We start from the raw sequence: 461373 nt of genomic DNA on the forward strand, positions 1-461373 counted from the left end.
CATTCCAGTTATTAAGTGCAAATAGAACGCAAAAATTCAAAAGCCAGGTTACACACCTGGCTTTTTTGTTTTTACTTTAAAGTTCCGCAAATAAATTCCTTTGGCGAATTTAGAAACCTTTTCTTAAGAAAATACCCGCCACTAAAACGAGACGAGCCCCTTGCCCCTTTCTAAGAGATCGCACTCGCATCATCGACTTTTTCTATCTTTCGGATAAGTCCGTTCTCTTGTTTGAGATCCTTCGCCTTGGTTAGATAGAAAAACTTTTGAGGGAATACGTCGTCTATAACTCCCACAGTTTTCGGACCTTGTATGGAATCGGCAAATTTCGTTAGTTCTTCGTCGCTCCTATAGATCAGGCTCCAATCCATGACTTCCATGATACCGATCTCGTCGGAGGCGTCGGAAAAATTTCCCAGAAAGATCTCGCCGTTTGGATCCAGGAGGGAATAAAGATGAGAACAGATCTTTTGAGCGGTTTTCATCTTTATATAGTCGAAGAGGCCGGCAGAATAGATCATATCGATACCTGTTTGATCCACGTATTTACCAGGGTTCGCTGCAAATCTAGCGATCTCCACATTCAAGCAATGAAAATCCACTTGTTTATGATTCTTTAATAAAGCGATCCGGATGCCATGCTTCGCCTCTGTGATCGCCCTTGGATCCTGGTCTAAGAGATAGATCGTTAATTTATCCAACAGCTGTTGATCGGCATCATTGATGAGAGTCACCATTTCTCTTGCAGGACCGCAAGCTACCGATAATACGCAGAGCCTTCCTTCCTTCTTTTTGAGTCGGTCCAGAATGGTCCGATAAAAGAAATTCTGTCTATGGAATACTGCCTGAGCCGATTTCAGATTCAAGGTGCATTTGTGAAGGCTCTTACCTAATAGATTTGTTCCTTCGTTCGTATCCCTATAAATTGCATCCATCATTTCGAAATCGCCTGCGTAACCGAGAGGCTTGGTAGTCGCCCGCTTGACGAATGGATCCAGAAATAGATAGCATTGCAACTCTTCCCTAAGATAGGAGAAATTGTATTCTATCTCGGAAGGATTAAGTTCGTGATACAGTTCGTTCGTCTTTTCCTTTAAGAAATTATAAATAGGACCGAGAAGAAGGAATACGGAATGATAGATCTCTTCTTTTAGATTATAGCCCACTGCGTATTCATAATCGTTTAAGCTGGATTCCAATTGAGAGAGAAGGGGTTGTATGCTTTGGATCTTTTCCTTAGTTTGGAATACGATCGATAGTGCTTTTTGGTGGGGAGTCTTAGGTTCTGCGGACTCTACTCGAACCTTGATCCCGGTCAAGGTATTATGGATAGCCCGGAACAGATCCAAATGGATCGGCTCGTCGAATTGGATCCCGTACTCCCATCCTTTTTCGGATCTCTTTTCCCAACGAATAACACCGCGTAACTTACGACTGTACTGCAATACATCTGTAAAAATGCTCATGCCCAGAACTGCTCCAAGGCTGGGAGAGGCCATGATCCGCTCATCACATACGATCCTTGTTCCATACTTGGAAATGTCGCCTAAGAGGGCTTCGATGGTTTTGCTCTCGCCGTTTACGGAATGGATCCGATAAAGGCAACGATAGGTCGGAACGAAAACTTCCTCTTTCGGGATGAGTTTTTCTGAGTTTCTGTCAATTTGATTGGATGAGGTCTTTTCCATTATGATTTTTTAATTTCCCTAAAAGATTGATCGCTACTTGATTCTCCGGCTCGAAGGCGAATACTTCCTTTAAGAGAAGCTCCGCTCTTTTTTTGTTTCCTAACCTGCGATACGAGTCGGAAAGCACGAGTAGATTGTTCACATGATCGGGTTGTCGATAACGGAAACGCTCTCCTTGTTCTACGGACTCGCGATAGTCTTTGTGTTTGTTGAAATATTTTGCTAAAAAATAGAAGTAACTACTTTCTCCGGGATACAACTCTACCAGTTGCGTTGCGGCGCGGATGCATTCTTCCACATCTCCGCTTTTTACGGAGGCAGAAACCATTCTCTTTAATGCCTCAAGCTCTTCCGTCTTCTCTACTCCGTTTTCATTCGTATGGAATCCGTTCCAATTGGGAGATCCGCCGGAACTTTCGATCGACTCCTTAGTTTTCTTGGAAGGATTGTAGGAAATTTGCACAAGAGAAAGATCATCGATAATATCGCCCGATTCTTTGAGAGTCTCCACAATTCCCTTTAACTCTCCTTTTCCCTTCTCTACTACGTTTAAGAAGAAGTTCTCGTCTTCCACCATGGTCTTTCCTCCGATATTGGGATCGAAGACCATAAGATCCTCTCTTCCATCCGAACCTAAGAGAAGTTTATCTCCGGGAAGAAGCTGGAATAGACTTACGAAGAAGCGACTCTTGATCTCCAACATACCGATCTTTCTGAAATACATTTGTGAATCGATAAAGCTCGCGTTTCCCTCCCTGTACAAAACGGGAAAAGGATGCTCCGCGTTGATATAATAAACCAGCCCAGTTTCCTCGTCTATGAGCCCGATGATTAAAGAGATCATCATTGCACCGTCGAAACTCTCGAAAGTCTTCTGAAGTTCGATTACTGCATTTCTTAGCCATCTTTCCGGATATTGGTTCCGGTTCGCTTCTAGCATCTTGGTCCTTTGGATCATCGCATGGAACACCGCTCCGAACACGATGGCTCCTCCCGCTCCTTGTAAGGATTTGCCCATGGCGTCCGCATTCACAAAGACTACGTACCTTCTACCCTTTAGGGTGATTACGTTGGAGACACTGATATCTCCCCCGATCTCCTGGGTCCAATTCTTGAAGGTGAATTTCTTTTTTTGGCTAGTGAAGAAGTTTACAGGAACGATCTCGCTTTTGGATAAATTCAAACTCAATGGCTGCAATACGAGAGAGGTCAGAAAATAATCCCCATCCTGTTGGGACTTCAGAGTACTGATCACATCCATCTTCTCGAACTCAGATTTGGTGAGTGAGAACTTAAAATGAGCGATGGTGACCGATATGATCATTGTCCCCACTAAGAAGTATAGATTATTGATAATGGAGATCAGCTTATAGTCGTTATCGAAGATGAGATTCACGATCAGATATTGTAGAAGGATGATCGAGCTATTCAAGGCTCCCTTTATAGCGTTCCAAGGAAGAAATAGATTCACAGCAATCAGGACAAGATTCAATCCGGCGTAATAAGAGGACTCGAAACCTCCGAGTCGGGTAGTCATCAGAGTGATGATCCCTCCCACAACGAAGGTAAACACATAAGCGTGGATCGTATTCCAAGGATTCGGACTGGAAAGACGAAGTATACAATACTGGATCAAAACAAAAACGGATGCGAAGGCTCTCAAGGTAAGAAAGTATCCCAGGTTCTCATCCAGATATTCCTTAGGAATAATGAAATAATCCAGTCCTCCGAACAAGGGGACTAGAGTGAATCCCAATATGCAGACGGTTTGGATCCATTTCTTTTCGAGGGCCCAAACGAATCGGCGAAAACTTTGCTCCTGATCGATCATCGATAGCAACCTTAGAAACCTACGGGTTATGTTTTGGGGAATTTCGAAAGCGGAAACGCAAGCATAACGGGCGATATACTTTCGAAATATTCGAGAAAGAATATGGATCGGAATGGTTTGGTCAATAAATATTTTATATAAGTGTGTATATTTATTTCCTGACGTTTGCGTTGGTTATGCGACTCTCTGTATGGTATCCTCTTTCGGGTAACGTTTTATTTTTGAGCAGTGCAAAAAACTTTAGAAACTTCGAATGTTGTTTTTGTGTGCTGCGAAATAAAAATAGATTAGTGCTCCGCGTAAAGATGCATATTACAATGCGGAATCTATATTCCGGAATAATTCGGTAGGATTTTCTAGTGAATCAGGCAAATGCGGGATTTGGTCCAATGCTGATTTCGAGATGCTACCCTGAATAGGCTGGATCGTTAGGAACAAAAGCTCTCTCCTTCGGGAAAAGAGAGAGCCTTGCCTTGCACCAAGAAAGTTCTTTGAATTCTTCTTTGGTATCTTAGTAAGCGGAAGACGCTACTATAGTTGAGAACTTAGCGATCAATGCCTGATCGTCTTCGTTATTCGGATGGAATCCCCAATAATAATATTCTAATATATAGAATATCACTGCCCAAGTGAACCCCGGAGAGCCGAAGAAGAATCGGATGTCCCGAACGATCTGTTTCGGATTCGGGAATCCAAAATAGAATAATGCTCTCACTGTTCCTACGACTGCCAAGAGTCCTAGGAGTTGCACTGCGATCGTCATTCCAAAGATCCTAGTGAAGTATCCTCCACCAGATTTCTGATATACGTCGAAGGCAACTGCCTTGTGCTCTAATTCTTCGAGAGAATGCCATTCTATGATCTTCCAGGTGATCGGATCGATCCAGGCTACTTTTTCTGGGGGAAGGGAGAGTAAGAATCTGCCGAGAGTCGCCGTAAAGTGTTCTGCTGCCGCAGTGATCGAAAGTGCTAATCTCTTTCCCCAGACAGGGAATAATTTCAGGATATTCTTTTCTAGGATATCGAAGAAGAGCCAGCAGAACATTTTCTCATGACTGCGAAAATCGAGTCCTATCTCTACAAATCTTTCGTTCAATTTATCATGAACGTTTCCGTGGACCGCTTCCTGTCCTGCAAAGGCCTTGATCTCACTTCTCAGGGTTTCGTCTTGGATCTCGTTTTGAAATGCTTTCACGGAGCGTATAAAGAATCTTTCTCCTTCCGGAAAGAGAACGCTTAAGCTAGAGAGAAACGCGGTGAAGAATGGGATCTTCTTTCCGAAGCCGCTCTCTCTTTTGATCTTTTCTAATGGAAATTTCGGTTTGCGGATCTGTGGATGGATGCGCTCAGACACGATTGTTTGGCCCATAAGACTCTCCTAAATTGGATCGGTTATTTTCATTTTCCGATTTCTATTTTCCCATCCTTTGGATTTTCACTGCTCATTAGGAAATTCGAATCGTGCTCTGTATTTCTATTGCATTTCGATCTTTTGGGATCCCGCCCTCTTACATCATGTGGGAACTCAATTTGATCATTGTAACGAATGCTACAATGATCGGTCAATTTTAATTTTCCGCGTTAGGGAGCCGGAAAGCGCGAAGCGTCCCGAAGGGATGAGGGCGAATGCCCGAACTTGGAGGCGCCCGACCCGCACGTTGTTACGTTTATTCTTACTTTATAGGCGGTTTGTGTGCGGGGAACGCCCAAACCTTTTTGCAGAAAGGGGCCCATATAATGTAATATTTGCGAAACGTTTTTTAGGATATATATAGGAACGAAGTTTGTCTAAAAAGCCGGTGCTTGCATGAGAGTTTTCCTCTTTTCGTTCTTATTCGGTTTTCTATTCCTTTCCTGCGGAAGGGAGACATTGCCTTATTCCACAAAGTTCCTGGAAACAGGAGAAGGAAGTCTTCATTCGTTGGCAAGATGGAGTACCGAGGAACTGTTTCGAGAGAGCAAAGGCAGGGTCCGGACAAACGCGATCTTGGTTTTGCATAAGGGGAAGATCCGAATGGAGGCTTACTTTTCAGAATTCGGACCGGAGACCCTGCATCCTACTTGGTCTATTAGCAAATTCTTATTGAATGGAGCCTTGGCTGAAGCAATCGCTTCCGGAAAAATGGAATTAGACGGATCGGTCGTGGATTATTTAAAAGATCCTAATGTATCTTTTCGGAAGGATCTGAAAGTGAAAGATCTTCTCTTCTTCGCTTCGGGACTGGATTGGAAGGAGAGATACGAATGGGCGCCCTTGGATTCGGATATTTTAGAGATCCTTTACGGAGACGCTCGCTCCGATATTGCCCGATACATTTCTAAATTAGGTTTTTCTTATGAGCCAGGGGAGCATGTTGCTTATTCCAGCGGGGATTCCAATCTTTTGTCCGCGGTTCTCACGCGGATTGTCGGTAAGGATTACTCGGACAAATATCTTCGTTCCGTGGGAATTCATTCTTTTGTTTGGGAGACGGATGGGAAGGAAGTACCGATCGCTTCTTCGTATGCATATCTATCCGCGAGGGATCTGGCCCATTTGGGCGAGTTTTATATCCGAGAGGGTTGGGGACAACATCCTTCCGGTCTTTTTCCGAAGGATTGGATTGCGGATACGTTCCGTGTGCATGATCCTAGGAAGCATAGGCCTTGGTATTTGAGTTGGTTGCCCTTTCCTCCTATGGGTGGGCATGTGTATGTGAACCGTTTCGACTCGGTAACGGATAAGTTGTTCTTTGCGAATCTATCTGCCGATGCTTTTTTCGCATCCGGGCATTGGGGACAGTATATGGTTGTGGACCCTAAGTTAGATCTAGTCGTTGTGCGTTTTGGGAACGATAGGGGAGGGAAGTTCCCGATGAAGGATTTTATCGATCGACTATTGCCAGGATTAGAAGAATGAGAAATCGATCCGCTTTTGGCATGGGAAAGTTCTTTAAGATCGTATTGATTACGTTTTCCTTATTCTTGATCATAGGTCTGATCCTGTTTGCGATCTTCAAATTCAGATTACTTCCGGATCCTTTGGCAAGGATCTATCCTTCTTTTGCTGCGAAAGAAGGATGTTCCTGTTTGTTTGTGGTCAAGGGCTCGGAAGAGTATTGCAAGGATTATGTTCGTCAGTTCTTCTTCCCGGATGAATGGATCCAAGGAGAAGATTCTTTAGAAGTTAGATTTTCCTCTTATTTTTCGGAATGGAAGGCCAAAGCGATTTTTCGGAACTCCAAGGGCTGTCGTTTAGAATAGCTGAGACCTTTCAGCTCTTTCGGTCAGTAATCATTTTTGAGTGAAATCTGAGGCTGTTTTTAAACTCTGGTCCTATTGTTTAAAGAGCCGCCGCAATGATAAAGATCTCTAATCTTCATAAAATATATAATTCCAAAGTACTCTTCGACGATCTGAATTTGAGTCTGAATCGGGGAGAAAAATTAGGCCTTGTGGGTAGGAACGGTCATGGCAAGTCCACGATCTTTCAGATGATCCTGGGTGCGGTCGAACCTGATTCCGGAACGATCATCGTTCCTAAGGGTTATAAGATCGGTCATTTGCAACAGCATCTGCACTTTACCAGACCTACTGTTTTGGAAGAATGCGCTCTCGGTCTTCCCGAAGGAGAAGAATACGAAACTTGGCAGGTTGAGAAGGTTCTCTCCGGTCTCGGTTTTTCCGAAGCGGATATGGAGAGAGATCCGAACGAATTCTCGGGCGGTTATCAGATCCGAATGAATCTTGCTAAGCTTTTGGTTTCCGGTCCCGACCTTTTGATGTTGGACGAGCCGAATAACTATCTGGACATCGTTACCATTCGTTGGCTCGAGGAATTCTTGAGGGAATGGGAAGGCGAGATTATATTAGTAACTCATGATAGAAGTTTTATGGACAGCGTAGTTACTCATACTGCGGCCATTCATAGAGCGAAATCAGTCAAGGTCCAAGGCGATACGGACAAACTTTATAATCAGATCAATCAAGCAGAAGAGATCTATGAAAGGACTCGTTTGAACGAGGCTAAGAAGAGAAAACAAGAAGAGATCTTTATCGCTAAGTTCAAGGCAAAGGCAAGTTTTGCGAGTAGAGCCCAATCCAGGGTTAAGAAGCTAGAGAAGCAAGGAGAGATGAAGGCTTTAGAGAACATCCAAGATCTGGAATTGTACTTTAATGCGGCTCCTTTCGCTGCCAATCAGATGCTGGCTGCGGAGAATATTTCCTTCTCTTATTCCGGAAAGGAACCGTTTTTGATCCAGGATTTTTCCATCAGCGTCGGCAAGAGGGATCGTATTTGCATCATCGGAAAGAATGGTAAGGGAAAATCCACTCTTCTAAAGTTACTTGCGGGTGAGTTGCAGCCTTCTTCGGGAACCGTGCAAAAGCATCCTGCTCTTAAAGAAGGTTATTTCGGTCAGACAAATAAGCTGAATATGAACGAGAACGCTACCGTTGTCGAAGAGATCATGAGTGCGGACAAGTCTTGCACGGAATGGTTAGCTCGTACGATCGCCGGCGGTTTGATGTTCTCCGACGATCAGGGTTTAAAAAAGATCAAGGTCCTTTCCGGAGGAGAAAAGAGTAGGGTGCTTCTCGGGAAAATACTCGTGACTCCTTGTCATATACTCTATTTGGATGAGCCTACCAACCACTTGGACATGCAATCTTGCGATTCATTGATCGAGGCGATCGATGAATTCGATGGCTCAGTCATTATGGTGACTCACAATGAAATGCATTTAAGAGCGGTCGCCACCAAATTGATCGTGTTCGATAACGATGAGATCCGGATCTTCGACGGGACCTACGACGATTTCTTGAACGATGTAGGTTGGTCCGACGAAGAGTATTGAGTTTCTCGAATATTCTTATAATTTTAGTAAATTATAGATCCTGAGGCTATGGAAGATAGAGAAGGAATTCCTTATTCTATCTCTAATAGCTTTTTGAGTTTCTGGATGTTCTTGTTTTCCGGATCTATATCCTCTGCGGTTTTGGTGAATTCGATAGCATCCGCTTTTTTGCCTAAGAGTCGATTTAGATCGGAAAGATGTACCAAGTTCTGCACATTCATTGGCTGCAGTTTGTTCACCATCATAGCTGCTTCTAAGGATTGAGTTAAATTTCCCAATCTCTTTTCCGCAAGAGAGAGATAGTACCAGAGTTCAGCAGTATCCGGATCATCGACCAGATACTTACTCAGTATTTTTACTGCCAAAGGATAATCCTTTTCTTTAAAACTGATCAGTCCTAATAGCTTGTTGATCCTTTGGTTGGAGGGATCTGCGGAATAGGCTTCGAGTAGAACGGAGATTGCCTTTTGGACTTCTCCGCTTTTATAGAGTTCCTTTCCTTCTTTGTACAATGTTTGGAGAGTGACTTTTTCGGCAGAATCGTCGCTATCCTCCATTTTCGGAGGCATTGACTTAGGAGATCCTACTTCTTGGAACCCGATCCGAAGAATAGAAAGGTCATCGATGACTTCGCCTGTGCTTCGGATACTTTTCTCGATAAGCTCTATATCGGATCCGGATCTTTCGACTGCTTCTAAGAATAAAGTCTCGTCTTCGTTGATGATCCTTTTTCCGTTCGAGTGATTTAACAATAGATCGTCTCTTCCGTCGGAAGCGAGTATGATCACGTCGTTCGGATGTAGCTGGAATGTTTTTACTTTGAACTCGTATTCCGAATCCAGTCCTAGCTTTCTAAGCTCAAGATCATTCTCTAAGAAGGAAGCCTTTCCGTCCCTGTATAAAACCGAGAATGGATGCTCTGCGTTCCAATAATGCATTTCGCCTGTTTCATCATTGATCAAGGCAACTGTGGCGGATATTACCATACTTCCGTCGAAGCTCTTGAATACGGAATGCACCTCGAAATACACGTCCGTTAGCCATTCTTGCGGGGTCTTGTTCAATATTCTTTTGTTTGCAGCGGAACGGGCCATGATGGAATTCATCATCACTCCCATTACCAGGGAACCTCCTGCTCCCTGCATGGATTTTCCCATCGCATCCCCATTCATCGCCATCGTGAACTGTTGGTATTGTGTAGGAGTTCCGAGTCTCAGGTTCCCGGTGATACAGATATCTCCGCCGAGTTCCCCTTTTTTATTTCGGAATTCGAAGTACTTCTTCTGCTTTATTAAGAAATTCGTATTTACCTTGGAAGATTTATTTGCGTTATAAAAGAGAGGCTTGGCCAAGAGGGAAGTTAGGAAATAATCCCCGTCCTGCTGGATCTTGAGCTGCTGGACCTCCATCATCTTTTCCTGAACTTCTCTGGTCCTTTCTTCTACCTTCTCTTCTAGATGGTTTGCATAGTCTTGGAGTTGTTCTCTAGCGCTTCGGATCGAATCCACCATAGAGTTGAAAGAGAGAGAAAGGAACCCCACCTCGTCCATGGTCTTGATCGGAACGTTTACGTTCAGGTCCCCGTGGTTTACCTTCTCTACTCCGGATAGAAGTCGGTTCAAAGGATGGATCAGGCTGACCCTAAGTAAGATCGGGAAAACGATCAGGATAAAGACTGTAGTACCAAGTTGGATCAGTACCAACCAGCGAGCCACATTGTGGATGACCGTTCTAAATTCCCTATAACTGAATCCGACCTCGTATCTGGTACGATCCAATTCAAAATCATAATGAACATAAAAATTATCGGCCATTCTGAAAAGCTTGGTCTGCAGAGGCAGTTCCGTTGTTTCCAATTCCTTTAAGGAAATTGTTTCCAGTTCGTAATCCGTTCGACCTTTGTATTTTCTCTTATTCTGTTCTTCTAAGTCTCGGAGTTGTTGCTTTTTATATCTGGCTTGTCCTTCGACGAGGTTGGTTTGCGTTACGTTGTCCCTGGAGAATATTATATTATACTTATGATCGAAGACTCCGGGGCCGGACGGTCTCGCGATGATGTATTGCACATTGGCAGGAAAGTCGGTTTCTCCGTTTCGGATCGCCGTTTTTACCGAATTCATCTCCACTATGCTTTCTTTCTCATTTGCCCTATCGATCGCATACAGAGTGACATAGCTGATCGCTCCTAAGGCGAGGATCACGGTAACCACAGCACTGGAAAGGATCTTGACCATAAAGCTAGTCGGTTCAGGGGAATGGTTCAGATACGCGCTTTGGATGAAGAAGATGGTCGTTACGGAAAGAGTGAAGTAAGTCATCGCAAAGGTATCGTAAGAGATGACTCCGGACTTATTCAGCACGTTGTTGTATGCGTTGACTATATTGAGTATGACGGTGAATAGGAAGGCTCTCAGTGCGATCGCTTCTTTTCCTTTTGCGAAGATGATCTTTTGAAATGCAAGTGGAATTCCTATCAGGAATTGGACCGGAATACGGACCAATGCAGGGGAGTCTTTGAACTTTCCGCTCACGACGGTCAGGAACCCTTTGTATTGTGAGAAATATAATATTTTTCTAATTAATATGACTGTGCTGATGATAAAACAGAGTAGAATGACCCCGCTCGCTTCTTTTCCGAAATCGAAACTATATTGGTGAGCCGTAAAGGAGAAGATCTTTTCCATATTGTACGTTTTGTACATGAAATGGACCCATGCTACTAGGCTCATCAGTAAGCTGAGAGGCAGGACTATCTTGGATTCCTTAGGATATATGTTTCTCGGAAAATGGTAGCAGAATGCGATGAAACAGACGATCCCGAAGAGAATGAATACTGTTAGATATCTATGATAAGCCGCAATAGGATCGAATATGGAATACGAGAAAAAGTAACCTATGAACATCACCCCGTAGGCGAGATACATTAGAATTAGATAATAAGAGGGAAGGGTCTTGTCCTTCTTGAAGATCAGGAACCCGGAGAGGACGAGAGTTAATAGAAATAAGGAAAAGACACCAATGGAATGATGCGAGAATAAAATGGAATCTACCATAACGGACTTGTTAGCTTCCCTGCAAAGGCATGGAAGTCAAGTGGATTCCATTTTAAGCAATTTTTAAGCAAGATGGAAGAAGAAACTTTTTAAAATGCATTCTTCTTTTATATATCATTTGATCGAGAAAGAAGGGCGAGTTAGTGGGAGCTCCTTTGAGTCACAAATTAGAGTTAAGATATGTTCAAAAATGATTCAGAAGTTTGTCAGATAGTTTACGTTTTGAGAATGTCTTAATTTAGGAAGAGCTAATGGAACGGGGCACTAATCATTTTGGATTATCTTTCTCTCCGAACTAGTGTTCGGTTGCTCGCCTGCTTTGGATTAGCTGGTTTAGCAATTGCTACATTATTTCTGTCCGGAGGAAAGATATTTTATATAAGAGTATTTCTATTTCTTAATATGATATCCCGTTTTAAACATCCAAGCAACGATGAATAGACAGGTGCTTAAGAATATCAGTATCATTCCCAGACTGATCCCTACGCTTACGTCTGAGATCTCATAGAAGCTCCAACGAAATCCGCTTACCAAGTAGAGGATCGGGTTGAACAATGTTACAGTTTGCCAAAAGGGAGGAAGCATATTTGCTGAATAGAAACTTCCCCCCAAGAAGACCAATGGAGTAATGACTAACATAGGGATGACTTGCAGTTTTTCGAAATTATCCGCCCAGATCCCGATTATGAAACCGAATAGGCTGAAGGAGACGCAGGTCAGGATCAGGAAGAACACCATCAGAAAAGGATGAGCGATATGGATGGGCACAAAGAGAGAAGCAGTTGCAAGCATGATCATTCCTAGGATCAAGGATTTGGTAGCTGCCGCTCCTACAAAACCGATGACTGCTTCCATGCTGGAAACGGGAGCAGATAGGATCTCGTAGATGGTTCCAGTGAATTTAGGAAAATAGATCCCAAAGGATGCGTTAGAGATACTTTCCGTTAATAAGGAAAGCATAATTAAGCCCGGTACGATAAAGGAGCCATAAGGGACCCCGTTGACTTCTTGGATCCTGGAGCCGATGGCAGAACCGAATACCACAAAGTAAAGAGAAGTGGAGATAACGGGAGAAGCGATACTCTGCATCAGAGTCCTTCTCGTTCTGGACATTTCGAAAAAGTAAATGGCTTTGATAGCGTTCAGATTCATTTGGATTCCTTTACCAGTTGCACGAAGATCTCTTCGAGAGAACTTTGGATCGTATTTAGATCCTTGAATTCGATCCCTGATTTTTTCAGATTTTCCAAGAAGGCTGCGATCCCGGATTCCTTATCCTGTCCGTCGTAGGTATACAGCAATTGCTTGCCTTCATTCTTTATATCCAGTTCGTACGAGTTCAAAGAATCCGGTATTCGAGTTAATGGCTGAGCAAGGTCCAAAAGGATCTGCTTCTTGCCTAGCTTATGCATGAGAACGGATTTCTCTTCCACTAAGATCAGCTCACCCTTGTTCATGATGCCGACCCGATCCGCGATCTCTTCTGCTTCTTCTATATAATGTGTGGTGAGGATGATGGTCACTCCCTTGTCTCTCAAGGCTCGGACCACGTTCCACATATCCTTCCGTAATTCTACGTCGACTCCTGCGGTTGGCTCATCCAAAAATAGTACGTTTGGCTCATGAGAAAGAGCCTTCGCGATCATGACCCTTCGTTTCATTCCCCCAGAGAGAGTGAGCACCGTGCTATCCTTCTTGTCGAGAAGGGAAAGAGATCCAAGGATGCTCTCCACATATTTGGTGTTCGTCGATTTTCCGAATAGACCTCGACTGAAATTTACCGTGGCCATTACGGATTCGAACGCATGTACTGTGAGTTCTTGGGGAACTAGTCCGATCATGGATCTAGTCTGTCTATAATCTTTGATGATATCGTACCCGCTTACGGAAACGGATCCCTCACTTGGATTTATGATGCCGCAAATGATCGAGATCAAAGTTGTTTTTCCTGCTCCATTCGGACCAAGAAGTGCGATGATCTCTCCTTTCTGTATTTCCAGATTCACGTTTTTTAAAGCCGTAAATCCGTTGGCATAGGACTTGGATAAGTTTCGGATAGAAACTATTGAATTGGATTCGTTTTGCATGTGTGTGCTTTCAGGTTGAACTAGATTTAACAGATCTTAAAAAATGCTTAAAATACTGTACATGATTTTCCGGGACTCGTTTCCTTTCGGAGAAGAAAAAAATTTCCTTTTCGGATAGAAATCGGTCGGGCAGATCCGCTGTTTATTCTTTCTCCTGTTTCATCCGGATGATCAGATAAAAGGCCATTCCTGTTGCTACACCTGGGACCACTCCTAATAAGATCGCGATCCATCCCCTTCGGATCCCTTTGGTCTTCGCTTCGTACAATACCCAGGTAGAGAAGACGAACCAAGTGCAAATGATATCCAACGAATATCCTGTAGAGAAAGGATTTACGAATCCTCCTAAGGCAGCACCGATCGGATCGAAGTCTTGCAAAAGAGGAGGAACGACGAAGTAAACAAAGGAAAGGGCGAATAAGATCCCGAAGAAGGAAATTATATATTGAAATGCTGATTTTGTCATAAGCCAGCCGGAACGATCTCAGCTCCGGAGGAAAATACAATCAGAATTTAGGCAGGATTCAATCTAGGAAGATCCAGAAGAGGTTGCGGAATAGAGAAGGTGAATTTACTTCCTTTTTGCTCTTGCGATTCGACCGAGATCCTTCCGTGATATGCGCTGATGATGCTATATACAAGAGGAAGACCGAGCCCTGTGCCGGACTCCTTGTTCGTTCCCAAGCGAGTGGATCTGATCTCGGTGGAGAATAAACCTGGTATCATCTCTTTCGGGATTCCTATACCGGAGTCCTTTACGGTAAATTCCATTGCGTTCGGTTTGGAAGAGAAATCGATCTCTATGGAATCTCCTTCTCTGCAGAACTTAATCGCGTTCGAGAGAAGGTTCACAAAGATCTCTGAGAATAGCGCGCGGTCCACATTCATTCGGATATCGTTCGGAATCGAATTTCGGATATCCAGTTTTTTGGAATTTGCCTGGGCCCAGAGTTTGGCAAGAACTCCTTCCACTTCCGGGAATACATAGATCAAACTATTGTCCATAGGGAAGGAACCGGATTTCAATCGGTTCAGGTCCAAGAGAGTCGCGATCATCTCCAAGGACTGAGAAGACGTATTCTCCGCTCTCTTTAGCCATTCCTTAATGGACATATCGTCTAACTGCTCATAGTCGTTCTCTATGAGTTGTAGGATCCCCATGATAGTGGTGATCGGGGATCTAAGATCATGTGTCACAAGAGAAATAAACGTGTCCTTCATGGAATTCGCTTCTTCTGCTACATGTTTTGCTTCTTCTAATTGGCTCGTCCTGTCCAAGACCTTTTGCTCTAAGGATCTCTGTAGTTCTTCAAGACGTACGAATGCGTTGGAAAATCGAAACGAAAGCATGATTGTCTGGGAGAATAAGAATGAGAGAAGTCCCCAATTCGCAATATATCTCGTTTTTATGATCAATGCCTGATTTAATATATCATTTAACGTTGCTAAGAATAAGAAGACTGCTCCGACTGCGAATAATACGGCGCCCTCCCTCTTTTTGAAAATACAGTAGATCATCAAGACCAAGAAGAAAACAATGATGAGTCCTACTATCGCCTGGAATATTTGTATGTACCACATGTATTCCGTAGCAGGCGTTAAAAGAACGATCAAGGCGAAGAACGCACCGACGGATACGAATGCAGTATTGAAATGTTTATGAAAATCTTCCGGAAATAAGGACCTTAAGAAAAGAGAGAATAGGGGCAGGGCGAGTACAAAACTAAGAAGATCCAGTTTATGGATATACACCCAATATTTGTCCTGAGTGATCTCATAGATAAACACGGATCCCGTAAAGAATCCTCGGATACTTAGATCTATGCAGAAAAAGGCGAACCAAATTGCGGACTTGTCCACTCTTCTCATAAAGAATAAGATCAAGTGGTATAATCCCATGAGGAAAGTAGCACCGAATACTACCCAACCCAAAGAGATCTCCTGCTTCTTGGATTCGAATATGTCCAAGATCGGTCCTAAAAATATGGATTTGCGGATCCCACCGGTTATATGATAAAAATTTGATACTTCTATAACGAAATTCAGTTCCTTCGATTCTGCATCCAATAATATGATCGGATGCTTGTAAGAAGGGGTCATGCTATCCTTGGTCCCGCCCACGACGCCGTTATCGGCTAATAGTTTTCCGTTTAAATAGATCTTATACGCGGTTGAGATATCCCCCATCTGCAAGGCGAGATCCTTTATTGGATTTCCCAATAGCACCGTTAGGCGATATGTTCCGGTACCTTCTCCTCCATGTTCTCCGTTTGGAAGGGGAAATTGATTCCATGAGCCAGGGACATGGATATATGTTTTGGAAGAAGTTTTGGCAGGGATTTCGAGACCGTTAAAGAATTCCCATTCTCCGTCTAAGGAAACCAAAGGAGAGGTTTTTAGATCCCAATCCCTTAGATCTAATATCCCTTGTTTCGCTTTGGGAGAGTACGGAGCATGAGGAGGAGAGCAACCTAAGATCGCTCCTAAGAGAAGAAGGAAAAAGACTGGAACCCGAAGCCTCATTCGATTGTCTAAGTCTCAAATTTATCAGACTACAATCCTCTGTATAGAAAATTTTCTGCTTGGATGATTCTTTAAAAATGGGTTCCTGTATGGAACCCAAGGGTTCTTTTATAAGCCATCGAATTCATACATTTGCGATATAACTTCTATATAAAAAGATTTGGGAGAATAATTATATGAGGATATTTATTACCGGGGCTTCGGGCTTCGTAGGTGGAGCCATAGCAAGGCAATTGAAAAAGGATCATACCATAAAAGCCTTATCTAGATCGGTCGAATCGGATGCAAAGTTAAAAGCCCAAGGTTTGGAAAGTGTGAGAGGAAGTCTCGGATCTATTCCAAAAGAAAGCTTAAAAGACATAGATGTGATCATTCATTGCGCAGCCTTTGTAGGGCCTTGGGGGACTCGAAAGGATTTTTGGGAAGGGAATGTGGATGGGACCTCTCAACTTTTGGAAGTCGCAAAGCAAGCCGGCGTGAAACGCTTCATTCATATGGGAACGGAAGCCGCATTATTCTTCGGTCAGGACATGGTGCAAATAGACGAGACCTATCCGTATCCTAGAAGCAGTCCTTATCTTTATAGTGAAACAAAAGCAGAGGCGGAGAGAAGGGTGGTTGCTGCGAATTCCTCTGGTTTCGAAACAATTGTACTCCGGCCGAGACTGGTTTGGGGACCTGGGGATACTTCCGTACTTCCAGAATTGAAGAAGATGGTTTCGCAAGGAAGATTCATGTGGATTAACCATGGAAAAGCGAAGACCTCGGTCACCTGCATTACGAATTTAGTGCATGCCACAGAACTCGCTCTTACAAAAGGAAATCCCGGAAGTATTTATTTTATCACAGACGACGAAGACCAAACGATTCGAGGATTTCTGACGGATATGTTGGGAACTCAGGGTATTGCTCTTCCTTCTGCGTCGGTCCCTTCTTTCGTTGCAAGCTTCTTGGCATATATTGTAGAAGGGATCTGGAGAATTTTAGGAATTCGTAAAGAACCGCCCATGATGCGTTTTCCCGTAGATATTATGGGAAGAGAATGTACGATCCGTATCGATCGTGCTAAGAAAGAGCTCGGATATAAGCCTTTGGTCACCGTGGCACAAGGGTTGGAGTCTATGAGAAAGGAAGCGACTTCTCGCTAAGATCAATTTCTGGAAGGAAGAGAAAGCCTTTTACTTCTTCTTTCTTCCAGTTTGCAACTCTCTAAGATCGCTTCCAAGAGACCGGGAAATCTTTTTTCCATATCGGCTCTTCTGAGACTCAAATTTTTTTTCGTTCCTTCTATGCGAGTATATGTTAGTCCCGCATCTCTTAGCTTCGCTATATGATAGGAAAGATTTGTTTTAGGTGCGTATTCCAGAAACGCAGAACACATTGCCTCTTCTACTTCTGCTAACCGAACTAAGATCTTACGCCGGATCGGATCGCTCACTGCCTCAAAAATAGACGATAGTTCAATCTGCTCTAAACTCGGATGAGTGGGATGCTTGGACATAAAATTTTTTCCAACAAGGTCTAATAGTTCAATAATATTTGAACAAAAGATTGACAAGCACTTTCTAAGTTTCATAGTTCAAAAAGTATTGAACTATTTGCCTCCGCTGACTGGCCGCGGTGGCGGCAGCTATTAAAAAAAGATTGGCCAGGACCAAAAGGAGAATTCTGCGATGAACAGTCAGAAATGGAGGCAGCAGCCGTTTCGTAGCATTTCGCTTCTTACTATTTCGTTTTTTTTGATCCCTTCTTTGTTCGGGGATGAGGTAAAACTCAAATCCGGAAAGGTGCTCAAGAACCTGAAATTGGAGAAAGAAACAGTCGATTATTATATTTTTACTTTGGATGATGCGATTCCTGTAAGGATACTGAGATCCGAAGTTGAGTCAATCTCCCCGGGCAAAGCGGAGAAGGAAGGGCTTGTACTAGAAAATAAACCATCTAATCCTGTTTTGCCTACACCTGCGAAACGGAATTACGATGCGGTTTGGACCCAAGCGGTGACCAACGACGTATTCATTAACGGGAATAGTTTGTACGGAAATGCGTTCGATAGAAGAGGGGATTTACATTATTCTAATATGCCTAAGTCTCTGATCCTGGATACTACTGTTGTGGTTCCTACCGCTTTAGAGGGTTTGAATCTCACGATCCGGGAATATTCCCCTCTTACTGCTAGAACGAATCGAGATGTAGATAGTGTATACCAGTCGCATCCGTACGGTCCGGGAGCGACTCCCGCTCAGGTTGCCGCGGATCCCGGCACTTATCAGCTTAGGAAGGAAGCAAACGGCTTAAGGGAGAGTCTTGCAGGTCTTCTGAACTATAGATGGACCACAAATCGTTTGGGGGATTTTAATACCGGCTGGATCTATTATGTGAATACTCAGCCTGATTTTGCTTTGAGTCTGTTTACATTCGGTTGGACACTGCCTGTATTGAAATATCTGCATCCGCATTATCAATTTAATATGCGGACCTCTTCGGAAAGGATAGGTGGGGCTAGTATCGGAGGAGAGAAGGATCAGGAATCCGGATATCCTACGAACGCATTCAACGGCTCTACTTTTCATCGGTTTTCCATCAATCACGAGTATGATATTACTCAAGATTTGAAGATACAGCCAGCAATCGATGTGGGATATCAGTATTATAACGATAATATAGATAGAAGATCCGGGATCAGGAATATCGATTATAAGATAACCTTAAAGTATTTGGGAATGATATTCTCGATAACAGATGTCTACAGGCCGAATACATATATGATCGATAATAGTTATTATTATCCTAACACCGTAGGCGGACAAACTGTAGGAACCGTGCCTGGCGCGAATATCGTCCAACCCTTGACTTCGAACACGAACGACGGATTGACCATAGATCCTTCTAAAGGATATGGACTCGTGAATCAGTATATCCTGAATTCTATCATGAGTTCTTCCTTGGACCCGAACTTGAAACAGGCCCTGGTAAACAAGCATTTGGAACAGAGGATCCCTTTGCACAGTATTATCTGGTCTTTCGGATATACGATCCGTATCTGAAAAAAGTAGTTTAAGGATACGTAATGAAAAGATAGATACGGGATAAATAGAAGTTTTATCCCGTATCTTTAAAGAGTGAGGGTTTAGAGAAGATTCAATTGCGAGTCAAGAGGCCCTTCCGATCCTAGTAGCTTCTTGTACTTCCACCAATTTACCGGTTTTCACATCATAATAGTAGCCATAGATCGGAATGTCCTTCGGGATCAGAGGATGATTTCGAATGCGACCCACATCCTCGATCACGCTCTTCTCCAGATCTTCAAACGTAAGAAAAGAAATATGAGCCGCCTCGTCGGAGCCTCCCGATTCCTCTAAATTCCTCCAGCCGTTTGAATCAATTGTCGCAGTTTTAAGGCTCTTGGATAATAGCTTTCGGATGATCGGATCCGTAAAAAGCGCCATCCCGCAATCGGTATGATGGATCACGAAAAATTCCTTGGTCCCGAGTAGCTTATGAGAGATCACCAAAGAACGAATAGCGTCGTCGCTTGCTCTTCCTCCTGCGTTTCGGATAACGTGCGCGTCTCCCTCGGCAAGACCCGCATACTTGGCCGGATCCAATCGGGCGTCCATGCAAGTCAGGATCGTAAAACTTCTGGCCGGAGGAAGGGCCAGTTCACCCTTCTTACCGAACTCGGAGACATACTTTTGATTCGCCTCGATCACTTCTTTGTGGATCTGGCTGACTTCCTTTTGTAGTAAAGTACTGTTTGACATGGTGGAAATTATATCTGTAATAACGGATTTTGGATGTTGGTTTTTGGAAAGGAGAAGAAAAGAAGAAGGAAATGGATGAGTTGATTAGGCGAGTGCCCAGTTTACTCGCATGTGGGAACTAGTCCGCGAGGAAGTTGCGGCCCCCGCCCTGTATAGGGTGGGGGGAGTGGCCCGTGGGAGAGCGAAATCGTCCTATCATAGATTTCTCTCTTTGGCAACCGGAAATTTATATAGTTCCCACATGTGGGAACTGTTAATCTCGGATCCTTCTATCGCTCTTTTTGCGAACGAAATCGCCGAACCACTGAAAGATCTGCACGATCACCACTAAGACAAGTACGGTTGATAGCATGATATCGTCCTCGTATCGATAGTAGCCGAACCGTATGGCCAGATCTCCGATCCCTCCTCCGCCTACGATGCCCGCCATCGCGGAGAAGCCGAGTAGACTGATCGTGGTGACTGTGATACCGGAGAGAATACCAGGTAACGCTTCCGGCACTAAGACTTCCTTAATAATAAGTAGAAGGTTGGCTCCAGTAGAAACCGCCGCTTCCAGAACCCCATCGGGAATTTCTCTCAATGATGTTTCGACTAACCTTGCTAAGAAGGGAATAGCTGCCACAGACAGGGACACGGAGGCAGCTAATGGGCCTATGGTAGTCCCGACCAAGAATTGGGTGAGCGGGATCAATGCTACTAGAAGGATCACGAAAGGGATCGAGCGGATCAAATTTGCCAGTCCACCTAATATGGAGTAGGTGAATTTGTTTTTCAGGAAAAGCTTCTTGTCAGTAAGATAAATAAGAAATCCTAAAGGAATACCAAATACCAATGCAATGCTAAGGGAGATACTCAACATGAGGAAGGTCTGTCCAAACGCGACGGAAAGATCTGGAAGAAGGGACTGCCATTTTTCTAGGCTCATCTGTATACTTCCTCCACTTGAGCTCCGTATCGAGCAAAGGCGGATCGGATCGTTTCTGTGCTAGATTCGTCTCGTTCTGTTTCCAAATAAAAAACACCGATCGGCTTTCCGGAAATATATTCGATCTTGCTGTGGAGGATATTCGGAACGTAATTGGTAGCACGAATGACCTTTGCCAGGATTGGTTCTGTCGCAACCTCGTCCTTTAAAACTACTTTTAGGATCCTTCCAGTGGTCCTTGCTAAGGTCTCTTCCGGAATGGAATGATCTAATACCGCTCCGGTTAGCTTCTTCGTGATCTCTTGCGAAGGATCTGCGAATAAGGAATAGGCGGATCCTAACTCGATCAATTTTCCTTTTTCAACGACCGCGACTGAATCGCAGATCTCTCTTACTACTTCCATTTCATGCGTCACAATCACAATAGTGATCCCGAATTTCTTATGAATGCTTTTCAATAGACTTAGGATAGAGCGGGTAGTCTCCGGGTCTAAGGCCGAAGTAGGTTCGTCACAAAGAAGAAGGCGAGGATGGTTCGCGATCGCCCTTGCAATTCCAACCCTTTGTTTCTGCCCGCCACTCAGTTGATTTGGATAAGAATGGATCTTTTCTTCCAGGCCTATGAGTTTCAGGAGTTCCTGCACTCTCCTTTGGATCTGCTCCTTAGTCCACCCTGCCGCTTTCAAGGGAAGAGCAATATTGTCGAAGACCTTTCGATTCAATACTAAATGGGATTGCTGGAATACCATTCCCACTTTGGATCTATGTTCTCTGAGTTCTTTTCCTGATAAGAAGGAGATATCTTTTCCTTCGAAGAATACGTTCCCAGTATCCGGACTTTCAAGAAGATTCGCGAACCGAAGCAGCGTGCTTTTTCCCGCACCTGTGGTGCCGATGATCCCGAAAATCCCACCCTTTTTTACAGAGAGGGATATATCACTGATCGCAGGATGCTGGGATCTAGGAAATGCTTTTGATACATTCCTAAATTCTAATATATTTTCGAAATTGGAGTTTACTTCTTCTTTCCAAACCATTCTGGTTTTTGGAATCCTTTGAAATCATTATTGATCACTTCTTCGAATTCTTTGGATTGGACTGCGGAAACGATATCCTTTGCAAACACGCTGTCCTTCTCATCTTCGCGAACTACGATGATATTCTTATGTTCTTCTGCCAAAGTTTCGAGAATGACTGCCTTTGTTAGATCCAGTCCGGAAGCGATCGCAAAGTTTCCGTTGATTGCCGAGAAATCCGTACTTTCCAAAGATCTAGGAAGTTGGGCCGCTTCTAACGGTAAGAATTGGATTTGCTTCTTATTCTCCAGAATATCGTTCAGGGAAGCCTTGGTTGGGATGGCGTCCGGATTTACTTTAATAAAACCTAATTCTTGAAAAAGCTTTAATGCTCTTAGCAAATTGGTCGGATCGTTTGGAAGAGCAATCGAGCCTTTTTCTTTTAAATTCTTCGGATCCTTTGTCTTTCCTGCAAAGACAGACATAGGAGCAGTCGGAACGTTTACAATGGCGGCTAACTTTAACCCTTTATCGGCAGTGAATTTTTTCAAGTAAGGAACATGTTGGAATAGGTTCGCATCTATGTCTCCAGCTGCCAAAGCAAGGTTCGGCTGGATATAGTCGCTGAACTGCACAATCTCGATCTTGTATCCTTTCTTCTCCAGACTTGGAAAGACTCCTTTCTTAAGGAGATCCCCATATGGTCCGGGGCAGATCCCGATCTTCAGATCCTTACGATCTCCGGGAAGCTTTGGAACTTCTTTCTTTCCACAATTCATCAGTAGAGAGAATAGAAGAAAGAATAATGCGAATGCCTTTGTTTTCATCGAGGAACCTCGCGGTGGATTTTATGCATGGACTACTCTGAAATTTGCAGTAACAGTTGGGCAAGTAGAATTCTATTATATTGGAAAATTTAGCTGCTATAGTGTGGGGGAACGGGAAAAGCCCCCGCCCTGTTTCGGGTGGGGGGAGTGGCCCGTGGGAGAGCGAATTTTGCTCTACCATAGAATCCATCTTTCAGCAACCGGAAATTTCAACAGTTCCCACATGTGGGAACTCCTAAGGAAGTGCCTCCGCAAACTCCTTCAGCTCAGCAAAGAACCGATTCGCTTCCGGATAAGCCAAATGAAGCCCGTCGCTGTCCTCGAACGGACCACCTTTTGCAAAATACCAAAGATACTTTGTTTCGGGAAAATATTGCCGGGTGATCTCTCTTGTTCCCGATTCCTTCGGAGAGATCAGGATCTTCGGATGCATCGGCATTTCAAAGAATACCGGCCGGATCCCTTTGGACTCTAATTCTTTAAGAAGGGAAGAAAGAACCGACATTCTTTCCTCTAACTTCTTCCTTTCTACTGCGGTCCCGTACCAGCGAGTCACTTCTTCCAGATGTTCTTCTTTTAGTTTTTTCTGGATCTCTTCGGCGTTTGCGTTCGGTTTCTCATTTTCCGGAACCGGAACGGCGAATCCAAACATATTAGGAAGTTCTAAAATAGTTCCGGAGAGGAAATTGAAAGGTTGTTTTTCGGAGAGAAGGACCGGAAAATTCCTGCGAGTAAAAACAAAAAAAGGATCCGTATTCTCCTTTGCGAACTTCGTATTCTCTTGCACCGATAGCTGATTGACTTCGATGAAAACATATTTTGCGGAAGAATCTGAATGAGCTAGTACGGATAGGCCGGTCAAGGCTCCTTCTCCCACTAAGGAAAGATTGAACCATCCGGATCTTTCATCCGGGATCATTCTGTCCGACATAGAAGAACCTGTAATGACGTATTTTGCGGTTCTTCCGGAAGTTAAGAAGGATTCGACTCGGATTCGATTGTGCTGCCACCAACTTTGTTTTGGGATCTTTGTAGGATGCACATACGTTACTAAGACGGAATACGATCCCAAGAAAAGTAAGAAGAAGAGTAATAGTCTAAGATAGAATTTCATATGTCAAAATTGGAAATAGATGAAGGAAGCGGAAGGCCCTCGGTTCAATACGATCAGGAAAAGAAGAAAGGAGTATCCGACTACCGAAACCCATTCGTTAGAGGCTTGCGTAAATCTTTCCTTGTACCATCCGTACGCATGATATAAGAATACCGGAATGGAGAAAAAGAGTAAAAAGGAGCAGAGTTCCCAATCCGTTGCTAAGGTCAGATTGGATCCGATCAATCCTAAATAATCCATGGCCTTTTCGAAATTAGGAAGCCTAAATAATAACCAAAGAAGAGAAACGCTAAGGAACACGAAGGTCCCTTTTAAGAATAAGACGATCCTATTCTTAGGAAGAGAGAAGGGCAGGTTCTGTTCCAAGAATCTTTCGACTAAGAGCAATAGGCCATGTCCTATTCCCCACACCATATATCTCCATTCTGCTCCATGCCAGAGTCCGCCCAATGCCATGACTAAGAATAGATTGATGTATGTTCTTAGATTTCCCTTTCGATTCCCTCCCAGTGGAATATAAAGATAATCTCGGAGCCAGGTAGAAAGAGAGATATGCCAACGTCTCCAGAACTCCGAAAAATTCGATGATATATAAGGAAAATTGAAATTGGTCGGCAGTTGGTATCCGAAGAGTAATGCAGTTCCGATCGCAATGAGCGAATATCCTGCGAAGTCGGCAAAGATCTGCGCGGAATATCCAAAGATCAACAGTATCAACGCAAAAGAAGAATGATGCGAATTATACGGAAAATCGATCACGAAAGTCAGATCATTCAAATTGTCGGCGATGACCGTCTTTAAGAAATAACCTAAGATCAGGATCTTTGTCGCGGATATCCAGGGAATATCCTTGAAATTCTTGGCCTGAATCTGAGGGAAAAACTCTTTCGCCTTTACGATAGGGCCTGCCACTAATTGAGGAAAGAAATTGATATAAAGAGAGGACTTCAAAAGAAGATTGGGATAGGTAATTCTTTCCTTTAGGATTTCCGGTCCCATTCTGTAAAAGTCCACAACCATGCTGATCCCATGGAATGTATAGAAAGAGATGCCTATCGGCAAGGGAATGAGGAAGATCCAATGAAGATCTGAACCTTGAGAACTTGCCAGGAAGGTCTTTGCGAATAGTCCGCTATATTTAAAAAAGAATAATACGCTTAAGTTCAGTACCACTCCGAGGCCCAATACGGCTTTCTTGCTCTCGAAGTCTGGGAGTTGGATCAGGTATACGATGCTTGCGTTCCAGAAAATAGAAAAAAGGAGAAGGGTTAGGAGCCAAGGATCGGAATACGCATAAAAATAAAAACTGGCCCCAACTACAATGGCCAATTGGAATCTTTTTAAGAAGGGTAGGTAGTAAAGAAAGAATGTGATCGAAATGAATATTAGAAAACCAAGGCTGTTAAAATTCATAGGAAAGAGAACGAAGTTGGTTTACGTTCTCTCCTCTCTGCTCCTGGTCAAGGAGCAATCGATCGGCTGGAAAATATTTTAGGATAGGGCCGGGACTTTTCCTTCTTCCCAATCGGAGGATCTAAGTCCTTTGACTAAGAACATTTCGATCTCTCCTTTATTCTTAGCTTTTATCAATCCTCTAGATTCGCAGATAAAGTTTTCCCGCACTAAGTGAAATGTATCTTTGGAGATATTTACTTCTCCGGGAAGTCCCGAGCTTTCCATTCGACTGGCTATATTTACCGTATCTCCCCAGATATCGTAGGCAAATTTCTCGGTTCCGATCACTCCTGCGACCACGCTACCTGAATGGATCCCGAGCCTAAGTTCCCAAGTAGGAAGTCCTGCTTTCAATCTCTCCTGTTTATGTTTACGCATGAATTCTTGGAATTCCAGCCCGCAATATACTGCATCCAACGCATGCGTATGGTTCGGAGTAGGGAGCCCTCCTGCGGCCATATACGAATCCCCGATCGTTTTAATTTTCTCCAATCCGTATTTCTTTGCGATCTTATCGAACTCGGCAAAGAAGTAATGGAGTTCTCCCACCAATTCTTCCGGAGTCATCTTCTCCGCAATCTGAGTGAAGCCAGCCATGTCGGTAAACAAAACGGTGACGCTATCATATCTCTGAGGTTGAACGGTATCGTTCATTTTCAATTCGTCCGCTATGGATTCAGGAAGGATATTCCGAAGTAGGTTGTCCGACTTTTTTCTCTCGATGTTCAAGTTCCTGGTTAGGATGAAGATCAATAGTCCTACAAGGATCTGCACGAATAGATAATTTCCGCCCAGGTCCATGTATTCGGAATGCCTGTCCTTCTGCGGAACAATGAAATTCGGGTAGAAATATTCGAAAGTATAAAGAAAGGCAGTGACGAGTCCATAGATCGCATAGATCAGAATAATATTATGATTTTTTAATAATATAGTGGCGATCACCAAAGCGGGAATGAAATAGTAGTGATTTCCGCCGTTAGAGCCTCCATGTAAGAACCAAAGAGAAGAAAGATAGAATAGGATCGTAAGGTTTAAGGGCCAGAATAGGGAATAATAAATGCTCTTTACCCTGGAGAAGTAATACATGACCAGAAGGATAAGGCCGGACACGACATTGAGAAAAATGACCCGGTGCGAATATTCGGCTTCTTCTTCAAAGATGGAGCCTAGGATATTCAGGACCCCGTTCACGAGAGAGATGGTATTAAATAGTCTATGCTCTAATGAGTTCTTTTTGGGATCCCCAAATATAAAATAAACAAGTTGAACAAGCTTTTGTTTCATGACTCCCTCCGGGCGAGGACGAATAGGTAGTTTTCGCAAAATTCATTTTGATTGGAAACAAATTTTTGCTTCTGAGCTCAGCTGGATAGATTAGATACTACTCTTCCTCCGAAATAGAATTGGTAGAGTGCTTTTAAGATGGGAAAGAGGCCTGCCTTCTTTCCGTTTGATTCCCTTGCGATCCGAAATAAGATCCCCCATTGTCTGAATAGGATCTGGTATCTTTCTCTCTTAGAGAATCTAGGATCGTATAGGTTTGTAGATTCGGAAGTCACTCCGTTCAATTCCACGATATGCAAGCCTTTACCTTCTAAGAATTCGGCTAAGGAAGAGAATCGTATATCGTATCTGCCGAAATAGAATCCGGAAAAGCTAGAGGAGATCCGGTCCACGGCCTCGGTTAATTTTTCGGTGATCCATTCGGACCCATCTAAGAACAGCGTTCCTTGGCAATGGTTGCCTGCCTCCGAGAGCAGAAAGGATTCTCCGGATTTCGGAACCTTCTTCCAATCTTCGGGGAACCTGGCCTGGAAGACATGAGCTTGGAGACGAAAACGAGGATGATCTTCTACTAATTCTTGTAAGCTGGAAATTCCGTCTCCGACTAGTTTAGGGAACACTTTTCTTGTGATAGAGAAGATCTTTCCTTTCTTCTCGGACGGGAATCTGTAATAAAAAATGCCTACTTCATACGGGCCGGGATGGAATTCTTGGAGGATCAGATCCACATTCGATTCTTGGAGTGATTGCGCAAGTGCGGAGCGATCGCTTATCTTTCTCACTCCCTGTCCTCTTTGTCCGGAATCCGGTTTAAGAATGACCGGAAATTCCAGGCCGAGTAAATTCATTTTATCTAATATACTTTCTATATTCTTGGATGTGCTCGAGATTGGAAAGAATTTCAGCACTGCCTCTGAATGGATTTGTTTTAAGATCTCCGATTTGGATTCTCCAACAAGCCCGCCCAGGGGAATTCCCGGATTCGCGGCAGCGATGGAGCCGAAACCCAAAGATGTAATGGACCCTCTGCGGATCGATCTCAAGGATTCAAACGCGATATAAGGGATCAGAGGAAGATACAGTTTCCAAGTAGGCCAAAACTCCATGCGATCCGATTGTCGCAATAGGTCTTGTTCTGTTTGGGTTTCCAGCATAAGGATTAGATCACAGGATCCCAGGAAAAATAGGATTGAGAAAGATTGTAATGCAATGTGGAGATCGCAAACCCGAAATCCGCAGGAATATCATAAAAACCTAATCCATTCTCGAGAGCCACTCGAATGATCGCTTCGTGGTGGATAGTATGTTCTTGCACATACAAGAGCTCTCTTTCCCAAGAGGATTCCAGGATCTCTTCTTCTCCGGAAGAAGGGTCAAGAATATGGGAGACTTGAACGGGTCCTCCCCAATGTCGACTTTCCAATTCGGAAATGAGTTCTAAGATCCTGGAGGAGGTGGCTCGGGGAGAAGATTCGTAAAGAGGATTGCGCTCTCTGCGGTCGTAGGAGACCAAACCGTTTTCCCATCCGGAAAGAAGAGCTTCGGCTACTTCTACACAATGGCGAACTTGTTTACCTACGCTCGCACCGGAAAGTAATTCTAGGGGACGAACGTAGTTCTCTTCGGAGACCCGATCTAAAAGTTCTGAGAGGCGATAGAATAAGCCTGTTATGGATTGGAGTAAGACTGGCCTTGTTTGGATCATCGGCATAAACTTCGGTTTTTGCCAGAGAAGGTTACATGCTTACTATTTTTTTCCAACTTCTTTTCCATTCTCTTTCGGTTTTAAAGTAAGAGAATGGAATATAACCGTAATCTCGGACCTAAGCCGAATTAACCGAACTTACCAGAGATATAATCTTCCGTTTCTTTCTTGGAAGGGTCATGGAAGATCTTCTTCGTAGTATCAAATTCCACAAGACGTCCCATATAGAAGAAGCCGGTATAATCGCTGACCCGAGTCGCCTGCTGCATATTGTGGGTCACGATCACGATCGTATAAGAATCCTTGAATTCAGTGATAAACTCTTCTACCTTCTTCGTGGAGATCGGGTCGAGCGCGGAGCAAGGTTCATCCATTAGGATCACTTCGGGATTCATTGCGATCGCCCTAGCGATGCAAAGTCTTTGCTGCTGTCCTCCGGAAAGTCCGAGGGCGCTATCGTTCAATCTTTCTTTCACTTCTTTCCAGAGGGCTGCCTTTCTTAAGCTTTCCTCTACGATATGGTCCATCTCGTCTTTGGCCACATTGCCGTTCAGCTTTAATCCGAATGCAATGTTCTCGTATATGGATTTAGGGAATGGGAAGGATTTCTGGAATACCATTCCCACTCTCTTACGGAGTTCTACTACGTTCATTAAAGGATCGTAAACATTGATCCCGTCTATCTCGAGCTTGCCGTTTACTTTGGACCCGTCGATCACATCGTTCATTCGATTGATGGAGCGCAAAAAAGTGGACTTGCCGCAACCGGATGGGCCTATGAATGCAGTCACCTTCTTAGCATGTATCTCCAGAGAAATATCATGCAATGCCTGATTCTCTCCGTAAAAGAAATTGAAATGGCGGGATTTGATTTTTACTTTTGTATCTTTCACTGCGATTTTCTCCTCGCATCTATAAAAAACGGATCATATGTGAGCGCTGCCTCTTGCCTTACGGATCCTATATCGTAAGAAGGTAGCAAAGAAGCTCATCCCGAAGGTCAGAACAAGCAGAACAACTGTAGTCGCATATTGTTTCGGCAGGGCCGCGTCCACATCGGGCGATTGGGTCGCTAGAACGAAAAGATGATATCCTAATTGCATGAACTGATCGGAGAGGTGAGAGGGTAGTTCAGGTAGGGAATAGACCACGCCCACAAATAGGATGGGTGCTACTTCTCCGGCTCCTCTCCCTATCGCCAAAATGGCCCCAGTCAGGATCCCTGTTACGGAATTCGGAAGTACAAGTTTCCAGATAGTCTGCCATTTAGTTGCGCCTAACGCTAGGCTAGATTCTCTCATTTCTCTTGGAATTCCTCTCATCGTTTCCTCTACGGAGATGATGACAACCGGTAGAGTGAGGATTGCGAGAGTCGCTGCCGCCCAGATCAATGCAGGCTTGCCCCAAATTGGGGTGGTATTTCCTCCTACAACGTCCATTCCCTTCCCGATAAATTGGATGAAGAATCCCACTCCGAATAGACCGAATACGATGGAAGGAACTCCAGCCAAGGTATTGATCGCAAATCGGACGGTCATTGCGAATTTGGAATCCCTTCTGGTATATTCCGAAAGGAAGATACCGGTCGCGGTCCCGATCGGAATGCTGAATAAGATCATTATAAAAACGAGATATACGGTACCGTAGATCGCTGGAAAGATCCCACCTTCGAGGTTATTGTTCTTGGGAGATGCACTTAGGAATTCCCAACTGATCTCAGGGAGTCCTTTGTAAAAGATATTCCCGAGCATTAAAACAACGGCAGAAAGGATCAACGCAGTAGCCATCATGGGAATGCCCATTGCGAGAAGAGTGCAGATCTTTTCTTTAAGGACCCGACTCTGCTTGAGTCTGACTTTTTTCCATTTCAAAGGATTATACCAAATAAGAATTTCATTTTAAGAGCCTTGAAACTTCTTCATCAGCTTTTTCTTTACATAAAGCTCTGTGATCGCATTCAAAGTAAAAGTGAAAAGAAATAAAAGCACGCCTAAGAAAAACAGAATATTATAATGTTCCGATCCCCAAATGACTTCGCCCATCTCTGCTCCGATCGTGGCTGCAAATGTCCTGCTCGGATCGAAGATCCCGAAAGACATCATGGGTGCATTCCCTGTAGCCATAAGAGCGATCATAGTCTCTCCGAAGGCTCTACCTACTCCCAGTAGAACTGCTGCGAACACTCCCGGTAAGGCAGCAGGAAGCATTACTCTGTATGCAGTCTGCCATTCGGTCGCTCCTAACGCGAGAGAAGCCTGTCTGTAAGACTGAGGAACAGTGCTGAGTGCGTCTTCTGCCACTGTAAAGATGATAGGAGTTACTGCGAGTGCGAGTCCGATCCCGCCTGTCAAAGCGTTCAATCGGAAATCCAGATCGAAGGTCGCTTTTACTACTGTGGCCACATCCATCAAGCAGAAGAATCCGATCACTACGGAAGGGAAGTTTGCGAGCATTTCAATGGCAGGTTTAACGATCTCCCTTACTTTTCTTGGAACGAAGAAGGTAATATTCAAGGCAGCCAAGACTGCTAGAGGAGCTCCGATCAAAATTGCGATAACGGTGGTCTTTGCTGTTCCGATGATCAAAGGGAGGATCCCGAATTTAGGAACGGAAGAAACAGGCTGCCAAACCTTGCTAAACAGATTTTCAAATAGAGAGAGTTTTTCCGGTTCCGGCTGTGGAGAAGTTTCCGTTTTAGCGGGGCCTAAGGCTAGGCTGTCCCCGTCCGGATTGTATTCTGTGGGAGCATCCCCACTCGGACTGGTTGCCACTGGCGCATTCCCATCCGGGTTATATTCCGTAGGAGCGTTTCCATCCGGATTGTATTCTGCAGGAGAAGAGCCGCTAATATTTTCGGTCTTTGCAGTCGAATGCGATTCGCCGGGAAAAAATAAGGAAGAAGCTTCTTTAAAAACGAAAAAGAAAATAAGAACGATGGTGAGGATGGAAGTTGCCGCTATAACTTTAATTGAAGTTTCGGCGATTGTATCGATTTTTCGTCCGCTCGGATGTAAGAGATACCTTAACAGAGGATCAATATTGCTCATTAAAAAAGTCCGAGTTGTTAAATTTGATCAGTCGACCCCGAAACCGGAGCCGACCTTAAGATCGATTACTTCTTTTTAAGAGGGAAGTATCCGACGTCTTTTACTACTTTTTGTCCGTCTTTCCCGATCACCCAATCCACAAACTTTTTAGTTTGGTCTTTGGGAACTTCTCTCAGATAGAAATACAGATATCTGGAAATGGGATATTTATTCGTCAAGATGTTTGTTTCTGTAGGAAGTTCGGCTTTCTCATTTGCATTTACTGCAACTGCCAAGTCCTTCACTCCGGAAGCGTAAGCCGCTCCACCGTATCCGATTCCCCATTTGTCTTTGGAGATCGCGTTTACTAGGGCCGCAGTGCCGACCATATGTTGAACGGAAGCGTCAAAATCCTGTTTTTCAAGAACATGATCCTTGAAATACTCATAAGTACCGGAGTTGTTCTCTCTGCTGTAGAGAACGATTTTGTGATCTTCTCCGCCTAATTCCTTCCAGTTGGTGACTTTTCCAGTGAATATTTTGCGAATTTCCTCGATGGTCAATTTAGTCAGAGGATTTTTCTTATTCACATATACGGAGAGACCGTCGATCGCAACTTTGATCTCTACTCCGTTGGAATTGTATTTTTCTTTCAATTGCTGGATTTCTTGCGGTTTCAAAGGGCGAGAAGAAGCGCAAATATCGGTGGTCCCGTTGATCAGGGCTGCGATACCGGTGCCGGATCCTCCGCCAGTAACCTGGAATTGAAGGGATTTATCAGGAAAGGTCTCTGTCCATTTTTGAACGAGGATCACCATTGTATCGGATCCTTTGACAGTAAGTGTCTTTTTCTCTTCCCCGGATATGGAAATTGAAGAAAGAGCGAAGCTAAGTAAGACGAAAAGTCTTAAACCCATTTTTTTCATCAGTCTATTATTTCTCCTGAAGTGTTTGTTAAATATAAATTGAATTCGTTACGAACGAATTTCTCAAATATTACAATCAAAATACACCCGGCTCTATTGCATCCTATTGCCGTTTCTGAGCATTTTTACTCGAACGTGATCAATAAAACCGGGGCAATGATATCTGAATTGATTTAGAAACCGACTGCGCTAAGAATCTTAGTACCGCAGGCCCCACCTCCTTGGCCTAGGTTTGGATCACATGTGTACATTTTAAAATTCACCGTGCTCCCGTTGGTGGGAACTCCCGAACCAAGGAAACCTAGGGCACTACAAGTAGACTTGGAAAGTGCAGACTTGCGTCTTTCCGTATCTAAAGAGTGTCCGAACATTACCACATTATAATAGTTCGTGGGAGACAGGGTTGTGTTGGAACTCCCACCTATCGTGAATGTGTCGTAGCAATCTCCTGTATAATCCACATTATTTTCTGCAAGCTGTACCACGACGATGGATCTATTTCCGTCGTCTGGGGAAGCAAATAAGGTAGATAAGATCCCGTCTTCCGTTTTTTGAGAAGCGCAGGCTATCATAAACAGTCCTAAAGCAGCGGGAACGAATTTGAGTAAAGTTTTCATAATATTCCTCCAATCTACCTTATTCTAATCTCGTATTTAAATGTTCTGGGCTGACCGTTCCTGTCCAGAAGGTGGCCTGTAGCTGGAAGTAAAACGTCTGGTTATTTACAACCGCAGGCTGTCTGGTGATCGGATCCACACCTAGTCTCAGGATCGGGATCTCGTAAAAGATCTGTGCCTTGAGAAGGTGTCTGTCTCCGAATAGGTTCAGACCTACCCAATAGTATTTCTTAATATCCGTATCTTCTATCTTACCATCTCTGTTGAAGTCTCCCTTCAGGAAGTCATAACGGAAGACCGGCATGATATAATATTTCTCTGCGAATTTTATATTATACCCTACAGTGGCTTGCCAGCCAGTAAGATTATTAGAAGCGGGTCCGTTAAACGCAGTGTATGCGCCGCTCAAGTAAAAACCGTTCCAGCTAAAAGTACCGTCGTAAGTATATCCTCTCAGCCCCATTCTAGGTTGGCAAGCGCTGGTTTGGTAGCTTGGGACAGTGCAATCGGAGGTGCTGCTATCCGGAGTGGTCTGGGTAGTCAATAGATATTGAGTAGGGGCTCCTCTCGGGATCGCACCGTCTACCGCTAAGGAGGAAGCAGGGCCGGAGCTAAAGCTTGCATTCTTAGTCTGCATTGTAGCCGCTCCTAGAGAGAGTTTTGCGTCGCTTTGGAAGATCTCTTCTCCTTCTTGCCAGCCAACGTTCGCTCCGTTCTCTTTCACAAGACCGCCGAAAACGTTCCACTGAACTCTTGCAAAGTATAATGGAGAGATCAATACGGGTTGGTTCGGTCTACCTGCTACGGTAAGATCCTGCCTTCTTCCTGTTCCGTAGTCACCACCGGCACCATGGCCGTTGCTCGCCATAAGGTCCACTGTAAGATGCTTTTCGAATTTACCTTCGAATACATCCTTTAAAGGAGAAAGTCTTAAGTTTACCCCGAGGTCGAACTGAGGGATTGCGTTCGTCATATAAGAACGTTCTAATGCGATAAAGTTTGCGGAAGACATGAGATATTCTCTTTGAAATTGAGTAGGGATCTGTCCGAAACTTACTCTCGCTCCCAAGACCGGAAGGTTTACGAACGTAAAAGCTTCTTGGAGATAACCTCTGGCTTCTTTGAGAGATACGTTTGTAACGTCGCCTGCCGTATTCTTGGACTGGGTAATATAAGGAGCGTTGAGCATATTCTCTCCCCTTAGATTGATCAAAAGTCCCCACCAGGAATTTCCTTGGTACTGAACGCCTAAACGCAAACGACGGAAGTTCCAGTCTACGGAATTGAAGTCGTCTTTACCGTTATTGTAGTTGGAACCGGTTTGGGCCGAGATCCCGCGGAATTGCATCCTACCGGTGATGGTAAGCTTTTCCTTTTGGAGATCCTCAGGACGGTTCGTTAAGTGGTTCGGATATGGATTGTATTTCGGATCGTTCTTATTGATCGCCTTATCTACCTTGCTTTTGAATCTTCCTGGACCGGGCTTTGTGAATAGCTGCCCGTCCTGGTCTTCATAGATGGTATATTCCTCCACCTTCGGTTTTTCTGGAGCCGGTTTCGGTGCCTCTTGGACCTGAGCCATGCTCCCTTCCTGAGCAAATGCGGCTTGGGAAAACACAAGCAAGCCGGCAGGAATAAGTATGGAGAGAAGAAGCCCTAAGACCCCCCACTTCTCGTTCTTTTTTATATTCATTTTCAGAGTTACCATAGATTCGCTTTTGGGCAGTTCTACCCGCGAATTCGTTTACGTTTTGGTAACAGGATGGTTGCAAATGGTTACAAAATGATTACGAGAAGGTAAGGATTCGATCACAAACCCCCGAAATGGCCCAGATTCGGGCACCATTAGTCCGGAATTTCCGGGGAAAAATCCGGAAATAGGCACTTTCTATTTCAGTTGTGTTACGGAAAATCTCCCCCAGACCTTGATGTTAGGCGATAAAAATTACATTTCTCTTATGAATATTCTGTTAAGAGAAGTCCTTATCTATCTCCCGCTGGATGTCATATCTTGTTTCATTTGGTTGGCGTCCGAAGAGAAGGTTTTAGAGGCCAGGAAAACGAAAATTGAGGTCATGAAAACTGTGACAGGGATCAAATAGAGGGAATCATGTAAGCCGATCGCCCTGAATTGCTCCGATATTTCGGTAGCACCCGCTTTCATCATGGCGGATCGGGTGAGGTAGTCCGATAGCCAACCAACTACTGCTGGACCCATTGCACCGCCTAATAGATACATCACAGCGAAATATAAAGCCATGGCGGTCGCTCTCAATCTTGGTACGATGATATCTTGGATCGCAGGATAGACACAGGTGTAATAATTGTAGGATACGAGCCATCCCAAGCCGAATAGAAGGGAGAAGGCGAGGACGAATTCTTCCGATTGCATCAAGGCAAGCCAAACTAGAATGGAAGAAGCAAACAGATTCACTGCTCCGAAAAATAGCCTGCCTTTTTCAGATCTCTGGTGGATCTTATCCGCGATCCATCCTCCTGCGGTGAGACCGACGAGTCCTGTGATCCCCACAATGAATCCTGTAGTCATTGCCGCTTTTACTAAAGTGAAATGATAGAATCTTTGTAATAAGGAAACTAAGAAGCTATTTACCGCATAAGCTGCAAAGTTAAAGGTCAGGCCGGATAGAATGATCCACCACATGGTCCGAATGCTTAGTACTCGTCGAATCGGTCGGTCCACTTTTTCTGTGGAGACTGAAACTGCCTCTGCAGCGCCTCTTTCCGGTTCATGGATAAAGAAGAAGAAAACGGCGAGAAGAATTCCTGGAATGGATGCGATGAAGAAGGGGGCTCTCCAACTTCCGAAAGCCTTTACAAGAGCGCCTATCGTAAAGAATGCGAGAACCAAGCCGAGAGGAAGGCCTAACATAAAGATCCCTACCGCTCTTGCTCTCCTATGTGCTGGAAATAGATCTCCGATCAATGAATTGGCTGCAGGAGCATAACTTGCTTCTCCGATTCCAACGCCCATTCTCACCAAGATAAAAGAGAAGTAATTCCAAGCATATCCGTTCAACGCGGTGAACGCGCTCCAGACAGTCAAGCCCCAAGCTATGATCCTTTTTCTGGAGCCTATATCCGCTAAGCGACCTAAGGGAAGGCCTGCAATCGCGTAAATGATCGTAAACGCGGATCCTACAAAGCCTAATTGCAGATCGGAAAGATCCCATTCGTGACGGATCGGTTCCACTATAATTGCAGGAATGGTTCTATCAAAAAAGTTTAATAGATTCGCCAAAAAGAGAAGGATCAATATTCTCCAAGCATGCTTGGATTGTTTTGCAGAAGATTCCATGGTCCGCAACTATACTCTGGCTTAAGAAAAAGCAAATCATAAAAATGTAATTCGAACGAGTGTTCTTCCATAAAGAAGAAGGGTTGTATTAGAAGAACAAGATCTATCTTTTATAAGAAAGACTTTTAGAATGAAGAATAAAGCGAACGGGTGTTAATTGGAAAGCAAAAGGAATACTACTTGGATCTATCTCCTTCTTCTAAAAGAAAAAGGAGATAGAATAGGTTTAGTTCAGTTGGAAGCGAACTGGGACAAGCACTTTGACAGTGATCGGTTTTCCTTCTAAGATAGAAGGAGAGTATTTCTTTTTATAAAAAGCCTCGATCGCTGCGTTTTCAAGGCCGAAGCCTAGTGATTTACCGATGTTACGAACTCGTAAGACTTCTCCAGTGTCTGCGATCACTACCTCGATAGTGATCGTTCCTGTAATACCGGCTGCCTGAGCATCCTTGGTATACTGAGGGATCACATTCGGAGAAAGATCTATTGGAGAGGTTGCTCCGGAAATCACCTGGTCTTGTGCCCCCGCGATCCTGGGATCTTCTTTCTTCTTTAAGGTATCGGTCTCTTCGAAATCTCCGTCATCGGGAGCTCCTTGGTTCGGATCCTGGATGACTAGGTTGTCCACGAACGCGACCTCATCCACCAACTTCTCCAAACGGTTCGAAGGAAAAGTCGGCACATACCAAAGAGAGAAGACAAGCAGTTGCAATACGACTGAAGTAGTTACCCAGAACTCGATGCGGTAGCGATCGATAAACTTTCTAAGTTTGCTCTTGGAGGTAGTCTCTTCGGCGACTTGTTGCTTCACTTTAAGCCACCTCCCTGAGTAGTCTTAGTCACGAGAGAGACCTTCAGGGCTCCCGCTTCTTTTAGAAGTTCAAAGACAGCGTCTAGATCCGCATAAGGAAGTTCCTTATCCGCATGTACCAATACTTTTAGATCCGGAGTAGTGGTGAGCTTTGCACGAATATTATTGATCGCTTCGTTGATCGGCATTTTCACCTGGTTATAGAAAACGCTTTTTTCAGCGTCGGCACTCAGGTAAAGGTTTGCGATCTTCTTGTTCAACTGCTCGCCGCCCGGAACGTCCGGAAGAGCGATCGGGATATCGGGATCGGTATCCAATACCGAGGTAACCATGAAGAATACCAAGAGAAGGAATGCGATGTCCGCCATTGAACTCACCGGGATTTTAGGCGGTGCTTTCTTTTTTTTCAGAGCCATAAATACGCGTATTCCTTAATTACTTGAGCCTTTTAACGGAAACTTTCGTAAATCCGCGAAGTTGAACGGCTGAAAGGGCATCCAACATGTTCGCGTATTTGGTTTCACCTGTGGTCTTAACTAGAGCTACTTTCTCAGAAATATTATCAATTTCTAATGCATTTAATTCCTTGCGGAATTCCTTTAGGTTGCTGTATTCCTTGGTGCCGATCTTGGTATTGCGCATTTTGATCACATCTCCCGAGACCAAAACCTCGTAGACGTTCTCACGCAGGATCAGAGTCGGCTCCGCGTCCTTTCTGGGGAGGGAAATGTTCAAACCTTCCTTCACGAAGAAGACTGCAGTTACCATGAAGAATACGAGCAAAAGGAACGCGATATCCGACATGGACGACGCGGAAATTTCCTCGAGCTCTTTCTTTTTCTTTAATTGAATCATAAAACGGACCTCTTCCGAACGAATCCGGAAAGATTAAGCTCGCGCGTTTTGTTTCAGGAATTCCTTATAGATGCGGTTAGCCGCTTCTTCCACTTCGGAAGTGAAACCGTCGATTCTCGAGGTTAAATACTGGTGAAAGGTCATCGCAGGAATTGCGATAATTAGACCCGCAGCAGTGGTGATCAAAGCCTCTTTGATACCGCCCGCAACTACTTTCGCGTTTACTTGATCCGCGTTAGCGATCGCGTCGAACGCGTTGATCATACCGGAAACGGTTCCAAGGAACCCGATTAGAGGAGCAATGGTAGAAACTGCAGCAATGATCACAAGACCTCTTTCGAGAACAGTGATCACCTCGGCCGCTTCTCTTTCGATCCCTTTTGCGAAGATCTCTGCGTCGCCGGCGGAAACTTCCAGGCCGTTTTTCAAAACGTCCGAGATCTTGTATTCAGGGTTAGCTGCGATGAATTCTTTCGCTGCTTCCAATCCACCTTTTTCCATCTTCTCCGCTAGGTCGATATTGAAACCCTTAGGAAGAAGTTTAGCAGTGTATAGGAAATAGATCCTTTCGAAGATGATACCTAATGCTACAAAAGAAGAAAGGGCCAGGGGATACATGGTCCATCCACCTTTTTCAAAAAGGTCCCAGAGGCCTACGTCTGCTTTCGGAGGAGCCGGTGCAGCAGGTTCTGGAGCAGGAGCTGGGGTTTCAGGAGTAGCAGCTTGATCAGCAGGAGTAGTTCCTGCTGCTGCAGGAGCTGCCGGTGCAGCGGTATTGTTTTGGGAAAATAGAGGAAGAGAAGCAACAGTAAAAAATCCTCCGATGAAGACAATGGCGATCCACTGACGAACGGAAAGATTAATATAAGGATTATGCATAGCTTCGAAAGCTCCGTAAATATTTGTGTGATCTTTGTACGCGAATTGGGTTACGATAGTATTACGAAGTCGTTACGCGTTGGGAACATTGATCTCAGATCGATTTGGGCATCGATCTGAGAGGGGTTAGTTGATTTCGTTTTGTAATGTTCTCTATTCTCTCTTAAGATGGTAGAGCTTATACTTTCCTTTATATTCCAGAATGGTCCTAAATGAACTCAGAGTCATTGTTTCCTTTGTGGAAGGACTATAGAGAGTAGAAATGCATCCCATATGTAAGGTAAAGGGACCGTATTTTTCGGAGGCACGTTTGCAAACGAATTCTTTGAGAATGAAATCTTTGCCACCTATTTTATGAAACAGCTCTTTTACTACAATATTCGACTCCATAGTCATATGATCGTAAGCAAGCTGCGGGGTCATTCCCTGGTCCGAAGTGAATCTCTCTCCGACATGATTCCAGAACATGGTATTGTGCTCATTTGCAGTAAGTGCTAAGTCGGATATGCCTTTGGTATCTTGTCGTTCTGCTGCTTGTATCGCTTTGATCACGACTTCTTCTTTGCTATTTTGCAAATTTGCGATCGGATAGTTCGTGAAGTCGAGATTACATGATAAGAGGAATGGGATAAGGATAAACCGGAAAGTTTTTAAGATCATAATAATTTACTTTGTCTTTGCTTATGTAATAAAAAAGCCCGCTTCGGAGAACCGAAACGGGCTTTTGTTAGATTTTCAAATCTTTTTAGTTAGCAGGAAACTGAGTCCAACCTGTGGTCCAATCGGTTCCGCTTGGATCGATTGCTCCATAGTAGGTAGCAGTTGTAAAGAACGGATCACTGAAGTTTCTTACAGTGGTCGTATCTCTACTTCCAGTTACTGTAGCAGCGGCTGCTGGGAAATAATTCGGAGCAGTAGCGCTTGTAGATGTTACAGCAATTGCTGCCGCACCAATATCAGTGTTCACATCGGCTCCACCGTCTCCGGTGCAAGCTCCGACTGCGGTACCATTGATACTAACGTAGCTTACGTTTGCATTTGAAGGTGCAGAGTCGCTTGTGCAATCTAAAGCCTTTTGAGTTCCATGGTTATCGACTAAGAAGTGAGTATAATCCCCAACTACTTGTCCGGCAGCTCCAGCTGCTCTTCTTACGAAGATCGCTCCACCACCGTTCGTCACGTTACCGGCTCCTACGCAAGTTATGTTTGCGAAGTATGGGTTTGCACAACCACCACCAGTTCTTGCGTCACCTGTGCAAGCAAGAGCGGAGTTACCATCACCTTCGATACAACGGGATACGTCGTCGTTAGCAGCGATAGCATTTGCTACCAGATGAGAAATTCCGAATTGGTATTTACCGATGAATCCATCAGCAAAGTCGAATTGGTCATCACGGTTTGCGGAAGAAACCATGTATTTTGCAGTGAATGCTCCACCCCATTGCTCGTAACCGTCGTCGAATCCGCGGTGACATTGAATGTGGTCAAAAGCTGTTCCAGAACCGACACCCATAAGGGAAATACAGTTTCTTTCGTTTCCTGGAGAGAATGGTGCTCCAGCAAATTGAGCTACTACATAGCTTAGGTGACCGGAAGAATCAGTATTATCGGTTCCGCCGAACGCTCCTGTATCTCCTTCTCCGATCGCTTGGCATCCGCCAGCATTACCACCGCAACCAAAGGTTTGGACCCCTTTTCCTTGGATGATAATTCCCTGCCAGTCAGCAGGCGCTCTTGTTCCAGCGTCTTTAGAAGAAGTGAATAGGATCGGTTCAGCAGCTGTTCCGTTAGCGATCAGCTTACCACCAGCCTTAACAAGAAGTGCGCCTGCAGGGCTCACAGCACCAAAAACGGTCACACCGGCATCGATAGTCATGGTGATTCCGTTTGGAACGATTACAGTTCCACTCAGAACGTAAGGGCTTCCCGCTTTAGTCAAGTGGGCATTACCTGATAAGGTTCCGGAGATGATATTCCCAGTTTTAGGATATACCATATTTACGGAAACGGATCCAAAACTAAAGTCATAAGATCCTCTATCATCCAACACGTTTCCACCTGAGAAGTAACTGTTCCAGCTGGATTCAGTTGAAGTAAGATCCTTTCCTGTAGAAAGCTCTAACGCAGCGTTTGCAGGCTTTTCTGAAACAGGAACTAAAAGTGTTGCCACTCCATTCTTGTTAATTTTCAAACGACGAGGTTTCAAGGTAGCTCCACCGCTTGTCGTAACGATAACGTTGTATGTGTTACCAACACTAGGAACGATTAGCTTCACTCCATTGAATTTTCCGTTCGCATCCGTTTTGAAAGTTCCAATTATGGTTCCTGCAGTTTGGACAGTGGTATTAATCCCAACGCTCGTTGCTCCTGTGTCAAGAGTAGAAACGTCGCAGTAAACACGAACGGTAGTATTCTTGAAAGCAACAGGAAGAGGTCCGACCTTGTATCCGGCTCCGTCTGTTCCAACAGCAGGAACGGTAGGAGCGGTAACGCCATCATAATACTGGCCAGCAGGGAAAGTTCCGGATCCTGCCCAAGCATTAATTTGATCAATGGAAGCTTGACCGCATTGTGCTTTCACGAAGTCTACGCCTGGATCGGTTCCAGCAGCAGGATTTGCAAATACTTTCGCTACAGAGGTGATATACGTAGCAGGGCAGTTTGCTCCGCTATTCGTTTTTGTAGTAGCGTCAAAGTTACCGACGGTATCGCAAGTAACTGACCCGTCAGATGCGTTGGTATTGTTACCAGCACCTTGAGAGTTATTATACAAAAACCCTGCAGGGATCTTATCACCTGCGTATACTCCGCCGGATGACATATAATAAGAAGAATTCTTATTAACCGGGGCAACAGTGCTTACACTGTTTTTCGCCCAGTCTGGAACCAGTACAGTTACAGAACTTTCTCCTCTTCCTACGATTTGAACAGTTGCATTAGCGAGTGGATTCTGTGTTGGCGTACCATCCACTAAGGTTCCAGAAATGTATACCCCGGGACTAGTTCCTCCCAAGAGGCCTGCTAAGGCTGCACCAGCACTGCTGCTTCCGCCTCCGCCTCCGCAATTCAGGGCGTAGATCCCAACGGCGGTTAACCCCAGGAAATAGCCTACTTTTTTTATAGAACGATTCATTTTGAATCTATCCTCCAAATCAATTCAGATAACCCGATTGAACTATTTTTTTGTTTCAATCGTGTTTCGTTTCCGTTAGTTTTCAGTAATCTGCCTAAGCTTTTAGTTAAAGGTATAGGTTGCTGAGAAAGTGAAGGTTGGTCCAAGGCGATAGGAATTGATCGTTTGGCCTTTATACCCATGGCTTCCCAGGCTGACAAAGTTGCTTCCGATATTAAATCCGTTCGTAGTCGTATGAGTTCCGCCGAGAGAGTCCATGATAGGGTTCTCTTGGACAATCTTGATCCTAGCATCGTTCAAGTTCTTTCCGGAAAGCTTTATGTCTAGCTTCTCAAAGAATTTAGCAACGTACGTTATATCGAACATACCCACTGGACGTTCGTAGGTGTCAGGCATACCGAGACCACCGACTGCGTTGATCCTAGGTCCAAACTCGTTATATAACAATGTAATCGAGTGATCTCCCTTCTCATCGAAACGATAACGTAGGTTTACGTTATATACATAGGGAGACTGGCCTTGCAAAGGGCGACTTAAGTTTGTAGGTCTTTGGGTAGTACCACTGACTTGGTAATAGATCCAGTCGTTAAAGGAGACTTCCGATTTGATAAAGAAGGTATTGATACCCACGGACCATCTTTGCATCTTTTCATGCAACATATCTAAGGACTTTCTAGCTTCGAATTCGACCCCTCTTACATAGGCAGATTGAGCGTTCGTATACGTATAACGGAACTGGGAATCCACTTCCATTACCTTCTCGATTGGGGAAGCCATTTGCTTGTCAAAGACACCGATAGCAATGACCTCATCCGACTTAGGATAGAATTCATATCTTAGGTCGTAGTTGTGGATATAGGTCCTGGTTAAGTATTGGTTACCGACCTCGATACCTCCTCCCAAGATATTGAAGAACTGGAAGGGTGCCATTTCCCGGAAGTCCGGTCTTGCCAGGGTTTCCGAGTAGGAAGCTCTTACGTTCGTCTTGTCATTCGGGCTGAAGATAAAGTTCGCAGCAGGCAGAACGTTCTGGTTTGCATTAATTGCATACGGTTTTCTGAATGTAGGATCTACAATAGAAAGTTCGTATGCATTCAAATAAGATTTGTAATTGAATCTGTCAAAGAACTCCGCATTCGGATCGAATGGGTTCGTCGTCTTAACTGCCTGGAAGTTGTTCTCATAACGAAGACCTCCCACAAAGCGAACCAGGCGATGCAAAGGCATGTCAACCTGAGTGTAATAAGAAGAAAGCTTTTGTTTTGCGTCGTATTTGTCAGTAGGTTGAGTTGCATCATCCACGAAGTAACCTTGAGACCCTCTGTTGACAGGGTTATAGACCACTTCGGGAGGAAGAGGGTAGTAAGGCGGAGGTAATTGTCCACCGGCTAGGTTCGTTCCACCTGTTGCTTCCCGGAAAAAGTATCTTTCCGCATTGAAGCTTCTGGTTCTATCCAAATAGCTGTAACCTACTTTCAATTTGGATTGGAGTCCGTCCCATTGGCTGAATGGGATCTCATAATCCGCGCCAGCAAATCGGTTTACGTCCACAGTATTGGACCAGAACTGGCTACTTCCTAAGGTTCCCCCTTGTAGGATTGCGGGTGCTGATCCGTATTGGGTGCTGTTCACCGCATAGATGGTATCTCGCATATCCGGCTGGTCCCTTCTTGCTTCGGATTGGGAAACTCTCCAATCTAGCTTGGTATCCTTGCCTAATATATGGAAGATATGATCTCCACCCAGTTGAGTGGTGAATAGGTTTCTCATGATATAGTTCAGCTTTTGGGCACCGATCGTTTGGCCACTGGCATTGCTATTACCATTGTAAATCAAGACTTCCTTATCGTTGTTTACGCTTAAGAAGTTCTTAAAATGGATCCTATGACCGGCAGCGATTTGAAGGGTATTGTTCAGGATTGCACCCCAGTTTACGGATTCCACATACCATTTTTGGTTATAGTTATAGAATGGGATCAGTTTAGTATTCGCCCCACCGATTGGAACTCCCGGTATCACACCGCCGGCACGGTTCAGGCTATCCGCTTCATCCCTAAATTGGAAATCGTTGTTATAGGTGATCGCGAATAAGGTCCCGAATTTTTTCTCGCCACCTAGATCGAACTTATTTCCTGTAGAGAAGTTGAATCCTGTATTCATGGGGGCATTGATCTGGCTAGGAGACCATTGGTTGCTGAATTGCAAGGATCCTGCAGTGATCAGTTTAGAGTTGTAGCCATATTGCCCGAAGCCCACTTCTTTGAAAGGAGCACCCGGTAAAGCAGTCACGATATCAGGTCTTTTTCTGTTCCCTTCGGAAAGTCCGAGCCAGTCCTGTCCGCCACCGCTATATGTTTTAAAGTTTTGGAATGTAGTGTTATTATTATAACCGGTTTGGATCCCCACTTTTACGAAGAACTCTTCCGGATACTCTTTGGTTTCGATCTTAACGGTTCCACCCGCGAATTCACCCGGTTCTTCCGGAATGAAAGTCTTGGAAACGATGATGTTCTTGATAAGAGAGGCGGGGAATAAGTCTAAGGGAACGATCCTTTTGTTCGGTTCTGTTGAAGGAAGAGGAACGTTGTTCAATAGAGTGTTGGAATATCTTTCTCCTAAGCCTCGAACGAACACGAATCTTCCTCCTACGAGAGTGATACCTGTTACCCTTCGGATAACGTCACCCGCACTGGAGTCAGGAGTTTTGTTGATCGCTTGCGCGGAAATACCGTCAGAAACTGCCGCAGACTTCTTCTGGAATTTCAATAAGGAAGATTCAGAATCATTAAGAGCTCTATCTTCTACTACGACGGTTTCGAGTTTTTTTACTCCCATGGCCACGTTGGCTCTGGCTTTACCGCCTGTAACGGTCACCTTCTTCTTTTGAGTGTCCATCCCTTGCATGATGAACTCTACTTGGTATTCTCCGTCAGGAACGCCTGCGATATCGTAGTTACCGTCCACGTCCGTACGGCCGTATTTATTTAAGCTCCGAATGATAGCTGTAACCCCGAACATAGGCTCGGCGGTTTGCGCATCCAATACTTGTCCGGATATTACTCCCGAATTTTGCGCGAAGATATCATGCGTAAATGTAAGGGCAGCTAATAAGAGCACCAGCTGGATTATTTTTTTTTTCATGAATGAGATTGATCCCCGAGGACTTACTAATTTGGATTACAATCCCATTGCCCCGTTACATTTACATTACGTAGGGGTTAATAATGAATTAAGCTTAACCTGTAAGGTATAAGGTAAGCATGTAGGCAAAAGATGGACAGAGGAGGATGTAATAAATGTCTTAATCCGGATCTATTTTGATTCCGGTTTTCGAGGATTGGACTCTTTTGGTTTCTGTAATATTCCTTTGTTATTAAATTGTAATATTATTTTTGCCCGAAATATAGGAAAAGGGACTTAAAGATCCTCGGTACAATTGAAAATGAAAAAGTACTTAGAATGAGAACTTGCTTATTTAGTTACGAATTTTTCCAAGTCCTGCAGGGAAACAGGACGACTATAATAGAAACCTTGGGCCTCGTCGCAGCCAAGATCCTTGATCTTCCGTAATTGCTCTTCCGTTTCCACGCCTTCTGCAGTGATCCTGAGCCCTAAGCTTTTCCCCAAGGCAATGATCGTCTTAGAGATTGCGAGAGAGTTCGGATCCGTGAGGATCTTCCTAACAAAGGATTGGTCCACTTTCAGCGTTTTCAAAGGAATTTTACTTAAATAAGAGAGGCTGGAGTAACCCGTTCCGAAATCGTCCAAAGCGATCGGAATTCCCCAAGAATGCAATTCTCCTAGGATCTCCAATGCAGACTGCATATTTGTGATCAGACTGGATTCGGTGATCTCCAGTTCCACGTCCTCCATGTTTAAGTCATTCTTTTCTATGGTTTGCAGGATTTTCTTAGTAATGCTTGGATCTTCTAGCTGTTTTGCAGAGAGATTCACGGAGATTCGGGTGGGAGGAAGTCCCTTTTTCTTCCAATTTCCCATGTCTTCTAAGGCTTGGTAGATGACCCATTCGCCCATTTCACTGATAAAACCGCTTTCTTCTGCGATCGGAATAAAGATACTCGGGGAAATAATCCCTAGATCAGGATGATTCCAGCGTAGAAGTGCCTCCGCAGAAACAGTAAGACTCGAATGAAGATCCACTCTGGGCTGGTAATGCAGAAAGAGTTGATTTTTGGGGATAGCGAGTCTTAGGTCCTTCTCCAAAAGATACTTTTCCTTCATTCTTTCTTTCCATTCGGAAGAATATGTTTGGATCTTGGCGATGGCTCCCATCTTGGCTTGGTTCAATGCAGTTTCCGATTTCCAAAGAAGCTGATCAGAGGATTTACCATCGAAGGGAAAAACAGAGATCCCTATCTTGATCTCCGAAGAGATTTGATGGTCGGCCACGTTGATTTGAGAAGAAGCTGCTCCATGGATTTTTTCCGCCCATACTTCCGAATCGGATTCTTGTACTTGAGAGGATGAGGGAGTGGGGAAGAAGGAGAATTCTCCGTCTCCGGTTCTCGCTATCACCGTTTCCGGGCCTAAAAGAGTTTCCAATTTTTGGGAGAGTGCTCTCAGATATAGATCTCCTAAGTGCAATCCAAAATTAGAGCGGATCTGTTTCAGATGAGTTACTTCCAAGGAAAGAACAGGAAAACTTAATACATCGTCTTTACTGGAAAGTTCAGAAAGAGAGGTTGTCAGTTTTTCTAAGAATAGATCTCGATTCGGTAAGCCGGAGAGGCCATCATAGTTAGCCATATAATGGATAAGCTCATCCAGTTTGCGGACAGTAGTCACTGTATCCGCCATAAGAGAACCAGCCTCATCTCTAAATCCTACAGGAAGATCCGGAAGTTCTCTTTCCGATAGATAACGATTTAAGGACTTGGAGGTGAGCACTACTGGTGCCAATAATTTATGAAGAGCGAGAAGGGTGGCAAAGGTTCCTACTAAGGTTGCGACAAGTGCGATGACTAAGATCTTGATCGCAGTTTCCAAATCTTGTGCCGTGGAGACCACAAAGAAAAGGAGAAGTGCGATCAAAGGCACGTGAGTCCCTAAGAATGCAACCAGCATGATCTTGCTAGAATAGGATTTTAAGAGTCGGATTCGACTAAGGTAAGAATAGAAGTTTAAACCGGAAAGACTCATCAAGACCTCTGCTCTTCTGTTCGAAAAGCGAAGAACGTTATGTATGTTTGTTGGCTTAGGGTCTTTTGGCTTTGTTAGGAGATAATTTTCTTCTTATCTGTCATGTTTTTAAACGAGGCTCCTCCAACAAGAAAAAAAGTTTTATACTGTAAACCCAAAGGATTAGGATAGAAATAAATTTTTTACAAAATTTCATAAACGATACATGCATGAGAGTCGAAGTTCCCTCATGAAAGGCTGGAGTGTTTCTGTTGGATCGGTTGGAATCGAGCTTTTAGCGTTACGAAGCGTAAGTTCGTTTCCTTTTGCAAATCCTCCTCTTGAAAGACGTTATGCCCGGTCCTTTTCAAATAGATCCGGAAGACATGGCAAATTGACAAGTCATTGAAGAAGGAACTCCTGCTCTTCCGGAGTGGAAAGCCCTTGGATTAGTTATTCTTCTTCCTAAAATTTATCAGAAACGAGTTATAAGCAGATTCTCCTAATTTTAGAACAAATGTTATAAAAAATGCCCTATTGCAGATTTTTTTCTTGCCTCAATTTAAAACTAGATTATAATACCAAACGTTCGAAATAAATTAAAAAGAATTCTTCCTGTATGGGCTTGGGAAGAAGGAGAGAGCAGATGAGTGTTTGGAAGAGAGTTTCGTTCCTGGTTGCCTTTTTGATCCCGATCTTGGCCGTTGTGGGCTATTACTTAGGGGGTGGGTATAATTTCTTAACACTGGCGGTTGTTTTTGGAATATTGCCAGTCTTGGACCTAGTGCTTGGACCGGATGCGAGTAATCCGGATGAGTCGGAAGTTCCTACGCTTCAAAAGGAATTCTATTTTAGATTTCTCACGTATGCATGGGCCTGGGTCCAATTTTCCCTCGTTCTTTGGGCACTTTGGGAAGTGCAGACCCATTCCTTATCCGGACTGGAGTGGTTTGGGTTCGTGCTTGCGATCGGAGTGAATACTGGAGGCATCGGCATCACGGTCGCTCACGAATTGGGCCATAAGAATACTAAGATAGAGCAATGGTATTCAAAGTTCATTCTCATGACCGTTTGCTATATGCATTTCTTTATCGAGCACAATCGCGGACACCATGTAAACGTTTCTACTCATGAGGATCCGGCGACTAGTCGCAAGGGTGAATCCTTCTTTGCATTTTATCCTCGTACGGTTTTTGGAAGTTTGACTAGCGCATGGGATCTAGAGAAGAAAAGGCTTTCTAAAATCGGAAAGTCAGCTTGGACTTTGGAGAATGAGATGATCACTTCTGCGATCATTCCTCTTCTTTTTATATCATCAGTTACCGGTATTTTTTACGCTTTAACCGGAAGGTTTACCTGGGAAGTGCCGGCCTTCTTCTTTATCCAAAGTTGGATCGCATTTTCCTTATTAGAATTAGTGAATTATATTGAGCATTATGGTCTCGCTCGTAAAGAGATCGCTCCAGGAAAATTCGAGAAGGTTTTGCCGATCCATTCTTGGAACCAGAACTTTACTCTCTCGAATGCGTTCTTGTTCCAACTGCAGAGACATTCCGATCATCATGCGAATGCAGGAAGAAGATACCAGTCGCTTCGACATTTCGAAGAGAGTCCACAATTGCCGTATGGATACGAAGTAATGATCCTATTGGCGCTAGTTCCACCACTTTGGTTTAAAGTGATGGATAAGAAATTGGAAACTTGGAAGTCGGAGAACTCGGGCCAAATCCTCGGAAAAAACGCTGTGAAGAAAAGAGTAATGGCTTAAGAGAAAACCACCAAGAAAAGAATACGAAAAGAAATCATGCAATCGTTTCATTCAAAGAACGATTCGCGAAAAGAAGGGCTCGAATTCGGGCCCTTTTTATTTATTTTGAAAATACCATTTCATCTGAATTCAATCCTAAAGGTTTTCCAAGCAGATTAAAATAGTTTTCCGTGGCGCAAATCCATTTGATCTCCACGATTTCCTTACTTTCCTTTTTCAGGGCGTTTTCGCTTTCGGAACTTAAGGGTGTGATATTCCGGAGGTAGTTCAGAAAATTTTCCATATAAGTTCCCGAAAACGAAGATTGTCTATTTATTGTATTTTTCTAATACTCTCAAGGTTCTTGCGATATCGTCTCTTTGTTGTTGCAGGTCCTTGCGCAATAACTCCGGAAGCGTCTTCTTTTGGTCTAAGAATTCCCGAGTTCGATTATAGAGTTTGGTATCCGGTTCGTAAGAGGGAAACATCATGTGCCCGAATGCGGAAGAAAAGTGTGGATCCCTGGATTCATAAACAGAGATCACTGAATCAAAGAAAAGATCCACATAAGGCAATAGCAATTGCTTTTGGTGTCCCCATTGGAATCCCCGCATTCCGTAGCGAAGAAAATCGGTGGAGTCTTCTTTTTGAGGGTGCAGAAATCTGTCCCAAACATCCTTTTTGCGCTTTGCATCTGGGAAGGAGACCCTGGCTAAGAAAGCTTTCTTCGCTCCCAGGTCCGTATTGTCTTTTGCGATTTCCTTTTCGATCCGTGCGTCGGATTCAGTATCCCCATACGCACTCAATCTGGCGAGAATAGTCCATCTTCTTTCTTGATCGATCGGTATGCCTGGGATCGCTTTCTTCTCGTCCAAGAGCTCTTTTAGATAGGTAAGTTGAGCCTCCGACTTAGAAGTATTTTCTAATATTCTAAACCAAAGGATCTGTTCTTGTTCTGGATTGTTGGCGAGAAGGGACTTCTCCTTAGCGATCGCGTTCATTCTATCCGACCAATTTCTTTTTTCGGATTCAGGGATATAGTTGTCGATCACGGTCAATGCTTTGGTGAGGATATGGCTGTTTCGAACCGAAAGGTCCGGTTCCTTTAATCCTTGGTCCAAGGCTAATTCTAAGAATTCTCTAGGAGAAAGTTCTGCGTCTCGGACCATTTGCCATAAGCTTCCCCAGACAACTCTTCTTGCAAATCGATCCTGGAGGGTGTGCAAACTTCTCTTTAAGATAGGAAGCGCTTCCTTGCCTAAGTAGGTTTTTGCGTAAGCATAGTCCTCGGTATTCAAGAGAAGAAGATCCGCCTGTCCTTTGTCCGATTCCTCAAGAAGCGTTTCTTTTCCTTTGACTAGGACCCGCTTGCGCCAGACCTCTTTTAGTTTTCCGCCTTCTTCTTGGAAGAGTGTGGCTTGCAATGCATGTGTTCGGAGTAGTCCGTTATTTTCGGAAGGGGATTGGGATAAGAATAGCCTTCCGTTCTGTCGGACAGGGCTAAGGGTGTTCACGCCTGTAGTTTCTAACCATTCCTTGCTCCAGCCTCGGATATCGACACCGCTTGTTTCCGACATGCAGGAGAGAAAATCGTTGAGCACTGTATTCTTCTCCGCGTGCCGCTTGAAGTAGAGACGCATCGCATCCCGAAACTTCTCCTCTCCTACATAGTACATCAACTGTCTGAGGACGGAGGCTCCCTTGGAATAGGAGATCCCGTCGAAATTGCTGATCGCCTCTAATGTGTTCTCCGCTTTTCCTGCGATCGGGTGAGTGGTGGAGAGCTGGTCTTCTCTATAGGCCCATTCTTCCCGTACATAAAAATGTTCTAATGCATCCGGGAATAATTTCCCGTTGGACATGGAGTAGTAAGAAAGATAATCCGCGAAGCTTTCGTTCAGCCAGAGATCGTTCCACCATTTCATTGTGACTAAATTCCCAAACCACATATGGACCATTTCATGATACACGGTATTGGCTCGGTTCAAATATTCGGAATAGATGCGAGGTCCTCTGAAGATATAGCTTTCGGAGAAGGTGACTGCTCCCACATTCTCCATGGCTCCCATATTGAATTCAGGTACGAAGATCTGATCATATTTGCCGTATGGATAGGGAACCCCGAAATAATTTTGTAGAAATCCGAAGGCTTCCTTTGTGATCGCAAATAAGTTTTCCGCATCCATATACTTGGAAAGGGACTTGCGGCATAGAATGCGAAGAGGTATGTCTCCCGCCTTATCTTCCCAAACCGCATATGGGCCTACGATCAGAGAGAAAAGGTAGGTGGAGAATTTCTTGGTCCGATGGAATTTTATATTTTTATAATTTCCTTGGACTTCTTCCGTTTGTGGAACTGTGTTATGGATAAAGGTCCATTCGGAAGGTCCGGTAACTTGCAAGTCGTAAGTAGCTTTCAGATCCGGTTGGTCAAAGGAAGGAAATAGCCTATGAGCTTCGAAGGGTTCGAAGTCGGTATGCATGTATTCGGCCTTGTCCGCTGGGTCCGTGAATTTATGGAAACCGGAACCGCTATGATCGAATAGATTCTTATACTTGATACGAAGTTCGTTCTTTCCTTCTTCTAAGATCTCTCCTGGGATGAGAAGGAAGGAGTCCTTCTTCTCATATTTGGTTTCTTCTTTTCCATTTAGCCAGAGGATCTCGATCTTATGAGATACGAAATCCACTTTGAGTTTTCCTTTCTTGCCACCCGTATAAAGGAATCGGACAGTGCTGTCCCCTTCGTATTCCTGGGATCCTTTCTCTAATTTGAGCTGAAGAGAATAATGTACATCCGAGATCTGTCCGGAGCGAAGAGCTGCTTCTTGTTGGGTGAGAATATTGTCCATGGAGTATTAAACCGTTATATCCTTTAGATCCATTTTACGAAGACGAGGTGCGATCGCAGTCACGATCCCTACGGTAAGTAGAGTGAGAGTCCCCCCGATCACAACGGAAGGCACGAGTCCAAATGCTTTGGCCGCGGCACCCGACTCGAAGGCTCCTAACTCATTGGAGGAACCGATAAAGATATTATTCACCGCAGAAACCCTTCCCCGCATATGTTCCGGAGTATACATCTGAACGATCGTATGACGTATCACGACGCTTACCATATCGAAGGAACCGCTCACGACGAGGGCAGCAAAAGAAAGATAGAAATCCCTGGAAAGCGCGAATACGATCATACAGATCCCGAAACCGAATACGCTGGAAAGAAGAATGATCCCCGAATTTGTTTTGGGAGGTTTTACTGCTATGAAGAGTGCGCAAAGGACCGCGCCGATCGCTGGGGCCGATCTTAAGATGCCATACCATTCGGGACCCATCCCCAATACTTCGCGCGAGAAGGTAGGAATTAGCGCTACTGCTCCACCGAAAAGAACGGCGAATAGATCTAAGCTGATCGCTCCGAGGATCAACTGATGACTAAATACGAATTTCCATCCTGTGCCCAAGCTCTTCCAGATGGATTCCTTCTCTCCTTGTTTTTCGGGTACCGGTTTGGAAGGCACGACGAATAAAAGAAAAATAGAAAATAGCATGATGCAGAAATCCGCAAAGTACGCAGTTTGCACACCGTTGAATCCAGTGAGGAGGCCGCCGAGCATAGGACCTAATACGGCGGAACCTTGCCAGGCCACACCGCTCCAGGTAGCTGCATTCGGAAAAATTTCCTTAGAAACTAACTGAGTTTGATACGCTGCGATACTAGGAGAAAGGAAGCCTCTACAAATTCCAGAGAAGAAGATCACAGAATAGATGGGCCAAACGGAGAAATCACGAAGGACCCAGGCAAATTCCGGCAGCGTAAAGGAGAAGAGTAAGAAAGAACTGAGAGTTAATCCGCTTAGAGAGATGACGATGATCTTCTTACGAGGAAAACTATCCACGACCAGTCCGGAAAATAGAGAAACAGTCACGTTAGGCACAAGTTCCGCGAAGCCGATCAAACCTACGAAGAATGCGTCATGAGTGATATTGTCTATCTGCCAGAATACCACTGTGGATTGCATGACAAAGGAAAGAGTAACCAGGAATTTGCCGGCTAAAAAATTTCGGAACTCCGGTACTTGGAGAGAGATAAACGGGTTGGTTTTCGTTGTAGATTTGTCTGTCATTGAACTAGTTCTGTTTCTCGTAATTTAATCCGTACTTCATAAAGAACAATCCGAAAGCGGCGACCATCATCCCATGATGAAGAATATTCCGATCCAGGATGTCCCGAATATTTTGAAGAGGGTATTGATACACTTCTATCTGTTCGCTTTCGTCTAGGTCCTGTCCCTTCTCATGAAGAAAGACATTCCTGGCCACGAATGTATGGCACCAATTGTCCAAGATCGCAGGATTCGCGGAAACCTTTCCGAGATATTCCCAGTCGTCGGACAGAAGGCCGGTCTCTTCTCTCAATTCTGCCTGAGCCGATTCTAGAAGAGTCGCCTTCTCTGCGATCCCTCCGGGAATTTCGAGAGAATAACGATGCATTCCGTGTCTATATTGATCGATTAAGATCACATTCCCTTCGGAAGTCAGTGCGATTACGTTCACCCAATCCTTGGATTCTAAATGGAAGAAGTTCCCGGAAATTTTTCTATCAGGAGAAGTCTTGGGAACGGAAACCAATTCGAAGATGGGAGACTTGTAAATGGATTGTTTCTCGCCCAGATCCCAAAGATTGGAATCCGGAGAATACTGATCGGGATGGAAATCTTGCATAATCCGCAGTTTCTTCCTATTTTTCTAAAACCTTTCAGATTCGCAAACCTTTGCCTGTACACGGTTGACAAGAACTGGAAATGCAGGATTATGTCGCTTACAGAAGAGGCCATTCGGTGCTTGGAAAATGGGGATTTTCCGAGCCTGAATTCCTATTTCCTACTGTTTTTATCCATGAGCCAAGAATCGAATCCTGCCAATCCAACTTTCCCTGGAGATTTTGTTCCGAAGAAGAAATCGAAATACCCGGAGGAGTCTTTGCCTTTCTTGAGTTTTTCGGAAAGCATCTCTTCGGCAGGATCGGAAGAAGAGTCCGAGGATTCGTACGGAACTTCTTTTTATGAAGAAGATGAGATCCCGGAAGTAGAGCAGGTCTTTGTTTCCGAGAACCGAGAAGGAGTTCCTTCCTCGGCAGAAGAACTTTCTCCTTCGGCTGGAGTTCCTTCTTCGGAACTGAAGGAACGGAATGAGCCGGAGCCTGAAATTGGATCGGTCTCTGTCGAAGTACCTACAAAAATCGAAAATCCCTCTCATTTGGATACAGCTCTCTCTGCTTTGGAATCCACGTTACTTACTTCTTCGAAAGATCTGGAAAATCCGGAAGGAGTTCCTTCTTCTGAGACCGAAAATTCCGTCGAAGTTACTACAAATCTAGAGGCTGGAGTTCCTTCTTCCCCCCAAGAAGAAGGTTCCGAAATTTCCGTTCCGAAAGAAAGGCCAGAGTCGAAACGAAAACCGAAAGAAAAAGAGGCCAGCTCTTCCGTATTCCAGCATCTTTCTCCTGAGCAGCAGAGAGCCGTGCAGACTGTGCAAGGTCCTCTCTTGATCTTCGCCGGTGCGGGTTCCGGAAAGACAAGGGTAATCTCGAATCGCATTGCTCATATGATCCAGGATCATCATATTCCTGCCGGAAAGATCGTGGCATTATCCTTTACGAACAAGAGCGCCAAGGAAATGGGAGAAAGGGTTCGCAAATTGATCCCCCGAAATCTTTTGAAAGGGATTGCCTTGTCTACATTCCACTCTTTGGGGCTCGGCATCCTGAAGAAGCATATCGAGAAGCTAGGATACAAGCATCCGTTCTTATTATTAAACCAAGCCGACCAAGAGGGCCTTGTGACCGGAATGCTTGTGGCCCAAAAATTGGAGCCGAAGCGTCCTCAGGTCATGGAGGTTCTTTCTAAGATCTCCAGGATCAAGAACTCGGGTCTGGATTATTTGGAAACGATGAAAGCGTCTATGGGAGAAGGGGACCAGTTGGCCGCTTCTCTCTTCCAACAATATCAGGATACTTTGAAGGAACAGAATTCGATCGACTTCGACGATTTGATCCTTCTTCCTTCTAAACTTTTATTAGAGTTTGAAGAAGTCCGAGAAGAATATCATAAGAAGTATCAGTATTTTATGGTGGACGAGTTCCAAGATACGAACCCTGTCCAATACGTTTTCCTGCGTGCCTTGATGGGGGAATCGGACAACCTATGTGTGGTAGGCGACGACGACCAATCCATCTATGCTTTCCGTGGTTCAGATGTGAGCCTGATCCTTGGTTTCGAGAAGGATTTTGCGGGAGCAAACGTTATACGCCTCTTGGAGAATTATAGATCCACAGATATCATAGTATCCGCGGCAAATTCGCTGATCCGCCATAATGTTTCCAGAAGATCCAAAGAATTATTCTCAAAGGTCCCCGGCGCGCTCAAGGTCAAGTACGTGGAGAGGATCGACGAGAAAGACGAAGCGGAATGGGTAGTAGAGAATATCCGAGAAGAGATCATCAAGGAAGCGAGAAAGGGAAGTCAGATCGCGATCCTGTTCCGAACCAATTTTCAGTCCCGTCCTTTCGAAGAGGCTCTTCGTGCCAGGGACATGCCGTACAAGGTCGTGGGCGGATACAATTTCTTCGATCGAAAAGAAGTACGGGATCTCATCTCCTATATCCGTTTGATCGCAAACCAAAAGGACGATGCCTCCCTTCTCAGGATCATCAATTACCCGAAACGAGGGATCGGTGCCGGATCCATTGCACTTGTGCATGAGAAGGCTGCTCAGAACAAGGAATCCTTGTATGAGACATTATTCCGGGTTTGTGAATCCCCCGATTTCATTCCGGATCTAAACCGCAAGATATCTTCCGAGATCTATAATTTCGTAAATCTGATCGAGAAGGCTAAGAAGAAGTTTTCTTCCTCTCCTAGGCTCTTCTTCGCCTTACGGGAATTAATCGCTGATCTCGCCCTGGAGAAGGAGATCCTACTAGAAGAGAAGGAAGAAAAGGTCGCAAAAGCCAGGATCTATAATATGTCAGAATTGGTGAATATGTTGGCCTTTTTCGAGGAAAACAACGATTCTGGCGACAAACCCACATTATTCGATTTCATCAATCGTTTGGCTATGTTGATGGAAGACGAACCTTCCGATGAGAAAGAAGACAATCGAGTTCAGTTACTCACCATTCACCAATCCAAGGGATTAGAATTCGAATCCGTTTATGTCGTAGGATTGGAAGAAGGGATTTTACCTTCTGGAAGAGCCACTGTGGAAGATCAATCGGTGGATGAAGAGCGCAGATTGATGTATGTAGCGATGACTCGGGCGAAGAGGCATTTATGCTTGACAGGAGCCGCGAATCGCCGCAAATTTGGGGAGCAATTGGCCTCCGAGCCTTCTCGCTTCCTAAAAGAGATAGATCCGGAGACCTTGGACTGGCTTTCCAATGAGGAAACCAGGAAGCAGGAAACAGATGACTTCCTGCAAGAACTTGAAAAATTGAAAACGGGATGAGAAAATGAGTAAATACCTCGCAATATTCATTATCGGGACCCAAATTTTCCTAGCATGTGCGAGCGCGCAAAAAGAAGGCGCAGTTTCCGCCAATTTGGAAACCCAGGTACGCGCCGAGATTAAGGGGATCGATCAGCAAATGACTGATCTCCGCCCAGAAGATAGAAAATACCCTGAACTTCTTCTTCAAAAAGCAAAACTCTTACTGAAAATCGAGTCTTTCAAAGAAGCTTCTCTAGTTCTTAGAGAACTCCAAAACTCAAAAGACGGACGTAACCTGGAACATTTGGATCATTACCTAGGATCTGCCTATCTAGGAATTAATGACTACGATAATGCTATCGTGCATTTCCGTAAGTCGGACAATGTGGACCGAGATTTTGAGTCAGTAACCCGCAAAAAAATGTGGGCCAAAGCATATTTCGAAGATGAGAAATATGGACAGGCCTTGGGGATCTTAGGAAGAGCTTCCAAAGAAAAGAATTTCGAGAAAGATCTCTTCTACTATGAGACCGTAGTGGTCAGTTTCTACAGAATTAAGGAATACAAAAGATGTCAGTTGGTTCTGGAAGAAGGATTACACAAGTTTCCGGAAAGTCTGGTACTGAAGGAAACCTCGGAGAAGATCAACCAGGTTCTCCAACGTTAATTCGCTTTTCTTTTCCCCTCCCCAAAAACCCGATAATCAAAACGGACCGGTTTTCCTTTCAAATACCGGTCCCTTCTCGTATCTATCATTTTGTCTCTCATTGGTTTTTTCGGATCCAATCGATCGCTGAGAAGCCTTCCTTTCGTAAAGTATCCATTGCGGCTATCGTACTTCTATTGCTTCTTGCCGCCGCAAAAGAATCTGCGGAATGGTATTTTGTGCGCAGGATACTTGACCTTAGAGGGGTGAAGGAACTCACTCGAGGATTCATCAACGAGGAATTGGATCGCGCAGTTACGTTAGGCGTTGTTGAATACGAATTCCCGAACCATGTATTTATAGAAGATCTAAAGATCTCCAGCGATGAGGACTTTGCTTCTCAGAGGATGATCTTCAAGGCAAATAAGATCGAGCTCCTTTTACGAGGCCTTTGGAGAGGGCAGCCTTCTGTCAAAGCCATCCGTGTGCGTAATGCGCAATTGAGTATCGACATGGAAGATAAGATCTCCGGGGAGATCCTTTCTTATATCCATAAGATCAATATCCCTGAGATCCGTTTGGAAGATACTACCGTGACCGTTTACAAGGGAGGAAAGGTCCTCTTAGAGAACGTAAAGGGTATCGATTTCCATATTCGTAAAGAAGGAACTAAGATCCAAGTGCAGATCTCCGATTCCCTTCTTCCTATTCCCGGATTCAGATATGTGAAAGGGAATTTCATCACGGATGTGGGAAGCAAGAATATGAACCTGGACATTCTATTCAAGAATGCCAAGGCGGAGGCAACGGGAGGGTTATACTCCGAATTTTCTCCCTTCTATCCTAAAACGGGAAGGATCTCCGGCCAGGCAAGTTTGCAGTCTGACGGTACCAACCTGATCGTAAAAGGGAAAACGGAATTCTCCGGGGTGAACGGTATTGTTCTGCAGGAACTCCCTCTACAAGAAGAGCCTTGGGAGTGGAAGGATGTGGATCTGGACCACGAATGGACTCGTTCTTCTCAAGGAGAATCCTATAAGGAAGAGCATAAGATCTCTGTGGGGGAGGATCATCTGGGCCTTACCAAGTCCAAGAATGAAAAGGGATTGAAGACCTGGGATCTTTCTCTCTCCATTCAGGATCTGGACGATATTCGAAATTATTTACCGGTTTCTTCCGATCTGGATAAGTTTGGCGGCTCCTTGGAATTACTCTGGAAGGGGAGTGAGACTGGAAACTATGGGGACTGGTTGAAGTCGGAAGCAAAACTTTCTCTAGAGGATTTTCGTTGGAAGGACACCTACTTGGATCTTGAGATCCGCAGAGGAGAATTCGCTTGGAATCCCGCCGGGATCTTGGAAGCTTCTCTGCATGGAAAGCAATTCGGCCTTCCTTGGTCGGCAAACCTAAAGGGAAAGACCGGATTTAGGAAGGGATTCAAGGGAGACGGCTCCGCTTATTTTCCTTTGCAGGGGGAATATAATTTGGATCTGAGCACGGATTCGATTCTTATCTCTAACTATCTGCCTTTGTACAGATCCATTCGCCAAATCGTGAGAGAAGACATCCATACTCGAATGGAGAAGCTGATCCCTGAGATCAAGTTCGTAAGGACTCCAGTTTACAAATATTTTATGGAGTATCCGTCCGGGAATATTAAGATCACGTCCAAGGAAGTGAAATGGGACAAGGATCTACCTAGCATGGGACAGCTAGAGGCGAATTTGAAATATGCTGCCTCTCAGTCCCGCTTGGAAGGAAAGATCGCCGGACCGGGAGAGGCTAAGCTCATCTCTTATTTCACATACGGATCCGACAATCCTTACTTCAATATAGATTTTGAAACGATAAATTTACCTTGGGGAGTTCCTACCTTCTCCTTTTGCGGAGGAGATCTGATCCCTCAGACCTTGGACACGGATGCGACCATTCGGTTTAACGGGAATAATTTCTTGGACATGCATGATCGAATGTATGTCACGATCGAAAAAGTAAAACTCTCCAATACTATTTGGAAAGGCAAAGGAGAGTTTCCTCTTCCTTTGCAGCCGAATTTCGAGATGGGTTTCGATTATGCAAATCCTGGAACTCCTTCCCTTAGGAATGTATATTGGAAGTCCGGGAATGTGAATGCGACTGCGAACGTTTATATTGAATCCGATTCTCCCAAATATTCGGTGAATGGGACAGTCTATGCGGCTTCTTCGGAATCGAACCAGCCTGTGGCGACTTCTTCTTTTTATGTTCGTTTCAAGGAAACGAATAAGGGCTGCTTTAAGGAATGATCAAACGACCGGGTTTGGCTTTTCTTTTAAGAAATGTAGAATAGCCTTCGAAGCATTCTTGGAGCTATGCTCTTCTCCCAAGGATTCTTTTACGAGCTTGATCTCGTCTATCATCTGATTTCTGTATTTCTTATTCTTTAGAATGGCCAAAGATTCTTCTTTAGCTTCTTCGGGTGTACATTCCGCCTGTATGAGTTCTTTGACGGTTTCTCTTCCGCTGAGTATGTTTACTAGACCGATAAAAGGAGTTCGGATGAGAAGCGCCGAAATGAAGTAGGTGAGCATGCTTACTTTGTACAGGATCACCATCGGTTTTTCGAAATAGACTACTTCTAGGGTTGCGGTTCCGGAGGTCACGAGCACTAGATCGGAGATCTCTATGGCGCGGAGAGACCTATCGAATAGATATTCTATGTGAATTCCTTCATGAAGACTCTGGATGATTCCGATCTTGGACTGAATGAATTCTTCTTCTTTTACGTTTATGTTCGGAATAAGAAAACGGACATGCTTCTTCTCCGCTTCTAACTCTTGGTGGATCTGGACTGCGGATTCTAAGAGAGTATCTAAGGTCCTATGGATCTCGCCGGAACGAGAACCTGGCATGAGAGTGATCGTCTGCCAATGTCCCGGCTTTTCTTCCAATTGGATCGGTTGCTCTTTTCTTAGTTTTTCCTTGATCCTTTGCGCGATAGGATGTCCTACAAAAACAGATCGAATCTCATAATCGTCGTACAATTTCTTTTCGAAAGGAAATAGGACGAGCATTAGGTCCACGCATTCCTTGATCTTATGAATGCGATTGAAATTCCAAGCCCAGAGTTGCGGGGATACATAGAAGATTACTTTGATCCCAAGCTCCTTCAATCTTGCGGCGAGCCTCAAATTGAAACCGGGATAATCGATCAGGATGGCATGAGTGCAGGAACGGGCGATCGCTTCTTCGACCAGTCTTTCCATGAGGGCTTTCAGGAATTTGTATTTGAATAGGACGGCAGTGAATCCGATCACAGAAAGCTCTTCCATATCTTCTATGGAATCGAATCCTTCTTCTAACATTCTCGGGCCGCCGATCCCGAAGAATTGGAAATCGGGATCGTGTTTCTTGAGCTCTTTGAGTAATTCCGCGCCTAACAAGTCTCCGGAATGTTCTCCTGCGAGTACGAGAAAAACGGGAGAAGAAGAAACATTCGGAGAAGGGATCCTCTGTTTCTCGGAAGGCTTCTTAGTTCTTGGGAAGCTTTTTTTGGGAAGAATTGATTTTCGAGACGTTGCCACGGCCGATGCTCAAGATATGGATTTTCAATTTTTCTGCAAGGCTAATAAATTCTGCAGGATTGACTACAATGGTCTCTCCTTCTCGGAGAGCGAGAATGTCACAATTGCTTTCGCTCATTGTCTTTAAGGTTTCTGCCCCTACGGTAGGAAGGTCGAATCTATCGTCTTGGCTAGGCTTGGAGCTCTTGCAGACAACCGCCTTTCTTTTCTTGGCGAATTGTCCGCCTCTTCGAATGGTCTGGTCGGTTCCTTCAACAGCCTCGACTGCCAGAACGGATTTGTCCACTACGACGACGGCTTGTCCTATATCCAGATGGGCGATCTTCTCCGCATACTCCATTCCGAATTCCACATCATCCAATTGCTTCTTGTCCAAGGATCTCTTGGTATAACGTCCTTCAGGAAGAAGAAGGGATTTCAGATAGGTCTTTTGGGAAATGATATTGATACCTTCCTTCTCGAAATCCTCCGCTACTGTTTTGAAGATGGAGTAGTCATGACGATTTACCATGCGGGCAAGAAGCGCGATGGCCTTCAGATCGAAGTTCAGGCTCTTGAAGATAATCTCTTTCTTAACTTTTCCTAATAGAAGAAGTCGGTCCACTTGATTTGCTTTGCACGCCTTCAGTAGACCGCCTATCTTTGCGATCCGTATCGGAACCACTCTATCCGGATAATCTCCGGGCTTGAAATCTGATTCTGCGATGGAAAGAAAGATAGGATCTTCGCCGGCAGCGATGGCTTCTCTCATTCCTATCTGGGGAAGGTTTCCTCCTCCCGCCAAGATCCCTAAACGGCCCAAACTTAGTTGGAGGAGTTTCCGGAAGAACCGGAGGAAGATTCGGAGCTTTTGGAAGGGGAAGATTTATAATCGGTCACATAGAAGCCGGATCCCTTGAAGATGATCCCACCGCCATTGGATATTAAACGATCCACTTCTCCGCTTTTTCCGCAGAGAATACAGGTCGTGATCGGATCGTCCTTCATGGACTGAAAATACTCGAAAGTCTGCCCGCAAGCCTTGCATCTATAATCGTAAGTCGGCACTGATTTTCCTCGCTTGATCCAAGATCAAAATAAAAACTTAAATCGAAACGCCGCCGCGTTAGAGCCGGACTTTTTATCCGGCTGCAAGAGGCAGAGTTTAAAGAGATTCCCTTCTTCCGGAGTGAATTCCACTTCGGGTTGGATCCCTTGTAATACGGTTTTTTCTCCCACCATGAGGGAGGCTGTAGGAGCTCCTACGGAGGAGATTCCCAGCAGGTATCTTCCCTTACCGGAAGAGATACCAGTGATATACTTGTTCCTATTGATGGAGACGCTTTCCCTGTCAAGGTCGATTTGGTAGGCGGGCTTCCAGTCGCCAGGACGGCCCGAATAAAGCCGAAAGATAGGTACTGTCTCCTCACCACTTAGACTGGCTGCGAGGAACTCGAGAGAGCGAAAAGGTTCTTCTACAATCCTGCAAAGCTCTTTGTATTTTCCATTTTGAGAACGATATAAAACGATTCCGTAATCCCCATCCAAGGCTAACTTTTCAGTAGGAATATATTCCCCATGAAAGCCGGGAGGGATCTTGTCCTCCGTCCAAAATGCAAAGTCCCAGGCCTGGCTTCTTTCGGATTGAGAGAATTCCGCAAGCATCTGTTCCGCTTTCGTTGTAGCGAACGGATCTTCTTCTAAGAAATGAGAGAAGATCCAGCCGGAGATTTGCAGTTCCGGAATATAAACTTGGATCCAATTTCCTTTTCTTCCTTGGACGGTTTCGGAACGAGGGTCCTTGTCTAGAGCATAGAGTAGGATGCCTTTCTTCAGTCTGGTCTTGCCCGGATTCTCTGTGCCGGGTCCGGATCGGACATTCGTATTCTCTCCCGTATTCTTGAATCGGGAAGCTAAGAAGGGAGAGTCCTCTCTGGTAGAAAGGAATCCGAGTAGTTCGGAGAGACGATCCCTCTCCACGTCGGAAAGCTTGGTGTCTCTTTTTAGGATCTTTTTCAGTACGGATGAATAAGAAGAACCTAATGTGATCGGATTGACCCGAATGAATTCCTTCAAGTCCTTTAAGAAGGAGATATCGTCTTCCCATTCTCCTGCAAGATCCAATCTGGAAAGAACAGCTTTCTGTCTCCAGTATCCTCCCGCCCTCAATTGCGTTAGGAACGGATCCTCAAAGACAGGAAATTCTCCGCTGGATTCCGTGGACTTACCTGCGGAGATCCCATATTCTTTCTTGAATCGGTTTACTATTCTGACCCTGTCTTCCGGTTCTTTAGAGATCAGTTCTGAGTTGAGGCGAACTAAGGAATATGATGCGTAGAATAGATCTTCGGGAGTGGGAACGTCCAGTTTCTTGACGGCCCCGATCACCTTTTCCCATTTTTCCTTTCTATAATATTCGTAGATAGTGTCGGAAGGTTTTGGCCAGAATCTGATCGTAAGCCAAACGATTACGATCAGAAGTACGAATCCGATAATGGATAGGAAAAATCCGCGCTTCAAAGAGAACCAGGACCCTTATTCAAGAGTAGGAATAAGTTTGTCTACGTCCAGGTTGAATCTTTCTAAGAGAGTGTTCTTCGCGATATAATATCTCATTAAATCGATATTGAAGTTCACTCTTGCTTGGGTCAGGCTCAATTGGTCTCTCACCAAAGTATCCAGAGCGTTTTTCACTGCGACTGCGTCTGCTCTTCCTTGGCGGAAACTGCGGAGCACTCCGTTATAATAGTTCTGGGTCTCGCTTTCCGTAACGATGGAATTCTTGTAGATCTTGTAGCTTGCTTCTACGGAATCGATCCTTCCTTTCACATCGTCTCTCACTTCGTTCCTTAAATCTATCTCTTTCAGTGAAGCTTGTCTTAAAGTGATCTCCGAGTCTCTGCGTCCCGCATAAACGCCCTTGTCGAAGAGAGGATAAGAGAAGGCTACTTTTCCGTTATAGTCCTTGTATTTTAAGGAAGTGACCCCGTCTCCGCTATCGGTGTAATTCTTTTCGGGAGTAGTGATCGTTTGCGCCTGAGAAGAAGCCGATCCGGAAAGTGTCAGAGTAGGTAACTGATCGTTCTTTGCGTTCTTCAATAGAAGTTCCGCATTCTCCTTATCTTTGACTGCGTTTACGTAATCTGTTCTTTTCTTATAAGCGATTTCAAGATCTTTGGCAAAGTTCGGCTTCTCGGGCATTTCTTCCAGTAAGTCCGTCTCTTCGGAAAGATCGGTGTCGTTCTCTAATTTTAAAGTACGTGCTAATTTTCTTTTGGATTCTTCTTTTTGAACGACTGCGGTTTCTAACTGGCTATCTGCTTGTGCGAGTAGGGCGTTCCATTGGTTGACTTCGAATCCTTCCGATAGACCTAATCCTTGCTTGCGGATGGTCAAGTTGCGGATGTCTTTTACGTTCTCCTGCAATTTACGGTAAGTTTTCAAAGAATGGAGTTTGACGGAATAATCCCAGAAGTCCACGAGAGATCCGACGATCGCTTGGGAGATTTGCAAGGAGACTTGGTTCTTGGCCATCTGAGCTTGGTTGTCTAGGATCTTCTCTTGGTTTCTTCCCTTATAGCCGAAGGAGTTCTTGAGTAAGTCCTGGCTAATGGTTGCCGTAATGAACCCTGTATATAATGGAGGAAGGGCAAGTCCCGCAAATCCTGCGGTAAGAGGATTACTCTTGTCCTCGAATGCGTTCGAGTCGAAGCGAGTATTTCCGGCTTCTAATTTGAAATAAGTTCCGGTCGCTCTAATGGTCTTTTCGATACCACCCTTGATCGTATCGTTGGAGATCTTCGTTCCAGTAAAGACGTTGTTCTGGTTGAATGGAAGGATGCTCTGTCTAAAGCTTCCGTCCGCTACCAATCTCCAAGAATATTGGGACTCAGACTTGAGGTAATTCGAATCTGATTTCGCTAATTCGTATCTCAGGTTTTGGAGGGCAAAGTTACTATCGAGGGCTCTTTTTACGGTTTCTTCCGTAGTGAGCCTCATGATCTTACCGCCGCTTGGTCTTTGGTCCTGGGCGGAAAGGCCGAAGGACCCGACGAGGAGGAGGGTAGAACAGAGTAAAATGGAGACTTGAGTCTTTCGGCCCATTCCCCTATTTGAAAGTTTTCCTTTTTCCTGTTTCATACCGAACCTCCTTAAGGATCTAAACCCTGGTTATTAACCCACGGCCTTTTTCATTTTCTCGCCAACTTCGGCGATGGATTGGCAAACTGAGATTCCAGCGTCTTGCATCGCTTTCATCTTAGACGAAGCAGTTCCCATTCCTCCGCTGATGATAGCTCCTGCGTGCCCCATTCTTTTGCCTGGAGGTGCAGTCTGTCCTGCGATGAATCCGACTACCGGTTTCTTCACATTCGCTTTGATATATGCTGCTGCTTCCTCTTCGGAAGTACCGCCGATCTCTCCGATCATCACGATCCCTTTGGTTTCCGGGTCTTCGTTCAGAAGTTTGACCGCTTCTGTGTGATTCATTCCAGGAACAGGGTCTCCTCCGATCCCGATCACGGTGGATTGTCCTAAGCCGTGTTGGCTTAACTGAGCAACCGATTCGTAAGTTAAGGTTCCGGAACGAGAAACGATACCGATACTTCCAGCTTGGTGGATAAAGCCAGGCATGATCCCCATTTTCACGTTATACTTAGGAGAAATGATCCCTGGACAGTTCGGCCCGATCAGTCTAGTTTTAGAATTTCTTAAAGCGCTATACACTTTAAGCATATCATGTGTTGGAATTCCTTCGGTGATACAAACCACAAGAGGGATCTCGTTGAAGATACCTTCTAGGATCGCATCCGCTGCGAATGGAGGCGGAACGAAAATGATAGATGCGTTCGCACCTTCTTTTACGATCGCGTCTTTTAAGCTATTGAATACTGGAACTGCCTTACCTACTAAGTCCGCTTTCTGTCCTCCTTTTCCTGGAGTGACTCCGCCGACCACATTGGTCCCGTATTCGATCATCTGCTGGGCATGGAAAGAACCTTCTTTACCAGTAATACCCTGAACTACGACTCTCGTATTGCTATCTACTAATACTGCCATGTTATATTAAGTTAACCTTATGTTTTTTATTTAATGGCTTCTGCCACTTTCTTGGCTGCGGTGCGAAGATCATCTTCTCCGATGATGTTCAGTCCGGATTCGTTCAGGATGCGTTTTCCTTCTTCTGCGTTGGTGCCTTTCAAGCGAACCACTAACGGAACATGGATGTTTACAGCCTTAGCAGCTTCGATGATCCCCAGAGCGACTCGGTCACAACGAACGATCCCTCCGAAGATATTGATGAAGATCCCTTTTACGTTTGGATCTCCCAGAATAAGTTTGAATCCGTTGGTAACAGTGGTTACGTTTGCTCCACCGCCTACATCCAAGAAGTTTGCAGGCTCGGCTCCGGCCAATTTTACGATATCCATGGTCGCCATTGCGAGTCCGGCACCGTTTACCATACAGCCGATATTTCCATCTAACTTAACGTAGTTGATATTGTATTCGCTGGCTTGGACTTCGAGAGGATCTTCTTCAGAGATATCTCTGAAAGCAGCGTTCTCTGGATGACGATAGAGAGCGTTCTCGTCCAGATCCATCTTGCAGTCACCTGCAATGATCTCGTTCTCTTTGGTAAGGATAAGAGGGTTGATCTCCAATAAGGATGCATCTTCTTTAATATACGCGCTGTAGATGGCGGAAAGAAGTGCCTTGAAGGATTTATGGGATTCCACAGGAAGTCCCAGATCGAAAGCTAACTGAGAGGATTGGTTCGGTTGCAGTCCGATTCCTGGATCGATCGCGATCTTTAGGATCTTTTCAGGATGGGTTTCTGCAACTTCTTCGATCTCCATACCGCCTTCGGTAGAAGCCATGATGATGGTTTTGCGGATCGCGCGGTCGAGAAGGATACTGATATAGTATTCCTTTGCGATATTGATCCCTTGCTCTAAATATACTTTTAAGACTTTCTTTCCTTCGGCTCCGGTTTGAGGAGTGATGAGTTGCATGCCGAGGATCTTGTCGATAGCCGCAATTGCGTCGTCTTTGGTTTTGGTAACCTTAACTCCACCACCTTTTCCACGTCCACCTGCGTGGATCTGGGCTTTTACTACGACTACGGAGCCGCCGGTTTTGGAAATGACTTCCTCATAGGCTTTGTTTCCGTCTTCTTTCTTATCAATTACTACGCCGAAAGGAACTTTGGCGTTATGGCGTCTCAGGATTTCCTTTGCCTGGTACTCGTGAATTTTCATGAATCAACCTTGTTTTTTTGGGTGTGAGGTCTTATTGGGAATGCTTTTTCTAAGGATTTTACCTGGAAGAATCCTGTCCATCCCCTTTCCGTAAGGAAGTGCAAACTCTGCATAGAAATGGGAAATGGATGTTCTCTGGTCGGCTTTGTTTAGGAGAAGGAGATCCTACAAAAACAAAAAGGCTCCTGAAGGAGCCTTTTCTGAAACCGATTTCGGTTAATGGGATTAGAGATAAGATCCCAGAAGAAGGTCTAGAGAATACGCTCCTCCTCCGGTGATTGCCAGAGCAATCGCAAGGCCAATGGCTAGGATATGGAATTCGAATCCTTCTCCTTTTTGCGCTCCTTGCCAGTTGATGAAGAATCCATGCGGTTTGTGGGCGATCAGGGCCGCGCCTAACATGATGATCCCGATGGACACTGCGGAGAAGCGGGTGATAAACCCAAGGACCAGGGCGACCGAACCAAGAGATTCGCCAATGATCACCAAAAAGGCAATAATTCCCGGTAAACCTGCGGTTTGAGTAAAATATCCGTAAGTTCCTTTGAAGCCGTAACCGCCGAACCAGCCGAGTAGCTTTTGGGCTCCATGAGGGAAGATCACGAGTCCCAGGGTAAGTCTTAAAACCAGGGGAACGATATCGTTACTGGTTGCGAGGAGTGTTTCTAACATAAGATTCTTCCTTATTCCTATTAATTTAGAGATTAATAGTTTATTCTTAAAGTATATTACTTTGAATATGAACTATTTCTTACAAGCTTTTTTCCCGACCGATGGTTTAGTGGGGAAAATTTTTGCGGGCCCCGCCCTCATTGGGTGGGGGCCGGTGCGGTGGTACCCGCGCGCCCAGCGAAGCCCTCGTATCACAAAATTCCTTTTCTTTCCAGCAGTTTTTACGCGCAAATCCTGTAGGAACTCCTACAAAACCTCATTCTAGCAAATTGATCACTGATCTAAACGGCTCGTTCGATTCTTACTTAAATTCGCTATAGCGGAATAAAATCTGTAATTATGGAGTGCACAAATTGACCGTTTCGGATCTTATATCCTAAGCAATCAACTTCCTGGGGAAATATTTTGAGATGTCCGATCCGATTTCTATTCTGATAAGCCTTGCTTTTGTCGCCTTCCTTTTCGGATTTCCGGCGATCGCAGAGAGACTGGCAAAGCGTTTCCATTGGATTGGGATCCTGGGGCCGGTGGTGCTTTGTTACGCGACGGGAATTCTTCTGGGCAATCTTCTTCCTGAGGCCTTGTTCCCAAGGAAGATCCTGGAGACGATCTCTGAGGTCTCGGTCCCAATAGCGATCCCTCTGCTACTTGCATCTTCCGACTTTTTGAAGGGGCTGAGGGAAGCGAAGCCGGCATTATTTTCCTTCTTCTTATCCTGTCTCGCCGTGAGTATCTCTTCGATTGTCGTTGGATTTGCTTTGAGCTCCTTGCATCCGGAATCTCCTAAGATCCAAGGAATGCTTGCCGGATTGTATACGGGAGGAACCCCGAACTTAAATGCAATCGGCTTGGCTTTAGACACGAATCGTTCCACGATTGCGCTTGTAAATACTGCGGACGTAGTGACCGGGGGAATTTATCTTCTCTTCTTACTCAGTTTTGCCAAAAGCGTATATTCTATTTTCTTAAAGCGAGAAGAAGAGGTCCTTTCTTCTCAAATGGAAAATCCCTTAGGACCTACCTCTTCCGGAAATACTATTATCAAGGCCTCACTTGGAATTTTATTGGCGGTGATCGGATTTGCGCTTTCTTTGGGTCTTTCCTTGGCGCTAACGGGTGCGTTATCCGCTCCCTTTATTCTTTTGGGAATTAGCACTTGGGGTATCGGGATCTCCTTTTCTAAAAAGGTGAGAAGCCTGAATACCTATCCCATCGGATATTATTTTATCTTAATATTTTCAATCGCGATCGGGTTTTTGGCGGATTTGAAGACATTGGTTGCGGAAGCTCCGAATGTTTTTCTGATCCTGGCTGCGACCCTAAGCGGTTCCATATTGCTGCATCTGTTGTTTGGGATCATTTTTAAGATCCCAGTAGATACCTGGATCATTACTTCGGTTTCGAGCCTGTACGGTCCGGCCTTTGTTCCTTCGGTTGCCGCTGCCATTGGGAACCGCGGGGTCTTGGTCCTGGGGATTTTGACCGGACTTATCGGCTATGCACTTGGGAATTATTTGGGCCTGGCGGTCTACTGGGTTCTTGCGAGATAAAAGTAATCCAGTGAAAGTAAGAGGCTGTATTGATCCTCGCCCAAAACCTAAAGAATTTCCTATTCGACGTCAAATGAAATCTTTATGCTTTGCTTATATACACCGGGGAAGTGATTTCGCGAATCGTATGAGCAAGAAACAACTTACAGATTTTTTAATATTTCTCGGATGAGTTCGCCGGTATCGGTGAAAGATTGTTTTTTCAGTATCTTCTCCACTTCCTTGAGAGCGGATTTATCATCGAAGCCGAGCTGTACCAAAGCTTGGACCGCAGTTTCCTTGAACCTGTCTTCGGGAGAAGGAAGGCGTTCTGCCGCAATATCGGGAGGAGTGGGGTCGCCCGGAGAGGCTTCTAAAAAAAGTTCGAGTTTCTTTAAATTCTGTTTCACTTCAAAAAAGATCTTTTCGGAAGTTTTGGCACGGACCTTGGGTATCTTTTCCAGATCTTTTGGTTCTCCGGAAGAGGCGATCTTATGCAATTCCCATGGACTGAAGAAGGAGAGTACTTTGAGAGCGGTCATTTCTCCGATCCCATGCAATCCTTTCATTACCTTGAAGAATTCCTTATCTCTTTCCTGTAAGAATCCGAAAAGTTTTTGTCCTCTTTCCGTAATGGAATGATGGATATGAAGTCGGATCTCCTTAGCACCTGAGCTCATAAGCTCCTTCAATTCCCAGTAAGTCTTAAAGGAAATCGTGATCTCGTAGGTCACCCCGTGCACATCTAAATGCACGGAGCCAACGTCGAGTTTTCGTATTGCACCTTGGAGTCCTGAAATCATATTATGAAAACTTAAAAGTTAATCCCTGCTGAAACGATGGTTTCTACGAAGCCGAAGTTCTGGGAGGCCTTGTTTCCGGATCTTCCGTTTGTAAGAATATTCGGTAGATCTATGTATCCGCCTTTGGCTCCAAATTCCATAAAGAAGGATTTGAATAAGTCTAATCTGAGCGCGGAATAGCCGGAGACTCCGTATCCGGAGAGATGGAAGTGGTTGTTTTTTCCTTCTCCGAATAAACGAACGTCGCTTCTACAAACCACCGGGCCTCCGCCTATGGAACCGACCAAACTGAGAGCATTTTCTCCGTTTGGCGAAACCCATAGGGACGCAACATATCCTATATCTAAGAAGAAATAATTCAATCCGTCCGTATGTTCGAATTTCAAGAAGTCCGGAGTGATATTGATACTCTCTCCGTTGTGAAGTCCGGCAAACTGATCCAAGTGATTCGGGAATAGTAGGATGTACGGAGCAGACTCGAAGGAGGTAGCGAGCCTAGCTCTGTCGATCGCATACGGGCTGATATATCCGCTGATATTTGCAGCCTGTCCCTTGGACATCACGTATTTCATATGATCCTGCCCGAAGGAAATGAAAAGGTTATCCGTAAGATAGCGGGTGAATTTGAAATTGTACTGAGGAATTTCCAGAAGCGTCGGATTTGCATAAACGCTCGGATCAAATTTCTCCGGACGATCCCTAGCGACCACGTCCTTTAATGTAAAATGGTACCCAGGACCTCTAAAGTTGATATCACTCTGAGTGTAAGAGTCTCTGTTATAACCCCATTGGAAGGACCAACGACCCTTTCTTTGGTCGACCCTTCTTTCCGCTTCTGCCTTCTTTTTTAAGGCCTCATTCTTTTGTTCTTCCGTTGGCACGGAGGTGAGGGGGATTGCTGGCTCTTCCCCGCCGACTGCGAAAATAGGAAAAGAGATCGCAGATAATAGGATTAGTAAAACATAATAAACTAATTTAGAGATTTTATTTTTTAAAATTTCTTTGTTTAAACGCATTTGGGGAGGCCTCCACAGCAGCCTGGTTCTATACCAGAATCCATAAATTGACTGGGGAGGCTATTTTTTTTCGGAGAAGGTTATAAATCGATCCCGCTTCCGATGGTCCAAGGAAGGATACGGACCCCGTCCTTCATTCCCCAGGAAATCCCGGTATAGAGAGGATAGATCCCTTTGATGTCCGGAGCTTCCGGAAAGGTTAGTCTTTGTTTCAGGTCGAGCAAGGGCTCTTGGGGGAGATCGTCTCCCAAGGGAAAGGTTCCCCAGTGGATGGGAGCAAAGGATTTGGCGTTGAGATCCTTACTTGCGAGTAAGGCTTCTTCCGGTCCGATATGCGCGTATTTCATGAACCATCTGGGTTTGTATGCTCCTATCGGAAGAAGCGCCAGATCGACAGGCTTTCCTAGTCTTGCGGAAATATTTTTAAAATGAGAAGAATAGCCTGTATCTCCCGCGAAATACACCACCTTGTTTTGGGTCTCGAGAGCGTAGCTTCCCCAGAAATATTGATTCGTATCGGAGATCCCCATTCTGCTCCAGTGGTGAGCAGGAAGGAAGGTGATCTTGACAGAGTCCTTGCTCGTGGTCTGCCCTAGTTCTTGCGAAATAGAAGAGCCTAATTCTTCGCTTTCGGAGAAGGACTTCATTCCGGAAGGCAATAAGATCTGCAGTTTCGGGTTCTTACTTCTAAGAAAACGTAGTGTCTCTCGATCCAAATGATCCCTATGAGCATGGCTGATCACTACGAAGTCTACTTGAGGAAGGGATTCTTTCGGTATGGGGAGTTTGACTAGACGATTGACTAAGATGGGAGCCTCAAAGATCGGATCCGTGAGTACATTCACTGTCTTTCCATTCTCAGTGGAAGAGATCCATACGGTAGCGTGTCCGAACCAGACGACCCGGATCTTTCCTTCCGGAGCGATCAAGTCTTTGGAGGTTCTTTCTAGGACGAGTGGGACTTCTTCCGTTAAGCCTTCTGTTGCAGGCGGATCCTTTGGTCCTATAAGTTTCCATTTGAGTATATCGATCGGCGACTTGCCTTGTAACTCTTCGTCCGGATCTAGATTATGATATCTTCCTTCTTTATAGCTGGGGGATTTGATCCGATCCGGGTCCAAGGGAAAACAAAAAGTCGAAAAGAATGCGGTTAAGAAAAGGATCGATGCTTTAAAGAATAAACTCATATTGATGTTTTGGACCTTGGACCCGATCCTAGGAGTCGTTTTTTTTCAGAAAAGAAGAATTCGTAGAATCGTTTTCGGAAATTTGTAAGAGCTCGTACGAAATTTTTTTCCAAACCGACCGACGTTTCCCTGTTCTTCTACAACAGGTAGTTGCAGAAAATCACGCTAGATCTCGTTGTATACCTATGGAAGCCTCTCTTCCCGTTCGAGACTTGCCGTTTGCTTTGAATCGCAGATTGTCGGTTCTGGTCCTTCTTGTATTCGTGGGATTTCATTATCTTCTTCCCATTGCAATGCCTAGTTTAGGTGGGAATGTTTGGATCGTTTGGTTGTTTGCCGCTTTCTTGGGACCTCTTTCTTATACGTTCTGGAATCTGATCCATGAAAGCATTCATGGTAATTTTTCAAACGAAAGGGATTCGAACCATTTTTGGGGAAGATTACTCTGTATCGTGTTCGGTGCCCCTTATGCCGTCTTGAAAGCGAGTCATTTGATGCATCATAAATTCAATCGAGAGCGGGGAGATCGGATAGAATTTTATGATCCTTCTTCTTGGAAGCCAAGATCGCTGCAGAGTGTGAGTTATTATTTTAGGATCACGGTGGCGACCTATCTGTTCGAAGTGGGAGCAGGGTTTTTACTTTCGCTTCCGACTTCGTGGACAAGGCAGATCGCTTCTAAGATCTCAGAGTATCCGATCGAAGAGGGTTTCTTTAAATGGATCTATAGACCGGAGGTCATTTCCGAATTAAGAAGGGATATAGTTTGGGTGCTTTTATTCTATCTTCCTTCTTTTTATTTGTTTGGAGAGAACTGGCCGGTGCTCGTGTTCGTCTTATTCTTGAGGTCCTTCTTTATATCATTCTTTGATAATGCATATCATTATGGAAAGGAGATAGACGACAAAAATTCGGCGTATAACCTGACTCTTCCTCATTGGATGAGTGCGTTCTTTCTTCATTTCAATTATCATAGGATCCATCATCGATTCCCTGGGTGCTCATGGGATCGATTGCCGAAGCAGATGTTAGCTTCCAAGGAAACCTGGGATAAGAGTTTTATAAGGCAGGCTTGGAGTCAGTGGAACGGGCTCTTGGAGCCTATCGATGGGAAAAATACTAAATAAAAAGAAAAACTATGAGAACAATCATACAATCGTTTATTCATAACAGGCTCTTCCTCTATTTGGGAATGGTCTTTATCACTTTAGCAGGACTCGTGTCCTTGATGGGATTGAGAAGAGACGCCTTCCCGAATGTGGACATGAAGCAACTCGTGATCAACACGAAATTCCCGGGAGCTTCTCCGGCGGACGTGGAGTTACGGGTAACGTATCCGCTCGAGGAGAAGATCAAGGAGATAGATGGGATCGACGAGATCCGTTCCTTCTCCCGAAATTCCGTCTCCGATATAGATGTTCGGGTCAGCTTGGACGAAAAAGATCCAGAGAAGGTGTTAAACGAGATCCGCAGGGCGGTAGACAATGCAATCTCCGAATTTCCTCTGCAAGTGACCGAGAAACCTAAGATCACTGAAAGGAAATCGGGTTCTTTTCCGATCATGGATTTTTCCGTGTATGGCGGAAAGGATGAGATAGAACTACATACGGTTGCCGAGTTTATAGAACTGGAATTGGAGAAGATCCCAGGTGTAGCCAGGGTGGATGTATTCGGAAAACGTGATAGAGAATGGCATATTCTCGTGAATGCAAACCGTCTCAAGCATTACCAGTTGGATCTTTCCGATATAACGAGAGCCATTCGTGCTCGAAATATCAATTTGCCTGCAGGTTCCGTAGATTCCGAGGAAGCATTCGATCTGCGTATCGACGGAGAATTCAAACATCCATACGAGATAGGTAGGATCCCAGTACGCACGAACGATATTTTTTCCACGGTTCGTGTGAGTGATATCTCTCATGTGGAAGATACTTTCGAGTATCCTAGATTTCTTGCAATTGCAAACGGTAAACAGGGCCTGATCCTTTCCGTGATCAAGAAGGAAAGAGCGGATGCGATCGATGTTGCGAATATGGTCCAGACTCGTATGAAGGATCTGGAAAAAACATATCCGGAAGGGATTAAGACATTCAAACTGAACGACGAGGCGGCTCGGACCAAGAATCGTCTGAACGTAGTTTCGTCTAACGCACTTATCGGTTTCTTGATCGTGTTCGGGATCCTTTTCTTATTCCTGGACTTCAGGACTGCAACCTTGACTTCTATGTCTCTGCCGCTTTCCATGCTCATGACCTTTGCTGTCATTCCCCTATTCGATGTCTCCTTCAATATGATCTCCATGATGGGGTTGATCATCTCTCTTGGTATGCTTGTGGATAACTCCATTGTGATCTCGGAGAATATCTATACTTATATGGGGCAGAGGATGGACAGTGCCGCCGCTGCCTTGAAAGGAACGACCGAGATGGTGATCCCGATCTTCGGATCTTACCTGACTACGGTTGCTGCATTCCTTCCTATGCTTTTCATGTCCGGGATCATGGGGAAATTCATCTGGCAGATCCCGCTTGTAGTGATTATCGCTTTGACTGCGAGCTTGCTCGAGTCCTTCTTATTCTTGCCTGCAAGGATCGCTGCATTCGCTAAGAATCCGGAAGAATTGAAGAAGTCCTCTAAGTTCAGAAAAAGATTGGATGACTTCTTTCAACGGATGGAAGATAAGTTCTCGCATTTTGTGGCGTTTACCATACGCAATCGATATAAGTCGTTTGCATTTATCCTTCTTCTTGTGATCGGATCCTGCGGGGCTATGTCCCAGATGGATTTCATTCTATTCCCGAAAGAAGACATCGAGATCTTCTTGATCAAAGCGGAATTCCCTCCTTCTTCTCGTATCTTTCAAACGAGAGAGAAGATGAAGTATATGGAGGATATCCTGAAGAAGATCCCGAAAGACGAGTTGGTTAGTTATTCGACTAAGATCGGAGTGCAACAAACTGATCCGGACGATCCTCTTTCCAGATTCGGTGAGAATCTGTCCGTGATCATGGTGTATCTGACCCCTGAGTCCAAACGGAAACGCAAAGCGTCTCAGATCCTTGCCTCCATAGAGGATGATATACGTAAGACTCCCGGTCTCTCGGACGTTTACTTGGAAGAAATGGCTATGGCGCCTCCGATCGGAGCCCCGATCACCGTCGGTATATTAGGAAAAGATTATGATGTCCTGAAGAAGGTTTCCGTGGATCTACAAAACTTCCTGAAAGGCATCAAAGGTGTGCATTCCATTAGGGACGATTATCGGAACGGTCGTAAACAAATGTACATCCAGCTTGACGAGGGCTTGGAGGGATTTACAGGGGTTTCTACCTTCTCCGCGGCTAATCTATTGAGAACAGCCTATGATGGAGAGAGAGCAGGGAATGTTCGCCAGGGGAAGACCAAGATCTACCTGAGAGTTATGTATGATAAGAGCTTCCGAAAGAATCCGGAAGAAGTAAAGAATGTGCCTCTTAGGAATAAGGCAGGCAATATTACGAATCTTGCAAAGATCTCCAAGATGGATATAAAGGATTCTCCGGAACTTCTTTCTCATAGGGATTTCGAAAGAGCGATTACTGTGAATGCGGACATTCGTTCCGAATCCGGGACCACGGCTCATGAGGCCAACCAAAAGGTGGCAAATGAGTTTAAGCCTCTGATCGAAAGACAATATCCGGGAGTTTCCATCGTATTCGGAGGGGAGGAAAAGGATACGCAAAGATCCATGGCCTCTTTGGCAAAGGCCGGAATTCTAGCGTTAGCCGGGATCTTTATTATCTTGGCACTTACCCTACAGAATTTCTGGAGACCTTTCCTGATCTTAAGTACGATCCCACTCGGGATCGTGGGAATCGTACTCGGATTCCCGCTTTCCGGAAAGGCAATCAGCTTCCTGGCAATGATCGGTATCATAGGACTTGCGGGAGTTTTGGTGAATGCATCCATTGTTCTTGTGGATTGTATCGATTCCATAAGTAAGGGCTCCAAAGAACCATTGGATGAGATCCTATTGGAAGCAAGCCGAAGAAGATTCCGTCCGATCCTTCTCACTACTCTAACGACCGTTGCAGGACTATTGCCTACAGCGTACAGTATTGGAGGTTCCGACCCTGTGCTCATCCCAATGACATTGGCACTTGGCTGGGGGCTTGGATTTGGAACTCTGGGAAGTTTGCTCTATGTTCCGGTAACCCTTTCCGTTTTTGCAGATCTTCGTTCTAAATTGGGAATTAAGGCAACGAAGAAGGCCGTTCACCACTGAATGTAGGAACTATTTTACTGAGGGCGGCCCCCGCCCTCATCGGGTGGTGGAGGTGGGTGCCCTAGTGGGAGGGGCCGAATTCCCTCTATCACAAAATCCGAGTTCCCGCAAGCCTAAAACGACCTTGTGGGAACTGTTTTTGATCTCATTGCTTGATAATTAACATTCAATCTTCCCGAACTCAAATAGTGAGATCTAGATTGACTCTACTTTGATTTGCCTCTACAAAGAGATGCTTTGCGCACTGTGCTTTACAGAACGGTCTTCCTTCTTCCATTTCTTTTCGCCATTTACTGTGATTCCCGGCCCAGAAATATAAACACCATATTGAAGGATGCTTCCATTCCCAATTATGATATGGGAGTAGAAGGAAGGATCTTACACTTACAATTCTCCGATTTCGAAGAAGATACTTTCTCCGATCAAGGTTTGAGAGGAAATCTTTCTCTCGTTACTAATACTTCTTCTTCCTATTCTCTCTTGGGCGGATCCAAAGTAAGCTCTGATCAAAACCTATTTCAATCGAAGATGACTTTCTCTAATCCAACTCATTCCTTGCTTTTTCCCAAAGGAAAATATTCAGGGATCTTAGAGATCGATTATAAAAGATCAAAACTATTTGGAGCGATGGTCCACGGTGGGGTCAGGATCTTCTTCGGTAGAAAAGAGAATTCAGAAGTGCAAGCAAGCGACTCTTGTGTTGGAGTTCCTTCTTCTTCGGATGAAACGTTCCAATCGGACTACCTCTGTCCAAGTTTGGATTCGGATCATCCTATTTCTCTAGAGCTGAGCTTGGTAAAAAATACAAGAATCCGTTGGGGAATCAGCGGTCTATGGTGGACCGGTTTGGCGGGAATTTCCGTTTGGTCTTTGGCTTCATCTCCTTTAGGACTTATAGTAGTAGGTGCTGCAAGAGGAGGGATCTTCCTAGTTCCTATCTTTAAGTATCAGGAATTGAGCTTAAAGCAGGTTATTCCCAAGCAACTTTAATAAAAAATAATATTCTTATGCAAGACCATTTTCTTCTAAGATCGCTTCCAGTTCTGCGATCGCTTCGAAATCTTTTGGGCGACCACTTGCTTTCTTTAATTCGATCAATTTTTTAAGTCCAATACATTTGCAACGTTGCCCAAAGATCTCTAACTCGATCATATCATTTTTCAGGCTTTCGTAATTACCGCCAGGAACTTCTGCTAAAAGATCAATGTCTCCCAATTCGGTTTTCAAAGTAAAATTGAGACCCGAAGAAAGGGTGCGCTCGTCGAAATGAAAAGGCAGCCCAGGAGGCGCTCCTCGAAGATAGGGATTCAGTGAGGAGAACATCTTTAAGATCTTGCGTTGATTTTCTTCCGTCCTGGAATAGATAAGATCTATATCGGTGGTTAAACGAGAAGACCCGAAGGCAGTCGCCGCCAAGCCTCCGATCAAAATGTAGTCAATCCGAGCAGCCTCTAATAACTCTAATATTTTTTCGAACTTGGTCATTCTAAGAGGAAAGCGATCGTTTGCCGGCTCGCTTCATTTCTTCGGCAACTCTTTGGAGCTCCTCTACTCTGCGAATTCTTTCCGTAGGAGTTAATCGTAGGCTTTCTCGAATTAGACTTCGATCGAGATCTTTTTTATATAGATCTATGATCTCTTGGATAGAATCTTTTGGCTCCATACTGCAGACCTTCTCCCATAAAATACTAAGGATCGGGCATTCGAAAAGCCTTTTTTAAACTCGCGACTGCCTTTCGAATTCTCTTGCCTCTAGTTCCTACCGGATCAATCTGACCAGAAAATGGCGTACGAGCATAAAAATATTCTAGATACGGACCAATTCTCCAAAGCGGATCTGGACTTCCTTGTAGAAAGGACCAGAGAGATGGAACGCTTGGTCGAACAGAACAAGGCATTCGGTATTTTGGAAGGTAAACTCCTAGCCTCTCTCTTCTTCGAGGCTTCTACTCGCACGAGACTTTCCTTTGAGGCCGCCATGGAAAGACTGGGGGGAAGGGTGATCTCCACAGTAGGTTTCCAATTCTCTTCCATCTCCAAGGGCGAGACCTTGTATGATACCATGAAGATGATCGAGGCTTACGCCGATATTGCGGTCATCCGTCATCCTGTAGAAGGTTCCTCCCGGATCGCTGCAGGTGCAGTCAAGATCCCTGTGATCAATGCGGGAGATGGAGCAGGGCAACATCCGACCCAAGCTCTTTTAGATCTATATACGATCATCTCCGAAAAAGGAAAATTGGATGGGCTTACTCTTGCATTCATCGGGGACCTAAAATATGGTCGGACCATCCATAGTTTGATCAATCTTCTTCGACATTATAAAGTACATCTTTATCTGATCTCTCCACCGGAACTTTCCTTACCGGAGTCTTATAAGAAGGGGCTCTCCGGTTTTCCGATCACATTCGAAGAGTCGGATGATATTAAGAAAGTCTGGGACTGCGATATCGCATACGTGACCCGGATCCAAGAGGAAAGATTTCCCGATCATAAGGAATATGAGAGATTGAAAGAATCCTTTAAACTGAATAAGGAACTGATCCTTGCCTCCAAGAAGGAAACCACCGTACTTCATCCTCTTCCTAGAGTGAATGAACTCTCTACGGATGTGGATGATCTTCCGAATGCAGCCTATTTCCGTCAGGCGAAATACGGAGTAGTAAGCCGAATGACACTTCTTTGTCTTTCTCTTGGAGTGAAATTCTAAACGATAACAATGGAACGTAAGATCTGGACATATGAAGAAGCTCGCAAGATCCTGCCCTATGTCAGATCCATCACCGAAGATTTTTATGATGAGGTGGGGAAGCTCCATAAGGAATTAAAAGAAGGCCTATACCAAGAGAACGAACTCGAAGCCAGAGAGGCCAAGGTAGAAGAGCTTCTTACGGATTGGTCTTCCAAGGTCCGGGAATTGGGGATCGAGGTCAAAGGACTTTGGCTCGTGGACTTCGATAACGGCAAGGGTTACTATTGCTGGCATTTAGGAGAAGAGGATCTTCTCTTCGAGCACGGTTACGACGAGGGCTTTTCCGGTAGGAAACCGATCCGGGACATAGACGACGAGGATTACAAATAATTAATATGGCAAATATCAACGAAAATTATCTGAAACTGAAAGCGGGATATCTTTTTCCCGAGATCGCAAGAAGAGTAAAGGTTTATTCCGAAAAGAATCCTTCCGCCAAGATCATTCGCTTGGGGATCGGGGACGTTACTCTTCCATTGGCTCCTTCCGTAGTGGAGGCTTTGGTCTCTTCTTCCAAGGAAATGGGAACTCCGGAGGGTTTTCATGGGTACGGTCCGGAGCAAGGTTATTCCTTTCTTCTAAAGGCTATCGCTGAGAACGATTATGCTCCTCTTGGAGTGAAGTTAGACGAATCGGAAATATTCGTTTCCGATGGATCTAAATGCGATTGCGGGAATATCCAAGAGATCTTCTCCCAAGATGCTAAGATCGCGATCGGAGATCCGGTTTATCCCGTATACGTGGATACGAACGTGATGGCTGGACGTACCGGAGAGGCTGGACCTGACGGAAGATATGCAAATCTGATCTATATGCCTTCTACCAAAGAGAACGGTTTTCAACCCGATTTCCCCAAGGAAAGACCGGATCTGATCTATTTATGTTTTCCTAATAATCCGACCGGGACCGTTGCCTCTAAAGAATCCTTGAAGGCTTGGGTGGATTACGCAAAAAAGAACAATAGCATTATCCTATTCGACTCCGCATACGAGGCTTTCATTTCCGAGCCGGGAGTTCCTCGTTCTATTTACGAGGTCGAAGGAGCAAGAGAAGTAGCGATCGAATTCAGATCCTTCTCCAAGACAGCAGGGTTTACTGGATTGCGTTGTGCTTACATCGTGATCCCGAAAGAATTGAAAGGAAAGACCAAGGACGGACAAGAAGTATCCATCGGCTCTCTCTGGAGCAGAAGGCATACTACCAAGTTCAATGGCGTTTCTTATGTGACCCAAAAGGCTGCAGAGGCAATCTATTCCCCGCAAGGAAAGAAAGAGATCCGCGCAAGCATCGACGCATATATGAGCAATGCAAAAGCGATCCGAGAAGGATTGCAAAAAGCAGGTTACGAAGTATTCGGCGGTATCAATGCTCCTTATATTTGGCTCAAAACACCGAACAATCTTAGCTCTTGGGATTTCTTCGATCAACTGTTGGATAAGGCCCAGGTGGTAGGAACTCCAGGTTCCGGTTTCGGGCCTGCCGGAGAAGGTTATTTTAGACTTTCCGCCTTCGGTAAGAAAGACGATGTGATCGAGGCAATCCGCAGGATCAGCGCTCTTTAACTATAGGAGTGGAAGGGGAGGATCGGAAAGATCCGGTTTTCCCTTCTACTAAAAAGAAAACTTAGGGTATTTTTGCCCTAAAAAAAGAGAAGATACAATTTCGAACCCTGCCGATAGTCTTCTAGTAGGAAAGACCATGGGTTCGAGATATACACGTATTCTTCTTTTAACGATCGCAGCATTTGCCGTATTCGGGACTTCGAATCGGGTGTCCGCGGTCTCTCCCGATCAGACCAACCTTGCTATCTTAATAGATGAAAACAAAATCAATCTGAAATTCATCAATATTTGCGTAAGCAACCTGGCTCCTCCCTTGGAAGAAGGCGCCGGTCCCAAGCCTCAGGCAGGAACTCCTACCGCAGCGGAGAACGCTCAAGCCGGCCAGAAGCCGACAGGGGCTGCTCCTGCCGGACAGGAAGAACTTTATAAAAAGTTAAACTCCATAGACAATTACCGTTCCTTCAAGAAGGCGAACCAAGCGGACTTCAACGGAAATATGTGGTACTTCCAAAGTAATTATAGCCTTTCCTATAAGAATCTGAAGGCAGCCCAGGGAGAGATGAAGGACATCTTCCAAGTAGTTCACGAGAATTATATCAGAACTGCCAGGATCCTCTTAGAAGCCGCTTCTCCCATGATCATACGCTCCAACGATAAGATCGCTCAGCATTTATTGAAGCTTGGATTTAGGGACCTGAAATCCTCGGAAGATAATTTTACTTCCGCCTATAATTCTTCTCCGTACCAATTCAGAGTGAAGCTTGTACTTTTCGGCGAAGGGATCAAGATCGCCAGAAGGGCTAGAAGGTTCGCACTTCTGGCTATGATCGCGGCCAAGACCCCGAACGATGATAAGGCAGAGTTCCAGTTCGTAAATTTGGATGATGTAAGGAATGCGGCGGAGAAGGAAAATATTTCCGACTACGATAGGATCCGAAACACTCTCATCGATTATATAGACAACGAATTGCTTTCCCAAAAGATCAGCGCTCCCGGAGAAGGAAAGGATAATCCGGTGGATCTACTCGAAGTTCACGATGATAATTACAGTTTTATCACGAACGCCCGGGTCTCTTTTTTAGAAAAAAGTAATGAAGAGATCCGAATAGACGATATCAACCGCAAGGAATCGCTTCCTCCTGTTCCTGCTCAATCAACGAACGGAGCGGGTAAGTAAGCTCCATGGATCTTCCCACTCCGTCAGAGATCCATTCTCTTAGAATAGGGAATAGCAGAGGCTTCTGGAGATGGGTACTTCTATTTACGGGAGTAATTCTAGCATTTATAGCATGGGAAGGAATTGAATCCTCTCAGTCTTCTCAAAGTTTTAGAGAAAGAAAGAAGTCCGCAGATTCCAAGGTCCGCATTCTCAGAGAGATTGGGAGTTCCTTCTCCGCACCGGAACTGAAAAAGGATCTGCAAAAGATAGAGACATACTCCGCCGAATTGCATTCCGCATCTAAGGTGGGAAGCGCCGAGGAAAAAACGCAAGCACTTCTGGTCCTGGAAAAAACCTTACCCGAAAGCTTAAAACGTTGGTCCGAGTTTGCGGAAGGATCTTCCGACAGACTATTGCAGCATGTCGCCAAGGAATCCCGCTTCTTGAAGATGGAATCCGAAGACAGGCATCCTCTTACCGCAAAGGAAGAAGAAAGAGCGAACGATTATTTTCGCATGGCAAAAGAGGAATGGTTGGCCGGGAATAAGTTCAAAAGAGACGGCAATCATCTCTACGCTTTGGTATTATATAAGAGATCTTTAAAATACTCCTTGTCCAGTCTCAAGGTTTCCAAGTTGCCTTATCCGGAAGAATATTCCCAAGCGGCAGCTCGCTTACTCGGTAAGTAGACTTTCACTTTAAAAAACTTCTTCGAATTCAGAAAAAAGTAGAGGAATTTTCACCGTTAGGCTTCAAAAGAAGTCATTCTGGGGGAAACTTCCTCCTCTCTTCTATGAGAATCGAAGTTTTATATAAATTCTTCCTATACACTCCTGCCAGTCATCTACCCGTCTGGGAAGAAGGAAGCGGATTATTGGGACTTCTTCCGAAAGAAAGAGTCTTGATGGAACTCGCCGACTTAAGTTCCGCCGAAAGAGAATTTAGCAAGATCCCCGAAGAATTCCTGATCCGAGAAATTCCGGAAACAGTACTCGGCTACTTCCAAAAGCAAAGAACCATTCCTGTAGTCAGTGTTTCGGGAGAAAAGTTCGAGGATTGGGACAAGCCCAGGTTCCTCGCAGAACTTAGCAGATCCTCCTGGATGGCGAAGGAAACGCAGAAGCCGGAACCTTCTCCGGAAAAAACCGAAGAAGATAAAGCAAAGCAAAGCCAGTGGTTTATGGAAGTGCTTCTGCAAAACTTTCCGGACGGACTCTTGGCCACGGATCTGGACGGGCATACCGTATTTTATAACGAAAGCTTTGAAAAAGAGATCCTGGTCCGCAAATGGTTCAGAGACAGCATCCTACAAGCGGAGAAGCTTCTGAAAGAAATGTCCAAGGATCTATTGGGCAATTATCTCAAGACCCATGAGCTCCGGTTGGAAGAAGGAAGACTTTCCGTTCAGACCTTTATTCCCGAATTGGATTCTTTGATCCGAGTTTCCATCCTGAAGCAAAAAGGAAAGCCTCTCGGTTACTTATATCACTTCTCTCCTGCTTCCGCCAAACTGAATAGCCAAGACGGAGAGGGGATGGAATTCCCATCGGTAACGGAAGCATTCAATCAAAAACTTCCCCTTGAAACAGTACTTAAGGAAGTAGAAGGAAGTTATATCTACCATACTCTCAAGAGAAACCAGGAAAATGTGTCTCATGCTGCCTTGGATCTGGGGGTGCCTCGGACTACGCTGCAGAATCGGATCAAGTTCTTGGATCTTACCGCTAAGTTTAAATTGAACAAGGACCAGCCCATTCCAAGAAAGAAGACGGGCAAACCGGCTCCTCCTAAGAAACCGGCGCCTGTCCCGGCAAAACCAGTGGTCTCGGAAAAGCCTAAGGCTGCTTCTAAGAAAAAACAGAGTAGTCCTAAGAAGAAATCCCCGTCTAAAAAAAGGACAAAGCAAAAATAATTCTAAATAATTGTATTGACAGAACGTATAATTTGGAAATAGTCCACCTTAAGAGCTGATCTTCACTCTATCTTTGGAGTGGATAACCTTTGAAAATAAAAATGGTTATTACGGTCACTTAAAAGAACCGGCATCCGGATCCTCAAAACCCGCTCTTAATCGAATAATTTAACACACGGAAGTAAACTCTCTTCCAAATCCAATAACGGTATTCCATGGCCAATCCAAGACGAGACTCCAAGCCCAGAAACAACTACCAAAACGGTACGAACGACGTGCAAAACGATAATAACGAAGAAGAACCGAACTTACCGGAAGACGATCCGGAAACTGCGGAGATCCGTTCTCGCAAAAGACGTCGTGGTTCCTACGATGGACCAACCCCTGCTCCAATCGACCTAGTCGCTCTCAAAAAAACATCCATCGCTGAACTCATAGAAGTAGCAAAGAATCTCGGAGTGGAAAACACCGGGGGGCTTAAAAAGCAAAACCTGATCTTTGCCATCCTACAAGCGCAAGCCGAAAGAGAAGGCCAAGTGCATGCCGCAGGGGTCATGGAAAGACTTCCGGATGGATATGGTTTCTTACGTTCTCCGGATTATAACTATGTTCCGGGTCCGGACGATATTTATGTATCTCCTTCTCAGATCAAACTCTTCGGTCTTCGTACCGGGGATACCGTTGAGGGACAGATCCGTCCTCCGAAAGAATCCGAAAGATTCTTTGCGATGCTTCGGGTGGAAACAGTTAACGGATATACTCCTGACGTAGCCAGCAAACGCGCATTATTCGACAACCTTACCCCTCTCTATCCGAACGAGAGATTGAGAATGGAGCATGATCCTTCTCAGTTGGACACAAGGATCGTGGATCTAATGTGTCCGATCGGAAAAGGGCAGAGGGCTTTGATCGTCGCTCCTCCTAGAACTGGTAAGACCATTCTTATGCAGAATGTGGCGAATGCGATCACTAGCAACCATCCTGAGGTCACTCTGATCGTTCTTCTCATTGACGAGCGTCCGGAAGAAGTAACCGATATGGCCCGCAATGTTCGAGGAGAAGTCGTAAGTTCCACATTCGACGAGCCTGCTACCCGCCACGTTCAGGTTGCCGAAATGGTGATCGAAAAGGCGAAACGTCTTGTGGAACACGGAAGAGATGTGGTCATTCTACTCGACTCCATCACCCGTTTGGCCCGCGCCTATAACCAGGTCATTCCTACTTCCGGAAAGATCCTCTCTGGTGGTGTGGACTCTAACGCACTTCACAAACCGAAACGATTCTTCGGTGCCGCTCGAAATATCGAAGAAGGCGGATCCTTGACCATTATCGCTACCGCTCTTGTGGACACCGGTTCCAAAATGGACGAGGTGATCTTTGAGGAGTTCAAAGGTACTGGTAATATGGAGATCCACTTGGATCGTAAGTTGTCCGACAAGCGGATCTTCCCGGCAATCGACATCAATAAGTCAGGGACCAGAAAAGAGGAGCTTCTTCTTCCGAAAGAAACCCTCCAGAAGGTCTTTGTGCTCCGAAAAGTGCTTTCTCCCATGAGCATCACAGAAAGCATGGAATTATTACTTGAGAAGATGAGGCAGTCTAAGACTAACGAGGCCTTCTTAGGTAGCATGAACGCCCAGTAAGGCCGAGGAAAAGGGGAATTTATGAAAACAGACATCCATCCTAAATACGCTGACGCCAAAATTCGCTGCGCTTGCGGAGCGGTTTACGAGACTCGCACTACTGTAGGAGATATCCACGTAGAGATCTGCTCGAACTGCCATCCATACTTTACTGGAAAATCCAAAATTCTGGATACTACCGGTCGAGTAGACAAGTTCAAGAAAAAATACAAAATCTCCTAAGTTAGGAGAATGTATCATGGCGTCTCTCTCGCGAGAACCCATTACAGAAAGAGCCTTTGCTTACGGGGACGTAACGCAAAGGCTTTCCCATTTTCTGGCAGCGCGAGAGCCGGGCTCCTTCGAGCTTCGCTTACGCTTCGGTCGCTTCGCGACTGCTTACGCACTCTGCGGATCCCTGACGCGGGTAGTTCTAAGAAATCCCTCAGAACATAGAAATAAAATGCTTTCAGGATTTATGAACTAGGTCTAATCTGAAGCGGAGCTATATAAATACGTATGCAATTTTACAAAATACATCCCTCCTTAGGATTGTCGCTCCCTAAGAATGTGCAGGAGGCCCTCTCATGGCAGTAATGGATTTCAATCGATACAAAGAGATTAACGACCAGAGATTGAACTATAGAGAGATGGAAGACGCTACCGTAGTCTCCAATTACCGAAATGTTGGCTGCGGGGATGGATACCGCATCTATCTCAAGATCGACGAACATAGAATGGTGACCGATGCGAGTTATACTACCACCGGCTGCGGATTCGGTATAGTCGCACTTGCTATGGCGACCGAGATCGCCAAAGGGAGATCCATAGATGAATTGAAGAACATCACTCCGGAAGATGTGGAGAAACAATTCGAGTTCCCTGAGAGAAGAAAGAATTATCCGGAGTCAGCAGTGGCAGCGCTTCACCAAGCGATCCGAGACTTTGAGAACGGAGATGGAGTTCCCAAGGAAAGAAGGATCACTGCTTCTAAGGCAAAGGAGATCCTTGCCGAAACAGGAAGCCTGAAAGGCCAGGATCTATCTTCTATCATATTAGAAAAAGAAGATCTACATGGAGTGGATTTCTCAGGTGCAAATCTGAATAACGCATTTCTTACCAATTGTAATTTTGCTGGAGCTAATTTCGAGGGAGCTCGTTTGCGTGGAGCCTTCTTGAATGGAGCCGATCTGACCGGTGCGAATTTCAAGGGAACAGATCTACGCTGGGCAAAACTTGCAGGTGCCAAGATCGAAGGCGCCGATTTCACCGATGCAGTCTATGATATCGGGACCAGAGTGGACCAAAGACAAATTCATATTTTCTCTTCCATGAAGAAGGAAGGAAAAGATATCTATATGGAGAAACATGAAGCCGGGTGATAAAGCAAAACTAACCAAGAGAAGTTTTCTTTTAAAAGGTGTGATCGTACTGACCGGAGCCCAGGTGGAAATCCAGGAAATCAACGGAGACAAGGTCTCCGTTCTCTATAATGACAGAGAAGGTTATCCACATACGATCGAAGATCTAACCCTTGCGGATCTGGCTCCTTTAGAGTAGAATATCGCCGCGTGGATCAACGCGGCCCCCACCTTTCGCAGCGACCCTTAGGGAGCGAGAAAACGACCCGATAGGAGTTGGTGGCTGAACGAAGTGAGGCCAAACGAATGGGCCGTGAAAATTTGTAGAACTAAGTTTGATCGTAGGCCGAGCGCGGATCAACGCGGCCCCCACCCATCTCGGGATAGGGGGGAGTGGCCCGTGGGATGCTCCCGTCGCTATATCAGAAAAACGCAATCCCCGCAAGTGCTAATTTTTTACCTCGAATTTGTAGGAACTCCCGTAATTCACAGTTACTTGACAGAGTGTCGATAAACCTAGATTCTCTACTCCTGCATTAGAAATGTAGCATGAGATTCCTTTTGGAAGCAAGTTGAGAAGAATGGCCTATTTCAAATCCTACATAAAATTTCTGTTCTTCTGTGTTCCTTTTTTTCTACAATGTGGGACTTACTCCACGTTCACATATTCTCAATATGATCAAGTTCGAGCTACGAGGTTGAACGCCGTCTCCTCCAAGGGCTTGAGCCTGATCACGACTAGCTTTTTAAGGAGCAACGATCTTTACGACAAATATGTAGAGATGCCTAGAGTGGTGATCTACGATCTGGACAATCGTTTGGTTGCCGAGAAGAGTAGAGACCTTTCTTACTACCTCGCCGAGTTATGCTATCATACGGGAAGTACTCTCGATATGGACGATCCTATGTTTGCAAGGATGTATGCTTCTTCTCTGGTATATTCCTATACATATCTATTCGATAAGAAAGCGATCCCGGGACCGGATCCGTTTTCCATGCAATTTAGATTCGCCTTGGAAACCTATAACCGCTCTTTGGCCCAGCTAGTGCGATTTGCAAAGAAGAACCGAAAGCTTGCAAATCTGACCGATCTGAGCCTTCCGCTGATGAGGGGCGCCTTAACCATGACAGGTGCGGAGGTGGAGACGACTTGGACCCCTAAGAATTTTCTGGAAGTCGAAGTCGCTTATGATTATAAGATCGAAGGCTTTTCCAATCAGATCAATAAGTTCGGAATAGGCACCCCTCTTATCCTCATCCGAAAACATCCGGAAAGGGAATCTCCGGAAAGAAAGAAATACGAATTCGTAGGAGGAGTAGGGCAGGCCTATCCTGGAACGGCGTTCGTAAGTTTAGAAGATTCTTATTTAGAAAATCGTAATTTGCATTTAAAGGCTAAGATCCATCTTTTTGACCCTGTATACCGGGATCGGATCAAATTTGCGGGACTGGATCTCCCTATGGAAAGCGACACTACCACGCCATTGGCGTACATGCTGTCCGGAGCGGAAAAGAGAGACGGATTCTTTGCTAAATTCGACGGAGAAGCCGCCTTGGATAGACAGGGATTGTACCTGATCTATCCTTATAAGAAAGATAAGATCCCTGTCGTATTCGTACACGGACTGGCTTCTTCTCCATTTATTTGGTTCCCAATGATCAACGAGTTTTTGGCGGATCCTAAGATCAAGGAGAAGTATCAGTTTTGGGTTTATTGGTATCCTACTGGAAATCCGGTTACGATCTCTGCGGCGGATTTTCGGGACACATTGAGGGATCTGAGAAAGACGTACGATCCTAAGGGAGAGGACGTTTCCTTCGATAAAATGGTATTAGTCGGACATAGCATGGGCGGACTGCTTTCCAAATTAATGGTGACTCATACTAAAAAAGAAGATTGGATGCAAGCCGCTCACATCCCTCTTTCTCGCTATGAGTCCTTAAATCATGAAACTAAAGAAGATATAAAGAGAGTATTTGAATTTAAACCTCTTCCTTTTGTGAAGAGGGTGATCTTTGTTGCGACTCCTCATCGGGGTTCCAATTTGGCGGAAGGGATTTTGGGATCTATTGCAAGGATATTATTCGTTTTGCCCAAGAGTGCGCTCTCTAATATCGGAAAGGCATATAAGTTCCTGACCCTAAATTCGAATGAGGATTCTATCGTGCCAGAGAACTACGGTGTAGACGATCTGGTACCGAACAGCCTTTTCACCCAAGTGACTGGAAATCTGAAACCGGAAGTGGATTTTCATTCCATCATAGGGAATTCAAGGTTTAGAAATTTAGAATGGATTAACGATTCGGTGGTTTCCTATGACAGCTCTCATTTAGAGGGAGCTAAGTCGGAACTTTTAGTGGATTCGGATCATTCCGTGCAAGATCATATGCCTACGATCTTAGAGATAAAGAGGATCCTCTTAGAACATATACACGTTTTCGAAAATTAAGGTCGGACCTTATGACTTTGCATTTGTTTCCGGAGAAAGACCTCGGCTCGTGAAATGCAGAAACGAAAAGATCTAAGCGCTCTTCATCCCTTTCCAGAGCCAATCGAAGGATTCTGAAAGCGCCTGTTTCAGATCTCCCTCTAATAGCCAGAGATTCTTGTTCCGAAAGGCGGTTTGGATCGCTTCCGGGGGATTATGATGCTGCCAAAGCATAAGCGCTAAAAAATAAAAACGTAATATGAATTTTCGGGAATCGACGATTGTCAGATCTGCTTCCTTGGCTAACCAAGCTCTTGCTAGTTCGTCTATTCCTTCGGAGATCCTGAGTTTGAAATCATATAAAAAGTCGTGGTCTACATTGCTTTCCAAGATCCCAGGTATGATCAATCCTAGGAACATGAATACGTGGTTCGAGCAGAATTGCTCTACGATAGTTTCCTTGAGTTTAGGAAGGGAATATTGGCCGTCCTCTAAGAGTACAGCGAGTGATTGGAAAAAAATATCCGTTTCTTGCAAATGAAGGGTTAGGAATATCTCTTCTCTCGTTTTGAAGTAAAAGTAGATGACTCCCTTGGTGACTCCGGCGGCCTCTGCGATCTCTTGGGTGCTCGGAAGAGGATATTTCCGCTTTAAAAGTATATTCCGTAAAGCAGTCACTATGGACTGCTTACGGATCTCTTTCTCTTCGGGCTTTCTCGCTCTTTTTTTATCCACGTAAGGAAACTATACTGAAGAGGACAACATCCAGTCAACTGTCTCTTGTAGTGATTTTTTGATCGGCATAGGCTTCCATTGGAATTCTTTAGTGAGCCTGTCCGAGTTATATTCCTGTCTTCTCTGCAAATAATCCTGAACGATCGCGGAGTTGATCTGACGATCTAATCCGGTAAGCGCGTGTTTGATCGCGTCCAGATAAGGCATCGCTCTCACGACGAAGGAAGGAAGTTCTTTGCCGGTAGTTTTCGCCTTCGGGTGGATCTCTTTTACTAATTTGCATACTTGGGACACGGAAAGAGTTTCTCCTGTTGCGATATATCTTCCTTTTGCCTGTGGGTTTTCGTATGCCTGCAAATGTGCCATTGCTACGTCCCTTACGTCCACATAGGAGAAGGTCATTTTAGGGGCAAATGGTAGTTGGCCTTTTAGAATGTCTTGGATCAACTTCAGAGAGGATGTAGGTTGAGCAAACTGCGGCCCTACGATGGTTCCCGGTAAAATGGTCACTAGATTCAATCCTAGTTGTTCCGCTAATTCCCAGGCCAATTTTTCGGATAGGGTCTTGGAAATTGCATATGGTTCTTTCGCGCTATCATTCCAAGAAGATTCGTTTAGGGGAGCCTCTCCTTCGGCAATGGTTCCGACTGCTGCGATGCTAGAAGTATAAACGATCTTCTTAATTCCTGCGTTATGTGCTTCTTCCATTACGTTTCGGGTGCCTTGGATATTTGGCTCCAACACTTCTTTCTGCGGGTCCTTTGCGGTTAGATTGAATGCCGCGGCTACTTGGAACAATCCGTCCTGTCCGGCAAGAGCCTTTCTCAAGGATTCTCTATCGCTTAGTTCTGCGGAGACAAGCTTGACTCCGAGCTTCTGCAATTGTTTCGTTTTCCCGCTATCGTTTGCGTTTCGGACCGCTGCGGTAACATCGTAGCCTCTTTCCTTTAAGAGTTTCACAAGCGAGTAGCCAAGGTGACCATTTGCTCCAGTAACTAAAACCTTCTTCATGAGCTTCTTCCTCTGATTAATAATATACTATTTGACTTTAATTAAAATACCAATAGTCAATTATTTTTAGCTAAGGAACCCAAAATACTCTCAAAAAATTCGGAAACGAAAAGAACAGATGCCAAATTGGCTATTTTTGGGGACTTATTAGAGAATTCCCTAGGATCGTATTTGGATGTAGTGAATTCGTTCGGATTGGGTTTACGCACATAGCGGGTCCCTTTTGCGAAATTTGTAAAAGAAGAGGTCGGTAATCCTTCTTCCTTCTTTGGGACTTCTGTCCGCGAAGGATGGAGCCGGGGTCAAAAAATCGTGGATGCGATTTTTTGACCGGAGGCGAGAGTCTGACCCGAGCGCAATAAATTATATTTTTATAATGTATTGGAGTGCGAGGGACGCGGCCCGGGATTTCTTTTTAATACTTGCCTCCTTGTAAATCGGATCTTTCCTGGGAGCATGCAACATATTTCGATGTACGAACTCACCAATACTCAGTTTATAAAAGTCCTTGGAAACCTAACACGCTTCATTGAAAAAGGAGAAGCTTACGCTGGATCGAAAAAGTTTGATGTGGAAGTTTTGTTGAATTCGAGGCTCGCCCCCGATCAATTCCATTTTATTCGGCAAGTGCAGAGTTCTTGTGATACGGCTAAACTTGGCGCATCTAGGCTGACCGGAAAGCAAGCTCCCGTGCATGAGGATACGGAAAAGACCTTGTCGGAGATCAAATTTAGGATCGAGGATGTGATCCGTTTCCTAAGAACTTTCACCGAAGCGGATTACAACGAAGCAGCTTCGAATAAGATTTCCTTGCCTCGCTGGGAAGGTAAGTTTTTGTCCGGGGCGGAGTATGCGATCCATCATATGATCCCTAATTTCTATTTTCATATTACGACTGCATACGATATTCTTCGTCATAACGGCGTGGATGTCGGGAAGAGAGATTATCTGGGAGAACTTCCCTTAAGGAATTAGTTCTTATCTATATGCGGAAGTTCTAATATTTTGGTTTCCGCATTTTTCTTATGCAGGGAGATTCTTTTTCCTATATAAAGCGGGAGAGAGTCCCTTGGCCTTTACGAACTGGGAATTGAAAGTGGATTTGGAATTAAAGCCTACGGAGAAGCCTATATCCAGCACTGATCTTTCCGGTTCTCCTGTAAGTAATTTGCAGGCTTCTTCTACTCTGTATTTGTTGATCAGCTCGTAAAAATTCATCTTGTGTACTTCGTTCAGGTATCGAGAAGTTTGGTGAAGATTCAATCCTAATCCTGCCGCAAGATCTACGAGCCTTAATTCACTGTCCCTATATATATATTGTTTTTCTAATAAATCTTTTATTTTCTCTCCCGCGGATCTGATCTCCGAGTCAAGTAGGGGAGTGTTTTGATACTTCGAGTTTTCTATGACTTCGGTAATCTCTTGGAAGAAACCGGGATGTCTTTCTCTGACTACGAAAAGAAGGATCACTGCGGCTCCGATGAGGGACGTCCCTAATTCGAATCCTAAGCGATCCTTTAGGAAAAAGGCGGATCCTATGAGAATGTTTGCCACAACCGGAAGAAGAAGTATAAGCCAAATCAATTTCAGTTCGTAGATCTCGTAGGATCTGCTCACCTGATGGTAAAGATGAAGACAGAGTAGGGAATAGAAAGAAACCTGCAGGCAAGCGATGAATGTGGCTATATGGACTAGATCCAAGCGAAACGTAGAGGTTCCGGCAAGGACCTCCGATCTAAGTTTGTTCGGTTCCTGTGAGAAGAAGATCACTTCGAAGATCCCAAAAATAAGAACAATCAGAAAGTGATACCAGTATTTCCTGAAAAAGGTCTTTTTCGGTTTTTCGATATTTCCCGCTTCCGGTTCTTGCAGATAGGAATCGATGTAGGTATACAATAGAGGGCCGACAAGAACGATACTCGTATACAGGAAGAAGAATAGATAAGGAATTTCTAATAGATCTCCTTGCAGATACCAACGGTAGCGCATCAGGATCGCTCCGGTAAGTAGGAGGATGATCACCAAGGTCCGATTTGCGGGGGATTTTCGGGAGATCTCCAGGATAGAATATAGAAATGCTGCACCTGTGCTAAATTCAATAAAACCAAGTAGAATCGAGTGAATCCAGTCCATGCGATTTGTCTTCGGAAGATTATAATTCCGCCTTCTGTTGTAAATGGCAATAAGTTCCTACAGCAGCGATTCCAGGATTTTCTGCATTGTAAGACTGGGGATTTTGTGGTACGTGCAGGGCGAACCCACGAGCCGCTCCCCCCACCCACGAGGGCGGGGGCCGCGTTGCATTTAAACCTTCCGTGATTTTGCTTCACTTCGTTCAGCAACCCGCTCGGGAATCTCTCTCCCTATGGGTCGATCGATTGGGCGGGGGCCGCGTTCCTAGTCCGATCCGATAAGATGGGTGTCCGAACCTATGGAGCCGGTCGATGTAGGCGCTGAATCCTGCTATAATGCGAATATGAATTCAGAAACGTATCCGCTCGCAGTTTTACAGCTCTCGGGCAGTCAGGAAGAAATGGGTCGCCAATTCGGTGAGATCATGAATCAGATTGGCCAGTTTGAGCCGATCTTCGACTTTTATCCGGTGATGGCACGTAACCTTCTTTTGGGAAGTTTGCCGAGAAAGAATCGGAATGCACTTGCTAGGGGAGCTACTTCCTTGCTCGTGAATTGGATGGTGAATCGGATGAAGAAGAATCGTCCGAGCGAATTTTCTGCCAGGACCAGGGCGGCACTTTCCACTGCGGGTCGTTCCATTAAGATCGAGAAGGACCTGTTTACCATGGACGCTTTCCAAAATTCGGTCGGACTTTTGGGAATGATCCAAGTGCTTCCGGAACTCGCTCATATTTCTCCGAGTAGAACTCCTCAGATGGTCCCTGCTTGTACGAGTGTTGCTGTTTGGGGAGACCAAAGCCAGGACGGTAAACTATATCATGCTCGCAATTTCGATTTTCCTGGTGTGGAAGTTTGGGACAAGAGGCCGATCGTTGTCTTCTGCACTCCTAAGAAAGGATTACGTTATGGTTATATAGCTTGTAGAGGCGCGGATGTTCCCGGTATCACTGCGTTTAACGAAGCAGGCTTGACCATCGCATTTCATACTCGTTTTCATAAGAAAGTCGGTTTTAGCGGATTGGGAGTGATCGATTTCGGTCATAAGATCATTTCCGAAGCGAAAAATATCCAGGAGGCCGTGGAGATCGCTAAGAAGAATAAGATCAATTCGACTTGGGGAGCCATTCTTACCAACCATAAGGAGAAGGGACCGAAGGCTGCTATCCTCGAGACGAATTACGGAAATGTGGATGTCGTCTATCCTAGGCTAGGTGCCGACCATATCGTAAATACGAATCATTATCAAAGTGAGAAGTTGCAAGAGGGAGAGCTCATGGCTGCTCCCGTTTTCTATCACCATTGCATTACTCGTTTCGATCGTGCCGAAGAATTACTGACCTCTCAACGGAAAAGGGGAACGAGTGTAGTCGATCTGCAGGATATTTTGGATGATACGATCGATCCTTCTAGCGGAGAGGCAAGGACCATGGGTTCCACGATCCGTCAGATCACTTCTGTGAAATCGGTGGTGATGAGCGTAGAGGCTCGGAAAATATTCGTATCTTTGGGAACGGCTCCTACCGGAAGCGGACCTTATGTCGAAGTGCCGATGGCTTGGGGAGAACCCGGTTATCAAATCCTGGGTTTGGACGGATCTACGGAGAAGAAATCGAAATCCAAGGCGTCTTCTTCTCAGAAGAAAACTAAAAGCATTAAGATCTCGGAAAACAAAAAGGATCTCTCCGTTCAATATTATAAAAAGGCGATGTTGATCAACGATGATCCGAGCCTTGGAGGTGTGGAGGAGATCCTTTCTGAGTTAGAGAAGGCGAGTCAGATTTCTCAAGAGGACCCTTCTCTTTTGTTCATGCAGGCTGTTTTGCATTTAGAAACCGGAAGATTCAAGGAGGCTGCCTTCCTTCTGGAGCAGGCCGAGAATTTGGAACCTTCTTCTTTTAGAAAACAGCAAAGCCAACTATGGCTCGCTCGAACCCAGTCCGTTTTGGGAAGACAGAGACTCGCAGATCATTTTTATAATAAGATCTTGGATGCGAAACCAGAGTTCAGCACTGCAGTTTGGAAAAAGAAAGTATCCGACGATAAGGGAAGTTATTCTGCAAAGAAACTCAGACAAACTTCTCCGAATTTCCTGATCGTGGATGCAAACGAACTCTAGGTTCTAATTAATGGGCCGATTCGACGGATTCTCTTTCGGCCCACATTCCTGAGTCCTTGATGAGTTGGACCAGGCGCTCGTCCGCTTCTTCAGAAGGAACGTTTTTCAGAACGATCTCCTTGCCTCGATATAAGTGGACCTTGCCTGGACCGGCTCCCACATAACCGAAGTCTGCGTCCGCCATCTCTCCCGGTCCGTTTACGATACAGCCCATGACTGCGATCTTCACTCCTTTGAGATGACCTGTTTTTTCTTTGATGCGAGCGGTAGTGGTCTGTAGATCGAAAAGTGTCCTTCCGCAAGAAGGGCAGGAGATATATTCCGTTTTCGTAAGTCGAAGTCTTGTGGCCTGCAATATATCGAACCCGAGTTGTAGTACTGCCTCCGGCTCGGAGTCCACAATCTTGATCCGGAGCATGTCCCCGATCCCGTCTGTGAGCATTCCTCCGATCCCGATCGAAGATTCATAGAGTGCGGTTTCCATATCTGGATATTCTGCGCTCAAGAAGATCGGATAATCAAAATCGCTGAGAATTCGCGCAAGCTTTCGATAATCGTGAAGTATATGAGGAGTTTTTAAAGAGAAGGCTACGGATTCTATGCCTGCCTCCTTGAACGAATCCGGAAGGCCTTTTAGGCTTTCGATCTGATAGGCCTGTACGTTCAGTTCAGTAATTCCTCTCCCTTCTCGTTTATTCAGAAATTCTAATAAAGAATCCCTGTTCTGGAAATGATGGAATGGATCGATGGTGATCTTTGGGAAAGGAAGAAGGTCTTCTAAAATATCCTCTAATAGGAGCTCGTTCTGTTCCACGATCACTCCCATTGGTACAGGAGAGGACTTGGATGTATTCAGGCAGTCTTCTCTAAGGAACGGATCGCTAGGCAAGGGAACGGAAACCGTTTCTAATTCTAAGGACTTGGATCTGGCATAGCTTCTCAAGGAAGAAAGTTCGCTTGAGAATTGACTTTCCGATTCAAAAGGAAGATACGATTCGATCCGAACGGGTTGGGTCTCTCCTAAGGAAAGAGTCGATATTTGGATCGGTTTGCTATAAAATCTTTGATAAGAATATGGATTCCTGAATTCGGAATACCCTTGCGTAGGCGCCTCGGGGAATCGGATCCGATTGTACTTGTCTGCGAGAAGCCTTGCCACGGGAACCTCATGGATCGGATCTTCCGTAAGGGAAACGCGGATAGTATCTCCGAGTCCATCCTCGAGCAAGGAACCAATTCCGATTGCAGACTTGATCCTTCCGTCCTTTCCGTCTCCTGCTTCTGTCACTCCTAAATGCAAAGGGTAGTCCATTTGCAATTCTAGGAACCTACTGCAAAGAAGTCGGTAGGCTTGCACCATCACCTGAGGATTGGATGCCTTCATACTTACTATGATGTCTTTATAAGAAAGGCTTTCTGCGATGCGAATGAACTCGATCGCAGATTCTACCATTCCCTGAGGAGTGTCGCCGAAACGATTCATGATCCGATCCGAAAGGGAACCATGGTTGGTCCCGATCCTCATGGAGACCCCGAGTTCCTTACAGCGCAGTACAAGAGGGCTGAATACTTCGGAGATCCTCTCCAATTCTTCTCTATATTCTTGGTCGGTATAATCCCGGACTGCAAATTTCTTTTTGTCGGCGAAATTGCCCGGATTGATCCGAACCTTCTCTACCCATTCTACGGATTTCATCGCAACACTAGGAGTAAAATGGATATCTGCGACCAAGGGAACTCTGCTTCCCGAACGTTTTAATTCTTTTCTAATATTAGGAAGATTGTCTGCATCCGGTTGAGAAGGAACCGTCAATCGAACGATCTCGCAGCCTGCCTCTTCCAATTCCAGGATCTGTCTCACCGAGTTTTCGGTATCCCTGGTATCCGCAGTGATCATGGATTGGATCCGGATCGGATTCTCTCCACCTATGCCTACATCTCCTACCTTGACCTCTCTGGTCTTGCGTCGTTTATAGGAAAAAGGAGAATGATTGTAGCGGAAGTTCATGTAAGCTCTCTATTCCCATTTAGAGCCTCCCAGAGCCCCTGTCATTTAGGATTTTTGGAAAAAACATCCCCCAAGTAGGCAAAATTTACCCCTAAAATCCCTGTAAATCAGCCTACAATTTCGGGTCTGAGTGTAATCCGAGAGGGGAATGAATCGAATTCTCCCACATATACGTAAGCCGAAATCTCGACAAGAACATGTTCGGTAAAAAGTTTGAGGCCTAAATCTATTTTCCACCTAACAGTTGCTCAATCCCTTTTTACTGTCGTTCATTCCCTTTTTTATTCCTTTGGATCAAAAGTATCGGAAATCCACTTGTATGGTTTGTTGATCTTATGAGCTTTAGCTCATATTTTAAAAATACAGTTCCTTAGCTATATATTCTGATAAAGAAGGATCGGATCTCTTTGTGATACGTAAGAATTTTAAAATTTTGTTATATATTATTCTTCTCTTCTTCGTTTTGACCAATTGTTCTACGGATGGAGGCGGAATGAATCCGTTTTTTGCCCTCTTTGGTTCCAAATCCGGGACCGGTGGAGGAGGCTCCTCCGGCGGCGGAGGTAACGGAGGCGGTGGTGGGGGAAGCACCGGAGTCCCAAGTTGGGTTTCGGCCTCGGATGCGAGTTCCGCAGATAAAGTAGACTTGCAATGGGAACCGATTGCAGGAGCACAATTTGATGTAATGAGGAAGTCTTCTACAGAATCCTCTTTCCAAAAGATCGCAACTACAACGGATACTACGTTTAGTGATACTAGTTTGGATCCGGGCAAAACATACCAGTACTCGATCCGTACGAGCGATGGCACGAGTACCTTCGATACGGGCTGGAAAGCCTTCTCTGCAGGATGCGCTACTCAGTTGAATCCTGCCGGACTTTCGGACTCTCAATTCTCCAGATTGAAGTATGGACTTTCGGGTATTTATTTTGCCGTGGCGAATCTAGGCAAATTCCTCTTAGTTGCGAATGGTGGAAGGGTCACTCTTTTGAACGAGAACAAGGATGTGATCGGAGTTTGGGCAAACGTGCTTCCAGTCGGAATAGTAACAGACAGTTCCGGAAATATATTCGCCACTTCTAATTTACAATTGCTTAAATTGAAACCGGATTGCAGCACTCAAACGATTGCAACCCTACCGGGCGATGCGGTTCCTACCGATCTCGTGATCGATTCTTCCGATAATCTGTACATAAGCGAAGCAAATACGAGCACTGGGACGGATCGGATCTTTAAATACGACACTTCAGGAAATCTTTTAACCACGTACGATATTCCGGGTGTCGGACATAGGCCGATGTCAATCGTGATCCAGAATTCGGACAACACTCTTCTTGTGGCGGATCAATCCAATTTCGATCTAGTGCAATACAGCTTTAACGCAGACCAATTGGATCTGGTCGTTTCTAAACCGATGCCTGTGATCGGGACCGTGCTCGATCTGGATATTAGTGGAGGTCAGATCCTTCTCGTAGTTAAATCCAATAGTGGTTCGGATTTTGGTCCGAATATTACTCGATTTCATAGCGGTATCAATGGAGGATCCGTAACTTTCGCATTTAATCCGCAAGGTTTGAGCTTTAATACGGCTCAAGTCCAGAATATAGCAGTGGATTCTCTGACGGGAGCGCTTTATATTTTAGAGGGAACTACGAGTAGCGTATACTCTTGTCCTCCTAGCATCTTCATAAATTGCAGCCAAATTGCAGTCAGCGCCTTTCCAGTGAAAACGGTTCGCGATACGGATGGGAATTTCTATATCCTTCATGCGAGTCCGTTGAATTACATTTCTAAGTTGAATTCGAACGGAGCACATATCGCGACTTTTAACCTTCCGAAATACCAAGGCGCTTCGATTACGGCTATAGATATGGAAATCGATCAGAATTTCCTGTATGTTTCTGCGAACAACAATTCTGGGGTTGCGCTAGCAAAGATCAAAACGGATTTTACTTCTTCATCCATTAATGCATTTAAGACGGATATTGGATTCGATCTTCCGAATATAGCGATCTCTGAAAATACAATATACAACGATGTTCATACCTTCGGGGACACGAATGATTTTCTCTATATAGGATCCATGACACTCGATACCCAGGTAGTGCATAATTACTCGGACGCAACGTATCAGAAATTCTTCATGCAGCAGATACTGGATCTGGAAACCGATTATGCAGGCAATCTGTACTCTTTGAATAATGGATTCAATGAGGACTTTTCTTCCTACACTGCGGTCTCTAAATTCGATCTGAATACATTAGGATGGGTGAATATAGCCGATTCTGCGAATCTTCCCACTGCGGCTATTTCTACGGATCGATCCGGCAATCTATACACAGTGGATTTGAATTCTACCCATGATGGATGGAATATTGTGCAAAGAGGCTCCGATTTTACGGAGAAGAAAAGACTCTCAGTAGGACCGGATTTTACTGCATCTAGCCTGTATGTAAACGATGCAGGGGATCTTGCGTTTATGACTACTTCGGACGCCTTGCATAAATTTGCCTTTCCTGTCTCCTTCTTCTCGTTTAAGTAAGGATACATATTGAGATAATTTAATATTCAATACGATCTGCCGGCTCCTAGTTCTGTCTCTAAACGGGAATTAGCGCGTCGGCAGTTTCGGATTTTTCCCAAAGCAAAAAAAAAATCTAAACGACGAATTTGAGATCGGATATTCCAAAACCGATACTTTGGTTATAGGAAAGGGCTAAAGCCCTTAAAGAGAAGAAGCCGGTATGGAATTTCTGGAAGCCAAAGATCTAGTCGAAAATAAGACGTACCGCATCCGACTCACCGTTGCCATTTATAGAAATAATATATTGTCCTATAAGAACGATATCGTAGTTCCCTCCGTATATTTACGTAGAAACGAGGCCAGGGCCCATATTCGTAAGGAAGTCTCGGAGCGTCTGGCTCATTCTTCCTTCTTTCGTTCTCCTCGTCCGGACTACGATCTGGTCCGCTATTCCGAAGAAGCTACCTGCAATACTTTCTTGCGATATAGGATCATCAGTAGAAGCCCAAGCGAAGAAACTCTACCTAAAACGGTTTAGATCTTGGCGTAACTTAATTGTCTTGAATTCCGACCTAAGGGTGTAAAAACTTGACCCGAAATCGGGATTATGGCAGGACCAGAGAAAAAGGTCATAGAAAAAAATTCTCACGGCGAGTACGCGCTTACCGCCTACGGAGAATTCTTAAGTTATTTTCATACTCATATCCAGTTGTTCAGTTCTCTGATCTCCGCAAAGAAGATCTCCGCTAAAGACCAAGAAGCACTTAAGTCCAAGATCCGTTCTTATATTGCGACGAACGTACAGAAGACGGATCATTTCTTCGATCAGCTTCCTCAGTTTGCGCAGTTCTTGGGAATGAGCTCTCAGGATCTTTCCTCCTACATGAACCGGAACTTTCTTGGCGCCTTGAATAAGGTCAAAGCCAAGCTGCTCGAACAGGAATCTGTTCTAGAGCAAACTCCTCGTAAGAAAAAATATTCCAGGATCAGCGACGAGATCATAGAAGGATTGGGGTTCACCTTTCCATCCGGACATAGATTCGAAGCGGAGGAAGGGATTATCTTCTTAGTAGACATGGCCACCGGTACCAAGAGAGAAGCGGCGGCCTTAGGAGAAGTGGCTCGTGAAACTGCAGCCGCTGTCGCAGCCGCCAGGCCTGTGGCTGTTCCGGTTCGCAAGGGGCCAGAGACTCCTATTCTTGCGGAAATACTTGCTAAATACGGCGAATTATTCTCCGGCAAACCTCTCATACTACAGGTAGAAGAATTAGAAGAAGAGGATGCTTCTGTGCCAATGGGAGAGGAGATCCTTTCCGATGTGGAAGATCTTCATTTCGACGGGGATTTTAGTTTCGAAGCTACTGCCGTAAGCGAGCCTCCGGTAAGCATTCCGTTTTCGAAATATATGGATCAGGTAAATAAGGTCCGCGTTTTCCAGAAGGCCGGACAATTGGAAGAATACAAGAGATGGGTGGCCTCTTTGCCTGTCGAAGAAAACGCTCTCGTCCAGTTGCAGACCTCTCTTCTTAAGGAATCCAGAGGGGAAGTGGTAGAGTGGGATGGGACCCTGGGACAGTTAGGAACCAGAACCGGGCTTTCCGAATCTAGGCTGAGAAAGGTTTTGGAATTGGGACGGGACTTCTTCAGAATTCGAAACCAATTGGAAAGCTCTTGGAACAAGGCAAAGAATGCGAGCCCTCAGGTCGCTGAGCTTGTCAAGAAGGCCTGGCCTCATATCCTAAGAGTCATGGACGAGTATCCGGACTTCACTTCTATAAAAGGGAAGATGGATCAATTGCTTTCTAGGATCCCGGACGCAAGCCAGAGAAAGATCCTTTCAGACTTATTTTTGAATCCGGTACTTTCAATTCGTAGGAACTAGCTGGTATCGTAAATGCAAGGCGGCCCCCGCCCTTTAGTGGGTGGGGGGAGCGGCTTGTGGGCTCCTTCGGGTTCCCTTACCAGAAAATTCTAAATCTGGCAACTGTAATTTTAGAAGTTCCCACATTGTAGGAACTCTTCCCCGTTTCCCTTGGGAGTTCCTACAAAAAGATCGTTTTCAAAGTAAGCACTCGTAAATTTACTGGTCTAAGAATCGGACACGCCGCATAAAATTCAGCCAAATAGTTGTGGGTGGGGCTTTCCCGTCCGTGGACCAAGGCCCGCGGGATGTCCTGATTTCATTTCAACCCTAAAGAGGAACCTTTGCGGATGTTAAACCTTGACGAACAGTTGCGGATCCAAAAGTACTTGGAGGAAAACGGTCTTTATGACAAGTCCTTCGAGCGCGATAACTGCGGTGTAGGCTTCGTCGCTTCTTATAAGGGCGAGTCCAGCCACCGAGTCGTGTCCATGGGTCTGAAGGCGGTTGCCTGCCTAACCCACCGTGGAGCCGTTGATGCAGATATGCAGACCGGAGACGGCGCGGGGATCATGATCCGCATTCCTAAGAAACTGTTCGCAAAGTATATCGAAGATATGGGACACAGACGTCCCGAAGAGGATTCTATCGGAGTGGGAATGGTTTTCCTTCCGAGAGAAGATATCGATAAACAAGACGTTTGTCGAAGCCTCATCGAATCCGCTCTAATGCAATTCAACTTCAAGCTCTATGCTTGGAGATATGTTCCTGTGAATCCTGAGGTTTTAGGACCGAAGGCAAACGCTTCTCGTCCTCAGATCGAGCAAGTTCTTATCGGCAAGCCGGAAGGAATGTCCAACGAGGACTTCGAAACGAAATTATTCCTCATCCAGAAGAAAGTCATGAGAGATGCTCTTAAACTTTCCATGAGTGAGGACTTCTATATCTGTTCCTTCTCTTCTGAAAGGATCACATTCAAGGGTCTTTTCAACGGAAACCAGGTATCTCAATTTTATGAGGATCTGAAGAGCGAAGAGATGGTATCTCCGTACTGTATCTTTCACCAAAGATATTCTACGAACACATTCCCTAGTTGGGCTCTCGCTCAGCCTTTCCGTATTCTTGCGCACAATGGTGAGATCAACACTATCGTAGGGAACCGGATCTGGATGCTCGCAAGAGAAGAAGAACTCGCCTGCGAAAAATGGGGAGAGTTCCAAAAAGAGATCCATCCGATCATTCGACCACATCTTTCCGACTCTGCAAGTTTGGATAACGCTATGGAAGCGATCGTGCGTTCCGGTAAGGACGTACTTCATACCAAAGCGATGTTGATCCCGAATGCTTGGAGTAAGAACGTTCAGATGTCCGAAGGATTGAAATCCTTCTACGAATATAATAATACTTTAACTGAACCTTGGGACGGACCTGCGGCTCTCGCATTCGCAGAAGGCGACTGGGTCGGAGGAAGCTTAGATCGTAACGGTCTTCGTCCTGCCAGATATGTGGTTACAGAAGACGGACTCGTGGTTATGGGTTCCGAAACCGGACTCGTTCATATCGACGAGGATGTGATCACTAAGAAAGGTCGTTTGGGTCCGGGCGATATGCTCGCGATCAATTTGAAAGAAGGGAAGGTGTACTTCAACGAAGACATCAATGCTCTCTTCGAGAAGAAATACGATTATAGAGACTGGTCCAAAGAGAATGTAGAGTATCTGGATCAGACTATCGACGAGTCTATCGCTAAGACTGTGACCTATACAGGAGACGAGTTAAGAAGAAGACAAATCCTCTTCGCATATTCTCCATACAAACAAAAGGCAGTCATCAAGCCTCAGGCGCAACTCGGGAAAGAAGCTATCGGTTCCATGGGAGACGATACTCCTCTTTCCATTTTGATGCTTTCTCGCATAGGATTGTATACCTACTTCCGCCAGAGATTCGCGCAGGTAACCAACCCTCCGATCGATTATCTGCGTGAGAAGGGAGTGACCTCTCTTTACACAAGACTTGTAAAGAAGACCAACCTGTTTGCGGATGAAAAACCTCAGAACTGCTTGGTTCTTTCTCATCCATACCTTACCAATCTCGGATTGCAAAGGATCCGGGACAAAGACGGAAAACAATACAAGGTAGTTACTCTCGATGCAACTTTCGAGGCTCACCATGAGGCGGGTGCAACCAGAAATTATCTAGAGCTCGCATTGGATCAACTTTTGGCGGACGCAGTAAAAGCTGCCGAGTCGGGAGTGAATATTCTCATCCTTTCCGACAAGAAATTGAATAAGGAAAGAGCTCCGATCCCGATGGAATTGGCCGTGGCTGCGGTCCATAATCATTTGATCCGCAATAAGAAGAGAGCTGCGACTAGCATTCTCGTAGAGACGGGATCCGCTTTCGAGATCCATAACGTTGCGGTCCTTCTCGGCTACGGAGCTTCCGGAGTAAACAGCTATCTGATCTGGGACACTCTTCACGATCTATGGCAGAAGGGAGACTTCGACGCAGAAGACGGAACCCGTCCTTCTTTCTCTTCTCTATGCTCTAACTATCGCTACGGAGTAGACGACGGACTTCTGAAAGTCATGTCCAAGATGGGAATTTCCATCATGTCTTCCTATGTAGGAGGACAGGTCTTCGAGGCAATCGGTCTTTCTAGAACGCTAATCTCCAAGTATTTCCCTGGGACATACTCCCGGATTTCCGGGATCGGTATCGGTGGGATCGAGCAAAACATATTAAGAAATCATGATATGGCCTTCAATAAGGAGATCAATCCTGACGATTTCATCTCCGAGAAGGACGATCAACCTCATAGATGGTCTCCTAAAGTCGTAAAATTCATCCGTAAAGCGGCTGTAGATAACGATTACGAAGCATTCTTAGAAGCTTCCAAGATCATGGAAGAAAGCGATCCGATCAATATTCGGGATCTATTCGATTTCGTAGAACGTGCCTCTGTGCCGATCGAAGAAGTGGAAACTGTTTCCGAGATCCAAAAACGTTTCTTAACTCCTGGTATGAGCCATGGAGCTCTTTCCATCGAGGCGCATACGGATCTCGCGATCGCTATGAACCGTTTAGGCGCTAAGTCTTCCTCCGGAGAAGGTGGAGAACATCCTTCTCGCTACGTAGTGGATGCGAAAGGAGACTTGGCAAATTCTTCCATCAAGCAGGTTGCTTCGGGTAGATTCGGTGTGACTTCCGAATATCTGAACTCCGCAAAAGAGTTGGAGATCAAGATCGCGCAAGGTGCAAAACCTGGAGAGGGCGGACAGCTTCCTGGTAAGAAGAATAATGAGGAGATTGCGACAAACCGTCACACTCCTCAGGGGATCGATTTGATCTCTCCTCCTCCTCATCACGATATTTATTCTATCGAAGATCTGTCACAGTTAATCTATGACTTGAAACAGGCCAACCATACCGCTCAAGTTTCCGTAAAACTGGTTTCAGAAGCTGGTGTGGGAACGATCGCTGCCGGTGTTGCGAAAGCGAACGCGGATGTGATCCTGATCTCAGGACATGTCGGTGGAACGGGAGCCGCTTCCTTGACCTCTATCAAGCATGCCGGTTCTCCTTGGGAGCTTGGTCTTTCCGAAACACATCAAGTTTTAGTAATGAACGGTCTTCGCGATCGAGTGGTTCTCCGTACTGACGGAGGGATTGTTTCCGGTAGGGATGTGATCATCGCTGCTTGCTTAGGTGCGGAAGAATACGGTATTGGTACCGCTTCTCTTGTGGCTCTGGGTTGTATCATGGCGAGAAAATGCCATTTGAACAACTGTCCTACAGGCATCGCGACGCAGGACATGAAGTTCAGAGCGAAATACAAAGGCTCTCCGGACCAAGTCGCTAATCTAATGACCCTTCTCGCAATGGAAGTGAGAGAATACCTAGCTAAGCTCGGATTCCGTTCCATGGATGAGATCATCGGAAGAACGGATCTTTTAAAACAGATCACTCGTTACGAGCAGGATCGTTTGGATTCCTTAGACCTGAATCCGATCCTTGTTCGTCTTCCTCTTCTCTACGATCCTAAAAAGAAGAAGGATCGATCCGTAAGAAGGGAGACTGTTGGCGAAGTTCTAGACGATCGCATCATTAAAGACGCGGAGCCTGCACTCGAAGGAAAGACTTCCATGTCTCTTTCTTATTCTGTTAAGAATACGAACAGGACTGTGGGAGCTAAGATCTCCGGTATTATTGCTCGTAAATACGGTTCTAAGGGTCTTCCTGGAAAACTGGAGATCATATTAGAAGGTACTGCGGGACAGTCCTTAGGCGCATGGCTTGTGAAAGGAGTGCAGATCACTCTGCATGGGGACGCAAACGATTACGTGGGCAAGGGACTCTGCGGAGGAACCATCGTAGTTCGTAAGCATCGTCGTTCCAAGCTCAAGGCGTATGAGAACGTGATCATCGGTAACACCTGTCTCTACGGAGCTACTTCCGGAAAACTCTTCAGCTCAGGAAGAGCAGGAGAAAGATTCGGAGTGAGAAACTCCGGAGCGGACGCTGTCGTCGGCGGAGCGGGAGACCACTTCCTGGAATACATGACCAGCGGGACCATCGTTTGTTTGGGCTCGGTAGGTAAGAACATGGGTGCCGGTATGACCGGAGGAAAGGCTTATTTCTTCCAGAAAGATTGGGAGCTTGCGCCTCTGATCAACAAAGAATATGTGAAGATCGTGGATCTTGAGAATGAAGATTACGAAATCATAAAGTCTTTGATCACCGAGCATACTAAGCTGACCGGTTCCGAGCTTTCTGAAGAAATTCTGAAAACTTGGGAAGACTCCAAAAAATATTTTGTGAAAGTAACTCCTAAATAATAAAATATTCAGGAATTCTTAACAAAAGAAAGAGCAAGGTTTTTGTGTTCGGTGAAATCCGAGTGCAAAACGCCTTGCTCTCATTGTTTTAGGATGATAGACTGACATTAACGCGAGTTCAACGAAGGATACGCATTGTTACGATTGCATATAATTCTAGCGTTTGTGGCAACAGCCTTACTATTTGCCGTCGCGGATCGACAGCAAAGAAGGGATAGGGTAGAGGGAGACTTCTCCGATCTTTCTTCTTTTCTGAGCGTGATGGAAGGAGATACTCAGGGCCAGAGCCTCCCGCCTACTTTTAAATTCTCCTTTAACGATCTGAAGCTAAAGGCTCGTAATCTTTCCAAGCAAAGATATATCCCTCCTCGTGCTGCAACTACGGATTTCTTAAAAGGCCTTCCCTGGAACCAATACAAGAATATCGTGTTTCGTCCTGAAAAATCCGTTTGGAAGAAGGAAGGAAATCCTTTCCAGCTCCAATTCCTTCATCCTGGACATCTGTATAATACGAACGTTCGGGTCTTTGAAGTAAGAGGGGATTTTGCGAGAGAAGTGGCATATGATCCTTCTTCTTTCGATCTGTCAAAACTGAAGGGAGTGGGGGAATTGCCGCCTAATCTAGGTTACTCGGGATTTAAGATCCATTTCCCGATCAATACCCAGGAACATACGGATGAGTTTGCGGTCTTCCAGGGAGCCAGTTATTATAGGATCATTTCAAAGAAGCAATGGTATGGTCTTTCTGCAAGAGGAATAGCGATCAATACCGGAATGCCATATCCGGAGGACTTTCCTAGCTTTCGGGAATTCTATGTGGTCAAACCGGATAAGACGGATTCTTCTATAACCGTCTATGCATTGTTAGATGGTAGGACGGCGACTGGGGCCTATGAATTCCAGATCACCCCGGGTAAGGTTTCTGCAGTTCGGGTGAATGCGGAGGTTACTCTTAGATCCAAGGTTGATCGTTTGGGGATCGCTCCTTTGACGAGTATGTATTGGTATAGCGAGACCAGGGGAATTCCCAAAGGACAGGCCTATCCTGAATCTCATGATTCTGATGGATTACTTGTGCATACCGGACGAGGGGAATGGGTCTGGAGACCTTTGGATAATCCTAGGAGAAGCACTACATATTCTTTTCCGGATGAGAATCCGAGAGGATTCGGGCTGATCCAAAGGGATAGGGAATTCCAAAATTACCAGGATAGCGAGATGCGATACCAACTTCGTCCGAGCGCTTGGGTGGAGCCTGAGACTGCTTTCGGCAAGGGGAACGTGCAGCTTCTTGAGAACCCTACCTTTCGGGATTCGGATGATAATATGGGAGCCTATTGGATGCCGGATCCTATTCCGCAACCTGGAACTCCATTCGATTTTTCTTATACAGTTCGCTGGCCGGATGTGGATCCTTTGCCTGATTCTTTGGCAAAAGTGGTGGCCACAAGGATCGGAGACTCTCAGGCGGATCCGGAATTAAAGACTTTCTATGTGGATTTTAAGAATTCTACTTTGAGTTCCCTGGACCCGTTTGCTTATATCCAGGCTCGGATCGATACCGGAGAGAATGCGGAGCTTGCGGAGTATTCCGTGCAAAAGATAGAAGAGACCGGGGTATGGAGACTTACCTTCGGTGTCTATCCTAAGAACAAATTTAGGCCCTGTGATCTAAAGGCGGCGCTCAGCAGAAACCAAGAAGTCATTTCAGAAACTTGGAATTTTACCCTTGAGCCGAACTAAGAAGAAAAGCGATCAGGCGAGTTCTGTAGGAGTTCCCACATACAAACAAGGCTCCAGAGAATGGGATCGTTTGGAACTGTATCTGAGAGGAATGGGGTTAGAGGACAGTCTGGAGATCCGGGACATTCTCATAAACGTATTCGAAAAATATAAAGTAGAAGGCGTCTCTCTTTTTGAAACATTCGAGCAGGAGATCTCCTTAAAGTTAAATCGGGATCTGGAAACTAGTCTTCCCGCAATGGAACCCGGTTCTATGGTGCCGAGACCAATTGACTTTGGGCCTTTGGCCGATCTTGCTTCTCCTTCTGCGGAAAAGCCTGAACCTGTAGCCTTAGTGCTGACTGCATTGTTTTGGGCCGCTGTCTATATCTCTCTCGCTTTCTGGTATTTCTCATGAGTTCGGAAAGTTTCTCTTCTTCTCTTCCCGCTCCGGAAGCGATCTTAAAAGAAGCTTTCGATTCCAGGAAATTCACATATAGAAGATTGGGCTTTGTCGGAGTACTCGGCCTACTTTCGCTCTTCGGAGTTTATTTAGAATATCGTTTTTTACAGATCAATGGGATTTCTCCTTTGGAATGGGCGACCCTTCTTCTATTCTGTATGCTCTTTCCTTTATTGGCATTCGGAGCGACCACCGCGATCTTCGGAGCTATGCAAAGAGTGAGAGGTGGAGATCCCACAAGGATCTCGGGACTCATCGCCGATCAAAAGACGGACCCGAAAGATCTTCCTCCGACTGCTGTAGTCATTCCGATTCATTGCGAAGATGTCGCCAGGGTCACAGCAGGATTAGAATCCATGATGAAGTCCGCAGGATTGGTGGGCTTAGGGAAAAACCTAGACTTCTTCTTGCTATCCGATACGACGGACCCGGATGTTTGGCTCCAAGAAGAGAAGGCATTCTCCAAACTGTCACGAAAACCGGAGACCAAGGGAAGAGTATATTATAGAAAACGCAGGATCAATCTGAACAAGAAGTCCGGGAACATAGCGGACTTTTGCAGAAGGTGGGGAAGACGTTATCGATACATGATCGTATTGGATGCGGACAGTCTACTTACCGGAGAATGTATGCTGAATTTGGTGCGCTTGATGGAAGCGGTGCCTAACGCAGGAATTATCCAAACCGTTCCAAAGATCATCCGAGGTAGAAGCTTATTCCAAAGGTTGGCTCAATTCGGCACATGGCTCGGAAATCCTATCTTCGGAGCAGGATCGTATTATTGGCAGGTATTCTCCGGACCTTTTTGGGGCCATAATGCGATCGTCCGATTAAAACCGTTTATGGAACATTGCGGACTCCCTGGATTGCCTGGAGAAGGAGCTATCGGGGGAAAGATCCTTTCTCATGATACTGTTGAGGCCGCATTGATTAGAAAAGCTGGATATACCGTATGGTTCGCATATGATCTAGAAGGCTCGTACGAAGAATGTCCTCCGAACGTCTTGGAAAGTCTGCAGAGGGACAATCGTTGGTGCCAAGGAAATCTTCAACATTTCTGGTTCTTATTCGTGGGAGGCTTGAGGATCTCGAGCAGGATCCATATTTTACTCGGGATACTGTCTTACGCAAGCTCCCTTCTCTGGGCCTTGATGTTGATCGCTACCAGCTTTACGGTTATGGCGGATACGGATTATTATCGTTTGGCTTCCGTTCCGGAGGAATGGGTAAAATTCCAGGAGAGTCTCTATCTTCCGGTCTTTTATGGTTTGCAAGCTTATACGATACTGATCCTATTCATGCCGAGAATATTATCTTTTATTGATGGACTATTTTTTAGGAGAAGGGAGAGCGGGATCGGTGTCTTTTCTTTTATTCTTTCCTTCTTCGTGGAATTTATCCAGTCCGTGATCTTGGCTCCGGCGTATATGGTCCAATACACTCGTTTTCTGTGGATGACATTTTTGAATCGCAAGATCGAATGGGGACCTCAGAACCGGGACCCGGCTAGAGGAATGGATAAAATGGCCGCTGCCAGGGTACTTCTTCCCCAGGCTTTTTATGGGATCGGGATCTCCGTTTGGCTATTCGTATATTATCCGATCTTATTCTATTGGCTTCTTCCGATCACCGGAGGATGGCTTTTGTCCTATTTTTGGTCCGTCTGGACTTCTTCTCCTTCTCAAGGAGAAGTATGGAAGAAGAAGGGACTTCTCTTAACACCGGAAGAAACGAAAGATAACCCGATCCTTTCAGACACGGAGAAACTGGAAAAAGAATATTCAAATTTTCTAAAGGGAATGGAAGCGGGCAGTGGGGTCTTTCTCTCCGTTGCAGATCCGATGCTATTCCGATTCCATACATCCCGCTTAAGAACTCGCAAGCGGGAATCTGTAGCGAGGCAAAAGTATATGGACGGCTTGGCCCTTTCTTGGAAAGAAGAAGGGCCCGATTCGCTCAATAGAAAGGAACTGAGTCGTCTTCTTTGGGATAAACGAACTCTTACCGATTTGCATCGCTGGTTTTGGGAAGCGGATCTAACGCAGGCCCATTTTTGGTGGAAAGAACGATTCCTGGAATACCAGACTCGATTGAGGACGGAACAGATCGAGTCGTGGTTTCAAGGAAAATAAAAACAGTTCCCACATTGTTGTTTTGCTCTTGCAGAGATAAGAGTTTCGTGATATAGGGACCGCGAGGCTTTCCCACTGGCGACCCACCTCCCCACCCGAGGAGGGTGGGGGCCAAGCTTTTCGATAGGACATAAATTTTGCTTCACTTCGTTCGGCAACCCTACGGGAATCTCGCTTCCTACGGGGCACTCGATTGGGTGGGGGCCGCCTTCGTTCTACCGAACTGCCTGATATACTTCCTCCCTGGCGCCCTTGGAAAATACGAACTGCCAGAGTTGGATCCGGCGGGATCGAAATGCACCGGCACAACTCAGAAGATAGAATCTCCACATTCTGTAGAATCTTTCTCCGTACTTCTTCTGGATCTTGGCCCAATTCTTTTCAAAATTATTGTACCAAGCCATCAGGGTCTTATCGTAGTCGGGACCGAAATTGTGAAGATCTTCCAATACGAATAGATTCTCTCCAGCTTTCGTGATCTGGGCCGCAGAAGGAAGATGGGAATTCGGGAAAATATACTTAGAGATCCATGGATCGCATACCTTGTCCGAAGTATTCGAACCTATTGTATGAAGAAGGACTAGTCCCTTATCTCTCAAAGATCGAAAGATAGTCTCCATATATATTTTGTAATTCTTATATCCGACATGTTCCATTTGACCGACGGATACCACTGCGTCAAATTTCTCGTTTACGTCCCGATAATCCTTGAACTGATAATCGATCTTGAGCCCTTTCGATTTTTCGGAAGCCAATTGCAATTGCTCTTTGGAAACGCTGATCCCAGTCACTTCTGTGCCATAATGTTTTGCAGCGTGTCTCGCTAAACCTCCCCAGCCGCATCCTATATCTAGGATCCTCATTCCTGGCTGTAGTTCTAACTTCCTACAGATCAGATCCATCTTATCTTCTTGCGCTTGGTCCAGGCTTTTTGCGTTTTTCCAATATGCACAGGAGTAGACCATTTCCTTATCCAGCATCAGCTCAAAGAGATCGTTACCTAGATCGTAATGTCTTTCACCGATTACGAAAGCTCTGCTTTTAGATTGTTGATTGATCGCAATTGCTTGTAAGTAGAGAAAAATATTCCCCCAAGCTTTTGCGGCTTTCTCGATTCCATTGTTAAACAATCGATAAACGGTCTCGTCGAAACGTTCACATTCGAACCAACCGTTCATATAGGCCTCCCCTAAGCCGAGAGAGCCGTCGCTTAAGATCTTTCCAAAGAGTCTATCGTCCTTAACATGAATGTCCCATTCGGAGTTTCCTTCGAATTGTATCCCTGCTTTTTCAAATAGCTCTTCTACTTTACCACGTACTTTATCCTTCCACATGATTCCCTCCATTTGTCGAGAGTCTTCGGTGAAGTAAAATACACGGTTTTTAAAAGGATGAAAAGTAAAAAAGAGATTATCGCAGAATTAGACTCAGTTCCAGTTTATAAACAACAGTTTAGCGTTAGTCGGAAATGACATACATTCTGTCAGGATAATTAATAAAGTAGATTTGTAATTTAAATGTATCTTGTCGTTTAAGATATGAGCTCTTCTATGAAATTTAATATGTCATAGATCGCGTTCTTTTCGAATCTAGGGTCCGGCTTGGGTTGATTCTCGATCGCTTTACGAGAAGAAGGATCCCAGTGGAAAGAATAGATATTGTTATGCGAAATGTAGGCCGAATTGAATTTGGATCCTAACTCTTTCACTAAATAAGGATACTCAGGGAAATCACCTCTATCCGTATACAAAACGGGTGTGCCGGCAAAGTAAGCTTCGCTTAAGATCCCATAGCCCGGTTTCGTTAATACGAAATCGCAGGCACGGAGAAGATCGGGATAATGGCATTTGGGAATGGAGACTAGTCCCAAATGATTTTCCCCTTTCCATTCGACCCCTCCTACTACGATCCGTTTTTTAGATGGATCCCAATTTTTCCAATCGAATTGGGTCGGATCGATCCCATAGGCACCGAAAGAGAATAAGTAGTATTGAATTCCTTCTTCGAAGCCGTAATATCTACGAGCGGATTCTTTGTCCAGATTCGGCTTACGACCGAGCAATCCTATCTCTCTTGTATTCCGGATAGAAGTGATAGGACAAGAGAGTGGAAGCACGAGTCCCAGATCACAGTTTTCATATTCTTCTTTCAATTCTTGGGAGAAGGATCGGAATATCGGATCCTCATATTTCGAGTAAATAAAGTCCCAGGTGAAATTTCCCAAAAACAAAGATGGAATATGCAAAGAAGATGATAAACAAAACGGAAGAGAAGAAGAATCAGACCAGATCAAATCCGGAGTCTCGGCTCGGAGACTCTTCGTTTGCTTGTCTAAAAAAGATTCCTTGTTCTTTCGAAAGATCTCGATCTCCGATTTGGTAGCTTCCAGATCCATTCCGAGCGAATCTCTTTGGATGATCCCCACGTCGGGTTTCTCGGATTCAAAGCTGAATCTGTCTTTTACTCTTCCCCAGAGTCCTTTATCGTCCAGAGATCTTGCAAATTCTTCTCCTCTCGGAGAGATGATCCGGACAGACCAATCCGGTCTGAGTAAAAGTATATTACTGAGTGCCTCTAAGGATCGGCTGATATGGCCGAACCCATGTCCACTAATATATGCCGAAATCTTGATGTTACTCATCTATCCAAGGTTGTGCCAGTTAGGAAAGATTCAACTCGGAAAGAAAGCAGGGCGCGAATCATAAAAGATCGCGCTTTTCTATTTCATGCTTCACAGTTTAACTTTTGACGTTACTATGTTCTGCTAACCAGATCTGTGAATCTATCGAAAACTTTGGTTTCGCCGGACGTGAAATTCCTAAACCTGCCTCATATCGAGAGAACGGAAGAGGTACGAACGGTGTAATTGCAAACTGAAATATTTCCTTTAAGTAGTTGAGTGGGGATCGATTGAAACGAGGAAGGGCAGCGTATCGTCGGGCCACCATCTCGAATGTTTCGGGGTCACGACCTGTTACCCGTCGAACGTGATCCGTAGGGGCTCCCACTTGGAAAGCTCCTCGACGAGCATCCTCGATATAATTCTTCATAACACTTACGACAGAAATGGGATTACCCTCGAGGCGCGCTGCTTTTAGGAAGATCTCCGGAGGGGTTGGAGCCAACTTCACTTTGCGTCCAAGAAACCTACTGAGTGTTGCCGCCATATCTTGCCCGGACAATAGTTCTGGACCTGTTGGTCTGTATATTTGTCCAGCATGCCGACTCGGATCCATTAGAGCAGCGGCTGCAACTCGGCCGATATCATCAACGGAAGGAGGGGCATTCAAGCCTTTGCCAAACGGCCAGGGAAATATGCCGAAGTAGACGGCCGGGGCGAGTGCAGATAGATATGGTATATCCGCAAAGAAGCCTGGATTCACGATCGTTAGTCCAATCTCGGGGATCATTCTAAAAATCCGATCAATCAACCAGTGGTGACGAGTGGAAAGCGAAGGATGAGTCGGACTAGAAAGCCATTGTGTCATAAGCACTATATGTTCAAGACGAGCCTCTTTCGCGGCTGTCGCAAACACTGTAGCTCCCTGAAGCATTGCTGGATCGACCGGGGGCAAATAATAAGCGCGCTGCACACCTTGAAGAGCCGCCGCAACAGCCTCTGGATCACACATATCTGCTACTGCAATCTCAACTCCCTGAGCTCGAAGTAGGCGAGTTCGTGTATCCTCCGTCCGTACCATTGCTCGCACCGGATACCCTGCGTCTTGTAGTTCTTTAAGGACGATGGCTCCAGTCCTACCTGTCGCGCCCGTTACTAAAATTTTTGGTTTACCCATATTGACTTCCTTTACTTATTCTTAATATTTATTCAGGCCGTTTATCGCCCAATAAGAGCCCGAGCGGCAATAGAGGGCCGATCGGAATGAATTGTTCTTCGACGAGACTTTCCTTTGAAAATGGTAAATCCTCAATGATGTCTCTCGCCTCCTCAACATCTTTGCAGTTCAATATGAAAATGACTCCGCTTCCATCAGCCTGCATAAACCACTGCTGAATCTTGCCTTCCATATATAACGCAACGGTCGCGCGAATTTCTTCGGGCATTACTTTCATAATTTGATCTGCCTTAATACTCGGTTTTCTGGAAAGTATAGTAAGAATCCCGGTTGTTTTGGGTAATTTAATGTTCACAAATTATCTCCTTGGTTTTATTTCTACTTACTACGTTATGGATCTTTTATAGGATTATAATTATAATCCTATAAAAGATAAAAAATACTGATTAAATGGTTTTTTCAAATGAATGGCTGAGCCAGTCCTTTAGGAAAACTTGATACTTAGCCGGGACGAACTCCTTATAATTATACTTCACGCAATTTTGTTTGAGGAAAGGATCATCCTTCATCATGTCCAGCAATTCTTCTTGAGAAGAGGACTTAGCGATGATCATTCCTCCGATCCTTGGAACTTTCGGACCGGATAAAAGCAATACGCCTATATCATACTGGACTTGCAGGAATTCCCTATGGGCAGGCGTGACCTCATCTATTTTTTCGATTGGGGCGACGTATTCTATTTCGATCAGGAAAAATTTCATAGGTTTTTACTTCCTTTATTAGATTATAATCGTAATCCTATAATCGATTAAAAAAGATATTAGAATGGATCAAGATCCTGTTCAAATATCGCAAATCTACAAACGCTACCTCTGGTTAAGTAGCTATCGTTTTGGATAGGCTGGTTTATTATTTTCATCGAACTTTTCTTGTTTCAACCCGCTTTTTCTTAATCTCATGAACCGTTATTTATTGGATTATGATCATAATCCAATATCTGTTAAAAAGAACGGAAGCTGTCAAGCAAAAAGTCTCGAACGGAATTCAGAATCCCTTCCCTAACTTTTTGATCGGGTATAGTTCGCGCGACAATGACAGCTCCCGCCATGGAAGACATAATGATAAAGAAGTTTTTTTCCTTTTCCGAAGCACTTTTTCCAGGCATGAGAGGCAAGACATCCTGACGAAATTTGATAATAGCTAACACGCTACGGTTCTTGATATTAGATTTGGCTCGGGCAAGTTCCGGAGCAAGGGCGGCGATCGGGCAACCGGTATCTATTCGATCACAACGTTCCAGTGACAAATAAGTATTTACTATCCCTCTCCAGCCTTCGCCTGATGCAGTTGCGGCTTTAATAAAAATGTCTGTGAGTTCCTGAAAGCTTTCCTCAACAGCCTCTACAATTAAATTGTCGCGACTTGCGAAATGCTTATAGAAGCCTCCGTGCGTTAAACCGGAGGCTTTCATCAAGGCTGGGACGGCCGGTCCTACGAGACCTTTAGCTCGGATTTGACGAGAAGCCATTTTTACAATCTTCTTGCGGGTTCTTGATTTATGATCTTCATCGTATCGCATATTGATTAGGCTAGTTAGACGTTCCGAAAATTGTCAAGTCTATACATAAAGTTTTTGAAAAGCTTCATTCACTCTTGGATAAGAAACGCAACCAATAGGATTCCCATTGTTCTATCGATTCGCTTGAACGTGTTTAAGCCTTACGAATTCGAAAACGCAGGACTTTGCATACCTCTAAAATGAGCCGTAAAAGATATGGGAGGAATTATTTGGAAATCGGTTTTAGAGCAAAAAACATCTTATCTAAGATCTCATCTAAAGATTTGTGTGCGGACACTTTATCGATTTTTAGGAAATCCAGCTTGTCATTCTGTAATAAGGAGCAGAAACCGTGGAGGCTTGTCCAAATAAACACGGATATTTTTAGAGGATCTTCACTGATAAAGAGTTCTTTTTCTTGCATGACCTGCACCATAGTGACGAGCTCTTTAAAGGTTTCCCGTGCCTGTTCTTCATTTTGAGTATTATCTGGAGCGGAATGGTGCTTATAGGCGAACATCATTCCGTAAAAGTCAGGATGATCCAAAGAAAAATCTAAATAAGCATGCCCCATGATCCTACAAGAAACCTCTGCCTTCTGATTTTCGACGGATCTCCATCGGATCAAATACTCTAAAAACAATCGAAATCCTTCGCTTACAATTTCCTCTATCAATTCCTCTTTTGAAGCGAAATGTTTATACGGAGCTCCGTGAGAGACTCCAAGTTTTTTTGCAACTTCTCTTAAGCTTAGGCTTTGCTCGCCTTTCTCTCGGATGATTTTAAGGGCCGCTCGGATACACGCCCTCTTTAGATCGCCGTGATGGTATTGCTGTTTTTTTTTCTTTTCAGGCATAAAAAAGTAGACAATGTCTACACCGTTCGGGGACTCTTGTTTTTGGATAAGTAGACATTGTATACTTATGTTGATTTACAATGCAAACAATTAAATCGTTCATAATCCCACTTATTATAACTCTTTGCATTTCTCTGATTGCTGGTTGCAAGAAGAGACAGCCGAAGAAGAACCAAGCCGGTCAATTCGTTAAGGTTATCGCGGTCGAATCCGTAGCTCCCGAAAAAGGTTATCCTACTTTCGGCAAGATCGTACCTGCCTTCGGAAGAACAAAGTATAAATTCTCTCCGAATGCGTCGACCGAATTCGATCTGAACGTGGATGTTCCTCCTGAGATACTATCTGCAGTGCCTTTAAGATCCGAGGTAAAAGTCAAATTGCCTTTAACGAATTCTGTACCAGTATCAGGAATCGTTCTCTCTAAGAGCGAGAACCGTTTATTGGTGAGATTCAGATTTCAAGGGCGAAGCATTGATGAATCCGGAGCCGAGGTTCTATTCCCGCCATATATCAAAAGTAAATTCTTTGCACTGCCTATTGGGAGCGTAATCGGTCCGGAGGGAAAGAATCCTTATGTATTCAAGATCCAGGATGGCAAGGCGATTAAATTAAAAATAGAGCCACAAGGGATTTATGAAAACAAAGCATTGGTCTCGGGTCCATTTCAAAGAGGAGACGAGATTGCGGTAGAGGGAATGGAAAATCTCGCGGATGGCGAAGATGTGAGGGTATTGAAATGAAATTCTCGGAACTTATTTTTAAATATAGGAAGATCACATTATCTTTGGTTTTCACTCTCGGTTTTCTTGGGCTCGTTTCCTGGATCACTATGCCGAGAGAGGAAGATCCTCGCTTGAGCGATTTCAGAGGAGTTGTTACTGTAATCTATCCTGGTTCTACTGCAACTGAGATGCAGAGACTTGTCGTAGAGCGGATTGAGGATGAACTTTCCGAAATAGAGGAAATTAAGGAAACCCAAGTTACTGTGCGTTCCGAATTCGCTCTACTGCGAATAGATCTAAGAGATTCCGTTACAGGAACCAAAGTGGATACTGCATGGAGAAAAGTAGAGTCTGCGTTAGATGTGGCTTATTCAAAATTTCCACAAGGTACTTATAAACCGAAATTAGACAGGAACGTAAATCAGCAGGACGCTTTTATTTTCGCAATTACGGGCTCGGAGGATCCTCTTTTGCTTTTGGACTTTGCGGAGAAGTTAGAAGAGGAACTTTCTTCACTTCCTCTTGTTGCTAAAGTAAATATTTTCGGAGATCCCGGAAAACAGATCAGTATTAATGTAGATGATTCCATTTTAGAAAAATATGGCCTGAATTATGAGCAGATCTTAAGAGCGTTAAGGGAAAGTAATCGCAACATCCCTTCGGGATCGGTAAGAATCGATGCCCAGAGAGTAAATATTGAAACGAACTCAGGCTTTAAGAGCTTAGAAGAGATCAGACAATTCCCCATATTATTGAACTCTGGAAATGTTGTTTTGCTCGGAGAGATGGCCAAAGTCGTTCGTTCGCCAGATTTTCCGATCAAAGAAAAAATGTTTCTGAACGGAAGGCCAGGCATTGCGATCGGAGTGGTGCCCAAGGCAGAAATCAGTCTATTAGATTTCGGTAAACAAGTTAGGTCTAAAGTTGATTTGCAGAAAAAGAAAAATGCGAATTTGAAAATAGAAGAGATCAGTGTTCAGCCGGACTATGTAAAAAGTCGTTTGGACAATCTGTCGGCCAATTTGTTTTTTGGAATATTGATCGTGGCAGCTGTGCTGATCCTCGGAATGGGATTTCGGATCGGTCTTCTTGTCGCCTTATTGGTTCCGGTAATATCCTTAATTTCTCTAGGGTTGTACGGAATTGGCGGAGGCGTCTTAAACCAAATGTCAATTTCAGCCTTCGTTATGGCGTTAGGGTTGCTCATTGATAATGTGATTGTAGTGGTAGAAGGAATACAGGAGAAGTTAGACGAGGGAGCTGATTTGGGCAAAGCCTCTAAGGAGACGATTGATGAATTTATAATACCCCTTGCTTCAGCAACTGGAACGACAGTCGCAGCTTTTCTTCCGATGTTAGGAGCTTCCGGCACTGTCGCTGATTTTACTAGGAGCATTCCTACTGTTGCTATCCTTTGCCTAATCGTTAGTTACTTCTTTGCAATTTTCGTAACCCCGAACATCGCCCAGGCTTTCTTGAAGAAAGGCTCGGCCAAGCAATGGAAATTTACGGAGAGGTTGGGGGAATGGGTCGCTTCTATTGTAATTAGCAGATCGAAGAGTCTTTTTCTTTTTGCAACGGTTGCCGTAGCCATCACGGGCATAGCGTTCGGGCTTTTACCTAAGAAATTCTTTCCTTACGCGGATAGAAACCAGTTGGTCGTGAGTATCGAGTTGCCTGAAGGAACGCATTTGGATGAGACGACTAAGATCGCTCTCAAGCTGGAAGAAGGGATTCGGGGATTAAAGGGCTTGAGAGCAACGGCAACTTTTGTAGGAAGAAGTACGCCTCGATTTTATTACAACCTGAATCGTTTGCCGAATGCGCCTCATATCGCACAAATACTAGTCACTGCCGATGATTTTTCTGCTGCTCGGAAAATGATTCCATTCATAGAAAAGTCGGCGTCCGAGCTTCTTCCTTCCGTGAACGTCATAGTAAGAGAATTACAACAAGGACCTCCTGTAAATGCACCGATAGAGATACGTTTAGTTGGAGACAACGAAGAAGAACTGATTCGAAGTTCCGAGAATGTTCTTTCCATAGTAAAAAATCTGGAAGGAACCAGAAATGTCGTTCGGGACGTAGGAATTGGATCGCCTAATATCCGCTTTTCGATTAACGATGCTTCTGCAGCTAGATTTGGATTGACTAGAAGGGAAGTCACTTCGGCACTTTTGGGCAGAACGATCGGGCTCGATGCGGGAGAATATCGCTGGGAAAAAGAACCAATCCCGATACGCCTTCGTTCCGAAGAGGGGGATGAAATTTCTCTGGAAAGATTAAGAAAGGCTTATGTAGCTCAAACTAGAAATTCGAGTTTAGACGTTAGCCATCTCTCTTCGGAAGAACTCCTTTGGAAGCCGTCCGTATTTCATCATTACAACAGAAGACTTTCCGTTTCGGTTACTTCGGAATTATCGAATGGTGCCAGCTATACGAAGGTGATTTCTGAATTTAAGGAAAAACTTAAAGGATTAAACCTACCTGAGGGAATAGAAGTTATCTTCGGAGGGGAAGCGCAAGCATCGGGAGAAGCAAATACCGCCATTCTTAGAGCCGTACCACTTGCCTTGATCCTATTTTTAGGATCTTTACTCTTTGAATTCAATTCGTTTAAGGAAGTAGGGATAATCCTTGTTACAATACCTTTATCTTTTATAGGAATTGTTCCAGGCCTTTTGCTTTCCGGAAATGCTTTTGGATTCATGTCCTTGATCGGATCTTTGGCTCTGGTCGGAATAGTAGTTAATAATGGCATTCTCATAATAGATCATATGAAGATCTCAATCGCTTCAGGTATTTCTCCCGAAGAAGCGACGCGGTTAGCAATCCAAAGGAGGATTCGTCCGATTCTTCTCACCACCGCCACTACGATTGCAGGAATGCTTCCTTTAGCATTCTCCAACGCTACTCTATGGCCTCCATTTGCATGGTCTATCGTTTCCGGATTGCTTGTATCTACTGCCCTCACTTTGTTTATCGTGCCTTCCCTATATTTGATTGGTAAAAGAACTCGTGTCGATTTAACAGTAAGTGGAAAGGGACGCGGCCTTTTAAGAAAGTCCTTGTTTTTTTCGATTTTTATAATCTTTCCTTCTTTCGTTTTCTCGCAAGAAAAAGGAACTACTATGACTCTCCGGGAAGTCATAGCTCAGTCGGGAAAGGCGGGCTTAGTTACATCTTCTGAGGCCAGTAAGGAGTCGTTGAACTACGATACTCAGACTTTATCAAGAGATGTCTATATGCCTAAGCTTAGGGCCTCAATGAACAGGGTCTTTCTGGATCAGTCGTTACCGGCCAGAGGAGTTACCCCGGGAGGGATCGGTGGTCTTGAGAAATCCTTTTACCAGGGATCCGTCGAGATAACCCAGAATCTATTCGATCCTTCTAATATGTTTTATTTGATCCCCGCAAAAGAAAGAGCAGTCGAGGCGGAGAAGAATCGAGTGATCCGCATTCGGCAGGATGCGGAATGGGATGCGGCTTCTAAATTTCTGGATTCGCTTTCGGTTAGGGTCAAGATAGAAACCGTTTCCAAAGTAGTTTCCGAATTGAGCGGCAGAAAATATGAGGTAGGTAGACTATACAGATTCGGTCAAGTATTGGAAACGGATCTGCTTAGAGTTGATCTGGCTTTAGATGACTCCAAACAAAAATTGCTCTTCTTAAAAGGACAAAAAGAAGTTATAGATCTATCTTTAGGCCAAGCTGTCGGTTCTATGTACCCAGTGGAGCCGATCGAATTCAAATTGAACTTTGTTGAAGAACGAAGGGACTTCGAAACGATCCTTTCTGTGATCAAGCAGCAAAGAAAGGATTTACAAGCATTGCGAATCCAGATTGAAAGCATGGAAAAAGAAAAGGAGTCGATAAACAAGGAAGCTTTGCCTAAAGTCTTTGCCAAACTTGGTTATAATCACCAAGATAGCGGCCAGTTTACGAAGGATGATTGGTATTCCGGAACTGTCGGCGTTTCTATTCAACCTTTCGAGGGAGGAACCAGAGCGTCGAGAGTTGATTCCGTATCAGCGAAAATTTCCGGTTTGCGGGAAAAGATGAAAGATCTGGAAAGAGGGATCGGAGTGCAGGTAAGAAAGGCGTTGAGTGATCTCTCTGTTCGACAAAAGGATTGGGACTCGAAAAAGGACGGATACAGAAGAGCCTACGAAAATGCCGAAAGACAAAGGAATCGTTTTTTAAATGGCAAGGCCACCTTCTTGGAAAAGTTAGAGGCTGACGTGTTACGAAGAGAAAAAGAAGAGGAAACTAAGTTAGCCGAGTTAGAAAGAAACAGAAGTATTTTTTACTTAAGATATGTAATGGGTGAAAGTCTGATCGCGGAAGAATAGATCGGGATTGTTCCGACTCAGGTTGGATGATACCAACCATTCTGTTTAATTGCCATTAACGATTTTGTCTAAGCACCTCGTACATTAGGATCCCCGCTGACATCGCCAGATTCAAACTATCCGCAACTCCTTTCATAGGCAGGGAAATATATTCATCGCTTTTGGTTCTCGCATATTCACTCAAACCATATTGCTCGCTTCCGAATACGAGGGCCACTTTTCCTTTTAAGTTCCCGTCCCAATACAAGGACTTGGCCTCAGGTGTGACTGCTATGGTCCTGTAGCCTGCTTTCTTAAGAAGAGGATAGAGTTCGGAGATCTCCCCTTGGCGAACATCTAAAGTGAATAAGGTCCCTGTGGAAGATCGGATCACATTTGGATTAAATAAATCTAATCTAGGGTCCGCTACGAATACGGTTTCGAATCCTGCTCCTTCCGCGGTGCGAAGGATTGTGCCCAGGTTTCCTGGCTTCTCCACTCCTTCGATCACTAGGACGGGGGCTCCGCTTAGGTTGGGATTCTTAGAAAGAGAGAAGTCCGGTAAATTCGCGGTAGCGATCAAGCCGTCAGGCCTATCTCTATAGGAGATTTTCTCAAAGACCTGCTTCGGGACTAAAATCGTCTTTGCATCGATAGAAGAGATCAGTTCTTCTTCGTTTTCTCCTAAGTAACAGGCAGGGCAGGTGAGAATGTACTCGAACTCTATCTTTTCAGAAGCTTTGGCTCTTTGGATCTCTCTATAGCCTTCGATAAAGAAAGTATTGGATCTCTCTCGGTTTTTCTTTTCTTTTAGCCCGGAGATGTACTTGAGCTTCTCATTGGAGAAGCTTGTGATCTCTAAAGGCTTCTTCAAAGTTTCAACCTATTCGAATAAAAGATACAGTTGGAACCGGCAGGATGTGTTCTTCCGGTGGATTCAGCAATCGTGAGTTCTTCCGTTATGTATTTGCCGGGAGACTTGATCCTTCCTTCTAAGATCCTTCTGAGTGCGATTGGGCTGAACCCAGTGGAATGACAGGTCAGGAATACGAACTCGGGCTTGGAATCGCAAAGCTTCATGAGAAGATCCATCATTTCGGGGAGATCCTTTTCGATCTTAAATACTTCTCCACTCGCTCCTCTGCCGAAAGTAGGAGGGTCCAAGATAAATCCGCTGTACTTTTTGTTCCTACGGATCTCTCTATTCAGGAATTTTAATACGTCTTCTACGATCCAGCGTACCTTCTTGTCTGCGAGTCCGGAGACTTGGGCATTCTCTCTGGCCCATTCTACCATTCCCTTGGAGGAATCCAAATGACAAGCGTCCATTCCGCCAGCTAATACGGATAAGGTGGAAAGACCTGAATACGCGAATAGATTTAAGACTTCTCCCTGTCCTGCTAATTGGGAGGAGACATTTCGGATCCGATCCCAGTTCTGTAGTTGTTCCGGAAAGATCCCTAAATGTCCGAACGGAGTGAATCGGATCTTGACGGTAAGAGGAGGGATTTGGAGCAAGAACTCATCTTCCGGATCCGGACGAGATGAATTGTCCTTCCATTTCCAGTTCCCGCCGCCCTTATCGCTTCTATGATATTCTCCGTCTGCGTCCTTCCAAAGAGAGGCTTGGGTTGGTGGCCAGGCGGCAACGGGAGAAGGACGAATGACCTTGTACGGTCCTACCTGTTCCAATTTCTTGAAATTCCCGGAATCGATCAGTTCGTACGTGTTTTTTGCCATGATCAGATCTTTGTAGGAGCTCCTACAGGACTCACCCCTTTGTATATATGGACCTTGAAATACTTTCCTTCCGGAAATTCCTTCCTGGTAGGATGATCCTGTTCCGGGACCAGTCTCTCTAGTTCTCTATACTTCCATCCTCGATGCACTAGTGTTTCCCGGCCAATCTTTTCAAATTCGGATTCACGGATTCTTCCCGAGCAAGAGAGAAGGATCAGATCCCCTCCCGGTTCCAAATGAGAAAGTGCCTTACTGATTAGACTTCTATATGCCTTTTTTCCGGCTGGAATCGAGTTCTGGTTGGGTGTAAGATTAGGAGGGTCCAAAACGATCAGAGAGAATTTTCGATCTTCTAAGAAGTTCCAGTCTCTGAACAGATCTGCTCGAACGAGACTATGTTTACCGAATGTTTGGATCCGATTCTTTTCCTCGAAGGAAGGGTGTATCTCAGAAGAAGAGATCCTGGATGCAAACTCTTCTAACGCCTCTTTTGCACCGTCTACGGAAAAGATCGATCGAGCTCCCGCTTCTTCTAAGCAGGCGGAAGTGAGTCCTGTATGACAGAATAGATGCAGACATTCTTTATCTTTTGCTAATTCTCTTTTTTCTAATAGATAGGAGCGAAGGTTTCGGACATCCAGAAAGAATCCTCCCTTTTGGCCGGGAAGAGTAGTTTTCCATTTTACCGTTTCTAGAAAGATCTCTTCGTCGTACGGGGTTTCTCTTTTTCCTCGCGAGAAACGGACGGGAATTGCTTCTTCCGACCCTATCCTTTGGGGAGAGATCCAGAGGATTTTCTCCGGCAATGATTCTCCTTCTTCTTTTGCTTGGGAATATAGGATGCGAACGACCAAGCGGGAAAATTTCCGAAGAGATCTGGAATAGGTTTGGACCACCCAAGTCTTTCCATACCGATCCACAGTCACTCCAGGGAGTCTATCGTTCTCGCCGTGGACCAACCTGTATGCGTTCGTTTCCTCTCGAAGAGCTTTACGAAGTTGGAATGTATTCTTAATGGTTTGCTTCAAGCGATCCAGAGAGAAATCTCCTTCCGTTTGGATGATCCGGATCCCGATCGGCCCGTTGGAAGAATAGATCCCTGTTCCCAAGATCTCATTTTGTCCGGAGACTAGTTTCATCCAGTCCCCGTCTTGAAAGGCGGAGATGGCAGAAGAAAGATTTCCGTTCAGGATCCAAGGATGTCCCGATCTTAACACGGATTCGGAAGTCTTATTGACTTGGTAGCGGCGAAAGGATTTCAAGGTCTCGGAATATAAAAAAAGCAGAGGGATCTCTCCACTCTGCTTTTTCAAAATAGAAGAATCTACCTTACTTCTTCTTTGCGCTGTCGTAACTAGTATCGGTCGCGCCGGTATAGATCTGACGAGGTCTACCGATCTTCATATCGGGAGATTCGATCATTTCTTTCCATTGAGCGATCCAGCCCGGAAGACGTCCCATTGCGAACATCACAGTGAACATGTTCACTGGAATTCCGAGGGCACGATAGATGATACCGCTATAGAAGTCCACGTTCGGATAGAGTTTTCTTTCTACGAAATAGGAATCCTTGAGCGCTGCTTCTTCTAGTTCTTTAGCAATATCTAATAGAGGATCGTTTACTCCCAATCGGGAAAGAACCGCATCGCAAGCCTTCTTGATGATCTTTGCTCTTGGGTCGAAGTTTTTGTAAACCCTGTGACCGAATCCGGAAAGACGGAAAGCGTCGTTCTTGTCCTTTGCTTTCTCTACGATCTTTTTCACAGGAAGTCCGGACGCTTTGATCTCTAAAAGCATTTCCAATACTTCTTGGTTGGCTCCTCCGTGACGTGGTCCCCAAAGAGCGCAGATCCCCGCGGAGATCGCACCGTACAGGTTTGCGAGAGAAGATCCCACCAAACGAACGGTAGAAGTAGAACAGTTTTGCTCGTGGTCCGCGTGAAGGATAAGCAGCAGGTTCAAAGCCTTTACGATCTCCGGGTCGATATAATACTCTTCGCTAGGAACGGAGAACATCATGTTCAGGAAGTTGCTGCAATAATCCAGATGGTTCATCGGATGTACTGTAGGTTGTCCAAGAGACTTCTTGTACGCGAAAGAAGCGATCGTAGGGAATTTTGCCAGAAGACGGATCATGGAAATATGTCTGTGTTCCGGATTCTCAGGATCATAAGAATCTTGGTAATAGGTAGAAAGGGATCCGATCATGGTGGACATGATCGCCATCGGATGACCGTCTTTCGGGAATCCGTTATAAAGACGTTTCAGGTCCTCGTGGATCAAAGTATGCATGGTCAACTCTTTGTCCCATTCTTGCAGTTCTTTGTCGGAAGGAAGATGACCGTATATAAGAAGGTAAGCCACCTCGGTGAAAGTCGCTTTTTCCGCGAGTTGCTCGATCGGGATCCCTCTGTATCTTAGGATCCCCAACTCTCCATCCAGGAAGGTGACTGCGCTTGTGCAAGCTCCGGTGTTTAGATAACCGTTGTCTAGAGTGATGTATCCTGTTTGCTGTCTGAGTTTGGAGATGTCGATGGCCTTTTCGTTTTCGGTTCCGACGATGATGGGTAATTCGAATTCTTTACCGTCGATTTTTAAGATTGCGGTGTTTGCCATTTCTTGCTCCTAGTAATTTGGAATGGGTAAAATTTGAGAACAGTACGCTTAGACCGAGGAACATAAATCCATTTTGGAATTAAAGTCTTAGTCCTTAGTACTATCCTATGGATCTGAAAATCTAGACAATCCAAAAAAAAGGATATAGTAGCTTCGCCTAGCGGTTTTTGTACTGCCTCAAACTTTGGTAATTATAATAGTTCGACGTTACGATCCTGCAATAATCACGGGACTCTTTGGAGGGAAGTTCCTCCAGGAAATGATTAAAATCTCCGTGATAATGGTTCCTCTTCCATTTTCTAAGATTGCCTGGACCTCCGTTGTAGGCGATGGACGCCCATTTCAGATCGTTTTCATTGGAAGAAAGAAGGTATTTTAAGAATTTGGCACCCATTTGTATAGAAATTTCCGGATCAAAAAGGGAATAGGACTCGAGCCCCAGTCCATGGGCCAATCCTTTTCCAGTGGGGCCCATGATCTGCATCAGCCCTCTCGCATTGGAAGAAGAAACCGCGTTCTCTTTAAAGAAGGACTCCTGTCTCATTACCGCGTAAATAATATCCTCGTCTATTCCGAAGGATTGGGAAGAATGGGAGACCAGATCCCTATGTGGCCTAGGATAGATCCTAGACGCCAGTTTGGAAGGAAGAAGGATCACATCGTCCGGGATCCTTCTTCTTTTCATAAGATTTCTAGTATGAAATACGGTTAGGTATTGGTGCCCGGTCACTTCTCCTAAGGCTGCGAACAGTTCATCCTTTTCTTCTTCGGATAGTCCGCTTTGCTGCGCGAATTTGTCTACGAGAGAAGAAGCATAGGCTGTCTCTCCGATCTCCAAATATTCTTTAGCATTTTGTAATAGACGGTTCCCTCGGATCCTGCCGTGAGCGGAGTCGATCCGGATATCCAAAGAGAATGAATCCGGAAAATAGGCGAATTCCAGATCTCTGCCCATGATCTTGCCGGAATATTTAGGGTCTCCCGAAGTCAGGGAAAGATATTCGAATAGGCTATCCTTGTTCCAAACTGCATTGTCCGGTTGCGGGATTGCGGAGATCTCGGATTGGAATTCCTCTCGGATCACTCTCGTATAATAAGATCCCGGAATATAACGATAATAGGTCTTGAGCCAAAGAGTCAGTTCTTCCTGTTTTCCTTTGGACTTGAGATTTCGAAGATACCAATAGACCAATCTTCCTTTTACGGGGAGATTGGGTATCCTACGAAGAGATTCTTTCCAATAATTCTCCTCTAAGAAATGGGATTGGTCTCCAATGAGAAGATCGATGAGCTCATCCTGCCGGATCAGATTGTACGGGTTCTTTTCCAGAGAAGATAGAAGGCGATTGAAATACCTGTCCCTATCTCCTAACTTCTTATAGGCTCTCGCATACGCATATTCCACAGCCTCTGAAGAGGGTAGATTCGATTTTTCTAATAGATCCAGTCCTAAACGACCTAAACTTTGGTTGGACAATTCCACCGACATGGCAGCGGTAAACTCCGGAAAATATTCCGCAAAATTCCTATGCTTGTGGAAAAGTGCAGGCAAACGTTCCGGATACAGCGAAACCAGGGCTCTTGCGGCGGCCTTCCAGCTTTCGGGTCTTTCGAATCTTTGGGAGCTAAAGAATTGCTGAGAAGAAAGAAAGGATTTCTTTTCGTCCTTAGATAAGAAGGGAAGGAAAAGCACCGCCTTTTCCACGGAGATATGTTTATAGAAGGATTCTCCTTTCCAGCTTTCCAGATCGGAATGGATGTCTTTCTTCACATAAGAAGGAACATTTGCGTCGTCCATGAGGGCGTATAAGAGATCTTCTCCCTTTTGGGTCTCTCCGAATTTGTACAATGCCTTGGCATAGCGATAATAGGCCATGGCTCCGAAGTATTCCTTCTTATCCTTCTCCTGGAAACTTTCCGCGTATTCTTTTGCCTCTTTGAATTCCCCGGTCTCGTAATAGATCCTCAGGATCTCGACAATTACGTTTTTATAAACCGGATCGAACTCCGGAGGCATTTTCTTTAAATAGGAGATGAGATCGTGAGGACCTAGGCTTTTTCGTTTTACCATTTCCTCGTACAATTTCCAGAAAGTTACCTTGGTCACAGAGTTGAAAGGTGGAAGAGGATTTTGGATGAGTTGGTGCAGATCGTCCTTACTCACTCCTGCAACCATCTTTCCTTTCAGAAGAGAGACTAGATAACGAAGACGGGAATTCGGATCCCCGTCCGGATGTGTCTCGTGGAAACGGATAAGAGCGTATACTTCGGACTCGGTAGAAGGGGATTTTTCTCGGAAAATTCTTCTGATTTTTTCCAAACTATAGGACTTGATGAGGTATTTTAGATCGGCATCCCCGTAAAGACTGCCGAAAACTAGAAAAGGGAGTAACCCCAGGATCGTTTTTTTCATGCGGTTCTTCTTCTCTCAATCCGCCTAAAGAGCTTAGCTCCAAAAAGGGTCTTTATGCAAATATCGGTATCAGAAATGGAATGGCCAGAAATTACTTTGCGACATCCGGATTGGGAGAAAAAAAAGACTCCTTCCAAGTCCGGTTCTTCGGAGATCCTCCGGATCAAGACCAAGATCCTCGACCATTATAGCGGAAGCATTCTCACTCATCTTAAGCCGAATGAATGCTTTCGATCCGATCTGTTCGGAAAATTCAGATTTCATTCCCCTAGGATCGATTGGATCCGAGAAGATGGAATTACGGAGAGAGAAGAGAAACTTCTTCGTTTATTCTTCCAGGAACTACTGGATGAACTGAAAGGAGATCTGGTTTGGGATCCTGAGCTATTCTTCTTATGCTCCGCCTTTTTATTATGTGAGGAACGGATCCAAGAATACCATGAACTTTTGGGTTCCTTCGGATCGGATCTGCAAGAAGCAAAACTAGGAAGAAGGTTACTTTACTTCCTGGATCTAATCCCGGGAGAGCAGCTTTCTACGGAAGATCTGAGTGCAAAGGAAAGGCTTTCGTATCATCATAAGAAAGACGGTCTTAGTCCGGAAGAGCAGAATGAATTGTACGACTTGGTCATTTCTTCTCAAGAGCCGGACCTCTTAGGTTTAGCGTTCTATTATTTTAAGGAGAAGAAGGAGGGGATCCGCAATGTTCGTGTGTTAGATGCGATGATCTCTAGACGTATAGAAGAATTCGAACCCACCGAGATCAGATCCTTCTTAGAGCATTTCGATCCTACGCATTCTATCCTCGAGAGATTCTTCTTACTGAAGAAATGCGTTTCCAGAGATCGTTTGTCCTCTTGGGTCGCGGAAGAAAAGAAGAAGAATGGAAGAGAAGAACTCTCTGAGACTCTTCGGGATTCCATCCAAGAAGGAACGGATGAATCCTTATTCGATCGATTTAATGTTTTGAAGTCCCAAGGAATGTCCTATACTCTTAGGCCCTTCGAGCTTCTCGTTCTTTGGAATTCCACCTTGGCAGGCGAGTTAGATGCGGAGATGCTCTCTCTCAGAGCCAAGGCATCCAGTTCTTATTTAGTGGAAAGAGCGATCGCAGTCCAAGAATTCAAGGACAAGAAGTTTGCAGCCTTCCAGGAGAGACTTTCTTTGACCGGGCGCTTCCAATATACGCCTGAGCTCGTGTATCTAAAGGCGATCTCCTTCTTGGAAACGGGAAGGGTAGAAGAGGGAGTGCAGCTCATGGAGTCCTTGGTCTATAAATTCCCTCAGTCCGACTTCTTACGATTGGTTTTGGATCGATACAAGAAGAAGAGCTAGGATCCCTACTGCCAAAGATAATTTTCTTGCCCAGAGAAGATCGATTTTCTAAGATCAGTAGTACAAGTAACCCACATGGCAATCACCCAAGAACAAATTCTGGAACTCCAACGTCATCAAAAGATGATCCAGCAATTGGAGAAGATACTCCGCCTGTCCAAGAACGACGAGCAGAGATATCGGGTGACGAGGGACCTGGAAAAATACAAAAACAGAATGCGGGAGATCTCTCCGGAAGGAATTCCCGACAACTTGGAAAATGCGGCAGAGCAGATCCGAATGTTCCGAGAAAATCCGGACGCGGCAGGACGGATCCTGGCCAAGTATCCGATCATGAAGATCTCTCCCAACTCGAACGATACGGAAGTGAACCAGATCGGGACTTGGATCAATGTTCTAGATAGAGAATATCTTCCGATCCTGAATGAAACCCATATCCGCTTCGACTTCTCTCATGGAAACGAGAAGGACGGAGTGGTAAAGCATATGGAGAATATCCGACGCAATATCAAGGTGCTCACCGAGACGATCGAGGAATACCAAGCCGCCGAAAAGCAGGACTTTCGGGAGCAGCTGAGCCGGATGAAGAACAAGCAGACCAGGATCTTTATCGCAGAAGCATTCGAGATGTTCCAGAAATTCAACGAGTTCCTGACCAAGGTCTTGGGAGAATTCAAGGCAGGGGGAGGAGTGATCATGAATTTAGAAGACAATATCACCTTCAATCCTCGGTTCGAGAAAGCGGTTGAGTTGGAAGGAAAGTCCATCCCGGAGGCTCTGGAGGAATTCAAAGAATTCACCGGAGAAGTCCTGGATCGGATCAATGTTCCCAATATCAAACATTGAAATAGAATTCGGCCTAACTCAAAAACCAAGCCGAGACTAAAAAATTCCTTTTCCTAAGCCCAGGGGGCGTTTTATTTAGTGTTTACACCGGATCGGATCGATCCGAGGATATAGGATTCAGAATTCATGGCACTTGTTAAGAACTCCTCCGAAGTTACAAACTCCACAATCGGCGAAAACTCCTACTTCAACGGTAAGTTTTTCATCAATGGATCCTTAAAGATTGATGGAAAGTTCGAAGGTAAATCTCTGCAAGCGGAGCAATTGTACATCGGAGCTTCCGGAAAGGTTCGCACGAATATTACTGCAGCCAGCGTTATTATAGAAGGCATCGTGATCGGAAATATCACCGCTCGAAACAGAGTGATGCTTCTTCCCACTTCTAGGATCTTAGGAGATATCCGCACTCCGGAGTTGATCATCCAAAACGGAGTGGTCCTCGAAGGACGTTGCATTATTTCCAGCGATCTGAAGCATTCCAACAAGGATCATATCGAATTAGAATATGCAAAAGATTCTTTGACCTTGGAAAAACTCTTCGGAAAACAAACTGCCGCCAAGGAAGCTTGATCTTCCAGACGTCCTAGGGCCGTGGTTCCGATCCTTATCACAGAAGGAGATCCTTGCGGGATTGGCCCTGAAATCGTAAATCTATCTCGGGAGAAGCTAGCTGCTCATTCCCGGGAAAAAATCTTCCTCTTAATCAGTTCCAACTCATTCGTTTCTTATCCAGGCTGGAAAGATGTCGAAGAACCTACAAAACTCTCCGAACCCGGTCTCTATGTTTATAGAGGTAGAGGCCTCACTTCTTCCGAAGAGAAGACCTTAGAGATCGGAAAGCCTTCGGAGATCTCCGGAAAGGCCGCCTTTTCCTCCTTAGCGCTGGGAGTGGAACTACAAAAGAAACGGAAAGGCAATCTGATCACACTTCCTTTGAGCAAGGAGTGGGTCTTGAAATCCGGGGTTAAAGGATTCAGAGGACATACTGAGTACTTGGCGGATCAATATTCCAGACCGACTTACATGCTGATGGCGGGAAGGGAATTGAATGTGCTCCCTCTCACGACTCATGTGCCTTTGCAGAAGGTGCCTTTCTACTTGAAAAAAATCCATCTTCCTAGTTTAATCGCTGCGATCCGTTCGGCTCCCATCCAAAAAGAAGAGAGGATCGCATTCCTCGGATTGAACCCTCATGCAGGTGAGGGTGGCAAGGTCGGGGACGAAGAGAAGAAGATCCTCGCACCGATGATCTCTGCGATGAGAAAGGCTGGGCTGAATGTGTCCGATCCGTTGTCAGCAGACGGAGCGTTTAGTGAGACTTCTCGTCATAAATATTCCCTCTTCTTGGCCTGTTATCATGACCAAGGACTGATCCCATTCAAGATGTGGGAGGGAAAATATGGAGTGAATCTGACCCTAGGCTTGGATTTTATCCGTGTTTCACCGGATCATGGGACCGCTTTCGATATAGCAGGTAGCGGAAAAGCGGACCCCGAAAGTTTTCTGCAATGTTTAGAATGGGTCTCCAAGACTCTTTCTGCCGAGAATAGTTCTAGGAGTATCCATTGATGTTTCTCGCTCAGGCCGGTTCCAGTTTATTGCAACAGATCGTATTCCCCATCTTCCTACTTTGGTTCGTGGGATTGACCCTGGTCCTGATCCGAAACGATATAGAGATCATCTGGAAGATCGCGACCTTCTTCGTTTTCGTATTCTATTTCTTTCAATTCTTTCCGGAGCTAAAAGAAGCATACGAAAGATTGTCAAAATCCTATCCTGCGGAGATCCTAAGCTGGATCTACGGCTTGCCTAGAGCATTTTACTTTTTTCTGCTATTTATCTGGCCGATCACTGTGATTCGCATGTATTATACAGCTTCTTCTACGGTAGCTAATATGGCAGCAAGGACCCTGGTTGCCGCAACTATGGTGTATTGGATCTTCTTCTTAGTCTATCACCAGTTCTCTGCTCCGATCGATGAATTTATGAAAACGAAGTTTATCGACTATATAACCATGCCAGGAAAACAGTAATTCGCATCGCGCCGCCTGTTTTTAATCCTTGAAAAAATATTCCCAGAACAAGGATTCTTTCTTATGGGCATAACCAAAACCGAACTTTTCAATAAAAGGCAGAATAGAATTGCCTCCTATGCCAAAGCTCTAGGGCATCCAGCTAGGATCGCCATTTTAGAATCCATATTGAAGAGGAAGGCCTGTATTTGCGGTGACTTAGTCGAGGAGTTAAACCTTGCCCAAGCCACTGTTTCTCAGCATTTAAAAGCTTTAAAGGATACAGGTATTATAAAGGGCTCTATCGAAGGTCCGTCCATTTGTTATTGTATCAATGAAAAGGTTTGGATAGAGATAAGAGAATATTTTGACCTGCTTTTGTCCCAAGATCCGGAAACGAATATTTCCTGCTAAAAAATCTTTGACAATAATCGTAATATTGCGATAAAGCGATTAATGTCGGATTCTCCTAAAAAACTCTCCTTTATCGACCGCTACCTTACTTTGTGGATATTCATTTCTATGGGGGTTGGGATAGCGCTAGCCAAATGGTTTCCTGAATTTACGAACTTGATCAGAAATTCGGAATCGAATGGCACAAATATCCCGATAGCGATAGGGCTTATTTTTATGATGGTTCCTCCTTTAGCAAAGGTGAACTATAAGAGGATTCCAAAGGCTTTTGGTCGCAGAGATCTTATTATTTACTCCCTTATTTTGAATTGGATCATCGGACCTGCATTAATGTTTGTGCTGGCTATCCTTTTCTTTCCGGACCAACCGGAATACAGAATTGGGTTAATTCTTATCGGGGTGGCTCGATGTATTGCGATGGTTTTAGTCTGGAATGATTTGGCAGATGGAGATCGAGAAGTAGCCACAGGGCTTGTAGCTTTGAACAGTATCTTTCAACTATTTCTGTACGGGAGTCTCGCTTATTTCTTTTTAGGAATTTTACCCGGAGTCCTTGGATTCTCGAATTTTGAAATTGAAGTTCGTTATTGGGACATCGCAGGGAGTGTATTAATTTATCTTGGGATTCCCTTTGCCTTAGGTTGGATTGTCCGTACTCTTAGTATTTCTATAAAAGGAGAAGAATGGACGACGAATAAATTTCTTCCTATCATTTCGCCGGTTACTCTCATTTTTCTTCTGCTAACCATAATGATTATGTTCAGCCTAAAGGGGGACTCGCTTCTCTTAGTGCCTTTCGATATTCTTAAGATTGCAATCCCGCTTTTGAGCTATTTTATAATCATGTTCTTTCTTAGTTTCGGGTTAGGCCTGCTTATAAAGGCAGATTATCCGAGGAACGCAGCAATTTCGTTCACCGCAGCCGGGAATAATTTTGAATTGGCGATCGCAGTTGCGATCGGGACTTTCGGGATATCTTCAGGCCAGGCGTTTGTAGGAATTGTAGGACCTCTGATCGAGATCCCGGCTTTAATATTACTAGTAGGAATTGCAAAAATGCTTCGATCCCGATTTTACTCGGTTGAGGAAGCCGGATGAGTAATCTTTTCGAACCTTTAAAGCGGTTTCTCCAAGAAAGAGAAGCCGAATATTCTCTGATCGATCAAGATCGTAAAAGGATACTACTTCAATTTTCCGAGTCTATGAAATCGTCTTTGGCAATGAATAACTTATCCGAAATGGTTTTCGTTTGCACTCATAACTCCAGAAGAAGTCAGATCGCTCAATTGCTTATGTTAGCCTCCGCAGAATATTTAGGAGTATCTGGAATAGGTGCGTATTCTGGTGGAACGGAAGTTACCGCTTTACATCATAATTCAGCAATAGCTTTGGAGCAAATCGGATTCAAGGTAGATGTCGAAGGAACCAAAGAACCGAATCCTAAATATTGGATTAGCTATAAGAGTAAAATGATCCCCGTTACTGCCTATTCTAAATTGTATTCCGGCGCCGTGACTTCAAAAAGAAAATTCATAGCAGTAATGGTTTGTTCTTCGGCAGATGAAGCTTGCCCGTTCGTCCCTGGAGCATTTGCAAGGATTAGCCTACCTTACTCCGATCCAAAAGAATTCGACTCCTCTGCGGACCCAATCCAAGAATACATAAGAACTTGCGAAGAGATTGGTCGCGAAATGCTATTTGCATTGTCTAATGTAAAACAGGTTTAGGTGGAACAGCTCATGAATATGGATATTGTCCTGGCGAATTATCTAAATGAAAACTGCTCTTGTTCTACACTGGATAAGAATCGGATAGAAAGAGGGATAGATTGGATCTCTTCTGTTCCAGAGGAACAGTCCAGTAAATTCTACTCCGAGACCCCTTCCTTCATTTCCACATCGGAACTGAAGCAGATGAGTAATGTTTTGAGAGCCATACGAAAAGCGGTTCAATTGGCCTCTATTCGAAATAAGTTTTTAAAGGGATACTCCGAGTCAAAGAGGAACGAAACAGTCAGTGGCGGCGTTTTTATGAGTATGGATTTTCATCTCACTTCTAAAGGTCCGAAGCTAATTGAAATAAATACGAATGCAGGAGGGGCCTTTCTTCAATGGAAACTTTTACAGGCTCAGGTGAGATGTTGTAAAGCAGTTGCTATGACTCTTCCTAATGAGTCCGAACTAGAGAGACTAAAAGACAAATTCTATTCGATTTTCATAGAGGAATGGAATACCTCCGGTCGCTCTGGGACTCCGAGTCTTATCGCAATCATAGATGAAGAACCCACTAAGCAGTATCTCTACCCTGAATTTGTTTTCTTCAAAGAACTATTTGTATCTAAAGGAATTGGATGTGAGATCCTTTCTCCGGAACAGATTCAGTTGATAGATGGCAGTCTTTTCTTTGAGAATCGAAAGATCGATTTGATTTATAATCGACTAACGGATTTCCATTTTTCCGATCCGAAATATAGGAATATCAAGCTGGCTTGGATTGCTGAAGCGGTAGTTGTCACACCCAATCCTATGGACTACGATCTTTTCGCTAATAAAGAAAATCTTTCCGTATTCTCGGATGCGGATTTTTTAAAAGGGGAGGGATTGGATCCGGAAGATATTGAAATATTAAGTTCTTCTGTTCCAAAGACAATGCCGCTCATTGAAGCGAAGTCGGATGAAATTTGGAAGAATAGAAAGGATTATTTTTTCAAACCGAAAGAAGGGTTTGGTAGTAAGGCGGCTTATTACGGAGGAAAGTTAACGAAGAATAAATTCCAAGAGATCCTTTCCGGGAATTATGTGATGCAGGAATTCGTGCCCCCTTCGGTTCGGACTACTTCTTTGTCAGGAAAAGAGGAAGAGCTAAAGATGGACATTAGAGCTTACATTTATCAAGATGAGATCCTTCTTTTAGCTAGCAGATTGTACCAAGGGCAGACCACGAATTTTAGGACTCCGGGAGGAGGATTTTCTCCATTGTATGTTCTGCCAAATTTTACAGAAATCTTAAACTAGGGTTCTTTGGATCTCAGATTTTTCTTCTTGCATGCATGTAAGGTTTTTGCTTTTCAATTTGTTCTTTGGAAATGCAAAAATTTGCAAGACGCCGGTTTAAGTAAGGTTTTGTTTTAGCGAGTTTTCGGTTTACGGAAGAATTTCTTCACCGGCGCATCTATTAACAATTTCTTAAATGGCAAAAGATAGATCCATACCAGGCTCTTGAATTCTTCTTTCTCCTTCTCGTCCTCGTTGAGTCCGAAAACTAGATTTCGATTTTCTTCTTCGCTTGGAATGTACAAACTCCCCGAAAGAATATCCCAAAAAGCGAATGTAACACCTATATTCTTATTCTGTAAACGGATATCCGTACTGTGATGGATCTGGTGCTGGGCCGGACTTAATAGAATATGACTGAGCCATTTGGGAAACCGGATATCGATATGGGAATGTCGGAGATTTGCGTAAAGATTGAATATAAAGATCCCAGCGTTCACTCCTAAGAAGGTGATCATCCGGATCCCGTTCGGGAAAAGAAACACTGCGATCCCGGTTACGATCCCTGAAAATAAAGCTCCCAAAGAATTCACTAAGATCCCTTCTACAGGATGTACCCGATAGACAGTCAAAGGATTTAGAACTTCCGCAGAATGATGCAATTTGTGAAATTCCCATAAGAAGGTTCTATGTAATAGAAGATGGGCCAAGAATCTTCCGAAATCGTTTGCTAACCAGAAAAGGATCGAATAGAGAATAAGAAAGGAATATCCGGAAGGCGAACCAAGATCGGATCTTCCAAACCAGGAATTGAGATGGTTGCTTACGAAGGCGGAGACAGTTGTAGTCGATAGCACAAAGTATCCGAAGTACAATGCGAACAGGATCGTATTTACGAAAAAGTATTTATAATCCAAAATTGCAGAAGGATGAAGCCAGATCTTTTTGGACAGATTCCGATCCGTATATTCCGCATAACGAAAGTCTTTCTTTGTGATCTTTTGCCAAAGCAAGAAGAAGCAAGTGATGATTCCGGAGCTAAGGAGATAGAGCCAATAGATCTTAAAAGAAGGTGCAAAAAAACTTCGGATCGGATCGAATAAATGGAATAAGATCGCCAAGATTTCCTCATCTCCAAAAAAGAGCGCTCCTCGAAAGAGTCAAATCGAATTGCTTAGGAAGGAATGAGAAATCTCAACTCTGGTTCAATCACTCTCATTCAATTCGATTTTCTAAGTACATGATAGGAAGAGCCCTTTTCCTCAATGAGGCAATCTTCTATAAGGGAGCGGAATGCTCTGCTTACCGATTCGGGAGTGGTGCCTATGAGTGAGGCTAACTGGTATTTTGTAACAGGCAAGGATACAAATCCTTGGTCTGCTCCGGATTCCAATAAGAAGGTCACGATCCTGTCTTTTACGGATAAGAATAGATTCTCCATCATCTTCTTACGAAAATAATTCAGATGTTCTACTACTGCGGAAGAAAACAGAAAGAGTGCTCGATTGTTCTCCGTTAAGAAGGATACGAATTCCTTTCTAGGGTAGTAGATCAATTCTCCGTCTTTTAAGGCCTCGCAAAATCCGGGATAAATGCAGGGCTCCTTGGATTGGAAAATGGGATGGGATGCGATCAATTCTCCAGGAGAGAATACTTTCAGTATGGCCTCTTTCCCGTCTTGGTTTAAGGAGAACACTTTAAACATTCCTGATATAATTTCAAAAAATCCTTGATAAGGTTTTTTTTCTTCGAATATCAATTCACCCTTACGAAATTTTTTAGGGATCCCTATGGAGCGAATTTCATTTTCGAACTCTCGACGGATCTCGGACCAAGGATCGACTACCGTAGCATTCATCATAAAAGTATCTAGACAATCTAACTTTATATTTATATTTTCCGGAATTTTTGCATCATAATTGATCCATATCAAGGACAAATTTTCTGATAAATGTCAGACTTCCTCCGGCTTTTTGTAAGTTGGCAATACTTAGCCTGCTTAATTTCGCAAAAGGAAGAAACAATGCTCACAAAGTTTCAGGCAAAATTATTTTTCCTTATAGGGACATTTATATTTTCCGCCATATTCTTATTTCTAACGTACGATTCGTTAAAATATGTCTATGCGAACCCTTCCGCAAAGACCTTAAGCGACGAGGTGATCAGAGGCAAAGCGATCTGGGAAAAGAACAATTGTATGGGTTGCCATACGATCCTAGGGGAAGGAGCGTATTACGCGCCTGAGTTGACTAAGGTTTACGAGAGAAGAGGGCCGGAATGGATCCGAGTCTTTTTGAAAGATCCTCAGGCCATGTATCCTGGAGAAAGGAAAATGGTGAAATACGATTTTACCGAGGCTCAAATTGGGGATCTGATCGCCTTCTTGAAATGGAATGGAGAACTGGATCTTAAGGGTTTTCCTCCTAAACCTGAATTCAAACCTACCACCCAAACCGTAAGTGCGAATGCGGTTTCTATCGCACAGCCTGAAAAATTCAAACAGATCTGTGTGGCATGTCACGCAGTAGGCGGAGCGGGGGGAAATGTCGGCCCTGCACTCGATACTGTTGGTAAGAAGTTTGATCTGGCGTATTTGGAGAATTGGCTCAGAGACCCGCAGAAGGTAAAGCCTGGGACTGCTATGCCTAAATTGCCTCTAAGTGATTCGGAGATCAAAGACCTGTCTACCTATCTCTCCCAACTAAAATAGATATTACAAATACTAGATAAAGAGTGCGATCATGAAATATAAATCTCAAAAAATAGCCTATTGGTTCTTCGCAACTTGTATGTTGCTCTTATCCTTGCAATTGATATACGGATTCATTATGGGTTTTGCTCGAATGGGATTCGACGGTTTGCACGACTGGATCCCTTTTAATGCCGCAAGAGCAACTCATACGAATCTATTAGTGGTTTGGCTTTTGACCGGATTCATGGGGGCCGCCCATTATATCATTCCTGAAGAATCCGAAAGTGAGATCTATTCGGTCCGACTGGCTTATATACAATTGATCTCTTTGATCGTAGTCGGTGTGGTCTCGATCATAGGATTCCATTTTAATGTTTGGGAAGGAAGGAAATTCTTAGAGATCCCAAGGCCTCTGGATTATCTGGTAGTCGTGAACGTGCTATTATTCCTTTTTAATATAGGAATGACTGTTTGGAAAGGGAAAAGGCATACAACCACCGGCATGGTCTTGTATTTCGGGCTCTTCTCCGCAGCATTGTTGTACTTGCCTGGCATGATAGAGTTCAACAGTCAAACTGTGGATTCTTATTTCCGTTGGTGGGTCGTTCATCTTTGGGTAGAAGGAGTTTGGGAATTGATCATGGGAGGCATCCTTTCCTTCCTTCTCATTAAGTTAACTGGAGTCGATCGCGAGGTGATCGAGAAGTGGTTGTATGTGATCGTGGGCTTAACGTTTCTTTCCGGTATCTTGGGAACGGGTCACCATTATTACTATATCGGGGTTCCTGAATATTGGAAATGGGTCGGAGGATTTTTCTCCATGTTAGAGCCTTTAGCATTCTTGGCCATGGCTATGTTCGCCGTCTCCATGTACAGAAGGAGCGGAAGGAACCACCCCAATACGATCTCCCTTTACTGGACGATTGGAAGTGCGATCATGTCTTTCGTAGGAGCGGGATTCTTGGGATTTGCACATACTCTTCCTCAGGTGAACCTATACACTCACGGTACTTTGATCACTGCGATGCATGGACACTTGGCATTCTGGGGCGCGTATGCGATGATCGTTCTTGCGATCGTTACGTACTCCATGCCTTTGCTCACTGGGCGCAAGTTGTGGAATAATTCCATCGGACTCTTCGCATTCTGGGCTTCTAATATAGGAATGCTTGGAATGACCGGGGCATTTGCCGTGGCTGGGATCGCGCAAGTTTACTTGGAGAGAAAATTCGGATTGGATTTTCTCACGGTACAAAAAGAGATCCAAGTGCATTTTCTTGGGCTCATACTTGCTGCACTCGTTTTTACCTCTGGGATCTTCGCTTTCATCTGGAACTTCATTAAATTTGGGACTCCTACGGACGAAGCATTAGGGGCGGAGACTTCCTCGGGAGATATTCATCTTTCGGGTAGATCTTGAAGTATTTGGAGACCGCATCCGAACAAAATAGTACGGGAAAACTCCCGTACTATAAAAGCACGGGAAATGAGATAGATGTTTTCGAGCATGCTCATAAGAAGAAACTTCCTGTTCTTCTAAAAGGACCGACAGGATCCGGAAAGTCCCGTTTCGTAGAATTTATGGCGGCTCGATTGGGATTGCCTCTGGTGTCTGTTTCTTGTCATGAAGAAACTTCTGCCGTGGATCTGCTTGGTAGATTTCTGATCAAGGGTTCCGAAACCGTATGGCAGGACGGTCCCTTGACTCGAAGTGTCCGCATGGGCGCCATCTTATATGTGGATGAAATTGCAGAGGCAAGACCCGACGTTCTTGTAGCCATCCATCCTTTGACGGATTATAGAAGAGAGATCTATTTAGATCGAAAGAACGAAAGTGTATCGGCACCCGAATCTTTTTTGCTAGTTGCCTCCTATAATCCAGGATACCAAAGAGGTTGGAAGGAACTCAAACCCTCTACTCGCCAGAGATTTATCTCTCTTCAATTCGATTATCCAAACTCGGAAGTGGAGGAAGAGATCTTGGTTGCGGAGACGGGAGCCACTTCTTCCGTTGCCGGTAAATTAGTCAAACTAGGGCAAAAGATCCGCAATCTGACCGAGTTGGGTTTGATAGAATCCTGCTCTACTCGTCTCTTAGTGGACGCTGCGAAATTGATCGTAAGCGGACTACCTTCTCGTCTTGCTTGCGAAGTTGCCATCGTGCAACCTCTTTCGGATGATAGGGATACCGTCCAGGCTCTCAAGGATATTGTTTCCTTGATGATATAGGCAAATGGGTTGGGACGAATTCTTATTCAAACATGTCTATAGATCGGTCCAAAAAGTATTCTCGGAAGAGAAGAAACCTATATTAGAGAAAAGAAAAGTACATTTGTCCTCGGTCAAGGATCGACTTTCCATTCTGGCCAAGTCCCTGACGGGAGAGAATATAGAGATCTTTTCCGCAGAGAGAGAAGGTGGTTTTCAGAATAATGTATTCTTCCTACCAAGCGAATATTCTGCAGGATCTAAAGTAGAAGAGAATATTCATTTTTATATATATAGGATCCTGTATCTGTCCGAACAGAAACGTTTAGGATTGAACTGGAAGCCAGGAGAAGAAAGAACTCGCACGGAATCTCTGCAAAAAGCCTTAGAAAACCACTCCTTCCTCCTGGAAAATCTGAGAAATTCTTATCCTGGCGCGAATGAGTTATTTGATTCGGTGATAGCAAACGAGATTGGATTTAGAAGATTAAACGGACATGTAAAGAATGGAGACGAGGATCTTTCTTTCTTGCATGGGATATGGATGTCTCCTTCTATCCAAGGATCCGGGCCTCGCGATTTAAAGACAAAGGCTACTAAGTCACAGAAAGAAGAGATCCTAACGGAGCTCTCCGGAATTGCTAGAGAGAAGATCCGTACATTGGAAGTGGATCAAAAGTCACAACAAGACTATACTCTACAGCATCAATTCGAGAAAGTAGATACCATTGAAGAATTCTCCGGAACTTGGAGAGATTTTGACGGAACAGATAGTCTAGAGGAACAAAAGGAAGCCCTCCAAGAATTGGATCTTAGAGATACTGTGCGTTCGGACGAGCCGACCCATTCCGTATTTCATACCGAATTCCTATCCGGTTTTGGGATAGCGGAGAGCAATGAGATCCTTTCGGAAGAAAAGCCGGTCCGATACGACGAATGGGATTTCGGAAAACGAAAATATAGGATCGATTATTGCAGTGTGTATCCGAAGAAGTTGATCGAGAAGGACCCTCAGTTTACTTCGAATGTCTTCCGAGAATATTTTTCCACTCTCAACTTGATGCGGTCTAGATTGAATCGATTTGCAAATGAAAGAATGGCGATCCATCGACAATCGGAAGGAGAAGAATTGGATTTGGACGCGCTTCTCGATTTCCACACGGATATCAGATCGGGTCATATTCCTTCCGAAAACGTGTATCTCTCCAAAAGAAAAAAATTGAGAGAAGTTTCTATTTTGGTCCTAACCGATACGAGTCTCTCGACGGACTCCTATGTGGACAACCAGAGGATCCTGGATGTAGAGAAGATTTCCCTGCTTCTGTTCGGACAAATATGCTCCGAGTTCGGAGATCGATTCCAAATGGACTCCTTCTCATCTCGGACCAGAAATCATTGCGATTATTTTTCAGTGAAAGGATTCGATGAAAGTTGGGAAAAAGCAAGGGATAGAATCGGGGCCATGCAATCGAACGGTTATACGCGCATTGGTCCTGCAATCCGACATGGGCTCTCTCAGATCCGTAAGGAAGCCACCTCCAGACGATGGATCTTACTTTTAACGGACGGAAAACCGAACGATTACGATCGATACGAAGGAAAATACGGAATAGAGGATGTAAAGCAGGCAATCCGCGAATGCGAGGTGGCAAATATCGGCCTATTCGCTTTGGCAATCGATAGGCAGTCCAAAAGATATTTGCCAACTATGTTAGGTCTCAGTTCTTATAAGATCCTTCCAAATCCCACTCACTTACCGGAGGCTTTGGCGGATTTCTATATGAAACTGGTCCGATAATTATCCTAAGCTCGAGAGGCTGGCTTTATATCCGCTCGAGGATTTATTAATATTCCTGCATATTGAGTAAGAAAAAAGAAGAAGGCTCCGATCCAAAGAGCGGCAGAAAGAGAATACGCTTCCCTATATCTGTTCCAAAGAGGAAGAAAAACCCGCAAGATCACCGCTAGATTGATGAATACATATCCTAATACGGTGAGTTTGGATGCGCGCATGGGTCTTCCCGTGTGTCCCAAGGAAACCCTTGTGATCATTCCATATACAAAGACTCCGATCGCTCCTGCCGTAAAAATATGATACGCGGAAGAGACTGGAAAAATCCCAAGATGAGAAAGCCCTAAATAGAGAAAACCGGCACTAAGCCAAAAATATCCTGTGTGCAGGATCCATAGGATCGGTACTCGTATTGATTTCCATGGTTCCCAAAAATACCAACGCACAAAATTCAAGAAAGAGAAAGAAATGCAAAAGTATCCTGCATAGATATTCCATTCCGGGATCAGATATGTTCCTGATTTGATCCCCAAAAATAGGAGTCCCCCATATTGAATTGCTTTCTCTAGAATTGGAAATTTTTTGGGACTGGATCCGGCGATCGCTACGGAAGAGAAGAAGGGTAGGATCCTTCCTGCGATCAACAAAATGAATTGTAAGACCGAAAAGACGGACAAATGCACAAAATGCATGCTCCATTCTGTAGAGATCGCTCCTAAGAAAGAGAAGGCCGTAAGAACATGAAGAAAAAAGAATATAGAGTATAAGACTGCTACGATCCGATTGTGTTCTTGTCCTTTTTTAAAGAAGGGAGGAAGAATATAGAAAAGGACTAAAATATCGAAATACAGATCGAATGTCAAAGATGCGTAAGAGACCGCTTGGGAAGGCAAAAAGCAAAATCTTCCCAGGACCCAAAGAGCAAATAAAAAGAAGAGTTCCTTTCCTTGGATCAGGACCGTCTTGGTCCAATTTTGTCCTGCAGTAAAGATAAAACCGACTAAGATCGCACGTGAGAAGCCGAAGACCATCTCGTACGCATGCATTTGGATCCCTCCCACTAGGAAAGGAGAAGGGATCACGGAGAATAAAATGAGGATCCATACGAGTATTGCGAATAACGAATGGAAAGCAGCTCCTAAAAAGAAAGGGCGGAATGCGATCGACCAGAGAGCGGAGCTAAAGAAGGAAAAAAATCTCATTCTTTCATAGTAAACTGGTCCGATCGGTTTGTCTTTGATCTGGATCAAAATGCGATAATTCTCTCTATTCTCTGCTTTTCCGAAGATATACGGTAGTCTTATAGAACCTTGTTGAAATTTTAAGGGTTCCCTTTACGATGACCTTGCTCTGCTTTAAAGCCCAAAGAAAATGCAAAGGTTCGGAAAATTAGGAAACATAAGTGCAAGACTCGGCTTAATCCTGGTCCTCCTGTTGAATTTCTCCTTCATATCTTTCTTCCCGAATACGGATGTAGTAGGGACGCATCATTCCCTCAAAGAGAGCAAGGCTCAGAAGAAGCCTTTGGCAAAGAAATGGATTGTTTTTCCTTCGGAAGAAGAGGAAGGCATCTCTGTTGCTTGGGAAAGTGATTCCACAGAGTACGATCCACAAAGCAGTCTAACGGACTTTTTACTCTACAGGACAAAGATCAGTAATGGTCGTTTCGATCTTTGCTTTTGTCTTTCCGAGACGCTTCTTAGTTTACTGATTGATATTCCCCCTCCCGCGCTAGCATAATTCATCGATTTACTTCTTCGTTCGAAAGTATTCGGCGAAGTTCTCTTAGCTTTAAATAAGGGTGCGTTTATGTACGCTTGCAATATCATTCATCGGAACCAATACATTCTATTTTTCTTTTTACCTATATTCGCTTTTAAGGGTTCTTTAGGGGCAGAGCTTCTGGAGAACGATCCCAAATCGAATATTATAATAACAGAATCTGAGCCAAACGCTCTTCAGAACAAGGGAAGGTCCATTACGCTCCAGGATGCCGAGAGGATGTTCTTACGGAATAATCTATCCTTACTATCTTCTCGCTTAGAAGTGGAATCTAAAAAGGCCGCGATCATCCAAGCTGGACTTTGGGAGAATCCCAGCGTCTATGTGGATCAGAATATCTATAACCAACAAACCAAGCAGTACTTCGACGTAACGAAGAACGGCGAGACCATGATCCAAGTCCAACAGCTTTTTTATATGGCAGGGAAGAGAGATAAAAGGGTTCAACTCGCAAAATGGAACAAGGGAGTCGCAGAACAGATGTTCTATGATACTCTTCGCTCTTTGAAGCTGGAATTAAGATCGAGTTTCTTCCAACTGCATTATTCTAGGAACGCTCTGGAATTCTATGAGGAGAGTATTCCCAGAGTTAAGAATACGATCCGAGGAGCGGAGAATGTGTATAAGAATAGGCAGATCCTTCTCTCGGAGCTTTTAAGATTGAAGTCCATCCTATTCAGGTTGGAGACGGATCGTTCCGAACTGATCAAGAATATCCTAGAAAGGGAGAAGGTCCTGAAGATCCTCCTCAACGAAACGGATCTTTTGGATGTGGAGATCTTCCCTGTTCTTCCCGGGATGGATGATGCGATCTTTTCTCCTTTGGTCCTCGAGCCGGAGCGATTGTTGAATGTGGCTTTAGAGCATAGACCGGATCTGAAAGGATTGGAACTGATCGTGAATGCTGAAAGAGCAAACCTTTCTCTCCAAAAGGCAATGGCAGTCCCGGACCTTACCTTGGGTGGAAGTTATGATAGAGCGGGAAATTATATCAAAGATTATTACGGAGTTACTGTCTCTGTGCCGATCCCGGTTTTTAATAGGAATCAGGGAAATATCCGTGCTTCTGAAACCGCGTTGGCTTCCAAGAAGGCAGAATTGGAAGAAAAGCTATTGTCCGTTCGATCTGAAGTGCGTTCCGCAATGGGAATAGCCAAGGAGAAAGATAGGCTTCTGCAAGAGTATAAGGAGGCCTTTACCAAGGATTACAAGAATTTGTCCGTTTTAATGATAGAGAACTATAAGAAAAAGTATTTAACGATCTTGGAATTTGCGGATTTCTTCGAATCCTACAGCGAGAGTACATTGAAAATGATCCGTTTGCAATCGGATCGCATAGAAGCGGTGGAAGTATTGAATTTCACCGTAGGAAAAACAATTTTTGGCGAGCTTTGATCCTTACAGAATGAATCGAATATTCGAATTTTATAAAGTAAATTTGGAAGGAAGACCGGCTCGCTGGTTGATCCTTTTATTGTTAGGGGCCCTTCTGCTTTGGGCAAACTCTTGGTATTCCGCTTATAAGCTTAGACAGGCTTGGAAAGAGGAATCGGATCGCAGTCCCAAGACCGAACAAGGAGGCGAGAGGATCACCTTTCCTAAGGATTCTCCCGGACTGGCCAGAATTTCCACGTTGGTCGTCGGAAAAGGAGATGCTGTCTTCTCTGTCGTAGCGCCTGCCAGAGTGATTGCAAGCATTAAGACTTCGGTAAACACGGGAGAGAAGATCATACTCTTCGATTCGGGGGAGACCACTCAGCTCTACGCGGAATATAAGAGAAGTAGGGCAGTCACTTCTAAAGCGCTGAAGGACCTGGCTCGGGTCCGTGATATGTATGTGAACCAAGCTGCGACCGGAAGAGAGGTCACAGAGGCGGAATCCAACTACGCGATAGCGAAGGCGGAGAGTGCGGAGACGGAATCTAAATTGAGAACGATCGGGTTCAATCCTAAGGAATTGGACTCCGTATCCGGATCCACTCTATGGCTGATCTGTGACGTACCTGAATCCAGGCTGAGCGAAGTGCAAAAGGGAGAAGAGGTGAAGATCCAATTTCTCTCTTTCCCCGGAAAGAATTTCCTAGGAAACGCAGAAGCAGTAGGCGAGGTGGTCGATCCCGCGTTGCGCGCGGTAAAGGTCCGAGTTACATTAAGAAATCCGAATGAAAAGATCCTGCCGGGAATGTATGCAAGAGTGGATTTCGGGGACCCTAGGACTTCCGTCATCGCGGTCCCTAACCAGGCGATCATCACGGTAGACGAAAAGAATTATGTATTCGTCTCCGAAGAGAACGGTGTTTTTACAAGAAGAAGGATAACGATAGGGACTTCCGGAGAGGAGAAAACGATCATTACCGACGGTGTTTCTTCCGGAGAAGAGATCGTAACAGACGGTGCCATGCTGCTAAAGGGATTGAGTTTCGGGTTCTAATATGATCGAGAAGCTGATCTCATTTTCTTTGCATCATAGAGCTCCTAGTATTATACTCGCGATCACCATCCTTTCTTTCGGAGCTTGGTCTTGGATCGAGATCAAGAAAGAGGCGTATCCGGATGTAGGAGATACTCAGGTAAGTGTGATCGCGCTTTTCCCTGGAAAGGCAGCCTTGGAAGTGGAACGAAGAGTGACCCTTCCCCTCGAGCGGGAATTGAATTCTGTTCCCTACGTATTGACTAGAAGATCGAAAACTATTTTCGGATTAAGCGTTCTACAGCTTGTCTTCGAAGAAGGCGTTAGCGATTTCATAGCAAGACAATTGGTCCTGGAAAGATTGAGAGATGTGGACATTCCCGACGAAGCGGAGGTCTCACTTGCCCCTTTGACCGGACCCGTAGGGGAGATCTTCCGTTATACCCTGGAAGGTACGGAAGACTTTACTCCTATGGATCTGAGAACATTGCAGGATTGGGTCGTGATCCCAGCCTTAAGACAGGTTCCTGGAGTTGCAGACATTATCAACTTCGGAGGATTGCAGAAACAGTATCATATCATCACCGATCCGGGGAGATTGTATCGATATGGACTCACACTTTCGGATATTTTGGACGCTGTGAGATCCAATAATCGGAATACCGGAGGAAATATTCTAACAAGAGGCGATCAGGGATTCGTGGTTCGAGGATTGGGAGCGATCCAGAATGTGGACGATATCCAGAACATAGTCGTAACCGCAGTCAAAGGAACTCCTATCTATATTAGTAATCTTGCATCCGTCGAGGAATATCCTAGGCGGCCTGACGGGATCTTCGAATACGTTATCCGACATCCTGTTACGGGAGAGATCCGCTCGGGGACTTCCAGCGTGCAGGGGATCGTAGCGATGAGAAGGGGAGAGAACCCTTCCGAGTTGATAGAGAGGGTGAAGGCAAGGATCAAGATCTTGAACCAAACGGGTCTTCCAAAAGGAGTCAAGATATCCGTTACATATGACAGAACGGAATTAGTCCAGTACACTGTTCGAACAGTATATAGGACTTTGTTCGAAGGAGTGAGCATTGTAACCCTTGTGTTGATCTTCTTTTTGGGAAGCGTCCGTTCCGCTTTGGTAGTTGCCTCTACCATCCCGGTATCCTTGCTTTTCGGGTTTTCCATGATGAAGCTGACCGGGATCCCTGCTAACCTGCTCTCCTTGGGGGCCATAGATTTCGGGATCATCGTGGATGGAGCCGTGGTCATGGTGGAGAATATTTTTAGAAAATATTCCGAAGCCAGAGCCCAGAGAAAAACAAAGATGGGATACGCAGAACTTTTGCAGATCACTCATGATTCTTCCTTGGAAGTGGGAAGAGAGATCTTTTTCTCGATCGGGATCATCATATTCGCCTACCTGCCTATCTTTACCTTCCAAAGGGTAGAAGGAAGATTATTCTCTCCGATGGCGTTCACTCTTTCCTTCGCTATCTTTGGAAGCTTGCTGCTTACACTTACTGTCATTCCTGTGTTGATGACATTTATCTATCGAACTAAATTAGAGAAGTACGATGGCAAACCGTTAGAAAGCCAAAATTTTATCTTCCTTAAATTACGCGATTTCTATGGGAATCTACTCGCTAGCAGACTCGGCTCTGCTCGGAAAACGGTCACTTATTCCATTCTTGCGATCGTTCTAATATTAGGATTTAGTTATTATAAGATCGGTACGGAATTCCTGCCGGAGCTGGACGAAGGGGCCATAAATATCAGAGGCTTTTTCCCGGTTGGAATGCATTTGAAAAGCGGCGAACAATATATGGGAACCGTAAAGGAAATATTATTAAAGAACGAACAAGTCTCCGAGGTGCTGATCCAGTTGGGAAGGAACGACGAGGGAACGGACCCGTACGGACCTAATCGAATGGAGATCCTCGTTGGATTGAAGGATTATGAACTTTGGAGGGAGAAGATACCCAAGGCGGAACTCTTGAAACGCATCAAGGATTCCCTTTCTGTAAATTTGCCCGGAGTACATTTCTTATTCTCTCAACCTATTATAGACAATGTAACCGAATCGGTTACGGGCAGCGTATCCGATCTGGCCATCTTCGTGAACGGAGAGGACCTACCTCTTTTGAGAAGCTATGCGGAGAAGATCCTAGAGATCGTGAAATCCATTCCTGGCGCCACGGAATCCGGGATAGAGCAAGAAAGAGATCAGGCACAGCTTACCATAGAGATAGATAGAAAAAGATCGGCTCGATTCGGGATCAATGCAAAGGATATCTTGGATACCATAGAGGCTGCGATAGGCGGAACAGACGTAGGTGAATTGTATGAAGGAAATAAACGTTTCGATATCCTTGTGCGATACACGACCGACTTTAGATCTTCCATTGAACGAGTGAAAAATCTTCTGGTCGCTTCTCCTTCCGGAGGAAGGATCCCGTTATCCGAATTGGCCTCCGTAGAATTAAAGGATGGGCCAACGATCATCCAGAGACAGGATGGGAAGAGGCAGATCTCGATCCGAACAAACATCCGAGGAAGGGACCAGGGTGGATTTGTAAAGGAGGCAAAAGATAAAGTAGAAGCAAGCTTGCAAGTTCCGGAAGGAGTTACGATCGGTTGGGGCGGTCAGTTTGAGAACTTATCCAGAGCCGGGAAGAGGTTGCAGATCGTCATCCCAGCTACCTTATTCTTCATCTATTGCTTTTTGTTTTTGATCTTTAAGAACGGAAAATATGCGATCCTTGCCATGTCCGGCATCCCGATCTCCATGACGGGTGGGATACTCGCACTTTTACTTCGAGGAATGAATTTTTCCGTTTCTGCAGGAGTAGGTTTCGTATCCTTATTCGGGATCTCTACTATGACCGGTGTCTTATTCGTTTCCAGAATGATCCATCTCTTGAAAGATAAAGATCATCACGATCCTGAAAAGTCGGTATTGCAAGCGGCTTACTTACAGTTTAGGCCCAGGTTGATGACCGTGTTACTCGCTCTTCTGGGTCTTATTCCTGCGGCAACTGCGTCCGGGATCGGTTCGGATGTGCAGAGACCTTTGGCAACTGTGATCGTTGGAGGGCTTACGCTGGAGTTATTTACTTTGATCTATCTGCCTTGTCTCTTCTATCTTAGTATCCAAAGAAAGAAGGTCTAACGGAAAAGCAAGAGATCCGGACTGAAAAGATTAGAGAAGAAGTACTTCTTTGGACGGTGGTAAATAAGTTCGCGAAAGATCGCTTTGTTACGGAAGATCCGAGTAAGAGATCTCGGTAAATTCTCCCCAGAATTCTTGGTCCCTCTCGAAAGGATTCAGATATGCCGAATCTGTAAGAACTAAACGTCCTTCCGTAGAAACAGATTTTATAACCGATTCTTCGGTTTCATTTTGTTTTTCTAAGGACGGGTCTTTCTTGTTCAACATAGGAAATTAGACGAAGAGATCCCGAATTTCTTTCCAAAAATTCGATTTTTAGTCCGGATCCGAAGGAAAGAAATTTATTCCTTTAGAGATGAGGACCAGGGTCTGGAATTTCTTTCCAAACCCTGGTTCCATTTAAGTTTCGATCCTTTTCACGTTATCCCTAGATCAAGGAGTATCTAAAAAGTCCTCGATCAAGGCAGCGCTTAATTCCGGGTAACGGCTCGGCTTGGGAGAAGATAAGCTCTCTCCTAAATATTCCCCATGTCCTCCCGGAAGGATGATCAGTCTAGCTTTGGGGATCAGGCGGATCAATTCTGCCGCGTGTTCCGGCCTAACTATGTCTTGGTCCCCGAGGATCACTAAGGTAGAAGCCTTTATGGAACGGACATTTTGATCGCTTACGTCCTTGAAATTCGCCATTCTGTCCACGTCCTTCTCGAACATGATCTTTAATTTCTGAGGGTCCGGATTCACTTTCAAGAAGGCATCCTTGAGGGGTTGAGGCATCTCCGAAAAGGAAGGATTCTTGAAGATGGACCAAAATTGGGGAGGGGTCCCGGATCTTTTTGTGATAGAGGATCCGAATACCAACTTGCGGACAAGGTTCGGATGGCGAATGGCAACCTCTAAACCGACGCTTGCACCATTACTAAAACCTAATATATCTACTTTCTCTATTTTCAGATATTTGAGAAGGGAAACCACATCCTCTGCGGAAGTATCGAATCGAACCGGTTTGTTTCTATCTCCCGATCTTCCGTGTGCTTGTTCTTCGAGAGCGATTACTTTTCTATGTTTGGCGAAAATGGGAAGTACCTTGCCGTAGCTTACTTCTATGGTGGAGCCTCCTCCATTCAGAAGAACGAGAGGGATCCCTTCCTCTTTTCCATGAACTTCGTAGTAGAGTTGGATCCCATTAATGGGTGCATAGCCTTGTTCCTTAGGCTCCGAATGAAAAGAAGGTACATTCTCTCGTAGAGTGAAAGGTGCGCTTGCACAAGATGCGACCAAACTAATGATCGCAATGCCAATGAAGTAACGAATTGTTTTCATGAGAGTTTTCCTTCTTCTTGTTTGTTTAAGAATGCCTCTATCTTTACTAAATGTTCCATGGTGCCGTTCTTTCTGGAGAGGACCCCTTGTTCTCCGGGAGTTCCATCCAAGAAGGCGACCTGCTCCGTAAAGATAAGCCTAGTTTTTTTAGGACCGATCTCTTCGATCTCGATACTTGCGATAGAGCTAGATAGGATCTTTCCGTTCATGTGCATATCGTAATCGAATACGATCCTTTCGTTCTTAATGATATCATGGAAATGGGCAGTGAATAGGGTCTCTAGAGTGCCTCCAAAGTTCCCATGAAGGATCTCCCTTCCCCCCACTTTAAAATCCAATTCTCTTTTGATAAGAACCCAATCTCTGGGGCCTATAAACCAATGCGACTTGGCTTCGGTGCTGGCCCAGGCTGAAAAAACAAGCTCCGGAGTATGATTGTACGTCTTCTCAATTTGGAAGGACTCATGTGCGATCTTGGTCTTTACCATCTTATCATTTCCTCTCTTTCTCTAACCGGTCTAAATACTCGTCCAACCGATCTAGATTTCTTTCCCAGAACTTTCTTCTTTGGGAGAGCCAACTTTCCATCGCCTTAAAGGAGCGAGGCTCCACTTGGCAGGAGCGGACCCTACCTACCTTTTGGGTCTTGATCAGTCCGCTCTCTTCCAAGATCTGAATATGCTGCACTACGGCTGCCATACTCATATTCAATGGACTTGCAAGCTCGCTCACTGAGGCTTTCTTCTTACTCAATTGCTCGATCATACCTCTACGAGTAGGATCGGAAAGGGCGTAAAAGATTCGATCTAAGGAAGATGAATAGTTAAGCATTTGCTTTAGTTATTCCGTTTTTAAAAAATAGTCAAGCATTTGCTTAACTATTGATGGAAAAATATTTTACTGATTATCCTATGATAATGACAGAGGCTCGGGTCTTGGAGTATCCTAAGGGAAATTTACTGGATACAGAGGTTTATTTATGGAGTTTCTCCCTTTAGTCGGAAGGATCTTATTTGCGGCGATTTTTGTTTTGGCCGGTCCTGGGCATTTTTCCTCGGAAAGGATTTCCCATGCTTCGGACCTGGGAGTTCCCTTTGCAGCCATTCTAGTTCCCTTCTCCGGAGTGCTTGCGTTTGTTGGAGGCTTGAGTGTGATCCTGGGTTACAAGGCGAAATTGGGGGCCCTTCTTCTCGTTTTGTTCTTGGTCCCGGTTACCTTGATGATGCACCAGTTCTGGGGAATTTCCGATCCCGTCCAGGTGCATGTACAGAGAGCGATGTTTATCAAAAACATCTCTCTTTTGGGAGGGGCAATCTGGATCGTTTATTTTGGTTCCGGGCCATATAGCATTCGGGAATGATTTACAAACATTCGATGAATAAAGATTAACAAATGATCAGATGTATTTGGGGATCTAGGGTCCACCTTCTGGGTCATTGCTCTTCTATTCTCTGAGTGAAATTCTTTCTTTACTGTGACAGAAAGTGGAACAAATTCCAAGTAGGAAATATTTTTATCGAAGGCCTTCGGAAGAGATAAATCTTTACAAGAGAATGCTCGTTTGGTAGAAACTTCTCGAACCTAATTTTATAGAGTTAAGGAGAGAGGGATGATCTTAGCAGCCAGGATATTAGCCGCAATTGTCGGTTTGCTTCATGTTTGGATCTTTATAATGGAGAGCATTCTATGGATGAAGCCTACCATCTATCGTCGCTTTGGAGTGTCCGATAGCAAACTAGCGGAGGCTATGAAAGGAGTATTCTTAAACCAGGGCTTTTATAATTTGTTTCTGGCAGTAGGCGCTCTGTATGGTGCGGCCTTCTATGAGATCCATGTTTGCTATGCACCTGCAATCATGGCATTCTCTTGTCTTTCTGTATTCGGAGCAGGAACGGTGCTACTAGTCTCCAAGCCAAGTATGGCGAGAGCTGCGATCATCCAAGGACTTCCTCCTTTGATCGCTTTGGTGTTGATCGCTCTTTCTATGTCCGGTCAATAGTAGGATCTGCAAAGGATCGTTCTATAAGTCTTTGTATTAGAACGATCCTTCTTCTTATAGATATATCTCTCTGTCTTTACCTGTTTCTAAAAGAAGTGACTAAATCGAAAGAAATTGTAGATTTTGTCTATGATCCGATTTCTGTTCCTTCTTTTTCTATCCTTTAGTCTAATTCATTTTCCCACAAATCCATTAAGAGCCGAAGGAAAACCTTCTTTGGATCTCACTAAAACTGCTGTCCTAATCATGGACTACCAGAATGCGATCGTAGGCGGTGGGTATGTAAAGAACCCGGATGCCTTTCTCGGAAAGGCGGCGCAAATCCTAAGCTTGGCCAGAAAGACGGGAGTCCCGGTCATCTATATCGTTGTAGGGTTTCGTCCCGGTTTTCCGGAAGTGAGCCCGAATAATATAATGTTCGGCGTGATCAAGAAGAACGGAGGATTAGGAAAGGATCCGAAAGCTTTGGATATCCATCCTTCTGTTTCTCCTCAGGCCGATGATATCGTTGTCACCAAACATAGAGTAGGCGCCTTTCTTGGTACGGATCTTGACATGATCCTAAGGGCGAGAGGGATCGATACGATCGTAATGATGGGAGTTGCAACGAGCGGTGTGGTCCTCTCCACTCTACGTTATGCGTCCGATGCGGACTACAGGAATGTAGTGATCAAGGATCTTTGCTCGGATCGGGACCCTCAAGTGCATCAGATCTTAACGGAGAAGATCTTTCCTAGACAGGCGGATGTGATTACCTCTGACGACTTTATAGAGATACTTGTGGGAGTTCCAAAATAATTCCTTCCGTTGGGATAGAACCATAATTCCGATTTTAGATACGAAGTTGTAACCTTCTTCCCGAAATTTTGCTTGTATGAATTTTAGAAAAATCGAGTATTAAAATGTAATAAACGTAATTCGAAAAGAACAAACGTAGCATCCGTTGAAATGAAAATCCCTAACACTGTTTATACGATCGCTTCGAACATGTTAGTCTGAAAAATCATTTCATATAAAAGGGAAGCTTGTGATGTTTCACCGTTTCGGTACTATTTTCGGATCTCAGTTTGCAATACACGTTCTAGTTTCTTATATTCCAGACAAACTTAGGGTCTTTCCTGAAAACGCTCTACTTCGGAGCGTTTTCTTTTTTATCTTCCTTCTTCCTTCTATTCTAACTGCCGAAGGGATCCAGAGAATTTCGTCCTTCGATACGATCACTCGTTTGGATTCGAATGCGGATCATTCTTGGGAGATCACAGAAGAGTCTCTAGATCCCCAAGAGTATTCTCGAGCATTCTTAAGGGGGGAAGATACCGGGATCCGCACGGATCGATACAATGTTCCCGGAGTGCACCAAGCAAGTAAGGAAGAGGTGCAGAAAGTATATATTATCAAGAAATTTATCGCTCCGGAGACTTGGACTGCGCCCGGACTTTCCGTGCGTTTGGGAACTCTTTCCGACAAGGACAAGACATATCTAAATGGAAGGCTGATCGGAGAAACGGGGGACATGAATTCTACCGAGCCCCAGGCATACGACAAGGTCCGGATCTACGAGTTCCCTTCTTCTATTATCCGAAAAGGAGAAATGAACATCCTCGTTATAGAAGTGAAGAAATACTTCCATCCTGAGGTCGGGATAGAGCAGGACCGGACGGAGATCGGGGACACTCAGCTGATCGAACAGGATTATTATAGATCCGAATATACTAAGATCGCTCTTTTGATGATCTATTTCACTGTGGCCTCTTATTTTCTGTTCTTGTTTGTAAGAAGGAGGACTGACACAGAAAATCTATATTTCGGGCTCTTTACCATTTTCCTGGTCTTGTATCAGTTTTTGAGAAATCAGATCAAATACGATCTTGGGATCTCCTTCTTGTACATGAAGAAAACGGAATATATTATTCTGACTGCCCTGATCCCCGTATTTGCGAACTTCGTTCGTGCCTATTTCAAATTTCCTCGGAATATCTATGCGAATCTTTTGGACGGGGTCTATGGCATATTTGTGATCTTCTATCTCGTTTCGAACGATGTGCTCCTATACAATAAACTGAATAATTTCGGGGTCCAGTTCGGTTGGTCCCTCTATATTATACTTGTTTTCTATTATTTAATTGGTCGCATCCTGAAAAAGGACAAGGATGCGATCCTGATCTTGGCGGGAGTTGCAGTCGTTGGACTATCTACGATCTTGGATTCTTTGTCGAACCGGAATATTTTCGTTTTTCCTAGAACGGTCGGATATACATTCTTCTTCTTTGTGATCAGTATTGCTACCATACTCGCGAACAAATTCGTGCGATTGAACGAACAGGTAGAGGAGTTGAATGAGCACCTGGAGCATAAGGTAGAGGAGAGGACCCAGGAGCTGAATGAATCCTTGGCTCATGTGAATAAGCTAAAAACGCAGCAGGATGGGGATTACTTTCTGACTTCTCTATTGATACAGCCTCTGTTCACGAACCAAAATGAGAGTTCTAAACTGAAGATAGACTTCTTCTCCAAACAGAAGAAATCCATTCTGTTCAAGAACAAACAATATGAAATAGGCGGAGATATCAGTATCGCGGGGAATATTTCTATCCGAGGGGAAAAGCATTCCGTATTCGTAAACGGAGATGCCATGGGAAAATCCATCCAAGGCGCGGGCGGTGCCCTGGTGATGGGAACCGTATTCCAATCCTTGCTCAGTCGTACCAATCGGAACGGTGGGCATACTAGATCTCCCGAGTCTTGGCTCAAGGAATCCTTCTTGGAATTGCAAAGTATCTTTGAGTCTTTCGACGGTTCCATGTACATTTCCGTAGTGATAGGGCTTTTGAACGAGAGGACGGGAGGATTGCATTATATCAATGCGGAACATCCTTGGCCCGTTCTATATAGAGATGCACAGGCCAGCTTCCTGGATAACGAGATGTCTTTGCGCAAGATAGGAATACCCGGGAACGAGAATGGTTTCGAAGTCAGGTTCTTTCAATTAAGAAAGCATGATGTTCTGATCCTAGGATCCGACGGGAAGGACGATCTATTGATCGGAAACGACGATCGGGGAAGGATCGTAAACGAGGACGAGACCAGATTCCTAAAAACAGTCGAACTTGCCGAAGGAGATCTGGAGAAGATCTACAATGAGACATTGAAGTTCGGGGAGCTCACGGATGATTTTACCCTGCTTCGCTTAGAGTATTTGGTGGAACCTCAGATCGAGAGTGTTTCTCTCCAAGATGTTTTACAAAAAGCAGGAACTCTATTTAAGGAAAAATCCTACGATTCGGCTACGGAATACTTGGAGAAGTATGCGAATCATTTCCCGGACCAGGAAGAATTCTTTCTTTTGCTCGGTAAATCCTATTTGAAACGAAAAGAATACGCGCTCGCCGCTAAGAATTTTGAAAAGGCAGCCGATCTAAATCCGAAACGGATCGAATCTCAGTATTACGCTTCTTATGGGAATAAGCTTAACAAGGATTTCCAAAAGGCGGAACACTTCGGAAAGATTACCTACCGATTGGATTCCAATCTGCTGCCCAATTTAGTGAACTTGGCGGATATTTACAAAAACTTAAACAAATCCGAAGACGCTAAGCAATTCGTGCAAAAGGCCAAACAGATCGATCCGAATCATCCTAGCGTATTGAGGCTCGCCGATATATTCTAAGAATGGTTCTTCTTCTTGGTTTCCAAGCGAAACCAGTTGATCCATTCGTTCTTCGAAGAATATTTCAATCCGGTGATGGATCTCAAGGCAGAAACGACTAACTTTCTATTTCTCTGGACCTTCTCATCTTCTAACAATGAAATGAGCGTCGGGATACTTTCCGGATCTTTCTTGCCTGCCAACTGAGAGACAGCGACCTGATGTAGATTCCAGTTATTGCTTACCGCATATTTTTCTAAGATCTTTGTGGATTCGGATCCTTTGATAGAAGCGATCGCAGCCAAGGTCATCGGAGCCAGATCCGGAAAATCTTCGGTCTTCTTGTCCAATAGAGCCAAGGATTTCGGAGAAGCTACCATTCCTAAACTTTCGGAGGCGATCTTTGCGAGCTTTTGGTCTTTGGAGGCACAAGCTTCTTCGATATAAGGCAATGCTTCTTCGGAACCGATCGCTCCTAAGGCCCATACCGCTCCATATTTCGCCTCACTTGTATCTTCTCTTAAGACCTTAGCCAACACAGGAATACTTTTCTTGTCTCCTAGATACCCTAAGGCTTGCGCGACTATTTCTCTGTCGGGTACTGTTTGATCCAATAAGACCTGCTCCATCTTCTCTCTTGCGGGAAGATACTTGATCCTTCCTAATACATGCGACGCCGGTCCCTTGGAGATTCCGGGGCCCTTTGCGAGTATATCTAACAAACGCCCAGGAGTAGAAGGGTCATGCACGCCTATTAGCACATCCGCAGCTCTATAGCGGATCTCTCTATTCGGATTTTCTAAAATAGGTAGGACTAAGGGAATCGAACGAGGATCCTTGATATCTACAAGAGCCTGGGTCGAATTTTCCCTTCCTTTATCGAAATCGCCTTGCAGAGCTTTTACAAGAAGAGGCACGGCTTTCTTGCTCCCGATATTTCCTAAGGCCAAATAAGAAGCAGCAAGGGTTGGGCCGGGTTCGGCCGAACCAGCTAACCCGATCAGATATTCTTCCGATTCCTTTATATTCAATTTTCCTAATGCCATAGCAAAGGTCTTGGCTTTTTCAAAGTCCTTGTTCGCTTTTGCCGCGTTTAGAATGGCCGCCCCGGATTGTCTAGCATGGATCCTTACCAAAGTATCCACCGCCAAGAGTCTTAGGGTAGAGCTCTCGTCGCTGAGCAGAGTGGCGACTTGATTTCCCGCACTTGGATCTTCCATTCTGGAAATGGATTCTAATACGGTTTCCATATCCACTCCCGATTTGGGATGGAGTAGTTTTAGGATCTCTGCTAACGAAGATCTATCCTTCCAGATCCCCAAGGCAAGGACTGCGGGAGCCTTGGTCAGAGGCTCTTTTCCGGAACGAAGGATTTCTCTGGCAATGGGGATAAACCTTCTCTCATTTCGCTTGGCAAGTTCCAAGAGAGCCAAGGATCTTAATCTAGGATTTTCTCCTTTGAGATCGGATTCCAATTTTTCCAGACTAGGCGGTTCTTCTTCCTGTATTTCAGGTAAGAGATCCGGTTTTGGAGGCCCCATGCATCCGATCTCCAGCAAGACCAGAAAGGAGAAAAGGTATTTCATAAAAATAGAATATTTGTTTTGTTTCATTGTGAATATTTCAAGGAACGGAAGAAGATGCCTGTTGCAACTGTTGCAGTTCTTTTTGCCACGCGGAAATATCGTTATTTGCCTGAGGCAGTTGAGAAGGATCCATTTTTCCCTGTTGGATGGCATAATGCACTAATTGGATCCTGGATTCTAACTCGGAGATCTTGTATGCAAAGTAGGCCTTTTGTTCTTCGGGAGAAACGTTTGGATCTCCGGATCGGGTCGGAGCAGAACCTGGTTGGGCATATTTTCCCGCATTTCTGGCGAGAGCGAATTTAGACTCCGCAGAAGTTACCTTGTCCAGTCTCTCTCTTGCCTTCTTCTCATCTTCTTGGCTGAGAGGAGGACGAAATTCCCGGGGGATATAAATATTGCGAGGGTATCTTACCGCAAAGTCCGCCCATTCATCCTTGATCTTCTCTCGCTCCGCTTGGGTCTTTCTTTCTTGAAACGCAGAGGGCCAGAGACGTTTTGCGTGTTGTTCTAGGTCCGGATCTTCCTGGAAGGGATGGGGTGCGTCCGGAAACTCCATATTGCTGGATCCGTATTTGCGATCCACTGCCTCGGAGGCTTCCTCCTCTAGGCTGGGGGATTTGCGATCCTTCTCCGGCCAAAGAAGAATAGAAAAACATAATATAACAAGGAGGCTTAATAATAGCCAAGGCCAGTATCGACGAATAAATTGCATTAGATCATTGATAGAATTAGTTCAGGAGAAGAATTCTCCGTGTGCCCGAGTCTTGCGACTCGGGCTGGGATGAGATCCGAGATCCTTATACGAAGATCCCGATAACCCAGGAAATGAATTGTCCGAACAGAGTATCCGTTAGGAATTTTTTCAAGTCGATCGGGTTGCGGTTCAAGGAATCGTAATACCAAGCGGTATATTCGCTCACTTGCGCGATCGAATATCCGTATTTGGAGTTGATTGCCTTGATCAATTCGTTCGCGAATACGGAATGTCCGTACATGTTTGGATGCACTCCGTCCAATCCAAAGATACCAGGTTGACCAGGAAGAGGCCAGTTTGCCTTTGCATATCCCGGGCTATAGCCGGATGGGCTCTTGATCAATCTTCCGTTCTCTTTCAGATCGTCGAAAAGGACTTTCAAGTCAGCCAATGCGAATCCCATTGCGACTGCTTGCGCTTTAACCTCATTGTTCACGCCAGTTAAGAAATTCGTAATGGTCGCTACTTCCGTTTTATCCAATACTTGAGAAGGATCAGAAACGGAGGAACGGAAGAATGCCTTAAGTCCGGAATAATTCGCTCTTCCTTGTGGATCCGTATAGTTTTCCAAGAAAGCGATTGCGGTTACGTTTGGAACGGTGAATAGGACTCCACCCTTGATGGATCCGATCGCCGCTAGTTTAGACATGGTGGACCGGATATCATTCAAGAATCTAGTTTGGTCCAAACAGTCTGTAGAAGTGCTAAGAGCTGTGCAAAGAACGTGGTTTGCAGCAACCGTTCCGAAAAGGAAGGTAGGCTTCACTGCTTGCATGACTTGCAACTGGGTTCCCGAGTTTCTCAGACCGAATTGGTGGAATTTATCAGGAGTTTCACAATCAGGAACTTGCACCCAACGATATGTATACCAGTACCAAGTCGCCCAGTACCATTCTTTGGCCCAAGTTGTCGCGTTGATATTGGAACATTGACCGGAAGTTTGCAATACAGTAGTATAATCCGCGCCGGTGATCCCCGCATGAGTCGGAAGACTTACTGTAGCTCCGTTCCCGCCTATCACAGAGGATGCGATGCAGAATACGCCGCAATTTCCGTTCAATACGTCTTCGAAGTTTAGGTACGGTCCAGCTAACACGTTATAGGAAACGTTAGAGCCAGCTTGCTTAGAAACTAAAACAGGGTAGGCCCAGTTTTGAGTTTTTGCCTCTACCGTAGCTCCGTAGAAGCCTTGGCTGAGTGAGTCGCCGATCACTCCGGGTCTTGCGAACATTTGCGCTTGGCTTTGTGCAGCCAGCGACGATGCAGATACAATTAAGAAAATCCCGCCCAGGACTTTCCAAAAGTTTCGATTGTTCATTTTTTAAAATGTTACTCCACTCTCTATTGAAGGAGATCTTTTTCTTCTCTTCGAGCCAAAGATTAGAAATGAGTGAGATTCAGTCAATATCCAATTGAAAAAGTGAATTTTCTTTATTGAACATTCGTAATATTACATTGAAAGAATCTTTACTGAACAATGTTAGTATTACAAAGTCTTCTTATGGTTTGATATCTAATTATATTTTTATAATATAGTTGGCATGACTTTTTGTCCCTCGAGTGATCATTTATTTATTTTGCTTTTTGGCGATCGTAGCAAGATCTTACAATCGTTAGAATGCGATCTATGATACGGTATTTCCATGATCGAAACCTCTTACAATTCTTTGGATGAAGCCTTAGGGGAATTGCTTCCCTATTCCACGGAGCTCAAGAACGGGCTTACAAGCCATGCCACAATGGTAGCAGAAGCGCTCTGTGCCTTGGGCAAACAAGAAGAAGTAATTCCTTGGATACAAAACTATATTCTGGGGATGGAGAAGAAGCCTCCCGCTCAAGAGGTCATTACCGATGAGAATTGGAAGGGGGCCCTCGGAAAGACAGCGCGTAACACCGATTGGGTGCTCTTCTTTGAAAAGGAATTAGAACATGCTTCGTGGAAGGAGGTCCTGAATGTCTGGGTAGATCGACTTTCTCCCGGGTTTTGTGCAGATGCAACCCATGGGATCATTCGTGTTGGCCACGCAGTTCGTAGTCTATCGCATTCGGAAAGCGAGATCAGGATCCGTGAATTTGCAGAAGCCTTAGGAAGATGGGCTTGTACATACCAGGTGCTTCCGGATCAAAGAACGAACCCTCTTTTCATAGGCAGGCCTAGGGCTGCGATCTCAAAAGTCCGGATCGTTCCGAAAGAATTCAGAAAATATAATGGAACCATCGTCTCTGCTCTGGAAGACCTCGATCAGGATCCTAATTTTAGCTCGGTGATCAGTATGGTGGATCTGAGTGGGGATATAGGAGCAAGTATCTCCGAAATGACTTCCGTATTTGCGAATGTATTCCTGGAGAATGCACATGATACGTTGGGTGCGATCGTTTTCACTCACGGGGTTACAAGTCTCGTCGCATTTCGTCATCTTCTTCCTTTTTTGGCGGAGGATACCAAGAGAAAGACCTTGGAGTATGCCTGGCAATCTTCCTGTTCTTTGTATGTAAGCTTTGGGGATCCGATCCCATTCCAAGCAAAGGAAAAGAAGATCCTGGATCGGGAGACCTTGATCGATATGGCAGTACGGAACGGGGACGAGCATACGATCAAATTGACCGAAGCTTGTTTGGTGGAGAATGAGATCCATCCGGATCCGGTCTATTTCTTAGCGTCAGAAAGAGCCTGTCAGTTGCTGAAGGCCTAAAGGAATCATCTATGTTAGATCGTTTGCAAAGAGGACTTCTTTCCTGGTTCGGATCTATGCTTATGTTCGGAGGAGTCTTACGGATCATTTCCTCGTTCCGATCGGATTGGGGATTTTTAAGCCAGAGGGAATTTTACGGGATCATAGATGTCTGTCTGTTCTTTGGCATCATCGGTTTTTATTCCAAGGTACGGCCAAGGTGGATCAGTTTAGGTTTCTTGGGATTTTCGTTCGCTGTCTTCTCTACCGCATTGCTTGTAAGCAGGCTTTGGATCCGTTACGAAACCGATCCGTATTTTATTTCTGCAGGGATCCTATTGATCGGTTTTATTCTGATGACAGGGGCCGCTTGGAAAAGGAAACAGATCTCTAAGCTTCCGTTCCTTCTTTTTACGATCTCTTTGGCCCTAGGAATAGTGGGGAGTCTCGGATTTGCCGTTCCATTCTTCTATCTCTTATCCGGAGTGAGCTTCGGGTTAGGCGCCTTCTTTGCCGGATACTTCTCTCAATATCATATTTATTGAATATAGAGAACGTTTAGAAGAAATGGAATTTAGTTTTAGGATTCAAGAAGAGAGAAGGCGGAAATCCGTATGTCTTCTTAAAAGAATTGGAGAAGTGTGCCGAGTCGTAGAAGCCGGCGCTTTGCGCGGCCTCGGTGAGATTCTCTCCGTTTGCAATGGCAAGGGCGGCAGCCTTTACTCTTTGCCAAGTCCTGAACTCACTGAGAGAGATCCCGGAGGCTTCTTTAAATAAATGCTCTAATCTCGACACGGAAAGTCCTGCAAGAATTGCGAGTTCTTCCGTGCTTATATTCTCCGAAAGATCTTCGGAAACCTTCTCCACAACGGCGGAGATCCTTGGGTCCATTTTTCTAGGAGTGAAATTTGCCGGGATCAGTCGGTCCAACTCTTCTAATAATTCCTTCTGCTTGTCGGTGTCGGAGTCTGTTTCTTGCAGAAGTATCGAGATATTTCTAAAAGCATTCTCTAAGAGCACAGGTTCGATCTGTATTCTTGCCGCTTTCGGATCAGGTAGGAACTTATGAACGTCTTGGGTCTCTATGCTCATAGCGGAGATGAGATCGTTCTTTGCATCGATCTGGACCTGGAGTCCTTGGGGAACCAAAACGGATCTACAGATCTTCCAGTCTCCTTCCGGCTCCTCCGCAATCCGGAAATTTTCCGAGCTTAAGCTGCAGATCAGATAGGCGGAACGTTCCGAATGAAAGGAGAGATGTTCCAATCTTCCGATAAAAAGGGATCTGGAATTCCAAACGAAGATTTTCAATGTAAGGCCAAAGCTTCCGGGATTCGTCTTCTTGTCTTTAATCTGCCAGGTGGCAATTTACAAGAATCAACTCATTCCACTTCTGTTCCAACCGGAATCCTGAGAGAAAGAGGTTGCCAAATCGCCCAGGGATCAGGAATTTACATATTATGTTTCAAGGCGTTTTTACGGCCATTATTACCCCCTTCCGGAACGGAAAAATCGATTACGATTCTTATTTTTCCCTTTTGGACAAGCAGATCCAGGCAAGGGTAAGCGGAGTGGTGCCTTGCGGTACAACCGGCGAATCTCCCACTCTTTCCCACGAAGAACACGCGGAACTGATCCGCGAAACCGTGAAACATGTAAAGAAGCGTATCTTGGTCGTGGCGGGAACCGGTTCGAATTCCACTCGTGAAGCTGTCGAACTGACGGAGGCTGCTTGCAAGGATGGAGTGGACGGGATCTTACAGGTCAATCCGTACTATAACAAGCCTACGCAAGAAGGTCTTTATCTTCATTTTAAGGAAGTCGCGGATCATTCTTCCGTGCCGGTGATGCTGTACAATATTCCCGGAAGGACCTCCGTGAATCTATTGCCGGAGACTGTGTTACGTCTTTCCGAACATCCTAAGATCCGTTCCATGAAAGAAGCTACTGGAGATCTGGGCCAGATGGCAAAGTTGATCTCCTTGGTGGGAGACAAGATGACTGTTCTTTCCGGAGACGATAATTTGACGCTTCCACTACTTTCTGTGGGAGGGAAGGGAGTTGTTTCCGTGATCTCCAATATCTTTCCGGAAAGTTTGGTGAAACTTGTGGAATCTTTTCAGAAGGGAGATCTGGCTACGGCACAAAAGATCCATTATGATTTTCTGGACTTCTTCTCTCTTGCATTCTTGGAAACGAATCCGATCCCGATCAAGGCAGTCATGCATTGGAACGGATACTCTTCTGCGGAGATCCGTTTGCCTATGACTACTCTGACCCCGGGAGCCGGAGCGGATAAGTTGAAAAAAACCGTATCCGATCTAGTCGCAAAAGGTTATAAATAAGGAAGTCGTTTTGTCCCGTAAGAATCGCGTAGCAGTCATAGGAGCCTCCGGAAGAATGGGGAAGGCAATCATCCAAGTGCTTTCCCAATCTAAACTTTCTGAACTCTCCGCGAGTGTTGTCAGCAAGGGCTCCGTGTATTTAGGTTTGGATTCCGGTTTGCATTCCGGGCTCAAGCAAAATGAGATCTTATTCTCAGACGATCTTACAAAAGCGATCTCGGACGCGGACACTGTAATCGACTTCTCCATTCGGGAAGCTCTTCCGGAAGTATTAGAATATTGTAAAGCTTCTAAGAAGCCGGTCGTCGTGGGAACTACCGGTCTTGACGAGACTCATAAAGATCTATTGAGAGAAACTTCTAAGTCTATTCCTATCGTATATTCCCCGAATATGTCTATCGGAGTGAATCTTCTGTTCAAGCTGACGGAGATCGCGGCAAAGGTAATGGGGGATCTGGCGGATATTGAGATACTGGATATCCATCATCGTCATAAGAAAGATGCTCCTTCCGGAACTGCGGAGAAGTTAAAAAACATTCTTTTGGAAACCTTGGGCCGTACTGAGTCCAATATTGTACACGGAAGACAGGGGCTCCTATCCGAAAGGGATCCGAAAGAGATCGCAATTCATACGTTCCGAGCGGGAGAAGTGATCGGGGATCATACAGTGTATTTCTTCACTCCGGAAGAAAGAGTGGAGATCACTCATAAGGCGCAGGACAGAAAGACATTCGCAGTCGGTTCCGTAAAAGCCGCAGAGTTCTTGGTCGGAAGAGAAAAAGGACTCTATGATATGCTCTCCGTTCTAGGGTTATAGGAACTTCTATGGGTTTTTTTAAGAATATTACCCTGTTCCAAAGCGATAAGTTCGGGATCAATGTGATCCTGGATATTCTTATCGTAAGCTTTCTTATCTATCAATTTTATTCTACGATCCGAAGAACCAGAGGAGTTCAGCTTCTTTTAGGTATAGGACTGATCTGGGTCTTGGGGATCTTTGCGCAGTATCTGGAATTCGAGTTATTGGACTGGATCATAGATAATATCCGTCCAGCTCTCGTGTTCGCCATCATCGTTCTATTGCAACCGGAACTTCGTAAGATCACGGGAGACATGGCGAGACTCCGGCTATTCCGACCTTTCTTGCTGAAGACTGCAACGGATCTGGACGAGATCGTAGAGGCGGCCAAGATCATGGCCCGCAATAAGACGGGTTCACTCATTGCGATCGTTCGAGAGCATAGTCTCAAGGATATTGCGGAGCAGGCAGTGCAGTTGGATGCGATCCTTTCTACGAGCCTTCTTCTTACCATCTTCAAGAAGAATACCGCATTGCATGACGGTGCCGTTATCATCGAACAGAACAGGATCGCTTGTGCCGGTGCCTTCTTGCCGATGGCTACGAACCTGGATGATGCCAGAATGGGTGCAAGACACCGAGCTGCACTCGGGATCGCCGAAGAATCCGACGCGGTCATAGTGGTCACTTCCGAAGAGACCGGAGAGATCTCTGTGTGTCACGACGGAGAAATGATCCATCCGGTCAAACCGATCGAGCTCAAGAACCTATTGAATACGATACTTCAGGAGAAGAAGGCGGGTCCTTCCTCGGAGAAAAAATCAGAATTAGAGGAAAAGGAGGAGCCGAATGTTTAAGCTTCTCCTGAATAACTGGCAGGCAAAGCTGGGATCCGTTCTTCTTGCTACATTATTCTATATTAATTTACAAAATTCTAAAATTCTTGTGAGGGAGACCAATATCAAGATCGAATACCCCAAACTTACCGGAGGAATGAGTGTAGCTAAGGGCTCCGATACTACCTTTCCCGTAAAGGTAGAAGGGGTAAGGGACTATGTGAACTTCTATACTCCTTCCTTAAAGGCGTACGTGAATCCTGCCGAACTCCATCCTGGGGAAAATATGGTAAGTATTACCCGCATTGGTGGGATACCTGCCGGGCTCAGGGTCACTCGCTTAAAAGAAAAGGTCAAGATCATTGTAGAGTCCAATGTGAGCCGGGTTTTGGTATTGGAGCCAAAGTTCCATGGAGATCCCCCGAAGGATTATATAAAATCCTCTCATTTCGTTTCGCCTGCAAGTCTGGTTGTCGTTGGAAATCATTCGGAATTTGATAAATTGGGAAGAATGAACTATCTTCCTCAGATTTCTCTGGCGGATAAAACGAAAACATTTACTCAGAAATTTAAGGTTCCCGATCTTCCTGCCGGATTAAGGTATAGGGATAATATCAAAGAAGTTTCCGTAACTGTGAATATAGTCGCAGACTCTTCCACTCCGGGAGAAAGCATTGTCTTAGGGGTTCCAGTCAGATGCGATAACTTGGATAAAAATCTCGAAGCCGAGTTTTCCGAGCAGGAAGTTTCCGTAAAATTGAAATCTAAAACTCCTCTACGGAGCATACAGATCATCAAGGGTCTTTCCGCGAGAGTGGTTTGCGCTAATAAGTACGACCCTAAGACAAAGAAAATTCTTCCGGATAATAAACCGGTCATGACAAAGGTTCGATTAGAAAAAGATCTCAAAACCTTAAAGTCCGTCGAGATCCAGGGGATATTCCCGGACCGAATCTCCATCTTTTATAGGATCCGCCCGGATCTGAACCAAACAGGAGATGGCACCGAGGATGGAAGCGACGGAAGCAGTGATCCAAATTCCGAAGAGCCGCTACCGGAACCAGAGGAAGAATGAAGATCAGTGTAGGGAATGATATCGTAGAAAATTCCAGGATCAAAGATCTTTTAGACAAGCATGGGGAAAGATTTTTGAAGAGGGTATATTCCGAGACAGAGATCGCATACTGTTCCGGAAGAAAGGATCCAGTTCCTCATCTCAGTGGCAGATTTTGCGTGAAAGAAGCCTTTATTAAGGCCATAGAAGCGGGAGATCATGTGATCCTGGACATGAGGGAAATCGAACTTTTCGGAAAGGATTTCGGAAAAAAAGAATTGGTACTTCACGGAAAATCCAAAGAATTGTTCCTCGAGAAAGGCTATAGCGGAGTTTCCGTTTCTATCAGTCACGCGGAGAATTATTCGACCGCAATAGTTGTTCTCTATAAGGAGTGACCATGGTTACCGAATCTTTTAAGGAAACTCTGAAGTTTTACAACGAAGGCCTGCAGCTGTATAAGAACAGAAAGTTCAAAGAGGCTTGGGAATTATTCAAGAAGGCAGTGGAGATCACTCCGAACGACGGACCTTCTAAAAAATATATAGGACGCTGCGAAGCGTTTATCGCGAATCCTCCTCCCGAAGACTGGGATGGCGTATTCGAGATGAAAACAAAATAACCCGCATATCATGTCAAAAAAAGCAACAACCGCCCCGAAACAACAACGCACCATTACGGAATACGGAACCATTTCGACGATCCTAGGGAGAGAGACCTCTTTCTCAGGGATCCTGAATTTCAGAAAACCCTTGGAGATCTCCGGAGAATTCGAAGGAGAGATAGAATCCGAAGGATTCCTATTAGTGAGCGAGGGGGCTCGGGTCCGTGCCAATATCAAGGCCGGAACTGTGATCGTAGGCGGTGAGATCACCGGGAATGTGATCGCTACCCAGCGCCTGGAAATGCTTCCAAGCGGTAAGGTAAACGGAAACATCAAGACTGCTAAGTTACAGATCGCTGACGGAGTCATCTTCCAAGGGAACTGCGAGATGATCCTGCCTAATAAGGATTGACCCCTCGGTCCAAACTGGAAAATTGGTATCTGCCAGCCCGAAACGACCTATGAACGGTGGAAAAGCGGGAAAAATCGCATTAGCTATCTTTCTGGGAGCCTTGGCCGGAGCCGTAGTCGGCGTCATTATCGACCGCATTTTTGGGGTCAATTTCCTCTCCGTCTACCTCTTACAAGAACCGGTTCGGCTGGAACTTTACGTAATTAAAGTCGAAGCACAAGTTACCCCTGCGAGTCTTATCGGACTTGTGGCGACATTGTTCTTCGTACTAAAAAAGGGGTAAACAACTCATGTCAGTAATTTCCATGAAGAATCTTCTGGAAACCGGAGTTCACTTCGGTCACCAGACAAGAAAATGGAATCCGAAAATGGCTCCGTACGTCTTTACGGCGAGAAACGGGATCCATATCATCGACCTTCAAAAAACCGTTCAGAAAGCTAAAGAAGCGTATGACGCGTTGAAGAAGATCACCGGCGAAGGTAAAAAAGTACTCTTCGTAGGAACCAAGAAGCAAGCCAGAGGTGCGATCGAAAGAGAAGCTCTTCGTTGCAATATGTTCTTTATTAATAACCGCTGGCCAGGCGGACTCTTAACGAACTGGAACACGGTGAAAAAATCCATCGCTCGTTTGAAAAAACTAGAGGGAATGGAGACCGATAATACTTTCGAAAAAGAAGTAAAAACCAAGAAAGAAGTTCTTTCTCTTCGCAGAGAGTTGGATAAACTCCGCAAGACCTTAGGCGGGATCAAGGATATGAACAGCCTTCCTGAGATCCTTTTCGTGATCGATCCTAAGAAAGAAGAGATCGCTGTAAAAGAAGCTCGTAAACTTGGCCTCAAGATCTTTGCAGTAGTTGATACGAACTGCGATCCTGAATTGATCGATTATCCAATCCCAGGTAACGACGACGCGATCCGCGCTATCTCTCTCTTCCTCGAAACCATGTCTAACGCGGTGATCGAAGGAACAGGTGGAGTAGTAGAGCAGCCTCGCTTCAGCGAAGACCTGGATTCGGAAGCTCTTGCTCTGGAATACCAAGGTGAATACGACGAAAGCGGTAAGTTCATCATGGACGAGGATCCAGTCGGTGCTGCTAAGAAAGAAGAAGCGGCTCCTGCAGCTGAAGCAGCTCCTGCTTCTACTATTGAGATCGATAAGGGAGAATAAGGAGAAGTATCATGTCAGCATCTACTACGGACCTTATTAAGGAATTAAGAGACCGCACCGGTGCGGGTTTGATGGATTGTAAGAAAGCTCTAGTAGAGAATAATAACGATCTAGATAAGTCTGCCGACTGGTTGCGTGAAAAAGGGATCGCTAAGGCCGCTAAGAAAGCTGGCCGCGTGACTAAAGAAGGAAGAGCCGTTTCCTATATCCATGGAGACGGAAAGATCGGAGTTTTGGTTGAACTCAACTCCGAGACCGATTTCGTATCGCGTAACGAGGCTTTCGAAGCTTTAGGAAAAGAGATCTGCTTGCAGATCGCTGCAATGTCTCCGCTTTACGTGAGTGAAGATCAAGTTCCTGCAGAAGATATCGAGCGCGAAACCAAGGTTCTCGAAGCTCAATTGAAAGAAGAAGGTAAAAAACCGGAGCAGATCGAAAAGATCATCCCTGGAAAGATCAAAAAGTATTACTCTGAAGTATGCCTTTTGAACCAAGCCTTCATCAAGGACAATACCAAGACGGTTGACGATCTGGTGAAAGAGGCAATTTCGAAATTCGGTGAAAATATCACTGTAGCTCGTTTTGCTCGTTTCCAGGTAGGCGGCGCGTAAACCTTGTCTCAGGAAACTTCTAAGTACAAGCGTATCTTAATTAAACTCTCCGGCGAGGCTCTTGCCGGAGAGGGCGAGTTTGGGATCGATAGTAATAAGGCCCATTCTCTCGCCGAAGAAATCAAAGAAGTTCATTCTCTTGGCGTGGAGATCGCTCTCGTCGTAGGCGGGGGAAACCTGATCCGCGGAGCCAATCTTGCTAAGGTGGGAATGGACCAAGCGACTGCGGATTATATGGGAATGCTTGCCACTATCCAAAACGCTTTGGCTCTCCAAGACGCTTGTGAGAAGAAGGGACTCTACACCAGGGTCCAATCTGCGATCGATATTCATTCGATTGCTGAAAGTTATATTCGCCGTAGAGCAGTCCGTCACTTGGAAAAGAAACGGATCGTGATCTTTGCGGGTGGGATCGGAAATCCCTATTTTACTACGGATACCGCGGCAAGCCTTAGAGCGGTAGAAGTCGGCTGCGAGGTCATTCTAAAGGCCACAAAGGTGGACGGGGTTTACGACGCCGATCCAAAGAAAGAACCAAACGCAAAACGTTATACTCATATTTCCTTCATGGAGTCCATCAAACGTAGACTTAAGGTCATGGATTCCACCGCACTCAGCCTCTGCATGGAAAACAATATGTCGATAATCGTATTTGACATTTTTAAGCGGGGCAATTTAAAAGATTTGGTCGTCGGGAATAAGAAAATCGGCACCCTGATCTCGAACTCGGAGGATATACGGATCGATGGCGAATGAAGAAGTAATAAACGCGATGAAAGCCAAGATGGACAAGACCGTGGAACTTCTTCGAAAAGATTTCGCGAGCGTCCGGACGGGAAGAGCAAACCCCGCTCTTATCGAAGACCTAAGAGTAGACTACTACGGAACTCCTACACCCATCAACCAATTGGGAAATATATCCGTGCCTGAACCTAGACTTCTAGTGGTTTCTCCTTATGATAAGGGGATCATGAAGGATATAGAAAGGGCAATCCAAGCTTCCGGTTTGGGACTTCAACCTACGAATGACGGGGTTGTGATCCGGATCGTGATCCCTGAGCTTACCGGAGAGAGACGAAAAGAACTCGCAAAAGTGGTTAAGTCCAAATCCGAAGAGAAGAAGGTTGCAGTCCGTAATATTCGCAGAGATGCATTGGAAGATCTAAAGAAACATTCCGAAGGGATCTCTCAGGACGAACTCAAAACTCTCCAGGACCAAGTGCAGAAGATCACTGATTCTTATATCGATAAAATCTCCGCAGTAACCGCCGAAAAAGAGAAAGAAATCACTACGGTCTAAGGTGATCTCTTCCAAACAAAAATTGCCCCGTCATATCGCCGTCATTATGGACGGGAACGGAAGATGGGCGACATCCAAAGGCTTATCCAGATCCGAAGGTCATAGGGCCGGAGCGGATTCCATCGATCGACTCATGGAGATCAGTTTGGAATTGGGTCTGGAAGCAATCTCCTTGTATGCATTCTCCACTGAGAACTGGAAACGTCCAGTTACGGAGATCCGTTCTATTTTTAATCTTCTAGTGGAATTCATCGATTCTAGATTGGAGGGGATCTCTAAAAAAGGTGTTCGGATATTACATTCCGGTTCTAGAAAGAGGCTTAGCTCCAAGGTCCTGTCCAAGATAGATTCTGCGATCGAGATCACTCAAAAGAATCGAAAACTGACAGTGAATTTCTGCGTAAACTACGGTTCTCAAGAAGAACTATTGAACGCCTTCTCCAAATTGAGCGAAGAAAGAAGGAAGAAAAAGATCCCCATTCAAAAACCGATCTCCACCAAAGAACTAGAAAAATATTTGTATACGTACCCCCTTCCACCGGTAGATTTATTGATCAGAACCGCAGGGGAAAGGAGATTATCCAATTTCCTTCTATGGCAGTCCGCTTATGCGGAGCTTTTCTTTACGGATACACTTTGGCCGGACTTCGGTGAAAAGGATCTAAAAGAAGCTCTGGATTGGTATGGAAGAAGAACCCGAAAATTCGGAGGTTTAGAGAATGGGTGAAACAACAAAGAGAATCCTTTCCGCAGCCGTGCTAGTCGCAGGCTACCTGTTCATGATCTTTTATCGGGATTTTTATTATCTCCAGACATTGATCCTGCTCGCGATCGCCGGAGTGATCGGTCTGACCGAGTTTTATAGACTAGCAGACAGAGGACAGGATGGAAAACCCTTCAAAGGGACCGGGATATTCTTCTTTCTGATCATATTATTGCTTTATTATTTTAGATTCGTAGCCTCTCAGAATAAATTCGAACAACCTCTTCTATTCCAACAATACTTAAGAGTATTTGTCCCTCCTTTCGATGCGGTAACGTTTGCGTTCGTTCTTCTTTTTATCGCGAGTTTTGTGCTACAGATCCTCAGAAGACCTTTGGACGGAGCAATCTTCTCCGTTAGCTCCACAGTGCTTGGAGTCGTATACGCATCCTTGCCTTTAGGACATTTGCTTTTACTCTTGGGAATGAACGAGGGAATTTACTATGTATTCCTGGTTTCTGTTGCGACCTTTTTGACCGATGTGGGAGGATATTTCGGAGGACGTTGGTTCGGGAGAAATCCTGCCGGTCTTGCGATCTCTCCTAAGAAAACCTGGGAAGGATACGTTTCCGGGATCATAGTGGCCATTCTTTCCGTTTTTCTCCTGAATTATCTATGGGAGAGAAGCACTGGAGTTAGACCGCTTGTAGGCGGCGCCGAAGTATTCTTAGTTACCCTGATCCTTTCTATTGTGGGAGTGATCGGAGACTTATTGGAATCTGCCATGAAGAGAGATGCGAAGGTCAAGGATTCGGGGAATTTGATCCCTGGTCATGGAGGCGTCTTGGATAGGGCAGATGCGCTTCTTCTCACCGTTCCCATCCTATATTTTTATCTTCAGATCAAGGCAGCGCTGGGATTTCCAGTCTAACGTAGAGTATGAAACGAGGCGTCTGCATTTTAGGTGCCTCCGGATCGGTCGGAGAGTCCACTCTTAAAATACTCCGTCTTTTTCCGGAAGAATTCCGACTTAGATCTTTCAGTGTTCATTCTAATCTGGAAAAAGCGAAACAGATCGCTCAGGAATTCCAACCGGCTTATCTTTGCGTGAGTTCCGATTCAGTGGACCCTTCGGTTCTTGGAAATAAGATCGGGAACACAGAAGTCTTCTACGGAACCGATGCGCTTTCCGAGATCGTAGCGGATCCGGAAACGGAAACTGTTGTCACAGCTGTAGTAGGTGCAAGTGGGATCCGCCCGACTATCGCCGCCATTCGAGCGGGAAAGAAGATAGGCATTGCCAACAAGGAAACCCTTGTCAGCTGCGGGCCTTATATCCAAACTCTATTAGAAAAATCGAATTCTTATTTGGTCCCAGTCGACTCGGAGCATAACGCTTTATTCCAACTTTTGGAAAATACCAAGAAGGAATCCTTGGATAGGATCGTTCTTACCGCGTCTGGCGGGCCCTTCCGTAAGCTTCCCATTTCCGATCTGCCCAAGGTGACGATCGAGCAGGCGTTGAAACATCCTACCTGGAATATGGGTCCAAAGATCACTGTGGATTCTGCGGGGATGATCAATAAGGGTCTGGAAGTAATTGAGGCTCATTTCCTATTCGGATTTTCTTACGATAAGATAGGAGTGGTCATTCATCCTCAGAGCGTGGCTCACGGGATCGTGGAGACAAAGGATGGAGCGAGTTTCGTGTACGCTTCTTATCCGGACATGATCTTTCCTGTGGCGCATTCATTATATTATCCTAAAATTGTTCCAAAGACCCTTAGGCCTCATCCTTCTACTTCATGGGGCAATCTGGAATTCTTGGAGCCGGAACTAGAAAGATATCCGGGACTTTCCTTAGCCTATGAGGCGGGAAGGACAGGGGGCACGGCTCCTTCTATCTTTAATGCGGCAAACGAGGTCGCAGTGGAATTATTCTTGAAAGGTAAGATATCGTTTACCGAGATCCCTTCCGTGATCCGAACCGCTTTGGATAAGATCCCTAGCTCTGTTCCTAAGGATCTGGAGGGCTACGAAGAAGCGGATCGAAAAGCGAGAGAAGCGGCTCTAAGTTTCTCAAAAGATAAGGTTGTGCATTTATGTTAGCGGAAGCGTTCGGTATCGTTTTCATGTTGGCTCTTTGTATTTTCATCCATGAACTGGGTCACTTGGTCATGGGTTGGCTCGTCGGGGTAAAAGCCCGCGTCTTCTCCATCGGTTATGGAAAAGGGATCTGGAAGAAGAAGATCGGAGAGACTACATTTCAAGTGACTGGAATCCCTTTAGGAGGCTATGTTCTTTTTAAAGGCGACGAGTACGGCAACGAGCTTAAGGGAGAAAAAGGGGAATTCCTCTCTACTCCTCCTTTGAAGAGAATGATCCCGGTGATCGGAGGTCCTCTCTTCAATCTAATACTTGGCTTTATTATAATATTCGGATTGTACTCTTTAGGATTTTCTCCTAAGGGAACCAAGATCTACTTAGAGCCTGCATACAACGAATTCTCTCCTGCATACAAGGCTGGACTTAGAAGCGGTGATAAGATCCTCTCCGTAAACGGGACCAAGACAGAAACCAAATACGAACTACTTTCCGAGCTAGGACTTTCCCAAGGAAGAGAGGCCGACTTGAGAATCGAAAGGGAGGGAAAGGAATTCGATCTTCATGTCTCCGATCCTGCCTTGGATATAGATTTCGCAGGTGAAAGATGGGTGGAGACAAGCTTCACCATGGGGACTAGGCTCTCTCATTGGTTCCGCTCTAAGATCTCGGCCTTGGATCCGAACGGAGAAGCCGCGGATTATAATCGCAAGAGGATCAACCAACTCGCTGTAGAAGGCAAGCTGAGCCCGAGGGAACTCGCGCTAAAAGAGGCCGAAATCAAGAGAGAAGCGCAACAGTCCCGAGCCTTGGATTATCTGAACGACGGAGACCGAATTCTCGCGGTGAACGGAATAGAGATCCATTCCGTTCCCGAATTGCAGAGCACTCTAGGTAAATTCCAGGACCAGAAAGTGAAACTTCTTCTGGAGAGAAAGACCTATCCTCTCTTGAATCCTTGGACCAGAGAAAAGGCAGAAGCAGAGATGACGGTTCTTCCCGCCTTTGTAGTAGAGTTGAAGAACCTAAGGGACAGAAAGTATCCGAACATTCCGATCCGTACTTGGAGTCTGCAGAGCCATGACCCGGAGATCAAGCTCAAGCTTATGGGTTTGAAGATGGATGGAAAATCATTTGCGGACGTGGACGAATTTAAAAAGTCCATCGAGGCAAAGATCGGCCAAGAAGTCCATCTGGAAGTCCAGGGGCAGAATTGGGATGCGACCATCGGCTATAGAAAAATAGGCTTACTCGGATTCATCGCTCAAATGCATGTGAACGAAGAGAGTATGGATCGTAAGCTTTCCTTAGGTGAGGCATTTTTACAGTCCGGAAAGGATGTGGGAACTCTTATCATGCAACAGTTCAGAGGACTCGCTTCCATTTTCTCAGGTCTTCTAAGTGTGAAGGATAGCATGTCCGGCCCGGTAGGACTCGCGAAGGCTTCTTCTCATTTCTTGAAGGAAGGCGTTCATTCTTATTTCCAATTCATAGCATATATTTCGATCGCATTAATGTTTATGAATTTACTTCCGATTCCGGTAGCCGACGGTGGACATATCGTTTTCTTCACGTATGAGGCGATCGCCGGTAGGCCGTTGCCTAGGGCAGTGCAGGAGCAGATCCTCATGTTCGGATTCGTGTTCCTTCTTTCCTTAGCCCTTTACGTGACTTATTACGATTTCTTACGATAATCGAGAGTCATGAGAGCATCTAAATATCTAGTTCCTACGGAAAAAGAAAATCCCGCGGACGCAGTGGTTGCGTCCCATCGATTGATGATACGTGCCGGTTTGATCCGTAAATCCGGATCCGGTTTTTATTTCTATCTGCCCTTAGGGCTTCGGGTCCTGAAGAAGATAGAGAATATTGTCCGTGAGGAAATGGACTCGACTGGCGCTTTAGAATTCCAGCTTCCGATCTTGACTCCTTCCGAGTTTTGGGAAACTTCCGGCAGATGGAATGTAATGGGAGCGGAGATGTTCCGGGTCAAGGATCGTCACGACCAGTGGTATGCTCTCGGTCCAACTCACGAGGAATCTTTTTCTTATTTAGTAAAACCTCTTCTGAAATCCTATAAGGATCTTCCGATCAATGTCTACCAGATCCATACCAAGTTCCGGGATGAGATCCGTCCCAGGTTCGGTGTGATCCGCTCCAGAGAGTTTATTATGAAAGATGCATATTCTTTCCATTTGGACGAAGCCTCTTTGGATGCTACGTATCAGGAGATGCGAAGCGCTTATCGAAAGATCTTTCAACGCTGTGGTCTAAAGACGATCCCGGTCCAAGCGGATTCAGGCAGTATGGGCGGCTCCGCTTCCGAGGAGTTCATGGTGGTTTCTTCGATTGGAGAAGAGACACTTCTTCTCTGTGGGAACTGCGGTTATAATTCCAATAGTGAAAAGACTCCTTTCGTTCTAGATCCGAGCTATTCTGCTCAGGGTCCAAAGGAGAAGAAGGAAGTTCCCACTCCGAACAAGAAATCCATCCAAGAAGTCTCGGAGCTTTTGGGAGTTCGTCCGCAAGACACGATCAAAGCGGTTGCGGTGAAGAACGAAAAGGAATCCTTGATCGTCTTCTTGCGCGGCGATCTTGAGTTGAATGAACATAAATTGAAGTCTTATCTAAAATGGACCGATCTGGAAATGATCCCCGAGCCTGAGCTGAAAAGCAAGGGTCTCGTTCCGGGTTTTATCGGACCCTCGGATGTGAATTCCAGCTTTAAGCTTTTATTGGATTCCTCAATTAAGAAGGAAGAGGCCTATGTGGTGGGCGCCGGCAAGGAAGATGCTCATATCCAAGGCTATGTTCCCGGATCCGAGATCAAGATGGAATATATGGTCGCAGATGTGGCACTTGCTAGAGAGGGAGATCCTTGTCCTACTTGTGGCACTTCTTTGAAAGCGGAGAAGGGAATAGAGGTTGGTCATATCTTCAAGTTGGGAGATAAATACACTAAGGCATTCCAGATCCAGGTGTTAGACCAACAAGGAAAGGCAAAGATCCTGACCATGGGCTGTTACGGGATCGGTGTCAACCGTACCATGGCGACCGTAATTGAGCAGTGCAATGATGACAAAGGAATTTACTGGCCGATCAGCATTGCTCCTTTCGAGATATCACTCGTTACCTTGGCAAAAGGCGCCGAGCAGGAAGCGAAAGTATTAGAATTTTATGAAAATCTTAAGAACGAGGGATTCGAGGTCTTCTGGGATGAGAGAGATCTGGGGCCTGGGTTCAAGTTCAAGGATTCCGAGCTGGTAGGTTTTCCGATCCGGATCACCGTAGGAAAGAAATTCTTCGAATCGGGAGAGATCTCTATTTACGATCGCAAACACGATAAGGACGAATCATTTACCTTTTCGGGTTTCGACGATCTGCACACCAGAGTGGAAAACCTTCGTCAGGAATTATACCAAGAGCTACTCTAAAGAGTACGCTTCTATAAAAGGAGCCTGTATGGCTAAAGAGCGCAGCTTCACTGAAAAAGAAGGGTATTTTGGGGACTTCGGGGGAAGATACGCTCCCGAGATCCTGACGGAAGCCCTGATCGAACTAGAAGAGACCTACCTGAAACTCTGCAAGAATAAGAAATTTCTAAAGGAGTTGGAGTTTTATAGGAAGAATTATATCGGCAGACCTTCTCCGATTACTTTCGCGGAAAGACTCACCAAGGCCTGGGGCGGAGCTCGGGTCTGGCTAAAACGAGAAGATCTAAATCATACAGGCGCTCATAAGATCAATAATACCATCGGTCAGGCATTGATCGCAAAGGCAATGGGCAAGCGTAGGATCATCGCAGAGACCGGGGCGGGACAGCACGGAGTTGCTACTGCGACAGTGGGTGCCATGTTCCAATTCGAAACGGCGATCTTCATGGGAGAAGAGGACCTTCGTCGCCAGAAATTGAATGCGATCCGCATGGAAATGCTGGGAGCCAAAGTGATCGGCGTTTCTTCCGGAACTGCTACCTTGAAAGATGCAACTTCCGAGGCGATGAGAGACTGGGCGTTGAACGTTTCCAATACTCATTATATCGTGGGTTCGGTGATCGGGCCTCATCCATTTCCTACGATCGTTCGGGATTTCCAGAGAGTGATCGGAGACGAATCCAAGAAGCAATTCAAGAAGGCCAACGACAAATTGCCGGATGCGGTTGTGGCTTGCGTAGGAGGAGGCTCCAATGCAATGGGAATGTTTTACGGATTTCTAAATGATAAAAAAGTAAAATTGTATGGAGTGGAAGCCGGAGGAAGAGGTTCTGCTCCGGGAGAACATTCCGCGACCATGCTATTCGGTAAGACAGGTTTTCTTCATGGGACAAAAACCTTGGTCATCCAAGACGATGGTGGTCAGGTTGTTCCTGCTCATTCTGTCTCTGCAGGTTTGGATTATCCGGGAGTGGGGCCGGAGCATGCATTCTTACATTCTTCCGGTAGAGTGAAATACGAAACTGTTTCCGATCAGGGAGCCTTGGATGCATTCATGGAAGTCTGTAGGATTGAAGGGATTATCCCCGCACTCGAAACGGCTCACGCATTCCGATTTGCAAAGGATCTGGCAAAAGAGTTAGGCAAGAAGAAAGATATCCTCCTTTGTCTTTCCGGGAGAGGAGACAAAGACGTGGCAGAGGTCGCAAGGCTCGTAGGGCTATACCAAGGAGCAGAGTTTTGAGCGCAATACGCAGCGTTTTTTCCGAAAAGAAAAGTGCTTTTATCCCCTATATTTCGTTAGGTGATCCTACCTATGAAGCCTGCGTCGGCTGGGCAGATGCTTTGATCCGAGGTGGCGCTGATATACTCGAGCTTGGGATCCCATTCTCCGATCCGGTGGCGGACGGTCCCGTGATCCAAAAGGCATTTAAGAGGGCTCTGGCAAATCCGTTCTCTATGGAGATCGTTTTAGAAACGACTGCTAAGATACATGCCCTTCATCCGCATGTGCCCCTAGTGTATCTAACGTATTTCAATCCGATCTTTTCCTACGGTTTTGAGAAATTTGCAGCGGAAGCTAAGATCTCTGGAATAGAAGGTATGATCATTCCCGACCTTCCTTACGATACCCCGGAGACGGAAAATCTGTTTTTTTCTCTGCAAAAGAGAGGGATCGACCTAATCCACTTGGTGACTCCTGCGACGGCTCCCTCTAGGATGAAGGGAATCCGAGACTTCGCTTCCGGTTTTATCTATTATGTGACTTCTTACGGAGTAACAGGAGAGAGAGCTGCTCTTTCTAGCGGTTTGGAAGAAAGGATCCGGATGACCCAATCTCTCTTCTCCTTGCCTGTAAGCGCCGGCTTTGGGATCTCCAATCCGGAACAGGCAAAGGAAATTTCTGAATACGCAGATGGGATCATCATCGGTTCCGCCGTGCAGAGGATCATCGAAGAGAACAGTTATAATCCTGATCTTTGTCGAAAAAAATTGGAAGAATACGCTCTTTCGATCTCCAAATCTTTGCGAGGACATCGCTAACTTCTAGATCCGCGTCGATATTTTCTTTCCTAAATCCGGGAAGAAAATTGACGAAAGCATCCTGGGGGAGAGAATCCTTCCAGTTCAGGATCGGAGGAGAGAATGAGCGAATCCAAAACAGCCCAGAAATTCACCTTGGTGGATATTATTTTTGGGGTTACCACAATCCTAGGAATTCTGGGACATTTTTTCTATGCCTTCTTTTCGGGTGCGGATTATTCTTTTGAGATCCTTCTTATAGGCGCACTCTTACTTTTTGCTTCCGCTTACTTTTTCTATAAAACGGCTACCAAGTTTGCTAAGAACGCTCAGCTTGTCGGAAGTCTTTGGCTGGCATTCGTGGTCGCATTCGTTTGGTTCGACTTATATGTTGCCTTCACTCCGGTTTCCGAGTTGGAAGAAAATTCCATTTCTTGGAGATTCAACGTGCTTCGTAACCAGAGCGACGCTCGGGTAGAAAAGGAATCCGACAAGGGAGACCTGGAGCAGATCCAGCTCAAGCCTCCTGCTAAAGCAAGAAGGGACATCAATATCATCGGGATCACTACCAAGACCCTGGACCAACTCGGCGGAGTTTGGCCTCTTCCTTGGAAATATTATGCAAAGATCATAGATAAATTCGCTTCTTCTACCAACCATCTCATGTTCGACGTGTTCTTCCTGGACTATAAGCCGGGACAAACCGAGGAGATGGCAAAGGCTCTCTCCAATAATCCTAGGGTAATGTTCGACTATCCTATGGAGACGAGCTTGGAATCCAAGAGCACCATCTTGAATCTGGACAAGAGAACGGAGATCCTCCGCAAATATAGATTGGAGAACGTCAAGGACGAAGGAACCGGCTATTCTTGGCTCAAATTCCCTCAGGCTCCTATCGAACCGATCGGAGAAAAATCTTCCGGTTTAGGTTTTGCGAATATTAAAAAAGATGAAACCGGTCTGAATCGCAAGATGCCGATCGTAGCTAAACTGATCGGATCCGGCGCGGATAGAGAAGATGAATATTATCCTTCTATCGACCTAGTTATCGCATGTAACTACTACGGCGTAGATATCAAGAAAGACGTAGAAGTCATCATGGGGAAATACGTTAAGATCAAGAATATCCCCGAAAAAAAGATCAGCTATATAGATCGTAAGTCCCTGAAAATGGTGACTGAGGATATCATGGCTAGACCGAACTCCACTCGAGAGGTAACTATCCCGATCGATGAGTACGGACAAATGGAGATCAACTTCCCAGGTGGTTTGTATTCTTACAACACTACCGAGTTCTTCGAGGTATCGGAAGGCTGGGACAACGATACGGCGACCCAGGTGAACAATAATATCTTTTTGGTCGCCATGTTCTACGCAACAGGACGAGGTGCAGCAAAGGATACTCACTTGTCTCCTTTTGGAGATATGTCCGGGATCGAACACCACGCTCATGCGATCAATACCATCCTAAATCAGGATTTCCTTTGGGACATGCCTTTAGGTGGGAACTTCCTGATCTTCCTAACTATGGCGTTGATTGTTGGACTTATCCTGCCGAGAATGAAAACCTCTTGGGGATTCTTGTTCGTGATCGTTCTTGCTCTTCTCTATAGCGTAGTGACGATGTTCGGATTTTCCGAATTGAACGAGGTGCATGTATTCCCATCCGTGATCATAGAGCAGTTCTTTATTTTCGTAGGGATCATAGTCTACAAGATCCTAACAGAAGAAGAGAACGTAAAATATATCCGCACTACATTCTCCAAATTCGTTTCTAAGGATGTTGTGGACGAGCTTCTCAAGAATCCGGAAAACCTGAACTTGGGTGGTTCTAAAAAAGATATCACCATCTTCTTCTCGGATATTCGCGGATTTACTACCATGTCCGAAAAAATGGGTCCGGAAGAACTCGTTCAATTCCTGAATCAGTACCTCTCGGAAATGACTGAGATAATCATCGAGTTTAAGGGAACGATTGATAAATACATGGGCGATGCGATCATGGCCTTTTGGGGGGCTCCGGTTCCCCTAGAGGACCACGCTTATTATGCTTGTGCTGCGTCCCTTGCTCAGATGAGAAGGCTTGCGGTCTTGAAAGAAGAGTGGAGGAGCATGGATCTTCCTGTGATGGATATCGGGATCGGATTGAATTCCGGTCCGGCTGTCGTCGGAAACATGGGGAGTTCTCACCGGATGGACTATACTTGTATGGGAGATACCATTAACTTGGGATCTCGTCTGGAAGGATCCAACAAGGAATATGCCACGAATATTATTATTTCGGAATATACATACGAAAAGGTCAAAGATCGCGTAATTGCCAGAGAATTGGATCTAGTAAAGGTGAAGGGTAAAACCAAGCCGGTTCGGATCTATGAACTGATCGACTTAGTAAACGAAGAAGATTTGAAACATCTAAGGAGACCGTTGCAGGCAACAGAGCAATCCTAATGACCGTTAAAGACGGAATACATGCAACAGGAAGATTCGTTATTGAAAGAGATCCGCTTACCGGCGGATCTCAGAAAATTGCCTCTCGAGGAACTGCCTAAACTCTGTTCCGAGATCCGAAATTATATCATCGATACTCTCTCCGGGATCGGGGGTCATTTCGCGAGCAACCTCGGGGTGGTGGAATTAACCGTAGCCTTGCATTATGTGTTCGAGACTCCCACGGATCGACTGATCTGGGATGTAGGACACCAAACCTATCCTCATAAGATCCTTACAGGAAGAAAAGAAAAGCTTTCCACAGTCAGAAAGTTCAAAGGACTTTCCGGCTTTCCAAAACGAGAAGAATCCATCTACGATCTCTATAATACAGGGCATGCAGGAACCTCTATTTCTCAGGCTCTGGGAGAAGCGGTAGCTAGGGATCTTACCGGCAAGAATTACAATGTGGTCGCTATCATCGGGGACGCGTCTATAGCCACTGGAATGGCCTTGGAGGCGATGAACCATGCCGGCCATCTGAAAAAGAACCTTCTCGTTATCTTAAACGATAATTTCATGTCTATCTCCAAGAACGTGGGATCGATCTCGAATTATCTGAATAATATCATCAGCTCCCATTTCTATCTCAACTGGAAAAGGATATTTTATACTTTCCTAAAATGGTTCCCTATTGTCGGTCCTGCCATGGAGAGTTTTTTCAAGAGAGTGGAGAAGGGTTTCAAGGATGTCTTCACACCCGGAGGACTTTTCGAGGATCTAGGTTTCAGTTATATCGGGCCGGAAGACGGTCATGATGTGATCCGCCTTGTCAAGATGCTCCGAAACATCAAGACCATGAAGGGACCTGTATTATTCCATACGATCACCCAGAAAGGAAAAGGTTATACTCCTGCGGAGAAGGACCCGATCAAGTATCACGGGGTCACCCCTTTTAGGAAAGAGGATGGGGCTATGGATTCGGGGGATTCTTCTAAAATCTCTTATTCCAAGATCGTGGGCAAGGTCTTAAGCGACTTGACCGAAAAGAATTCACGGATCGCAGCGATCACTCCCGCAATGATAGAAGGTTCCGGCCTGGGGGAATACGTCTCCAAATTCCCAAATCATGTGTATGACGTAGGGATCGCGGAACAGCATTCCGTAGCGTTCGCCGGAGCCATGACAAACGGGAATGTGATCCCATACATGTGCATTTATTCCACGTTCTTGACCAGAGGAATGGACCAATTGGTGGAAGATGTTTCTCTCATGAACCTTCCCGTTCGTTTTGTGATCGATCGTGCCGGATGCGTGGGACCGGACGGAGAGACTCACCAAGGACTTTTCGATCTTAGTTATCTTCTTTCTCTTCCGAATATGGATGTTTTTGTTCCTTCTTCCGGGCAGGATCTGGTGGATTCTCTCCGTTACATGGAACATTATGATAAATCCCCGATCGCAATCCGTTTCCCCAAGGCTTCCGTGGAGCTTTCGGGTCTGGATTTCCATTCGGACAAGGACCTGAAGCCTGGGACATTCCGAGTACTGCAGAGAGGAACGGATATCGCTCTTCTCTCCATTGGTTCCATGTTAGAGGAAGCGAAGAAGGCTACTTCTTTCTTAGAAGAACAAGGATATTCGGTCACATTGATCGACCTAGTCTGGCTTCGTCCTCTTGGAAAAGAGGCCTTGGACGAGGAACTTTCTTTGGTCAGCCATTTTGCGGTCCTGGACGAAAGTTATATCGACGGGGGAGCCTCCGGATATCTACTGAATCGGATCTCTCCTGAATATCTGAATCGTTTTATCAAGACCTTTGCATTCCCTCCGGAGACAATACATCATGGAGAGAGAAAGGAGATCTTTGCCGAATACGGATTGGATGCGAGAAGTATCGCTAAATCCGTTTCGGAAATTATAAAGAAGGAAGTCCTACACGGAAAACGGAATTAAGCTCTTCAGGAAGCTGTCCGAAAATAAAAATAAAAACGGGTAGATAATTGGAAAACCTGACTCCTGAAGATAAACTCGAAGCCGCTAAATTTTTCTATAGAACCGGCGATCTGGACCGCTCCGAATTTTTACTGAAATCCTCTTTGGAAGATTCCGAAAGTCACGAAACCTACTTCTTTCTGGGGCTGATCGAAAATCAGAAAAGCAATTGGAAGAAGGGATTGTACTATTTCTACAGATCCGTCGAAGTGAATCCTGAATACGGAAATCCTTGTAACGAGATCGGTATCCTTCTACTTCGCATGGGAAGAGAAAGAGAATCCGTTTTCTGGCTTAAGAAATCCTTGCGTTGTACTTTGAATGACGCTCCTCATATTTCTCTTTTTAATCTGGCAACCCTGTACAAGATCTGGAACCGCCCGGAGCGTTCCCTTCAATATTTGCACAAGGCAATCGTGATCAAGCCGGACTTCGAAGAGGCAAAACGCCTAAGAGAAGAGCTGAACTCGGCGATCTAAGGCCCTCTTTTTAGATTATCCAAGGTGAAACAGAGTTCAAATATTATAATTCGACCTGCCAAGTCGGAAGATGCACAGGCCGCCGTTCCTCTGATCTATAGCTCCGGGCCGGATGCCTGGAGCTATGTGTTCCAGGAAGGAAAACTTTCTCCTCAGGACTTCTTGACCCGTTCTTTCCAAGGCACCAAGAATACGATCAGCTACAAGAATCATTTCGTAGCAGAGAAGAATGGAGAGATTGTAGGAACTATAGTCGTCTATACTTCGGATCGATTCTTTTTTTTGAACGCTGGAACTGCGGGGAATATATTCCGGATCTACGGTCTTCGCGGGATTAAGGTAGCACTCCGCGGATTGAGTATGGAAGGGATGATCCAACCTCCCAAATCGGGTCGTTTGTATCTGGGGCATATTGCGGTTCCTGTCCACCAGAGAAAACAGGGAATCGGAGAGGCTCTCATGAGACACGCTGTATCGGCTTTTCCGAATTATTCCAAGATCTCCTTGGATGTCTCTCAAGTGAATCCTGGAGCGATCGGTTTGTACAATAAGCTCGGATTCAAAATAGTCGAGTCCAGAAAATTCGCAGGACCAAAGGGCCTAGTGCCGGATCATCATTATATGGAAGCGGATCGTTCTTCCTTTTAATATCCCGATTCCATTCTATAAAATGGAACGACAAAATTGTTTATATGCGTTAGTCTATCGGCCCTGATCCGAAAAATTGGGGTGAGAGAATGGAATTTGCTCCGGAGATGTTGGAGTATGCGACACGCATTGCTTCCTTGGGATTAACAGGCTACGCCGAAGGAACAGTCCAGGAAAGAAGAGACGGTTATTCCGCTATAGGAGATCTGCTCGGACCGGGGCCAGAAATGAAAGAGGTCCGAGACGTCTTAGTCCGCTCCGTAGACGGAACTATATTAATTAAAAATTATATTCCAAAAACCGAGATCCGATCCCAGATCCTATACTTTCACGGTGGAGGCTGGGTAGTCGGAAGGATCCGGGACTTCGATCCGTTTGCAAGAAAGTTAGCGGACGGCACTTCAAGTATAGTTTCTCTTGTGGATTATAGACTTGCGCCGGAGCATCCTTATCCCATTCCTCTTGAGGATTCATACGCAGCATTAGAATGGGCAGAATCCTTTAAGAACGAATCCTTCGGGAAAGAATTTCCTCTGGTCGTGGCGGGAGATAGTGCCGGTGGGAATTTAGCAGCGGCTACCATCCTGAGGGCAAGAGATAGGAAGGGGCCTAAGATAGATCTGCAAGTATTGATCTATCCGGTTACCGAAACGATCTGCAACACGGAATCGTACAAGGAATTCGAGTTCGGTCCCGGACTGACTAAAAAGGACATGGAATGGTTTATTTCCCAGTATCTCCCCGATCCGGATTCGAGAAGGCAATGGTCCGCTTCTCCCTTATTCTCCGAGAATTGGAAGGATCTCCCTCCCGCTGTAGTCTTTACCGCCGGGATTGATCCTCTTCGATCCGACGGGGAGCTATATTCCAAAAAATTGATGGATGCCGGTATTCCGGTAGTATTTAAGAATTTTGAGGGTTATACGCATGGTTTTTTTACCAAGGTCAACCTTCTCAAGTCACCGGAAGAAGGAATACGGATCATCTCTCAACAGATAGAGAAGTTAAGATTTCTTCCTCACAATATACATAAATAGGGAATATATTCAAATTTACTTATGAAAAGTGCAAGACTGATCGAATTCGGATCCCCTTTGGAGTTGGAAGAGAAAAGAGATCCTTCTCCGAAAGGAACCGAAATACTATTAGAGGTCCTGGCCTGCGGTGTCTGTCATTCGGATCTGCATTTGAGAGACGGATATTACCAAATGGGGAAGGGCGAGAAACTATGGGTAAAAGACAGGGGAGTCAGACTTCCTTTGACTCCAGGACACGAGGTAGTCGGCCGGGTCTTGCAAGTGGGACCTGAGGCGGGCAAAGTTCCTTTAGGCGCAGTCAAATTGGTTTATCCTTGGATCGGTTGCGGGGAATGTGAGGAATGCGAAGAAGGAACTCCTCAGCTTTGCTCTTCTCCCAAGTCTTTAGGGATTTACCAAGACGGGGGTTACTCGGATCGGATCCTCGTTCCTCATCCTAAATGGCTTTTAGATACTCACGACCTTCTTCCGGAATACGCTTGTTCGTATGCATGTGCAGGTCTGACTGCGTACGGTGCTTTGAAGAAAAGTCTTCCTTTGAGTGCAAAGGATCATCTTCTTATTATTGGAGCTGGAGGACTGGGAATGTTTGCTGCTCAGCTTCTTCCCTTGCTAACGGATGCAAAGGTGATCTTTCTGGATCTGGATGAGGGAAGGCTCGCTAAGATCCGGGAATTCGGTTTTCAAACGGTGAATTCTTCGGAAGGAGAAACTTCGGAAGCCGTTAGAAAGATCGTCGGTCCCAAAGGAGTGAGCGCCGCAATCGACTTTGTGAATAATTCGGTTACTTCTTCTTTAGCGTTCTCTCTTTTGAAGAAGAACGGTAAAATGATCTCAGTCGGACTTTTTGGAGGAGAGTTAAAGATACCGACTCCGATCCTTTCCTTGAGAAGTTTGACTGTGAGAGGGAGTTATACTGGTTCTCCTTCGGAATTGGCGGAACTTCTACAACTTGTCTCCGAAAAGAAATTAGCTCCTATCCCGGTCCAAGTCAAAAGCCTAAAAGAAGCCGATTCTATCTTGAATGATCTCGCTTCCGGAAAGGTTTTAGGAAGAGTTGTTTTGACAGGAAAATGACGGATCAGATCCATCCGATCTCAGATCCGGTCTGCATTTCGTTGAATGATCTTAATAAGAAGGGGATTTCAAATCTCAGGAGTTGGAGGAACGTTCTGGAATTCTTTCGGAAGAGAGACTTCTGGTCCCTCTTTAGTTTCGGGAATAGGGATCTCTTTCTCGCCTATTTTGAATTTGAGCCCTTCTTCCGATTCTTGGATATATTCTCCGAGAGCGGTAGATACATTACGAGCGATCCTATATTTTAGAAAAACGTGACCCTTCTTCTTTGCAAATAATTCTCCGTCCCTGTCCGCTGCAAGTTCTAAGGAAGAAAACGGTATTTCTTCTCCGGAATCGGCGAGAAAGAAGAGTTCTCCATCCTTCTCCCAAACGCGGATCAAGTTCAATGCGTATCCGAAAAGTTCTAAGTACCCTTGTTCGGAAAATTGGCCGTACTCGTTGTCTATATAGATCCCATCTTGGGCATCCTTTAGGTTCCTTCTGAAATACTCCAGGATATCCTTTTGATCGATGTGGGTCCCTCGAAAGATCCATTCTCCGTTAGGCGTTATCTTGATCTCGCTGTTGAGACGTCTGGCCATTATTCTTCTTCCCTATCCCTATAACGAAATGCATTTGCTTCCAATACCTTTGCGTCTCTTGCGATCTCGGACATATTCGTAGTATAGCCTTCCGCACTTCCTGTTTGGAAGATCGTGGGTGGAATGGGAACTACGGCAGTGTTTGTTAAGTACATTCCGTCCATTCCTCGATCGAAAAGTTCTCTCTTGATCTTTTCCATATAGAACTTGGTGATCTTGCCGTCGGCAAAATTGCGGATGACCACCTTCCCGTATGTTTTATAACTTCTCTTTCTGGGAGCTTGTTTTAGGATCTCAACCTCTTCCCAACTTTTTCGGTGAGAGCGTATGACGCCCGGCTTAGGGACTCCGTCTGCGACAAATTCTACCGAAAAACAGGAATAGATGCAAAAAAACAGGGGGAGTAGGCTGAGATTCGAAAGCGGAATGATCATTCGATTCCTGGCTTTCAAAAATTGTAAAATGCGGGGCATCCCCCCTATTCCAGTGGGAGAGATCCGCCGGACAAGCGGTTTTTTGCAAGGCCAAAAGAAGGCTTTTCATTCGGGGATTTTTTTTATATACTCTCTCCGGATCCTCGGTAAATTATCGCAGAATTCGGAAGCCTGTTTAAGCTGGTTCACCAGGCCTTCAAAACACTCGTATGGAAGACATAGATCTAAAAAAACGCGCGAGGGAAAATGTCCTGAAGATCGGATATTGTACCTTGGACGAGCTGGAAGAGAAGGTAAAAGCGTTCCGGGTCATGAACCAAAACGCCGCCAAGAAAAGATACCTGATCACTCGTGAGCCTATTCAGGACGCTTCCGGGAAAGTGCTGGTTCCCAAGGCGGCAGAGATCGATATTTCGACTGCGAAACTATTACGCAGGCATTTTAAACCCAACAGCGAATTTAAGACCTTCCAACCGGACGAGGGTATCGTAATTATTTCAGATATGACTTCCGCAGAAGGGGTCTCCTTTACCATGGACATTGTGACTCAGATCATGAACCTGGGTGGGGGCGCTTACGAAGGGTTTATCGACCGAGTGGATAGCTTTGGTGACTTCATCAATCTTTTGAAGAAATCCCTTTTTCCGAGATTGATCATTATCGGATATATTCCTTCGGATAAGATCCAAGGCGAACTCTTGAATTTTGTAAGGGTGAAGCGAGTGGATAATTATCTACGGGCGATGGAATTGACCCATACTGCATTCAAGCCTCAGGCCTATTTTCCAAAGATCCGCCAGATCGAGATTTCCCAAGAAGATCCTAAGTCATGGGGTCGCTTCGTAGTGGAGATCGTGAGAGAATATACTCGGCCATATCTATTGGAAGAAGTTTAGGTCGGCCCCCACCCTCATCGGGTCGGGGAGGTGGGTGCCCTAGTGGGACGTCGCGATTTCTCTATTATCATAAAAGTCAGTATTCCGCAATCCCAATTTTCAGCAGTTCCCACAGAGTAGGAACTAATCGTATTTCTTGTAGGAACCTTGTGCCCGGCGTTTACTGTTGTCCCTTCGCTGCATTCAGCCAGGTGAAATTCGAATTCAAGAAATAATTCGTAAACATTGCCACTGAGATCGCAACCAGATCACAGAAAAGTCTGAGCTCAAAACGCGGTTCCATTCCCATTCTTGGCAAGGCTTTATAGAATAGAAGTTCGAAGATCCCTAATTGCACAAAGATCCCGAGAGCGCTTACTCCCGAGAAGATCAGAAAGCCCCGGATCGCATCCCATCTCTTGTATCTATTTTCATAAAATGTAAAGTAGTTATTCAAGATGAAATTGCTGATGATGGATAATTCTATCCCGAAGAATACGGAAGAAGGAAATATCGGAAGAAGTTCGAAACCAGTTGCGAGATCTTTTACTCCTATGCTTTCGAACAAGACGAAGCCGAATAGGTTCACTATTACTCCGCTGAGCCCGACCAAGGAATACAGAAGAAAGGTCGAAGAGATCCATTTCCCGAATCTAAGATCCAAAACTGTGATCAGGAAACTTCTTGCTATGGAATTGTTTATCTTCGTTTCTCCGTGCAGTCTGTTCTTGAAGTGAAAAGGGATCTCTCCTATCTTGATCCCGTTTCCTGCTCGGCCTAGGATCTCTAGTAGGATCTTGAATCCTCTCGGATTGATCCTATCCCCGGTGCGAAAGAAGATCTCCCTTTTCAAGGCAAAGAACCCACTCATAGGGTCGGTGATCCGGATGGGAAGAATGAATTGTGTGAATTTATTCGCGGCGATACTTAATAATTTTCGAATGAGATTCCAGCTTCCTGTGGATCCGCCGTTTGCGTAGCGGGTACCCACTGCCACATCGCAGCCTTCTTCTAATTTTTGGATCATTTGCGGGAGAACGGTTTCGTCATGCTGTAGATCGGCGTCCATGACGAGAAAATACTCTCCTTCTGCGATACTCATCCCAGATACGATTGCGGAAGAGAGACCTTTTTCAGTCATTCTCCGGATGATCTTGACCCGAGAGTTTGACTCGTGCATTTTTTCTACGATCGCCCAGGTCCCATCGGGGCTGTTATCATCGATTACAATAATTTCATATTCTATATTCTTGAATATTTGGATTACACCGGATATACATCTCTCTATGTTCTCGGCCTCGTTAAAGGTCGGAAGTAGCACCGATATCTTTGGTCGCATTCTTATTTCCTATTTGTTTTCGAAAGGATCGTGGGCCGAGCTGGGTTTAAAATACGGCAGAGCCAGTCTTGGACGGATCTTCTTCTGCCTGCTTGCAAAGCTGGAATTGATACAGGTACAGGCTTGTTCTTCTCTTATTCTTGTTCGGATTCAGGGAAACGGCGAATTCTTCCAAGGGTGACGATTTGAAATTTGCCATAAGGATCCAAGGTGGATCCGGATCGATCCCTCCAAGAACATAGTCTTTTCTCACGATCAGTGCCGCCGAACAAGATTTATAAGGATCGAAGCCCTTGATCCTTGGCTGTTGATTTTCGTCTAGGGTTTCCACGAGTTCATATTTCTCCAAAGGAGTTCTATACGCATATGAGACTGGAAGATGGGGAATTGAATCCTTATAAACGTAAACTTGTTTGATCTCCGTGTGGGAATTCAAGTACCGGACCAGCTCTATCGTATTGTTCTGGATTGTGAAGAAACTCAAGAGTCCTAGAAGCAGAAAATTGACTAAGAAGAACAAGAATCTGCGAATGGAAATCCTCCTCTTCTTCTCCTTGCGCCACCAATACGCGACTATGGGAGAGAGCAATAGGAGCATAAGAGGAAGAACAGGCAGAAGGAATCTTTCTTCTTTGTGAGGGATTATCGAATGAAGGGCCAGGAAAAATCCGTAATATACCAGTGCAGGGATCAACTTGGAATAGGAAGCTTTCCAATGAAAGCCGTCGTATTTTCCGATCAAGAAGGGAAATAAACAAGCACCTAATATTGTGGGAAGATAAGCATACCAAGGAGAAGTCCCGTATTCAGAGGAATGATGCATATTATAGGAGATATAGGATCTTAAAGAAGAATGGAACGATCCCCTGAATACCAAGTCCGGTAAGCCTGTAAGAATTACCAAAACTACGGAATATATTAAGAATAAATAAACATCCTTACGCTTTCTTTCCTGAATAGATCTGTAAACAACCAACGAGAAGAGCGCAGCCGCGCATATCCCTGCTTGGAAGCGGAACAAGGAGGCAATTGAGAGTAAGGCTAAAGACCAAAAAAGTTGCGTATGATCTCCTGATCTCCAATATACCGAAGCGAAATAGACGGATCCTAATATGAATGGCGCGGACATGGATTCGATCAAGGATCTGGTCGAAACGAATGGCATTAGGAAGTGCAAGGAAAGTAAGAAGGTCCCAACTAGCGGGATCCATTGCGTATAATTTTTAGGCTCTTCCTCGGTTTCTGAATATAGATATTTTAGTAGCTCGTATCCGATCCAGATGGAGATCGCGGACAGGATACCTAAGCAGACGAATACGAATTGGATCTGATTCAAAGGATCGGTGAATCCGATCAGATAGGATATCTTTGCAAAGAATCTGATAATCGCATCCGGGATCAGAGATCTGATCTCCGGAACAGATTGCACGTTATCCACTAACCCCAATGACTCTGATTGCGCTGGAACGGAAAAGAATAAGATATAATAATCGTCTAGTGCGAGATAACCTTTGTTGAATATAGCAGTAGCGATGCGAACTGCAATGCCTAAGCCGAGTAGGATGAGAAACCATCTTCTCTCATTTCTTATATTCAGCATGTCGGCATCATTCCATTCTTTGATTTCAAACAGAAACCGAAATGATTACATACCTATGAACAGTAGCTTGGAATGGCCTTACGTATATATCCTGTTTTCATTCTGTAATATGATTGGTTTGCTTTTTACTTGCTCCTTTCTTTTTCAAAAAAGCTAGTGTTCGCATGCAAATATCATACAAAAAAATCTTACCGGTCGGTATTCTTATCTTTTTATTGCCGAACCTTGCTCATGCTCAATTCTATTCAAGCAAAGGTATTCAAAAGAATGCGAATGAGAAGAATGCGGAATGGCAGGTGAAGGAGGGTTTTACTCTGATAGAGGATGCCGGGAATTTTACGACTCCTGTCAGCATTGCTCTTCTGAAACATCCGGGTCCTTATCCGGAGGATGTGATCTACATCGTCAGCGAACTACGAGGGCATATACGAGCTAAATTAAGGAATGGTAATGTAGTTACGATCGGAGAGGACGAGGATATTTCCAAGCCTAGAAAAGAGCTTCCCGATTTTCAGGGAGAGATGGGACAAACTGGAGCCTGCCTGACCCCGGACGACAAGACTCTTTATACGACTGCCGTTTACCAACAAGGGTGGGGGAGAAGCAATAAGATCACTCGCTGGAGATCCGTTGGGACCAAGCCTTGGACCAAGATCGAAAAGGTAGAGGTGTTCGATACGCCGTTCAGAGGTGATACAGCCGGACTCGCACACCAGATCGGGCATTGTTTCGTTGATTCGAATTATCATATTTGGGTGGGAACCGGTGACGGCCAGTCTTGGACCAGTTCCCATAAGAAGGATAGCACGAATGGGAAGCTCTTGAGATTGAAGTCCGACTTCTCTCAAGTAGAATCCAATCCTTTCTTCACAGGAAGGAAGGCGGATCCGCAAGGTTATATTTATTCTTTAGGACTTAGAAATCCTTTCGCGATCGCAAAGTCGGAGGGAGGAGAGGTCTATGTGGCGGACAATGGACCTGAAATTGATCGTTTAGTAAAGGCTTCTCGAGGGATGGACTTCCCTTGGGATAATACCAATCCGAGCATGACCTATAATAATTTGATGACCTTTCCGAAGTCTATCGGGCCTGCGGATATGATCTATGTTCCTAAGAACCATAAATTAACCGCGTTACGCGGCCATTTGGTGATCGCGGCTTCTCATATTACTTCTCTTCTTGCGGTTCCGATAGACGATAAGAAAGGAGTCGTAGGAGAACCTTGGTGGGTAGTTCTTCCTACTAAATACGAAGAAGAAAGAAGACAGGATTTTACCGGTCTCGCTCTCGGAGAAGACGGCATCTATATTTCCCATATCCGAATGAGAAAGGACGGAGGATTACTACCTGCTCCCGTTCTGAAATTAATACCAGGAAAGATCTCTGCGGAAAAGATGAAATACAGCGGGGAACAACTCGTCGAGGTAAAGGGTTGCAGAAGCTGCCATACTCTAGGCGGAGTAGGGAGTAATGTTGCTCCGAATCTCGACCAGATCAGTGTTAGATCTAATGAAACCTTTAAGACCGCGGATTTTCTGAAGCAGATCAAGGAAATGGAATCTTATTCCGAAGAACCGGATCATGAGAAATGGAACGGAATTCGGGCTAAGCTTGCAGATCCGAACCTGAGCACTAAGGAAAAGCTTGCGATCTATATCCCTTCCAAATTGCAAAATCCTAAGTTCCTGAATCCGATGAGTGGGATGCCGAATATGGGACTCTCCGCGGAGGAGATAGAATCTCTTAAGGAATTTCTAATGGAGATCTCCGAGGATTCGGTACGATACCAAGGACTCGAAAAATGGGAGTACAGCGTAGTAAAACAATTCGAACAGAACCCAAGGATTTCTTTGGTTCTCTGTCTTGTGTTAGGAGTTTTACTCGGTGTCTATGGCAAGAATATGATCGCCGCGCTTAGAAAGGGAGCTCTCTGGATCTACCGGAAAGTGATTAAAAGATCCTAAACGATTTGCCTTTTAGAATAAGCCGCGAATCTCAGACTCGCGGCTTCGACGGATCAAAAATCTTCAGACTCTATAGAATTCTAAATTCTCTCTCAATTGGTCCGGTAAACTTCCCAGAGTATTGATATATTTCTTATATCTGTTTTCCAGCTCAGTGAATTTGCGGGTCCTGATATTGATGAATCTGTTATTGATCTCTCCGAAGGCAGGCATTTTGGAAACCTTTTCTCGGATCGGTCGCGCAAAAGGAATATGACGGTAGAAGATACTTCTCACTACTCGGTTCAATCGTTGAACTCCTTCGGCTTCGTACTTGATCCAAAGCTGATAGTCGTTTGCGAAAATATCCCGCTCATTTCGGAAGCGTTTGAATTCCGCCGCGAGCTTTTCCTTGATCTCAATTGAGAGATCCTTGTTCTTTTTGTAGAACTGAACGTAGTCCATATAGTCCGCAGTGATGGACGGATTTCCCACGTTATTCCATTCGGGACCGAGGATAGTCTTACAAAGCTCCCAGCGGAAAGCCGCGAATGCATCTATGAGAAGGGACTTCAGATCTCCTTGCACGAAGATCGGAAGAACGATCCTGCCTCGGCTTTCTTTGGAACCGGAACCCCTATGAATAGAAAGCTCCTGCCACATCATGATCTTACTTCCGATAGAAGGGACGATAATGAAATCCGGAACGATGGCCCTTTGGATGAATTCCTTATTGATCCCGGTCTCAGGATTATTATAGATCACCTCTCGGTTGAATACGGAGAAATCCACTGCCATGATATCATGGATGGTATCCGTCAAAAGCTTCTTCGTAACATAAGCTTTTCCTAATGGGATCTGGGAATGATACTTGGTCAAAATAGGTAGGTAGGTCGCCAAGGAACCGGTAGTAAGACGGACGTTCGCCTCGTACATCGCTCCGAATTCGAACTTCAATCTAGCTTCCGGGTTATCTATATCAGGTGGAAGATCGGATTCCTTTTTGAAGACTGCATTCCGATTGTCCATCTTGACCTTGTCGAAGAAGTTCTGTCCTAACTCGTCCAGAGAAGTAGGGGCTTCTCTCTTGTAGATCCTTTCTAGCCATTCTGTTCCGTAGTGGATCGGAATATCGGAAACCGCAGCGATCGGGTCCTTGTAAGTAGACATGAAGACTAATTGGGAATCATCCAACATGGTCTCATCAAAGAGTCCGTACTTGAGCATTAGATCAACAGGCTTCGGAACATTCTTGTTCGAATTCATATACTTCTGAAAGCAGGCAGCATAGATATCGAAATAGGTTTTTGTAATAGAGCGTCTGAGTTTTCGAGTATCGTTGTCCGAATCTAAAGGATTTTTCAGCGATTTGAGTTTCACCATCATTGCGGAGAACTCTTTGATCGCGTCCCCGCCTAAACCGGAAAACTGAATGATCGTAGAAGCGGAGTTTGCCAATTCCTTTCGGATCGCGGTTGCATCCGCAGAACCGTCCACGGATATTCCCCCGTTGGTTGCTGCGGCAGGTGCAGAGGATTCGAATTTTTTGGAAAGCCCCAGGGTCTTTTCCAAAAAGGATTTAATATTCGGAGAAGGGTTCGGTAACGCGGAACCGAATAGAGTCTGGTGGCCCGCCAGAGATCTTTCGATCTTTTGGGATACTACTTGTAGGATCGGGACCACGAATTCAGGAGGGGCGGTGGAATATCCGTTAGCCGCCATATCCAAGATCAAAAAGTATTTCTCTGTCAGACTTTCCGGACCACCTAAGAGAAGTTTGAATCCTTCATCTACTTCCTCCAGGATGCCTCTTGAATTTTCCGTAAGACCGTTCTGCACTCTACCTAACTTATCGCAGACATAAGAGACCATTGCAGGATCAGGAGCGAAAAGTTGCGCAAGTAGATTCGGATCGGAGAGAATGATCTTTCGAACGAAATTGAATTCTGCGTCTTGGAATTCTATCTCTTCCGGATTGTACTTCATCAAAAGCTGGGAATGATCCTCTTCTACATAATTGGGGGTAGGTCTTTCGGGAAGGATCCCACCGTTATCGAAGTAATGCTTAAGATTTTCTCTCGCAAGTCGAAGTACCGGATCTACGATCTCTGCGCCCGGATCCGCTATTGGTTGTCCTGGCTTGATATCCGGAAAAACTCCCGGGTTGAATTGATAGTACAAAAGAGAAAGATTGTCGTTCGTCCTTCCCATATCCGAAGCGATCTTTCTGAGCTGGTTCGCCTTCTTGAATAGTTCGGTGATCTCTCTTAAAAGAGAGCGGCCTACCATGATGCCTAGAGAACTTCTCGCAGCAAGAGAACGGCCTACGGTAGACTGGGACATAACATACGTGGAAAGCACGCAGTCCTGTTCCGCGATAATTGTATAAGGATAGCGACCCGTTCCGAATAAGGCGGAGGCACCTGGGGTCAGATTGGCACCGGAGATCTTAAATAGCTCCAGCTTTCTGCTATTGGGAGCATCGAGCACGTAACGCAAGGCTCCGCTATGGAGTACGTTTAAGGAATTTGCGCTGGAACCTTCTGGAAAGAGAACAGAACCGGCTTTAACAGTGACTTTTTGATTTGGTACGCTTGTATCTAATGCCATACGATCGCGGGTTGGGGCAAATTAAGAAGAAAACAATCCTTTGCCAAGGAAGGAAACTCTTTTTTAAAGGATTCTCCAAAAACAAACTTTGTTCCAAAAAGAGAAAGGATCGCCTAGGACAGTGCAGGCAACTGGGAGAAGATCAAGTCTGCTTGACTAAGGATCTGAATCCCAAAAACTCCATTTGAAAATGAAAAAACCGGACCAAGTACTGAAAGGCTCTTCTATAGGAATGCTCACCAACCAAAGCGCATACGGTTGGAAAGGCGATTATCATTTCAGGAGCATACAGAAAGAATACGGATTAAAGAAGTTATTCCTTCCGGAGCATGGGCTTTTTGCAGAGCTACAAGATCAAGTCTCCGGAAGTGAACTTCACTACGATCTGGGAGAAACTCAGATCTTAAATCTATACGGAGACAACGAAGACAGCCTTTTTCCCGGAGAAGAAGCCTTTTCGGGTCTAGACACATTTCTCATCGATATTCGGGATGTGGGAGCTCGCTATTATACCTTTTTGACTAGTGCCTTGTATGCGATGCAGGCAGCGGACCAATACCAAAAATCCGGGAAAGGAAGGATCAAGATCGTAGTAGTGGATTCTCCGAATCCTGCGGGAAGAAGAATAGAAGGATCTCCACTTCAAAAAAAATTCGCTTCTTTTGTAGGAGTAGAAGGTACCTTACATAGACACGGACTTTCTACAGCGGGACTTCTAGAATATTATAAGGATGTGTTTTCCCTAGATCTGAAATTCCATAGGATCAAACTGTATCCGAAAAAGAGCTCGAGTTTTCTTTGGGTTCCACCTTCTCCGAATATTCCCGCACAAACGACTTGCTATGTATATACGGGCCTTTGTCTTTTAGAAGGAACCAATCTCTCCGAAGGAAGAGGTACTACTCGCCCCTTCGAGATCTTCGGAGCTCCATATATCGACGACCTGGACCGAGGCATTCTGGAAAAGTTGGAAGAAAAGCAAAAGGGCATTTTTAGACTGAGATCTTTGAAGTTCATTCCCACCTTTCATAAACATTTCGGGAAAGTTTGCGGAGGATATCAGATCCTTTTGGATAAACCCGAGAAATTCCACAGTCTACTATTCGGATTGCATTTTTTGAAAACAATCCGGGAGGAATATCCGGATCAATTCGAGTTCCTAAACGGACCGTACGAATTCAGATCGGATCTCCCTGCGATCCAATTGCTCGTGGGAGACGAGTTCCTGCTAGGGTATCTGGATGGGAAACGAAAGTATTCCGAGATAAAGGATTATCTGGAAGAGACGGAACGAAATTGGAAGAAGGCTACGAGATCCTATCGATAACCGGCCATCTTGCCTCGAGCCTGGATCGGGACCGCTTGCTACAGCTAAACAGTTAAGAAATGTCTCCAGATCCGAAAAGATTCAGATCGGCAAGCGATTGAATTCGCTTTTTAGTTTTTGCAAATCCCCTAGTAGATCCGTGGGAGAAGGGCGGACTGTCTTTGCTAATTGCATTGCATTTTCGATCAGGTCCAGGATCAGCTTCTTTTCCGTAACGGCTCGGATCTTGGGCATAGTGCTCCATTCTTTCTTAAATAGAGAGGCCTTCTCGTCTACGATGGAGACGATCTTGTTTAATGCATGGATCTCTTCGTTCATACTGTGCTCAAAAATTAGGGATTTCTAAAGAAACATTTCCATTTTCACGGATCATTTCCACTTGGAATTTTCTCTTCTTCTCACCGCGAAATGCGGAGCTCAAATTATTCCATACAGACTTGACCGGGATCTTACATTCGGGAGGGAGATTTTGTATGGCTTCGGAAGAAGGCTCATATCTATAGAATTCGGTGCTTCCTGGCTCCACTTTTTTCGAGATAAGTGTCCAGGGATCCTGCAGGCAATTCAAACCGTCGGATGTAGAAATGCGAACTTGGATCCTGTCTTTTGCATCCGGGAATTGGACCGTCTCGTTTCCTTGGTTCTTTAAAAATAAGAAGAAGGTAGGGAGATCTTTGGTACTCTCTCGACTCGAAGAGAGACGAAAGCTCAGATTTTGGATCTTTATTTCCTTGGATTCGGACTGGCCGGAGAAGGCGAGAGGATTCAGGACTTTGGCGACTGCCGCAAAAATAAAAAGAAGAAGGATCAGATCAAAGAATAAGATCAGTTTACCCCGACTCTTATTCTTATTATCCTCTCTGCTTTTTTTCAGGAACTCTTGGAATTCTTCCGGAGAACGAGAATGATATCCTTTACTCATGTCTTTCCTGGTCGGCTTGTCTTACTTAGTCGATCTCATTTTTTTCAGCCAGAGAGATACCGTCCAAACGACAGTGATTGCAAATACTACAGTAATTACAATGCGGTATTGCAGGAAGAAACTGCTGAAATACGCTCCGATCAGAACGTAGATGGAAGCAACGCAAAGTTTAAAAACGATAAATTCAGCATTGGACCAACTCGTTTCTTTTGTAAAAAAGTTCATATGAACCCGCCTGAGGGATTTTGCTAGCTAGAATCAAATACGAAAGAAAAAATCCGTCAAGCATTCTGCATCCTGCTTGCAGAAACTCGGTGATCTATCATAATCTTTCACCATCTTCGGTCGCAGAGGGAATGGAAATGGAAACAGTAAAAGGCAAACAGGTAACAATACTCTTTGAAGGAAAAAAATGTATCCATTCTCGCAATTGCGTGCTGAGCAGGCCGGACGTTTTCGTGCCGAACGTAGAAGGGGAATGGATCTATCCGGATCAGGCGAGTCCGGAAGAAATTCGAGCACTTGCCCTGAATTGTCCCTCGGGTGCGATCCGTTTCGAGCCGGAAGATCCGAAATTCTCGGAAAAGGCTCCTCCGATCAATGTCGTACGGATCCGAGAGAACGGTCCCTTAGCGTTCCATGCAGATATGGAGTTGGAAGGTTCTGGCAATGAATATCGTCTAACGTTATGTAGATGCGGAGCATCCAAAAATAAACCCTTCTGTGATTCCAGTCATGTCGAGATCGGTTTTACCGCGACTGGAGAACCGCCTGTCCAGGAATCCGAACCCTTGCCCGTCCGAAACGGAAAGCTTGCGATCAAACCTACTAAAAACGGTCCTCTCCATGTAACCGGAAATTTAGAAGTCTGTTCTGGTACTGGAAAGGTAACAAATCGGATTACGGATGGCTATCTTTGCCGCTGTGGAGGATCTTCCAATAAGCCGTACTGTGACGGCACTCACAGAAAGATCGGATTTAAATCCTGATCTGTCCAGTTTACCGAATAACTATTGTTAGGTGGATTGGAATACTTTAGATGGTAGTGCGGTCAATTACGATTTAGAAAGTTCTAAAGGAGTTCCGTTTCGACCAGATTCCGGATCTTCTTGCGGATCCTTCCGGCGGTAGGAAAGCCCTTGCACTGTTCCGCACAGTAAAGAAGAAGGCTCTCCGCCAAGCGCACAGATTCCACGATCTCTTCTCCTCTGGACAAGAAGAAGGAAAGCACGCCTACGAGTAGATCTCCCGTTCCCATCACGGCAAGTCTAGGCTCTTGGTATTCCCAAAAATAGGAGATCCCATCCGGCGAGAAGAGTACGGAGACGGAGCCCTTTAAAAGGAGATAGCAATTCTTTTCTTTCGCCCAGTCTTGTGCCTCTTCCAGACTCGCGTAAATATTCGGAGAAGATTTTCCTGTGAGAGAATTCCATTCCCCTAGATGAGGAGTTAGGATGAAATTCGGAGAAAGCTTTCGATTCGAGACGTCCTGCAATGCTCCCGCATCCAAAACGATCTTTGCATCCTTCGGATATGCAGAAGAAGGAAGATCCGACTTGGTCAAACCTGGGCCAACAGCGATCACTCTCGCTTTCTTCACGAAAGAGGAAGAATACCCGTCCTTTCCTGATTCCAGTTTCGAGATCATAAAGGAAGGATCTTTCTTTAAGACCTTTGTGAGAGTTGATTCCGAAGGAGTCAGTATTTGGGAGATCCCTCCACCTAGTTCCTGGAAGGTGAGAGCAGAGGATAGGATCGCTCCTGCCATTCCTTCCGAACCACCTACAAAGACCGCCGAGCCGTTCTTATATTTGTGGGAGTCTTTCTCTCTCCGCAATCTGGACTTCAATTCTTCCTCGTTTGCGCGAATAAAGACCCTGCTCTTCGTAGAAAACTCTTCTCGCAAGAAGCCGATCGGATGAAAGCTTTTCTTTTCCTTCGAGAGAGGATAAAAAAGATTCTTTAGTTTAGGAGAACCTATCTCCGCTAATGCATCCGCATCGAAAGGAAATTCTTTTTCGGGAATAAAACCGGAAACCGCATCGATACTTAGGATGAAGATCGAAGACTTGAATTTCTCCTTTGCCTTAGAGATCTCTCCGGCCACTCTGGAAATCTCTCCCTCTAACGGTTCCTTGAATCCGGTGCCGAGCAAGCAATCCACGAGCATGAGCCCAGGATGCACTATGCTCGCCTGGAATTTCTCCAAAGGGAGAATAGGGATCTTGAGGGATTCTGTCAGATTTTTATAATATTTCGTTTCTTCGGAAAATGCCCCTGACTTAGAAAAGATCTCTACTTGCAGTCCTTCCGCTTTTAGGAATTGAGCGAGAGCGTATCCGTCGCCTCCGTTATTTCCTGATCCGCAGAGGATTATGATCTTTTGGGCAGAACGAAATTGAACTTCCCAGGCCTTGAAAACGGAGAGCGCGGCAAAGCCCATGAGAAGGGTTCCCGAAATTCCCCTTTCTTGGATCGTAATCCGATCCAATTCCCTACTTTCGTTTTCGTTAAATAGGACCTGGGACTTCACAAAAGGTCATTTCCACTTGTGGATCTCTAGATAGCCGGCCTTGATCTTCATGGAATAGATCTCGTCCTTCGTATCCATCCAAGTTTCTCTCCAAAGACCTCTGGGAGGAGGATAGTTGAGTCGGATATTATTCACATGATTTCCGTCTTCGTCGTGTACTTGTAAACGAATGGAATTTCCTTCCTCTACTTCGGTTTCCCAGATAAAGAAATTATCATTGCTGAGTGCCCAATACAGTGTCTCGGAAGGGTCCTGGATCTCTTTGATCGGAGTGATCCGTTTCTCTTTCAGATCGTAGCGAAGTATCTTTCTATTCTTGAATCTCCCGGACTTGGTCTCATAGAAACTAAAAGAACCTAAAACGTAATCCCCGTCCGCATGAGAGAGAATGGAATCCACATACCAAGTAAAAGTATCTCCGCTAGTATTTAAGGAATCTTTAAAGTCTTCGGCAGAGACTTTTTGCTTTAGTTTGCCGGCTTCGTCGAAAATGCTCAGGCGCATTTCTCCGCCGGCCCTATGATACACGAATAATAGATCGCTATTTCCGGCGTCCATTCTCTCGATATAACCGAAAGGAATGGAACCGCCCGCCCCGTCGGCATAAATGGTCTGAGCTAACTTGCCGGAGTCGTTGATCTTCAGAATGACGGAAGGAACCGCTTCTTCCGCTTCTGTACGAAACTCTCCCGATTTCTTCGCAAAAATATTCTCAGGAGCCTTGTCCGTTTTTACATCTTCTTTTAATACTCTGGACTGAACGAATACATCGTCGCCGTCCGAAACGGTAACGAGACCTATTCTTCCCAATTTGATATTATACGTCTTGATCTTTTCGGTTTGCTTGTCCTTAGGAGTACCGATCACGAATTTCAGATCCCCGTCCGAATTGAAGGCCTTGATCAAGGATTGTTCGAAATCCGGAATATAGATCACACCGGAAGCGACCGCTACTTGGTTCGGCACGTTGGTCGGGACCCGATTTACGATATTCACTTGTAATTCTTTTAATTCTTTTCCCAACTTTACTCTTCCGTAAAGATAAGGATTATAATCGTCCACTCGGAACTTGGAGCAGGAACCTAGTAGGACCAGGAATAAGATCCCGATCGGAATATATTTGCGAAGAACCGGATGTTGTACTTTTGAAATAAACGAAATTTGCATCATATCTGTTTTATCCGTACTCTTTTGGAGAGAGCCCGGGACGTTTTCCATACCATCCTTCTTTTTCCTGTGAGAAAACAAGCAATTTCGGCCATGCTTTGAGTGGGTGGGAGAAGGAAGGGTATTTTTTACTTTACAGTAGAGCTCGCTAAAAATATTTTGAATGGATATCGGGAACCACCCCATCTGTGTATGGGTAAAACCTAAAAAACTACGGATATTTCCGATTTTGTAGGTTGTTTTTTTCTCCATTTATGGAGAGTAAAATAAACGGTTCAGAGACTCTCTGTAAGGCCGGCGTGACAGTCAGTAAAGAAGATATCGAAACGATCTTGGATCGAATCCTTCTCACTCCCGTCAAGCTGTATGCACTCATGGTTAGCCAAAGGCCAAACCATACGCTGATCGAGATAGAGTTGGATCAACTCGATCATCCGTACGGTTCCGTCAGCCTTCTGGAATGTGAGCAAGTTTCCAGAAAACTGAATGAAGAGTTGGAAAAGATCTCACCGGATCTGAACTATACTCTCAAGGTTTCTTCCGCTGGTGCGGAAAGAAAACTGGTGATTCCCGAGGATCTGGATAGATTCCGAGGAATACCGGTCCGACTCGTCTACAGGGTAGAGGGTTCGGGCAATAAAGAAGGAATCTTTAAGATACTGGATAGGAAAGGTGACACGATCGTTTTAGAACCGTTTTCTAAAAGGAAATCGGCGAGCTCTAAAAAAAAGGAAGTCAACCTAGAATTGAAGGATATACTGAAAGGAAATTTGTACGTAAGTATTTGATTATGGCAGTTAAGAAGAAAGAAGCCGAAGTCAATCTGTTGGAAGCAATCCAGCAATTTTGTGCCGACAAGTCCCTGGATAGGGAAGCCGTGATGGGAGTCATACGTGATTCCTTGGTCACCGCATACAAGAAGAAGTCCGGCATAGAGACTTTAGACGAAGAAGCAAATCCGATCAAAGTCGAATTCGCATCCGGCACTGACGGAGAGAATGTCGTAATCGTAGTTTCCCGCAAAGTAGTGGAATCCTCTCCTGCAAACGGATTGGAGATCTCTTTGGAAGAAGCGAGAACAGTTTATCCTGACGCGAACGTAGACGACGTGTTGGACTTCAAAGAGAAGCCGATGGAGCTCTCTCGTATTATTTCCAGCCAAGCCAAGCAAATGGTATTCCAGCGCCTAAGAGATATGGAAAAAGAACTTCTGTATCAAGAATACAAGGCAAAAGAAGGCGAACTCACTCATGGTTACTTCCAACGTTGGAAGAAGGACGCTATGTCCATCGACCTCGGAAAGGTCGAAGGGATCATGCCTAAGAGAGAGCAAAACCCTGGTGAGAAATATCATAGCGGGGATCGTCTCAAAGCAATCATACAAAAAGTGGAACTTCGTCCTAGAGAACCGATCCCAGTGATCACTCTTTCTCGTGCTTCCGCGGATTTCGTTCGTAAACTATTCGAAATGGAGATCCCTGAGATCTATGACGGATTGGTCGAGATCGTAAACGTAGCTCGTCAACCTTCCATTCGTACCAAGGTAGTGGTATATGCAACTCGCGGGGACATTGATCCTGTGGGAGCTTGCGTGGGAATGAAAGGAGTTCGTATCCAATCCATCGTAAGAGAACTTGGAAATGAAAGGATCGATATCGTTCAGTATTCTTCCGACCCGACGGAATTTATCGCAAACGCGATCTCTCCGGCGAAACCTTACGATGTAAAGGCGGATTCTATAGGAAGAGAGGCAATGGTTATCGTTCCTGAGGAACAATTATCTCTTGCAATTGGGATCAACGGGTCCAATGTCAAGTTGGCGTCTCAATTAACAGGTTTCAGAATCGATATCAAAACGATAGCCCAGTATAACGAAGAGTTCTCTTCTCCGGAAGCTAGGGAGAGATTGGATAAACTATTCAGTCCTCCTGCAGAAATTACGGAAGATGAGGATGACGGAGTCACCGCTCTGGAAGACTTGCCTGGACTTTCTGCCCGACTGATCGGACTCTTGAGAAGTGCGGGTATCAACAACGTAGAGACATTGATCGAGATTAGCCAGGATGATCTGGCAAAGCTCCCAGGAATTGGACAGACTACGGCAGCGCAGATCTTAAGAATTCTCGCAGAATCCGTAGAGTGGGTAGAGGAAAGCTAATTTCTCGATCGTCGGAAGATTGGGCTTGGACGAGTAGGCAAGCCCGGTGTTGACCAGGATATTATATGGAAGATAAGAATAAATCAATCAAGGAAAAGCTTCAAGGCACCGGCGACGCCGGAAAGAAGAAGAAGCTAATCATCAAAAAGAAGCCGGATGAAGCAACGCCTTCTCCGTCCGCAAAGAAAGAAGCCTCTGAATCGGGTGCATCTGCCGCTAAGCAATCAGTATCGTCTTCCGGTGGGCCTTCTTCCTCTCCGAAACCTACTCAAAGTCCAAGAAAAGAGCCATCATTCCAAGAACCTACAAACAAGCAGCCGGATCCTCCGGTGCAAAGATCGACCCCGCCTGAACATATTTTAGGGGAGGGTAGATCTCCTTTTCAAAGAGAAGACAATAATATCATCGTATCTCGTCCGAACCAGAGACCTACGTATTCCAACCAAAACCGTTCCGAAGGGGAAGGTGGCGGCTATCGCGGAAATCGCGAGGGTGGAAACTACCAACCACGCGAAGGCGGCGGTGGCGGTTATAGAGGCGGCCAAGGCGGAGGCAATTACCAACCACGTGAAGGTGGTCAGGGCGGTGGATATCGCGGAGGTCAGGGTGGTGGTTACCAAGGCGGTCAAGGTGGCGGCTATCGTGGAGGCCAGGGTGGCCAAGGCGGAGGCGGTTATCGTGGTGGTCAGGGAGGCCAAGGCCAGGGCGGTGGATATCGCGGAGGCCAGGGTGGTGGTTACCAAGGCGGTCAAGGTGGCGGCTATCGTGGTGGTCAGGGAGGCCAAGGCGGTTTCCGTGGAGGACCAGGCGGTCAAGGCGGAGGATTTCGCGGCGGTCCAGGAGGCCAGGGTGGTTTCCGTGGGGGACCTGGTGGCCAAGGTGGCGCAGGTACGCCACCTCCAGGCTTAGGACCTGCAGATGGAGGAAGGGGAATTCCTTCCGGCAAAAAACGCAATGATAAGGATAGAGGGGGAAGACCAGAAGGACAAGAGGGTTCTGAGAATTCTAAGTTCTTCCGCCAGACTTTCAAAAAGGCGAAAGTAAGCGGTCCTACCGGAGTATCCGTTCCGAAAGAGATCACTCTATTAGAAAACGTGCAAGTAGGCGAACTGGCTAAGAAAATGAATCTTAAGCCGGGAGATGTCATCGGAAAACTCATGAAAATGGGAATGATGGTGACCATCAATAATATCATCGATGCGGAAACTGCATCTATTCTCGCAGACGAGTATGGATGTAAGGTCAAAGTAGTTTCTCTCTATGAGGAAACTCTCATCGATGAAGAGAAAGATAGTCCTGAAGATTATATCCATAGACCTCCAGTCGTTACCATTATGGGTCACGTGGACCATGGTAAGACAAAACTATTGGATACGATCCGGAAGTCTTCCGTGATCGATACCGAATCAGGTGGAATTACACAGCATATCGGTGCATATCAGGTTAAGACCAGCAGAGGGGAGATCACCTTCTTGGATACTCCTGGTCACGAGGCATTCACTTCTATGCGTGCCCGAGGTGCTAAGGTAACCGATATCGTGATCTTAGTGGTCGCTGCGGATGACGGGGTCATGCCTCAGACTTTAGAGGCATTGTCTCACGCAAAAGACGCTAAGGTCCCTATTATAGTCGCTATTAACAAAGTGGATCTTCCTTCCGCAAATCCGGACAAGATCATGCAAGAACTCGCCAACCATGGACTCCAATCCGAAGAATGGGGCGGGGACACTATGTATTGCAAGATCTCCGCTAAGGAGAATATCGGGATCGATAAACTTTTAGAATCGGTGCTTCTCCAGGCGGAAGTTCTGGATCTGAAGGCGAACCCGAAACGAAGAGCAAAAGGAACGATCGTAGAAGCTAAATTGGATCCGGGTCGTGGAGCTGTTGCAACCGTTCTGATCCAAAACGGAACTCTAAGAGTAGGAGATCCGTTCGTAGCTGGGGTCTTCTCCGGAAGGGTCCGTGCTATGTATGATGACTACGGTCATCTGATCAAAGAAGCGGGACCGGCCTTCCCAGTGCAGGTAACCGGTTTGGATGGAGTGCCTGATGCAGGAGCTCCGTTCGATGCGATCGAAGACGAGAAGGAAGCAAGAAATATTTCCCAACACAGGATCGAGTTCGAGAGAATTGGAAACGCAGGAGCTGCTGGATCCAAGGTAACCCTGGAAAACATGAACGAGTTCATCAAACAGGGTGCTCTCAAAGAACTGAAGGTAATCATCAAGGCGGACGTTCGCGGTTCTGCAGAAGCGATCAAAGAAGCTCTGGAAAAACTTTCCACTGCCGACGTGAAGCTGAACGTAATCCAGTCCGGGGCGGGTGCCATCGTGGATATGGACGTTATGCTTGCTTCTGCCTCCAACGCGATCATTATCGGTTTCCATGTTCGTGCGAATCCGAAAACCATCGCTCTTGCAGAGAAAGAAGGCGTTCAGATCAAATACTACAGCATCATCTATCAAGTCGTGGACGAGATCAAGATGGCTATGGAAGGACTTCTCGAACCGGAAAGGATCGAAGAAGTTATTGGGACTGCGGAGATCAGAGAGGTCTTCAAGGTTTCCAAGGTCGGGAATATCGCAGGATGTATGGTTACTTCCGGAAAGATCACCAAGGTTTCCGGTATCCGCGTGATCAGCGACGGAGTGCAGGTCTTCGACGGAAAGCTCAAGTCTCTCCGTAGATTCAAGGATGAAGTGAACGAAGTGGTGAACAATTTCGAATGCGGTATCCAGGTGGATAATTTCAACGACTTCAAAGTCGGAGATACCATCGAGGCTTATACTGTCACCACTGTGAAACGGAAACTTGAGTAGAGGTAGAACTTGAATTCCATCCGTAAAAGGAAGATCGAAGCGGAAACGGTTCGCACCGTTGCCATGATGATCCTCGCCGGAAAAGTCAAGGACCCGCGTGTGCACATGGTTTCCGTGCACAGATCGGAACTTTCCGATGACTCCAAATTCCTAAAGGTGTATGTCACCGCAATCTGTACGGATAAGAAAAAGGAAAAATTGCTCGCGGGACTGAATAGTGCCTCGGGCAAATTTGCCGCTACTCTTTCCACGAAACTCAATTTAAGGGTCACTCCTAGGATGAGTTTCGTTTGGGACGAAGAATATCTGCAAGGTTTAGATGAATCCCTCAGACTTACAAGAAAACCGACAAATCCGGACTGAGCTAGGATTCCTTCTCCTAGACAAACCGGTCGGAATGACTTCTTCCGATCTGGTCCTGAAGGCCAAAAAGAATCTAGGTCTTCGTAAAGTAGGTCATACCGGGACCTTGGATAAGGCAGCTTCGGGTTTGATGGTGCTGCCGATAGGCACTTCTACTAGCTTTTCCCAATTCTTTTTAGGAAAGGATAAGGAATATGTAGCTCAAGTACAACTGGGCTTCGCCACTGACTCGGGAGACAGAGAAGGTTTGGTCTTAGAGGATTGGGAAATTCCCCGCATCCAAAAATGGTTCGAAGAATCCAAATCAAGATTAGAAGAAGTGTTGGCCCAAGTTCCTAGTTGGGAAGAGCAAGTAGCCCCTGAAGTTTCCGCACTCAAAGTCGGTGGTCAAAGAAGAGCCAAGCTATTTAGAGAAGGAGTTTCCGTTCCTCCTAGTATTCGCAAGATCAAGATCTTCGAATTCGAAGCGTATGACCTTTGTCCGGAAGGCTTCACTATCAAGGCCAGGGTTTCCGGCGGAACGTACATTCGAAAACTAGTAATAGATATAGGCGAAGCTTGTGGGATCCCTATGAGTTTGAGGGCATTGAACCGCACGAAAGTGGGTAAGTTGGTTTTAGACCAGGCAGATACCTACGAAGCGCTTTTATTGGGGAAGGTGACCATCCATCCTCCCGAAGAGATCCTAGACATTCCTTCCGTAGAGATCCCAAGTACCGAAGTAAAGGACGTTTTTCATGGGAAGAAGATCCGACTGGATTGGATCCCGGCTCAGGAGTTCCTTCTTACTTCTCCGGAAGGAGAGATCTTGGCGTATTGCAGACGGGACGGTCTACCTGGCAGTCTTTCCTATAAATATTTAAAGGTCTTTTCTAAAATTTAGCTTGGACAGGGGGTTAGGCCCCCGAAAATTGGCTTTAGGTACAATCAAACTATGGTAACTACGGAACAAAAGAAGCAAATTATATCAACATTTGCAAATGGAAAGGGAGATACTGGCTCAACTGAAGTACAAGTTGCCCTTCTAGATGCTCGCATTAAAGATCTGAACGAGCATTTTAAATCTCATAAGAAAGATTTTCATTCTAAAACTGGCCTTCTTAAATTAGTTAGTAAACGTAAAAAATTATTGGAATATCTAAAACGCCAAAATTTGGATCGTTACAAAAAACTGATCGAAACTCTCGGACTCCGTAAGTAATAGGGGTCCCTCATGGCTAAAACTATTACAGGCCAATTTGGCCGTGATTCCATAACTCTCGAAACGGGAGACTGGGCGAAGCAAGCCCACGGGTCCGTAGTATATAAAACCGGAAACCTAGTTCTATTAGCAACTGTTTGTGCCGCAGACGAACCGAAAGAAGGACAAGACTTCTTCCCACTCACTTGCGAATACTCCGAAAAAGTCTACTCCGTAGGAAGATTTCCCGGAGGATATTTCAAGAGAGAAGCTAAGCCTTACGAACACGAAGTCTTAAATTCCAGGATCATCGACAGACCGATCCGTCCTCTTTTTCCGGAAGGATATTTCTGCGAAGTCCAATTGCAGGTAACCGTTCTTTCTGCGGACAATGAGATCTCTACTGCAGGACACGCATTGAACGCTGCTTCTGCAGCATTAACCATCTCTAATATTCCATTCAATGGTCCGATTGCAGGAGCAAGAGTGGGAAGGATCAACGGAGAATTGGTGATCAATCCTGGTAACAAAGAGATCCAGAATTCAGATCTGGATCTGGTAGTAGCCGGTACTAAGACCCATATCGTCATGATCGAGGGAGAAGCAAAAGAGCTTTCCAATGCGGAAATGTTGGAAGCCCTCAAATTCGCTCATTCCCATATCGCTAAGTTCGTTGAACTACAAGAGAACTGGGCAAAAGAACTGCAAGTCGCTAAGAAAGAAGTTAAACTCAAAGTAAAAGACGAGGTACTCTTAAGCGAAGTTCGTAAATACGCGTTCGATAAGATCTCTGCTGCGAACAAGACTGCAGATAAAGCATCCCGTAATAAAGAGATCTCTAATGCTAACAAGGAAATTGTAGAGCATTTCAAAGAGACTGTTACTGAATCCGAGAAGATCAAGGACATCAAGAATTTCTTACACGAGTTGGAATACGAGATCGTAAGAGAGCAGGTATTGAAAGAAGGAGTTCGTTTCGACGGTAGAAAGTTGGACGAGATCCGAAATATCAGCGTAGAGATGAGCCCGCTTCCTGGAGTTCATGGTTCAGCGGTATTTACCAGAGGTCAAACCCAGTCCTTGGGAACAGTGACCCTTGGAACTGCATCTGACAACCAGCGTTACGAAACCTTAGAAGGTCAGAAAGAAAAGAACTTCATGCTTCATTATAACTTCCCTGCATTCTCTGTGGGAGAGGTAAGAAGATCCTCCGGGCCTGGTCGTAGAGAGATCGGTCACGGAAACTTAGCAGAAAGAGCTTTGAAACTGGTTCTTCCTAAGCAGGATGATTTTCCGTATGTGATCCGAGTCGTCTCCGAGATCTTAGAATCCAATGGATCTTCTTCCATGGCTTCGGTTTGTTCCGGTTCTTTGGCTCTGATGGCTGCGGGAGTTCCGGTTAAGTCGGCGGTTTCCGGAATTGCGATGGGATTATTCTCTGATGATTCAGGCAAATTCGCGGTTCTTTCCGATATCGCGGGACTCGAAGACCATTTCGGAGATATGGATTGCAAGATCGCGGGAACTCGCAAAGGGATTACCGCATTCCAAATGGACTTAAAAGTAACTGGTGTTGCGTTTAATGTTCTTGAATCCGTATTCTCTCAGGCAGAAAAAGCTCGTTTCCATATCTTGGACGCAATGGAAAAATCCATCTCCAAGGCTGCCGATTCGGTTTCTCGCACTGCGCCTAAAATTATAGTAAAACATATTCCGAAAGATCGTATCGGTGAACTCATCGGTCCGGGCGGTAAGAATATACGTGGTATTATCGAAGCTTCCGGAGCGGACATCAATATTGACGACGACGGAAAAGTGACGATTGCCGGAGCCAACCAAGAGCAGGCTGAAAAGGCTGCCGGAATGGTAGAAGGTTTCTTTGCGGAAGTCGAGGTCGGAAAGATCTACGAAGGCAAAGTAAAACGGATCACTGATTTCGGTGCTTTCGTGGAGATCCTACCAGGCAAGGAAGGTCTTTGCCATATTTCCAAGTTAGACTCTAAACGTGTGAACTCCGTAAAAGACGTAGTCAAAGAAGGAGAGATCATCCGAGTTCGCGTATTGAACGTGGACAAGACCGGAAAGATCGATCTTTCCAGAAGAGACGCTCTCGAAGTTTAAATTTTTCTAAAGCCGGCGGGAATCCTTTCCCGTCGGAAGAGACCATTGATTTTTCAGGAAGAAAAGAATCATAAAAAGACTCTTTCGAACGGGATTACAGTCCTATTCCAAAGAGCTCCTTATACAGTGAGCGCTTCCATGGGAGTCTATGTAAGAGTAGGTTCCCGATCCGAATCCCTCGAAACCGCAGGCTATTGTCATTTCTTGGAGCATATGCTCTTCAAGGATACGGAAAAGCGTACAGCCAAGAAGCAAGCAGAGGATTGGGAAAGGGTCGGAGCATATTCCAACGCCGCAACTTCCAGAGAGTATACATACTTTCATGCGACTCTTGCCTCCAGGGATCTGGAGCTTGGACTGGAACTTCTTTCGGATATGATGTTCTCTCCTTTGTTAAGAGAACAGGATATTCGCACCGAGGCCGAAGTGGTCTTGGAAGAAATGAAAGGTTATGAGGATTCTCCGGAAGATGGGGTCCATGATTTCTATTATAATAATCTGTTTCCGGGTAATTCCTTAGGAAGGGATATTATAGGAACGGAGGGCTCCATTCGAGGAGTGACTTCCTCTTCCTTACGCAAATTCTATGAATCATATTATCATCCCAAGAACATGATCCTTTCTCTTTCGGGAGATTATGAGCCGGATTATGTTTTCGATATGGTCGCGAAATATTTTTCTCGTTCTTCGGGGTCCGGATTAGAAGGAACGTTTGAAACCCCTAAGAAGGATTTCGGATATTTCCGCAAAGGAAACAAGGAAACAGAGCAGGCATATTTTATCTTAGGTGGCGAAGGTTTTCCTCGCAACTTTCATGATGCTACCAGGCTTTCTCTTCTCACCCATGTTCTGGGTGGGGGAATGTCTTCTCGTCTCTTCCAAAAAGTAAGAGAAGAGAAGGGGCTTTGCTATCATATAACCAGTTATCCTTCTTCTTATCGGGATATAGGAGTGACCTCTGTGGTTTGCTCTACTTCCAAGGAAAGATTTGCAGAAAGTCTGGAGTTGATCCTGAAAGAATTAAAGGTCTTCGTGGACAAAGGGATCAGCGCTCAGGAACTGAGGGACGCACAGACCAATCATGAAGGAAGTCTTTCCATCGGGTACGAGCATACCGAAAGTAGGATGAATAATATTGCCTTCCAAGAATTGTATTATGGCAAGTATCATACTTTGGAAGAACGGATCAAAGAGATCCATTCCGTAACGGAAGAAGAGATCAATCGGACCATCCGTAAGATCTTTGCACTCCCGGAACTGCATCTTTCCGTTCTGGCAAAACTGAAACCGAAAGAAGAACAGAAGATCAAATCCCTCTTCGAGTCTTATTCTTATAAGTGATCTATGAAAATCCCGATTAAAAAATTAAAAGAGAAAGCCTCTCTTCCGGAGATCAAGACGAGTGGTTCTGCAGGTTACGATATCAGTGCCTGTCTGGATTCCAATTTAACTCTTCCGGTTGGGGAAGTTGTGCTTGTTCCTACAGGGCTTTCTTTTGCGATCCCGGAAGGATTTCATTTCGAGATCCGCCCTCGTTCCGGTTTTTCCACTAAGTTTCGGATACTGATCCCGAATACTCCGGGAACGATCGATTCGGATTATAGAGGGGAACTCATGGTGCCTCTTTTGAATCTGGGAAAGGAGCCGTATATCCTGGAAGACAAGACTAGGATCGCTCAACTTTTGATCCGTAGGACCTGGCATTCCGATTGGGAGATCGTAGAGGAACTTCCCGAATCGGAGAGAGGAGCCGGAGGATTCGGTAGTACCGGGTTTTCAGGCTAAGTTCATTTATAAACTTCTATCCTGAGCTCTTTTGCGATAGACGCGATCCTTTCATCCAAGGTGGCAACTCCCGCACCTTTGCGAATACAGAGTTCCAAGTAAGAAGCATCATATGCTGAGAGGTCGTTCTTTTGAGCGATGTTCTGGATTTGTCGAAATACTTCGTAAGATAGATTGATATCGAATTCGATGGGTAAGGATTCGAAAATGGAAACGATCTGCTTTGCCTGTGCATCGCTGAGCCTTTTTCTTTTCTGAGAAACGACGAGGACATTATTCAATTCGTACCACCAAAGAGAAGGTACCATTGCTCGGTTTGTATTTCCCAAAGACTCTAAGAATTTATCTGCCCTTGCGGATCTTTCATCCGGCAAGAAGGTAGCCGCTGCCAGAGAACAATCTAAGATCCAGAGTTTTACCATTTCCGTCCTTCGTCGATGTACTCCTTGATATTGACTTTAGAAGTGATCCCGGACCGGATCTTTTTCAGTATGGAAAGCGCCTCTTTGGGATCGATTTCCGACTCTTCTGAAAAAGGAACGATCTTGGCGATGGGTTTGCCTCTGTGTGTGATCACAAATACCTCTCCCTTTTGGGTTTTTTTTAGCAATTCCGATAGATGGGTCTTTGCGTAGAATGCGGAGACCAGTTCAATGTTTACTGTCACAATAAACACTAGTCTATTAACTGGTTGATTCGAGAATACAAGGAAATAATCTGAGGAACTGCGGAAAAGTCGTTCCGGGCTACTTACCAATTCTTCTTCTTTCTACGAATTAAGTCTCTTTTCCCTTTTGGAAATCCTGCCGATTTAAGGGGTATGGATAGAAAGGACCAAGTTTTAGGACAAAATATTCTGATCTGGGAAAAGGGAAGAGCGGCCTTGCCGTACCTTCTTCTATTTACCGGGATCTTTCTGACCCTGTCCTTGGGTTCTTTCACCATTGCGGAGAACGGGGTCCAGACGAATCTATTCGGCCGCTTGGGGCATTATCTTTCTTGGGGATTTTTATACTTATTCGGGAACGCGGCTTTCGTTCCCGGGATCCATCTCATTCTCACCGGAGGGATCCTTCTTGCAAAACCGAACCAAGATGCCACGAACAAACTTCTGACGATTCCACTCTTTCTTCTCGCGGTAGCGGTCAGCTTAAACGTTTTCGGGAATCCTTCTGTCGTTCCGTTTGCTTCGAACGGTGGAGTACTTGGTCAGGCTCTTGCAGTGGCATTGGAATATGTGCTCGGTTCCACAGGAAGACTTCTCATCCATTTTGCAGTGTACTTTTACGGGATACTCGTGTTCTTGAACGAGTCCCCCGTTCATTTCTTAGGAAGAATACTCGCCCAAGGTGTCTCCTTCGGAGAATGGAAGGCTCAATGGGCGGCCGGTTATAATAGCGGAAGAATCAAAAAAGAAGAAGAGGCCCTTCCTCCTATCTTTCCCAAGGCAAGATCGCAGGCATGGTCCGAGGGTTTGGCGAACATGATGGATTCTTGGAAATCCAATTCGGAAGAAGTCTCCGGGGAAAATATCCCTCCTTGGTTTAAAAGAGAAGTTTCGGGAAAGGCAAGTGAGCCGGCTTCTTCCTTCTCTACAAACTTTTCCGGAAACACATCTGCTCCGAAGGATCTGCAATCCTATATCCAAAGAGAGAAGGCGAAAACTTCTCCGGTCTCTTCTTCTATTCCTAAAGAATCGAATATACAGTACAGGAACTCAGGACTATTACAGGGTTTCTTTGAGGATGATCGAAAGGTATTCCAGTTCCAAACCGCTTCTCCTCAGCTCTTGGAAAAAGTGTACGGTGCTCCGGATAAAAAAGAAGAAGTAGGAAAGTTCTCTTCTAAGTCATGGGAGATCCTGGATCTTAGAAGTGAGAAGAGCGAGACACTAGCATCTTCTCCTGCCAATGCAGAGATCGAAGAGGAATTCGAGATCTTCGACCAAGAAGATCGAAATGGATCCGTTTCCAAAATACCAGCAGAGATCGCTTCTCCGAAGAATATGGAAGAAGGGATCGGATCCGGTACATCTGCTGAAGCAAATGAATACGACATGTCTGGCGCAGAGGATTCGGAAACAGACGGATCCGAAGAAAGCTTCGAAGTCGAGGACTCTGAAGAATTCTTAGAGGAAGAAGAGTATGCGGAAGAGGATGAGGAGGAAGTGGACGATTCGGAAGAAGAAGTTTCGTATGAGCCGGAAGCCATCGTGGTTCCGGAAGTTCTTCCCCCGATCCCTGTTGCAAAACCGGTTCACGTCGAGAAGAAAACAGAAAAGCCTAAGCAATCGGATCTTCCTTTCACTCCTGTTTCCATGGTGCCCGCTTTCCGCTCCAAGAGATCCGTATATCATATTCCTTTAAATCGTTTGCAGACCAATCCTACTAAGGTACAGGACGCTCTTTTCAAGGTGGAGTCCGAGAAGGTTGCCTTCGAGATCGAAAACGCTCTGAAAGTGTACGGCTATGAAGCGAAGGTAGTCGGTTGGGAAAGAGGTCCGATCATCACTCGTTACGAAGTTACTCCTCCTCCGGGAGTGAAATTAGGAAGGATCACTTCCTTGAACGACGAGCTACGAATGTACTTGGCGGTAAAAAATATCCGTATCGTAGCTCCTATCCCCGGCAAGTCCACAATAGGTATCGAGGTGCCGAACAAGCATAGAGAGGATGTCTTTTTAGGGGATATTCTTCGTTCTTCTCTCGCACCGAAACCTAAAAAGGATCTGAACATCGTTATCGGTAAGGATATCTCAGGTAAGTTAGTCTCTATCGATCTAAACAAACTTCCTCACTTGCTTGTTGCGGGGACGACCGGTTCCGGTAAATCGGTTTGCTTGAACGCAATGATCGCTTCCTTGGTATTGAATCTCTCTCCGGAAGAAGTCCGATTCATCATGATCGATCCTAAGATGGTGGAACTTTCTCTATTTGAGGACATTCCTCATCTTCTGATGCCTGTGATCAAGGATGCCCGTAAGGCAACCAAATCCCTCTCTTGGGTGATCCAAGAAATGGAAGCCAGATACGAGGCGGTATCTCAACTGAAATGCAGGGATTTCCGTTCTTATAACGAAAAAGTAGAGGAGCATTATCACAAGGAAGGCTATAGCAAGATGCCTTATCTTGTTGTGTTCATAGACGAGCTCGCCGATCTGATGATGGTTTCCGGCAAGGATCTGGAAGATGCGATCACTCGTATCAGCCAGAAGTCCAGAGCGGTGGGGATCCATTTGGTCATGGCGACCCAAAGGCCTTCTGTGGATGTGATCACCGGTCTCATCAAGGCAAACTGTCCTGCCCGGATCGCATTCCATGTGGCCCAGAAAACGGACTCCAAGATCATTCTGGATATGAACGGTGCAGAATCCCTGCTCGGTAAAGGGGACATGCTCTATAAGTCTCCTACTTCTGCGGATCTTGCTCGCATCCAGGCTCCTTTCATTTCGGAAGAAGAGATCGAAAAGATCGTGGATGAGGCAAAGAAATACGGAGCTCCTACATACGTGGAATTCGATCTGGAAGAAGAGTCCGAATCCGATCCTTCTGAAGAAATGGACGAAGAACTTTTCGATAAGGCTTGGGAGATCGTTCGGACCGATCGCAAGGCAAGCGCTAGCTACTTGCAGAGACGCTTGAAAATCGGATACAATCGGGCCGCTAGGATCATGGAACTTATGGAAGAGAGGGGATATGTTTCTCCGATCCTAGGTTCTAAGGGCCGGGAAATTCTGAGATCCGCCTAAAATCGGGCCTTCGGGGAATTTTCTAACCCGGAAAAGAAACCAAGTGACAGGGGGGCCGATACTCTCCATCCTGGAAAAAAATCTTAAGAATTCACTCTAGAATGAAAGATATTAAACCCCTTGTTTCTCTATTGCGGACACCAATCCTTAGTTTGGTCGTTTTATTCTTTATCCTGGATCTGGGAGCTCAGTCTTCCACAAAGCATAATTGGAATTCTCCGTCCGAGGTAGTAAAAAAGGTCAGAAAGAATTTCTCGGATCTGCAGTCTTACAAAGCGGACTTCATGATCCAAACGGAAGCTAATAAAAAGATCACTACCAAGAAGGGTGTTTGCTATTATAAGAAGGGCGGAAAGATCAAATACGAATTTTCCGATCCGGCAGGAGACGAGATCGTTTCCGACGGAAAGACTCTTTGGATCTTCATTAAGCGTTTGAACGCTGCAGGTAAGCAGGACCTTACATTAAATAAATCGAATAAATCCGGTCCCATCTTCTCTCCTGCAACGGAAGAAGGTCTTTCCCGTATATTCAGAAAGTATCATTATAAATTCGATTCTATAGAACAGCCTCAGGTCTCCCAGAAGGACAATCGTAAATATTTCGTATTGGCCTTGGAACAGAGAGAGAAGATCGGAGGATATGAGACCATGACCCTTTCCGTGGATGCTGAGACGTATTTCATTAAGAAAGCAGTCGCAAGCGACGGAAGAGGGAAGGTGACCACTGTCGAATTCTTCGGAGTGGATCGGAACGCAGATATAGAGGACGGAGTATTTAATTTCCGTCCGGATGGAAATTCGAAAATCGTAAACAATCCCCTGGTTTCGGAAGAGTGATATCTTCCTCGGAAAGGAGAGACAAATTGAATCAGAAGAGAGTCGGGCAAATCCTTAGAGAGGCTAGGGAGGAAAAAAAGCTCACTGTAAAAGACGTGTCCAAGGACACGAACATATCGGTTAAATATATCCTTGCATTAGAAACAGAGGACTATGCGCAGTTTCCGGGAGAGACCTTTACCATAGGCTTCCTGAAAAACTACGGCAGCTATTTAAAGCTGGATACCGGTATGCTGATCAATCTATACCGTGGGGAAAAGATAGAGGAATCCCAGGCTCCTCTTGAAGAGTTGACCAGACCTACTTCCAGTTTTTATTACGATCTGAACTTCGATAAGAATAAGATCATTACTGCCGCTTCGATACTGATGCTTGCACTTGCTTCCTTCCTGGTATACACATTCGTGGACGGGGACTCTTCCGATAGCGATGTTGCCGAAGAGAATAATCGCAAGTTAGAGATCCCGGAAAATATTGATTTCATTAATCGTTCCGTTCCGGAAACAAGACCGGAAAGTTTTATCCTGACTTCCAATCAGGGAGTGAGTTTCAGCGCGTCTAACCAACAGTGTAAGTTATTTATTTCTTCCGTAGAGCAAGGCACAGATAACAATACTGCTGTGCTCGCGTTCAATGTGTATCCTGAGCTAACGGTCTATAAATTCCGTTTGGCCGAAGGACAAGAAAAAGTACTCAGCTATTCCATACCGGAGATCTCTTCTCTTCGCAGGAGCATTCGGATCACCGCTCAAAGTGTGACCGGAAGTTCCGCTAAGGTTTTGGTTTCCTTGAGCGAAGAAGAACAGCGCCAGGGTGCTACCGTTCAGAACAATGCGCAGGGAGAGGATTCTACCAAGACATTGGGAGACGTTCCGATCCAAGTCACTCTGTTCTTTGCGAAGCCTAGCTATGCAGAATTCATTATAGACGGTCAGATGGGATTTAGAGGTCTCATCCAAGCCGGAGAGAATAAATCCCTGGAAGCGAAAGACAGACTGGAATTGAAAGTGGGAGACGGTTCCGCAGTGGAGATGATCCAAAACGGAAAAACCAAGGTTGTTTTGGGCCGTCCCGGAAAATTAGTGAAGAAAGTCTTTGTAAAAACCCCGAATCCTTACGATAGCACCCAGTTTATCATAAAGGAGCTGGGCGAGTAGGATCGTTTGGAAAAGAGATTCTATATAACAACTCTTGGATGTCCTAAGAACACTGTAGACTCCATGAGTATGCACCATTCTCTCTTGGAAGAGGGATTTCTGCCGGCAACACGTCCGGAGGATTCCGACTTCCATTTGATCAATACCTGTACTTTTATCCGTTCTGCAACCGAGGAAACCATCCAGACCATTCTGGGTGCGGCCCAAACGAAGAAGCAAGAAGGCCAAAAGCTTGTGGTGGTCGGTTGTTTTGCGGAACGTTATCCTAAGGATATTTCGGCAGAGATCCCGGAAGTCGATCTGGTATTCGGGACGGGAAAATACTCCCAGGCAGGAAAGATCATCAAGGAAGCCTTCCGTAGAGAACTTTCCTCTATTAAAAAAACGGAATTTAATTCGGATCTATTGGAGAGGATGATACTCTCTCCTGAGATAGAGAATTACTCCAAGCCTTACGCTTATGTGAAAGTATCCGATGGCTGCAATCGCGGATGTGCATTCTGCATCATTCCTTCTCTTCGTGGAAAGTTTGTAGATTCTCCTTTGGAGGAGATCTTGAAAGATACTCGTAGAGCGATCTCTGCTGGAGCCAAAGAGATCTGTCTTGTTTCGCAAGATACCGTTTATTACGGGAAGGACAGCGATAAGCTTTTGGATATGATCCGTGCGGTTTCCGAAGTGGAAAATTTGGAGATCCTAAGACTACTGTATCTATACCCGGACAAGAAGACCGAAAAGATCCTTCGTCTCATGGGCGAGATCCCTAAGATCGCTCCTTATCTGGAATCCCCATTGCAGCATGTATCCGAGAGAGTGCTCAAATCCATGAATCGGAGCGGAGGATATTCTGCCTTTAGGGATCTATATTCTTTGGCGAGAGAAGTCCGTCCCGATCTGGAGATCCGCACCTCCTTCATTCTAGGATTCCCTGGAGAGACGGGAGAAGATGTGGATGAGATCCTTCGTTTTATAGAAGAGACTCGCCCGGAAAAACTGAATTTATTTGCTTATTCTCCGCAAGAAGGAACCAAAGGGGCCGAGATCTCCCAGACAGTTTCGGAAAAAGAGAAGGCGAAACGGATCAATTTGATCCGGGATGCTCATTTGAAGATCTTGCAAGAGATCCATGAATCCAGGATCGGAAAAATATATCCTGCTATCGTTGACGGAGTCGAAGAAGGAACAGCGATCGTTCGCCGTTTCCAAGATGCTCCCGAGATAGACGAAATAGTGTATGTAGAAGATCCTTCCTTGAAGCCTGGAATGATCGGTAAAGTGAAAGTGGAATCTTTTTACGAATACGATATGATGGGAACTTGGTTGGCGTCTTGAATCCGAATATAAATATACCGAATACTCTTACTGTACTTAGGGTGGTCTCCCTTCCTTTCTTCATCTGGTTCTTGTACCAGAAGGAACAGTCTTATCATATCGCGGCGTTGGTCTTATTCTCGTTGGCCTCTCTCACTGATTTTGTGGACGGTTATATCGCCAGAAAATACAAACAGGAAACCGAGTTCGGGAAATTCTTGGATCCGCTTGCGGACAAGATCATCGTAGTAGGCTGCTTTACTACATTCATTTTTCTGCATGAACAGATCGAACTTTGGATGGTCCTACTGATTGTCGGTAGGGACATGCTTATCACTACTCTTCGTTATCTTGCGATCCGTTTAGGAAAGTCCATTCGGACCACTATGCTTGGAAAGGTGAAGACTGCCTTTCAGATGGGAGCCATTATCCTAATCCTGATCTTCTTTATCTTGGTCTCTTCTAAGAAGAGGATCATTATCAACGAGGTCTATCAGAGTGGAAAGGAATCCGGCATGACGGTATTCGGGATCGCTTCCGAGAACGCCATCGCCTTCTTCAAGACTTGGAAGGAGAACGGAACTCCAGGATGGAGCGATCTAGTATTCGGTTTAGGCGGATTCGTTCCTTATTTCGGAATGTTACTCACCACATTTATCACTGTGCTTTCCGGAATACGTTATTTGGTCTCGAATAGGGAAGTCATTCGCCTCGAATCTATTCGGAGGATATTCGGTAAAAATGGAAATTAGACAGGCAATTATAAAAGTATTAGAAAGAAAGCATCTGGCAACCCATGAGGCCGAGGCGGTCCTGAACTCCGTCATGAAAGGTCAGGTGTCCGAGATCTTACTTTCTGCTTTCGTGACTGCAATGAGAGCCAAGGGTGAGACAGTGGACGAGCTCTTGGGTTTCTGCTTTGCGCTCAGAAAGAATGCCTTAAAGCCGAAGACCGCGTTCCCATTCGATATGCTGGACACTTGTGGAACGGGAGGGGACGGCAAGGGAACCGTGAATATTTCCACCTTAGCAGCCTTGACCCTCGCATCCTTGGGCATCAAGGTGGCCAAGCACGGGAATCGATCCGTTTCTTCTCATACAGGTTCTAGTGATATTTTAGGACGATTAGGTTACAATACCGAGAAGACACAGGAGGAAGTGGAGTCCCATCTTCTCTCCAGCGGATTTACCTTCTTATTTGCCCCACTTTGGCATCCTTCTATGAAGTTCGCGGCCCCGGTCCGGAAGGAATTGGGCTTTAGGACCTTCTTCAATATGATCGGGCCCTTGAATAACCCTTTCTCTCCCCAATATCAGATCATCGGGGTATATGAACCTGAGCTAATGGAGACATTTATCCGAGTACTCCAAGGTTTGGGACTGAAAAGAGCCCTTGTATGTCATTCTAGAGACGGATTGGATGAGTTCTCCATTTTTGAAAAAACGGATTATACTCTTTTACAGGATGGAGTAATATCCAGAAATGATTTCGATCCAAAAGAATTGAAGCTGGGGGAACTGAATCCGGCTGAGGTATATACTTCCGGACCAGACCAAGCCGAGTCCTTGGCAAGAAGGATCTTGGAAGGGGAGAAGACTGCAGGAGCACATGCGGTTGCATTGAATGCCGGAGCGGGACTTTTCGTCATGGGTAAGGCCAAAAACTTGCCAGAAGGCTATGAGATCGCATTAGAACAGCTGAGTTCCGGAAAAACAGGTGCCTTCTTTCAAAATTTAATTACCAAAGGATAGGAAAGGAAAATACTGGTCCCAAAAAGGACTTAAAAAAGGAAGCAACCAGGTTTTCAGTATGCAGTTCGTTAGCAATTCATTCCTATTATTCGCACAAGCGGCAGAAGGTGCCGGACAAAGCGGCGCCTTCAACATGATCACTCTTGTTCCATTGATGCTGATCGTGATGTATTTTATCGTGATCCGCCCTCAAAGAAACGAGGAAAAGAAAAGAAAGGCAATGATCGAAGCCCTACAAAAGGGCGATACCGTGATCACTTCTTCGGGGATCCACGGCAAGGTAGTGGAATTCAAGGACAACAACGAGACAGTGGTCCTCGCGATCGCGAAAGACACGAATGTTTCCTTCAATTCCAGCACCATTTTAAAGAAGAAAGAAAAAGAGAAAGAAGCCTGATCGGATAGGTTCCGATAGGTATAGTAAACCGGTGCACGTATGAAAAAGATCCTATGCCTCCTTCTATCCTTAACCCTTATCCTGCCTATATTCGGGCAGGACGGGGAAGAAGTCGATTTCCTGGACAAGGTTTCCGAGCCCAAGAAGACTACTACTTCCACCGCTAAAAAGACTCCTCTTGCCAAGACTTCCCGTAAAAAGAAAGTAAAGAAGAACGCAGGCAAGAAGAAGAAACAGCTCGAAGCCAAGAAAGAAGAGCTGGAACCCAAAGAGGGAGAACCTAAGAAGAAGATAGAATCCGAGATCGCACCGGATGATCCAAGCCAGGGTAAAAATTCAGGAACTCCGGACGGAGGAGAGACTTCTACTGCCGAAAGAGGCAATAAGGAGATCTCTCATCCCGAGGCAGCGGCGGATCTGCAAAAGCCGTACTGGTTTAACGAAGAGACAAATCTAACTCCAAAGAATCTTCCCGGATACGATGCGAGAGCTTCTATTCCGAATGAGGACAATTCCATTCGCCAGAAATTGGGAGAGATCCTGAAACTGGGAGACGACAAGAAGAAGGAAGAGGAGAAGAGAAAGGCTGCCGAGCAAAAAGATCAGGGAGCCTTGGTAGCTTTCTTTGCAGAACATAAGAAAGGCATAATATTAATAACTATTATCATAGCTTTTACTCTGTATCAATTCAGAGCGAAAGGAAGTCGAGTCACTCGACGTTCTCCAGTGACAATTAATAAAGTGAGAAGAGACTAGGAGTCCGAATTTGAAATCTGTTCAATGGATTTTCGTTCCAATCATAGTGGTAGCTGCGTCTTTGACGCTTCTCTATCCTAACTTCGCCGAAAGGGAATTGGAACTTGCAGTAAGAAAAGAATTTAAAGATCTACCGGAAGCGACCCGCAAAGAAGCTTTGGAAAGTTTTGCGGACCGTTGGAAAACAGATTATAACCCGAAAGGCGCTTGGTCCATTGAACCCGATCCCTCCGTTTTTCCGGACCAGGATTTTTATCTCGTAAAAGGGAGATTCATCACTTCTGCAAAGATCAACCAGATCTCGCAAGAAAACCAAGATCTGATATTGGAACCTAAGAACAGGCTGAGACCTACTTGGGTAGAGGATTTTATTTTCGGGGGAAGACCTCTTGCGATCAAGCTTGGCTTGGACTTGCAAGGTGGAATGAGAGTGGTCCTAAAAGGAGACTTTGAGGATTACACTTCCAAACTGAAGGATTCATACGTAAAAGAGATCGAAGAGCTTACTAAGAAGAAGGCCGATGCTTCTCTTGGCGAAAAAGAAAGAAAAGAAGCTTCCGATAAATTGAAAGAGATCGATGGTTATTTCGAACTCACTCCTAGCAGAAAACTCGCAGAGTTGGAAAAAGCGAAGCTCATCATTGATAACCGTCTTACCAACCAAAACTTGACGGAACCTCAGGTCCGTATCCAAAAGGACCAAGACTCGATCGAGGTTTCTTTGCCGGGGGTAAGTAACTCTTCTCAGATCCTGGATATTATCCGTAATACGGAAACAGTTGAATACAGATTGAGAGAGCCTGGTCGCGATCCGAATAATCCGAATCTTAGAGGTCAGTACCAATCCCTGATCGATGCCGAAGAAGGTAAACTTCTGGAGCAAGAAAAGAGAGAAGAGACTGAGATCGTCAAATTCCAGAACATAGTAAAACAAAAACTCGGAAAGGCAGAGCAGGACAAATTCCTGGAAGCCATGGAGAAGAAATACAATATCCCCGAGAAATATAAGCTTTATGTAAAATGGAATCGTTCTGCGAATCCTAAGGCTCCTCTTCTTCCTCGCGAGTTCGTGGTCTTGGAAAGAGCGATCGCTCTGGACGGAAAGGATATGCGAAACGCGAGAGAAAGCTATGACCAGAACAGGCTTTCGTATTACGTTTCCTTCTCCTTAACTTCTCAGGGAGCTGAGAAGTTCTTCGATATCACTTCGAAAAACGTAGGAAGACAACTCGCAATCGTATGGGGAGACAAGGTCATCTCCGATCCGGTGATCCGTACTCCGATCGCGGGCGGAAATGCTCAGATCGATGGGGAGTTCGGTCAAAAAGAAGCCACCGATCTCGCAAATGTGATCAGTGAGGGTGCGCTTCCGATCCCATTGAGCGTTTTGGAAATGAGATTTATCGGACCTACTCTCGGGATCGAATCCATTGAAGTGGGTTTGAAAGCGGTTCTTTTGGGATTCGCTCTCGTGATCGTTTTCATGCTGATCATCTATAGATTGTCCGGACTCGTTGCGGATATCGCTCTACTTGTGAACGTGATCGTTCTTATGGCGCTACTTTCTCTCATGGGATTCACTTTGACCCTGCCAGGATTTGCGGGGATCATCCTCACAGTCGGTATGGCTGTGGATGCGAACGTGATCATCTATGAAAGGATCAAAGAGGAACTCATTGCAGGAAAACATGTATCCGCAGCGGTGGCTCAAGGTTTCGAGAACGCATTCTGGACCATTATGGACAGTAACGTTACGACATTGATCTCAGGGATCCTAATGATCAAACTCGGGAACGGGCCGATCAAAGGATTCGCAATCACTCTTTGTTGGGGTATTATCACTTCCTTGTTCACCTCGCTTTTCTTGAGCAGAATGATCATGGATATCCTGGTAAACAAGTTGGGAGTTCGCAAACTCCAGATCGGATTCAAGAAACTGGAGTCCAAGAATGTTTGATTTTATAAAATATAAATATATATCTATTACCTTTTCTACCATCCTGATCATAATCGGATTCGGGGTAACCTTCGGGAAATACGGCGGCTTCGCCACTTCTTTGGATTTCGATGGAGGACTACGTGCCGTTGTGGAATTTCCTGCAACAGTAGAACGTAAGAACCTAGAGGAATATTTCTCTTCCAAGAATTTGGAAGCGGTGCTTGTTCTCATGGACAAGGACAAGAACGATTATCAGATCGATATCGGTCTCGGTTCCGTGGACAGGATCAAAGAATTATACCTGGAGAGAAAGGGAAAGGATAACGTGGAAGCGAAACAAGCCTCCGCGATCGATGCGCTCATTGGGATCCTGCAAGAAGATTTCAAATTGGATAAGAAAGCGATCCTCTCTGCGAACCAAGTGGGTTCCGTGGTAGGCGCGGAGCTGACTTCTACAGGGATCTCTCTTTTAGGTCTGACACTTTTCTTTATCATGATCTATTTGAGCTTCCGATTCCAGTTCAAGTTTGCTTTGGGTGCGATCTTGGCTCTTATCCATGACTTAGTGATCACGATCGCATTTATCGGATTCTTTCAGATCAAACCGAGCGTTCCGATTATCGCGGCACTTCTTACCTTACTCGGATATTCCATCAACGATACCATTGTGGTATTCGATAGGATCCGTGAGAATGCCGGAAATTTGAGAGATACATTCTCCCAAGTCATCAATATCTCTATCAACCAAACTCTGACCAGGACCTTCAATACTTCGGTTGCGACCCTGATCTCTGTAGTGGCGATCATTATCGGTGGAGCGGTAGAGCTGTATGATTTCGCCTATGTTCTTACCTTTGGTATTATACTCGGAACCTTCTCCTCGGTGTTCATTGCAGCACCTCTCGTAGATATCTACGATGGTCTTTCTAAGAGGTTTAAACGCTCTTGAGTTTCCCCCTCCCGGATGCTATTCGGGAGGAATTGCTTCGCCTGTCCTTTGTCTCCACTGGCTATTCCAGTCCGAATCCTCCCGTTGCCTGCGTTTTAGAAGACGCAAATACGGGAGAGATCCTAAGCAGTGCTTCCACACGGATCTACGGAGGCAATCATGCGGAAAGAGAAGCCTATCGCATTCTGAGAGAAAAATTCCCAACGGGAAAACTCGCCGATCACAATGCGTATGTTACCTTGGAGCCTTGTTCTCATTATGGAAAGACGCCACCTTGCATCGATCTGTTTGTAGAAGAAAGGCCCAAACGATTGGAGTATGGATGGAAGGATCCGAATCCTCTGGTTTCCGGGAATTCAGGTCTCTCTAAATTGGATTCGCTCGGGATACAAGTGATCCAAAATCCTGAGTTAGCCGAAATCGCATCTCATTTCCTGTTCGGATTCAAAACAAGGATAGAGAAGAAGAGACCGGCATTCCTACTCAAATCCTCTTTAAGCAAGGAAGGCTATTTTAGTTCCGGGACCGGTCTACGGGAAAAGATCTCTTCTTACGAAACCGATTTTTTCTTGAGCATTCTCAGAGCTAAGGTAGATGCGATCCTAGTCGGACCAAAAACCGTGCAAGCGGATATACCAGGCTTGGACTTTAGGATTTCGGAAAGTTCTCTTTCGGATCTGGAAAATGTTCGGCCTGAACTTTTCGGATCGGAAAGATCAGGATTCCTTTTCGGAAATAGAAAGTCTCATCCTGCTGAATTGGGGAGTGAGAAGGTAGATTCTACTCGGATAGGAAGTGAAAAAGCAAAGTTCACTAGTTCCGATAATTTGCGGCGAAGTTTATTCGGATTCTCCGGTTTGCTCCAAGAGATCCTACAATATTCCACAGACAAGGAACTCTTTCGTATACATTTAGAAAACCAAAAGGATTACCAACCTCTCCGAGTCTTCTTCTTGCCGGAAGAAGATCAGGTTCCATCCTCCTTTCTAAAAAAACAGGAGGAGATCAACGCTCGGATCGGTAAACGACTCTGTGCCTTCTTCTTAAATAGTGATAGGAAATACAGCCAGGACTTCTTACTGAAATTAGAAGGGCTCTCCGAGTCTAAAGTTGTTTCCGTATCCTTCTCCGATTTTGGAGGCAAGGTTTTAGGGATCCTAGGGGATTGGGGGATCAATCTCGCGCTCATCGAAGGTGGAAACTTTTTATATAAAACTTTTTCTGCCTTGGTTTCAGAGGAAGATGCAATTTTGCAGACGCGTTCCGAAACGGTTTCCATTCCAAAAGGGATCTTGCCTGAATGGAAGGGAGAATTTTCCATGGACTGGAAAGCAGATCTGGGAGACCATTGGGAGGTTTGGAGATCATGTTCACAGGATTGATAGAGACCACCGGAAAGATCGAATTCATACAAGATACGGGAGACGGTAAGATCTTCTCGGTCTCCACACAATGGAAGGATCCGGATCTGAAAAACGGGGACTCCATCTCGGTAAATGGAGCCTGTCATACGGTAACTTCTTTCCAGGATTCCGGAAATACATTCGAATTCTATTCTTCTTATAAAACTTTAGAACTTACTAATTTTGGAAATTTTAATATAGGGACCAAGATCAATCTGGAAAGATCGGTACAACCTCATACCAGAATGGGCGGTCATTTTGTGACCGGGCATGTGGACCTGACCGGAGAGATCCTTCTTGCGGAGGATAAGGACGGAGGAAATGTGAGAAGGTTCCTGATCTCTCACGATCCTTCCTTTACGAAATACTTTGCAGTGAGAGGGTCCGTGACCGTGGACGGGATCTCCTTGACCATAGTGGACTCTAAACCAGGCGAGTTTGAGCTAGTTTTGATCCCGGAAACACTGAATGTGACCAATGCCGCGGAAGCTTGGAAGGTAGGAGCCAGGGTAAATCTAGAAGTGGATCTGATCGCCAGATACTTGGAGCAGATCTCTAAATTCTCCTGATCCGGACCCTGAATTCCATTCTCGTCCAATTTTTTTGATTTTCCTTCCTTAAAACGAGTCGATCGTTCTGTTTCAATTGCCTCTGTTTGCGGAAGAGCGAGGGTCTTGGTTCGTATTCCCAACTATAGCCTAAAGTATAGGGTTGCACTTTTCGTAATTTTACGGAATTATGAATGGTAAAAAACCAGTCAAAGAAATGAGGTGGAATCATGATCGGCTCCATTGAACAGGCAATCGAAGACATAAAAGCAGGAAAAATGATCATTCTCGTGGATTCTGAAGACCGAGAGAATGAAGGTGACTTGGTTTGTGCGGCCCAATTCACCGATAAGGAAAAAGTCAATTTCATGGCCTCCTTCGGTAGAGGTCTGATCTGTGTGCCTATGGAAGGGGAAAGGCTTCGCCAACTGGGCGTTCACAGAATGGTGGACGATATTAGTTTGGGAGACAAGCACGGAACCGCTTTCACTGTTTCCGTAGACGCGAAAGAAGGAACTACTACAGGGATCTCCGCTCAGGATAGAGCCACTACGATCCAAGTCCTACTCGATCCTAAAAGTACATCTCATGATCTAGTAAAACCGGGGCATTTATTTCCTTTGCAGGCTGTTTCCGGCGGAGTGCTTAGGAGAGCGGGACATACGGAAGCTTCCGTAGACCTTTCTAAACTTGCAGGACTTTATCCTGCGGCAGTCATCTGCGAGATCATGAACGACGACGGGACCATGGCTAGACTTCCCGATCTGGAAAAGTTCGCAGAGAAACATAAACTGAATATTTATACGATAGAAGATCTGATCCGCTACAGAAGGAAGAAAGAGAATCTCATTCATCTAGAAGTGGAGACTAGGCTTCCTACCGAGTACGGGGACTTTACGGTCCGTGCCTATTCTACTATCATCGACGATAAGGTGCATGTTGCCTTGGTCAAGGGCAAGATCGACAAGGATGAACCAGTCATGGTCCGCGTGCACTCCGAGTGTTTTACCGGGGATATTTTCGGAAGCGGACGTTGCGACTGCGGTCCTCAACTCCACTCCGCACTTTCCATGATCGCTCAGGAAGGGAAGGGCATCCTTCTCTATATGAGACAGGAAGGAAGAGGCATAGGTCTGATTAATAAACTCAAGGCTTACAATATGCAAGACGAGGGTTTAGATACTGTAGAGGCCAACGAGAAACTGGGATTTGCTCCCGATCTAAGAGAATACGGAGTGGGTGCTCAGATCCTGAAGGATATAGGAGTGGGCAAGATGAAACTACTCACGAACAATCCTCGCAAGATCGTCGGATTAGAAGGTTACGGATTGGAAGTAACCGATCGGGTCCCGATAGAGATCATGCCTACCGGTCACAATCACCATTATCTTTTCACCAAGAAAATGAGAATGGGACATCTGCTCGGGCTAAACTAAGGCTGTAGTCTTTTTCGGATCCAAGTCCCGCCTTCCTTTCGGAATAAGATCCGATCGTGGAGGCGGCTCCTTCTTCCCTGCCAAAATTCTATTTCAGAAGGTTCTAATATATATCCTCCCCATTCGGAAGGAAGCGGAACCGATTTGCCTTCGTATTTCGATCTTAGCTCGGCAAATTTCTTTTCTAAGACGGATCTGTCCGAAACTTCTTGGCTTTGGTCCGAGGCCAAGGCCCCGATCTGGCTATCGAAAGGGCGGGAATGAAAATAGGTTTCGGAAGTCTCTTTGGAAACTTTGGAAACTTTTCCTCGGATACGAACCTGTCTTTCTAACTCGATCCAAAAGAAGACGAGGCAGGCATTCGGGTTCTTTGCGAGTTCCTTTCCTTTCCTGCTGGAATAATTGGTATAGAATTGGAAGCCACCGTTCTCTATTCCTTTCAAGAGAACGATCCTTGCATCCGGAAATCCGTCCTCGGTGACTGTGGCTAAAGTCATGGCAGTAGGTTCGGCTACTTGGGATTCTATTGCTTGGTCGAACCATTTCTGGAAAAACTCCAAGGGAGAAGAGTCTATGTCCTTCTCATCCAATGACGCCTTGCTATATTCGTTACGGATGTCCGCGATCTGTTTCTGCATTCTCTTATAGAATGAGATTTGCCCAATGGGGAAGTAAACCCGAATTTGCGATCATTCTGGCAAGAATTGTCAATGCCAGGCTGAGAGAGAAATAGACTCCCATCGGGATGGGAACTCCGCGAAGGCTTTCTCCCTTCTTTCGTTTCAGATAGGTTACTGCAAGTGCGATCGCATAAGATGCGTTCAAGAAGAAGATCCACCAAGGATGCCCGCTCAAGAATGCGAATGCGGGAGCAAAGATCGCATCTGCGAATCCCATTCCACTCGGAAAAATGAAATGGGTAAGAAAGAATGCGCCCAGAAAGCATCCAAGCACGATCCAATCGGCCTTGTCTGGAAGAGAATGGAATATTAGAAAATTTGTAAGTATTCCGAAGAATAGTATAAAGGGAAGGTTCTCGTAATCCAAAGAGAATTTTTGGGAATCGGTGCTTGCGGATACAAGAAGATGACCACAAAGAGCTACGAAGGCCAAGGATCCTAGGAAATTTCCGGACAGGAAAAAGGAGATCATGAATAAGAATCCGAACCCTGCCTCGCAGAGAGAATATAATGGATTGATTTCCGCTCCGCAGACCTTGCATTTTTTCCCTGCCAGCCAATAACCGAACACAGGAACTAAGGCCATACCTCCGATCCTAGACCCGCAAGATTCGCAAGAAGAAGGCTCCAAAAGTATCCTTTTGAACCTGGCAAGCCTGGTTCCTTGCTTTCTTTCCCGACCATAATAGAAGCGTAATATTCTATATGCGAGAGTAGAATAGAAACTCCCGAAGGAAATAGAGATCAAAAATCCCGCAAGCCAGATCAAGGGGAGAAGGCCAGGGACCTCCGAAAGTGATCCTACCAAGAGACCTCTAAGAAGCAGCCAGTTCTTTTAGGGCCTGGACACCTCGTTTCAGATTTTCCCATTCGGATGCGAAACTGATACGAATGTATTCCTTGGAATCGGTAAATATATAACCGGGAACTAAGATCAGACCTTTTTCCTTCACCGCTCTCACAATGAAATCGTCGTCCTTCTCCTTGATCTTCAGGAAGAAGTAGAAGGCGCCTCCACTTTTCTTAAGTTCGTAATGATCCTTTAGATTTTCGTAAACGAAATCCCGTTTTTCCTTATAGTCGTCTATATACGGTTGCATGTCGGTCTTCAGGGCTTCGATCCCCATCCATTGGGTCACAGATGGAGCACAAACCAGGGTATACTGCTGCAGGGTAGTTAAAGCTTTTATAATAGGAGCCGGAGCGAGTATGGACGCTAATCGAAGTCCGGTCATACTGTAGGTCTTGGAGAATCCCGACAAAGTGATCGCCCTCTCATAAAAGGAACCTACGGACAAGAAGGACTTATCGTAGTCGAATTTCTCGTAGATCTCGTCGGAGATCAAATAGGCTCCCGTTTTTTCCGCCAGTTCCGCAAGCGCTGCGAGTTGGTCTTTCTTTAGAACGGTTCCCGTAGGATTGGAAGGAGTGGAGAAGATAATGATCTTTAGCTTCTTATCCTTAAAGCGATCCAGGTCTGAGGGCTGAAAATCTTCGGAGACAGTATGCATTTTTCCGCCGTAGATCTTGATATACGCGGGATACATGAGGAAGTAAGGGCTGACTACGAGACATTCGTCCCCTTCATCCAGAAGGGAGTTGAACAGAAGAAGAAATGCGGAACTGATCCCCGAAGTAACAAGGATCCTGTCTGCACTTGCATATTGGATCTGATTTTCATTCTTGTATTTTTGAGCTAGAGCTTCCTTTAGTTCCGGAATTCCTGCAGTTAATGTATACGCAGTCTTTCCGTCTCGGAGCGCCTTTGCTCCCGCTTCTATGATATTTGGAGGACAAGGAAAATGGGGCTGGCCTATGGAAAGATTGATCGGGTCCTTTAAGGTCCCTGCTAATTCGAAAGCTTTTCGGATCGCGGAGGAATCCAGTCCTTGGATCCTTTGTGCGAGAACATAGTCGAGTGTGCTTTGGCTCATAATAATACGCTAATGCGAAGGCCTTATGCGGAACAAACGTAAAATGGTCCTTTGGTAGAGAAATTTTGTCCCAAAAGTTCGCATAGAACGGGAAGGAAAAAGGAACATCCAAATTTTCTTTTTTCCGAAGGTTGGAATTGCAAACTATTAGTTGGAGATCCTACTGAATTCCGATTGCATCTTCGTATTCTATTTCGGATCTTGGGGTCATGGAAACAGTAAAAATCGCCGGGATCAATGTGCCAGTATCAAAACTCGGAAATAATTCCGGATCGCTGGGATCCGACTTAGTGGAAACAGATTCCACAGTTCGCAATTTGCAAAATATCCTCTATCCGGTTTTAGAAGGTCGCCCTGTTCTATTGGTAGGGGACGCTGGGGTCGGAAAGAACGCTCTTATATATTACATAAACTTTAAACGAAATCATCCTACTGCAAGATTCAGCTTTAATGAGGACACTCTTCCGGAGGATCTGATCGGATCTTATCGACTTCTTTTGGATGGAAAGGGGTTTGCGTGGGGAGACGGACCTCTCACTTCCGCGGTGCGTAGCGGAGCTAGTTTCGTTGCGGATGAGATGAACCTTTGTCCTCCACATATCATCAAACGTTTCTCCACCATCTATGAATCCAGCTACTTGGAATTGATAGAAGGGGATGGCTCGCGTATTCTCGCTCAGAACGGATTCAACTTTATAGGTACCCAAAACCCTTCGGAAGGATTTGAGGGAAGAAAGCCTTTGCCTTTCGATATCACTAGGCATTATTCTACTGTCTTTATCGATCCTCATACTCCGGATGAGATCCTGTTCATCTTAGGAAAATTGTATCCTAAGATGAATGATGAGATACTGAAGTCCTGCATTCGCATTTCCTTAGATACTGAATCCAGAGTTGTTTCCGGTATGATCGGAAAGGGAGATCTGGAAAAGTATCATTTCAATATCCGAAATCTAAAGAAACTATGCAATCGTATCCTAAGTCTCAAAGCGGATAACCCAGAGCTTAGATTCAGAGAACTTTGGAATTTCTATGTGGAACCGTTCCGTAAACAGGAAGATCGCCAGGCTCAAATCGAACTTCTTCTGAAAGAGACCGGGCTGAAGATCGCACCTAGTTTGCCTGAGCCTAAGTTCGAAGTGCATAAAGGTTCTCTTTTTTGCAACGATAAGGAGATCCCCGTTACGAACGAGAGCCAAGCAAAAACGGTTCTTTCCAGTGTTCCTCTCCCTTTGAAGTTACGAGAATTCATAGAGAAGGTATACACTGCGGTACAGTTCAAAGAGAATGTGCTTGTGGAATATTCGGAAGAGCAGGATCCGCAACTGGTGCTTCCTTTGTTTACGGAGATCAGTGGAGTTCCCTTAGAGAGTGTGCATCTTTGTAAGGGAATTCATACTGCGGACATTATCGGCGCCTTGAAACCGATCGAAGGTTCTCAAGTAGGTTGGGTAGACGGACCTCTTACCAAAGGGATCCGAGAAGGCGGGAATATCCTCATTACCAACTTAGAGGCTGCCGGCGCAGAACTAGTAGAAAAACTGAATATGCTTACCGACGATGCGAGAGCTCTTGTGCTTCCTCCCGAAAGTTCGGAAGAGAAGCCATTGTCCTTGAAAGAAGAATCCAGGATCTTCGCCTTAAAATTATTCAGAAAATCCAAGTCCACTCCTACGATCTCTCGGGCATTCCGGAACCGTTTTACTTCTATTCTATTTCCGGACCTAGAAGACTCGGAAACACTTCAAGAAATCCTAAACTTCTATCTTCCGGAAGGGGACCTTGTATCTAAAATGGCCGAGTTCCATATTAAGATCAAGGATCTATCCAAGAAAAGGACGATCGGTTCTGCGAACTTGATGCCTTATACTTTCGGGCTCTCCAATCTGCTCCAATGGAAGGATCATGTGGTCCGTTATGCGGACGCTTCTATGGGTAAGGAAGGAGTAAGAGAGATCGCGTTCCGAGGCGGAAAGATCGCATACACCAATCAGGTTTCCGATCCCGGAGAAAGGAAGGAATTGGAAAGAATATTAGAATTTTCTTTATCAGGGATCGAGATCGTATCGGAATTCTTCCAGGAACTGGAGGAAAAGAAAAAAAAAACTCTGACTCCTTCCACCGAAATAGAAAAGAAACGTTGGTGGGATCCGGAACTACATAAGAGAGAAGCGATCACCGGTAAGGCAGAACTCAAGAATTCCGGAAGGGAATTGAGAGAAGGCTTGGAGATCAACACTCCTGAAACCGGAGGACAACGTAAAGAGGGGCCCGACGCTTGGTATGGCCAAGAGACCCGCGGGAATATGGGACAGGGAGAACCAGCCGGTGGAGGCGGGGCCTGGGGCTATCGCACCGAAGAATTGTACAAGGCATTTCTTGCGAAGAGAAGGATTCTCTGGGAATATACGATCCAAACTAGTCTTAAGGAATTCAAAGAAGTATTCGGAAAGAGTTTGGATGAGGTCCAACTGAATCTGGAACGACTCTTCGATCCAGAGATAGACATCAATCGAATGTATAGAAGCGAGGGAAGTCGGATCGACACTCGCAAGTACATCTCCTTCTTATCTGGAAAAGGAGACTCCAAGGTTTTCGATAAGACTACGATCGATAAGGACGAGGAAAAGCTGAAAGGTGTGGAAGTCGCCTTCTTGGTTTCGAAGTCGAGAAGGATCTTTAACTTCGAGTACTCCGTTGCGACACTTTCGGCTATGCTTTCTTCTGCGAATATCCTGGATGAACATGACGTGAACTTCTCCGTGACTGCGTATTCGGATAGAATGAACCGAAAGGACCGAATCGATCTAGTCCAAGTCAAACGGATGGACGAGTATTTTGACGCGAAGAAGGAAGAAGAGATGTTCGATTCTCTCCGAAGCGATTGGCAAGGCGATTCCATTGAGGAATACCAGCTCTTAGAACAGATAGAATCCTACTTTTCGCCGGACGCCCAGACGAAAATACTGGTCATGATCTCGGATTTTAGGGGCCAAAGAGGGAAGACTGAGCTTGAACATGAGATCAATTCCCGAGATAATAAGCGTCTTAAGGCAGAGATCCTAAAGCATTCGAATAAGAATTACGTATTTCTGGGTGTGGGACTGGGCCGAAGATATATTGCAGAGCATTTATTTCCGGACTCGATCCAGATTACATCCGAGAATTTTTACAATATGCCGAACTTGATCGGCGCCGAATTGGGAAGGTTGATCCTCACACACCATTCTTCCCGAAATTGATCTGCAAGCGGAAGGTTTTCCGCTAGCGATAAAGAGATGGGAAAGAAAAACGAAAAAGATTTAGGCCCTCAACCTCTGGTAAATAAAAAAGCCAGGTTTAACTTCGAGCTGATCTCATTCATCGAAGCGGGCATTGTCTTGTCCGGATCCGAAGTCAAGAGCCTAAGAGAGAAGAAGGCGAATCTCACGGACGCCTTTGCAAAGATCAAGAACGGAGAAGTCTATCTAGATAGTTTCTCCATTACTCCGTATAAGAACGGGGGATATGCGAATCATCCCGAGATTCGACCTCGCAAACTTTTATTAAAGAAAAAAGAAATAGAGAAGTTGGAGAAGCAGGTTAAGGAAAAGGGCCTGGTCCTTGTGGCTACCAAAGTGTATTTCAAGGATAACCGTTGGGCCAAGGTAGAACTTGCGGTCGCAAAACCTAAGAAGTTGTACGATAAACGCGAAGATCTCAAGAAAAGCGACGCCAAAATAGAAATCGCGAGAGCGATGAAAACCAAGAATTACTCTTAATAAAATGTCCTCAAAAAAACGAGTCCCCATTGTAAGCATCGTAGGGCGCCAGAACGTAGGAAAGTCCACGCTCTTTAACGCTCTTTTAAAAAAGAAACTGGCCATAACAGAAGATTATCCAGGAGTTACTCGAGATGTACTTCGGGCAAGAGTATTGAATCCGGAGAAGGGACTGGACTTCTTCTTGTGCGATACTCCTGGTTTAGACATCGAAAGACCGGAAAGCATGGAAGAAGCAGTATTAGAAAATGCTTTTAGACAAGTAGCGGAGTCGGATCTCGTGGTATTTCTTTTGGATTTTAAGGAAGTCACGAATTACGATTCTAGATTGATCGAAAAATTCAGAAAGGATCCGGAACTGAAAACGATCCCTTCTTTGTTCTGTGTGAACAAGGTGGATCATCCGGAAGAGGAAGCAGATCTGGATTCCTTCTATCGAATGGGACTCTCGGAAATACTTCCCATCTCCGCGATCGGAAGAAGGAACCTTCCTCTCTTATTAGAGAAGATCGCATTCTTATTGCCGAGTGCGAAACGAAAGATCGTTGAAAACGAAACGGAAGAAGAGACCAAGACCTCCGATGAGGATTTCAGTCTTGCCATCGTAGGTAAGCCGAACGCAGGTAAATCAAGTTTATTGAATGCACTTTGCGGATATGAAAGAGCCGTCGTAAGCGATGTTGCCGGAACTACAAGGGATTCCGTGGACACAACGGTAACCTTCGAAGGAAAGAAGATCCGTATCATAGATACCGCGGGTATCCGCAAGAAATCGGATAAGGGAGAGGCCTTAGAATTCTATTCCTTCCAAAGAACCAAGAAAGCCATCCAAGGTTCCGATATAGTGATCCATCTCTTGGATGCACAAAAAGGCTTCGGTGATTTCGACAAGAAGATCGTATCCATGCTACAAGAAGAAGGGAAACCGTTCCTTCTTGCGGTCAATAAGTGGGATACGATCGAGAATAAGGACAATCAATCTTTTAAGGATTATAAGGAGCGTCTTCATTCCAGACTTCCTCTGCTCAGAGAGATCCAGATCATCACTCTGAGTGCGAAAGAAAAGCAAAGGATCCATAAACTCATGGAGTTGACCCTGGATCTGGCTTCCCGAGCCAAGCGAAAGATCTCCACTTCGGAATTGAACCAATCCTTAAGAGCCTGGATGGCGGAAGCAGGTAGATCCTTCTCCGCGAACCGTCCTCCTAAGATGTTGTATTGCACTCAAGTTTCTATTTCTCCCTTCCATCTCATTCTGTTCGTGAACCATGTGGATTACTTTAAGTCTAATTTACTCACATTCATTAAGAAGAAGCTGACCGAAAAATACAATCTGCAAGGGATCCCCATCCATTTGGAATTGAGGTCCGATCGAAAATGAACGAACTATTTATCCTATTTCTGCCGGCCTCCTTCTTGATCGGAGCAATTCCCTTCGGATTCTTAGCAGCGAAATTATACGGAATAGATATCAGGGAAAAGGGAAGCGGTAATATAGGGGCGACTAACGTTACTCGGCTATTGGGCTGGAAAGTGGGTCTTCCCGTACTTCTTTTGGACATACTTAAAGGAGCAACTCCTCCTCTGGCTGTTCTTTTGCTATTTGGGGAATCCCAACAAATCTTAGTATTATGTTCTGGGGTCGCGGCGGTGCTCGGGCATATGTTCTCTCCTTTCTTAAGATTTAAAGGGGGGAAGGGCGTGGCCACAAGCTTCGGAGTATTTGCTGTACTTGCTCCCGGTCCTATCTTGATCACTCTGATCGTATTCTTGAGCCTGAGAAAGATCTTCGGGTTCGTATCCATCGGTTCTATTGGCGGGGCAATCACTCTTCCGATCTCCTACTACCTTCTTGCACTCATGGACGGAAGGAATTTTGCAACACCGGTTTTCTGGGCGATCTGCTTTACAAGCGGTATTATACTCTTATTACATAAGGCAAATTTCATCCGGCTCTTGCAGGGAAAGGAATTCGCTTCCGATAAGGAAAAATACGGAAAGAGTTTAAGATCTTAGGAACCTAGCTCTGCGAGCGAGGTCTGATTTTAGAGTTGAATTTCGAAGGGTCTTACATTAAGATCCTTCCGGGACTTCTATGATCCATAAAGAGATCGACGACAATAGGACTAGAGAAGAAAAGATCTCGAGCTTAAATCGTTTTATAGAACTTCATCCTCTTGTTGAGATCCAAGACCTGTACAAATGGCTCTATTACGGTGAATTCGGCGAGATCGTAATCCAAGAATTCTATTCCGAAAAGAAGACCGCTCCGGTGCTTCATTCCATGTTAGAGGGACTCCGTTCCGACTCCGACCTGGACCTTTCTCCCGAACGGGTCTGGGAGCCCTTAGGTTTCAGCCAAAGATATCTCATGATCTATCTGACCCCTTATTATAATTTAGAATATCCCTTGATGAGAGTGGTGAACTTGATCCAGAGATCTTCCGCGTTCCAAGGATATCGGATGAGATTCAAATTGGATTGGATCTTATTGAAGGACGAGATTGTATCCAGGAATATGGGCTTATCTAAACAGGATTTTATCAATTTTGAAGATAGGATCCAATTCCATCAACTTCCTGAGTTGGATTTTTCGGACACGTTCAAGACAAATTACCCCGCTGCCTCTTGCATCGTAGCAACAAAGCTTTTTTTTGAATACTTTCCTGAATTTGCACAGGAACCGAAGGGCTTCACTTTGTTAGAAGACGAAGCCGGTTCTTCCGTTCCGGAAGAAGAGGAAGAGGTCGTGTATCCTAGATGGGAAGGCGAGGCGCTTTGAAAAACTTCAGTCTTTGGAAGGACTCACTTTGAAGGAGATGATCCGAAGATCCTTCGCTTATCTTCATAAGCATTTCTTTTATTTCATTCTTGTCTCGTATATTCTTGGAGGCATTTTGCCTGGGCTCGGGCTAGCCATACGAGATACCAATTTCGGGACATTTACCTTCTTGGACGGAGGAAAGATCAAAGTATCCCTTTCTTTGGTGCTCCTCTCTCTTCTGTTGCTAAATGCGGGCTTAGGAATTAAGACTTCCGAACTTTTGCATTTATTCAAGAAGCCCATTCTTCTTTTTGTAGGATTGTTTGCGAACCTATCCATTCCGATCCTATTCACCTTTTTCATTTCTTTTTTAATGATCCTCTGGCATAACCCCGACGAGGTACAAAACATCTTAGTGGGCCTCGCTCTTATCGCCTCTATGCCGATCGCCGCTTCCTCCACTGCCTGGTCCCAGAAATCGAATGGCAATCTTGCTTTGAGCTTAGGACTCGTAGTCTTCTCCACAATCTTGAGCCCGGTGACCACTCCGATCGGATTGCATTCTATCGGCTTTATTACTACGGGAGATTATTCGGAAGATCTGCATGAGATTGCGGGACAAGGAGTAGGAGCATTCTTATTTCTGTCGGTCCTTCTTCCCACAATATTGGGAATAGGACTTCATTTCTTATTGCCTAAGGATTCCGCGGAGAAGGTAAAGAAGCCGATCAAGGAGATGAACTTATTAACTCTACTTATTTTAAATTATTCGAATGCTTCTGTGGTTTTGCCTCAGGTATTTACAAATCCGGATTGGGATTTTCTTTTCGTGATTCTACTGATCACAGGGGGACTTTGCTCCTTCTCCTTTTTTATAGGATTCGTGATCGCTAGGATCTTTAAGACTTCCGGTTCGGAGAAATCTTCCTTGGTTTTCGGTTTAGGAATGAATAATAATGGGACTGGGCTTGTGCTCGCTTCTTTAAGTCTGGCGGACCATCCTTCCGTAATGCTTCCCATTATCTTTTATAATTTGGTCCAGCATATAGTGGCAAGTTATACGGATAGCAAGCTCTCCAAGGAGAAAAAGGAATTATGACTCGAATCTTAAGGCTTTCCGCGTTTTCTAGGAATGCAGGCCGTAGATCTGAAATTTCTTTCTTTACAAAAGGAAACAGAAAGACTAAATTTTCCTAAAAAAGGAATTCGCAGCATGTTACAAGAAATCAACGCAGCAGGTAGTAATAATCGAGCTGCCAGACAATTCTCTCAATCAGAGTTTACTCTCCGGAATATGCCGGATAGACTTCACCCTCTTAGCAATATGGAAAATGTTGTGAGTGGACCTAAAAGTCTTGCAAAGGTGGGAGTCAATACAGACGACCAAATGACCCGAAGAGGCTATTTGATCGATTTGAACGCTTAAGTTCAGATACAAGATCTGGTGATGGTTCGGCCATCAAAGGAACCCGGCGATATTCGTCGGGTTTTTTATTTGTACTCCTCATCCAAATCGAAAGTAAAAACCTGGTAGATAGAGGCAATCGCTGAATGTTTCAGAGCCAATCCGCAAAATTCTTCTTACTCTTAGTTGTTGCGATGATCAGCTGGGGGTTCGCGTGGCCTTCCGCAAAATCCATTGTAAGTTCCGAACCTGCCATCGTGATCGTGTTCTGGCGCTTTCTTGCGACTGCGCTTTCTCTCGTCCCTATATTGATCTGGAGAAAGGACTCGATCCTTCTTCCGGACAGGAAAGCGGTCACGCAAGTATTGTTAGGCGGTATCTTATACACCATCTATAATCAGTTTTTCTTATTGGGACTCAGTCAGGGGTTGGCCGGAGCGGGCGGTGTGCTTGTGACCACCATGAATCCTATCCTTACATATATCATGGTGCATGCATTCCAAAGAAAACTTCCCGGTCCTAAGGAATTGTTCGGACTGTGTATCGGGCTTTTGGGCGGTTTTCTTCTTTTGAAGATCTGGGAAGGGGATTGGACTCTCTTATTCCAATCCGGAAATGTTTACTTTCTATTATGCGCATTTAGCTGGGCCATTCTTAGTATGAACAGTCATAGTGCAGGACAGAAAATCTCTCCGATGGTCTATAGCTTTTACGTGTTCGCGGTCGGTACATTTATAGACTTCTTCTTAGCTTTTCCTTATGATCTGAAAGGAGTATTCGATAACGGCCTGAATTTCTGGATCCAACTACTTTACCTTTCCGTAATATCTACAACGTTTGGAACGACAGTATACTTTTATGCGTCTAGCCGATTGGGATCTAGGACCGCCAGTTCGTTTATATTCCTGGTCCCGGTGACTGCATTGCTTGGAAGTTGGGTCTTTTTAGGAGAGGTTCCTTCGCTGAGCACCCTGCTCGGAGGATTGCTTGCGATCGGATCGGTATTCATCTTAAACGGAAATCATTCCAAGAAAGAAGAAGTAGCCGATCCGGCAGTTTAACCCCATCTGCTCTTGTAGTAGTGAGTTCCTCTGGGAGCGACTTGAAAGCCTTCCGGATGTTCTACGATTAGGCTTGCCTCTTTTAGATCTTCTAAATGAGGTCTAAGCTTCCATTCGGAAAGAGAGGTGTTCAATTCCAGATCGCCCATGGTGAGAAAGCCGCCACTATGAGAAGCTTGATAGATATCTTGCAAGATCTGGTTTTGGATGGCGCTCATTTCGACATGATCTTAGTGCAAGCCCGGAGCGGTCACGTCTAAAAAAACATACGCACCCGCTTCTATCTCTCTACTAAAGACGATCAGATCCTTGACGGCGTCTCTGTCGAAATATCGATCGCTCATCCCCCAATCCTCGGGCCTTCTCATGGAATCCTGGAGCTGCTTATAGAAATAGGGAAGGTAAGACCAATTCTTGCCGATCCCATGACTTGTTTCTCGAAACGAATCTTCTCCGGTTCTCATATAATAAGGCGAAAGTTGAGTGCCCTTGGAATCCGTGATATATACTCTATGGATCTCCTTGGAAGATCTGAATACAGTGTAAGCGTCCACTAAGAAACGATTCGCAATTTTGAGAACAGGAAACGGATCCAGGAATTCTTTCAGTGTCATTCTGATCCTTCTTTCGAAGGAAAGTTCTCGTTTCATCTGTTCCATCTTCTTTTGATGAAAGAATCGCACCATCTCCTTAATGGAAAGAGAAGGTTCTTTTCCGGTCGCAAGCTCCGGTCCAGGCTTTAGGAGAAGAAACCCTTGCAGGAATCTGGCACCTCCTTCTAAAGCGAAATAGAGTTCCTCTTGCGTTTCTACTCCTTCATACAGCACGGAAGCTCCCAAAGAAAATGCAAGATCCCTAATATGCTCCATCACTTTTCTAACGGAAGGAGAGCGAGAAGAAGCTCGGATCAAACGCAGATCCATTTTCAGGAAGTCTGGTCTTAAGAGTCCCACTCTCTCAATTCCGGAAGCCTCCGAACCTAGATCGTCCAAGGCGATCTTGAAACCGTAGGCTCTTAATAGATCCACGGCAATCCTGAGGGAGTCCAAACTGCCGGAGAACTCCTCTTCTGTGACTTCTAAAACGATCCGATCCGGATCTACTTCATATTCTCTGGCCAAACGAAGCAATCTGAAAGAGTCTATTCTTTCATTCTCTAATTCCCTATACAATCGGTTCGGGGAAATATTCAGGAACAATTTGGAAGAACTGCGGGAAACTTTAATTTTTTCTAATGCTCTTTTCCAAAGCGATTCCTCCAATTCACCTAACTCGAAATCGGATAGTTCCGTATCGGGAGAAAATAAGGAGCCCGCAGAAACGATATCTTCTCCTGTTCTCTTGCGCGCTAAGACCTCATGAGCGAATATCTGGCCGTCTTCAACGGAAAGAATGGGTTGGAAGAAAGGAAGGATTTCCGTTTCCTGGGCCGGAAGGAGCATTGTTCGTTATATCGAATATCTTTATCGCTATAGCAAACTCAAATCCTAAGTCCTTCCTGTTTTGAAACGAAATCTGCTAGTATTATTAAATTAATTTAATATAATTAAACATATTCCTTCGAAAGTCTAGCTAAGAGGGGAAGTGTTGATAGTACTAGTAAAACTTCTAAGCTTCCGTAAAGTATTCCTGTAAATTCCAATCCTGAGGATTTGTCATACAAGGAATGAAAGCCTTCTTGGAGATAGACGGAAACAAGAGGGCCCAGGAGAAATCCAAATGAGCCGAATCCTGTGAAAACTGTCATGACCAATGCGTTAGAATTTCTGGGAGCTAAAGAAGAGGCGAGTCTCATAGTGGGAACATACATGATGCCTGCTCCAATCCCGCAAGCGATCATGCAAACTGAAAGGCCTAGATACGAATCTACGAAACCGGTGACTGCCTGAGCAGTCCCGTAGATTATGGAACCGATCCAAACGAGAGAGATTGCATTCCAATTTCTGGATAAGAGAGCGGACGGAATAGAAAGAAGGCTCATGAGTAAGAACATGGTCCCGAGCAAGCTTCCGACTTGGCCCGGATTAAATCCTAGGTCTTCTCTCAAATGTATATTCATGGAACTTAAGAAATATCCTACTGTGAAGCGATCCGTAAAATGGAATAAGATGGGGACAAGAAGAAGGGGAGAGAGGCCCAAGGCAGATCTCGCATTTGACCACAGAATGGTGTCGGATTTCGAAATATTCTTCTGTTCTAATGTATAAAAGCTTAAAATACCAATAAAGAGTAGAATGACTGCTCCGATCAAAAATGGGAACACCGGATCATCATTCCCTAAAAATCCTAGGCTTTGGCCGACGCCTCCTCCCAATGTAAGTAGAGTTCCTCCGATCCCGAATAGGATCCCTTTGTTATAGAATCTGGAATTTTTGTCCTTCTCCCAATCCGATAGACTGGTGAGAAGTAAACCGATCACGAAAATATGCGCTCCTCCTTCCAAGAAGCGAAGAACAAATAAAGAACTCTGGCTCGGCATAAAGGGAAGAAGTGCAAGAAAGATCGCATCTACAAGAGAGAAGATCCCGATCAAGATCTTGCGAGTCCCCAATCTATCCGATAGCCAACCTGCCAAAGGGGAAAACAAGAAGGAGCCGAGCATAGCAGCGCTTTGGAACCAAGCGACCCCATAGGAACTCCCTCCTAATCTGTCTTTTACGATTTCCTTATATACTGGAACGATCATAGTTACAGGAAGCATCGCGAGGAAGACGAATGCCAAGGTAAACCAAGGCATTCGCTCCTTCTTGCTTATTGCTGGAATGAATTCTGCCAAAACTCGGGACAAGAATCAATGCCTCGCTGGACTTGCTAGGACTTCTTCGAATCTATCCCTGCCAATAGAAGAAATAAGAGTTTCTTCCAATTCATCAAAAATCGCTTGGTTCAACCTGAATACTCGGTTTGCTTCTTGAACTATATTTTGCTTTTCTTCTTCGGAGAAGGGAAGTTCGTCCAAGGCCTTTCTATATTTATCCTTGAAGTCCTTAGGGCTTGCGATCTCCGGAAATTCATAGAATTCTAAACCTTTTGCGCCTTCTATCCCTAAGGCTTTGGCAGCGACCCGTTTCAGTATTTGTCCTCCGGATAGATCTCCCAGATAGCGGACGTAGCTGTGGGCTACCAATAGTTCCGGAGAAGTATTTGCAATATCTATAATATGATTCGAGTAGGCTTCCGTTGCAGGACTGGCCTTAGGGGAATGGTCAGGACCGAAGAAATGGAGCATATCCTTTTCGATCTGGTTTCTCCTATACAATTCCGGAAAATGGATCCTGCCAAGGATCGGATGATCCTTTCTCTTCTCTAATTCGGTTTCCATAGCCATATAAACGAAGTAGAAGGCTTCCAGATGTTTGGAGTAACTTTGGGACTCTAAGACACCCTTCATGAAGCAACGAGTAAAAGCGGAATTTTCTGCGGAAGTGTGGGACCCTGAGGTTCCTTCTCTCAATAATTGGGCAAGGCTCACTTTGTTTCTCCTGACATTACTGTGACAGATTGTTTGATTCTAGTTCTGAGAGTCAATCTCAAAATATAGGATGAAAGGGTGGTTTGGGAGTACAGGGCGAGGCCCCGCCCTCGTTGGGTGGGGGCCGGAGCGAAGCGGTGGTACCCGCTCCTTACACCAAGAAGTCCTTCTTTACAAGTACATTTCCCGTGGAGGATTTTCGTGTAGGAACTCCTCACTCCAAGTCCCAGAAGAAGTCCTTATTTGTAAGTTCGCTTTCTTCATTCTTCTGGGTAAAAGATCTCTCTTCTATCGATTGTGGAAGTTGGAAGGCCAATCGTTCTAAGTCGGTCGTCTCCTTCTCCCAGTATTCGTCTGTCCCGAAATGGGGGAAGGCGTTCGGAAAGGAAGGGTCTTCCCATCGTTTTGCGATCCATGCAGAATAATGAATATAGCGCAGGCCTCGCAACGGCTCTACCAGATCGAACCAAGTATCGGAAAATTCCCGAAACTCTCTGTAGCCGGAGAGGAATAGTTCTCTTTCGTAATCGGATCTGGAATCTCCGAAAGGAAGAAGCATCCAGAGGTCCTGAACGGCAGGTCCTGTTACGAAATCGTCGAAGTCGATGAAGCAGAACCCGTCCTTGGTTTGGATCAGGTTTCCCTTATGGCAATCTCCGTGGATCCTATGAGTTGGAATCGATTTGGAGACCTCGGAGTATCTGCGAAAGACCTGTCGGCAGGCAGTCTCGTGGCGCGATTGCAAGAATTTTGGTAGGAACTCCTTCTCTTGCAAAAAACGCAAAGGTTCCTCTCCGAAGTTCTTGAGATCTAGATGGAGTCTATGTTGAGAAGGGCGAGAAGCGCCTATATTATGGATCCTTGCAAGTAGCCTTCCTAGGATGGGAAGATTCTCTTCGGTCAACTCTTCTACCAATCTTCCTTTTTGGAGCGGCCAGAGTGTATAATAAATCCCTTTTGTTTCTCGGACAGTGACCCCATTCTCCAATTGCATCGGCGCGATCACCGGGATTTCAGCTTCCTCCAGCTCTTTTAGAAAAGAATGTTCTTCTAATATTTGGGAAAGTGACCAGCGAGCGGGGCGATAGAATTTTACGACAAGCCTTCCGCCTTCTTCTAAGCCTACATCGTAGACTCGGTTCTCCAAGCTGTTCAAGGCAAGGCAATGGCCGGAGACCGGAAATCCTGCGTCTTCTACCGCTGTCAAAACCGAGTCTATGTCCAGTCGATTATAGAATTCTTTGCCGGGGGTTTCCATGATTGCTAATATCTATTTGGAAAATAACAATCATAGGATTTTTTATTATTTTGCGACTGTCGCCGTTGGTCTAAAAATGGCAAATTTTTCTAAACTGAAAGCCATTCGCGTATTTATTTATTAGCCGCTAAAATGAGAATAGATCCATTTGAATAAAAATATTAAGAAAACATAAAATGCAAAGACAAATGCTTGGATGATTCTTCCGAAGTAGCCAAAGCCCTCAGGCCTGTCACCTACTGCTATATCCAGCCAAAATTGCTTCCAATTGATATTTGCCCAGTCTATTCTCCAGCGATTTTTTTTCCGTGCTTCGATGGACTCATCGATTGCAAATTTCCTAAAACTTTCGGCTCCTCTGTCGACGATCCCGAGTTTCGGATCGAAATATAATTCTCCGGATTCTAATCCTTGGATTAAATCTTCCAGATAGGCCTCTAGTGACTCGGCTTGCTCCTCTCGCTCCGGAGAATCGTGGATGAATTCCAATATCTTGCCAGTTTTCTTATCTAAGACCAGAAGGTCTCCGGTTCTCTGAAGATCTCCGAAAGGATACCAATCTTTATCCCACCAAGGATCTTCCAAGCCTTCCTTTTCGGCCATCTCATCCCATTTTTCCTCGATTGCCAATTCGTCTAACATCTCTTTCTCTTGGATCGCATCCGCTAAAGGCATGAATGAGTAATGCAAAAATAAACTCGGGAATTCCTCTTTTTGGCCGTCGGCTATCGAATATAGTTTCTGCAACTGAGAAGGAAATTTCTTAGAATTCGTTTGCGATCCTGGATTGAGTAATTCGTTCTTGTTTCCCGTTTTCTTCCAAGTGAGTTCGTAGAGTTTTTCGATCAATTGCTGAAGCATAGCTTCCAAAACTGTGTATATACAAAGGTCTGTAAAGCCTGAAATTCGGATTTAGAACGAATGTAGTTTCGGATCGTTGGATAGGCAAACTTAAGAGGAATAGATTTCTTTAGTTCTCTCCGGCTAAAAGTTTTCTTCTCAAACCGGTGAATTCTTTCAGAATCGCACTTATAAACAATTGTCTCTTTCTAATCTCGTCTAACTTGTCTTTGTGACGAAGTATATATACTTCCGTTTTTCGGATCAGATATCTCAGATCTTCCCAAGGTCCTAGTTTTTCTCTAAATAAAGAGAGAAGTGTTTCATAGGATTCTTCTTGGCGACTCGGTACGGAGAAGTCCGATTTTATCGAATCTATGGTCTTCAAAAGATCCTTTTTGAAGTTTGCAGGAGATCCTACAAGATCCTCCTGGATGATCTCCGGCTTCCAGGCGGGGAATTCCTGCCAAAAATATCCGTGATCCGGAAATGTCTCCAGGATCCGAGTCGCTTCCTCCGGACCTATGTTCTCCGTATTCTCTATTTTGGCACCTTGGGTGTTTACATTGTAAATGGGAAAATCTAAAGACTTGGCAGATTCCTCAAACCAATGCCGGTACAGATCCAAAACATAGTCCGTTAATACTTCGGCTCCGGTGACCGAAGGCACATAGCGAGTGTCTCTCTTACGGACCACTGCTTCATTGATCTTTTCCAGGCTTGTCTTTCTCGTGAGAAGGGTAAGCCATTTCTCATTATGATGAGTTCCTGTAGAATGGATCTCTCTTCCGGAATAAGCCAGATCCTGGCCTACTAGGAAACAGGGTCTGCATCCAAGGCCCCTTAGTAGATCGAAGGCCGTAGTGGCCACACTTCCTCCGGATTGTACATCTCCGATCGGCCCGAGTAGGGACTCTGCGCTCTTACTTCCCGCTGTAGCTTCTCTTTTTAATTCTCCGGAAGCATCTACCAGATATTTTGCGGTGATGCTGTGAACGACAGATCTAAATTGCAAATTTCTTAATATAGGTGGGGAACTGACCAGGTCCGCAAATAGAGGGATCCTTTTGGTATCTTCTCCCAAGAAATGGAATACGGAATGGGTCTGTGCATCCAAGGTCATGATCCCGTCAGGAATGATGCCATATTTAAGCAAAACTTTGAGGGAAGTATCGCAGGACATCACGAACACTTTATCTCGGATCGTTCGGATCCATTCGCATTGTCTTCTTAGATTCGGTCCCGCAGAAACTAAAAGAGAAGGAACTCCAGCAAACTTCTCTTTTAAGGACTCTATTCTTGTTTTAGGATTTGGTGGAGAGAGAAAATTAGCAGTGTTTACAAGAGAGTTGCGTACCCAAATCCTTTCGAACTCGAATTTGGTCAATAGATCGCTCATCTTAGAAGAAAGGATCTTTCGGAGCCGGATATCCGCTTCCGCATAGAAGACTTCTTCTAAGGAAACGCTAGCTGCATTTCGTAGGATCCGGATTCCGGAGACTCGTTCGACAGGTAATGATTCTAGATAATTCCAGAGTAAGGGAAGGGAGCTTTCTCCTAAGAATAAATGCCTGCCTGGGATCTCCATGACAGGTTCGAGCCATTCTTCCCAAAGAGGAAAAATGAGATCCTTTTCTTTGTCTACGAGTAGGAGGATTTGTCCCGGTTCTAGTTTTGCATTCACCTCTCGGATGAGATGAGGATTTCCGAGACCTAAGATGGCCACTAGATCCGTGGATTGGATCTGCACGGAATCCGTCTGGCGCTTTGCTTGGGTAAGAGGAGCTACGGAACTTGCGAGCGCTCTTCCATTCCTGCTTACAAAAACTTCTTTGGGATTCTTTGCCGCTTCCAAACGGAACTCCAAGGGTTCCGTGGGAACATTCTGGAAATAGAGACTGAGATAGGGTTTTTTCCCGAATATTTCTCTTGTTTTTTCCGGGAGATCGTGAGACATAATACTCCTAAGCATTCCAGAGTCCGCCCGATTCTGGTCACTTGCAATCAATTTCCCAAAGAAACACAAAAATACATATGTATCTCAAAAGCCTGAATATTGTTGGATTCAAGACCTTTGCGGACGAGACGGAAGTCCTTCTCGATCCGGGATTTACCGCAGTTGTAGGACCTAACGGTTCTGGAAAATCGAATATAGTCGACGCTTTAAAATGGGTCTTCGGTGAAAAATCCGCCAAGGGCCTTCGTGGTGATAAGATGGACGATGTTATCTTTCACGGCTCCGAAGCAAGGAAGCCCGCCGGCTTCGCCGAAGTAAGCGTTGTATTCGATAACTCTTCCAAACTCATTAAGATGGATTATCCTACCATCAAGTTGTCCCGCAGATTGTATGCGGATGGAAATAATGAATATCTAATTAACGATTCGAGAGTACAAAGAAAGGAGATCGAAAAGATCCTTTTGGATACCGGGATCGGAAAATCCAGTTACTCCATCATGGAGCAGGGAAAGGTGGATCGTATCCTTCATTCCAAGCCGGAAGAACGCAGGCTGATCTTTGAAGAAGCAGCCGGTATTTCCCGCTTCAAGATGGAAAGGCAAGAGGCTCTCAAAAAGCTTTCCGATACGAACCAGAACCTTCTTCGCATCCAAGATATCATGAATACCATGAAGAAGGAGATGGAGGTCAAGGAGAAGCAAGCGGAGAAGGCTGAAGAATACTTCCGTCTGAAGCAAGAGCTGGACGAGACCGACAAGATCATACGTTATATTAAATTCTCTACTTTGACTAGAAAGCATGAGACTTCCGAGACGGAACTCAGAGAGATCAAGGAAAAGAACCGAGTTCTTCTGGAGATGATCTCTGCTGAGACGGGAAGGATCGAAGAACTGGACCAACAAAAATCCGACCTGGAAAAGAAGGTAGCAGAGATAGACAAGAAGCTCTTGGACCATCTCACGCAAACCCAGATCCAAAAGGATAAGGTAGAGAGCAATAAGGGAATTATCCAGGATTATGCGGATCGCATCTCCGATATTAGAGAATCCTTAACTAAGGAAGAATCCACAAGTAGTCTTCTCCTGATCGAGAAAGAGAAGTTAGAAAAGGAATCCGTGGATCTGGAAGGCGAAAGCAAGAGCCTAGAGCTTGGGATCGAGGACCTTCGCAAGAACAGATCCGAGATCGAGTCCAAGATCGAGGCGGAGAATTTTTCCATCCAAGACAAGGAAACCCGCATCCAATCCAATGATAAGCGCCATGTGGAATTGAGAGAGAAGCTAAAGGAAGTCATCTTCGATCTGATCACTCAATTGGAATCCCGTAAGAAGGAAGCTCAGGCCACAGAAGAGGAAAGGAATCGACTCAAGGATCTTCTTCTCCAAGAAGCGGATCGGATCCATTCTCTTAGCTTGGAAATGCAATCTTCGGTCTCTTCTTCACAGGAAGAATGGAAAGAAAAGATCTCTTATCTTGTCGGCAAGCTTGGCATAGAGCAATTCCGTTCTCAGTTGGGAGAATATTTCTCCTTGGAGGACAGCATTCGTAGTCTTCTATTTGATCGGGATGGATTCCTTTCCCAGAAAGAGGGTCTGGACCAAGAGATAGAGGATCTGATCTTAGAAAACGAGAATCATACCCGTTCCATCAAGGAATCCGGGATTACGATCGAAACCTTACGAGAAGAAGCGGAGAATATCCGTGAAAAGATCGTATATCTCGAAAAGCGGATCCTGGAATTGAATTCAGAGAGAAATTCCAAGATAGAGTCCGCTAAATCTCTGGGCGAAAGGATAGAAGAGACCCAAAAAAGGATCTTCGCCGCTCAAGATTCCATGAAGACCCTGGCTACTAAAAAGACTGAGTTTGAAAAGGAAGTAGTAGAACTCGAACAACAGATAGAGAATCGATACAACGAATTCCTGGAAATGAGCCGTGCTTTAGATTCGGAAAAGGAAGCTCTTAGAAATATAGTCAAAGAAATCCAAGGATTGAAGAACGAGATCCAGAAGAACCAAGAGGATTACAAAAATCTTTTCCCAATCTTAACGGAGAAGGAAAAGGCAGTCTCCGTTTATAAGGTCCAATTGGAATCCTTTTCCGAGGAATTGTACAACGACTATTCTATTTCCGAGCAGGAACTCTCCGACGAATTCAAGGAAAAGAAATTGGAGAAGGGCGAAAGCGAATCCAAACTGAAACGCCTGAAATCCGATATCCAAATGTTAGGCTCCATCAATCCTCTTTCTATCGAGGAATACAGGAATGTAAAAGAGATCTATGAACATCATAGAACTCAAAAAGAAGATATCGAAAGATCTAAAAACGATATCGCGGAGATCCTGAAAAACATCAACGAAGAGTCCGAAAAATTATTTAGAGAGACCTTCGAAAAGATCCGAGAGAATTTTCAAGAGACCTTCTCCACCTTATTCAATGGGGGAAGGGCGATGCTGGAACTCGTGGATGGCGAAGACAGCCTAAATGCGGGCATCGAGATCATGGCAGAGCCGCCCGGAAAGCACGTGCAGAACCTGAGGCTTCTTTCCGGTGGGGAAAAATCACTGACTGCGATCGCACTTCTGTTCGCGATCTATATGGTGAAACCTTCTCCTTTCTGTTTCCTAGATGAGATCGACGCGGCACTCGATGAGGCGAACAAACTTCGCTTCTGCCAGATCTTAGATAAGTTCAAGGATAAGTCCCAGTTTGTGGTCATCACCCACGCACAATCCACCATTCATAGGGCAAATTCCATTTTTGGGGTCACAAACGAGGAGCCAGGAATTTCAAAGATCATCAGTCTGAGGTTGGATGAGGCCCGTGAATTTGCAGGCAGCGGCAAGGCTGTAGAAGCGGTTTAAACGCTTTAGATTTCTGAAGGGAGAATTCTTAGGAGAGCGAAGTAAGCTCTCCTAAGAAAGAAGAAAGGATCTTATTTGCCTGATTTGCTATTGTAAGCGCTGGTGAGGCAGGTATTGAATGCAGCGCATTGGCCGTTATGAGACTCGTAGCAGGAAGTGACTGCGGAGTAATTCTTACGGCAAGTGTTTAGGCAGCCTGCGGTAACTTTGGTTTTATCTTCTGCGCCCAGCTTCTTTTTAGCTTCTACGCAATTCGTATAGAAATCGCAGATCTGGTTACAAGCCTGGCTTTGAGCGCTCAAGCTGGAATATCCGAAGAACACGGAGTAAGCAAGGACTAGGGTTAAGAGGATTGTTTTTTTCATGAATGATCTTCTCCAGAGGATCTAGCGACGCAGGGATTCGAACCCCGGACCTGCGGATTATGATTCCGACGCTCTAACCAGCTGAGCTACGTCGCCGTTTATTCCTAGGGAAAGTCTGTTAGGACTTTCACCGGTCATTTTTTTCGAAAGACCGGCCTTGTCAAAGATTTCTCTTTGCTCTGGCCCGAAACATTCCCTAGGGCAACGGCCCTCAGTTTTCCTATTCTGACCTTCTGGAGAGAAGATCGTTCCAGCTTTCAGGGCTTTTTCCGTTCGGATCCAGCTTGGATTCGGTCAATTTATTTCTTTCCAAGAGAAGATTTTCCAGTTCTAACTGTAAGGATTTTCCGATTTCTTCCCAGGATTTTTGGAGATCGTTTGGAAGGGAAATTCGGGAATGAGCGCCTATCCTGGACATCAGGTCCGGGACCAAGACTTCTTCGATTTCCTGTTTTCTTTTAGCAGAATTCGATTCGATCCGTTTTTTCCAATTTGTGTATTCCCATTCCAATCTTTTCTCTATGAATCGATCATTCCGTTCTATGTACTTATCGATCAGTCGAATGGTCCTTTCTTGGAATAGGGAACCGATCCCTTCTTCTTCTGCGTGAGGGATCTGCTCTTCTTTTCGGATCCATTCCTGCAATTTGGAGATGGCATCTTTTGCTTTCGGTCTTTCTTCTATCCAGAGAGAAACCAATTCGTCGATCGCATCCGCAAAAATGCATGCAAATATCAAAAGTTGCAGAGGGAAGGAAAGATAGGAAGAAGGTTGAAATCCCAAACTCCCTTCTATGTCCGTCTTTCCTAGAGAAGAAAGTATGCTTCCGTATTTAGAGACCGATCTAGCTAAAACGAATTGGAAAACGGACTGAGCTAGTTCCGAATCGGCAAAGGATCTTAATTCCAATCTTGAGATCGTTTCTTCTCTAGATAAGGAGCCTAAGAAGAATGCCTGGCCGAAGGAAAGTGGGGAAGAGATCCTTTTTCCGTTTTCCTTCTTCTCCCAGAGTTTGCTTGCAAGTAGGATCGAGGAGGACTCGTTCCCTTCTTCCGTTAAGGCCAATTGAGGAAGAGAAAGATGTCCTGCTTCTAGATGGTGGGCTAACTGGAGTTCCGACTCGGAGATCCTTGCTGCTACATGATAATAATGTTCTACAATACTAGTGTCGGAAGAGGTCCAAAGGCAAACTCGGTTCTTGTACAATAAAGGGGGAAGGAGGTAAGAGAGACGGACCTCCTTCGGAAGCTGCAAATTTTCTTTGATGCGATAGGAAGGAAGAAGAGCGAATCTCTCCGAAGCCAAGGGCCATTCCTCTAAAGAAAGGAAGGTGTATTCTTCTCCTCCTTTTTCTTCCGCCCAATTCAGAACGGACTGAAAGTATTCCTGAGGATCTGGTTCTTGGGAATTTTTTGCGGCAAAATTCGAAACATTCAGATCGAAAGGGCTCGGCCATTGTGGGATCGGATGCATGTTTTCTCTCATGATTATATTTTGAGCGTAGTGTACTGATCTAATGCAGAGACGGATTGCAAGCAGTCTTCTACCCCGGATCTTAAAAATCTCAAGAATCCTTTGAAGGGGAGTTTTTTACTGATTGCCTCCGCTTCAAGGATTTTTAGCGTAAGCAAAGCTGCTTTTCTGGGGCATCTCACATTTTTTAAAATGAGAGGGAAAGAAGCTCGGATGTGTTCTCGTACTTGGCACATCTTTTGCATAATGATGGGCAGAACACGCTCGAGCGTGCGAATTAGAGACCCCTAGTACAAACATATAGGAGACATGTATCAATGGCGAAAAATGCCGCAGAAGTGATCGCTTTCGCAAAAGCGAACAAGGTTCTTTTCTACGACTTCCGTTTTACGGACATTAAAGGAGCTTGGCACCACGTTTCTTACCACGTAGATTCCGTACAAGAAGACACTTTAAAAGGACTTCCATTCGACGGTTCTTCCATCCCAGCTTGGCAACCGATCCACAAATCGGACATGCAGTTGATCCCTGACCCGACTTCCATCTTTTTGGATCCGTTCACTGCAGATCCTACTCTTGTAGTATTCTGTGACGTTTGGGATATCTATAAAAACCAAGCTTACGAAAAATGCCCTCGCTCCATCGCTAAAAATGCGGTGAAATACCTAAAAGATTCCGGGATCGGTGATACCGTTTATTTCGGACCAGAAAACGAGTTCTTCTTATTTGATGGTCTCAAAGTAAGAGACGCGATCAATATCCAATACTATGAATTGGATTCTTCGGAAGGTATCTGGAATTCCCATACCGATATGCCTGGTTCCATCAACACTGGACACCGTCCAGGAACCAAAGGTGGTTACTTCCCAGTAGCTCCTGTGGATTCTCAAGTGGATCTTCGCGCCGATATCGTTAAAACCCTACACAAGATCGGAATGGAAACTTTCGTGGTTCACCACGAGGTTGCTCAAGCTCAAGGAGAGATCGGAGTTAAATTCGGAACTCTTATTGAAGCGGCAGATAACGTTCAAAAACTGAAATATGTTGTTAAGAACGTGGCTCACAAATGGGGAAAAACTGCTACCTTCATGCCGAAACCTCTTTACGGAGATAACGGTAACGGTATGCATTGCCACCAATCTATTTGGAAAGATGGCAAAAACCTATTTGCAGGAAACGGATACCAAGGTTTGAGCGAGTTAGCTCTAAACTATACCGGTGGTGTATTGAAGCACGGAAAAACCGTAGCCGCTTTCACTAACGCTTCCACTAACTCTTATAAGAGACTTCTTCCTGGATTCGAAGCTCCTGCGATCCTAGCTTATTCGGCTCAGAACCGTTCTGCTTGCGCAAGGATCCCATTTGTTAGCGGAGAGAAAGCGAAACGAGTTGAGTTCCGCTTCCCAGATTCTTCTGCGAACCCTTATCTTGCTTTTGCTGCATTGCTTATGGCAGGAATTGACGGAATCCAAAACAAGATCGATCCGGGACCACCTCGGGAAGAAGATTTGTTCGAACTTTCTCTGGATGAGATCCGTGAGAAGGGTATCCAACAAATGCCTCACACTCTTAGAGAAGCGGTCGAGCATATGCTTGCTGGAAAAGAAATCTTCAAAAAAGGCAATGTCTTTACAGAAGAGTTTATCCAGACTTACAAGGCTTACAAATTTGAAACTGAGATTTGGCCTTGGGAAGGACGCCCGCATCCATTTGAGTTCCTCACTACTTATTCTTGCTAATCGTAAGGATCAGTATGGATCGAAAAAGCCCCGAGTTCTCGGGGCTTTTTTATTTTAGGAGGGGGGATAAGGCGCCCAGTTCTACAAGGATTGGAGTTGCTGATTTCAGGTTTTGATGATATAGGGAACTCGCTTCTCCCACAAGCCACTCCCCCCAATCCCGAGATGGGTGGGGGCCGCGCTGATTTTCACTCAACTTTCGATTAAATCCGTATGTTTGGATTTTCACGGCCGATTCGTTTTTGACTTAGCTTACGCTCAGTCACCGACTCCTATCGGGTCGGGTCCCTACGGGTCACTGCGAAAGGGTGGGGGCCGTTTCGGTTTTATGGGATCTGATCTAGATTCGGTTTATCTGCTTCGGGATACTTGGCTAAGTATTCTCCCACTACTTCTCTCTTTTTAGTGAGCTTGGATCTATGATCTGAGATGATCTGGCCAAAATCGAGTTTGCCTATGATGATCTCATATCTCTCCGATTCCATGGTTCCCAGATCCAGGTCATAATCTATCTCGGAAGCCTCGTCGGCGTATTTCCTTGCAGCCTCCCAATAAGGCACAGCTTCCTTGTAGAAACCGTCCGCGACCTCGAATGACTGTTTGAGCTCATGAGCAAAATCTAAATTATAAAAGTATAAATGCCTTTTGTCGAATTGGGAGGCGATCCTCATGTACGATCTCATGATCTGAAGATTTATATGCATGAACATGAGTAATCTGTATTTATGATACTCTTCCTCGTTTTTCACAGGGCAGAGTGCATTTCTGGGATGCCTGAATCTCTTCTTCAATCCAGCCTTCAGGAAGAATATATTTCTTCTGAGTTCGTTTTCCTTATAATGAAGTTTTAGACCGTACATCTCATAGTAGTCTTCTAAGAATTTTGGCTCCCATTTATGCAATTTATAGGGAACCCAGTCGGAAAACTTAGTGTATGGTCCATTCTTCTCGTATTCGTAATTATAATCGATGTCCGTTTCTGTGCTAATCGAGACTGGGATAGATTGGGCTTCTGCGAAAGGGCGCAGGATGAGAAGAAGGATGAATCCTAGATAGAGTAATGTAGATTCCGTTTTCCCACGCATCTTGCTTTGTTTATCGGTCTTTTTTTCGATTTCGGAAGGGGAAATCGTTTCCCTTTACTTTCTTGTAGGATCTCCTTCCGTTCTTCGGATAGGCAAATTGGACCCTGGACTGTTCCCAAAAAACCGCAAAAGTACGAATAAATTCTTTACAAATTCCGCTAAAGAAAAACATATATCCGCTATATTAGAAAATAGTCGAAAATAAAGGACTGCCTATGTTGAAAATTGAACTGCTTCCAGCCCTAGACCGACAAGAACAGATCTATAAGCCGAGTTATCGTCTTTGGATTATTTCCTTCCTCTGCTATATTAGCATAGGTTCAGTCTTCGCACAAACTCAGGATCCAAAACCGGCCGATTCGGTTGCACAGACGGAGTCTTCTGCTCCAGCTCCTGCGAAGTCTGCCGAGGAGAAACCAGCGACTCCGGCTGCTTCTACGGAAGTGAAGGAGAAAGAAAAGGAGAAGCCTCCGGCTCCGCCTTTTAAGAGTCCATGGAAAGGAAAATTGGACGGAGAGCTTTTGAGCAATTTGCTTTTAACTCCGGAGCACCAAGACTCCGTTAAAAAGAATTCTAGTCTTTGGCTAACTGACAATCTGCGTTTCGGATTTCAGATCCGTCCTAGATTCGAGAATTATAATAACCAAGATTTCGATAAATCCACGAACGATTCCAAGAACTACGTTACGCAAAACACTCAGTTCTGGACTCTTTTGGATATCAACGAATCCTTCGCGGTAAAGTTTACGATCCAGGACTCTCGTTTATACGGACAATACAAGGATCCAAGTGGAACCGGATACGGGCCCACCGCATTTACGAATTCTATCGGAACGGTTTACGATACTACTAAGGCTCCTTCTAACCAAGTACCTGTGAAGAATAACACGGATATCCGAGAAGCATATGTGATCTGGAAGGACTTTCTACCAAATACAAAGGTGTATTTTGGCCGTCAGACTTTCTCTTATGGAGATTCCAGGATCATTGGATCTCGAAATGATAGTCAGTTAGGTAACTCCTTCGACGGTGCAAGGATTGCGTTCGATACCAAAACTTGGTCGACTCACGCAGGTTATGCGATCCTCGCGGAAGAAAGTTCCGGTCCGAACGGATTTGCGACTGCAAATAGCCAAAAGGTCGCAGGCGCGAATTCCTTGAATGACACGTATCTTGCCTTTCTCTACAATTCTTGGAAACCTTCCGAGGAGATCGTATTGGATGCGTATGAGATCGGAGTGATTAAGAAATACAATACTACTACTTCTAAAACCTTGGATCCGAATACCAGGACCAACGGAAGGGATAACCTTTTGACAAGCGGCCTCCGCTTGAGCAACAGAACTGCTTCTGGGAGAAGTTTGCCTGCAGGTAAATCTTGGGACTGGGGTTTAGAATATGCAGTTCAAACGGGTAGCACAGGGCAGCAGATCGACGCTTCTTGGGACCAACTGCATACCACTATCGGAAGTGGAACGAATAAACATTCTGCATATAAGGAAACTGTGCAGCACGACGCTTCCTTCTTCGTGGCCCAAACCGGTTATACCTATAAAGGCTTTCGTATCGGTGCCCAGTTTGCAAGGGCTTCCGGGGACCCGAACCGTGCGGATGGAAAATCTGCTACTTGGGATCCTTTGTTCGCAACTAGATCCGGAGGATTTCCTTACTTCGATTCAGGGAATGGTATTGCGAATGCGGCCTTCTGGGCAAACGTCCGGACTACTTCCATCCATGTTCAATACTATAACGAAGACTATGGAAGGTTCATCTTCGCCGTGTATGATATTCGCAAGGATAAGACCCAGGATGCTTGGTATGACGGGAATAGAACGCAAGTCACAGGTTCCTCCGGTTTCGACGCGAACGGGAACTTCGTGGCAGGAAAAACGGTTACCGGTAGTACTGAGAACTATTCCAACAATCCTTACCTGAAAAATTGGCAACCTGGACATAGATTGATGCTCGAGTATGATTTGATCTATATCAAAAAAGTGAGCGAATATCTCTCTATTTGGGCCGGAGCAACCGTTCTCTATGCCGGAGATGCCATCAAAAATCAGAAGCAATACAACTACGAGAAAACGAGTACATACTACTCTTTCACGTTACAGTTTGCTATCTAAAGCAACTTCTCCGAAGCCTGGCCTTTTTTCCGAAGGGCTGGGCTTTTTCTTGTCGTACTTCTCTTCTTCTTAGTCAAAACAAGTACAGCCGATAAGGCCATTTCCCGCTTGAGGATTCCGGATTGACCGGACTTTATAAAATCTCAATTTGGATTTCGTGGTCCAATGACCGAAACTAGTCTTATCAGGAGAAGGAAGAGAAACTTGAGCCAGACAGTCCGTTTTACTCAGAAAACCAAGCCCTTCTTTTCTGCCTGGATTTTTTCTCCAAAACTTTTCCTTCTAGTTCTTTTCTTCCTTTCTAACTCCCTTTTCGCTCAATCCGAGATCGTTTCCGAATCCTGGCTCCAGTCCTTAAATCGCTGGATAGAAGCCGGCATCTCCGGTTCTGAGTTTACCTTCCATTCCGTAATCCTTCTCGTGTTAGGAGGGCTTATGGCGAGCCTTCTTCCTTGCGTTTATCCTCTATATCCGATCACTGTGGGGATCATCCAAGCAAGAGGAGAGGCCGGTAGGGGGAAGCTATTCCATCCTCTCGTTTATTATCTAGGCCTTTCCTTTATGTATTTCTGCTTCGGACTGGCTGCGGGAATTTCGGGCGGAGCTGTAAATACCGTTCTTCGCTATCCAAGCACGAACTTGTTCTTAGCGATCATTATCTTTTTATTAGGCCTTGCTTCATTAGGATATTTGCATCTTCCCATTTTCCGTTCTAAGGAATGGAAGGGAGGAGAAGGATGGAAGGGAACCTTCTTCTTGGGAATGGGAGCTGGGTTTCTTTCTTCTCCTTGCGTGGGTCCGGTTGTGGTTGCCATTCTGATCCAGATCACTGCGGGTATACAGGCAGTTACTGTTTCTTCTCTTGCTCTTTCCGCATTCAAGATGTCCTTATTCGGTTTCGGTCTAGGACTCCCGTTCTTGGTCTTGGGAGTGTTCGGTCTTTCGCTTCCTAAATCGGGAAAGTGGACTAAGTGGATCCAGATCGTTCTCGGTTTTGTAGTGCTCTACTTTTCTTGGTTATATTATTCTAAGGCGATGCAACTGTGGTCCATTCCATCCGAGTTGAGCGTAGGAATTTTGGCTGCAGCAGTTGGTATTCTTCTCACTGCATACTTCTACCAATCCAATCAAGTCCATCGCACAGAAAGAATGAGGAAGGCGCTTTTGCTTACGGGCCTGATCTGTTCTTCGGTTATCTTTATTCGACTCGCGAGTGGAAATAGCCTGGGCGATTTTAAGAAGGATGTTTTAGAAGAACACGGGAATCTGGAATGGCATAGGGCCTCCGATCCGGCATTTCAACTTGCGAAGAATCAGGATCGATTGGTGTTCGTGGACTTCTATGCGGATTGGTGTTCTAACTGTAAAGCATTCGAGGAACTGACCCTAGCCGATCCGGACCTAAACCAGGCATTGGGGAAGACTGTCCTTCTTAAGGTGAAGGATGATGATAAGGATTTTGTAATATATGAACAAGATCCCCGTTTTCCGGAATTAAAAATTGGCCTTCCTTTCTTCGTAATCTTCTCTTCCGATGGAAGAGTTCTTTTTAAAACCACTAACTACCTGAATACCGCAGACATGATCCGCACAATTCGCGGAGAAAATATTCACGCTTCGGGCGAGTGATCCTGCGTTTACGGCGATAAGACGCCCAGTTCGGGCGAGTTTGTAGTTGTGGATATTATTTTTTTATGATATAGGACAGGGGTGCCAAGCCCACGGGCCACTCCCCCCACCCGAAGGAGGGTGGGGGCCGCGCTGATTTTCGCTCAACTTTCGATTAAATTTGTGCGTTTGGATTTTCACCGCCGACTCGTTTGACTTAGCTTTCGCTTAGTCACCGGCTCCTCTCGGGCCGTTTTCTCGCTTCCTACGGGGCACTGCGAAAGGGTGAGGGCCGCGCTAATCTAAATCTAAACTACGCTGTTTGCGTTTCTTTCTCCCACAGCTTCCATTTCGCCAAGAAGAAGACTCCGACCAGAATGATTGCGATGGATATATACTGGGACTGGGAAAATCCATGCCAGTAATAGCCAGTCAGGAAGGCTGGGTTTCCGTCTTTGGATGGAATGTTGACGAGTTGAGGGGGATCCATGAAAGGGATAACGGCCTTATTCACTCGTAGGAACTCCACTCCGAGTCGAGCGATCCCATGTAGGATCAAATATTGAGCCCCTAGGGAGAAGCGTTTGAAATTCTGGAATCTTGCCCATTTCTGAAAGTAAAAGAAATACAAAAAGGAAATGAAGGACTCTATGATTGGAGTATTCCAAACAGGAACCCCGGAAGGATGTGCGCTTGTAGGCCAATAGGTGAATACCAATAGAGGGATCTTCACTTCCGTAGCGAATCCGTAGCAACCATCTCCGGAGACGAAACATCCTAATCTCCCGATCGCATATCCGATTGCCATGCTCGGGACAGCTGCATCCAAATAAGCTTTTACATCCAGCTTGTGATTGATCATGTACAAGCTGATAAACAGGATCCCGAATAGAAATCCTCCATAAAAGACTAGGCCGCTTCCGGAGAATAAGCTGGACCAAAGTCCCGGTCTTCCTGGGAATCCGTTGAAATGGGTTAGTGGATAGAGATATTTTCCATCGAAGCCCGGAGTCTCTACAAAGACCTGATCCCAGATCTCGAATACGAAGAAGATCTTTGCTCCGACTAGAGTCCCGAAGACCCCAAGGATCAATAGCCAATCCGCATGAGTGGGATCTAATTTCCTTCTTTCCAATTCCTTAGGGAGAAGGTAGGAGGCGGATAAAAAGGCCAGCACTACCATTAAGCTGAAAGTGGAAATGCCTCCCCAATCTCTACTAATATAAGCCCGGACAAAATCGACCAGTCCGGGAATAGGAATAACGTCTAACATGTTTCCTTCTTTGGATCTATTTTCCCTAGTAATTCGTTCCCCGATCGGGAAGGGTTCGGAGAAATTTTATCATTCCATGTTTACGAATTCTGCGGGATCCATAGGAGGATCGTATCCTATATGAACTTCGTAATGCACGTGAGGGCCTGTCGCTTTTCCAGTGGAGCCCACATGTCCAATGAGCTCTCCTCGGTTTACCAACTGACCCTTGGTTACTAAGACTACGGAACAGTGTCCGTAGACAGTATAAAATCCGTTTAAATGATTGATGCGGATGCTTTTTCCCAAGCCCCCTGCGGACTGCCCATTGTCCTCGATGATGCCGGGAGCGGTTGCATAGATGGGAGTTCCTTCTCCCGCTGCGAAGTCTATACCGGAATGGAATTCTCCCATTTCTACTAAGCCGAAAGGATCCACCCTTCCTCCGAAAGTAGAAGTCACGAATCCCACTCCCGGTTTTAAAGGACGCCCCCTAGGCATTGCATAGAGAATGGATTCTCTTTCCTCCAGATAGTCGAAAGCGTTTTGGAATGCATGCTTGATCTTGAAGAGCTCAATATTTCTTTCCGCGAAGCCTTCGACAGTGTCTTGGTATAAATTCATGTTAGTCGAAGATTCAGGCACGTCCTTAGTAAGACTGAATTCGGGAACATAGTCGAAGGTTAGGATCCTCTTCCAAGGCACCTCGTCCCAGGCGACCAAATTCAGTTGCTCTGTCTTCTTCTCCAATCCGGAAATTTCTTTCTTAGCGTCTTTGAGAAGCGAGTTGTAGTACAAGAATAATCCGACATTATTGTCAGTCTCTCGGATCAATTCCCGATTCGGGGCGAAGAAGAAATTCATGTACACTACGAACGCGCTTGCGAGAAGGAACAGAGCAAGTGCCAGGGCCCCTAAAAAGCAGGCCATGAAAACGCTGACCTCTACATTGAGCACAGCCTCGTGATCGTGCGGAACAAGCAGGAAAGAAATTTTTCTGGAGCCCTTTTCTTTCATCTTTGACCAAGCAGAACGAAATCGAAGTTGTTTGATCTTGAGCCTTTCTAGGGCTCCTGGGCGGTCTTCGAACTTTGCCTGGTGGTTCATAGATTTTTACTTGCAGGTAGGGGTCAGAGCGAGATTATAGGATTAACTATCCCATCATATGAAATTCCTGTCCAATCTCTTCAAGAAAAAAATAGGATCCGTCGACGACATTCTTATTTATCCGGAAGGAAAGAGATTCTACCGGGACAGTCACCCGGTCCGCAAGTCGATGATAGACGAAGATGCGGTAAAGATCATTCATCGTCTTCATAAATTCGGATACAAGGCTTATATCGTCGGCGGAGGAGTCAGAGATCTTCTTTTAGGTCGCAAGCCGAAAGACTTCGACGTTGTCACAAACGCAACGCCGAATCAAATTAAGAAAATCTTTAATAACTGTCGCATCATTGGTCGTCGCTTTAAGATCGTTCATATCCTTTTCAAAGGAAAGGTGATCGAGGTGAGCACCTTCCGTTCTTTGCCGGAGCATAGATTCGAGAAACACGTTGAGGACCAGGACTATCTCATTAAGAGAGATAATAAGTTCGGAACTCCGCAAGAAGACGCTGCGAGAAGGGACTTTACCATTAACGCGTTATACTACGATATCAGGAATGATTCCATTGTGGACTACGTAGGTGGGTATGAAGATATCCAAAGTAGACAGTTGCGGGTCATCGGAAATCCTGATATATCCTTTAGAGAAGATCCGGTGCGTATGCTTCGTGCGGTAAAGTTCGCGGTGCTTCTCGGATTGAAGATCGATAAGGGAACTTCCAAATCCATTAAGAAAAACGCATTCGAATTAGAAAAGGCTTCCACTTCTCGCATGTTGGAAGAGTATAATAAGATCTTCCGTACATGGAGGACTTCTTTGATCTTTGAGGGAATGGCCCAGAACCATCTCTTAGAAGTTCTATTCAGAGAAGCCTTCGAAAAAGAAAGGAAGAAGAATCCCGACTTCGGCGATAAATTTCTGGAGACAGGTATCGGAAGACGTCTGGTGATTGCGGACAAACTTCTCTCGGAAAGAGAGGAACTCACGCCTCAGATCTTCTATGCGCTCTTATTCTGTGATCTGGTCCAAGATGCTACCAACAAGAAGGGAGGGCATTTGGTTGCTACCCTCAAGCAGAACTTGGAACCTATTTTCCAAAGATTGGGAACTCCTAAGAAAGACAAAGAGAGACTCATCAAGGTATTCGCTTCTCAGGAGAGATTCACTCATACCGAGGATGATAAAGCCTCTCAGAATAATTTCTTCCGTAAGAAGGATTTCTTCTACGATGCATTTTACGTATTCAAGATCAATGCGATCGCGGAGAATAACGACCAAGCATTGCAATCCGCATTCTTCTGGGAAATCTCCCTCAGAAAGCGTCCAGTACTGCCGAATAGCGGTGGTGGTGGCGGAGGCGGTAAGAAAGAAAGCGGCGGCGGTCGTCCCAATCGAAATCGCAGAGAGAGGGATCGGGGGGGAAGGCCGGACAGAGGTCCTCGTCACAATAAACAACAATCTTCCGATTCTTCTAAAGCGGAGAAGGAAGATTCGTTCGACTCGGACGATTCCCAAGACTGATTTTCGTTCGAAACGAATTCGATCTACATTCTAAACGATTATCCTTCTCTATTTAATGAAATACGGATCTAACCTGCGCTTGCTTCGCAGGTTTCCGTTATCTGAAGGAATCCACAACGAACTGAAGGTTTGTCTTTCCTCGGAAGGTATTTTCCTCTAAGTATCCCCAAAGATCCAGTTCGCCTCTTTCTCTCAATGCGTTGGAGAAATCGGCCGCCTTATTCCAGACGATGCATTGGATAGAATCTTCTGCGGCTAGGATCTTGAAGCGTGCATGTTTTCCGTCGGAGAGTGGACGGTAGGATAGTATTTTTGCGCCTCGGATAGAAAGAAGGGGAGCCGGATTTTCCTGACCGAAAGGCTCGAAGATCCCGAGCTCTTCGTAAATTTCTTCTCTCAATTCTTGTGGAAGAAGACTTACCAAGCTCTTCGTTTCTTGGTTTGTTTGCGCCACTCTTTCTTCCTCCAACCAAGTGCTTGCTTCTTGGAAAAGGATCTCTGCGAGTTTGGGGATCTGATCTATGGAAAGAGAAAATCCTCCCGCTTCCTTATGGCCTCCGAACTGATGAAAGATTGGCTCCGCTTTTTTAAGAAGATTGAGTACGTTCTCTTCTCCATAGGCTCTCACGCTTCCCTTGGCATGTCCGTGGTCCGGTGCAATGAATATGACGGGTCTCTTGTATTGTTCTACGAGTCTTGTGGCTACGATTCCTGAGACCCCGGGTTCAAAATCCGGTTCATAGCAAAATAGGATGGCTCTCTCCGTCCTTTCCCGTTTGCGCTTTAAGAATCCTTCCACCCTGAATAAATTTCGTTTGGTCCTTTCTCTTCTTTCTTCGTTTAATTTGAGAAGGTCCGTTGCGAGTCCCTCGGCTTCTTTTTCGGAAGAAGAAAGAAGAAGGGAAAGTGCAGTCTCCGTTTTCTGCATTCTTCCGGCAGCATTCAATGCAGGACCTATGCTCCAGCCCAGATCTCTGGAAAGAACCTTCTTCTTATTCAGATCCAGTTGGGACAAAAGGCGGTTCAGTCCGGGACGATGGGAATATTCCCCCGATTTGATCCTTTGTAGAGTAGAGCATCCTTCTTTCACAAGGATCCGATTCTCTCCTGTCAAAGGCATCATATCCGTGATCGTCCCTATAGAAGCCAGATCCAAATTTTGCAAAACCTGATTTAGGATACCGGGATACTTGGAGATCTGAGAATAGAATACCTCTCTTTCCGGGAACGGACCTCTGGAAGTCTTTTCCCATTCCGTATAAGGGCCTGGAAAATGCCTCTCCGCTTCGGAACGATCCCCTTTGAATAGGCGGATACCTTTCTTCACAAGAGTGCCGCTAAAGAATGTTTCTCCATCGGGGACCCAGTAAAGAATATTTGATTCTTCTAATGTACTATAAAGCCAGGCTGTGATCAGTTTCCAAGAAAGAACAGAAGTGCAGATCTTTTGGGAAGGATATTTGGAATCGCTTCTCTTCGGAGAGATCAGTTTACAGAAACTAGGAATGGTCTCCGGGATCTCATGGTGGTCTAAAACGATCACCTGAATTCCTTCTTGGTTGAGTTCTTGGATCTCGGCACTATTGCTTGTCCCGAAGTCCAGGGTAACGAGTAGATCCGGTTTTACGTCTCTGACGAATTTCATCGCCGGAGCACAGAGTCCGTAATCTTCTTCGCTGGAAGTCTTTACTGTTAATTTCCCTTGGTGAATATTCCGTAGGAAGGAAGCGAGTAGGCTAGTAGAGCAGACTCCGTCGCTATCCCTGTCCCCATATAGTAGAATGGACTTTTGTTCAGCCACTGCGGATCGCAGGATCGCAACCGCTTCTTCCATATCCGGAAGAAGAAAGGGAGAAGGAAGATCGGAAAGATTTTGGGATAGGATCTCTTTGCTTGTGCTCGGACCGAATAAGGTTCCGAACACATGGGACTGGAGTGCGGTAAATCCTGGAAAAGAGGAATGAGGAAGTTTTTGGAATTCAGGGCCGTGTTCAGGCATACATTACATGATGCAGTTTCCGCTGAATTTCGCTCCCGACTCGATTTCTAGATCGGGAGTACGAACATCTCCCACTAATTTTCCGGTCTTGCGAACCGAGACCTTGGAGGCAGCGTTGATATTTCCCTTTAGATCACCTTCGACTTCTAGGGTTCCAGCCTCGATATCCGCCTCAACTCTACCGGTCTCGCCTACGATCAAGGAGCCAGAGGTTTCGATCGTGCCCTTGAATTGGCCTTTGATCTTGAGTGCGTTATTGAATCGGAGCTTTCCGCGGAACTGGATGTCTTCGCCGATGATTGTGTCTATGGATTCTTCGCTCATGAGTTTCCATACTCGGACCTCGATCCGGCCTTTCAAATGTTTTTCCGACATAACTCAATTTTTTAACCTGTTTTTCCGAGAGGAGGCAAAAGAAGAAGTTAGGGACCGAGTTTCGCAAACCGGCTCTTGCAGTTCTATGAGGTTGTCTAAGTAAGATTAGAATGCTGCGACTAAGATCGTTTCTATCTCATTCTTAGGCAATTCCCTAGGAAGAGAATCCAAGAAAGGAAACGAAGAAGCCAAGCTCGCTATCCCAGGAAGGTCGATCTTTCGGACCTCGTATTCGGAAAGCCTCTGTGGGATCTTTAACTCGATATAGATCTTACGGATCCCTTCTACTGCCTTGATAGCTGCCTCGATCACGGAAATATTCGTGATGTCCTCGTCCAGGGCTTTTGCGATCATAACGTATTTACCTGCGGAGGAGGTGAGGTTGTATTCCATTACGTGGGGAAGAAGGATCGACATCGCTTGGAAAACATCCAGATTCGTCAGATTGGAAGCGGCCAAGGAAAGTGCATAACAAAGTCCTAATGAACTGGACGAATGGGACATTCCCACGAGAAGACTTGCACCGAAGATCGAGTTCTTGTATTGCAGGTTCTTCGGATCCCGAATGGCAGGCACTAAGTTCTTATAGATGATCTCAATCGCACGTAAGGAAGAAGAGTTCGTAAGTTCGTTGGAATATTTGGAGAGGATGCTATCCACTGCCGCGGCGAGGATCCCTACGCCCACTTTTGCAACGTCTGCAGAGGTCATGAATGCGCTGATCTTAGCATCTGCGATCACCATCTCCGGAAATAGATACTCATGAGAGAAATAACGAACCGTTCTGTCTTCGTCCATATAGACGGTAGAGATCGGAGCGCATTCCAGGCCCATCACAGGATGAGTGGGAATAAGAACGAGCGGAATGGGTTTCTTTAATCTCAGAGCCTTTTTAGAGATAAAGACTTCTTCTGCAAAGGAATCGTTATTTGCGAGAAGAGCGACTAACTTTGCAGTGTTCAGGCTTTCGAAAGAGCCATATCCAATGATACAATTCGCATTGGAGATACGCGCGAAGTAAGCGGCAGTATCCAGATCCTTTAGGGTAGGCTCCTTCTCGATATTATCATAGAGGATCACTCCGTCTATATGCTTCTCTAGAGAAGTCTTGATGATGGAGAATTCATCCATGTTCTCCAGCTCGCTTTGGGTGGAGAGAATGACCGCGCGGGAACCTATGTTCTTAATGAAATTCCCCATTTTGAAGCCGCAATCGACTTCAAAATGGATCTTGGTAGGAAAATTGAAATTAATCCAGTCGGGGAGTATCGGCATTCGAGTCGTCTCCCTTAGATTTTTGAGAGAGGGTAAGGGAAAACCCGGAATTTAAGGGAAAGAATTCCGGGTTTTAACGAAGTATTAGCGTCCTAAGAAAGACTCGGCAACTCTATCCGCTACTGCGTTTAGGATTTCCGGACTTAGATTGTCATAATCTCCGTTCTTGAGTTTTTCCTTTACTTCTTTGAGTTTCGCAGAACGCTCGGAGTCTACCGGGCTAGAAACGATCTTTTGAGCGATCGTTTGCACTTCTGCTTGGATACGTGCCTCGGAAGCTTTTTGCTTAGCAGTATCGGAGATTGAAATATTATCGAATGATTCCTTGGTCTCACTCTTGCGAACAGGAGTCGATTTACGAGGTTCGTACGAGCCTCCGCCAATGCCGCCTATTTTATCTATAGTCATGGGTTTTCCCTCTCACTCCTAAGTATCGGTATCCCCGACACGTCCGTTAAGCATTTTTTTAGGATTTGTATAGATTAATACGACAAATTCTCCCTTTTCAGGGAATTTCAGGGTCTCCAGATCCTGGGAAGGGTCGATTTTCAGGATTTCCTCATGGATCTTGGTGAGCTCTCTTCCGAGTAGCATTGGAGAAGAAGGAAAGACCTCTCTCAGAGCTGCCAGAGTATCCTTGATCCTATGCACCGATTCAAAGAGAGCCATGGCTCCCTCAAAGGACTCCCATTCCCTCAATTGGTTTCTTTTCTTCTGCTTCTTCTCCGAGAGAAAGCCAAGAAAGACGGAAGGCTGCACCTGCCATCCCGAAATAGAGAGCATAGCGGTGAGTGCGCTAGGTCCTGGCACAGGAACGATGGGGAGTTTTTCTTCTCTCAATACCCGAACGAGTTGGGAGCCAGGGTCGGAGACGCCTGGAGTTCCTGCATCGGAAACTAAGGCTAAGGTTTTTCCCGCTCTTAGGTCTTGGATGATCCCAGAGAAGGGCCGATCGGATTGATCCTTGTACAATGTCTTTGCCAGAGTGTTGATCCCGTATGTTTGCAGAAGTCTTCGGCTATGCTGTGCATTCTCACAGTAGATCACATCGCTTTGTTTCAGTACCTGTAAGGCTCTAAGAGTGATATCTTCTAAATTGCCGATGGGAGTTGCGACCACGTAGGCCGTTCCAGGTTGGATCTGAAATCTAGGATCTCCTTCCGGAGTCGTCATAGGTTACAGCCGGGTGGGGTTTGTCCGGAAGGGCAGAGGCAACCTGTGGCCTGATTTCCTTTTGTACAAGGATTACAAGCAGTTCCCACAGGGCAGGAATCCCTAATAGAAACAGAGCAGGAACTCACAGTGCAAGCACTCGGATTACAACTCGTGTCTGTGCCACAATGATCCGGATAGGTAGTACTGCATCGAGTTACCGGAGAGGACATATTCGAAGTGATCCCTGTGTTCAGCAAGGCACGCAGAGTGAATGTATATACTTCGCATTTCTGGAATAGCTGCACCGGAGCATATGGTTGCAGGTTCGCGACAGTATGAGTAGTGATGTTTGCGGTAGAGGCCTGGACTGCCAAAGCAGGGAAGGAAGGTTGTACTCCGTTTTCCAAATACAAATTGGAATTACTTAAGGTCTCTCCCGCAGAAGGGATCGCAAAAGTGATATACAGATTGTAACCTACAAACTGAGGTTCTTCGTTCGTGATATAATAGCCCAGACTGTATTCCGGCTTATGCGGATCTATATTGTCGAAAAGGGGAATAACACTAAAGATCTGAGGAACTGCAACTGGGGTAACGAATACGTACGGGGATTGAGTCACATCCGTGTTGATCCCGCAAAAGGAAAAAAGAGGAACCAAGGACCAGAAAACGGCCGCAAGGATTCGGTTTTTTAGGTTGCTCCTAAGCCAGGCTTGTAAGACTCTAAATTTAGAACCCACAAGGATAGAATTCGTCTTTGGAGTGGTCTTACAACTAAAAAATAAGGGATTCTTACCGTGACTAGCATTCGCAAACTGATCTTCGTCGGCGGCTTTATCGTTTTTCTGGTTATATCATTGACCATATTATTTTGGACGGATGACGAAACTGCAGACCCCAAGTCCAAAAAGGGAGAAGCGGATGCTCTGGCAGGTTTGTTTGGAGGAGGAATGAATTCCTCTTCTTCCGGAGCTTCGAATGGAGGAAGGACCTCCGCGGATAAATCCTTATTCGAGTCTTCTTTCTTCACAGCCGGCAAGGCAGAATACAGGGAGGCGGATACTGCTCAAACAGAGAACAAGCAACCGGAATCCGATGCGAACAACCCGGTCAATCCTCAAACTGGAAAGCCATATACCAATGAGGAGATGGATCGTTTTCAGCAGTTAAAAGAGAAGTTCCCGAACAATTCCCTTCTTCCGAGTCGTATGACTCCAGCGGAGAAGGAACAGAAAAAAGCGTTAGAGCAAAGAGTTTCAGAAGCAACCAGAGCCGTTCTCGGCAGGACAGCATCCAAGGACCAGATCGTAACCTATTACGATTTTATGGAGAAGCAATCCAAGGACCGATTAGAGATCGTGAAATATCTAGTGGATATCCAAAAAGGCTCAGGAGATCCGGACCAGGAAAAGAAGCTCGAGAATATACAGCAAACCATGATCCAGCAATTGGACCAAGTGCAGAAGGACAAGCAAAGAGCCTTCGAGCAAGCTGGGCTGTAGAAGGAACTTTTCTTAGAATCGGATCTCACTCAAGATCGGAAAACGAAAACTGGATTTCGGATCCAATCCGTACTCATCCAAATGAAAAGAAGGCGGAAGCCTTTCTCTTTTCCATTGGCTTGCGGAGAATAATTTCAGGAACTTACTCTTTCCGTCCTTGGCCTGGCTCTCATCCTTCCATTCGCCGGACTCCAATAGATTTTCCGGATCCTTTCCTAAGAACACAAAATTGCGTTCCAATTTTTGTAGGAGAGGATAGGGCATTAGGTCCTTCTCATCTTCTTGCTTTTCGGAAAGCGGTTTTAGTTCGGCACTCGGTTTGGAATTTAGGATCCCTCCCAAGGCCCGGATCGAAGGAAGGATCGGGTCCTTCCCCTCATGCACATTATGAAGCCAGGTAAGAAGGAACTCCTTACTCACTCCTGTTAGTGGAGCCACGGAACCGGAGGAGTCCCCATCCATGGTGGTGTATCCTACGCTCGCCTCACTTCTATTCCCTGTAGAGAGAAGAAGATGCCCGTTCAGGTTGGCAAGCAACCAAACTAAAGGAGAACGAACACGAGCCTGGATATTCTGGAGTGCAAGATTATGGTCCTTCCAATTCGGAACGATTCCCTTTACGGAAGAGATCTTCTGTATCATAGAACTTACCTCAGAATCCACACTGATAGCAGCATGAGGAAATCCTAATTCTTCGGAGAGCTCTTTGGCGGAATTCTTTGTTGTTTCCGAATTATTCTCCGTTCCTTGGAACAAAGTAAAGAGTAGGTTCTTTCGATCGATCCCGATGGATCCCAAATATTCCGAACCGAGTTCTTTGTCGGAAAGAAGAATAGCCGCCTTTACAAGAAGAGCACAGGCGGCACTGTCCGCTCCTCCGGAAAGGGAAAGCGTATACCCTTTCGTTTTAGATTTTCGTAAATAGTCGAATAGCCCGAGAGCTGTCGCTCTTGTGAAATCCTCGAATCGATCCTCACTGCGAACAACAGATTTCGTTATCGGTTTCGGAGAAGTTTTCGGGAGAGAAGAGATCGCAATTCTTTGCAGACCCTTTCCTCTGGTTCTGAATTCTCTAGTGCCTGAGGATCTGAAATTCCTGGATCGATTCGATCTGAGCTGGGAAGAATTCAGGTCTAAATGAGTGCATTCAAAATCCGTAAAATGTAATTTGGGACCTTCTTCCAAGATGTTTCCATCCAGAATTCCTAGGCAGGCTCCTTCGAAGATGAGTCGTCCGGACTCGTTCCCGTTTAAGTTGGCGTACAAGATTGCAGTAGATGAATTGCGAGAAGATTCGGAGAACATCTTCTTTCGGATCTGTTGTTTTCCTAAGGCAAAATGGGAGGCGCCCGGAGAAAGGATCAGATCCGCTCCTGCTTCGACCAGGTATTGGCCGGGACGGGTTTGGACCCAAGAATCCTCGCAGATCTCTATTCCGAAATTGAAATCGGGACTTTCGAACAGAAGAGTTCCGAAAGGAATTTCTGTGCCGTCCGGAGTAAGTGCGTAATTTCTGGATTCTTCTCCCTTTGCGAACCATCTGTTTTCGTAATGCACGCCTGTTTGGGCCAAGTTTTGTTTCGGGACGAGTCCCAGGATTTTTCCATTTTGTAAGACGGCAGATACGTTGAATAGATACGGGCTTTGGAAGAAGGGAAGTCCCACGATCACGGTTTTGTTTGCCGTTGCCTTTGCGATCTCTTTCAAGCTTTTCCAGGAATGTTCCCACACCCAGGAGAAGTAAAAGGCGTCTTCGCAACCATAGCCGGAAATGCAAAGTTCTGGAAATAAGATCAAAGAAGAAGAGTCGCAGGCAGAGATCGCGGAAAGAATCCGTTCTCGGTTTCCCTTGAAATCCAGGGCGGTCGTATGGAGGCTAACTGCTGTGCAACGGTAGATGGACATTTCTTCCCCAGTCTGGGACGGGGGAGGAGTGGAGAAAAGAATAAAATTGGTATGACAAGTGATTGGTGGAATGAGGATTCGATGGCCCCCACCCAATCGAGCAACCCGTAGAGAGCAAGATTCCCAAAGGGTGACGGAGCGAAGCAAAGGCAAACGAGTTGGCCGAAGAAATTGGCAAGCTGAATTCAATCGAAGGAGGAATTTAAATTAAAATGGCCCCCACCCTCATCGGGTGGTGGAGGTGGGTGCGTTAGTGGGAGAGGCTCCTCGGCTCTATATCACAAAAACTGAATTCTTGCAACTGGAATTTAATAGTTCCCACACTAGATCAACAGGAGTTCCCACTAACTTGGAACCGATTCCAATTCCTCGTAGATCCTCTCTGCGGCCCCTCTTCCGGTTTCCACGAATTCTCGGTTGGAGAAATGGATGGCTTCTCTTCTTTCCGAGCTGAGATCCAAAACCTCTAAGACTTCCTCCTTGGTTTGAATGACAAAGAGTCCTCCTCGATTTTTGAGTTCCAAGGCTTCGGGAGCATGCTGGATCCTTGGTCCACTCAAGAGCGGTAACCCGAAATACGCAGGTTCGAGCACATTATGCACTCGATTATGGAGAGCTCCTCCTATATAGGCGAAGTCCCCGGCCCGATACGCATGCGCAAGTATCCCGAGCACATCGAATAAGATCACTTTGGATCTCGCTGTCTCGAATTGGCTTTGGGAATATAAGGAATAATCTACTTTATAAGATCTTAATGTAGTTTCCAGCTCTTGGATCCTTTGCGGGTCCGTCTTATGAGGGAAGATCCAGAAGGCGGTATCTTTCAGACTTTCTTCGTTTAATAATGGAAGAAGTAGATCCTCGCAAGGCTTATAAGTGGATGCGAGTAAGAATACTCTGGAGAAGGGATAGTCTTTGGGCCGTTTGAATTCCTTGGCACCGGATTCTATCTTTTGGATCACCGAATCGAATCTGGAATCTCCTAAGGTTTTTATATAAGCTGCATTTCCTAAGAGTTCTTTGAATTTTTCCTCTCCGGATCTATGAGAGGGAAGGATCTTATCAAAGAGAGAGAAAACCGTTTTGTAGAATTCTCTTTTGAATCTTCCCTTAGGGACAGTGATCACTGCGGAGGCGAGAACGGTTTGCACTTTTCTCTTTCTTGCAGCAAGTAGAAGGTTCGGCCAACGATCCCAAGCCATGAGAACCAGGCTTTTCGGTTGGAATTTCTGAAAGATAGATCGATAGCTCCACGGAAAGTCCAAAGGAAGTCGGAACTTGAGATCTGCGGGAAATGCTTCCAGACTAGAATCTCGTACCGAATCGGAGAAAACAGTTTGGATCAGGAACGTTTCCGGTTCCTTCTTCCTATAAACTTGTGCGAGCGCTTTGCACTGATCCAACTCTCCGACGGAAGCGGCGTGTAACCAAACTACCTTCTTGGATCCCGCTATGAACTGGAAGTTTCGGATCCTCTTTTTGTCTTCTTCTCTTGTTCGGACGAAATTTCGAAGAGAAGGCACTAGAATAGATAAAAGTACGACCCAAGGCCAAAGAAGGATCGTCAAAATCCGATAGATAATAAGCATAGTGGTATGAGATCTCCGCTCTTCGTCTTCGATTTAATGGACACCTTGATCAAGGATCCCTTTCATTTGGCTCTAGGAACTCTTCTTCCTAGAGATCAGTGGGAAGAATTTAGGAAAGGCCGAGAAACGCAAGCCTTCTTGGATTTCGAAATGGGAAGAATTGAAGAAGAGGAATTTTTTGATCGTTTTTATCTGGATTCCCATAAGGACAAGGGACTTCCTCATCCCAAGGACCTAAAAAACAAGATGTTCTCCAAAATCGATTTGATCCCGGAAACTGTGGAGATCGTAAAGAGTTTAAGAGAGAAGGGATTTCAGGTCCTTCTTGCGAGCAATTACTCCATTTGGTACAAGGAGATCTTGAAATTCCAAGAGATAGGAGAGTTACTTCATTCTCTAACCGGAATGTATTTCTCCTGTGAAATGGGAGTTCGCAAACCTGCTCAGGAATATTACCAATGGATCGAAACGGATCATCCGGGAAGAGAGTATGTGTTCGTGGACGATAACGCGACCAACGTGGAAGTCGCGGGTTATATGAATTGGAACTCTTTTAAGTTCAATCCTAAGAAGCCGAACGAACTTAAGGAATTCCTTAAAGAGCAGTACCCCAATTGTCTTTGACCTCCGCTCCCGGATAGGCCTCTTCTCTGCTATCGATAAGTATGCCGAACCTGTCTAGATAAAAGAAGAATTCTCCCTTCGCTTGGAAAGGGCTTGGCTTGATCCGAATAGAGCTCACTTCCAAAGGAAAGCGAAGAGACTGATTGAGCCTGATATTTCTTACAGGAATGTCTAACTTCACCTCCATTCTCTTCCATCCATCGAACTTGAGATCTCCTAATTCCAGTACGATCTCTTTCGACTTCTTCTGATTGAATACGATCTCTAAGACCACATTATGATTCGAAGAATATGCCCAGAAAAATACTCGCACAGGAATTCCAATCGGTAAACGGATCGCTTCCTTGGGACGGATCTCCAGATGTTCATGCTTTGGATTTTCGAAGAAGGTCTGGACCATCATGGATCTGTATTCTTCTTCGGGAGAGGTCTTGTACAGTTTCTTCTCCTGGACGAATGCGGGTGAGTTCGGGACCTGAGATACGTATTCGATCCTATTTAAGAAGGAGACTCCTCTATATACTTCCCAAGGTCTTTCTCCTTCGAAGGAATCCACTAGAAAAAGATTGTAATGCTTCCAGTCTCCGAGTACTTTTTCCAGTTGCAACACTCTACTGGATTCGTCTCTATCCCTAGTGACAGGAGGAGCCCATAGGATGCCAGGTAGGAACTCCAACACCAGGCAAAAGATAGAGACAAAAAGTGCACGAGTCACCCTAGATGTTTCGGTAGATTTCCGCGATTCCGTAAGAGAGGCCTCGTTTTTTGGCCAATTTTGGGTCCGGTGAAGCCGATACTAAACAAAGGTGACGGGTATTGTATGAACCGGGATATTCTGAAAATTCTATTAAGCGGCCTTTTGATCCTTTTACTCGGATCCTTGGCGGTTTATATCGTTTTGCAGAAGGACAAGATCGCTTCCTGGTACAAGGAAAAACAGGATACTGTTGCCACCGAGGATAAGGGCCAGAACGAAAGGATTATCATTCCTATGGATGAGATGCCTAACGGAAAGGATCTAAACCAAACCCCAAATTTCGATTCGGAGACTCCTAAGCCTAAGGAAAACTTAGCGGAGCCTTCCACTCAAGCCCAACCTAAACCTGAATATGAGATGCCCGGTTTAGGTCCGGAAAAGAAGGACAGCCTTCATTCTTCCAAGTCGACGGAGAGATCCAACCAAATGCTTGCGGAGAGTAAGGAAACTCCTCCCAAGGAATCCTTCGACTCTCCAAGAACCAAGGTGAGAGAAGATAAGATAGAATATGACGATGTTCCCAGACCCAAAAAAGAGAAACATCTTCGTAAGAAAAGACATTATACTAGATCCAGACATCATTCGAATCTAGGAGCGAAACTCTCTTCTTTGGAAAAGAGAGTGGGCCGTTTGGAGAAAAAACTGGGAGTGAAGTCTTCTTCTTCCAGGCGCAAGGCAAAGAACCTTTCCTTGAAAAAGAGAGTTGAGATCCTGGAAAATGAAGTTTCGACCTTAAAGAAGAAGTCGAAAGAAGATTAGTTCGTCTAAGACCGTGGGAGTCCCGGAAAATTATAAATCCATAATACAAGAGATTGCCTCCTTTCATTCGGAAAGGCCGCCCATCCTGATTGCAGTCTCTAAGTTCCAACCCCAATCCAAAGTAAGAGAAGGGCTTGCCGGAGGAGTTTTGCATTTCGGAGAGAACCGAGTCCAAGAAGGTTCTGAAAAGTTCAAGGACCTAGGAGCTGCGGGAAAGGATTTCATACTCCATCATATTGGTCCCGTGCAATCCTCTCATATCCGAAAGTATCCGGGGATGTTTTCATTTGCTCACGGTTTGGGTTCTAAGAAGGTCCTAGACGAACTTCTTTCCCGAATCGAAAGAGAGAAGTGGACCTTGCGATATTTCTTGCAAGTCAATCTAACGGGAGAAGATAGTAAGTCCGGATTCTCCAGAGAAGAAGTAATCTCACTTTTGAAAAACAAGGAAGACTATTCCGGAGAATACTGTAAGCTAGAAGGTCTGATGACCATGGGGCCAAGTTCCGGGGATCCGGAGATTACCCGAAGAGTTTTCCGTGAACTGGCAGATATCAGGAAGGAGTTCCTACCGGAAGGAAAATTATCCATGGGAATGTCGGGAGATTATAGAATCGCGATAGAAGAAGGAAGCGATTACCTGAGAATTGGAACTGCAATATTCGGAGATAGATCATGAAGAACATTAAGATCGGAATTATAGGATGCGGAAATATGGGAGGAGCGATCTATCGTTCTCTCAAGAACAGGAATTTCTCCGTGTTAGGTTATGATCCCTTCCTGGATCCAAAAAGAGCCGAAGGGATAGATCTTGAATCCGATTGGAAATCCTTTCAGAATCAGACGGAACTCCTGATCCTCGCGGTGAAGCCGGGAGATGCTGCCAAAACCCTTTCTTCTCTCGAAAAACCGAAGAATATACTTTCTGTGGTAGCGGGAATAGACACTCATACTTTAAGGAATTCTTCGCCAGCCGGTTCTAAGGTGGTCCGTATCATGCCGAACCTTCCTATTATGATAGAGAAAGGGGCTTTGGGATATTACGGAGACAAGGAATTGTATGAGGACCTGCGAGAGATCTTCTCGACTATCTCCTATTGTGTGGAACTCGCCAAAGAAGATCTATTAGATGCGGTCACCGGTCTCTCCGGATCCGGACCTGCCTACGTACTTAGGTTTATCCAAAGTTTGGCAGAAGGAGGAGTGGCCTCCGGTCTTACCTATTCCCAAGCCTTACGATTGTCTATCCAAACAGTTTTAGGAAGTGCGGAACTTTTAGCCAAAGAGTTGGATCAAAATTCCGAGGCGCATCCGGAAGTTTTGAAAAACAAAGTTACTTCTCCCGGAGGAACTACAATCGCCGGGTTGGAAGAGTTGGAAAAAAACAATTTCCCTTTTGCCGTTATCTCCGCAGTTAAACGAGCTGCAGAAAGGTCAAAAGAGTTAGGAACTAAGTAAAAAGGATTATAGAGGACGGAAGTTTATTTCTTTTTTGAAATAGAAAGAGTAGAAAAAGTAGATTTATAACGTCTCTTTGTCTACTTTTGAGAAAGTAAGAGGAAATTAAACGCTCTAGCGCGGACAGGATTCGAACCTGTGACCTTTGGGTTATGAGCCCAACGAGCTACCGGCTGCTCCACCGCGCGGCGTCTAAAACCATGTTTCCTCAACCTGGGCCTAAAGTCAATTGAAAAAGTAAAAAGAGTTTGATTTCCTTGAGGAAAGCTTTTTGATGCTACTACCTCGTGCGGATCGACTTCAAATATTAGATCGAAAGTCCGTTAACGAATGAAACGGATTTTAGCGAAATAGAATAATCTTTTCAATTTAGCACTGGGAGATTCCAACTTGATCGGAAAAGACAATGATCCATTAATGATCGAGTACTACGAGAAGAAGATCTACGATCAAAAACAACTTCTTGAGATCAGTAAGGCTCTTAATTCCACACTTGATTATAAGTATCTAATAGATGCTATCTTAAATATTTGCCTCGCCCAATTGCAAACATTGAGCGCAGCCATCTTTCTAGCTCCGGAGGCGGACTCGAATTATTTCGAGTTGGAGCCGAGCTTTAAAGGATTCGATCTAGCCGAGGATGATGCTGGCTTCAAGATCAAGACGGATGCTCCTCTGATCACATTCTTGGAAACCAAATTGAAGGCGATGACTCCCGATCAGGTGGAGGAGGCCATGGGCTTAAGTCCTGAGCTGGAGTTCCTGCGCAGGATCGGTGGAGACCTGATCATTCCTCTGAACGCAAAAGGAAAAGTGAACGGACTTCTTCTTTTGGGAGAAAAGATCACCATGGGAGAATGGATGGAAGAAGACAGAGACTTCCTTACCACTCTTTCTACTCTGGCTGGGATCGCGGTAGAGAATTCTAGACTGTACGAGCTTGCCACAGTGGACATGATGACCGGTTTGAAGGTGCATCATTATTTCCAAACCAAGTTGAAGGAAGAAATGGAACGTTGTCGCAAGAAGAGAGCGAATCTTGCTCTTCTATTTACCGACGTGGATAATTTCAAGAAATTCAACGATACTCACGGTCACCAAGCGGGCGACCAGGTGCTTATCGAGGTCGCAAGAAGACTCATCCAAAGTGCAGGCAAACATGATATCGCCGCTCGTTACGGTGGGGAAGAATTCTGTTTAGTCATGCCTGGAGCCGATCTAAAACGCGGCTTTGAAATGGGGGAAAGAATACGCAAGGCGGTAGAGGCCAGCTCGATTCCCAATCCGAATGGGGGACCGGACTTCCAGGTGACTCTTTCTATAGGAGTTTCCGAGTTTTGGACGACAGACCGGAATAATAAGGATCTGATCGAAAGAGCGGATAAGGCCCTGTATGAGGCTAAACACTCTGGCAAGAACCGCACGATCCCCTTCCGAGTGCCCGTAGAGAATTAAGTTTTTTCCCGTTTTTAGAGGCTTCTTTGCCTCATTGAAATCGGATATTCTGCCGAAACCTCTAGCATGGAAAGACATCTAGAGCTGGACCATTACTATATCAACCAGATCGAAGAGGCAGAACTCGGAAAGAGGATCCGGAACAGGGCTCTCGGCCGGGAAGAATTCGATTTCTCTCCTTATTCTTGTTTCATAGAATACAAGGCAAAGGACACGATGACAGGGATCGAATACAGAGACTGCGTGATCGATTATACTCGTTGTCCGAATTCCCGCTGCATTAAAAAACTTATCTGATCTAAGCGGATTTTCCTTGCTATACGGGAAAATCCGGCTCTTCTCATATTTCTTCCTTAAAAAAAGATAATATGCTCCCTCGTGCTTTTCTTATCTTCCTGTTTGCCCTTCATCTGGGCTGCTCTTCCTTCGATTTCAGAAATCTTTTCTCCGGTTATATTCATTACGAGAAGGAAGGGGGAGGAGCCTGGATCCGATTGCCTTTGAAGGAAGTGGATCATCTTCCCGTTCTCATTCTTTCCATGGAGAAGGGAAGGGAACCTCTTCGATTCCTGATCGATACGGGAGCCTTCGTTTCCTTTTTAGAGGATGAATATGTTCCGGAAAATTCCCCTCGCAAATTCCTAAGTGCCAGTTTTCCGGGAGGAGCGGTGCAGTCGGTCCGCAGGGCCATGCATAGCGATCTATTTGCGGGAGGGTTGAAGACTTTCGAGAATGTGGAATTCTTCTCTCATGACTTTCCGAAGGAACTGAGAGTCAATGGGATCTTGGGAATGAATGCGTTCATGGGGCTAGTCATTCAGTTGGAACTTCCGGATCGGGTATCTATTTGGAAGTCCCCTTCTTCCAAAGTCGTCCCGGGTTTTTTAGAAGAAAATTTATTTCCAATGCTTCTGAGATCCGGGCAACCGACTGCGGTCCTCTTGCGTCCTCCCGGCATCCGTAAGGAATCTTGGATCTTGGACACGGGAGCGGAGTATAGTGTCTTAGATTGGGATATTGTCCAAGGCGATAATCCTACCGAATACTCGGAAGGAAAGGATGCCAGTGTGTATAATTTCGGGGGCGGGAAGTTGAATGCCAAGATCCGCATCCTGAAACCGTTCTGTCCCGTTTTTGTGAAGAATTCGTATGAGGGTTTGGGCTTTTGTTTGCCTGAACTGGAGGTTTTTCCCGGAGGCATTCCCCCGGACGCACTTCATTGGGACTATAGAAAGGGGATCGTAGGGATTCTGGGCCGGAATTGGATGGAAAACTATCGAATTCTTTTGGACACAAAAAGGAGTCTTATTGGTATAGTAGGAAAGGAAACAGATGAGTAAGGGAAAGATCATCGTAGCAATGAGTGGGGGTGTGGACAGTGCGGTTACCGCGGGCCTTCTTATGGAAGAAGGATACGAGGTGATCGGGGTCAACCTGCGCACTTGGGAATACGAGGTCCCCGCCTGCGATACCACTAAAAAATCCTGTTGTTCTCCCGAGGATATCCGTGATGCAAGAGATGTAGGTCTCTCTCTCAATATTCCCTTCTATGTCATCAAAATGGAGAAGCTCTTCCAAGAGAAGGTGATCGATCGTTTCGTGAGCGATTATAAGGAAGGAAAGACTCCCAATCCATGTGTGGAATGCAATACTTTCGTGAAGTTCGGAGCCTTATTTGACAAGGCCTCTGCATTAGGGATCGATAAAATAGCTACCGGCCATTATGCAAGGATCGTAGAGGTAGACGGTAGATATGCGGTCGCTAACGCGGAAGATATGAACAAGAACCAGGCTTATTATCTCTACGGTCTTTCTCAAGAAAATCTAAAGAATACTGTATTTCCTTTAGGCGGAATGACCAAGCCTGAAGTGCGCGAGATCGCGAGAAGAATGGGACTTCCTGTCGCGGAGAAGGCGGAATCTCAAGAGATCTGCTTTATTCCTGAGAACGATTACAGGAAATTCTTAGCGAAGAAGAATATAGACTTCACTCCCGGAGCCTTTACATTACAGAACGGGCAAGTGATCGGTCATCATACCGGAAAGGAAAACTTCACCATAGGCCAAAGAAAGGGTCTAGGCGTTTCCTGGAAGTCTCCGTTATACGTCATTTCTATCCAAGACGACGGAACAGTTGTCCTGGGAGAAGAAAAGCAAACCTTCGTAGAATCTTTTATAGTCGAAGACCTGAATTTACAGGCTTGGGCTCCGGCGTTAGGAAAAGAAGAAACGGAATGCAGGGTGCAGGTCCGTTATAGATCTAAGCCTATTCGCGCCAAGGTCGTCCGAGAAGGAGATCTCGTCCGTGTCTTTCCGATAGAAGAAGTGAAGGGAGTTGCTCCAGGCCAATCTGCAGTATTTTATCCCGTAAACGAGACGTATCTGCTCGCAGGTGGCATCATCCGTAAAGGAAGCGTGGTTACCTACGAAAGATCGGATCTAACCGTATTAGAAGATTCTAATGTGGGAGCCTCCGTTTCCCCGTGAGTAAAAAGATCGCCGGCAAGACGATTCTAATCATAGGCGGGGGGCTATTGCAGGTCCCGATCATCCAAACCGCAAAGACCATGCAGCTTCGGACCGTAGTGGCAGACATGAATCCGGAGGCTCCGGGATTAAAGATCTGTGATCTTCCTATGATCATGTCCACCAAGGATATCGAAGGAATGGTGAGGGAGTCCAAAAGACTTTCCGCCACTACTAAGATTGACGGAGTGATTACCGCAGGAACGGACGCAAGTATGACTGTGGCAGCAGTGGCGAACGCTCTCGATCTACCTGGGATCCGTTTCGTTGATGCGGAAGCGGCTTCCAATAAGGTAAAGATGAGAGAGAGGCTAAAGAAAGCGGGAGTTCCTATTCCCGGCTTTGCGCCTGTATGGAGCATCCAAGATACTCGCGATGCGCTGGAGTTCCTACAATTCCCTTTGGTCATGAAGCCTGCGGACAATATGGGTGCCAGAGGAGTGGTCAAGGTCAACAATCGCGAAGAATTGCAGGCTGCCTTCAAGCATGCAAAGAAATATTCTCCTACAGGCGAAATGATCCTAGAAGAATATATGCCTGGTCCGGAAGTCTCCGTAGATGCTCTTGCCTGGGATGGGAATTTTAGGATCACAGGTCTTGCGGACCGGATCATTGAAAGAGAACCTTATTTTATAGAGATGGGCCATAATATGCCTTCGGCACTTCCTCTTTCCGTGCAGAAAGAGATCGAAGATGTGATGTTTAGAGGAATGCAGGCTCTTGGAATTCGCAGAGGCGCCGGAAAAGGAGATATCAAGGTAACTCCTACAGGAGTGAAGGTGGGCGAGATCGCAGCTCGTTTATCTGGCGGTTTCATGTCCGCATTTACCTTTCCTCTTTCCAGCGGGATCAATTTGAATCGAGCGGCCATTCTGATCGCACTCGGAGAAGAACCCGATAATCTAGATCCTCTATTCAATCGAGTCTCTATCGAGAGAGCTTTGCTCGCGCCCAAAGGAAAACTTCTCTCTATCGAAGGATTAGAGGAAGCGAAGAAGATAGAAGGCGTAACGGATATCTATCTTCTCCATAAGATCGGGGACGTAATCCCAGAACCCACGAATAATATAGAGAAGACGGGGCATGTAATTATTTCAGCGGATACACTCTCTCAGGCGGAGAGTATCTTCTCCCAAGTATTAGAAACTGTTAAATTCACTTCCGACGAATTGTATTCCATTTCCGAAAAGGAAATTGCAGCTAACGCTAGGATCCGGTTCGGAAAAGAGATCTGCTGGGTTTGCAAAGTCTGCGACGGAACAGATTGCGCTTCCGGAGTTCCAGGAATGGGGGGAGTGGGAAGAATGCTCACCTTCCAAGACAATTCGAAGGCGTTGGCAGAGTATTCCATTCTACCTAGATATATCCGGGACAATGTGCAAGCGGATACTAGTACGAATTTCCTAGGCAGAAGTCTTTCTACTTCCTTTATGTGCGCTCCGATGACCGGAGCCATCACGAATATGAGCGGAGCCATGGACGAATACACTTTGGCTGCTGTACTACTCGAAGGTTGCCTTGCTTCCGGCAGCTTGGCCTGGTTAGGCGATGGGGCTAGTCCCGAAAAATATCTGATCATCCTAGAAGCTCTCAAAAAAGTTGGCGGGGCCGGGGTACTTATCTGCAAGCCCAGAGAGGACGAGGGACTCATCCGAGAAAGGTTCCAAGAGGCGGAGGCACAAGGAGTTCTTGCTCTTGGAATGGATATCGACGCAGTCAACTTCAAGACCCTTGTACAAAAAAAGATCCCTTCTATCACACGGGGAGTGGATGCTCTTTCTAAAATTCGATCTTATACCAAACTTCCTTTCATCATCAAGGGGATCATGAGCCCGGAAGATGCGGTACTTGCAAAAGAAGCCGGAGCCGATATGGTCGTAGTCTCCAACCATGGAGGAAGGGTTTTAGACGATATGCCCGGAACCGCGAGAGTTCTTCCTAAGATCAGAGAGGCGCTTGGAAAAGAATTCCCGATCTGCGTGGACGGAGGAGTGAGAAGCGGCGCGGACGTATTCAAAATGCACGCATTGGGAGCGGACACAGTCTTAGTAGGAAGGCCTATGGCCATCTCTGCCGTAGGGGGAGGAGTCGCCGGGGTCAGATACTTGGTGAGCCAATATACCGAAGGACTTTCTCAGGCAATGAATACGGTAGGTGTCTCTAAGATCTCCGAAATTAGGAAAGAATTTATTTTCAAGAAGAAGGAAGAAGAGATTTCCTAACACCCGTTATCTACTCGCGGAAAATTCGAGGCAAATTGGTGAAATCCATATCCTTGCGTCCCCCGAACGCATTAGTAGAATATAATGCGAATTGCTAAAATCCCAAATTATTCCCGCAGAAATCCAAATTGATTCGTAATTTCCTTTCCCTAAACAAGGGATCGGCTAAACTCGGACACCTGCCAAAAGGAAGGATGACGCCTTTGGGGGGAAGACTTGGATAAGACCGTTCAAGAAGCAGACGCTCTAACAAAAATTCTTCAGACCCTATTCGCGAGACTCCCAGTTTCCGTAGAGATCAAGGGCAGATCCTATCCTGCCAAGGTAGTTGGGATCAAAGACGGCCTTTATATTTTAGCGGCTATTCCCGGAAAATCCTCCGGAGAAAAGACCCGCATCCTATTTCTCACTCATAATAATCATTTCTTTCACGGAGTATTTACCGTAACCCAAAGAAATCCGAATAACGGGCTGGAGCTACTGAGAGTCCAGGCAGTAAAAGTCACGGAAGCCAAACGGACACAAGGACGGGTGGATCTCGAAGGTGGTTCCGGAGATCCTATCCTTCTTTCCAATATCATCAATCAATTGCATTTGAGACGTTCATTAGGTTTTGTTGATAAAGGTGTCGAGGCAATTCTACAAAGACACGCAAAGAAGATGCAGGAGACTTATCCTGACTCTGTGGTATATTTCTCGGATAGAATGGATAACCGTCTTCGGATCATGTACAATTTCGAACAGTCTATCTTTGTTACCAATCGTCTGGAAAAGAATACCGGAGGCGCCGGTTCTAATTTCGTTCCGATCGAGGAATACTTAAAGTTGCTCGCACTGAACAAGATAGAGTCCAGGTTCATTTCGGAGATCTCTGTGCTTATCCGCTATAAGAATTATACTCCGTTAGGATATGTGCAGGTCCTCTCCGAGAAATCTTTAGATACGGAAGATTATAATAAGATCACTCTTTTTGCCGCTGCCATTTCTAGGGATGTGATAGCCGCCGGATTCTTCCAGGAGTCCAAAGAAATGTGCCAAGTCGAAGACATCAGTAGGAGCGGACTTGGATTCTTTCATCCGCAATCTATTTTCTTCTCTAGAAGCTTTGCCGTAGGGGAGATCCTTCTTTTCGATCTGCAACTGAATAAGGAACTCAGAGGAACCTACCGAGCCGTTATCCGAAATATCACGAATACGGATAAGATGTTCCGGGTCGGTTGTCAATTCTTCAACTTAAACACAAGGGAAGAAGAGATACTGAACCAATTTGTGGACGCTCGTCTCGGACCGGGAGAAGGAGCTCAGGCGCCGGAAGCGGATCTTGCCGAAACTCCTGAGTCGCTCGAGCTGCCTAATTCCGAACCGACCGAATCTATCTCGGAAGAGATCCCGGATATGGGAATGGAAGCTGGGGAGGAACTCCCTGGCTGAATCCGGATCACAAGAGACTCTCCGCACCAAGATCGGAAAAGAAGAGGCGGGAGTTCGATTGGACGTATTCTTAGCAAATCGATTCACCTACCAATCCAGATCCCTCTGGAGAAAAACATTAGAAGAAGGTAAAATACTCGTACAAGGAAAGATTGCAAAGGCTTCTTATCTATTGAAAGAAGGAGAAGAAATACTTTATCTTCCCGGAGAGATCGAAGAACCGGAAGTCCAGAGAGAGTTTAAGGTTCTATACGAGGATGAGAGATTCTTTGCGGTTGAAAAACCAGGAGATCTACCGGTGCACGGAGCGGGAAGATACCGCAAAAACAATTTGGTGGATATCATAGAGGTAGATCCTAGATTCCAGAGACCTTACTTGATCCATAGATTGGATCGAGAGACTTCGGGGGTCGTGTTGTTTGGAAAGGATCCGGATGCAGCCTTCCGAGGTTCCGATCTATTTGCAAATAGGAAGATACGTAAAACATATATCGCTTATGTTTGGGGAAGTTTTCCTAAGAAGAAGAAAGCGATCGGATTCTTGTTTACGGATCCTTCTTCTCAAATCCGTAAAAAAAGGGCTTTTGCATTCGAGGAGCGTAGGAAAGATTTGCAGGTCCCCGAAGAGGAATTAGAGTCTTCGGAAACGAGTTTTTTAAAACTAGGAGAGGGAATGCACCAAGGCAAAGTATTTTCCAAACTGCTTTGTCTTCCTAAGACAGGAAGGTTGCATCAGATCCGTGCGACTCTTTTCTCCTTAGGTTATCCATTACTCGGAGATAAGATCTACGGAAAAGACGAAACAGTTTTCATCGAATTCATCCAAGGAGAAGATCCGGATCTGATCTCTCGATTAGGAATGTCCAGGCAAGCACTTCATTCCCGTTCTCTTTCGTTTGTTCATCCTTTCCTAAAGAAGAGGATCCGTATCCTATGCCCTTTGCCTGAGGATTTTCCCAAATGAAACAAAATGATCCTGGAGTTTGGATCTCCTTTCTTCCCTTATTCTTTCTCATCGTTTCTTTAAGCACTGCAGGTTTCGTGTTCGGGAGCGGGATCGCAGAAGGACCGGCACAGATCCTTCTATTTAGCGCGGGAGCGGTATCGGCGGGAATTTCCAGGCTCAGAGGTATTCCTTGGACACGGATAGAGGAAACCGTCTTAGATTCCATGAGGAATGTCCTGCAACCGATCGTAATTCTGCTGTTGATCGGAGCACTTATCGGGATCTGGATCCGATCCGGGATCGTTCCTGCATTGATCGTTTGGGGCCTAGAACTTCTAAAGCCGGAAGTATTCTTACCTTCCGCTTTGGTACTGTCCTCAGTTGTATCCCTCGCAACTGGAAGCTCTTGGTCCACTGCGGGGACCATAGGAGTCGCGCTGATCGGAGTGGGAGCGGGCTTGGGAAAACCTTTAGGAATGGTGGCGGGGGCGATCGTCTCCGGCGCATACTTTGGAGATAAGCTTTCTCCTTTTTCAGAAACTACGAATCTTGCTTCTTCGATTACGGGAGTTTCCCTTTTATCACATATCCGTAATATGGCACGGACTACATTGCCTGCCTTTTTGATATGTTTGGTAGTATTCACCTTCCTCGGAATGGATGGAAGCTCCGGAGAGACTCTCTCTGCCACCACACCGGTAATCTCTGCCTTACGATCGGAGTTCCATATTTCTTGGGTGCTTCTATTCCCGCCATTCATTACGTTTTTATTGATCTATTTTAGAATGTCCGCCATTCCATCCATCTTTATAGGGATCGTGACCGGAGGGATCTGTTCCTTGCTGACTCAAACGAATCTATATGCCGGATCGAATCATTTCCAAGAGTCAGTTTCTCTAGCATTCAAGGCCTTAGTTACTGCAGCCGCAGAAGGTACCAAGATAAAGACAGGCCAACCGCTTGTGGATGAATTATTATCCAGGGGAGGAATGGCTTCTATGCTTCCCACAGTTTGGCTCATTCTATCCGCGATGTTCTACGCAGGGACCATGGAGGGAGGGGGAATGACCCAAACTCTTGCCGGTGCCGTTCTGAAATGGGTGAAGGGAAGAGGATCCCTTTTAAGCGTTACTGTATTTACTTGCATCGGCACCAATCTGTTTTGCGCGGACCAATACCTTTCCATTGTGGTGCCCGGAAAAATGTTTAACGAAGCATATTCTAGAAAAGGGATCGATCCTAGAAATCTTTCTCGCTGTTTAGAGGACTCCGGCACCATGACTTCTCCATTGGTCCCCTGGAATTCCTGTGGTTCCTTTATGGCTGCCGCATTAGGAGTTCCTACATTGGTGTATTTACCCTATGCGTTTTTGAATTTGTTATCACCTTTGTTTTCCTTGATCACCGGATGGACAGGCTGGGGATTTGCGGGAACCTATGTAGAGACTTCCGACGAAGATAAAAAATCCTAAACTAGAACCGTTTTGGCTTGGAAGAAGAGGATTTATTCTATAACATTTGGTCGATTTCTTTTGATCAAAAAAAGCTTGTATCTGTTTTTGCAATTTGGGAAAGTTGAAAAAAGTGAGCAAAAGCTCACATTTTGAAGAAGATCGAAAATTCTACTTCAATTGCCAAGATACTTCAAAGTTGAGGAGTTCCGATGCCGAGATCCCGATGGAAAGAACGAATGATTCCCTTACTTGGCCTTCTGGCCATGGGAATTCTCCTAGGAGGACTTGCTTCTTCCTGTGGTAGCAAAGAGGAGGCGGGCACAGAAGGCTTCGCCCATGTGGTTATGATCGATAATGCTTTTTCTCCGCCTATGCAGAGGATCCCTGTCGGTGGCCAGATCGAGTTTGTGAATTCCGGGGCAAACCCGCATAACGCGATAGCCGTAGACAAATCCTGGTCGACGGAAAAGAATTTCGGGAATCTTGTAATGCCCAGAGGAGCTAAGGTAAAGATAACCTATCCTAAGGAAGGGGTGTTCCCATATTACTGCAGCTTCCATGCTTCTCCGGACGGAAAGAACGGAATGGTGGGGGATATAGTCGTCGGAAATGCGCAGTACAATCCTGCCGCCAGAGCGGGTAAGGCCTGGAAGGTTGCGGAGAAATTCTCCGGTACGACTCGTAAGGTTCCTCAAGTCTATCCTACTATCCAAAACGCTGTGGATGCCGCTTCTCCAGGAGATTTGGTTCTCGTGGATGAAGGCGTTTATTATGAGGAGGTCGTAGTTACTACACCTTCTATCATACTCCGGGGAACGGATCGGAACAAGGTTATCTTGGACGGGCAGTTCCAAAGAGGGAACGGGGTGATCGTAGTCGGGGCGGACGGTGTTGCAATCGAGAATATGACCGCTCGAAATTCCACTCTGAACGGATTTTTTTGGACCGGTGTCAAAGGATATCGGGGTTCCTACCTAACCGCTTATAATAATGGGGACTACGGGATCTATGCATTCGACTCTGTGAACGGAGTATTAGAACATTCGTATGCTTCCGGATCTCCTGACGCGGGGATCTATGTGGGACAATGTTATCCTTGTAAGGCAATCCTTTACGACGTGATCTCCGAGAATAGCGCCTTGGGTTATTCCGGAACGAATGCCGGCGGGGAATTGTATATCATCAGCTCCATTTGGAGAAATAATATCGTAGGCCTCGGGCCTAACTCTTTGGATCGGGAACTTCTTCCTCCGGAAAGAGAGACTACGATCATAGGAAACTTGATCTACGATAATAATAACTTAAAGGCTCCGATCAAACCTTTGGAATATCCTTCTTACGGGATCGGCGTATTGATCGCCGGCGGACTTAGGAACGTAATCAAGAATAACGTTGTGTTTGGACACGAAAATTACGGTATTGCGCTCTTGCCGAACCTGGACGAGAATTTCTGGTTCTCTCACCAAAACATCGTAGAGGAAAATACAGTGTTTTCTTCCGGGATCGCGGACTTGAACCAGTCCGGTCCGATCAGTATTGGGAATTGCTTCTCTAAGAATAAGTTCCAGACATCCATTCCTCCTTTATTAGAAAAAGCGAATTCGTGTGAAGGGGGAATACGCCTTCCTATGGGAGGAGAACTATTCACCGCCTTCAATGCGCTTTCTTTGATGGTAGATGCGACCAGAGGAAATTATCCAAGTGGCGATTGGAAGAACCAACCGGTCCCAGGACCTCAGGCGAATCTTCCTGGAGGTGCAGGCGCTCCTATTAAACCGGCCCTTCATGCGTTTGAGGATTTCGGATTGGATCTGAACAAGGTGACCCTTCCGCCGGATGCAGATAAGATCCTGGCAGGTAGAAAACAGAAATTTGGGGATGTCTTAGGTGGATTCTCCGTTCCGAGACCTTTGGATATCCAGAGTTTACTTTTCCGTTGGTTCGGATATCTTCTCCCGATGCTTCTCTATGTATGCTTAACCAGCTTGAGCATTTATGATCTTGTTTCCAGATCGGAGGCAAGTCCCGGCAAGTATCTTTGGTTGGCATTCGTTTCCTTGGTCCCATATTTGGGAGGAGGAGCGTATCTATTAGCGGGCAAGTCCACTTATCCTAAGTATCTGAGATTGACTCTGGTGCTTGCAGGTTTCGGTGTGTCTTTGGCCTTTATCGTCTTCCTCGGATTCTCCATTGTGGGGAATGTGGGAGAAGGTTGATCGAATACATTAGAATTTTTGAAATTATTAAGGAGTTTATTATGAACACTGCTCAAATTCTCGAACCTGGCTTTTTTACTCTTCTGTTCAATTTTTACGGATACTATATTTTCTATATTGTATTTGCACTTTGGGCACCTCTTGCTCTTATCGATCTCTCTAAGAGAGACGATGTAACTGCAAAGCAGGGAAGTCTTTGGACTGCCGCAATCGTTCTTGTTCCTTTGGTCGGAGCGGGAGCTTATCATCTTGCGGGCGGATCCAGGATCCCTGCCTGGGCAAAGAACATTCTGGTATACGGCGGGATCGGACTTCTCGTATTGACCATCTTGATCTCAACCGTCGCCAGATTCTAAATTAGGATTTCAGAATGAATCGGAAGGATTTCCTTCGTTGGCTTGGAATTGGGGGAGCGGGGATCGCGGCAGGGACCGGTATCGCCGGGATCACCACTCGCAAAAAAGACGAGCAAATCTGTAGAACTGTAGGAGCTCCTACAAATCAGGGGTCCAATCCTTCCATACGTTTACCAGGCTCCATAGGAGGTAATTCCTATGGAAGCATGGTTCATCCTCCCATGTTCCTGAATGCGGACTTCTTATCTAGAATGGAGTTGCATTCGACCCTTCCCCAGGCGCCGCCCGGAAATTCATTTCGTTCCGAGATCAATATCGTGGAGATGCCTTTGACTGTGGCGCATGAAACGGTGGTGAATGCTTGGACCTTCGACGGGATCGTTCCTGGTAAGGTTTTGCGAGCAAGAGAAGGGCAGAATATGGAGATCCTATTTCGGAACCATTCCAATCACCCTCACTCCATTCATTTTCATGGGACACACGATCCGCAACAAGATGGATGGGAACCGATCGCATCCGGTGCGGAAAGAATATATAAGATCAAGGCTGGACCGATCGGATTTCATCCGTATCATTGCCATGTTCCTCCTTTGGCGAGTCATATGTCTAAGGGTTTGTATGGAGGATTCATTGTAGATCCCCCAGGCGGACGCCCTCCTGCTCTAGAGTTTATGCTCATACTTGCGGGTTGGGATCTGCAAGAATCCGGACGGAACGATATCTATGCGTGGAACGGTATTGCCGGTTTTTACGATCGATTTCCGATCAAGGTCCCTGTAGGGAAGAAGGTACGCTTATACATCGCGAATATGACCGAGTACGACCCGATCGCTTCTTTTCATTTGCATTCTCAAACCTTCGACGTATACCGGACCGGAACGAGACTGGTTCCGGATGAACATACGGACGTAGTCACATTGGGGCAAACAGAAAGGGTCATTGTGGAATTTACTTTAACGAAGCGGGGAAGATACATGTTCCATCCTCACCAAACCCATATGGCAGATAGAGGAGCCATGGGATGGATCGTAGCGGTATAGAGAAAATGAATTATAAAAAAATAATATTATATTTACTAGTGTTAGTAGTCGGATTAGGGATCGGGCTTGGTATACAGAAATACTTTAAGAAGACAGAATATGCTTTGGAATATCCCGTCCAAGAGTGGAAGACTGCGGTTCTAAAAGATACAGAAGGCAAAGATATTCGACCATCCGAGTTGAACGGCAATCTTTTCGTAGTATATTTCGGGTTCTCACATTGCCCCGATATGTGTCCCATGGCGTTAATGGATATAGAAAACGCATTTCGTATCTTAGGAGAAGATTCAAAGACGGTGACTCCTGTCTTTATTACTGTGGATCCGGAAAGGGATACTCCTGAAGTGCTTCGAAATTATATTTCCCGATTTCCCGGAAAGGAGCTAGTGGCTTTAACGGGTGGAAAAGCTAAATTAGAGGAATTGCAAAAGGGATTCGGTGTCTTCTCCCAGAAAGTCCAGAACCCTGCTCAGGCCGGAGGTTACGGCGTGGATCATTCCCTTTTCATTTATCTTGTTAATAAGTCCGGAATGATCTTAAGAGCTTATCCGACCGGGATCAAGGGACCGGAGCTTGCGGAAGAGATTAGAAAGCTTCTTTGAAGAAGTTCCTACATAATATTCATTTCTTATCGTAAAAAGCAAAAAATACTGCAAGAAGGATGAGCACGAAGCTCACCGCATGATTCCACTTGATCCTTTCCTTTAAGACTAGGATCGCGAAACCAATAAAGACTGTAATCGTAATGACTTCTTGTAGGATCTTTAACTGAAACCCACTTAGCTCTTCTTCCGCATAACCGATTCGATTTGCAGGAACCATTAAGCAGTATTCAAAAAAGGCGATCCCCCAGGAGATTAGTATCGTTTTCCAGAGAGGGAAGTCTTTGAAGAATTTTAAATGCCCGTACCAGGCGAAGGTCATGAACATATTGGAAAGAGTAAGAAGTGCGAGAGTCCTCATACTGCCATCGAACTAAGTAGTCGCGATTCGGGCAAAAAAAAACCGGAGCAGGCTCCGGCTAAATTTGGTAAGGATCTAACTGAAAAACTTTTAGGAAGTTCGAACTTCTATCTTTTTGCTCAGCGGCTTTTTACGAGGGAGCTTCAGTTGAAGCACTCCGTTCTTTAGGACCGCGGTGATCTTATCCTCTTCGACCGGTTCGGAGAGAAGAAAACTTCTGCGATAGTCGCCGGTTCCGTATTCGGAGTAGCGAAGCTCTCCCTTGACTTCTGCTGTCGAAGTCTTTGCGGAAATTCTAAGTTCATCCTTCTCAATGGAGATCTCGAGATCTCCTTCTTTCACTCCGGGAAGGTCAAGAAGAAGCACATGCTCTTCTTCATTCGAATAAAGATCGGTAGCAGGAGTGTAGACGTTTTTTCGGACAGCCTTGGTCTCTTGCTCGGTCGCTTTCTCTGATCTTAATACTTCTGATACGCTCATTCTACTTTTCTCCTTAAGCCTTGGCTTCTATACGGATCTTTCTTGGTTTCTCGCTCTCCAGAACTGGAAGGACAAGAGTTAAGATCCCTTCGTTAACGGTTGCCTGCACTTTCTCGGAATCGACTGCCACAGGAAGTTCGAGTTGTCGCTTGAAGCTTCCGCGAGCTCTTTCTATGCGTCTTGGTTTGGCTTGGGCCTCATCCTTCCATTCTCCCGAGATGGTGAGAAGATTATGTGCTACGGTAATATCCAGATCTTCTGGGGCAAGTCCTGGGACTTCCGCAGTTACTGTGATTGTGTCCTGATCGGAATAAACGTTCAGGGCAAGAGAAGTGCGTCCGCCTTCCCATACTGGATCAAATAGATTATGGAATCGGTTTTGAATTCTTCGTACTTCGCTAAAAAAATCATGTTGTCTCATTTAGCAGCCTCCAGTGCCATTTAGCACTCATATATATAGAGTGCTAATATTCAAAAAAGTTTCAATTATTTTTTGGAAAATTTAGCACTTTTATACTATAAGTGCTAAATGGATAAGAAGAAGTTCCCACACAGATTTCCTGGGCTGGAAACTGATTTGCGAAAAGTCGGATCTTATGAAATTTTGCCCTTCGCGGATGAACCACCGCACCGGCCCCCACCCAACGAGGGTGGGGAGTAAACTTTCCTCGGAGTAAGTTTTGGAAACAGACCAGATTCGGAAGAAAACAAGAATCCTTTTGATCCGCTGTTCGGATGAACCAGGCCTGATCCACAGAATAACCGGTTTTTTAGCCAAGATAGGCGCCAATATCATCGGAAACCAAGAATTCGTAGAGCCTCTCCAGAAGGTTTTCTTTATGAGAACGGAGTATTCCATCCAAAAGGAGGAAAAGGACGAGGTAATCCTGTCGGAGTTACTACAAATCCTCCCAAAAGACGCAGAACTAAAACTTTCGGCATCGGCAGCTGCGAGGGTCGTACTGCTCGCAACCAAGGAGGCGCATTGTCTAGGCGATATACTCCTTCGCTGGAGATATGGGGAGCTTCCCATGGAATTGTTGGGAGTGATCTCCAATCACGAGACCTTAGGGGATCTTGTGCGCGACTTTAAACTTCCTTTCACTTTCGTTCCGAGTGAGGGAATGAGCCGAGAAGAGCATGAGAAAAAGGTTCAGGAAAGATTGGAGGAAATGCAGCCGGACTGGATCGTTCTCGCCAAATATATGAGGATCCTAACGCCAGAGTTTGTAAACGGTTGGCAAAATCGTATTTTAAATATTCATCATTCGTTTTTGCCTGCCTTCGTCGGCGCCAAGCCATATGAGCAAGCCTATAAAAGAGGAGTAAAGATCATCGGAGGCACTGCTCATATAGTGACAGAGAATCTGGACGAAGGCCCAATCCTTGTCCAGGATGTTTGTCATGTGGATCATGGATATTCTCCCGAGAGATTGGTCCTTTATGGAAGGGACCTGGAGAAGGTTGTGCTCGCCAAGGCGTTGCGACTTCTTCTGGAGGATAGGGTCATGATCTTTCAGAATCGGACCATCATATTCGAATGAGATACATACCGCTCCTGTCAGGTTTCGAGTTGACCTCGATCTGATCCGTCCTTACTTTTTACTTTCTTGATTTGAAGAAGTCTATATGCCCATTCGAAAACTAGGTTTTGTACTTTCTATATTCGTCGCTTTAGTTCCTCTTGTTCTTTCCTTTTACGGATATCTTCCTCCTTCCGTCGCAGGAATGTTTTTCATTTTTCTTTCAGCAGCGGGCCTTTGGATCTTTGAGATTATTCCCGGGCATGCAACTTCCATTCTGATCATTCTCACGGAGATCCTCTTCTTCTCCAATCCAGGCAAATGGGATTTCTTAAAGCAGTACCAAGTTCCTGGAACTAAGAGTCCTGCTCCTGCGGTTTTTCTTGCTTCTCTTGCGGATTCTGCAGTCGTTCTTTTCTTGGGAAGCTTTGCTTTGGCAAAGGCCTGTGTGAAAGTAGGTGTGGATCGCTGGCTTGCGAATCGAGTACTTCCTTATTTTGGGACTACTCCTAAGTATGTTCTGCTCGGCCTAATGTGCATTACCGCATCTATTTCTCTTTGGATGAGTAATACTGCCACGGCCTCTCTTATGATCGCTCTTGTATTTCCGTTGCTTTCCATACTCAGCCAAGAAGAGAAGTTTCGGAAAGCGGTACTGATCGGAATTCCTTTTGCTGCAAACTTGGGAGGGATCGGGACTCCGATCGGTTCGCCTCCAAATGTGATCGCATTTGCGAATTTAAAGAACCAAGGCTTTGGGGACTTTATTTCTTTCGGAAGTTGGATGCTTTTCGCTATTCCTCTGTTGCTCATCCTGATGTTCGCCGCATGGCTTTGGCTTCTTCGTGCCTTTCCTGCAAGTCCTGGGTTGAGACTTTCCCTGAGATATGAAACTCTGGCGGACGAGGGTTCGAAAAAGAAACTAAGGTTTGTCTTATTCGGATTCTTTCTAACCGTCGTTTTCTGGCTTACGGAATCTTTGCACGGAATTCCTGCAGGAGTGGTTGCGTTATTCCCTCTTCTTTTGTTTACTTCGGCTGGGATCTTGGAATCCAGTGACCTGCGTTCTTTAGAATGGGACGTTCTGATCTTGGTCGCGGGGGGGATCGCACTCGGGACCGGGATAGAGAAGAGCGGTGCAGGAGCTTGGTTTGGGGAATTGATCGGAAGTAAGGCTGGACCGAATGAAAGTTTCTGGGTGCTTGGGATCTTCTTCTCCATTGGACTATTCCTTTCTACATTTTTGTCGAATACTGCGACTGCGAATTTGCTCGTCCCCTTGGCCATTCCTGTGGCAAGTCTGCTTATGCCGGGGAATGAGTCGTATGCGATCCAATTAGTCTTAGGATCTGCGTTAGGCGCTTCTTTAGCGATGTCCCTTCCTGTGTCCACTCCTCCGAATGCGGTTGCATACGCTGTGGGAGGATTCGAGATCAAGGACATGGCTCGTGTAGGAGTAAAGATCGGGATCTTAGGCTTGGTCCTAGTCCTTTTGGGATTTTTGATCTTTCAATGATTCAAAGTTATAATCATTCGCTAAAGCATAAGTAGGAGAATCAACGCTAAGAAAAAGGGAACGAGCCTAACGTATATCATACAAAAAGAAAAGGAAATTCCGAACTGATCGAATGTTGTTGACTTAATGAGTTTCACTCCTTATCGGAATGCGTTTGTTGCTTTTATAGTCTCTTTTATTTCCGTTTCTTGTACGCAATCCAGCCAATCCAATCCTGGCCTGTTTGCTGTCGCTTTTAGCGGATTTGGTATGTCCTCTCCACCGACAAAGCCTTGGCCTAAGTTTATAGGCGTTTCAGGAACGACTACCTTGGGCTTTGCCGGAAATAGGGATCCGTTCGGGAGTATACTCGCGACCGGATATACCGACGGAAATCTGGATCACCAAAAGCTTCTCGGCATGGAAGATTCCTTCATTACAAAATATGATGAAGAAGGGAATAAGCTTTGGACCCGACTTTTAGGCGGAGGACCAAAAAGTTATGTAACTGGAAGCACAGTAGGCTACTTTGTCGCATCCGATTCGGAAGGCAATGTATTCGGAACGGGAATTACTGTGGCAAACTTGGATGCTCAAAGTTTAAACGGGTACCAAGATGCTTATCTTGTGAAATACGATCCGGACGGAAATAAAGAATGGACTAGGTTGATCGGCGGAGGAAGTAACACCGATTTTCAACATGGGACTTCTAGCGGAAGAGGGATCGTTTCAGATGCATTAGGAAACATTTATATTGCGGGAACAACGAATGCGGATACATTCTACGGGGAAGCGAATTTAGGTGAGAACGATTATTTCCTGGCGAAATATGATCCGAATGGAAATCAAGTATGGGTAAGAATGTCTAGAAATTCTCAACCTGATCATGAGCGATTTACCGGTGGGTTGACCATCGATTCGAACAGCGATCTATACTTAGTCGGAGCGACGGACACTGATTTTGACGGACAGATTTTAGTGGGGATCGAAGATGCTCTGATTGTCAAATACGACAAGGATGGGAATAAGCTCTGGTCTCGGTTGGTAGGCGTTTCAGGCCAGCTCTCGGTTGCGCATGATATCGGAGTTGATCCTGATCGGAATATTTATGCGATCGGTTCCACTTCCGGAGAATTGGATGGTCAGACACCAATTGGACAAACCGACATGTTTATCATAAAATATGATAAGGATGGAAACAAACTATGGACTAGGCTTTTCGGGAATCCTGCATTTTCTTCCTTCTTCTCATCTGAAACATTAGGCCAAGGAATTACTGTAGATTCTAATGGGAATTCTTACATTGCGGGAATGGTTTCCGGGACGAAGATTTTTTTCACCAACGCAATACAGAATTCATTTATAGCGAAATTTGATACGAATGGGAATTTGATCTGGTCCAATTTGGAATATTTACAGGATTCCACAAAATGCTTAGCAAACGCCCAAAATCCGATCCTTGGACTGAATAACGCTTTCTTTGTTACAGGCTATACGTTGTGCAATTTGGATTTCGTAAATCCCTCTCTCGGGGTGGACAGTTTATTCATTTCCAAAGAAGAATTGGGAACAGGAATTTATCCGTAGCTAAGTTCGAATGCGTTCGGATTTTTCTCACATTTATATGGGTTAAAAGTCTTCAATCTCACTTATTATTTATTTCCCAAATCAAAACGCATCTGAAAACTGTATAGCAGAATGCGCTTTGTTCGAAAGGATCTCGGTAGCTCTGCAAGAGCCCTTCTTTATTTCACGATCCTGATCGCGTTTTCTTGCGCCGGAGTTCCGGAACATTCTTCCGGTTCCGAAAAGTCGCCTGTGGCACAAACGAGTATTGTAGATAAGATCGAGAACCAAATTGAAAAACTATTAGGAAAAGAAGAAGATCCCGAAGTCGTTAAGGTGCTGCTTGGCGGGGACGTTATGTTCAATTGGGGGATCCGAGACACGATCAAAGCCAAAGGAGAATTGGCTCCGGTCAAAGGTTTAAAAGACCTTTTTGCAGGTGCGGATCTTAAAATACTAAATCTAGAAACCCCGGTCGTATCCGAAAAGAATTGGGATACAGGCAAAGCATACGTGTTCCAGGCGAAAGAGGCGGATCTGGAGACTATGAGCTTTCTGGGAGTGGATCTGGTCTCTCTTGGAAATAATCATGCAATGGATCATGGACCAGAGGGCTTGGAAGAAACACTAAAATTCCTTTCGGATCGGAAGATCTCCTATATAGGCGCAGGAAAAAATTTAGAATCCGCTTTCAAGCCTTGGACCTGGGAAGGAAAGGATACGAATCTTAGGATCTACTCCGCAACCAATGTCGCAGAAGGAAGATCTCATTATGCAAGCACTAGTCCCGGAGTTATGCCCTTAGATGCGGACCAATGGGTAAAAAAGTTCCAAATGGAAAATCAAATTTTGAATTCCGTAAAGAACGGACCCAAATTCCTTAAGAAAGGGCTGAATGGGAAAAAATCCAAGGCACTACCTTCTTCTCAAAATCAATTCAGGATACTTTCCTTGCATTGGGGAGTGGAGTATTCTCCCTTTCCGACTTTGGATCAAAGAAAGATCGCAAAAACCATAGCGGACAGCGGAGTGAATATCATCATAGGGCATCATCCTCATATTCCCCAGGGGATCGAAAGGATCGGGAATAGTTTGATTTTCTATTCTTTGGGGAACCTGATTTTCGGAAGCAGGAACGCTTACTTAAACCATAATATAATCGTAATTCTTCATATTAAGAAAAGCAAATTGATCCAGGTGGAGCTCGTGCCCATTTTCGGCAAATTCCAAAATGAGGATCACCTGGTCAGGCCTTTAGAAGGAAAAGAGGCCGAGAACTTTTTGAACGAAATTGCTGTATTGTCCCAAGATCTAGGAACGAAGATCCGTATTGAAGGAAATAGGGGTTGGATCGATCCAGACTAAGCGGATTTGGTCCAGTTCTCTATTTTCAATCCGGGTATTTTGCCGAAATGCTTTTCGTTGTTCGTGACTAGAGAATAATTTAAATAGAGTGCCGTGCATCCGATCAATAGATCAAAGTCCTCGATCGTATTTCCTTTTTTCTGCTGGGTTGCCTTTAGCTCTCCGAAAGTTTCCATAATCCCGGAATTCAATTCTATCACCGGAAATAATTCCGCGATCCTTCGTACTGTTGCGAGATTCCTTTCCTTGTAAGAGGATTTTTGGGCTCCGAAGATCAGTTCCCCATACGTGATCACGGAAACGGACTTAATGGAGTTCTTTCTTTCCAGGAAATTTTGGCGAACGATCGGATCGTTCTTTAGGCTATAGATGATAATGTCCGTATCAATCAAATAGCTCATCTGTTTTACTCCCGGAATTATTCTTGGTGCGGGAAGAACGGATCTCTTTGACGATCTTTTCAGGAGTTCTATCATCTATCCAAGAACCGGATAGTTCTAAAAATCCCATTGTCTTTTGTTCGGATCCTTTTGTATCCTGAGCGAGGTAGTTTTCTATGAGAAGTACCACTTCTTGGCTGATCGATCTGTGTTCCAATTCGGCTCTCCTTTTCAATGCTTCATAGAGTCTGTCATCCATATCCCGGACTTGTAAGTTTGCCATAGTTCCGAACCTCGGATCTATACTACTCAATTTTCATGAATTTTCAATCAGATTTCATGAACTCTTGTCTTCCTTTCCGGAAAGTTGATTTCTCTCGCATTTAGATATTAGCCAATCGGTTTGGACCAAATTGAAAATTAGAAATAAACCCGAACGTAGGAATATCCATTCCAATTACGCATTAAAGCCGTTTGAGAGGATAAGGCATTCAAATGGCAGATTTACATTCGGCTTGACCCCCCTGCCAAGTCTCCGAAAATAGGACAAAATCCTTATTCTTCTGCTCGTCACGACACGTAGACGGGCGTTTTCCCATAGGAGAAACTTTTGAGAAACTACGAGATTACCACAATTACGCGTTCTACCGCGAAGGAAGTGGCTAAAACTGAGGTCCTAGAGATCTTCAAGAAGCATTCCATCAACGTAACCGCTGAGGAAGATTGGGGCCAAAAGAAACTTTGGCATCCGATCAAGCACCAGGACTACGGTATCTTCACTCACTTCAAAGTGAATGCCGAACAATCTGCCTTAGAAAAGGTAGAGCGGGATTTTGGATTAAACCAAAACTTACTCCGCTCAATGATCGTCCGCCTCAATGGCTAACGATATCAATCGGGTGACCCTAGTAGGGCGCCTGACCCGTGATCCGGAATTCAAAACGGTGAACGGTACTTCCTTAGTTAACTTTTCCATCGCGAACGGTCGCACCTATGTGGCCGGTGGAGACAAGAAAGAGGAAACTCATTTCTTCGACTGCGAGGCTTGGGGAAAGGGCGCTGATATCATCCAACAATACTGCAAGAAGGGCAAACAACTCGTAATCGAGGGACGTCTGAAGCAGGATACTTGGGAAACCATGGAAGGCAAGAAGGCCTCCCGCATCCGTATCGTCGTGGAGAATTTCCAGATGATCGGAGCAAGGGAGAATGGAAGCGGAGAATACGGTTCTTCCGCGAATAGCGGATCTTCTTCTTATTCATCCTCGCAGGATGATATGGGAAGTTCCGGAGCAGACGACGATATACCTTTTTAACGAGGACACGAACAATGTCAGAAAACGAAGTACAAGAAGAAGTTAAGCAAGAGACTGCCGCAGAAGGCATGTCTTTAGAGCAAGAAGGAGGGCGTCCGCCTAAGAAGCAGAACAAATACAAAAAGAAAGTTTGTCGCTTCACCGCAGACCCTGAACTTGCAAAACAGATCAATTATAAGAACATAGAACTTTTGGAAAGATTCATTACCAACCGCGGTAAGATCATTCCTCGTAGGATCACCGGAACTTCCGCGAAGTACCAAAGGATCCTTGCTAGAGAGATCCGTAAGGCACGTAGTATCGGCCTTCTACCGTTCAAGGTAAACTGAGGAGGAAACGAATGAGAGTAATATTACAAAAAGACGTTTCTAACTTAGGCGACGCTGGCGATATCAAAGATGTCGCAGACGGTTTTGCTCGTAACTATCTTTTCCCTCAGAGACTCGCAGTTCGCGCGTCCGAAGGAAAGACTAAGATGGCTCTTCACCAGAAGAAACTTGCGGATCTGAAAAAAGATAAACGCAAGAAGGCGATGGAATCTGTTTCTTCCGGATTGAACGGAAAGGAATTCGAGATTTCCGTGAAAACCGGTGGAGGAGACAAACTCTTCGGAGCGGTGACTCCTGCCGATGTTGCGGTTCTTTTGAAGAACGGCGGTTTCGAAGTAGACAAGCGTAAGATCGAGTTCGCAGAACCGATCCGTAACCTTGGTTCTTACAAACTGAAAGTACGTTTGGCGGAAGGGATCATTCCAACCATCACAGTTCATGTGAAGAAAGAAGAAGGCGCTTCTACCGAAGCTTAACCTTAACCGTATAACGCTCATGCAAGCCGACTCCTTGTTTGAATTGGAATCCGAGAAGTCTTTTCTCGGATCCCTTCTCCTCAAGGGGGCGGACAATCTGATAGACATTCCTCTGGTCCCAGAGGATTTCTATCAGGATACGAATCGCCGCATCTATAAGGCGGTTCTGGATTTGGTCGACAAAAAGATAGCGATCGATCCTGTCTCCGTTCTAAACTTCCTAAAAGAAAACTCTCTTCTAAAAGATCCGGAAAGGGAATACGATTATATCTATTCTCTCTATAAGGACTCAGTGGTTTCCCATCCTCTGGGATATTATGCGGAACGCATCAAACGCCTTTCCGAAAGAAGGAGATATTCTAAATTATTAACGAGCGCACTCGAGCTGATCCAAAAAGAACCGGGCGAGAACGAATCCGTTTTCAATCAGATCGAACAGAGCCTAACTGAGGTTTCCAGATCCGCAGATGTGAAAGGTCTGATGCCTGTTTCTCAGGACAAGGCCGCTCTTTCCGAGTATATCAAAGAGATCATGGAAAGCAGGGGCCAGGTAAAAGGGCTTCGCACGAATTTCACTCAGTTTGACGAGATGACTTCCGGTCTGAAAGAATATGAGATGATGGTTCTTGCCGCAAGACCCGGAAACGGTAAGACCACTCTTGCGTTGAATATCGCCTCGAATGTTGCGCTCATCCATAACCGTCCTGTGGTCATCTTCTCCTTGGAGATGAGCCGCATGGAACTTCTTCTTAAATTAGTATGTTCTTATGCTCAGGTCGAGTCCAACAAGCTCAAACGCTCCGAAGTAACTAAGTCGGATGCGCCCAAGCTGATCGAAGCGATCATTAAGGTAACTTCTTCTCCTATTTATATAGATGACTCCGGTGCGCTGAGTGTGGATGATTTTAAGGGAAGGATCCGTAAGCTTCTTACCAACGAGAGCCTAGGACTCATCATCGTGGACTATCTTCAGCTCATGAACGACCCCAAAAGCAGGGACGGAGGAAGACAACAAGAGGTTTCTTCCATCTCCAGAGCGCTCAAGCAGATGGCCAAAGAAGCAAAATGTCCTGTGATCGCTCTTTCTCAGATGAACCGATCCATCGAACAGAGGTCCAAGGACCAAAGACCTCAGCTTGCCGACTTAAGAGAGTCGGGTGCGATCGAGCAGGATGCGGATATTGTGACATTCATATATCGAGGGGAGAAGGGAAAGGACGAAGAGGAAGATCCTAGAATGAAGGGAATGGCGGAGATCATCATCGCCAAGAACCGATCTGGGCCTACAGGTTCTTTTCCACTTGCCTTCCGGCCTGAACTTTCCAGATTTGATAACGTGTAGCCCAGGCGAGGTCGGATTTAGCACGGCCGCCTCCGACTAAGATCAAAGATGGGAAGTCGGACGAGAATGGTGCATCCTAATGGAAGCTTCGGAGCAAGCTCTTATATTATAAATTAAGGAACTGGAATTTCTTTGGAAGATTGGATTTTAGAAGGTTATAGAACTAGAGCCTGGGCAGGAGAAGCTACCGAGGCCCAAGAAGGAAAAACACTTACCTTATTCGGTTGGTCTTTTCGATTCAGAGATCAGGGCGGAGTGATCTTCGTAGACTTGAGAGACCGCACCGGTATCCTGCAAGTCGTTCTTCGTAAAGAGATCCTGGGAGAAGGTTTTGGCGCAGCGGAAAAGATCCGCTCCGAATACGTGATCGCAGTCCAAGGAAAGCTTAAGAAAAGAGACGCAGAAAGCATCAATCCGAAGATGAAGACGGGAACGATAGAGCTCGTCGTAGACAAACTAGTTATCCTGAACCAAGCAAAAACCCCTCCATTCTCCTTGGATGAGTTCGATGAGATCTCCGAAGAGAACCGTTTGAAATACAGATATCTGGATTTCAGAAGGGACGAGCTGAAGAACAGAATGCTCAAGCGTCATGAGTTCATCTTCGCGATCCGCAATTATTTGAATGCACGCAAATTCGTAGAGATAGAGACCCCTATCTTGAACAAGTCCACTCCGGAAGGGGCTCGGGACTTTTTGGTCCCTTCTCGCTTGAACCCGAATTCCTTTTACGCGCTTCCTCAGTCCCCTCAGATATTTAAGCAAATTCTAATGGTTGGGGGAATGGAGAGATATTTCCAGATCGTGAAATGCTTCCGGGACGAGGACCTAAGAGCGGACAGACAGCCTGAATTTACTCAGTTGGACATGGAATTTTCCTTCGTTTCCCAAGAAGAGATCCTGACCGAGATAGAAGGTCTATTCTCCCAGATCATGAAGGAAGTGTTCCAGTTGGAACTGAAAGGCCCCTTCTCCAGAATGCCTTATCGACAAGCAATGGAAGAATACGGTTCGGATAAGCCGGACCTTCGTTTCGGAATGAAGCTCGTAGACGTTTCGGAGATCGTAAAGAATAGCGATTTCCAAGTATTCACTGTCGCGATCGGAACGCACGGAGTGGTAAAAGCGATCTGCGTTCCCGGCGGCTCCGTCATTTCCAGAAAGGAGATCGAAGAGCTGACTGCTTGGCTTGCCAGGGATTACAAGGCAAAAGGCCTCGCTTATATGAAGCATGGCCCGGAAGGTTTGGAATCCACGATTACGAAACGATTTACTCCGGAAGCTCTCCAGAAAATTTCCGAGGCGGTCGGCTCCAAAGAAGGGGACATGATCTTTTTCGGCGCCGACGAAAGGCAAATTGTAAACCATTCTTTGGGAGCACTTCGATTAAAGTTGTCGGAAAGATTTGACAAACCTGCAGAAGGAAGCTTTCATATTTCTTGGATCGTGGACTTCCCGATGTTCGAGTGGAATAAGGACAGCAATCGCTGGGATTCCTTGCACCACCCGTTTACTTCTCCGAGCGATGCGAGCTTGGAAATTTTTTCTTCCGAGGAAAGATTGCAAAGGGATGCGGGTATGGCTCTTGCCAAGGCCTACGATCTGGTGTTGAATGGTGTGGAGATCGGTGGAGGTTCCATTCGTATCCATTCCAAGGATGTGCAGAACCGAGTCTTCTCCACTTTGGGGATAGGCCCGGAAGAGGCTAAGGAAAAATTCGGCTTCCTTTTGGAAGCATTGGAATTTGGAGCTCCTCCTCACGGTGGGATCGCGTTCGGTATCGATCGGATCCTTATGCTGATGACTGGTGGGAAATCGATCCGAGATGTGATCGCCTTCCCGAAAACCCAAAAAGGTGTTTGCTTGATGAGTGAATGCCCGTCGGAAGTAGAAGAGAAGCAGCTCCAAGAATTGAAGCTGAGATTAATAAAGGTTTAATCGTATCAGGAAAGAACAATTTACTTTCGAAAGCCAGGACCTGTATCGTAAGATCTGCGGGATCAACGATGCAGGAGTGAAAAACCTGGAAAAACAGTTGGAGATCGATCTAATCCCTCGCGGGAACGGATTCCAGGTGGAAGGAATTCCTGCAAAGGTGGACTTCGCCCTGGACTTTTTCCATCTACTGGAAACGAATTATAGGGATAGACCGGACCGTGATTTTACGGACCAATTCGATTTCAGTTATCTTCTCAAACAAGCCACTAGAGAAAAGAAGAAGGAAGAGCGTCGCTCCGAAGACGAGCCATTTAAGCCTTCTGAAAAGATTCTCACCACATACAAGGGAAAACATCTCTATCCTAGGACAAAGAACCAGGATAAGTACATTCAATCTTTCTTAAATAATCTGATCACTTTCGGGATCGGTCCTGCGGGAACGGGAAAGACATTCCTCTCCGTGGCGATGGCCTGCAGATTCCTGCAAAACGGGATCGTGGACAAGATCGTTCTAACAAGACCTGCTGTAGAGGCGGGGGAGAATCTTGGATTCCTACCCGGAGATCTGAACCAGAAAGTGGATCCTTACCTTCGTCCTGTATACGATGCTTTGAACGAATGCATCGGTTTTGAAAAGACACAAGAGTATATCGCTCTCACCAAAATTGAGATCGCTCCGGTCGCATTCATGCGGGGAAGGACTCTTTCCAAGAGCTTTATCATCTTGGACGAGGCCCAGAACTGTACTCTCTCCCAGTTAAAGATGATCATGACCCGTTTGGGAAGAAATTCGAGGATGTGTATTTCCGGGGACGTTACTCAAATCGACTTGGAACATGGTAGATCCGGTTTCGATCGTGTGGTAAGCTTATTTAGAAGTACCGAGAGCATAGGCCAGGTATTTTTCGGAAAAGAGGATATCACGAGACATCCATTAGTGGAAACCATCGTGAGGAAGTTCGAGGAATTGTAATGTTTCCCCTGGGATCGTTTTTAGAAAGAGGAATGGCTTGGATCACGGACACTTTGACCAAGATCCGTCCCATCTCTTTCGTTCGTAAATTCCAGGTCATTCTGACTGCGATCACTCTGATCTTCGTGACCTGGATGCTTGCCATTCCATTCTTCGGTCAGGACAAAATAGATCTCACTCCCGACGGTCCTTATTCGGAAGGTAAGACCGCCTTAGATAAGGTGGTCTCTACCAAGGATATCGTGTACGAAGATGAGGAGAAGACAAAAGCAAAGAGACTCAAAGCGTATCAGTCTGCTCCCAATTTTTTCGATCGGGATTTTAGGATACTCACGGAAACGATCCGACCGGCCATCCAGGAAGACATGGAGAAATATAGGGAGCCGAAACCTTCCGGAGAAAAAACGACCGCTGAACTTTTAACGGCAGTCCCACGTTGGAAGAATAGGTCCAAAGAGGATCTAGAACTCCTTCTCAAGACCCCAGGGAAATCCAGGGTCCGCGACCTAGTCCAACAATATAGTAATTTAATTTTTTCTAATCTTTGCATCTTACGAGATGCTCCTGCGGAGTATAATACGATGCGCTCCGCGGAGGCAAAGATCCGTAATTCGGGGGCTAGCGGAAATAAGGAGCAGATCTCTTCCTTGGAAGGGGTTCAGGTCATTCCTCGCACATATCTATACAGAGACAATTTCACGATCGAGTATCTGAATAAGCTCGCGGCTGAGAAATTGCAGTCTACCGATCCTCAATTGCTCGCAGTGATCCAGAAGCTGGCTTTGACTTATGTGTATTCCAATCCTGGTTGTACTTATAATGCCGAAGAGACCAAGAACCAAAAGCAAGCGGTGATGGATAGAACGGAACCTGTGAATAGCAGGATCAATGCGGGGGAAGTGATCGTAAAAGCGGGAGAGATCATCACTCCGGAAGTCTACCGGAAGTTGCAGATCGTGAACAGATACGCTACCCGCGCGAATATCACTTCTATCGTTTCCATTCTGCTGATCCAGTCTATCTTCGTTATTATTGTCTATGCTTTCTTGAAAAAATACAATCCTAAGCGACTGAACGATGTTTCGAGTAACGTGATCGTGTTTACTCTTATCTGGTCTTTGGTCCTTTGGACGTATTTGGCTTCTAAGGCATTCTTCAGTTTCGAGAATAGCTATGATTCCGTATTCTATTTCGCTCTGGTCATCCCTACCGGAATGGTTTGCCTCATTCTTTCGATGATCTATGACGAGCAATTGTCCATTGCGATAGGATTCTTTCTCTCTTTCTTCGTATTTGCCGCGTCCAGATACAATCCTACTTCCTTTATTCTTGCCTTTGTGATGACGGTGGTTGCCGCCACATACGGCAGAAAAATGAGAAAGAGGATCGATTTTATCAAGGCAGGCTTCTATATGGCCTTGGTCCAGATCCTGATCTCTTCCTCCGGGTATCTGTTCGATTCCAGGAATTATTGGGTGGCGGCTCCTTCCGGTTCTCATTTGAGGGATCTTTGGGATTCCAATATATTCAAATTGTATTTATTATGCTTAGTGAATGGATTCGTCTGTTCCACTTTGACTCAGCTCCTTCTTCCGATCTATGAGTATGTTTTCAATATTCCGACCAGATTCAAACTTATGGAGCTTGCAGATACGGGGCATCCTCTCTTGCAGGATCTTCTGACCAAGGCTCCTTCTACCTATACTCATACATTTCTTGTAGCCGCCATGTCGGAACGGGCCGCTCAGAATTTGGAGTTGGATTGGCTTCTGACCCGAGTTGGGGTTTACTTCCACGATATCGGCAAGATCCCGAACGCAGGCTTCTTCGTGGAGAACCAGCATTTGATCCCTAAGAAGGAAAATATCGATAAGAACAATCCTGCCAAGGCGGCAAAGATCGTGATCGATCATGTTTTGGATGGGATCGAGATGGCCAAGAAGGCTAGGCTTCCTAGGGAAGTGATCGATTTTATTCCGGAACACCATGGCACTTCCACTATGGCTTTCTTCTATCATAAGGCCTTGGCGGAACTTTCTCCTTCTCAGAAGAAGAAACTGAGAAAGCAAGACTTTCAGTATCCCGGCCCTAAGCCTCAAAGAAAGGAAACCGCGATCGTTATGATCGCAGATAGTTTGGAAGCGGCTAGCCGTTCCTTGGAAGAAGTGACTCCTGAATCCTTGGATGCTCTCATTACTAAGATCGTTAACAGCAAATTGGCAGAAAACCAATTGGACGAATGCGGACTTACTCTAGGAGATCTGGAAGTCGTTAAGTCTTCTTTCAAAGAAGTACTTCTTTCTAGTCTTCATTCCCGGCCGAAATATCCTAAGCCGGAAGAAACAAAGGCTTTGGAAGAAAAGAATAAGAATATTCTCGGCAGACATGCCGTGAAAGGCTCATAAACTTGTTCGAACTCTCCTCGGATATAAGAGAAGAATTGCCTTCTTGGTTGTCCGAAACGGAGCTTCTTCCCCGCTGGAATACATTAACCGGGTTCGCATTTCCTAATATACAAACCCATCTCTCCCTTCTCATTGTGGACGACGAATCCATGAAGGAGATCAATCGGGTCCGTAGGGGAAAGGATTATGCGACTGACGTGCTTTCTTTTCCTCTGAGTTTCGATCTGGAGCCTTGGAACCTTCCCCCCATAAAGAAAATAAAAACGGGTCCTATCTTAAGTCTGGGAGAGATCGTGATTTCCTGGGACACTTGTAAGGCGCAGGCCAAGTCCATAGGTCACAGTGTAGAAGAGGAATTCTTTCGTTTGTTCGTGCACGGTTTTTTGCATCTGATCGGCTACGATCATGAAAGAGGAGAAGAGGACGAGGCTCTTATGAAGGAGAAAGAGGATCTATGTCTGGATCTGGTTCTGGGGCCTTAAAGAAAACCAAAGGGATCGTGATGGAGAGCCGGATCCTTCCCGAGGGAGATGCTTTTTTGCGACTTCTTCCGGAAGAAGGAGAGGTAAATAGCTTTCGGATCAAGGGTATCAAGAAGAGTAAGACTAGACCTATCGCGGCGGTAGAACCAGGTTCCCTAACCGTATTAGATTATTATTATACGCAAGGCAGAGAGACCTTTAACGTGAAAGAGATCGGACTCGTCCAGAGGTTCGATAAGGCAAAGGCAGGCTATGCGGGCACCGTTTTAGTTTCTTATTTGGTAGAGCTTGTTTCTTCCTTTCTAACGGAAGGGGGTTCTCATCCTCAGGAATACAAACTCTTATTGGGAGCCCTGAAAGAATTGGACGAGGACGGGTATAGACCCGTGTTTTTACCCTTCTTCAAATTAAAACTTCTGTATGTGGGTGGCTTTCTCTCCAAAGAATTGGAATGTGCGAGTTGCGGTAAGACTTTCTCGGAGATCCGATCCTGTAGTTTAGACGAAACCCATTTTGAGATCGTCTGCGGGGACTGCGGAACTCCCAGGCCGGACAAGTATGGACTGGTCCTATTCATCCAGGATTGCCTTGCGTTACGATACAGGGACCTGAAAGACAAAAAGATTTCCCTTGAACTCCTGAAGGAGGCGGATAGTCTCAGCAACCGGGCCTTAAAACCCTTGTTAGGAAAACGTTTGAAATCGGAACCTATGTTATACGAATCCTTGGGGGAGAACCTTGGATAAATTCTTTAAGACCTGCTTTTTGCTGATCTATATTTTTGGGATCGTCTTTCTCATCATACTCGATCAAAGATGGGGAAAGAAGACCCCAATCCCTCGTCCTAGTTTCGGAGAGGAAGGAAGGAATTGCCAATCTCTTGAATGTATCCTGAGGGAGAAAAATCTGGTCCTTGGAGCCTTGGACAGAAGCTGGAATCAGATCCGCGACAAACGACTTTTCCCCGACTGGGAATCCAACTCCTCTAAAAAATAGGATCGCTCATCATAGAATGAAAGAAACGGATACTCTCAAATACTTGGTCTTGGAAGCTCTGAAAGAAGGCGTCCAAGCATACTGCGAAAAAGAAGCTCCTCATTTAAATCCATCCGAGCTGAAAATCAGGATAGAATATTCCAGAGAGGAATCCTTCGGGGATTATTCCACTTCATTCGCGCTTGAGAACGCAAAGCAGCTCGGAAAGAAGCCTCTGGATTCGGCGGCCTTACTTGTAGGACATCTACAAACAAGAACGGATTTTTTTGAGAAGGTGGATTTTACTCCTCCTGGGTTCGTGAATTTTCGCATCTCTCCCGCATTCCTGATCCGTTATTTGGAAAATACGGTCCAGAAAAAGGATACATTCCCTAAATTAGAAAATCCTAAAAAGATCAATTTAGAGTTCGTAAGCGCGAATCCTACCGGGCCTTTAAATATCGTTTCTGCGAGAGCCGCAGCAACCGGGGATGCGTTCTCGAATCTTCTTCGTGCAGTTGGCAATCAGTTAGATAAGGAATTTTACGTAAACGACTACGGGAACCAGGTTTTTCTTCTTGGGGTTTCTACTCTGGTTCGGATCAGGGAGATCCTGGGCGAACCTTCTTCCGTTCAGGAAAACGCGGAGGATGGAAGAAGTATTGAGGATCTTTTAACTCAAAACGTGATCCCTGCCGAAGGCTATCGAGGGGATTACCTAAAAGTAATCGCGAAAGATCTATTAGAAAATTCGAATACTTCTTCCGAGATCAAATCGCATTTGGAAAAGAAGGAATATTCGGCGCTCGCTGAGAAATGTTCTCGTTGGACGGTGGAGTCCAATCTTATCTGGCAGAGAAAGGATCTGGATCTTTTTGGGGTAGAGTTCGATCGATTCTTCTCCGAGGCATCTTTGCATGCTGCCGGAAAAGTCTTAGGAGTTCTGGAGAATTTAAAGAAGTCCGGCAAGGTCTTCGAGGAAGACAGAAAGCAAATATTTCGTTCTACCGATTATGGGGATGATAAGGATCGGGTAGTGGTCCGGGACGATGGACGTCCAACGTATCTTCTCGCGGACATAGCCTATCATAGCGATAAGATCCAAAGAGGTTATGAGAAGATCATTGATATCTGGGGACCGGATCATCACGGATATATCGCAAGACTTGCTGGAGCAGTCGAGGCTCTCGGCTATCCTAAGGAAAATTTCCAAGTGGTGATCGCTCAACAAGTGAACCTTCTTATGGGCGGCCAGAAAATGAAGATGAGTAAGAGGGCCGGCGAGTTCCAGACCATGGAAGACCTGCTCGGATACCTGGGAAAACATGCGAGAGACGTAGCACGTTACTTTTTCGTAATGCGTTCTTTGGATTCTCCTTTGGATTTCGATCTGGATCTGGCAAAAGACGAGTCGGACAAGAACCCAGTCTTTTATTTACAGTATGCACACGCAAGAGTCTCTTCTATCTTTAGAGAAGTGGGAACTGATTCCGATCCGCAGGCCTTGCAAGAATTGGAGATGACCGAAGAGAGAAAGAGACTCCTATTCTGGATCTCTCGTTTTCCGGAGGAAGTCTTGGACGCGGCGCTTACCCTGGAGCCGCATCGGATCGCAAATTATCTGCAGAACCTAGCTCGCTCATTTACGCAGTTCTATATCGCTAAGAATAACAGATTGAAAGATGCCGATGAAAAGACGAGGCTGGGTCTCGCTCGGATCTGCCAGGCAACGCAAATTGTTCTCGCCCAAGGTCTGGGCTTACTTGGTGTTTCTGCCCCCGAGAGATTGGAGAAGGATCTTTGAACCCCCGATTTATAGTCGTTTCTACCGGCTCGGAACTAACTGCGGGTAGAAGCCAGGATACAAATTCCTCCTGGATCGCAAATGAACTCTTCGGTTTGGGATATTCCGTTGAGAAGTTCGTGGTCCTTCCGGATGATCCAGTGTTGATCCGGAGGGAATTGTCGGAGATTTCTGTAGTATCTTCGACAGAAAACCCGGTTCTCATCCTAATGACTGGCGGTTTAGGGCCCACTGAAGACGATTATACCTTGGAGGTTGTCTGCGAATTGACGGGTTCTACCCCTGTTTTGAACGAAAGGGCACATGATCGTCTCCAAGCACTGTATCGCCTCCGAGGAAGAAGCTTCCAAGAGGCGTTAGCGACAGCTCTTCGTCAGGTTTCCATTCCTTCGAAATCGACCGTTATGAATAATTCCACGGGAATTGCTCCCGGATTCTGGTCGGAACTTCGACCAGGCGCTTACCTTGCCTGTATGCCGGGGGTTCCCAAGGAAATGACTGCCATGTTCCATGAGGAGCTGGTGCCATTGATCCGAACTCATTTTCAATCCGCAAAACTATATTCCGATTATCTGTTTATCTGGGGACTCAGTGAATCCCTCTTCCAACAGGAATTCATCGAGAAGTTGGACTTCTTTAAGGCCGGGAAGGCAATCTGGGGAGTGGCTGCAAAGCGAGGATTTATCCGGGTCACCTACCAATCGGAAGATCAGGAACTTCTATCAAAGCTTATAGCACTTACTAAGGAAAAATACGGGGATCTTTGCACGGGAGACTTATTCGAAGAACTACCGGCTCTTCTGATACAAAAGAAGTTAACCGTAGGAACTGCAGAGAGTTGTACTGGAGGGCTCGCGGCAAAGCTGTTTACAGATAGAGCTGGATCCTCCGAATACTTCTTGGGTTCCATTGTGAGTTATGCGAACTCAATCAAAGAAAATCTCCTTCATGTGAAGAAGGAAACCTTGGAGGCCCACGGGGCAGTGAGCGAAGAAACCGCAAGAGAAATGGCGGATAACGCTGCCTCTATATTGAATACGGATCTTTCTATCAGTATCACCGGAATTGCTGGGCCTGGCGGAGCTACTCCTACTAAACGAGTAGGAACCGTATTCATAGGAACTCATATCAAAGGCGTCGGCACGGAAGTGAAAGAATACTTCTTTCCTTTTAAAAGGGAATTATTCCGGGATGTGGTTGCCGCAACCTCTCTATTCGCACTATACAATCGCTTAAGGAAATTATAATGATCGCTCGGATCCTTGGATTAAGTCTGATCTTCTTTTTTTTATTCTATTTTTTTTTAGGGAATCCGTACGAGGCTGCGAGAACTGTCCAAAAGACTTGGTCCTGGAACAAGGAAGCTAAGCTCGGGAATTTTCCGGATCCTCGTAGTGATTTCGATCCGGAAAGAAAGCTAAACGGATACAAGTCCAAGACGGATTATATCCGTATCCCCGGAGGAGAGTCCATTCCGACCGACGATTCAAATCGGATTGAATTCCCTCTCACTTCCAAGGGGTATCTTGTATACAAGAAGATCGGAAACTCAGTGGAATTCTTTTCCGAAGCGGGAGAATTGCTTTGGACCAAAGAATATAAGAGTTATCCTAAGATCCATCCGGACGGGAATATCGTTCTCTTTCTTGCGGGAGATAATAACCAAGTCCTAGTCTCCGATATCAATGGCAACTCCGTGGGCGCAAAAAAACTGGACGGAAGATTTCTGACCGATATCGCTTTTTCTCCGAATGGGATCTCGAACGGAGAGACTGCGGTTCTCTTCTCCGGAGGGGAATTATTTCTTTTGGATGGAAAGGGAGAAAAACTTTTCGAAGCAAAGATGGGAGAGAAGGAACCGGTCTTTGCAAAAAGTCTTACTGTTTCGCCTGACGGCACAAAGATAGGAGTCCATTTCTTGAAAGGGAATCGGGACTTTATTCGGGTCTATGATCGCAAAGGTTCCGAATTAGAAGAATGGAATTTAGGAAGAGTTCTTCCTCACAAAACCTACATGGCAATCTCCAATGAAGGGGAACTTCTCTCCGGATTTCACGATAAACTCGTTCTATATTCCAAGACCGGAAAGATACTCTTCGAAAAGAACCGAAGCAAGTCCCAAGCCGTTTACCAAACCGTCTTCCACTCCGGAACTTGGTTCGCAGGAGAATGGGAAAGCAATCTATTCTTCTTGGACTCGAAAGGCAATGTACTCAGAGAAGAGAAGGTCAGGACTTCCGAAAAACCTTTTCGATTCTTCTCCAATGGAAGAAGCGGTGAGGCATTTTTCGAAGGTGGAAAGGATATCGTACTGTATCGGGAGCTGGAACGGGGACAGTAAGCAGCTAAGTTTGTAGTATCTTCTACAAATCCCCCCGCTCAAACCTCATAGATCGAAAGAGATTTATATCCCTTATTCGTTTGCTTGTCCAGCAACGCGATGATCTCGGTTCTTTTGTCTTTTTCTATATTGAAGATCAGCTGGTCCGAGATCTCTCTGCAAATATACAGACCTCTACCGTGTGAATCCGCGAGTCCGGAAGGCAGACCTGTAGGACCTTCGACAGTGATATGTCGATCCAATCGTTTCAAGATCTCCTTCTTGTTCAAAGAACCGAAATGATCTCGGACCACGATAATATAGGAGTTCTCTGCGATCCCATAACCAATCTCGAAGTAGTCCGTTTCCGCGAGTTGAATATGTTCTAAAGGAACAAGAAGGTCTCTGGAAGGAAGCTCATACTGGTATTTCGAATTTCCTTTAGAGTCTCTAGGCGCTCGGATCATCGCATTGGAAGTAAGCTCTTCTAGGATCTGATGCACCGCGTTCGGAGCTCCTTTTTCGATCAAAAAGGAACCGATCCGATTGCAAAAATGATTTCTTTCTTTATCGGAACTGATCTTTCGGAAAACGACTCCGTTCTCCGGAGGAACTGAAAAAGCTTCCCCGCTTTCTTCCGTAAGTTGAAAACCGGAACTGAAGTATTTCTCCACCCCGAAGATATCCTTTAAGAGAAGTTTCTTAACCATCACAGTGATCAGGTTGATATCTAAGAAGGAATACTTAGGAATAATATTCCAGATATCATGTTGATAAGCGAAATTGATATAATCGTTTATATTATAGGCCGTCATCAGTGAATATTGGACCTGAGGATGCTCCTTCTGTATCGTCTTGATCAGGTCCAGTCCGGACTTTCCAGGCATGCGGATATCCGTGATCACCAGATCGATCTCTTCGGAGTCCAGGATACGGACTGCCTCGTCATAATTCTCCGCATCAAAGACTTGATACTGCTGTACTAGTATATCTTTGACAGCCTCCCGAATGGAGTGAATATCTTCTACGACTAAGATCCTATGCTTAGACAAGTTAAGCCCCTTTGGGTTGAACTAGAGGAAGTGAGATCTTGAATCTAGTCTTACGATCGAAGGAACGCACAGTCAATTCTCCGCTGTGTTCTCTTACTATCGAATGGCAGATGGAAAGACCGAGTCCGGTTCCCACACCTGCTTTGTTCTTGGAGAAGAAGGGGGAGAAGATCTTATCCAGCATATCTTCCGGGATTCCGCCGGCAGTATCTTCTACGATGATATGCATCATGTTCCGAGTGCGTCTAACTTCTACTCGGATCTTTCCTTCTCCGTAATCGTAAGCTTGCAAAGAGTTCTTGAACAGATTGATAAACAATCTTTCCATTTTGACCGGATTGAATTGGAAGGTGGTTCCTGGCTCGCTTAGGATCTCCCATTCCGTATTCTTGGAAAGTACGGGATAGACCCAGGTAACCGAATCCTTTGCTTTCATAATGGTCTCGTGAATGTCGGCATTGGTAGTGACTAACTTATCCGGCTTAGCGAAGCTGATCACATCCAATACGATCATAGCAGCTCGTGTGAGATCTTCCTTGATCATCTCCAATCGTTTCTTGAAGAACTCAGGGTCCATGCTGGACAGGTTGTTCATTAGATTCTGAAGAGTAAGGCTCATTCCCGTAAGAGGATTATTCAATTCGTGAGCCACGCCGGAGATAAAAATTCCGAGAGATGCTAGGTTTCGGATACGGAGGTTCTCTTCTTCCTTTTCCTTGAGTCTGGTAATATTGCTGATCTTTTCTACTATGGAGACTACGCTTCCGTCCTTGCGGATCGGAAAGAAGTCCAGATACAGGGTCTCTTTCTGGTTATTCGCCACATGGAAGATCTCTCTTCCGATCTCACCCTTTCCCTCGAATTGCGCGTCGAAGTCCGCCTCATTCTCGTGATGATCCTTCATAGGACAGTATGGACAGATAGCGGTCCGGTTATAAAGGACCTCGAAACATTTTCTCCCGAGAACGAAAGGAAACTCAGCTTCCTCGGAGAACTCCAGAGTGGCCTTATTGACACGACGGACCCGAAAGCCCGGGTCGATCAAAACCAGGGGCTCCGTAATTCCATCTAGAATAGCCTGGAGTTCCTCCGCTCTCTCGTGGAGGTTTTCCATTAGGGATGACATCCGAATCAATATTCTAGGGATTCTTTATAACTTTGCAGTAATTTTTTTTGGTTTTTAGAGGAATGTTGGGCCTGCATTTCCTGTAGCCTGAGAACATGAACGAAGAAGTCCTCGATCAGTTTTAAGTAAAATTCCTTCTTAAATTCGGACCTATCTCGATTGACTCCCTCGTCCGGGAGATAGTTGAGAGGATATTCCGCCTCCTTCCCATTTCTGTCAGCATAGATAAGTAGATCGTCCACATTGCTATCAAGAGGGGTATTGTCGGTCATCCGGATGAGTATCGTATCTTCCGAAGAATAATTGGCAGTCTTGATCTCGGAGATCACCTTAGAAAGAGTAGAACCATTGAATTCCAGAAGAATGGATTTCTCTTCGGCCTTCTCGATCCCACCTGGACTAGAGGATTGGGTCACGGAGAACTTAGTGATCTTGACCCCTTTTCGGTTGGGGAAGGTTCCCACCCAGGTCACCAGGGTTCCGATCGGCAGAGCCTCCATTCTTTCGAATTTCAAAAGCTCCCTGGCGACTCCCAGACTTTCATAGGCCTTTAGGATCCTCTGGTTCAGTATCTGGGTAGAAGAGCTTTGCGTCTTGGCAGCTTCTTGGCTTTGGGAAAATGCGGGAAGAGAAAGGAAGAGGAGGAACGTTAAGACAGTCAGAAAGACTATCCTAACGTGCAAAGGGAAAGTAAAATTACGGTTTAGGTTGTCCTTCCGGAGAAGTTGCTGGAGCAGCTGCAGGCGCTGGGGTTGCCGGTTGGGCATTTGTCCCTCCTTGTGGTTCCTGTGCTCCTTCTACTGCCGGAGGTGGAAGAATTTCCGGAGCCGGGGCAGTATTGTATCCGCTAGTCTTCGCAAAAAGGAAAGAAAGAATCAGAGAAAGCGCCAAAAAAAGAAGACCAGCCACTCGAGTTGCCTTGGTCAGAACATCCGCAGTAGAAGATCCGAAAACGGATTGGCTTGCGCCTCCGCCCAGGACTCCTCCCATTCCCCCTTTTCCGGTCTGGATCATAACGAGAAGAATGAGAAAAAGGCTAACGAAAACGAAAAGAACTAGAATGGTTCCGGTGATAAATCCCATGGGGTCGATTCCTAAGGTAAAAAAGTTCTATATAAGCGAGAGAACCCCGCTTGTTCGTCCAAATTATGGCTTGGGCCTAGGCTGACAAGCGGTTTCGGAAATCCAAAGCCCGGTCGATGGAAGGGGCCAAGGATTTAGAGAGGTTGTTGTAGTATCTTCGACTTAGAACAGAGCGAGAAAGCTATCCAATTTCTGGCTGGCGCCGCCCACTAATCCGCCATCAATATCAGGCTGGCCTAGGAGTTCCTTCACATTGTCCGCTTTTACCGAGCCGCCATACAGGATAGGCATTGCGTCAGCGATAGAGCTTCCATTTTGGAAGAGGGAAGAGATCTCTTTTCGGATAAATGCATGTGCTTCTTGCGCTTGGGCAGGGGTCGCCACTTTTCCAGTCCCGATGGCCCAGACAGGTTCATAGGCTACCCAGATCCTAGGAAATACGTCACTTGGGATAGAACCTAGTCCTTCTTGGATCTGCTTTCCTAATACCTCGAAGGTTCTTCCTGCTTCTCTTTCTTCTAAGGTTTCTCCCACGCAATACACTGCAGTGAAATTGTTCTTAGCAAGATAGGAGATCTTTTGGTTACAGAATACGCTCGTCTCTTTTAGGAATTGTCTTCTTTCCGAGTGTCCCACCAAAGCGAAACGGATCCCAAGTTCGGACAATTGGTCCGGACCCGTTTCTCCTGTCATAGCGGTCAGGGGAGAAGGGTAGATATTTTGGGCTCCGACAGAAACGGGAGAGTTCTCCAGGATCCGTGCGACAGAAGCCAAATGAATGGAGGAAGGAAATACAACTGCCTTTTTATTTCCGAGACGAGAAGGTAGCTTCTCCTTTAAGCCGTTTGCAAGACTTAAGGCCTCCTTCTCGGAAAGATTCATTTTCCAGTTACCTGCTATGATCTTGGGGCGCATATATTTTCCTTCCAATTTGTTTTCAGATTATCTTTCTTCGGATTTGAGAAGAGCCACTACACCAGGAAGTTTCTTGCCTTCTAGGAATTCCAGAGAGGCTCCTCCTCCCGTGGAAACGTGGGTGATCTTGTCTTCTACCTTTGCCTTATTGATCGCAGCGATGGAGTCTCCTCCTCCAACCACGGTCTTGGCCTTGGACTTAGCGACCGCCTTCGCGATTGCCATGGTTCCGGGGGCGAATTTATCGAATTCGAATACTCCCATGGGCCCGTTCCAAACGATAGTAGCGGCATTCTTAATTACTTTTTCGTAATTCGAGATGGTCTTAGGACCGATGTCCATTCCCATCCAACCGTCCAGGATACCCATCTTATCTACGGTCTTGGTCTTTGCATTCGCATCGAATTTATCCGCGATAATATGATCCACCGGCAATTGGAAATCCACACCGGCTACTCCGGCTCTTTCGATCAGTTGAAATGCTTCCACTTCGAAGTCTTTTTCCACTAAGGAATTTCCGACTGGGATCGCTCTGGATTTTAGGAAGGTATAGGCCATTCCCCCGCCGATCAGGATATGATCTACCTTATCGATCAGGTTCTTGATCACACTGATCTTGGAGGAAACCTTAGAGCCACCGATGATGGCTACGAAAGGTTTGGCCGGACGAGAAAGAAGACTAGATAACTCTGTGATCTCCTTGTACATCAATAGGCCCGCAAAAGAAGGAAGAAGATGTGCAATCCCTTCGGTAGAAGAATGGGCCCTGTGAGCCGCTCCGAATGCGTCGTTTACGTACACATCCGCGAGAGCCGCAAGACTCTTAGAGAAACCTGGATCGTTCTCCTCTTCTTCTTTATGAAAACGTAAATTTTCCAAGAGAAGGATTTCTCCGTCTTTTAGTTCCTTGGAGAGTTTAACTGCGTTCTCACCGATCACGTCCTTAGAAAAGGAAACAGGTGCTTTGACCATTCCTTTGAATACTTCGAATACCGGCTGCATGGAATACTGAGGATCCGGTTTTCCTTTCGGGCGGCCCAAATGGCTTGCGATCACCAAACGGGCTCCCTTCTTGACTAGCAATTCGATCGTGGGAAGTGTCTTTTCAATTCTGGTCTTATCAGCAACCTTACCGTTTTCTAATGGAACGTTAAAGTCGACTCTGAGAAAGACCCGTTTTCCTTGGACGTTTTCGTTTTCGAGCCTAGGTAATTGCAATTGCATCGATTATCCTTTTTTCGCCATGTAACGAATGAGATCCAGAACTCGGTTCGAGTATCCCATTTCGTTGTCATACCAGGAAACCAATTTGAAGAATCTGGAGTTCAGCTCGATACAAGCGTCCGCATCGAAGATAGAAGAAAGAGTAGAGCTCAAGAAGTCGTTAGAAACAACCATCTCGTCTGTATAACCGAGGATGCCTTTCATTGCACCTTCGGAAGCTTCTTTCATTTTTGCGGAGATTTCTTTGAGGCTGGTTTCTTTGGTAGTTTTTACCGTTAGATCTACCACAGAAACGTCAGGAACTGGAACTCGGAAAGACATACCAGTTAGTTTTCCGTTCACTTCAGGAATGCAAAGTCCAACTGCTTTTGCAGCCCCTGTAGAAGCAGGGATAATGTTTTGCATTGCTCCTCTTCCGCCTCTCCAATCCTTTTTAGAAGGACCGTCTACGGTAGGTTGGGTCGAAGTAGTTGCGTGGATGGTGGTCATCAGACCTTCTTCTATTCCGAAATTGTCCAGGACCACTTTTGTGATCGGAGCCAGACAGTTGGTAGTGCAAGACGCGTTAGAAACAATATGATCCTTGTCTGCGTCGTATTTCTCGTTGTTGACTCCCATTACGAAAGTGGGAATGTCCTTGTCTTTTGCAGGAGCAGAGATGACTACTTTTTTGGCGCCGGCCTTCAGGTGTTTTTCCGCGCCGACTCTATCAGTGAATAGACCGGTGGATTCGACCACGAAGTCTACTTTGAGGTCTTTCCATGGGAGTTTTTCAGGGTCTCTTTCGGAAACGCAGAGTACTTTCTTACCGTCTACAATCAGTTCTTTTTCGGTATGTTCTACGGTTCCGTTGAAACGTCCGTGAGTAGAATCGTATTTTAAAAGATAGCCCAAATTGTCTGGGGTTACGAGGTCATTGATGGCTACGATCTCAAGATTTGGATCTTTAATTCCGGAGCGAAACACCAGGCGGCCGATTCGTCCGAATCCGTTGATAGCGATTCTTGTCGTCATGTTCTTCCCTTTTTTCCTTAAGTTCTGTATGAGGATGGGGGCTGAAAGCCCGTAAATACATGTTTTTCCGGGAAAACCATCCTGAAAATCCGTTTTTTGCGGAATTTTAGGCTTCAGATAACAAGGAATAGAAGAAGAATTGGGCCAAGTATCTAATCCTGGCCGTTTTAGAAAGTCCTCAGAGGACTTTGCCTAGGATCTTTTCAAAGGGAAGTTGTCCGAAATCTCTAGAATCCAGGCAGTCGTCTCGGTTATCGCAGAGTAGAAAATATTTTCGATCCTCTATTAAGACAGTGGAGAGATTATCTCTAGTGGAATGAGTATTAGGAAGTGGTTCTCTAGCGTCCTTAGATTGCAGTTGGAACGGAAGTTTTTCCTCCCGCTCCGAGATCCCATTCCGAAAAAGCACCTTATCTTGGATGGAGATCTGGTCTCCCGATTTTCCCACGATCCGAACGAGCATCACTTTACCTTTCTGAGTAGGATGCTCTGCAAGTACCACATCTCCCAAGAATAGGGAAGAGTCCTGTACCCAGCGACTGACATAGATCCTTTTTCCTTTCGGGAAGGAAGGGGACATTTCTTCCGTTTCGGGGACGAATGGAAAGACCACCCAGGCTCTTAAAATGAAAGCGAATGCGAATCCAATTGTTAAGGAAATGGAGAGGATCTGAACAAACTTCTTTCTATCGAATTTTTTGTCCTTCTCTCCAAATTCTCTCTTAGGTGGGAACATTTTCGCTAAGCTAATGTTTCCTATGGAAAAGGTCAAAATAGATTTTTTATAAAAAAGTTGTCCTCGTCATTTTTTAACCGCATATATAAAGTGAATTCCGTTTTCAGGTCCGAGTGAGTATCTTATCAAAACATAAATTATTTTCCAGAATGAGATCCGTCTTCCTTCCCATTCTTTGCGCATTGTTCATCGGTCTGTTTGTAAGCAAGATGGACCCGAATGCCATTTTAGTTTCGGACAATCAGAACAAGATCTTTCAGGCCCAGGCGTTTCTGGATTCGGGTTTTAAAAGTCAGTATGCAAGCTGTGAGATCTTACGGGACCTAGGGGCCTGCACGTATTTTCCGAGCTGGCAGATCCAAATGAAGCATGGGATCTCAGGACCCTTTCCGGTGGCATTTTCCTTATTCGCAGCTGTCGTTGGATGGCTTGCCGATTATAGTTATCTTTTCTATATTGCGATTTTCTTTTTTATTCTAGGAGTATCCATTCTCAAGATACGGAATCGGATCAATTCTCTTGGTATCCTGGTCCTGGTCTTCGGTCCGGTCTTCTTCCATTCCGTACTATTCCCGGATTATTCGATCAGTTTTCTATGCACTTGCATTGCAGTTTCCGCATATAGGAAACCCAGGGAGGATCGGCTCGAGCAGATCTTTCTCGGGCTCTTGGCGGGACTGGGTTTCTTCTTTCGGCCGGAGAATTCCATCCTTCTCTTCTTCTTGGGAATTATACATATAGTCGAATGGATCAAACTGGGCCTTCCCAAAAAGGATTCGGAAGAAGCGAAAAGATTTTTGCTATTGGTAGGGAGCGGGGTCTCGATCCTATTTTATGGAATTTTAAATTTCTATCTATATGATTCTCCCTGGGGTTCCAGGATCTATGTGAATGCTACTGTCGCTAGAGATCATGGAGCTTTGAAATATGTATCCCTTCTTTTTGCAGGACATGGAAGGGTAGGGTTTCTATTCTTCTGTCCTTGGATCGCACTAGGAGCCGTACTGCTATTCCTCAAATGGAGATCTTTGGAGAAGACGGAAAAATTCCTGCTCTCTGCCTCCATTTTAAGTCTGGGAGCGGGAGTTTTGATGACTCCAAACGATTCCAATATCGATTGGGGAACTCGATATCTATCCTGGCTTTGCGTTCCTGCCGTGGTACTATTCTTTTCCGGGAATTCCAAGAGAATACTCGAATCTTTTCCCAAGGCGGTGAGATGGGTCGGTGTCCTTTCCTTCTTGGTCAGCCTTTTCTTCTCTAAGGTCTATTATGTAACGGAGATTGCGCAATCCAAGGAAATGATCCGATACAATCAATTCTTTCGGTCTTTACCGGAGGGAGTGAATGTGAGCACCCGAAATACGATCACTGCACTTTACGGCCAGGATATATTTCATAAAAAAGTAATGATCGTTCGAGAGAAGGGAGAATATTCGAAATTAGTAAATCTTCTCCTGGAGAAGAACGAGAATGTCAATCTGATCCGATATAATTCCGCCATTCTCTCTAAATTGAGAAGTATGCCAAAGGCGAAGGAATCCGGGCAGGACGCTGAACTGGAAAAACTATTTTTGAGTCGCGGTTGGAAGATCTCCCAAGAAACATCCCTTGAAAAAATAGAGGTTTTGCATCTAACTCGCTAAGAACGGAATCATTCCGGGTTTCCATTTTCCCGAATTTAGACTTGTTCCTCATTCTATTCAGAGTAGGATGGAAATCGACCGGGGGAAACTATGCAAGAAGTCTATATCGCTGGAAATATACTCGAATACTTGGGAAAAAGACCATTTCTCGAAGATGGAGTTTTTCTCGCCCCGGGTTCCTTGGTAGTGGGAGATGTGACCATAGGTAAGGATTCTTCTATTTGGTTCCAAACTCTTGTCCGAGGAGATGTAAATTATATTCGGATCGGAGAAGGGGTGAATATCCAAGACATGACTGTGATCCATGTTTCTAAGAACACCCATCCGGTGGAGATCGGGAATCATGTTTCTGTAGGACATAGGGCAATACTCCACGGATGCAAACTGAAAGATAAGGCGTTTGTCGGAATGGGCGCTATCGTCATGGATGGAGTCGAATTGGGAGAATATTCTTTTGTGGCTGCGGGAGCAATGGTGACTCCCGGAAAGATCATCCCGCCCGGAGTCATGGTCATGGGCTCTCCCGGAAAAGTCGTAAGAGATATCACAGAGCAAGAAAGACAGATGATCGATAGAACTGCTGCCAATTATGTGATGTACAAGAACAACTATTTGGAAGATCCGACGTATAGGATCAGTTCTGTTTAAGAAAATATAATTGATTCTATTTGAATTAACTAGGGACAAATCCATTCGTGAGCGAGACTAAAGGAGTATATCTAAGAGGAACCGGAGTGATCGGATGGCCTTTGGCCTCTCTTCTATTATTGCTTCAGAATAAATTCGGAGGATTTCAGGTATTTGTAGAGCCATACAGGTTACAAAAGGCAGAGATCCCTCAGATATTATCTCTCTTAGAGAAAGGGGCAAAGATCGTAGACGACGGAACGAATGGGGTTCGCACCTTCTTTCCGGAATGGATCTCTAAAGAAGATGCAGTAGCGAAGTCTTCTGTGCTTTGTGATTCCTCTCCGCCGGGCATAGCCGATAAAAGAAAATCGGAATATAGCGATCCAATCTACAATACGATCCGGATCTTTATCGCTCAGGGAAGTGAGCATTCTTTCGGGCCTCAGTTCTTATATCCGGATAGTGTTTCTCTTTTGGAGAAGGAACTCCCCCGATTCATTCATGTATCTACTTGCAATACTCATACTCTTGCCGGGATTCTGCGTCCCTTCTATGAACATTCTCCCAAGGAACTTCCTTCTCTCTTAGAAGAAGCGGACTTCTTTGTGATCCGTAGGGATGCTGACATGGCAAAGAATGATCCACACGTGACCGGACCTCTTTTGGTACTTCCGGAATCGGAAACCGGAACTCACCATGGTCGTCTTTTGAATGAGGTATACCGGGAACTTGGATTTCAGATCCGACTCGGATCTTCCTCCATTACGATCAATTCTCCGTATATGCATTTGATCCGATTCCATCTGCGTTTGAAGAGAGAGATCCAAAGGGAATGGTTGGTTTCCAAGATCCAAAACGATTCTTTCTTGAGCACAACGGAACTGGTCTCTACCAACTCCATCTTCTCTTCGGGAAGGGACAGGGGATTGTATGGTAGGATCTTCTCTCACGCTGTTTTCCCACTTTCTGCCTTAGAAGTCTTAGGCAAGGAAGTTCGAGGTTATGCCGCAACTCCGGGCGATTCCAATGTACATATCTCCACGATCTTTGCTGTATATCGGGGACTTGGGCTTTCTTTCGGGCCGGAAACAGAAGCATTCCTTTCCGGAATTGTCTTGAAAGAAGTTTAGGCCTTCTTAGAAATATCTCACCCTTAAATATCTTTTTTCATTGATCATATTTGATATATTGAAAATTATGTTTAATATAGTAGCGGATAGGCTAAGGCCAAGCTGGAAAGGTAGGAATTCCCAATGAAAGCAAATAATATCTTAGAGACAATCGGTAATACTCCCCATGTGAAGATCAACCGACTGTTCGGAACTAAGTATACTGTATATTCCAAATTAGAACGCAGTAATCCAGGCGGATCCATTAAGGATCGTATTGCTCTTTCAATGATCGAAGATGCTGAAAAGAGCGGAAAACTCACGAAAGACACCGTAATCATCGAGCCGACTTCCGGAAACACAGGGATTGGTCTGGCCTTAGTCGCAGCGGTAAAAGGATATCGTCTCATCCTGGTTATGCCTGAATCCATGAGCGTGGAAAGACGTAGGATCATGGCTGCTTACGGCGCGGAATTCGATCTGACTCCTCGCGAGAAAGGTATGCCTGGCGCAATCGAAAGAGCGAAACAATTAGTATCCGAGCATCCTAAGGCTTGGATGCCTCAACAGTTCGAGAACGAGGCAAATATCAAGGTTCACGTGGAGACTACTGCAGCAGAGATCCTAAAAGACTTCCCGAATGGTGTAGATGTTCTGATCACTGGAGTGGGTACCGGTGGACATATTACCGGTGTTGCTAAGGTACTGAAGGAAAAATTCCCTAAGACTAAGGTGTATGCTGTTGAGCCAGAAGCTTCTCCTGTTATTTCCGGAGGAAAACCTGGACCTCACCCGATCCAAGGGATTGGAGCAGGATTCATTCCTAAAAACTTGCACACCGATCTATTGGACGGAGTGATCCAAGTTTCTAAAGACGAAGCGTTTAACTATGCTCTTCGTGCTGCGAAAGAAGAAGGTATCTTCTTGGGAGTTTCTTCCGGCGCTGCTCTTGCTGCGGTTGCGAAAAAGCTTCCTGAGATCCCTGAAGGTTCTACCATTCTTACCTTCAACTACGATACCGGAGAAAGATATCTTTCTATCGAAGGACTTTTCCCAGTTCCTTCTAACGGTTAAGAAAAAGTTTAGATCTAAAGATCTATGGAAATCCCGGCAATTCAGCCGGGATTTTTTATTTTTACTCCTTCCTTTTTGAAAAAACAGAAGCATCATGTGTTAGTATAAGAAGATGGCTCCTGGATCCCTTTTTGCCATACTAACCCTTCTATTCTTTTTTATAGAATGTTCTCCACATAGTTCCGATCCGAACGGTCCATTTCTTTCTTTGATCGCTCTAGAAGATTTGGAAACAGGTACCTTCTTCGATGATTTTTCTTATGCGGATACCACAAGCGCTAGTTCACAAAACTCTTGGACTTTCCGAAACGATAGCGGGGGGCCGGGACCGAGTGGCGCCTCTTGGAGCGAATCCAATCTATCTTTCGGTTTGGAAGGAAGCGATACTTACTTACGATTGATTGCAATCACACAAGGAAGCGCTGCCAGCACAACCCAATCCGAGATCGCCACTGGGCCCCGTAAATTCTTTAGAGGAACCTATGCAGCTCGGATCAAATTCTTCGATTCTGCGACCACAGGAACTACGTACGATAGGGTAAACCAAACCTTCTTTTTGATCACTCCTCTTGCGTACGGGGGAGATCCTCTCTATAGCGAATGTGATTTCGAATACCTGGGACAAGGTGGTTGGGGGGAATCTACCTCTACCTTATTCTTAACCACTTGGGGGACCTACAATCCGAGTGCGAATTTTTACGACGATGTGTCTACTCCAGATGTGGAGAGCCTGGACGGCTGGCACACTCTTGTATTGCAGGTAAGCGATTCCAATACGAAGTATTATGTGGATGGGAATTTAAAAGTAAAACATCTAGGCCATGTGGTCCCGGATAGTTCCATGAGGATCAGTTTCAATCTTTGGTTCTTAAGCGATCTGGGTGATCTGGATACAAGCCAAACCTCTCTCCGAGAATACGAAGAGAGAGTGGATTGGGTATATTACGAAAAGAATCGGATCATTCCCCCGGACCAAGTCCAGATTAAGGTGGATTCTCTTAGGAGTCAGTCCTTGAGTTATACGGACAGCGTGCCCAGTCATTGAAGTTTATTCCATTTTTATAATTTTATGAACTTATATTGTTTGTCATAAAAGTATTTAAGTAAAATACTTGCAAAGAAATATTTACAGAACATTCGTGCGAGAATCTAAAAGAGATCGCATCGATCCGCAAAGGAATAAGTGTACAAATGTTCAACCGCTTTAAAGTTTTGGAACAAATCAATGAGTTGGATCCTGAGAAGGATTTTCAGAAGATCGTATTTCTGGCCGGAAGTTACGATTTTCCGCAAGATGTGGAGATCTCTCTTGCTATCTCATTCTTTCGGACATTCGCAGTTCCTTCTATTTCTAAGATACTAAATACTACCAAGCAATTCGAGAATGCAGGACAGAAACGTTATGATGATACGGCTCTGATCCTCGCCGAGCTGATAGAGAACGGATTAGAAAGCGAAAGAGGAAAACAGTCGATCCGAAGGCTGAACCAGATCCATAAGCAATACGATATCAAGAACGAAGATTTTTTGTATACCCTCACTACGTTTGTGTTCGAACCGTCACGTTGGAATGATCGATTCGGGTGGAGAAAGAGTACGGAGAAGGAAAGGATCGCGAATTTTTATCTTTGGAAGAAGATCGGAAAGTTGATGGGCATCAAGGACATTCCCGAGACCTACGAGGAGCTCGAAGAATTCAATCGGAAATACGAAAGGGAAAACTTCAAATGTACTTCCGATACGAAGCAGGTGGCCATGGCTACCATGAGGATCGCTTCCGGAAGGATCCCTAAGATCCCCGGTCTGGAATACCTGGTATATCATGCTGTGTTTTCCTTGATGGATAAGAACCTAAGGGATGCGGTTGGATTTCCGGATCCGAATCCGATTGTGGCAGGACTAACGTATTGTATCTTTAAGGTAAGAGCCTTTCTGCTCCGGAATTTTTGGCCGCCCAGAAAATCTCCTTATTACGTAACGAAGCGAGAGAACCCAACCTATCCGAATGGATATTTGATCGAAGAATTGGGACCTCACTGAAACTAAAAATCTAAGGCATGCTCTATACGGATCCTTGTTGCCAAGGTCTAAAAATGGCTTGCCTTAGAGTCCTTGCGCCTTAGACAGGATGGAACGTGAATCCTAAGATCCAGGGCAAAGGCCGAAGATTCCAAAAACTTTTCATTTTTCTCATACCTGGGCTCGCATTATTCTCCTATTTACTCGCCGATAAAATTCTGATCATAGATCCGGTCCGTACTACTTTGGCTTCGTATCGTCCCTACGATGCTGCATTTGCATCGTTGATCCATAATGATGATTTAACCGAACTCGAATACGTAAAAGCAAGGAAGGTATTCTTGGCTGCTGGGACTTCTCGCAGTATGAATTTTAGCGGATATCCGAATTTAGGCTATACTCTGAAGGATCCTTTTTTGACTCCCGAGGCCAGGGAAATTTTAAAGGACTGGGAAGGAGTGAGTATCGGAATGCAAGGGGCGAGTATGAGCCTCATCTATGTTCGTTTGCTCCAGGCGATCGAAAGAGGCTGGAAGCCGGACCTAGTTCTCGTAGAAGTCACTAAAGACAGTTTTTCCGATCGAAGAAAATTCAAAGAATTCTTAAAGCAGAATGTGATCCCTTTAGATTACGGTTTTTCGCATTGGCGAGAACTTGGTTTAGAGAATCTTTGGGAGATCACGTACCCAAGGATCTTTCTTGCTTACAAATATAGATTCTCTCCTAAGAATCTGATCACTTATATCAAGGGAGACGACCTGGGTTGGGGCGCTCTTATGATAGAAGAGATGGAGAGAGGCTCTATGGGGGGAGGAAAACATTCCTACTCCAAGAAGCACAGGGAAGAGGTAGAAAATCGTAAATTCGAAGATTATAATAATCCGGATGCAAGTTTAGGAGAGGTCTACCGGAATCAATTCGTAAAAAGAAGGGAACTCGCCGACGAGGAGCAGGGCGGGCAACCGTTTAGAGTGGACCAAAGCGAATACGATGCATTCGTAAAGATCATTCGACTCTTGCAGGATAAAAAGATCCCTGCCCTGTACTGGAGTGCGAAAGTCCATAGGATATTGCAAAGCTTCACGAACGATGAGGCGAGCAAAAAGGAATTTAAGACCAAGATCGAAGATACGTTGAAAAGCTACGGGGAAAGGTATTTGGATGCAAACGAATTCCCTATGAAATGCAATTATTACCAAGACGCAAATCATCTCTCGGAACGATGCTATACGGAACTGGCCTCTTTTTTGTTAAAAGATATTAGATAGGAAATCGTAAGATATGTTATTCAATAGTCTCGCCTTTCTCATCTTCTTTTCCTTTGTATACTGCATCTACTGGACGCTAAGTCATCGCTTCCGAAGGGATTTTCTTATCCTCGCATCTTTCGTATTCTACGGATACTGGAGTCTACTCTTTCTATTTCATTTCGTTCTGATCGTCGTACTCAATTACGCTTTCTATTATTATTTCGAGAGACAAGGGGACCGAAAGAGGCTTGCTTGGATCCTTATCCTGAACCTGATCAATCTTTTCGTTTTCAAATATTATCCTTTCTTTAAGCAGATCCTGGAAGATCTGGGGATCAATGCGGGGGGATTGCCTGCAACCGACCAATGGGTCCTTCCTTTGGCCATCAGCTTTTATACGTTCCAGATGATCTCCTTCCAAATGGATGTGCATAGAGGAGATTTTCAGTATAAGGTCACTCTTCGGGACTTCCTGTTATTCATCCTATTCTTCCCTCAATTGATCGCAGGACCCATCTTAAGAGCGAAGGACTTCTTGACTCGGATCCATGTTCCTAAAAGTCCTAGAATGCCTTTTGCGATCATCGGTTCTTGGTGGATCATTATAGGATTGATCAAGAAGGTTCTGATCGCGGACCAGATCTCTCCTTGGATCGATCTAGTCTTTTCTTCTCCTGGAAGCTATACCGCAGAGGCTCATTGGTGGTCCTTTTACGGGTTCGCTATTCAGATCTATTGCGATTTCTCCGGCTATACGGATATAGCAAGAGGATGTTCCTTACTTTTAGGATACAAGCTACCGCCGAATTTCTTGGGGCCGTATCTCTCGTCTTCTATGAGGGAATTCTGGAGACGTTGGCATATCTCCCTCTCTACTTGGCTGAGAGATTATTTATATATTCCATTGGGAGGAAATAGAGGCGGTGCTACTCGTACCAATATCAATCTATTTACTACCATGCTCTTGGGCGGATTGTGGCACGGAGCAAATTATACCTTTATAATATGGGGAGCCTGGCACGGTACCTTACTCGGTTTGGAGAGATGGATCACTTCAAAGTCCACCTTGCTGAAAAAGACCCCTAAGTTCATATCCGCACTCATTGTATTTCATTTGGTTTGTATAGGCTGGGTATTCTTTCGAGCGGATTCCCTGTCCCACGCATTGCATTTCTTTCAGGGACTAGGGAACCTTTCCGGACAAAAACTCAAATTGCCTTGGGGAACGAATTGGATTCTATTTGCTTTTGTCTTATTGCATTGGGTAGAATTCGGTGGGATCAAACTGAAATCTAAAAGAGCAAAACGGATTGCATTGTATGTCTTGCCGATCGCAAGCATACTCGCCGGATTCTGGATTGCAGGTTCTGTTTCAGGAGAGAGATCCTTTATCTATTTCCAATTCTAATTGCAATGTCAGTCCTTCTGATCGTCGAGTCCCCCACAAAAGTCAAAACGATCTCCTCTTATTTAGGAAAGGAATTCAAGGTACTCGCTACATTCGGGCATATATTCGATCTTCCTTCGGATCGATTGGGGATAGAGATAGAAAAGGATTTTGCCCCAGAGTATGTCTTACTGAAAGGAAAGAAAAAGATCCTCTCTGCAATCCTGAAAGAGGCAAAGGCATCTAGCCAAATACTGATCGCCACCGACCCGGATAGGGAAGGGGAATTTATAGGTTCCATTCTCGCGGAGAAGATCGGTAAGAAGAAACAAATTTCGCGCATTCGTTTCCAAGAGATCAGTAAGGACAGTATTCTCAAAGCAGTTTCGGATCCAGGACCGATCGATTTGGATCTGGTAGATTCGCAAAAGGCAAGAAGGATATTGGACAGGCTGATCGGTTACAAGATCAGTCCCTTCTTATGGAGAGCCATCGGCGATGGACTCTCTGCGGGAAGGGTGCAGTCGGTCGCACTCAAATGGATCTGTGAAAGAGAAGAAGAGATCCGGATCTTCGTCCCTGAAACCACTTGGTTGATTGCTGCCTCCGTTCCATTCGGCCCGGGAGAAAAGGAGAGGATCCTATTCTATCCGGAACGAGACGCCTTCGAGACCGAAAAGTCCGCAGCCGATTTCCTAAGAACTATATTAGAAAAAACAGATCAACTCAAGGTCCTGACAAGAAAAGAAAAGAACGGAGAGACCTATCCTCCTTCTCCGTTTACGACCGCTTCTTTACAGCAGGAGGCATTTCGTGCCTTGAAACTCCCTGCGGCAAGGACGATGAGACTGGCCCAAGAATTGTACGAGGGAGTGGATCTGGGAAAAGGAAAGACACAAGGACTGATCACCTATATGAGAACTGATTCTGTCCGGATCTCCTCTCAGGCATTGGAGTCGATTCGAAAGAAGGTAGTCTCTCTCTTCGGAGAAGACTCTCTGGCTGAGACTTCCTCTTCCTATCGAGTAAAGAAAACTAAGGGCAAAAGCCAGGACGCTCACGAGGCAATTCGGCCAGTGGATCCCTTTTTAACTCCGGAATCTCTTGCCCGGCTTGGAGAAGGCGCGTTAAGCAAGGATGCAAAGAGACTGTATGAACTTATTTGGAAGAGATCGATTGCTTCCCAGATGAGGCCTGAGACTTGGAAGAAGATAGCGTTCACCGCAGAAGGAGCGGGACTCCTATGGAAAGGGGAGGATACGTTTACCGTCGATCCAGGATATAAGATGCTCTACGGAGTTAGAGAGGAGAAAATTCCTCTTTGGAAAAAGGAAGATCTTCTTTCTCCTTCTTCTTGGGACCTGGTGCAAAAGACGACTGAGCCGCCACCCAGATACACCGAGGCAAGCCTGATCGCGAAACTGGAAAAAGAAGGGATTGGAAGGCCTTCTACATTTGCATCTATATTAGAAACTCTTTATAAACGAAAATATGCCCGTTCCGAAAAAGGAAGATTATTCGCGGAAACTCTGGGAGAAAAGGTGAATTCTTTTCTGCAAACTGCATTCTCCGAGTTATTCCGGGAGAAATTCACTTCCGAGATGGAGGGAAAATTAGATTCTATTGCCGGGGGAGAAGAGTCCAGATCCAAGGTGCTTTCCGAGTTCTATTCTTTCTTGGATTCCAATTTAAAGAAAACGGATATCCGAAAGATCAATTCCGAGTTGAGACAGAAACCGAAGGTTCCTCAATACGGGATCTGCCCCGTATGTAAACAAGGGGAAAGAGTGAAAAAGAAGTCCTCTAAGAAGAAGGAATATTATATCTGTTCTCGTTTCCCAGAATGCGATTATGCGGAGTACGTTTCGTAAAGATCTGCGAGAGTTATTTTCTCTCGGTGATCGCCATCCAAGTCCCGTTCTTATTTTCCACAGTTACCGCTCTATCGTAGAGATGGGAAAGTTTCTCGGAAGTAAATGCATCCTGCACTTTTCCGGAGAAGAGTATCTTTCCTGATTTTAATAGAGCGGCATGCTCATAGAAAGGAGGAATCTCATCTATCCTATGCGTAATGTAGATGGAAGTGAAATTTCGGTTTTTCTTATATTCATCCAGGAAGTCTATGAAATCCTCTCTGGCGGTCAGATCTAAACCGGAACAAGGTTCGTCCAGGATCACAAATTCGGGAGAAGTGCACATCGCTCTTAAGAAGAGTATCTTCTTCTTTTCACCGGAGGAAAGAGTGCGGAATAGCTGATTTCGCTTCGCTCCGAATCCGTTTTCCTCTAAGATACGCTCTACTTCCTTTTCTTCCCAAGGATCGGATTCTCTATAAAAGCCTATGGTATGAAAGAAGCCGGTGAGCAGGACGTCGTGAACGGTCAGTCCTTTTTGGAGAGCACTTTCTTGTTGGGAAGAATCCAATATCCCTATTTTATTCCGCAGGATCTGAAGAGGAGTTTCCCCAAAGGTCTCTCCGAATAGATTGATCCTACCGGCGGTGGGCCATACGGATCCGTAGATCAGATTTACCAAGGTGGTTTTTCCGGCACCGTTCCTACCAAGTAGTACCCAATGCTCACCGGAACTGATCTGTAGATCGATCCCGTCTAAGATTGGAGTTCCTGCTCTATAGAATTTGATCCCATGCAGGCTTAATAGCGGAGCCGTGTGCTCAGTTTTCTTCATTTGCTATCTCGTAAGCTTTGGCCAGTTTTTCGCAAGTTTCCTCGAACTTGGTCTTATCGTCCAATTGGAATTTTTTCAGAATACTGGAATCGACTGCATAATAGCTGATCTTCTTATCTAAATAGTCGCACATCATATTTGCGATGTACACTGAGTCTACTAAGTCCGCATAAATGGTGTTAGATGCCATGAATGCCCTATGATGGAACTCGATCATATGTACTAGATCGGGAGGGAAATCCCATTTTCTGGCAAGCATGGCTCCTAAGGTAGGATGAGAGATGCCGGTAGAGATCTCTTCCAAAATAGTAGAGTTGGAAAGGTCCCTATGTTTCTGATAAGACGCTAGTCGTTTGAACAAAGTAGGTTCTAATGAAAGCAAAATGAATTTTCCGAGATCATGCAGAAGTGCACCGACCGCGGCGATATCCGAAAGCTTACCCAAACCAGCTCGCTGAGAGACCTGTCTTGCAAAATAACTCGCGAGGTTGGAGTGATTCCAAACTTCCTGCAATTTGGAATACCTGCCTTCCATGATCTTTCTTACTCCGGAAACATAGAGAAGGTTACGAACGTTTTTTAAACCCACGACCTTAACAGCTTGGACGATCGTGTTTACCTTATTCCTACTCGCGAACCCGGCTGAGTTAGATAGTTTTAAAAGATCCGCACTCATCGCAGGATTCTTTTCTATCTCATTTGCGATCACTCCTAGATCGGAGTCAGGATTATTACAAAGATTAATGATCCTTGTCAATGTATTCGGGAGAGGAGGAAGTCCTTCGACTTCCGCAAAGATCTTGTCCTTGAGTTTGGTAGTAACGTCCAAAGGAACGATCTGTTTGGGAACTACTAGAGTGGCCCTAGTGAGTTTTCCATCCGTCTCGATCTTGAATTTATCGGAACCGATCCCGGAGTTTTTCAGAAGCAGCTGGATGAGCACAAGACCGAGGCCTGCGCTCTCTTGGCTATCCGCCATAGAAAGAAATGCATCGGATAGATCGCTGAACTTACTTGCGGACTCAAGCCTCGCCTTGATCCTTTCCAATTCTTGAGGAAGAAGTGCGGCGTCATTCTCTATTAGGAAGATCAGATTTTGGTTCATGATCTTTGCCCTGAGTCTCACGGCCAGGTTGGAGCCTTTCAGTACCTTCTCCTGTTCATCCCATTTATGAATGATCTCTTCTAAGAAGCGTTTCATTCCCTTATTGTAATGAGAAGGTTCGTTGATATTCAGTCCTTCGGTAAGAAAGAAAATCCTCTTTGCATTGGCCTTATTGGCGTTCATCAAGAGTTCTTTTAACACAGTGGAGACCACTTCCGTCAAAAAAAGCCGGTCGAGGTTCCCTAAGATCTGAAGGAGAAGTAGATAGATCTGCTGATGGTCTTCGTCAGAGATAAATCTGTATTCGAGATCGATTTCCTTTCCGGCGACCAGAGTCTCAGTGAGTTCCGTTACATTTAGCATTGCCTCAAATTTAGGTAAAAAGCCCGCTGTCGCAAGAAAAAAATACGAGCAGTTCTAGAGTTCCAGACCTGTTTTGTCCGGGCCCAATTTAAAATCTAACATGGGAGTGGGGGAATATGGAGTCGGATCCTAAAAATACGCAAAAGGACTTAGGGGGAAAGGGAGAGGACCTGCAAGAGGAGTTGAAATTCTTCTTGGAAAACCGGCTGGATGGACTTCTTGACGAGGCGGAGAAGTTTCGGAGCATCAAAAGCTCCGTTCGCAGAAAGAAGCCCAGATTTTCAGGCCAGGAATCCAACTCGGACAAAAACCAGGGATTTCTACCTTTTCTTTATTCTTTACCCAAGCCTGGGGAGGGGAATTCCCCGGAGCCGGAGTCTAAGGTATCAGGAGACGAGCCATAAGGCTTCTCCGGGTTGGACCCAGATTATTTTCTCATTAGGTAAATTAAGATGGACATTTCGATGAAACGATTCACGGTAGAGACGAATGGATAATAACTTCTTCTACGAAGAGGGCCTAGAGGAACCGGGAAGCCGGGATATCTTAGATATCATGGATTCCTACCGGTACATGAATTCTTCCTATTTCTTCGACTTCTTGTCGGACGGAAGATGGGATCATGGAAAGGGTTGGGTCGAGAAAAACATCGACCGAGGCCTCTGGACCACGAGGTTCGTTCCCGGTAGCATCGATAAGTATCGCGGGCCACAATCGGGACAAACTCCTTAGAAATAAAAAAGGACTCTATGAGAGTCCTTTTTTGTGCCTTCGCCTTGTTGTCTTTGCTTAGTTAACTAGTTTCAGACCGTTGATGTCGATGAGCTTGCGATACACTAGTTTGTTCTTATCCTTTTGAGGATTGAAGATCAATACCACTACCTTATTGAAGGTGAAATACCCAGGACGATATTCTGAATAATGGTGAGAGAAGATCGTAGTCTTGTACTTAGCATTATAGATCGTGTAGGTATGTTTACTTAGAGTGTCATGCTTCTGCTTTTGCAAATCTTCCGGAGATTGAGGAACGAAATTGCTGATGAGGACCTTGTCCTTTGTAGGACCTTCTTCTCCATAGAGAACGATCGGAAGAGCGTCTTTCGGATTGTTGGTTAGATAATGAACTAACTCGTCCAGATTCGGGTTCGGCATTTTGATCTTTTCCCCTCTGGCAATCTTGTCGTCGTAGTCCTTCTTAACGTCTCCGTATCTCTTCTCACCCCAAACGGCCTTATTGTCCAGTTTTACAGGAACCAAGTTGTGGAAGTTCACTACCTTGGTGTTCTCTTCGACGTCGTACTGTCTCCATTTAGGGAAGGGGACGAGATCCCTACGATCGTCCACTCTGGAGAGAGGAGTCTCGTTCACTGCCAGGATATAGATAGAAAAGTTCGCTGCGTCGAAGTCCCTGTTCTCGAGCTCGACCATTACGTCCATGAACTCGCCCTTACCGTTGTCCGCATGTCTACGGAAGAAGGAGACTTCTTTTACGAGGAGCCTATCGTCGTAATACGCGAGAGGATAATATTCCACTCCGCCCGAACCGGACTTCGTATCCTTCTCGGCGTTGTTTTGGCCGGAAGCGGCACTTCCCAAAAGTAAGAATAATAGGATAAAAGTGTATTTAGCGACGGACTTCATGCGTGTAATAATCCCAGTACGGTTCTTCCTATTGAATATCGACAAATCTAGCCCGAAACTTAGATAAGCATTTCGTTTTTTATCGAAAAAAGGCGGATTTACGTCCCCTTCTCCAGGAAGCATCGATCTTATAGCAGAAGGGATTTTTCGTCCAGCGGGATTATTGGGAGAAGAAGCCCGATTTCCAAGAAAGGAAATTAGGCTTTTTTGATATGGTTTTTCTCATCTACGAGAACGACCTGAGGCTTATAGCCTTTGGGCAGATCCTTTTCGTCCAAAGAGCCGTAGGAGATGATAATTACTTTGTCTCCCTTCATTCCCAAACGAGCTGCGGCTCCGTTCAGGCAAATCTCTCCGGATCCTCTTTTTCCCTCGATGAGGTAGGTCTCGAATCTGGCTCCATTATTCACGTTCACCACGGATACTTTCTCATACGGGAACATTCCGGCGGCATCTACCAGATCCATATCCACGGTCAGGCTCCCCTCATAATTCAGGTCGGCGTCGGTGACGGTGGCTCTGTGGATCTTTCCTTTGCAAACAGTGATCTGCATTCTTAATTATCCCGGTTACTCACTAAAAAGTACCTTAAATATTTTGCCGGATATATTCAAAAGCGTTTTTCTCTTAAAGAAATGGATTTTGGTATTAATCGTTTCTTTGCTAAACTTAATTTCGGAGAAAAGGGGAGTAATCACGTAATTCTCATAGAGATTCGGATACACACGATTCTCGTCGTAAACGCTTCCCTTGAAATTTTCCAGGACCTTACGTAGGATCCGTTTTTCCTGGCGATTCAGATCGATCTCGTCCTCATGGCTTGTTCCCACCCAGGTGAGTAGATATCCGGATATACCTGTGTCCGTCAATTTCGGGGTCACATCAATTAGACGGTTTTCCTTGAGATGAAGTAATGCCTGATTCAATTCCATTGGATAAGGGGAATCTTCCAAATGGATATATTTCTGCTCAGTAATCACTTTGGCGTATTTTTGGAAGAAGACTCCGTCCGAGAGATAGATGAGTTTGGCCAATTCCTGGCGGTTTCTTCCCCTAGGTGATCTTTGCAATATAAAGGAGATGACTTCGAGCAGCTTTTCCATAGATAATCACTCTAGTGAAGGTTTTTTCCCTAAAAGATCCAGTTCCGTATGACAGATATGTGCTCTTTCAAGAGAGGTCCAGGTCCAAACGGAAGGAGTCGATTCTATTTTTGGAACACCCTCTTACGATAACCGGGGGGATCAATTATAATATCGGAAACCTACTCCGAAATCAGGATTTCCTTTCGGAAAACGGGATCTCTCTCCATTATATCAAGAGAGGAGGAGACTTTACCGCTCACGAACCCGGACAGATCGTAACCTATATACATTTGGACCTAAAAGAAAGAGACTTAGGGATCTCGGAATTTCTAACTTTCATTTTGGACGCTTGCATAGATTCCGTAAAAGAAGTTTGGGATCTGGATCTGGTGAGGGATCGGGATGCGCCAGGTCTCTATCTCGCCAAGGACCCGAAGCGGAAAATACTCTCCATGGGAGTACTCTTCAAGTCTTGGTTCACGAGTTACGGGATCGCCTTAAATGTTTCGAACGACTTCTCTGCGTTCCAGTGCATTCATCCCTGCGGTCAAGACTGGAGATCTATGATCTCCATCTCTCAGTTAGGACTTCCTTCCGATCCGGATAAGAAGAAGGAATGGATCCTAAGCTTCCGGAGCAAATTCCTAAAAAATTTCCAACCGATCGCCGTTTAGAGAGCTTTCTTGCCCGATTTTCTCCTTTAGAGAATTGGCCAAATCGGCCGATTTACAAAGGAAGAGAGGTTCTCAGGTGCAAATTTTCAAACATATTCTATTCTTTCTCTTGGCACTCATCATTTGCGAAGGGATCGCGATCGGTGCCTCTGCCTGGTCTTATCTGGAATCTTCTCTCGCATCCTTTGAACAGATCAAGAATCTGTCGGACGAGAGGGCAAGGGATACGATAGGCGCCATTTCCAAATCCAGCGAAGGTAAACTCAGCCACGAAAAACTGGAAGATCTGAATTTTGCATTCTCTCGTTTAGTGAAAGTAACTTCTGCTGATAAGGAAGGATTTATTATCTCCGAGATCAGCATGGTGGATGATTCGGGTATAGTCCTTGCTTCGTCTAACGAGGATTATGTGTCCGAGGCCCGTGTTAAAAGAAAGCCTGAGTCTAAATTCCTTTCTCTCAGTTATACTTCCGCTCATCGTTTGAGAAAATGGCAGATTAGCACGCCGATCCTTATGGAATCCAAGAAGGTTGTGGAGAAGGACAAACTGATGGAACTAGTCTCTCCTTATTTTCCGGAGCTGCAGAATCCTGAGGTCTTATTGTCCATGGCGGTCTATCGTCCGGATAAATTCGAAAGAGTCGCTTCTCTTCATATGAGATATGAAAGAGGGAATTTTGCTCATTTCGTCCGGATCCAAACGGAGCTTTTCTGGTGGACCTTGCAGAATAATGCGATCATCGCGTTTATCTGTGCCTTGATCCTTGGATTCGCGCATTTGTTGATCAAGAGCGTTCGCACTTCTTTCACAAGAGAAGGGGAATACATTGCAAGTCCTTCGAATCCTCCTCTTTGGGAAAAAGTGGACTTTGCGCAAACAGAAGGTCATATCCGTTGGAAGGAATCGAGCAGCCATTCTGCTCCTGCGGCCAAGGTAACGGAAGAGCGTCCTGTTCCGAGTCGCTCTGAAGTTTTAGAAAAGCCTATGCCGATCGCAACCCATGTAGGAGCTCCTACGGCTCTTAAAGAGAAAGCGGAAATTTTAGACGCAATTTATCTAGGATAATCTTCTTTGGAAATTCGCACTTCAAAACAGGGAAAGATCTTAAAGGTGGTTCCAAAAGGGATCTTGGATTCCTATTCCGCTTTTGACTTGGTACGTTTTATCAAGTCCAGATGGGAAGAGGGAGATAGGCTTGTGCTCGTAGTTTCTTCTTCTATCGAATACTTGGAAGAGGATGGGATCTCTTCTTTGTTGGAGCTTATGAACTTCTTCGAAAAGCATGGAGGCAATATTGCCTTTAGTGATTGGAATGAAGAAAGTTCTTTGGTCCTAGGACTTTTCGGCTTAAGCCGATCCGCTCATTTCTTCTCTCATGAGAAAGAAGCAGAGGTTTGGTTGTCTTCCTTAAAGATCGAAGATAGAAGGAGTAGGCCTGAGCAAGGGTACGATTCCATTTCTTCTCTTCGCCAGACTCGTCCTGTGCAATTTTATTCGGCTGGAAAGCAAACAAGCTCGGCTCCTCTGGAATTCATTCCGGAGCTCAGCACTGTTCCGATCCACGGGAGCGGATCCGAATCGGCGAAGGAGGATCCGGCTCCTTCTTCCGTTGCGAAACGTTTGGACCAATCTTTGGAGCAGGCCCGCGCCTCGGCCCAAGAAAGGATACTGTATTGCGAATCTTGTAGGGCCCGTTTGCGTATTAAAAGCCTTGGTCGTCATCAATGCCCGAATTGCGGAATTCAGTTTGACGTAAGTAGGACCGGCGGAGTTCGATACTTAGAGAAACTACTCGATTAGTTTTTGCCGGTCCAACCGGAAACGAAGGATTTACTTGTCCCAGGCCGCTAAAAGAAGCTTCGCTCTTTCCTTTTACACTTTAATTTCCAGAATTCTGGGCCTCTTCCGAGATCATTTTATGGCGGTATCCTTCGGGACCGGAATGGTGGCCTCCGCATTTTCCGTCGCATATCGATTGCCGAATATGTTCCGCAATCTTCTTGCAGAAGGAACACTTTCTCAGTCTTTCATGCCTCTGTATTCCGACGCAGGAAAAGAAGGGGAAGAAGCGGCTCGTAGAATGAGTGGGGCAGTGCTTAGCTTTCTATTCGTTATTCTTCTCTGCTTTGTGGTCCTTATTTTTACGGTCTCCCCTTTTGCGTTGCCTCTGCTTGTGGGAGGAAGTCCAGAGTATTCCGGTCTAGTCGTAGAACTGACCTATATTCTATTTTTCTTAATCGTTACCGCGAGCCTTTCCTCCATTTATATGGCGATCTCCAATGTGAAGAATCGCTTCTTTGTTCCTTCTCTTTCTCCTATCATCCTGAACTTAAGTTATCTAACGATCTTTTTGGGAGTATTTCCTTTTGTAGAATGGGAACTTCTGACCAAGGTGCAGGTGCTTTGCTTTGCCATCGTATCGGGCGGGATCATTCAGCTTTTGGTCCAAGCTTGGTATGTTTCTAAGAATGGAGAAGCGCCGATCTTCTCTTTAAACTATAAACATCCTGCGATCCGAAAGATCTTTAAGCTCATGCTTCCTGCTGCGATCGGTGGTGGGTTCTATCAACTGGGGCTTTTGGTGGATATCTTTCTCGCCAACTGGGTACAGAACCATAACCCGGGTTTGGGAGCCGTAGTAAGCTTGGATTATTCTCAGCGACTCGTTCAATTGCCTACCGGGATCATCGGGGTGGCCTTAGCGACTACGACCTTACCTGCGTTACTCTCTGCTTTAAAACAGGACAGACATTCGGAGGTTCCCGGCGAGATGCTTGGAGTTCTGGGTTTTGCTTCCTTCTTGACGGCTCCTGCCGCTCTTGGCATGGGAATTTTGGCCGGACCCATTTTGGATTCCATTTATTTCGGAGGAAGATGGGATCATGTTGCGACGAATACCGCTATCCTTCCTTTGATTTTCTATTCTGTGGCAGTGCCTTTCTATAGCATGAATAAGGTCCTGATCTCCACCTTCTATGCGTTTCAAGATACGAAGACCCCTTTGCGGGTGCAAGCGTTCACGTTTATCGTGAATCTTGCCTTGAATTTTTCCTTGGTCTTTGCATTGAAACATTCCGCAATCGCACTTGCTTCGGCCACTTCTACCATTATGACTTGGATGCTTTTGTCTCGGGCCCTGCGAAAGCACGATGTGCATTTTCCTTGGAACGGGTTCTTCAGAAAGATCAGTATTCTACTGCTTCCTCTTTTGCTCATGGGGATCTTTTTATTTGTCTATAAAACTTTAGTCCACGGGTCTTTGGTTTCTATCCTGCTTTCGAAGGGGTTTAGTTATGCGAATTCCTCTCGCATTTCCCTTTTGATGGCAGTGGTTCCCGCAATGGGAATTTTTTTCTCTTCTAGCCTCTTTCTCGGACTAGAAGAGATCCGATTAATCACTGGAAAAATATTTCGTAAAAGATAGTATTGTCCGAATTTCCGGATATGAAGATTCGAGTGCGGGTCAAACCGAATTCCAAGAAGCCGTATATAGAAAAAGGCGAGGATGGGATCTGGATCGTGGCCGTTAGAGAGCCTGCTACAGAAGGTAAGGCAAATAACGCAATCATCAAAGCGGTGGCCGAAGAGCTAGGCATCGCTCCGTCCAAAGTGGATTTAGTCAAGGGAATGAAGAGCAAGGAAAAGGTTTTGGAGATCCATGACTAAGCGGTCCTACAGGCCCTATGTTCCTAAGAAAGTCTTAGCCTGTCTTTGCTTTGGGCTATCTATCTTTCTCACAGAACCTGTGTTTTCTCAGTCCGGAGATTATTTCGCGGATCTGACCTCGGAAAGAAAGCCGATCATGGGAAGCGATAAAGAAGACAAATATGTTTTTCGATTTCCGATCCTTGCCAATGTCGAGAGCTGGGGACCTCATTTCTCGGTGGATGCAATGGTCCTATTTTCGTATACGAACTATCCGAAGTTCAAGGAAGTCGACTTCTTTCCTCTATTCAATCATCTTTGGGCCAAGGAAAACTCTTCTTACAGGTCTTACTTCTTCCCTTTCTACTATTCGGACCGGATAGAAACATCTAAAGGGATCTCCGGCTCGAATTATTCCTTATTGCATTATAATACGTACAAAACCTCTCCTACTTATTCTTCTGAGCTTTGGAGATTTCCTTCTTTCTTACCGTTGGCAGGAAGCGAAGTGAAGAAGGAAGGAGACAGGGTGAGTGTATTCCGATATGCTCTTCCTCTTTTGTTCTTTCGGAATAAAACTCCCGAAGAGGAAAGGACCCATTTTCTCCTTTTTCATTGGGGGAAGGATAAGGACTCTTCTTACGGGGCGGTGCTCCCTCTTTTATATTGGGGTTCCGGGGTGGATCGTTCTCACTTTACTCTGTTTCCATTTGTATATTATGATTCCTTAAATTCTGGAAAAGAGGGGAGCTTTCTGACCCCATTATTCGGTCGTACTTGGAAGGACTATGGGAGCGGAGAAAATTCCGAATCCGATCGATTTTCCTATATTCTGCCCTTCTTTCGTTCTAGCTTGGTTAAGAACGGGGAAATACAGAACTCTCAAACCTTTGTTCCGATCGTATTCAGTCGCAAGTATGCAAAGGACTTGGGAACGAGGACGAATCTACTCCTATTGAGTGGTTGGAAATCGGATGCGAAAGGGGATTATGCGAGTTCTTATTTTTTCCCGCTTTTCTTTCATGAAAAAGGAACGTATTTGTACTTCCTTCCCTTTCTCTATTATAGATCCAACGAATACTTTAGTTTGCTTCCCTTCTTAGTAAAAGGAAATCGACAAGGAGAGGAATATACCTTGATCCCTCCTTTGCTTACCTATTGGGACAAGGAAACTACTTGGATCTTCAATACCTATGTGAAAAAGGATAAAACCTCGGATCAATACAGCAATGTGACTGTGTTCCCGTTTTGGTTCTATTCCAATGATGGAAAGAATAAGAGTCACACTCTCTTTCCGATCTTTCAAGTCAATCGGACCGAAAGCAGTAAGGAGATCATCACTCCGCTCTATTATTCCTATGAGGCTCCCAAAGAATCCTATTCTTTGATTGGTCCATTAGAATTCTCTAAATCCGAGGAAGGCTCCGGTTTTAGGATCTATCCTTTCTTCTATACGGGAAATACAAAGCAGGATTCCTATTGGAATTTTCTGGGACTCGCGGGAAGAGGCTTCGATCAAAAGGGGGATGCCAAATATACCTATGCCTTTCCTTTGTATTTCTACCAGAGGGATAGTTACCGGGTTGCCATCCCATTCTTCTTTCGATTGGGCTACGATGAAGGCCATTATACTCATTTCGGTATCTTTCACTACTGGAATCGTTCTCCTGAAAAGGACAATACCTGGATCTGGCCTTTATTATGGTTTTCGAATGTAGACAAGGTCCAGAAAGAGGATTTCAGCGTTTGGTTCCCTCTCTATTGGAACTGGAATACTCCCCGAAGCAAGGGGGATATATTCCTTCCTTTCTATTTGAATTACGAAGAAGCGGATAAATCCCTACAGTTAGTTCTGGCTTACTCTTCTTCTAAGACCTTGGGAACATTTAACGGAGCCTTGGGAGTCGGTTCTACGGAAAGGGAATATTATCTGGATACGGATCTATCCCTTTTCTATAATCTGTTCAGTGTTTCCACTCGAGCCTCTATCGATAAGCAAACTCTTCAGTTTTGGAAAGAGAAGCATCCCCAAGAAACCCAAAATGGGCCGGAAGCCGGGCCGATAGTTCCTTCGGAAGAAACGGGGAAAGAGGGGCTCAATAAGTACAATCGACTGACCAGGGACAGGGTCCGATCCTTCTGGGGGATCTCCGCATTATTCGGGATATTCAGTTATGAAGAAGGAGACGATAGACGACATTTCCGTCTATTGCCTTTAAGTTGGTTCTCCTGGTCCAAGAAAACCGAAGACAAGGTGTATGCTGCTCCTTTCTTCTTTTCCAGTAGGATCGGAGATGAATCCTACTTCGTACTATTTCCGTTTTATGGACGCCAGGACCAGGCCAAGAATTTCCAGGAGTCCTATCTCTTATTCGGCTTCTTAAGAGGGAAGAAGGGAGAGACCCGGGATTATTCCGTTCTATGGCCCCTCACTCGGTTTTATTACTCTCCGGAGTCTTGGGGGATCCGGGTATTTCCTTTGTTTGCACATGATGAATCCAAGGAAATGTCTCGAACGATCTCTCTTTTATATTATAAAAAACGAATATCTGAGGGAGATTCGACGAACCGATCTTTTCATAGTATTCTGATCCCATTGTATCATTCCGGTTCCGATCTGGTGCATTCGAAAGACGGGTTGCACGAAGAAAGCTACGACACTCTTCTGCCTTTGTATTGGAGATCCGCAACGAGGGATCTGAGCGGCAGCTCCGAAAAAAGGGAAACAACAACCTATACTCTTCTCTCTAAGTATTCGAATACGAAAGAAACGGACGGTGCCACGTTCACTTCTTTCTTCTCTCCTTTCTATTTCTATCAAACCTACAAACTTGGGAAACAAAGCGAAGAAGAGGCTACCAAGATTGATTTCTTGCTTTTCCCTGGCTTGTACTGGGAAAGGAATAAAACGGACAGTATCTTCTTCTTGCTTGGATTCTATAGAGAGAAGACCCAAACTTTCAGCCAGACTAGTTTTCTTGGGTTGATCTCTTCTTCCGAGTCCAAGGAGAAGGGGCAGGGAGAGACATCGTTTAGGATCGCTCCTTTCTATTCTAACACGGAAACGGTCAGCGCAAGCGGTAAGAGCAAAACGGTTTGGGGGATCCCTTTCTACTATAATCGAACGGAGAATGTGGCGGGAGGCTGGGGTTCCACAAGCGTCAATCCTTTCGGGGTCTTCAGTTCTTACGGGGGAAAGGATACGAAATCGGAGTCTTCCTTTTGGTTTTTGCCGATCCCGTTCTTATACACTGAAAATAATATCTACGATAGTGGGATCGCAAGTAGAGAGATCAGCTTCTTGAAACTGATCAGCTATACTAGAAGAGAAGATCTGAAGTCGGCAAAATCCGAAAAGACGGAACTATCCGCGCTGTTTCTGTTTTCCACCAGATCCGAATCGTACGAGGACCAAAAAGGAAAGAACTATGAGTTCGAATCCTATTTCTTTCCTATCTATTGGTTGAACCGGGAAACAAGACCGGACTCTAAGAGAACACATTTGAATTTCCTAATATTCTTCGACTATGCTAAGGATACGGATCGAAAAGAATCCAGACTGATCCTAGGTCCCTACTATACTATTTCCAGTTCGACTTCCGAGAATTACGGATTTCTTCCTTTGGGATTGGTTTCCAGGGACCAGGAGAGCAAGCTCTGGTTCCTTTTGGGAGCATATGGTTATAAGGACAGTACGACGGATCGCTGGGGTTTTGCGGGGATATTCGATACGAATTACGAAGAAACTTGGAAGAGAAGGAATTTAAACTTCTTCTTGGGGCTGATCCACACCGAGCTAGAGGAGCAGAGAACCAGGGTCGCTATCTTGGGAGGAATTCTAGGCGGATACGAATCCAGACCGGATTATTCGGATACGAATCTGCTCTGGTTGAGGTGGAGATCTTCTCCGGGCGATACGCTTGCGAACTTCCTGCCTGTGTATTACTATCATTCCGACGCTGCCGGGACTTCGACCTTGGTACCTCCGGTGCTCGGGTACTTCTCTTCTGAAAAAGATGGGCGTTTCGATATGCTTGGCCTTGGTCTTCTCTACTATCGCAATCAAAAGATCTCTAAAGAAGAAGATCTCATGCTTGTAGGTCCCGGGTTATTCTACTATAGGAAATATCCGAATAGCAACGGATTGAATGCGATGGGTATTCTTGCAGTTCCGGGTCTTGGCGGACTTCTTTGGGATTGGGAATACGAAGAGAGAACGAAATACAGCCGTCATGCGATCTTCTCCGTGCTCTATAGTAATGTAACGAATAAGGAAGGAAAGACCACGAATAAGATCTTCGGCATTCCGGTTTGGTAATAAAAAAGCCGAGGTTGCACCCCGGCTTTTTCTAAGCTTTCCGAAAGGAAGAGCAGGCATTACATCATGCCGCCCATTCCTCCCATACCGCCCATTCCCCCCATAGGAGGCAATGCGCCTTCTTTCTCAGGCTTATCGGTGATCGTAACCTCAGTGGTCAGGATCATGGATCCGATAGAAGCTGCGTTTTGAAGAGCGGAGCGGACCACTTTCGCAGGGTCAACGACTCCCGCTTGGAGTAGATCTTCCCAAACCATGGTAAGAGCGTTGAAACCTTCGTTTCCTTTCTTGCCTTTGGCTTGCTCAACGATTACGGAACCTTCCAGACCTGCGTTAGAAGTGATCATGCGGATCGGTTCTTCCAATGCACGGAAGATGATCTTAGCTCCAGTAGCTTGGTCGCCTTCTAATTTCAAAGCGCCTACTGCTTCTTGGGCTTTCAGAAGTGTGAGACCACCTCCTGGAACGATACCTTCTTCGACTGCTGCGCGAGTAGCGGAAAGAGCATCTTCCACACGGGTCTTCTTCTCTTTCATTTCTACTTCTGTAGCTGCACCTACGTGGATCACTGCAACTCCGCCTGCAAGTTTCGCTAAACGCTCTTGCAGTTTTTCGCGATCGTATTCGGAAGTAGTATCTTCGATCTGTTTTTTGATCTGACCGACTCTTCCTTGGATGTCTTTGGAAGCGCCTTGTCCTTCGATGATGGTAGTGTTTTCCTTATCGACGGTGACTTTTTTAGCGCGACCCAATTGTTGAACGGTTGCGTTCTCCAATTTCATTCCGAGGTCTTCGGAGATCACTTGTCCGCCAGTAAGGATTGCGATGTCTTCCAGCATGGATTTACGACGATCGCCGAATCCTGGAGCCTTAACAGCCACACAAGAAATAGTCTTACGAAGAGTGTTTACTACGATGGTAGCAAGAGCCTCTCCTTCCACTTCTTCAGCGATGATGACCAGAGGTCTTCCTGCTTGAGCTACTTTCTCCAGAACTGGAAGAAGGTCTCTCATAGAAGCGATCTTCTTATCATAGATCAGGATGTACGGATCGTTCAGAGTAGCGATCATCGCTTCCGGATCGGTTACCATATAAGGAGAAACGTATCCGCGATCGAACTGCATTCCTTCTACCACGTCTAAAGTGGTTTCGATGGATTTTGCTTCTTCTACAGTGATGACTCCGTCTTTACCGACCTTGTCCATCGCGTCAGCGATCAGGTTTCCGATCTCTTTATCGTTGTTCGCAGAGATGGTTGCAACGTTAGCGATGTCTTTTTTGTTCTCGATCTTAACGGAACGTTTTTTGATGCTTTCGACTGCCGCAGCAACCGCTTTGTCGATCCCGTGCTTAAGAGCCATAGGATTTGCACCGGCAGTAACGTTTTTCAATCCTTCGTTGATGATGGATTGAGCAAGAATGGTTGCAGTAGTAGTTCCGTCACCTGCGACATCATTTGTCTTAGTGGAAACTTCCTTTACCATCTGAGCTCCCATATTCTCTACGGAATCTTCAAGCTCGATCTCTTTCGCTACAGTAACACCGTCTTTAGTGATCGTAGGGGAACCGAATTTTTTATCGATTACCACGTTTCTTCCCTTAGGACCAAGGGTAACTTTCACTGCATTCGCGAGTTTGTTAACGCCTTCTAGAAGTTTGCGTCTCGCTGTCTCATCGTATTCAATAATTTTTGCCATTGTATTTTCCTCGGCCGATTACTTTTTCACGATAGCAAGAATATCGCTTTCGCGGATGATTAAATATTCTTTGCCTTCGGACTTGATCTCAGTTCCGGAGTATTTGCCGTAGAGAACGACGTCACCGGGTTTCACTTCAAGAGGGATTAGCTTTCCGTCTTCATAACGTCCGCTACCTACCTCTACAACTTTTCCCTCTTGCGGTTTTTCTTTCGCAGTGTCGGGAACAAAGATGCTACCGATCTTTTCTTCGGCTTCTTGTTTAGGCTCAACCAGAACACGGTCGCCCAGTGGTTTAATCGCCATGACTTTCTCCTATAAGAGTCTTTAGCACTTATAATAAATGAGTGCTTATTAGAATAATTTCCAGATAATTTGAAATGAAGTGCGGGGGCAAGCACTTTAACGGCAAGAGTGCTAAAATATGTCTTAAAATCCGATTTGGATAGCGAATTTTTCATTTCCCGATTTTTGGGGAAGGAAGTCTAACCGTTCTATTGCGATCTTATAAGAAGCTCAGAGAAGGCTTTCTTAAGCTTACCTGACCCTGCTTCTTGTTGGTCATATTCCTATTTAGGGCAGCTTTTTGTTTTCGGAAAAGAATTTAATTCGAGTCAGAGAAGGAAATCGAAAACCGGTTTTGGAAGAAGGGGAGTATATCCTCTATTGGATCCGGGCCAACCGAAGGCTTGCTTGGAACCATTGCCTGGATTATTCCATCCATCTCGCTCAAAAATTCAAGAAGCCTCTCGTCATCTTTGAATCTGTAATGATGGACTTTGAATGGAGTTCTCCTCGTTTGCATCAATTCCTGTTAGAAGGACTTTGCGATACCGCAGAAGAGGCGGATAGATCCGGATTTGCATTCTGGCCTTTCGTAGAGACGATTGATAGAAGATTAGAAGACCAGATCCCTTCTATTTTAGAGAAAGCAGCCCTTGTGGTAACCGATGATTTCCCCTGCTTCTTCTTGCCGGAGCATGCGGAGAAGCTTGGAGAGAGCCTGAAATGCAAGCTTCTACTTGTGGACTCTAATTCAGTCACTCCTTTGGCATCTTATGAAAAGGATTATTCCTATGCCCGAGTTCTTAGGCCTCGTTTGCATGATCGATTTGCGGAAAGCTATTTGTTTCATTCCGATCCAAAACCGAAAGCGAAGGGATTGCCCGATCCTAAGAAAGTCTCCAGACCGGATCTTCTTTTTGCGGGAAAGAGGGAGGATATTCCCAAATACATTCAAAAAATGAAATGTAGGTTTCCGGAAATCCGACCCTTCCCTGGTAGGATTGGAGGAAGGAAAGAAGGCTTGAAGATCCTAAAAGAATTTATTCGGACAGGACTGCCATATTATTCCGAAGAACATAGCGAGCCTAGGCCTCCTACTACGACAAAGGCCTCTTCTTTATCCGCGTACTTGCATTTTGGGATGATCTCTGCGGAAGAGATCGTGAACGCGGTCTTAGGATCCGATCCGAAAGTGGATTGGTCTCCCGATCTTCTGAATTCTTCCTATCGAGGAAAGAATGCAGGCTTCTTTCATCCGAATGAAAATGTGAATTCTTTCTTGGACGAACTACTTACTTGGAGAGAGCTAGGCTATCTTCTATTCTATAGATCTCCTAGTTTCCGAAAGGACCTCTCCATTCTTCCGGACTGGGCAAAACAGTCTTTGCACCTGCACAGAAAGGACAAGAGAGAATATCTATATTCTAAAGAAGAATTAGAGAACGCAAAGACTCACGATCCCGTTTGGAATGCGGCACAGAAGGAATTGGTCCTTACCGGTTCTATGCAGAACTATCTGAGAATGCTTTGGGGAAAGAAGATCCTAGAATGGGCTCGCTCTCCCGAGGAAGCGTTCTCCATATTAGAGGATTTGAATCATAAATACGCGTATGACGGAAGAGATCCGAATTCCTATACGGGGATCCTATGGTGTTTTGGCGCTTTCGATCGGCCTTGGTTTCCGGAAAGAGCGGTTTTTGGAAATATCAGATATATGTCTTCGGATTCCACTGCCAAAAAATTCAAACTAAAGCCGTATCTTGCATACATCAAAAGCCTGGAAGAAGGTGCGGGACCTGATCTTTTTGCATAACAACTGTTATTGAATTTGGTAGAGAAAAGGTTGCGAATTCCATTCCGTATTGTATAATGTAGTACTGGAGGAAGAAGATGACTGAAAATAAACAATACAATACTCTCAACGAATTCTGGCCGTTTTATCTAAGAGAACATTCCAATAAAATGAATCGGGTTCTGCATTTTATAGGAACATCCTGCGCTCTGTTTTTCATTGCTTCCGCGATTTTTTACTTAAACTTTTGGTATCTGCTCGCTGCCCTGTTTAGCGGATATTTCTTTGCTTGGATCGGACATTTCTTCTTAGAAAAGAATCGTCCTGCAACTTTTATCTATCCGGTGAAATCCTTTATCAGCGATTTTAGGATGTATTTTTGCACGATCACCGGTCGATTAGGCAAGGAGTTGCAGAAAGCTGGAGTAAAATAGTTTTCTAATATTCCAACGTATATAGTGAAAGAAAAGGACCGGCCTATTAGGAACCGGTCCTTTTTTATTGCCTTAAGCTCCTACTGCTACCACAGTAACCGGTTTCTCTTTTCCTTTTACTTGCACAGGAGGTAATGTCTCTCCCCTAAAATTTGCGCCTGCAAGTTTCCAAGTATCTTCCGAAACGAGTAGTTCCTTACCGAAGTTCTTGGTCAAAGATTCTATCCTGGAGGCTGTATTGACCGCATCTCCGATCACGGTGAACTCAGCTCGTCTGCTAGTTTCAATATTTCCGGAAAATACTTCTCCCGTATGGATCCCGATGCCGATCTTTACGGGCTCTAAGCCTTTTGCCTCTCTCTTCTGATTGAACTCGCCTAGTCTTTCCAGCATTCTCTGCCCGCATTGCAAGGCTCGGATCGCATCGGAAGCAGGATCTGCAGAAGGGTAAGGAGTTCCGAAGGTGGCCATGACCGCATCTCCTATATACTTATCCAAAGTGCCGCCGAACTCAAACACACAATCGGTTAAGGTTTCTCTAATAGAAGAAAGGAATTGGCTTAGTTCTAAAGGATCCATATGCTCGGACAGTGCAGTGAAATTCCGAATATCAGTGAATAGGATGGTGGCAGTCTGTCTTCTTCCTTCTAAGACGTCCGGATTGGACATCATTTCCTCTACGACTCCCGGAGAGAAATATCTGGAGAGAAGGGACCTTTGCGCTTCTCCTTCGCCTATTCGTCGGATCATGATGAGGGTCCTAAGGATACCGAAACAGAGAAATCCTGCGAGAACCAAATATACCAAGGGCCGTCCTACAAGGGCGTCCCCTAATAGGACATGCGGGCCCATAATGTATTCAGGCCAGCCTCCTGAGAAGGAGATCTGTCCGGTCTTGGCGGCATATATAAGTATTCCATAATATACTCCGAAGAACATGATCACGTTCAATAGGACCAGACGAAGCCTGAACTGGATCAAGGAGGAAGCCAAAGGAAAGAGATAGAAATTCACGATGGGGTTCTTGATAAAGAAACCGTAATTTCCCGGGCTTGAGGCATGAGAATAGTAGAGAAGTAATCCTGTGATCAATACAAAGTCGGAGAACAAGGCAATATAACTAAAAACATTAACAGCCCATTTCGAATTGGTACGGATCAAGATGGAATGCCCTACAGTGATCAGAGCAAATATCCCGACTCCGATAAAATTTGCGGTCATATTTCCCGAATGCAAGTTCGCCAGGATCTGTGAAAAGAAAAAGAGAAGAAGAAGATAGCGGAATACGTTAGAGACGTAGGCGCCCATTAGTTCCTCTTTTTCCAAGACGGAACGTACTGAATCGTCCATCTTATTTCGGTTTGTCGTATCTAAAATTCTGCAAAGAAATTTCGGAAGATAGTCTCTTATCGGCATAGCTTCCCTAAAATACTCCTTTCCATTTTAGGTTCAATCGTTTCTTATAGATCGAGCGAAAGAAGAATAGAAAAGCCGGCGAATAAAATCGAAGAAAGAATACGTATCTTGGGAACTTCTCAACTGAATTCGAGATCGTATTTGATCCAGCCGGTCTAGGATGGAGTATGAAGAATCGAGTGGCAATCGTGGCCGGAGGAACAGGTCTCGTAGGTGGAGAACTGGTCCGAGAACTATTGATCGATCCGGATTGGGACAAGGTATATCTGCTCGCACGCAAGCCAGTGGAATGGACCCATGCTAAGTTGGAATTGATCCTTACCGATTGGGAACATTTGAGCAATTTTCCGAAGAATATTACGGACGCATTTTGTACTTTGGGTACGACAATCGCGAAAGCAGGCACAAAAGAGAATTTTAAGAAGGTGGATCTGGACTATGTAGTTTCCTTTGCAAAGGCAGCAAGGGAAGCGGGAGCCAAGTCCTTCTTTGTAGTTACCGCTTTGGGAGCGGATCCGAATTCATTCGTATTTTATAATAAAGTCAAAGGCCAAGCGGAGGAAGAGATCGCAAAGATCGATTTCGAGACCGTAGGGATCTTTCGTCCTTCTCTTTTGGACGGAGAGAGAAAAGAATTCAGATTGGGGGAAAAAATAGGGCAGGTGGTAGCTGTTCTATTGAATTCCCTTTTGATCGGCCCGATCCGAAAGTATCGCTCCATTCAGGCAAGGACAGTAGCCAAGGCGATGTTAAACTTGGCTTGGTCCTCTAAAAAAGGAAAATTCAAAATAGAATCCGACAAGATCCAGAAATTAGGGGACGGCTCCGCTCGCGCAAATATGGAGTATATTCTAGGATAACGAGCGCTCTAGATCAATTCGCTTCCGCAATCCTTTTTACGATCTCGGAAGCCTTTTGATTTTCCGGTTCCAGTTCTAGACCAAGCCTTGCATAATGAGCGGCTTTTTCCGGACGACCTAGTTTGAAATTCAGATCGGCAATATGTACTAGATTGGCCGGTATCCCTGGATTTCTAAGTTGTACCCTTTCTGCAAGTTCTAAGGACTTGGTAAAATTCCCGATCTTCTTAAAACAGAAAGAAGCAATATAGATCATATCAGTATCCCCCGGATTCTCCTCCACATAGGTCTCCAGATAACGACATGCTTTTTGGTGGTCATTGTTCCTATAATGCAATCGGATCAGATCTCTTTTTAGAACTTGGTTCTCCGGAGAAAGCCCCAAGGCCTCTTCAATGACTCGGATCGCATTTGTGAGCTCTTTATTCTTCAGAAATCCTTTTGCTTTCGCACTTAAGTTTTGTACGTCCTTGCTTACCTTGGATCTTTTGAATTCCTTTCCGGGGTCGTATCCGATCCTTAAGAGAGAAAGGTCGTCGGTGATCTTTCCTTTTGCCTCTAATTTAGTCAGAATGGATTGAAGATCTCCTTCGGAAGACTCGACTGCTCGTAAGAAAAGGGATTCGTCCTCATTGATGATCCTTTCTCCGTTCTCTACTTGCAATTCCAGATCGTCTCTTCCGTCCGAACCTACAATCAGCACATCGTCCGGCTCGAGAAGGAAGGTCTTCACAGTTAGGCTATCTTCTATTCCAGGCGTTCCAAGTTTTCTATATTGCAAGGTTTCCTCTAAGAAAGAGGCTTTTCCGTCCCTATATAGAACGGACCAAGGATGTTCAGCATTAATATAATATAATAGACCTGCTTGTTCGTCCAAGACCCCTAATACCATGGATACTAACATGCTTCCGTCAAATCCTTGGAAAAGCTTATGGAGTTCCGTAAAGGCGTTCTTGATCCATTTCTCCGCATAGAGTGAATAAGTGCTCTCGTTTGTAAGAGTTCGCTGCAGGATAGAATGGAAGGCGGCACCTAGAACGAGGATCCCTCCTGCTCCTTGGAGGGATTTTCCCATGGCATCCGCATTTAAGAATACGGTGTATTCCTTTCCTCTGAGTAGGATCTCCTGAGCGATGCAGATATCTCCTCCGATCTCGCTCTCCTTTCCTTTGAATACGAAGTTCTTTTTCTGGCGAATGAGAAAGTCGACTTTTACTTTTTTGCCGCTCGTCCTATTGATTCCCAATGGCTTGATAAGAAGAGAAGTAAGAAAATAATCTCCATCTTGTTGACTTTTTAGTTCTTCTACGGTGCGAAGTGTTTCTCTTAGTTCGGAGGTCTTTTCCTCCACCAAGAATTGCAGATGTTCCCGGATCCTGCCGATCTCTCCGGTTGCCTTTGCAAAATCTCTGGCGAATCCTAAAAACTCCTTATCGATGGATATGAGAGGGAGTTTGCCCGGACCTCCCGCTGCCAGGTCGTTTGCGGATTTACTGATCTGCTCTAAGGTGGTGGAGATGGATTGAAAATAAAGAATGATCAGAATGGTTGCCGCAAAGAAAGTCAGTCCGATAAATGCGACGATCTCCAAGGAAGATTTAGGTCCGAGGCTTACATATACTGCTAGGACAGTTAAGGAAAGAAGCACAAGAGATAGTAAGAAGCCGAACTTTCCCTTGAGCCCTAAGAACCCGGGCTGCGTGTTCACATTATAGGCTCTACTCAAAAGTATTTTCTTTAAAAGTACTCTCTTCGGTCCTGTAATATAATCTGTGATAATATAAGCGAAGCCGCAATATACGAATACGGCGGCAAGCCAGCCTAGGAAGATATACCAAAGTTCCTTTAGGTCATACCCAAGGAATAGGTATGCGATCGCATCTGCAAGAAGCACAAAAGAAGCGTATCCAAAGGACGAGATCATATTATGGGTCGGCAATCGGATCAGATCCGAAAGTACGGTGTCCAGATCTTGAGAGGGCGCATGACGCAGCGAGAAGTTCGGATGAAGAGCTCGGTTCACCCTTTGGATATGACCTTCTAATCCGGGGAGTCCGACAGGAGCCAGTAGTCCATACTGAGTTCCATGGATTAGGGTTACGAAAACGGTGGCGGCAAGAAAGATCAATACGACCGGGTAATGGGATTGCAAGGAGAACATCGGAATCGTAGCAGAGCCGAAGAAGAAGGCATAAGCCGCTCCGAACCAGGCGCCTGTGAGAGAAAAAGAAACTATGGAGAATGTGTAGGAGATCCTACGGTGGATTGCCTCGAATAGGCGATAAAAATACCTTTGGGTCATTCTGTCTTACCTAGTAGGGCGATCCCAACTAAACACATTAGAAGATTGGACGATATAAACACGAGGATCATGAGTTCGCTTGGAAAGATATTTTTACAAAACCTCTCTTATGCAAAACGAAAATCTTTTTCTTTTAAAAACTTTTATAAAGTATGAGACCTTATATTCTTAAATGTCTCTTCAATGAGATGAACGTTCGTTTACATTTGTCGTCTATTTGAGATCTAAGTAATTGTGCTTTTCAAATTGTTACTTGTAAATTAGATTCTACTACGATCTCAAATAGGAAGGCCAAATGGATATTCGCGGGAAAAGAATAGTGATTACTGGAGCTGCTTCCGGTATAGGAAAGGAGACTCTAATCAAATTCCTCCAATACGAAGGAGTTAAGATACTCGCCGTGGATCTGGATCCTTCTCGCTTAGGGATCAAGGACAAAAGGGTTCTTACCTTTAAATGCGATGTATCGGCACCTGCAAATGTGGATAAGATATTCAAAGAGGCCCAAAAAGTCTTGGGTGGGATCGATATATTTTATGCGAACGCAGGATTTGCCTACTACGAGGAGATCAAGAAGCCGGATTGGAAGAGAATGGAGAAGATCTTTCAAACGAACGTATTTTCGGCGATCTACGGATTGCAAAAGGTACAGGCGGAATATAAGAATCCTGTATACTATATCATCACCGCGTCTGCGATGAGCTTTCTTTCTATTCCTGGATATGCGTTGTATTCGGCGACGAAGGCGGCAGTTCATTCCTTCACGGAGGCATTTCAATTCGAATTAAAAGAACCTCATAGACTGATGATTGTGTATCCGATCGCAACTCGAACGAATTTCTTTGATACCGCCGGAAAGAAGGTGCCGGTCCCATTTCCATCCCAAACTCCTACGCAAGTTGCCTCCGCAGTCGTTCGGGGAATTGAGTGGAATAGAAAGAAGGTGCTTCCTTCTAAGATATTCTCTCTGATGATGTTCGTGGATCGATTCTTAATCTATCCGCTTAGGATCTATCAGATCATCGAGAATTGGAAAAGAAAGAAGGTCTTAGGCTAAGACTTTCGATCTCTTATTTTCTATCCGGATCCGATTGTATTCTAATAAGGCCAGGCTGTCTAGATGATAGGCTCTTACTAAGCTTGCTCTCTTTTCCTTTGAGGCTCCGTTCAGTTTTAAAAGACTTCTTTCTAATACAACGCCGATGATCGTTCTTGTTGCAGACTCTACCAGCTCGAACGCAACCTCATCCTTATTCTCTCCGTTCTCTAGGGAAGCATAGAGTGCATGAGATATTTCTAATTTCTCTCTGATCTCAACGAGTTCCGTGCTTGGGGAGAAGGAACCCATTTCTTCGTCTAAATATTGTCTTAGGAGGCCTTTGGTCCCTAAGCCGGTTACGATTCCGCCGATCGCTGCCACTACTTGCAATTGAGTGGTCCCTTCGTAAATATTCGTGATCCGGACATCCCTATAGATCCTAGAAATATCATAGTCATAGGTATAACCGGAACCTCCATGGATCTGCAGAGCGTCGAACGCGATCCTATTTGCTTGTTCCGTAATATAGTATTTGGAAAGAGGGGTGAAAAGGTTTGCTAACTTCTCCCATTTCTTGATCCCCTCGTCTTTTTTGATCTCTCTTTCGTCCATTCCCTGTTCTTTCCATCTTTCCGATTTCCAATGGTACAGGTCTATCGATCTGGATGCTTCTTGTAGAATGGAACGCATCGCTAAGATCTCTCTGTCCATGAGTTCGAGCATCTTGCGAACTGCGGGAATATTTTGGATCTTCTTACCGAACTGCTCTCTTTCTTCCGCGTATTTCTTGGCCTCTCCGTAAGCGGCCATTCCGATTCCCATTGCCTGGCCCGCGATGGAAAGTCTTGCTCCATTCATCATTGCCATGGAATATTTGACTAGTCCGTATCCTTCTTCACCGATGAGGATACCTGGTGTGTTTTCGTAGACTACCTCGCAGGTAGGAGAACAGTGTAGTCCCATCTTCTTCTCTATTCCTGCGATCTGCACATCCTCGCTTCTCACTAAGAAGAAGGAGAGTCCTCTTGCTCCGCTGGTGGGCGTTCCTGTCCTCGCTAAGGTCAGAATGATAGAAGGTTTGTCCGCGAACCCGCATCCGTGAGTGATGAATCTTTTGGCTCCTGTGATCCGCCAGACTCCGTCTTCTCCCTTGATTGCTTTTGTTTGCAGGTTGGGTAGATCCGATCCGTAATTCGGTTCTGTTAAGGCCATGGCTCCGCAGAGTTCTCCAGCGGCCATTTTAGGGACGAAGTTCTCTACCATTTCTTCGGAGCCGAACCTTTCTATCGTTTCCGCTAAGTTCATGCAACCTAGGGCGATTGCGAGAGAACCGTCGGCTCTCGAAAAGATCTCCATGAGCATTGCCTGCACCGTACAAGGGAGTCCTAATCCGCCATGTTTACGTCCAATAGAATAGGGAAGGATGCCTGCTTCTTTCACCTTATTCACTGCGTCTATCATTGCTTGCGGGAATTCAACTTTTCCATCCTTGTATTTCAATCCTTCCAGATCCATTTTCTGGGCTATGGGCGCGATCTCCTTTCCCGCGAGCTCTCCAGCGGACTCCAATACAGATTTATAAAATTCTAATGCTTCTTCTTTGCTACTCGGAGCCAATGCGAATTCTTCTTTGCCGGTCTTGTCGTATTCTTGTTTGTCCAAGAACCCAAGTTCGAAGGCATTTACGATCTCTTCCCAGTCTATTAAGGATTCGAAATGCTGGAATAAGTCTTCGTTTTGGAGGAAGTAATTATTTTCTACCATGAGTCGGCTCCGTATTAAATGAACTTTTGTTCAAATATGTTTGGCTTCTATTGGAAGCCTTAATTTCGATCCGAAAGGAAGGAAAGGAAAAATAGAAGGATGTATCGTTTTTTATTCATGCTTCTTGGATTCGATTTCATGAATAAGGAGTAAAGAGGAACCTATTGGAAGATGCTACGATATCAAGAAAGGTTAAGAACAGAGAAACGGGTATGAAAATATAGTTCGGAAGGGTATAAGTAAGTGGAAATAAAAAAGCCGCCGGTTTCCCGACGGCTTTTAAGCTAATCAGAAAGAAAGAAGGATTACTTCTTCTCTCCGGAGATAGCAGCTTTCAGAGCTTCTTCAGCAGCGGTTGCTAATTTTTGCAATTCAGCAGGGTTTGCGTGAAGAATCGGAGAAAGTCCTGGGGTACCTGGAGGGCCAAGAACTCCTACAGTAGCTACGAAAGAACCTTTAACTTCTCCTACTTTGTAAGTAGTGAAAGTGATTCTGTAAAGACCGCGAACTAAAAGTTTTTTAGTGTCGATGTTTTTCAGTTCATCTAAGCTCTTAGGAATGTTCGGGATTTGGATACGAAGTAAAGAGTTGTACTTAGCGTGACGCTCTTCATTGTAAGTATCGTCTCCGTCATCATTGTCTCCAAGACTTTGTAGAGCTTTACCTTTTGCAGCGCCTTCGATTTGGTTAGGCATAATAGCTGCTAAGCGCTCAACACGGATCCAAGTATCGAACCAGTTTGGCATGCTTTTTTCTTCTGGAGTAGCTGCTTTAAAAGCATCACTTACGAAGTCGCCGCTTCCAGGCTCACCGATTTCTCCGGTAGGGGAAATTAAGCGAACGCCGAGTTCAACGATAGCTGCTGGGACCCAAAGAAAAAGGAAATATGATTTCTTTCCGTTTACAACTGCGTCAGCGGCTTGTCCTGGTTTGATGTATCCCCAATAGTTCACAGTTTCGGAATAAGGTGCGAAAAGCTTCTTAGTTCCTACGCCGGGAATTTCATGCTCACCAACTACAAAATTACTTTGTAAGCCGGGGAGTCCACCGATACAAGCAGCAAAGCTGACCAATATAGCGGTAGAGATTATAAGGATCGAAGATTTTTTCATTCGAGAGATCTCCTTGGTATGGATTGCTCAAGATAGAGAAGAGATTCCTTTTTGTAAATCTAATTAATAAATTTTTGTTTCCATGGTTCTTTTGCGGTGCAAAAATTGCCGCCTAAATCGAATTTGCGATCTAGGTTTTACTTTGATTGTGGAAATATTTTTCCCGTGTTCTTCGGATCGCTTTTGCTTCTCTTAGCAATCACTATTCAGGGATCGTATAACTGGTTCTGTGAAATAGAATAGAGAAGGGAATCGGATTAGAGGGAATTTACTCCATAACGAATCTTTTGAAAAAGTGTTCGTTATGGAAATGCGATTAACTTTTAAAGATCCAGGACCAGAACCATTCCCATAGATCCATAAGCCAGGCGAAGATCCTACCGAAGATCCCAGTATTTGAATATCTTCTTAAAAGTTTTTGGGCTCTTTCCTGTTCTTCAGCAGTAAAAGGAAGACGCACGTTGTTCTCTTCGGCCTCGATCAGGACTCTTTCTTTTTTGCTTCTAACGTCGACTATGCGAACGTCGACATATTCCCAGCCTAAAAGCTTTACGCACTCAAGCCTTCTTTCGCCGGAGACCAATTTATTATCCAAGTCAATAATGATCGGATGTAAAAGCCCAAGATTTTGGATGGAAGTTTTGAGACCTTGAAGGTCGCCAAGTTCTTTGCGAATGCGATTCTTGACCTTGATATCGGAGACCCGAATTTTCATCTAAGAAATGCTTTTTTCACCGTATAAATCCTACAAACCAATTTCTCCAGTTTTGACTAAAATTCCCTTACAAGGCTGTTTTTAGGTGTCTGAATCCGGATCGGATTCACTTGACAGTGACGACTTGGCTAGGTTTTTAGTTTTAAGCGACAAAGATTTTCGCCCACAGAAATCAACTAGATAGGAATTGAACCTAAATGTCCCTGCAAGACTTCATCTTTACCTCGGAATCCGTATCAGAAGGACATCCGGACAAGGTTTGCGATCAGATATCCGACGCGATCTTAGACGCGTATTTAGCCCAGGATCCGAAATCTAGGGTAGCATGCGAATCCTTAGTAACTACTAACTTAGTAGTAATTGCGGGAGAAGTCACAAGCAAGGGCAAGATAGACGCTCAAGAGATCGCAAGAAATGTGATCAAGGATATCGGCTATAATGATATTTCCTTAGGTTTTGACGCTGAGTTTGCAGTGGTTTCCTCTCATATTCATGCGCAAAGTCCTGATATTTCTCAAGGTGTTACCGAGGGAGAGGGTCTCTTCAAGGAGCAAGGAGCAGGGGACCAAGGACTGATGTTCGGATTCGCGATCGACGAAACTCCGGAACTCATGCCTATGCCGATCTATTATTCTCACGAATTAATGCATCATTTGGCGGGCCTTCGCCATAGCAAGAAGCTGGATTGGCTTCGTCCGGACGCTAAGTCTCAGGTGACTGTAGAGTATAAGAATGGAAAGCCTGTCCGTATCGACACCGTAGTTATTTCCACCCAACATACTCCTGAAGTCTCTCATAAGAAGATCGAAGAAGCGGTCATCGAAGAATGTATCAAGAAGGTAATCCCTGCGAACTTCCTAAAAGATACGAAATACTTTATTAACCCTACCGGTCAGTTCATCATCGGTGGACCACACGGAGATACTGGTCTGACTGGACGTAAGATCATCGTAGACACTTACGGTGGATACGGACGTCACGGTGGCGGCGCCTTCTCCGGAAAGGATCCTTCCAAAGTGGACCGTTCTGCTGCATATATGGGAAGATATATCGCTAAGAACGTAGTGGCTGCGGGCCTTGCTTCTCAGTGCGAAGTGCAATTGGCATATGCGATCGGTGTTGCTGAGCCTGTTTCGGTTCACGTGGATACTTTCGGAACAGGAAAGCTGTCCGAAGAAGAGATTGTAAAAAGAATTCGTGCCAACTTCAAACTGACCCCACGCGGGATCATCGAGTCCTTGCAATTGTTGGAAAAAGGAAGAACTTACAGAGAAACCGCTGCTTACGGGCATTTCGGTAGATCCGGAAATACCTTCACTTGGGAAAGAACCGATAAAGCGGGAGCATTGAAAGGCTAATGGGAGCAGTTTCCACATCCACAGCAGACCAAAAAGCGACTCGGGACGGATACGGAGACGCCTTACATGAGTTAGGCGCTTCCCGCCAGGATATAGTAGTTTTAGATGCGGATCTTTCCGGTTCGACCAAAACGAATAAATTCGCTAAGGCATTCCCAGATCGATTCTTTAACGTGGGTGTGGCCGAACAAAACCTGGTGGGTCATGCCGCAGGCCTGGCACTGTCCGGTTTTGTTCCGTTCGCTTCTTCTTTTGCCATGTTCCTATCGGGAAGGGCTTGGGAAGTCGTTCGTAACAGCGTAGTCTATCCTTTCTTAAATGTGAAACTTGTGGCTTCTCACGGCGGAATCACCGTCGGAGAGGATGGCGCTTCTCACCAATGTATCGAAGATTTCGCTACTATGAGAGCGATTCCGGAGATGGTTGTGATCTGTCCTGCGGATTATAACGAGACCAAGCAAGTTATTCATGCAATTGCGGAATACAAGGGGCCTGTTTATGTGAGAGTGGGACGTCCGAATGTCCCTATCATAGAAAGAGAGAACTACAAATTCCAGATCGGTAAGGCAGAGGTCTTAAGAGAAGGAAAGGATGTTCTCATCATTGCAAACGGAGTTCTTGTGAACGAGGCAATGATCGCAGTAAAGGAGCTCGAGGCAGAAGGGATCCAAGCCACTCTTTTGAATATGGCTACCATCAAGCCGATCGACAAAGAAGCTATTTTAAAATATGCTAAACAATGCGGAGCCGTAGTCACTTGCGAAGAGCATAATGTGATCGGAGGTCTTGGTTCTGCGGTGAGCGAATTCCTTTCGGAAGAATATCCGGTCCGGGTCTTGAAACTGGGAATGAAGGATACTTTCGGAAAATCGGGAACCTGGTCCGGCCTTCTGGATTATTTCGGTCTCAGATCCAAAAACATAACGGAATTAGCTAAAAAAGCAGTCCAATCCAAATAACAAAAGGGCGATCGTAGGATCGCCAGTCTTTCGGTTCTACATTATGCCTGGTTCCCCCACAGTAGAAGAAACAACCACGGAAGACCCGGTCTATACCGGAGGACCTTGGAGAGTCGTTCTTTGGGATGACAATGAGCATACGTACGAATATGTGATCACCATGCTCATGGATGTATGCAAGATGACACCTGAGCAGGCATTCGGTCATGCTGTGGAAGTGGATGCCCAAAAGAAGACTGTTGTCTTTGCGGGCGAGTTGGAACATGCAGAGCATATCCAAGATCTTATCTTAAATTACGGACCCGACCCATTGCTTCCTGCCTCCAAGGGTTCTATGAGCGCAACATTAGAAAGCTAAGAAGTTCCCACCATGTGGGAACTGTTACTTTCGATCTCACTTCAAGATTTGAAATTTTGCTTCACTTGGTTCAGCAAACCTGTTCTGCGATCCGTAGAGAGCAGAACACCATTCCAAGTGATACCGGTAATCTCGCTTCCTATGGGTCGCGAGATTGGGTGGGGGCGTGCTTCGCTTGAATTGCGTGGGGAACGGAAGTTCCGTTCCTCTAATGACGCTGGCCTAGAATTTCTTCTTAACTAAGATCTTTCTCTCGATCTCGAAGATTTTCTCAGGAAGTTTTTCTTTTCCGTGTTTCTTCTTATCGTTCTCTTTCAAGAACAGGTCTGCTCCGAATTTCTCGTAGGCGTCGTTCGCCTTGATATTCTTGAGCCCGATGAATTGGATATGGACTTCTCCGGCAGGAATTCCGAATTCAGTTCCTCTATCTTTCACGGAAAGAACCCTGGAAATCGCAGTCACTGTGTCTCCGCTAAAAGAAGGCTGAGTATGATATCCTTCGGTAAAGCCAAGATCCCAGAGAACGTTCTCAGTGGTGTCGCGTGACGCAAGTCCGCAAAGCCATGCGAAAACAAGTCCTCCATATACCACTGGCTCTCCTCCCATGGGGCCGGAAATTCCCGCTGAATACAATTTATCATAATGAAGTGGGTGAGTGTTCCCGACCCTATATGTCCACGCGAAATGTTCGTCGGTGATCGTTCTTCCGTTTTGGTGGATATAGATCTGTCCCGGTTCGAAGCTTTCGAAATAAGTATCCGCCCAAGTAGAAGTCTCGAATCCTTTCGGAAGCTTTAATTCTGGCAGGTCTATGTTAGGACTATCTGTCTCAGGAAAAAACGCATCCTTGATCACAGGCTTAGGAGTTCCTTTCGGTTTTCCATTAGAATGATAGATCATGATCTTTCTTTCATATTGAAGGACCAATTCCCTGTTTTGGTTCAAACAAAGAGTTCTAACGTGAACGATACCTGGTTTATCCGCACCCTTATCGTCTATTTTTAGGATCTTGGTCTTAGCGGAAAGCGTATCTCCCGGATAAACGGGTTTCAAGAATTGAACATCATAGTATCCGAGGTTGGCAAGAGCCTTTTCAGAATCGTTCTGAACTCCCAGAGAGAGTGCTACGTTAAACACCATTAAAGGGGAAACTAATAAGTCCTTGAATCCGTGAGCCTGAGCGTATGGAGCGGAGAGATAAAGAGGGTTCGCTTCCATGTATGTGGTTGCGAATTCTTGTGCGAAAGAACGATCTATCGTAAGTTCCCTAGGATGCTCGAAGATAGCTCCTTCTGTAAATTCTTCCAGATATCTGCCGTAAATTCCCCGTTTCACTTTTCCGGTGTCTACTGGAGTTTTTGGACCCAATTCCGCAAAGGGGGAAGTAGGGATTTTTGACATAGAGATCCTGCCTCTTCTTTTAGTTTCTTCCAGGATTTCGGGCCGCTTTTCTCGGAAAAGGCTTTTTCGGCTAGCGAGATCCGAAATACAGATCCAATTGTCGCCTGGAACCGAATCGAAACTCGGAGAGCAGATGCTCCTGTTTTTGAAGATCGGGGTTCATATCCTTCTCCCCAAACATATGGTTCCAAGTATTCACATATACGATGGGTAGAGCGTTCTTATTCTCCAGGCTAGCGGAAGCAAGAACACTATCCTTATGTTCCACAGGATCTTGGTAGAAGGTTTGGCTTCCAGAATACACGTTTTTCAGATCCAATTGAAATGTCTTACCATCCGGTTCTAGATGGATCGTGAAAGATTCTATATCGTAATTCCTTCCGTATTTGATCCTTCTATAGATCCTATAGAAAAAATCCTTCCAGGAATTCGGATGGATCTCGTCTTCGAAGACCAGGCTCACTTCCCATTCCGATCCGGAAGGAGTGATATCATTCTTACAATAAACAGCGATTAGACTATTGCCTGATCTGATATCTATCTCCGGCTGGGATAATAGAAGAAGATCCGTTTTCGGACAGACCGAGTCGGGAGGTTTGAACTCAGGAAGAGGAGGAGATTGACATCCGATCACTAAGAATAGGACAAGAAGAAGTAAATACGCTTTCATAAGAACGAGACCAAGGCCGAATTCGAATGACTTTTTCAATCTTGTCAAGATGGAAAATAGATGCTTTCCATCCAAGTAATTGGAAGCATGTAAACCATGCATTCTTCTTTGTTTCGAGACTTCCCCAATATTCAGCTTTCTTCTCAGAAGGAATTGGTCCGTGAAAAGATTGGACAGGCTCGCCAGGTATTGACCGAAGTATTGGCAAAGTCGGATCCGAATTACGAGTCTGTAATACGACCCTTAAACAATGTAATGGAAGAATTGCAGGAAGAGTTTACTGTTCTTTCCCACCTGAACAGCGTAAAGAATAGCGAGGAGACACAGGCAAACTATACCGAGATCCTTCCGGAAATCACAGAATTCTATACGGAACTGAGCCAAAATGAGGAACTCTACAAGGCCTATTCCGGTATTTATGAAAAGGAGAAGAAGGTTCTAGATCGCCCCAAGGCAAAAGTATTAGAGGATGCGATCCTCCAATTCAAGTTAGGAGGTGTAGGACTTCCTACAATGGAGAAGGATCGTATCCAAGAGATCCATCTTCGTCTCTCCGATCTGCAAAATCAATTTTCCCAAAATCTTTTGGACGCTACCAATTCCTTCGAATTAAAGATAGATTCCGAGGAAGATGTAAAGGAACTCCCCGAATCCGATAAGGCCTTGTACAGAAATGAGGACGGAACCTATACTTTCACTCTTCAGTTCCCGAGCTATAGCGCTTATATGGCTTACGGGAGCAATCGCTCTAAGAGAGAAGAGTTATATAAGGCCTATGTGACCAGAGCTCCGCAAAACGGCAAAGTCCTGGAAGAGATCTTGAGTCTCCGAGATGAATCCGCTAAGATCCTAGGGTATCCGAATTACGCAGAATCTTCCTTAGCGACTAAGGTTGCAGATTCTCCGGAGCAGGTCCTTTCTTTCTTGGAGAAGATCGGAAAGATGGCTAGGCCGGTCGCTCAGAAGGAATTCATCCAATTGCAAAACTTTGCCAAGGGTTTAGGAATACAAGATCTGCAGGCCTATGATTCTTCTTATGTTTCCGAGAAATTAAAGAAATCCTTATATGATTTCGACGAAGAAGAGACAAGACCCTATTTTGAGAAAAATACCGTAGTCAAAGGCGCTTTTTCCTTCTTAGAGAAATTGCTGGGACTGAAATTCGAAAGGGCGGAAGCTCCTATCTGGGACCCTAAAACGGAAGTATTTCATGTAAAGAACGGAAAGGAAACCGTGGCCCGTCTTTATCTGGATCTGGAGGCACGAAAGGATAAGCAGGGCGGTGCCTGGATGAATCATTGGGAGACTCGCAACCAGCTCACAGGCAAGCGCATTCTTCCTTCTGCATTTGTGATCTGTAATTTTCCTCCTTCCAAGGAAGGGGCTCCTTCTTTACTCAAACATTCCGATGTCGTTACCTTCTTCCACGAAATGGGCCATGCACTTCATCATCTTTGCGCGAAGATAGACGAGCCTCCTGTGAGTGGGATCAACGGAGTAGAATGGGACGCTGTGGAGTTCCCTTCTCAGTTCTTGGAGAATTTTGCGTATGAACCGGAGGTCTTAAGCTTCTTTGCATACCATCATGAGACAGGTAAGCCAATGCCTAGCGAGCTTGCCCAAAAGTTGAAGGATACCAAGAATTTTCTGGCGGGAATGGGAGTCGTGAGACAATTAGAGTTCGGCATCTTTGATATACGCATCCATTTACAAAAACATTCCGAAGAAGAAGTCCAAAACATTCTGGATCAGGTCCGCAAAGAAGTTAGCGTGATGACCCCGCCTAGTTATAATAAATTCCAGAATGGGTTCGGCCATATCTTCTCCGGAGGATACGCGGCTGGCTATTACAGTTATAAATGGGCGGAATTGCTTGCGGCGGATGCATTCTTCGCCTTTCGTTCCAAGGGGATCTTCGACGAGGACCTTGCTTTGAAATATAAGACAGAGGTTTTGGAGAAGGGTGGCTCCGAAAATGCAATGGTCCTATTCAAGAGATTCTTGGGGAGAGATCCCGAGCCGGATGCTTTATTAAAATTATATGATTTAGTTGCCTAAGGGACCTTAGGCAATTTCTACAGGAAAGATCGAAAAGTTCTAAGAGAGTTTTTTTCGGAAATTCTGGAGCAGCTGCTCAGTTCCGGAAAGGAGCAATTCGATCTGGTCTGAATCTATATTATAGACCACATTGGTCTTAAGAGAGTCCTTGAAGGAATTTGCATCGATCGCTTTTTGATCGTAACTATCCTTTAAAAAATTGTACCATCCGGCTAGGATCACTTTTAAATGAGGAAGTTCTTTGATCGGGACGGAAATGACTTTCTCTGCTTCCATAAAGACACCAGCAAGTTAATTTGCGAACCGGACCAGTCAACCAGATTTTTTGAAACTGTGTCTTCCCTATGATTTTCCGGTCAAAGAAGCGCAGCGCACAAAAATCTAGAGATCGGCTCAGTTGAGAATTATTTTCGAATTCTCTTTAAGGCTTTCATTACGCTGGATTTCGCTTTATCCACCTTGGCAGCGTTTGGATCGGCTAACATCATTTCCAAATACTCCTTTAAGCCGGAAAGAGCGTCTAAAGGATTCGGATGGATCCAATCTCCAATATGATCGTTAATGATCGAAAAGGTGGCGAATGCGGAACAATCTGCTGCAGTGAATTCCTTTCCTGCGATATAGGGCGAGAATTTCACGATCCTAGAAAGAGCTTTTACTCCCTTTTGCATGGATCGTTTTGCGGACTCCACTGTCTCAGGAGTGATCTCCACACCTTCTACGATCTTCGTATAGATCTTGCGGGCGGGAATATCGATATAATTCTCGATCACGGATATGATGGAGCGAACATGGGCTGCTTCGAAAGGATCTTTAGGGATCAATCGTTTCGTATTCGGGTAGGCCTCGTCCAGGAATTCTAGGATGGCTTGGGATTCGAAGAGATACTTCCCGTCCACTTCCAGATACGGGATCTTTCCCATCGGGCTTTTCGTTAGGAATTCTTCCTCTTGAGAAAATCCTATGCGAACATCCTCGAACTCCAAGCCCTTTTCTAAGAGTGCCAATTTGACTTTATTCGTATAATTACTGATCGGATAACCGTAGAGCTTCATCATAAGAGTTCAAGATCATACGAGTAGAACCGGAACGGTAAAGCCTTTTTCAGATCTGCGGTAGATGTTCGTTCCTTCTTACCTGGTCGATCCCATTTTCTTCTTTCCTAAGTACAAATCCGAATCTAATATTGGCAACCGAACGAGAGAGCAGGTCTCTTTTGAAAGGAAATTGTAAGTAGCATGAAAAAAACCGCATTGATTACCGGCGCAACTGTCGGGATCGGATATGAGATCGCAAAACTGGCAGCTAAGGACGGATACGATCTGATCCTAGTAGCAAGAAATACCAAGACCCTCAATTCGGTAAAAAAAGAAATGGAGAGTCTCGGAGCCGGAGTAGAGATCCTTTCCGCCGATCTTTCGGATCCCAAATCGCCTAAAAAGATCTTCGACTTTGCTAAGAAGAAAAAGGCCCTTGTGGATCTTTTAGTCAATAACGCAGGCTTTGGTACGAACGGAAAGTTCCATGCTTTGGATCTTCGGGAAGAATTGGATCTGATCCAGGTCAATGTTACTTCTCTCGTAGAGCTGACTCATTTGTTTGTCCAAGAAATGAGGGAGAGACATTCCGGTAAGATCTTGAATGTCGCCTCGACTGCCGCCTTCCAACCCGGTCCACTGATGACGAATTACTATGCATCTAAGGCGTACGTTCTATTCTTCTCGGAAGGGCTTGCGGAAGAAGTTCGAAAAGACGGCATAACGGTCACTTGTCTCTGTCCAGGTCCTACTAAAACAGAATTCTTTAAAAGAGCGGAAATGGATAAGTCCGCCATCCTGAATAGCGGCTTAGTTCCGCAAGCGGATCCTGCATACGTAGCAAGAGTAGGATACAATGGAGTGAAATCCGGAAAGGCGGTAGTTGTCTCCGGGATCGCGAATAAGGTCATGGCCCAATCCGTTCGCATTACTCCTCGCTTTCTTGTGAGAAAACTCGCTAAGTTCCTGAATACTGCAAATCGATAATAAGGACTCGTATGGAAGAATCTCTGATAGATAAGGCAGTTCCCTTCTTCCTTGGGCTTGTGCTTTTGGAATCTCTCTGGGGAAGAAGAAAGGAAGTCTACCGCTGGAACGATTCGGTTACCGATCTAGCCACCGGTATTCTTTACTCCATGAGCGGGGTGCTGATCACGATCGGCGCCTTGTTCCTGTATGAGAAAATTAGGATATTCTTCTCTTTACAATCTATCTTCCATGTATCCGAGTTTCCGAGTGCTTCTCCTTTGGGAAGGGATGGGAACGGTTGGTTTTTTCGGGGAGACGCTTTTCTTGCCTGGGCCTTTGTTTTGGTTGCCGTGGATTTTATTTACTATTGGTTCCACAGGGCTACTCACGAAGTGCACTTTCTCTGGGCCTGTCATGTCACTCATCATTCGAGCGAAGAATTCAATCTGACTGTGGCCTTGCGCCAATCCATGGTGCAAAGGGTTTTCGAGTATGCTTTCAACCTTCCTTTAGCGCTGCTCGGAATTCCTTGGTGGATGTTCTTTCTTTGTCATGGTCTTCTGAAGATCTATCAGTTCTGGGTCCACACTCGGCTTATCGGAAAATTGGGTTGGATGGAGAAGGTTCTTCTCACTCCTTCTCATCATAGGGTGCATCATGGAAGAGATCCGGAATATTTGGATAAGAACCATGGTGGGATCCTCATTCTTTGGGACAAATGGTTCGGTACATACGCGGAGGAGAAGAAGGAGCCGATCTATGGTTTGACAGAGCCTCTGCCTACCTTCAATCCGATCTGGGCGAATTTCCATGTATACATTTCGCTTTGGGAGCTAGTGAAGAGCACTCCAAGCTGGAAGGATAAATTCCTTCTTTTGGTCAAGAAGCCGGACTGGAGACCGAACTCTTTAGGTGGGGAGAAGAAGATCCCGGAAATCGATCGTGCTAAGTATAGAAAATACGACCCGCAAATTTCCGGATCGGCTAAATTGTACGGGATACTGCAATTTTTACTTCTTGCGGCTTCTTCGGTTTATTTATTAAAACTCATTAAATTAGGAAAAGTGCAAACAGGGGTTTTCTTAGGCTTTGGACTTTGGTTCCTTCTCGCACTTCTTTCTTTGGGACTCTTATGGGACGGAAGAAAGAATGTTTGGAGATGGGAAGTTTTGAAGTTTGCCGCTCTGGGTTGTATTCTTTTTATCCAATTCTCTTAAGGAAGATCAAGATTGAACGAAACAGATAAACTCGTATACGAGGTCCGTCCTATTACCATCCGTCCGCTCATCTATTTGGTCAGTATTATTATTCCTCTTCGGATTTTGGAATTTGCGGCGGTTCGCGGGTATCTGGATTCTATATCTTGGTTTTCTAATGTACTTTCTTTTCTGAAAGGCCAGGAATACAAACTGATCTCGGTATTTCTTTGCGTGGTTGCCTTCCTATATTCCGTGCAAAAGGGAAAGGTGATCCTAGATAAGGAAGGTGTAGAATTGAGGATATTCCCTCGATTCTTCGGATCGGCATGGACCGCCTGGAAACTGAATTGGACCGAGATCTCTTCTTATTACATGTTCCATTTCAATCGGACTGCGATCTTTCTTTTGAAAGATAAGCAAGGCAAGCAATTCAGGATCGGGGAGAGACTGTTCTTACGAGATACTAAGAAACTTGGCCTGGAATTCGAAGAGACTAAGAAAAGATTCGGTCAGTCTCAGATCCAGAAATCCGCTTATGAAGCAGACAGCCAATTCTTCCTGACGAGCCTCTTGTATCTGGCGATCGTGGCCTGGCTTCTATCTGCAACCTTCTGAGGGTTCAGTCCCTTTTAGTTAGCGTATAAAACTAATATTTGCAAGCTCTTTTACCATAAGCTTGCTTGCTCTATGCGGTCCGGTTTTGCATTCTTGCACAGGAATCCGACCATACGGTTCGAAAAATAGAGGCCCAGGAGGCGATCTTGAATTCAGCATTTCAATTTGATTTACCGGAAGAATTACTACAGCTCAGAGACTTGGTTAGGGACGTGGTCCGAAAAGAAGTTGTCCCGAACCGGATGCATTATGACGAAAATAACGAGTATCCTAAAGCTATATTACAGAAATTTAAAGAAGCAGGTCTTTATCAGGCTCTATTCGACGAGGAGCATGGAGGCTTGGGCTATGGGATGATGGGTGGTATCGTTCTGGCAGAAGAGGTTTCTTGGGGATGCTTGGGAGTGAATACCGCGTTTACTTCTACAAAACTCGGAGCCCTTCCTATCGACGTGGGAGGTACCAAGGAGCAGAAAGACAAATGGCTCCCACTTCTCGCTACCGGGGAAAAGACCGCTGCGTTCGGATTGTCCGAGCCGGGAGCAGGATCCGATGTGCCTGCTATGGCCACTACCGCTACGAAGAAAGGGGATCGATACGTTCTAAACGGAACCAAACAATGGATCAGTAGTGCCGGCCAAGCAGATCTTTATACTGTATTTGCAATGACCGATAAGGATAGGGGCCCAAGAGGGATTTCCTGTTTCGTGATCGAAAAAGGGACCAAGGGATTTTCTTTCGGAAAGAAAGAAGACAAATTGGGGATCCGCTGCTCAGAAACAAGACAGCTGATCATGGAGGATTGCGAAGTCCCTGCGGAGAACCTGATCGGCGGAAAGGAAAACATGGGATTCTTGCATGCGTTCAAGACACTGATCCTTTCTCGACCTGCAGTTGCAGCGGGTGCAGTCGGCTTAATGCAAGGAGCATTTGACGCGGCGATCGAATATGCTCGAGAAAGAGAGCAATTCGGAGTTACGATCTCTTCTTTCCAGGCGATCCAGCACATGCTTGCCGACATGGCCATCAAGATAGAGGGTTCTAGGCTTCTCACCTATAAGGCGGGAGTGTACGCCCAATCCTTCCATAAGGATGCTGCGAAATTCTCGGCAATGGCGAAATGCTATGCTTCCGATTCTTCCGTGCAAGTGGCTTCCGATGCAGTGCAAATTTTCGGAGGATATGGTTATACCAAAGAATATCCGGTCGAAAAATTTTATAGAGATGCTAAGATCTTGCAGATCTATGAGGGAACGAGCCAGATCCAAAGAAACGAGATCGCAGCCGGACTCATTAAGGACGCCGCTTCTAAAGTTAAGAAAGCGTAATTTCTTCTTTCCTTCCGGAGAGAGAATTTTGACTTGCGTGCAGCGGGAGGCCCAGTCAAAGTTTTCCCTCCGGTTTTCGATAGAGTGAAAGAGATTTTTAACAGACTGGCAACGGACGTTCTTCGGGTTTTTTTCAGGCTCGTTGCAACCGCCTTTCTATTCTTCTATAGCCTTCCTATTTTTTCCTTCGATCCCAGCTCTCTTCCGGAAGACGGCACCTCCATGCTTCCTTTTGCGGAGGTTTGGATCGATGAAAAAGGGGGAACCTCCTTCGCAGAAATGAGAAGGCAAAAATTTATTCCTCTCACCGGTTCTTCTCTTGGCTATTCCTCCCATGTGCATTGGTTCCGGATACCGGTCGAAAATCTTTCTTCCGAGACTGTGGATTGGATCTTGGAGATTCACTATAGTCAACTGGATCACGTGGAATTATTTTTGGGATCGAAGGGGGACACAGTAATCTTTCGAGGAGGGGATAGAATCCCATTTCGGGAAAGACCGATCCAATATCGATTTCCTAGTTTCCCGTTGGAATTGAGATCCGGTGAAAAAGATACGGTCTATTTAAAAATAGAGACAAAGAGTTCCGTAAACTTTACGGTTTTTGCATATAAGGCAGAAGACTTCTTTCCTAAGATCAGCAATGAACAGATCCTTCTCGGACTTTATTTCGGTTCCTTGATGGTGATGGCCTTGTATAATTTGTTCCTATTCTTATCTACAAGGGAAAGGACCTATCTCGCCTTCTTTTTATATGTAGCCTCCGGAATATTGGTGCAATGGTCCTTGAACGGTTATGCATTCCAATTCTTTTGGCCGAATGCAGTGGACTGGGCAAGCAATATAGTTACTTGTTTTAGTTTCCTTGTGGCAGGGATGACTGCGAATTTTGTACGGTGCTATTTCGATGCGGGTGAGAATTATCCCGGCTCCGACAGAATACTCAAAGTAATATCTAATTTATCTTATATACTGACTATTCTAGGTTATTTTATCCCGTTCGGGATCGGACTTGCGATCTATATCTTTTTATCTACGATCACGTTTGGAGCAATCTTATACTTGGGGATCCAAGGCTTTACTCGGAATCTTCGATCGGCTTTGTTCTTCTTAGGTGCGTGGATCGCTTTGGTATCGGGTGCTCTTCTTTTCGTTCTTAGATTCTCGGATTGGGTCTCTCATCATCTCACGATCGCCTATTGGGGAGTAGAGATTGGGACTTCTTTGCATGTTCTTCTTTTGGCATTGGCTTTGGCGGATAGAGTGAATAGCCTTTCCAAGGATCTTTCTTCTAAGGTGGAGGATCTGAACGATGCCAAGCACGCGATCGAACAGTCGGAGTTAAGATTTCGGAATTTATTCGAGGGAGCGGAGGAACTTCTTCTTACATTGGACCAAGAGGGGAAGATCAAAGATGCAAATCGTACACTCTCCCGTCTCACAGGTTATCGTCCTCTTGAAGTGGAGGAGAAGAATTTTCTGGATCTGATCTATTCTGTAGAAGGACAAGAGGATTCGATCGTTCTTCTTCTTGCGGAGGAAAAGCTGCAGGAACACTTGAAGACGAGAAAGACAGTCGAGTTCCATTCCGAATTCAAACAGAAATATGTAATGGAACCTAAACCTGTAAAGATCCGTTTACAGTCTTTCGAGAGTGAATCCGGTAGAATGGTCTTGGGAAAGGTTTCCGAGATCTCAGAAGATATTCTTTCTCGCTTTTTGGTTTCGGAAAGCATGCATTTTACCGTGAATAATTATCTTAGGAACGCTGATATCCTGAGTCGTCAGTTGACTTCCAATTTGAGCCAGTTTACCGGTTCCGAGGTGATTACAGCGATTCGAACCTGCGTGAGAGAAGTGTTGATCAATGCGATCGAGCATGGAAATCTAGGGATTAGCTTCGATGAGAAGACAGAATCCATGAAGTCCGGAAATTATATGGAATTCATCCAAAAGAGACAGAGAGAGGCTTTCTACGGGGCAAGAAGTGTGACGGTTGCCTACTCGCTGAATGCAAAGAGGATCGGATTTGAGATTGAGGACCAGGGAGACGGTTTCGATTTTAAGAAGGTCTTGAATATCGACGGGGATAAGCTGAACGAGGAGAGCTTTACTCATGGGCGAGGGATCATGATGACCCGTAAAGTATTCGATGTGGTGAAGTTCAACGATAAGGGAAATAAGGTCCTTCTTATTAAATATCTACAGAAGCCTTTGAAGTACAAAAGAGAGCCTAGTTTTTTAGACATAGATTGAACGAACGTTTAAATACCCTTTCCTTTCTTGCTCTTTATTTGTCCAATTCCTTTCGATCCATTCTTCTTTTCTAGTTGATCTTAAATTTTTAGAAAATAAAAAATTGTCGGATGAAAGTTCTTTGGAACGAGCAAAAGATAGGATGGTATTTATGAGAAAAGGAATATGCTTACTAGTGGCGCTCCTTCTTCTTCCGGCGCAGATGTTTGCCTGGGATTTGGAGAAGGATAAGAACGGGATTACGGTCCACACTAGATCGGTCGAAGGTTCCGAATTAAAAGAGTTTAGAGGAAAGACAAAGCTCAAAACGAATCTGAACACGATCGTCGCTCTTATGGAGGACAATCCGAATTATACCACTTGGCTGAAGGATTGTAAAAAATCGGAAGCTGTCAAAGTCTTGAATTCAAAAGAGAAATATATCTACATCCTGAACGGAGTGCCTTGGCCATTAGATGATCGCGATTTCGTAATACATTCCACTCTGATCCAAGACAAAAACACCGGAGCCGTTACCTATCAAATGAGACCCGTTGCGAATGTGGTCCCCGAAAAGAAAGGTTACGTTAGAGGCACTATCAAAGGATACTGGAAATTCGTTCCGGTAAGCGACGGTGTCGAAGTTACCTACCAAGTCCATAGCGAACCGGGAGGAAGCATTCCTACCTCAATAGCGAATTTCGTAGTCGTCGATATTCCTTACGAAACCCTAAGGAAAATGAAAGATAAGGTAGAAGATCCTAAATATAAGAATGCACCTAAGCATCCGGATCTGATCGATCCGACTTCGCCTAAGTAAACTATATTTATAATTTGTAATTTACTCCGAAAAACAGTCCGCCATAAGCGGACTGCATATCCAATTTCCTGGAGAATTGGTTCGATAGTAGAATATTACTTTGGTTATTGGATTCCGTTAAAGGAGTGACTCTTCCGTCTTGTCTGACATAGAAACTGGAGGTGTCTCCATTAAAGGAGCCGTCAAAGGAAGTGATATTGATCCAGGAAAGATAGGCACCGAAGCTGAGAGTCACCGAATCGTTGACTTGAGTATTCAAGGCTCCTTCCAAACGGAATTCCAAACCATTTCCCCTCATGTCCCCGTTTTCTTGGTAATAGCTCTTTCCGTCGGTTGCGAATCCATTTGTGAGCCAAGCAGCTCTCGCATAACCGAGCCCTAGTCCCGTTTCCCATCGGAAGTATCGATTCAATCTTCCTTCCTGCCAGACCATTCCCAAGAAATAGAGACTGTACATCTGAAAATCCAGTCTCGTATAGAATGGTTCCGAGGTAAGATTCGTGATGCCGAAATTATCGAAGGTCCTGGATCCTGCTATGAATCCCACCTTGAATCCTTCTCCAAATCGTGTTCTCGCAAGAAACTCTTCTTGGTACATTCCGCGAGTATTATGCACCTTTGTTTGGCTCGGGATCCTGGGATCTAAATTGGAAGTAAATCCGTTCAGGTTTTGATCGAATCGATTGGGACCTCTAAAGCCGAAGCCGAATCTTGCTCCGAATTCCCAACGATCCGCTTTTTCAGGAACCTTGTTCTCCGGAAGTTCTTTCAATTTAGGATGAGTGACGGTTTCATCTTCTGCACGCAGAGAAGAGGAACAAATCATGAGGCTGAGGAAGGCCAAAAATCCCAGGTAAAAAGGATGGCTTTTAGGACAGTCGCTAATTTTAAAAATGAGTGGTTTTGGGATTCGATGCATGAAAACTGTGTAGGAACCCGGCAAGCTTAGGTTTTTCCCGGGGTTAAATTCTAAAAGCCTTATTTGTAAGGACATATTGACCTGAGATGCTGACTACTAAACTTTTTCCATTCTTGGACCTGGATCTACTTAAGCCCTATTTCTATTTCCTTCTCTTCATTGGGTTGTACCTCACATTTCGATTAAAGTTCCCTCAAGTACGATTTTTATTTTTAGCGATAAAGATTTTTTCGGGAAACATGGATTACAAAGGTTCCCGAGGTCGCTTAGTACACTCGCAAGCTTTCTATGCAGGAACTGGTTCCTCTTTATTACCGGGCGCCGTGCTCGGCTCCGCGTTGGCCTTGGTGCTTGCCGGACCGGGAGTGCTTCTTTGGATCTGGCTTTCTAGTTTTCTCATCATGCCTCTTCGTTTCGTTTCTTCTACTCTTGCGATCCGTTTCCGGATCAAGTTGGAGAGCGGTCGCTATCTTTCGGGACCCATGTATTTTATCGAAAAAGCACTGAAGGCAAGATGGCTCGCGATCGCTTTCTCTTTGGCCTGTCTTTTGACTGTGCTTTCTATGGGTGGATCCATTCCTATCTTGGGCGCCACATTCCTAGCACATAACGGTCTAGATATCCAAGGAATGACTGTGCCAGTCCTTGTGTCTATCGTTGTCGTTTTTATCGTATTAGGTGGCATCCGCAGGATCGGACGAGTATCTTCTTATTTAGCTCCCATTGGGCTGATCCTGTTTTTCATAAGTTATATCCTCTTATTTCGGGATCATCTTACGAACTTCTATTCTTTCTTGGAAGTGGTAGGCAAGGATGCAACTCAGCCTCTTTCCGTTTTGCTCGGAGGAGGATTCTCGCTTGCGAGGATCTTTAGTACAGGAACCGGAATGTTTTTCCTCTCCACAGAGACCGGGATAGGTAAGAGTGCGGGAGTGGCCGGAGTGGTACGCACGGATTCCGCCGCAAAGCAAGGGATCGTGAGTATGCTCGCAACCTTCTTCGAAGGATTCGTGATGGCGACTCTGGTCATCTATGCGTTATACTCCTTCGGAGTAAAGGATCTGGATTCGGTCCGTAACTTCTTGAGCATTGTCATCCAAGGACCTACTGACCCTGCGAGACTCGCTTTAATCCTTTCCTTCCTGGTATTTACCATTGTTGCCATCTCCGGTTGGTTTTACACAGGAGAACAAAATGCTAGGTATATTTTCGGAGAAAAATTTGCGAACGCATATCGGATCCTATTTATCGCCTCCTTGCTCGGTTCGGCCTATGCCTATGTAAAATACGGAGAAGAAGTATTACTGCAGATCTTCGGGGTAGGATATGGACTCGCTTTGATCACTGCAGTTCCTGTGCTGATCAGCTTGGTTCTCTTGGCAAAGGTGGCTCAGGCTGAGCTACGCAAATTCTTGGAGGGAGGAGCACGTTATGAGATCTTCAAGGATTTTTATCTGCTTCTTCTTTCCATTCTGCCTAAGAACCTGGTTTCCCTACTTTTCGGGATACTGGCATCTTTGCGTCTTCCCCGCTTTATCATGATCCCTATCTTGAAGGCATTTGCTAAGGCTTATAAGATCAATGTAAACGAAGCCGCTTTGGAAATTGAGGAATACAATTCCTTAAATCAGTTTTTTACCAGAGCCTTGAAGGCAGGTGCAAGGATCATCGACTCCGGAGAGAACGCGGCGGTCTCTCCTGTGGATGCAAAGATCACCGGTTTTGGGGACATCAACGATCAGGTGATCCTGCAGGCTAAAGGAGTGGATTATAATTTGAAGGAGCTTTTGGGCGGGGAGAAATACCTTTCCAAGTTCCAGAACGGAAAATATATCACCTTCTATCTTTCCCCTCAGGATTATCATAGGATCCATTCGCCGGCCTACGGGAGAATATTAGGATATTATTATGAACCTGGGAAACTCTTTCCGGTGAACGAATTGGCAGTGTTCGGGATCAGAGGTTTATTCCCTAAGAATGAAAGATTGATCACATTCCTCCAGACTGAATACGGGCTCGTAGCGGTGATCAAGGTGGGAGCCTCGAATGTGGGAAGGATCCGAGTCACCTATGACAAAAAGATCATCACGAATACTTTGATCAGGACCGTTAAGGAAGAAGATTATAAGGATGTTTCCATCATGATCGAGAAGGGCGCGGAGCTTGGAAGATTCGAAATGGGTTCTACTGTCATTCTCATCCTGGAACGGGATACATTCGATTTTGCAGATCTGCATGTGAACGAAAAGATCACTTACGGAACTCCGATCGGGACCTTTCGCAAACAGATCCTGAAGCTGCCTAGATAAGATGAGCTTAAGTTTAAAAGCGACTACTCCGGATATCATTAGTTTCGACGAAGAAACACTCCGAATAGAATGGAAGGACGGAGTCCTCTCCGAATTTTCCCTCTTAGAATTGAGAAGAAGATGTCCTTGCGTAGTCTGCAGGGGTGGACACGGAGGAAAAGTTGGGGCCACTACCGGAAACATCAAGGAGGCGAAGCTTCTTTCTTTCTCAAAGGTAGGAAGATACGCAGTAAACCTGGTCTGGGGAGATTATCACAATACCGGTATCTATAGTTTCGATTCTCTCAGGCTATACGCTCAAGGAGAAGAAGGGGACCTCGGAAAACCCTGAGCCCATACTTTAGATTTCTTTAAAGTATAGGATGAGGTCCTATTCGGATCGTTCTTTTAAGAACATCCTGTAGGCAGGGTTTTCAGTCTCTTCTTCATAAGGGTAGCCTAAGGACTGAAGTCGCTCGCTGAATCTTACTTTCTCTGAAAACGGTACTTGCAGTCCCACGAGAACCCTTCCGTAATCCGCGCCATGATTCCTATAATGGAAGAGCGTAATATTCCAATCGGAGCCGACTCCCTCTAAGAATCGTAAGAGCGCTCCCGGTCTTTCGGGAAATTCGCATCTAAGGATGATCTCATCTTTTAGATCGGAGGTCCGTCCTCCTACCATATAGCGGATATGGAGCTTGGCAGTTTCGTTGGCACTGATATCTATCACTTCGTAGCCTATGTTTTTCAATTGAGAGACGACTTCTTCTTTGTCCTTGTGAGCGTTTGCTAATTTTAAGCCTACGAAAACGTGAGCTTGCTTATCGGAAGAATATCTATAATTGAATTCCGTAATATTTCGATTTCCGAGGACTTGAATGAATCTAAGATAGCTACCGGGTTTTTCCGGAATAGTCACTCCGAGAAGGATCTCTCTTGCTTCTCCCAATTCGGCTCTTTCTGCTACGTGGCGCAAACGATCGAAATTCATATTTGCTCCCGAATTGATCGCGATCAATGCACCCTTCCTGTCCGGATGACTGGCCGCATAGGTTTTGAGTCCCGCTAAGGAAAGGGCTCCTGCAGGTTCCGCGATCACTCTCGTATCTTCGAAAATATCTTTTACTGCGGCGCAGATCTCGTCCGTGTTAGAGACAATTACATCATCCAAGAGTTCTTTACAAATTTGGAATGTTTCTTCTCCGGCTTGGCGGACCGCTACTCCGTCCGCAAACAGACCGACCCGGTCTAGGATCACTCTTTCTCCCTTTTCTATCGCGGATTTCATAGAGGCAGCATCCACTGGCTCCACTCCTATGATCTTCGTTTCCGGACGCAGGAATTTTATATAGGAAGCGACGCCTGCTGCAAGGCCTCCGCCTCCGATTGGAACGAAGATCGCTTCGATCCGCTCCGGGTACTGTTGTAAGATTTCCATGCCAACTGTGCCCTGGCCTGCGATCACGTCCGGATCGTCATACGGGTGAATGAATACTAATCCTTCTTTCTTTTCCAGGCTTCTCGCTTGGGAATAGGCCTCGTCAAAGGTGTCTCCGTAGAGAAGTATCTCCGCTCCCCAATATCTCACTGCGTCTATTTTGATGGAAGGAGTGGTGATCGGCATGACTATGACTGCACGGATCCCGAGTTTATGAGCGGAGATCGCAACACCTTGGGCATGATTTCCTGCGGAGGCGCAGATCACTCCTTTCTTTTTTTCCGTTTCCGAGAGGTGAGAGATCCGGTTATAGGCTCCTCTGATCTTAAAGGAGAAAATTGGCTGCAGATCCTCTCTTTTGAGTAAAACAGAAGAGCCTAGTCTCTGAGAAAGGCGGGTCATATTGTCGAGAGGAGTGTGGACTGCAATATCGTACACTCTCGCATCTAGGATTTTTCGGATATAATCGATCACTCTTGGAATCCCTAAGAGCAAAAATCGCTCTTAGGGATAGGTTTCAACTTACTCGGATTTACTTCCAAAGATTTTTTGACCCGATAAGGATCTTTTCACTTTTCCTTTAAGATCTGGGTTTCTTCTTTTGAAACGGAAAGATGATGATCCAAAAACTCAGTATTTGCAAGGGATTCACTTTCATATTTTGTTTCCTTAATGTTTATTTTCTTCACTAGACTAACTGAAGATCGCCGTAAGCCTTTCCAGGGTTTGGGTCCAACCTTCCGTCATGCCTTCGATCGCCGGGAAAAGTTCCGGATCCACTTTGATCGGAAGAGCGCGGACCTGAATTTCCGTTTGAGGTTTGTTACTTCTTTTCCACAAATTGTCGTAGGCGTTCCAATGTGGATCCGAGTCCCTCGAGAGCGAAATCGCCTAGATTTCTGACCTCTTCTTCCGAAGGGAATATGGATCTCATAGTAAGTCTGGTCTTGGAGCCTTCTTCTTGAAATAGAACGGTCACATGGAATTGTTTAGGGTTAACGTCATCTCCATGATCGTAGACCAGTTTCTCCGGTCTTACTACTTCTATGTATTGGATCAGATTCGGATAATCGATCCCGTCGGGACCGTGCATTGTCAGTCTCCAGATCCCTCCGGGCCGTACGCTCATTTCGTGGACGGTATTGGTAAAACCGTTCGGTCCCCACCAGATCGCCACTTGCTTCGGGTCTGTCCAGGCGTCCCAAACCATTTCCCTCGGAGCGTCATATAACTTGGTCCCGGTAATTTCTCTTCCAACAACGGATATTTCTGCCTTCATTCAGTTTTCCTTATATTCTTTAAATATTATCTAGTTACTTTATCCAACTCGGCAGGCTCGGGAGTTCCTTCCGCTTCTTTTCTATTTCTTAAGATAGAATAGATCGCCAAGGCTAACGCAACAGAGATCCCCACGCTTAGGATAGATACAAAATGTAGTGAATCCGTAAATGCACCTTGCGCAGTGTTCAGAAGTATTTGTCTACTTGGTTCCGGAAGTTCTTTCGCAACAGCAACCGCCGAGGCCAAGGTATTACGGGAGTTTTCCATTTGCTCCGGAGTAAGTCCGGGAAGGGAAAGCGCATTGATCCTGGACTTGAAGATCGCAACCCCGATGCTTCCTAAGACTGCGATCCCAAGCACTCCTCCGAATTCCACAGCGGTTTCGGAAATGGAAGCTGCCGCTCCGGCTCTCTCAGGGGGAGCCGAGCCTACAATGATATCCGTTCCAAGGATCACTACGGCACATATTCCAAGGGACATGACCAAGGAACCTACTATAATGACCCAGATCCCGTTCGAAGAATCGATAAGCGAATACATGTACATTCCAATTGCAAGTAAGACCAAACCGCCTAACATCACATGTAAAGGGCGGATCTTTCTCACGATCATTGGGATGGCAAGAGAGCCGATTACGTTGCCGACTGCGCCGGGAAGAGTCCAGAGTCCTGCTTCCAGAGGAGAAAGGCCTAAGACCAATTGCAAGTATTGGGAAATGAACAAGAAGGTTCCCAAGGCTACGAAGATGGTCATCGTATTTCCTATTACTGCAGCGGTGAATACTGGAAGGTTGAACAACTGAAGATCGATCATCGGATCTTCCAGAACAGTTTGCCTTTTGATAAAGACCGCTCCTACTAAAAGCCCAACGACAATCGTGAGGATGGAGACAGTTCCTAAACCGTTCTCTGCAATCTGTTTTAATCCGTAGATAATGGATAGAACGGACACTAGAGAAAGCACGGCGCTCGGTAGATCCATCTTTCCTGAATTTGGATCCTTAAACTCCGGAAGAAGTTTAGGTCCTACGATCAGAAGAAGGATCATTACTGGCACGCTCATCAAGAAGACCGAACCCCACCAGAAATATTCCAACAGCACACCGCCTGCAAGTGGCCCGATCGCTCCACCTAAGGAGAAGCTCATTCCCCAAATGCCAATGGCGAATGTCCTTTCTTCCGGATCCAAAAACATATTACGAATTAAGGATAGAGTAGAAGGAGCCAAGGTCGCTGCAGTGATCCCTAAGATCGCGCGGGTTAGGATCAAAATTTCGGAACTCGGAGAAAATGCGGCAAGCACTGAAGCAACCCCGAATGCGGCGGCTCCATAAAGCAAAAGTTTACGACGGCCAATTCGATCTCCTAGATTTCCCATGATCACGAGAAAGCCTGCGACTAAAAATCCATAGATATCCATGATCCATAATTGTTGGGACGGAGTAGGGTTTAGATCTGCTGACAACTGAGGAGCAGCCAGATAAAGAACCGTTAAATCCATCGCATATAGCAGGCAAGGAAGCGCAATTACCGCCAAGCCGATCCACTCTTTCTTTGTAGCTTTTCGAGTGTTTTCAGTTTTTATTTCAGACATTCTGAATGTACCTTTTTATATAATTCTAATACAGCACTGGGACAAATCGCAGAGATCGGATTATTTTTTTGGGTCCTTCTTCTTGCCTTGGAGCTCCATTAGATACGCATCCAATCGATCCAAGCTTTCTTCCCAGAAATGCCGGTAATGATCCAGCCAACCGGACGCTTCCTTTAGACCCTCCGGGCGGATCTTACAGGGTCTCCATTGCGCCTCTTTGCCTCTTTCGATCAGTCCCGCTTTCTCAAGAACCTTTAGGTGCTTGGAGATCCCGGGAAGGCTCATGTTGAATGGCTCTGCCAGTTCTTTTACTGTGGCTTCTCCGGAGACCAAATAGAGAAGGATCTCCCTCCGAGTAGGGTCGGCCAAGGCGGAGAAAGTGCTGCTTAGGTGATCAGGTTGCGTATCGTATTTAACCATTTAGTTAATTTACCATTTGGTAAAATAAGAGAGCCTAGATCGCCTGTCAAGCTGGATATAGGGGAGATTTACCCGATTGAGGGGAAAATTTTTAAAAGAAGGACTGAATTCGGAAAAATGAAGAGTTCCCACAGGGAGGATTTCCGGCGCGGCCCCCACCCGAGTTGGGTGGAGGAGGAGGGCCCGTGGGAGAAGCCCGTCCGCTATATCACGCGCAGCTTATATCTGCACTTGCATTCTCTCTCCAACTGGGCGCCTTATCCCCGGGGTATCGGATTATTTCGCTTGTCTTTCCTTGGCGTGGGATATTATAATTTAGTAAATTCCCGGCCTCAAGACGTCCGTTTTTCCGAGCAAGGAAAAAAAGGGTCGACAAAATTCTTTTTATTATGTCTCCTAATCCAAAACTAAGAGAGAGTGCCCAATATGGGTGAAGGATCCCTTTCCCAGGAAGAAATAGACGCCCTTTTAGCGGGTGCCAATGAAACATTCGATCCGAGCAGTGTCGCTGCCGGAGGCGGGTCTAAGGAAGCTAGCGGTTTATCGCCGATAGATAGGGACCTTTTGTCCGATTTCCTTTCCCATTGTTTTATGACAGCCGGGAATACCTTGGCGGCCATTCTTTCTAAGACTTCTAACTTCATGAATCCGACTACGGAAGCAAAATCCCGTAAGGATATCGAAGCAGAACTCAAATCCAATACTCTACTTTTATACTCTACCTATTCCGGTAATTTAAACGGAAGAGCTGTCCTTGCTATGGGCGCGGATAACGCGGCTCGCATTGCGAACATGATGATGGGTGGTTTTGATTCGGGCGGTTTGGACGAAGGGCAACTCCAAACTCTAAGAGATAGTTTGACTCCGATCATGGGAGCTTTACAATCCCAGATCGCAGCAAAGACCGGAGGAGGAGTTAGCGGTTCTCCTGCGGAAACCAGGCATGTAACTTCTCCTGCTGCCTTGGTATTGCCGGAAGGCGATCCTCTCATTCGTACTTTTTTCAATTTGGCAATTGAAGGTCTTCCTTCTTTTAGAGTGCAGTTCATTCTCTCCTTGTCCATGGCCAACGATATCTTATCTCTTTCCAAGCGCTCCGGAGGCGGTGGAGGGGATTATGGCGGAGGCGGCTACCAAGGAGGCATGGGTGGCGGAGGCGGAATTTCCCAAGTAGGGATGAAGGGAGTCTCCTTCCCGAATCTTGCGACTGCCAGCGGTGCTCAGGGAACTCCCAACTTAAACCTTCTCATGGACGTACAGATGTCCGTCACCGTGGAACTCGGAAGAACCAAGATGTATATTAAGGATATCTTAGGTTTAGGAGAAGGTTCCATCATCGAGTTGGATAAATTGGCCGGTGAGCCGGTCGACCTTCTCGTAAACGGAAAATTGATCGCGAAGGGTGAGGTCGTGGTCATCGACGAAAACTTCGGTGTGCGCGTCACCGATATCGTAAGTCCTGCAGACCGGATCAAGCCGGAGTCGGGAGGCGGATGAACCGGACCTTTTCTTCCATTTCATTCGTATCTTCTCGATTCGGCTCCCTCGCTTTGGCGATCGGAGTCTTTTGTATTTTATCGGGTAGTATCGGAAACCTGTATTCCCAGACCGCTTCCGAAAGGGAGCAAATGGATGAGCTCTTAAAAAGAGAATTGGGAGATACCGGAAAGAAGGCAGAACCTCAAACTTCCGCGCCGGCAAAGCCTGAGGAAAAAGCGGACCCAAACGCGTCGGCGCCTTCTCCAAATCCGGTAGAAGAAAGATACAAGCCTATCTCGGAAGGGCCGAGCCTGGCAGGTATCCTTTTTCGCATCGTACTTATATTAGGAATTCTTTGTGGAGCCGCATATTGGGCCCTTCGCACTTTGGCCAAATCGAGAGAGTCTTCTCTTCCGGTAAGAGGGGAGATGAGTCTTCTCGGAAGCCTGAATTTGGGAGCCAATAAGCAACTGCAGATCGTGGAAGTCACCGGTCAGATCTTCGTTTTGGGTGTGGCGGATAACGGGATCAATTTGATCTCCGAGATCACAGACACGGAAACCAAGTCTAGATTGAAGCAGATGAGAGACGAGTTCCAGCCTCCGGAGGGAGGTTTCCTCGTTACTGTTCTGGAGCAGATCAAGGATCTGAATACTCGTATCACTGGAAAGTCGGAGGAAGAGGAGCAAACTCTTCGTCCTTCTCCTGGAGAAAGAAAAGAGAAACAACGGAAGCTAAAGCAGAAGTTGGACGAGATCAAGAAGGAAAGGAATAATCTGGAGAACGGATTATTCGATATCAACTAGGGGGGAATGTGGGAGAGGATCTCGTTATTCGGGCAGAGAAAAAGTTTTCCAAGGCAATGAGACATAATCGCCCATTGTGGGCGATTGAAGCCCGCCGCCCAAACAATAGAAGGCAACACAGTCATCGGGCGGACTATAAAACTCTTATGTGGAAGATGCTTTCAGCGGTCCTGCTTTTTGGTCTATTGATCTCTATTGTACCTGAGGATCTGTTTGCTCAGTCGACTGCGCCTAGGATCCCTATTCCCAATTTGAATATCAACGTAAACGAGGCGAGAACTCCGAGAGAGACGAGTCTTTCTCTTATGATCTTGTTCCTTGTCACTATTCTCTCTTTGGCTCCTGCCATAGTCATGTCTTTGACTTCTTTTACTAAGATCGTGATCGTTCTGGATTTCGTAAGAAGGGCTCTTTCTATCCAGAACCTTCCGCCGAACCAAGTGATGGTGGGACTCGCTCTATTCATGACCTTCTTTATCATGGCTCCCACCTTGAATGTTGTCTACGAGAAGGGACTGAACCCTTATATGGAAGGCAAGATCGACACGAATGAGTTTTTCGATAAGTCCATGGTCCCGATCCGAGAGTTCATGATCCGTCAGATCGGGCCTTCCGGTGCGAAGGATGTGGCCTTGTTCCTGAAGATCGGAAAAGTGGAGAAGGTGGAGTCCTTCGACGATGTTCCGAGTTACGTGCTCATTCCCGCATTCATGCTATCCGAGATCAAGAAGGCGTTTTGGATCGGTATCATTATTTTCATTCCGTTCATCGTAGTGGATCTAGTCGTTGCTTCGGCACTTCTTTCCATGGGACTGAACATGCTTCCTCCTGTGATGGTAAGCCTTCCGTTTAAACTGATCTTATTTATACTTGTGGACGGTTGGAACTTGATCGTCTACGAGCTCGTAAGGAGCTATAAATGACAGAAGTAGACGCAATCACTTTGATCCGGGACGCATTGTTTGTTACCTTGAAACTCTCTGCTCCTATCCTTTTAACTGCGATGGTTGTGGGTCTTATCATAGGGATCTTGCAGACTACTACCTCTATCCAGGAACCTACGATCGCATTCGTTCCTAAATTATTATCCATCTTTGCGGTTATCGTGATCTTTGCGGGATGGATGTTGCAGACTGCTACGGATTATACGAGGGATCTGTTTCTCATGATCGAGAAATTTTAGAAAAATTGAATGGAATACTTCGTTTCTAATTTCCAAGTCTTTCTTCTGATCCTGGCAAGGATTGTGGGCCTTTTGTCTGTTGCGCCCGTATTTTCTTTTGCTTCGATCTCTTTTCCGCAGAGGATTAGCTTCGGATTTTTGATCGCTGTCATTCTATTTCCGGTCAGCGCCGGATTCGTACCTCCGATCCCAGGGAATATGACGGATTACGGTCTGATCGCTATCGGAGAAGTTTTGATCGGGATCCTCATGGGTTTCTTGATCAGTCTAGTATTCGCTTCCTTTCAGATGGCCGGAGAATTTTTCAATGTGCAGTTGGGTTTCGGTTATGCGGAGATCTTGGATCCGATCTCCCAGACGAGTCTTCCCGTGATCAGTACCCTGAAGAATATGCTAGGTATGCTTCTGTTCTTGTCCTTGGGCGCGTATCGTTATCTTTTCGAGAGCTTAGCGTATTCTTTTGAGAAGGTCCAGATCTTAAGATTAGTTCCCGAGATCCAAGACGGCCTGTACAAGGCAATGGAAGAAGCTATCGGAGCAATGTTCCTTGTGGCTTTCAAGATCGCTCTTCCTATCTTGGGAGTTCTTCTTCTTGTGACTGTTTCCGAGGCGCTTATGGGAAAGGCGGCTCCTCAGCTGAATATTCTGCAGCTTAGCTTTCCGATCAAGATCGCCATTGGTCTAGTCGTTATGATCCTCATCGTTCCGTTTCTGATCACTCAGATGGACGGAGCCTTCCAGCTTTCTTTTGAGAAGCTGAACTTCATGCTAAAGGATTGGCCAAACTGATGAAGAGGCTATTCCAATCCTTTCGCTACTATGCTCTAAGATCGAAATGGGTCTCGGATCTTAGGCCTGCGCAGTTCTGGGATCGAATTCGAAGATCTGTGTCCGACTTTTTCGTTCCTGACTTTTATCCTTCTTCGGATCGAGGTATGGCGGAGGTTCATTCTGGTCGGCTAACTTTCGATCCGGGTTCTTCTGTTGGGATGCCCTCTGCCCATGGGTCTGTCCCTATTCCGTTCAAGATCGATCTGCAGCTATTTGCTGCGGAGGATGAGGGTAGGACTCAACCTGCGAGTGAGAGACGCAGAAGGGAAGAAAGGGAAAAAGGGAATGTTCCCAAAAGTCCGGAAGTGGCGTCTGCGATCGTACTTCTTGCGGGTATTGTCCTTCTTTATCTCATGGGAGAATATTTCTTCATGAGATCGTATTATCTTTTGCGAAAATACTTTTTCGGGATACGTACTGCGACAGTTGCGACCCCGGAGACTGTGACCGAACTTTTGAATAACGCTCTTTGGGACATCACTCTGCTTCTTCTTCCTCTTATGGGGATCACTGTGGTTGCGGCAATCCTCGGAAATGTGGTGCAGATCGGATTCTTGTTCGCACCAAGAGCTCTTGCCTTCAATTTCGGCAGGATACGTCCTAATTTCAAAAAGGTACTTCCGAACCGTCAGACCATGTTCAGCTTGGCCAAGTCCTTAGTAAAGGTGGCAGCTATCAGCTGGGTCTCTTACTTCGTGATCGAGAAGGACTTCTTTAAGATACTTATGCTCGGAAATATGGGGCTGGAAGAATCCATTGCACTCGTTTCTTATACTGCGTTTAAGATCTTTCTTGTAGTCGGTATCCTTCTTCTTGCGATCAGCGTGGGAGATTATTTCTTCCAAAGATACGAGTATGAAGAAGCTCTGAAAATGACTCCTTCCGAATCCAAAAGAGAGATGAAGGAGCAGGACGGAGACCCTTCTCTCCAAGCGAGAAGAAGGCAGATGGCCAGAGATACCATCAAGAAGAGCAAAATGCTCGTAGAGGTCCCTAAGGCGGACGTGGTCATCACGAACCCGACCCATTTTGCCGTGGCATTGGAATACAAGCCTACTAAACATAGGGCCCCTGTCGTGATCGCAAAGGGTGTGGACGATTTCGCGTTACGTATTATCCGGGTCGCAAAGGCAAACAATGTCGCCACGATCGAGGACAGGCCAATGGCTCGCACTCTTTATGATGAAGTGGAGATAGGACAGGAAGTCCCTGCCAAATTCTATACCGCGCTCAGCGTTATCTTTACGAAACTCGAATCCTTCCGGAGAGCATTCCGAAACGCTTCTTAAGCCTAGGAGAACATTATGGATAAGAAATGGTACACACAATCCGACTTCATCCTGGGCGCGGGAGCCGTGGCGGTCGTGGCAATGCTCGTTGTCCCTTTGCCAGGATTCATTTTGGATCTTCTCATTCTATTGAGCTTGGCGCTTAGCCTTCTCATCGTACTTACTTCCTTGTCCATCAAGGAGCCATCCGAGTTCTCTATTTTTCCGAGCCTCTTATTGATCACTACGATCTATCGATTGGCTTTGAACGTATCCACGACTAGACAGATCCTTTCCAAAGGACCAGCGGTAAATAGTGCGATCATAGATGCATTCGGTTCCTTTATTGTAGGAAGTGAGTCCGGCTTAAGCAAGTACGTAGTGGGATTCATTATCTTCCTCATCTTAGTGATCGTGCAAGTGCTCGTGATCACGAAAGGTGCGACCCGTATCTCGGAAGTGGCAGCTAGGTTCACCTTGGACGCCTTGCCTGGTAAGCAGATGGCCATCGATATGGAACTTTCTACCGGGAATATCAACGAAGCGGAGGCAAGAAAGCGCCGCAAGAAGATAGAAGAGGAAGTGGATTTTTACGGTTCCATGGATGGAGCGAGTAAATTCGTGCAAGGAGACGTGAGAGCGGGACTGATCATCACTGCGATCAACCTCATCGGTGGAGTGATCATAGGTGCAAGCATCCGAGGAGAGTCTTTTATCTCCGCGATCGAGACTTACGGAAAATTCACCATAGGTGACGGACTTGTCTCTCAGATCCCGGCTCTACTAACCACCGTGGCAACAGGTATTATCGTGACTCGCTCCGGATCCGAAAGCGATCTGGCAAAGCAATTCAAGACGCAATTATTCGCAAACTCCAAGGTGCTCTATGTAGTTTCCGCATCCATGGGATTGGGTGCATTCATTCCGGGACTTCCTTTTATTCCGATGGTTCTTCTCTCTGGAGGTTTAGCCTATCTCGCTTACTCCATGGAGAGAACAGTACAAGAACAGCTCGAGGTATTGGAGAAGAAGGAGAAAGAGGCAGTGGGAGATCGCAAGCCTCGGGATTATTACGACGAGCTTAGGATCGAGCCGATCGAGATCGAATTCGGTTATCATTTGGTTCCCTTGGTGGATGCGTCCCAAGGCGGAACTCTTATGGATCAGATCTCGAACTTGCGCGGTAAGTTCGCAAGAGAAAGTGGGATCGTTATTCCCCCGATCCGTATATTAGATAATTTGGAAATACCTCCCGATCAGTTTACGATCAAGATCAACGGAGTAGAAGTAGGCTCGAGCACCATTCGCCCTGAAAAGCTGATGGCAATGCCTTCTGCGGAAAGCCAGGATCTTTCTTCTATCGAAGGAGAATCTTTCCAAGAGCCTGCCTATGGAAGGACTGCGAAATGGATCTCCGCGGATTCCAAAGGAGATGCGGAGTCCAAGGGATTCATCGTGGTGGATGCTTCTACCGTTATTATCACTTACTTAAGAGAACTTCTCGCGACTCATGCGTCTAGTTTGCTCGGAAGAGAAGAAGTCAAAAAACTTCTGGATCACTACAGATCTCAGTATCCTACACTGATCCAAGAATTGGAAGCGGACAAGCCAGGCAACTTGGGAATGCTCCAACAGGTTCTTCAGAATCTTCTGCGAGAAGGTTTGGGGATCCGCAATTTGGTCCCGATACTCGAGACCGTTGCCAACAAGATGTCCAAGTATCCGAATCCTTATGTTCTGACGGAGTTCGTAAGACAGGCGATCTCCAATACGATCGTAAAAGACTATATGGTAGATGGAAAACTACAGGTCATCGTGGTAGAGGGCCGGGTCCTGGATCGTTTGAACAAGTCCCTTGCCCAGGATCGTTTGGAGGGAAGGGATATTTTGGTCCTTCCTCCGGATTTCCAAAGAAGACTACTGGAGTCCGTGGCGGAGATGAACCGCAAGGTCCAGGAAGGCAGAGGATTCCCGATCTATGTGGTGAACAGGGAGGTGCGCATGCCGTTCGCGTACTTCCTAGCAAAGGAATTCCCGCCTCGAAACTTCGCGGTACTGGCTTTAGAAGAAGTACATTCTTCCGTCCCGACCGTGATCGCGGGCGAATTGAGGATCGCTCAGGCTACGGCCGCAGCGGAACCTGTGGAAACGGTTTAAGAAAACGTAATATATTATCTAAGTGGAAAGATAGGAGGATCGCATGGATTTCGCAAAGATTAGAGGCAAGGACTTACAGGACTGTCTCATGCAGATGAAAATGAAATACGGACCGGAAGCTCATGTCATCGAACATCGCATCCTGACCGAGGGAGGAGTCTTCGGAACAGGACTCATGGCCCGCAAAATAGTGGAGATCCAAGTAGGGATCCCTGAGAAAGCAAGTTCTCGGGAGAAGGTAGAAAAGAAACTCCAGGATCTGAAAGAACTCTTGAAACAAAAATCCACGCAGGTGCCTGCTCAGCGCAAGACCCTGGAAGAATTGCCAAGCTGGGAAGAGAGATCCTCTCGTCCTAGGGCTTCTTCTCTGCCTAAGGAGTTAGTAGAACCTCAACTAGAAGAAGAGGATGACGGACTAGGACTCTCCTTTGCCAGGGAATTCGAGACCAAACCTTTGATCTCTCGTAAGCCCGAACAGGATGCCAACCTTTTGAAGCTGAAAGAGAAGCTGATCAAGGAAGGTATGACGGAAAGCTATGTGGACGAGATCGTCTCCGCAGTGGAGTTACGACTTTCTCCTTTGGATCGCTCTCGAGCAGTCGCTGTCCAGGAAAAGGCAATAGAGGTTTTGGCAGAAAGAGTCCAGGCGGAACCCGACCTGTTTAAGGGAACTAGAAGAGGCCAAAGAAAAGTGGTCTTCTTCGTGGGGCCTACCGGTAGCGGAAAGACGACTAGTATCGCCAAACTAGCCGCTAAGTACCATCTTCATATGGGCAAATCCGTGTCTTTATACACAACCGACAATTATCGTATCGCTGCAATCGAGCAGTTGAAGAGATATGCGGATACGATGGAGATGCCTTTCTATGCAGTGAAAGATATCAAACGTTTCCAAGAGACTCTGGCAAGGGACGGATCCGAATTGATCCTAATAGATACTGCGGGTTATAGCCACCGCAACGTGGATCAATTGAGTAAGATGTACGGATATCTGTCTGCTTTTGGTGAAAGGGACAGTGTTGAAAATATCCTTGTATTATCCGCCACATCTTCGTATCATCATTCCCACTCGGTAATGAAAGCCTACGAGCCCCTGGGTTTTCGTAGAATTTTATTAACTAAACTGGATGAAGCAGAATTTTTGGGTGGATTTCTGGAACTAGCCGATACACTTAATAAGGGTTTCACCCATTTAAGCGTCGGTCAGGAAGTTCCGTTCGATATGATCCCAGCGGAAAAGTTCAACCTAGCGGAATGCGCGATTAATCCTGAAAAGATCATCGAGATCCATGGGGAAGTTTTCTCCGCCTAGGATCCGGTGAAAACCCAAGTCCCAGAAAGAGGTTAGGATGGACCAAGCGACTCAGTTGCGGAAACTTACCGAGGGTAATACGAGTTTAAAGCTCGTGTCTTCGACCAAACCTATGACTAAGATTATCGCGATCGCCTCGGGAAAAGGGGGAGTGGGCAAGAGCACTATCTCCGTAAATCTGGCGATCTCTATGGCGAAGGCCGGACAGAAAGTCCTGGTCTTCGACGGAGACCTGGGACTGGCAAACGTAAACGTGATCCTAGGGATCATTCCAAAATACAATCTGTATCACGTAGTCAAGGGACATAAAAGCCTTAAGGACATTATCATCCAAGCTCCGGAAGGAGTGGATATTATCGCGGGTGCTAGCGGTTATTCCCAGCTTGCAAACCTGAACGACTCCCAAAGAAATAATTTGATCAAAGGGTTCGCAGATCTGGATTCTTATGATTATATGATCATAGATACCGGAGCTGGGATCAGTTCCAATGTGATCGGGCTTACTCTTCCTGCGGACGATGTGATCGTGGTAACTACTCCGGAGCCAACTGCGATCACAGACTCATACGGGCTGATCAAAGCGATCGTTTCCCAGAGCAGGGACAAAAACCTGAAAATGGTAGTGAATCGAGTTCGTTCCGCTATCGAAGGAAAAAAAGTCGCCGACAGGGTCATCGACATCTCCGGACAGTTCTTGGAGGTCAGGGTAGAGAACCTGGGCTTTATCTTCCAAGACGACGAGGTAGAGAAAAGTATCCGAGAGCAAAAACCTTATATCATCCATTCCCCTAAGAGTAAGGCTTCTGCTTGTCTGAATCGTATTACATATTCCTTATTAAACCAAGAAATGGATGGCGGAGACGATTCCGGCATCACCGGGTTCTTCCGTAAATTCTTTAATTTCGTAGATGTAAGAGAGAAACAACAGAGCGAGGAAGAGTGAACCTTCAGGCCGCGTTTCTGGGTTTATTTTCTTTTCTAGGTCTCGTTATTAGTCTAGTCTGCGGAATCATGGTCGGAAACTATTTCGGCCATATCGCTTTAGTAACCTTTTTATCCACGGTCGGTATGGCAGGCTTCGGGTTCGGAGTATATTCCGTTCTTGAAATGAAGGTGCCTGAATTCCTGGAATTGCTCCGAAATTTCGGCGGGTCCTATTCCGCCGGAGAGGGCGAAGATTTGGAAGGAGGAGCACGTTCCTCGTACGGGGACCATTCCGATATGGAAACTTCTTCTTCTCACTATGAAACTTCTTCCGGACCGGACGAAATGAGGGTGGCCGCCGCGGGAATTCCTCGCAAGAAGGCGGATAAATTTGGAGATCATATCATTGTAGAAAATATTGCGATCAAGAACGAGCCTAAGCTCATGGCGGAAGCGATCCGGACCATGTTGGCCAAGGATGATACTAACCCGGAGAAGTAAGAAAGATCTTTCTCTGATATTTCTCACCTGTTTCTCTCTCTTGGGTTTGCGAATTTAGCTTCAAATCGGCCCTAAAGCCCAATGAGACAAAAAACTGCTTGATTTCCCTTTTTTGAGACAAAAAATGCTATTGCAAATCGGTTTGGTCCACGACACTCTTAAGCAGGGACCCTTCCCATTCCGGCGTTATGTCCAAACTTTTTGAAAAATACAATAATACGGATGAAACGGAACTGTGGAAGTCCTATCGGGACACCAAAGACCAGAACATTCGCAGTTACTTGGTCGAGAAATATTCCCCTCTAGTCAAACATGTGGCTGGGCGCATCGCTATCGGCATGCCTCAGAACGTGGAGTTCGACGATCTAGTGTCTTACGGAGTCTTTGGACTCTTGGATGCGATCGAAAAGTTCGATCCGGAAAGACAGATCAAGTTCAAGACGTATGCAATGACAAGGATCAGAGGATCCATCTTCGATGAGTTACGCTCCATTGACTGGATCCCACGTTCCATTCGTCAAAAAGCGAAACAGTTGGAACAGATTATCGGCATGCTCGAGAATAAAGAAGGAGCTCATGTCGAAGACGAAGCGATCGCCAAAGAAATGGGGATCTCCGTCGAGGAATTCAATAGTCTTCTTACTAAGATCAGTGGTACTTCTCTCGTATCCTTAAACGATATTTGGTTCCTGGGTGATGAGAACGACGAGGTTTCCTTTATGGAAACCTTGGAATCTCCGATGAACATGAATCCGGATACGATCATTGAGAAGGAAGAGATCAAGAATGTGATCGTAGAAGCGATCAAGACGCTTCCCGACAAAGAAAAAAAAGTGATCGTTCTTTATTATTACGAGGATCTAACTCTAAAAGAGATCGGCGAGGTATTAGAAGTCACCGAATCCCGTATCTCCCAGCTTCACACTAGAGCGGTTGCAAGATTGCGCAGCAAATTAGGCAAAGTGAAGTCTGTCATTAGCAAAAAGTAATCTTCTTCTTTCGGAAAATTTAATATGAGCCTAAGTTCTTTCTTAAAAGAACAGAGTCAGGAACTGGACAAACTGCAAAACGAGCAGGTGGAAGTAATTGCGCCTACTCTCGAAAAATGTTTGCAAATGGCGGCGGCTCATCTTCATAGAAAATCCCACGAACTCGATTATATCGTACTCAAACGAGGCAAGAAGAAGCTATTCGGCTCCGAGCCTTGGCATATTCGCGCTTCCATTATTCCAGAAGATACTTTCTTAGACGAGCTCTCCGAGCTAGATAAGAAGCTTACCGGTGGCACCGGTAAATTGGTTTCCAAAGATCTGAAGGAGTTCCTTCAACCGAAGGACAAGGATTCCAAGGCAGTGGTCCAGATCCTTCGGAACGGAGTTTATCTCACGATTTATCCTCCTATGGGAGACGGGAAGACAATCGATATGGCGGAGGTCTCTCGTAGACTTTCTGTTCGAGGGGTTTCTCCGGTAGAAGAGGACCAGATCAAGAAGATCCTCAAAGAGATGAAGGGAGAGCCGATCTATATTTCCAATATGAAGCCTCGCCAGGGAGCGGAAGGCAAGATGATGCTGGACATCTCTCCGGATCGAATGAGGGCAAAGATCACTTTGGTTCCTCCTAAGCCGGGAGGAAGGGATCTAGAAGTCAAGGACGTAGTCAATTATCTTAGGAATGCTGGCATCAAATACGGGATCAAAGAAGAAGAGATCCAAAGAAAATTAGAGGACGAATACTTTAACCAACCTTTCACGGCAGCTGAAGGCGATCCTCCTTTGAACGGAAAGAACGCACAGATCATCTATCATGTTCGCACCCAGAAAAAGGTCGTATTCCGGGAAGACGAATCCGGTCGTGTGGATTACAAGGACATGGATCTGATCGAGAACGTAGTGGTCGGCCAGCTCTTAGCGGAAAAGATCCCCGCAGAAAGAGGAAAATACGGTCGCACTCTGTTTAACGAGCTTCTTCCTGCGAAGGACGGATTGGATACGGAGCTGAAGCAAGGAAAGGGAACCATCCTCTCCGAAGATAGGACCAAGCTTACCGCGGAAGTAAACGGCCAAGTGGTCTATGCGAGTGGAAGGCTTTCCGTCGAGACCGTTTACAGAGTGAACGGAGACGTAGGGATCAAGACAGGAAATGTCACGTTCTTAGGTTCCGTGATCATTACTGGGAACGTAGAGGACAATTATTCCGTCAAGGCAGCGGGGAATATCGAGATCTATGGAACTGTCCAAAAGGCAAACGTAGAAGCGGACGGAGATATTATTATTCGCCAAGGGGTTTCCGGTAGAGATGAGGCCCGTATCGAATCCACGGGTGGGAACGTGATCGCTAAGTTCATCCAGAATGCAACCGTAGTGACCGAGAAGGACGTAGTAGTCCAAGAAGGTATACTTCACTGTTTCGTCAGTGCCGGCGGGAAGGTTGTGTCTAACGGTAAACGGGGCCAGATCGTAGGCGGAACAATCCGTGCTGCGGAGATGATTGCAGCCAAGGTGATCGGTTCTTCTGCCAACCCTGCCACTGAATTGATCGTAGGAACGGATCCGAAAGTACTAAAGCAGATCTCAGAATATGAGGAGAAGCTTGCGGAAAACCAGGACAAGTTCGAGCAGCTTACTAAGAGCCTCAAGACCCTTAAGGCAAGAAAGGAAAACGACCCGGCTTCCTTTACCCAAGACCACGATCAACAATTGGGTAAGACCGCTAAAGCGGTAGAAAAGCTGGAGGTCCGTATCCGGGAATACGAGAACGAGATCCAAAACCTGCGCACTTATATGGAAGAAAGGGCGGCAAACGGCAAGATCAGCATAGAAAAGACCCTCTTTGGCGGGGTAACCCTGAAGATCCGAAGCGCCGACTTCAAGACCCGCAACGAGATCAAACATAAGACCTTCGTGGAAGAGAACGGGGCCATACGGCAATTGCCATACCAAGATCCTGAGCCGGATAAAAAAGACTGGAGAAAAAACAGATCTAGAGGAAAATAACGGCTATGAGGCTAAACGAACCTCTTTCCGGCTACGGAGCTGCGGGCGACATACTGAGAAGGAATATGGTGGAGAATCCCCATACTCTCACGAATGTGATCGCCCAGAATGAGAAAGCAGTCCGAGAGTATTCCATAGATAAAAAGTATGCGGTGGAGATGTACACCGAGACTTTTGCCCTATCTCCGGAATATAGAGAAAGACTTCGTAACTCGTATACCCAAAGGATCGGAGAAATAGAAAAAGAAATCCGTTCTTTCAAGGGCCCAAGGCCTGAGGGTGGAAAGGAGAGGATCATCTCCTACGATAAAATGGGAAGGAAAACGGAAATCCGAACCCCTTCCCGTTCCACAGTGGACTATATCGCTTAATAAAAAAACGCCTACGGACTCCGAGGGATGTTGTTGGAAATCCTCGATAAGGTAGGGAAGCGATGGAACTATTCACAGTCCTATTCTTAAATATCATTATAGCCGCAGGCTTGTACGTGGGAATTTCCGCACAGGTTACTAAGCGGATCCGTTCTCACATGATCCGAAGGATCAATGAGGAGATCCGCTCTTTGGTCGACGAAGTCCAGACAGAGACGGAGAGTCAGATCGAACTTTTGAATTCTAAGATCCAAGCATATAAGATCCTAGTGCAACGTTCCGACCTGTTGGAAGATAAGTACAAGAGCATATTACAAAAATTAGAAGAACTTCCGGAAAGGATTTACGGAGAAAAGTCGGAAGTGATCGGATCTAGGTCCTTGGGATCCGAGTCTATTTTGCAAGAATCTTCCGTCCCCAGATCCAGTAGAAATGAGGAAGCCTCCTTACCGGAATTCGAGACTTTGGCAGAAGAGGAAGATCAGGATTTCGTAAATGAGGATCTGGAAGAAGTACGTCTATCCGAAGAAGAAGAGTTTAAGAACGAATATCTGACACTGATCCGCGAAAAGCAGAAAGAGCTAAGATCGAACCAACCGAAATCGGTCGATTCCGGAAGAAATGAGTTAGCTGCGAAAGCGGGTGAGGGAGTGGGAAGGCTGTATAAGCAGAACGTTTCGGATTCTTCTTCTCAAAACCCGGCGAAACCTTTCTTGGATCCGGAGAGAAAGAATTCTGTATCAAGAAATTTGAATGAAGAAGAGAAGGATTCGGGGACTCTCGGTGTTCTGAAGACTTTCGGCAAAAAGATCAAGGATGTAATGGGTTGGAAAGACGCAGAGGAATTGCTTGGCCAGGTTTCTCCAACCAGAACTCCTCAGCCTATGTACAATCCGAGTTCAACCTTCGATATTTCTCTAGATGGCGATCCGTTCCAAGAGAATCAGATCTCTTTTCCGGAAGATATCAGTGGAGGCTCTCTGAAAGCGGAGACTTCGTATAGGCCGGAACCTTCTTCTAAAAAGCCGGAACGAAAACCTAAGATAAAAGATAATACGATCCCAATCGAAGAAAATTTCGGAAAGATCCTGGAGAAAAAAATCTCCGGCTATACTCCTCAAAAACAGGATTCGGTTAAGATTTCAACGGAGCTTGCTCTAAAAGAGCTGGGTGACGGTGCGAGTAAGATTGAGAAGGTAGTTTTCCTCTTGAAAAAACATTATTCTCATGAAGAAATTTCAGAAGCCTTGGATCTCGCCACGGGAGAAGTGGATATCATAGAAAGATTCAGGTTGGAGAGGAATAGGAGGATCTGATGTCCCAATTCAGCGTCTTGAACGTAGGCTTCGGAAATATCGTTATGGTTTCCAAGATCGTGGGGATCATCCATTCGGATTCGGCTTCGGCGAAACGGATCCGAAACGAGGCCAAGAGCAATAATAGTTTAGTAGACGCAACCCAAGGGAAAAAAACAAGATCCATCATTATCACGGATTCCAATCATCTGATCCTTTCCAATCTGAGGGTGGAGGCCTTGACTCGAAGAATAGAGAGCCGAGATAATTCCATCGCTGAAGAAGAGGAAGAAAGGGACTGAAAGAGCCTAAGTTAATCGTACTTTCCTCCGTGGCCGGAGGAGGAAAATCCACCCTAATCCAAATACTGAGAGCCAAACATTCCGATTTGGCTTTTTCCGTTTCTTGCACGACTCGTCCTCCTCGCCCCGGCGACAAGGAGGGAGTAACGTATTTCTTTCTGACCAAGGAGGAATTCGAATCCGGAATAGAGAAGGGTGAGTTCTTGGAATGGGCGAGGGTCCACGATAATTATTATGGGACACCGGCCAAATTCGTAGAGAATTGCCTCGCTTCCGGAAAATCGGTCATCATGGATCTGGATGTCCAAGGCGCAGACCAGGTTAAGAAAAAGCTTGGGTCGAAAGTCATTACAATCTTTATCCTTCCTCCTAACGAAGAGGAATGGGAGAGGCGTTTGCGGGGTCGGGGAACCGATTCCGAAGAAAGTATCCTGAAAAGGATCCGGAATGGAAAAGCTGAATTGAAGAGAAAGGACGATTTCGATTTCGCAATCGTGAATGACAAGCTGGATGAGACAGTGGCGGGATTGGAGAGGATTTTGTTTTAGGTGGCCCCCACCCTCATCGGGTGGTGGAGGCGGGTCGCCTAGTGGGAGAGGCGAGCTTTTCCTTTAGCAGAAAATTCCAGATCTGGCAATTCAAAAATTTTGCCAGGATTTTTGTAGGAACTATTTATCTTCGCCTCGATCCGAATTTTCCGTTCGGGATCCATTTTTTCTTGCAAGTCATTCGAAGTGGAATAGAATTTCCGTTCTATATTATTTACGACTGAAAAAGGTTTTATTCCTTTTCTTATATAAGAATAACATTATATGAAAATTTCTCTTCGCTCTCTCCGTTCTCGATTTAAACTCCTCTTCTTTTTTGCGTTCCTTTGCGTTCAGTTCGGGTGTCTATTTCTTCTCCGTCCTAGAAAGGATTTCCAAGAGAGCAAGTCTCTTATGCCTCCCGATTATACGAATTTGGATTTTTGGGCGGCTCACCCGGATAAGAAGGATCCTGCGGATGAGGTACCTCCTTCTTCCTCGTATAAGGATCGTCAAAAGGAAGCTCAGGCTGATACCTTCTTCATTCATCCTACTACCTTGCTTGCAAGACCTAAGTATTGGAACGGGGACTTGAATGATGCCTCCTTGAACGAAAGAACGAATCAAGGGACGATCCGGACCCAGGCCAGCGCTTTTAACGATTGTTGTAGAGTGTATGCCCCTAGATACAGACAGGCCGCGTTGATCGTATTTATGGAAAATACTCCCGAAGGGCAACAGGCCTTGGATCTGGCCTACGAGGACGTGAAAGCAGCTTTCTTATATTATATGAGGACTTGGAATCGGGGCCGTCCGTTCATTATTGCCTCTCATAGTCAGGGGACCCGCCATTCGGTTCGATTGATCAAGGAAGTTATCGCTTCTTCTGAATATAAGAAGAATTTAATAGCTGCGTATTCAATCGGATTTCCGTATAAACCGGAAGAGATCGGCCTTCCAGTTTGCAAGTCCGAGAAGGAGACCGGATGTGCGATCAATTGGAATTCCTACGAGTGGGGGAATAGTCCGAAAAGACTTTCGGAACGTTACGATCCTTCTACCGTTTGTGTGAATCCTTTGACCTGGAAGAAAGACGAAGAATATGCTCCCAAGTCCATGAATCTGGGAAGTATCACTCACAAGTTTGATAAGGTCATTTTGGGTGCGGCGGATGCAAAGTGCGATAAGGGTGCCTTATGGGTCCACAAACCCGAGATGAGGGGTTTTCCTTCTTTAGGAAAAGATGATAGTCTTCATCTCGTGGATTTTCATATGTTCTACGGGAATATCCGTAAGAATGCGAGGGATCGGGCAGATCAGTTCGTGCAGTAGGTTTGTTCTACTACGATGGAAGGCATATCCGTTCTCTTTCCGTCCAGCTCTAGCTTCTTATTCTTTAAATAAAAGCCGCAGACTTCTACATAGGAACCTACCGAGACCCGATTCATTAGGCTGTAATCGTCCGAATCCAAGACGACCGGTTTGCCCGAAAAATGCACTACGAATCGGATCGAGTTCCCTTTGTACAATACGTGAGTCACGCTTCCTGCCACTCGAACTGTCTCTCCGACTGCCTTGCTCGGATTATTTACTAATTCCTCACCGGAAACGTATTTAGGTTTAGGGGGAGTGGACGCCGCCTTCGACTTTTTGCTCTTGGAAAATAAGGAGATATTTCCTGAGAATAATATCGAAACGAGTAATATGGGAATAAGCTTCTTCTGTATCATAAAATCTTAAAGTTCTTCTGATTCGGAACTGGATTCCGGAGCCTTGATCACGTCGGAACGGGACAGCCATTTATTCGTGATATTCGCTCTTCTTTCTGCAGGAAAGAGGGTAAGAAGATAGGTAGTGATCGTCTGTCTTCCGTCCTGCTCCGCGTCCTTATCCATCTGTATGAAAACATCTATAATATCTTTATCCGGCCAGTTGGTCAACATCTGCACCGCATTGTCGGGAGGCATGTTCGCCACCTTTTCCGCCATTACCTTGATCAGTTTGCCTCGGCTATTTTTCTCCGACTCGGCGGATTTCAGTTCGTTCTCTTTGGCCGTAAGTCCACGTTTTAGCTCTTCAATTTTTTCGAGCTCTGCTTCCAGACGCTCTTTTTCTCTTTTGAGTTCTTCTTCTTTTTGAGTGACCTCGTCCTTATCTTTAGCGAGTCTTTCCATCTCTTTGCGAAATTCCAGTTTTTCCAATTCGGAAGGCGATTCCGAATCCGCATTCACGAGTCCAGGTTCTTGCTTTAAGAAGGGAAAGATCTCTACTGCGTCGATGATCTGAAAATAGTGGAATGCGAAGAACCCGATCAGTACTAAGAATATGATGAGGAGAACTAAGTAAACGGCTCTCGCTTTGTCGGTCAAACTTGCCATTTTTTATTACACCCGAATGTCCAATCTGGAACCGGAGATCTTCTTTTCGAGATCTACAGCCTTCGTTTCCAGATGAGAAATTTTATCCTGAAGACTTGCCATGCTTCCTAGTAAAGGATCGGAAGAAGAAGTAGTTTTGCGTACTTCTAAAAAAGGGAGATCATTTTTTGTAACGTTCGTAAAGCTTTCTGAGTTCAGAAAGTCCCGCATCTTCTGCGCCTGAGCGCTCGACGCTTCCCGTATCATAGGTAAATACTTTCGGATCCCGTTTAGATCTATCATCCCCATATGTTTCCTCCCTTTGTTTTCTAAAAAGATCGACTAAGAATTGCTCTTCGGCTAGAGTTCTCTCTGCCCTTCTATACGTATGCATATAGTCCCGAAATCGACTCTCTTTTAATAGTTCGAGCACCTTCTTTTCCTTTCGGGCTTCCGAGACTTCCGATCTCTTCTTCTCTACAGGTTCGTCGAAGGATCTGATCTCGGTCTCCAGTTCCGTATTCCGGGTCAATAACTGGCGCATATATGTTTGCAAATAGGAATATTCCCTTAGGTCTCTGCTTCCGCCAAGCTCGGTAGAAGATAGGGCCTTGATCCTCTCTTCGTTTCCGTCTATTTCCGATTTGCGGACATTTACCTGAGCCACGAGTTCGGATAGCTCTTTCAATTTCTGATCCTCTTGGATCTTTTTCAGTCTAAGCACAGGTTCGAGACGGAATCGGAATCGTTTCATGGATTAAAATTCCTCTTCTTCTCTTTCTTCTTTCAGAATGTCTCTTAAGCCGCTAACCGTCTGTGGGAAAAGACTTCTTTCCATAAGTCTCTGTTTGAGATAAGAATCTATCTTGTCTTTTTTGCGAATCGCAAGATCCACTTTTGGATCGGATCCTCTTACATATGCGTTCAAAAGAATCAGTTCTTCCACCGAGTTATAAGTGGAAATGAGTTCTCGGATCATTCCCGCCCTCATGAATTGATCCTCTTCTACGATGGACTGCATTACCCTGGAAAGAGAAGCGGGGACATCGATCGCAGGATAATGATTTCTTTCTGCCAGTTTTCTGGAGAGAATAATGTGCCCGTCGATATAGCCTCGCACAGCGTCAGCTATAGGATCTTCCATTTCATCCGTATCGGTGAGAATGGTATAAAAGCCTGTGATGCTTCCCCCGGATTTGGAAGTCCCGGAACGTTCTACAAGTTTTGCTAATTTAGTAAAAACAGATGAACTGAAGCCTCTTGTGATAGGCGGTTCGTGATTGGATACGGAGATCTCCCGATTGGCATGAGCGAAGCGGGTCAAGGAATCCATCATTAAATTTACATGAAGTCCTTGCTCTCTGAAATATTCCGCGACGGAGGTAGCGAGTAGGGCGCAGTTGACCTGTTCCATCTTGGGAGCGTCGGAAGTTGCAGCGAACACTACGGATCTTGCGAGTCCTTCTTTTCCTAAGTCCCTTTCTATGAATTCGTTTACTTCTCGTCCGCGCTCTCCTACGAGTGCGATCACGTTTACGTCCGCGTTTGTGAACCTCGCGATCATACCGAGCAAGCTGGATTTTCCCACGCCAGATCCGGAGAAGATCCCGAGTCTCTGTCCTCTTCCGACCGTTAAGATACCGTCGATTGCGCGAACTCCAGTGAGTAAAATGTCGCGGATAATCGGACGGTCAAGAGGGTTGATGCTTTCTCCCTCCGGGGATTTTTCTTCGGAAGTGATGATGAGTCCTTTCTTATCGATGGGACGTCCCACTCCGTTCAGTACTCTGCCAAGAAGTTCTTTTCCTACGGGGACATTCAAACTTCTTCCGGAAGAGAATACGAATGCGTCCGGATACACTCCTTCTACAGGGCCGAGCGGCATGAGCGTATATACGTGATTTTCAAAACCTACGATCTCGCATTGGAGATAACCTTCGGTTCCGGCTTTCTGGACTTCCATGATCTCTCCGATCTTAGAGTCGGGAGGTCCTTCCGAATAGATTACATTGCCGGAGACTCTGACGACTCTCCCGGACTTACGGATGGTCTCCGTTCTGTCCAGGATGAGGAAGTACTTAGAGATAACGTCTATCTTTTCGTGGAACTTCTTCTCGATCATGGGCTGGCATCGAACCTATGAGCATACTCTTGGGAGGATTTTGCTCGGAGTCAAGTGATAATGAGAATATAATAGAATTATGTCTCTTTTAAGGGTAGAAGGGATGTCGAAGATACTACAAAACTTCTCACCTTCTGCTCCGACCAAAAGAAATTTCCCCTGACCGGATCCCCTTCGCTTGGAAAGAGGACCCGGTAAGAGGGTAAGATTGGACGTGAATGGTGAATTATATCGGTTCCGCATTTCGAATGGCTTCTTCGATCTCTTTGAGCTGAGTGGAAATTCTCGCGTCGATTGCTCCCACATCTGTTTCGATAATAACCCCGCCTCGGTCGACTCTGGAGTCTTCGTAGATATTGACCTTGCGAAGAGATTCCATGAGTTTGATAAGCTCGTCTTTGTGAGCGGTAGTGATTTCCAAGTCAGCAAAGTTGACACGGATATCTACACGGTCGCGATCCTTAATGCGTTTCAGGGCTTCTCTAATATTATTGAGTACGATTTCTTTTCTTTCAATGATCTCGTCTTTGATGATCTTACGGGCGATGATGAGGATCATCTCTACCATCTGTTTCTCGGAGGCTTGGATGAGTTCGGCGCGAATATCGATTGCCTTACCGACAATAGTTCCGAGACGGTCGATGAGTCGTCTGACCTCACCTTGGCCTTTACGAAAGCCTACTTCTCGTCCTGCTTCGAATCCTTTTAAGTAGGCCTCGTGTTCGATCTCTGCGGTTTTCATTTCCGCTTCTTTGATCATTCTTTCGGCTTCCATCTTGGCTCTTTCCAAGATCTGTTCCGCTTTGGCCTTTCCGGAATCCTCTTCGAGTTTGATCTTCTCTTTGGAGTCCTGGATCATTTGGAAGGCTTTCTTACGGCCTTCTTCCTCGATCTCTTCCGACTTGCGACGGGAGTCCTCGAGCATGGTCTTGATATTCTCTTCCGTTTCTTCTTTGTAACGGTTGAGCTCGGCCTCTATCTCTTCGATGGAAGGGCCTTGGTATTGCTCGATGATATTCCCTTCTTGGTCTACCTCGAACTCTTCTGCGTCTTCGTCCCTATGGAACTTCTTGTACTTGTCCGGAATCTGTAGCTCGACCTGGTCTTGCATGTCGGCGATTTGGATGGGTTTAAAGACGAGTTTAGCCATAGTCTTAGTTCGTTCTCCGGAACTTGATTCTTCCCGATTCTACGGATTCCTTGAAAATTTCAAGAAGTCCGTTCTGGGCGGTCTCAATTTCAGCAAGCGAGACCGGGCCCATGGAATCTTCTTCTAACCGAATGGAATAGGCCAGATTTGGGTCCAGCCTAGTAAGTAAGACCTGTTTTGTATCCGGTTCGGTACCCTTAAATGCGGTCGCGGTAACGATCGGGTGGATCTCTCCCAGGAATTTATTCAGAGCTTCCCGGCTCAGATCCATCAGGTCTTCCATTCGGAAGAAATGCTTATTTATATTTTCGGCAAACGACTGGCTCTTTTCGCGTATCCGGGAGAATAATTTCTGGGAATCTTGGGGGTCCATTTTTCCCAAAAGTTCCGCTGCCCGCTTTCCGCCCTTATCCCTGGTAGGAACTCCAACATCCGGGGTCTTCAGGACCTCTCGTTTGAAGCGTAAAAAACGCTCCAATGAGTCCCGGAGCCCTAGGGAAGAAAGATCCAGGTTCTTGATGGAGAGTAGGATCTCCTCCTGGGCATCCTCCGGAAATTCTTCTAATACCCGGGCGGAGATTTCTGGATCCGCATAGCAAAAGATGAGGGAGATCCTTGCCGCATTCTCTCCGGCAACGATGCGGGAAAGTTCCTCTTTATTATAGGATTTTAATTCTTCTAGCCAATCCGGTTCGGAGACCAGGTCTTCTTTTAAGATGGTTTCCAACTCTTGGATGAGGGCCAAGGTGTCTCTGTCGATCCCTTCTTTCGGGACCGAAGAGAGTCCGTTTAGGAAGGCTCCTAAAAGTTCTCTCTCTTGGTTTGCTTCCGGCTTTCCCGATTTGTGAAAGCTTTCTAAGAGTTTGGTAGTATCCGTCGGACCTAAGTGACGGAATACTTCCGGGGGAAGATGCTCCCCCAGGATTCGGAGGAGCTGTCCCGCCCGGTTTCTTTTTCCGGACAGGATACTCATTAGGTCGCTTCCTCTTCAGAGAGCCAGGTGCGGAGAAGTTGTGCCACTTCTTCCGGTTTTTCCCTGGCGAGGTTGATCGCGTTTTCGAGTAGTTCTCTTCTGAGTTTTTCGTCCAGAGAGAGTTCGACCTCTGCGCTTCCGTCGTCCATGACCCGGAGAGCTGCTTCTCTCATCATCTGCTGCATTGCTGCGAGTTCTTCTTCGCGTAGTCTGCGGCGTCTTGCGATCTCTTTTTTGATCGCTCTGTAGATGAGGATGGTAAGGATCAAGAATAGCACAATGACCAAGGATGCGATGACCATTTGTCGGATCGCTTTCTGTTTTCTTAATTCTTCGTCTTCTGCTGCGAATTGAGCCGAGCGGTCTTTTGCGATGCTGATTACGGAGATCTGGTCTCCTCTTGCCTTGTCTATTCCTACTGCAGCTTCTAAGTTTTTACGGACTGTTCTGATATCGTCGTCGGAGACAGGGATATATGTTCTGTCATAGCCTGTTCCGTCTTCTCTTTCTTTTTTGGTCCACTGTCCGTCTACAACCACGGAGAGATTGATCTTTTCGATCTTCCAAGGTTGTTTTTGTACTTCGCTTACTCTTCTGTTGAATTCGAAGTTATTGATGTTCTCGGTCTTCTTATATTCTGCTTTTTGATAGTCTGTGTCTTTGTATCCAGGAGGAAGGTTAGGCTCTGTTCCTGCAGGTCCGTCTGGGGTAAAGCCTCTTCCGTTGAATTGCTCGCTTGTTTCTTTGGAGGATACTTTTAAGCTGTACCCATCAACGATCTTCAATTCTGAATATGGGGTATTTGGATCGTCCGGTCTTTCGATCACTGGGGAAACTTGATTGTCTTTATAGGATTCCTTGTCCCAGTTTAGCATGTATTCGAAACGTGTGATATCTACTCTGTCTTCTCCGCCTAAATACCAACGTAGTGTGTTTCTTACGTCGATCAATCTCTGGACCCTTTGTTCTTCTTGGATCCTTAATTTCTCTTGTACGACCCTGAGTTCTAATCTTTCTTTTTCTAGATCTTCTTCGAAGTCGGAGATGATCTTTCCATCCGCATCTGCAACGGATACGTTCTCAGGCTTTAATTTTGGAACGGCTCTCGAAACTAAGTTTACGATACCTTTTACTTCTTTCTTGGAGATCCCTTCGACCCCTGGGATGAAATGCAGAATTACGGAGGCTTTTACGGGAGAAGCGTTCGAGTTGAACAGCTCCTCCTCCGGCATGGCGATGTTTACGTAGGCCTTATCCACAGATCTTAGGGTCATCAGGGATTGCTCGATGGCTCCCTTCAAGGCCCTGTATTTTTTGATGTCCTTGTCGAACTGGGTCTCGGTGAATTTTTCCACATTGAAGAGCTCCCAGCCTTGCACTCCGGCAGGAATAAGGTTCTCTTGTGCGAGCTTAGTGATGATCTCTTGTCTTTGTTCCGGATCCACACTTACGATGCTTGTATCTCCTGTGCTATAGGAATAGCCCATGGAGTCCAGCTTCTTGGTGACTTCGGCAAAATCCTTTGCCGTTAGGTTTTGGAAGAGGACGATTCGGTTCTTCTGAGAAGAAACCGTAGTCAAAAGGCCAAGAGCTACAAGCACTACGATCGCAACTCCCCCTAAGATGAGTTTCTTCGTAGTATCTAAGGAGTTGAAGAATTCCTTGATATTGTTTAGAATCTTTTGTAACTGCTCGGGCATTTCAATTCACCACCGGACAAGATAGGGGACATAATAGATTTTCGGAAACAAAGTACAATCCCTTTTTAAAAAAACTTTAGAATTTTTTTATTTTAGTCTAAATTTTTCTCTTATGTCTAGATAGGAAGCTTCCTCTTCGGAAATTATTTCTAGATGTACATATTTGCAAAACGTATGTTTAGTGTATTTTAATGGCTCTTATCGCATTTTCCAAAGTCATTCATTCTTGGGGGAAGGATCTGTAGTGAAACCTGCATCAGAACATGCAAATTTTATAAACCTCCAAGAAGCGGAGAAGATAGGGGAGTATTTAAGGACCATGATCTCTCCTGCTAAGGTAGAAAAGATCGAAGAAGTGGTCTCTTATCGCACAAAGTACTTAACAATTGTGTTGGAGGATATATTCCAACCTTATAATGCAAGCGCTCCGGTCCGCACATCCGAATGCTTGGGACTTTCCGAGATCCATGTGGTTGAGAATAAAAGTTTATATAAACCTAATGAAGGTATTACTAAAGGCGCTCAAAAATGGATCCAGATCAGAAAATACCAATCGCCAAACAAGGACAATACTAGTCATTGTATAAGTGGTCTGAAGGAGAAGGGTTTTCGGATCGTTGCCACTTCTCCTCATGCATTAGCAAATTCTTATGAGCTGGATGAATTGCCCTTGGATCGGCCAACAGCAATTCTATTCGGATCGGAAGAATTGGGTCTTTCTAAGAATGCAATGGATCAGGCCGATCTTTTTCTAAAACTGCCAATGTATGGTTTTACGGAAAGTTACAATATTTCGGTAACTGTTGCGATCGTTCTTTCCCATTTGGCGTATCGTTTACGAAAAGAAGTCGCGAACTGGGCATTGAGCGAAGAGGAGAAGGTGTTCCTACAAAACGCTTACTACAAGAGAAGCTTGCATAATGGAAATCTCGTGGAGGCCGACCTTTTACAGAGGATCCGAGGTGAGTTGTAGTTCGAAAAGGCGGCCCCCGCCCGGGTTCGGGTGGGGGGAGTGGCCCGTGGGTTTGCGAGTTTCGCGTAGCATGAAATTCTTATTTTGGCAAATAGAAAATCCGAGAGTTCCCTCCGTGTGGGAACTCTTTCCCTAATTTGTAGGAACTCCTGGCCAACGCAGATCCGATTTGGAAAAAAAGAACTGCAATAGTTTTCTCATTTGGCTCGGAGCGATCCCTGCGCCCAGATATTCCCCATCCACCCAAAGTTCGAAATGAAGATGGATATTCTCATCATTTCCCTTTGCTTCTCCGCTCAGTCCAGAGTTTCCTACTTTTCCGATCTCTTCTCCGGACTTGACCTTGGCTCCTACTTTGATCCCACTCTTGATGGAAGAAAGATGATTAAAAGAGGACATGACCCCATTTCCGTGATCGATCCAAACCTGTCTTCCTCCAAAGTCCTTTTCTACGAAAGTGACTCCATTCTTCTGAGCTAGCGCTGAGTATTTTTGGAATTCGGAAAGGGTCATGGGGGAATAATCCAGATCCGCTCGGATAATAGTGCCATCGGCTGGGGAGACGAGTGAGTCATCGAAGACTAGGCGTCTAGGGGGACCGATCTTCTCTCGTTTATAATAAATATCTAATCCTTTATGGATGCCATTCCTGTATTCTCTCGGAGCTCCCGGAAGTTGAATATCCTTGTCAGGAATGAGCCCGCCAGGAACCGGATATTGGTAGCCTGTAAAACGAGCCGGGATGGAATTCAATGCGGCCCCATTCAGTAGGACCTTGAATTCTCCGATGACTATGCTTCTATCTTCTTTTTTAGGAAAATATAATCGAATAATGGATGCATCGATCGGGGGAAGAGTATGTAGATTGACCAATTCTACTTTGCTGTTCTTGAAGATCGTTTTCCAATTCTCTTGGTATAAGATTTGGATCTCATACTCTTCGGCTGCTCTTTTACCGCGAAAGATAGGAACAACTACTTCGACTGCATTGATGAGTCTCTTTGCACCGAAATCCACAATGATCCATTCGGGCTTTAGGTCTGCAGATGAATACCAGTATGTCTTTTGATCCGAATCAAATAGATTGAAAGCGCCGTATTCCTCATGAAAGGAAGAAGAGACCGAATACGAGAAAGGAGCCGCGATCACTCTGCCGAAATCCAGAAAGTCCACTTCGGATCCTAAGGAACCGTAATTTTTAGGGCTCGCTGATACGGTCCAAGAAAGTAATAATAAGAAGAAGATAGATTTCTTTCTCATAGTTAGGACTGGAATGCGTCTCCTGGCTTGGGTCCTTTATTATTTTTTAAGATAGCTTCTGCTTCTTCTAATTTCCAAGAATCAAGATAGCTTGGATCCTCTTGGCTTAGGTCCGGGCGAAGTGCGATCGGTCTTCGGTTTGCGTCCGCATACAATCCTCTTCGGCCAAAAAACCTTCCGGAGGCTTCTTGGGGTTGGACAAGTTTTCCTTCTTCTCCTCTCATCTGGAATGCGATCCTTGCATTTTCCGCGTAGACTTTAAATTCATCCGGATCCGCAGAGATCGTGTGATCCGGGCCCGGAAGTTTTTTATCCAGAGTAAAATGTTTCTCTAATGCACTTGCACCTAAGCTGACTGCGAGCGCTCCCGCAAGACTTCCGGCAGTGTGATCCGAGAAGCCGACAGGTCCTGAGAAAATATTCTGATAGTAACGGATCGTTTGCAGATTCGCTTTTTCCGGAGGGGTTGGATATAAGGATACACAATGGAATAAGAGTAGCTCTTTCACTTCTTTGGATCCTAAAAATTCTAGAGCGCGAACTACCTCGAATCCTTCTGCTGCACCGCTGGAAAGAAGAAGAGGAAGTTTTGCATCCGCGCATTTGTCGAGAAGTTGCTTATTTACGATATCTCCGCTGGCGATCTTAAGGGCCTTCACCCCGATGGAGACCAAAAGATCCACACTTGTGACGTCTAACGGAGTAGAAAAGAAGAAGAGACCTTCCGATTCTGCGGTAGATTTGAATTCTCTATGCAATTTTTCGGAAAGCTCGTACTGTTTGAAGATATCTAAGAGCACCTTGGCTTTCGGGTTCTTCACATCTAAGAAATTTTCAGTAATATAACTTTGGAATTTAACCGCGCTGGCGCCCGAACTCTTTGCGGCTTGGATGGTCCTCTTACCCAATTCCAGATCCGCATTGTGATTTAATCCGATCTCAGCGATCAGAAAAGGAGAAGAATCCGGGCCCAAATCCCATGTATCTCCCAATCGAAAACTCTTTGCAAAAGTCATTCTCTCTCCGAAGGAACTCGTCCTTGTGTCGTTAAAACTAAGATCGGAAGATAGGCAAAAGAAAGGAAGGATTTGTAGGAGTTCCTACAAATCCCTCGGCCAAAAAAACGGTTGTAGGCTCCGGGATTTTCTGGTAAGAGCGAGGGGTACCACCGCTTCGCTCCGGCCCCCACCCAAGAGGGGTGGGGAACACCTAAATCCGGATCCCGCCACGAGCTCAATTCTCCGGAAAGATCCGGTTCGTATTCAGAAGATCATAGCTCAGATTTAGAAACGCCTTCGCCTTCTTCTCGTATTCTTCGCAAATCTTAGGAATAGAAATGCACTTGTCTTTCGATTTTGCCCAAGGCAGAGGCAGGGCTTCTCTCAGCTCGCTTTCCGTGGATCTATAAAGAGCATTCTCGCTTTCGATCCAACCAATCACGCTCGAGAAAGCGAAGTAAGCGGTTGTGGGTTCCTGCTTGGTTGAGAAAAGATCTTTGCCGAATGCGGAAAATTTAACCTTCTTCCCGACGAGGCCAAGGATAGTGGGTAGGATATCCAACTGAGAAGAAATACGTGCATCCACACCAGGACGGATGTATTTAGGGGAATAGATCAGAAGGGGAATATTCCGATCTTCATACGGATTCAGATCCCTATGATGGGTGTGATCTCCAACAAAGATGAAAATCGTGTCCTCGAAATAGGGAGAAGACTTTGCCTTTCGCATGAATTTGCCTAGGGCCTCATCCGCATATCGATACGTGTTGAAATAATCTGAATCTTTTAGGGAGGACGGATAGAGTTCTTTTTGGGTTTCAGGAACTTGGTATGGATAGTGAGTGGTGAGAGTAAGGCTGACCGCTGCGAAAGGAGTATGCGCCTTTTTTAATGTACGATCCAGCTCTTCCAGCACATCGCCATCGTAGAAGCCCCAGGCTCCCGATCGGTATCGATTCTCCTTTGCCATCTCGTCCTTTCCTACGATGGTATCGAAGCCCCAATGCGGGAACAGGAAACTCATATTATCGAAGCCCACATCACCGCCATGCACGAAATAGGTGGAATATCCGACTCCTTTCAATACGCTTCCCAGGCCGCTAAAATTTCCAAGCGCCTGGTGGGTCCTCACTACTGTGATCCCCGGACGATCTGGTACTCCTGTCAATACGGACATGAGCGCGTTAACCGTCCTTCCGCCTGTGGCAAAGAAATGAGAGAAGTATCTGCCTTGCCTTGCGAGTTCGTTGAAGTTCGGCGCCAATTCCCTTCCCCCGACCATTCCTTCTCCGTTCGGTTTTAGGAATTTTCCGGTCCAACTTTCCAGAAGGATCAGTACTATATTGGGAGGCTTCCCTTTCTTGGTTTCATTCGTTTCTCTTAATATAGGGTAATTTGGATCGATAAACTTGGCTTCTGGATAATCGATCTCTTGTCGGACGATCCGGACCGCTTCTTCTCTTTGCATTTGCAATTCCGGAATGATGGATCTGGATTTTAGGTCCATCATACTGGTAAAGACCCCGTTCAAAGGAAGATTGTTCAGGAATCCGTTTTCAGAATGGATTGCATCCGTAGATCTGAGAGGTCTGGATTGCAGGCCTCCTCTGAACAAGAATAGAATGAGCAGAATGGCTATCGGGATCTGTATGAGCTCCTTCATCTTGTTGTCGGAACTGTATTCATATCCATTGTATTTTATGAAAATATAAATTAGTCCGGGAAGTCCGATCGCGATACCGACGAGACCCAAGACCACCTTCAGTGTGTCGTTCTTGATCCCTGCTTCGATCAGGATCAAGAGATCCTTTCCTAAAAAGACGAATCCTTCGTAGCCTAGATGTTTGTCGGCTTCTCCGAAATAGATGGTGTCCCCGATCAAATGCCCGATCATCCATAAAAAGAGGGGAATGGGAAGGATCCCCCAAATGTATCTGTAGGGCTTCCAACGATTCGCATAATGAACGGATGAAAGGATCCAAGAGAGACCGATGGCTATGGAAGTTACACATAGATCGAAACGGATCCCGATAAGAAAGGATTTAACGATTTCCCAAGAGGAAGAGTCCCCGATTTTAGAGAAATAGATGAATAGAAGTGCAAGACGAGCGATCGTAAGAAGAACAAGAAAACAAAGTGCATAGAACGCGATAATGCGCAGGTTCTTTGGGATTTTTTTCATTTTTTTCCTCGGAAATCAATTCCAGCCAAGCGATCGCGAAGCGTGGAACACTAAGAAGGCCGAACAATATGCAAGAATTGTCATGTATGTAAATAAGAAAAACGGCCAGAATAGCGAATTCGTTTCCTTTTTCACTACTGCCAATGTGGACATACATTGGCAGGCAAATGCGAAGAAGATCAAAAGACTCAGAGCGCTAGCTATGGTCCAGATCGGGCGTCCAGTTTCCGGATCCTTATCGTTTCTAAGAGCGCTCCTTAGATTTTCATCTTCGGAATCTTCTCCTTGTACTCCGTATACGATGGAAAGAGTGGATACCATGACTTCTCTCGCTGCGAAAGAAGTGATGATGCCTAATCCCATTTTCCAACCAAACCCGATCGGAGATAGCACCGGTTCCATTGCCTTTCCCATTCTTCCTGCGTACGATTCGGAGATCTGTAGGGATTTTGCCTGAGCAGGAGAGAGTCCTTCCGTTTTAGATCCTTCTACTCTTGGATAGTTGGCTAAAAACCATAGAATGACGGAAATGAAAAGGATTACCTTGCCTGCATTCATTACGAAGGCTCGTATCTTCTTATAAACGGTAAAGAAAAGACTTCGTAGGGAAGGCCATTGGTATCTGGGCAATTCCATTAAGAAATAAGAAGGTTCCGAGAGAAAGAATGTCTTTTTGAATAGAAAGGCCGCCGTCATCGACGCAAGCATTCCTAAGAGGAAAAGAGAGAATAACGCGAGTACCTTAGGGGAGAAGATCCCGAATACCGGACTGGAAGAGAATACTGTGCCGATCACTAAGATATAAACGGGGTATCTTGCAGAACAGGTAATCAGCGGCGAAACTAGGATTGTGGTCAGCCGATCCGATCTGTTCTCAATGGTTCTCGTTCCCATAATTGCGGGAACGGCACAGGCTGCGCTGGACAATAATGGAATGAAGGACTTTCCGGAGAGACCGAATTTTCCCATGAACCGGTCCATGAGAAAGGAAGCCCTTGCGATATATCCGCTTTCTTCCATGATCCCTATGAAGAGGAAAAGCAAACTGATCTGAGGAATGAATACTAAGACTGCTCCCACGCCTCCGATCATTCCTTCTTGGACCAGGGACCGAATAGGTCCTTCCGGCAGGAAGGCTCCCGTCCATTCTGCGAGACTCGAGATCTCTCCTTCGATCCAGTCCATCGGGATCTCGGACCAGGTGAACAAGAATTGGAATACCAAGGCCATGATGGTAAGAAAGATCCCCATTCCCCAAATCGGATGCAGAAGAAGTCTATCTGCAATCCCTAATATTCCTTTTTCTGAATTTTCCGTTCCCGAGATCGCTTTGGAGAGAAGTTTCTTGATCCAGATGGATCTTTGGACGAGCTCGTCTCCATAAGAAAATTGTAATTCAGATCTCTTCCATTCGTCAAGAGCTAGTTGTCTTGCCTCTTCCGGAAGGAAGTTCTGTCCAGGGAGCCCTGTTTGTAGGGTCTCTCCGCTGAATTCCTTCAGGCTATTTTCGACTACGAATCGCAAAGAATCCGGATCGGAAGAAGAAAGCTTAGATAGGATCGAATCGATGACTGCGGATCTTTTTTTATCCCAGGAGAAGTCCGGGTCCGGGATCTGGTAGGTGGAATCATGGCTCAGGGCTTCTTTGAGAGATTCGACGCCTTCTCCCGTTTTGGGATTTACATAGAAGAAGGGCACTCCGAAGGACTTAGACAGGACGGAAAGGTCCAGTTTTACTCCCTTCTTCTCCAAAGCGTCTCTCATGGTGACGGCCACAAACATCGGGATCTTTAAATTAGAGATTTGTAATAAGAATTGGAGTCCTCTCTCTACTGCAACCGCATCCAATACGAATAGTAAACGGTCTTCTTTGTCCCTGGATAAGAGTAGGCGAGTGGTGACCTGTTTGTCTTCGGATTCTCCTCCTAAACTATAGGCACCCGGAAGATCGATGAGGGACAGGTTTCCATGTTCGGTATGGATCCTTCCTTCGGCTTTTTCCACCGTCACTCCGTGGAAATTCCCTGTCTTCTGTCTGAGTCCTGTGAGCTGGTTGAATAAGGTGGACTTTCCGCAGTTCGGATTTCCTGTGAGAAGGATACGGATTGTTTTGGATCCCGGCTCTAATACATTGGAAGGAAATAGTTTCATAGATCAGTTGAGTTCCAAGAGATCTGCCTCTAATTTTCGGATCGCTAAATGCACGAGTCCTAATTTTACGATCATCTTCTCTTGTTCCGGAAATTTTTGTAGCACTGTTACTTGGGTCCCTGGTAAAAAACCCATATCGAAAAGATTACGAACGAGTCCGGTCTTTCCGGTCTCATTCTTGATCCCGGAAATTGTTCCCGATTCTCCTACTTCCAATTGGAATAACAACGTTTTCATCGGATGAATTTTTCCCTGTCTCGGATCAGATCCAATTCCGGGGCGAAGGACTTAATATAACGATCGAAGTAGAGGATCTGTTTGATCAAGAGGCCGAATTCCTTAGGGATCTTGAGTCCGTTTCGATTGGAAATGTCCCGGAACTCGAATAGGATCGCATTCATCTTCTGTTCGTCGAAGGCTTCTAATTCTCCCATCTGGATGTCGAGCACCATCTTACTCATTTGACCGAATACCTTTTCGAGATCCGCAGCGAGTTTCTTTTCATCCACTCCTTGTGCGGTCCCGTCCATTCGTACTAGGCCGCTTGCGATCCTATCGGTGCGATTCAATGCCAATCCTTCTAAAAAGATCATAAGACCATCCCAGACCTTGGAGGAGATCCTACCAACGATCCCGAAATCGATAAAACCAACGCTCCCATCCCTAAGGATCATTAGGTTTCCTGCATGTACATCCGCATGGAAGAATCCAGACTTGGACAGAGTGGAGAACCAGATCTCCAATGCGTCGGAAAGGGTCTTGGATGGATCAGAAGTATATTTGCGAAGAGAGATTTCGTCCGTAATGGGCGCTCCGTAAAATCTCTCCATGGTCAGGATTTTCCGAGTGCTTAAGTCCTTATAGACCTTAGGGACTCTAGCTCTTGTTTCTCCAGAACCTAGTAAGTAAGTCTCGAACTCTTCTATATTAGCGGCTTCCTTTTCAAAGTCGATCTCTTCTAAGATAGAGCTTTGGAACATTCCCACCATTTCGGAAAGTCCGGAACGATTCAGGCCGGGCACAAAGATCTCGAATAGTTTCGAAGCCAAATAAAGCAGGTTCAAGTCCGCTCCTAGAGCGCTTTCTATATCGGGTCTCTGCACCTTGATCACCACATCCAAGCCGTCTTTCGTAACTGCAGAATGTACTTGGGCGATCGAAGCGGACGCCATCGGGACAGGATCGATACTTTGGAATAAGGACATATAATCCCTTCCCAATTCCTTCTTTAAGGTTTTTTGAATTTCGGAAAAGGGAAGAGGTCGGACGGAATCCAAACATTTTTGCATTTCAGTGACAATCTCTTGGGGAAAGAGAGAAGGGGCCGAGGCAATAAATTGACCTAGTTTGATATATGTTGCACCTAACTCTTCAAAAGCTTCCCTAAGGCGTACGGGAATATTCTCGGCTGTAGTACCTCCTACTGCCAGATCTTTCAAGAGAAGCAGGGTCTTAAGAGAGAATACATAGCTGCTTGCGACCATTCTGGCGGCGCTATTTACCCCTTGTTTGATCTGATTAAAAAATCCCGACATTTCAGTTCCAAATTAGAAGATCGAGAGAAGAGGACAATCCAAATCGAAAACCTTTCCCCCGATTCGGGAAAAGGAACCGACCCAGTATCACTCGGGTCTATTCCACAAGCGCTTATCGAAAAACCGTATTTTGGTTTACGGGAGCGGCGAGAATTAGAGGATGGCTCTCGAACGATATATTCGGTCAGTGGTATGAGCGGCGAATCGGTTTTATTGCAAGAATTAGAAAAACTCGAACTGAACGACCTAAAGAAGACCGCCTCTCTCTGGAACATTCCCAAGCTCCCGTTCAAAGAAAAGAACAAGAACGTTAAGTTCCTTTATGATAATTTCCTAGATGAATTCTATCTAAAGGGAGTTCTGGAGAAACTGACCATCCTCCAGGTGAATATCTATACTTCTATCTTGAAGAATAAGAATGTTCTCACCTTAGGAGAGATTTCCCGTAAAGTCAATATTCCTCCGATCAACGTGGAGATGGAGTTAAACCTTCTTCGCAAATATCATCTAGTCTATCAAAGAAAGAACAGAGAAAGACTGACCAATAACCTGGACAAGTACCATGCGTACGAGGAATTGGCGGCTCTTGTTTCCCTGGACCAAAACCTAAAGGGAGACAAGTATAAGGTCTCCGTCGAAAAGCTGTTAGAGCGCAAAAAGCTGACCGATATTTCCGCAGAATGGAAGAAGGCAACTAAGGCTCCAGCCAAGATAGACAGCATCCGCAAATTCATCACTCATGCGACTTCTCCGGAGGCTTATGAGGCGTCCCTTCAATCGTTAAACGAATTGGAAAAGGATACTCTGATCCGCATCTATTTGAGCGGTGGTGCAGCGGACGCAGACGATATTCGTAGCTTTATCGTGATGGGAAGGGGCAAATACGAATCCATCATCCCGGCTCTTGTAGAAAAGGGATTGGTTGTCGACGTTTGTTTCGTAGAAGAAAAGTTCGTTCGTATCTTCGCTCTTCCGGAAGAACTCCTAAAGTATATCCAACATAATCCTATTCTTCCTTCGGTGAAGAAGGGAACCCGTCAGAGACAGGAAAAGATCGCAACGAACGAGTTGGACTTCTTCCTAAATACCAAGAAGCTTCTTTCTTATATCAGCAGAAAGGGATTGGTGCTCGCAAAATCCGGCAAGGTAAAGCAAGCGGATCATAAGCGCACGGAACAAGAACTATTAAATCCGGACATCAGTATTTTCCCGGAGAAGAGTCAGATCTACCAAATGGAGCTGATCCTTCCTATATTAAAACTTTTGAATCTAGCGGATATCAAAGGGGAGAATATCATACTCAGAGGAGACCTGGAAGGATTCTTGGCAAAGGATATCTTCGAGATCATGAAGCTCGTGATCCATGAGGTGAACGAGGCAAGGATGAAACGGGTCAATCCTCCGGAAGTATTCCAGCCGACCGAGATGCCTTTCTACGATAAGATGATCTTGGACAAATGCGTGAACTTGATCATCAAGTCCAAGAGGATCCATCTTTCCGTTATCTTCTCCAATATTATCCGTGAGCATTTGATCTTTAGCCCTGGATTTAGGACCAAGAATTTCCAAACCGATCTGGCTGATCTACGTAAAGAGATCATGAGCGCGATCTTCTATCTGCATCTGTTCGGTCTTTTGGAAGTGGAATATCCGAACCGTTTCCTGAATCTTTCTAAGTTAGGCGAATACTTCTTCCAAACCGGAGAATTGTCCAATGCTACCGAGAAAGGTGGGATCACGATCAACCCAGACTTCTCCGTGATCGCATTCCCGGAGAAAGTATCCATCTATGGAATTCATCTATTAAAGGCGTTCACCGAACTCAAGGACTACGATCGTGTTTACACATTCGTTCTGACCAAGGAAGCGTATCAGCTCGGTATTCTACTCGGTTATAAGACAACTGAGTTCGTGGATTTCTTAAAGGCGTCCAGCAAGGCGGAACTCGCACAGAACCTTCTTTTCTTGTTAGAAGATTGGGGAGGGAATCTACCTGTAGTCGAAGTTGCCGAAGATTGCGTTCTGGTTCGTACCAAGGATCAGAATGTGATGGAACTTCTTCTCGGCCAGATCAAAGGCAAGAAGATCGTTCTGGATGAGATCGGTCCTACTGCGGTCCTTGTGGATAAAACTAGAGTGCAAGATGTGATCACAGTCGCTGAAAAACTGAATCTGATCATTAATTTGACTCGCTAACAAATCTTTTAGTATTTACCCATTTGGGATAAGTTTCCTAACGATCGGCTGACGTTTTCCACGTCATTTTCTCTTTCTCTCCCTGGAGCTGTCTGACTTTTATCCATGTTCAGATACATAAATCCAGCTAGAAACGCTCGGATCAAATTCGTCCTATCTGTTAAGGGATAGAATTGGAGACAAGAAGCAGTAAAAATAAAAAAACTTCCTCGTGGTTGATTCTTGTTGCAAAGATGTGTTTTATAGACAATTGGTTAACTTATTATGGCAGAAAGAGGGAATTTCTTTGATCCTCCTTCTTACCATTCCGAGTTTTAGGTAAAAATGAATCTGTTTCGAATGATTTTCCGACATTTCTGTTTTGTTTTTATCCTTCTCTTCTTCTTTCTCTCTTCCTTTGCCGGTTGCAGGCCGGAAAACCTGCAGAATTCTATTCAATCCGCTCTTCTTCAATTGCTTTCCCAAGGGTTGGGAATCCATACATCATCGAATCCGATTATTCCGGGGAGAACTCTTAGTCTGAATGGAACCCGTGTTCCTCCTGTGATCGGTACTGTTCTGGACCCGAGTAACAGTGGAACTGCCATAGGGATCGCAACGGAGAACGCTTTAATTCCGAATCTGATCTTATTATATAATACGAATGGACAACCTTTTGCAGTAGATGCGAACGGTGACGGTAATTTGGACTATTATATCTGCATCGGGAGCGATGGGAATGTGACCCTGAACACAGGGACCAATTGCACCGGTGGTCAGGTTGTGATCTTACCGACTCACGGGTTTGACACGAATCTGGATGGAGTCGCTGATAATCAGATCTTGGCTGATATCGCTTCCGATTCTACTCTTCCGAGCAGTTTGATCAGTCCGAGCCAAGGTCTGTATGGAGGAGCCCAATCGATTACGATCACCTGTTCCGATAATGTTGCTCCAGGCGATATCGTATATACGACAGACGGTTCTCTTCCAACATACGCCCCCTTAAACGGTAAGGTCACAAATCCTCCGCATGCTTTATTCAGTATAGGCGGAGCTGGGGATGGCATTTATACTGTCAGATATAGATGCAGGGATTTTGCGGGAAATGTGGAGAACGCTCAGTCTGCTACTTATCAAATAAATCATAATATTCCGATTATCTCATTGTCCGGTGCTTTGAGTTCAGCGTATATCAGCACAAATTCCGGGGCGATCAACTCTGCGAATTTCTCCTGGCAGGCGAGCCAGTCCGGCGCGTATTCTATTCGTTTGAACGCAACCGGTTGTTCTGACGGAACGGTCTTGAATTCGGGAACTGCAACGGCGAATTCTACAATTGCCTCCAGTGTATTGGCAAGTCAGTTGAGCCTAGGCTCTAACTCTGTCTATATTTGTGTGACTTCCGGGCTAACAGGTCATTTGGCCTTATCGATTTCCAGAGACGATTCTAGTCCTTCTATTACCCCGAACCCAGGTGCTGGGACTTTCGGTTCTTCTCCCCAAAACGTTCAGTTGAATTGCAATGATTCGAGTGGTTGTAAGGTAGCATATACTTTGGATGGTTCCGATCCAGGAATAGATCCGATCACTGGAAATGTAACGAGTGGGGCTTTGTATTCGGGTTCTTCTATATCTCTTTCGAATGGTTCTACCGAGGTGAGATCGATTGCAAGGGATAATGCGGGAAATGTTTCCTCTATCCAAAGTTCGACATACGTTATTAACTCCGCTGTGGCAACGATAACGGTCAATGCATACGTTCCTGCGAGTAAGGCGATCAATTCTAATTCTTCCGCGACGGTCGAGTTGGATTGGCAATCGAGTGCATCCGGTTTTTATAAGATATATGTGGGAAGTTCGGCTACCTGCAGTTCAGGGACCTTGGCTACGGGGACGAATGTCGGCGGATCCGTAACTGCAAATTCTCAGGTGACTTCTATTTTAGATAATTCTAATTTTGTAAACGGTTCCAATACCGTTCTTATTTGTGTTGCGAATGCGAGTTTGGATCCTCAATACGGAAGCTTTAGTACTACGATCATTAAGGATAGTGTTCTACCTACCGTATCTTCTTCTACTCCTGCGAATAATGGATTGGGGATTACAGTCGCGCCGGCGAGTCTAACGATCCAATTTAGCGAAGCAATGGATGCGAGTCTGATCCCTAATTCCGATTCGAATCTTTGCCCTGCGACGGCTCCTTCTACTCCTGCGACGATCACCGCATATGTTTATGACGGTCTGAGTATGAATTGTACGGATGTTTCCGTGAAATATACTTGGGCAGATACGAATAAAACCAAGTTGGTTGTGGATCTTTCTTGGGTAAATTACCCTGAAAATACCAAGGTTTTACTAACATTCCCGAATAGCTATATCAAGGATCTGGCAGGAAATTCTATCGCTTCCGATGTGAGTATTGGATTTACTACTACCAAGGATCCTAAGAAATTCAAGGTTTTGAAAACGAATCAGATCACTTGCTCGGACATTAATGGGAATCCGGTTCCTTGTTCCGGGACCGGACAGGATGGGGAATATTCTTCCAGTAAGAATTTTACCAGGAGTTACTCTTCACCTACAAGCATAGGTTCCGGCTATATCACTACTGATAATGTAACAGGTCTCGTTTGGAAAACCTGCGCCTTAGGTTGGGAAGTGCAAACCGGTACTCCGGATACTTGCGTGAAAAATAGTCCGTACCCCGGTCCTTGGCCTTTCTATAACGATAATAGCCAAACGACCCCTCTTTACTCTGCGGTGAATGCTTGCTCCGCTTTGAATTCTTCCAATTACGCGAATCTCTCCAACTGGAGATTACCTACTGCAGCCGAGTTAAGCACTCTTCCGACATACGGTTCTCCTGGAAGTATTGCGATCGATACAAATGCTTTCTTAAGTACATCTAGTGCTTTGGCATCTACCTATTGGATCAATTTCTGGACAGGTACTGCGTTCTTAGGAGATCCTTATTACTCTTGGGCCATTGGTTTTGGGGACGGATCTTCTACTACATCCGTTAAGCCTACTGGGGATAGTATCTTCTGTGTTTCTTCTTCCAGTTCTTCTGCTGCGCAAATATCGTACACGATCAATAAGACCGCAAGCGTCAACAACGGAACCGTTACGGATAATGTAACAGGACTTATGTGGCAGATGTGTACGGATGACGGGAGTTCCGGAACAAATTGCGGAACTGGTGCTGCCGTATCATACACTTGGGATATGGCGCTCGCTAGATGCAACTCTTTGAGCTTACTCGGAAAGACTTGGAGATTGCCGAATATCAATGAGTTAAGATCGATAATGGATTACTCAAAGGCTAATCCTTCCATCGATGCAACCTATTTCCCAGGAACATTATCGAATTATTATTGGTCTTCTACGTCTTACGCTCCTTCTCCTTCAAATGCATGGTACATCCACTTCAATCGAGGCCTAGTAAGTGCTTTTGCCGCGAAGAGTTCTAGTAGTTTCTACGTTCGTTGTGTAACGAATTAGCGATTTATGATCTTCTTTCTCAATTTTCTTTCTCGTTTTTCTTCTTATTTACAAAACGGACAAAAATATATTGCGAATAATGCCGTCAGTTTCAAGAGTCTCCCACAAGAGGGTGTTTATTAACGAAGGATTGACATAAGTTATCTTCATTTGGCATTTCTTATTTTGGTTTTCCATTCGAATGAAAGTTTCTCTTGGATTTAAATAAAAATGTCATTCGATGCAAGTGTCCTTGGTTTATTTGGCTGATCTGTCTTTTGATCTCGCTATATTCTTTATAGTATATCGCAGTCGGTTGGAGAGAATACATCGTATCCAATTTGCGAGATCTTAGATTATTTTTGAAGCGATGGTATTGTGTTTGAGGAGCATGGCACGGATTCTTTCCGATAAAGTTTTCTTTCTTCGTGTGAGGAGTCACGCTCGCTTTCTTAGATCTACGAATCGATTTGTATTATTCTCTTTTGTCTTTTTAAGCTATCCAGTATTTTCTGAATCTTCCGCTGCTTTGCCAAACCGTGGGAATATTACCCGGGTCCGTTTGCCTATCAATTTAGATCAGGCCATCCTGATCGGTACAACGAATAATGTGATCCTAAGGACCTTGGATTCTAAGAAAGAGATCTCTAAGATGGTGATCACAGAAAGATGGAGAGAGTTTTTGCCCAAGGTAGGCGTTCAATATCTTGGTCTGCGGAACGTTAATACCGGCTCCATCGACAACCTGTACAACGACGTTCGATTGACTGTACAACAATTGGTTTTTGACGGTGGAGAGGCGGGGCTCCAAGTAGAGATCGCCAAAATGAACGATGTACTGAACGAACAGGATTTTAAGATCAATGCTGCCAAAGTCAAGCTGGAGATCCAAAAGTCATATATGAAGGCTTTGGCCGCCAAGGGAAAGATCCTGCTCGGCCGCAAATCCATCGAGAAAATGGAAGAATCCCTAAAAAAGGCAAAGGTTGAATTTAGCCAGGGACTCATCACAAAAGTGCAATTGATGGAGGCTACGAATAAGATCAAGCAGGCCCAATTCACTTTCCTAAAATACAAGAACGAATCCAATCAATCTCTTTTAGAACTCAAGCAAGTGCTATCTTTGGATTATCATGTGGATCTGGATCTTGAGGAAAATATCTATACGGACATCTCTATCTCCGAGCCTAAGTTCGATGTGGAAGAAACCATTATTCGAGCGATCAATACTAGAGAAGATCTAAAGAAATCCCAGGTCGTTGTTCGTAAACTGAAGAACGAAAAGAAGATCGCGGATAATTATTGGATCCCTAAGATCTATCTAGGCGGTTATGCCGGTAAGAACGGTAACGATTTCCCTCTTCGTCATGATATTTACGGTCTGAATTTTAATTTGGTCATTCCATTCGGAAGTAGCGTTGTTCAGTCCAATGGAAGTTTGGGTGTCCAGAAGGACGGAACCGGTATCCAAACCTATCCAGGGTTCGGTAACCAAACGGTTGGTCCCGGATTGAACGGTTACGAATCTAGCTCCATTAAGTTTTTTGATAATTTGGCATACTCCAGAAAGATCGTGGAGGGCGAGGTCCAGTTAGCTGAGGCTCTTCTGAATTTTAAGAATTTGGAAAATCAAGTGGCGGTAGAAGTACAGAAAAGCCTGGATAGATCGGTAGAGGCTTGGGAACTCCTTAAGATCTCCAATTCCAGAGTGCTTCTTCAATGGGAATCATTAAAAATAAGTAATACTAAATTGAATGTTGGCCAATCCAAGAAGGAAGAACTTTTGAATTCCGAATTGGAGTTTGTTCGCTCCGAGCAGGAACTAACGGATTCTCTCGTTAACTATATGATCAGTTGTTACGAAGCGGCTCATGTTGCGAATCTGGACGTAACTCAGAAGAAATTAATTCGAATACAAAAAGGAAAGGGGAATTCTTTGATCGGTGCCTTATTGCAGAATAAGGATACTAAGTCCGTTGCCGGATTGGACTCGGCGGACCCGATGAAGACTGACTCTTTTCCAGGTGCAAATTGAGAAATTGCTTACGATGCATTTATAGGAAGAGATGGGTATGAGAATATTTCTAATTATTAGTTTGGTCGCTACACTGGTCTTGATCGGTTGCGATTCGATCTCCAAAAATCTTTTGAAGGCAGATCCTTTTGTGGGGGAGACAGAACCTCCTAAGGTGATCTTTAGTAACCCTACGACTGGAGAACAAAATCTTCCTACAAGCCAATCCTTCTCTGTGGGCTTTAGTAGGGTCATGAATATTAATAGTTGCCAACTTGCCTTTACCATTTCTCCTTCTACTCCCGGATTCTTTACGAATACCGCAGGCTTGGTTCTAACATTTACTCCTTCTGCTGCCTTGAATGCCGGAACGTATACGTTTAATCTTACGAAATCCTGTGAGGATCCGAACGGAATGGATATCCAAAATCCTTTCAGTGCTTCCGTGGCCATCGGAACCTCTACCGGCAGTTTAGGCTCGAATCCTACGATCTCCGGTATGTATGTGTATGCGGGAACTTCTTCTGCATGTAATACTTCGAATGCGGCTTTGACGGACTTTTTAAACGGAAATGTGCAGAACGCTTGTATGGGAAACCCTTCTCAAAACCAGATCCTGATCAATTTCTCCCGTCCGATGAATCCTCAGACGACGAATTCGGCGATCACGATCAGTCCCAATGTTCCTGGAAGTTATACTTGGACTTCGAATACGATCCTTACGATCACTCCTGACTCCGCGTTTGCTTTGAATCAACGTTATACGGTGATCGTAGGCGCTCAGGCAACGGACCAGAATAATATAGCATTAAAGCAAGCGGTCCAATCCAGCTTCTATGTAGGTTCCGGAAATGCGAATCCGGGAGTCACTTCTATGACCGTTCTGAGCGGTTCTCAGGCGGGTTGCCAGGCAGGGATTGGGACTGCGACGAACTTCTTAACTAGTACAGTCAATAATGCCTGCGTGGGGAATCCTACGAACAATACGATCACGTTTAATTTTACCACGCCAATGGATCAGCAGAGTACTCAAAATGCGATCTCTCTTTCTCCGAGCATTCCGGGTAGTTTCAGTTGGTCGAATGGGAATCAGACTCTGACCTTGGCCTCCGACTCAACCCTGAATTTCGGGACTCGCTATGATGTGGGCGTTAGCACCTCAGCGCAATCTTCCGGATTGATCCCGATGCAGCAAGCAGTGGTCGGAAGTTTTGTTGCAGGCGCTCTGAATCCTGCACCGATCGTGCAGGCTGTAGGGCTTGCTAGCCAAATTGGTGCTCCTGGTTGTTCACAAACGTACCCCGGAACAGGAAGTTCGACGGGAGGGGATTGGAATCTAGGCTTCTGCTGGTGGGATTCTTCCTTGCCGGTCCTTTCTCCTAGTTCTTATAAATTTAGGGGTGGAGATGATGGTACTACGACTGCTGCCTCCTGTGCCGACAAGACCACTGACGATTTTAGGCTGATCTTCAATAACTATATGGATCAGGGAACCACTGTGAATGCGGTTTCTTTGAGTAGAGTGAGTGGTACTTCTACGGTAATTCGATTGTCTACTTGGAGTTGGAGCGATTGCCAGGTTTCTTATCCTTTCGGTTGCAGGGTTTTAGATCTGAAGTTTGCGGAGATCGAGGCAAGCTGCGGCGGTAGCGGGGCATTCGGTTCTTCGGGCGATTACAACTTAACGAATGCAGGTTTGGATTTCACGAATGCGTATGCTCCTATTGCAGTGGATCCGAACGGTCCGATCTATACGATCTCGGTCAGCAATTCCGCATCGGATGTGAACGGACGCAATTTGAATTCTCCATTCTCCTTCTCTACGGTGAGCCAATAGATGTTTAAGAAGAAGGTTTTATTTATGATCCGTTTGCTGCGCTTACAACTCTTGCTCCTTCCAGTCCTTGTGCTGGTCAATTGCGCTTATCCTTTCTTTTTGAATTCCGGTTCGATCCGAATGGCCACTAAGAAAGAATCGGTTAAGTCCACTTATCTGCTGGGCTATATCGAAAATCGCGACAGCCATTTCGATCCATTCCACACGAAGAACTTATCTAGCATGTTGAAGTTCGAACTCTTGAACGCAGGATACGGCATACTCGTGTTAGACGACTATATCAAGCCTGGCGAGGATATGTCTCCTGGGAAAGAGGCCGCTTCTAAGAGAGGAGAGACGAAGGATCTCCTGGCACAATTGGCGGAAAATGCCAAGATGAGCGGAGGGGGATCTGCGAGTCCGGGAGCTGAGGGCTCCGGATTTTTATCCTCCGATTACGGTTCCAAATTGCTAAGAGAGTCGGAAATCAAGACCGTCCAAGGCGTTACCCATTTCGATTTCTTTATCCAAGGTGCGATCGCGATGAACGATAACCGGAAGATCATCGATAAAACCGAGAATGGGATCATTTTCCTGGAGATTTTCGATAAGTCGGGCAAGTTCGTAAGTAGCATTAATTATACCGTCGAAGGCCGGACATTGACGGAAGCAGAACTATTGAAATCGATTTGCGGTAGGGTGATCGATAAGTTGGAAAAAAGAGAAGACCCTAAACCGTGGTGGAGATTTTAATCGAGTAGCATGCTTTTAAAACGAATTTCATTTTTACTCGTTCTACTTTTTTGCGTTTCTTCCGTTTCATTTTGCGGCGGGGAAGATAAGGCCTTGGAAGAAAAATATGCGAAGGCCATGAACCTTTTCTGGGTGAATAAAAGGGCGGAAGCTCTGAAGTTATTATTGGAGATCTACGATAAAGATTCCGATTATAAAGATACGTTATTGGTAATCGGAAAGATCAACTACTACGATCTCAAGTTTCCGGAAGCTAAGAAGTATTTTGAGAAATTGTACGATAAGAATCCTGAAAACCTGAATGCTCTTCTTTGGATCATTAAGTCCCAGTTCGCTGCAGGTATTCGAGATAAGTCGATTTTTGAGAATCTTCAGACCTTCATGAAGAGGGATCCGAATAATCTTGAGGTATTATATATTAGCGGAAGATTGCTGGAAGAGGCGGGGAAGACTGACCTGGCGATCCAAAGTTACAATCAGATCCTTCTGCAGATCCCTCAGATCGCTTTCGCTCATAAACAGTTGGCCGAGATCTATAAAAAGGCGAATCTTTCCGAGAAAGCCGATTTCCACTCCAATCAATTCCAAGCCTTAACAAGAAAAGAATAGAGTGCAGGGAAGGGGTTGGTCCTTGTCGGAGTGTTTCGCCAGAGAATATCATGAATCTATTAAAGTCTTTATTCGCTAATAAGGTAAGCAGGACTATTTTCCTAGGGATCGCCGGATACCTGGTCCTTTATTTCGTATATGCAAGAATTGTAAGAGGGAATAATGCAAGTCCCTTGATCACCAAACCGGGAAGTGTTATCTTTAAACCGGCGGATGCTGTCTTCGGAAGGGCGAGCATGGATGCTTCTGAAGGAGCGCCTTTACTTGGGAGCAATCTAGAAGGGGCAGGCGACGGTCTTTCTCAAAATCCTCAATCGGTAGAAGCCTTTAAAGTAGAGCAGAGGATGATGTCCCCCAATATAGACGTTTCGGGACTCGTGGACTTTGAGAATAAGGCTGATATGTTCTCCAAGATAGGCGGCCGCTTGGAAAAGATCTTTGTGAAGGAAGGAGAGGAAGTCTCTCAGGGGCAAAAGGTCTTTCAGGTGGAGAGTCTACAAATGGAACTGGAGCTCATGAAGCAGCAGGCTACATTGGAGGCTTCTAGGTCGCAGGCTCGTCTCGCCAGAGAGAAGTGGGAAAAGGCAAAGATGAACGTATATGGCCTTGTCCAAGAGAGAGAGAAGAGCCAGGCTATTTTTGAGAAGGCCAAGGAAGAGTTAGAGAAAGCGAGAGCCACATTCTTGGCGATCGAGGAAGTGTATAAGGTCGGTGGTTTGAGCAAAGAAGAATTCGAAATGGCCAAACTGGGTCTGACCACAAAAGAGACCGCTTACGGCGTTGCCAAAAGAGATATGGAGATCCGTAGCATTGGTCTTACCGACGAAGATATAGCGCAAAACGGTTTTATGGTCCCTCGCTCCAAGGAAGAAAAATTGAATCTTCTTAAAGAGATCAATACCAAGATCGAGAAGGCGGAATACGAGGCCGCAGAAGGGGTTTGCAGATCTCACGAAGCTCAGGTTAATTCCACCAAGACCATGTTGAAAGAGGCTGTGATCTATTCTCCTATGAAGGGAGTGGTTGCGAAGAAGTATAAGACGGAAGGAGAGCTTCTGACCGGGCCTGGCGGTAATCAGGCAGTACTTACGATCATCAATATCGATAAGGTATATGCGGTCTTTAATATTACGGAAACAGAATCTACTATTCTAAAGAAAGGAATGAGAGTGGACTTCTCCGCAGACGTGTTCCCAGGTTCTAAGTTCTCCGGCAAGATCGTTTTGGTGAGCCCTTTAGTGGACCAGAAGGCACATACTGTGGAAGTAAAAGCTCTTGTTGAGAACGTAGGTCGGAAGCTGAAGCCCGGTATGTTTATCAGAGCGAATATCGTCTTAGGGGAGCCTGTCCCGACCATTATTCTTCCTGCGGTTGCCGTTTTAGCCAACGAGGGAGATAAATCTTCCGTGTTTGTGGTGAAGGACGGTCGTTCTTATAGTGTTGAAGTCAAGGCCGGCAAGAAATACGGAGAAGATATAGAGATACTTCAGGGATTAAAACAGAACGATATCGTTTTACTGGAAAAACTTTCCCAATTGCGAGATGGTATGCTCGTTGTTCCCGCATTTAATAGATAATGAGCGCTATCCTTAGGTTCTGCATAAGCAGGCCGATCACGGTCGCGATGATCTGGTCGGCATTGGTCCTCTTCGGCTTTATCGCTTTAGAGAATCTTAAGATCAATCTTATGCCGGAGCTTGAATTTCCCAAGGTAACCATCGTTACCGGTTATCCGAATTCCTCCTCGGAAGAAGTGGAGAGCCTGATCACCAAGCCGGTCTCGGATGCGGTGAGTACGATTGGCGGTGTGGAGTCTGTCCGTTCGGAGTCGATGGAAGGTCTGTCCACTGTCACAGTCCAATTCTCCAATCATACTTCTGTGGATTATGCGATCATCGAGATCCGAGAGAGGATCGATCTGGTACGGGATTCGCTTCCCCAGGACGCGAATAAACCGATCGTGATCCGTTTCGATCCTTCTCAGTCTGCGTTCCAGGAAATCGCGATCTTTCCTAAGGCTGGGATGAAGGAGAAGGAACTACGTTCCTTTCTGACCGACAACGTTAAGGTTTATTTTGAAAGAGTAGAAGGTCTTGCTGCCGTCCAGTTCTCCGGTGGATACAAGAAAGAAGTCTCCGTAGAGATCGATTCGGAGAAGATGAACTCTTACAGCATTTCTCTATTCGATATCAAGAAGTCTATCTCTCTCGCGAATGTGAGCTATCCTGCCGGGACTTTGCCTGTGGGAGATAAGGATTATCTGATCCGGGCAGTCGGTGAATTTAAGTCCGTTGATAATATCGGCGAAACTGTCGTGGGTTCGAATTCGCAAGGGGTTCCGATCCGACTGGGTTCCTTTAGCGATATTCGTGTGGGCTTTAGAGAGCAAACAGGGATTGCCAGGTATAACGGTAGGGATTGCGTTATCGCCTATTTGTATAAGGAATCGGGTAGGAACTCCGTCGAGATCTCGGACCATGTCAAACTGGAACTAGGGAATATTAACCGAAAGTTCGGAAAGGAATTGTCGGCAGAGATCGTATACGACGAATCCAAGTTCATTCGAGAATCCATTTCAGGTGTTACCGGCTCACTGATCAGTGGGATGATCCTGGCATTCTTGGTGCTGGTGTTCCTTCTTCGGAATTTGAAGAGCCCTATTATCCTTCTGACCGTTATTCCGGCCTCGCTTTTCTCTACGTTGTTGCTATTTTATATTTTTGGAATATCCTTGAATATGATGTCTTTGGGAGGAATGGCGCTTGGGATCGGGATGCTATTCGATACGAGTAACGTCGTTTTTTCCGCGATCGAGAGAAATCTATCTAGAGGCGTTCCTATTAAGGAAGCTTCCTTGAAAGGTACTTCGGAAGTTACCGGTTCCGTGGTCTCGGCTACTTTAACCACTGTGATCGTGTTCTTACCGATCATATTCTTTAAGAGTATTATAGGGATCGTATTCGGTGAGATGGCGCTTGCGATCACGATCTCCCTTTTGATGAGCCTTTTTGCCTCTCTTACCCTGATCCCGATGATGACCTCAGTGCTGTATTCGATCTCTTTGGAGCCTAGGTTCTTGACGGAAGTGGTTTTCAAACGTTCGGAAGAATTCCATAGAAATCTTTTGACCAGGTACGAGGCGAGGCTCATTTCCTATATCCAGCAGCCTAAACCTCTTGTCAGACTGATCTCTTTGTTATTCTTCTTTTCCGTTATTTTTCTTTTTATTTTGCCGATGGAGTTCGTTCCGAGAGTGGATACGGGAGAATTCTCCATCTTCCTTAAGACCAAGAACGGATCGGGTCTAACTCATACTTCCGAGGTTGTTTCTTCTTTAGAAAGTGCGCTCTTAAAGAACTCGGATGTAAAGAGCGTGATCTCCAGGATCGGCTATGAGGAAGATCAGTTGGGCTCGAAGAAGAGAGGCAATTGGGGATCGAATCGGGCTATTCTTCGGGTGGTATTGAAGGAAGGGGCCTGGACTTCGTCTGCGGAATTTATCAGTAAATTCAGGAAGTCTTTCCGTTTTTCGGAAGAAGTGGAAGTGCATTTCGAGAATAGCGGGGATGTTCTCGCGTCAGTCGTTTCCGCGGAAGGGAACGGAGTGAGCCTGGAGATCTTAGGTGAGAACCTGAATACATTGAATGAGATCGGGTTGGGATTGAAGGAACAGCTCTCCAAGTTGAAAGGTGTAAAGGATGTCCGGACGAGTATGGAAGATACTTCCGTCGAATACGATCTGAGTTTCGATTCCGTTAAGGCTAGTCTTTTCAATCTGAATAACGACTATCTTTCGAACTATCTTAGGATGGCAAACTACGGTTCTGTAGTCACCAAGATCAAACTTGAGAATCGTAACAGGGATGTTCGTCTTTTCTTTAAGAAGGGGGATGTCGGTTCCTTGGATAAGATCTTGGGTATGAGGGTACAATCCCCTAATGGAAATCTGATCCAACTCTCTCAGATAGGCACGATCCGAGAGAGCCATGCTCCTGTTTCCATTATCCGTTCCGGGAATTCTAGAGTGAATCTGATCACTGCGGAGGCGGATTTCAACGAGTCGAGCGATCCGTACGAAGGTGTAAAGGATCTGATCGCGAAGGCCAAGCTGCCTGAGGGGTATCGGATCCGCTTTGCCGGAGAGCAGGAGAATATCGATAAATCCTTCGGGGATCTGATCTTTGCGTTTGTTCTTGCAATTATTTTAATATATATGCTTCTTGCGAGCCAGTTCGAGTCCTTGACCTATTCTTTGATCATGATTTGCACGATCCCATTGATGTTTATCGGGGTCTTTCCCGCTTTATTTATTTTCGGCAAGAGTTTGAACGTTAGCTCTTTTATGGGGCTTGTGCTTCTTTTGGGGGTTGTGGTGGATAACGCAGCTCTCTATTACGAGTACGTGCATTTGCTCGCTAAGGAGAATATACCTCTCCAGAAAGTGATCGTGGATAGCGGCAAGATCGTCTTACGTCCTATCTTGATGAATAATGCGACCACCATATTGGGTCTACTGCCTATCATGTTGGAATTGCAGAAGGGGACCGAATTCCAATCTCCGATGGCGATCGTTGTGATCATAGGCCTTCTTACTTCCTTCTTCTTTAGTTTGTTTTTGATCCCGGTGCTCTTCTATTATCTTCTTAAAAATCAGAAAAGAGCCTAAGTCGGATGAGCGATCTAAAGGATTTCCTGAGAGAGAGGATCTTAAGCGTTTGCATGCTTTTCTTCGGACTTCTTTTGTTCGGAGTGTTGGCTTTCTTTCAGGTCCCTGTTACTCTTTTTCCATCGATTGCCTATCCGGGGCTTACGATCTCCGTGGATTATCCAGGAGCGGATGTACTTCTTGTGGAGGAACTTTTGACCGCGCCGTTAGAGGAGGCAGTTTCCGGTGTGGGCGGGATCGAGGAGATCCGTTCTTTTGCGGAGAGAGGTAAGACAGAGATCAATATAGAATTCCGGAAAGGTGTGAATATCGATCTGAAGGGTTTAGAGATCCGAGAAAGGATCGATCTGATCGCTAGCGGTTTTCCGAGAGAAGTGCATAAGCCTTTGATCTTGCAGTACGATCCGGACCAAAGACCGGTGATGATCCTTTCTTTGGAGAGTCAGAAATTCGATTTCGCTACTTTAAGGAGCATCGCTGATAACGAGCTTAGGAGATATCTGGAGACTGTGGAGGGTGTGAGTAAGATCACTCCTTCCGGTGGAAAGGTAAGAGAGGTTTTGATCGGATGCGATCTGCAAAAGCTTAGAGCGTACGGTTTGGGTCTCGGAGATATCCAGGAAGTCATTCAAAAGAATAATAAGGACGCTTCGATCGGAGCAGTGGAGAAATCGGGAGGGACGGCGCAGCTTAGGATCTTCGGGAAGTACTCGAGCCTTAGAGATCTACAGAGGCAGCCTCTTCATTCTGCCGAACTAGGTAGGGTCTTTTTTTTGGAAGATGTGGCCCAGGTCTCTTTCGCGTATAGGGACGAGGAGAGCGCCGCTCGGATCAACGGTAAGGAAACGGTCAGCGTTTTCGTTTATAAATCCTCTTTGGGGAATACCCTTCAGATCGCTTCCTCTATCCGTCAAAAATTGGAGGATCTGAAGATCCCGGATGTACGTTTTAATGTGGTATACGACCAGTCCGATTCTATCCGAAAAACATATTTAAATATTCTAATATGCTTTAGTTTGGGAGCGGCGCTACTAGGAGGATTCTGGTATTATAGGAGAAGCAGAGGGAGAGACGAAAACTATATCACTTTGTTCTCCCAATTCCCTCTGAACTTCTTTTTGGTCCAATTCGTTCTTTTTATTAGTAAGACCGATTTCGATATTATCATAGCCTGTTCGATCCTTTTGGGATTTGCGATGTGGCTTGTGGTCTATCAGTCCCTTCCTAAGGAAAAGAAAGCCGGTCCCGGGGTGTTTTCGTTCCGAAACACGATCGGTGATTTTATTTCTCTTGTTGTGATCCTTCTTTCTCTTTGTTTGCCTTTGTATTATTTGGATCCGGATACAGGACAATCCACTTTGAGGCTGGGTGTATTTATCGTTTTGTATCTTTCTTTCTCTTATTTCCTTTTCCCTCCTTTTCATTTGATTTTGAGCAGGTTGAGGGGTTTACTCTTCGGTTCGTACGTTTCGGTCCCGGATCGTGTAGAGGGAGAGGACGGAGAAGAGGATCTTTTTCCAAAAGGGGGAAGCGCGTATCGTTTTCGCTTGGGGAGTGGCAATCTCTCCGAAAAGATCTTTTGGGGTCTGTATCTATTCTTTATTTTATTCGGATTATTTAATCTAGTGAGAAGCGATAAGGAACTTTTCTATTCGATAGAGAATAAGAGGATTATCGGGATCGTGGAACTTCCTTCCGGCTTTAATTTCAGTCAGACGAATGAGATCACTAAGAAGATCGAAGAGAAGATCGCGGCTGCGGAAGGTTTTGTGGAAGTCACTTCTAAAGTGGATCCCGGGCATGCGTTTTTAGTGATCACTGTGGACGACTCCAAGGTGGACGGGGACGATTTTATCCAAAAGGTGAGAGCTTCTATCGGGGATATCAGTCCCGCTTTTTGTTATTTTTCGAGAGAGTCGGAGAATTCCAGGTTCAAGGAAGTGAGGATCGATATCCTGGGGGACGATCTGGACAAGTTAGACGATCTTGCTAAGAACCTAGGAGCTAAGGCCTCTAAGATGAAGGGTGTGGGAGACGTGGTCTTGAACTATAAGTCTCCTAGGGACGAGCTAGAGCTTTCTTTGAATAATCATAAGACTTCGGGCGCCTCTTTGAATAATTCGGAGGTTGCCGGTTTTTTACGGACTGCTATCCAGGGTTCCGTGATCTCCAAGTTCATTTCGGACAATCGAGAGATGGATATTCGTTTGAGAGCCCTGAAGGAATTTCGAGATTCGAAGGAGAGTCTCGAAAAATTCGTAGTGAAGAACCAAGTGGGGAAGTATGTTCCTATTCCGGAGGTGACTTCTCAGAAAGAGGCGCATACTCCTACTCGTGTTTTTAGAAAGAATAAGAAGAGGGTTTTGTCTTTTTCCCTTCGGTTGACTAGCGGTTCGTACAATTCGGTGAAGTCGGAGATCGTTGCGGAACTGGAGAAGGATCTGCCTGAGAATTATTATATAGAGCTTGGAAGAAGCATGGAGAAGATCCTAGAAACGGAGAATCGTCTGTACGGGGTGATCGCTTTTTCTTTGGTGTTGATCTATATGGTGCTCGCTTCTTATTTCGAGTCGTTTCGAGAGCCTCTCGCTGTTATCGGAACTGCAGTGCTTCCGTTCTTTGCTACGCTTTCCGTGATGAGTTTGGTTTTCGGGACCTTGTCCTTGCCGGTGTATTTGGGACTTCTTTTGACGATCTCTATCGCATGCTTTCATGTGATGCGGATCCTGAAGACAGGAGAGGCGATTGGCACGGGTTTCAGAAGAAGGTCCGCTGTGATCGGGATCCTCGCATTGTTTTTGCCTCAGATCCTGTTTTCGAGAGAAGGCGGTAGATTTTTAATGGAGTTCGAAGTGACTCTGTTTGTCGGCTACGGTTCTTCTCTTTTATTGACCGCTTGGGCATTGCCTCATATCCAAAAGTTCTTATCTTCAATCGATATTAAAAGCCTGGTCCCGGCCAGGAAAGGCAGGTAGGTATGATCATACAAATATTCGATTTTCTTAAAAGAGCGTTTTCATTCGTTCGGGAATCTTTCCTCTTCCGAAAGATCGTTTCCTTTTATCAGCCTTTCACTTGGAAGAAGGGTCTGGGAACGTTTGTGGCTGTATTCGTATTGGTTGCCGCATATTATAGGATCTTTGACGACGCGATATGTATCTCGGGGGATTGTAAGAATAGTCTTTCTAAGATGGAATTCCGAAACGGGGATGTGTATGAAGGAATGTTCGTTGACTCGAAGCCGCAAGGGTTTGGGGCGTTTTGGGGTCCTAAGGGGGACTATTACCAAGGCGGTTGGTTTAGAGGCATGAAGCATGGGGTCGGGAAATACGTCTACCCGAACGGTACGGAGTATATCGGGGATTTTGTATTCAATAAGAAGGAAGGGCATGGGATCTTTAAATGGCAGGATGGGACAATCCTGAATGCGGATTGGATCGGAGACCATCCTCAGGGTAAGGGAGTCTTGACCCTGCCGGATTCGAGAAAGCTGCATGGGTATTACCAACGAGGATTTATTTACGATGGGAACGGAGTGTTTATCTATAACGACGGCTCCAAGTATATAGGGAGTTGGAAGGCGGGACAGAGACACGGGTTCGGGGTACTTTTTGCTTCGAACGGAATGGTATCGTACAAGGGACTTTGGAGAGAAGATAAACCGGCTCAGCCTTTCGTAAAGCCGGATGACCAGCCGGAACCATCAGCAGCGGAAGAGGCGAAGGTCTCGAAGGTTTTGAAGAAGAATAAGAAAAAGGGAAAGAATCATGAGTGAGCGTTTGGAAAAATTAAAAGCATTATTAAAAGATAATATTTATACTAGGGCGTTTTGGAAAAACCTGAATTATAATCTCCATCCAGAAGAGGTGTTGAAGGAGACCCCTAAGGAATTTTTGAGAGGTACGATCAAGATCTTTCTTCTCTTTTTGGGAACGTATGTGGTGTTCAATGTCCTGGTGTCTCTTACGAATGCGGCTTATTTGGTGGAGTATGGGGACCAGATGAAGGCTTTTTACGACCAGGGCAGGATCTCCTTGAGCATGTATCTCATGAATTCCTTTCCGAACAGTATCATTTTGCTCGCAGTTTCGTTCTTGGTGTTCCAATACTATGTGGCGGGATTGAGCTATGTTAGCCTGTGGATCCTAGGAGAAAAGGATAGATCCTTTAGAAGGGCGCTTGGGATCGCATTTTCGACCGGGCTGTACGTATTGTTGTCCTTTTTTCCTATATTAGTCATTTTTAATGTGGTTCCGAATAGCTTTCAGAAGGACCCTTTTAAGATGATCCTGTTCTTGAGCTTTAACGGGATCTTCTTTTTCGGTTCGATTGTGGTCCAATCCATCTTTTACGTGAAGATGTATAGGGCGGTGTTCGGCCAAAACCTGGGAAGGGCGCTACTCACTTGGCTTTTTCCTTTCTTTGCGTTTGTGACCTTTATCGTTTCCAATCTATAGGCGAAAGAGCCCGTATTTTAAAAAGCAGGTTCGTTCTCGGCCTCTTTGGTCAGGTCGGCGAGACTTGCGTTTCTAATATGTTCTTTCCAGAGGATGGGAGGTGTTGTGTTGGTTTGGAAGGCCACACAGCGAACCGCGCCCGAAGGAGCGTTGGAAGTCCTGGCGCAGAAGGAATAACGGATGGTGTCCGGGAGTTTTGCTATGCCTTCTTGCAGGGTGGAAAAGTAGTTCACCGTTAGGAATTGGGGCTGGGTAGTAAACAGATTGCTAATATAGGTCCAAGGGAAGGCTGCGAAACTAGGATAGAAGCTGAGTCTTGCTAGGTTCTTTATATGTGGATCGTCGTTGTTCAGGCATTTTTCCACAGAGTATGGGAGACGGTGGGCCGCTCCCATCCATAAGATCTTTGACATCTCCTCGGAACCTCGGGAAACGGTGGAAATCTGGACCGTAAATCTGTCCTGGCATTTTATCTTATTATAATCCACTAATACTAAGAACTCGAGGAGGCCGCCTTTCTCGTCCGTGAGGAGGGAGCCTACCGGGATGGCTGAGACTTTGGCGATATTGGGAGAGTCTGGAGTGCCATTCTTTCCCTTTAGGTCGGAGTCGAGAGTCTTTCGAAAGAGCTGCCCATCTTCCCAAGTAATAGGAGAGGAGATCCAATGGTTGAGTAGGGTCTCGCCGTTTTTGTCCAGCATGGGGTAGAAGATCTGTTTGGTATAGGCCGTTGGGCGGACTAGTTTGTATTCGATGCGGGGAAAGATCTGTCTTGGTGGGAATTGGTTGGGAAGTTCGGAATCTGCAGTGCAGGCGGAGAGGAAAGATAAGAGGAGAATGATCGTAATTCGGATTCCGTTTTTCATGTGTCTTGGTCCTGGGAAGGCAGTACAATAGTATTAGAGATATACGCTATAATTTGCAAGTAAGTAACTTTCTAATCCAGTAAGGGATAAATCGGATATTTTCTCGCTTGATTTTTGGAAGATGTAAGCCATAAAGAAGGTGTGAATCTCCTTCCTAAAATTACGATAGGCGAACTTCAAGGCATGGAAATCGAAGAGCAGATTGATGCTCTTTCTGCGATTTGGGATCAGATCGCTTTAAAAAATCCGGCGATCCAATTGTCTAAAGAAGAACAGCAGTTGTTAGACAAACGATTTATGGATGAACAAAATATGCCAGGGAAATCTTGGGCAGATCTTAAGAAGCAAATCCTCAAATCCAAACAGTGAGTCATTTAGAAGTTCGCATTAAGCCTAGTGCTGAACAGGATATTATCCAAGCTGTTGCTTACTACAATAGCCAAAAGGAAAATTTAGGTTATGAATTTCTATTAGAGATAGATCATTCATTAGAGCGAGTTAGCTATTTTCCCAAAATTGGCCCAATCGTTTATAAAAACTTTAGACAGCTATTGACTCGGCGATTTCCATTCCGAATTTTTTATCGAATCTCAGACAATCAGTATATCGATATTTATGCAGTATTGCATCAAAGTCGCGAATTTAGAAAGTTATTCCTCTAGATACTAACAAGATCCAAGGGAAGTTATCGTTTTAAATAATAATAATAAATGAAGTTGGTAATTTGAATTCCGTGCTTCCTGTGTCTTGGTCCTGGGAAATTTAGGATAAGTCATTGAAAGGAATGGGGAAAAATGCAAGAAGAAAGGGGAGAAAAAAAGGGAGTGGGGATGGAAAAAGACTTGGAAAAGAGGCCACAGGGGCTACAATTAGGGGATGAGGATGGTAGGGGTTCGGGAGCTGAAGAACCAATTGAGTAAGTATCTGCAACTCGTAAAGCAGGGAGAGACGGTGGTGATCACAGAACATGAACAGGTGATCGCAGAGATCAAGAAGCCGTCGGAAAATATGGAGGATCGGGAGAAGAGAGTGTATTCCTATTTAGAAGAGCAGAGTCGGATCGGGAAGCTAGTGCTTGCTAAGAGGGATCGCTCGCAAATAGATAACATTATAAAAGACCGTTCTGCAAGAAATCAGATACCGGATTGGAAGGAGATCCATGAGGATTCCAGAAAGGATCGGACCTGATGGCTGTGTATGTGGACTCGAGTGCCGTACTATCGATCCTTTTTCAGGAGCCGAGCTTAGAGAGATCCAAGGAAATTTGGAAGTCCTCCAGAGTTCGTATCAGTTCCGTATTGCTTGCGGCAGAATGCAAGGTCAGTATCAGACGAATTTATTCCCATCATAAGAAGAAGCTTGGTCCGAATTGGAGAGAGAAACGATTGGAGGAGTTGGATCGACTCTTAGAAGAAATCCATCTGAAGAATTTAGATCGTTCGACTCTGGAACGTTTGGATGACGAAGAGGCTTTGTCCGGTTGTAGGACTTTAGACGCGCTACATTTGGCTACCGCTCTGGAATTTCGCAGGGATCTAAGAGGCGAGATCTCGATCTTTTCGTACGATGTAGGTTTCAATCAGGTGGCAGAGGAGCTGGGCTTTAGGATCTTGTAGGTTGGGGAAGGGCTCGCGGAGGGAGTGATCCCCGGGCGTTGGCCCGAGGATTGGAAAAAGGGAGATTACTGGACTTGGAGTGTAATTTGGTAATTCGGATCTGGAGTACCAATCACAGTGTATTTAACTATGAAGTCGCCAGCAGTTTGTACCGTATATACGTTGCCGTCTGCCGTCTGGTCATCAAGCATAGTGGGAGTTATATCACTGCCTGCAGGCATATTTGTAGGTGCGACTGACGAAGAAAATGGACAACCTCCTTTGAAAGCTTCAAAGGATAGGGTGTCGGTGGCTGGAAGTCCGACAGTGATCTGATCTCCTACTTGCATGTTCGGCAAGAGTGCGAAGCCAATGGAGTCGCTACCCGATTTTTTGAATTTCACATTCACTACAGGGCCGCCTTTAGTTGCGGTCACTTCGGGAAAGACTGTTTTAGAAAAGCCGCCAGTAATCACGACGCATCCACCGAGAAGCCCGGGATCCAAAAAGAGCATGGTCATTAAATTTGAAGCAGTATCGTCTTTGCCGCTTGGACAATTCGTAAAACAGGATATTGTTACTAAAAGGATAGCTAATCTGGTGATCAGAACTTTTTTCATATGTGTTGGATAAACTCCCTTGTTAGGGCCAAGGCAGCATAGTGTATGCATTTCGTCTATTAAAAACGGAAAATTAACTTCGTTTGTGGATTCCTTTGTAAGATTCATATCCCAAATTGTAGATAAGTGTGTTTCTTTAGCAAAAAACGTCATACCTTGTTACAAAAAGTGTTTCTTCTTTAAATATTACAAGGGAGTATGACGGTGTTCACCCGTTCCATGGGTATTCATCTTGTTATGTATGAGGTTTCAGTGATCGTTGCTTGGCGGCCCATTCTCCATTTCACTCGAATTTCCTTTCTTGCACTTTTTCTTCTAGTCAATTGCAGTCCTAAGTCGGCGAGCTACGGTGTTTTGGCTGCGTTAGAGCAGATGCTCTTGGGGCTCGGCGTGGGCAATGGAGGGGGAGGAGGGATCTTTCCTCCGTATACGGGCTCTCATTCTTTCTTGCCTGGCGATTCTGTGAACCTGAACGGGAACTCTGGTTCTGTAGGGAATGGAACGATCTTGGATCCGAGTAACAACGGTTCGGCGCTTGGGATCGCGACGGAAGGTAACGGAGTCCCCAATCTGATCTTTTTGTACCAAGGGACGAATACTACTCCCTATGCTGTGGATGTGAATGGGGACGGTCTGGCAGATTATTATCTTTGCTATCCTTCGGATGGGACTACGACCTTGCATACGGGAACCAATTGCGGGGGGAATCAGGTATTCGTGCGTCCGGGGCAAGGTTTCGATACGAATGGGGATGGGGTAGTAGATAACCCGATGATGGCGCTTTTGGCGTCGGACTTCACCGTGCCGCATAGCAGCATTTCTCCTTCTCCCGGGATCTATGGAGGGGCTCAGAATGTTACGATCACTTGCGCGGATAATTTAGCTCCTGGGAATATCGCTTATACGTTAGATGGGACCACTCCTAGTTTGAGCCCGGCTAACGGACATATTACGAATCCACCTTCTACTTCGTTTGCTGTGGGTGGCTCGGGTGATGGGGATTATACGGTTCAGTACAGATGTCGAGATCTGGCGGGAAGGACGGAAGGGGTCAATACCGCCACGTATCAGATCAATCATGCTGTTCCGAATGTGACCATCTCCACTCCTTTCAGCTCCGCTTATGTAAGCGCGAATTCGGGGGCAGTGAATTTAGCGAGCTTCTCCTGGAAATCGAATCAGACAGGTAGTTATTCCGTTCGTCAGGGCGGGACTGGATGCACGGACGGGAATGTGATCGATTCGGGGCTTGCCTCTGCGAACGCGGCGAATACTTCCTTTGTGCAGGCAAGCCAATTGGCAGTGGGCTTGAATACTCTGTATATTTGTGTGACTGCGGGGCTTACTGGAAGGACTACGATCACGATCACGAGAGACGATACTCCTCCTACGGTGAGCACGAATCCTGGGGCAGGGGCCTATGGAACTTCTCCCGTGAGTGTGCAATTGGTGTACAGCGACGATAGCGGGTCTGCGAGCGGTTTTACGGTTCTTTATACATTAGATAATTCTAATCCTACGATCAATTCGGCCACAGGGGCAGTGGGGAACGGGATCGTTTATAATCCTTCGACCCCGATCAGTTTGAGCCAGACGACTACGATCCGGTTTTTGGCAAGGGATCCTGCGGGGAATGTGACTAGCTCCGTGCAGTCTAGCGTGTTCACCATCGATGAGTCCTTGGCTACGATCACTTTGAATTCTTATTCTCCGGCTTCGAGAGCAGTGAATGCGAGTTCCAACCAGAGCATTGCTTGGCAGTTTGCGGGGAACGGGGCTTCTTATAAGGTCCTCATCGGTGGAAATAAGTGTTCAAGCTCCACGAACGGAGGAACGACTACCTACCAAGCGCCTTCGGGTACTAGTTATAGCAATTTGTCAGATTGCGAGTGTACTAGCGGAACGGCTCTGGCAGGAGGTGCGAGTGCCTTTAAGAGCGGGAATGTGGTGAGTTCGGGCGCCACAGGATCGGATATCCAAGCGAATACCGCTGTGACTACTGTGATCGATAATCTGAATTTCGTAGTGGGTAAGAATTCAGTCCTATTCTGCGTAGCGAACCAGACAAACCAACCGCACTATGCGAGTGTGGTGACCTCGATCTGGAAGGACACCTTGGCTCCTCAGGTGACCTCGACTACTCCTACGGGTGGGTATACGGGTGTGGATCCTACGTTAGGAAGTGTCACCGTAGTATTCAGCGAGCCTATGGACTCGAGCTTTACGCCGACCATGGTGTTCGAGTTCTTTGACGGAAGTACCTGGCAGAGCTTGAATATTACGAATATTAAATATGTTTGGGATAGCAATAATCCGGATACGTTCAAGGCGGTATTGCCTTGGGTGTATTTCCCTGAAAACGCGCTGATCCGTTGGAAAATACTCCAGAATACGATGAGGGATGTGACGGGGATCCTGCTTGCTTCCGATGTAGTGTTGTCCTTTATGACGACTACTTATTCGAACGCTTACGGATATGGGTTCACAGTATTCAAGACGAACGGGAACGACGCTACAACAGGTCTTGGGGTTGCCCATAATTACGGATCCGGACCTGTTGCATTGTCTTCTTCTTATCCGGGAGATCTTGTGACCGGGGATGCGGTTACCGGTTTGAAATGGAAGAGCACGGAAGAATCAGGCACATTTACTTATAATACTGCGGTGAATCAATGCTCCAGTTTGAACCTTCAGCATGGGGGAGTCGGATATGCGGCACTCACAAATTGGAGGCTTCCGACTGTCCAGGAGTTAGAGACATTGTCCATTTATCAGGCTTCGGGATCGGCCAATCCTCCTGCAGTTACTTCGGGAGCGTTTACAAACTTCTCTTCTGCGGAATATTGGAGTTCTACTTTGTTTGTGGCGAATCCGACTAACGCGTGGTTTGTGAATTTTAACGATCCGGATTCGTATTTCAATCTGAGCTCGTCTCTCTATCATGTGAGATGTGTGTCCGGGGTCCCGAACTCTCATTGAGGGAAATTTTATGAAGGATATTTTAAGATCTCTAACAATGAGTGTCATCGGATCGGTCGGGAAATCCTTATTCGCTATTGCGATCTTATTTTTGCTTTTTTCGGAAGTGTTTGCGGATGCTCCGAGTAGATTCGTGCAGGCGAGTACGAGCGATGCAAATGCGATCCAGGATAAGTCCACAGGGTTGTACTGGCAGAAATGTATTTATCCTATGAAATGGGATACTTCGGGTTCTACTTCTCAGTGTAAGGTGCCCACTCCGGCCCCGAGCGGAAATTATCTGAATTCGTCCACAATGACTTGGAGCCAGGCGACGAATGCGACCAAGAAGATCTGTACCTGGTACGGAGCGAATTGGAGAGTCCCTACGATCGCGGAATTGAAATCGCTCGTGGAAAGGTCCCAGTACAATCCCGCTCTGAATTCTATATTCGATCCGGGCGCTGCTGCGGGGGGAAGTTCCGGGAACGGGATCCCTGACTTTTTCTGGACTAGCACTGTGTACGGGGCGGATGTAAGTTACGCGTGGACCGTGAATTTTTATTACGGGTATATCTATCATACCTCGGCCAAAGTGAATAGTTATTATCTCAGATGCGTAGCTAATACTCCATAAATAAATCTAGCAGAAGGTTTTCCGAATGAATCGTATGAAGACTGTGTCCTTAGTGTGTGTGCTTTTCGGATTGGTATTTCCATTTTCAGACAGGGTGATCTCACAGTCAGTGAGTGTGCCGGATCTGAATGTGCAGAGCTTCAGTCCCTATTGGCAGCAACAATTGCAGGGTTCGTATTCTGTTGCGAATTCGATGCAGGATATCACTCATTGGGATGCATTCGTTCTGCAGAGTTATGGGGTGCTTCAATCCCAATGGCAGGCACAGGTGCAGGCACAGATCCAGGCTGCGGTCGCAGGGATCAATACTCAGGATAGTTTTCAGAGCGTTCAAGATTATAAGAGCTATGTGTACGATATGATGGAGAGTCAGGCTGCTACGCTTTTGTCCAGTTGGCAGACCTCCGCAGAGAGTTCGATCCAGGCGCAGAGAAACGCTTTTATAGATACATATTATAACGGAAATGCGGCTCAGGTCGCAAACTTGAAGGGCCAGTTCGATCAGGAATTCAAGGATATGGTCAACGGGAATAGTCCTACGTTAGGTGGGGCTTCCAATTCGGATACCAGCTTCTTGACGGATCCTCAGACTTCTCTCTTGCAAATGGAACAACAATGGTATGCACAGTTCAATTCCAATTTGTCGAACGGACTTTGGAATTATCAGCAGGCATTGCAATCCTTGAATTCGAATTATCAGGACCTATTGGATCAGATCAACAGTACAGAAGCAAAGTACCAGCAATACATGGCTCAGATCCAATCCTATCAGAATAATGTGAAGGAGCAGATCAAGGGGACATTGGACGGGTACCAGCAATTCTTGAATGGGAACGATCTGTTCTGGAATTCTGCGAGTACTTTGTACGATGCGACTAGCTCCAGTTATGTGATCCCCACTTGCGCGTCTACCAGCTGTACGGATTATACATACGACTCGACCACTCAGCAATTCGTGGGAAGTTGTGCGAGCGGGGATACTTGTGTTCAGATCCGTTACGATAATATCAATCATCAATATTTGAACCCGACTTGTCCAAGCGGTCATGATTGCAGTGCGAATTCGAACCATCCGAACGTATCTATCCATACATCCTTGAACGCTGACGGGTTGGCATTTCAGAAGGTGATCAATAGCATAGAGAATGCGATCATCAACGGTAAGTCCACTTTAGCGATCTTTGATAAGACTAGCGGACAGATGCTTTCGTATCCGCAGAGCTGCCTTGCAGATACGAGCAATTGTGTGACGGGCTGGTACGATTCTTCTCAATCCAAGTTTTTGACGAGTGCCAGTTGCCCTACCAACGATACTTGCTATCAGGCAGTGGTGGATGCGACCAATTCGAGTGCTTTAACAGGATTGTATTATGCGAACAATTGTAATTCGTCGGACCCGAATTGCGTAACCTGTCCGATGACCGGACCTTCCCAGGATACCTGTCAGATCCAAAGCATGGATGCTTCTCTGATCTATGCAGCGACCTCAATGTCGAATTTCTTGCAGAATGAACAGGCAATTGCTCAGAATCAGGTGACGACCTACCAGACGGGACTAACTCCGCAACCTCAAAATATTGATGTCTCAATTTCTACTAATAGTTTATCAAATAGCGAAGTCAGAGGTGCGGCCGGATTAGCGCTTCAGGTAATCAACTTACTTACAGGGAAAGAAACTTCAGAAGAAGTAGCGAACTGGTTGATGAATACTTATTCCGCAGGCTTAGTCGGTTCCTGCGGTACAGTAAATCAAGATGCTAATTCAGCATGTTTCCTATCAAGTATTGCAGGTTTATCCCCAGGTGCTACGATCACTTCTGTATCGGCTTTGACAAATGAAACGAACTTGCAGGCAATTAATGATCCTAGTCTCGTTTGTGGTCAGGGATCGCCTTTGCCTACTGGATGTTCCCTGACCTGTCATGATTGGGCGGGTTGTTCTGCCTTTCCGTTTGCTTTGAATACGGTGGCCATGATCGGTTGGGCAGATCCAGGCTATGTAGGACAGGCGTATGGGCAATATTTCAGCGATAATCATACTTGGAATAGTGGTGGTACAGATAACTTTTTTGATTATACAGAATACCAGAACTGGGGGGTATTTGGAGTAGATTACGGTGCTGCCCCTGTAATCGTACAGGCGGATGATATCCGGATTACTTTAAAATACTATACAGTAAATAACAACGCACATGCGAATGCGGCTACTTGGCAGGATCTGAATTTGCAGCTGCAAAGCTTTTCGTACAATTGGACCCAGAATGTGCTGCCTTCGATCGTGAATTGGACGGGACAGGTGAGTTCTTTTGAATCTCAGTATGCGGATTGGCAGAAGACTGAAACTGGCTTACTTGCGCAGGCGCAACAAGACTATGTGACCCAATTGCAGAAGCTACAGAGCAATGAGACAGCCTGGCTTACGCAGATGAACCAATTGCAAAAGGATGCGACTGCAGATTTTACGGCAGCCAACAATAAGCTGAGAGACGGTAAGTTCCAGTCGGATGCTGGGACTTTGGCTCAGGAGCTTTTGGGTAATCTGAAATTGAGTTCTCCGAATTCAGGGTCAGATATTTCGCAATCAGCGACTTTGGATTCGAGCACATTATTTAGTACTCTTTTGAACCAGGCGAAGGGTGTGAATGTGGATGGAGGGTTGCCGAATTTCAATCTTTTAGGCGCATTCAGTAATTCATTCAACACTGCTCTTTCGGGACTCACGAACTTAACTCTATTGTCCTCCACCAATAACGCTCTTTTGAATAGCAAGGCAAGCTATATGCAACAGCTTGCCGATTCTATGGTCAACCAAAGGACTTTCACTCAGAACGGAGAGAGCGATCTTTTAAGACAGCATGGAGATTATTCTACCAAAGAAGAGGCAGGTAAGTCCTATCTTATCAACCAAGATGGGAATTTTGTTCATTGCGATGCAAATGGACAGAATTGTAGCGCCTGTCTAGGCGGCGTTTCTGCAGCAGATTGTCAGGGTGGCGCTACTGAGCTTAGTAATTATATCACTTCGATTTGCGGGCAGAATCTGGATTCGTCTGCTTGCAGTAATTATACTACTTTAAAGTATTCGAATGTTCATGTAGACAATAGCGGAAATATAGTCGCAGACGAAAAAGTCTATAACGGAAATGCAAGTGTTTGTAACGGAGGGGACGCAACTAACGCGGCGGATTATTGCTTTGGGCAAGATACTGCGCATTTGACCATCGGGCCTCCTGCGGCATTCGGCCTAGGATATGGCGGAACATCCCTAGGGAATGTATTTGATTCCAGTACTGAGGCGAGTAACCGGATCAGTGCTGCGATCGGAAGAAGCTTTTCGAGCATGAACGACTTCTTTGTGAATAACGGTTATACGACTGCACTCATGGCGAATGCGTCTGCTTTAGATATGCAAAGTAATCGGAATGCAGGTCTTGCTTCCAATTCAGCTACGCATCAAGCGGGAATGGCGAATTTCCTCGCCGATTTCGTTTCTATGGTCGTTTTAGGTGGTGCGAGCACTCAACAATTCATGGCACATGAAGCGCATGAGATCGTTCAGAACGTGATGACTAGCTTTCTTGTGAAAACATTCAATCTATCTCCGGAAGTGGCCGCGTTCTTGTCGGGTGGATTCTTGGATCATATGGCTTATAAAGAGGCTCAGCATGAGTTGAACCATAGCGGGTTGAACTTTATGAAAGAGAACTTGGGCTTAGAAGGGGATCTACTTTATAAGATCGGTGGTGGGATGTTCTATAAAGAAGATCTGCAAGCTTTGCAGCAATGGAAGAATGATCGCTTTGGAGTTTATGGATTAGCAGTTACCGAATACGGAAAGTCCCAAAACTGGGATCCACAAACGATCCAATTCGCCTCACAGATGGCGACAGATTATATGCGTCAGAGAGATGCGAAGATGGAACTCGGAATGAGAGGTTCCATGTTCTCTATCAGCCGATTAGAAGGAACCATTAAAACTTTCATGGCCTCGATTGAAGGGCCTATCATGGAAGGAGTAGGAGCTTTTGCACAGGCAGAAGCAAGATACCTAAGGAATACAGGAGTCATTTCCAAGAGAGAAGAAAAGGACTTCGATAGTGACTTACGTTACACGATCAACACAGTGAAGTTGAAAGACGATAAGGATGCGATCAAGATCTGGAAAGAGGATCAGGCGCAGACAGCTGTATTTGGAGTAGGGCAATACGGCAAAGAACACGGCTGGACTAAAGATGAAATCAGCCAGATGCAAAGATTCGCATACGATTATGTGAAGAACAAACAGGCTGAACGTGAGTTTGGCGAGACATCTGGCTTTGGATCCTTAGGACGAATAGAAGGGCAACTGAAGCTAATCGGAAGCGATTTTGGCGGAGTCATGGCGGAAGGAGTTGGATCCGTTGTAAAACTCGCAGGCGAGGGACTCCGAGATCTGCACGTGATCACGAAGGCAGATGAGAAACGCTTAGATGGGAATCTAAGACAAGACATAGATGCAACCAAGCTGCGAGAGTATAAGGATGCACAGAAATCCTGGCATGCAGATCAAGCGCAGATTGCAAGAACGGATGTAAGCATCTATGGACACGCGAACGGATGGAGCGACGCCCAGATTGCACAGATCAGCGATCTAGTCGGGAACTATGTAACGAGACAACAGGCGAAGGCGGACATGAACAAGAAGGGAATTCTTGAACTGAATCCGCTCGTCGCCGGCTTTGAGTATTTAGACAAGCAACTGTTCAAGGGCGGGATCACAACGATGATCGCTCAGATCGGAAGAGGAGTGCTCACGACAGTAGCAGATGTGTTTAAGGATGTGGGCATCCTGTCAAAACAAGATGCAAAAGCATTTTATAAACAGACGAAAGATTGGTCGAACGATGTAACGCACGCAGATCTGAAGGCATTGTCGCAACAAGGGAATATAGACAAGCATTGGGTTAAAGAGAAGGAAAGAGAGTTAGTTTTTACTGCTTTAGGTAAGATGTTAGATCCGAACGGATCACCTGAAGAGCAAGAGATGCTTAGTAAGCTACTCACCACTTATTTCGATCATAAGGAACAAGAGAAGCAGGAGAAGAAGGCGAGGGAGCATCAAGCTGAGATGGCTGTCGAACTAGCCGCATCTGTAGTGATCACAGCTGCATCTGGAGGAGCGGGTGCCGAAGCACTTGAATATGTGATAGCTCAAATTGGAGAGTATGTAGGTGCGATTGCTGATGCTTCAGATGTAATAGAAGCTGGAATGCTTTTTGACGAAGTAGCGCCTGTCATTCAATATTCTGTCGGTGCGGTTGACGTTGGAGCACAGACATATTTTGGGTATCAAGATGGTGGCACGAATGGAGCCGTAGCGGGGTTCATTAATGGAGTTTTAAGTGTTGCCACTGCAATCAACAAGTGGCCAGTAACCGGATACGTCTCTTGGACGCCTCATCAGAATAGTAATATCTTACTTGGAGAAGATGGACAAGCAGGTGGCTGGGGCGGAGGCTTAAGTGGTGCGCTTGGCAATTTAAATGGTGGGATCAGTTTTGCACCTGGCTCTGGTGTGGATCTGAATATTAACTACAACTTTGGAGGAGAAGGCAGTTCTTTACCCAAGGGAATGTTTGCCGGGTTTGACTATAGTGCCGGTAGCGGAAGTTATACAGTCAATGGTGGTTATGATTTCAATCCTAAGGGAAATAACCATATAGGTATTACCGGATCAGCAAGTAGTACAGGATCTGCGAGCATAGGAGCTTTTTACAACTATGGTAATGCAGGCAACAAGACTGATGGTAGGAACGGTTTAGGCGGAACGTTAAACTATTCGAATGATGGAACGTTTAGAGCGAGTGGACAGTATAGAGGAGCGGATACCTGGTCATTAGGATATAATACAGAAACGCATAAATTCGGTAAAATAGAAGCGAATGAGAATTTCCAAAGAGATTTCAATACTTCGATTGCGCAAGAATTTGCAGGAGAGCATAAGTCAGTTGCACTGGAGACGATCATTCGTGGTGTAGGGGAACACTTAATAGCGAACGGAGTGATGAGCCGTGAAAAAGTGACTGAGATTATGGCTAAGGGTGAAGGAGAACATTTACTTAGTGAGTATCAAAAACATAAAGAAGAGATAGTTTCTCAGAAAGACGGAATGCAGAAGCTTACAGCAGAGATCCGTAAAACTTCGGAAGCATTATCACAAAGTACCGAGCGTCCAATGGAAGCGGTTGTAGGAGGCAAATCGGCAGAAGGGGTGTTCGAGAAGCTCTGGTCTAATATCAAGGGTGAAGCAATGCTTGCCTTTGGTGTAAAAGATACTGGCGGTATTCGAGTCAACGAAAAAGGTCAATTGGAGTTCGATACTTGTTTCGTAGCTGGGACATTAATCAGAACGAAATCAGGATTCACCCCGATAGAGAAGCTTAAAGTGGGAGACTATGTATTATCTCACAATGAGAAGACAGGGATCCTCTCTTATAACAAGATCACAGAGACATTTATTCATGATGTCCCAGCAATCTACCAGATCACGTATACAAATGGAACCAAAGTAGAGACAACCTGGAACCACCCATTCTATATCAAAGGACAGGGTTGGACTCAGGCTAAGTTCTTAACCAAAGAGAACCGCTCTGTTACTCTGACCAGTATTCAAAACGCAGCGATCTTGCAAGAGATGAGTCATAGACCTCACATGAATATTTCATTGGTAGCTCTGAATAATAAGGCCTCTGTTACGCCATGGAACGAGTTATACGAGGGAACTGCTGGGATTGCTAAGATAGAGAGAGTGATCCGTCCAGAGAAAGTGTATAACATAGAGGTCGAGGGAGATCATAGCTACTTTGTGACCAAGAATGGGTTACTGGTGCATAATTATGATGAGAAGATCCGAGGAATTATGGCTGACACTTCTTTAACTCCAAATGAGCGAATTAAGAAGATTTATGAACGCACAGAATTTGTTCATGAGGGCAAAAAATGGATTAGAGAAGAAATTGTTGTAGGAGAAAAAACTCTGAAGAATGGAACCAAAGAGCAAATTAAAGGTTTTTCATTCTTCACAAAAGAGAATCAGTTTGGAAGAACGGACCGATTAACATTTAAGGAAGTGGATTCGGGATTCAAAGACTCACATGGTAAGTCGATTAAAACCATTGAAGCGGTCCAGGTGCAGTCTGAAAATACAGATTACCCCGAAACTAAAACCTACGATAGATATTTCAACTGGAAAGGGGATACGGATAGGGTTGGAACATTGCCAACATTGAGCGAGAATCCACAGTTGCATAGAGATTACGCAATGAGATTTCTTGAGCAAAGGGGCTACACCGTCTTAAGAAACGAAGATGGCAGCCCGAGGATGGCTCCTGATAAGAAGTCAATATTAGTAGAAGGTGGAAGAGTTCTCTTAGGTTATGCGGATCGGACACAAAGGGATGTTACTTACAAAGGCGATGTGGTAATTCATGAATATCCAGATCACAAGCAAGGAGATCTAAAAGGTGGCCATATCTGTCAATCATCTGCACCAGCACTCATTTTAGAAGGAATGGGCTTCAAGATGACGCACGAACAGGTGCAAGAATTCGGAAGATTGAATGTAATGTTGGCGAAAGAGAACGCAATATTTGGCAAGGAATTAGACAATTTAAAACCTTCTCAAATTGAAGTGGAAGACTTTGTAAATAACACTTTCCCTGCTCTCGGGTTTACAGGTGGTGAGGTGAAATTGCGTGAAGGCACTTTTAAGTTAAAGGAACCAGACAGATCTCAATTCTTATCTGAAACTGAATACCAGAATGACTTGTCGAATTATAATTTAGCTAAAGCTCAATTTCAGGAACAGAAAAATCAGCAATTTAAAGAATGGGTAAAGAGCCAGATCGATCAAAATAAACCTGTAGTTGTTGCTGGTTCCTTTGCAGGTTTAGGTCACGTGGTGGCAATTGTAGGCTATGATAAGAATGGCTGGGTCATCCATGATTCCTATGGGGATGCAAATAGTGGTTATAAAGGTGGTGATCAGAAAAAGACTGGTCAATTTGTTAACTATGGCTACGATAAGTTTCCGATTAGTGTAGGCTATACTATCGCTCCGAGAGAAGGTGGTCCTTTAAATCGATCCCAGATGAAGGAAGTCAATGAAGCACGTTTTGCTTGGAAGGAAGCTCAAAACGATTTAAATGGCCTAAAGCCTGGCGTTTCTGCTAGTAAAAGAAAGGAATACCAGCAAGCAAGAGACAATGCAAAAAATAATTATTTTGAAATTACGAAGAAATATAAATTGGGAATAACTTGGAAATGAAATACAAGGTTTTATTGTTATCTGTTTTTTTAGTAGCCTTAGGTTTATCAGGACAAGAGGAAAAGCGGCAGTCTAAGGATTGTCGTAAAGTTAAGGATAATGAAGCATTACGAAATTTAAAATCATTAACGCTCGGCGAGGTTTTTCAAGGTGTTTTTAAAACGGCCGGAGGAGACGATACCGATTCGTTACAATGGGCTTCCTCTCATCTTCAAATGCCGAAGGCTAGCGGATGCTCTTACTCAGCGTTTAGTGTTCATCCGTATGCTGCAGGTAGCACTTGGTGTGAAGGAGTGGCTTCGGAAGGGATTGGGGAAGTGGTTCTTTCTTATATTGATGGCGATAAAAACTTTTTTTATATTCAGCCAGGAAATCAATCTTCAAAGAAAATATTTAGTGAACTGGCAAGACCAAAAGAAGTAACTATTTACTATTTAGTGCCAGATGAGATTGCTCATGAGCAACAAGGAGCGTTGGTATTTCGTCTTCCAGAGCTATCCGGTAAACAAAAGGTGACTTTAAAGGACGAAGTGGGATTTCAAAAAGTGATTATTGAAAATTACGATGCACTTAAGAAGGCTCTGAAGAAAAGTCGACTTCAAAAAGACTATGTACTTGTTGCATTGGAAATTAACAGTGTATATCTCGGAGAAAAAAGTGAGTATAAAGATATAACTTGCGTCCGTAACATTTCTAATTCGATGGAAGAGAAATATTACAAACAAGTTCCGAAGTGATTCATATATATTTATTTTGAAATTCTCATTAGAGCGTAATTCATTGAAAAACGTTAACAAGCTATTATTACTTCTTCTTTTAGTTACTTTTAGTGTTGGGTCAATCTCTGGATATTTTTTACTAAAGAGTACGAAACTACAAGACCAGATTGAATTTGATAAACTTGGTATTGGAACAGTCAAATCAGGGAATTCTCTCTCCTATCTTATAATAAAACGCCCTAAGAATGTTTTCGGCGGTCATTACTATTATTTTGGCGCAAGAATGGGGAAAGAGAATATTCCTTTTGTTCAGAAATACTCCCCAGTATTGGACTCTGAGATAAATAAATTCGACAAAATAGAAGCACTAGACGAATGCGGGCAAGATACATACGTGGTAACTTTGAAATTGAATGAAACTGACAGTTATATAAAATTCAATATATTTGATAAAGAACCTAAGCAAGTAGATGAAAAAGCACTGCAATCTTGTAAAAGGGGGAGAGGTTGAAGATTAAGAGATTTAGAATAGTAGCAATTATACTTTTTAGCATTTTGCTGTTAACATGTAAGAGTGGACAAACTCCATCGGCGTCAGGATCTTCCGATCCAAACGAGGTTCGAGGAATTAAGTATTCGAATTACGCTGAAAATAAACTTGATGGTGGCGCATCGATTTTAGTCCCTTCAGACTGGACAGTGTTGAAAAGAGACATGCCCAATTACGGATCTACTTCTTACGATTTTGGTAAGGATGGTAATTGCGGAAACGCGTGTCTTACGCACGTATTGACAGTCTACATTGTGAAAGATAAGAAATTTACTTTCGAGAGACTGAAGAACGAATCTCCAATAATGAAGCTTGTAAAGTTACCGGAGACTATCAAATCGGTAGATCTGTCGAACAACATTCACATAGAAATTCCGCCGAATGTTAAGAAGAAGCGTCTTCATATGGTGATGCTATCGTTTGGTATTGCCCAGGAGCTCACATATGAGTTTAAAAATGGCCAAGTCGTGATATTGGAAGCGTTTATAGCTGCCTCTCCATTTTTGAATGAAGACGAACTCGGTACTGTTCTACTGAATACGTATGGGATGTTTCAGTCATTTAGATTTAATTCATGATCCGCGCGCCTATCTCTCAAAAAGCCAAGAAAACCCGCTGTTGAAGCGGGTTTTCTTGTATATGAGGAAAATAAACTTTTCCAAATTTGGATGGAATAGAGGAAAAAATAGTTCCTTTGCATTAAAGATAAAGAATTATTTATAAACAAAAGCGGAATATAGATTCCGCTTTTGAAGATATTTTGCGCGAAATAGCAATTGGCCATGGACACTTGTAAGCGGGGTAAACCATAGATTATAATTAATCGTAGATATCTCTTCTATGCCCAATAGCGATAACTTCGATGATAAGGAGACGATCACGGATTTCATAGATAATCCTGTAATCACCTTTTCTAATACGGTAACCTTCTCTACCTTTTAACTTCTTTACTCCGTGTGGTCTTGGATTCTTCGCAAGAGTTTCGATCACTTCGATCAAATTACCGGCTATGGGATCTGGAAGTTTGTCAAGTTGCTTGGTTACAGTTTTTGAAAGAAGAACAGAATACTCAGGCATGCTTCCGTTTGTTCTTACGGTTTTTTAAGTATTCCTTTAAAGGAACAGATGCGTCATTCTTTGCCTTAACTTCATCGTAGAGCTTAATGTCTTCAAGCTCTTCTGAATTTTCCAATAAAGCCTTATATTCTTTAACCGAAAGAACTACTGAAAGTTTCTTTCCTTTTTCGTCAGTGATGAATTGAGGATGTATTGACTTCATTATTTTTCTTTAGCGGTTTTTTGGGACGCTACCCTCTTGCACTTGAACACAATAATTCATGTTCATTAATCATTTCCCGACATAGATACGCAAATTTAAAGAGAAAAATCCATCCGCATCTATGCATTTCGCAAAATCTTTTTGAATACGCAGTCAAATGTTTAGTAAATTTTAGATTGCTTTGGATAATAGGATGAAAGTTAAGAAATAGCTCCCTTATTTCACTTTATACCGAATTCGACGCCTATCAAGATTTCGAATCTTAAACAGTATTGATGAAGAAAATAGTTTTTTCCAATTTTAGATGGATCGTTCTGAAAAATAGTTCCTTTATACTAAATAATAAAGAAATAGTTATAAACGAAAATAGAATATTTTTCTTGTTTTTAGCGAATGCTTGTAAGTGGTAAATGAAGAAAATCGATTTGAATAAGGTGTTGGAATCTGTCCTTAAGGTTTATGCAGGTTTGCAGGTAGAAAAGGCCTTGAACTCTAATAATCTAATATTAGAAGCGAATCGAGAAATTGGAAGGATTCTTGCCAACGCAGAAAAGAAGGTAACGGAAGAGGAGCGTAAGAGTGGCCGTTGGATGAGAACGATTTCTGAAGAACTGAAGGGGAAGTTAAATAAAGGATTTTCGGAGAGATCATTATTCTACGCTCAGAAGTTTTACAAGTGCTATGGTGATGTAAAACTTAGTTCTAAGTTAAGCTGGAGTCATTATAGGCTGCTCTCTTCGATAGAGAATATTGAATTAAGAGAAAAAATAGAGAAAGATGCTATCGAGAACGCCTGGAGTAGAGATGTTCTTTGTGAAAGAATTCGTGAAGTGTCAGAGTCTCGGAAGTCTCCAACAATACAATGGCGGCGCCCGGAAGGGGTCTTGCATCATTTCAAGATAGTAAAGAAGAATGAAACCCTCCTTTTAGATCTTGGATTCTATTTTTACCAAGAGCTTTCCAATACAAGCAAGTATAAGGAAGGAGATATTCTGAAATTAAAGCAGAAGGGCAAAATCACCTCATACGAAAGGGTAGAGAGTATTACACCCTCTTATCTCTATTGCTATCCTGGTATAGTCGAACGAGTTATAGACGGGGATACGCTTCTTTTACAGATCGACTTAGGATTGAAGCTAATAACTAGACAGCGAGTAAGATTGCATAATGTATGGGCCTCTGAGCTAGATACAGAAGATGGTAAGAAGCAATTTCGTTCTTTGGAGAAACGACTTCCCAGTGGGAGTGTAATAGTGGTTAAGACCCGATCTAAAGACATCTATGGAAGATATGTAGGTGATGTACTCTATTTACCGAAGAGAGATTCAGATCCCGAAACAGTTTTACGGGAAGGGAAGTATTTAAACCAAGAGCTTGGTCAATTAATTGAAGCGGAATAATGATTCAATATTCACTAAATTTCCAAATTCATTTGACATATATGTAGTGAATTAGAGAATTTATTATCTCCCAAGAAGAGAGGTATTTGCCTAAGACTGAGATTCGCTGCACCGGCGGTGCAGAGGAGAGAAGGCAAAAGTTCTTTTACAACGATTTTCTAACGAATAGGGATTGATGTTAGAAGAGATGGACTCTTGCATTCGAAAAGCGACAGGGATACGTAGGGCTTTAAGTCCCGAGCTAACCCTTACGAATAGGTAATAGCTTAAAGCGATAGCAGCGAAGGGATGAGCGAATAGCGAACCCGGAGTTGTCCTAGTCCAAAAACCGTCGTATGTTAAGTGGAGTTCATCTTAAGCGACGTTTTTCCAAGAGTAGATATGATGTAACCCACCAAGAACCTTGCGTTTGTTAATCTTGGAGGAGGCAGAAGGAAAAGAAATCGATCTTCCGGCAGGTGAGTCTTTGTTCAAGGAGAGATGAGGTCTCCAAAAGTTGTAGTAATTGATGTATTCGGAAACAACCGAGTGTGCATGATTTATGGAAAATATTGGGATATGATCTAAACATTCCCTCCGAAGAGATCCGTTCCATCTTTCAATATAGCAGTTATACCAAGGAGAAGCGAGGGGAGTGTGGAGAGGAATGATCCCTAAATCTTGCAAGCCGCTTGCGATTAATTTTCCAGAAAATAAAACATCATTGTCTTGTATGAGAAAGAAGCAGTTAGGAATGGAAGCCTTGGCTTCCTGTATTTGTTGTAAGACCCATTTTCTAGAAGGGTTTGTAGTGATATTACAATGAACGATCTTTCTGGATTGTATGTGAATGAAGTTCAGAGCGAATAAAGTATTTCCAGTTAATGTATTGATTCTACAAAAGTCCATTGCAAGAGCATATTCACCGATATGCTCGACCATTTGGAACCAAGAAGAGACTCCTTTCAGTGGATCCGGTAGATTTCGAATACGATCCAGAATTCTTTTAATAGTAGATAGCGAGACTTTAAAGCCTAACAATAGAATCTCGGCATGAATTCTTGTCGCTCCCCAGAGAGGATTCTCTCGTTTCAAATTGAGAGCAATTGGATAGATCATCCAGAAGAGAGTTTTCTCTCTGCCGTGTGATTTCTTTCCGAAGAAGCTCTTTAAGGCACGAATGAGATCTTTTATGGAACCCACAGCGACTGCCGGCGGGAATTTATTTGCCAAGAATAGAAAAAGATTTTGAATAAGGCAGGTCCAGAACCAGAAATCGAAGAGAAAATCCATCGAAACTCGATGCTGGTCAACTGAGAATAATGGTCTATTGTAAACTTTTCTAAGAGTTTGAAGAACGCAAAGGCCGACTCTCATCGCTGAGAAAGCGGTTTTGGATGCTCCGGAGTTGACTAGGTTTGCGTATTCCTCACTCCGGAGAGACTTTGATCTTCGTTTTGAATTCCCATTTGCGGAAAGGGGCTAAAGCCTGCAGTCTTTCTTCGCTCACGAAGAAGAGGCCTTCTCCGAATTTGACGAGGCCGCCCTTGTAGTGGGCATACTTGGTTTTATGGTCGATCAGGCCGATTTCTTTTACCTTATTCCAGTCGTCGCAGGTCTTCAGGGTCGGAACTCTTCGGAGATACAATTCCTTGATTGAACCGTCCCGAACTGAGTCCCGTAAAATCTTTTCCCATTCCATATAAGCGCAAGTTACAGGCGTTTCCTTAAAAATCAAGGAGATTCTGAGAATTTATGTTTCTTACCCCCGAAGACGAGGATTCGGAGAAAAAGTCTCTTCTACTCTAAATTGTTCTCGAGGATGCACTAAAAAATTCTTCTTTTTCATCGGGAGGATTACTACAAAGGGTTAGGGGAATCGAGCTTGGCCGAGAAAGAAGATCTGAAGATCGCATTAGTTGGGGACATTCATGGCTTCTGGAATTCTTCCGATACTCGATATTTTTCCGAAAGCGATTATGATGCCCTGATCTTCACCGGGGACTTGGGGCGGATCCCTGCGCGGAGCTCTCTCCCTGTTGCCAGAAGGATCTCGAAGGTCCAAAAGCTAGGCTTTCTTATCCCTGGCAATAACGATGGCCCTTCTATTTTAGCTAGACTCTTTGAAATGTTCGGTGGGAGTTCCTACGAAAACAGAGTTAGCCTTTTTCTTTTGGAGCGAAGGATGAGATTTCTCGAGAAATACCTGGCTCCGATCCGGACCCTGGGCTATTCCATCCAAGAAGAAATTCCTGGGGTCAGTCTTTTGGGTGCAAGACCTCTCGCCATGGGATCCGGTTTAAGTTTTTTTCCATACATCCAAAAGAGATTCGGGATCTCTACCTTGCAAGGATCGGAACGACTGCTTCTTTCTCTCTCGGAGAAGATCGATCTCGGAGTCAGGGATCTGATCGTTGTGGCGCATAACGGACCGAGTGGGTTAGGTGTCCGAGCAAAGGATATTTGGGGATGCGACTTCAGGAAAGAAGCAGGCGACTTTGGGGACGAAGACCTGGGCAATTTCGTTTCGGTATCTTCTTCTTTAAATAGAAAGCCTAAGGTCGTGATCGCAGGCCATATGCACCATTCTTCTCGTAGTGGAAAGATACATTCCAGGATCTGGAAGGTAAGAAAGGATGGGATCTTATTCGTGAATGCAGCCAGGGTTCCCCGGATCTTTCAGGACCAAAACGGGAATACTTGGCATCATCATGTGGAACTGACTAGAAAGAATGGAAATTGGGAGGCCGAGGCCAGGTTCTTGAGAAACGGAATGGAAGGGATTTTCCCTCTCCCTGATTTCTTGGAGAGGGAAAAGAGGAATATCCTGGAGATCTAGGCTATTCCGTAAAGGAATCCAGTTTTTGCTTCACTTCTTCGTTCAGAGGTTGCTTTCTGTGGAAGTCGTTTAACAATTTTACTGCATCGTCTCGTTTCCCCATATCGGAATACAATTCCGATAGTTCCACGACTGGACGAGGATCCATCGGGAATTTCTTGTGAAGGTCCAAATAGATCTCTTCGGCTTTGTCTCTCGCTCCCTTCATCTTCAATGAAGAGGCCTTTCCGAGTAGAGCGAAGTAATCTTCTCCTTCCGAAAGAATACGGTTGAAGCATTCCAGGGCCTTATCGAATTCTCCCATTCCTCGCAAGCTATCCGCATAACGATTGATGATGAGTTTATTGTCAGGATCGAATTCCAGGATCCTTTCCCAGAACTCGTTTGCCTTACGGAAATCTTTCTTGCCTCGATACGATTCTGCAAGACCGTACAGGGCGAAGAAGTTCCTTGGATCTAGATCTGCGGCTCTTCTATAATAACGGATTGCCTCATCGAAGTCCTTGATCTTACGATAACTGTTCCCGATCTCCGTAAGGATCTTGATATTATCCGGTTGGATGACTAAAAGTTTTTCCCACCAGCTGATCGCATCCTTGTATCTTTGGCAGGCAAAGAATAAATGTCCTAGACCGACGATCACATACTGGTCTTTTGGATTGATCTGTAAGGCCTGCATGTAATACACTTCGGACTCTTTGAAGTTTTTGAGTTTTCGATGAGCGTCTGCAACTCTACTTAAAATAGAGGCGTCGGTAATGGTGATATGTCTATATTCTTCCGCTACTTCGATGACCCGATTCAATAAGTTCATCTCTCTATAGCAATTCATGAGACCCATGAGTGAGAATTTATTGGAAGAGTCTTCCTTGATACAGCGATTATAAAATTCCAGTGCCTGTCGGAACTCTTTGCGTTTGAAATGCAGATCGCCCATTCCGACTAAGCCGTAGGTATTGGCGGGCTCCTTCGCGAGCAGTTCCTTTAGTTTGGACTCGGCCTTGTCCCACTGTCTGCTATCTAGAAAACGGTAGGCTTCTTTTGCTAAGCTCTTGATCTGAGCAAAATTCGAATCTTCTTCTTCCTTTCCGGCTTGGGCTTTTTCGATGGGTTCGTTCATAGGACCGAAGGTTCCTTTTTAAATTTATAGCATGGTGGCCCGGTAGTGGCCTTTACTCAATTTTTTATTTAATACAGTATTTTGACGGATGAGTAAAGGTTTTCCTTGGTACTAAATCCGTAAAGAAAATTTGAAATTGCAAAAAAATCGTGAATTTGGTCGCTTTGCTTCCTGAAATAATGTGAAAGTTATAGGGAAGATCTCGACCGAAGTGTAGAACCTCCCACATGCGATACGGATCTAGTACTTTGCACTGCAAGATGGCTCGGATCTTTCGTGTCAGAGTGTCGCCTTGTCTGAAAGGGGAACCTCCTTGACAAGGCCCTTCCTTCGCTTGGAATGGATTCTGACGAGGAAAAGATGCCGAAAAGTGAAGCAAAGATCACGGGCGCTCGATTGATGGTCGAACTCCTGGAAGAATACGGAGTAGATATCGTTTTCGGATATCCAGGCGGCGCTATCCTACCTTTTTACGACGAACTATATAAAAGTACTAAGATCAAACATATTCTTGTTCGCCATGAACAAGGAGCCATCCATATGGCCGAAGGCTATGCCCGTTCCACCGGCAAGCTGGGAGTCTGTATCGCTACCTCCGGACCTGGCGCAACCAATCTTGTGACCGGCTTAACGGATGCTAGACTAGATTCGGTTCCCATTCTAGCAATCACTGGTCAGGTAGCTACGAACGCGATCGGTACAGACGCTTTTCAAGAGGCGGATATTTACGGGATCACGATCCCGATCACCAAGTACAACGCTCTTATCAAGTCGGCGGACGATATCGCAAGGCATTTCGAGGAGGCCACCTTGATCGCCTTAGGTGGAAGGCCCGGACCTGTGCTCTTGGATTTTCCGAAAGATGTACAGACCGAGCTCACGAACGTGCGCAAGTCCTCTAAATTAAAGATCAATCCTCGGCATTACCAAAAACCTCCGATCAGCGGGGATCTAGATTCGTTTGCTGCCGCATTGAATAAGGCAAAGAGACCTCTTCTCTATGTGGGGGGAGGTGCGATCAACGCGCATGCCTCTAAGGAGATCCGGGAGCTTGCGGAGAAGGGGAATATTCCGGTTACCACAACTCTTATGGGGATCGGCGCCTTTCCCGGGACTCATAAGCTTGCAGTCGGAATGCTCGGAATGCATGGGACCGCGTACGCAAACAAGGCTGTATTAGAATGTGATTATATTCTAAATTTGGGAGCTAGATTCGACGACCGGGTGGCAAAGCCTGGAGAATTCGCCGAAAATGCAATAAGAGCTCATATAGATATCGATACTGCCGAATTCAATAAAAGGGTTTCCGTGGATCATATTCTACATGGGGACTTGAAAGAAGTCCTAAAAGTACTCATCCCTAAAGTGGAGAAGGTGGATCGTTCTCCCTGGTTGGAGTATCTGGATACGATCAAGAAGAACCATCCTCTCGAGTTCGATGATTCTTCCGATTCCATCAAGCCTCAGGCGTTCTTGCAGAAGTTATTCGAGAAGAGTAAGGGAAAGGCAATCGTTTCCACGGATGTGGGGCAGCATCAGATGTGGGCCGCACAATATTATCTTTTTGACGAAGCGAACAAATGGCTGACCTCAGGCGGACTGGGCACCATGGGTTACGGACTTCCTGCCGCGATCGGAGCGAAATTCGGAAATCCGAATAGCACAGTGATCTGTGTGTCGGGTGACGGTTCCATCCAAATGAATATCCAAGAGCTTGCGACCATCGCAATGTATAAGAAGGGAGTGAAGATCCTTATCTTCAATAATAACTTCTTAGGAATGGTCCGCCAATGGCAGGAATTATTCTATGAGGAAAGATTCTCCGAGTCTGAATGGAATTATAATCCTGACTTCGTAAAATTAGGCGAAGCATATTCCATCAAAGGAATGAGGGTCGCAACCAAATCCGAAGTGGAGAAGGCGATCGACTTCTTCTTAGAAGGAGATGAGGCAAGGATCCTAGAAGTGATGATCCCAGCGGAAGAGAAAGTATTCCCTATGATCCCAGCTGGAAAATCGCAAAAAGACATGATCGAATTTTCGGACACACTCCGGACCGGTAAAAAATGAAACATATACTTAAGATCTTGGTGAATAACCACCCAGGTGTGATGAGCCATGTCTCCGGCCTTTTTACTCGAAGAAGTTATAATATAGACTCTATCGCTGTCGGGGTCACGGATAATCCGGAGATCTCTAGCATGGTAATCGTTGTGAAAGGGGACGATTCCGTAGTCGAGCAAGTCAAGAGGCAGTTACTGAAATTGCCCGATGTGATCGATGTGGAAGATCTGGCCTATCATGATTGTATCAGCCGAGAATTGGTTTTAGTCGTAGTTCAATGCTCCGATTCAAACCGGACAGAAATTATTTCCATCTGTGAGGTCTTTCAGGCTAGGATCGCAGATCTTACCAAGACCACGTTTACGATCGAATTCTCAGGCAATACCAGGCAGGTGAATCATTTCATAGAGATGATGCAAAAATACGGGATCGAAGAGATTGCTCGTACCGGTCAGATAGCGCTTCGTTATAGATCCTAGGGTTCGCAACTCCTAATCTTGGTCCTTAAGCGGGTTCTTCTTCTTGGATTTTAGAGACAGAAGACCCGCAATCGATTTTTCCCGTTCTCTCCGGATCGCCGGTATTTCTTTTTTACAATTTCGTATCCGAAAAGCGTTTTTTTGTTCCTTATTCGAGTATCTCCTATTCTAATTCCCTCCTATGAGTATCCGAACTAGAATCTCCTTATATCTTTCGCTCGTACTCTTTTTAGGCTTCGCGGTTTTGACAGCGATCAATTCCATTCTCTCTTATAGAAGCCTTCACGCTGAAATCGAATCCGGTTCCGCATTGAGCGCGGAAAGATACACATTCGAAGTGAAGGATTATCTAGATAGTGCGATGGGAATGGCAAGAGGCTTTCGTATGCTTCTCATCTTCTCCAATCCGAAGCGACAGGAAGTGGTGGATACGATGAAGGAGATACTGAGAAGGAACCCCAAATGGTTCGGTATGTGGGCAGTATACGAGCCGAATGCCTTTGACGGTCTTGACAATCAGTTCAAGAATGCGAAGGGGCATGACGCTAGCGGAAGATTCGTAACCTACGTACATTCCGTGAAGGAAAGCGGAGAAGCGGTTGTAGAACCTTCTACTAATTATGAGAATACGGACGCCTCAGCGGATTTTTATCAGGTCCCTAAAAAGACTCTAGAACCTCTAGTTACCGATCCTTATCTTTATCTTGCCGGTGGAAAGCAGGTGCTCATGGTCTCACTTTGTGTGCCGGTTAGTAATAACGGCAAATTTTGGGGAGTCTTGGGAATGGATATCACCACTGCTCAATTGCAAGAGACAATGGGAAATATCAAACCCTTCCGAGGTGAAGGCTATCTTGCATTGATCTCTCCCAAGGGAATCTATGCGGCGAACGGTGGAGATCCTTCTCTTGTGGGGAAGGCGATCCCGAATCAGGAAGAATTCAAATTAGTACAGGAAAATTCGGAAGGCCATAGCCGTTTTGTATACGAATCGGACGGCTATACTCATCACTTTTTTCCATTCAAGATCGGCAAAGGACAAAAGCAGTGGGTGATGCAGATCAGCATTCCAGATTCAATATTTACCCGAGAGCTCGTAAGTGTTCTTTTACAAAATGCGATCTCATCCTTGGCGATCGTTAGTTTGATCGTGATCGTTTTACATTTTATTTTCCAGAGACTGATCTCCGCAGGACTACTTCAGGCGATCGGTTTCTCCGAGGAGATAGCAAAGGGAAATCTTCTGGCATCTTCTTCCTATCAAAGGAAGGACGAGATAGGGGCACTCTTGTCCGCTATGAACCAGATGAGGGAGCACTTATTCAATGTGGTGTTGGAGATCGGCAGCTCCACTTCTAAGTTAGCCGGAACAGCCGAGAAGATGGCGACCTCTTCCAGGAATTTCTCGGATGTTGCCCAGACCCAGGCTTCGGCGGCGGAAGAATGTTCTGCAGCTGTAGAAGAGCTTGCTTCGTCTGCACAGAATGTGGGGAAATCCATGCAGAAAGCGGTCTCTAGTATGAGAGAGATCGATGGGAACGTGATCCTACTTAAACAACAGATCGCTAGTATCAATTCGGAAATGCAGGGACTCGTGAGCCTGGCGGCTTCTTCTAAGGAGGAAGCTGTGACGGGAGAATCCGCGATGAACACTTCGAATCAAGCGATGGGAGCGATCGGGGACAGCGCCTCTCGGATCAATGAGATATTATCATTGATCACAGAGATCTCGGAGAAAACGAACCTTCTCGCCTTGAACGCAGCCATCGAGGCCGCGCGTGCGGGAGATGCAGGAAAGGGATTTGCGGTAGTAGCAGAAGAGATCGGAAAACTCGCCTCCCAAACTTCTAGTAGTGTGCAGGAGATCGGCGGCTTAGTGAATTCTACGAATAATGCAGTGATGGACGGAAATACCAAGATGGGCGAAGCCGCGAGTATCCTGCAGAGGATCAAAGATAGAGTAGCCGAATTCGATAAATCGGCTAAGGCGGTTCTCGTTTCTGTCAAGACCCAGG

398 protein-coding genes, 2 tRNA genes and 1 pseudogene (1 of these 401 only partly in view) are annotated in these 461373 nt (G+C 45.2%); 234 read left to right on the forward strand and 167 right to left on the reverse strand.

The genetic code is table 11. From position 1 onward, the window contains the following. Nucleotides 1-170: 170 nt before the first annotated feature. From EHO57_RS00005 to EHO57_RS00015, 3 genes are all read right to left on the reverse strand, one after another. The gene (locus EHO57_RS00005; protein ID WP_135646741.1) at nucleotides 171-1688 is read right to left on the reverse strand and encodes a PilZ domain-containing protein; all 1518 of its coding nucleotides are present in this window, start codon (nucleotides 1686-1688) and stop codon (nucleotides 171-173) included. Next, nucleotides 1660-3519 (reverse strand): PP2C family protein-serine/threonine phosphatase, encoded by a 1860-nt coding sequence (locus tag EHO57_RS00010; RefSeq protein ID WP_135646742.1) that lies wholly within the window; start codon nucleotides 3517-3519, stop codon nucleotides 1660-1662. Before EHO57_RS00010 ends, EHO57_RS00005 begins: the two co-directional genes overlap by 29 nt. Nucleotides 3520-4030: 511 nt before the next feature. Further along, entirely contained in the window at nucleotides 4031-4888 is an 858-nt protein-coding gene (locus EHO57_RS00015; RefSeq protein WP_135646743.1) for a metal-dependent hydrolase, read from the reverse strand. 438 nt (nucleotides 4889-5326) lie between these two features. On the opposite strand from EHO57_RS00015, the gene EHO57_RS00020 reads away from it, so the two are divergent. The 3 genes from EHO57_RS00020 (at nucleotide 5327) to EHO57_RS00030 (ending at nucleotide 8354) form a co-directional block, all read left to right on the forward strand. Then, nucleotides 5327-6418 (forward strand): serine hydrolase domain-containing protein, encoded by a 1092-nt coding sequence (locus EHO57_RS00020; protein ID WP_135646744.1) that lies wholly within the window; start codon nucleotides 5327-5329, stop codon nucleotides 6416-6418. Continuing rightward, nucleotides 6415-6762 carry a hypothetical protein gene (locus tag EHO57_RS00025; protein WP_246050415.1) on the forward strand — a complete coding sequence of 116 codons (348 nt, stop codon included), beginning with the start codon at nucleotides 6415-6417 and terminating at the stop codon, nucleotides 6760-6762. The genes EHO57_RS00020 and EHO57_RS00025 overlap by 4 nt, the downstream gene beginning before the upstream one ends. Before the next feature lie 95 nt (nucleotides 6763-6857). Beyond that, nucleotides 6858-8354 carry an ABC-F family ATP-binding cassette domain-containing protein gene (locus tag EHO57_RS00030; protein ID WP_135646745.1) on the forward strand — a complete coding sequence of 499 codons (1497 nt, stop codon included), beginning with the start codon at nucleotides 6858-6860 and terminating at the stop codon, nucleotides 8352-8354. Between the two features lie 71 nt (nucleotides 8355-8425). Here EHO57_RS00030 and EHO57_RS00035 read toward each other — a convergent pair whose 3' ends face one another. From EHO57_RS00035 to EHO57_RS00055, 5 genes are all read right to left on the reverse strand, one after another. Then, entirely contained in the window at nucleotides 8426-11407 is a 2982-nt protein-coding gene (locus tag EHO57_RS00035; protein WP_135646746.1) for a SpoIIE family protein phosphatase, read from the reverse strand. Nucleotides 11408-11797: 390 nt separating this feature from the next. Beyond that, nucleotides 11798-12559, reverse strand: a complete 762-nt coding sequence (locus EHO57_RS00040; protein WP_135646747.1) for an ABC transporter permease — start codon at nucleotides 12557-12559, stop codon at nucleotides 11798-11800. Continuing rightward, nucleotides 12556-13494, reverse strand: a complete 939-nt coding sequence (locus tag EHO57_RS00045; RefSeq protein ID WP_135646748.1) for an ABC transporter ATP-binding protein — start codon at nucleotides 13492-13494, stop codon at nucleotides 12556-12558. The genes EHO57_RS00040 and EHO57_RS00045 overlap by 4 nt, the downstream gene beginning before the upstream one ends. 142 nt (nucleotides 13495-13636) lie before the next feature. After that, entirely contained in the window at nucleotides 13637-13960 is a 324-nt protein-coding gene (locus EHO57_RS00050; protein ID WP_135646749.1) for a DUF2834 domain-containing protein, read from the reverse strand. A gap of 47 nt (nucleotides 13961-14007) precedes the next feature. After that, nucleotides 14008-16017 carry a sensor histidine kinase gene (locus EHO57_RS00055; RefSeq protein WP_135646750.1) on the reverse strand — a complete coding sequence of 670 codons (2010 nt, stop codon included), beginning with the start codon at nucleotides 16015-16017 and terminating at the stop codon, nucleotides 14008-14010. Between the two features lie 176 nt (nucleotides 16018-16193). Between EHO57_RS00055 and EHO57_RS00060 the strand changes: the two genes are divergently transcribed. Continuing rightward, nucleotides 16194-17165, forward strand: coding sequence for an NAD-dependent epimerase/dehydratase family protein (locus EHO57_RS00060; RefSeq protein WP_135646751.1), 972 nt, complete (start codon nucleotides 16194-16196; stop codon nucleotides 17163-17165). A gap of 2 nt (nucleotides 17166-17167) precedes the next feature. Here the strand turns inward: EHO57_RS00060 and EHO57_RS00065 are convergent, their stop codons facing one another. Then, nucleotides 17168-17518, reverse strand: a complete 351-nt coding sequence (locus EHO57_RS00065; protein ID WP_135646752.1) for an ArsR/SmtB family transcription factor — start codon at nucleotides 17516-17518, stop codon at nucleotides 17168-17170. Nucleotides 17519-17690: 172 nt separating this feature from the next. On the opposite strand from EHO57_RS00065, the gene EHO57_RS00070 reads away from it, so the two are divergent. Beyond that, the gene (locus tag EHO57_RS00070) at nucleotides 17691-19064 is read left to right on the forward strand and encodes a hypothetical protein (RefSeq protein ID WP_135646753.1); all 1374 of its coding nucleotides are present in this window, start codon (nucleotides 17691-17693) and stop codon (nucleotides 19062-19064) included. A gap of 105 nt (nucleotides 19065-19169) precedes the next feature. Here EHO57_RS00070 and EHO57_RS00075 read toward each other — a convergent pair whose 3' ends face one another. The 24 genes from EHO57_RS00075 to EHO57_RS00190 all read right to left on the reverse strand — a co-directional run bounded on the left by EHO57_RS00075 (nucleotide 19170) and on the right by EHO57_RS00190 (nucleotide 46833). Further along, entirely contained in the window at nucleotides 19170-19781 is a 612-nt protein-coding gene (locus EHO57_RS00075) for a beta-class carbonic anhydrase (protein ID WP_135646754.1), read from the reverse strand. A 253-nt stretch (nucleotides 19782-20034) separates the two neighbouring features. Further along, a complete protein-coding gene (locus tag EHO57_RS00080; RefSeq protein ID WP_135646755.1) occupies nucleotides 20035-20709 on the reverse strand; it encodes a methionine ABC transporter permease in 675 nt (224 codons plus the stop codon). After that, a complete protein-coding gene (locus EHO57_RS00085; RefSeq protein ID WP_135646756.1) occupies nucleotides 20706-21746 on the reverse strand; it encodes a methionine ABC transporter ATP-binding protein in 1041 nt (346 codons plus the stop codon). Before EHO57_RS00085 ends, EHO57_RS00080 begins: the two co-directional genes overlap by 4 nt. Next, on the reverse strand, nucleotides 21725-22552 hold the full coding sequence (locus EHO57_RS00090; RefSeq protein WP_135646757.1) for a MetQ/NlpA family ABC transporter substrate-binding protein: 828 nt from the start codon (nucleotides 22550-22552) through the stop codon (nucleotides 21725-21727). Before EHO57_RS00090 ends, EHO57_RS00085 begins: the two co-directional genes overlap by 22 nt. A gap of 235 nt (nucleotides 22553-22787) precedes the next feature. Further along, nucleotides 22788-23666 carry a hypothetical protein gene (locus EHO57_RS00095; protein ID WP_135646758.1) on the reverse strand — a complete coding sequence of 293 codons (879 nt, stop codon included), beginning with the start codon at nucleotides 23664-23666 and terminating at the stop codon, nucleotides 22788-22790. Between the two features lie 3 nt (nucleotides 23667-23669). After that, nucleotides 23670-24995 carry an MBOAT family O-acyltransferase gene (locus tag EHO57_RS00100; RefSeq protein WP_246050416.1) on the reverse strand — a complete coding sequence of 442 codons (1326 nt, stop codon included), beginning with the start codon at nucleotides 24993-24995 and terminating at the stop codon, nucleotides 23670-23672. 162 nt (nucleotides 24996-25157) lie between these two features. Beyond that, nucleotides 25158-26405: an adenylate/guanylate cyclase domain-containing protein gene (locus EHO57_RS00105; RefSeq protein ID WP_135646760.1), complete on the reverse strand. Its 1248-nt coding sequence runs from the start codon at nucleotides 26403-26405 to the stop codon at nucleotides 25158-25160. Between the two features lie 77 nt (nucleotides 26406-26482). Next, nucleotides 26483-27559, reverse strand: coding sequence for an ATP-grasp domain-containing protein (locus EHO57_RS00110; protein WP_135646761.1), 1077 nt, complete (start codon nucleotides 27557-27559; stop codon nucleotides 26483-26485). A 5-nt stretch (nucleotides 27560-27564) separates the two neighbouring features. Continuing rightward, nucleotides 27565-28110: a hypothetical protein gene (locus EHO57_RS00115; protein ID WP_135646762.1), complete on the reverse strand. Its 546-nt coding sequence runs from the start codon at nucleotides 28108-28110 to the stop codon at nucleotides 27565-27567. 128 nt (nucleotides 28111-28238) lie between these two features. Continuing rightward, nucleotides 28239-29003 (reverse strand): phosphate ABC transporter ATP-binding protein PstB, encoded by a 765-nt coding sequence (gene pstB, locus EHO57_RS00120; RefSeq protein WP_135646763.1) that lies wholly within the window; start codon nucleotides 29001-29003, stop codon nucleotides 28239-28241. Nucleotides 29004-29036: 33 nt separating this feature from the next. Further along, nucleotides 29037-29981: a phosphate ABC transporter permease PstA gene (gene pstA, locus EHO57_RS00125; RefSeq protein WP_135646764.1), complete on the reverse strand. Its 945-nt coding sequence runs from the start codon at nucleotides 29979-29981 to the stop codon at nucleotides 29037-29039. A gap of 27 nt (nucleotides 29982-30008) precedes the next feature. Further along, the gene (gene pstC, locus EHO57_RS00130; RefSeq protein WP_135646765.1) at nucleotides 30009-31157 is read right to left on the reverse strand and encodes a phosphate ABC transporter permease subunit PstC; all 1149 of its coding nucleotides are present in this window, start codon (nucleotides 31155-31157) and stop codon (nucleotides 30009-30011) included. Between the two features lie 65 nt (nucleotides 31158-31222). Then, nucleotides 31223-32062: a phosphate ABC transporter substrate-binding protein gene (locus EHO57_RS00135; RefSeq protein ID WP_135646766.1), complete on the reverse strand. Its 840-nt coding sequence runs from the start codon at nucleotides 32060-32062 to the stop codon at nucleotides 31223-31225. A gap of 173 nt (nucleotides 32063-32235) precedes the next feature. Further along, nucleotides 32236-32679 carry an LA_3150 family lipoprotein gene (locus EHO57_RS00140; protein WP_135646767.1) on the reverse strand — a complete coding sequence of 148 codons (444 nt, stop codon included), beginning with the start codon at nucleotides 32677-32679 and terminating at the stop codon, nucleotides 32236-32238. A 19-nt stretch (nucleotides 32680-32698) separates the two neighbouring features. Next, nucleotides 32699-34387, reverse strand: a complete 1689-nt coding sequence (locus tag EHO57_RS00145) for an OprO/OprP family phosphate-selective porin (RefSeq protein WP_246050417.1) — start codon at nucleotides 34385-34387, stop codon at nucleotides 32699-32701. Between the two features lie 279 nt (nucleotides 34388-34666). Beyond that, complete coding sequence (locus EHO57_RS00150; RefSeq protein WP_135646768.1) at nucleotides 34667-35995, reverse strand: spinster family MFS transporter; 1329 nt, start codon at nucleotides 35993-35995, stop codon at nucleotides 34667-34669. A gap of 226 nt (nucleotides 35996-36221) precedes the next feature. Then, on the reverse strand, nucleotides 36222-36806 hold the full coding sequence (locus EHO57_RS00155) for an energy transducer TonB (protein ID WP_135646769.1): 585 nt from the start codon (nucleotides 36804-36806) through the stop codon (nucleotides 36222-36224). Beyond that, nucleotides 36803-37222: an ExbD/TolR family protein gene (locus EHO57_RS00160; protein WP_135646770.1), complete on the reverse strand. Its 420-nt coding sequence runs from the start codon at nucleotides 37220-37222 to the stop codon at nucleotides 36803-36805. Before EHO57_RS00160 ends, EHO57_RS00155 begins: the two co-directional genes overlap by 4 nt. Nucleotides 37223-37241: 19 nt before the next feature. After that, on the reverse strand, nucleotides 37242-37661 hold the full coding sequence (locus EHO57_RS00165) for an ExbD/TolR family protein (protein ID WP_135646771.1): 420 nt from the start codon (nucleotides 37659-37661) through the stop codon (nucleotides 37242-37244). A gap of 33 nt (nucleotides 37662-37694) precedes the next feature. Then, nucleotides 37695-38540 carry a MotA/TolQ/ExbB proton channel family protein gene (locus EHO57_RS00170; RefSeq protein WP_135646772.1) on the reverse strand — a complete coding sequence of 282 codons (846 nt, stop codon included), beginning with the start codon at nucleotides 38538-38540 and terminating at the stop codon, nucleotides 37695-37697. Nucleotides 38541-38693: 153 nt separating this feature from the next. After that, nucleotides 38694-39116, reverse strand: coding sequence for a hypothetical protein (locus tag EHO57_RS00175; protein ID WP_246050418.1), 423 nt, complete (start codon nucleotides 39114-39116; stop codon nucleotides 38694-38696). Between the two features lie 169 nt (nucleotides 39117-39285). Next, a complete protein-coding gene (locus EHO57_RS00180) occupies nucleotides 39286-41673 on the reverse strand; it encodes a hypothetical protein (protein ID WP_135646774.1) in 2388 nt (795 codons plus the stop codon). A 102-nt stretch (nucleotides 41674-41775) separates the two neighbouring features. After that, a complete protein-coding gene (locus EHO57_RS00185; protein WP_135646775.1) occupies nucleotides 41776-44814 on the reverse strand; it encodes a TonB-dependent receptor in 3039 nt (1012 codons plus the stop codon). Nucleotides 44815-45144: 330 nt separating this feature from the next. After that, the gene (locus EHO57_RS00190; RefSeq protein ID WP_135646776.1) at nucleotides 45145-46833 is read right to left on the reverse strand and encodes a putative bifunctional diguanylate cyclase/phosphodiesterase; all 1689 of its coding nucleotides are present in this window, start codon (nucleotides 46831-46833) and stop codon (nucleotides 45145-45147) included. Between the two features lie 625 nt (nucleotides 46834-47458). Between EHO57_RS00190 and EHO57_RS00195 the strand changes: the two genes are divergently transcribed. After that, on the forward strand, nucleotides 47459-48580 hold the full coding sequence (locus EHO57_RS00195) for an alkane 1-monooxygenase (RefSeq protein ID WP_135646777.1): 1122 nt from the start codon (nucleotides 47459-47461) through the stop codon (nucleotides 48578-48580). Between the two features lie 308 nt (nucleotides 48581-48888). Here the strand turns inward: EHO57_RS00195 and pepN are convergent, their stop codons facing one another. Genes pepN through EHO57_RS00210 form a run of 3 tightly spaced genes read right to left on the reverse strand, consistent with a single transcriptional unit; the run spans nucleotide 48889 to nucleotide 53281 of the window. Further along, the gene (pepN, locus tag EHO57_RS00200; RefSeq protein ID WP_135646778.1) at nucleotides 48889-51411 is read right to left on the reverse strand and encodes an aminopeptidase N; all 2523 of its coding nucleotides are present in this window, start codon (nucleotides 51409-51411) and stop codon (nucleotides 48889-48891) included. A 6-nt stretch (nucleotides 51412-51417) separates the two neighbouring features. Next, complete coding sequence (locus tag EHO57_RS00205; RefSeq protein ID WP_135646779.1) at nucleotides 51418-52683, reverse strand: MFS transporter; 1266 nt, start codon at nucleotides 52681-52683, stop codon at nucleotides 51418-51420. A gap of 4 nt (nucleotides 52684-52687) precedes the next feature. Further along, nucleotides 52688-53281 (reverse strand): NUDIX hydrolase, encoded by a 594-nt coding sequence (locus EHO57_RS00210; protein WP_135646780.1) that lies wholly within the window; start codon nucleotides 53279-53281, stop codon nucleotides 52688-52690. Nucleotides 53282-54049: 768 nt separating this feature from the next. Between EHO57_RS00210 and EHO57_RS00215 the strand changes: the two are divergent. From EHO57_RS00215 to EHO57_RS00225, 3 genes and pseudogenes are all read left to right on the forward strand, one after another. Beyond that, nucleotides 54050-56065, forward strand: a pseudogene (locus tag EHO57_RS00215) (ATP-dependent helicase); the annotation flags it as partial. A gap of 4 nt (nucleotides 56066-56069) precedes the next feature. Continuing rightward, nucleotides 56070-56714, forward strand: a complete 645-nt coding sequence (locus EHO57_RS00220) for a tetratricopeptide repeat protein (protein WP_135646781.1) — start codon at nucleotides 56070-56072, stop codon at nucleotides 56712-56714. Continuing rightward, entirely contained in the window at nucleotides 56618-58978 is a 2361-nt protein-coding gene (locus EHO57_RS00225) for an LIC_12586 family protein (RefSeq protein ID WP_246050419.1), read from the forward strand. Before EHO57_RS00220 ends, EHO57_RS00225 begins: the two co-directional genes overlap by 97 nt. Here the strand turns inward: EHO57_RS00225 and lpxB are convergent, their stop codons facing one another. The 8 genes from lpxB to EHO57_RS00265 all read right to left on the reverse strand — a co-directional run bounded on the left by lpxB (nucleotide 58979) and on the right by EHO57_RS00265 (nucleotide 67164). Then, the gene (lpxB, locus tag EHO57_RS00230; RefSeq protein WP_425460755.1) at nucleotides 58979-60256 is read right to left on the reverse strand and encodes a lipid-A-disaccharide synthase; all 1278 of its coding nucleotides are present in this window, start codon (nucleotides 60254-60256) and stop codon (nucleotides 58979-58981) included. It abuts the gene before it with no gap. Next, the gene (locus EHO57_RS00235) at nucleotides 60204-61058 is read right to left on the reverse strand and encodes an LpxI family protein (RefSeq protein WP_135646782.1); all 855 of its coding nucleotides are present in this window, start codon (nucleotides 61056-61058) and stop codon (nucleotides 60204-60206) included. The genes lpxB and EHO57_RS00235 overlap by 53 nt, the downstream gene beginning before the upstream one ends. 2 nt (nucleotides 61059-61060) lie before the next feature. Next, a complete protein-coding gene (locus EHO57_RS00240) occupies nucleotides 61061-61303 on the reverse strand; it encodes an FmdB family zinc ribbon protein (protein ID WP_135646783.1) in 243 nt (80 codons plus the stop codon). A 24-nt stretch (nucleotides 61304-61327) separates the two neighbouring features. Beyond that, nucleotides 61328-62755: an SH3 domain-containing protein gene (locus tag EHO57_RS00245; protein ID WP_135646784.1), complete on the reverse strand. Its 1428-nt coding sequence runs from the start codon at nucleotides 62753-62755 to the stop codon at nucleotides 61328-61330. Between the two features lie 15 nt (nucleotides 62756-62770). Further along, nucleotides 62771-64339: a TolC family protein gene (locus tag EHO57_RS00250; protein ID WP_425460761.1), complete on the reverse strand. Its 1569-nt coding sequence runs from the start codon at nucleotides 64337-64339 to the stop codon at nucleotides 62771-62773. Between the two features lie 69 nt (nucleotides 64340-64408). Beyond that, a complete protein-coding gene (gene sucD / locus EHO57_RS00255) occupies nucleotides 64409-65293 on the reverse strand; it encodes a succinate--CoA ligase subunit alpha (protein ID WP_135646786.1) in 885 nt (294 codons plus the stop codon). A gap of 26 nt (nucleotides 65294-65319) precedes the next feature. Beyond that, nucleotides 65320-66492 carry an ADP-forming succinate--CoA ligase subunit beta gene (sucC, locus tag EHO57_RS00260; RefSeq protein ID WP_135646787.1) on the reverse strand — a complete coding sequence of 391 codons (1173 nt, stop codon included), beginning with the start codon at nucleotides 66490-66492 and terminating at the stop codon, nucleotides 65320-65322. Between the two features lie 225 nt (nucleotides 66493-66717). Further along, complete coding sequence (locus EHO57_RS00265; protein ID WP_135646788.1) at nucleotides 66718-67164, reverse strand: DoxX family protein; 447 nt, start codon at nucleotides 67162-67164, stop codon at nucleotides 66718-66720. Between the two features lie 410 nt (nucleotides 67165-67574). Between EHO57_RS00265 and EHO57_RS00270 the strand changes: the two genes are divergently transcribed. Further along, a complete protein-coding gene (locus tag EHO57_RS00270) occupies nucleotides 67575-68714 on the forward strand; it encodes a DUF819 family protein (protein ID WP_135646789.1) in 1140 nt (379 codons plus the stop codon). A 143-nt stretch (nucleotides 68715-68857) separates the two neighbouring features. Here the strand turns inward: EHO57_RS00270 and ruvA are convergent, their stop codons facing one another. The 3 genes from ruvA to EHO57_RS00285 form a co-directional block, all read right to left on the reverse strand. After that, complete coding sequence (gene ruvA, locus EHO57_RS00275) at nucleotides 68858-69496, reverse strand: Holliday junction branch migration protein RuvA (protein WP_135646790.1); 639 nt, start codon at nucleotides 69494-69496, stop codon at nucleotides 68858-68860. 11 nt (nucleotides 69497-69507) lie between these two features. Continuing rightward, the gene (locus EHO57_RS00280; protein ID WP_135646791.1) at nucleotides 69508-70512 is read right to left on the reverse strand and encodes a hypothetical protein; all 1005 of its coding nucleotides are present in this window, start codon (nucleotides 70510-70512) and stop codon (nucleotides 69508-69510) included. 80 nt (nucleotides 70513-70592) lie between these two features. Then, on the reverse strand, nucleotides 70593-71699 hold the full coding sequence (locus EHO57_RS00285; RefSeq protein ID WP_210410061.1) for an MBL fold metallo-hydrolase: 1107 nt from the start codon (nucleotides 71697-71699) through the stop codon (nucleotides 70593-70595). A 185-nt stretch (nucleotides 71700-71884) separates the two neighbouring features. On the opposite strand from EHO57_RS00285, the gene EHO57_RS00290 reads away from it, so the two are divergent. The 3 genes from EHO57_RS00290 (at nucleotide 71885) to EHO57_RS00300 (ending at nucleotide 76953) form a co-directional block, all read left to right on the forward strand. Beyond that, entirely contained in the window at nucleotides 71885-72826 is a 942-nt protein-coding gene (locus EHO57_RS00290) for a fatty acid desaturase family protein (protein WP_135646793.1), read from the forward strand. An 11-nt stretch (nucleotides 72827-72837) separates the two neighbouring features. Then, nucleotides 72838-75963 carry an efflux RND transporter permease subunit gene (locus EHO57_RS00295; RefSeq protein ID WP_135646794.1) on the forward strand — a complete coding sequence of 1042 codons (3126 nt, stop codon included), beginning with the start codon at nucleotides 72838-72840 and terminating at the stop codon, nucleotides 75961-75963. 237 nt (nucleotides 75964-76200) lie between these two features. Further along, nucleotides 76201-76953 carry a hypothetical protein gene (locus EHO57_RS00300; protein WP_135646795.1) on the forward strand — a complete coding sequence of 251 codons (753 nt, stop codon included), beginning with the start codon at nucleotides 76201-76203 and terminating at the stop codon, nucleotides 76951-76953. A 15-nt stretch (nucleotides 76954-76968) separates the two neighbouring features. Here the strand turns inward: EHO57_RS00300 and EHO57_RS00305 are convergent, their stop codons facing one another. Then, nucleotides 76969-77448, reverse strand: a complete 480-nt coding sequence (locus EHO57_RS00305) for a hypothetical protein (protein ID WP_135646796.1) — start codon at nucleotides 77446-77448, stop codon at nucleotides 76969-76971. A 298-nt stretch (nucleotides 77449-77746) separates the two neighbouring features. On the opposite strand from EHO57_RS00305, the gene pyrB reads away from it, so the two are divergent. From pyrB to EHO57_RS00360, 11 genes are all read left to right on the forward strand, one after another. After that, nucleotides 77747-78673 carry an aspartate carbamoyltransferase gene (gene pyrB / locus EHO57_RS00310; RefSeq protein WP_135646797.1) on the forward strand — a complete coding sequence of 309 codons (927 nt, stop codon included), beginning with the start codon at nucleotides 77747-77749 and terminating at the stop codon, nucleotides 78671-78673. 9 nt (nucleotides 78674-78682) lie between these two features. Then, nucleotides 78683-79045: a DUF2203 domain-containing protein gene (locus EHO57_RS00315; RefSeq protein WP_135646798.1), complete on the forward strand. Its 363-nt coding sequence runs from the start codon at nucleotides 78683-78685 to the stop codon at nucleotides 79043-79045. Nucleotides 79046-79050: 5 nt separating this feature from the next. Then, nucleotides 79051-80277 carry an LL-diaminopimelate aminotransferase gene (locus EHO57_RS00320; RefSeq protein WP_135646799.1) on the forward strand — a complete coding sequence of 409 codons (1227 nt, stop codon included), beginning with the start codon at nucleotides 79051-79053 and terminating at the stop codon, nucleotides 80275-80277. 136 nt (nucleotides 80278-80413) lie between these two features. After that, the gene (locus EHO57_RS00325; protein ID WP_135646800.1) at nucleotides 80414-81454 is read left to right on the forward strand and encodes an adhesin OmpL37 family surface protein; all 1041 of its coding nucleotides are present in this window, start codon (nucleotides 80414-80416) and stop codon (nucleotides 81452-81454) included. Nucleotides 81455-81459: 5 nt separating this feature from the next. Then, nucleotides 81460-82125, forward strand: a complete 666-nt coding sequence (locus EHO57_RS00330; protein WP_135646801.1) for a PROCN domain protein — start codon at nucleotides 81460-81462, stop codon at nucleotides 82123-82125. A 104-nt stretch (nucleotides 82126-82229) separates the two neighbouring features. Continuing rightward, complete coding sequence (locus tag EHO57_RS00335; protein ID WP_135646802.1) at nucleotides 82230-83348, forward strand: PAS domain-containing protein; 1119 nt, start codon at nucleotides 82230-82232, stop codon at nucleotides 83346-83348. Nucleotides 83349-83563: 215 nt separating this feature from the next. Continuing rightward, nucleotides 83564-84991 (forward strand): transcription termination factor Rho, encoded by a 1428-nt coding sequence (rho, locus tag EHO57_RS00340; protein ID WP_135646803.1) that lies wholly within the window; start codon nucleotides 83564-83566, stop codon nucleotides 84989-84991. A 21-nt stretch (nucleotides 84992-85012) separates the two neighbouring features. After that, nucleotides 85013-85213 carry a 50S ribosomal protein L31 gene (rpmE, locus tag EHO57_RS00345; protein ID WP_008592280.1) on the forward strand — a complete coding sequence of 67 codons (201 nt, stop codon included), beginning with the start codon at nucleotides 85013-85015 and terminating at the stop codon, nucleotides 85211-85213. Nucleotides 85214-85557: 344 nt separating this feature from the next. Further along, nucleotides 85558-86352, forward strand: a complete 795-nt coding sequence (locus tag EHO57_RS00350; protein ID WP_135646804.1) for a pentapeptide repeat-containing protein — start codon at nucleotides 85558-85560, stop codon at nucleotides 86350-86352. Further along, nucleotides 86339-86530: a hypothetical protein gene (locus EHO57_RS00355; protein WP_135589046.1), complete on the forward strand. Its 192-nt coding sequence runs from the start codon at nucleotides 86339-86341 to the stop codon at nucleotides 86528-86530. Before EHO57_RS00350 ends, EHO57_RS00355 begins: the two co-directional genes overlap by 14 nt. A 403-nt stretch (nucleotides 86531-86933) precedes the next feature. Beyond that, nucleotides 86934-88781, forward strand: a complete 1848-nt coding sequence (locus EHO57_RS00360) for an esterase/lipase family protein (RefSeq protein WP_210410072.1) — start codon at nucleotides 86934-86936, stop codon at nucleotides 88779-88781. A gap of 72 nt (nucleotides 88782-88853) precedes the next feature. On the opposite strand, the gene EHO57_RS00365 is transcribed toward EHO57_RS00360, so the two are convergent. Both EHO57_RS00365 and EHO57_RS00370 read right to left on the reverse strand, forming a co-directional pair. Next, the gene (locus EHO57_RS00365) at nucleotides 88854-89495 is read right to left on the reverse strand and encodes a TetR/AcrR family transcriptional regulator (protein ID WP_135646806.1); all 642 of its coding nucleotides are present in this window, start codon (nucleotides 89493-89495) and stop codon (nucleotides 88854-88856) included. Nucleotides 89496-89504: 9 nt separating this feature from the next. Then, entirely contained in the window at nucleotides 89505-90506 is a 1002-nt protein-coding gene (locus tag EHO57_RS00370) for an NAD-dependent epimerase/dehydratase family protein (RefSeq protein ID WP_135646807.1), read from the reverse strand. 456 nt (nucleotides 90507-90962) lie between these two features. On the opposite strand from EHO57_RS00370, the gene EHO57_RS00375 reads away from it, so the two are divergent. After that, a complete protein-coding gene (locus tag EHO57_RS00375; protein WP_135646808.1) occupies nucleotides 90963-91481 on the forward strand; it encodes a DUF1993 domain-containing protein in 519 nt (172 codons plus the stop codon). Nucleotides 91482-91529: 48 nt separating this feature from the next. Here EHO57_RS00375 and EHO57_RS00380 read toward each other — a convergent pair whose 3' ends face one another. Beyond that, complete coding sequence (locus EHO57_RS00380) at nucleotides 91530-92639, reverse strand: AraC family transcriptional regulator (RefSeq protein WP_135646809.1); 1110 nt, start codon at nucleotides 92637-92639, stop codon at nucleotides 91530-91532. A gap of 298 nt (nucleotides 92640-92937) precedes the next feature. On the opposite strand from EHO57_RS00380, the gene EHO57_RS00385 reads away from it, so the two are divergent. Then, on the forward strand, nucleotides 92938-94758 hold the full coding sequence (locus EHO57_RS00385; RefSeq protein ID WP_135646810.1) for a C45 family autoproteolytic acyltransferase/hydrolase: 1821 nt from the start codon (nucleotides 92938-92940) through the stop codon (nucleotides 94756-94758). Nucleotides 94759-94765: 7 nt separating this feature from the next. Here EHO57_RS00385 and ispG read toward each other — a convergent pair whose 3' ends face one another. Beyond that, nucleotides 94766-96766, reverse strand: coding sequence for a (E)-4-hydroxy-3-methylbut-2-enyl-diphosphate synthase (gene ispG / locus EHO57_RS00390; protein ID WP_135646811.1), 2001 nt, complete (start codon nucleotides 96764-96766; stop codon nucleotides 94766-94768). 493 nt (nucleotides 96767-97259) lie between these two features. Here ispG and EHO57_RS00395 point away from each other — a divergent pair, with 493 nt between their 5' ends. From EHO57_RS00395 to mdoH, 7 genes are all read left to right on the forward strand, one after another. Next, the gene (locus EHO57_RS00395; protein WP_135646812.1) at nucleotides 97260-99308 is read left to right on the forward strand and encodes an NHL repeat-containing protein; all 2049 of its coding nucleotides are present in this window, start codon (nucleotides 97260-97262) and stop codon (nucleotides 99306-99308) included. A gap of 202 nt (nucleotides 99309-99510) precedes the next feature. Continuing rightward, nucleotides 99511-99828, forward strand: a complete 318-nt coding sequence (locus EHO57_RS00400; protein WP_135646813.1) for a hypothetical protein — start codon at nucleotides 99511-99513, stop codon at nucleotides 99826-99828. Nucleotides 99829-99897: 69 nt separating this feature from the next. Then, nucleotides 99898-101172, forward strand: a complete 1275-nt coding sequence (locus tag EHO57_RS00405) for a hypothetical protein (protein WP_135646814.1) — start codon at nucleotides 99898-99900, stop codon at nucleotides 101170-101172. A gap of 329 nt (nucleotides 101173-101501) precedes the next feature. Continuing rightward, the gene (gene gltB / locus EHO57_RS00410; RefSeq protein ID WP_135646815.1) at nucleotides 101502-105989 is read left to right on the forward strand and encodes a glutamate synthase large subunit; all 4488 of its coding nucleotides are present in this window, start codon (nucleotides 101502-101504) and stop codon (nucleotides 105987-105989) included. Nucleotides 105990-106133: 144 nt separating this feature from the next. After that, the gene (locus tag EHO57_RS00415) at nucleotides 106134-107732 is read left to right on the forward strand and encodes an OpgD/OpgG family glucan biosynthesis protein (protein ID WP_246050420.1); all 1599 of its coding nucleotides are present in this window, start codon (nucleotides 106134-106136) and stop codon (nucleotides 107730-107732) included. Then, nucleotides 107719-108129, forward strand: coding sequence for a hypothetical protein (locus EHO57_RS00420; protein WP_135646817.1), 411 nt, complete (start codon nucleotides 107719-107721; stop codon nucleotides 108127-108129). The genes EHO57_RS00415 and EHO57_RS00420 overlap by 14 nt, the downstream gene beginning before the upstream one ends. Next, the gene (mdoH, locus tag EHO57_RS00425; protein ID WP_135646818.1) at nucleotides 108126-110306 is read left to right on the forward strand and encodes a glucans biosynthesis glucosyltransferase MdoH; all 2181 of its coding nucleotides are present in this window, start codon (nucleotides 108126-108128) and stop codon (nucleotides 110304-110306) included. Before EHO57_RS00420 ends, mdoH begins: the two co-directional genes overlap by 4 nt. Nucleotides 110307-110521: 215 nt before the next feature. Here the strand turns inward: mdoH and cfa are convergent, their stop codons facing one another. From cfa to EHO57_RS00460, 7 genes are all read right to left on the reverse strand, one after another. Continuing rightward, the gene (gene cfa / locus EHO57_RS00430) at nucleotides 110522-111640 is read right to left on the reverse strand and encodes a cyclopropane fatty acyl phospholipid synthase (protein ID WP_135646819.1); all 1119 of its coding nucleotides are present in this window, start codon (nucleotides 111638-111640) and stop codon (nucleotides 110522-110524) included. Nucleotides 111641-111837: 197 nt separating this feature from the next. After that, nucleotides 111838-112947: a glycosyltransferase family protein gene (locus EHO57_RS00435; protein ID WP_135646820.1), complete on the reverse strand. Its 1110-nt coding sequence runs from the start codon at nucleotides 112945-112947 to the stop codon at nucleotides 111838-111840. 97 nt (nucleotides 112948-113044) lie between these two features. Further along, nucleotides 113045-114103 carry an NmrA family NAD(P)-binding protein gene (locus EHO57_RS00440; protein ID WP_135646821.1) on the reverse strand — a complete coding sequence of 353 codons (1059 nt, stop codon included), beginning with the start codon at nucleotides 114101-114103 and terminating at the stop codon, nucleotides 113045-113047. Between the two features lie 28 nt (nucleotides 114104-114131). Then, complete coding sequence (locus EHO57_RS00445) at nucleotides 114132-114458, reverse strand: hypothetical protein (protein WP_135646822.1); 327 nt, start codon at nucleotides 114456-114458, stop codon at nucleotides 114132-114134. 91 nt (nucleotides 114459-114549) lie between these two features. Then, entirely contained in the window at nucleotides 114550-114864 is a 315-nt protein-coding gene (locus EHO57_RS00450) for a YciI family protein (RefSeq protein WP_135646823.1), read from the reverse strand. Between the two features lie 239 nt (nucleotides 114865-115103). After that, nucleotides 115104-115631 carry a TetR/AcrR family transcriptional regulator gene (locus EHO57_RS00455; protein ID WP_167882315.1) on the reverse strand — a complete coding sequence of 176 codons (528 nt, stop codon included), beginning with the start codon at nucleotides 115629-115631 and terminating at the stop codon, nucleotides 115104-115106. Between the two features lie 256 nt (nucleotides 115632-115887). Then, entirely contained in the window at nucleotides 115888-116517 is a 630-nt protein-coding gene (locus tag EHO57_RS00460) for a TetR/AcrR family transcriptional regulator (protein WP_135646825.1), read from the reverse strand. Between the two features lie 80 nt (nucleotides 116518-116597). Here EHO57_RS00460 and EHO57_RS00465 point away from each other — a divergent pair, with 80 nt between their 5' ends. Continuing rightward, the gene (locus EHO57_RS00465; RefSeq protein ID WP_135646826.1) at nucleotides 116598-117257 is read left to right on the forward strand and encodes an efflux RND transporter periplasmic adaptor subunit; all 660 of its coding nucleotides are present in this window, start codon (nucleotides 116598-116600) and stop codon (nucleotides 117255-117257) included. Beyond that, nucleotides 117254-121591: an efflux RND transporter permease subunit gene (locus EHO57_RS00470; RefSeq protein ID WP_135646827.1), complete on the forward strand. Its 4338-nt coding sequence runs from the start codon at nucleotides 117254-117256 to the stop codon at nucleotides 121589-121591. Before EHO57_RS00465 ends, EHO57_RS00470 begins: the two co-directional genes overlap by 4 nt. A 55-nt stretch (nucleotides 121592-121646) precedes the next feature. Here EHO57_RS00470 and EHO57_RS00475 read toward each other — a convergent pair whose 3' ends face one another. The 5 genes from EHO57_RS00475 to EHO57_RS00495 form a co-directional block, all read right to left on the reverse strand. After that, nucleotides 121647-122444, reverse strand: coding sequence for a TrmH family RNA methyltransferase (locus EHO57_RS00475; RefSeq protein WP_135646828.1), 798 nt, complete (start codon nucleotides 122442-122444; stop codon nucleotides 121647-121649). Continuing rightward, nucleotides 122441-123310, reverse strand: coding sequence for a class I SAM-dependent methyltransferase (locus tag EHO57_RS00480; RefSeq protein WP_135646829.1), 870 nt, complete (start codon nucleotides 123308-123310; stop codon nucleotides 122441-122443). Before EHO57_RS00480 ends, EHO57_RS00475 begins: the two co-directional genes overlap by 4 nt. 2 nt (nucleotides 123311-123312) lie before the next feature. Next, nucleotides 123313-124623, reverse strand: coding sequence for a class I SAM-dependent rRNA methyltransferase (locus EHO57_RS00485; RefSeq protein ID WP_246050421.1), 1311 nt, complete (start codon nucleotides 124621-124623; stop codon nucleotides 123313-123315). 16 nt (nucleotides 124624-124639) lie between these two features. Next, entirely contained in the window at nucleotides 124640-125926 is a 1287-nt protein-coding gene (locus EHO57_RS00490) for a citrate synthase (protein ID WP_135646830.1), read from the reverse strand. A gap of 157 nt (nucleotides 125927-126083) precedes the next feature. Continuing rightward, nucleotides 126084-128339 carry a lytic transglycosylase domain-containing protein gene (locus tag EHO57_RS00495; protein ID WP_135646831.1) on the reverse strand — a complete coding sequence of 752 codons (2256 nt, stop codon included), beginning with the start codon at nucleotides 128337-128339 and terminating at the stop codon, nucleotides 126084-126086. Between the two features lie 75 nt (nucleotides 128340-128414). On the opposite strand from EHO57_RS00495, the gene EHO57_RS00500 reads away from it, so the two are divergent. From EHO57_RS00500 to EHO57_RS00540, 9 genes are all read left to right on the forward strand, one after another. Continuing rightward, the gene (locus EHO57_RS00500) at nucleotides 128415-129674 is read left to right on the forward strand and encodes a hypothetical protein (RefSeq protein WP_246050422.1); all 1260 of its coding nucleotides are present in this window, start codon (nucleotides 128415-128417) and stop codon (nucleotides 129672-129674) included. 75 nt (nucleotides 129675-129749) lie between these two features. Beyond that, a complete protein-coding gene (locus tag EHO57_RS00505) occupies nucleotides 129750-130520 on the forward strand; it encodes a hypothetical protein (protein WP_135646833.1) in 771 nt (256 codons plus the stop codon). A 126-nt stretch (nucleotides 130521-130646) separates the two neighbouring features. Then, a complete protein-coding gene (locus tag EHO57_RS00510; protein WP_135646834.1) occupies nucleotides 130647-131090 on the forward strand; it encodes a bactofilin family protein in 444 nt (147 codons plus the stop codon). Nucleotides 131091-131111: 21 nt separating this feature from the next. Then, nucleotides 131112-132089, forward strand: coding sequence for a PdxA family dehydrogenase (locus EHO57_RS00515; RefSeq protein WP_135646835.1), 978 nt, complete (start codon nucleotides 131112-131114; stop codon nucleotides 132087-132089). Continuing rightward, the gene (locus EHO57_RS00520; RefSeq protein ID WP_135646836.1) at nucleotides 132089-132553 is read left to right on the forward strand and encodes a hypothetical protein; all 465 of its coding nucleotides are present in this window, start codon (nucleotides 132089-132091) and stop codon (nucleotides 132551-132553) included. Before EHO57_RS00515 ends, EHO57_RS00520 begins: the two co-directional genes overlap by 1 nt. 63 nt (nucleotides 132554-132616) lie before the next feature. Next, the gene (locus tag EHO57_RS00525) at nucleotides 132617-132946 is read left to right on the forward strand and encodes an ArsR/SmtB family transcription factor (RefSeq protein WP_135646837.1); all 330 of its coding nucleotides are present in this window, start codon (nucleotides 132617-132619) and stop codon (nucleotides 132944-132946) included. Between the two features lie 42 nt (nucleotides 132947-132988). Then, the gene (gene arsB / locus EHO57_RS00530; protein ID WP_135646838.1) at nucleotides 132989-134044 is read left to right on the forward strand and encodes an ACR3 family arsenite efflux transporter; all 1056 of its coding nucleotides are present in this window, start codon (nucleotides 132989-132991) and stop codon (nucleotides 134042-134044) included. Next, nucleotides 134041-134673 carry a low molecular weight phosphatase family protein gene (locus EHO57_RS00535; RefSeq protein WP_135646839.1) on the forward strand — a complete coding sequence of 211 codons (633 nt, stop codon included), beginning with the start codon at nucleotides 134041-134043 and terminating at the stop codon, nucleotides 134671-134673. The genes arsB and EHO57_RS00535 overlap by 4 nt, the downstream gene beginning before the upstream one ends. Nucleotides 134674-134685: 12 nt before the next feature. After that, nucleotides 134686-135960, forward strand: coding sequence for a circularly permuted ATPgrasp domain protein (locus EHO57_RS00540; RefSeq protein ID WP_246050424.1), 1275 nt, complete (start codon nucleotides 134686-134688; stop codon nucleotides 135958-135960). A gap of 113 nt (nucleotides 135961-136073) precedes the next feature. Here the strand turns inward: EHO57_RS00540 and EHO57_RS00545 are convergent, their stop codons facing one another. Together EHO57_RS00545 and EHO57_RS00550 are read right to left on the reverse strand one after the other, a co-directional pair. Then, complete coding sequence (locus EHO57_RS00545; protein WP_246050426.1) at nucleotides 136074-137060, reverse strand: sterol desaturase family protein; 987 nt, start codon at nucleotides 137058-137060, stop codon at nucleotides 136074-136076. 98 nt (nucleotides 137061-137158) lie between these two features. After that, nucleotides 137159-137800 carry a Crp/Fnr family transcriptional regulator gene (locus EHO57_RS00550; RefSeq protein ID WP_135646841.1) on the reverse strand — a complete coding sequence of 214 codons (642 nt, stop codon included), beginning with the start codon at nucleotides 137798-137800 and terminating at the stop codon, nucleotides 137159-137161. A gap of 162 nt (nucleotides 137801-137962) precedes the next feature. On the opposite strand from EHO57_RS00550, the gene EHO57_RS00555 reads away from it, so the two are divergent. The 4 genes from EHO57_RS00555 to EHO57_RS00570 are packed head-to-tail and all read left to right on the forward strand — an operon-like array spanning nucleotide 137963 to nucleotide 142637. After that, entirely contained in the window at nucleotides 137963-138649 is a 687-nt protein-coding gene (locus EHO57_RS00555; RefSeq protein WP_135646842.1) for a c-type cytochrome, read from the forward strand. 31 nt (nucleotides 138650-138680) lie between these two features. Next, nucleotides 138681-140051: a cbb3-type cytochrome c oxidase subunit I gene (locus EHO57_RS00560; RefSeq protein WP_135646843.1), complete on the forward strand. Its 1371-nt coding sequence runs from the start codon at nucleotides 138681-138683 to the stop codon at nucleotides 140049-140051. Further along, nucleotides 140048-140860 carry a CbbQ/NirQ/NorQ/GpvN family protein gene (locus tag EHO57_RS00565; protein ID WP_281283343.1) on the forward strand — a complete coding sequence of 271 codons (813 nt, stop codon included), beginning with the start codon at nucleotides 140048-140050 and terminating at the stop codon, nucleotides 140858-140860. Before EHO57_RS00560 ends, EHO57_RS00565 begins: the two co-directional genes overlap by 4 nt. 4 nt (nucleotides 140861-140864) lie before the next feature. After that, nucleotides 140865-142637, forward strand: coding sequence for a nitric oxide reductase activation protein NorD (locus tag EHO57_RS00570; protein WP_135646845.1), 1773 nt, complete (start codon nucleotides 140865-140867; stop codon nucleotides 142635-142637). A 5-nt stretch (nucleotides 142638-142642) separates the two neighbouring features. On the opposite strand, the gene EHO57_RS00575 is transcribed toward EHO57_RS00570, so the two are convergent. Beyond that, nucleotides 142643-143881 (reverse strand): NnrS family protein, encoded by a 1239-nt coding sequence (locus tag EHO57_RS00575; protein WP_342776425.1) that lies wholly within the window; start codon nucleotides 143879-143881, stop codon nucleotides 142643-142645. Between the two features lie 121 nt (nucleotides 143882-144002). Between EHO57_RS00575 and EHO57_RS00580 the strand changes: the two genes are divergently transcribed. The 4 genes from EHO57_RS00580 to EHO57_RS00595 all read left to right on the forward strand — a co-directional run bounded on the left by EHO57_RS00580 (nucleotide 144003) and on the right by EHO57_RS00595 (nucleotide 149989). Continuing rightward, the gene (locus tag EHO57_RS00580) at nucleotides 144003-144371 is read left to right on the forward strand and encodes a hypothetical protein (protein ID WP_135646846.1); all 369 of its coding nucleotides are present in this window, start codon (nucleotides 144003-144005) and stop codon (nucleotides 144369-144371) included. Nucleotides 144372-144440: 69 nt separating this feature from the next. After that, nucleotides 144441-145808 carry a TolC family protein gene (locus tag EHO57_RS00585; protein ID WP_135646847.1) on the forward strand — a complete coding sequence of 456 codons (1368 nt, stop codon included), beginning with the start codon at nucleotides 144441-144443 and terminating at the stop codon, nucleotides 145806-145808. 10 nt (nucleotides 145809-145818) lie between these two features. Continuing rightward, the gene (locus tag EHO57_RS00590; RefSeq protein ID WP_135646848.1) at nucleotides 145819-146844 is read left to right on the forward strand and encodes an efflux RND transporter periplasmic adaptor subunit; all 1026 of its coding nucleotides are present in this window, start codon (nucleotides 145819-145821) and stop codon (nucleotides 146842-146844) included. 1 nt (nucleotide 146845) lies between these two features. Beyond that, nucleotides 146846-149989 (forward strand): efflux RND transporter permease subunit, encoded by a 3144-nt coding sequence (locus EHO57_RS00595; RefSeq protein WP_135646849.1) that lies wholly within the window; start codon nucleotides 146846-146848, stop codon nucleotides 149987-149989. Nucleotides 149990-150421: 432 nt separating this feature from the next. Here the strand turns inward: EHO57_RS00595 and EHO57_RS00600 are convergent, their stop codons facing one another. The 3 genes from EHO57_RS00600 to EHO57_RS00610 are packed head-to-tail and all read right to left on the reverse strand — an operon-like array spanning nucleotide 150422 to nucleotide 152140. Further along, entirely contained in the window at nucleotides 150422-151309 is an 888-nt protein-coding gene (locus tag EHO57_RS00600; protein ID WP_135646850.1) for an alpha/beta fold hydrolase, read from the reverse strand. Next, nucleotides 151306-151797, reverse strand: coding sequence for an SRPBCC domain-containing protein (locus EHO57_RS00605; protein WP_135646851.1), 492 nt, complete (start codon nucleotides 151795-151797; stop codon nucleotides 151306-151308). The genes EHO57_RS00600 and EHO57_RS00605 overlap by 4 nt, the downstream gene beginning before the upstream one ends. A gap of 4 nt (nucleotides 151798-151801) precedes the next feature. Beyond that, nucleotides 151802-152140 carry an ArsR/SmtB family transcription factor gene (locus tag EHO57_RS00610; RefSeq protein WP_135646852.1) on the reverse strand — a complete coding sequence of 113 codons (339 nt, stop codon included), beginning with the start codon at nucleotides 152138-152140 and terminating at the stop codon, nucleotides 151802-151804. A 148-nt stretch (nucleotides 152141-152288) separates the two neighbouring features. Here EHO57_RS00610 and EHO57_RS00615 point away from each other — a divergent pair, with 148 nt between their 5' ends. The 4 genes from EHO57_RS00615 to EHO57_RS00630 all read left to right on the forward strand — a co-directional run bounded on the left by EHO57_RS00615 (nucleotide 152289) and on the right by EHO57_RS00630 (nucleotide 156975). After that, nucleotides 152289-152669 carry a DoxX family protein gene (locus EHO57_RS00615; RefSeq protein ID WP_135646853.1) on the forward strand — a complete coding sequence of 127 codons (381 nt, stop codon included), beginning with the start codon at nucleotides 152289-152291 and terminating at the stop codon, nucleotides 152667-152669. Nucleotides 152670-152918: 249 nt separating this feature from the next. Further along, nucleotides 152919-153308, forward strand: coding sequence for a DUF1304 domain-containing protein (locus EHO57_RS00620; RefSeq protein ID WP_135646854.1), 390 nt, complete (start codon nucleotides 152919-152921; stop codon nucleotides 153306-153308). 129 nt (nucleotides 153309-153437) lie between these two features. Next, the gene (locus EHO57_RS00625; RefSeq protein ID WP_135646855.1) at nucleotides 153438-154106 is read left to right on the forward strand and encodes a cysteine hydrolase family protein; all 669 of its coding nucleotides are present in this window, start codon (nucleotides 153438-153440) and stop codon (nucleotides 154104-154106) included. Between the two features lie 232 nt (nucleotides 154107-154338). After that, the gene (locus EHO57_RS00630) at nucleotides 154339-156975 is read left to right on the forward strand and encodes a SpoIIE family protein phosphatase (RefSeq protein WP_135646856.1); all 2637 of its coding nucleotides are present in this window, start codon (nucleotides 154339-154341) and stop codon (nucleotides 156973-156975) included. On the opposite strand, the gene EHO57_RS00635 is transcribed toward EHO57_RS00630, so the two are convergent. From EHO57_RS00635 to EHO57_RS00645, 3 genes are all read right to left on the reverse strand, one after another. Beyond that, nucleotides 156972-158567, reverse strand: coding sequence for a HEAT repeat domain-containing protein (locus EHO57_RS00635; protein ID WP_135646857.1), 1596 nt, complete (start codon nucleotides 158565-158567; stop codon nucleotides 156972-156974). The two genes, EHO57_RS00630 and EHO57_RS00635, sit on opposite strands and share 4 nt — an antisense overlap. Before the next feature lie 10 nt (nucleotides 158568-158577). Then, nucleotides 158578-159255 (reverse strand): hypothetical protein, encoded by a 678-nt coding sequence (locus EHO57_RS00640; protein WP_135646858.1) that lies wholly within the window; start codon nucleotides 159253-159255, stop codon nucleotides 158578-158580. A gap of 85 nt (nucleotides 159256-159340) precedes the next feature. Then, entirely contained in the window at nucleotides 159341-160615 is a 1275-nt protein-coding gene (locus tag EHO57_RS00645; RefSeq protein WP_135646859.1) for a hypothetical protein, read from the reverse strand. Nucleotides 160616-160940: 325 nt separating this feature from the next. Between EHO57_RS00645 and EHO57_RS00650 the strand changes: the two genes are divergently transcribed. Further along, nucleotides 160941-161990, forward strand: coding sequence for a questin oxidase family protein (locus EHO57_RS00650; protein WP_135646860.1), 1050 nt, complete (start codon nucleotides 160941-160943; stop codon nucleotides 161988-161990). An 11-nt stretch (nucleotides 161991-162001) separates the two neighbouring features. After that, a complete protein-coding gene (locus tag EHO57_RS00655; protein ID WP_135646861.1) occupies nucleotides 162002-162514 on the forward strand; it encodes a hypothetical protein in 513 nt (170 codons plus the stop codon). Nucleotides 162515-162527: 13 nt separating this feature from the next. Here EHO57_RS00655 and EHO57_RS00660 read toward each other — a convergent pair whose 3' ends face one another. Then, on the reverse strand, nucleotides 162528-163280 hold the full coding sequence (locus EHO57_RS00660; protein WP_135646862.1) for a helix-turn-helix transcriptional regulator: 753 nt from the start codon (nucleotides 163278-163280) through the stop codon (nucleotides 162528-162530). Nucleotides 163281-163429: 149 nt separating this feature from the next. On the opposite strand from EHO57_RS00660, the gene dapA reads away from it, so the two are divergent. From dapA to EHO57_RS00785, 25 genes are all read left to right on the forward strand, one after another. Further along, nucleotides 163430-164314: a 4-hydroxy-tetrahydrodipicolinate synthase gene (gene dapA, locus EHO57_RS00665; protein WP_135646863.1), complete on the forward strand. Its 885-nt coding sequence runs from the start codon at nucleotides 163430-163432 to the stop codon at nucleotides 164312-164314. Between the two features lie 10 nt (nucleotides 164315-164324). Beyond that, a complete protein-coding gene (dapB, locus tag EHO57_RS00670; protein WP_135646864.1) occupies nucleotides 164325-165131 on the forward strand; it encodes a 4-hydroxy-tetrahydrodipicolinate reductase in 807 nt (268 codons plus the stop codon). Between the two features lie 8 nt (nucleotides 165132-165139). After that, a complete protein-coding gene (cdaA, locus tag EHO57_RS00675) occupies nucleotides 165140-165970 on the forward strand; it encodes a diadenylate cyclase CdaA (RefSeq protein ID WP_135646865.1) in 831 nt (276 codons plus the stop codon). After that, nucleotides 165963-167024 (forward strand): YbbR-like domain-containing protein, encoded by a 1062-nt coding sequence (locus EHO57_RS00680; protein WP_135646866.1) that lies wholly within the window; start codon nucleotides 165963-165965, stop codon nucleotides 167022-167024. The genes cdaA and EHO57_RS00680 overlap by 8 nt, the downstream gene beginning before the upstream one ends. After that, nucleotides 167021-167401, forward strand: coding sequence for a holo-ACP synthase (acpS, locus tag EHO57_RS00685; RefSeq protein ID WP_135588971.1), 381 nt, complete (start codon nucleotides 167021-167023; stop codon nucleotides 167399-167401). Before EHO57_RS00680 ends, acpS begins: the two co-directional genes overlap by 4 nt. Nucleotides 167402-167403: 2 nt before the next feature. After that, entirely contained in the window at nucleotides 167404-167625 is a 222-nt protein-coding gene (locus EHO57_RS00690; RefSeq protein ID WP_135646867.1) for a tetratricopeptide repeat protein, read from the forward strand. A gap of 10 nt (nucleotides 167626-167635) precedes the next feature. Next, the gene (locus tag EHO57_RS00695; protein ID WP_135646868.1) at nucleotides 167636-168019 is read left to right on the forward strand and encodes a bactofilin family protein; all 384 of its coding nucleotides are present in this window, start codon (nucleotides 167636-167638) and stop codon (nucleotides 168017-168019) included. A 22-nt stretch (nucleotides 168020-168041) separates the two neighbouring features. Then, nucleotides 168042-168302: a hypothetical protein gene (locus tag EHO57_RS00700; RefSeq protein WP_210410062.1), complete on the forward strand. Its 261-nt coding sequence runs from the start codon at nucleotides 168042-168044 to the stop codon at nucleotides 168300-168302. Between the two features lie 7 nt (nucleotides 168303-168309). Next, nucleotides 168310-169188, forward strand: a complete 879-nt coding sequence (rpsB, locus tag EHO57_RS00705) for a 30S ribosomal protein S2 (RefSeq protein ID WP_135646869.1) — start codon at nucleotides 168310-168312, stop codon at nucleotides 169186-169188. A gap of 11 nt (nucleotides 169189-169199) precedes the next feature. Beyond that, nucleotides 169200-169799 (forward strand): translation elongation factor Ts, encoded by a 600-nt coding sequence (gene tsf / locus EHO57_RS00710; protein WP_135646870.1) that lies wholly within the window; start codon nucleotides 169200-169202, stop codon nucleotides 169797-169799. A 3-nt stretch (nucleotides 169800-169802) separates the two neighbouring features. Further along, complete coding sequence (pyrH, locus tag EHO57_RS00715) at nucleotides 169803-170555, forward strand: UMP kinase (protein ID WP_135646871.1); 753 nt, start codon at nucleotides 169803-169805, stop codon at nucleotides 170553-170555. Continuing rightward, the gene (gene frr / locus EHO57_RS00720) at nucleotides 170545-171099 is read left to right on the forward strand and encodes a ribosome recycling factor (protein ID WP_135646872.1); all 555 of its coding nucleotides are present in this window, start codon (nucleotides 170545-170547) and stop codon (nucleotides 171097-171099) included. The genes pyrH and frr overlap by 11 nt, the downstream gene beginning before the upstream one ends. Nucleotide 171100: 1 nt before the next feature. Continuing rightward, nucleotides 171101-171826 carry an isoprenyl transferase gene (locus EHO57_RS00725; RefSeq protein WP_135646873.1) on the forward strand — a complete coding sequence of 242 codons (726 nt, stop codon included), beginning with the start codon at nucleotides 171101-171103 and terminating at the stop codon, nucleotides 171824-171826. Next, nucleotides 171819-172733 carry a phosphatidate cytidylyltransferase gene (locus tag EHO57_RS00730; RefSeq protein WP_135646874.1) on the forward strand — a complete coding sequence of 305 codons (915 nt, stop codon included), beginning with the start codon at nucleotides 171819-171821 and terminating at the stop codon, nucleotides 172731-172733. Before EHO57_RS00725 ends, EHO57_RS00730 begins: the two co-directional genes overlap by 8 nt. Nucleotides 172734-172741: 8 nt before the next feature. Then, nucleotides 172742-173911, forward strand: a complete 1170-nt coding sequence (gene dxr / locus EHO57_RS00735) for a 1-deoxy-D-xylulose-5-phosphate reductoisomerase (protein ID WP_135646875.1) — start codon at nucleotides 172742-172744, stop codon at nucleotides 173909-173911. Continuing rightward, on the forward strand, nucleotides 173905-175599 hold the full coding sequence (locus EHO57_RS00740) for a site-2 protease family protein (protein ID WP_135646876.1): 1695 nt from the start codon (nucleotides 173905-173907) through the stop codon (nucleotides 175597-175599). Before dxr ends, EHO57_RS00740 begins: the two co-directional genes overlap by 7 nt. A 9-nt stretch (nucleotides 175600-175608) precedes the next feature. After that, the gene (locus EHO57_RS00745) at nucleotides 175609-177339 is read left to right on the forward strand and encodes a proline--tRNA ligase (protein WP_135646877.1); all 1731 of its coding nucleotides are present in this window, start codon (nucleotides 175609-175611) and stop codon (nucleotides 177337-177339) included. 28 nt (nucleotides 177340-177367) lie between these two features. Continuing rightward, nucleotides 177368-178582 carry a tryptophan synthase subunit beta gene (gene trpB / locus EHO57_RS00750; RefSeq protein ID WP_135646878.1) on the forward strand — a complete coding sequence of 405 codons (1215 nt, stop codon included), beginning with the start codon at nucleotides 177368-177370 and terminating at the stop codon, nucleotides 178580-178582. Next, the gene (trpA, locus tag EHO57_RS00755; protein ID WP_135646879.1) at nucleotides 178579-179382 is read left to right on the forward strand and encodes a tryptophan synthase subunit alpha; all 804 of its coding nucleotides are present in this window, start codon (nucleotides 178579-178581) and stop codon (nucleotides 179380-179382) included. Before trpB ends, trpA begins: the two co-directional genes overlap by 4 nt. A 102-nt stretch (nucleotides 179383-179484) precedes the next feature. Continuing rightward, the gene (locus EHO57_RS00760) at nucleotides 179485-181812 is read left to right on the forward strand and encodes an adenylate/guanylate cyclase domain-containing protein (RefSeq protein ID WP_135646880.1); all 2328 of its coding nucleotides are present in this window, start codon (nucleotides 179485-179487) and stop codon (nucleotides 181810-181812) included. 21 nt (nucleotides 181813-181833) lie between these two features. Next, nucleotides 181834-183747 (forward strand): 1-deoxy-D-xylulose-5-phosphate synthase, encoded by a 1914-nt coding sequence (gene dxs, locus EHO57_RS00765; RefSeq protein ID WP_135646881.1) that lies wholly within the window; start codon nucleotides 181834-181836, stop codon nucleotides 183745-183747. Between the two features lie 47 nt (nucleotides 183748-183794). Continuing rightward, nucleotides 183795-184265, forward strand: a complete 471-nt coding sequence (locus EHO57_RS00770; RefSeq protein ID WP_135646882.1) for a tetratricopeptide repeat protein — start codon at nucleotides 183795-183797, stop codon at nucleotides 184263-184265. Between the two features lie 24 nt (nucleotides 184266-184289). Beyond that, a complete protein-coding gene (locus tag EHO57_RS00775; RefSeq protein ID WP_135646883.1) occupies nucleotides 184290-184913 on the forward strand; it encodes a GNAT family N-acetyltransferase in 624 nt (207 codons plus the stop codon). A gap of 89 nt (nucleotides 184914-185002) precedes the next feature. Continuing rightward, nucleotides 185003-185950, forward strand: coding sequence for an alpha/beta hydrolase (locus EHO57_RS00780; protein WP_135646884.1), 948 nt, complete (start codon nucleotides 185003-185005; stop codon nucleotides 185948-185950). A 21-nt stretch (nucleotides 185951-185971) separates the two neighbouring features. After that, nucleotides 185972-187027 (forward strand): alcohol dehydrogenase, encoded by a 1056-nt coding sequence (locus EHO57_RS00785; protein ID WP_135646885.1) that lies wholly within the window; start codon nucleotides 185972-185974, stop codon nucleotides 187025-187027. A gap of 68 nt (nucleotides 187028-187095) precedes the next feature. Here EHO57_RS00785 and EHO57_RS00790 read toward each other — a convergent pair whose 3' ends face one another. Both EHO57_RS00790 and EHO57_RS00795 read right to left on the reverse strand, forming a co-directional pair. Next, complete coding sequence (locus EHO57_RS00790; protein WP_135646886.1) at nucleotides 187096-187611, reverse strand: hypothetical protein; 516 nt, start codon at nucleotides 187609-187611, stop codon at nucleotides 187096-187098. Then, nucleotides 187611-188045: a hypothetical protein gene (locus EHO57_RS00795; RefSeq protein WP_135646887.1), complete on the reverse strand. Its 435-nt coding sequence runs from the start codon at nucleotides 188043-188045 to the stop codon at nucleotides 187611-187613. Before EHO57_RS00795 ends, EHO57_RS00790 begins: the two co-directional genes overlap by 1 nt. Nucleotides 188046-188254: 209 nt before the next feature. On the opposite strand from EHO57_RS00795, the gene EHO57_RS00800 reads away from it, so the two are divergent. After that, entirely contained in the window at nucleotides 188255-188941 is a 687-nt protein-coding gene (locus tag EHO57_RS00800) for a hypothetical protein (RefSeq protein WP_135646888.1), read from the forward strand. Nucleotides 188942-189101: 160 nt separating this feature from the next. Here EHO57_RS00800 and EHO57_RS00805 read toward each other — a convergent pair whose 3' ends face one another. Next, the gene (locus tag EHO57_RS00805) at nucleotides 189102-190259 is read right to left on the reverse strand and encodes a glycosyltransferase (protein WP_135646889.1); all 1158 of its coding nucleotides are present in this window, start codon (nucleotides 190257-190259) and stop codon (nucleotides 189102-189104) included. 46 nt (nucleotides 190260-190305) lie between these two features. Next, entirely contained in the window at nucleotides 190306-191859 is a 1554-nt protein-coding gene (locus EHO57_RS00810; RefSeq protein ID WP_135646890.1) for a glycosyltransferase family protein, read from the reverse strand. 164 nt (nucleotides 191860-192023) lie between these two features. On the opposite strand from EHO57_RS00810, the gene EHO57_RS00815 reads away from it, so the two are divergent. After that, entirely contained in the window at nucleotides 192024-193823 is a 1800-nt protein-coding gene (locus EHO57_RS00815; protein ID WP_135646891.1) for a PQQ-dependent sugar dehydrogenase, read from the forward strand. A 63-nt stretch (nucleotides 193824-193886) separates the two neighbouring features. On the opposite strand, the gene EHO57_RS00820 is transcribed toward EHO57_RS00815, so the two are convergent. Continuing rightward, nucleotides 193887-196412, reverse strand: coding sequence for a cyclic nucleotide-binding domain-containing protein (locus tag EHO57_RS00820; protein ID WP_135646892.1), 2526 nt, complete (start codon nucleotides 196410-196412; stop codon nucleotides 193887-193889). A 190-nt stretch (nucleotides 196413-196602) separates the two neighbouring features. On the opposite strand from EHO57_RS00820, the gene EHO57_RS00825 reads away from it, so the two are divergent. Continuing rightward, on the forward strand, nucleotides 196603-197739 hold the full coding sequence (locus EHO57_RS00825; protein WP_135646893.1) for a DUF1343 domain-containing protein: 1137 nt from the start codon (nucleotides 196603-196605) through the stop codon (nucleotides 197737-197739). An 81-nt stretch (nucleotides 197740-197820) separates the two neighbouring features. Here EHO57_RS00825 and EHO57_RS00830 read toward each other — a convergent pair whose 3' ends face one another. The 3 genes from EHO57_RS00830 to EHO57_RS00840 are packed head-to-tail and all read right to left on the reverse strand — an operon-like array spanning nucleotide 197821 to nucleotide 198886. Next, entirely contained in the window at nucleotides 197821-198057 is a 237-nt protein-coding gene (locus EHO57_RS00830) for a hypothetical protein (protein ID WP_135646894.1), read from the reverse strand. 7 nt (nucleotides 198058-198064) lie between these two features. Further along, nucleotides 198065-198661, reverse strand: a complete 597-nt coding sequence (locus EHO57_RS00835) for a hypothetical protein (RefSeq protein ID WP_135646895.1) — start codon at nucleotides 198659-198661, stop codon at nucleotides 198065-198067. Nucleotides 198662-198682: 21 nt separating this feature from the next. After that, the gene (locus EHO57_RS00840) at nucleotides 198683-198886 is read right to left on the reverse strand and encodes a hypothetical protein (RefSeq protein ID WP_135646896.1); all 204 of its coding nucleotides are present in this window, start codon (nucleotides 198884-198886) and stop codon (nucleotides 198683-198685) included. 137 nt (nucleotides 198887-199023) lie between these two features. Between EHO57_RS00840 and EHO57_RS00845 the strand changes: the two genes are divergently transcribed. Continuing rightward, nucleotides 199024-199650 (forward strand): CDGSH iron-sulfur domain-containing protein, encoded by a 627-nt coding sequence (locus tag EHO57_RS00845; RefSeq protein ID WP_135646897.1) that lies wholly within the window; start codon nucleotides 199024-199026, stop codon nucleotides 199648-199650. A gap of 83 nt (nucleotides 199651-199733) precedes the next feature. Here the strand turns inward: EHO57_RS00845 and EHO57_RS00850 are convergent, their stop codons facing one another. Both EHO57_RS00850 and EHO57_RS00855 read right to left on the reverse strand, forming a co-directional pair. Then, complete coding sequence (locus tag EHO57_RS00850; RefSeq protein WP_135646898.1) at nucleotides 199734-201194, reverse strand: NAD(P)H-hydrate epimerase; 1461 nt, start codon at nucleotides 201192-201194, stop codon at nucleotides 199734-199736. 6 nt (nucleotides 201195-201200) lie between these two features. Further along, on the reverse strand, nucleotides 201201-202412 hold the full coding sequence (locus tag EHO57_RS00855) for an LIC_12708 family protein (protein ID WP_246050428.1): 1212 nt from the start codon (nucleotides 202410-202412) through the stop codon (nucleotides 201201-201203). A gap of 311 nt (nucleotides 202413-202723) precedes the next feature. Between EHO57_RS00855 and rimP the strand changes: the two genes are divergently transcribed. The 9 genes from rimP to dut all read left to right on the forward strand — a co-directional run bounded on the left by rimP (nucleotide 202724) and on the right by dut (nucleotide 212790). Continuing rightward, nucleotides 202724-203149: a ribosome maturation factor RimP gene (gene rimP / locus EHO57_RS00860; protein WP_246050483.1), complete on the forward strand. Its 426-nt coding sequence runs from the start codon at nucleotides 202724-202726 to the stop codon at nucleotides 203147-203149. Between the two features lie 2 nt (nucleotides 203150-203151). Then, the gene (gene nusA / locus EHO57_RS00865; protein ID WP_135646900.1) at nucleotides 203152-204519 is read left to right on the forward strand and encodes a transcription termination factor NusA; all 1368 of its coding nucleotides are present in this window, start codon (nucleotides 203152-203154) and stop codon (nucleotides 204517-204519) included. Between the two features lie 65 nt (nucleotides 204520-204584). Next, nucleotides 204585-207341, forward strand: coding sequence for a translation initiation factor IF-2 (infB, locus tag EHO57_RS00870; RefSeq protein ID WP_135646901.1), 2757 nt, complete (start codon nucleotides 204585-204587; stop codon nucleotides 207339-207341). 9 nt (nucleotides 207342-207350) lie between these two features. Continuing rightward, the gene (gene rbfA, locus EHO57_RS00875; protein ID WP_135646902.1) at nucleotides 207351-207704 is read left to right on the forward strand and encodes a 30S ribosome-binding factor RbfA; all 354 of its coding nucleotides are present in this window, start codon (nucleotides 207351-207353) and stop codon (nucleotides 207702-207704) included. After that, nucleotides 207661-208587 carry a tRNA pseudouridine(55) synthase TruB gene (gene truB, locus EHO57_RS00880; protein WP_135646903.1) on the forward strand — a complete coding sequence of 309 codons (927 nt, stop codon included), beginning with the start codon at nucleotides 207661-207663 and terminating at the stop codon, nucleotides 208585-208587. Before rbfA ends, truB begins: the two co-directional genes overlap by 44 nt. Before the next feature lie 51 nt (nucleotides 208588-208638). Continuing rightward, a complete protein-coding gene (gene rpsO, locus EHO57_RS00885) occupies nucleotides 208639-208905 on the forward strand; it encodes a 30S ribosomal protein S15 (RefSeq protein WP_135646904.1) in 267 nt (88 codons plus the stop codon). 12 nt (nucleotides 208906-208917) lie between these two features. Then, nucleotides 208918-211005, forward strand: coding sequence for a polyribonucleotide nucleotidyltransferase (pnp, locus tag EHO57_RS00890; RefSeq protein WP_135646905.1), 2088 nt, complete (start codon nucleotides 208918-208920; stop codon nucleotides 211003-211005). A 45-nt stretch (nucleotides 211006-211050) separates the two neighbouring features. Continuing rightward, on the forward strand, nucleotides 211051-212346 hold the full coding sequence (locus tag EHO57_RS00895; protein WP_135646906.1) for a M16 family metallopeptidase: 1296 nt from the start codon (nucleotides 211051-211053) through the stop codon (nucleotides 212344-212346). Nucleotides 212347-212349: 3 nt separating this feature from the next. Further along, nucleotides 212350-212790, forward strand: coding sequence for a dUTP diphosphatase (dut, locus tag EHO57_RS00900; RefSeq protein ID WP_135646907.1), 441 nt, complete (start codon nucleotides 212350-212352; stop codon nucleotides 212788-212790). Between the two features lie 2 nt (nucleotides 212791-212792). On the opposite strand, the gene EHO57_RS00905 is transcribed toward dut, so the two are convergent. Both EHO57_RS00905 and EHO57_RS00910 read right to left on the reverse strand, forming a co-directional pair. Further along, the gene (locus EHO57_RS00905) at nucleotides 212793-213212 is read right to left on the reverse strand and encodes a type II toxin-antitoxin system VapC family toxin (RefSeq protein WP_135646908.1); all 420 of its coding nucleotides are present in this window, start codon (nucleotides 213210-213212) and stop codon (nucleotides 212793-212795) included. Beyond that, nucleotides 213206-213457: a type II toxin-antitoxin system Phd/YefM family antitoxin gene (locus EHO57_RS00910; RefSeq protein ID WP_246050430.1), complete on the reverse strand. Its 252-nt coding sequence runs from the start codon at nucleotides 213455-213457 to the stop codon at nucleotides 213206-213208. The genes EHO57_RS00905 and EHO57_RS00910 overlap by 7 nt, the downstream gene beginning before the upstream one ends. 153 nt (nucleotides 213458-213610) lie before the next feature. On the opposite strand from EHO57_RS00910, the gene EHO57_RS00915 reads away from it, so the two are divergent. The 13 genes from EHO57_RS00915 to EHO57_RS00975 all read left to right on the forward strand — a co-directional run bounded on the left by EHO57_RS00915 (nucleotide 213611) and on the right by EHO57_RS00975 (nucleotide 229025). Next, complete coding sequence (locus EHO57_RS00915) at nucleotides 213611-216538, forward strand: DNA translocase FtsK (protein ID WP_135646909.1); 2928 nt, start codon at nucleotides 213611-213613, stop codon at nucleotides 216536-216538. A 101-nt stretch (nucleotides 216539-216639) separates the two neighbouring features. Next, a complete protein-coding gene (locus EHO57_RS00920) occupies nucleotides 216640-217377 on the forward strand; it encodes a LolA family protein (RefSeq protein ID WP_135646910.1) in 738 nt (245 codons plus the stop codon). Nucleotides 217378-217403: 26 nt separating this feature from the next. Next, on the forward strand, nucleotides 217404-218534 hold the full coding sequence (locus EHO57_RS00925) for a helix-turn-helix domain-containing protein (RefSeq protein ID WP_135646911.1): 1131 nt from the start codon (nucleotides 217404-217406) through the stop codon (nucleotides 218532-218534). Nucleotides 218535-218540: 6 nt separating this feature from the next. Next, nucleotides 218541-219866: a 30S ribosomal protein S12 methylthiotransferase RimO gene (gene rimO / locus EHO57_RS00930; RefSeq protein ID WP_135646912.1), complete on the forward strand. Its 1326-nt coding sequence runs from the start codon at nucleotides 218541-218543 to the stop codon at nucleotides 219864-219866. Continuing rightward, nucleotides 219863-220597: a CDP-diacylglycerol--glycerol-3-phosphate 3-phosphatidyltransferase gene (pgsA, locus tag EHO57_RS00935; protein ID WP_135646913.1), complete on the forward strand. Its 735-nt coding sequence runs from the start codon at nucleotides 219863-219865 to the stop codon at nucleotides 220595-220597. The genes rimO and pgsA overlap by 4 nt, the downstream gene beginning before the upstream one ends. Continuing rightward, nucleotides 220587-221597 carry an anthranilate phosphoribosyltransferase gene (gene trpD / locus EHO57_RS00940; protein ID WP_135646914.1) on the forward strand — a complete coding sequence of 337 codons (1011 nt, stop codon included), beginning with the start codon at nucleotides 220587-220589 and terminating at the stop codon, nucleotides 221595-221597. The genes pgsA and trpD overlap by 11 nt, the downstream gene beginning before the upstream one ends. Before the next feature lie 58 nt (nucleotides 221598-221655). Further along, nucleotides 221656-221994, forward strand: a complete 339-nt coding sequence (gene yajC, locus EHO57_RS00945; RefSeq protein ID WP_135646915.1) for a preprotein translocase subunit YajC — start codon at nucleotides 221656-221658, stop codon at nucleotides 221992-221994. Between the two features lie 39 nt (nucleotides 221995-222033). Continuing rightward, nucleotides 222034-222750 (forward strand): SRP-less Sec system protein, encoded by a 717-nt coding sequence (locus EHO57_RS00950; RefSeq protein WP_135646916.1) that lies wholly within the window; start codon nucleotides 222034-222036, stop codon nucleotides 222748-222750. A 10-nt stretch (nucleotides 222751-222760) separates the two neighbouring features. Then, nucleotides 222761-224707: a protein translocase subunit SecD gene (secD, locus tag EHO57_RS00955; protein ID WP_135646917.1), complete on the forward strand. Its 1947-nt coding sequence runs from the start codon at nucleotides 222761-222763 to the stop codon at nucleotides 224705-224707. Beyond that, nucleotides 224700-225638, forward strand: a complete 939-nt coding sequence (secF, locus tag EHO57_RS00960; RefSeq protein WP_135646918.1) for a protein translocase subunit SecF — start codon at nucleotides 224700-224702, stop codon at nucleotides 225636-225638. Before secD ends, secF begins: the two co-directional genes overlap by 8 nt. Then, on the forward strand, nucleotides 225635-227020 hold the full coding sequence (locus EHO57_RS00965; protein ID WP_135646919.1) for a bifunctional diaminohydroxyphosphoribosylaminopyrimidine deaminase/5-amino-6-(5-phosphoribosylamino)uracil reductase RibD: 1386 nt from the start codon (nucleotides 225635-225637) through the stop codon (nucleotides 227018-227020). Before secF ends, EHO57_RS00965 begins: the two co-directional genes overlap by 4 nt. Next, a complete protein-coding gene (locus tag EHO57_RS00970; RefSeq protein ID WP_135646920.1) occupies nucleotides 227005-227610 on the forward strand; it encodes a riboflavin synthase in 606 nt (201 codons plus the stop codon). The genes EHO57_RS00965 and EHO57_RS00970 overlap by 16 nt, the downstream gene beginning before the upstream one ends. Nucleotides 227611-227819: 209 nt before the next feature. After that, nucleotides 227820-229025 (forward strand): bifunctional 3,4-dihydroxy-2-butanone-4-phosphate synthase/GTP cyclohydrolase II, encoded by a 1206-nt coding sequence (locus EHO57_RS00975; RefSeq protein ID WP_135646921.1) that lies wholly within the window; start codon nucleotides 227820-227822, stop codon nucleotides 229023-229025. Here the strand turns inward: EHO57_RS00975 and pdxH are convergent. From pdxH to EHO57_RS00990, 3 genes are read right to left on the reverse strand one after another with little or no spacing between them, the layout of a single operon-like run. Continuing rightward, nucleotides 229022-229663, reverse strand: coding sequence for a pyridoxamine 5'-phosphate oxidase (pdxH, locus tag EHO57_RS00980; RefSeq protein ID WP_135646922.1), 642 nt, complete (start codon nucleotides 229661-229663; stop codon nucleotides 229022-229024). The genes EHO57_RS00975 and pdxH overlap by 4 nt on opposite strands. 4 nt (nucleotides 229664-229667) lie before the next feature. After that, nucleotides 229668-230513 carry a prepilin peptidase gene (locus EHO57_RS00985; protein ID WP_135646923.1) on the reverse strand — a complete coding sequence of 282 codons (846 nt, stop codon included), beginning with the start codon at nucleotides 230511-230513 and terminating at the stop codon, nucleotides 229668-229670. A gap of 7 nt (nucleotides 230514-230520) precedes the next feature. Beyond that, nucleotides 230521-231639: a pyridoxal phosphate-dependent aminotransferase gene (locus EHO57_RS00990; protein WP_135646924.1), complete on the reverse strand. Its 1119-nt coding sequence runs from the start codon at nucleotides 231637-231639 to the stop codon at nucleotides 230521-230523. A gap of 209 nt (nucleotides 231640-231848) precedes the next feature. Between EHO57_RS00990 and EHO57_RS00995 the strand changes: the two genes are divergently transcribed. The 8 genes from EHO57_RS00995 (at nucleotide 231849) to EHO57_RS01030 (ending at nucleotide 240630) form a co-directional block, all read left to right on the forward strand. Then, entirely contained in the window at nucleotides 231849-234881 is a 3033-nt protein-coding gene (locus tag EHO57_RS00995) for a vWA domain-containing protein (protein WP_135646925.1), read from the forward strand. Between the two features lie 36 nt (nucleotides 234882-234917). Further along, on the forward strand, nucleotides 234918-235400 hold the full coding sequence (smpB, locus tag EHO57_RS01000) for an SsrA-binding protein (protein ID WP_135646926.1): 483 nt from the start codon (nucleotides 234918-234920) through the stop codon (nucleotides 235398-235400). A gap of 4 nt (nucleotides 235401-235404) precedes the next feature. Continuing rightward, on the forward strand, nucleotides 235405-236781 hold the full coding sequence (gene der, locus EHO57_RS01005) for a ribosome biogenesis GTPase Der (RefSeq protein ID WP_135646927.1): 1377 nt from the start codon (nucleotides 235405-235407) through the stop codon (nucleotides 236779-236781). Next, complete coding sequence (gene plsY / locus EHO57_RS01010) at nucleotides 236778-237416, forward strand: glycerol-3-phosphate 1-O-acyltransferase PlsY (RefSeq protein ID WP_135646928.1); 639 nt, start codon at nucleotides 236778-236780, stop codon at nucleotides 237414-237416. The genes der and plsY overlap by 4 nt, the downstream gene beginning before the upstream one ends. A gap of 79 nt (nucleotides 237417-237495) precedes the next feature. Beyond that, nucleotides 237496-238182 (forward strand): hypothetical protein, encoded by a 687-nt coding sequence (locus tag EHO57_RS01015; protein WP_135698307.1) that lies wholly within the window; start codon nucleotides 237496-237498, stop codon nucleotides 238180-238182. Nucleotides 238183-238219: 37 nt separating this feature from the next. Beyond that, on the forward strand, nucleotides 238220-239263 hold the full coding sequence (locus EHO57_RS01020) for a bile acid:sodium symporter family protein (protein WP_135646930.1): 1044 nt from the start codon (nucleotides 238220-238222) through the stop codon (nucleotides 239261-239263). A gap of 114 nt (nucleotides 239264-239377) precedes the next feature. Beyond that, entirely contained in the window at nucleotides 239378-239590 is a 213-nt protein-coding gene (locus EHO57_RS01025; protein ID WP_135646931.1) for a hypothetical protein, read from the forward strand. Nucleotides 239591-239715: 125 nt separating this feature from the next. Continuing rightward, entirely contained in the window at nucleotides 239716-240630 is a 915-nt protein-coding gene (locus EHO57_RS01030) for a DMT family transporter (protein WP_135646932.1), read from the forward strand. On the opposite strand, the gene EHO57_RS01035 is transcribed toward EHO57_RS01030, so the two are convergent. The 7 genes from EHO57_RS01035 to EHO57_RS01065 form a co-directional block, all read right to left on the reverse strand. Continuing rightward, complete coding sequence (locus tag EHO57_RS01035; RefSeq protein WP_135646933.1) at nucleotides 240627-240848, reverse strand: hypothetical protein; 222 nt, start codon at nucleotides 240846-240848, stop codon at nucleotides 240627-240629. The two genes, EHO57_RS01030 and EHO57_RS01035, sit on opposite strands and share 4 nt — an antisense overlap. A gap of 12 nt (nucleotides 240849-240860) precedes the next feature. Continuing rightward, the gene (locus EHO57_RS01040) at nucleotides 240861-242072 is read right to left on the reverse strand and encodes an EAL domain-containing protein (RefSeq protein ID WP_135646934.1); all 1212 of its coding nucleotides are present in this window, start codon (nucleotides 242070-242072) and stop codon (nucleotides 240861-240863) included. Between the two features lie 104 nt (nucleotides 242073-242176). After that, nucleotides 242177-243367: an MFS transporter gene (locus EHO57_RS01045; protein ID WP_135646935.1), complete on the reverse strand. Its 1191-nt coding sequence runs from the start codon at nucleotides 243365-243367 to the stop codon at nucleotides 242177-242179. A gap of 54 nt (nucleotides 243368-243421) precedes the next feature. Continuing rightward, nucleotides 243422-244102 (reverse strand): biliverdin-producing heme oxygenase, encoded by a 681-nt coding sequence (locus tag EHO57_RS01050; RefSeq protein ID WP_135646936.1) that lies wholly within the window; start codon nucleotides 244100-244102, stop codon nucleotides 243422-243424. 214 nt (nucleotides 244103-244316) lie between these two features. Further along, the gene (locus tag EHO57_RS01055) at nucleotides 244317-245360 is read right to left on the reverse strand and encodes a serine/threonine protein kinase (RefSeq protein WP_135646937.1); all 1044 of its coding nucleotides are present in this window, start codon (nucleotides 245358-245360) and stop codon (nucleotides 244317-244319) included. A 120-nt stretch (nucleotides 245361-245480) separates the two neighbouring features. Next, nucleotides 245481-246221 carry an SMI1/KNR4 family protein gene (locus EHO57_RS01060; RefSeq protein ID WP_135646938.1) on the reverse strand — a complete coding sequence of 247 codons (741 nt, stop codon included), beginning with the start codon at nucleotides 246219-246221 and terminating at the stop codon, nucleotides 245481-245483. Between the two features lie 109 nt (nucleotides 246222-246330). Beyond that, nucleotides 246331-248157, reverse strand: a complete 1827-nt coding sequence (locus EHO57_RS01065) for a motility associated factor glycosyltransferase family protein (protein WP_135646939.1) — start codon at nucleotides 248155-248157, stop codon at nucleotides 246331-246333. Nucleotides 248158-248234: 77 nt separating this feature from the next. Here EHO57_RS01065 and EHO57_RS01070 point away from each other — a divergent pair, with 77 nt between their 5' ends. Then, a complete protein-coding gene (locus EHO57_RS01070; RefSeq protein WP_135646940.1) occupies nucleotides 248235-251021 on the forward strand; it encodes a chromosome segregation SMC family protein in 2787 nt (928 codons plus the stop codon). A gap of 71 nt (nucleotides 251022-251092) precedes the next feature. On the opposite strand, the gene EHO57_RS01075 is transcribed toward EHO57_RS01070, so the two are convergent. The 3 genes from EHO57_RS01075 to EHO57_RS01085 form a co-directional block, all read right to left on the reverse strand. Then, nucleotides 251093-251386, reverse strand: coding sequence for a Cys-rich protein (locus EHO57_RS01075; RefSeq protein WP_135646941.1), 294 nt, complete (start codon nucleotides 251384-251386; stop codon nucleotides 251093-251095). 22 nt (nucleotides 251387-251408) lie between these two features. Beyond that, a tRNA-Met gene (locus EHO57_RS01080) sits at nucleotides 251409-251482 on the reverse strand. Between the two features lie 124 nt (nucleotides 251483-251606). After that, a complete protein-coding gene (locus EHO57_RS01085) occupies nucleotides 251607-252872 on the reverse strand; it encodes a hypothetical protein (protein ID WP_135646942.1) in 1266 nt (421 codons plus the stop codon). A 305-nt stretch (nucleotides 252873-253177) separates the two neighbouring features. On the opposite strand from EHO57_RS01085, the gene glnA reads away from it, so the two are divergent. Then, entirely contained in the window at nucleotides 253178-254599 is a 1422-nt protein-coding gene (gene glnA / locus EHO57_RS01090) for a type I glutamate--ammonia ligase (protein ID WP_135646943.1), read from the forward strand. 326 nt (nucleotides 254600-254925) lie between these two features. Here glnA and EHO57_RS01095 read toward each other — a convergent pair whose 3' ends face one another. After that, entirely contained in the window at nucleotides 254926-255684 is a 759-nt protein-coding gene (locus EHO57_RS01095; RefSeq protein WP_135646944.1) for a hypothetical protein, read from the reverse strand. Between the two features lie 215 nt (nucleotides 255685-255899). Here EHO57_RS01095 and EHO57_RS01100 point away from each other — a divergent pair, with 215 nt between their 5' ends. Together EHO57_RS01100 and EHO57_RS01105 are read left to right on the forward strand one after the other, a co-directional pair. Next, nucleotides 255900-257810 carry an alginate export family protein gene (locus EHO57_RS01100; protein WP_135646945.1) on the forward strand — a complete coding sequence of 637 codons (1911 nt, stop codon included), beginning with the start codon at nucleotides 255900-255902 and terminating at the stop codon, nucleotides 257808-257810. A 258-nt stretch (nucleotides 257811-258068) separates the two neighbouring features. Next, complete coding sequence (locus EHO57_RS01105) at nucleotides 258069-259439, forward strand: protein-disulfide reductase DsbD family protein (protein WP_246050485.1); 1371 nt, start codon at nucleotides 258069-258071, stop codon at nucleotides 259437-259439. A gap of 292 nt (nucleotides 259440-259731) precedes the next feature. Here the strand turns inward: EHO57_RS01105 and EHO57_RS01110 are convergent, their stop codons facing one another. Both EHO57_RS01110 and EHO57_RS01115 read right to left on the reverse strand, forming a co-directional pair. Beyond that, entirely contained in the window at nucleotides 259732-260691 is a 960-nt protein-coding gene (locus EHO57_RS01110; protein ID WP_135646947.1) for a prolipoprotein diacylglyceryl transferase, read from the reverse strand. Nucleotides 260692-260760: 69 nt separating this feature from the next. Next, the gene (locus tag EHO57_RS01115; protein ID WP_135646948.1) at nucleotides 260761-261777 is read right to left on the reverse strand and encodes a M23 family metallopeptidase; all 1017 of its coding nucleotides are present in this window, start codon (nucleotides 261775-261777) and stop codon (nucleotides 260761-260763) included. A gap of 58 nt (nucleotides 261778-261835) precedes the next feature. Between EHO57_RS01115 and pcnB the strand changes: the two genes are divergently transcribed. Next, the gene (pcnB, locus tag EHO57_RS01120) at nucleotides 261836-263296 is read left to right on the forward strand and encodes a polynucleotide adenylyltransferase PcnB (protein WP_135646949.1); all 1461 of its coding nucleotides are present in this window, start codon (nucleotides 261836-261838) and stop codon (nucleotides 263294-263296) included. 97 nt (nucleotides 263297-263393) lie between these two features. Here pcnB and recJ read toward each other — a convergent pair whose 3' ends face one another. The 6 genes from recJ to EHO57_RS01150 all read right to left on the reverse strand — a co-directional run bounded on the left by recJ (nucleotide 263394) and on the right by EHO57_RS01150 (nucleotide 268783). Next, entirely contained in the window at nucleotides 263394-265295 is a 1902-nt protein-coding gene (gene recJ, locus EHO57_RS01125) for a single-stranded-DNA-specific exonuclease RecJ (protein WP_135646950.1), read from the reverse strand. Between the two features lie 3 nt (nucleotides 265296-265298). After that, on the reverse strand, nucleotides 265299-265619 hold the full coding sequence (locus EHO57_RS01130) for a bactofilin family protein (RefSeq protein ID WP_135647253.1): 321 nt from the start codon (nucleotides 265617-265619) through the stop codon (nucleotides 265299-265301). A 156-nt stretch (nucleotides 265620-265775) separates the two neighbouring features. Next, complete coding sequence (locus EHO57_RS01135) at nucleotides 265776-266945, reverse strand: iron-containing alcohol dehydrogenase (protein ID WP_135646951.1); 1170 nt, start codon at nucleotides 266943-266945, stop codon at nucleotides 265776-265778. 84 nt (nucleotides 266946-267029) lie between these two features. Then, nucleotides 267030-267353, reverse strand: a complete 324-nt coding sequence (locus tag EHO57_RS01140) for a flagellar biosynthesis anti-sigma factor FlgM (protein ID WP_135646952.1) — start codon at nucleotides 267351-267353, stop codon at nucleotides 267030-267032. A gap of 18 nt (nucleotides 267354-267371) precedes the next feature. Next, nucleotides 267372-268118 carry a 16S rRNA (cytidine(1402)-2'-O)-methyltransferase gene (rsmI, locus tag EHO57_RS01145; RefSeq protein ID WP_135646953.1) on the reverse strand — a complete coding sequence of 249 codons (747 nt, stop codon included), beginning with the start codon at nucleotides 268116-268118 and terminating at the stop codon, nucleotides 267372-267374. Continuing rightward, complete coding sequence (locus EHO57_RS01150; protein WP_135647254.1) at nucleotides 268115-268783, reverse strand: LIC11073 family putative lipoprotein; 669 nt, start codon at nucleotides 268781-268783, stop codon at nucleotides 268115-268117. The genes rsmI and EHO57_RS01150 overlap by 4 nt, the downstream gene beginning before the upstream one ends. 114 nt (nucleotides 268784-268897) lie before the next feature. Here EHO57_RS01150 and EHO57_RS01155 point away from each other — a divergent pair, with 114 nt between their 5' ends. Beyond that, a complete protein-coding gene (locus tag EHO57_RS01155) occupies nucleotides 268898-269602 on the forward strand; it encodes an LIC_20245 family lipoprotein (protein WP_135646954.1) in 705 nt (234 codons plus the stop codon). 12 nt (nucleotides 269603-269614) lie between these two features. Here the strand turns inward: EHO57_RS01155 and nadE are convergent, their stop codons facing one another. Both nadE and EHO57_RS01165 read right to left on the reverse strand, forming a co-directional pair. After that, entirely contained in the window at nucleotides 269615-271507 is a 1893-nt protein-coding gene (nadE, locus tag EHO57_RS01160; protein ID WP_135646955.1) for an NAD(+) synthase, read from the reverse strand. A 344-nt stretch (nucleotides 271508-271851) separates the two neighbouring features. Continuing rightward, nucleotides 271852-273096 carry a 3-deoxy-D-manno-octulosonic acid transferase gene (locus tag EHO57_RS01165; RefSeq protein WP_135646956.1) on the reverse strand — a complete coding sequence of 415 codons (1245 nt, stop codon included), beginning with the start codon at nucleotides 273094-273096 and terminating at the stop codon, nucleotides 271852-271854. 6 nt (nucleotides 273097-273102) lie between these two features. On the opposite strand from EHO57_RS01165, the gene EHO57_RS01170 reads away from it, so the two are divergent. Next, nucleotides 273103-273720 (forward strand): HAD family hydrolase, encoded by a 618-nt coding sequence (locus EHO57_RS01170; RefSeq protein WP_135646957.1) that lies wholly within the window; start codon nucleotides 273103-273105, stop codon nucleotides 273718-273720. On the opposite strand, the gene EHO57_RS01175 is transcribed toward EHO57_RS01170, so the two are convergent. Further along, nucleotides 273692-274435, reverse strand: a complete 744-nt coding sequence (locus EHO57_RS01175; protein ID WP_210410063.1) for a flagellar filament outer layer protein FlaA — start codon at nucleotides 274433-274435, stop codon at nucleotides 273692-273694. The two genes, EHO57_RS01170 and EHO57_RS01175, sit on opposite strands and share 29 nt — an antisense overlap. A gap of 105 nt (nucleotides 274436-274540) precedes the next feature. On the opposite strand from EHO57_RS01175, the gene EHO57_RS01180 reads away from it, so the two are divergent. Genes EHO57_RS01180 through proC form a run of 3 tightly spaced genes read left to right on the forward strand, consistent with a single transcriptional unit; the run spans nucleotide 274541 to nucleotide 276694 of the window. Next, on the forward strand, nucleotides 274541-275236 hold the full coding sequence (locus EHO57_RS01180; RefSeq protein WP_135646958.1) for a hypothetical protein: 696 nt from the start codon (nucleotides 274541-274543) through the stop codon (nucleotides 275234-275236). 13 nt (nucleotides 275237-275249) lie between these two features. Further along, nucleotides 275250-275915, forward strand: coding sequence for a YggS family pyridoxal phosphate-dependent enzyme (locus EHO57_RS01185; RefSeq protein WP_135646959.1), 666 nt, complete (start codon nucleotides 275250-275252; stop codon nucleotides 275913-275915). After that, nucleotides 275912-276694, forward strand: a complete 783-nt coding sequence (gene proC, locus EHO57_RS01190) for a pyrroline-5-carboxylate reductase (RefSeq protein ID WP_135646960.1) — start codon at nucleotides 275912-275914, stop codon at nucleotides 276692-276694. The genes EHO57_RS01185 and proC overlap by 4 nt, the downstream gene beginning before the upstream one ends. A gap of 115 nt (nucleotides 276695-276809) precedes the next feature. On the opposite strand, the gene EHO57_RS01195 is transcribed toward proC, so the two are convergent. Further along, a tRNA-Met gene (locus tag EHO57_RS01195) sits at nucleotides 276810-276882 on the reverse strand. Between the two features lie 202 nt (nucleotides 276883-277084). Here EHO57_RS01195 and EHO57_RS01200 point away from each other — a divergent pair. The 12 genes from EHO57_RS01200 to EHO57_RS01255 all read left to right on the forward strand — a co-directional run bounded on the left by EHO57_RS01200 (nucleotide 277085) and on the right by EHO57_RS01255 (nucleotide 290942). Continuing rightward, nucleotides 277085-278149: a sensor domain-containing diguanylate cyclase gene (locus EHO57_RS01200; protein ID WP_135646961.1), complete on the forward strand. Its 1065-nt coding sequence runs from the start codon at nucleotides 277085-277087 to the stop codon at nucleotides 278147-278149. Between the two features lie 66 nt (nucleotides 278150-278215). Beyond that, nucleotides 278216-278446 (forward strand): hypothetical protein, encoded by a 231-nt coding sequence (locus EHO57_RS01205; protein ID WP_135588777.1) that lies wholly within the window; start codon nucleotides 278216-278218, stop codon nucleotides 278444-278446. Nucleotides 278447-278517: 71 nt separating this feature from the next. Beyond that, nucleotides 278518-279489: a pepsin/retropepsin-like aspartic protease family protein gene (locus EHO57_RS01210; protein WP_135646962.1), complete on the forward strand. Its 972-nt coding sequence runs from the start codon at nucleotides 278518-278520 to the stop codon at nucleotides 279487-279489. Beyond that, nucleotides 279482-280636 carry a tRNA 2-thiouridine(34) synthase MnmA gene (gene mnmA, locus EHO57_RS01215; protein WP_135646963.1) on the forward strand — a complete coding sequence of 385 codons (1155 nt, stop codon included), beginning with the start codon at nucleotides 279482-279484 and terminating at the stop codon, nucleotides 280634-280636. Before EHO57_RS01210 ends, mnmA begins: the two co-directional genes overlap by 8 nt. After that, nucleotides 280633-282897 (forward strand): alpha-hydroxy-acid oxidizing protein, encoded by a 2265-nt coding sequence (locus EHO57_RS01220; protein ID WP_135646964.1) that lies wholly within the window; start codon nucleotides 280633-280635, stop codon nucleotides 282895-282897. The genes mnmA and EHO57_RS01220 overlap by 4 nt, the downstream gene beginning before the upstream one ends. Before the next feature lie 216 nt (nucleotides 282898-283113). Beyond that, on the forward strand, nucleotides 283114-284328 hold the full coding sequence (locus EHO57_RS01225; RefSeq protein WP_135646965.1) for a PilZ domain-containing protein: 1215 nt from the start codon (nucleotides 283114-283116) through the stop codon (nucleotides 284326-284328). Nucleotides 284329-284386: 58 nt separating this feature from the next. Next, a complete protein-coding gene (locus EHO57_RS01230) occupies nucleotides 284387-285292 on the forward strand; it encodes an RluA family pseudouridine synthase (RefSeq protein ID WP_135646966.1) in 906 nt (301 codons plus the stop codon). Next, nucleotides 285289-286746: a Na+/H+ antiporter NhaC gene (nhaC, locus tag EHO57_RS01235; RefSeq protein WP_135646967.1), complete on the forward strand. Its 1458-nt coding sequence runs from the start codon at nucleotides 285289-285291 to the stop codon at nucleotides 286744-286746. The genes EHO57_RS01230 and nhaC overlap by 4 nt, the downstream gene beginning before the upstream one ends. 218 nt (nucleotides 286747-286964) lie before the next feature. Then, nucleotides 286965-288944: a PLDc N-terminal domain-containing protein gene (locus tag EHO57_RS01240; RefSeq protein ID WP_425460756.1), complete on the forward strand. Its 1980-nt coding sequence runs from the start codon at nucleotides 286965-286967 to the stop codon at nucleotides 288942-288944. 41 nt (nucleotides 288945-288985) lie between these two features. Beyond that, nucleotides 288986-289300: a phospholipase gene (locus EHO57_RS01245; RefSeq protein WP_135646969.1), complete on the forward strand. Its 315-nt coding sequence runs from the start codon at nucleotides 288986-288988 to the stop codon at nucleotides 289298-289300. A 14-nt stretch (nucleotides 289301-289314) separates the two neighbouring features. Continuing rightward, on the forward strand, nucleotides 289315-290340 hold the full coding sequence (locus EHO57_RS01250) for a multicopper oxidase domain-containing protein (protein WP_135646970.1): 1026 nt from the start codon (nucleotides 289315-289317) through the stop codon (nucleotides 290338-290340). Continuing rightward, complete coding sequence (locus EHO57_RS01255; RefSeq protein ID WP_246050433.1) at nucleotides 290322-290942, forward strand: SCO family protein; 621 nt, start codon at nucleotides 290322-290324, stop codon at nucleotides 290940-290942. Before EHO57_RS01250 ends, EHO57_RS01255 begins: the two co-directional genes overlap by 19 nt. Nucleotides 290943-290961: 19 nt before the next feature. Here EHO57_RS01255 and EHO57_RS01260 read toward each other — a convergent pair whose 3' ends face one another. The 3 genes from EHO57_RS01260 to EHO57_RS01270 form a co-directional block, all read right to left on the reverse strand. Then, nucleotides 290962-291303 (reverse strand): DMT family protein, encoded by a 342-nt coding sequence (locus EHO57_RS01260; protein ID WP_135646971.1) that lies wholly within the window; start codon nucleotides 291301-291303, stop codon nucleotides 290962-290964. A 90-nt stretch (nucleotides 291304-291393) separates the two neighbouring features. Beyond that, nucleotides 291394-291783 carry an Hsp20/alpha crystallin family protein gene (locus tag EHO57_RS01265; RefSeq protein WP_135646972.1) on the reverse strand — a complete coding sequence of 130 codons (390 nt, stop codon included), beginning with the start codon at nucleotides 291781-291783 and terminating at the stop codon, nucleotides 291394-291396. 13 nt (nucleotides 291784-291796) lie between these two features. Further along, complete coding sequence (locus EHO57_RS01270; RefSeq protein WP_135646973.1) at nucleotides 291797-292204, reverse strand: Hsp20/alpha crystallin family protein; 408 nt, start codon at nucleotides 292202-292204, stop codon at nucleotides 291797-291799. A 259-nt stretch (nucleotides 292205-292463) separates the two neighbouring features. Between EHO57_RS01270 and purU the strand changes: the two genes are divergently transcribed. From purU to EHO57_RS01290, 4 genes are all read left to right on the forward strand, one after another. Further along, the gene (gene purU / locus EHO57_RS01275) at nucleotides 292464-293327 is read left to right on the forward strand and encodes a formyltetrahydrofolate deformylase (RefSeq protein WP_135646974.1); all 864 of its coding nucleotides are present in this window, start codon (nucleotides 292464-292466) and stop codon (nucleotides 293325-293327) included. A gap of 85 nt (nucleotides 293328-293412) precedes the next feature. Next, the gene (locus EHO57_RS01280; RefSeq protein ID WP_135646975.1) at nucleotides 293413-294822 is read left to right on the forward strand and encodes an SLC13 family permease; all 1410 of its coding nucleotides are present in this window, start codon (nucleotides 293413-293415) and stop codon (nucleotides 294820-294822) included. 249 nt (nucleotides 294823-295071) lie between these two features. Continuing rightward, on the forward strand, nucleotides 295072-296388 hold the full coding sequence (locus EHO57_RS01285) for an SBBP repeat-containing protein (RefSeq protein ID WP_246050435.1): 1317 nt from the start codon (nucleotides 295072-295074) through the stop codon (nucleotides 296386-296388). A 111-nt stretch (nucleotides 296389-296499) separates the two neighbouring features. Continuing rightward, on the forward strand, nucleotides 296500-297732 hold the full coding sequence (locus EHO57_RS01290; RefSeq protein ID WP_135646977.1) for a CapA family protein: 1233 nt from the start codon (nucleotides 296500-296502) through the stop codon (nucleotides 297730-297732). On the opposite strand, the gene EHO57_RS01295 is transcribed toward EHO57_RS01290, so the two are convergent. Together EHO57_RS01295 and EHO57_RS01300 are read right to left on the reverse strand one after the other, a co-directional pair. Then, nucleotides 297729-298133, reverse strand: a complete 405-nt coding sequence (locus tag EHO57_RS01295; RefSeq protein WP_135646978.1) for a type II toxin-antitoxin system VapC family toxin — start codon at nucleotides 298131-298133, stop codon at nucleotides 297729-297731. The genes EHO57_RS01290 and EHO57_RS01295 overlap by 4 nt on opposite strands. Beyond that, nucleotides 298117-298395, reverse strand: a complete 279-nt coding sequence (locus EHO57_RS01300) for a FitA-like ribbon-helix-helix domain-containing protein (RefSeq protein ID WP_135646979.1) — start codon at nucleotides 298393-298395, stop codon at nucleotides 298117-298119. Before EHO57_RS01300 ends, EHO57_RS01295 begins: the two co-directional genes overlap by 17 nt. A 327-nt stretch (nucleotides 298396-298722) precedes the next feature. Between EHO57_RS01300 and rpsF the strand changes: the two genes are divergently transcribed. The 14 genes from rpsF (at nucleotide 298723) to EHO57_RS01370 (ending at nucleotide 312493) form a co-directional block, all read left to right on the forward strand. Further along, on the forward strand, nucleotides 298723-298998 hold the full coding sequence (gene rpsF / locus EHO57_RS01305) for a 30S ribosomal protein S6 (RefSeq protein ID WP_135646980.1): 276 nt from the start codon (nucleotides 298723-298725) through the stop codon (nucleotides 298996-298998). Further along, on the forward strand, nucleotides 298991-299428 hold the full coding sequence (locus EHO57_RS01310; protein ID WP_135646981.1) for a single-stranded DNA-binding protein: 438 nt from the start codon (nucleotides 298991-298993) through the stop codon (nucleotides 299426-299428). The genes rpsF and EHO57_RS01310 overlap by 8 nt, the downstream gene beginning before the upstream one ends. Before the next feature lie 14 nt (nucleotides 299429-299442). Next, complete coding sequence (rpsR, locus tag EHO57_RS01315; protein ID WP_135646982.1) at nucleotides 299443-299757, forward strand: 30S ribosomal protein S18; 315 nt, start codon at nucleotides 299443-299445, stop codon at nucleotides 299755-299757. A gap of 11 nt (nucleotides 299758-299768) precedes the next feature. Beyond that, nucleotides 299769-300233, forward strand: coding sequence for a 50S ribosomal protein L9 (gene rplI / locus EHO57_RS01320; RefSeq protein WP_135646983.1), 465 nt, complete (start codon nucleotides 299769-299771; stop codon nucleotides 300231-300233). Between the two features lie 19 nt (nucleotides 300234-300252). Then, nucleotides 300253-301575 (forward strand): replicative DNA helicase, encoded by a 1323-nt coding sequence (dnaB, locus tag EHO57_RS01325; protein WP_135646984.1) that lies wholly within the window; start codon nucleotides 300253-300255, stop codon nucleotides 301573-301575. Nucleotides 301576-301707: 132 nt separating this feature from the next. Beyond that, on the forward strand, nucleotides 301708-303513 hold the full coding sequence (gene aspS, locus EHO57_RS01330; RefSeq protein WP_135646985.1) for an aspartate--tRNA ligase: 1806 nt from the start codon (nucleotides 301708-301710) through the stop codon (nucleotides 303511-303513). Nucleotides 303514-303517: 4 nt separating this feature from the next. Continuing rightward, entirely contained in the window at nucleotides 303518-304486 is a 969-nt protein-coding gene (locus EHO57_RS01335) for a PhoH family protein (RefSeq protein WP_135646986.1), read from the forward strand. Continuing rightward, nucleotides 304486-306891 (forward strand): HD family phosphohydrolase, encoded by a 2406-nt coding sequence (locus tag EHO57_RS01340; protein WP_135646987.1) that lies wholly within the window; start codon nucleotides 304486-304488, stop codon nucleotides 306889-306891. Before EHO57_RS01335 ends, EHO57_RS01340 begins: the two co-directional genes overlap by 1 nt. A 149-nt stretch (nucleotides 306892-307040) precedes the next feature. Beyond that, a complete protein-coding gene (gene ybeY, locus EHO57_RS01345; protein WP_246050488.1) occupies nucleotides 307041-307373 on the forward strand; it encodes an rRNA maturation RNase YbeY in 333 nt (110 codons plus the stop codon). Then, complete coding sequence (gene recO, locus EHO57_RS01350) at nucleotides 307346-308119, forward strand: DNA repair protein RecO (RefSeq protein ID WP_135646989.1); 774 nt, start codon at nucleotides 307346-307348, stop codon at nucleotides 308117-308119. The genes ybeY and recO overlap by 28 nt, the downstream gene beginning before the upstream one ends. Then, complete coding sequence (locus EHO57_RS01355) at nucleotides 308112-308369, forward strand: hypothetical protein (protein WP_135646990.1); 258 nt, start codon at nucleotides 308112-308114, stop codon at nucleotides 308367-308369. The genes recO and EHO57_RS01355 overlap by 8 nt, the downstream gene beginning before the upstream one ends. Nucleotides 308370-308385: 16 nt before the next feature. Then, a complete protein-coding gene (gene argS / locus EHO57_RS01360) occupies nucleotides 308386-310152 on the forward strand; it encodes an arginine--tRNA ligase (protein ID WP_135646991.1) in 1767 nt (588 codons plus the stop codon). After that, complete coding sequence (locus tag EHO57_RS01365) at nucleotides 310149-311399, forward strand: nicotinamide-nucleotide amidohydrolase family protein (RefSeq protein ID WP_135646992.1); 1251 nt, start codon at nucleotides 310149-310151, stop codon at nucleotides 311397-311399. Before argS ends, EHO57_RS01365 begins: the two co-directional genes overlap by 4 nt. Continuing rightward, nucleotides 311399-312493 carry a WD40 repeat domain-containing protein gene (locus EHO57_RS01370; protein WP_135646993.1) on the forward strand — a complete coding sequence of 365 codons (1095 nt, stop codon included), beginning with the start codon at nucleotides 311399-311401 and terminating at the stop codon, nucleotides 312491-312493. The genes EHO57_RS01365 and EHO57_RS01370 overlap by 1 nt, the downstream gene beginning before the upstream one ends. A 38-nt stretch (nucleotides 312494-312531) precedes the next feature. On the opposite strand, the gene EHO57_RS01375 is transcribed toward EHO57_RS01370, so the two are convergent. From EHO57_RS01375 to lepB, 8 genes are all read right to left on the reverse strand, one after another. Next, nucleotides 312532-313524, reverse strand: coding sequence for a response regulator transcription factor (locus EHO57_RS01375; RefSeq protein WP_135646994.1), 993 nt, complete (start codon nucleotides 313522-313524; stop codon nucleotides 312532-312534). A 1-nt stretch (nucleotide 313525) separates the two neighbouring features. Beyond that, a complete protein-coding gene (locus EHO57_RS01380; RefSeq protein WP_135646995.1) occupies nucleotides 313526-314650 on the reverse strand; it encodes an LIC_12097 family sensor histidine kinase in 1125 nt (374 codons plus the stop codon). Between the two features lie 5 nt (nucleotides 314651-314655). Continuing rightward, complete coding sequence (lenA, locus tag EHO57_RS01385; RefSeq protein ID WP_246050437.1) at nucleotides 314656-315333, reverse strand: endostatin-like outer membrane lipoprotein LenA; 678 nt, start codon at nucleotides 315331-315333, stop codon at nucleotides 314656-314658. A 13-nt stretch (nucleotides 315334-315346) separates the two neighbouring features. Beyond that, nucleotides 315347-315733, reverse strand: coding sequence for a preprotein translocase subunit SecG (secG, locus tag EHO57_RS01390; RefSeq protein WP_135646996.1), 387 nt, complete (start codon nucleotides 315731-315733; stop codon nucleotides 315347-315349). A 162-nt stretch (nucleotides 315734-315895) separates the two neighbouring features. Beyond that, on the reverse strand, nucleotides 315896-316648 hold the full coding sequence (tpiA, locus tag EHO57_RS18890; protein WP_135646997.1) for a triose-phosphate isomerase: 753 nt from the start codon (nucleotides 316646-316648) through the stop codon (nucleotides 315896-315898). 27 nt (nucleotides 316649-316675) lie between these two features. Next, the gene (locus EHO57_RS18895; protein WP_135646998.1) at nucleotides 316676-317872 is read right to left on the reverse strand and encodes a phosphoglycerate kinase; all 1197 of its coding nucleotides are present in this window, start codon (nucleotides 317870-317872) and stop codon (nucleotides 316676-316678) included. 3 nt (nucleotides 317873-317875) lie between these two features. Then, a complete protein-coding gene (gene gap / locus EHO57_RS01405) occupies nucleotides 317876-318886 on the reverse strand; it encodes a type I glyceraldehyde-3-phosphate dehydrogenase (protein ID WP_135646999.1) in 1011 nt (336 codons plus the stop codon). A gap of 178 nt (nucleotides 318887-319064) precedes the next feature. Further along, nucleotides 319065-319622 (reverse strand): signal peptidase I, encoded by a 558-nt coding sequence (gene lepB, locus EHO57_RS01410; protein ID WP_135647000.1) that lies wholly within the window; start codon nucleotides 319620-319622, stop codon nucleotides 319065-319067. Between the two features lie 149 nt (nucleotides 319623-319771). Between lepB and EHO57_RS01415 the strand changes: the two genes are divergently transcribed. The 9 genes from EHO57_RS01415 (at nucleotide 319772) to topA (ending at nucleotide 330608) form a co-directional block, all read left to right on the forward strand. Then, complete coding sequence (locus tag EHO57_RS01415) at nucleotides 319772-321268, forward strand: LA_3751/LA_3752 family putative glycosyltransferase (protein ID WP_135647001.1); 1497 nt, start codon at nucleotides 319772-319774, stop codon at nucleotides 321266-321268. Between the two features lie 90 nt (nucleotides 321269-321358). Continuing rightward, nucleotides 321359-321916: a gamma carbonic anhydrase family protein gene (locus EHO57_RS01420; RefSeq protein ID WP_135647002.1), complete on the forward strand. Its 558-nt coding sequence runs from the start codon at nucleotides 321359-321361 to the stop codon at nucleotides 321914-321916. A gap of 47 nt (nucleotides 321917-321963) precedes the next feature. After that, on the forward strand, nucleotides 321964-323028 hold the full coding sequence (locus tag EHO57_RS01425; protein WP_135647003.1) for a hypothetical protein: 1065 nt from the start codon (nucleotides 321964-321966) through the stop codon (nucleotides 323026-323028). Nucleotides 323029-323151: 123 nt separating this feature from the next. Next, nucleotides 323152-324081, forward strand: a complete 930-nt coding sequence (gene cysK / locus EHO57_RS01430) for a cysteine synthase A (protein ID WP_135647004.1) — start codon at nucleotides 323152-323154, stop codon at nucleotides 324079-324081. A gap of 112 nt (nucleotides 324082-324193) precedes the next feature. Next, entirely contained in the window at nucleotides 324194-325126 is a 933-nt protein-coding gene (locus EHO57_RS01435; protein WP_135647005.1) for a glycoside hydrolase family 16 protein, read from the forward strand. A 146-nt stretch (nucleotides 325127-325272) separates the two neighbouring features. Continuing rightward, on the forward strand, nucleotides 325273-326121 hold the full coding sequence (locus EHO57_RS01440; protein ID WP_135647006.1) for an oxygenase MpaB family protein: 849 nt from the start codon (nucleotides 325273-325275) through the stop codon (nucleotides 326119-326121). 95 nt (nucleotides 326122-326216) lie between these two features. After that, nucleotides 326217-327368, forward strand: coding sequence for a D-alanyl-lipoteichoic acid biosynthesis protein DltD (locus EHO57_RS01445; RefSeq protein WP_135647007.1), 1152 nt, complete (start codon nucleotides 326217-326219; stop codon nucleotides 327366-327368). A 13-nt stretch (nucleotides 327369-327381) separates the two neighbouring features. Beyond that, complete coding sequence (locus EHO57_RS01450) at nucleotides 327382-328758, forward strand: MBOAT family O-acyltransferase (RefSeq protein WP_135647008.1); 1377 nt, start codon at nucleotides 327382-327384, stop codon at nucleotides 328756-328758. 5 nt (nucleotides 328759-328763) lie between these two features. After that, nucleotides 328764-330608, forward strand: coding sequence for a type I DNA topoisomerase (gene topA / locus EHO57_RS01455; protein ID WP_135647009.1), 1845 nt, complete (start codon nucleotides 328764-328766; stop codon nucleotides 330606-330608). A 13-nt stretch (nucleotides 330609-330621) separates the two neighbouring features. Here the strand turns inward: topA and EHO57_RS01460 are convergent, their stop codons facing one another. Next, nucleotides 330622-331425, reverse strand: coding sequence for an ABC transporter ATP-binding protein (locus tag EHO57_RS01460; protein ID WP_135647010.1), 804 nt, complete (start codon nucleotides 331423-331425; stop codon nucleotides 330622-330624). Further along, entirely contained in the window at nucleotides 331412-332893 is a 1482-nt protein-coding gene (locus EHO57_RS01465; RefSeq protein ID WP_135647011.1) for an HDOD domain-containing protein, read from the reverse strand. The genes EHO57_RS01460 and EHO57_RS01465 overlap by 14 nt, the downstream gene beginning before the upstream one ends. A 116-nt stretch (nucleotides 332894-333009) precedes the next feature. On the opposite strand from EHO57_RS01465, the gene EHO57_RS01470 reads away from it, so the two are divergent. After that, nucleotides 333010-333297, forward strand: a complete 288-nt coding sequence (locus tag EHO57_RS01470) for a hypothetical protein (protein ID WP_135647012.1) — start codon at nucleotides 333010-333012, stop codon at nucleotides 333295-333297. Nucleotides 333298-333382: 85 nt separating this feature from the next. Continuing rightward, on the forward strand, nucleotides 333383-333625 hold the full coding sequence (locus tag EHO57_RS01475; RefSeq protein ID WP_135647013.1) for a hypothetical protein: 243 nt from the start codon (nucleotides 333383-333385) through the stop codon (nucleotides 333623-333625). 57 nt (nucleotides 333626-333682) lie between these two features. On the opposite strand, the gene EHO57_RS01480 is transcribed toward EHO57_RS01475, so the two are convergent. The 3 genes from EHO57_RS01480 to EHO57_RS01490 all read right to left on the reverse strand — a co-directional run bounded on the left by EHO57_RS01480 (nucleotide 333683) and on the right by EHO57_RS01490 (nucleotide 335637). Beyond that, nucleotides 333683-334534, reverse strand: a complete 852-nt coding sequence (locus EHO57_RS01480; RefSeq protein WP_135647014.1) for a hypothetical protein — start codon at nucleotides 334532-334534, stop codon at nucleotides 333683-333685. Between the two features lie 197 nt (nucleotides 334535-334731). Further along, nucleotides 334732-335088: an aspartate 1-decarboxylase gene (panD, locus tag EHO57_RS01485; RefSeq protein ID WP_135647015.1), complete on the reverse strand. Its 357-nt coding sequence runs from the start codon at nucleotides 335086-335088 to the stop codon at nucleotides 334732-334734. Between the two features lie 15 nt (nucleotides 335089-335103). Then, a complete protein-coding gene (locus tag EHO57_RS01490; protein WP_135588621.1) occupies nucleotides 335104-335637 on the reverse strand; it encodes a type II toxin-antitoxin system antitoxin SocA domain-containing protein in 534 nt (177 codons plus the stop codon). 14 nt (nucleotides 335638-335651) lie between these two features. Here EHO57_RS01490 and lipB point away from each other — a divergent pair, with 14 nt between their 5' ends. The 6 genes from lipB (at nucleotide 335652) to EHO57_RS01520 (ending at nucleotide 344257) form a co-directional block, all read left to right on the forward strand. Beyond that, nucleotides 335652-336293: a lipoyl(octanoyl) transferase LipB gene (lipB, locus tag EHO57_RS01495; protein WP_135647016.1), complete on the forward strand. Its 642-nt coding sequence runs from the start codon at nucleotides 335652-335654 to the stop codon at nucleotides 336291-336293. Nucleotides 336294-336369: 76 nt separating this feature from the next. Continuing rightward, nucleotides 336370-337359 (forward strand): LIC_12071 family protein, encoded by a 990-nt coding sequence (locus tag EHO57_RS01500; protein WP_135647017.1) that lies wholly within the window; start codon nucleotides 336370-336372, stop codon nucleotides 337357-337359. Between the two features lie 6 nt (nucleotides 337360-337365). Further along, nucleotides 337366-338094 carry an STAS domain-containing protein gene (locus tag EHO57_RS01505; RefSeq protein WP_135647018.1) on the forward strand — a complete coding sequence of 243 codons (729 nt, stop codon included), beginning with the start codon at nucleotides 337366-337368 and terminating at the stop codon, nucleotides 338092-338094. Nucleotides 338095-338128: 34 nt separating this feature from the next. Beyond that, complete coding sequence (gene murJ / locus EHO57_RS01510) at nucleotides 338129-339718, forward strand: murein biosynthesis integral membrane protein MurJ (RefSeq protein ID WP_135647019.1); 1590 nt, start codon at nucleotides 338129-338131, stop codon at nucleotides 339716-339718. Nucleotides 339719-339738: 20 nt separating this feature from the next. Further along, the gene (locus tag EHO57_RS01515) at nucleotides 339739-339960 is read left to right on the forward strand and encodes a DUF167 domain-containing protein (RefSeq protein WP_135647020.1); all 222 of its coding nucleotides are present in this window, start codon (nucleotides 339739-339741) and stop codon (nucleotides 339958-339960) included. Continuing rightward, the gene (locus EHO57_RS01520; RefSeq protein ID WP_135647021.1) at nucleotides 339953-344257 is read left to right on the forward strand and encodes an LA_1737 family protein; all 4305 of its coding nucleotides are present in this window, start codon (nucleotides 339953-339955) and stop codon (nucleotides 344255-344257) included. The genes EHO57_RS01515 and EHO57_RS01520 overlap by 8 nt, the downstream gene beginning before the upstream one ends. A gap of 59 nt (nucleotides 344258-344316) precedes the next feature. Here EHO57_RS01520 and groL read toward each other — a convergent pair whose 3' ends face one another. Beyond that, on the reverse strand, nucleotides 344317-345954 hold the full coding sequence (gene groL / locus EHO57_RS01525; RefSeq protein WP_135647022.1) for a chaperonin GroEL: 1638 nt from the start codon (nucleotides 345952-345954) through the stop codon (nucleotides 344317-344319). Nucleotides 345955-345972: 18 nt separating this feature from the next. Continuing rightward, nucleotides 345973-346260, reverse strand: coding sequence for a co-chaperone GroES (groES, locus tag EHO57_RS01530; RefSeq protein ID WP_135647023.1), 288 nt, complete (start codon nucleotides 346258-346260; stop codon nucleotides 345973-345975). A 280-nt stretch (nucleotides 346261-346540) separates the two neighbouring features. Between groES and EHO57_RS01535 the strand changes: the two genes are divergently transcribed. Further along, on the forward strand, nucleotides 346541-348052 hold the full coding sequence (locus tag EHO57_RS01535) for a deoxyribodipyrimidine photo-lyase (protein WP_135647024.1): 1512 nt from the start codon (nucleotides 346541-346543) through the stop codon (nucleotides 348050-348052). Between the two features lie 77 nt (nucleotides 348053-348129). Continuing rightward, nucleotides 348130-348465 carry an Mpo1-like protein gene (locus EHO57_RS01540; RefSeq protein ID WP_135647025.1) on the forward strand — a complete coding sequence of 112 codons (336 nt, stop codon included), beginning with the start codon at nucleotides 348130-348132 and terminating at the stop codon, nucleotides 348463-348465. Between the two features lie 72 nt (nucleotides 348466-348537). On the opposite strand, the gene EHO57_RS01545 is transcribed toward EHO57_RS01540, so the two are convergent. Then, on the reverse strand, nucleotides 348538-349815 hold the full coding sequence (locus EHO57_RS01545) for an adenylate/guanylate cyclase domain-containing protein (protein WP_246050439.1): 1278 nt from the start codon (nucleotides 349813-349815) through the stop codon (nucleotides 348538-348540). Nucleotides 349816-350048: 233 nt separating this feature from the next. Here EHO57_RS01545 and EHO57_RS01550 point away from each other — a divergent pair, with 233 nt between their 5' ends. Continuing rightward, nucleotides 350049-350741 carry an oxidoreductase gene (locus EHO57_RS01550; protein ID WP_135647027.1) on the forward strand — a complete coding sequence of 231 codons (693 nt, stop codon included), beginning with the start codon at nucleotides 350049-350051 and terminating at the stop codon, nucleotides 350739-350741. A gap of 13 nt (nucleotides 350742-350754) precedes the next feature. On the opposite strand, the gene EHO57_RS01555 is transcribed toward EHO57_RS01550, so the two are convergent. Continuing rightward, a complete protein-coding gene (locus EHO57_RS01555) occupies nucleotides 350755-353043 on the reverse strand; it encodes a PP2C family protein-serine/threonine phosphatase (RefSeq protein ID WP_135647028.1) in 2289 nt (762 codons plus the stop codon). Between the two features lie 295 nt (nucleotides 353044-353338). On the opposite strand from EHO57_RS01555, the gene EHO57_RS01560 reads away from it, so the two are divergent. Next, nucleotides 353339-354100, forward strand: a complete 762-nt coding sequence (locus EHO57_RS01560) for an SDR family NAD(P)-dependent oxidoreductase (protein WP_135647029.1) — start codon at nucleotides 353339-353341, stop codon at nucleotides 354098-354100. On the opposite strand, the gene EHO57_RS01565 is transcribed toward EHO57_RS01560, so the two are convergent. From EHO57_RS01565 to EHO57_RS01575, 3 genes are all read right to left on the reverse strand, one after another. Then, nucleotides 354092-355846: an acyl-CoA dehydrogenase family protein gene (locus EHO57_RS01565; RefSeq protein ID WP_135647030.1), complete on the reverse strand. Its 1755-nt coding sequence runs from the start codon at nucleotides 355844-355846 to the stop codon at nucleotides 354092-354094. The genes EHO57_RS01560 and EHO57_RS01565 overlap by 9 nt on opposite strands. 305 nt (nucleotides 355847-356151) lie before the next feature. Next, nucleotides 356152-356958 carry a major surface lipoprotein LipL32 gene (gene lipL32, locus EHO57_RS01570; RefSeq protein WP_135647031.1) on the reverse strand — a complete coding sequence of 269 codons (807 nt, stop codon included), beginning with the start codon at nucleotides 356956-356958 and terminating at the stop codon, nucleotides 356152-356154. 316 nt (nucleotides 356959-357274) lie between these two features. Then, nucleotides 357275-357673: a ParB N-terminal domain-containing protein gene (locus EHO57_RS01575; RefSeq protein ID WP_135647032.1), complete on the reverse strand. Its 399-nt coding sequence runs from the start codon at nucleotides 357671-357673 to the stop codon at nucleotides 357275-357277. Between the two features lie 197 nt (nucleotides 357674-357870). Between EHO57_RS01575 and metK the strand changes: the two genes are divergently transcribed. The 3 genes from metK to EHO57_RS01590 are packed head-to-tail and all read left to right on the forward strand — an operon-like array spanning nucleotide 357871 to nucleotide 360348. Next, complete coding sequence (gene metK, locus EHO57_RS01580; protein WP_135647033.1) at nucleotides 357871-359031, forward strand: methionine adenosyltransferase; 1161 nt, start codon at nucleotides 357871-357873, stop codon at nucleotides 359029-359031. Continuing rightward, nucleotides 359031-359990, forward strand: coding sequence for a transketolase family protein (locus EHO57_RS01585; RefSeq protein ID WP_135647034.1), 960 nt, complete (start codon nucleotides 359031-359033; stop codon nucleotides 359988-359990). Before metK ends, EHO57_RS01585 begins: the two co-directional genes overlap by 1 nt. A gap of 43 nt (nucleotides 359991-360033) precedes the next feature. Next, complete coding sequence (locus EHO57_RS01590; protein ID WP_135588587.1) at nucleotides 360034-360348, forward strand: ATP-dependent Clp protease adaptor ClpS; 315 nt, start codon at nucleotides 360034-360036, stop codon at nucleotides 360346-360348. A gap of 222 nt (nucleotides 360349-360570) precedes the next feature. Here EHO57_RS01590 and EHO57_RS01595 read toward each other — a convergent pair whose 3' ends face one another. Then, nucleotides 360571-361749 carry a MaoC family dehydratase gene (locus EHO57_RS01595; protein ID WP_135647035.1) on the reverse strand — a complete coding sequence of 393 codons (1179 nt, stop codon included), beginning with the start codon at nucleotides 361747-361749 and terminating at the stop codon, nucleotides 360571-360573. A gap of 70 nt (nucleotides 361750-361819) precedes the next feature. Next, on the reverse strand, nucleotides 361820-362521 hold the full coding sequence (lsa23, locus tag EHO57_RS01600; RefSeq protein ID WP_246050441.1) for a surface adhesion protein Lsa23: 702 nt from the start codon (nucleotides 362519-362521) through the stop codon (nucleotides 361820-361822). On the opposite strand from lsa23, the gene EHO57_RS01605 reads away from it, so the two are divergent. After that, entirely contained in the window at nucleotides 362516-364477 is a 1962-nt protein-coding gene (locus EHO57_RS01605) for a M3 family metallopeptidase (RefSeq protein WP_135647036.1), read from the forward strand. The two genes, lsa23 and EHO57_RS01605, sit on opposite strands and share 6 nt — an antisense overlap. A 39-nt stretch (nucleotides 364478-364516) precedes the next feature. Here the strand turns inward: EHO57_RS01605 and EHO57_RS01610 are convergent, their stop codons facing one another. Both EHO57_RS01610 and EHO57_RS01615 read right to left on the reverse strand, forming a co-directional pair. After that, nucleotides 364517-364753, reverse strand: coding sequence for a hypothetical protein (locus EHO57_RS01610; RefSeq protein ID WP_135647037.1), 237 nt, complete (start codon nucleotides 364751-364753; stop codon nucleotides 364517-364519). Between the two features lie 128 nt (nucleotides 364754-364881). Further along, nucleotides 364882-365535 carry a glutathione S-transferase family protein gene (locus EHO57_RS01615; RefSeq protein WP_135647038.1) on the reverse strand — a complete coding sequence of 218 codons (654 nt, stop codon included), beginning with the start codon at nucleotides 365533-365535 and terminating at the stop codon, nucleotides 364882-364884. A 180-nt stretch (nucleotides 365536-365715) separates the two neighbouring features. Here EHO57_RS01615 and EHO57_RS01620 point away from each other — a divergent pair, with 180 nt between their 5' ends. The 6 genes from EHO57_RS01620 (at nucleotide 365716) to EHO57_RS01645 (ending at nucleotide 372680) form a co-directional block, all read left to right on the forward strand. After that, complete coding sequence (locus EHO57_RS01620; protein WP_135647039.1) at nucleotides 365716-366501, forward strand: SDR family NAD(P)-dependent oxidoreductase; 786 nt, start codon at nucleotides 365716-365718, stop codon at nucleotides 366499-366501. Nucleotides 366502-366512: 11 nt separating this feature from the next. Then, a complete protein-coding gene (locus EHO57_RS01625; RefSeq protein ID WP_135647040.1) occupies nucleotides 366513-367700 on the forward strand; it encodes a sterol desaturase family protein in 1188 nt (395 codons plus the stop codon). 12 nt (nucleotides 367701-367712) lie between these two features. Beyond that, nucleotides 367713-368297, forward strand: a complete 585-nt coding sequence (locus tag EHO57_RS01630; protein ID WP_135647041.1) for a hypothetical protein — start codon at nucleotides 367713-367715, stop codon at nucleotides 368295-368297. A 146-nt stretch (nucleotides 368298-368443) separates the two neighbouring features. Beyond that, nucleotides 368444-369625 carry an acyl-CoA dehydrogenase family protein gene (locus EHO57_RS01635; RefSeq protein WP_135647042.1) on the forward strand — a complete coding sequence of 394 codons (1182 nt, stop codon included), beginning with the start codon at nucleotides 368444-368446 and terminating at the stop codon, nucleotides 369623-369625. 84 nt (nucleotides 369626-369709) lie between these two features. Further along, the gene (locus EHO57_RS01640) at nucleotides 369710-371881 is read left to right on the forward strand and encodes a 7TM diverse intracellular signaling domain-containing protein (protein ID WP_135647043.1); all 2172 of its coding nucleotides are present in this window, start codon (nucleotides 369710-369712) and stop codon (nucleotides 371879-371881) included. Nucleotides 371882-372032: 151 nt separating this feature from the next. After that, nucleotides 372033-372680, forward strand: a complete 648-nt coding sequence (locus tag EHO57_RS01645) for an START domain-containing protein (protein WP_135647044.1) — start codon at nucleotides 372033-372035, stop codon at nucleotides 372678-372680. Nucleotides 372681-372687: 7 nt separating this feature from the next. Here the strand turns inward: EHO57_RS01645 and EHO57_RS01650 are convergent, their stop codons facing one another. Next, complete coding sequence (locus tag EHO57_RS01650) at nucleotides 372688-373524, reverse strand: LIC_11366 family protein (RefSeq protein ID WP_246050442.1); 837 nt, start codon at nucleotides 373522-373524, stop codon at nucleotides 372688-372690. 161 nt (nucleotides 373525-373685) lie between these two features. Between EHO57_RS01650 and asd the strand changes: the two genes are divergently transcribed. Together asd and EHO57_RS01660 are read left to right on the forward strand one after the other, a co-directional pair. Further along, nucleotides 373686-375908 (forward strand): archaetidylserine decarboxylase, encoded by a 2223-nt coding sequence (asd, locus tag EHO57_RS01655; protein ID WP_135647045.1) that lies wholly within the window; start codon nucleotides 373686-373688, stop codon nucleotides 375906-375908. A gap of 1 nt (nucleotide 375909) precedes the next feature. After that, on the forward strand, nucleotides 375910-376239 hold the full coding sequence (locus EHO57_RS01660; protein WP_135647046.1) for a DUF971 domain-containing protein: 330 nt from the start codon (nucleotides 375910-375912) through the stop codon (nucleotides 376237-376239). A 39-nt stretch (nucleotides 376240-376278) separates the two neighbouring features. On the opposite strand, the gene ilvA is transcribed toward EHO57_RS01660, so the two are convergent. The 5 genes from ilvA to EHO57_RS01685 form a co-directional block, all read right to left on the reverse strand. Beyond that, nucleotides 376279-377823: a threonine ammonia-lyase, biosynthetic gene (gene ilvA / locus EHO57_RS01665; RefSeq protein WP_425460757.1), complete on the reverse strand. Its 1545-nt coding sequence runs from the start codon at nucleotides 377821-377823 to the stop codon at nucleotides 376279-376281. A 198-nt stretch (nucleotides 377824-378021) separates the two neighbouring features. After that, on the reverse strand, nucleotides 378022-378168 hold the full coding sequence (locus EHO57_RS01670; RefSeq protein ID WP_246050443.1) for a hypothetical protein: 147 nt from the start codon (nucleotides 378166-378168) through the stop codon (nucleotides 378022-378024). Beyond that, nucleotides 378152-378607, reverse strand: coding sequence for an SRPBCC family protein (locus EHO57_RS01675; RefSeq protein ID WP_135647047.1), 456 nt, complete (start codon nucleotides 378605-378607; stop codon nucleotides 378152-378154). Before EHO57_RS01675 ends, EHO57_RS01670 begins: the two co-directional genes overlap by 17 nt. A gap of 26 nt (nucleotides 378608-378633) precedes the next feature. Continuing rightward, a complete protein-coding gene (locus EHO57_RS01680) occupies nucleotides 378634-380193 on the reverse strand; it encodes an MFS transporter (RefSeq protein WP_210410075.1) in 1560 nt (519 codons plus the stop codon). Between the two features lie 69 nt (nucleotides 380194-380262). Further along, nucleotides 380263-380622, reverse strand: coding sequence for an ArsR/SmtB family transcription factor (locus EHO57_RS01685; RefSeq protein ID WP_135647049.1), 360 nt, complete (start codon nucleotides 380620-380622; stop codon nucleotides 380263-380265). Nucleotides 380623-381048: 426 nt separating this feature from the next. Between EHO57_RS01685 and fliN the strand changes: the two genes are divergently transcribed. The 17 genes from fliN (at nucleotide 381049) to EHO57_RS01770 (ending at nucleotide 397906) form a co-directional block, all read left to right on the forward strand. Continuing rightward, nucleotides 381049-382119, forward strand: coding sequence for a flagellar motor switch protein FliN (fliN, locus tag EHO57_RS01690; RefSeq protein WP_135647050.1), 1071 nt, complete (start codon nucleotides 381049-381051; stop codon nucleotides 382117-382119). Then, nucleotides 382116-382907, forward strand: coding sequence for a flagellar biosynthetic protein FliO (gene fliO, locus EHO57_RS01695; protein ID WP_135647051.1), 792 nt, complete (start codon nucleotides 382116-382118; stop codon nucleotides 382905-382907). Before fliN ends, fliO begins: the two co-directional genes overlap by 4 nt. 155 nt (nucleotides 382908-383062) lie before the next feature. Continuing rightward, complete coding sequence (gene fliP / locus EHO57_RS01700; RefSeq protein ID WP_246050444.1) at nucleotides 383063-383830, forward strand: flagellar type III secretion system pore protein FliP; 768 nt, start codon at nucleotides 383063-383065, stop codon at nucleotides 383828-383830. Further along, entirely contained in the window at nucleotides 383827-384090 is a 264-nt protein-coding gene (fliQ, locus tag EHO57_RS01705; RefSeq protein ID WP_135588545.1) for a flagellar biosynthesis protein FliQ, read from the forward strand. The genes fliP and fliQ overlap by 4 nt, the downstream gene beginning before the upstream one ends. Nucleotides 384091-384099: 9 nt before the next feature. Continuing rightward, on the forward strand, nucleotides 384100-384879 hold the full coding sequence (gene fliR / locus EHO57_RS01710; RefSeq protein ID WP_135647053.1) for a flagellar biosynthetic protein FliR: 780 nt from the start codon (nucleotides 384100-384102) through the stop codon (nucleotides 384877-384879). A 200-nt stretch (nucleotides 384880-385079) separates the two neighbouring features. Continuing rightward, nucleotides 385080-386210 carry an EscU/YscU/HrcU family type III secretion system export apparatus switch protein gene (locus EHO57_RS01715; RefSeq protein WP_246050445.1) on the forward strand — a complete coding sequence of 377 codons (1131 nt, stop codon included), beginning with the start codon at nucleotides 385080-385082 and terminating at the stop codon, nucleotides 386208-386210. Nucleotides 386211-386225: 15 nt separating this feature from the next. Next, complete coding sequence (locus EHO57_RS01720; RefSeq protein WP_135647054.1) at nucleotides 386226-388346, forward strand: flagellar biosynthesis protein FlhA; 2121 nt, start codon at nucleotides 386226-386228, stop codon at nucleotides 388344-388346. Nucleotides 388347-388389: 43 nt separating this feature from the next. Next, nucleotides 388390-389658 carry a flagellar biosynthesis GTPase FlhF gene (gene flhF, locus EHO57_RS01725; protein ID WP_135647055.1) on the forward strand — a complete coding sequence of 423 codons (1269 nt, stop codon included), beginning with the start codon at nucleotides 388390-388392 and terminating at the stop codon, nucleotides 389656-389658. Between the two features lie 37 nt (nucleotides 389659-389695). Further along, the gene (locus EHO57_RS01730; RefSeq protein WP_135588541.1) at nucleotides 389696-390601 is read left to right on the forward strand and encodes a MinD/ParA family protein; all 906 of its coding nucleotides are present in this window, start codon (nucleotides 389696-389698) and stop codon (nucleotides 390599-390601) included. Continuing rightward, complete coding sequence (locus EHO57_RS01735; protein ID WP_135647056.1) at nucleotides 390598-391083, forward strand: hypothetical protein; 486 nt, start codon at nucleotides 390598-390600, stop codon at nucleotides 391081-391083. Before EHO57_RS01730 ends, EHO57_RS01735 begins: the two co-directional genes overlap by 4 nt. A gap of 188 nt (nucleotides 391084-391271) precedes the next feature. Continuing rightward, nucleotides 391272-392072 (forward strand): RNA polymerase sigma factor WhiG, encoded by an 801-nt coding sequence (gene whiG / locus EHO57_RS01740; protein ID WP_135647057.1) that lies wholly within the window; start codon nucleotides 391272-391274, stop codon nucleotides 392070-392072. Nucleotides 392073-392096: 24 nt separating this feature from the next. Next, nucleotides 392097-394079, forward strand: a complete 1983-nt coding sequence (locus EHO57_RS01745; RefSeq protein WP_135647058.1) for a FapA family protein — start codon at nucleotides 392097-392099, stop codon at nucleotides 394077-394079. A 5-nt stretch (nucleotides 394080-394084) separates the two neighbouring features. Then, complete coding sequence (locus tag EHO57_RS01750; protein WP_135647059.1) at nucleotides 394085-394450, forward strand: hypothetical protein; 366 nt, start codon at nucleotides 394085-394087, stop codon at nucleotides 394448-394450. A gap of 62 nt (nucleotides 394451-394512) precedes the next feature. Then, nucleotides 394513-395766, forward strand: coding sequence for a hypothetical protein (locus EHO57_RS01755; protein ID WP_135647060.1), 1254 nt, complete (start codon nucleotides 394513-394515; stop codon nucleotides 395764-395766). Continuing rightward, nucleotides 395766-396047, forward strand: coding sequence for an extracellular matrix/biofilm biosynthesis regulator RemA family protein (locus EHO57_RS01760; protein ID WP_135588529.1), 282 nt, complete (start codon nucleotides 395766-395768; stop codon nucleotides 396045-396047). The genes EHO57_RS01755 and EHO57_RS01760 overlap by 1 nt, the downstream gene beginning before the upstream one ends. 14 nt (nucleotides 396048-396061) lie before the next feature. Beyond that, nucleotides 396062-396595 (forward strand): guanylate kinase, encoded by a 534-nt coding sequence (gene gmk / locus EHO57_RS01765; RefSeq protein WP_425460762.1) that lies wholly within the window; start codon nucleotides 396062-396064, stop codon nucleotides 396593-396595. A gap of 264 nt (nucleotides 396596-396859) precedes the next feature. Continuing rightward, nucleotides 396860-397906: a DUF3089 domain-containing protein gene (locus tag EHO57_RS01770; RefSeq protein WP_135647062.1), complete on the forward strand. Its 1047-nt coding sequence runs from the start codon at nucleotides 396860-396862 to the stop codon at nucleotides 397904-397906. On the opposite strand, the gene EHO57_RS01775 is transcribed toward EHO57_RS01770, so the two are convergent. From EHO57_RS01775 to fliF, 7 genes are all read right to left on the reverse strand, one after another. After that, on the reverse strand, nucleotides 397891-398304 hold the full coding sequence (locus EHO57_RS01775) for a transporter (protein ID WP_210410065.1): 414 nt from the start codon (nucleotides 398302-398304) through the stop codon (nucleotides 397891-397893). The genes EHO57_RS01770 and EHO57_RS01775 overlap by 16 nt on opposite strands. 6 nt (nucleotides 398305-398310) lie before the next feature. Beyond that, nucleotides 398311-398952, reverse strand: a complete 642-nt coding sequence (locus EHO57_RS01780; RefSeq protein ID WP_135647063.1) for a periplasmic-type flagellar collar protein FlbB — start codon at nucleotides 398950-398952, stop codon at nucleotides 398311-398313. 160 nt (nucleotides 398953-399112) lie between these two features. Next, nucleotides 399113-399685, reverse strand: coding sequence for a flagellar export protein FliJ (locus tag EHO57_RS01785; protein WP_135647064.1), 573 nt, complete (start codon nucleotides 399683-399685; stop codon nucleotides 399113-399115). Nucleotides 399686-399688: 3 nt separating this feature from the next. Continuing rightward, nucleotides 399689-401053, reverse strand: a complete 1365-nt coding sequence (locus tag EHO57_RS01790) for a FliI/YscN family ATPase (protein WP_135647065.1) — start codon at nucleotides 401051-401053, stop codon at nucleotides 399689-399691. 226 nt (nucleotides 401054-401279) lie between these two features. Further along, the gene (fliH, locus tag EHO57_RS01795; protein ID WP_008592071.1) at nucleotides 401280-402203 is read right to left on the reverse strand and encodes a flagellar assembly protein FliH; all 924 of its coding nucleotides are present in this window, start codon (nucleotides 402201-402203) and stop codon (nucleotides 401280-401282) included. Between the two features lie 4 nt (nucleotides 402204-402207). Then, complete coding sequence (locus EHO57_RS01800) at nucleotides 402208-403176, reverse strand: FliG C-terminal domain-containing protein (protein WP_135647066.1); 969 nt, start codon at nucleotides 403174-403176, stop codon at nucleotides 402208-402210. Then, nucleotides 403176-404876: a flagellar basal-body MS-ring/collar protein FliF gene (gene fliF, locus EHO57_RS01805; protein WP_135647067.1), complete on the reverse strand. Its 1701-nt coding sequence runs from the start codon at nucleotides 404874-404876 to the stop codon at nucleotides 403176-403178. The genes EHO57_RS01800 and fliF overlap by 1 nt, the downstream gene beginning before the upstream one ends. 244 nt (nucleotides 404877-405120) lie before the next feature. Here fliF and EHO57_RS01810 point away from each other — a divergent pair, with 244 nt between their 5' ends. Continuing rightward, on the forward strand, nucleotides 405121-405849 hold the full coding sequence (locus tag EHO57_RS01810; protein WP_135647068.1) for a TrmH family RNA methyltransferase: 729 nt from the start codon (nucleotides 405121-405123) through the stop codon (nucleotides 405847-405849). A gap of 132 nt (nucleotides 405850-405981) precedes the next feature. Here the strand turns inward: EHO57_RS01810 and EHO57_RS01815 are convergent, their stop codons facing one another. The 6 genes from EHO57_RS01815 to EHO57_RS01840 form a co-directional block, all read right to left on the reverse strand. Next, entirely contained in the window at nucleotides 405982-407109 is a 1128-nt protein-coding gene (locus EHO57_RS01815) for a M23 family metallopeptidase (RefSeq protein WP_135647069.1), read from the reverse strand. Nucleotides 407110-407111: 2 nt separating this feature from the next. Further along, the gene (locus EHO57_RS01820) at nucleotides 407112-408125 is read right to left on the reverse strand and encodes an N-acetylneuraminate synthase family protein (RefSeq protein ID WP_135647070.1); all 1014 of its coding nucleotides are present in this window, start codon (nucleotides 408123-408125) and stop codon (nucleotides 407112-407114) included. Nucleotides 408126-408342: 217 nt separating this feature from the next. Further along, nucleotides 408343-410289: an LTA synthase family protein gene (locus tag EHO57_RS01825; RefSeq protein ID WP_135647071.1), complete on the reverse strand. Its 1947-nt coding sequence runs from the start codon at nucleotides 410287-410289 to the stop codon at nucleotides 408343-408345. A 15-nt stretch (nucleotides 410290-410304) separates the two neighbouring features. Further along, nucleotides 410305-412440: a ferrous iron transport protein B gene (feoB, locus tag EHO57_RS01830; protein ID WP_135647072.1), complete on the reverse strand. Its 2136-nt coding sequence runs from the start codon at nucleotides 412438-412440 to the stop codon at nucleotides 410305-410307. A 3-nt stretch (nucleotides 412441-412443) separates the two neighbouring features. Beyond that, the gene (locus EHO57_RS01835; RefSeq protein WP_135647073.1) at nucleotides 412444-412677 is read right to left on the reverse strand and encodes a FeoA family protein; all 234 of its coding nucleotides are present in this window, start codon (nucleotides 412675-412677) and stop codon (nucleotides 412444-412446) included. Then, nucleotides 412674-413975: an ABC1 kinase family protein gene (locus tag EHO57_RS01840; protein ID WP_135647074.1), complete on the reverse strand. Its 1302-nt coding sequence runs from the start codon at nucleotides 413973-413975 to the stop codon at nucleotides 412674-412676. The genes EHO57_RS01835 and EHO57_RS01840 overlap by 4 nt, the downstream gene beginning before the upstream one ends. 192 nt (nucleotides 413976-414167) lie before the next feature. On the opposite strand from EHO57_RS01840, the gene EHO57_RS01845 reads away from it, so the two are divergent. The 11 genes from EHO57_RS01845 to EHO57_RS01895 all read left to right on the forward strand — a co-directional run bounded on the left by EHO57_RS01845 (nucleotide 414168) and on the right by EHO57_RS01895 (nucleotide 433948). Then, on the forward strand, nucleotides 414168-416171 hold the full coding sequence (locus tag EHO57_RS01845; RefSeq protein WP_135647075.1) for a helicase: 2004 nt from the start codon (nucleotides 414168-414170) through the stop codon (nucleotides 416169-416171). Between the two features lie 339 nt (nucleotides 416172-416510). Then, nucleotides 416511-419654, forward strand: a complete 3144-nt coding sequence (locus tag EHO57_RS01850; RefSeq protein ID WP_167882316.1) for an Lcl domain-containing protein — start codon at nucleotides 416511-416513, stop codon at nucleotides 419652-419654. Nucleotides 419655-420024: 370 nt separating this feature from the next. Next, nucleotides 420025-421668 (forward strand): TolC family protein, encoded by a 1644-nt coding sequence (locus tag EHO57_RS01855; RefSeq protein ID WP_135647077.1) that lies wholly within the window; start codon nucleotides 420025-420027, stop codon nucleotides 421666-421668. Nucleotides 421669-421699: 31 nt separating this feature from the next. After that, nucleotides 421700-423484 carry an Ig-like domain-containing domain gene (locus tag EHO57_RS01860; protein ID WP_425460758.1) on the forward strand — a complete coding sequence of 595 codons (1785 nt, stop codon included), beginning with the start codon at nucleotides 421700-421702 and terminating at the stop codon, nucleotides 423482-423484. A gap of 24 nt (nucleotides 423485-423508) precedes the next feature. Then, nucleotides 423509-424216 (forward strand): lipoprotein, encoded by a 708-nt coding sequence (locus EHO57_RS01865; protein ID WP_246050446.1) that lies wholly within the window; start codon nucleotides 423509-423511, stop codon nucleotides 424214-424216. 93 nt (nucleotides 424217-424309) lie between these two features. After that, nucleotides 424310-424825 carry a tetratricopeptide repeat protein gene (locus EHO57_RS01870; protein ID WP_167882317.1) on the forward strand — a complete coding sequence of 172 codons (516 nt, stop codon included), beginning with the start codon at nucleotides 424310-424312 and terminating at the stop codon, nucleotides 424823-424825. Between the two features lie 50 nt (nucleotides 424826-424875). After that, entirely contained in the window at nucleotides 424876-426402 is a 1527-nt protein-coding gene (locus EHO57_RS01875) for an efflux RND transporter periplasmic adaptor subunit (RefSeq protein ID WP_135647081.1), read from the forward strand. After that, entirely contained in the window at nucleotides 426402-429491 is a 3090-nt protein-coding gene (locus EHO57_RS01880) for an efflux RND transporter permease subunit (protein ID WP_135647082.1), read from the forward strand. The genes EHO57_RS01875 and EHO57_RS01880 overlap by 1 nt, the downstream gene beginning before the upstream one ends. A 5-nt stretch (nucleotides 429492-429496) precedes the next feature. Continuing rightward, nucleotides 429497-432466, forward strand: a complete 2970-nt coding sequence (locus EHO57_RS01885) for an efflux RND transporter permease subunit (RefSeq protein ID WP_135647083.1) — start codon at nucleotides 429497-429499, stop codon at nucleotides 432464-432466. Nucleotides 432467-432468: 2 nt separating this feature from the next. Then, the gene (locus EHO57_RS01890) at nucleotides 432469-433266 is read left to right on the forward strand and encodes an MORN repeat-containing protein (RefSeq protein WP_135647084.1); all 798 of its coding nucleotides are present in this window, start codon (nucleotides 432469-432471) and stop codon (nucleotides 433264-433266) included. Then, the gene (locus EHO57_RS01895; RefSeq protein ID WP_135647085.1) at nucleotides 433259-433948 is read left to right on the forward strand and encodes a hypothetical protein; all 690 of its coding nucleotides are present in this window, start codon (nucleotides 433259-433261) and stop codon (nucleotides 433946-433948) included. Before EHO57_RS01890 ends, EHO57_RS01895 begins: the two co-directional genes overlap by 8 nt. 17 nt (nucleotides 433949-433965) lie before the next feature. On the opposite strand, the gene EHO57_RS01900 is transcribed toward EHO57_RS01895, so the two are convergent. After that, a complete protein-coding gene (locus tag EHO57_RS01900) occupies nucleotides 433966-434814 on the reverse strand; it encodes a hypothetical protein (RefSeq protein ID WP_135647086.1) in 849 nt (282 codons plus the stop codon). A gap of 141 nt (nucleotides 434815-434955) precedes the next feature. On the opposite strand from EHO57_RS01900, the gene EHO57_RS01905 reads away from it, so the two are divergent. The 4 genes from EHO57_RS01905 (at nucleotide 434956) to EHO57_RS01920 (ending at nucleotide 436430) form a co-directional block, all read left to right on the forward strand. Beyond that, entirely contained in the window at nucleotides 434956-435183 is a 228-nt protein-coding gene (locus EHO57_RS01905) for a hypothetical protein (RefSeq protein WP_135647262.1), read from the forward strand. Next, nucleotides 435180-435476, forward strand: coding sequence for a type II toxin-antitoxin system RelE/ParE family toxin (locus tag EHO57_RS01910; protein ID WP_135647087.1), 297 nt, complete (start codon nucleotides 435180-435182; stop codon nucleotides 435474-435476). Before EHO57_RS01905 ends, EHO57_RS01910 begins: the two co-directional genes overlap by 4 nt. Before the next feature lie 220 nt (nucleotides 435477-435696). Then, the gene (locus EHO57_RS01915; RefSeq protein ID WP_246050448.1) at nucleotides 435697-436002 is read left to right on the forward strand and encodes a type II toxin-antitoxin system Phd/YefM family antitoxin; all 306 of its coding nucleotides are present in this window, start codon (nucleotides 435697-435699) and stop codon (nucleotides 436000-436002) included. Beyond that, nucleotides 436002-436430 carry a PIN domain-containing protein gene (locus tag EHO57_RS01920; RefSeq protein WP_135647089.1) on the forward strand — a complete coding sequence of 143 codons (429 nt, stop codon included), beginning with the start codon at nucleotides 436002-436004 and terminating at the stop codon, nucleotides 436428-436430. The genes EHO57_RS01915 and EHO57_RS01920 overlap by 1 nt, the downstream gene beginning before the upstream one ends. A gap of 65 nt (nucleotides 436431-436495) precedes the next feature. Here EHO57_RS01920 and EHO57_RS01925 read toward each other — a convergent pair whose 3' ends face one another. Further along, nucleotides 436496-436930 carry a hypothetical protein gene (locus tag EHO57_RS01925; protein WP_135647090.1) on the reverse strand — a complete coding sequence of 145 codons (435 nt, stop codon included), beginning with the start codon at nucleotides 436928-436930 and terminating at the stop codon, nucleotides 436496-436498. A gap of 297 nt (nucleotides 436931-437227) precedes the next feature. Here EHO57_RS01925 and EHO57_RS01930 point away from each other — a divergent pair, with 297 nt between their 5' ends. From EHO57_RS01930 to EHO57_RS01955, 6 genes are read left to right on the forward strand one after another with little or no spacing between them, the layout of a single operon-like run. Then, a complete protein-coding gene (locus tag EHO57_RS01930) occupies nucleotides 437228-440008 on the forward strand; it encodes an Lcl domain-containing protein (RefSeq protein WP_246050450.1) in 2781 nt (926 codons plus the stop codon). A gap of 10 nt (nucleotides 440009-440018) precedes the next feature. Further along, nucleotides 440019-440624 carry an Lcl C-terminal domain-containing protein gene (locus tag EHO57_RS01935; RefSeq protein ID WP_246050451.1) on the forward strand — a complete coding sequence of 202 codons (606 nt, stop codon included), beginning with the start codon at nucleotides 440019-440021 and terminating at the stop codon, nucleotides 440622-440624. A 25-nt stretch (nucleotides 440625-440649) separates the two neighbouring features. After that, nucleotides 440650-448929, forward strand: a complete 8280-nt coding sequence (locus EHO57_RS01940) for a TIGR04388 family protein (protein ID WP_135647091.1) — start codon at nucleotides 440650-440652, stop codon at nucleotides 448927-448929. After that, nucleotides 448926-449666 (forward strand): NADase-type glycan-binding domain-containing protein, encoded by a 741-nt coding sequence (locus EHO57_RS01945; protein WP_135647092.1) that lies wholly within the window; start codon nucleotides 448926-448928, stop codon nucleotides 449664-449666. Before EHO57_RS01940 ends, EHO57_RS01945 begins: the two co-directional genes overlap by 4 nt. Nucleotides 449667-449709: 43 nt before the next feature. Beyond that, nucleotides 449710-450159, forward strand: coding sequence for a hypothetical protein (locus tag EHO57_RS01950; RefSeq protein WP_135647093.1), 450 nt, complete (start codon nucleotides 449710-449712; stop codon nucleotides 450157-450159). Next, nucleotides 450156-450776 (forward strand): hypothetical protein, encoded by a 621-nt coding sequence (locus EHO57_RS01955; protein WP_135647094.1) that lies wholly within the window; start codon nucleotides 450156-450158, stop codon nucleotides 450774-450776. The genes EHO57_RS01950 and EHO57_RS01955 overlap by 4 nt, the downstream gene beginning before the upstream one ends. 241 nt (nucleotides 450777-451017) lie before the next feature. On the opposite strand, the gene EHO57_RS01960 is transcribed toward EHO57_RS01955, so the two are convergent. Continuing rightward, complete coding sequence (locus tag EHO57_RS01960; protein WP_135647095.1) at nucleotides 451018-451275, reverse strand: type II toxin-antitoxin system RelE family toxin; 258 nt, start codon at nucleotides 451273-451275, stop codon at nucleotides 451018-451020. Continuing rightward, nucleotides 451268-451477, reverse strand: coding sequence for a hypothetical protein (locus tag EHO57_RS01965; protein ID WP_135647096.1), 210 nt, complete (start codon nucleotides 451475-451477; stop codon nucleotides 451268-451270). Before EHO57_RS01965 ends, EHO57_RS01960 begins: the two co-directional genes overlap by 8 nt. A 410-nt stretch (nucleotides 451478-451887) precedes the next feature. Between EHO57_RS01965 and EHO57_RS01970 the strand changes: the two genes are divergently transcribed. After that, nucleotides 451888-452877: a DUF1016 N-terminal domain-containing protein gene (locus EHO57_RS01970; RefSeq protein WP_135647097.1), complete on the forward strand. Its 990-nt coding sequence runs from the start codon at nucleotides 451888-451890 to the stop codon at nucleotides 452875-452877. A gap of 354 nt (nucleotides 452878-453231) precedes the next feature. Here EHO57_RS01970 and EHO57_RS01975 read toward each other — a convergent pair whose 3' ends face one another. Together EHO57_RS01975 and EHO57_RS01980 are read right to left on the reverse strand one after the other, a co-directional pair. Further along, nucleotides 453232-454149 (reverse strand): integrase core domain-containing protein, encoded by a 918-nt coding sequence (locus EHO57_RS01975; protein WP_135647098.1) that lies wholly within the window; start codon nucleotides 454147-454149, stop codon nucleotides 453232-453234. 136 nt (nucleotides 454150-454285) lie between these two features. Then, nucleotides 454286-454558, reverse strand: coding sequence for a hypothetical protein (locus tag EHO57_RS01980; protein ID WP_135589129.1), 273 nt, complete (start codon nucleotides 454556-454558; stop codon nucleotides 454286-454288). A gap of 183 nt (nucleotides 454559-454741) precedes the next feature. Here EHO57_RS01980 and EHO57_RS01985 point away from each other — a divergent pair, with 183 nt between their 5' ends. Beyond that, nucleotides 454742-455695 carry a metallophosphoesterase gene (locus EHO57_RS01985; RefSeq protein ID WP_135647099.1) on the forward strand — a complete coding sequence of 318 codons (954 nt, stop codon included), beginning with the start codon at nucleotides 454742-454744 and terminating at the stop codon, nucleotides 455693-455695. A 1-nt stretch (nucleotide 455696) separates the two neighbouring features. Here EHO57_RS01985 and EHO57_RS01990 read toward each other — a convergent pair whose 3' ends face one another. Continuing rightward, complete coding sequence (locus EHO57_RS01990) at nucleotides 455697-456815, reverse strand: tetratricopeptide repeat protein (protein WP_135647100.1); 1119 nt, start codon at nucleotides 456813-456815, stop codon at nucleotides 455697-455699. A gap of 360 nt (nucleotides 456816-457175) precedes the next feature. Between EHO57_RS01990 and ilvB the strand changes: the two genes are divergently transcribed. The 3 genes from ilvB to EHO57_RS02005 all read left to right on the forward strand — a co-directional run. Further along, nucleotides 457176-458885: a biosynthetic-type acetolactate synthase large subunit gene (gene ilvB / locus EHO57_RS01995; RefSeq protein WP_210410066.1), complete on the forward strand. Its 1710-nt coding sequence runs from the start codon at nucleotides 457176-457178 to the stop codon at nucleotides 458883-458885. After that, a complete protein-coding gene (gene ilvN / locus EHO57_RS02000; protein WP_135647102.1) occupies nucleotides 458882-459358 on the forward strand; it encodes an acetolactate synthase small subunit in 477 nt (158 codons plus the stop codon). The genes ilvB and ilvN overlap by 4 nt, the downstream gene beginning before the upstream one ends. A 181-nt stretch (nucleotides 459359-459539) precedes the next feature. Further along, nucleotides 459540-461373: the 5' portion of a methyl-accepting chemotaxis protein gene (locus EHO57_RS02005; RefSeq protein WP_135647103.1), read on the forward strand. It continues 242 nt past the right edge of the window; 1834 of the gene's 2076 nt are visible here — the first part of the coding sequence; its start codon is at nucleotides 459540-459542; the stop codon falls past the right edge of the window.

Origin of the sequence: Leptospira langatensis (assembly GCF_004770615.1) — a bacterium.
In the GTDB taxonomy this organism is placed as follows: Bacteria; Spirochaetota; Leptospiria; order Leptospirales; family Leptospiraceae; genus Leptospira_B; species Leptospira_B langatensis.

Excerpts from the sequence above, each read along its gene's own strand:
- dnaB (WP_135646984.1), top strand. The coding sequence starts at position 300,253 with ATGCAAGCCGACTCCTTGTTTGAATTGGAATCCGAGAAGTCTTTTCTC.
- EHO57_RS01940 (WP_135647091.1), top strand. The coding sequence starts at position 440,650 with ATGAATCGTATGAAGACTGTGTCCTTAGTGTGTGTGCTTTTCGGATTG.
- EHO57_RS00550 (WP_135646841.1), bottom strand. The coding sequence starts at position 137,800 with ATGATGAATGCTACGGTAGTCGATCCTTGGTCCGAGATCCGTCGAGAG.
- EHO57_RS00905 (WP_135646908.1), bottom strand. The coding sequence starts at position 213,212 with ATGGTAAAACTCTGGATCTTAGATTGTTCTCTGGCAGCGGCTACCTTC.
- EHO57_RS00760 (WP_135646880.1), top strand. The coding sequence starts at position 179,485 with ATGAGCGAATCCAAAACAGCCCAGAAATTCACCTTGGTGGATATTATT.
- EHO57_RS01825 (WP_135647071.1), bottom strand. The coding sequence starts at position 410,289 with ATGAAAAAAATCCCAAAGAACCTGCGCATTATCGCGTTCTATGCACTT.
- rho (WP_135646803.1), top strand. The coding sequence starts at position 83,564 with ATGGCCAATCCAAGACGAGACTCCAAGCCCAGAAACAACTACCAAAAC.
- EHO57_RS00050 (WP_135646749.1), bottom strand. The coding sequence starts at position 13,960 with ATGACAAAATCAGCATTTCAATATATAATTTCCTTCTTCGGGATCTTA.
- EHO57_RS00595 (WP_135646849.1), top strand. The coding sequence starts at position 146,846 with ATGATCGAGAAGCTGATCTCATTTTCTTTGCATCATAGAGCTCCTAGT.
- EHO57_RS01785 (WP_135647064.1), bottom strand. The coding sequence starts at position 399,685 with ATGAAACGATTCCGATTCCGTCTCGAACCTGTGCTTAGACTGAAAAAG.
- fliN (WP_135647050.1), top strand. The coding sequence starts at position 381,049 with ATGGGTGAAGGATCCCTTTCCCAGGAAGAAATAGACGCCCTTTTAGCG.
- EHO57_RS01075 (WP_135646941.1), bottom strand. The coding sequence starts at position 251,386 with ATGAAAAAAACAATCCTCTTAACCCTAGTCCTTGCTTACTCCGTGTTC.
- EHO57_RS01045 (WP_135646935.1), bottom strand. The coding sequence starts at position 243,367 with ATGCCTTGGTTTACCTTGGCATTCGTCTTCCTCGCGATGCTTCCTGTA.
- EHO57_RS00135 (WP_135646766.1), bottom strand. The coding sequence starts at position 32,062 with ATGAAAAAAATGGGTTTAAGACTTTTCGTCTTACTTAGCTTCGCTCTT.
- EHO57_RS00535 (WP_135646839.1), top strand. The coding sequence starts at position 134,041 with ATGAGTAATCTTTTCGAACCTTTAAAGCGGTTTCTCCAAGAAAGAGAA.
- EHO57_RS00610 (WP_135646852.1), bottom strand. The coding sequence starts at position 152,140 with ATGCTTAACTATTCATCTTCCTTAGATCGAATCTTTTACGCCCTTTCC.
- EHO57_RS01560 (WP_135647029.1), top strand. The coding sequence starts at position 353,339 with ATGGATATTCGCGGGAAAAGAATAGTGATTACTGGAGCTGCTTCCGGT.
- recJ (WP_135646950.1), bottom strand. The coding sequence starts at position 265,295 with ATGCCTGAACACGGCCCTGAATTCCAAAAACTTCCTCATTCCTCTTTT.
- EHO57_RS00090 (WP_135646757.1), bottom strand. The coding sequence starts at position 22,552 with ATGAAAACAAAGGCATTCGCATTATTCTTTCTTCTATTCTCTCTACTG.
- EHO57_RS01420 (WP_135647002.1), top strand. The coding sequence starts at position 321,359 with ATGCAAGAAGTCTATATCGCTGGAAATATACTCGAATACTTGGGAAAA.
- EHO57_RS01645 (WP_135647044.1), top strand. The coding sequence starts at position 372,033 with ATGAGAAAAGGAATATGCTTACTAGTGGCGCTCCTTCTTCTTCCGGCG.
- EHO57_RS01465 (WP_135647011.1), bottom strand. The coding sequence starts at position 332,893 with ATGCTAAATGTAACGGAACTCACTGAGACTCTGGTCGCCGGAAAGGAA.
- EHO57_RS00205 (WP_135646779.1), bottom strand. The coding sequence starts at position 52,683 with ATGACAGACAAATCTACAACGAAAACCAACCCGTTTATCTCTCTCCAA.
- EHO57_RS00730 (WP_135646874.1), top strand. The coding sequence starts at position 171,819 with ATGGGTGAAACAACAAAGAGAATCCTTTCCGCAGCCGTGCTAGTCGCA.
- EHO57_RS01575 (WP_135647032.1), bottom strand. The coding sequence starts at position 357,673 with ATGAAAATTCGGGTCTCCGATATCAAGGTCAAGAATCGCATTCGCAAA.
- EHO57_RS01370 (WP_135646993.1), top strand. The coding sequence starts at position 311,399 with ATGATCGCTCGGATCCTTGGATTAAGTCTGATCTTCTTTTTTTTATTC.
- trpB (WP_135646878.1), top strand. The coding sequence starts at position 177,368 with ATGGCTAAAGAGCGCAGCTTCACTGAAAAAGAAGGGTATTTTGGGGAC.
- lepB (WP_135647000.1), bottom strand. The coding sequence starts at position 319,622 with ATGTTCCCACCTAAGAGAGAATTTGGAGAGAAGGACAAAAAATTCGAT.
- EHO57_RS00845 (WP_135646897.1), top strand. The coding sequence starts at position 199,024 with ATGGAAACAGTAAAAGGCAAACAGGTAACAATACTCTTTGAAGGAAAA.
- flhF (WP_135647055.1), top strand. The coding sequence starts at position 388,390 with ATGGATTTCGCAAAGATTAGAGGCAAGGACTTACAGGACTGTCTCATG.
- EHO57_RS00295 (WP_135646794.1), top strand. The coding sequence starts at position 72,838 with ATGAGAACAATCATACAATCGTTTATTCATAACAGGCTCTTCCTCTAT.
- EHO57_RS00740 (WP_135646876.1), top strand. The coding sequence starts at position 173,905 with ATGTTAGCGGAAGCGTTCGGTATCGTTTTCATGTTGGCTCTTTGTATT.
- EHO57_RS00690 (WP_135646867.1), top strand. The coding sequence starts at position 167,404 with ATGGTTACCGAATCTTTTAAGGAAACTCTGAAGTTTTACAACGAAGGC.
- EHO57_RS00085 (WP_135646756.1), bottom strand. The coding sequence starts at position 21,746 with ATGGTTTGGAAAGAAGAAGTAAACTCCAATTTCGAAAATATATTAGAA.
- EHO57_RS00830 (WP_135646894.1), bottom strand. The coding sequence starts at position 198,057 with ATGAACGAAGAGATCCATGCATTAAACAAGATCGTCTCCATCGTAGAC.
- EHO57_RS00625 (WP_135646855.1), top strand. The coding sequence starts at position 153,438 with ATGATCCGATTTCTGTTCCTTCTTTTTCTATCCTTTAGTCTAATTCAT.
- EHO57_RS01490 (WP_135588621.1), bottom strand. The coding sequence starts at position 335,637 with ATGGAAAAGCTGCTCGAAGTCATCTCCTTTATATTGCAAAGATCACCT.
- EHO57_RS00510 (WP_135646834.1), top strand. The coding sequence starts at position 130,647 with ATGGCACTTGTTAAGAACTCCTCCGAAGTTACAAACTCCACAATCGGC.
- nusA (WP_135646900.1), top strand. The coding sequence starts at position 203,152 with ATGGCAGTTAAGAAGAAAGAAGCCGAAGTCAATCTGTTGGAAGCAATC.
- EHO57_RS01100 (WP_135646945.1), top strand. The coding sequence starts at position 255,900 with ATGTTGAAAATTGAACTGCTTCCAGCCCTAGACCGACAAGAACAGATC.
- EHO57_RS01595 (WP_135647035.1), bottom strand. The coding sequence starts at position 361,749 with ATGTCAAAAATCCCTACTTCCCCCTTTGCGGAATTGGGTCCAAAAACT.
- EHO57_RS00115 (WP_135646762.1), bottom strand. The coding sequence starts at position 28,110 with ATGATCCAAACAAGGCCAGTCTTACTCCAATCCATAACAGGCTTATTC.
- EHO57_RS00335 (WP_135646802.1), top strand. The coding sequence starts at position 82,230 with ATGAGAATCGAAGTTTTATATAAATTCTTCCTATACACTCCTGCCAGT.
- EHO57_RS01610 (WP_135647037.1), bottom strand. The coding sequence starts at position 364,753 with ATGGAAGCAGAGAAAGTCATTTCCGTCCCGATCAAAGAACTTCCTCAT.
- EHO57_RS01760 (WP_135588529.1), top strand. The coding sequence starts at position 395,766 with ATGTCCCAATTCAGCGTCTTGAACGTAGGCTTCGGAAATATCGTTATG.
- EHO57_RS00210 (WP_135646780.1), bottom strand. The coding sequence starts at position 53,281 with ATGCAAGATTTCCATCCCGATCAGTATTCTCCGGATTCCAATCTTTGG.
- rsmI (WP_135646953.1), bottom strand. The coding sequence starts at position 268,118 with ATGACGACTCCGGAAGGAGATCCTAGATTTCAGATCCAACCTGGAACG.
- ybeY (WP_246050488.1), top strand. The coding sequence starts at position 307,041 with ATGAAGGAGATCAATCGGGTCCGTAGGGGAAAGGATTATGCGACTGAC.
- EHO57_RS00470 (WP_135646827.1), top strand. The coding sequence starts at position 117,254 with ATGAAATTCTCGGAACTTATTTTTAAATATAGGAAGATCACATTATCT.
- EHO57_RS01965 (WP_135647096.1), bottom strand. The coding sequence starts at position 451,477 with ATGAAGTCAATACATCCTCAATTCATCACTGACGAAAAAGGAAAGAAA.
- EHO57_RS00145 (WP_246050417.1), bottom strand. The coding sequence starts at position 34,387 with ATGGTAACTCTGAAAATGAATATAAAAAAGAACGAGAAGTGGGGGGTC.
- pnp (WP_135646905.1), top strand. The coding sequence starts at position 208,918 with ATGGCTAAAACTATTACAGGCCAATTTGGCCGTGATTCCATAACTCTC.
- EHO57_RS00680 (WP_135646866.1), top strand. The coding sequence starts at position 165,963 with ATGTTTAAGCTTCTCCTGAATAACTGGCAGGCAAAGCTGGGATCCGTT.
- EHO57_RS01095 (WP_135646944.1), bottom strand. The coding sequence starts at position 255,684 with ATGCGTGGGAAAACGGAATCTACATTACTCTATCTAGGATTCATCCTT.
- EHO57_RS00785 (WP_135646885.1), top strand. The coding sequence starts at position 185,972 with ATGAAAAGTGCAAGACTGATCGAATTCGGATCCCCTTTGGAGTTGGAA.
- EHO57_RS00195 (WP_135646777.1), top strand. The coding sequence starts at position 47,459 with ATGAGTGTTTGGAAGAGAGTTTCGTTCCTGGTTGCCTTTTTGATCCCG.
- EHO57_RS00520 (WP_135646836.1), top strand. The coding sequence starts at position 132,089 with ATGTTTCTCGCTCAGGCCGGTTCCAGTTTATTGCAACAGATCGTATTC.
- EHO57_RS00030 (WP_135646745.1), top strand. The coding sequence starts at position 6,858 with ATGATAAAGATCTCTAATCTTCATAAAATATATAATTCCAAAGTACTC.
- EHO57_RS00180 (WP_135646774.1), bottom strand. The coding sequence starts at position 41,673 with ATGAATCGTTCTATAAAAAAAGTAGGCTATTTCCTGGGGTTAACCGCC.
- feoB (WP_135647072.1), bottom strand. The coding sequence starts at position 412,440 with ATGAAACTATTTCCTTCCAATGTATTAGAGCCGGGATCCAAAACAATC.
- EHO57_RS01970 (WP_135647097.1), top strand. The coding sequence starts at position 451,888 with ATGAAGAAAATCGATTTGAATAAGGTGTTGGAATCTGTCCTTAAGGTT.
- EHO57_RS00970 (WP_135646920.1), top strand. The coding sequence starts at position 227,005 with ATGTTCACAGGATTGATAGAGACCACCGGAAAGATCGAATTCATACAA.
- EHO57_RS00140 (WP_135646767.1), bottom strand. The coding sequence starts at position 32,679 with ATGAAAACTTTACTCAAATTCGTTCCCGCTGCTTTAGGACTGTTTATG.
- EHO57_RS01755 (WP_135647060.1), top strand. The coding sequence starts at position 394,513 with ATGGAACTATTCACAGTCCTATTCTTAAATATCATTATAGCCGCAGGC.
- EHO57_RS01440 (WP_135647006.1), top strand. The coding sequence starts at position 325,273 with ATGTTCAACCGCTTTAAAGTTTTGGAACAAATCAATGAGTTGGATCCT.
- EHO57_RS00325 (WP_135646800.1), top strand. The coding sequence starts at position 80,414 with ATGGGTTCGAGATATACACGTATTCTTCTTTTAACGATCGCAGCATTT.
- EHO57_RS01555 (WP_135647028.1), bottom strand. The coding sequence starts at position 353,043 with ATGACCCAAAGGTATTTTTATCGCCTATTCGAGGCAATCCACCGTAGG.
- EHO57_RS00080 (WP_135646755.1), bottom strand. The coding sequence starts at position 20,709 with ATGAGCCTAGAAAAATGGCAGTCCCTTCTTCCAGATCTTTCCGTCGCG.
- EHO57_RS01055 (WP_135646937.1), bottom strand. The coding sequence starts at position 245,360 with ATGGAAACCCCCGGCAAAGAATTCTATAATCGACTGGACATAGACTCG.
- EHO57_RS00165 (WP_135646771.1), bottom strand. The coding sequence starts at position 37,661 with ATGATTCAATTAAAGAAAAAGAAAGAGCTCGAGGAAATTTCCGCGTCG.
- EHO57_RS01060 (WP_135646938.1), bottom strand. The coding sequence starts at position 246,221 with ATGCTTCAGCAATTGATCGAAAAACTCTACGAACTCACTTGGAAGAAA.
- EHO57_RS01915 (WP_246050448.1), top strand. The coding sequence starts at position 435,697 with ATGGTAGGGGTTCGGGAGCTGAAGAACCAATTGAGTAAGTATCTGCAA.
- EHO57_RS01885 (WP_135647083.1), top strand. The coding sequence starts at position 429,497 with ATGAGCGATCTAAAGGATTTCCTGAGAGAGAGGATCTTAAGCGTTTGC.
- gap (WP_135646999.1), bottom strand. The coding sequence starts at position 318,886 with ATGACGACAAGAATCGCTATCAACGGATTCGGACGAATCGGCCGCCTG.
- EHO57_RS00190 (WP_135646776.1), bottom strand. The coding sequence starts at position 46,833 with ATGAGTCTTTCCGGTTTAAACTTCTATTCTTACCTTAGTCGAATCCGA.
- rpsR (WP_135646982.1), top strand. The coding sequence starts at position 299,443 with ATGTCAGAAAACGAAGTACAAGAAGAAGTTAAGCAAGAGACTGCCGCA.
- EHO57_RS00540 (WP_246050424.1), top strand. The coding sequence starts at position 134,686 with ATGAATATGGATATTGTCCTGGCGAATTATCTAAATGAAAACTGCTCT.
- EHO57_RS00620 (WP_135646854.1), top strand. The coding sequence starts at position 152,919 with ATGATCTTAGCAGCCAGGATATTAGCCGCAATTGTCGGTTTGCTTCAT.
- EHO57_RS01260 (WP_135646971.1), bottom strand. The coding sequence starts at position 291,303 with ATGAGGACTCTCGCACTTCTTACTCTTTCCAATATGTTCATGACCTTC.
- EHO57_RS00640 (WP_135646858.1), bottom strand. The coding sequence starts at position 159,255 with ATGCAATTTATTCGTCGATACTGGCCTTGGCTATTATTAAGCCTCCTT.
- yajC (WP_135646915.1), top strand. The coding sequence starts at position 221,656 with ATGCAGTTCGTTAGCAATTCATTCCTATTATTCGCACAAGCGGCAGAA.
- EHO57_RS00650 (WP_135646860.1), top strand. The coding sequence starts at position 160,941 with ATGATCGAAACCTCTTACAATTCTTTGGATGAAGCCTTAGGGGAATTG.
- EHO57_RS01855 (WP_135647077.1), top strand. The coding sequence starts at position 420,025 with ATGGCACGGATTCTTTCCGATAAAGTTTTCTTTCTTCGTGTGAGGAGT.
- secG (WP_135646996.1), bottom strand. The coding sequence starts at position 315,733 with ATGGGATTTATCACCGGAACCATTCTAGTTCTTTTCGTTTTCGTTAGC.
- EHO57_RS01545 (WP_246050439.1), bottom strand. The coding sequence starts at position 349,815 with ATGGACGATTCAGTACGTTCCGTCTTGGAAAAAGAGGAACTAATGGGC.
- EHO57_RS00480 (WP_135646829.1), bottom strand. The coding sequence starts at position 123,310 with ATGGCAAAAAACACGTACGAACTGATCGATTCCGGGAATTTCAAGAAA.
- sucD (WP_135646786.1), bottom strand. The coding sequence starts at position 65,293 with ATGGCAGTATTAGTAGATAGCAATACGAGAGTCGTAGTTCAGGGTATT.
- EHO57_RS01115 (WP_135646948.1), bottom strand. The coding sequence starts at position 261,777 with ATGAACCACCAGGCAAAGTTCGAAGACCGCCCAGGAGCCCTAGAAAGG.
- EHO57_RS01865 (WP_246050446.1), top strand. The coding sequence starts at position 423,509 with ATGATCCGTTTGCTGCGCTTACAACTCTTGCTCCTTCCAGTCCTTGTG.
- EHO57_RS01285 (WP_246050435.1), top strand. The coding sequence starts at position 295,072 with ATGTCCTCTCCACCGACAAAGCCTTGGCCTAAGTTTATAGGCGTTTCA.
- EHO57_RS00525 (WP_135646837.1), top strand. The coding sequence starts at position 132,617 with ATGGGCATAACCAAAACCGAACTTTTCAATAAAAGGCAGAATAGAATT.
- EHO57_RS00495 (WP_135646831.1), bottom strand. The coding sequence starts at position 128,339 with ATGAAAAAAACGATCCTGGGGTTACTCCCTTTTCTAGTTTTCGGCAGT.
- EHO57_RS00170 (WP_135646772.1), bottom strand. The coding sequence starts at position 38,540 with ATGCATAATCCTTATATTAATCTTTCCGTTCGTCAGTGGATCGCCATT.
- EHO57_RS01715 (WP_246050445.1), top strand. The coding sequence starts at position 385,080 with ATGCCCTCTGCCCATGGGTCTGTCCCTATTCCGTTCAAGATCGATCTG.
- EHO57_RS01730 (WP_135588541.1), top strand. The coding sequence starts at position 389,696 with ATGGACCAAGCGACTCAGTTGCGGAAACTTACCGAGGGTAATACGAGT.
- dapA (WP_135646863.1), top strand. The coding sequence starts at position 163,430 with ATGTTTCAAGGCGTTTTTACGGCCATTATTACCCCCTTCCGGAACGGA.
- EHO57_RS00505 (WP_135646833.1), top strand. The coding sequence starts at position 129,750 with ATGGCAATCACCCAAGAACAAATTCTGGAACTCCAACGTCATCAAAAG.
- EHO57_RS00380 (WP_135646809.1), bottom strand. The coding sequence starts at position 92,639 with ATGGACTGGATTCACTCGATTCTACTTGGTTTTATTGAATTTAGCACA.
- ruvA (WP_135646790.1), bottom strand. The coding sequence starts at position 69,496 with ATGATTTCAGGACTCCAAGGTGCAATACGAAAACTCGACGTTGGCTCC.
- EHO57_RS00265 (WP_135646788.1), bottom strand. The coding sequence starts at position 67,164 with ATGTTAGAAACACTCCTCGCAACCAGTAACGATATCGTTCCCCTGGTT.
- recO (WP_135646989.1), top strand. The coding sequence starts at position 307,346 with ATGTCTGGATCTGGTTCTGGGGCCTTAAAGAAAACCAAAGGGATCGTG.
- EHO57_RS01660 (WP_135647046.1), top strand. The coding sequence starts at position 375,910 with ATGAGCTTAAGTTTAAAAGCGACTACTCCGGATATCATTAGTTTCGAC.
- EHO57_RS01380 (WP_135646995.1), bottom strand. The coding sequence starts at position 314,650 with ATGTCATCCCTAATGGAAAACCTCCACGAGAGAGCGGAGGAACTCCAG.
- EHO57_RS00060 (WP_135646751.1), top strand. The coding sequence starts at position 16,194 with ATGAGGATATTTATTACCGGGGCTTCGGGCTTCGTAGGTGGAGCCATA.
- EHO57_RS00375 (WP_135646808.1), top strand. The coding sequence starts at position 90,963 with ATGCAACATATTTCGATGTACGAACTCACCAATACTCAGTTTATAAAA.
- EHO57_RS00555 (WP_135646842.1), top strand. The coding sequence starts at position 137,963 with ATGCTCACAAAGTTTCAGGCAAAATTATTTTTCCTTATAGGGACATTT.
- EHO57_RS00400 (WP_135646813.1), top strand. The coding sequence starts at position 99,511 with ATGGAATTTCTGGAAGCCAAAGATCTAGTCGAAAATAAGACGTACCGC.
- nadE (WP_135646955.1), bottom strand. The coding sequence starts at position 271,507 with ATGTCCATCTACCGTTGCACAGCAGTTAGCCTCCATACGACCGCCCTG.
- EHO57_RS00250 (WP_425460761.1), bottom strand. The coding sequence starts at position 64,339 with ATGGGCCGAAAGACTCAAGTCTCCATTTTACTCTGTTCTACCCTCCTC.
- EHO57_RS00990 (WP_135646924.1), bottom strand. The coding sequence starts at position 231,639 with ATGAGCCAAAGCACACTCGACTATGTTCTCGCACAAAGGATCCAAGGA.
- dxr (WP_135646875.1), top strand. The coding sequence starts at position 172,742 with ATGAAACGAGGCGTCTGCATTTTAGGTGCCTCCGGATCGGTCGGAGAG.
- EHO57_RS01980 (WP_135589129.1), bottom strand. The coding sequence starts at position 454,558 with ATGGAATGGGAAAAGATTTTACGGGACTCAGTTCGGGACGGTTCAATC.
- EHO57_RS01960 (WP_135647095.1), bottom strand. The coding sequence starts at position 451,275 with ATGCCTGAGTATTCTGTTCTTCTTTCAAAAACTGTAACCAAGCAACTT.
- trpD (WP_135646914.1), top strand. The coding sequence starts at position 220,587 with ATGGAAATTAGACAGGCAATTATAAAAGTATTAGAAAGAAAGCATCTG.
- fliF (WP_135647067.1), bottom strand. The coding sequence starts at position 404,876 with ATGCCCGAGCAGTTACAAAAGATTCTAAACAATATCAAGGAATTCTTC.
- lipL32 (WP_135647031.1), bottom strand. The coding sequence starts at position 356,958 with ATGAAAAAATCTTCGATCCTTATAATCTCTACCGCTATATTGGTCAGC.
- EHO57_RS00655 (WP_135646861.1), top strand. The coding sequence starts at position 162,002 with ATGTTAGATCGTTTGCAAAGAGGACTTCTTTCCTGGTTCGGATCTATG.
- EHO57_RS01300 (WP_135646979.1), bottom strand. The coding sequence starts at position 298,395 with ATGGCAAACTTACAAGTCCGGGATATGGATGACAGACTCTATGAAGCA.
- EHO57_RS01135 (WP_135646951.1), bottom strand. The coding sequence starts at position 266,945 with ATGCCGATACTCCCCGACTGGATTAATTTCAATTTTCCTACCAAGATC.
- EHO57_RS00220 (WP_135646781.1), top strand. The coding sequence starts at position 56,070 with ATGAGTAAATACCTCGCAATATTCATTATCGGGACCCAAATTTTCCTA.
- nhaC (WP_135646967.1), top strand. The coding sequence starts at position 285,289 with ATGAAACAAAATGATCCTGGAGTTTGGATCTCCTTTCTTCCCTTATTC.
- EHO57_RS00570 (WP_135646845.1), top strand. The coding sequence starts at position 140,865 with ATGGGTTGGGACGAATTCTTATTCAAACATGTCTATAGATCGGTCCAA.
- EHO57_RS00615 (WP_135646853.1), top strand. The coding sequence starts at position 152,289 with ATGGAGTTTCTCCCTTTAGTCGGAAGGATCTTATTTGCGGCGATTTTT.
- EHO57_RS01415 (WP_135647001.1), top strand. The coding sequence starts at position 319,772 with ATGAGATCCGTCTTCCTTCCCATTCTTTGCGCATTGTTCATCGGTCTG.
- EHO57_RS00835 (WP_135646895.1), bottom strand. The coding sequence starts at position 198,661 with ATGAGTAAAGGATATCATTCTCGTTCTCCGGAAGAATTCCAAGAGTTC.
- EHO57_RS00855 (WP_246050428.1), bottom strand. The coding sequence starts at position 202,412 with ATGGAAAACGTCCCGGGCTCTCTCCAAAAGAGTACGGATAAAACAGAT.
- EHO57_RS01605 (WP_135647036.1), top strand. The coding sequence starts at position 362,516 with ATGCATTCTTCTTTGTTTCGAGACTTCCCCAATATTCAGCTTTCTTCT.
- EHO57_RS01585 (WP_135647034.1), top strand. The coding sequence starts at position 359,031 with ATGGGAGCAGTTTCCACATCCACAGCAGACCAAAAAGCGACTCGGGAC.
- EHO57_RS00635 (WP_135646857.1), bottom strand. The coding sequence starts at position 158,567 with ATGAAACAAAACAAATATTCTATTTTTATGAAATACCTTTTCTCCTTT.
- EHO57_RS01550 (WP_135647027.1), top strand. The coding sequence starts at position 350,049 with ATGAAGAATCGAGTGGCAATCGTGGCCGGAGGAACAGGTCTCGTAGGT.
- groES (WP_135647023.1), bottom strand. The coding sequence starts at position 346,260 with ATGGCGATTAAACCACTGGGCGACCGTGTTCTGGTTGAGCCTAAACAA.
- EHO57_RS18895 (WP_135646998.1), bottom strand. The coding sequence starts at position 317,872 with ATGCAATTGCAATTACCTAGGCTCGAAAACGAAAACGTCCAAGGAAAA.
- metK (WP_135647033.1), top strand. The coding sequence starts at position 357,871 with ATGTCCCTGCAAGACTTCATCTTTACCTCGGAATCCGTATCAGAAGGA.
- gltB (WP_135646815.1), top strand. The coding sequence starts at position 101,502 with ATGTTAAACCTTGACGAACAGTTGCGGATCCAAAAGTACTTGGAGGAA.
- pyrB (WP_135646797.1), top strand. The coding sequence starts at position 77,747 with ATGGCGTACGAGCATAAAAATATTCTAGATACGGACCAATTCTCCAAA.
- EHO57_RS00005 (WP_135646741.1), bottom strand. The coding sequence starts at position 1,688 with ATGGAAAAGACCTCATCCAATCAAATTGACAGAAACTCAGAAAAACTC.
- EHO57_RS00745 (WP_135646877.1), top strand. The coding sequence starts at position 175,609 with ATGAGAGCATCTAAATATCTAGTTCCTACGGAAAAAGAAAATCCCGCG.
- EHO57_RS00995 (WP_135646925.1), top strand. The coding sequence starts at position 231,849 with ATGGAAACAGTAAAAATCGCCGGGATCAATGTGCCAGTATCAAAACTC.
- EHO57_RS00010 (WP_135646742.1), bottom strand. The coding sequence starts at position 3,519 with ATGATCGATCAGGAGCAAAGTTTTCGCCGATTCGTTTGGGCCCTCGAA.
- EHO57_RS00915 (WP_135646909.1), top strand. The coding sequence starts at position 213,611 with ATGGATAGAAAGGACCAAGTTTTAGGACAAAATATTCTGATCTGGGAA.
- dxs (WP_135646881.1), top strand. The coding sequence starts at position 181,834 with ATGCAACAGGAAGATTCGTTATTGAAAGAGATCCGCTTACCGGCGGAT.
- EHO57_RS00605 (WP_135646851.1), bottom strand. The coding sequence starts at position 151,797 with ATGGTAAAGACCAAGATCGCACATGAGTCCTTCCAAATTGAGAAGACG.
- EHO57_RS01340 (WP_135646987.1), top strand. The coding sequence starts at position 304,486 with ATGTTTCCCCTGGGATCGTTTTTAGAAAGAGGAATGGCTTGGATCACG.
- infB (WP_135646901.1), top strand. The coding sequence starts at position 204,585 with ATGGAAGATAAGAATAAATCAATCAAGGAAAAGCTTCAAGGCACCGGC.
- pstC (WP_135646765.1), bottom strand. The coding sequence starts at position 31,157 with ATGAGCAATATTGATCCTCTGTTAAGGTATCTCTTACATCCGAGCGGA.
- EHO57_RS01820 (WP_135647070.1), bottom strand. The coding sequence starts at position 408,125 with ATGACTTTTGCAAAGAGTTTTCGATTGGGAGATACATGGGATTTGGGC.
- EHO57_RS00305 (WP_135646796.1), bottom strand. The coding sequence starts at position 77,448 with ATGACCAAGTTCGAAAAAATATTAGAGTTATTAGAGGCTGCTCGGATT.
- EHO57_RS01935 (WP_246050451.1), top strand. The coding sequence starts at position 440,019 with ATGAAGGATATTTTAAGATCTCTAACAATGAGTGTCATCGGATCGGTC.
- pdxH (WP_135646922.1), bottom strand. The coding sequence starts at position 229,663 with ATGCAGAAACAGATCGCGGACATCCGTAACGAATATAGCAAGGCGTCA.
- EHO57_RS01590 (WP_135588587.1), top strand. The coding sequence starts at position 360,034 with ATGCCTGGTTCCCCCACAGTAGAAGAAACAACCACGGAAGACCCGGTC.
- EHO57_RS01020 (WP_135646930.1), top strand. The coding sequence starts at position 238,220 with ATGATCCGAAGATCCTTCGCTTATCTTCATAAGCATTTCTTTTATTTC.
- EHO57_RS01775 (WP_210410065.1), bottom strand. The coding sequence starts at position 398,304 with ATGATACAGAAGAAGCTTATTCCCATATTACTCGTTTCGATATTATTC.
- der (WP_135646927.1), top strand. The coding sequence starts at position 235,405 with ATGTCCTCAAAAAAACGAGTCCCCATTGTAAGCATCGTAGGGCGCCAG.
- asd (WP_135647045.1), top strand. The coding sequence starts at position 373,686 with ATGCTGACTACTAAACTTTTTCCATTCTTGGACCTGGATCTACTTAAG.
- EHO57_RS01180 (WP_135646958.1), top strand. The coding sequence starts at position 274,541 with ATGAACCGGGATATTCTGAAAATTCTATTAAGCGGCCTTTTGATCCTT.
- EHO57_RS00095 (WP_135646758.1), bottom strand. The coding sequence starts at position 23,666 with ATGAAATTCTATCTTAGACTATTACTCTTCTTCTTACTTTTCTTGGGA.
- EHO57_RS01930 (WP_246050450.1), top strand. The coding sequence starts at position 437,228 with ATGACGGTGTTCACCCGTTCCATGGGTATTCATCTTGTTATGTATGAG.
- EHO57_RS00320 (WP_135646799.1), top strand. The coding sequence starts at position 79,051 with ATGGCAAATATCAACGAAAATTATCTGAAACTGAAAGCGGGATATCTT.
- EHO57_RS00815 (WP_135646891.1), top strand. The coding sequence starts at position 192,024 with ATGCAAATATCATACAAAAAAATCTTACCGGTCGGTATTCTTATCTTT.
- EHO57_RS00070 (WP_135646753.1), top strand. The coding sequence starts at position 17,691 with ATGAACAGTCAGAAATGGAGGCAGCAGCCGTTTCGTAGCATTTCGCTT.
- EHO57_RS01205 (WP_135588777.1), top strand. The coding sequence starts at position 278,216 with ATGGAAAGACATCTAGAGCTGGACCATTACTATATCAACCAGATCGAA.
- EHO57_RS01515 (WP_135647020.1), top strand. The coding sequence starts at position 339,739 with ATGAAGATTCGAGTGCGGGTCAAACCGAATTCCAAGAAGCCGTATATA.
- EHO57_RS01295 (WP_135646978.1), bottom strand. The coding sequence starts at position 298,133 with ATGAGCTATTTGATTGATACGGACATTATCATCTATAGCCTAAAGAAC.
- mdoH (WP_135646818.1), top strand. The coding sequence starts at position 108,126 with ATGAGTTCGGAAAGTTTCTCTTCTTCTCTTCCCGCTCCGGAAGCGATC.
- EHO57_RS01250 (WP_135646970.1), top strand. The coding sequence starts at position 289,315 with ATGAATCGGAAGGATTTCCTTCGTTGGCTTGGAATTGGGGGAGCGGGG.
- proC (WP_135646960.1), top strand. The coding sequence starts at position 275,912 with ATGAAGAACATTAAGATCGGAATTATAGGATGCGGAAATATGGGAGGA.
- EHO57_RS01270 (WP_135646973.1), bottom strand. The coding sequence starts at position 292,204 with ATGAGACAACATGATTTTTTTAGCGAAGTACGAAGAATTCAAAACCGA.
- EHO57_RS00040 (WP_135646747.1), bottom strand. The coding sequence starts at position 12,559 with ATGAATCTGAACGCTATCAAAGCCATTTACTTTTTCGAAATGTCCAGA.
- rplI (WP_135646983.1), top strand. The coding sequence starts at position 299,769 with ATGAGAGTAATATTACAAAAAGACGTTTCTAACTTAGGCGACGCTGGC.
- EHO57_RS00435 (WP_135646820.1), bottom strand. The coding sequence starts at position 112,947 with ATGAGTAACATCAAGATTTCGGCATATATTAGTGGACATGGGTTCGGC.
- EHO57_RS00065 (WP_135646752.1), bottom strand. The coding sequence starts at position 17,518 with ATGTCCAAGCATCCCACTCATCCGAGTTTAGAGCAGATTGAACTATCG.
- ispG (WP_135646811.1), bottom strand. The coding sequence starts at position 96,766 with ATGAACTTCCGCTACAATCATTCTCCTTTTTCCTATAAACGACGCAAG.
- EHO57_RS00355 (WP_135589046.1), top strand. The coding sequence starts at position 86,339 with ATGAAGCCGGGTGATAAAGCAAAACTAACCAAGAGAAGTTTTCTTTTA.
- EHO57_RS01745 (WP_135647058.1), top strand. The coding sequence starts at position 392,097 with ATGAGCCTAAGTTCTTTCTTAAAAGAACAGAGTCAGGAACTGGACAAA.
- EHO57_RS01310 (WP_135646981.1), top strand. The coding sequence starts at position 298,991 with ATGGCTAACGATATCAATCGGGTGACCCTAGTAGGGCGCCTGACCCGT.
- EHO57_RS00780 (WP_135646884.1), top strand. The coding sequence starts at position 185,003 with ATGGAATTTGCTCCGGAGATGTTGGAGTATGCGACACGCATTGCTTCC.
- tpiA (WP_135646997.1), bottom strand. The coding sequence starts at position 316,648 with ATGCGCCCCAAGATCATAGCAGGTAACTGGAAAATGAATCTTTCCGAG.
- EHO57_RS00800 (WP_135646888.1), top strand. The coding sequence starts at position 188,255 with ATGGAAGACATAGATCTAAAAAAACGCGCGAGGGAAAATGTCCTGAAG.
- EHO57_RS01720 (WP_135647054.1), top strand. The coding sequence starts at position 386,226 with ATGGATAAGAAATGGTACACACAATCCGACTTCATCCTGGGCGCGGGA.
- EHO57_RS00500 (WP_246050422.1), top strand. The coding sequence starts at position 128,415 with ATGGAATGGCCAGAAATTACTTTGCGACATCCGGATTGGGAGAAAAAA.
- fliH (WP_008592071.1), bottom strand. The coding sequence starts at position 402,203 with ATGGCTAAACTCGTCTTTAAACCCATCCAAATCGCCGACATGCAAGAC.
- EHO57_RS01920 (WP_135647089.1), top strand. The coding sequence starts at position 436,002 with ATGGCTGTGTATGTGGACTCGAGTGCCGTACTATCGATCCTTTTTCAG.
- EHO57_RS00465 (WP_135646826.1), top strand. The coding sequence starts at position 116,598 with ATGCAAACAATTAAATCGTTCATAATCCCACTTATTATAACTCTTTGC.
- EHO57_RS01840 (WP_135647074.1), bottom strand. The coding sequence starts at position 413,975 with ATGTCGGGATTTTTTAATCAGATCAAACAAGGGGTAAATAGCGCCGCC.
- groL (WP_135647022.1), bottom strand. The coding sequence starts at position 345,954 with ATGGCAAAAATTATTGAATACGATGAGACAGCGAGACGCAAACTTCTA.
- EHO57_RS01750 (WP_135647059.1), top strand. The coding sequence starts at position 394,085 with ATGAGGCTAAACGAACCTCTTTCCGGCTACGGAGCTGCGGGCGACATA.
- EHO57_RS01475 (WP_135647013.1), top strand. The coding sequence starts at position 333,383 with ATGGATAATAACTTCTTCTACGAAGAGGGCCTAGAGGAACCGGGAAGC.
- dut (WP_135646907.1), top strand. The coding sequence starts at position 212,350 with ATGAAAATCCCGATTAAAAAATTAAAAGAGAAAGCCTCTCTTCCGGAG.
- EHO57_RS00450 (WP_135646823.1), bottom strand. The coding sequence starts at position 114,864 with ATGAAATTTTTCCTGATCGAAATAGAATACGTCGCCCCAATCGAAAAA.
- EHO57_RS00285 (WP_210410061.1), bottom strand. The coding sequence starts at position 71,699 with ATGAGTTTATTCTTTAAAGCATCGATCCTTTTCTTAACCGCATTCTTT.
- EHO57_RS01790 (WP_135647065.1), bottom strand. The coding sequence starts at position 401,053 with ATGATCGAGAAGAAGTTCCACGAAAAGATAGACGTTATCTCTAAGTAC.
- secF (WP_135646918.1), top strand. The coding sequence starts at position 224,700 with ATGTTTGATTTTATAAAATATAAATATATATCTATTACCTTTTCTACC.
- ilvB (WP_210410066.1), top strand. The coding sequence starts at position 457,176 with ATGCCGAAAAGTGAAGCAAAGATCACGGGCGCTCGATTGATGGTCGAA.
- fliP (WP_246050444.1), top strand. The coding sequence starts at position 383,063 with ATGCTTTCAGCGGTCCTGCTTTTTGGTCTATTGATCTCTATTGTACCT.
- EHO57_RS01875 (WP_135647081.1), top strand. The coding sequence starts at position 424,876 with ATGAATCTATTAAAGTCTTTATTCGCTAATAAGGTAAGCAGGACTATT.
- EHO57_RS00630 (WP_135646856.1), top strand. The coding sequence starts at position 154,339 with ATGTTTCACCGTTTCGGTACTATTTTCGGATCTCAGTTTGCAATACAC.
- argS (WP_135646991.1), top strand. The coding sequence starts at position 308,386 with ATGAAAGAAACGGATACTCTCAAATACTTGGTCTTGGAAGCTCTGAAA.
- EHO57_RS01035 (WP_135646933.1), bottom strand. The coding sequence starts at position 240,848 with ATGAGCGCCATCCAAAACCAGATCTTGCAAGATATCTATCAAGCTTCT.
- EHO57_RS01140 (WP_135646952.1), bottom strand. The coding sequence starts at position 267,353 with ATGACTATAGATAAAATAGGCGGCATTGGCGGAGGCTCGTACGAACCT.
- EHO57_RS00460 (WP_135646825.1), bottom strand. The coding sequence starts at position 116,517 with ATGCCTGAAAAGAAAAAAAAACAGCAATACCATCACGGCGATCTAAAG.
- EHO57_RS01470 (WP_135647012.1), top strand. The coding sequence starts at position 333,010 with ATGGAGTCGGATCCTAAAAATACGCAAAAGGACTTAGGGGGAAAGGGA.
- EHO57_RS00315 (WP_135646798.1), top strand. The coding sequence starts at position 78,683 with ATGGAACGTAAGATCTGGACATATGAAGAAGCTCGCAAGATCCTGCCC.
- EHO57_RS00385 (WP_135646810.1), top strand. The coding sequence starts at position 92,938 with ATGGAGCCGGTCGATGTAGGCGCTGAATCCTGCTATAATGCGAATATG.
- EHO57_RS01565 (WP_135647030.1), bottom strand. The coding sequence starts at position 355,846 with ATGGTAGAAAATAATTACTTCCTCCAAAACGAAGACTTATTCCAGCAT.
- fliR (WP_135647053.1), top strand. The coding sequence starts at position 384,100 with ATGGAATACTTCGTTTCTAATTTCCAAGTCTTTCTTCTGATCCTGGCA.
- EHO57_RS00045 (WP_135646748.1), bottom strand. The coding sequence starts at position 13,494 with ATGCAAAACGAATCCAATTCAATAGTTTCTATCCGAAACTTATCCAAG.
- EHO57_RS00805 (WP_135646889.1), bottom strand. The coding sequence starts at position 190,259 with ATGCGACCAAAGATATCGGTGCTACTTCCGACCTTTAACGAGGCCGAG.
- EHO57_RS00280 (WP_135646791.1), bottom strand. The coding sequence starts at position 70,512 with ATGCGTTTAAACAAAGAAATTTTAAAAAATAAAATCTCTAAATTAGTT.
- EHO57_RS01540 (WP_135647025.1), top strand. The coding sequence starts at position 348,130 with ATGACTGAAAATAAACAATACAATACTCTCAACGAATTCTGGCCGTTT.
- EHO57_RS00950 (WP_135646916.1), top strand. The coding sequence starts at position 222,034 with ATGAAAAAGATCCTATGCCTCCTTCTATCCTTAACCCTTATCCTGCCT.
- EHO57_RS01520 (WP_135647021.1), top strand. The coding sequence starts at position 339,953 with ATGACTAAGCGGTCCTACAGGCCCTATGTTCCTAAGAAAGTCTTAGCC.
- EHO57_RS00695 (WP_135646868.1), top strand. The coding sequence starts at position 167,636 with ATGTCAAAAAAAGCAACAACCGCCCCGAAACAACAACGCACCATTACG.
- EHO57_RS01615 (WP_135647038.1), bottom strand. The coding sequence starts at position 365,535 with ATGATGAAGCTCTACGGTTATCCGATCAGTAATTATACGAATAAAGTC.
- EHO57_RS00035 (WP_135646746.1), bottom strand. The coding sequence starts at position 11,407 with ATGGTAGATTCCATTTTATTCTCGCATCATTCCATTGGTGTCTTTTCC.
- EHO57_RS00270 (WP_135646789.1), top strand. The coding sequence starts at position 67,575 with ATGTCCGATCCGATTTCTATTCTGATAAGCCTTGCTTTTGTCGCCTTC.
- EHO57_RS00490 (WP_135646830.1), bottom strand. The coding sequence starts at position 125,926 with ATGGCAAACACCGCAATCTTAAAAATCGACGGTAAAGAATTCGAATTA.
- EHO57_RS01685 (WP_135647049.1), bottom strand. The coding sequence starts at position 380,622 with ATGGTTAAATACGATACGCAACCTGATCACCTAAGCAGCACTTTCTCC.
- EHO57_RS00025 (WP_246050415.1), top strand. The coding sequence starts at position 6,415 with ATGAGAAATCGATCCGCTTTTGGCATGGGAAAGTTCTTTAAGATCGTA.
- EHO57_RS01800 (WP_135647066.1), bottom strand. The coding sequence starts at position 403,176 with ATGAGTATCCTGTCCGGAAAAAGAAACCGGGCGGGACAGCTCCTCCGA.
- fliQ (WP_135588545.1), top strand. The coding sequence starts at position 383,827 with ATGACAGAAGTAGACGCAATCACTTTGATCCGGGACGCATTGTTTGTT.
- EHO57_RS01990 (WP_135647100.1), bottom strand. The coding sequence starts at position 456,815 with ATGAACGAACCCATCGAAAAAGCCCAAGCCGGAAAGGAAGAAGAAGAT.
- EHO57_RS01025 (WP_135646931.1), top strand. The coding sequence starts at position 239,378 with ATGTTACAAGAAATCAACGCAGCAGGTAGTAATAATCGAGCTGCCAGA.
- EHO57_RS01240 (WP_425460756.1), top strand. The coding sequence starts at position 286,965 with ATGATTCCCTTACTTGGCCTTCTGGCCATGGGAATTCTCCTAGGAGGA.
- EHO57_RS00790 (WP_135646886.1), bottom strand. The coding sequence starts at position 187,611 with ATGGCCAGACGTCTCAACAGCGAGATCAAGATAACGCCTAACGGAGAA.
- truB (WP_135646903.1), top strand. The coding sequence starts at position 207,661 with ATGAATCCCTCAGACTTACAAGAAAACCGACAAATCCGGACTGAGCTA.
- EHO57_RS01280 (WP_135646975.1), top strand. The coding sequence starts at position 293,413 with ATGCCCATTCGAAAACTAGGTTTTGTACTTTCTATATTCGTCGCTTTA.
- EHO57_RS00055 (WP_135646750.1), bottom strand. The coding sequence starts at position 16,017 with ATGAGGCTTCGGGTTCCAGTCTTTTTCCTTCTTCTCTTAGGAGCGATC.
- EHO57_RS01245 (WP_135646969.1), top strand. The coding sequence starts at position 288,986 with ATGAACACTGCTCAAATTCTCGAACCTGGCTTTTTTACTCTTCTGTTC.
- EHO57_RS00105 (WP_135646760.1), bottom strand. The coding sequence starts at position 26,405 with ATGAAACAAAAGCTTGTTCAACTTGTTTATTTTATATTTGGGGATCCC.
- EHO57_RS01945 (WP_135647092.1), top strand. The coding sequence starts at position 448,926 with ATGAAATACAAGGTTTTATTGTTATCTGTTTTTTTAGTAGCCTTAGGT.
- EHO57_RS01170 (WP_135646957.1), top strand. The coding sequence starts at position 273,103 with ATGAGATCTCCGCTCTTCGTCTTCGATTTAATGGACACCTTGATCAAG.
- EHO57_RS01625 (WP_135647040.1), top strand. The coding sequence starts at position 366,513 with ATGGAAGAATCTCTGATAGATAAGGCAGTTCCCTTCTTCCTTGGGCTT.
- plsY (WP_135646928.1), top strand. The coding sequence starts at position 236,778 with ATGAACGAACTATTTATCCTATTTCTGCCGGCCTCCTTCTTGATCGGA.
- EHO57_RS01900 (WP_135647086.1), bottom strand. The coding sequence starts at position 434,814 with ATGAAAAACGGAATCCGAATTACGATCATTCTCCTCTTATCTTTCCTC.
- EHO57_RS00920 (WP_135646910.1), top strand. The coding sequence starts at position 216,640 with ATGAAAGATATTAAACCCCTTGTTTCTCTATTGCGGACACCAATCCTT.
- EHO57_RS01835 (WP_135647073.1), bottom strand. The coding sequence starts at position 412,677 with ATGAAAACGTTGTTATTCCAATTGGAAGTAGGAGAATCGGGAACAATT.
- EHO57_RS01675 (WP_135647047.1), bottom strand. The coding sequence starts at position 378,607 with ATGAAGGCAGAAATATCCGTTGTTGGAAGAGAAATTACCGGGACCAAG.
- EHO57_RS00590 (WP_135646848.1), top strand. The coding sequence starts at position 145,819 with ATGAATCGAATATTCGAATTTTATAAAGTAAATTTGGAAGGAAGACCG.
- EHO57_RS00580 (WP_135646846.1), top strand. The coding sequence starts at position 144,003 with ATGCAAAGGTTCGGAAAATTAGGAAACATAAGTGCAAGACTCGGCTTA.
- cysK (WP_135647004.1), top strand. The coding sequence starts at position 323,152 with ATGAAAGCAAATAATATCTTAGAGACAATCGGTAATACTCCCCATGTG.
- EHO57_RS01450 (WP_135647008.1), top strand. The coding sequence starts at position 327,382 with ATGTTATTCAATAGTCTCGCCTTTCTCATCTTCTTTTCCTTTGTATAC.
- EHO57_RS01895 (WP_135647085.1), top strand. The coding sequence starts at position 433,259 with ATGAGTGAGCGTTTGGAAAAATTAAAAGCATTATTAAAAGATAATATT.
- EHO57_RS00370 (WP_135646807.1), bottom strand. The coding sequence starts at position 90,506 with ATGAAGAAGGTTTTAGTTACTGGAGCAAATGGTCACCTTGGCTACTCG.
- rpmE (WP_008592280.1), top strand. The coding sequence starts at position 85,013 with ATGAAAACAGACATCCATCCTAAATACGCTGACGCCAAAATTCGCTGC.
- EHO57_RS01130 (WP_135647253.1), bottom strand. The coding sequence starts at position 265,619 with ATGAGCGAAGAATCCATAGACACAATCATCGGCGAAGACATCCAGTTC.
- ilvN (WP_135647102.1), top strand. The coding sequence starts at position 458,882 with ATGAAACATATACTTAAGATCTTGGTGAATAACCACCCAGGTGTGATG.
- EHO57_RS01040 (WP_135646934.1), bottom strand. The coding sequence starts at position 242,072 with ATGCTCCTTCCGGCCCAGGAAACGGAAATCCTTCCTTTCTTCCAACCC.
- EHO57_RS00405 (WP_135646814.1), top strand. The coding sequence starts at position 99,898 with ATGGCAGGACCAGAGAAAAAGGTCATAGAAAAAAATTCTCACGGCGAG.
- EHO57_RS00440 (WP_135646821.1), bottom strand. The coding sequence starts at position 114,103 with ATGGGTAAACCAAAAATTTTAGTAACGGGCGCGACAGGTAGGACTGGA.
- EHO57_RS01925 (WP_135647090.1), bottom strand. The coding sequence starts at position 436,930 with ATGACCATGCTCTTTTTGGATCCCGGGCTTCTCGGTGGATGCGTCGTG.
- EHO57_RS00020 (WP_135646744.1), top strand. The coding sequence starts at position 5,327 with ATGAGAGTTTTCCTCTTTTCGTTCTTATTCGGTTTTCTATTCCTTTCC.
- EHO57_RS00585 (WP_135646847.1), top strand. The coding sequence starts at position 144,441 with ATGTACGCTTGCAATATCATTCATCGGAACCAATACATTCTATTTTTC.
- EHO57_RS01165 (WP_135646956.1), bottom strand. The coding sequence starts at position 273,096 with ATGCTTATTATCTATCGGATTTTGACGATCCTTCTTTGGCCTTGGGTC.
- EHO57_RS00395 (WP_135646812.1), top strand. The coding sequence starts at position 97,260 with ATGAATCCGTTTTTTGCCCTCTTTGGTTCCAAATCCGGGACCGGTGGA.
- EHO57_RS01290 (WP_135646977.1), top strand. The coding sequence starts at position 296,500 with ATGCGCTTTGTTCGAAAGGATCTCGGTAGCTCTGCAAGAGCCCTTCTT.
- EHO57_RS01770 (WP_135647062.1), top strand. The coding sequence starts at position 396,860 with ATGAAAATTTCTCTTCGCTCTCTCCGTTCTCGATTTAAACTCCTCTTC.
- EHO57_RS01070 (WP_135646940.1), top strand. The coding sequence starts at position 248,235 with ATGTATCTCAAAAGCCTGAATATTGTTGGATTCAAGACCTTTGCGGAC.
- whiG (WP_135647057.1), top strand. The coding sequence starts at position 391,272 with ATGTCCAAACTTTTTGAAAAATACAATAATACGGATGAAACGGAACTG.
- EHO57_RS01845 (WP_135647075.1), top strand. The coding sequence starts at position 414,168 with ATGAGCGGCGAATCGGTTTTATTGCAAGAATTAGAAAAACTCGAACTG.
- EHO57_RS01085 (WP_135646942.1), bottom strand. The coding sequence starts at position 252,872 with ATGAGAGAAAACATGCATCCGATCCCACAATGGCCGAGCCCTTTCGAT.
- EHO57_RS00225 (WP_246050419.1), top strand. The coding sequence starts at position 56,618 with ATGTCAGTTGGTTCTGGAAGAAGGATTACACAAGTTTCCGGAAAGTCT.
- mnmA (WP_135646963.1), top strand. The coding sequence starts at position 279,482 with ATGAGTAAGGGAAAGATCATCGTAGCAATGAGTGGGGGTGTGGACAGT.
- EHO57_RS00455 (WP_167882315.1), bottom strand. The coding sequence starts at position 115,631 with ATGGCTTCTCGTCAAATCCGAGCTAAAGGTCTCGTAGGACCGGCCGTC.
- EHO57_RS00810 (WP_135646890.1), bottom strand. The coding sequence starts at position 191,859 with ATGCTGAATATAAGAAATGAGAGAAGATGGTTTCTCATCCTACTCGGC.
- pepN (WP_135646778.1), bottom strand. The coding sequence starts at position 51,411 with ATGGACAATATTCTCACCCAACAAGAAGCAGCTCTTCGCTCCGGACAG.
- EHO57_RS00840 (WP_135646896.1), bottom strand. The coding sequence starts at position 198,886 with ATGAACTTTTTTACAAAAGAAACGAGTTGGTCCAATGCTGAATTTATC.
- fliO (WP_135647051.1), top strand. The coding sequence starts at position 382,116 with ATGAACCGGACCTTTTCTTCCATTTCATTCGTATCTTCTCGATTCGGC.
- cfa (WP_135646819.1), bottom strand. The coding sequence starts at position 111,640 with ATGTGGAAGGATAAAGTACGTGGTAAAGTAGAAGAGCTATTTGAAAAA.
- EHO57_RS01890 (WP_135647084.1), top strand. The coding sequence starts at position 432,469 with ATGATCATACAAATATTCGATTTTCTTAAAAGAGCGTTTTCATTCGTT.
- EHO57_RS00150 (WP_135646768.1), bottom strand. The coding sequence starts at position 35,995 with ATGGAATCTTCTGCAAAACAATCCAAGCATGCTTGGAGAATATTGATC.
- smpB (WP_135646926.1), top strand. The coding sequence starts at position 234,918 with ATGGGAAAGAAAAACGAAAAAGATTTAGGCCCTCAACCTCTGGTAAAT.
- EHO57_RS00825 (WP_135646893.1), top strand. The coding sequence starts at position 196,603 with ATGAAAAAACCGGACCAAGTACTGAAAGGCTCTTCTATAGGAATGCTC.
- EHO57_RS00290 (WP_135646793.1), top strand. The coding sequence starts at position 71,885 with ATGGAAGCCTCTCTTCCCGTTCGAGACTTGCCGTTTGCTTTGAATCGC.
- EHO57_RS01210 (WP_135646962.1), top strand. The coding sequence starts at position 278,518 with ATGCTCCCTCGTGCTTTTCTTATCTTCCTGTTTGCCCTTCATCTGGGC.
- EHO57_RS01015 (WP_135698307.1), top strand. The coding sequence starts at position 237,496 with ATGATCCATAAAGAGATCGACGACAATAGGACTAGAGAAGAAAAGATC.
- EHO57_RS01110 (WP_135646947.1), bottom strand. The coding sequence starts at position 260,691 with ATGTTAGACGTTATTCCTATTCCCGGACTGGTCGATTTTGTCCGGGCT.
- EHO57_RS01265 (WP_135646972.1), bottom strand. The coding sequence starts at position 291,783 with ATGAGCGTATCAGAAGTATTAAGATCAGAGAAAGCGACCGAGCAAGAG.
- EHO57_RS01780 (WP_135647063.1), bottom strand. The coding sequence starts at position 398,952 with ATGGCAAGTTTGACCGACAAAGCGAGAGCCGTTTACTTAGTTCTCCTC.
- EHO57_RS00975 (WP_135646921.1), top strand. The coding sequence starts at position 227,820 with ATGATCGGCTCCATTGAACAGGCAATCGAAGACATAAAAGCAGGAAAA.
- EHO57_RS01030 (WP_135646932.1), top strand. The coding sequence starts at position 239,716 with ATGTTTCAGAGCCAATCCGCAAAATTCTTCTTACTCTTAGTTGTTGCG.
- EHO57_RS00560 (WP_135646843.1), top strand. The coding sequence starts at position 138,681 with ATGAAATATAAATCTCAAAAAATAGCCTATTGGTTCTTCGCAACTTGT.
- sucC (WP_135646787.1), bottom strand. The coding sequence starts at position 66,492 with ATGAAAATTCACGAGTACCAGGCAAAGGAAATCCTGAGACGCCATAAC.
- EHO57_RS01065 (WP_135646939.1), bottom strand. The coding sequence starts at position 248,157 with ATGTCTCACGATCTCCCGGAAAAAACAAGAGAAATATTCGGGAAAAAA.
- EHO57_RS01435 (WP_135647005.1), top strand. The coding sequence starts at position 324,194 with ATGGCTCCTGGATCCCTTTTTGCCATACTAACCCTTCTATTCTTTTTT.
- EHO57_RS00795 (WP_135646887.1), bottom strand. The coding sequence starts at position 188,045 with ATGATCATTCCGCTTTCGAATCTCAGCCTACTCCCCCTGTTTTTTTGC.
- EHO57_RS01460 (WP_135647010.1), bottom strand. The coding sequence starts at position 331,425 with ATGAAGAAAACTGAGCACACGGCTCCGCTATTAAGCCTGCATGGGATC.
- frr (WP_135646872.1), top strand. The coding sequence starts at position 170,545 with ATGGCGAATGAAGAAGTAATAAACGCGATGAAAGCCAAGATGGACAAG.
- EHO57_RS00350 (WP_135646804.1), top strand. The coding sequence starts at position 85,558 with ATGGCAGTAATGGATTTCAATCGATACAAAGAGATTAACGACCAGAGA.
- EHO57_RS00015 (WP_135646743.1), bottom strand. The coding sequence starts at position 4,888 with ATGGGCCAAACAATCGTGTCTGAGCGCATCCATCCACAGATCCGCAAA.
- EHO57_RS01860 (WP_425460758.1), top strand. The coding sequence starts at position 421,700 with ATGGGTATGAGAATATTTCTAATTATTAGTTTGGTCGCTACACTGGTC.
- EHO57_RS00185 (WP_135646775.1), bottom strand. The coding sequence starts at position 44,814 with ATGAAAAAAAAAATAATCCAGCTGGTGCTCTTATTAGCTGCCCTTACA.
- EHO57_RS00820 (WP_135646892.1), bottom strand. The coding sequence starts at position 196,412 with ATGGCATTAGATACAAGCGTACCAAATCAAAAAGTCACTGTTAAAGCC.
- EHO57_RS01255 (WP_246050433.1), top strand. The coding sequence starts at position 290,322 with ATGGATCGTAGCGGTATAGAGAAAATGAATTATAAAAAAATAATATTA.
- EHO57_RS00645 (WP_135646859.1), bottom strand. The coding sequence starts at position 160,615 with ATGAACAATCGAAACTTTTGGAAAGTCCTGGGCGGGATTTTCTTAATT.
- pcnB (WP_135646949.1), top strand. The coding sequence starts at position 261,836 with ATGAAATTCCTGTCCAATCTCTTCAAGAAAAAAATAGGATCCGTCGAC.
- EHO57_RS01620 (WP_135647039.1), top strand. The coding sequence starts at position 365,716 with ATGAAAAAAACCGCATTGATTACCGGCGCAACTGTCGGGATCGGATAT.
- EHO57_RS01815 (WP_135647069.1), bottom strand. The coding sequence starts at position 407,109 with ATGAGAAAGAAATCTATCTTCTTCTTATTATTACTTTCTTGGACCGTA.
- EHO57_RS00160 (WP_135646770.1), bottom strand. The coding sequence starts at position 37,222 with ATGGCTCTGAAAAAAAAGAAAGCACCGCCTAAAATCCCGGTGAGTTCA.
- panD (WP_135647015.1), bottom strand. The coding sequence starts at position 335,088 with ATGCAGATCACTGTTTGCAAAGGAAAGATCCACAGAGCCACCGTCACC.
- EHO57_RS00110 (WP_135646761.1), bottom strand. The coding sequence starts at position 27,559 with ATGCTGGAAACCCAAACAGAACAAGACCTATTGCGACAATCGGATCGC.
- rpsO (WP_135646904.1), top strand. The coding sequence starts at position 208,639 with ATGGTAACTACGGAACAAAAGAAGCAAATTATATCAACATTTGCAAAT.
- acpS (WP_135588971.1), top strand. The coding sequence starts at position 167,021 with ATGAAGATCAGTGTAGGGAATGATATCGTAGAAAATTCCAGGATCAAA.
- EHO57_RS00075 (WP_135646754.1), bottom strand. The coding sequence starts at position 19,781 with ATGTCAAACAGTACTTTACTACAAAAGGAAGTCAGCCAGATCCACAAA.
- lsa23 (WP_246050441.1), bottom strand. The coding sequence starts at position 362,521 with ATGCATGGTTTACATGCTTCCAATTACTTGGATGGAAAGCATCTATTT.
- topA (WP_135647009.1), top strand. The coding sequence starts at position 328,764 with ATGTCAGTCCTTCTGATCGTCGAGTCCCCCACAAAAGTCAAAACGATC.
- tsf (WP_135646870.1), top strand. The coding sequence starts at position 169,200 with ATGTCAGCATCTACTACGGACCTTATTAAGGAATTAAGAGACCGCACC.
- EHO57_RS01975 (WP_135647098.1), bottom strand. The coding sequence starts at position 454,149 with ATGGATTTTCTCTTCGATTTCTGGTTCTGGACCTGCCTTATTCAAAAT.
- EHO57_RS01850 (WP_167882316.1), top strand. The coding sequence starts at position 416,511 with ATGATTTTCCGACATTTCTGTTTTGTTTTTATCCTTCTCTTCTTCTTT.
- EHO57_RS01880 (WP_135647082.1), top strand. The coding sequence starts at position 426,402 with ATGAGCGCTATCCTTAGGTTCTGCATAAGCAGGCCGATCACGGTCGCG.
- EHO57_RS00600 (WP_135646850.1), bottom strand. The coding sequence starts at position 151,309 with ATGAAAACAATTCGTTACTTCATTGGCATTGCGATCATTAGTTTGGTC.
- arsB (WP_135646838.1), top strand. The coding sequence starts at position 132,989 with ATGTCGGATTCTCCTAAAAAACTCTCCTTTATCGACCGCTACCTTACT.
- cdaA (WP_135646865.1), top strand. The coding sequence starts at position 165,140 with ATGGGTTTTTTTAAGAATATTACCCTGTTCCAAAGCGATAAGTTCGGG.
- glnA (WP_135646943.1), top strand. The coding sequence starts at position 253,178 with ATGGCGAAAAATGCCGCAGAAGTGATCGCTTTCGCAAAAGCGAACAAG.
- EHO57_RS00330 (WP_135646801.1), top strand. The coding sequence starts at position 81,460 with ATGGATCTTCCCACTCCGTCAGAGATCCATTCTCTTAGAATAGGGAAT.
- EHO57_RS01480 (WP_135647014.1), bottom strand. The coding sequence starts at position 334,534 with ATGAAGTCCGTCGCTAAATACACTTTTATCCTATTATTCTTACTTTTG.
- rpsB (WP_135646869.1), top strand. The coding sequence starts at position 168,310 with ATGTCAGTAATTTCCATGAAGAATCTTCTGGAAACCGGAGTTCACTTC.